Source organism: Rhizobium sp. NXC24 (genome assembly GCF_002944315.1).
In the GTDB taxonomy this organism is placed as follows: Bacteria; Pseudomonadota; Alphaproteobacteria; order Rhizobiales; family Rhizobiaceae; genus Rhizobium.
In genome coordinates this window covers 1-461,373 of record NZ_CP024314.1, presented here as the reverse complement: position 1 = coordinate 461,373, position 461,373 = coordinate 1, and the positions used below count along the sequence as shown (strand labels likewise).

Annotated in this window: 400 protein-coding genes and 11 pseudogenes; 211 read left to right on the top strand and 200 right to left on the bottom strand. The window is 59.4% G+C overall.

Features of this window, described 5'->3' with window-relative positions; genetic code table 11:
* Nucleotides 1-317: 317 nt before the first annotated feature.
* The 5 genes and pseudogenes from NXC24_RS26140 to NXC24_RS26110 form a co-directional block, all read left to right on the top strand.
* Nucleotides 318-686, top strand: a pseudogene (locus tag NXC24_RS26140) (IS21 family transposase); the annotation flags it as partial.
* Between the two features lie 534 nt (nt 687-1,220).
* A pseudogene (locus NXC24_RS26130) lies at nt 1,221-2,019 on the top strand (SMP-30/gluconolactonase/LRE family protein).
* Between the two features lie 20 nt (nt 2,020-2,039).
* The gene (locus tag NXC24_RS26125; RefSeq protein ID WP_104826319.1) at nt 2,040-2,543 is read left to right on the top strand and encodes an SRPBCC family protein; all 504 of its coding nucleotides are present in this window, start codon (nt 2,040-2,042) and stop codon (nt 2,541-2,543) included.
* A gap of 210 nt (nt 2,544-2,753) precedes the next feature.
* The gene (locus NXC24_RS26120; protein ID WP_104826318.1) at nt 2,754-3,263 is read left to right on the top strand and encodes a nucleoside kinase; all 510 of its coding nucleotides are present in this window, start codon (nt 2,754-2,756) and stop codon (nt 3,261-3,263) included.
* A 643-nt stretch (nt 3,264-3,906) separates the two neighbouring features.
* Nucleotides 3,907-5,421 (top strand): ISNCY family transposase, encoded by a 1,515-nt coding sequence (locus NXC24_RS26110; protein WP_104825515.1) that lies wholly within the window; start codon nt 3,907-3,909, stop codon nt 5,419-5,421.
* A 170-nt stretch (nt 5,422-5,591) separates the two neighbouring features.
* Here the strand turns inward: NXC24_RS26110 and NXC24_RS35925 are convergent.
* The 6 genes and pseudogenes from NXC24_RS35925 to NXC24_RS26080 all read right to left on the bottom strand — a co-directional run.
* Nucleotides 5,592-5,684, bottom strand: a pseudogene (locus NXC24_RS35925) (nucleotidyl transferase AbiEii/AbiGii toxin family protein); the annotation flags it as partial.
* Entirely contained in the window at nt 5,677-6,294 is a 618-nt protein-coding gene (locus NXC24_RS26100; RefSeq protein WP_104826317.1) for a type IV toxin-antitoxin system AbiEi family antitoxin domain-containing protein, read from the bottom strand. The gene NXC24_RS26100 and the pseudogene NXC24_RS35925, both read right to left, overlap by 8 nt.
* Nucleotides 6,295-6,601: 307 nt before the next feature.
* On the bottom strand, nt 6,602-7,027 hold the full coding sequence (locus tag NXC24_RS26095) for a hypothetical protein (protein WP_245464156.1): 426 nt from the start codon (nt 7,025-7,027) through the stop codon (nt 6,602-6,604).
* A gap of 74 nt (nt 7,028-7,101) precedes the next feature.
* Nucleotides 7,102-7,599, bottom strand: coding sequence for a histidine kinase (locus NXC24_RS26090; RefSeq protein WP_104826316.1), 498 nt, complete (start codon nt 7,597-7,599; stop codon nt 7,102-7,104).
* 512 nt (nt 7,600-8,111) lie between these two features.
* A complete protein-coding gene (locus tag NXC24_RS26085; protein ID WP_104826315.1) occupies nt 8,112-8,534 on the bottom strand; it encodes a type II toxin-antitoxin system VapC family toxin in 423 nt (140 codons plus the stop codon).
* The gene (locus NXC24_RS26080; RefSeq protein WP_104826314.1) at nt 8,531-8,785 is read right to left on the bottom strand and encodes a type II toxin-antitoxin system Phd/YefM family antitoxin; all 255 of its coding nucleotides are present in this window, start codon (nt 8,783-8,785) and stop codon (nt 8,531-8,533) included. Before NXC24_RS26080 ends, NXC24_RS26085 begins: the two co-directional genes overlap by 4 nt.
* Before the next feature lie 327 nt (nt 8,786-9,112).
* On the opposite strand from NXC24_RS26080, the gene NXC24_RS26075 reads away from it, so the two are divergent.
* From NXC24_RS26075 to NXC24_RS35265, 6 genes are all read left to right on the top strand, one after another.
* Nucleotides 9,113-9,421, top strand: coding sequence for a DUF1778 domain-containing protein (locus NXC24_RS26075; protein ID WP_104826313.1), 309 nt, complete (start codon nt 9,113-9,115; stop codon nt 9,419-9,421).
* Nucleotides 9,421-9,966 (top strand): GNAT family N-acetyltransferase, encoded by a 546-nt coding sequence (locus NXC24_RS26070; protein ID WP_104826312.1) that lies wholly within the window; start codon nt 9,421-9,423, stop codon nt 9,964-9,966. Before NXC24_RS26075 ends, NXC24_RS26070 begins: the two co-directional genes overlap by 1 nt.
* A gap of 423 nt (nt 9,967-10,389) precedes the next feature.
* Nucleotides 10,390-10,737, top strand: coding sequence for a metalloregulator ArsR/SmtB family transcription factor (locus tag NXC24_RS26065; protein WP_104826311.1), 348 nt, complete (start codon nt 10,390-10,392; stop codon nt 10,735-10,737).
* The gene (locus tag NXC24_RS26060) at nt 10,730-11,197 is read left to right on the top strand and encodes an SRPBCC family protein (RefSeq protein ID WP_104826310.1); all 468 of its coding nucleotides are present in this window, start codon (nt 10,730-10,732) and stop codon (nt 11,195-11,197) included. The genes NXC24_RS26065 and NXC24_RS26060 overlap by 8 nt, the downstream gene beginning before the upstream one ends.
* A 218-nt stretch (nt 11,198-11,415) precedes the next feature.
* Entirely contained in the window at nt 11,416-11,925 is a 510-nt protein-coding gene (locus tag NXC24_RS26055) for a nucleoside kinase (protein WP_104826309.1), read from the top strand.
* Nucleotides 11,926-12,449: 524 nt separating this feature from the next.
* A complete protein-coding gene (locus tag NXC24_RS35265) occupies nt 12,450-12,671 on the top strand; it encodes a hypothetical protein (RefSeq protein ID WP_158704554.1) in 222 nt (73 codons plus the stop codon).
* 252 nt (nt 12,672-12,923) lie between these two features.
* On the opposite strand, the gene purU (NXC24_RS26045) is transcribed toward NXC24_RS35265, so the two are convergent.
* The 3 genes from purU (NXC24_RS26045) to glyA all read right to left on the bottom strand — a co-directional run bounded on the left by purU (NXC24_RS26045) (nt 12,924) and on the right by glyA (nt 16,133).
* On the bottom strand, nt 12,924-13,823 hold the full coding sequence (purU, locus tag NXC24_RS26045; RefSeq protein ID WP_104826307.1) for a formyltetrahydrofolate deformylase: 900 nt from the start codon (nt 13,821-13,823) through the stop codon (nt 12,924-12,926).
* Nucleotides 13,824-13,844: 21 nt separating this feature from the next.
* Nucleotides 13,845-14,741, bottom strand: a complete 897-nt coding sequence (gene folD, locus NXC24_RS26040; RefSeq protein ID WP_104826306.1) for a bifunctional methylenetetrahydrofolate dehydrogenase/methenyltetrahydrofolate cyclohydrolase FolD — start codon at nt 14,739-14,741, stop codon at nt 13,845-13,847.
* A 114-nt stretch (nt 14,742-14,855) separates the two neighbouring features.
* Entirely contained in the window at nt 14,856-16,133 is a 1,278-nt protein-coding gene (gene glyA, locus NXC24_RS26035) for a serine hydroxymethyltransferase (RefSeq protein WP_104826305.1), read from the bottom strand.
* A 124-nt stretch (nt 16,134-16,257) separates the two neighbouring features.
* Between glyA and NXC24_RS26030 the strand changes: the two genes are divergently transcribed.
* The 6 genes from NXC24_RS26030 to NXC24_RS26005 all read left to right on the top strand — a co-directional run bounded on the left by NXC24_RS26030 (nt 16,258) and on the right by NXC24_RS26005 (nt 23,033).
* On the top strand, nt 16,258-17,154 hold the full coding sequence (locus NXC24_RS26030; protein WP_104826304.1) for a LysR family transcriptional regulator: 897 nt from the start codon (nt 16,258-16,260) through the stop codon (nt 17,152-17,154).
* A 301-nt stretch (nt 17,155-17,455) separates the two neighbouring features.
* Nucleotides 17,456-18,487, top strand: coding sequence for a transporter substrate-binding domain-containing protein (locus tag NXC24_RS26025; RefSeq protein ID WP_104826303.1), 1,032 nt, complete (start codon nt 17,456-17,458; stop codon nt 18,485-18,487).
* A 60-nt stretch (nt 18,488-18,547) separates the two neighbouring features.
* Nucleotides 18,548-19,759 (top strand): ABC transporter permease subunit, encoded by a 1,212-nt coding sequence (locus NXC24_RS26020; protein WP_104826302.1) that lies wholly within the window; start codon nt 18,548-18,550, stop codon nt 19,757-19,759.
* On the top strand, nt 19,756-20,880 hold the full coding sequence (locus NXC24_RS26015; RefSeq protein ID WP_104826301.1) for an amino acid ABC transporter permease: 1,125 nt from the start codon (nt 19,756-19,758) through the stop codon (nt 20,878-20,880). Before NXC24_RS26020 ends, NXC24_RS26015 begins: the two co-directional genes overlap by 4 nt.
* A 25-nt stretch (nt 20,881-20,905) precedes the next feature.
* Nucleotides 20,906-21,664, top strand: coding sequence for an amino acid ABC transporter ATP-binding protein (locus NXC24_RS26010; RefSeq protein ID WP_104826300.1), 759 nt, complete (start codon nt 20,906-20,908; stop codon nt 21,662-21,664).
* A 46-nt stretch (nt 21,665-21,710) separates the two neighbouring features.
* Nucleotides 21,711-23,033, top strand: coding sequence for a D-serine ammonia-lyase (locus tag NXC24_RS26005; RefSeq protein WP_104826299.1), 1,323 nt, complete (start codon nt 21,711-21,713; stop codon nt 23,031-23,033).
* Between the two features lie 145 nt (nt 23,034-23,178).
* On the opposite strand, the gene NXC24_RS26000 is transcribed toward NXC24_RS26005, so the two are convergent.
* The gene (locus NXC24_RS26000; RefSeq protein ID WP_104826298.1) at nt 23,179-24,087 is read right to left on the bottom strand and encodes a LysR substrate-binding domain-containing protein; all 909 of its coding nucleotides are present in this window, start codon (nt 24,085-24,087) and stop codon (nt 23,179-23,181) included.
* 177 nt (nt 24,088-24,264) lie between these two features.
* On the opposite strand from NXC24_RS26000, the gene NXC24_RS25995 reads away from it, so the two are divergent.
* Nucleotides 24,265-25,185 (top strand): alpha/beta hydrolase, encoded by a 921-nt coding sequence (locus NXC24_RS25995; RefSeq protein WP_245464155.1) that lies wholly within the window; start codon nt 24,265-24,267, stop codon nt 25,183-25,185.
* Between the two features lie 36 nt (nt 25,186-25,221).
* On the opposite strand, the pseudogene NXC24_RS25990 reads toward NXC24_RS25995, so the two are convergent.
* The 11 genes and pseudogenes from NXC24_RS25990 to NXC24_RS25940 all read right to left on the bottom strand — a co-directional run.
* Nucleotides 25,222-25,681: pseudogene (locus tag NXC24_RS25990) on the bottom strand (glutathione S-transferase family protein); the annotation flags it as partial.
* A 50-nt stretch (nt 25,682-25,731) separates the two neighbouring features.
* Nucleotides 25,732-26,480: pseudogene (locus tag NXC24_RS25985) on the bottom strand (SDR family oxidoreductase).
* Nucleotides 26,481-26,508: 28 nt separating this feature from the next.
* Nucleotides 26,509-27,165, bottom strand: a pseudogene (locus NXC24_RS25980) (DNA polymerase ligase N-terminal domain-containing protein); the annotation flags it as partial.
* A gap of 174 nt (nt 27,166-27,339) precedes the next feature.
* Nucleotides 27,340-27,651: a DUF982 domain-containing protein gene (locus tag NXC24_RS25975; protein WP_104827838.1), complete on the bottom strand. Its 312-nt coding sequence runs from the start codon at nt 27,649-27,651 to the stop codon at nt 27,340-27,342.
* Between the two features lie 176 nt (nt 27,652-27,827).
* Complete coding sequence (locus NXC24_RS25970; protein WP_104826296.1) at nt 27,828-28,337, bottom strand: Hsp20/alpha crystallin family protein; 510 nt, start codon at nt 28,335-28,337, stop codon at nt 27,828-27,830.
* Between the two features lie 94 nt (nt 28,338-28,431).
* Nucleotides 28,432-28,905, bottom strand: coding sequence for an Hsp20 family protein (locus tag NXC24_RS25965; protein ID WP_104826295.1), 474 nt, complete (start codon nt 28,903-28,905; stop codon nt 28,432-28,434).
* 376 nt (nt 28,906-29,281) lie between these two features.
* On the bottom strand, nt 29,282-30,376 hold the full coding sequence (locus NXC24_RS25960; RefSeq protein WP_104826294.1) for a glycosyltransferase family 4 protein: 1,095 nt from the start codon (nt 30,374-30,376) through the stop codon (nt 29,282-29,284).
* Nucleotides 30,377-30,465: 89 nt separating this feature from the next.
* The gene (locus NXC24_RS25955; protein ID WP_104826293.1) at nt 30,466-30,882 is read right to left on the bottom strand and encodes a hypothetical protein; all 417 of its coding nucleotides are present in this window, start codon (nt 30,880-30,882) and stop codon (nt 30,466-30,468) included.
* Nucleotides 30,883-30,977: 95 nt separating this feature from the next.
* Complete coding sequence (groL, locus tag NXC24_RS25950) at nt 30,978-32,606, bottom strand: chaperonin GroEL (protein ID WP_104826292.1); 1,629 nt, start codon at nt 32,604-32,606, stop codon at nt 30,978-30,980.
* Nucleotides 32,607-32,646: 40 nt separating this feature from the next.
* Nucleotides 32,647-32,961: a co-chaperone GroES gene (gene groES, locus NXC24_RS25945; RefSeq protein ID WP_104826291.1), complete on the bottom strand. Its 315-nt coding sequence runs from the start codon at nt 32,959-32,961 to the stop codon at nt 32,647-32,649.
* Nucleotides 32,962-33,226: 265 nt separating this feature from the next.
* On the bottom strand, nt 33,227-34,060 hold the full coding sequence (locus NXC24_RS25940; RefSeq protein WP_104826290.1) for an IS5 family transposase: 834 nt from the start codon (nt 34,058-34,060) through the stop codon (nt 33,227-33,229).
* A 90-nt stretch (nt 34,061-34,150) separates the two neighbouring features.
* Here NXC24_RS25940 and NXC24_RS36290 point away from each other — a divergent pair.
* The 4 genes and pseudogenes from NXC24_RS36290 to NXC24_RS25920 all read left to right on the top strand — a co-directional run.
* A pseudogene (locus NXC24_RS36290) lies at nt 34,151-34,326 on the top strand (response regulator); the annotation flags it as partial.
* 122 nt (nt 34,327-34,448) lie between these two features.
* Nucleotides 34,449-34,748 (top strand): contact-dependent growth inhibition system immunity protein, encoded by a 300-nt coding sequence (locus NXC24_RS25930; protein ID WP_104826289.1) that lies wholly within the window; start codon nt 34,449-34,451, stop codon nt 34,746-34,748.
* Nucleotides 34,749-34,852: 104 nt separating this feature from the next.
* Nucleotides 34,853-35,098, top strand: a pseudogene (locus tag NXC24_RS25925) (efflux RND transporter permease subunit); the annotation flags it as partial.
* Entirely contained in the window at nt 35,095-36,330 is a 1,236-nt protein-coding gene (locus NXC24_RS25920; RefSeq protein ID WP_104826288.1) for an arsenic transporter, read from the top strand. The pseudogene NXC24_RS25925 and the gene NXC24_RS25920, both read left to right, overlap by 4 nt.
* Before the next feature lie 46 nt (nt 36,331-36,376).
* On the opposite strand, the gene NXC24_RS25915 is transcribed toward NXC24_RS25920, so the two are convergent.
* Together NXC24_RS25915 and NXC24_RS25910 are read right to left on the bottom strand one after the other, a co-directional pair.
* Complete coding sequence (locus NXC24_RS25915; RefSeq protein WP_104826287.1) at nt 36,377-37,069, bottom strand: SMC-Scp complex subunit ScpB; 693 nt, start codon at nt 37,067-37,069, stop codon at nt 36,377-36,379.
* A 10-nt stretch (nt 37,070-37,079) separates the two neighbouring features.
* Nucleotides 37,080-37,888 (bottom strand): annotated as a pseudogene (locus NXC24_RS25910) (DUF1403 family protein).
* Between the two features lie 379 nt (nt 37,889-38,267).
* On the opposite strand from NXC24_RS25910, the gene NXC24_RS25900 reads away from it, so the two are divergent.
* The 8 genes from NXC24_RS25900 to NXC24_RS25865 all read left to right on the top strand — a co-directional run bounded on the left by NXC24_RS25900 (nt 38,268) and on the right by NXC24_RS25865 (nt 44,047).
* Nucleotides 38,268-38,522 carry a type II toxin-antitoxin system VapB family antitoxin gene (locus tag NXC24_RS25900; RefSeq protein WP_007538500.1) on the top strand — a complete coding sequence of 85 codons (255 nt, stop codon included), beginning with the start codon at nt 38,268-38,270 and terminating at the stop codon, nt 38,520-38,522.
* Nucleotides 38,522-38,908: a type II toxin-antitoxin system VapC family toxin gene (locus NXC24_RS25895; RefSeq protein WP_007538498.1), complete on the top strand. Its 387-nt coding sequence runs from the start codon at nt 38,522-38,524 to the stop codon at nt 38,906-38,908. Before NXC24_RS25900 ends, NXC24_RS25895 begins: the two co-directional genes overlap by 1 nt.
* Nucleotides 38,905-39,975, top strand: a complete 1,071-nt coding sequence (locus NXC24_RS25890; protein WP_104826285.1) for a site-specific integrase — start codon at nt 38,905-38,907, stop codon at nt 39,973-39,975. Before NXC24_RS25895 ends, NXC24_RS25890 begins: the two co-directional genes overlap by 4 nt.
* Before the next feature lie 260 nt (nt 39,976-40,235).
* Nucleotides 40,236-40,535, top strand: a complete 300-nt coding sequence (locus NXC24_RS25885; protein WP_104826284.1) for a type II toxin-antitoxin system prevent-host-death family antitoxin — start codon at nt 40,236-40,238, stop codon at nt 40,533-40,535.
* Nucleotides 40,532-40,903, top strand: a complete 372-nt coding sequence (locus NXC24_RS25880; RefSeq protein WP_104826283.1) for a PIN domain-containing protein — start codon at nt 40,532-40,534, stop codon at nt 40,901-40,903. Before NXC24_RS25885 ends, NXC24_RS25880 begins: the two co-directional genes overlap by 4 nt.
* A gap of 11 nt (nt 40,904-40,914) precedes the next feature.
* Nucleotides 40,915-41,163 (top strand): prevent-host-death family protein, encoded by a 249-nt coding sequence (locus NXC24_RS25875; RefSeq protein ID WP_104826282.1) that lies wholly within the window; start codon nt 40,915-40,917, stop codon nt 41,161-41,163.
* Complete coding sequence (locus tag NXC24_RS25870) at nt 41,160-42,302, top strand: site-specific integrase (RefSeq protein ID WP_104826281.1); 1,143 nt, start codon at nt 41,160-41,162, stop codon at nt 42,300-42,302. The genes NXC24_RS25875 and NXC24_RS25870 overlap by 4 nt, the downstream gene beginning before the upstream one ends.
* A gap of 284 nt (nt 42,303-42,586) precedes the next feature.
* A complete protein-coding gene (locus tag NXC24_RS25865) occupies nt 42,587-44,047 on the top strand; it encodes a L,D-transpeptidase family protein (protein ID WP_104826280.1) in 1,461 nt (486 codons plus the stop codon).
* A gap of 558 nt (nt 44,048-44,605) precedes the next feature.
* Here NXC24_RS25865 and NXC24_RS25860 read toward each other — a convergent pair.
* The gene (locus tag NXC24_RS25860; RefSeq protein WP_104826279.1) at nt 44,606-44,836 is read right to left on the bottom strand and encodes a DUF1127 domain-containing protein; all 231 of its coding nucleotides are present in this window, start codon (nt 44,834-44,836) and stop codon (nt 44,606-44,608) included.
* Between the two features lie 560 nt (nt 44,837-45,396).
* Here NXC24_RS25860 and NXC24_RS25855 point away from each other — a divergent pair.
* From NXC24_RS25855 to NXC24_RS25795, 13 genes are all read left to right on the top strand, one after another.
* The gene (locus NXC24_RS25855) at nt 45,397-46,782 is read left to right on the top strand and encodes a cache domain-containing protein (RefSeq protein WP_104826278.1); all 1,386 of its coding nucleotides are present in this window, start codon (nt 45,397-45,399) and stop codon (nt 46,780-46,782) included.
* Entirely contained in the window at nt 46,779-47,423 is a 645-nt protein-coding gene (locus NXC24_RS25850; RefSeq protein WP_104826277.1) for a response regulator transcription factor, read from the top strand. The genes NXC24_RS25855 and NXC24_RS25850 overlap by 4 nt, the downstream gene beginning before the upstream one ends.
* Before the next feature lie 271 nt (nt 47,424-47,694).
* Complete coding sequence (locus NXC24_RS25845; RefSeq protein ID WP_104826276.1) at nt 47,695-47,892, top strand: DUF3311 domain-containing protein; 198 nt, start codon at nt 47,695-47,697, stop codon at nt 47,890-47,892.
* Nucleotides 47,882-49,357, top strand: a complete 1,476-nt coding sequence (locus NXC24_RS25840; protein ID WP_104826275.1) for a sodium:solute symporter family protein — start codon at nt 47,882-47,884, stop codon at nt 49,355-49,357. The genes NXC24_RS25845 and NXC24_RS25840 overlap by 11 nt, the downstream gene beginning before the upstream one ends.
* Before the next feature lie 315 nt (nt 49,358-49,672).
* Nucleotides 49,673-51,034 (top strand): TadE/TadG family type IV pilus assembly protein, encoded by a 1,362-nt coding sequence (locus tag NXC24_RS25835; protein WP_104826274.1) that lies wholly within the window; start codon nt 49,673-49,675, stop codon nt 51,032-51,034.
* A complete protein-coding gene (locus NXC24_RS25830; RefSeq protein WP_104826273.1) occupies nt 51,031-51,561 on the top strand; it encodes a TadE/TadG family type IV pilus assembly protein in 531 nt (176 codons plus the stop codon). The genes NXC24_RS25835 and NXC24_RS25830 overlap by 4 nt, the downstream gene beginning before the upstream one ends.
* A 1-nt stretch (nt 51,562) precedes the next feature.
* Nucleotides 51,563-52,147, top strand: coding sequence for a TadE/TadG family type IV pilus assembly protein (locus tag NXC24_RS25825; protein ID WP_104826272.1), 585 nt, complete (start codon nt 51,563-51,565; stop codon nt 52,145-52,147).
* Nucleotides 52,148-52,419: 272 nt separating this feature from the next.
* Nucleotides 52,420-53,673 (top strand): aromatic ring-hydroxylating dioxygenase subunit alpha, encoded by a 1,254-nt coding sequence (locus NXC24_RS25820; protein WP_104826271.1) that lies wholly within the window; start codon nt 52,420-52,422, stop codon nt 53,671-53,673.
* Entirely contained in the window at nt 53,663-54,748 is a 1,086-nt protein-coding gene (locus tag NXC24_RS25815; RefSeq protein ID WP_104826270.1) for an FAD-binding oxidoreductase, read from the top strand. Before NXC24_RS25820 ends, NXC24_RS25815 begins: the two co-directional genes overlap by 11 nt.
* A gap of 352 nt (nt 54,749-55,100) precedes the next feature.
* The gene (locus NXC24_RS25810; protein WP_104827837.1) at nt 55,101-55,796 is read left to right on the top strand and encodes a GntR family transcriptional regulator; all 696 of its coding nucleotides are present in this window, start codon (nt 55,101-55,103) and stop codon (nt 55,794-55,796) included.
* Between the two features lie 153 nt (nt 55,797-55,949).
* Nucleotides 55,950-56,837, top strand: a complete 888-nt coding sequence (locus NXC24_RS25805; protein ID WP_104826269.1) for a dihydrodipicolinate synthase family protein — start codon at nt 55,950-55,952, stop codon at nt 56,835-56,837.
* Nucleotides 56,838-56,839: 2 nt separating this feature from the next.
* On the top strand, nt 56,840-58,186 hold the full coding sequence (locus NXC24_RS25800) for an FAD-binding oxidoreductase (protein WP_104827836.1): 1,347 nt from the start codon (nt 56,840-56,842) through the stop codon (nt 58,184-58,186).
* A 214-nt stretch (nt 58,187-58,400) separates the two neighbouring features.
* Nucleotides 58,401-59,852, top strand: coding sequence for a CHAD domain-containing protein (locus NXC24_RS25795; RefSeq protein WP_104826268.1), 1,452 nt, complete (start codon nt 58,401-58,403; stop codon nt 59,850-59,852).
* Between the two features lie 65 nt (nt 59,853-59,917).
* Here NXC24_RS25795 and NXC24_RS25790 read toward each other — a convergent pair whose 3' ends face one another.
* Complete coding sequence (locus tag NXC24_RS25790) at nt 59,918-60,970, bottom strand: S-adenosylmethionine:tRNA ribosyltransferase-isomerase (protein WP_104826267.1); 1,053 nt, start codon at nt 60,968-60,970, stop codon at nt 59,918-59,920.
* Nucleotides 60,967-61,689, bottom strand: a complete 723-nt coding sequence (locus tag NXC24_RS25785) for an SDR family oxidoreductase (RefSeq protein WP_104826266.1) — start codon at nt 61,687-61,689, stop codon at nt 60,967-60,969. The genes NXC24_RS25790 and NXC24_RS25785 overlap by 4 nt, the downstream gene beginning before the upstream one ends.
* 86 nt (nt 61,690-61,775) lie before the next feature.
* Here NXC24_RS25785 and soxR point away from each other — a divergent pair, with 86 nt between their 5' ends.
* A complete protein-coding gene (gene soxR / locus NXC24_RS25780; protein WP_104826265.1) occupies nt 61,776-62,210 on the top strand; it encodes a redox-sensitive transcriptional activator SoxR in 435 nt (144 codons plus the stop codon).
* A gap of 50 nt (nt 62,211-62,260) precedes the next feature.
* Here the strand turns inward: soxR and NXC24_RS25775 are convergent, their stop codons facing one another.
* Both NXC24_RS25775 and NXC24_RS25770 read right to left on the bottom strand, forming a co-directional pair.
* Nucleotides 62,261-62,569: a response regulator gene (locus NXC24_RS25775; protein ID WP_104826264.1), complete on the bottom strand. Its 309-nt coding sequence runs from the start codon at nt 62,567-62,569 to the stop codon at nt 62,261-62,263.
* A gap of 114 nt (nt 62,570-62,683) precedes the next feature.
* The gene (locus NXC24_RS25770) at nt 62,684-63,661 is read right to left on the bottom strand and encodes an HWE histidine kinase domain-containing protein (protein ID WP_104826263.1); all 978 of its coding nucleotides are present in this window, start codon (nt 63,659-63,661) and stop codon (nt 62,684-62,686) included.
* A gap of 362 nt (nt 63,662-64,023) precedes the next feature.
* On the opposite strand from NXC24_RS25770, the gene NXC24_RS25765 reads away from it, so the two are divergent.
* The 6 genes from NXC24_RS25765 (at nt 64,024) to NXC24_RS25740 (ending at nt 71,659) form a co-directional block, all read left to right on the top strand.
* Complete coding sequence (locus tag NXC24_RS25765) at nt 64,024-67,716, top strand: PAS domain-containing protein (protein ID WP_104826262.1); 3,693 nt, start codon at nt 64,024-64,026, stop codon at nt 67,714-67,716.
* Complete coding sequence (locus NXC24_RS25760) at nt 67,713-68,354, top strand: response regulator (RefSeq protein WP_104826261.1); 642 nt, start codon at nt 67,713-67,715, stop codon at nt 68,352-68,354. The genes NXC24_RS25765 and NXC24_RS25760 overlap by 4 nt, the downstream gene beginning before the upstream one ends.
* Nucleotides 68,355-68,356: 2 nt before the next feature.
* Complete coding sequence (locus NXC24_RS25755; RefSeq protein ID WP_104826260.1) at nt 68,357-68,734, top strand: response regulator; 378 nt, start codon at nt 68,357-68,359, stop codon at nt 68,732-68,734.
* 1 nt (nt 68,735) lies between these two features.
* Complete coding sequence (locus tag NXC24_RS25750) at nt 68,736-69,440, top strand: response regulator transcription factor (RefSeq protein ID WP_104826259.1); 705 nt, start codon at nt 68,736-68,738, stop codon at nt 69,438-69,440.
* Between the two features lie 125 nt (nt 69,441-69,565).
* The gene (locus NXC24_RS25745; protein ID WP_104826258.1) at nt 69,566-70,333 is read left to right on the top strand and encodes an SDR family oxidoreductase; all 768 of its coding nucleotides are present in this window, start codon (nt 69,566-69,568) and stop codon (nt 70,331-70,333) included.
* A 141-nt stretch (nt 70,334-70,474) separates the two neighbouring features.
* Complete coding sequence (locus NXC24_RS25740) at nt 70,475-71,659, top strand: hypothetical protein (protein WP_104826257.1); 1,185 nt, start codon at nt 70,475-70,477, stop codon at nt 71,657-71,659.
* A 7-nt stretch (nt 71,660-71,666) separates the two neighbouring features.
* Here NXC24_RS25740 and NXC24_RS25735 read toward each other — a convergent pair whose 3' ends face one another.
* Genes NXC24_RS25735 through NXC24_RS25700 form a run of 8 tightly spaced genes read right to left on the bottom strand, consistent with a single transcriptional unit; the run spans nt 71,667 to nt 79,849 of the window.
* On the bottom strand, nt 71,667-72,680 hold the full coding sequence (locus NXC24_RS25735; RefSeq protein ID WP_104826256.1) for a succinylglutamate desuccinylase/aspartoacylase family protein: 1,014 nt from the start codon (nt 72,678-72,680) through the stop codon (nt 71,667-71,669).
* A gap of 31 nt (nt 72,681-72,711) precedes the next feature.
* Entirely contained in the window at nt 72,712-73,056 is a 345-nt protein-coding gene (locus tag NXC24_RS25730; protein WP_104826255.1) for a RidA family protein, read from the bottom strand.
* Between the two features lie 36 nt (nt 73,057-73,092).
* Entirely contained in the window at nt 73,093-74,403 is a 1,311-nt protein-coding gene (locus NXC24_RS25725; RefSeq protein ID WP_104826254.1) for an alanine racemase, read from the bottom strand.
* Nucleotides 74,396-75,352, bottom strand: a complete 957-nt coding sequence (locus NXC24_RS25720) for an amidohydrolase family protein (protein WP_104826253.1) — start codon at nt 75,350-75,352, stop codon at nt 74,396-74,398. The genes NXC24_RS25725 and NXC24_RS25720 overlap by 8 nt, the downstream gene beginning before the upstream one ends.
* Nucleotides 75,349-76,290: an ABC transporter permease gene (locus NXC24_RS25715; RefSeq protein ID WP_104826252.1), complete on the bottom strand. Its 942-nt coding sequence runs from the start codon at nt 76,288-76,290 to the stop codon at nt 75,349-75,351. Before NXC24_RS25715 ends, NXC24_RS25720 begins: the two co-directional genes overlap by 4 nt.
* A complete protein-coding gene (locus NXC24_RS25710; RefSeq protein WP_104826251.1) occupies nt 76,287-77,252 on the bottom strand; it encodes an ABC transporter permease in 966 nt (321 codons plus the stop codon). Before NXC24_RS25710 ends, NXC24_RS25715 begins: the two co-directional genes overlap by 4 nt.
* Nucleotides 77,249-78,757, bottom strand: a complete 1,509-nt coding sequence (locus tag NXC24_RS25705) for a sugar ABC transporter ATP-binding protein (RefSeq protein WP_104826250.1) — start codon at nt 78,755-78,757, stop codon at nt 77,249-77,251. The genes NXC24_RS25710 and NXC24_RS25705 overlap by 4 nt, the downstream gene beginning before the upstream one ends.
* A 21-nt stretch (nt 78,758-78,778) precedes the next feature.
* Nucleotides 78,779-79,849, bottom strand: coding sequence for an ABC transporter substrate-binding protein (locus NXC24_RS25700; protein ID WP_104827835.1), 1,071 nt, complete (start codon nt 79,847-79,849; stop codon nt 78,779-78,781).
* Nucleotides 79,850-80,073: 224 nt separating this feature from the next.
* Here NXC24_RS25700 and NXC24_RS25695 point away from each other — a divergent pair, with 224 nt between their 5' ends.
* Nucleotides 80,074-80,862: an IclR family transcriptional regulator gene (locus NXC24_RS25695; protein ID WP_104826249.1), complete on the top strand. Its 789-nt coding sequence runs from the start codon at nt 80,074-80,076 to the stop codon at nt 80,860-80,862.
* A gap of 410 nt (nt 80,863-81,272) precedes the next feature.
* Nucleotides 81,273-83,138 (top strand): methyl-accepting chemotaxis protein, encoded by a 1,866-nt coding sequence (locus tag NXC24_RS25690; RefSeq protein ID WP_104826248.1) that lies wholly within the window; start codon nt 81,273-81,275, stop codon nt 83,136-83,138.
* Between the two features lie 128 nt (nt 83,139-83,266).
* Here NXC24_RS25690 and NXC24_RS25685 read toward each other — a convergent pair whose 3' ends face one another.
* Complete coding sequence (locus NXC24_RS25685) at nt 83,267-83,650, bottom strand: hypothetical protein (RefSeq protein WP_104826247.1); 384 nt, start codon at nt 83,648-83,650, stop codon at nt 83,267-83,269.
* A 282-nt stretch (nt 83,651-83,932) separates the two neighbouring features.
* Here NXC24_RS25685 and NXC24_RS25680 point away from each other — a divergent pair, with 282 nt between their 5' ends.
* The 3 genes from NXC24_RS25680 (at nt 83,933) to NXC24_RS25670 (ending at nt 88,942) form a co-directional block, all read left to right on the top strand.
* Nucleotides 83,933-85,489: an EAL domain-containing protein gene (locus NXC24_RS25680; RefSeq protein ID WP_104826246.1), complete on the top strand. Its 1,557-nt coding sequence runs from the start codon at nt 83,933-83,935 to the stop codon at nt 85,487-85,489.
* A gap of 244 nt (nt 85,490-85,733) precedes the next feature.
* The gene (locus tag NXC24_RS25675) at nt 85,734-86,966 is read left to right on the top strand and encodes an HlyD family efflux transporter periplasmic adaptor subunit (protein WP_104826245.1); all 1,233 of its coding nucleotides are present in this window, start codon (nt 85,734-85,736) and stop codon (nt 86,964-86,966) included.
* Complete coding sequence (locus tag NXC24_RS25670) at nt 86,948-88,942, top strand: glycosyltransferase (RefSeq protein ID WP_104826244.1); 1,995 nt, start codon at nt 86,948-86,950, stop codon at nt 88,940-88,942. The genes NXC24_RS25675 and NXC24_RS25670 overlap by 19 nt, the downstream gene beginning before the upstream one ends.
* Nucleotides 88,943-89,010: 68 nt before the next feature.
* Here the strand turns inward: NXC24_RS25670 and hmpA are convergent, their stop codons facing one another.
* On the bottom strand, nt 89,011-90,222 hold the full coding sequence (hmpA, locus tag NXC24_RS25665) for an NO-inducible flavohemoprotein (protein ID WP_104826243.1): 1,212 nt from the start codon (nt 90,220-90,222) through the stop codon (nt 89,011-89,013).
* 278 nt (nt 90,223-90,500) lie between these two features.
* On the opposite strand from hmpA, the gene NXC24_RS25660 reads away from it, so the two are divergent.
* The gene (locus NXC24_RS25660) at nt 90,501-90,920 is read left to right on the top strand and encodes an Rrf2 family transcriptional regulator (protein WP_104826242.1); all 420 of its coding nucleotides are present in this window, start codon (nt 90,501-90,503) and stop codon (nt 90,918-90,920) included.
* Between the two features lie 50 nt (nt 90,921-90,970).
* Here NXC24_RS25660 and NXC24_RS25655 read toward each other — a convergent pair whose 3' ends face one another.
* On the bottom strand, nt 90,971-91,600 hold the full coding sequence (locus tag NXC24_RS25655; RefSeq protein WP_104826241.1) for a TetR/AcrR family transcriptional regulator: 630 nt from the start codon (nt 91,598-91,600) through the stop codon (nt 90,971-90,973).
* Nucleotides 91,601-91,732: 132 nt separating this feature from the next.
* Here NXC24_RS25655 and NXC24_RS25650 point away from each other — a divergent pair, with 132 nt between their 5' ends.
* The 4 genes from NXC24_RS25650 to NXC24_RS25635 all read left to right on the top strand — a co-directional run bounded on the left by NXC24_RS25650 (nt 91,733) and on the right by NXC24_RS25635 (nt 98,188).
* Complete coding sequence (locus tag NXC24_RS25650; RefSeq protein WP_104826240.1) at nt 91,733-92,809, top strand: efflux RND transporter periplasmic adaptor subunit; 1,077 nt, start codon at nt 91,733-91,735, stop codon at nt 92,807-92,809.
* The gene (locus tag NXC24_RS25645; protein ID WP_104826239.1) at nt 92,806-93,891 is read left to right on the top strand and encodes an efflux RND transporter periplasmic adaptor subunit; all 1,086 of its coding nucleotides are present in this window, start codon (nt 92,806-92,808) and stop codon (nt 93,889-93,891) included. Before NXC24_RS25650 ends, NXC24_RS25645 begins: the two co-directional genes overlap by 4 nt.
* Nucleotides 93,888-96,947: an efflux RND transporter permease subunit gene (locus NXC24_RS25640; protein WP_104826238.1), complete on the top strand. Its 3,060-nt coding sequence runs from the start codon at nt 93,888-93,890 to the stop codon at nt 96,945-96,947. Before NXC24_RS25645 ends, NXC24_RS25640 begins: the two co-directional genes overlap by 4 nt.
* Nucleotides 96,948-97,060: 113 nt before the next feature.
* A complete protein-coding gene (locus tag NXC24_RS25635) occupies nt 97,061-98,188 on the top strand; it encodes an adenylate/guanylate cyclase domain-containing protein (protein WP_104826237.1) in 1,128 nt (375 codons plus the stop codon).
* A gap of 45 nt (nt 98,189-98,233) precedes the next feature.
* On the opposite strand, the gene NXC24_RS25630 is transcribed toward NXC24_RS25635, so the two are convergent.
* Nucleotides 98,234-99,211, bottom strand: a complete 978-nt coding sequence (locus tag NXC24_RS25630; protein ID WP_104826236.1) for a L,D-transpeptidase — start codon at nt 99,209-99,211, stop codon at nt 98,234-98,236.
* 217 nt (nt 99,212-99,428) lie between these two features.
* Between NXC24_RS25630 and NXC24_RS25625 the strand changes: the two genes are divergently transcribed.
* The 3 genes from NXC24_RS25625 to NXC24_RS25615 all read left to right on the top strand — a co-directional run bounded on the left by NXC24_RS25625 (nt 99,429) and on the right by NXC24_RS25615 (nt 102,376).
* Entirely contained in the window at nt 99,429-101,282 is a 1,854-nt protein-coding gene (locus NXC24_RS25625) for an ABC transporter ATP-binding protein (RefSeq protein ID WP_104826235.1), read from the top strand.
* Between the two features lie 162 nt (nt 101,283-101,444).
* A complete protein-coding gene (locus NXC24_RS25620; RefSeq protein WP_104826234.1) occupies nt 101,445-101,924 on the top strand; it encodes a VOC family protein in 480 nt (159 codons plus the stop codon).
* A 176-nt stretch (nt 101,925-102,100) separates the two neighbouring features.
* The gene (locus tag NXC24_RS25615) at nt 102,101-102,376 is read left to right on the top strand and encodes a hypothetical protein (protein ID WP_104826233.1); all 276 of its coding nucleotides are present in this window, start codon (nt 102,101-102,103) and stop codon (nt 102,374-102,376) included.
* Between the two features lie 147 nt (nt 102,377-102,523).
* On the opposite strand, the gene NXC24_RS25610 is transcribed toward NXC24_RS25615, so the two are convergent.
* Complete coding sequence (locus NXC24_RS25610) at nt 102,524-103,807, bottom strand: cystathionine gamma-synthase family protein (RefSeq protein WP_104826232.1); 1,284 nt, start codon at nt 103,805-103,807, stop codon at nt 102,524-102,526.
* Between the two features lie 265 nt (nt 103,808-104,072).
* Here NXC24_RS25610 and NXC24_RS25605 point away from each other — a divergent pair, with 265 nt between their 5' ends.
* Nucleotides 104,073-104,960 carry an MBL fold metallo-hydrolase gene (locus tag NXC24_RS25605; protein WP_104826231.1) on the top strand — a complete coding sequence of 296 codons (888 nt, stop codon included), beginning with the start codon at nt 104,073-104,075 and terminating at the stop codon, nt 104,958-104,960.
* Nucleotides 104,961-105,146: 186 nt separating this feature from the next.
* Nucleotides 105,147-106,166, top strand: a complete 1,020-nt coding sequence (locus NXC24_RS25600) for a LacI family DNA-binding transcriptional regulator (RefSeq protein ID WP_104826230.1) — start codon at nt 105,147-105,149, stop codon at nt 106,164-106,166.
* A gap of 23 nt (nt 106,167-106,189) precedes the next feature.
* Here NXC24_RS25600 and NXC24_RS25595 read toward each other — a convergent pair whose 3' ends face one another.
* The 13 genes from NXC24_RS25595 to NXC24_RS25535 form a co-directional block, all read right to left on the bottom strand.
* Nucleotides 106,190-107,200, bottom strand: a complete 1,011-nt coding sequence (locus tag NXC24_RS25595) for a zinc-dependent alcohol dehydrogenase family protein (protein ID WP_104826229.1) — start codon at nt 107,198-107,200, stop codon at nt 106,190-106,192.
* 79 nt (nt 107,201-107,279) lie between these two features.
* Nucleotides 107,280-108,068, bottom strand: a complete 789-nt coding sequence (locus NXC24_RS25590) for an L-iditol 2-dehydrogenase (RefSeq protein WP_104826228.1) — start codon at nt 108,066-108,068, stop codon at nt 107,280-107,282.
* An 84-nt stretch (nt 108,069-108,152) separates the two neighbouring features.
* Nucleotides 108,153-109,208 (bottom strand): carbohydrate kinase family protein, encoded by a 1,056-nt coding sequence (locus NXC24_RS25585; RefSeq protein WP_104826227.1) that lies wholly within the window; start codon nt 109,206-109,208, stop codon nt 108,153-108,155.
* Entirely contained in the window at nt 109,208-109,879 is a 672-nt protein-coding gene (locus NXC24_RS25580) for a D-lyxose/D-mannose family sugar isomerase (RefSeq protein ID WP_104826226.1), read from the bottom strand. Before NXC24_RS25580 ends, NXC24_RS25585 begins: the two co-directional genes overlap by 1 nt.
* The gene (locus NXC24_RS25575; protein WP_104826225.1) at nt 109,879-111,033 is read right to left on the bottom strand and encodes a Gfo/Idh/MocA family oxidoreductase; all 1,155 of its coding nucleotides are present in this window, start codon (nt 111,031-111,033) and stop codon (nt 109,879-109,881) included. Before NXC24_RS25575 ends, NXC24_RS25580 begins: the two co-directional genes overlap by 1 nt.
* 21 nt (nt 111,034-111,054) lie before the next feature.
* A complete protein-coding gene (locus tag NXC24_RS25570; protein ID WP_104826224.1) occupies nt 111,055-111,879 on the bottom strand; it encodes an aldolase in 825 nt (274 codons plus the stop codon).
* Nucleotides 111,880-112,007: 128 nt separating this feature from the next.
* A complete protein-coding gene (locus NXC24_RS25565) occupies nt 112,008-113,924 on the bottom strand; it encodes a family 20 glycosylhydrolase (RefSeq protein WP_104826223.1) in 1,917 nt (638 codons plus the stop codon).
* A gap of 47 nt (nt 113,925-113,971) precedes the next feature.
* Nucleotides 113,972-114,445: a GNAT family N-acetyltransferase gene (locus NXC24_RS25560; protein WP_104826222.1), complete on the bottom strand. Its 474-nt coding sequence runs from the start codon at nt 114,443-114,445 to the stop codon at nt 113,972-113,974.
* A 1-nt stretch (nt 114,446) separates the two neighbouring features.
* The gene (locus NXC24_RS25555) at nt 114,447-115,415 is read right to left on the bottom strand and encodes an ATP-binding cassette domain-containing protein (RefSeq protein WP_104826221.1); all 969 of its coding nucleotides are present in this window, start codon (nt 115,413-115,415) and stop codon (nt 114,447-114,449) included.
* Complete coding sequence (locus tag NXC24_RS25550) at nt 115,412-116,224, bottom strand: ABC transporter ATP-binding protein (protein WP_104826220.1); 813 nt, start codon at nt 116,222-116,224, stop codon at nt 115,412-115,414. Before NXC24_RS25550 ends, NXC24_RS25555 begins: the two co-directional genes overlap by 4 nt.
* 1 nt (nt 116,225) lies before the next feature.
* Nucleotides 116,226-117,140 carry an ABC transporter permease gene (locus tag NXC24_RS25545; protein ID WP_104826219.1) on the bottom strand — a complete coding sequence of 305 codons (915 nt, stop codon included), beginning with the start codon at nt 117,138-117,140 and terminating at the stop codon, nt 116,226-116,228.
* 3 nt (nt 117,141-117,143) lie between these two features.
* Nucleotides 117,144-118,121, bottom strand: a complete 978-nt coding sequence (locus NXC24_RS25540) for an ABC transporter permease (protein WP_104826218.1) — start codon at nt 118,119-118,121, stop codon at nt 117,144-117,146.
* Nucleotides 118,122-118,236: 115 nt separating this feature from the next.
* Nucleotides 118,237-119,892 carry an ABC transporter substrate-binding protein gene (locus NXC24_RS25535; protein ID WP_104826217.1) on the bottom strand — a complete coding sequence of 552 codons (1,656 nt, stop codon included), beginning with the start codon at nt 119,890-119,892 and terminating at the stop codon, nt 118,237-118,239.
* A 200-nt stretch (nt 119,893-120,092) separates the two neighbouring features.
* Here NXC24_RS25535 and NXC24_RS25530 point away from each other — a divergent pair, with 200 nt between their 5' ends.
* The 3 genes from NXC24_RS25530 to NXC24_RS25520 all read left to right on the top strand — a co-directional run bounded on the left by NXC24_RS25530 (nt 120,093) and on the right by NXC24_RS25520 (nt 124,577).
* On the top strand, nt 120,093-123,548 hold the full coding sequence (locus NXC24_RS25530) for a hybrid sensor histidine kinase/response regulator (protein WP_104826216.1): 3,456 nt from the start codon (nt 120,093-120,095) through the stop codon (nt 123,546-123,548).
* A gap of 135 nt (nt 123,549-123,683) precedes the next feature.
* Nucleotides 123,684-124,106, top strand: coding sequence for a GNAT family N-acetyltransferase (locus tag NXC24_RS25525; RefSeq protein WP_104826215.1), 423 nt, complete (start codon nt 123,684-123,686; stop codon nt 124,104-124,106).
* Between the two features lie 36 nt (nt 124,107-124,142).
* Complete coding sequence (locus NXC24_RS25520) at nt 124,143-124,577, top strand: GNAT family N-acetyltransferase (RefSeq protein ID WP_348632778.1); 435 nt, start codon at nt 124,143-124,145, stop codon at nt 124,575-124,577.
* A gap of 53 nt (nt 124,578-124,630) precedes the next feature.
* Here the strand turns inward: NXC24_RS25520 and NXC24_RS25515 are convergent, their stop codons facing one another.
* Nucleotides 124,631-124,855, bottom strand: a complete 225-nt coding sequence (locus tag NXC24_RS25515; RefSeq protein ID WP_104826213.1) for a hypothetical protein — start codon at nt 124,853-124,855, stop codon at nt 124,631-124,633.
* A 217-nt stretch (nt 124,856-125,072) separates the two neighbouring features.
* On the opposite strand from NXC24_RS25515, the gene NXC24_RS25510 reads away from it, so the two are divergent.
* Nucleotides 125,073-125,405 (top strand): oxidoreductase, encoded by a 333-nt coding sequence (locus NXC24_RS25510; RefSeq protein ID WP_104827834.1) that lies wholly within the window; start codon nt 125,073-125,075, stop codon nt 125,403-125,405.
* Between the two features lie 105 nt (nt 125,406-125,510).
* Here the strand turns inward: NXC24_RS25510 and NXC24_RS25505 are convergent, their stop codons facing one another.
* The 3 genes from NXC24_RS25505 to NXC24_RS25495 form a co-directional block, all read right to left on the bottom strand.
* Nucleotides 125,511-126,872, bottom strand: coding sequence for a GGDEF domain-containing protein (locus NXC24_RS25505; RefSeq protein WP_104826212.1), 1,362 nt, complete (start codon nt 126,870-126,872; stop codon nt 125,511-125,513).
* A gap of 9 nt (nt 126,873-126,881) precedes the next feature.
* Nucleotides 126,882-127,637 carry a transporter substrate-binding domain-containing protein gene (locus NXC24_RS25500; RefSeq protein WP_104826211.1) on the bottom strand — a complete coding sequence of 252 codons (756 nt, stop codon included), beginning with the start codon at nt 127,635-127,637 and terminating at the stop codon, nt 126,882-126,884.
* 269 nt (nt 127,638-127,906) lie between these two features.
* Nucleotides 127,907-128,161, bottom strand: a complete 255-nt coding sequence (locus NXC24_RS25495) for a hypothetical protein (RefSeq protein WP_104826210.1) — start codon at nt 128,159-128,161, stop codon at nt 127,907-127,909.
* Between the two features lie 241 nt (nt 128,162-128,402).
* On the opposite strand from NXC24_RS25495, the gene NXC24_RS25490 reads away from it, so the two are divergent.
* Entirely contained in the window at nt 128,403-129,986 is a 1,584-nt protein-coding gene (locus NXC24_RS25490) for a Na+/H+ antiporter (RefSeq protein ID WP_104826209.1), read from the top strand.
* A 21-nt stretch (nt 129,987-130,007) separates the two neighbouring features.
* Here NXC24_RS25490 and NXC24_RS25485 read toward each other — a convergent pair whose 3' ends face one another.
* The 4 genes from NXC24_RS25485 to NXC24_RS35920 form a co-directional block, all read right to left on the bottom strand.
* A complete protein-coding gene (locus NXC24_RS25485) occupies nt 130,008-131,429 on the bottom strand; it encodes a hypothetical protein (protein WP_245464154.1) in 1,422 nt (473 codons plus the stop codon).
* Complete coding sequence (locus NXC24_RS25480) at nt 131,426-134,272, bottom strand: peroxidase family protein (protein ID WP_104826208.1); 2,847 nt, start codon at nt 134,270-134,272, stop codon at nt 131,426-131,428. Before NXC24_RS25480 ends, NXC24_RS25485 begins: the two co-directional genes overlap by 4 nt.
* A 172-nt stretch (nt 134,273-134,444) precedes the next feature.
* Nucleotides 134,445-136,163 (bottom strand): thiamine pyrophosphate-binding protein, encoded by a 1,719-nt coding sequence (locus NXC24_RS25475; protein ID WP_104826207.1) that lies wholly within the window; start codon nt 136,161-136,163, stop codon nt 134,445-134,447.
* A 393-nt stretch (nt 136,164-136,556) separates the two neighbouring features.
* Nucleotides 136,557-139,115 (bottom strand): patatin-like phospholipase family protein, encoded by a 2,559-nt coding sequence (locus tag NXC24_RS35920; RefSeq protein ID WP_245464153.1) that lies wholly within the window; start codon nt 139,113-139,115, stop codon nt 136,557-136,559.
* A gap of 235 nt (nt 139,116-139,350) precedes the next feature.
* Between NXC24_RS35920 and NXC24_RS25465 the strand changes: the two genes are divergently transcribed.
* From NXC24_RS25465 to NXC24_RS25455, 3 genes are read left to right on the top strand one after another with little or no spacing between them, the layout of a single operon-like run.
* Nucleotides 139,351-140,373, top strand: a complete 1,023-nt coding sequence (locus NXC24_RS25465) for an ABC transporter substrate-binding protein (RefSeq protein WP_104826205.1) — start codon at nt 139,351-139,353, stop codon at nt 140,371-140,373.
* Nucleotides 140,370-141,410 (top strand): iron chelate uptake ABC transporter family permease subunit, encoded by a 1,041-nt coding sequence (locus NXC24_RS25460; RefSeq protein ID WP_104826204.1) that lies wholly within the window; start codon nt 140,370-140,372, stop codon nt 141,408-141,410. The genes NXC24_RS25465 and NXC24_RS25460 overlap by 4 nt, the downstream gene beginning before the upstream one ends.
* Nucleotides 141,407-142,168 (top strand): ABC transporter ATP-binding protein, encoded by a 762-nt coding sequence (locus tag NXC24_RS25455; RefSeq protein ID WP_104826203.1) that lies wholly within the window; start codon nt 141,407-141,409, stop codon nt 142,166-142,168. The genes NXC24_RS25460 and NXC24_RS25455 overlap by 4 nt, the downstream gene beginning before the upstream one ends.
* A 164-nt stretch (nt 142,169-142,332) precedes the next feature.
* Here NXC24_RS25455 and NXC24_RS25450 read toward each other — a convergent pair whose 3' ends face one another.
* The gene (locus tag NXC24_RS25450; protein ID WP_104826202.1) at nt 142,333-142,743 is read right to left on the bottom strand and encodes a hypothetical protein; all 411 of its coding nucleotides are present in this window, start codon (nt 142,741-142,743) and stop codon (nt 142,333-142,335) included.
* 54 nt (nt 142,744-142,797) lie between these two features.
* A complete protein-coding gene (locus tag NXC24_RS25445; protein WP_104826201.1) occupies nt 142,798-144,696 on the bottom strand; it encodes a HAMP domain-containing methyl-accepting chemotaxis protein in 1,899 nt (632 codons plus the stop codon).
* A gap of 299 nt (nt 144,697-144,995) precedes the next feature.
* Between NXC24_RS25445 and NXC24_RS25440 the strand changes: the two genes are divergently transcribed.
* The 3 genes from NXC24_RS25440 to NXC24_RS25430 all read left to right on the top strand — a co-directional run bounded on the left by NXC24_RS25440 (nt 144,996) and on the right by NXC24_RS25430 (nt 147,944).
* On the top strand, nt 144,996-146,627 hold the full coding sequence (locus NXC24_RS25440) for an MFS transporter (RefSeq protein WP_104826200.1): 1,632 nt from the start codon (nt 144,996-144,998) through the stop codon (nt 146,625-146,627).
* Between the two features lie 120 nt (nt 146,628-146,747).
* Nucleotides 146,748-146,975: a hypothetical protein gene (locus tag NXC24_RS25435; RefSeq protein ID WP_104826199.1), complete on the top strand. Its 228-nt coding sequence runs from the start codon at nt 146,748-146,750 to the stop codon at nt 146,973-146,975.
* Between the two features lie 195 nt (nt 146,976-147,170).
* On the top strand, nt 147,171-147,944 hold the full coding sequence (locus NXC24_RS25430; protein ID WP_104826198.1) for an SDR family NAD(P)-dependent oxidoreductase: 774 nt from the start codon (nt 147,171-147,173) through the stop codon (nt 147,942-147,944).
* Nucleotides 147,945-148,103: 159 nt separating this feature from the next.
* On the opposite strand, the gene NXC24_RS25425 is transcribed toward NXC24_RS25430, so the two are convergent.
* The 4 genes from NXC24_RS25425 to NXC24_RS25410 all read right to left on the bottom strand — a co-directional run bounded on the left by NXC24_RS25425 (nt 148,104) and on the right by NXC24_RS25410 (nt 152,158).
* Nucleotides 148,104-148,874, bottom strand: coding sequence for an ABC transporter ATP-binding protein (locus tag NXC24_RS25425; protein ID WP_104826197.1), 771 nt, complete (start codon nt 148,872-148,874; stop codon nt 148,104-148,106).
* 11 nt (nt 148,875-148,885) lie between these two features.
* On the bottom strand, nt 148,886-149,842 hold the full coding sequence (locus NXC24_RS25420) for an ABC transporter substrate-binding protein (RefSeq protein ID WP_245464219.1): 957 nt from the start codon (nt 149,840-149,842) through the stop codon (nt 148,886-148,888).
* A gap of 98 nt (nt 149,843-149,940) precedes the next feature.
* Nucleotides 149,941-150,786, bottom strand: coding sequence for an ABC transporter permease (locus NXC24_RS25415; protein ID WP_104826195.1), 846 nt, complete (start codon nt 150,784-150,786; stop codon nt 149,941-149,943).
* Between the two features lie 25 nt (nt 150,787-150,811).
* On the bottom strand, nt 150,812-152,158 hold the full coding sequence (locus NXC24_RS25410) for an LLM class flavin-dependent oxidoreductase (protein WP_104826194.1): 1,347 nt from the start codon (nt 152,156-152,158) through the stop codon (nt 150,812-150,814).
* Between the two features lie 316 nt (nt 152,159-152,474).
* Between NXC24_RS25410 and greA the strand changes: the two genes are divergently transcribed.
* Nucleotides 152,475-152,957 (top strand): transcription elongation factor GreA, encoded by a 483-nt coding sequence (gene greA / locus NXC24_RS25405; protein ID WP_104826193.1) that lies wholly within the window; start codon nt 152,475-152,477, stop codon nt 152,955-152,957.
* A gap of 55 nt (nt 152,958-153,012) precedes the next feature.
* Here greA and NXC24_RS25400 read toward each other — a convergent pair whose 3' ends face one another.
* From NXC24_RS25400 to NXC24_RS25390, 4 genes and pseudogenes are all read right to left on the bottom strand, one after another.
* Nucleotides 153,013-153,465: an SgcJ/EcaC family oxidoreductase gene (locus NXC24_RS25400; RefSeq protein ID WP_104826192.1), complete on the bottom strand. Its 453-nt coding sequence runs from the start codon at nt 153,463-153,465 to the stop codon at nt 153,013-153,015.
* Between the two features lie 282 nt (nt 153,466-153,747).
* Nucleotides 153,748-155,019, bottom strand: coding sequence for a D-tagatose-bisphosphate aldolase, class II, non-catalytic subunit (locus NXC24_RS35565; protein ID WP_199773654.1), 1,272 nt, complete (start codon nt 155,017-155,019; stop codon nt 153,748-153,750).
* A gap of 6 nt (nt 155,020-155,025) precedes the next feature.
* A pseudogene (locus NXC24_RS35560) lies at nt 155,026-155,997 on the bottom strand (sugar kinase); the annotation flags it as partial.
* A 43-nt stretch (nt 155,998-156,040) separates the two neighbouring features.
* Nucleotides 156,041-156,508, bottom strand: a complete 468-nt coding sequence (locus tag NXC24_RS25390) for a MarR family transcriptional regulator (RefSeq protein ID WP_104826190.1) — start codon at nt 156,506-156,508, stop codon at nt 156,041-156,043.
* A gap of 177 nt (nt 156,509-156,685) precedes the next feature.
* Here NXC24_RS25390 and NXC24_RS25385 point away from each other — a divergent pair, with 177 nt between their 5' ends.
* The 3 genes from NXC24_RS25385 (at nt 156,686) to NXC24_RS25380 (ending at nt 157,680) form a co-directional block, all read left to right on the top strand.
* On the top strand, nt 156,686-156,967 hold the full coding sequence (locus NXC24_RS25385; protein ID WP_104826189.1) for a hypothetical protein: 282 nt from the start codon (nt 156,686-156,688) through the stop codon (nt 156,965-156,967).
* 102 nt (nt 156,968-157,069) lie between these two features.
* The gene (locus NXC24_RS35250; RefSeq protein ID WP_158704552.1) at nt 157,070-157,315 is read left to right on the top strand and encodes a hypothetical protein; all 246 of its coding nucleotides are present in this window, start codon (nt 157,070-157,072) and stop codon (nt 157,313-157,315) included.
* Nucleotides 157,316-157,407: 92 nt separating this feature from the next.
* The gene (locus NXC24_RS25380) at nt 157,408-157,680 is read left to right on the top strand and encodes a hypothetical protein (RefSeq protein ID WP_104826188.1); all 273 of its coding nucleotides are present in this window, start codon (nt 157,408-157,410) and stop codon (nt 157,678-157,680) included.
* 101 nt (nt 157,681-157,781) lie between these two features.
* On the opposite strand, the gene NXC24_RS25375 is transcribed toward NXC24_RS25380, so the two are convergent.
* On the bottom strand, nt 157,782-158,123 hold the full coding sequence (locus NXC24_RS25375; protein ID WP_104827832.1) for a carboxymuconolactone decarboxylase family protein: 342 nt from the start codon (nt 158,121-158,123) through the stop codon (nt 157,782-157,784).
* Between the two features lie 18 nt (nt 158,124-158,141).
* The gene (locus tag NXC24_RS25370) at nt 158,142-158,909 is read right to left on the bottom strand and encodes an SDR family NAD(P)-dependent oxidoreductase (protein ID WP_104826187.1); all 768 of its coding nucleotides are present in this window, start codon (nt 158,907-158,909) and stop codon (nt 158,142-158,144) included.
* Nucleotides 158,910-159,017: 108 nt separating this feature from the next.
* Between NXC24_RS25370 and NXC24_RS25365 the strand changes: the two genes are divergently transcribed.
* Entirely contained in the window at nt 159,018-159,521 is a 504-nt protein-coding gene (locus NXC24_RS25365; protein ID WP_104826186.1) for a TetR/AcrR family transcriptional regulator, read from the top strand.
* A gap of 18 nt (nt 159,522-159,539) precedes the next feature.
* Here the strand turns inward: NXC24_RS25365 and NXC24_RS25360 are convergent, their stop codons facing one another.
* From NXC24_RS25360 to NXC24_RS25350, 3 genes are all read right to left on the bottom strand, one after another.
* Nucleotides 159,540-160,679 (bottom strand): patatin-like phospholipase family protein, encoded by a 1,140-nt coding sequence (locus NXC24_RS25360; RefSeq protein ID WP_104827831.1) that lies wholly within the window; start codon nt 160,677-160,679, stop codon nt 159,540-159,542.
* A 216-nt stretch (nt 160,680-160,895) separates the two neighbouring features.
* Nucleotides 160,896-164,051 carry an efflux RND transporter permease subunit gene (locus NXC24_RS25355; RefSeq protein WP_104826185.1) on the bottom strand — a complete coding sequence of 1,052 codons (3,156 nt, stop codon included), beginning with the start codon at nt 164,049-164,051 and terminating at the stop codon, nt 160,896-160,898.
* Nucleotides 164,051-165,148 carry an efflux RND transporter periplasmic adaptor subunit gene (locus NXC24_RS25350; protein ID WP_199773639.1) on the bottom strand — a complete coding sequence of 366 codons (1,098 nt, stop codon included), beginning with the start codon at nt 165,146-165,148 and terminating at the stop codon, nt 164,051-164,053. Before NXC24_RS25350 ends, NXC24_RS25355 begins: the two co-directional genes overlap by 1 nt.
* 157 nt (nt 165,149-165,305) lie before the next feature.
* Between NXC24_RS25350 and NXC24_RS25345 the strand changes: the two genes are divergently transcribed.
* The 5 genes from NXC24_RS25345 to NXC24_RS25325 all read left to right on the top strand — a co-directional run bounded on the left by NXC24_RS25345 (nt 165,306) and on the right by NXC24_RS25325 (nt 170,389).
* On the top strand, nt 165,306-165,992 hold the full coding sequence (locus tag NXC24_RS25345) for a response regulator (RefSeq protein WP_104826183.1): 687 nt from the start codon (nt 165,306-165,308) through the stop codon (nt 165,990-165,992).
* Nucleotides 165,993-165,994: 2 nt separating this feature from the next.
* Nucleotides 165,995-167,284, top strand: a complete 1,290-nt coding sequence (locus NXC24_RS25340) for an ATP-binding protein (RefSeq protein WP_104826182.1) — start codon at nt 165,995-165,997, stop codon at nt 167,282-167,284.
* 184 nt (nt 167,285-167,468) lie between these two features.
* Nucleotides 167,469-168,899, top strand: coding sequence for an efflux transporter outer membrane subunit (locus NXC24_RS25335; protein WP_104826181.1), 1,431 nt, complete (start codon nt 167,469-167,471; stop codon nt 168,897-168,899).
* A 220-nt stretch (nt 168,900-169,119) separates the two neighbouring features.
* Nucleotides 169,120-169,962, top strand: coding sequence for a DUF3313 domain-containing protein (locus tag NXC24_RS25330; RefSeq protein ID WP_104826180.1), 843 nt, complete (start codon nt 169,120-169,122; stop codon nt 169,960-169,962).
* A 70-nt stretch (nt 169,963-170,032) separates the two neighbouring features.
* Entirely contained in the window at nt 170,033-170,389 is a 357-nt protein-coding gene (locus tag NXC24_RS25325) for a hypothetical protein (protein ID WP_104826179.1), read from the top strand.
* Nucleotides 170,390-170,419: 30 nt separating this feature from the next.
* On the opposite strand, the gene NXC24_RS25320 is transcribed toward NXC24_RS25325, so the two are convergent.
* Nucleotides 170,420-171,364, bottom strand: a complete 945-nt coding sequence (locus tag NXC24_RS25320; protein ID WP_104826178.1) for a LysR family transcriptional regulator — start codon at nt 171,362-171,364, stop codon at nt 170,420-170,422.
* Nucleotides 171,365-171,495: 131 nt separating this feature from the next.
* On the opposite strand from NXC24_RS25320, the gene NXC24_RS25315 reads away from it, so the two are divergent.
* The 3 genes from NXC24_RS25315 to NXC24_RS25305 all read left to right on the top strand — a co-directional run bounded on the left by NXC24_RS25315 (nt 171,496) and on the right by NXC24_RS25305 (nt 173,847).
* Nucleotides 171,496-172,332, top strand: a complete 837-nt coding sequence (locus NXC24_RS25315) for a class III extradiol ring-cleavage dioxygenase (RefSeq protein WP_104826177.1) — start codon at nt 171,496-171,498, stop codon at nt 172,330-172,332.
* Nucleotides 172,333-172,407: 75 nt separating this feature from the next.
* Nucleotides 172,408-172,830 (top strand): DoxX family protein, encoded by a 423-nt coding sequence (locus tag NXC24_RS25310; RefSeq protein ID WP_104826176.1) that lies wholly within the window; start codon nt 172,408-172,410, stop codon nt 172,828-172,830.
* Between the two features lie 114 nt (nt 172,831-172,944).
* Nucleotides 172,945-173,847: an NADP-dependent oxidoreductase gene (locus NXC24_RS25305; RefSeq protein ID WP_104826175.1), complete on the top strand. Its 903-nt coding sequence runs from the start codon at nt 172,945-172,947 to the stop codon at nt 173,845-173,847.
* 139 nt (nt 173,848-173,986) lie between these two features.
* On the opposite strand, the gene NXC24_RS25300 is transcribed toward NXC24_RS25305, so the two are convergent.
* The 10 genes from NXC24_RS25300 to NXC24_RS25255 all read right to left on the bottom strand — a co-directional run bounded on the left by NXC24_RS25300 (nt 173,987) and on the right by NXC24_RS25255 (nt 184,784).
* Nucleotides 173,987-174,916, bottom strand: coding sequence for a heme-binding protein (locus tag NXC24_RS25300; RefSeq protein ID WP_158704551.1), 930 nt, complete (start codon nt 174,914-174,916; stop codon nt 173,987-173,989).
* 63 nt (nt 174,917-174,979) lie between these two features.
* Nucleotides 174,980-175,981 (bottom strand): sugar phosphate isomerase/epimerase family protein, encoded by a 1,002-nt coding sequence (locus tag NXC24_RS25295; RefSeq protein WP_104826173.1) that lies wholly within the window; start codon nt 175,979-175,981, stop codon nt 174,980-174,982.
* A 2-nt stretch (nt 175,982-175,983) separates the two neighbouring features.
* A complete protein-coding gene (iolE, locus tag NXC24_RS25290) occupies nt 175,984-176,922 on the bottom strand; it encodes a myo-inosose-2 dehydratase (protein ID WP_104826172.1) in 939 nt (312 codons plus the stop codon).
* Entirely contained in the window at nt 176,919-177,464 is a 546-nt protein-coding gene (locus NXC24_RS25285) for a hypothetical protein (protein WP_245464152.1), read from the bottom strand. The genes iolE and NXC24_RS25285 overlap by 4 nt, the downstream gene beginning before the upstream one ends.
* Nucleotides 177,461-178,567, bottom strand: coding sequence for a ferritin-like protein (locus NXC24_RS25280; protein ID WP_104826171.1), 1,107 nt, complete (start codon nt 178,565-178,567; stop codon nt 177,461-177,463). Before NXC24_RS25280 ends, NXC24_RS25285 begins: the two co-directional genes overlap by 4 nt.
* 43 nt (nt 178,568-178,610) lie before the next feature.
* Nucleotides 178,611-180,467: a GMC family oxidoreductase gene (locus NXC24_RS25275; protein ID WP_104826170.1), complete on the bottom strand. Its 1,857-nt coding sequence runs from the start codon at nt 180,465-180,467 to the stop codon at nt 178,611-178,613.
* 179 nt (nt 180,468-180,646) lie between these two features.
* Entirely contained in the window at nt 180,647-182,404 is a 1,758-nt protein-coding gene (locus tag NXC24_RS25270) for a GMC family oxidoreductase (protein ID WP_104826169.1), read from the bottom strand.
* A 1-nt stretch (nt 182,405) separates the two neighbouring features.
* On the bottom strand, nt 182,406-182,849 hold the full coding sequence (locus NXC24_RS25265; RefSeq protein ID WP_104826168.1) for a hypothetical protein: 444 nt from the start codon (nt 182,847-182,849) through the stop codon (nt 182,406-182,408).
* A complete protein-coding gene (locus NXC24_RS25260) occupies nt 182,846-184,297 on the bottom strand; it encodes a glycoside hydrolase family 15 protein (protein ID WP_104826167.1) in 1,452 nt (483 codons plus the stop codon). The genes NXC24_RS25265 and NXC24_RS25260 overlap by 4 nt, the downstream gene beginning before the upstream one ends.
* Nucleotides 184,298-184,346: 49 nt before the next feature.
* Nucleotides 184,347-184,784, bottom strand: coding sequence for a lipocalin-like domain-containing protein (locus NXC24_RS25255; protein WP_104826166.1), 438 nt, complete (start codon nt 184,782-184,784; stop codon nt 184,347-184,349).
* 878 nt (nt 184,785-185,662) lie between these two features.
* On the opposite strand from NXC24_RS25255, the gene NXC24_RS25250 reads away from it, so the two are divergent.
* Nucleotides 185,663-186,406, top strand: coding sequence for a LuxR family transcriptional regulator (locus NXC24_RS25250; protein WP_104826165.1), 744 nt, complete (start codon nt 185,663-185,665; stop codon nt 186,404-186,406).
* A 144-nt stretch (nt 186,407-186,550) separates the two neighbouring features.
* A complete protein-coding gene (locus NXC24_RS25245; protein WP_104826164.1) occupies nt 186,551-187,210 on the top strand; it encodes an acyl-homoserine-lactone synthase in 660 nt (219 codons plus the stop codon).
* Between the two features lie 729 nt (nt 187,211-187,939).
* On the opposite strand, the gene NXC24_RS25235 is transcribed toward NXC24_RS25245, so the two are convergent.
* From NXC24_RS25235 to NXC24_RS25225, 3 genes are all read right to left on the bottom strand, one after another.
* On the bottom strand, nt 187,940-190,126 hold the full coding sequence (locus NXC24_RS25235) for a methyl-accepting chemotaxis protein (protein ID WP_104826162.1): 2,187 nt from the start codon (nt 190,124-190,126) through the stop codon (nt 187,940-187,942).
* Nucleotides 190,127-190,409: 283 nt separating this feature from the next.
* Nucleotides 190,410-194,111, bottom strand: a complete 3,702-nt coding sequence (gene putA, locus NXC24_RS25230) for a trifunctional transcriptional regulator/proline dehydrogenase/L-glutamate gamma-semialdehyde dehydrogenase (protein ID WP_104826161.1) — start codon at nt 194,109-194,111, stop codon at nt 190,410-190,412.
* Nucleotides 194,112-194,137: 26 nt separating this feature from the next.
* On the bottom strand, nt 194,138-194,347 hold the full coding sequence (locus tag NXC24_RS25225) for a hypothetical protein (RefSeq protein ID WP_104826160.1): 210 nt from the start codon (nt 194,345-194,347) through the stop codon (nt 194,138-194,140).
* A gap of 288 nt (nt 194,348-194,635) precedes the next feature.
* Here NXC24_RS25225 and NXC24_RS25220 point away from each other — a divergent pair, with 288 nt between their 5' ends.
* A complete protein-coding gene (locus tag NXC24_RS25220) occupies nt 194,636-195,127 on the top strand; it encodes an Lrp/AsnC ligand binding domain-containing protein (protein WP_104826159.1) in 492 nt (163 codons plus the stop codon).
* Between the two features lie 22 nt (nt 195,128-195,149).
* Here the strand turns inward: NXC24_RS25220 and NXC24_RS25215 are convergent, their stop codons facing one another.
* From NXC24_RS25215 to NXC24_RS25175, 9 genes are all read right to left on the bottom strand, one after another.
* Nucleotides 195,150-196,034: a LysR substrate-binding domain-containing protein gene (locus NXC24_RS25215; protein ID WP_245464151.1), complete on the bottom strand. Its 885-nt coding sequence runs from the start codon at nt 196,032-196,034 to the stop codon at nt 195,150-195,152.
* A gap of 176 nt (nt 196,035-196,210) precedes the next feature.
* Nucleotides 196,211-196,783: an S-(hydroxymethyl)glutathione synthase gene (gfa, locus tag NXC24_RS25210; RefSeq protein WP_104826157.1), complete on the bottom strand. Its 573-nt coding sequence runs from the start codon at nt 196,781-196,783 to the stop codon at nt 196,211-196,213.
* Between the two features lie 70 nt (nt 196,784-196,853).
* Nucleotides 196,854-197,687 carry an S-formylglutathione hydrolase gene (gene fghA / locus NXC24_RS25205; RefSeq protein WP_104826156.1) on the bottom strand — a complete coding sequence of 278 codons (834 nt, stop codon included), beginning with the start codon at nt 197,685-197,687 and terminating at the stop codon, nt 196,854-196,856.
* A gap of 4 nt (nt 197,688-197,691) precedes the next feature.
* Nucleotides 197,692-198,819 (bottom strand): S-(hydroxymethyl)glutathione dehydrogenase/class III alcohol dehydrogenase, encoded by a 1,128-nt coding sequence (locus NXC24_RS25200; RefSeq protein ID WP_104826155.1) that lies wholly within the window; start codon nt 198,817-198,819, stop codon nt 197,692-197,694.
* Nucleotides 198,820-198,852: 33 nt separating this feature from the next.
* Nucleotides 198,853-200,517 (bottom strand): electron transfer flavoprotein-ubiquinone oxidoreductase, encoded by a 1,665-nt coding sequence (locus NXC24_RS25195; RefSeq protein ID WP_104826154.1) that lies wholly within the window; start codon nt 200,515-200,517, stop codon nt 198,853-198,855.
* A gap of 7 nt (nt 200,518-200,524) precedes the next feature.
* Nucleotides 200,525-201,466 carry an electron transfer flavoprotein subunit alpha/FixB family protein gene (locus NXC24_RS25190; RefSeq protein ID WP_104826153.1) on the bottom strand — a complete coding sequence of 314 codons (942 nt, stop codon included), beginning with the start codon at nt 201,464-201,466 and terminating at the stop codon, nt 200,525-200,527.
* 27 nt (nt 201,467-201,493) lie between these two features.
* Nucleotides 201,494-202,243, bottom strand: a complete 750-nt coding sequence (locus NXC24_RS25185) for an electron transfer flavoprotein subunit beta/FixA family protein (protein WP_104826152.1) — start codon at nt 202,241-202,243, stop codon at nt 201,494-201,496.
* Nucleotides 202,244-202,255: 12 nt separating this feature from the next.
* Complete coding sequence (locus NXC24_RS25180; protein WP_104826151.1) at nt 202,256-202,870, bottom strand: dimethylsulfoniopropionate lyase; 615 nt, start codon at nt 202,868-202,870, stop codon at nt 202,256-202,258.
* A gap of 40 nt (nt 202,871-202,910) precedes the next feature.
* A complete protein-coding gene (locus tag NXC24_RS25175; RefSeq protein WP_104826150.1) occupies nt 202,911-204,947 on the bottom strand; it encodes an NADH:flavin oxidoreductase in 2,037 nt (678 codons plus the stop codon).
* 146 nt (nt 204,948-205,093) lie between these two features.
* Between NXC24_RS25175 and NXC24_RS25170 the strand changes: the two genes are divergently transcribed.
* The 9 genes from NXC24_RS25170 (at nt 205,094) to NXC24_RS25130 (ending at nt 215,085) form a co-directional block, all read left to right on the top strand.
* Complete coding sequence (locus NXC24_RS25170) at nt 205,094-205,723, top strand: TetR/AcrR family transcriptional regulator (RefSeq protein WP_104826149.1); 630 nt, start codon at nt 205,094-205,096, stop codon at nt 205,721-205,723.
* 12 nt (nt 205,724-205,735) lie between these two features.
* The gene (locus NXC24_RS25165) at nt 205,736-206,530 is read left to right on the top strand and encodes a pyrroline-5-carboxylate reductase dimerization domain-containing protein (protein ID WP_104826148.1); all 795 of its coding nucleotides are present in this window, start codon (nt 205,736-205,738) and stop codon (nt 206,528-206,530) included.
* A gap of 64 nt (nt 206,531-206,594) precedes the next feature.
* Nucleotides 206,595-207,596: an ABC transporter substrate-binding protein gene (locus NXC24_RS25160; protein WP_104826147.1), complete on the top strand. Its 1,002-nt coding sequence runs from the start codon at nt 206,595-206,597 to the stop codon at nt 207,594-207,596.
* 95 nt (nt 207,597-207,691) lie between these two features.
* The gene (locus tag NXC24_RS25155; protein ID WP_104826146.1) at nt 207,692-208,579 is read left to right on the top strand and encodes a proline/glycine betaine ABC transporter permease; all 888 of its coding nucleotides are present in this window, start codon (nt 207,692-207,694) and stop codon (nt 208,577-208,579) included.
* Nucleotides 208,572-209,648, top strand: a complete 1,077-nt coding sequence (locus tag NXC24_RS25150; RefSeq protein ID WP_104826145.1) for a glycine betaine/L-proline ABC transporter ATP-binding protein — start codon at nt 208,572-208,574, stop codon at nt 209,646-209,648. The genes NXC24_RS25155 and NXC24_RS25150 overlap by 8 nt, the downstream gene beginning before the upstream one ends.
* Before the next feature lie 26 nt (nt 209,649-209,674).
* Nucleotides 209,675-210,916 (top strand): DUF3422 domain-containing protein, encoded by a 1,242-nt coding sequence (locus NXC24_RS25145; RefSeq protein ID WP_104826144.1) that lies wholly within the window; start codon nt 209,675-209,677, stop codon nt 210,914-210,916.
* Nucleotides 210,917-210,947: 31 nt separating this feature from the next.
* Nucleotides 210,948-212,933 (top strand): FAD-dependent oxidoreductase, encoded by a 1,986-nt coding sequence (locus tag NXC24_RS25140; RefSeq protein ID WP_104826143.1) that lies wholly within the window; start codon nt 210,948-210,950, stop codon nt 212,931-212,933.
* Between the two features lies 1 nt (nt 212,934).
* Nucleotides 212,935-213,948, top strand: coding sequence for an Ldh family oxidoreductase (locus tag NXC24_RS25135; RefSeq protein WP_104826142.1), 1,014 nt, complete (start codon nt 212,935-212,937; stop codon nt 213,946-213,948).
* Nucleotides 213,949-214,032: 84 nt separating this feature from the next.
* Nucleotides 214,033-215,085, top strand: coding sequence for a proline racemase family protein (locus tag NXC24_RS25130; protein WP_104826141.1), 1,053 nt, complete (start codon nt 214,033-214,035; stop codon nt 215,083-215,085).
* 90 nt (nt 215,086-215,175) lie between these two features.
* Here NXC24_RS25130 and NXC24_RS25125 read toward each other — a convergent pair whose 3' ends face one another.
* Both NXC24_RS25125 and NXC24_RS25120 read right to left on the bottom strand, forming a co-directional pair.
* Nucleotides 215,176-216,291: a mandelate racemase/muconate lactonizing enzyme family protein gene (locus tag NXC24_RS25125; RefSeq protein ID WP_104826140.1), complete on the bottom strand. Its 1,116-nt coding sequence runs from the start codon at nt 216,289-216,291 to the stop codon at nt 215,176-215,178.
* Between the two features lie 14 nt (nt 216,292-216,305).
* Nucleotides 216,306-217,433 carry an alcohol dehydrogenase family protein gene (locus tag NXC24_RS25120; protein WP_245464150.1) on the bottom strand — a complete coding sequence of 376 codons (1,128 nt, stop codon included), beginning with the start codon at nt 217,431-217,433 and terminating at the stop codon, nt 216,306-216,308.
* 253 nt (nt 217,434-217,686) lie between these two features.
* On the opposite strand from NXC24_RS25120, the gene NXC24_RS25115 reads away from it, so the two are divergent.
* Complete coding sequence (locus NXC24_RS25115) at nt 217,687-218,619, top strand: LysR substrate-binding domain-containing protein (protein WP_104826139.1); 933 nt, start codon at nt 217,687-217,689, stop codon at nt 218,617-218,619.
* Between the two features lie 61 nt (nt 218,620-218,680).
* Here the strand turns inward: NXC24_RS25115 and NXC24_RS25110 are convergent, their stop codons facing one another.
* Nucleotides 218,681-219,682 carry a glycine betaine ABC transporter substrate-binding protein gene (locus NXC24_RS25110; RefSeq protein ID WP_104826138.1) on the bottom strand — a complete coding sequence of 334 codons (1,002 nt, stop codon included), beginning with the start codon at nt 219,680-219,682 and terminating at the stop codon, nt 218,681-218,683.
* A 608-nt stretch (nt 219,683-220,290) separates the two neighbouring features.
* Nucleotides 220,291-220,989, bottom strand: a complete 699-nt coding sequence (locus NXC24_RS25105; RefSeq protein WP_104826137.1) for a GntR family transcriptional regulator — start codon at nt 220,987-220,989, stop codon at nt 220,291-220,293.
* A gap of 205 nt (nt 220,990-221,194) precedes the next feature.
* Between NXC24_RS25105 and NXC24_RS25100 the strand changes: the two genes are divergently transcribed.
* Together NXC24_RS25100 and NXC24_RS25095 are read left to right on the top strand one after the other, a co-directional pair.
* Nucleotides 221,195-222,223 (top strand): proline racemase family protein, encoded by a 1,029-nt coding sequence (locus NXC24_RS25100; protein WP_104826136.1) that lies wholly within the window; start codon nt 221,195-221,197, stop codon nt 222,221-222,223.
* A 60-nt stretch (nt 222,224-222,283) separates the two neighbouring features.
* Complete coding sequence (locus NXC24_RS25095; RefSeq protein WP_104826135.1) at nt 222,284-223,306, top strand: Ldh family oxidoreductase; 1,023 nt, start codon at nt 222,284-222,286, stop codon at nt 223,304-223,306.
* Between the two features lie 230 nt (nt 223,307-223,536).
* Here NXC24_RS25095 and NXC24_RS25090 read toward each other — a convergent pair whose 3' ends face one another.
* The 3 genes from NXC24_RS25090 to NXC24_RS25080 are packed head-to-tail and all read right to left on the bottom strand — an operon-like array spanning nt 223,537 to nt 226,393.
* Nucleotides 223,537-224,862 carry a DUF3422 domain-containing protein gene (locus NXC24_RS25090; RefSeq protein ID WP_104826134.1) on the bottom strand — a complete coding sequence of 442 codons (1,326 nt, stop codon included), beginning with the start codon at nt 224,860-224,862 and terminating at the stop codon, nt 223,537-223,539.
* A gap of 48 nt (nt 224,863-224,910) precedes the next feature.
* Nucleotides 224,911-225,651 carry an SDR family oxidoreductase gene (locus NXC24_RS25085; protein WP_104826133.1) on the bottom strand — a complete coding sequence of 247 codons (741 nt, stop codon included), beginning with the start codon at nt 225,649-225,651 and terminating at the stop codon, nt 224,911-224,913.
* A complete protein-coding gene (locus tag NXC24_RS25080) occupies nt 225,644-226,393 on the bottom strand; it encodes an SDR family oxidoreductase (RefSeq protein ID WP_104826132.1) in 750 nt (249 codons plus the stop codon). The genes NXC24_RS25085 and NXC24_RS25080 overlap by 8 nt, the downstream gene beginning before the upstream one ends.
* Before the next feature lie 97 nt (nt 226,394-226,490).
* On the opposite strand from NXC24_RS25080, the gene NXC24_RS25075 reads away from it, so the two are divergent.
* Together NXC24_RS25075 and NXC24_RS25070 are read left to right on the top strand one after the other, a co-directional pair.
* Nucleotides 226,491-229,529 carry an FAD-binding and (Fe-S)-binding domain-containing protein gene (locus NXC24_RS25075; RefSeq protein WP_104826131.1) on the top strand — a complete coding sequence of 1,013 codons (3,039 nt, stop codon included), beginning with the start codon at nt 226,491-226,493 and terminating at the stop codon, nt 229,527-229,529.
* A gap of 78 nt (nt 229,530-229,607) precedes the next feature.
* Nucleotides 229,608-230,339 (top strand): FadR/GntR family transcriptional regulator, encoded by a 732-nt coding sequence (locus tag NXC24_RS25070; protein ID WP_104826130.1) that lies wholly within the window; start codon nt 229,608-229,610, stop codon nt 230,337-230,339.
* Between the two features lie 51 nt (nt 230,340-230,390).
* On the opposite strand, the gene NXC24_RS25065 is transcribed toward NXC24_RS25070, so the two are convergent.
* From NXC24_RS25065 to NXC24_RS25040, 6 genes are read right to left on the bottom strand one after another with little or no spacing between them, the layout of a single operon-like run.
* Nucleotides 230,391-232,076 carry a thiamine pyrophosphate-binding protein gene (locus tag NXC24_RS25065; RefSeq protein ID WP_104826129.1) on the bottom strand — a complete coding sequence of 562 codons (1,686 nt, stop codon included), beginning with the start codon at nt 232,074-232,076 and terminating at the stop codon, nt 230,391-230,393.
* A gap of 21 nt (nt 232,077-232,097) precedes the next feature.
* On the bottom strand, nt 232,098-233,291 hold the full coding sequence (locus NXC24_RS25060) for an FAD-binding oxidoreductase (RefSeq protein ID WP_104826128.1): 1,194 nt from the start codon (nt 233,289-233,291) through the stop codon (nt 232,098-232,100).
* Nucleotides 233,292-233,300: 9 nt separating this feature from the next.
* Complete coding sequence (locus NXC24_RS25055; RefSeq protein ID WP_104826127.1) at nt 233,301-234,113, bottom strand: NAD(P)-dependent oxidoreductase; 813 nt, start codon at nt 234,111-234,113, stop codon at nt 233,301-233,303.
* A gap of 15 nt (nt 234,114-234,128) precedes the next feature.
* A complete protein-coding gene (locus tag NXC24_RS25050) occupies nt 234,129-235,340 on the bottom strand; it encodes a pyridoxal phosphate-dependent aminotransferase (protein WP_199773638.1) in 1,212 nt (403 codons plus the stop codon).
* The gene (locus tag NXC24_RS25045; RefSeq protein ID WP_104826126.1) at nt 235,337-237,004 is read right to left on the bottom strand and encodes a hydantoinase B/oxoprolinase family protein; all 1,668 of its coding nucleotides are present in this window, start codon (nt 237,002-237,004) and stop codon (nt 235,337-235,339) included. The genes NXC24_RS25050 and NXC24_RS25045 overlap by 4 nt, the downstream gene beginning before the upstream one ends.
* A gap of 10 nt (nt 237,005-237,014) precedes the next feature.
* Nucleotides 237,015-239,096, bottom strand: a complete 2,082-nt coding sequence (locus NXC24_RS25040; protein ID WP_104827828.1) for a hydantoinase/oxoprolinase family protein — start codon at nt 239,094-239,096, stop codon at nt 237,015-237,017.
* Nucleotides 239,097-239,423: 327 nt separating this feature from the next.
* On the opposite strand from NXC24_RS25040, the gene NXC24_RS25035 reads away from it, so the two are divergent.
* The 8 genes from NXC24_RS25035 (at nt 239,424) to NXC24_RS25000 (ending at nt 247,582) form a co-directional block, all read left to right on the top strand.
* Nucleotides 239,424-240,539: an ABC transporter substrate-binding protein gene (locus NXC24_RS25035; RefSeq protein ID WP_104826125.1), complete on the top strand. Its 1,116-nt coding sequence runs from the start codon at nt 239,424-239,426 to the stop codon at nt 240,537-240,539.
* A 76-nt stretch (nt 240,540-240,615) separates the two neighbouring features.
* The gene (locus NXC24_RS25030; protein WP_104826124.1) at nt 240,616-241,533 is read left to right on the top strand and encodes a branched-chain amino acid ABC transporter permease LivH; all 918 of its coding nucleotides are present in this window, start codon (nt 240,616-240,618) and stop codon (nt 241,531-241,533) included.
* 17 nt (nt 241,534-241,550) lie between these two features.
* A complete protein-coding gene (gene livM, locus NXC24_RS25025) occupies nt 241,551-242,861 on the top strand; it encodes a high-affinity branched-chain amino acid ABC transporter permease LivM (protein WP_104826123.1) in 1,311 nt (436 codons plus the stop codon).
* Entirely contained in the window at nt 242,858-243,676 is an 819-nt protein-coding gene (locus NXC24_RS25020) for an ATP-binding cassette domain-containing protein (RefSeq protein ID WP_104826122.1), read from the top strand. The genes livM and NXC24_RS25020 overlap by 4 nt, the downstream gene beginning before the upstream one ends.
* Nucleotides 243,673-244,407: an ABC transporter ATP-binding protein gene (locus NXC24_RS25015; protein WP_104826121.1), complete on the top strand. Its 735-nt coding sequence runs from the start codon at nt 243,673-243,675 to the stop codon at nt 244,405-244,407. The genes NXC24_RS25020 and NXC24_RS25015 overlap by 4 nt, the downstream gene beginning before the upstream one ends.
* Nucleotides 244,408-244,421: 14 nt before the next feature.
* The gene (locus NXC24_RS25010) at nt 244,422-245,852 is read left to right on the top strand and encodes an aldehyde dehydrogenase family protein (RefSeq protein ID WP_104826120.1); all 1,431 of its coding nucleotides are present in this window, start codon (nt 244,422-244,424) and stop codon (nt 245,850-245,852) included.
* Nucleotides 245,853-245,863: 11 nt separating this feature from the next.
* Entirely contained in the window at nt 245,864-246,613 is a 750-nt protein-coding gene (locus NXC24_RS25005; RefSeq protein ID WP_104826119.1) for an electron transfer flavoprotein subunit beta/FixA family protein, read from the top strand.
* A gap of 27 nt (nt 246,614-246,640) precedes the next feature.
* Nucleotides 246,641-247,582: an electron transfer flavoprotein subunit alpha/FixB family protein gene (locus tag NXC24_RS25000; RefSeq protein ID WP_104826118.1), complete on the top strand. Its 942-nt coding sequence runs from the start codon at nt 246,641-246,643 to the stop codon at nt 247,580-247,582.
* An 18-nt stretch (nt 247,583-247,600) separates the two neighbouring features.
* Here the strand turns inward: NXC24_RS25000 and NXC24_RS24995 are convergent, their stop codons facing one another.
* Nucleotides 247,601-248,515 carry a helix-turn-helix domain-containing protein gene (locus NXC24_RS24995; RefSeq protein WP_104826117.1) on the bottom strand — a complete coding sequence of 305 codons (915 nt, stop codon included), beginning with the start codon at nt 248,513-248,515 and terminating at the stop codon, nt 247,601-247,603.
* Between the two features lie 200 nt (nt 248,516-248,715).
* On the opposite strand from NXC24_RS24995, the gene NXC24_RS24990 reads away from it, so the two are divergent.
* The 6 genes from NXC24_RS24990 (at nt 248,716) to NXC24_RS24965 (ending at nt 256,863) form a co-directional block, all read left to right on the top strand.
* Nucleotides 248,716-249,906, top strand: coding sequence for an extracellular solute-binding protein (locus NXC24_RS24990; protein WP_104827827.1), 1,191 nt, complete (start codon nt 248,716-248,718; stop codon nt 249,904-249,906).
* Nucleotides 249,907-249,985: 79 nt separating this feature from the next.
* Nucleotides 249,986-250,894 (top strand): sugar ABC transporter permease, encoded by a 909-nt coding sequence (locus NXC24_RS24985; protein WP_104826116.1) that lies wholly within the window; start codon nt 249,986-249,988, stop codon nt 250,892-250,894.
* Nucleotides 250,894-251,745 carry a carbohydrate ABC transporter permease gene (locus NXC24_RS24980; RefSeq protein WP_104826115.1) on the top strand — a complete coding sequence of 284 codons (852 nt, stop codon included), beginning with the start codon at nt 250,894-250,896 and terminating at the stop codon, nt 251,743-251,745. The genes NXC24_RS24985 and NXC24_RS24980 overlap by 1 nt, the downstream gene beginning before the upstream one ends.
* A complete protein-coding gene (locus NXC24_RS24975) occupies nt 251,742-253,832 on the top strand; it encodes an alpha-galactosidase (RefSeq protein ID WP_104826114.1) in 2,091 nt (696 codons plus the stop codon). The genes NXC24_RS24980 and NXC24_RS24975 overlap by 4 nt, the downstream gene beginning before the upstream one ends.
* A 5-nt stretch (nt 253,833-253,837) precedes the next feature.
* The gene (gene ugpC, locus NXC24_RS24970) at nt 253,838-254,929 is read left to right on the top strand and encodes a sn-glycerol-3-phosphate ABC transporter ATP-binding protein UgpC (protein ID WP_104826113.1); all 1,092 of its coding nucleotides are present in this window, start codon (nt 253,838-253,840) and stop codon (nt 254,927-254,929) included.
* Nucleotides 254,929-256,863 carry a beta-galactosidase gene (locus NXC24_RS24965; RefSeq protein WP_104826112.1) on the top strand — a complete coding sequence of 645 codons (1,935 nt, stop codon included), beginning with the start codon at nt 254,929-254,931 and terminating at the stop codon, nt 256,861-256,863. The genes ugpC and NXC24_RS24965 overlap by 1 nt, the downstream gene beginning before the upstream one ends.
* A gap of 231 nt (nt 256,864-257,094) precedes the next feature.
* On the opposite strand, the gene NXC24_RS24960 is transcribed toward NXC24_RS24965, so the two are convergent.
* Both NXC24_RS24960 and NXC24_RS24955 read right to left on the bottom strand, forming a co-directional pair.
* The gene (locus tag NXC24_RS24960; RefSeq protein WP_104826111.1) at nt 257,095-257,727 is read right to left on the bottom strand and encodes a DsbA family protein; all 633 of its coding nucleotides are present in this window, start codon (nt 257,725-257,727) and stop codon (nt 257,095-257,097) included.
* A gap of 12 nt (nt 257,728-257,739) precedes the next feature.
* Nucleotides 257,740-258,465 carry an SDR family NAD(P)-dependent oxidoreductase gene (locus NXC24_RS24955; RefSeq protein WP_104826110.1) on the bottom strand — a complete coding sequence of 242 codons (726 nt, stop codon included), beginning with the start codon at nt 258,463-258,465 and terminating at the stop codon, nt 257,740-257,742.
* A gap of 92 nt (nt 258,466-258,557) precedes the next feature.
* Between NXC24_RS24955 and NXC24_RS24950 the strand changes: the two genes are divergently transcribed.
* Nucleotides 258,558-258,938 carry a helix-turn-helix domain-containing protein gene (locus NXC24_RS24950; RefSeq protein ID WP_104826109.1) on the top strand — a complete coding sequence of 127 codons (381 nt, stop codon included), beginning with the start codon at nt 258,558-258,560 and terminating at the stop codon, nt 258,936-258,938.
* A 99-nt stretch (nt 258,939-259,037) separates the two neighbouring features.
* Here the strand turns inward: NXC24_RS24950 and NXC24_RS24945 are convergent, their stop codons facing one another.
* Nucleotides 259,038-260,075, bottom strand: a complete 1,038-nt coding sequence (locus NXC24_RS24945) for a class I SAM-dependent methyltransferase (protein WP_104826108.1) — start codon at nt 260,073-260,075, stop codon at nt 259,038-259,040.
* 291 nt (nt 260,076-260,366) lie between these two features.
* On the opposite strand from NXC24_RS24945, the gene NXC24_RS24940 reads away from it, so the two are divergent.
* The 3 genes from NXC24_RS24940 to NXC24_RS24930 all read left to right on the top strand — a co-directional run bounded on the left by NXC24_RS24940 (nt 260,367) and on the right by NXC24_RS24930 (nt 265,188).
* The gene (locus NXC24_RS24940) at nt 260,367-262,253 is read left to right on the top strand and encodes an EAL domain-containing protein (RefSeq protein ID WP_245464218.1); all 1,887 of its coding nucleotides are present in this window, start codon (nt 260,367-260,369) and stop codon (nt 262,251-262,253) included.
* Nucleotides 262,254-262,479: 226 nt separating this feature from the next.
* Nucleotides 262,480-263,517, top strand: a complete 1,038-nt coding sequence (locus NXC24_RS24935; protein WP_104826107.1) for an IS110 family transposase — start codon at nt 262,480-262,482, stop codon at nt 263,515-263,517.
* A gap of 381 nt (nt 263,518-263,898) precedes the next feature.
* The gene (locus NXC24_RS24930; protein WP_104826106.1) at nt 263,899-265,188 is read left to right on the top strand and encodes a VWA domain-containing protein; all 1,290 of its coding nucleotides are present in this window, start codon (nt 263,899-263,901) and stop codon (nt 265,186-265,188) included.
* A gap of 195 nt (nt 265,189-265,383) precedes the next feature.
* Here the strand turns inward: NXC24_RS24930 and NXC24_RS35245 are convergent, their stop codons facing one another.
* A complete protein-coding gene (locus tag NXC24_RS35245) occupies nt 265,384-265,638 on the bottom strand; it encodes a DUF982 domain-containing protein (RefSeq protein ID WP_245464217.1) in 255 nt (84 codons plus the stop codon).
* A gap of 333 nt (nt 265,639-265,971) precedes the next feature.
* On the opposite strand from NXC24_RS35245, the gene NXC24_RS24920 reads away from it, so the two are divergent.
* Nucleotides 265,972-266,844 carry a hypothetical protein gene (locus NXC24_RS24920; protein ID WP_104826104.1) on the top strand — a complete coding sequence of 291 codons (873 nt, stop codon included), beginning with the start codon at nt 265,972-265,974 and terminating at the stop codon, nt 266,842-266,844.
* Nucleotides 266,845-266,926: 82 nt separating this feature from the next.
* On the opposite strand, the gene NXC24_RS24915 is transcribed toward NXC24_RS24920, so the two are convergent.
* Nucleotides 266,927-267,697, bottom strand: coding sequence for a helix-turn-helix transcriptional regulator (locus NXC24_RS24915; protein WP_245464148.1), 771 nt, complete (start codon nt 267,695-267,697; stop codon nt 266,927-266,929).
* 435 nt (nt 267,698-268,132) lie between these two features.
* Between NXC24_RS24915 and NXC24_RS24910 the strand changes: the two genes are divergently transcribed.
* Together NXC24_RS24910 and NXC24_RS24905 are read left to right on the top strand one after the other, a co-directional pair.
* Entirely contained in the window at nt 268,133-269,197 is a 1,065-nt protein-coding gene (locus NXC24_RS24910) for a helix-turn-helix domain-containing protein (RefSeq protein WP_348632777.1), read from the top strand.
* Between the two features lie 130 nt (nt 269,198-269,327).
* On the top strand, nt 269,328-269,804 hold the full coding sequence (locus tag NXC24_RS24905) for a hypothetical protein (RefSeq protein ID WP_245464147.1): 477 nt from the start codon (nt 269,328-269,330) through the stop codon (nt 269,802-269,804).
* Nucleotides 269,805-269,895: 91 nt separating this feature from the next.
* Here the strand turns inward: NXC24_RS24905 and NXC24_RS24900 are convergent, their stop codons facing one another.
* The 6 genes from NXC24_RS24900 to dapA form a co-directional block, all read right to left on the bottom strand.
* On the bottom strand, nt 269,896-270,651 hold the full coding sequence (locus NXC24_RS24900) for an SDR family NAD(P)-dependent oxidoreductase (protein ID WP_104826101.1): 756 nt from the start codon (nt 270,649-270,651) through the stop codon (nt 269,896-269,898).
* A gap of 11 nt (nt 270,652-270,662) precedes the next feature.
* Nucleotides 270,663-271,421: an SDR family NAD(P)-dependent oxidoreductase gene (locus NXC24_RS24895; protein WP_104826100.1), complete on the bottom strand. Its 759-nt coding sequence runs from the start codon at nt 271,419-271,421 to the stop codon at nt 270,663-270,665.
* Between the two features lie 19 nt (nt 271,422-271,440).
* A complete protein-coding gene (locus tag NXC24_RS24890; protein WP_104826099.1) occupies nt 271,441-272,916 on the bottom strand; it encodes an aldehyde dehydrogenase family protein in 1,476 nt (491 codons plus the stop codon).
* Between the two features lie 25 nt (nt 272,917-272,941).
* Nucleotides 272,942-274,189: an FAD-binding oxidoreductase gene (locus tag NXC24_RS24885; RefSeq protein ID WP_104826098.1), complete on the bottom strand. Its 1,248-nt coding sequence runs from the start codon at nt 274,187-274,189 to the stop codon at nt 272,942-272,944.
* 27 nt (nt 274,190-274,216) lie between these two features.
* Complete coding sequence (locus tag NXC24_RS24880; protein ID WP_104826097.1) at nt 274,217-275,251, bottom strand: proline racemase family protein; 1,035 nt, start codon at nt 275,249-275,251, stop codon at nt 274,217-274,219.
* 63 nt (nt 275,252-275,314) lie between these two features.
* Nucleotides 275,315-276,193 carry a 4-hydroxy-tetrahydrodipicolinate synthase gene (gene dapA, locus NXC24_RS24875; protein ID WP_104826096.1) on the bottom strand — a complete coding sequence of 293 codons (879 nt, stop codon included), beginning with the start codon at nt 276,191-276,193 and terminating at the stop codon, nt 275,315-275,317.
* 274 nt (nt 276,194-276,467) lie between these two features.
* Here dapA and NXC24_RS24870 point away from each other — a divergent pair, with 274 nt between their 5' ends.
* On the top strand, nt 276,468-278,186 hold the full coding sequence (locus tag NXC24_RS24870; protein WP_245464146.1) for an aconitase X: 1,719 nt from the start codon (nt 276,468-276,470) through the stop codon (nt 278,184-278,186).
* Nucleotides 278,187-278,371: 185 nt separating this feature from the next.
* Entirely contained in the window at nt 278,372-279,109 is a 738-nt protein-coding gene (locus NXC24_RS24865) for a GntR family transcriptional regulator (RefSeq protein WP_104826095.1), read from the top strand.
* Nucleotides 279,110-279,129: 20 nt separating this feature from the next.
* On the opposite strand, the gene NXC24_RS24860 is transcribed toward NXC24_RS24865, so the two are convergent.
* Nucleotides 279,130-279,888 carry a shikimate dehydrogenase gene (locus NXC24_RS24860; protein ID WP_281060758.1) on the bottom strand — a complete coding sequence of 253 codons (759 nt, stop codon included), beginning with the start codon at nt 279,886-279,888 and terminating at the stop codon, nt 279,130-279,132.
* 228 nt (nt 279,889-280,116) lie between these two features.
* Between NXC24_RS24860 and NXC24_RS24855 the strand changes: the two genes are divergently transcribed.
* Both NXC24_RS24855 and NXC24_RS24850 read left to right on the top strand, forming a co-directional pair.
* Entirely contained in the window at nt 280,117-280,323 is a 207-nt protein-coding gene (locus NXC24_RS24855; RefSeq protein WP_104826094.1) for a tautomerase family protein, read from the top strand.
* A 13-nt stretch (nt 280,324-280,336) separates the two neighbouring features.
* Nucleotides 280,337-281,575, top strand: coding sequence for an FAD-dependent oxidoreductase (locus NXC24_RS24850; RefSeq protein WP_104826093.1), 1,239 nt, complete (start codon nt 280,337-280,339; stop codon nt 281,573-281,575).
* Nucleotides 281,576-281,668: 93 nt separating this feature from the next.
* On the opposite strand, the gene NXC24_RS24845 is transcribed toward NXC24_RS24850, so the two are convergent.
* From NXC24_RS24845 to NXC24_RS24820, 6 genes are all read right to left on the bottom strand, one after another.
* Nucleotides 281,669-282,790 carry a tyramine oxidase subunit B gene (locus NXC24_RS24845; RefSeq protein WP_104826092.1) on the bottom strand — a complete coding sequence of 374 codons (1,122 nt, stop codon included), beginning with the start codon at nt 282,788-282,790 and terminating at the stop codon, nt 281,669-281,671.
* Nucleotides 282,791-282,858: 68 nt separating this feature from the next.
* Entirely contained in the window at nt 282,859-284,133 is a 1,275-nt protein-coding gene (locus NXC24_RS24840) for an enolase C-terminal domain-like protein (RefSeq protein WP_104826091.1), read from the bottom strand.
* A 1-nt stretch (nt 284,134) separates the two neighbouring features.
* On the bottom strand, nt 284,135-285,541 hold the full coding sequence (locus NXC24_RS24835) for a DUF4147 domain-containing protein (protein ID WP_104826090.1): 1,407 nt from the start codon (nt 285,539-285,541) through the stop codon (nt 284,135-284,137).
* Nucleotides 285,538-286,410 carry a sugar phosphate isomerase/epimerase family protein gene (locus NXC24_RS24830; RefSeq protein WP_104826089.1) on the bottom strand — a complete coding sequence of 291 codons (873 nt, stop codon included), beginning with the start codon at nt 286,408-286,410 and terminating at the stop codon, nt 285,538-285,540. Before NXC24_RS24830 ends, NXC24_RS24835 begins: the two co-directional genes overlap by 4 nt.
* Nucleotides 286,410-288,140 (bottom strand): hydantoinase B/oxoprolinase family protein, encoded by a 1,731-nt coding sequence (locus tag NXC24_RS24825; RefSeq protein ID WP_104826088.1) that lies wholly within the window; start codon nt 288,138-288,140, stop codon nt 286,410-286,412. The genes NXC24_RS24830 and NXC24_RS24825 overlap by 1 nt, the downstream gene beginning before the upstream one ends.
* A 22-nt stretch (nt 288,141-288,162) precedes the next feature.
* The gene (locus NXC24_RS24820; RefSeq protein WP_104826087.1) at nt 288,163-290,235 is read right to left on the bottom strand and encodes a hydantoinase/oxoprolinase family protein; all 2,073 of its coding nucleotides are present in this window, start codon (nt 290,233-290,235) and stop codon (nt 288,163-288,165) included.
* A gap of 378 nt (nt 290,236-290,613) precedes the next feature.
* Between NXC24_RS24820 and NXC24_RS24815 the strand changes: the two genes are divergently transcribed.
* Nucleotides 290,614-291,264 (top strand): TetR/AcrR family transcriptional regulator, encoded by a 651-nt coding sequence (locus NXC24_RS24815; protein WP_104826086.1) that lies wholly within the window; start codon nt 290,614-290,616, stop codon nt 291,262-291,264.
* Nucleotides 291,265-291,342: 78 nt separating this feature from the next.
* Here the strand turns inward: NXC24_RS24815 and NXC24_RS24810 are convergent, their stop codons facing one another.
* The 11 genes from NXC24_RS24810 to NXC24_RS24755 all read right to left on the bottom strand — a co-directional run bounded on the left by NXC24_RS24810 (nt 291,343) and on the right by NXC24_RS24755 (nt 306,383).
* Nucleotides 291,343-292,377 (bottom strand): proline racemase family protein, encoded by a 1,035-nt coding sequence (locus tag NXC24_RS24810; RefSeq protein WP_104826085.1) that lies wholly within the window; start codon nt 292,375-292,377, stop codon nt 291,343-291,345.
* Nucleotides 292,378-292,521: 144 nt separating this feature from the next.
* A complete protein-coding gene (gene betC / locus NXC24_RS24805; RefSeq protein WP_104826084.1) occupies nt 292,522-294,069 on the bottom strand; it encodes a choline-sulfatase in 1,548 nt (515 codons plus the stop codon).
* Nucleotides 294,070-294,094: 25 nt separating this feature from the next.
* Nucleotides 294,095-294,847 (bottom strand): amino acid ABC transporter ATP-binding protein, encoded by a 753-nt coding sequence (locus NXC24_RS24800; RefSeq protein ID WP_104827822.1) that lies wholly within the window; start codon nt 294,845-294,847, stop codon nt 294,095-294,097.
* Between the two features lie 63 nt (nt 294,848-294,910).
* Nucleotides 294,911-296,290 (bottom strand): aspartate aminotransferase family protein, encoded by a 1,380-nt coding sequence (locus NXC24_RS24795; protein WP_104826083.1) that lies wholly within the window; start codon nt 296,288-296,290, stop codon nt 294,911-294,913.
* Nucleotides 296,291-296,414: 124 nt separating this feature from the next.
* Nucleotides 296,415-298,562, bottom strand: coding sequence for a N,N-dimethylformamidase beta subunit family domain-containing protein (locus NXC24_RS24790; protein ID WP_104826082.1), 2,148 nt, complete (start codon nt 298,560-298,562; stop codon nt 296,415-296,417).
* Between the two features lie 28 nt (nt 298,563-298,590).
* Nucleotides 298,591-299,685, bottom strand: a complete 1,095-nt coding sequence (locus tag NXC24_RS24785) for an amino acid ABC transporter permease (protein WP_104826081.1) — start codon at nt 299,683-299,685, stop codon at nt 298,591-298,593.
* Nucleotides 299,686-299,687: 2 nt separating this feature from the next.
* A complete protein-coding gene (locus NXC24_RS24780; RefSeq protein ID WP_104826080.1) occupies nt 299,688-300,818 on the bottom strand; it encodes an ABC transporter permease subunit in 1,131 nt (376 codons plus the stop codon).
* An 85-nt stretch (nt 300,819-300,903) separates the two neighbouring features.
* On the bottom strand, nt 300,904-301,938 hold the full coding sequence (locus NXC24_RS24775; RefSeq protein WP_104826079.1) for a transporter substrate-binding domain-containing protein: 1,035 nt from the start codon (nt 301,936-301,938) through the stop codon (nt 300,904-300,906).
* 820 nt (nt 301,939-302,758) lie between these two features.
* Nucleotides 302,759-305,002: a HAMP domain-containing methyl-accepting chemotaxis protein gene (locus NXC24_RS24765; RefSeq protein ID WP_104826077.1), complete on the bottom strand. Its 2,244-nt coding sequence runs from the start codon at nt 305,000-305,002 to the stop codon at nt 302,759-302,761.
* A 121-nt stretch (nt 305,003-305,123) separates the two neighbouring features.
* A complete protein-coding gene (locus NXC24_RS24760; RefSeq protein WP_104826076.1) occupies nt 305,124-306,041 on the bottom strand; it encodes a lysophospholipid acyltransferase family protein in 918 nt (305 codons plus the stop codon).
* A 75-nt stretch (nt 306,042-306,116) separates the two neighbouring features.
* Nucleotides 306,117-306,383 (bottom strand): MliC family protein, encoded by a 267-nt coding sequence (locus NXC24_RS24755; RefSeq protein ID WP_245464144.1) that lies wholly within the window; start codon nt 306,381-306,383, stop codon nt 306,117-306,119.
* 430 nt (nt 306,384-306,813) lie between these two features.
* On the opposite strand from NXC24_RS24755, the gene NXC24_RS24750 reads away from it, so the two are divergent.
* Entirely contained in the window at nt 306,814-307,092 is a 279-nt protein-coding gene (locus NXC24_RS24750) for a hypothetical protein (protein ID WP_104826074.1), read from the top strand.
* A gap of 105 nt (nt 307,093-307,197) precedes the next feature.
* On the opposite strand, the gene NXC24_RS24745 is transcribed toward NXC24_RS24750, so the two are convergent.
* Entirely contained in the window at nt 307,198-308,313 is a 1,116-nt protein-coding gene (locus NXC24_RS24745) for an AraC family transcriptional regulator (RefSeq protein ID WP_104826073.1), read from the bottom strand.
* Between the two features lie 355 nt (nt 308,314-308,668).
* On the opposite strand from NXC24_RS24745, the gene NXC24_RS35915 reads away from it, so the two are divergent.
* From NXC24_RS35915 to NXC24_RS24730, 4 genes are all read left to right on the top strand, one after another.
* Nucleotides 308,669-309,274, top strand: coding sequence for a hypothetical protein (locus NXC24_RS35915; protein ID WP_245464143.1), 606 nt, complete (start codon nt 308,669-308,671; stop codon nt 309,272-309,274).
* Nucleotides 309,183-309,854 carry an MFS transporter gene (locus NXC24_RS35910; protein WP_245464142.1) on the top strand — a complete coding sequence of 224 codons (672 nt, stop codon included), beginning with the start codon at nt 309,183-309,185 and terminating at the stop codon, nt 309,852-309,854. Before NXC24_RS35915 ends, NXC24_RS35910 begins: the two co-directional genes overlap by 92 nt.
* Nucleotides 309,855-309,979: 125 nt before the next feature.
* Nucleotides 309,980-312,274, top strand: a complete 2,295-nt coding sequence (locus NXC24_RS24735) for an FdhF/YdeP family oxidoreductase (RefSeq protein WP_104826072.1) — start codon at nt 309,980-309,982, stop codon at nt 312,272-312,274.
* On the top strand, nt 312,271-312,597 hold the full coding sequence (locus NXC24_RS24730) for a hypothetical protein (RefSeq protein WP_199773637.1): 327 nt from the start codon (nt 312,271-312,273) through the stop codon (nt 312,595-312,597). Before NXC24_RS24735 ends, NXC24_RS24730 begins: the two co-directional genes overlap by 4 nt.
* A gap of 60 nt (nt 312,598-312,657) precedes the next feature.
* On the opposite strand, the gene NXC24_RS24725 is transcribed toward NXC24_RS24730, so the two are convergent.
* The 5 genes from NXC24_RS24725 to NXC24_RS24705 form a co-directional block, all read right to left on the bottom strand.
* Nucleotides 312,658-313,896 (bottom strand): pyridoxal phosphate-dependent aminotransferase, encoded by a 1,239-nt coding sequence (locus tag NXC24_RS24725; protein ID WP_104826071.1) that lies wholly within the window; start codon nt 313,894-313,896, stop codon nt 312,658-312,660.
* 9 nt (nt 313,897-313,905) lie between these two features.
* Nucleotides 313,906-315,468 (bottom strand): aldehyde dehydrogenase family protein, encoded by a 1,563-nt coding sequence (locus NXC24_RS24720; RefSeq protein WP_104826070.1) that lies wholly within the window; start codon nt 315,466-315,468, stop codon nt 313,906-313,908.
* A gap of 70 nt (nt 315,469-315,538) precedes the next feature.
* Nucleotides 315,539-316,954, bottom strand: coding sequence for a VOC family protein (locus tag NXC24_RS24715; RefSeq protein ID WP_104826069.1), 1,416 nt, complete (start codon nt 316,952-316,954; stop codon nt 315,539-315,541).
* Between the two features lie 131 nt (nt 316,955-317,085).
* Entirely contained in the window at nt 317,086-317,982 is an 897-nt protein-coding gene (locus NXC24_RS24710; protein WP_104826068.1) for a LysR family transcriptional regulator, read from the bottom strand.
* A gap of 10 nt (nt 317,983-317,992) precedes the next feature.
* On the bottom strand, nt 317,993-319,276 hold the full coding sequence (locus NXC24_RS24705; protein ID WP_104826067.1) for an FAD-binding oxidoreductase: 1,284 nt from the start codon (nt 319,274-319,276) through the stop codon (nt 317,993-317,995).
* Between the two features lie 428 nt (nt 319,277-319,704).
* Between NXC24_RS24705 and NXC24_RS24700 the strand changes: the two genes are divergently transcribed.
* From NXC24_RS24700 to NXC24_RS24690, 3 genes are read left to right on the top strand one after another with little or no spacing between them, the layout of a single operon-like run.
* Complete coding sequence (locus NXC24_RS24700) at nt 319,705-321,642, top strand: TadE/TadG family type IV pilus assembly protein (RefSeq protein ID WP_245464141.1); 1,938 nt, start codon at nt 319,705-319,707, stop codon at nt 321,640-321,642.
* A complete protein-coding gene (locus NXC24_RS24695; RefSeq protein ID WP_104826066.1) occupies nt 321,639-322,235 on the top strand; it encodes a TadE/TadG family type IV pilus assembly protein in 597 nt (198 codons plus the stop codon). Before NXC24_RS24700 ends, NXC24_RS24695 begins: the two co-directional genes overlap by 4 nt.
* Nucleotides 322,232-322,669, top strand: coding sequence for a TadE family protein (locus NXC24_RS24690; RefSeq protein WP_104826065.1), 438 nt, complete (start codon nt 322,232-322,234; stop codon nt 322,667-322,669). The genes NXC24_RS24695 and NXC24_RS24690 overlap by 4 nt, the downstream gene beginning before the upstream one ends.
* Before the next feature lie 188 nt (nt 322,670-322,857).
* Here the strand turns inward: NXC24_RS24690 and fdhA are convergent, their stop codons facing one another.
* Entirely contained in the window at nt 322,858-324,048 is a 1,191-nt protein-coding gene (fdhA, locus tag NXC24_RS24685; protein ID WP_104826064.1) for a formaldehyde dehydrogenase, glutathione-independent, read from the bottom strand.
* A 458-nt stretch (nt 324,049-324,506) separates the two neighbouring features.
* The gene (locus NXC24_RS24680; RefSeq protein ID WP_104826063.1) at nt 324,507-324,971 is read right to left on the bottom strand and encodes an Lrp/AsnC family transcriptional regulator; all 465 of its coding nucleotides are present in this window, start codon (nt 324,969-324,971) and stop codon (nt 324,507-324,509) included.
* Nucleotides 324,972-325,095: 124 nt separating this feature from the next.
* Here NXC24_RS24680 and alr point away from each other — a divergent pair, with 124 nt between their 5' ends.
* The 8 genes from alr (at nt 325,096) to NXC24_RS24640 (ending at nt 333,227) form a co-directional block, all read left to right on the top strand.
* The gene (gene alr / locus NXC24_RS24675; RefSeq protein ID WP_104827820.1) at nt 325,096-326,229 is read left to right on the top strand and encodes an alanine racemase; all 1,134 of its coding nucleotides are present in this window, start codon (nt 325,096-325,098) and stop codon (nt 326,227-326,229) included.
* Nucleotides 326,230-326,254: 25 nt separating this feature from the next.
* A complete protein-coding gene (locus NXC24_RS24670) occupies nt 326,255-327,505 on the top strand; it encodes a D-amino acid dehydrogenase (RefSeq protein ID WP_104826062.1) in 1,251 nt (416 codons plus the stop codon).
* 35 nt (nt 327,506-327,540) lie between these two features.
* Nucleotides 327,541-327,921 carry a Rid family detoxifying hydrolase gene (locus tag NXC24_RS24665; RefSeq protein ID WP_104826061.1) on the top strand — a complete coding sequence of 127 codons (381 nt, stop codon included), beginning with the start codon at nt 327,541-327,543 and terminating at the stop codon, nt 327,919-327,921.
* A 285-nt stretch (nt 327,922-328,206) separates the two neighbouring features.
* Nucleotides 328,207-329,202, top strand: a complete 996-nt coding sequence (bioB, locus tag NXC24_RS24660; protein WP_104827819.1) for a biotin synthase BioB — start codon at nt 328,207-328,209, stop codon at nt 329,200-329,202.
* On the top strand, nt 329,199-330,341 hold the full coding sequence (locus tag NXC24_RS24655; protein WP_104826060.1) for an 8-amino-7-oxononanoate synthase: 1,143 nt from the start codon (nt 329,199-329,201) through the stop codon (nt 330,339-330,341). The genes bioB and NXC24_RS24655 overlap by 4 nt, the downstream gene beginning before the upstream one ends.
* Nucleotides 330,338-330,976 carry a dethiobiotin synthase gene (gene bioD, locus NXC24_RS24650; RefSeq protein ID WP_104826059.1) on the top strand — a complete coding sequence of 213 codons (639 nt, stop codon included), beginning with the start codon at nt 330,338-330,340 and terminating at the stop codon, nt 330,974-330,976. The genes NXC24_RS24655 and bioD overlap by 4 nt, the downstream gene beginning before the upstream one ends.
* Entirely contained in the window at nt 330,973-332,241 is a 1,269-nt protein-coding gene (locus NXC24_RS24645) for an adenosylmethionine--8-amino-7-oxononanoate transaminase (protein WP_104826058.1), read from the top strand. Before bioD ends, NXC24_RS24645 begins: the two co-directional genes overlap by 4 nt.
* Nucleotides 332,238-333,227, top strand: a complete 990-nt coding sequence (locus NXC24_RS24640; protein ID WP_104826057.1) for a beta-ketoacyl-ACP synthase III — start codon at nt 332,238-332,240, stop codon at nt 333,225-333,227. Before NXC24_RS24645 ends, NXC24_RS24640 begins: the two co-directional genes overlap by 4 nt.
* Before the next feature lie 19 nt (nt 333,228-333,246).
* Here NXC24_RS24640 and NXC24_RS24635 read toward each other — a convergent pair whose 3' ends face one another.
* A complete protein-coding gene (locus NXC24_RS24635) occupies nt 333,247-334,161 on the bottom strand; it encodes a LysR family transcriptional regulator (protein ID WP_104826056.1) in 915 nt (304 codons plus the stop codon).
* 101 nt (nt 334,162-334,262) lie between these two features.
* Here NXC24_RS24635 and NXC24_RS24630 point away from each other — a divergent pair, with 101 nt between their 5' ends.
* Both NXC24_RS24630 and NXC24_RS24625 read left to right on the top strand, forming a co-directional pair.
* Complete coding sequence (locus tag NXC24_RS24630) at nt 334,263-334,901, top strand: DsbA family protein (protein ID WP_104826055.1); 639 nt, start codon at nt 334,263-334,265, stop codon at nt 334,899-334,901.
* A gap of 25 nt (nt 334,902-334,926) precedes the next feature.
* On the top strand, nt 334,927-335,823 hold the full coding sequence (locus NXC24_RS24625) for an MBL fold metallo-hydrolase (RefSeq protein ID WP_104826054.1): 897 nt from the start codon (nt 334,927-334,929) through the stop codon (nt 335,821-335,823).
* 183 nt (nt 335,824-336,006) lie between these two features.
* Here the strand turns inward: NXC24_RS24625 and NXC24_RS24620 are convergent, their stop codons facing one another.
* The gene (locus NXC24_RS24620) at nt 336,007-337,485 is read right to left on the bottom strand and encodes an aldehyde dehydrogenase (RefSeq protein WP_104826053.1); all 1,479 of its coding nucleotides are present in this window, start codon (nt 337,483-337,485) and stop codon (nt 336,007-336,009) included.
* A 56-nt stretch (nt 337,486-337,541) separates the two neighbouring features.
* Nucleotides 337,542-338,996, bottom strand: coding sequence for an APC family permease (locus NXC24_RS24615; protein ID WP_104826052.1), 1,455 nt, complete (start codon nt 338,994-338,996; stop codon nt 337,542-337,544).
* Between the two features lie 315 nt (nt 338,997-339,311).
* On the opposite strand from NXC24_RS24615, the gene NXC24_RS24610 reads away from it, so the two are divergent.
* From NXC24_RS24610 to NXC24_RS24585, 6 genes are read left to right on the top strand one after another with little or no spacing between them, the layout of a single operon-like run.
* Complete coding sequence (locus NXC24_RS24610) at nt 339,312-340,097, top strand: IclR family transcriptional regulator (RefSeq protein WP_104826051.1); 786 nt, start codon at nt 339,312-339,314, stop codon at nt 340,095-340,097.
* Entirely contained in the window at nt 340,097-341,350 is a 1,254-nt protein-coding gene (locus tag NXC24_RS24605; protein ID WP_104826050.1) for a Tm-1-like ATP-binding domain-containing protein, read from the top strand. The genes NXC24_RS24610 and NXC24_RS24605 overlap by 1 nt, the downstream gene beginning before the upstream one ends.
* Nucleotides 341,347-341,997: an HAD-IA family hydrolase gene (locus NXC24_RS24600; protein ID WP_104826049.1), complete on the top strand. Its 651-nt coding sequence runs from the start codon at nt 341,347-341,349 to the stop codon at nt 341,995-341,997. The genes NXC24_RS24605 and NXC24_RS24600 overlap by 4 nt, the downstream gene beginning before the upstream one ends.
* A gap of 16 nt (nt 341,998-342,013) precedes the next feature.
* The gene (locus NXC24_RS24595; protein WP_104826048.1) at nt 342,014-343,369 is read left to right on the top strand and encodes an aspartate aminotransferase family protein; all 1,356 of its coding nucleotides are present in this window, start codon (nt 342,014-342,016) and stop codon (nt 343,367-343,369) included.
* A gap of 2 nt (nt 343,370-343,371) precedes the next feature.
* Nucleotides 343,372-344,655, top strand: a complete 1,284-nt coding sequence (locus tag NXC24_RS24590; protein WP_104826047.1) for an aspartate aminotransferase family protein — start codon at nt 343,372-343,374, stop codon at nt 344,653-344,655.
* 8 nt (nt 344,656-344,663) lie between these two features.
* Nucleotides 344,664-345,674, top strand: a complete 1,011-nt coding sequence (locus tag NXC24_RS24585) for a phosphotransferase (RefSeq protein WP_104826046.1) — start codon at nt 344,664-344,666, stop codon at nt 345,672-345,674.
* Between the two features lie 41 nt (nt 345,675-345,715).
* On the opposite strand, the gene NXC24_RS24580 is transcribed toward NXC24_RS24585, so the two are convergent.
* A complete protein-coding gene (locus NXC24_RS24580) occupies nt 345,716-346,606 on the bottom strand; it encodes a helix-turn-helix domain-containing protein (protein ID WP_104826045.1) in 891 nt (296 codons plus the stop codon).
* 95 nt (nt 346,607-346,701) lie between these two features.
* Here NXC24_RS24580 and NXC24_RS24575 point away from each other — a divergent pair, with 95 nt between their 5' ends.
* The 13 genes from NXC24_RS24575 to NXC24_RS24515 all read left to right on the top strand — a co-directional run bounded on the left by NXC24_RS24575 (nt 346,702) and on the right by NXC24_RS24515 (nt 359,585).
* Entirely contained in the window at nt 346,702-348,264 is a 1,563-nt protein-coding gene (locus NXC24_RS24575) for a 4-hydroxyphenylacetate 3-hydroxylase N-terminal domain-containing protein (RefSeq protein ID WP_104826044.1), read from the top strand.
* A 9-nt stretch (nt 348,265-348,273) separates the two neighbouring features.
* Entirely contained in the window at nt 348,274-348,786 is a 513-nt protein-coding gene (locus NXC24_RS24570; RefSeq protein ID WP_104826043.1) for a flavin reductase, read from the top strand.
* A gap of 113 nt (nt 348,787-348,899) precedes the next feature.
* Nucleotides 348,900-349,286, top strand: coding sequence for a 5-carboxymethyl-2-hydroxymuconate Delta-isomerase (locus NXC24_RS24565; RefSeq protein ID WP_104826042.1), 387 nt, complete (start codon nt 348,900-348,902; stop codon nt 349,284-349,286).
* Between the two features lie 40 nt (nt 349,287-349,326).
* A complete protein-coding gene (gene hpaE, locus NXC24_RS24560; RefSeq protein ID WP_104826041.1) occupies nt 349,327-350,844 on the top strand; it encodes a 5-carboxymethyl-2-hydroxymuconate semialdehyde dehydrogenase in 1,518 nt (505 codons plus the stop codon).
* Nucleotides 350,845-350,874: 30 nt separating this feature from the next.
* Nucleotides 350,875-351,855 carry a 3,4-dihydroxyphenylacetate 2,3-dioxygenase gene (gene hpaD, locus NXC24_RS24555; RefSeq protein ID WP_104826040.1) on the top strand — a complete coding sequence of 327 codons (981 nt, stop codon included), beginning with the start codon at nt 350,875-350,877 and terminating at the stop codon, nt 351,853-351,855.
* A 67-nt stretch (nt 351,856-351,922) separates the two neighbouring features.
* Nucleotides 351,923-353,374 (top strand): NADP-dependent succinate-semialdehyde dehydrogenase, encoded by a 1,452-nt coding sequence (gene gabD / locus NXC24_RS24550; protein ID WP_104826039.1) that lies wholly within the window; start codon nt 351,923-351,925, stop codon nt 353,372-353,374.
* Between the two features lie 153 nt (nt 353,375-353,527).
* The gene (locus NXC24_RS24545; RefSeq protein WP_104826038.1) at nt 353,528-354,934 is read left to right on the top strand and encodes a pyridoxal-dependent decarboxylase; all 1,407 of its coding nucleotides are present in this window, start codon (nt 353,528-353,530) and stop codon (nt 354,932-354,934) included.
* A 9-nt stretch (nt 354,935-354,943) separates the two neighbouring features.
* A complete protein-coding gene (locus NXC24_RS24540; protein WP_104826037.1) occupies nt 354,944-355,819 on the top strand; it encodes a fumarylacetoacetate hydrolase family protein in 876 nt (291 codons plus the stop codon).
* Nucleotides 355,819-356,622 carry a 2-oxo-hept-4-ene-1,7-dioate hydratase gene (gene hpaH / locus NXC24_RS24535; RefSeq protein ID WP_104826036.1) on the top strand — a complete coding sequence of 268 codons (804 nt, stop codon included), beginning with the start codon at nt 355,819-355,821 and terminating at the stop codon, nt 356,620-356,622. The genes NXC24_RS24540 and hpaH overlap by 1 nt, the downstream gene beginning before the upstream one ends.
* Before the next feature lie 11 nt (nt 356,623-356,633).
* The gene (hpaI, locus tag NXC24_RS24530; RefSeq protein WP_104826035.1) at nt 356,634-357,440 is read left to right on the top strand and encodes a 4-hydroxy-2-oxoheptanedioate aldolase; all 807 of its coding nucleotides are present in this window, start codon (nt 356,634-356,636) and stop codon (nt 357,438-357,440) included.
* Between the two features lie 163 nt (nt 357,441-357,603).
* Entirely contained in the window at nt 357,604-358,392 is a 789-nt protein-coding gene (locus NXC24_RS24525; RefSeq protein ID WP_104826034.1) for an SDR family NAD(P)-dependent oxidoreductase, read from the top strand.
* Nucleotides 358,393-358,408: 16 nt separating this feature from the next.
* On the top strand, nt 358,409-359,188 hold the full coding sequence (locus NXC24_RS24520) for a MoaF C-terminal domain-containing protein (RefSeq protein WP_104826033.1): 780 nt from the start codon (nt 358,409-358,411) through the stop codon (nt 359,186-359,188).
* 7 nt (nt 359,189-359,195) lie between these two features.
* Entirely contained in the window at nt 359,196-359,585 is a 390-nt protein-coding gene (locus tag NXC24_RS24515; RefSeq protein WP_104826032.1) for a nuclear transport factor 2 family protein, read from the top strand.
* Between the two features lie 41 nt (nt 359,586-359,626).
* Here NXC24_RS24515 and NXC24_RS24510 read toward each other — a convergent pair whose 3' ends face one another.
* The 10 genes from NXC24_RS24510 to hpaR all read right to left on the bottom strand — a co-directional run bounded on the left by NXC24_RS24510 (nt 359,627) and on the right by hpaR (nt 370,036).
* Nucleotides 359,627-360,571, bottom strand: a complete 945-nt coding sequence (locus tag NXC24_RS24510) for a helix-turn-helix domain-containing protein (RefSeq protein ID WP_104826031.1) — start codon at nt 360,569-360,571, stop codon at nt 359,627-359,629.
* Between the two features lie 38 nt (nt 360,572-360,609).
* Entirely contained in the window at nt 360,610-361,326 is a 717-nt protein-coding gene (locus NXC24_RS24505) for an ABC transporter ATP-binding protein (RefSeq protein ID WP_104826030.1), read from the bottom strand.
* Between the two features lies 1 nt (nt 361,327).
* Nucleotides 361,328-362,032, bottom strand: coding sequence for an ATP-binding cassette domain-containing protein (locus tag NXC24_RS24500; protein WP_104826029.1), 705 nt, complete (start codon nt 362,030-362,032; stop codon nt 361,328-361,330).
* A complete protein-coding gene (locus NXC24_RS24495) occupies nt 362,029-363,066 on the bottom strand; it encodes a branched-chain amino acid ABC transporter permease (protein WP_104826028.1) in 1,038 nt (345 codons plus the stop codon). The genes NXC24_RS24500 and NXC24_RS24495 overlap by 4 nt, the downstream gene beginning before the upstream one ends.
* Entirely contained in the window at nt 363,063-363,929 is an 867-nt protein-coding gene (locus tag NXC24_RS24490) for a branched-chain amino acid ABC transporter permease (protein WP_104826027.1), read from the bottom strand. Before NXC24_RS24490 ends, NXC24_RS24495 begins: the two co-directional genes overlap by 4 nt.
* Before the next feature lie 67 nt (nt 363,930-363,996).
* Nucleotides 363,997-365,250: an ABC transporter substrate-binding protein gene (locus tag NXC24_RS24485; RefSeq protein ID WP_104826026.1), complete on the bottom strand. Its 1,254-nt coding sequence runs from the start codon at nt 365,248-365,250 to the stop codon at nt 363,997-363,999.
* 59 nt (nt 365,251-365,309) lie between these two features.
* Nucleotides 365,310-366,905 (bottom strand): GMC family oxidoreductase N-terminal domain-containing protein, encoded by a 1,596-nt coding sequence (locus tag NXC24_RS24480; protein WP_104826025.1) that lies wholly within the window; start codon nt 366,903-366,905, stop codon nt 365,310-365,312.
* Nucleotides 366,906-366,908: 3 nt separating this feature from the next.
* Nucleotides 366,909-368,315 carry an aldehyde dehydrogenase family protein gene (locus tag NXC24_RS24475; RefSeq protein WP_104826024.1) on the bottom strand — a complete coding sequence of 469 codons (1,407 nt, stop codon included), beginning with the start codon at nt 368,313-368,315 and terminating at the stop codon, nt 366,909-366,911.
* 102 nt (nt 368,316-368,417) lie between these two features.
* The gene (locus NXC24_RS24470) at nt 368,418-369,404 is read right to left on the bottom strand and encodes a helix-turn-helix domain-containing protein (protein ID WP_104826023.1); all 987 of its coding nucleotides are present in this window, start codon (nt 369,402-369,404) and stop codon (nt 368,418-368,420) included.
* A gap of 110 nt (nt 369,405-369,514) precedes the next feature.
* A complete protein-coding gene (gene hpaR / locus NXC24_RS24465) occupies nt 369,515-370,036 on the bottom strand; it encodes a homoprotocatechuate degradation operon regulator HpaR (protein ID WP_199773636.1) in 522 nt (173 codons plus the stop codon).
* A gap of 296 nt (nt 370,037-370,332) precedes the next feature.
* Here hpaR and NXC24_RS24455 point away from each other — a divergent pair, with 296 nt between their 5' ends.
* From NXC24_RS24455 to NXC24_RS24435, 5 genes are all read left to right on the top strand, one after another.
* Nucleotides 370,333-370,635 carry a DUF982 domain-containing protein gene (locus NXC24_RS24455; protein ID WP_104826021.1) on the top strand — a complete coding sequence of 101 codons (303 nt, stop codon included), beginning with the start codon at nt 370,333-370,335 and terminating at the stop codon, nt 370,633-370,635.
* 123 nt (nt 370,636-370,758) lie between these two features.
* Nucleotides 370,759-371,787 carry an NADP-dependent oxidoreductase gene (locus NXC24_RS24450; RefSeq protein ID WP_104827817.1) on the top strand — a complete coding sequence of 343 codons (1,029 nt, stop codon included), beginning with the start codon at nt 370,759-370,761 and terminating at the stop codon, nt 371,785-371,787.
* 202 nt (nt 371,788-371,989) lie between these two features.
* Complete coding sequence (gene tauA / locus NXC24_RS24445) at nt 371,990-373,003, top strand: taurine ABC transporter substrate-binding protein (RefSeq protein ID WP_104826020.1); 1,014 nt, start codon at nt 371,990-371,992, stop codon at nt 373,001-373,003.
* 55 nt (nt 373,004-373,058) lie between these two features.
* On the top strand, nt 373,059-373,847 hold the full coding sequence (locus tag NXC24_RS24440; RefSeq protein WP_104826019.1) for an ABC transporter ATP-binding protein: 789 nt from the start codon (nt 373,059-373,061) through the stop codon (nt 373,845-373,847).
* Nucleotides 373,844-374,698, top strand: coding sequence for an ABC transporter permease subunit (locus NXC24_RS24435; RefSeq protein WP_104826018.1), 855 nt, complete (start codon nt 373,844-373,846; stop codon nt 374,696-374,698). Before NXC24_RS24440 ends, NXC24_RS24435 begins: the two co-directional genes overlap by 4 nt.
* Nucleotides 374,699-374,990: 292 nt before the next feature.
* Here the strand turns inward: NXC24_RS24435 and purU (NXC24_RS24430) are convergent, their stop codons facing one another.
* The 7 genes from purU (NXC24_RS24430) to NXC24_RS24400 all read right to left on the bottom strand — a co-directional run bounded on the left by purU (NXC24_RS24430) (nt 374,991) and on the right by NXC24_RS24400 (nt 382,083).
* Entirely contained in the window at nt 374,991-375,872 is an 882-nt protein-coding gene (gene purU / locus NXC24_RS24430) for a formyltetrahydrofolate deformylase (protein ID WP_104826017.1), read from the bottom strand.
* Nucleotides 375,873-375,950: 78 nt separating this feature from the next.
* Nucleotides 375,951-377,258 carry a type III glutamate--ammonia ligase gene (gene glnT / locus NXC24_RS24425; RefSeq protein ID WP_104826016.1) on the bottom strand — a complete coding sequence of 436 codons (1,308 nt, stop codon included), beginning with the start codon at nt 377,256-377,258 and terminating at the stop codon, nt 375,951-375,953.
* A gap of 84 nt (nt 377,259-377,342) precedes the next feature.
* Complete coding sequence (locus tag NXC24_RS24420) at nt 377,343-378,671, bottom strand: FMN-binding glutamate synthase family protein (RefSeq protein ID WP_104826015.1); 1,329 nt, start codon at nt 378,669-378,671, stop codon at nt 377,343-377,345.
* Between the two features lie 14 nt (nt 378,672-378,685).
* Entirely contained in the window at nt 378,686-379,372 is a 687-nt protein-coding gene (locus NXC24_RS24415; protein WP_104826014.1) for a GXGXG domain-containing protein, read from the bottom strand.
* Between the two features lie 34 nt (nt 379,373-379,406).
* On the bottom strand, nt 379,407-380,309 hold the full coding sequence (locus NXC24_RS24410; protein WP_104826013.1) for a glutamine amidotransferase family protein: 903 nt from the start codon (nt 380,307-380,309) through the stop codon (nt 379,407-379,409).
* 96 nt (nt 380,310-380,405) lie between these two features.
* The gene (locus NXC24_RS24405; RefSeq protein WP_104826012.1) at nt 380,406-381,077 is read right to left on the bottom strand and encodes an XRE family transcriptional regulator; all 672 of its coding nucleotides are present in this window, start codon (nt 381,075-381,077) and stop codon (nt 380,406-380,408) included.
* Nucleotides 381,078-381,108: 31 nt separating this feature from the next.
* Nucleotides 381,109-382,083 (bottom strand): GlxA family transcriptional regulator, encoded by a 975-nt coding sequence (locus NXC24_RS24400; RefSeq protein WP_104826011.1) that lies wholly within the window; start codon nt 382,081-382,083, stop codon nt 381,109-381,111.
* A gap of 94 nt (nt 382,084-382,177) precedes the next feature.
* Here NXC24_RS24400 and NXC24_RS24395 point away from each other — a divergent pair, with 94 nt between their 5' ends.
* The 6 genes from NXC24_RS24395 (at nt 382,178) to NXC24_RS24370 (ending at nt 390,032) form a co-directional block, all read left to right on the top strand.
* Nucleotides 382,178-383,428: a sarcosine oxidase subunit beta family protein gene (locus NXC24_RS24395; protein WP_104826010.1), complete on the top strand. Its 1,251-nt coding sequence runs from the start codon at nt 382,178-382,180 to the stop codon at nt 383,426-383,428.
* Between the two features lie 21 nt (nt 383,429-383,449).
* Nucleotides 383,450-383,722 (top strand): sarcosine oxidase subunit delta, encoded by a 273-nt coding sequence (locus tag NXC24_RS24390; protein WP_104826009.1) that lies wholly within the window; start codon nt 383,450-383,452, stop codon nt 383,720-383,722.
* Nucleotides 383,719-386,682 carry a sarcosine oxidase subunit alpha family protein gene (locus NXC24_RS24385; protein WP_104826008.1) on the top strand — a complete coding sequence of 988 codons (2,964 nt, stop codon included), beginning with the start codon at nt 383,719-383,721 and terminating at the stop codon, nt 386,680-386,682. The genes NXC24_RS24390 and NXC24_RS24385 overlap by 4 nt, the downstream gene beginning before the upstream one ends.
* A gap of 22 nt (nt 386,683-386,704) precedes the next feature.
* Nucleotides 386,705-387,229 carry a sarcosine oxidase subunit gamma family protein gene (locus tag NXC24_RS24380; RefSeq protein ID WP_158704549.1) on the top strand — a complete coding sequence of 175 codons (525 nt, stop codon included), beginning with the start codon at nt 386,705-386,707 and terminating at the stop codon, nt 387,227-387,229.
* A 108-nt stretch (nt 387,230-387,337) separates the two neighbouring features.
* Nucleotides 387,338-388,057 (top strand): LuxR C-terminal-related transcriptional regulator, encoded by a 720-nt coding sequence (locus NXC24_RS24375; protein ID WP_104826006.1) that lies wholly within the window; start codon nt 387,338-387,340, stop codon nt 388,055-388,057.
* 307 nt (nt 388,058-388,364) lie between these two features.
* A complete protein-coding gene (locus NXC24_RS24370) occupies nt 388,365-390,032 on the top strand; it encodes a globin-coupled sensor protein (protein WP_245464140.1) in 1,668 nt (555 codons plus the stop codon).
* A gap of 137 nt (nt 390,033-390,169) precedes the next feature.
* Here the strand turns inward: NXC24_RS24370 and NXC24_RS24365 are convergent, their stop codons facing one another.
* Nucleotides 390,170-391,825 (bottom strand): GGDEF domain-containing protein, encoded by a 1,656-nt coding sequence (locus NXC24_RS24365; RefSeq protein WP_104826004.1) that lies wholly within the window; start codon nt 391,823-391,825, stop codon nt 390,170-390,172.
* 484 nt (nt 391,826-392,309) lie between these two features.
* Between NXC24_RS24365 and NXC24_RS24360 the strand changes: the two genes are divergently transcribed.
* The 8 genes from NXC24_RS24360 to NXC24_RS24325 all read left to right on the top strand — a co-directional run bounded on the left by NXC24_RS24360 (nt 392,310) and on the right by NXC24_RS24325 (nt 400,862).
* Nucleotides 392,310-393,479 (top strand): transporter substrate-binding protein, encoded by a 1,170-nt coding sequence (locus tag NXC24_RS24360; protein ID WP_104826003.1) that lies wholly within the window; start codon nt 392,310-392,312, stop codon nt 393,477-393,479.
* Nucleotides 393,476-394,066: an ANTAR domain-containing protein gene (locus NXC24_RS24355; protein ID WP_104826002.1), complete on the top strand. Its 591-nt coding sequence runs from the start codon at nt 393,476-393,478 to the stop codon at nt 394,064-394,066. The genes NXC24_RS24360 and NXC24_RS24355 overlap by 4 nt, the downstream gene beginning before the upstream one ends.
* Nucleotides 394,067-394,092: 26 nt before the next feature.
* Nucleotides 394,093-394,986, top strand: coding sequence for a proline iminopeptidase-family hydrolase (locus tag NXC24_RS24350; RefSeq protein WP_104826001.1), 894 nt, complete (start codon nt 394,093-394,095; stop codon nt 394,984-394,986).
* 76 nt (nt 394,987-395,062) lie between these two features.
* Nucleotides 395,063-396,757 carry an ABC transporter substrate-binding protein gene (locus tag NXC24_RS24345; protein ID WP_245464139.1) on the top strand — a complete coding sequence of 565 codons (1,695 nt, stop codon included), beginning with the start codon at nt 395,063-395,065 and terminating at the stop codon, nt 396,755-396,757.
* Between the two features lie 75 nt (nt 396,758-396,832).
* Nucleotides 396,833-397,870, top strand: coding sequence for an ABC transporter permease (locus tag NXC24_RS24340; protein ID WP_104826000.1), 1,038 nt, complete (start codon nt 396,833-396,835; stop codon nt 397,868-397,870).
* Between the two features lie 9 nt (nt 397,871-397,879).
* Complete coding sequence (locus NXC24_RS24335) at nt 397,880-398,851, top strand: ABC transporter permease (RefSeq protein WP_104825999.1); 972 nt, start codon at nt 397,880-397,882, stop codon at nt 398,849-398,851.
* Between the two features lie 2 nt (nt 398,852-398,853).
* Nucleotides 398,854-399,879 (top strand): ABC transporter ATP-binding protein, encoded by a 1,026-nt coding sequence (locus NXC24_RS24330; RefSeq protein WP_104825998.1) that lies wholly within the window; start codon nt 398,854-398,856, stop codon nt 399,877-399,879.
* Between the two features lie 71 nt (nt 399,880-399,950).
* Nucleotides 399,951-400,862: an oligopeptide/dipeptide ABC transporter ATP-binding protein gene (locus NXC24_RS24325; protein ID WP_245464215.1), complete on the top strand. Its 912-nt coding sequence runs from the start codon at nt 399,951-399,953 to the stop codon at nt 400,860-400,862.
* 51 nt (nt 400,863-400,913) lie between these two features.
* Here NXC24_RS24325 and NXC24_RS24320 read toward each other — a convergent pair whose 3' ends face one another.
* Complete coding sequence (locus tag NXC24_RS24320) at nt 400,914-401,909, bottom strand: AraC family transcriptional regulator (RefSeq protein ID WP_104825997.1); 996 nt, start codon at nt 401,907-401,909, stop codon at nt 400,914-400,916.
* Nucleotides 401,910-402,548: 639 nt separating this feature from the next.
* On the opposite strand from NXC24_RS24320, the gene NXC24_RS35240 reads away from it, so the two are divergent.
* Nucleotides 402,549-402,827 carry a hypothetical protein gene (locus tag NXC24_RS35240; RefSeq protein ID WP_158704548.1) on the top strand — a complete coding sequence of 93 codons (279 nt, stop codon included), beginning with the start codon at nt 402,549-402,551 and terminating at the stop codon, nt 402,825-402,827.
* A gap of 95 nt (nt 402,828-402,922) precedes the next feature.
* Nucleotides 402,923-404,878, top strand: coding sequence for a methyl-accepting chemotaxis protein (locus NXC24_RS24315; protein ID WP_104825996.1), 1,956 nt, complete (start codon nt 402,923-402,925; stop codon nt 404,876-404,878).
* A gap of 347 nt (nt 404,879-405,225) precedes the next feature.
* Here NXC24_RS24315 and NXC24_RS24310 read toward each other — a convergent pair whose 3' ends face one another.
* Both NXC24_RS24310 and NXC24_RS24305 read right to left on the bottom strand, forming a co-directional pair.
* Nucleotides 405,226-406,158 (bottom strand): MYG1 family protein, encoded by a 933-nt coding sequence (locus tag NXC24_RS24310; RefSeq protein ID WP_104825995.1) that lies wholly within the window; start codon nt 406,156-406,158, stop codon nt 405,226-405,228.
* A gap of 91 nt (nt 406,159-406,249) precedes the next feature.
* Nucleotides 406,250-406,534, bottom strand: coding sequence for a hypothetical protein (locus NXC24_RS24305; protein WP_104825994.1), 285 nt, complete (start codon nt 406,532-406,534; stop codon nt 406,250-406,252).
* 440 nt (nt 406,535-406,974) lie between these two features.
* Between NXC24_RS24305 and NXC24_RS24295 the strand changes: the two genes are divergently transcribed.
* The 7 genes from NXC24_RS24295 to NXC24_RS24265 all read left to right on the top strand — a co-directional run bounded on the left by NXC24_RS24295 (nt 406,975) and on the right by NXC24_RS24265 (nt 415,513).
* Nucleotides 406,975-407,895, top strand: coding sequence for a helix-turn-helix domain-containing protein (locus NXC24_RS24295; RefSeq protein ID WP_104825992.1), 921 nt, complete (start codon nt 406,975-406,977; stop codon nt 407,893-407,895).
* Between the two features lie 209 nt (nt 407,896-408,104).
* The gene (locus tag NXC24_RS24290) at nt 408,105-409,613 is read left to right on the top strand and encodes an alpha-N-arabinofuranosidase (protein WP_104827814.1); all 1,509 of its coding nucleotides are present in this window, start codon (nt 408,105-408,107) and stop codon (nt 409,611-409,613) included.
* Between the two features lie 200 nt (nt 409,614-409,813).
* Entirely contained in the window at nt 409,814-411,715 is a 1,902-nt protein-coding gene (locus tag NXC24_RS24285) for an ABC transporter substrate-binding protein (RefSeq protein ID WP_104825991.1), read from the top strand.
* Between the two features lie 110 nt (nt 411,716-411,825).
* Nucleotides 411,826-412,830 carry an ABC transporter permease gene (locus NXC24_RS24280; protein WP_104825990.1) on the top strand — a complete coding sequence of 335 codons (1,005 nt, stop codon included), beginning with the start codon at nt 411,826-411,828 and terminating at the stop codon, nt 412,828-412,830.
* A gap of 3 nt (nt 412,831-412,833) precedes the next feature.
* Complete coding sequence (locus NXC24_RS24275; RefSeq protein ID WP_104825989.1) at nt 412,834-413,691, top strand: ABC transporter permease; 858 nt, start codon at nt 412,834-412,836, stop codon at nt 413,689-413,691.
* 2 nt (nt 413,692-413,693) lie between these two features.
* A complete protein-coding gene (locus NXC24_RS24270) occupies nt 413,694-414,683 on the top strand; it encodes an ABC transporter ATP-binding protein (protein ID WP_104825988.1) in 990 nt (329 codons plus the stop codon).
* Nucleotides 414,680-415,513: an ABC transporter ATP-binding protein gene (locus tag NXC24_RS24265; protein WP_104825987.1), complete on the top strand. Its 834-nt coding sequence runs from the start codon at nt 414,680-414,682 to the stop codon at nt 415,511-415,513. Before NXC24_RS24270 ends, NXC24_RS24265 begins: the two co-directional genes overlap by 4 nt.
* Nucleotides 415,514-415,540: 27 nt before the next feature.
* Here NXC24_RS24265 and NXC24_RS24260 read toward each other — a convergent pair whose 3' ends face one another.
* From NXC24_RS24260 to NXC24_RS24190, 15 genes and pseudogenes are all read right to left on the bottom strand, one after another.
* On the bottom strand, nt 415,541-418,120 hold the full coding sequence (locus NXC24_RS24260) for a methyl-accepting chemotaxis protein (protein WP_104825986.1): 2,580 nt from the start codon (nt 418,118-418,120) through the stop codon (nt 415,541-415,543).
* A gap of 61 nt (nt 418,121-418,181) precedes the next feature.
* Complete coding sequence (locus NXC24_RS24255; protein WP_104825985.1) at nt 418,182-418,571, bottom strand: tautomerase family protein; 390 nt, start codon at nt 418,569-418,571, stop codon at nt 418,182-418,184.
* 77 nt (nt 418,572-418,648) lie between these two features.
* Nucleotides 418,649-418,762 (bottom strand): annotated as a pseudogene (locus NXC24_RS35905) (5-deoxy-glucuronate isomerase); the annotation flags it as partial.
* A gap of 12 nt (nt 418,763-418,774) precedes the next feature.
* The gene (gene iolD, locus NXC24_RS24245; protein ID WP_104825984.1) at nt 418,775-420,613 is read right to left on the bottom strand and encodes a 3D-(3,5/4)-trihydroxycyclohexane-1,2-dione acylhydrolase (decyclizing); all 1,839 of its coding nucleotides are present in this window, start codon (nt 420,611-420,613) and stop codon (nt 418,775-418,777) included.
* Complete coding sequence (gene iolC, locus NXC24_RS24240) at nt 420,610-422,532, bottom strand: 5-dehydro-2-deoxygluconokinase (RefSeq protein ID WP_104825983.1); 1,923 nt, start codon at nt 422,530-422,532, stop codon at nt 420,610-420,612. Before iolC ends, iolD begins: the two co-directional genes overlap by 4 nt.
* An 18-nt stretch (nt 422,533-422,550) precedes the next feature.
* Nucleotides 422,551-423,480, bottom strand: coding sequence for a TIM barrel protein (locus tag NXC24_RS24235; RefSeq protein WP_104825982.1), 930 nt, complete (start codon nt 423,478-423,480; stop codon nt 422,551-422,553).
* The gene (locus tag NXC24_RS24230) at nt 423,481-423,774 is read right to left on the bottom strand and encodes a putative quinol monooxygenase (protein WP_104825981.1); all 294 of its coding nucleotides are present in this window, start codon (nt 423,772-423,774) and stop codon (nt 423,481-423,483) included.
* A complete protein-coding gene (locus tag NXC24_RS24225; protein ID WP_104825980.1) occupies nt 423,771-424,712 on the bottom strand; it encodes a sugar phosphate isomerase/epimerase in 942 nt (313 codons plus the stop codon). Before NXC24_RS24225 ends, NXC24_RS24230 begins: the two co-directional genes overlap by 4 nt.
* 78 nt (nt 424,713-424,790) lie before the next feature.
* A complete protein-coding gene (locus NXC24_RS24220) occupies nt 424,791-425,963 on the bottom strand; it encodes a Gfo/Idh/MocA family oxidoreductase (RefSeq protein WP_104825979.1) in 1,173 nt (390 codons plus the stop codon).
* An 11-nt stretch (nt 425,964-425,974) separates the two neighbouring features.
* Nucleotides 425,975-427,036: a Gfo/Idh/MocA family oxidoreductase gene (locus NXC24_RS24215; protein WP_104825978.1), complete on the bottom strand. Its 1,062-nt coding sequence runs from the start codon at nt 427,034-427,036 to the stop codon at nt 425,975-425,977.
* Nucleotides 427,033-427,938, bottom strand: coding sequence for a sugar phosphate isomerase/epimerase (locus NXC24_RS24210; RefSeq protein WP_104825977.1), 906 nt, complete (start codon nt 427,936-427,938; stop codon nt 427,033-427,035). Before NXC24_RS24210 ends, NXC24_RS24215 begins: the two co-directional genes overlap by 4 nt.
* A gap of 97 nt (nt 427,939-428,035) precedes the next feature.
* Nucleotides 428,036-428,842 (bottom strand): ATP-binding cassette domain-containing protein, encoded by an 807-nt coding sequence (locus NXC24_RS24205; RefSeq protein WP_104825976.1) that lies wholly within the window; start codon nt 428,840-428,842, stop codon nt 428,036-428,038.
* Between the two features lie 10 nt (nt 428,843-428,852).
* A complete protein-coding gene (locus NXC24_RS24200; RefSeq protein WP_104825975.1) occupies nt 428,853-429,848 on the bottom strand; it encodes an ABC transporter permease in 996 nt (331 codons plus the stop codon).
* Between the two features lie 10 nt (nt 429,849-429,858).
* Entirely contained in the window at nt 429,859-430,908 is a 1,050-nt protein-coding gene (locus NXC24_RS24195; protein WP_104825974.1) for an ABC transporter permease, read from the bottom strand.
* 96 nt (nt 430,909-431,004) lie between these two features.
* On the bottom strand, nt 431,005-431,979 hold the full coding sequence (locus NXC24_RS24190) for a sugar ABC transporter substrate-binding protein (RefSeq protein WP_199773635.1): 975 nt from the start codon (nt 431,977-431,979) through the stop codon (nt 431,005-431,007).
* A gap of 147 nt (nt 431,980-432,126) precedes the next feature.
* On the opposite strand from NXC24_RS24190, the gene NXC24_RS24185 reads away from it, so the two are divergent.
* On the top strand, nt 432,127-433,167 hold the full coding sequence (locus NXC24_RS24185; protein ID WP_104825973.1) for a LacI family DNA-binding transcriptional regulator: 1,041 nt from the start codon (nt 432,127-432,129) through the stop codon (nt 433,165-433,167).
* Between the two features lie 63 nt (nt 433,168-433,230).
* On the opposite strand, the gene NXC24_RS24180 is transcribed toward NXC24_RS24185, so the two are convergent.
* Together NXC24_RS24180 and NXC24_RS24175 are read right to left on the bottom strand one after the other, a co-directional pair.
* Nucleotides 433,231-435,192: an elongation factor G gene (locus NXC24_RS24180; protein WP_104825972.1), complete on the bottom strand. Its 1,962-nt coding sequence runs from the start codon at nt 435,190-435,192 to the stop codon at nt 433,231-433,233.
* A gap of 240 nt (nt 435,193-435,432) precedes the next feature.
* The gene (locus NXC24_RS24175) at nt 435,433-436,992 is read right to left on the bottom strand and encodes a radical SAM protein (RefSeq protein ID WP_104825971.1); all 1,560 of its coding nucleotides are present in this window, start codon (nt 436,990-436,992) and stop codon (nt 435,433-435,435) included.
* Between the two features lie 290 nt (nt 436,993-437,282).
* Between NXC24_RS24175 and NXC24_RS24170 the strand changes: the two genes are divergently transcribed.
* Nucleotides 437,283-437,879 (top strand): hypothetical protein, encoded by a 597-nt coding sequence (locus tag NXC24_RS24170; RefSeq protein WP_245464138.1) that lies wholly within the window; start codon nt 437,283-437,285, stop codon nt 437,877-437,879.
* 42 nt (nt 437,880-437,921) lie between these two features.
* Here NXC24_RS24170 and NXC24_RS24165 read toward each other — a convergent pair whose 3' ends face one another.
* The 3 genes from NXC24_RS24165 to repA all read right to left on the bottom strand — a co-directional run bounded on the left by NXC24_RS24165 (nt 437,922) and on the right by repA (nt 440,554).
* Nucleotides 437,922-438,272 (bottom strand): hypothetical protein, encoded by a 351-nt coding sequence (locus NXC24_RS24165; RefSeq protein ID WP_104825970.1) that lies wholly within the window; start codon nt 438,270-438,272, stop codon nt 437,922-437,924.
* An 84-nt stretch (nt 438,273-438,356) separates the two neighbouring features.
* Entirely contained in the window at nt 438,357-439,382 is a 1,026-nt protein-coding gene (repB, locus tag NXC24_RS24160; RefSeq protein ID WP_104825969.1) for a plasmid partitioning protein RepB, read from the bottom strand.
* A complete protein-coding gene (repA, locus tag NXC24_RS24155) occupies nt 439,379-440,554 on the bottom strand; it encodes a plasmid partitioning protein RepA (RefSeq protein WP_104825968.1) in 1,176 nt (391 codons plus the stop codon). The genes repB and repA overlap by 4 nt, the downstream gene beginning before the upstream one ends.
* 399 nt (nt 440,555-440,953) lie before the next feature.
* Between repA and NXC24_RS24150 the strand changes: the two genes are divergently transcribed.
* From NXC24_RS24150 to NXC24_RS24100, 11 genes are all read left to right on the top strand, one after another.
* Nucleotides 440,954-442,006, top strand: coding sequence for an alpha/beta hydrolase (locus NXC24_RS24150; protein WP_104825967.1), 1,053 nt, complete (start codon nt 440,954-440,956; stop codon nt 442,004-442,006).
* A gap of 124 nt (nt 442,007-442,130) precedes the next feature.
* A complete protein-coding gene (locus tag NXC24_RS24145; protein ID WP_104827811.1) occupies nt 442,131-442,871 on the top strand; it encodes a response regulator in 741 nt (246 codons plus the stop codon).
* On the top strand, nt 442,868-444,190 hold the full coding sequence (locus NXC24_RS24140) for an ATP-binding protein (RefSeq protein ID WP_104825966.1): 1,323 nt from the start codon (nt 442,868-442,870) through the stop codon (nt 444,188-444,190). The genes NXC24_RS24145 and NXC24_RS24140 overlap by 4 nt, the downstream gene beginning before the upstream one ends.
* Nucleotides 444,191-444,372: 182 nt before the next feature.
* Nucleotides 444,373-446,139, top strand: a complete 1,767-nt coding sequence (locus NXC24_RS24135; protein WP_104825965.1) for a cytochrome c biogenesis protein DipZ — start codon at nt 444,373-444,375, stop codon at nt 446,137-446,139.
* 11 nt (nt 446,140-446,150) lie between these two features.
* Nucleotides 446,151-446,888: a peptide-methionine (S)-S-oxide reductase MsrA gene (gene msrA / locus NXC24_RS24130; RefSeq protein ID WP_245464214.1), complete on the top strand. Its 738-nt coding sequence runs from the start codon at nt 446,151-446,153 to the stop codon at nt 446,886-446,888.
* 282 nt (nt 446,889-447,170) lie between these two features.
* Complete coding sequence (locus NXC24_RS24125; RefSeq protein ID WP_104827810.1) at nt 447,171-447,587, top strand: organic hydroperoxide resistance protein; 417 nt, start codon at nt 447,171-447,173, stop codon at nt 447,585-447,587.
* Between the two features lie 247 nt (nt 447,588-447,834).
* Nucleotides 447,835-448,791 carry a trypsin-like peptidase domain-containing protein gene (locus NXC24_RS24120; protein ID WP_104825963.1) on the top strand — a complete coding sequence of 319 codons (957 nt, stop codon included), beginning with the start codon at nt 447,835-447,837 and terminating at the stop codon, nt 448,789-448,791.
* A 158-nt stretch (nt 448,792-448,949) separates the two neighbouring features.
* A complete protein-coding gene (locus NXC24_RS24115; RefSeq protein ID WP_104825962.1) occupies nt 448,950-449,321 on the top strand; it encodes a hypothetical protein in 372 nt (123 codons plus the stop codon).
* Between the two features lie 275 nt (nt 449,322-449,596).
* Nucleotides 449,597-450,796, top strand: coding sequence for an MFS transporter (locus NXC24_RS24110; RefSeq protein WP_104825961.1), 1,200 nt, complete (start codon nt 449,597-449,599; stop codon nt 450,794-450,796).
* A 323-nt stretch (nt 450,797-451,119) separates the two neighbouring features.
* Nucleotides 451,120-453,003 carry an MFS transporter gene (locus tag NXC24_RS24105; RefSeq protein WP_104825960.1) on the top strand — a complete coding sequence of 628 codons (1,884 nt, stop codon included), beginning with the start codon at nt 451,120-451,122 and terminating at the stop codon, nt 453,001-453,003.
* Between the two features lie 148 nt (nt 453,004-453,151).
* On the top strand, nt 453,152-454,246 hold the full coding sequence (locus NXC24_RS24100; RefSeq protein WP_104827809.1) for an LLM class flavin-dependent oxidoreductase: 1,095 nt from the start codon (nt 453,152-453,154) through the stop codon (nt 454,244-454,246).
* A 45-nt stretch (nt 454,247-454,291) separates the two neighbouring features.
* Here the strand turns inward: NXC24_RS24100 and pepT are convergent, their stop codons facing one another.
* The 3 genes from pepT to NXC24_RS24085 all read right to left on the bottom strand — a co-directional run bounded on the left by pepT (nt 454,292) and on the right by NXC24_RS24085 (nt 457,894).
* Entirely contained in the window at nt 454,292-455,524 is a 1,233-nt protein-coding gene (pepT, locus tag NXC24_RS24095) for a peptidase T (RefSeq protein ID WP_104825959.1), read from the bottom strand.
* Nucleotides 455,525-455,878: 354 nt separating this feature from the next.
* Nucleotides 455,879-456,397: a DUF992 domain-containing protein gene (locus tag NXC24_RS24090; RefSeq protein ID WP_104825958.1), complete on the bottom strand. Its 519-nt coding sequence runs from the start codon at nt 456,395-456,397 to the stop codon at nt 455,879-455,881.
* Nucleotides 456,398-456,631: 234 nt separating this feature from the next.
* A complete protein-coding gene (locus NXC24_RS24085) occupies nt 456,632-457,894 on the bottom strand; it encodes an adenylate/guanylate cyclase domain-containing protein (protein ID WP_104825957.1) in 1,263 nt (420 codons plus the stop codon).
* Nucleotides 457,895-458,293: 399 nt separating this feature from the next.
* Between NXC24_RS24085 and NXC24_RS24080 the strand changes: the two genes are divergently transcribed.
* Nucleotides 458,294-459,460: a M20 aminoacylase family protein gene (locus NXC24_RS24080; protein ID WP_104825956.1), complete on the top strand. Its 1,167-nt coding sequence runs from the start codon at nt 458,294-458,296 to the stop codon at nt 459,458-459,460.
* A gap of 75 nt (nt 459,461-459,535) precedes the next feature.
* Here NXC24_RS24080 and NXC24_RS24075 read toward each other — a convergent pair whose 3' ends face one another.
* Entirely contained in the window at nt 459,536-460,636 is a 1,101-nt protein-coding gene (locus NXC24_RS24075; RefSeq protein ID WP_158704547.1) for a heparin lyase I family protein, read from the bottom strand.
* Nucleotides 460,637-461,373 lie beyond the last annotated feature (737 nt).

The window sequence follows — 461,373 nt, the reverse complement described above, 5'->3', positions numbered from 1 at the left end:
GAGTTAATGCTTTAGTCGGGCGTAAGCGTAATCGGAGCGCGGCGCTCTCCCCATCCCTCGAGTATCCGAGGTTGCTTCCAGCTTTCGAGCTGTGACGCGGGGTTCGAATCCCTGCCCCGACCACCATATTCGATGCAATCGAACAAAGCCTCCGATTTGTCGTCGGGCCACGACACGCCTCCTCTGGGGAGTCCCTGACCACCTCTGTTGGTTTCCACGCGGAACTGAGCCGGTTAGGCGCATAATTTCCATTGAGAATTGAGCCATGTGAACCTTCCCCCAACGCGGAGAGCGACGGGGGCAACGGAGTGATCCACATGGGACTTTTAAACATCATCCGTCGGATGGCGCTGCGTGAGAAGTTGTCGGTACGCGAGATCAGCCGACGAACCGGATTGTCGCGCAATACGATCGCGAACTATCTGAGCGCTGGCACGATCGAGCCGAAGTTCACGGTACCGGAACGACCGAGCAAGCTTGACCCCCTCGCCGACAAACTTGCTGGCTGGCTGAAGACCGAGGCCGGGAGGACGCGCAAGCAGCGCCGAACGCTGAAGTAGCTTCATGCCGATCTGACGGCTCTAGGCTTTACCGGCTCTTATGGTCGGGTCGCCGCGTTCGCCCGTGACTGGCGGGTTGAGCAGCAGAAGGCGGGCCGCGGCATATTCGTTCCTCTGTCTTTCCGCTAATGATCATGTCGCCGTCGCGGCCGACATAGCGCTGACACAGCAGGCCTTCGACGACGAAGGCAGGTCGTCGGCACGTCGCCCGCTCGAATGAAGGGCTCCTCCTTGCGATACTGTCTAGACCGCAGGAGCGGCGACCAGGCCAGCTCGGCTTTCTCTGACAGATGGGTGTAGGTCCGGATTTTGGTGAAGAATGCATCTGTGTTCATGAGCTCAATCCGCGAGTCGGCGATGGTCTTAATTTGGCTCATTTCATCCTCGTGGGAAAAGGGCAACTTGCGCGGCTTGCTCAAGTAAGGCGAGGCATATGTTCCGGACCGTCGGCGCGCCAGATGGGAGGCCGCCGGATGATCGGGCGGAAGCGCAATCACCTCGATGGTTTCGGGACCAGCCAATAGCCGGAATGGACGCCGCCAACCAAGCGGCTAGCGCTGACGTCGGAGGCTTGCGTCCGGCGGGGCCAAAATATTTACCCCACATTGTCGGCGCGATCGAAGGTCGTACGTCCTGTGCAGGTGGAGCAAGGAGAGGAATATGTCCGCAGGTATATTGTTGAATGGTAGAGGACTTGTCGAATGTCCTCGTTGGCATCGAGGCGAACTCTGGTTTGCCGATTGGACGAGTGGCGAGATCCGGGTCCTTGAAGAGGCAAATCAATCCCGGCTCGTCCTTCCGGCGAACGCTCCACTGTTGTCGTTCGATTTCAGCCCGAAGAGCGATCTGTTCGTGGTCCAGTCCGGATCGTCATCACTCATGTGTTTCGACGGCAAGGTCTTGAAGGAATTCGCCACGCTTGGGCCGGGCGCATGGAACGAAATCGTCATCGACGCTGCAGGCAGGATCTATGTCAATGGACCAGCGATTATGCTGATCCTGCCGGATGGCAGCGTTGAGAAGCAGGCGGAGGTATTTCAGTTCCCGAACGGGATGGCGCTAACTGCCGACGGCCGCACCCTGGTCTGCGCGGAAAGCTGGGCCAAGCGGCTGACTGCTTTCGATGTGGCAAATGACGGCCGGCTTTCCAACCGACGGATTTGGGCAGAGATTCCCGGGCCGCCAGACGAGATATGTTTCGATAGCCAGGGAGCCCTCTGGTATGCGGATGTCCCCAACGCCTGCTGTCGCAGGGTACGAGAAGGCGGCGAAATGCTGGACGAGGTCAAGGTAGATCGCGGCGCTTTCGCCTGCATGCTCGGTGGCGATGATCGCTCGACCCTCTTCATCACCACCGCGCAATGGTTCGGGCATGGACAAGATGAGTGAGATGGCCGGCACCGGCCAAATCGTTTCGGTCGACGTCAGCGTTACCGGAGCAGGCTGGCCATTTAATTGAGATGGAACAGGAGGGAAGCGATGACTCAGGAAGTTAACAATGCAGGTGGTGCGCAGAACCGCACGTCAGTCGAGTGCAGAGGGGATCTCGAACTCGTCGTAACGCGGACATTCAATGCGCCAACGAGCACGGTTTACAGGGCATGGAGCCAGCCCAAGCTGTTTCAGCGCTGGTGGGTACCAAAATCGGTGTCAGGCATTTCGCTTTTATCGTGCGATATGGACGTCCGTACCGGCGGCAAATATCGGCTGGAATTCGGCGCCGGCGGTTCGGACACCATGGCCTTCTTTGGCAAGTATCTCGAGGTGGTGCCAAACGAGCGCATCCTCTGGACCAACGACGAGGGCGAAGAGGGCGCGATCACGACCGTTACCTTCGAGGACCAAGGCGGGAGGACACTACTGAATTTCTACGACGTATATCCATCCAAGGAGGCGCTTAAGGAAGCACTACAGGCCTCTGCGGCCGCATTGCCGGAGCAGTTGGAGCAACTCGACGAATTGCTTTCCAGCATAGGCGAGTAGCGCGACTCGGAAAACTCGCATCGAGGGAACATCTGCCTTGGGAAGTGACCCCTTCGGCCTTATGTGGCCGGAGGGGCGCGCGTCCCCGCCAGACATTCACCCTTAATCGAAATGTACCGAATGCTGACCTTGATCAGGTGAGCTCGTTGGCTGAGCACGCCCAGGCCGAGTGTCTTCTCACCGGATTGAAGACCGTGATAAAAGGTGCCTATGGGCATCAAGAACTATCTAATCGAAGGCGGCTCGGGTACTGGAAAGACGTCTGTCGCTACCGAACTGGAGCGGCGGGGCTACCATGTCGTCCATGGTGATCGCGTTTTGGCCTATCTCGGTGACCCCGAGACAGGCCAGGTGCTCGCAGGACCACCCGAAGGCGCAGACCGCATCGCTTGGGGATACGCGCACTGGATCTGGCCTGTCGACAAGGTCCGGGCTATTGCTGCCGACACCACCCATCCTGCCACCTTCTTTTGTGGCGGTTCGCGCAATTTCCCCAAATTCCTGGACCTGTTCGATAAGGTTTTCGTGCTCGACATCGACGTTGAGACGTTGAACCGACGACTGGATGGGCGGCCGGATGAGCCGGGCTTCGAGCCTGCCGAGCGGGCCCGGGTACTTCGCTACCATCGCAGCCGGGAGTATCTTCCTGCCGGCATAGATATCGACACGGCGAATACCGTCCCAGGTGTCGTCGACGATATCCTCGCTAGGCTCACCTGAAGCCCGGGAGGGAAGCAACTGATTATTGAGTGAAAGACGCCAGCTGCCGTGCGGCTCACTGGCGGCGTTGTCGGTTTGATAGCCGACCGGCAGTTCTAAGAATGATGAACCTGACATCGTAGTGGCCGCCTTGAGGACGCGGAGCGCCCACTGAGCGTTGGTCACGATCTGCCTCTAGCACTGCATCGGACGATGCTTTCCCGCCTTGAAGCGATACGAACCGCCGACCCCATCATTTACTTCCGTCAGCGCAATCGATTTGTCATCGCTCCATAGCCGGATGGTGGTGACCAAACCCGTTCATTTGCCCAGCCTCGCAGCCGCAACAGCGTGCGGCATCAGGAACGTGGCAATCTCCGCGATGACGTCCGTCAGCTTGCCGGGTTCGTGTGCAACGCTTTCAGCGAATGCGTGCCATTGCCGTTGCTTTTCCTCGTCCTTCGCAAAGGCGTCCGTTAGCGCGTCTGGTACCTCAGTGGGGATCGGAGTGTCGCGCCGCTCGAAAGTTGCTGTGATTGCACGCGCCAATTGTCAAGCGAATCGAGGAATTGACCCCGCATTGCCTCGTCGAAACTGTTCCTGAATATTCAACCGTTGCCTCACATAATTTGCTCCCTACCGAGGGGTATCAACAGGGGCGACTATGGGACAGCTGAGCATGGCGACAAGGAAAGAACTGACGGCGGCGGTTTCGGAGCGCTATCGTGCTTCGACACGAGCGGAGAAGGCGAGAATTCTGGATGAGTTCGTCGTCATCACGGGCTTTCACCGCAAGCACGCGATGCGGCTGCTGCGGCGCCACGAGAGAGAGCCTACAGGTCGGCGAGCGCGGCCGCGGGTTTATGATGAAGCGGAACGCAATGCGCTCATATTGCTGTGGGAGGCGTCTGACCGGGTCTGCGGGAAGCGACTGAAGGCGTTGCTGCCCGTTCTTGTCGAGGCGATGGAACGCCACGGTCATTTTAACCTCGCGCCTGAGATCCGTGGCAAATTGCTGGCGATGAGCGCGGCCACGATCGACAGGACGCTGGGACCGATCCGAGAGGGCTTGGGACGTCCTCGACGGCGGCCCGCGGCGCACGCCCTGCGACGGAGCATTCCCATTAGAACGTCGGCGGATTGGGACAATCCGGCGCCAGGCTTCGTTGAGGCGGATCTCGTCGCCCATTGCGGCCCTTCGGCTCGCGGCAGCTTCATCCAAACCCTTGTGCTCACCGACATCGCGACTGGCTGGACGGAATGTGCGCCGCTGCTGGTTCGCGAACAGACACTGTTGAGCAGTGTTCTCACAGAATTGCGCAGGCAGCTGCCCTTCGCGCTTCTCGGCCTGGATACGGACAACGACACCGTCTTCATGAACGAGACGCTGAAGGCCTATTGTGACGCGGCCAACATCGTCTTCACGCGCTGCCGCCCCTACCGCAAGAACGACCAGGCCTTTGTCGAGCAGAAGAATGGTGCCGTGGTGCGCAGGATGGTCGGATATCGTCGGTTCGAGGGACTGGAGGCCGCCACGCTGCTAGCGAAGCTCTACCGATCAGCGCGGCTGTTCGTGAACTTCTTTCAGCCATCATTCAAATTAATCGCGAAGCAGCGCGACGGCGCTCGTGTGCGCAAGACGTATAGTCCGCCAGCCACGCCGCATCAGCGTCTGGTTGCCGACGCTCGCACGTCAGATGCAGTCCGCTCCCGTCTGCAGGAAGTCTACGCCGGGCTCGATCCTGTCCTGCTATTACGCGATATTCGCGCCCTACAGGAGCGACTCGCTGCGCTTGCCGACACGCCGCCGGCCATGCGCACTGACGGGGAAACTCAGCCGATCGACCTTTTCCTGGCGAGTTTGCGGACTGCCTGGAAGGACGGAGCTACCCGGCCGACGGATCGCCCGATTGCGAAAGCCAAAAGAGGACGGCGGCGTCCTGACCCTCTCGTTAAGGCGACTACCGACTTGCGAAATTGGTTCGAAGCCGAACCATGGCGAACCGGCAGTGAACTTCTGTCACGACTGCAGGCCGAGTATCCCGGCGATTACCCCGACAAACTGCTTCGAACACTTCAGCGTCGGCTGAAGGTCTGGCGTAGCGAACAGGCGGACGCGTTGCTGTTTGGCACCTTGAACAAGGAGCCATCGATCCAGCAGATCGCAAGGCCGCACTGAGGCGCCGTGGCGCTCGCGAAGGAGGCCAGGCGCTGCGAAACCCCTGCCATCTCCGCGCCCGGCCTCCTTCGCTCCAACCTGGGAGCAAAATGAATGAGGCAACGTGCCAATCTCGGGGAGCATCGTTAAGTGCGGCAATACGAAGTTCCTCCCAGATCGCCGCGCTATATCAGAACCAGGTCGAAGGTTTGCCCACTTGCTTTGGCGAGTTGCAACAGGCGGGCGCGCACCGAGGCGCCGAGATTTCTGATTTCTTTAGCCATTGGCGGTCAGTGCCTCAACATACGGCTTGATCACCGTGCCGACGCCACCGCGCTCGGCCTGGTCAGCGATCTCACCAGGGGTGGCCTTACGTTGCCGCAGTGCCTCCTGCAACCCTTCTATCGCCACCGAGAGACCGATCTTGTTGCGATAGCGGAAGCAATCGGCAATTGTCTTGGCAACTCCGAAGATCTTTACAGGAACCCCCTCGACGGTGTGGGTTTCGATACCTTCGTTGAGCAGGTTTTCCGTGAAGCGCGCGACGCGAATGGGTGCGCCATCCGGTTTCGGAGCCCAATCCCTGCGGCCTATGGCGATCCATACGTGTCTTGGAAGCTGGTCCGTCAGGCCGTGGAAGGCGAGGGCCGAAACAAGGCAGATAACAGCTTTCGGAGCGCGCTTGGTAGCCTCTGCCAGACTATGGTTAGTGTCGAGCTCCGCATCGGCAAGTTGATAAAGGCCGCGGGAAAGCCGCATCACCTCGCCATCCCGTTCCATTCGGCTCATGGTGGCCGCCGTCACGCCTGCGTTCCGCAGCTCCGCCAGGCGTGCTATGCCGCGCTCAACTAGCACGGTTCGAGCGATTTGACGTTGGGTGACGGAACCGTGCATTGATACAAAAACTCGGAGGATCAGATCTATTATCTGAGGATTTGTATCACAATTCTTAGCCTTGAGAAAGGCGTCGATTGGCGAAGCCGTGAACCTGACTTTGTTACAGCATTCTAGCTATGCGGCCACTCTTAGCCTCTCTCCGGAACTCGAGCCTTCTCGTCACGGACAATCATCAAAGTCGCCAAAGAGCGACCTAAGAGGCAGAGGGCCTCTCGACCTGCCCTGCCGTTAACCTCCAGTCACTCTTTGCAGGCTTCTACCAATCGCGGGGTTGAAATCGAGTCCTTGCGTGCGAGCGAAAATCTTACTCCTGGTCTTCGTAGCTGTAGGTGGCACAGCTCTCGTCGTCGCTTAGCGGTGGCCTCGAACCGGTGAACACCGCGATCGCCGTGGAGCCGTCGCCGTCGCTCCACGTGGCGAGATAGGTGACCTTGCCTGCGCCGCAGAGACGGTTGCCGTTCTTCAATTCCGGATCAAGCGGCTGCGCGACCCGGTAAACCGATCCCGGCACGCGCTTGCCATCGACTACCAAATTGCCTGCGATCAAATCCGAAAAGGTAAGCTCCTTGCCGTTCTCGAAGGTGATCCCGTCATCATCCATATCGACGTCGCCGGTAATGCTCATGGCAGTGTTGCTGCTTGCTGAGTAATGGTCTGCCGCCGTTGCGGATGAAAAGCAGGCAGCGCCGGAGATTGCTGCGAGAAACACGATGATAAGGGTCGTGCGCATCTTGCCCTCTCGAGGTCGGGGAGCGGTTTGATTGTACTCGGGGCGCCGGCCTCCGCCGGCGCCCCGATCCATGATCAGTCGTTGATCGGCTTCAGGGACGAGATAATCCCACTAACCGCGTCATCATGCTTGGCCTCGTCTTCCGTCGAGCCCCAATAGGTGATGACCAGCATCTTGTGTTCGGACGGCTGCGCAAATGCGAGTTGCACATGCACCGGGCCGTCCTTATCGGTGCCGTCCCACTCGAGATGGCCGAGCTTCATGCCGTTTAGGGTCGTGTCAGGAAACTCATGCTTGCTCTTCGCATCGATATTCACGCCATTCTTGACGAGGAAACCGACGGCGTTGTCGACCGTCTTGTCCATGGTTGCATCGTCTGCAATATCGATCGAAAAATAGATGGCGGAATCTGGCGAGGTTGCATCAATTCCGGTTTCAGTTTCCTTCGGTCCCCAGCTGTGCGGGATAGACACCTCAGCTATCGGCTCTTCACTTGGAAACTGCAGCGTCTCGGCATGAGCAAACATCGGAAAGGAGATCGCGAGGGCCGCGACCAAAAGCGTATGTTTCATGACAGATCCTGATTAGAAGATTAGTGACGTCGGCGTTGCGGGGCGCAACCGCCGAACGATGATGCCCCCATTATGCCGAAAATATTCCAAATCCCTGTGGCGGTCGACATATCTCTGTGACAAGGAAAGCCGGCTCCGCTCATTGCCAAGTAATTCCTCAGGATCGATGGGAGCGAATCGCCGATCGTGGTAGAAGTTGGGTTCGCTCGCATTGGATCTAACCTCATTCCCATCGCCTGCGTGCCGCGCGGCGTCTTCGGATGACGGCAGCACGCGCAATCCCGTCCTTTCACGGCGCTGAGCATTGGAGCGGCAAAGCTTGCCGCGCCCGGTTGGTCTAGTTTTCGGACCTTGCCTTCATACCTTTCATTTTCCGCCGCACTGAAAGGTTAGACCGTTTTTGCTCTTGAAGGGGAAACGAATCTTCGACCCTTACGATCCTGGCAAAGTGGCTGAGGCGATCCCAGGAGTTCCCGAAAAAGAGAGCGGCTCGAAAGTACCCACGCGCCCGGTCATTCGCGCCATGGATCGACGACGATCGCGCCGGTGCCGTCGAAATCTTGAACATTCCGTGTGACCACAGTTAAACCGTGAACCAGCGCGGTAGCCGCTATCAAGGCATCGGCTTCGTTGCGGCGATCAGGAATATGTAAGTGGGCACAACGTGTTGCTATCGCGTCATCGATTGACAGAACTCGCTCCGCGAACTCAGGGCGGACACGGCTGTCCATCCATGCCCGCAGGCGAGTACCTTGGGAAGCGTCTCGCCGCTGGATGCTTAATATCCCGCGCTCAAGTTCCAGAATCGTAATCGCGGAAATGAATAGGTCGCTGGAATCCTGAGCACCGACCCACTTCGTCACATTCGGGTCAGCTTTACCGTCGCCGACTTTACGCAGCTCGGAGAGGACGTTTGTATCCAGCAGATACTTCAAGACAGATCGACTCCGCGAGGTGCAATTTCGGCTCGGGGTGGATCGAAATCGATGGCTGACAAACCGGGCATTGAAAGAGCATCGACAAGATTGCGGCGCTTGCCGGTCAGGCGCTCGAACTCGCTGTAGGTCATCAACACATGCGACGGCTTCCCGCGATCTGTGATAACTACAGGCCCTTTATTGGCAGCCTTCTTTGCCCTACTCACGTCCTGGTTCAACTCCCGGCTAGATAAACTCGTGATGCTCATAGTAGCCTCCATGTAGGAACATGCCTACATATAGGTTATTGTTTGCTGCGAAGCAATGCCCGCCTTGATGAGGATCGAACCGTCGACCCACTGTTGGCAAGAGGTTGATCTTTCAAATGCGCCAAGGGGGACGTGCCTTCTTTCTGCAAGGTCTCCTCGTCGCATCTCACGTGACAGTCTCGCTTCCACCGCGGCAACCTCCACTTGGCCATCCTTAAAAATCACCATTGCGGCCCGACCATCAGTCTAGAGACGCACACGGTGAGACTTGACGTGTACGTCGATGAGGCGTACAAAGCGGTTTAATTTCTAAGGCAGGAGGCAAATATGCTTTCTTTTAAAGACATCACTGTTGATATCGACGAGCCGAGCAACGCCCGGATGAATTTCCGCACGAAGCGACGCATCAAGGATGCCATTCACCGGGCGGCTGCGCTTTCTGGCATGGACGATTCCGCCTTCACGATCAATGCAGCTTACAAGTCTGCAATCGAAACGATCGCGGCCCACGAAGCGACCGGTCTTAAGGCAGTCGATCACACGGCATTTTTCGAGGCTCTCGATAATCCGCCCGCGCCGACGAACAACCTGAAGGACGCTTTCAAGCGTCATCGTGAGACTGTCGTTTCCAAGTAATGGCAGAAGACGTAAAACCGAAGCTTGTCATGGAGCCGCTCGATCCTTCGAAACACGATCGGACGGCTTTTTCGTGTGGCGTTAGCCAAGTCGATAACTTCATCAAGAAGACGGCCAACAAGCTCACAAAGGCAGATAATCTTCGTGTTTGGGTGCTGACGGCGGAGAACGAGAAGTCGATCATCGGCTTCTACGCGATCAATGCTCATTCGATTAATTACCACGAACTGCCGGAAATATTCGCTCGCAATCGTCCGGGCCACGGCGCGATCCCTGCCGCGTACATCTCCATGATCGGTCGCGACGAAAGATTTAGCGGCGGTGGATACGGCGGCACTCTTCTCGCCGATTGCCTCCAACGGATTGCCCGGATTGCGGAGCAAATCGGCACGGCCGTCGTCATCCTGGATGTACTCGATTGCGGAGACCCCGGAAAAACGCAGCGGCGCAAGGACCTTTACGTCGGATACGGGTTTCAGCCTTTTCCCTCTATGCCGATGCGGATGTTCTTGCCTATTGCAACGATCAAGGATCTCGCCGGGTGAGCCCGCTTGCTATGCGAGCTTGAGTCTCAGTTGCGGTATAGACCCGGAAAGATAAAGTCCTGGTCGACCAGCAATATCTGCGCGATTGTGAGGGACGCGAATTATGCGTGCTTTTTTTGCTCTTGAAGAAATATGAACCGACGACGCGGTTGTTGCAAAAGCTATCCGTCTGAAAATCCTCGGTAACGGACATTGGCTTTGCCCGCATGTAATGACCTATTTGAGGCCGGAAGCCGATGGACTCGGAGAGCAGGCGTTGAAAGCTGGCATTCGTCCATCAGTGGCTCGAAGGACCGCTTTTCACCCGCAGGAGACGTTTTTTGCCGCCGCCGCTGCGGTGCATGACCTCTGATGACCGGTCCAACGCATGGAATGTTCGGGACGCTTGCGCTTCCTGCGCGAGCAGGCTATATACTGAACTAGATGGTTCAGTATAAAAGTCCTCGCCTTGATCTCTCGTTTGCGGCGCTGTCCGATGCGACCCGCCGCGGGATCATCGATCAGCTAGGGCGAGGAGACGCGTCGATCACCAGTCTCGCGGATAAGTTCCAGATGACGCTGACCGGCATGAAGAAGCACGTCCAGGTTCTCGAGCGGGCGGGGCTCGTCGTCACGCAGAAGGTCGGACGGGTGAGAACCTGCAAGCTTGGAAAACGCGGCCTTTCGGCGGAGGCAGAGTGGATCGAGGCGCACCGCAAGCTCTTCGAAACCCGCTTCGAAGCATTGGACGAAATCATCAGCGAAATGAAACGGGAGGGAAGCGATGACTGAGCAAGTTAACAGCAAAGGGGATCGCGAACTCATCGTAACGCGGACATTCAATGCGCCGCCAAGCACGGTTTACAGGGCGTGGAGCCAGCCCGAGCTGTTTCGGCGCTGGTGGATGCCAAAGTCGGTATCCGGCGTTTCGCTCGTCTCGTGCGATATGGATGTCCGTACCGGCGGCAAATATCTGCTGGAATTCGGCGCCGGCGGTTCGGACACCATGGCCTTCTATGGCAAGTATCTCGAGGTGGTGCCGAACGAGCGTATCGTCTGGACCAACGACGAGAGCGAAGAGGGCGCAATCACGACCGTGACCTTCGAGGACCAAGGCGGGAGGACGCTAGTGAATTTCCACGAAGTCTATCCGTCCAAGGAGGCGCTGGAGGAAGCACTACAGGGCTCGGCGGCCGCATTGCCGGAGCAGTTGGAGCAGCTCGACGAATTGCTTTCCAGCATAGGCAAGTAGCGCGGGTCGGGAAACTCGCCTCGAGGGAACGTCTGCTCTTGGGAACTGACTCCGCCCGCCTTTCCGGCCGGAGCGGGCGAGCGTTCCCACCAGACATTCACCCTTAATCCAAATGTGCCGAATGCTAACCCTGATCAGGTGAGCTCGTAGGCTCGTTGGCTGGGTACACCTAGGTAGAGTGTCTTCTCAACGGACTGAAGGCCGTGATAACAAGGCCTATGGGCATCAAGAACTATCTAATCGAAGGCGGCTCGGGTACTGGAAAGACGTCTGTCGCTACCGAACTGGAGCGGCGCGGCTACCGTGTCGTCCATGGTGACCGCCTTTTGGCCTATGTCGGCGACCCCGAGACAGGCCGGGCGCTCGCAGGACCGCCCGAAGGGGCAGACCGCATCGCTTGGGAATACGCTCACTGGATCTGGTCTGTCGACAAGGTCCGAGCGATAGCTGCCGACACCACCCATCCTGCCACGTTCTTTTGTGGCCGTTCGCGCAATTTCCACAAATTCCTGGACCTGTTCGATAAGCTTTTCGTGCTCGACATTGACGTTGAGACGTTGAACCGACGACTAGATGGGCGGCCGAATGAGCCGGGCTTCGAGCCCGCCGAGCGGGCGCTGGTACTGCGCTACCATAGCATCCGGGAGTATCTTCCTGCCGGCGTTAATGTCGACACAGCGAATACCGTCCCAAGTGTCGTCGACGATATCCTCGCTAAACTCACCTGAAGCCCGGCGTTGTCTGTTTCATATCCGACCGGCGGTTCTAAGAATGACAAACCGGGCGTCCTAACTGCGGTCTTGAAGGCGCAAAGCAGTCGTCCCGCGCTTGGCTGCGACGCCACTTTTAAGGACCACGACCCACACTCCACAAAATCGGATCCGTAATGGTGTGAAGGGAATCGAACCCACTCTCGACCTATCCGAGATAGACAAACCATTGATTTGAAATGGAGAATCATCGAAACTGCGCAATTGGATCATTCTATGCCAGAGATCGACATCCTATTTCAGGAAAGATGGGGTTTGGGCAAAAGATGACCGGCCGTCTGAATAACTCGATATTTGCCACCTGCGGGCCGGGGCGCGACCTTCGGCACGGCAATACTGAATCGCTTACGTCCTATGGGACGAAAAGGTGGTTTTTCTTAACTGCGGCCCTATTTGTCGGAACATCCTCCGCGATTCTACGGATCGTCAGCGCGGACGACAGAGAGATCGTACGTGCTCCCGCTGGCTGCAGGAGCACCAATATGGTCGATTTCGTCAGGCTCTCCGCGATTGTTGGCAACGAATACCTTCAGAGCTTCTTGGTCGGCCAAGACGCGGTTGCGAAATCTCGTGAGCTTTTGAGAATAACAGAGGAGCACCTCAGGCAATCAAGCAAGCTGCTGGGCCGAAGAGACGAGTGCCATCGGGAAATGGTGGCGCAGCGTGACAGTGGCACGGCAAGACAGACCAAGGTCTTCGCCTAATGCGCGGGCCTGATCACCTCACGCCACGGACACCCACACGCGGGCCTCTTGGGCAGCCGCAATCATCGCGCAGCTTCGGTGGTAACTCTCCCTTCAGCGGCATCAAGACGTGCTTTCGTTGCATGATAGGCTTGTCTATCTCCGGCGCGCGCGCTGACGAGGTCGGCAAACACCCGTCTCGTGATCTGTTGCGGCAGGCAGATAGGCTGCGGTGACACCGATGATACTGGTCCCAGGCAGACCTTCATTCGATCAGCCCATGCGCTCAGACGCGTAGGACCCAGGAGACGCCGGGAACACCACCGTCTTGTTACCGTTGATGAACACACGCCCATGAATGTGAGCGTGGATCGCGCGGGCGAGCACCTGACTTTCGACATCGCGGCCAAGGCTCACATAGTCCTCGCCGCTCTGAGCATGGGTGACGCGCACGATGTCTTGCTCAATGATCGGACCCTCGTCGAGATCGGCAGTGACGTAGTGCGATGTCGCACCGATGAGCTTGACGCCGCGCTCGAACGCCTGCCTGTAGGGGTTGGCCCCCTTGAAACTCGGCAGGAACGAGTGGTGGATGTTGATGATTCGGCCCGACATCTTCCGGCACATCTCATCGGAGAGAACTTGCATGTAGCGGGCGAGCACGATCAACTCGGCGCCCGAGTCCTCGACGATCTGCATCTGCTTCGCCTCGGCTTCCGGCTTGTTCTCCTTCGTGACCTTGATGCAGTGGAATGGGATGTCGTGGTTCACCACCACTCGCTGATAGTCCATGTGGTTTGAGATGACGCCGACAATGTCGATCGGCAGCGCGCCGATCCGCCAGCGGTAGAGGAGGTCGTTTAGGCAATGGCCGAAGCGGCTCACCATCAGGATCACCTTCTTTTTCTCGGTCTCATCGAAGAACTCGACGACATTCGCTTCGAACTTCTCCGCGATCGGCGTGAACCCTTCACAGAGCTGCTCAAGCGTGTGTCCCTCCTCCGGTTGAAAGCTGATGCGCATGAAATAGCGTCCTGTGTCAGCGTCGTCGAACTGCGCGCTGTCGGAAATGTTGCAGCCGTTCGCGGAGAGATAAGTCGCGATGGCAGCGGTCACACCGCGGATCGACGGGCAGGCAACGCGAAGTGCGAAACGGGGGTGCGTGGTCGTCATTTGAGAAATCCTTGTTCGGACTCAGGCGGCAGCGGCCAAGGTGTGACGCCTGCGAAAGGCGGTCAGCGTATTCGAGAGGAGGCAGGCGATGGTCATCGGACCAACACCGCCGGGGACGGGCGTGATGGCGCGGGCGTGGCCCGCCTCCCCGTAGGCAACGTCGCCGATGATCGTTGACTTGCCGTCGCCCTCTATCCGGTTGATGCCGACATCGACGACGACCGCGCCTGGCTTGATCCAGTCGCCGCGGACGAGACCGGGACGACCTGCCGCGACGACGAGGATGTCGGCAGCGCGGCAAAGCTCCGCAGGGTTCCTCGTCTGGGAATGAACGACGGTTACCGTGCAGTGGGCATTCATCAGCATCTGCGCCATCGGCTTGCCGACGATGTTCGACTTCCCGACGATCACCGCATGAAGTCCCGAGAGGTTCTCGCCCAGCGTATCCTTGAGGAGCATCATGCAGCCGAGAGGAGTGCATGGAACCAGCGCGGGATTGCCGGTAGCGAGACAGCCGGCGTTCAAGACATGAAAGCCGTCGACATCCTTGTCGGGGTTGATGGCCTGGACCACGGCGTTCGGATCGAGGTGGGCAGGTAGCGGCAACTGCACCAGTATCCCATGAACTTCCGGATCGGCATTAAGGCGATCCAGCAACGCGAGGAGTTCGTCCTGTGTCGTCTCCGCAGCCAGCCGGTACTCGAAGGACTTCATGCCTGCCGCAATCGTTTGGCGATGTTTGGAGGCGACATAGACGGCGCTCGCCGGATCATCACCAACGAGTACAACCGCAAGACCCGGAACGACGCCTGTTTCTATCTTGAGCACTTCGACGTCCGACTTGATACGCTCCAGCAGTTCCGTGGCAAACTGCTTGCCGTCGATGTTCGCGGCGCGTGTGAATCTATCCATTCCCATGGGATGCGTCTCCATTCGATCAAAGTTCGCACCAGCAAGCTGGGTCTGTGAAAAGGAATGCCGAACGTTCGATTTGACCGCGCAGCATGACGTGCGTCCGGCGTTAGGCTGGTATCAGTGTCCGTAGACCGGAAACTTGCTCGTCAGTTCAGCGATCTTGGCCTTGGCGCCCTCGACCGCTTCATCGGTCCTGCCTTGGTTCTCGGCGTCGATGAGGTCGGCGATCACCTTTCCAAGTACACGGAACTCCTCTTCCTTGAGGCCGCGCGTCGTCGCAGCGGATGAGCCGAGGCGCATGCCAACCCATTCCGGAGGACGCGGGGAGTCACCGGGGATCGGGTTCTTGTTCGACGTGATGTTCGCCCGAGCAAGCAGCGTTTCCGCCTGCTTGCCGAGAAGCCCCTTGCTGGAGAGATCCAGGAGGACGATATGGGTGTCGGTACCGCCGGAAACGATACGGACGCCACGGTCGGCAAGCGTGTTGGCGAGAATCTTCGCGTTTGCGACGACCTGCCGCGCATAGTCTTTGAAGTCGTCTCGAAGCGCTTCACCGAGGCAAATCGCCTTGGCGGCCAGAACGTTGCTGTGCAGCGACCCCTGAACGCCCGGGAAGACGGCTGCCTGCAGCTTCTTGTACCATTCCTCATTATTGGTGAGGATCAGGCCTCCACGCGGACCGCGCAGCGTCTTGGTCGTGGTGCACGTCACGATGTCGGCATACGGGAACGGTGAAGGGTGAACGCCGCCGGCAACGAGACCGGCGATATGGGCCATATCCACCAGGAAGTGGGCGCCGACCTTCTTTGCGATCTTCGACATACGCTCGAAGTCGAGTTCGCGCGGATATGCGGAGCCACCGGTGATCAGCAGCTTCGGCCGGATATCTTCCGCGATGCGTTCCATCTCATCAAGGTCGATGACCTCGTTCTGCGGGTTGACGCTGTAATTGTTGGCGTCGAACCAGCGGCCCGACAGGTTCGCCTTCATACCGTGCGACAGGTGACCGCCGGCCGCAAGGTCCAGCGACAGCACCTTTTCGCCGGGCTTCAGCAGCAGGAAGAAGACGGCAAGGTTGGCCTGTGTTCCCGAGTGCGGCTGGACGTTGGCGTAGCCGCAATTGAAGAGCTGCTTGGCGCGGTCGATCGCGGCCTGCTCGGCAATGTCGACGAACTGACCGCCGCCGTGAAAACGGTTGCCGGGATAGCCTTCGAGCGTCTTATTGGTGATCTCGTGCCCCAAGGCGTCCAGAACCGCACGGCTGACGATATTCTCCGAAGCGATGAGCTCAATCTGATTCTGCTGTCGGGTCCGCTCGGACGCAAGGGCATCGGCGACGAGCGGATCCACCTCCTGGACGGTGGTGTTGAAATGCACCCTTGCAGCATTGGTCATCTGAGTTCTCCAATTCCTCGAATTTGAGACGGAACCTAGATCGATCGAAACACCAGAAAAAGTTAATAATATTTGCTTATACGTTCAGACATGCTAATGATTTTGAAACTGCGAGGAGGTCGCTATGGATGTCGGACGTCTGCGGGCACTGCGTGAACTGTCGATCCGCAAGACCATGGCGGCGGTGGCAGAAGCCTTACACGTCTCGCCGTCGGCCGTGTCGCAGCAAATTGCTCTTCTTGAAGAAGAGGTGGGCATGCGGCTCGTCGAGCGACGCGGCCGGGGCGTTGTCATGACACCCGCCGGCCAGCAGCTGGTGCTGCGGGCAGAGAAGATCCTCATCGAAATCGAATCGGCGAAAGCAGACATCGCCGAACTGAAAAGCGTCGTTTCCGGCGAGCTTAGGGTGGCGGCGTTTCCTTCCGTGGCGGCCGCCGTCATACCGAAGGTCGTCTACGACCTCGCCGAGCGTCACCCTCACCTCACCGTGCAGTTCGACGAGATGGAGCCGGGGGAAAGCGTTGCCGCGCTGCGAAGCTGGCAGACTGATGTCGCGATTATCGACGACCTGAACATACCGACCGGCGCGCTCGATCCCAACATTGAGACGATCTTCCTGATGGAGGACGTGTTCAACGTCATGGTCTCCAGGGATCACAGGCTGTCGGAGCGACCAACTGTCGGCCTGCATGAGCTTCGGGAGGACCGGTGGGCGATCGACACCGCTTCCGACACCTATACGAGGATGCTGGTGGAGGCCTGTCAGGAAGCGGGCTTCAAGCCCAACATCGTGGCGAGGTGCAAAGGATTCGAAGTGACCATCGCGCTGATCCGGCAGAATTACGGCATCTCGATCCTGCCTGGCCTGCGCGCCAGCTACGATCTCGAAGACGTCTGGGTGTGCAGGCTCGTTCCGGAAATCCGCCGGAGGATATTTATCGCCTTCCGGAAAGATGAAAAGCGCAGCCCGGCCCTCCAGGCGTTCCTCGACCGCATGGCCGAGAAGCCGCCCCTCTCTTGACACCGGGTGCCGGCGCAACGAGCCCCATGCCGACAGCTTCTCTCATCGCAGGCGCAAACCAGCAGATTTCCTAATGTATCACCTCAGGAGAATTAAGTAGATTTGAAGAGACCCCGCTCCTACTGTCCATCTGCCAATTGATGGGACTGAGAGCGGGATCGCACGCAGACCTTGGCCAATGGTGGGAACGACGCATTCAGAATGGCGATAACGCCTCCAGCGTCCAACCGGACTTTCGATGAGGGCCAACGCTCATTACTTGGCGTCACCGTCGCTATCGCGATCCGAAAGGGGAACCTAGATGAATTTATTGAAAATCCTGACCGCAAGCATTTTCGCGGGCGTTGCATTTGCAGCGACACAGGCGTCCGCATCCGTGCTCGATACCGTCAAGCAGCGCGGCGTGCTCAACTGCGGCACCGACAATACTGCGCCGGGCTTCGGCTACCTGAATACGACCACGGGCCAGATGGAAGGCCTCGACGTCGATTTCTGCAAGGCGGTTGCCGCCGGCGTTCTTGGCGACGCTTCGAAGGTGAAGTTCGTCACCGTCACTGACAAGAGCCGCTTCGATGCCGTGCTCACGGGTCAGGTGGACGTTGTCTTCGCCCACACCACCATCAAACCGGCGCGCGAATCGTCAATCGCGATCGACTTCCTTCCGATCAACTTCTACGACGGCACTGGACTGATGGTGAAGGCGGATGCCGGGATTAAGCAATTCGCGGACCTCGATGGCGCGACGATCTGTACCACCCAGGGATCGGCCACCGAGACCGTCTTGACGGCAGCCTTCAAGACGCGTGGCTGGAAGGACTCCAAGGTCCTGACTTATGAAAACCTCGAAAAGCTCTTCTCAGCTCTCAACTCCGGGCGCTGCAATGCGATGAGCACCGACAAGTCCGCACTCGCAGCCTGGGCTGGAAACGCACCGAAGCCTGCCGACTATCTAATCCTCCCGGACACGTTGGATAAGTCACCGTTCGGCGGCTTCGTTGTCGCCAATGACTCCAAGTGGCGCAACGCCCTTCGTTGGATTGAATACGGCCTCTTCCAGGCAGAAGAATCCAACATCTCGCAAGCCAATCTCGTGGAGAAGCTCAAGAGCGAAGACCCGTTCGTTCAGAAGTTCCTGGGTATAGGCGGCGGCTATGGCAAGGACTTCGGCCTGTCTGATGACTTCATCGCTCAGGCCATCAAGGCCGTAGGCAACTACGGCGAAATCTATGACAGTAACCTCGGCCCGAAGACGAAGATGTATCTCGATCGCAAGGGCACGCCGAATGCGCTCTGGACGCAAGGTGGAGCGATCTATTCGCCGCTCTGGAACTAACAGTGGCTGGGGGTCGGGACCGTGACGTTTCGCCCCCCTGACACCTGGAGCCTGACGACAATGACAATCCATGAAACGAGTCCAGTCCACGGCATGGTAGACCATGATCACCTGAAGTCGCGGCGCCTGCGCAACCGCATACGACACGAGGCAATCCAGTTCGGGATCATAGCCATCGTCGTCGCACTCCTCGGCCTGCTGGCATATGCGGTGAAGTCCGGACTTGCCGAGAAGGGCATCCGGTTCAGCTTTTCATTCCTTGCGAACACCGCGGGCTTCGACATCAGTGAAGGCTGGACCCTGACCGCCGGCGAAGGCTTCCTTCCCGACTTCACGCTCTTCTCGTCCGACATGACGGTTGCATCTGCCTTCGCCACCGGCATCTTCAATACCGCGAAGGTCGCGATTCTTGCCATCATCCTCAGCACCATTCTTGGCACGATGCTCGGCGTCGGCCGCCTATCGACCAACTGGGTCGTGCGCAATCTCTGTTTCTGGATCGTCGAGTTCGTCCGCAACACGCCGCTGCTGATCCAGCTCGTGTTCTGGTACTTCGCTGTCGTCCTGCGTTTTCCGCCGATGGCATCGGCCGCGCACTTTTACGGCTTGATCGTCAGTCAGCAGGGCGTTTTCGTTCCTACCCTTTCATGGACCGGCGGCGACTCCATGATCTCAATGGCGCTGATCACGCTCACTTGGGTTTCTGTTCTCGGAGCCGTCTTTGACCCTGTCAAAGGCATCCGTTGCACCTGCGTAGCAGCAACGGTGGTCTGCCTCGCACTCCTCTTCGCGACGGGCGGGGTAGCGATGAGCTTCCCGCTCGCCAACAAGTTCAAAGCCAGCGGCGGCACGGGCATGAGCCCCGAAATGGCGGCCCTTCTCCTTGCGATAATCGTAAACAGCGCTTCGTTCATCGCGGAGACTGTCCGTGGCGCGATCGACGCCCTGCCGAAGTCGCAATGGGAGGCCGCAGCCTCGCTCGGCTTGAACCGACGCTGCACCGTGAAAGACATCGTGCTCCCACAGGTTTTCCGCGTGGTGCTGCCGTCTTTCGGTAATCAGTACATCAGCCTGACGAAGAACACAGCCCTGGGCATCGCCGTCGGATATCCCGATCTGTTCAACATCTACGGAACGATCGCCAACCAGACCGGCCACAGTCTCGAAGGCATCATCATCGTGATGGCGTCTTACCTGATCCTGAGCTGGATCATAAGCACGATCGTCTACTGGACAAACCGCCGTCTGAACCCAATGGGAGTTTCACGATGATCGCCACCTCAATCAAGTGGACCCGTCACAACCTCTTCGCTAAGCCGTTCGACGTCGTCCTTTCCCTCCTCGTCATCCCGGGTGTCCTCTGGCTCGCCAATTCGATCGCTGAGTGGGCAGCTATATCGGCGAAGTGGGACATCATCGTGCAGAGCCTTCGTGTTCTCATGATCGGCGTGTTTCCTGCCGACCAAGCTTTGCGTGCATGGACGGCCTCGGCAGTCATCGGCGCAATTCTCGGCGCGGGCCTCGGCTGTGTCTTCCCTTTCAGGCCGCACCACGGTCTCGTTCTACTGCTGGTGCCGGTCCTGCTGCTGATCGTAGATGGCGGCTTCGGAAATGCACTGCCCGCCAGCGGGATCATCGCGTCGACCATGCTTGGCTGGGCGCTGACCTCCTATGTGTCCATATCCAGGAAGATCCTTCCGGCCGCAGCGTTTACAGGCTTCGTCGTCATCGTGGCCGTCATGGCGCCTCCAGGTGTCGGCCTTTGGGGTGGACTGCTGCTTAGCGTACTGCTTACGCTCGTAACGGCCGTTCTCTCCCTGCCGATCGGAATACTCCTTGCCTTCGGCCGCCAGAGCCGTCTGTCGAGCCTGCGGATCATCTGCACCTGGTACATCGAGGTCATGCGCTCGGTTCCACTCATCCTAGTCGTCTATTGGATTTGGATTCTGATGCCTGTCTTGGCGCCTCAATGGGGATTGGCTGATGTCGCGCGTGGCATGATCGGCTTCACGATCTTCTATTCAGCCTACGTCGCTGAATACGTTCGAAGCGGCCTCCAGGCGGTGCCGCGGGCGCAGACCGAAGCGGCGCGCTCCCTCGGCATGAGTGAGTTCGATATCAACCGCTCGATCCTTCTGCCACAGGCGCTTCGCGTTGTCGTCGCCCCGCTGGTCGGCAACGTGCTCGACATCTTCAACTCGGCGCCGCTCGTCTTCATCATCGGCCTCACCGACTTCCTCCGTGCCGGGCAGATGATCCTTGCGAACCCGCAATATGGCGACCGGACGTTCGAAGTCCTCTCGTTCCTTCTCATAACCTATTTCCTGATCGGCTCGATGATCACCTATGCCGCACGCAAGCTCGAAGACCACATGGCGACAGGTAGCCGCTGAGCTTATGAAACACGGAGATTCCACGATGAACGCCATCGTCGAAATGAAAAGCATGAACAAGTTCTACGGCGCTCACCATGTGCTCAAGGACATCGATCTCTCTGTGACCCGCGGTGAAGTCATGGTCATCTTGGGCGCTAGCGGTTCGGGAAAATCGACCCTGATCCGGTGCGTCAACGGTCTCGAGATGTACCAGAACGGCAGCCTCGTCGTTGATGGTTTCGACATGCCTGTCGAAGCAGATCGCAGGCTGGGCGGAGAACGCGAGCTTGCCGCGATCCGAAAGGGCGTCGGCATGGTCTTCCAGCAGTTCGGTCTTTTTCCGCACAAGACAGTGCTCGACAACATCACGATTGCTCCCATGCGCGTCCGCAAGAAGTCTCGGGATGAAGCCGAGGCGACGGCAATGAAGCTTCTGGACCGCGTCGGCCTTCGAGCCCATGCCCACAAGTATCCGGGGCAGCTTTCGGGGGGCCAACAGCAGCGCGTGGCGATCGCCCGCTCGCTGGCAATGGAGCCGCATCTCATGCTGTTCGACGAACCGACAAGCGCTCTCGACCCGGAAATGGTCGGCGAAGTCCTCGACGTGATGCGCGAACTCGCCGCTTCCGGTATGACGATGATGGTCGTGACGCATGAGATGGGCTTCGCACGCGAAGTCGCCGATCGCGTCGTCTATATCGATCAGGGATCAATCCTCGAGATCGGCAAGCCCGACGAATTTTTCGACAACCCCAAGAATGATCGTGCGCGCTCCTTCCTCGCGCGGGTCTTGAAGCACTGACGAGAGAGTCCCTCTTGTCCCGGTCCACGGAAGCTTGGAAACTGACATGAACGCAGTACTGCCCGCCGACCCCGCTCGCGACGACATCCTCGCAGCACGCCCGACGCTTTGGCTCAACCCGCTCTACCGTCAAGGCGCAATCGAGACTTCGGACCTGCCGATCTCTCCTGCGGATGTTCAGCGTGCCCACATGAATTGGCAACGCCTGGCACCCCTCCTCGCCGCCTGCTTTCCCGAACTCGAATCCACGAACGGTGAGATCCGTTCCGAATTGGTCGAGCTCAAGGAGCTCCGCGAGGCCCTCGGATACCGCACGCGGGAATTTGGAAACGTCTTCATCAAGGCCGATAGCCACCTCCCGGTCGCAGGCTCGATTAAGGCACGCGGCGGCGTGTATGAAGTGTTCCTGTTTGCGGAGGGTCTTGCGCGACACAATGGCTTCCTCACCGACGGCGAAGACATCCGCAAGCTAGCGACTGATGAAGTCCGGACGTTCTTCTCGCAATACACCGTCGCTGTCGGCAGCACGGGCAATCTCGGTTTGAGCGTGGGTATTGCTGCACGCGCGCTGGGTTTTAAGGCCACCGTCCACATGTCTTCAGATGCCAAGACCTGGAAGGTCGAGCGTCTGCGGAAACTTGGCGTGGAGGTCATTCAGCACGAAGCGGATTACACGACCGCCGTGGAGAACGCCCGCACCATCGCCGAAGCCGAGCCGACTATTTATTTCGTTGACGACGAACAATCCAGGCACCTCTTCCTAGGCTACAGCACGGCAGCATCGGAGTTGGCGGGGCAACTGGATGAACGTGGCATAACCGTCAACGAGGATAATCCCCTTTTTCTTTATCTGCCCTGCGGTATCGGTGGAGCGCCTGGCGGGGTTGCTTTCGGCGCAAAGGCGATCTTCGGCGACAACGTGCACGCGTTTTTCGTCGAACCCGTTCAGTCTCCATGTGCGCTCGTCCACATGATGTCCGGCTCGCGGGACCTGGTCTCGGTTTATGACGTGGGTTTGACGAACAAGACGGAAGCCGACGGCATGGCAGTCGCCCGGATGTCGGCGTTTGTGGCGACCGTGATGCGAGAAATGCTTGCCGGGGTCTTCACGGTGGCGGACAACGACCTCTTCAAGCTATTGCGTATGGCGTGGACGACCCAGCGCCAGAAGCTCGAACCGTCTGCGGCTGCGGCGCTGCTGGGTCCCGACTTCATCGTCCGCCATTCAGAGGGACGGCGCTTCCAGACTCAGCATAGCATCGAAGACAAGATGCCGCGAGCGACGCACGTCCTTTGGACGACGGGCGGATCGTTCGTTCCTGAAGAGCAATTCAGGAGGTTTTTGGATCAAGTGGGCTCGCTGAGCTGAGCAGTATATTAGGTATGGCTTGGCGTAAATCTAGTGTCTAGGACGCCGCAAAGTGCGTTCTGTCGATGAACCTAAGGCCGTTTGCAGAAGTCGCTATGCCCCGCCTTGAATGGATCCGAACCTGCGACCGGAAGGCTAGTCCTCGTTACCCGAGATTGTAATCGGCGCAAAAGTCCAGAAAGGCCCTGAGCTTGGGCAAAGATTTAGACTGCGCCGGAAAGTAGATGAAAAATCCCGGCATGACCGGCATAAAATCCTCAAGACACGTCTCAAGAATTCCCTGCTCGACAAGCGGCGCGACATTGGCTGCGATATTGTAGGTTAGCCCCACACCCGATGCTGCCGCCGACAAGGTCAAATCGGCCGTGTTGACTGTGAGCGGCCCCTTCACCGCAATGTCGAAGACCCGCGCTCCACCATCGCTCGCCTTCTCCTCGAAGGCCCATCGATAGACCCTGCCGCTGGTTTGCCGGATGTTGACACAGGAATGTTCAGACAAATCCTCAGGCCGCTTAGGTTTGCCCCTCTTTCTGAAATAGTCCGATGAGCCCACCACCACCATCGGACAGGACTTCATGAAGCGAACCGCGATCATGTCCTGTGCGATGGTTTCGCCGATACGAATACCTGCGTCGAACCCTTCCGCCACGATATCGATGAACCGATCCTCCATCGCAAGCTCCAGCTCGATATCGGGATAGGCGTCTGCAAATCCGGCCAGCAGCGGCTCGATTTGCGGTTGGGCCACGAGCGGAACGTTGAGACGCAGCACGCCCGCCGGTCGCATCCCGAAACTCTGGGCCGCCACGAACCCGGTCATCACTTGCGACACGCCCTGTCGAGCATGCTCCAGAAACAAAGCACCTGCATCTGTCAGCCCCACAGACCGGGTGGTTCGGTTCAGAAGCGGCGTGCCGACCCGGCTCTCCAACTGCTTGATTGTCCAGCTGATCGCAGCCGGTGTAACACCCAGCTCAAGGGCTGCGGCCTTGAAGCTTCTCTTTTCCGCCACACGGGTGAAGGCCAAGATACCGTCGAGCAAATCTGCACGCATTATCAAATCCAGTTTGAGAGCCCATACAAGCAAACGCATATTGTCAAAAAAAGCGTTGAAGTACAAATTCTGATCTGGATCAATGAGGATACAAAAATGGCACCCTTGTCTCTTTCCCGCCGCAGCTTCGGGCTTGGCCTCGGAGTAGCAACGGTGTTGTTCCACACAGGAGTTGGTATGTCTGAGATCTTGAACGATAAGCGCGGCTCTTCGCCGCTGACGGTCAGCTTCGCGAGCGGCGACAGCTTCGTCGTCGGACATCTTTATCTGCCGGCCGGTTACAAGCCCTCAAAAAAATATCCGGCAGTTGCCGTCGGCGGTTCGTTCACGTCGGTGAAAGAGCAGATGGGCGGCACCTATGCCGCAGAATTGGCCGCTCGCGACATCATCGCGCTGGCGATCGATTATCGCAATTACGGCCAGAGCGGCGGGACTAAGCGCCAGTACGAAGACCCGGCTTCGAAGGCTGAGGATTTTTCCGCCGCACTGCGTTTCCTTGCAAGCCGGTCCGACGTCTCAGGGACAGGCCTGCTCGGGATCTGCACATCGGGTGGCAATGTTCTTTACACCGCGGCACAGGACAGCGAGGTGGGAGCGGTCGCCACGGTCGCGGGCTTTTTTTCGGAGCCATCATTGGTGGCGTTGATTAAGAAGGCCCCCGATGCCGTTGAACGGCTCAGGTCCGATGGTCAGCGCGCGCGAAAGCACTTTGAAGAAACGGGCGAGATCGAGACCATTCTCGCCTATCACAACACCGATCAAACCGCAGCGAGCGTCAGCCCCAGCGAATACTATCTCGACCAGTCCCGTGGCGGCGGCGTCCGCGCCTGGCGAAATGCATTTGCCGTCTTGGCATGGGAGCCGTGGATCGATTTCGACCCGGTTTCGAAGGCTGCGCAGGTCACGGCGCCGACGCTCATCGTGCACTCTCAAACGGCTGCGTTCCCCGATCAGGCGCTTAAGGTGCATGGGCTGCTGGCCGGTCCCAAGGAAATCTACTGGACGAGCGGAAAGCACTTCGATTTCTACGACCAGGCTGAGAAGGTTCAGGAGTCCGCCGACCGCGTCGCGGAGCATTTTCGCGTCAATCTCGGTTGAGCGCTTAGCTTTCTTCAATGTCCCCGGAATGACGGCGGCGCCGGCGAAATACGGGCCCGCCCCGAGCTCAGCCTCGGCCTCCAGCTTCCGGAGCCGGTCGCGGAACGCGGCTCGTTTGGCGTCCGCGGTCGCCGGATCGGTGGCGTTGAGGAATTGCCAGCCATCGGCCAGGGTCTGCGTGGCGAATTCGATCCACGCGCGCTGCCGCGCGCAGCAGCGCATTGTCGGGATACATCGCCGCGCCGCCTTGCGTTTCTTCCAGATTCTCGCAGATCACCACGCTTTCGAAGAGGATGGCGTCCTCCTCGTCGGTCTGGTGCACCTTGAGCAGTGGAACCTTGCCGGTCGGCGAGAGCGCCAGGAACCAGTCCGGCTTGGCCGAGAGGTCGACGTTGATCCGCTCGAACGGCACGTTCTTCTCGAGAAGGACGATCGCGGCGCGTTGAACGAACGGGCAGAGCGGGTGGCTGATGAGTGTCAGGCTAGGGTCGGGCATGATGGCCTCTCGGTGTGACGGCAATTCCGGATGGAGGAGCGGCGCGACGATCAGATCGCCTGGCCGCCCGAGATGTCGAAGGTGGTGCCGTTCGCCCAGCCCATGTCTTCGGACAGGATGGCCGCGACCGCGCCGCCGATGTCGTCGGGCTCGCCGACACGGCCAAGCGCGATGGTCCCGGCGACATAAGCGTTGACGTTCGCATCGTCGCGGACCACGCCGCCGTCGCGATGGCGCCCGGCGCGATCGTGTTCACGCGGATCTGCCGCGCCCCCAGCTCGACCGCCATGAACTTGGTCAGCGTCTGGATGGCCGCCTTCGCCGCCGCATAGAGGCCGTAGCCCGCCATGGTGACGCGCACGAAACCCGACGAGACGTTCAGGATGCGCCCGCCGTCGGCGATCAGCGGCAGCAGCTTCTGGGTCAGGAAGACCGGGCCGCGCAGATGCGTGTCGATCAGCGAGTCGAACTGTTCTTCGGTCGCGTCGGTCAGCAGCGCATACAGGCCGTGGCCGGCATTGTTGACCAGGAAATCGAACTGCTGGCGGCCGAACCGGGTCTTCAGCGTCTCGGCGACCGTCTCGGCAAATGCCGGGAAGCTCGCCGAATTGCTGACGTCGAGCGCGATCATTGCGGCCTGGCCGCCCAGCGCCTCGATCTCCTGGCGTAGCGTATCGGCCTCTGCCGCGACGCTGCGATAGGTGCCGATGATGGCGACGCCGCGCTTGGCAAGATGCAGCGCCATGCTGCGGCCGAGGCCGCGGCTGGCGCCGGTGATGAGTGCGATCTGCTTGGTCATGGTCTGTCCTTCCTGGAGTGGTCTCGCCGGTGTCCCAAACGGCGTCGGCCTCGATCGTTCCACCTTCGACCATGAACGGCCTGGGTTTGCAGCCCTTGCCTTCAGCAATCATCTCCATCGAGCGTCCTGACGCCACCGATGTCGCATTTTTCTCCAGGACCGCGGCGCCATTTTTCTCTACCGAAAACTCGTCATGGTGCTTGATCAACAGCCAGTTGTTGCGCTTGCCGGGATCGCGATCGTTGCGCATGCGCACGAGCACGAAGCTGCCATGCAGGCGTTTTCCCTCCAGCGTGAATTTGAAATCCCCTTTGGCCAAAGCCTGGTAGGGGCTTTTCCTGCCTTCCGGCTCCCAATAGCCGCGGTCCCATAACATCACCGTGCCGCCACCATATTGACCTTTCGGTATGGTGCCTTCGAAGTCGCCATAGTCGAGCGGATGATCCTCGACCTCTACTGCCAAGCGCTTGTCGTGCGGATCGAGAGACGGTCCTTTGGTGACGGCCCAGCTCTTGAACACACCATCGAGTTCGAGGCGCAGATCGTGATGCAAACGTGTGGCGTCATGCTTCTGGATGACGAAGCGCCGGCGGTTGGTCTTTTTGATCGGTTCCTTGCCGCTCGGCTCAGCGGTTTTGTCAAAATCGCGTTTGGATCGGTAGGTCGATAGCTTGTCGCTGGCCATGACAATTCTCGGACATAGGTCGTGAAACGGAAAAGCCACTCAAGCCTTTGTTGTTCCACGTGCCGATGATACCGCGGAGTAGCCAGTTATCGATCGTAATGACGATATTGGAAGCCCCGAGCAGCGCGAGAGCCAGGTCCCGCCTCGAGCGAAGCGGGACACCCAATGCCGCATTTAGATCGCAGCCATTCGTTTGGCTGCGGGTGGGTAAGTATGCGGCTTCACTTTTGACGCAGTCATGACGGTCGCCATGCCGGCTTCGAGGCATGCGGCCATGAACGCTTCCCGCGCGATCACCGCGGGAACGGCGCCATTGAGCGCACCGCGACAGGTTTTCACGGCCCGCTCATGGCGTTCTCCATGTCGCAACGGCCATTCGTTTTCGAGAAAATCGAGAGCGTCGTAGACGCCAGCAAAGGTGCGGTCCAAACCGCATTGTAGGCGGATCGTCACCGGACGATCCCAGGGAACATTATTCAGCGGCATTTTCTTCCTCCTTTCCACGCCACCTATCTTCCTGAATAGGATATTGGAATTGGCCGCCGCGCCTTCAAGTATCGGCGCGGCGTCGAGGTCATCTTCAGACTCTCGAAAATCGCAAATCATCGCAAACTCTGCTGAAGGAGCCGCAGATGTACCGCGGCCCCAGAAGGTTGGGCTGATTAGCTCTTGATAGCGATACGCTTGACCTGCGACTGTGCCTTATCGCTCTTCGGCAAACTGACGGTCAGCACGCCGTTCTTAAAATGCGCATCGACCTGGTCCTCCTTGACCTCGACGCCGAGGGGGATGCGGCGCTCGAACCTGCCATAATAACGCTCGGAGAACTGGCGAGTCTTGTCCTCGCTCTCGGAACGTTTTTCGCCCTTCAGCGTCAGCACGCCATCATTGAGCAGGACCTCGATGTCCTTTTCCTCCAGCCCAGGCACTTCGGCCGTTACCTTGATCTCCTTGTCAGTGTCGGAGATTTCGACGCTTGGCCAGCCGGCTCCAAAAGCAGGAGCGTTGCCGACAGACCGCAGGCCGGAACCGAAACCACGGAATACGTCATCGAAGAGGCGGTTCACCTCGCGATGGAGCGACAGGAAGGGATCACGGTCGTCCTCGCGAAGGAGACTTGGAACCTGGTTGCCGTTGTCGCGGCCCCAGGGTATCAGATCACGAACACTCATGTTTTTCTCCTTTCCATTTGTTCAGTGGGCAAGCTTCGCGGCGGCGCCGGAGCTGCCCCGACGCTCTGGTACGAATTGCCCTGCCCTCGGGAGCCTAAGCCGCCTTCTCGGCCTCAATCTGTCTGGTCTCGGCCTTCGGCAGAGCCATGTCGTTCGCTATTTCGATCTGGCGCGGCTTCATCTCTTCAGGGATTTCGCGCTTGAGATCGACCGTCAACAGACCGTTGACGAGGCCGGCGCCGACGACCTTGACATGATCGGCAAGCTCGAACCGACGCTGGAACGAGCGGCTCGCAATGCCGCGATGCAGATATTGGACGTCGTCACCCTCCGTCTTTTGGCCAGAGACCAAAAGCATGTTTTGCTCCTGGGTGATCGTCAGTTCTTCCTGCAAGAAGCCCGCTACGGCCATGGCAATGCGGTAATCGTCCGCACCGGTCTTGACAATGTCATACGGGGGCCAGTTGTCGATCGTCTCGGTGCGGCTTGCGGCCTCGAGCACATTTAGCATTCGGTCGAAGCCGATACTCGACCGGAACAGCGGGGAAAAATCGAGGTTTGTCCTCATAGCCATATCCTCCTTATAAGCAACATGGATACAAGGAGACGCCAAGAGCACATGGCGTCTCCTGGACTTGTCGATCCCAATTGGGCAATCGAACAATACTAATATAATTCAGCGGGTTGCGGATTCAAGAGAAATGGAAAATTACCCATAAAACTAATTTTTGACGTCTCACATTCACTCACAAAAAAACAGCGCTGACGTCTTCGGAGGTCTGTGTCGTATCCTCGCCCTTTCCGTAGAGGGATGGTGCGCATGGCAGTCGCGGAAGGGCGAGGCGCTCATTAGCGTGCAGACGAATTCCTAGCGGGGATCGAACCCTCCAATACTATGTTTGGCCTGCTGCCTGCAGCACCGATCGCCAAAGGTCTCGGCTTTCCTAAGCAACGATCTGTAGATCGGCCGCCTGGCCTTTGAGGTGGCGAAGTCGCGCCGCTTTCGTCCGGGTACCGGGCAACTGTCGATAGATGTCGAGATAGTCCCGCGCCATCCGTTCGGCTGTGAAACGCATCTCAAAACTGTCCCGGACCTTGCGACGGTCGAACCGCAGCACCCATTCGATGTTTTCCACGGCTTCCTCGACGCTATCGACCAGCACACCGGAGATACCCTCATCGATCACTTCGGGAACGGAACCGCAGCGGAAGGCAATGACCGGCGTGCCACAGGCCATGGCCTCGATCATGACAAGTCCAAACGGCTCTGGCCAGTCGATCGGAAACAGCAGCGCGATGGCATTGCCAAGGAAGGCCGCCTTCTGGCACTCGTTGATCTCGCCGATGAATTCCACATTCGGATAGCTCTTTACCATCGGTTCGACCACCGTTTGCCAATAGGCCTTGTCAGCATCGTCGATCTTGGCGGCGATCTTCAGCGGCATGCCGACCTTTGCGGCAATCTGGATTGCTCGGTCCGGCCGCTTCTCGGGCGATATCCGTCCGAGGAAGGCGAGATAATTCCCACTCGGCTTTTCCGTAAAGGGCAGCAGGTCGTCTGGCAGTCCATGATAAACTGTTCCGGACCAGTTGACCGGCGGCATCGGCCGGCGCTGATCGTTGGAGATCGAGACCAGCGGAATGTCGGGAAAAACTTTATAGAATGGCTTTAGATCCGGTAGATCGAGCCGTCCATGAAGCGTCGTGATCGTGCGATCGGCAAAATCTCGGATCAGCGGGAAATGTAGGAGATCGATATGGAAGTGGAGGACATCGAATTCCTGCGCACGCTGGCGGATCTCCTCCAGCATCAAGATCTGATGCGGCAGGTTGTCCTTGACGGCCGGGTTGAACCGCAGCGCGACGTCCGAGCACGCCACCAGCTTGGCGCCGGTCACGGAATCGCCGCTGGCGAAAAGAGTGACGTCATGGCCTTGGGCGACAAGTTCCTCGGTGAGATAGGAAACTATCCGCTCGGTTCCTCCATAAAGCTTCGGCGGAACACTTTCAGCGAGCGGTGCGATCTGGGCGATCTTCATCGGCAAAACCTCCTCTGTTGAGCAAAGAGTCGTCGGCAAAAATCAGGCCCGCATCCTCAAAGAGGCACGCGGCAGGTCAGAAGGAAGGTCTACATCTCGAACGGTTGTCGGCGACGGTCTCCTTTCCAATAACGACATAGGTCAAAGCCGCCAAACCAGCGTGCTTGCGATTTCCGGCGACGGGCATGGTTAATGGAGCCGGCCGAATCTTGGTCTCCAGCTCGCTGATCGTCTTCGTCCAAGGCCTTCAACGCTTCCATGATCTCATCATACGAGACCTCCTTATCCGCCCCCGGATAAAGCCGAAGGGCTGGAATGGACTCAATGGCAAAGATGTCGGATGCCCAGGACGCAAGAATGGCCCGCTTCTCTTCCTTGCCGATGTCAGGGGATGCAAGTACATCACGCGGGTGATCGAAATGTTTGGCCGGATGAAGTAGATGCGCGGCGCTGATCACTGCCGCGGCTTCCTCCGGTACGGATTTGCTAACATTTTCCTTTCTCATTGCTGGCTCCATAGATCTTAACCGATGGAACTTGAGGTTTGATCGTGTGAAGAGGAGGCCCGCCCTTGGCGAATTGGGCGGACCTCCTTGATCCATTAGAAGTCCATGCCGGCGCCCGCAGGCAAGGCCGGTGCGGCTTCCTTCTTGGGCTTCTCGGCGATCATGGCCTCGGTCGTCACCAGCAGGCCGGCGACGGAAGCGGCATCTTGAAGCGCCGTGCGCACGACCTTCGCCGGATCGATAACGCCCTGAGCGTAAAGATCGCCATATTGATTGGTTTGAGCGTTCCAGCCGAACGAAAACTCACTCTTCTCGCGCAGCTTGCCGACCACAATCGAGCCTTCCGCGCCGGCATTCTCGGCGATCTGGCGAACCGGCGCCTCGATCGCCCGACGGACAATGTCGACGCCAACGCGTTGGTCGTTATTCTCGGTCGTGAGCCCGTCAAGCGTATTGACGGCTCGCAGCAGGGCGACACCGCCACCGGGCAGGATGCCTTCCTCGACGGCGGCGCGCGTCGCATGCAGCGCATCGTCGACGCGATCCTTCTTCTCCTTGACTTCCACTTCCGTCGAACCGCCGACGCGGATTACTGCGACCCCCCCGGCGAGCTTGGCCAGTCGTTCCTGCAGCTTTTCGCGGTCGTAGTCGGAGGTGGTTTCCTCGATCTGCGCCCGGATCTGGGCAACACGCCCATCGATCTCAGACTTTGAACCGACGCCGTCGATAATCGTCGTGTTTTCCTTTTCGATCGCCACCTTCTTGGCACGACCAAGCATGTTCAGCGTCACGTTCTCGAGCTTGATGCCGAGATCTTCGGAAATGACAGTGCCGCCCGTCAGGATGGCGATGTCTTCGAGCATGGCCTTGCGGCGATCGCCGAAGCCCGGAGCCTTGACGGCAGCGATCTTCAGACCACCGCGCAGCTTGTTGACGACGAGCGTAGCAAGAGCTTCGCCTTCGACGTCTTCAGCGATGATAAGGAGCGGCTTACCCGACTGCACCACGGCTTCGAGGATGGGCAGTATGGGCTGCAGATTCGACAGCTTCTTTTCGTGGATGAGGATATAGGGCTCTTCGAACTCGACCCGCATCTTTTCGGCATTGGTGACAAAGTAGGGGCTGAGATAGCCGCGGTCGAACTGCATGCCTTCGACGACTTCCAATTCGGTTTCGGCGGTCTTCGCTTCCTCGACCGTGATCACACCGTCGTTTCCGACCTTCTCCATTGCCTCAGCAAGAAATCGGCCGACCTCGGCATCGCCATTGGCAGAAATCGTACCAACCTGAGCGATCTCGGAATTGTTGGAAATCTTGCGAGCATTGGTCTTCAGTTCCTTAACCACAGCGTCGACGGCGAGATCGATGCCCCGCTTCAGATCCATCGGGTTCATGCCTGAGGCAACCGCCTTGGCGCCTTCCTTGACGATTGCCTGCGCAAGAACGGTTGCGGTCGTGGTGCCGTCGCCGGCGATGTCGTTGGTCTTCGAAGCAACCTCGCGGAGCATCTGCGCTCCCATGTTTTCGAACTTGTCTTCCAGTTCGACTTCCTTGGCGACGGTGACACCATCCTTGGTGATGCGCGGGGCGCCGAAGGACTTGTCGATAACGACGTTGCGGCCTTTCGGGCCGAGCGTGACCTTCACGGCATTAGCGAGCACGTCGACCCCACGCAGCATGCGTTCACGGGCATCGGTATGAAACTTGACTTCTTTCGCAGCCATTTCTTTAACTCCTCAATAGGCAGCTATCTGACTGTTGATCTCACGCAGCATTCTTCTGATCGGTCTGGGCTTCGATGATACCCATGACATCGCTTTCCTTCAAAATAAGCAGATCTTCGCCATTGATCTTGATCTCGGTGCCGGACCATTTGCCGAACAGGATGCGATCGCCGGCCTTGACGTCGAGCGCTTGGATCTGACCGGCATCGTTACGCGCGCCGGGGCCAACGGCGATAACCTCGCCCTCTTGCGGCTTTTCCTTGGCGGTTTCTGGGATGATGATACCGCCCTTGGTCTTTTCTTCGGATTCGACCCGGCGGACGAGAATGCGATCGTGAAGTGGTCGGAACGACATGTTTTCCTCCGATGGACAAACAATGATGACGTTGTTCCCCTGGCCGGACCGGATGACCAGTCCGGGCGGGTGCAAAACCTCGATCGAGCTTTTTGCGCGAAATGATCTGGTTTTGCGATTTTTCGATTTCAAGAGAATCAAACGAAAAAATTAGCACTCAGGCGATATTGCTGCTAAATGGCCGGAAAGGAACAGCAAGCCGGCTCATTCTCGGCCCATGCTCCCAAACATTGCTGCTCCTCTCAGAGGCTGACTCAAAAAGAATTCAGCGATATCGGTATCTTGCGAGGCGGCGTGTTAGCATTCGGATGTGAGCGATGGTGATCCATGCCTCGGCGGATGCGATTGATCTCTCCAAATCCTTAGCCAGTCGTCGGCAGCGGCCGAGCCATGCGAAAGTCCGCTCCACCACCCAGCGGCGCGGCAGGACGGTGAAGGCTTTCGCATGGTCCGAGCGCTTGACGATTTCCATCGTCCACTGACCGATCTTTTTCAGCCGCCCCTTGAGCTTGTCGCCCGCATAGCCGCCATCGGCAAAGACATGTCTGAGCCAAGGCCACCGGTGACGAATGGATTTCAAGAGATCGGCGGCACCGTCTCGATCCTGGATATCCGCCCCATGCACTATCAGCCCGACCATGAGCCCCAGCGTATCGACGACGATGTGCCGCTTGCGACCCTTGACTCTCTTGCCGGCGTCATAGCCGGAAATCCCGCCGCTTTCGGTGGTTTTAACACTTTGGCTGTCGATCACACCGGCGCTCGGCGATGCCTTTTTGCCTTCCAGTTCGCGCGCCTCCATCACCAGATGATGATTGATCCGCCGCCACAGGCCTGTCGCCCGCCATTCATAGAAATAGGCCTGCACCGTCGTAAATGGTGGGAAATCCTTCGGCAGCATCCGCCATTGGCAGCCCGTCGAAGCAAGATAAAGCAGCGCATTCACCACGTCGCGCAAATCCGTCCGGCGCGGCCGGCCCAGTCGTTTCGGTCCAGGTAGAAAAGACGCGATCAAACTCCATTCCCGATCCGTCAGGTCGCTTGCATAGCGGCTCGCGCGTCGTGCATATTGCCGCCGGGTGAAATCAGTCCAGCCCATAATGGTCTCCGTTCGTCCTAAGCAAACAAACGGAATCACAACTGACTGATTTCACTCAACTCTTTTTCGGTCAGGCTCTCAGAGCAGATAAATATCCCCTTTATTTTTCTGACCGCAATGACAGACAAGCAGAACGTCATCATGGGATTGCGCGCCGGGCAGCCGATTATCTCACCAAGCCGATAGATTTTGAGATTCTGCTGGCCAAAGTTGAAGGTTGCCTTGCTCATTTCGAAAACGACATCAGGAGCGGCCGGGCATTCTAGCCGGCCAGCGCCGCACACTCTTGTGCTACTGTTTCCAGCCCAACCTCTAAGGTTATTGTCGTGTTGGTGCGCGATACATCGATTCCCTCGGGGTACAAGATACTTACGGGATACCCAACTTCATGATCTCTCATCCTGCACTGTTCCAATTTTTCGCTGGTTACTTTCATCAGGATTTCGGCCTCGAGGGAGAAACGGATATCCAGATTGTCACGGCATTCAAGCGTAACGAACCTCCTTCTGTTGTTGAAGAAGTCAGAGATAATTTGCGCGACGTTATTGAGCGCTGTGAAAATGAGGAGCTTAGCGCTGATGATTTCTTAGAAGAAAACGAATGCTATTATTATTATGCGGCGGAACAAAAAACAGGATCGGAGTGGATGAAAAAACTATATGATCTTCTAAAAATGGAAGATCTATAGCATATGAAGATTATATACCATAAGAGTACTATAGAGATAAAATGATTGGAATAAGGGAATTTTTGGAAAAAGACGAAATTGCTCAAAGCAAAGTTCATTGGCTGACGATGGCAGCCCTTCTCGGTGGACTGCCGCTCGCCATCGGCCATGGAGCCGGTTCCGAACTGCGCCAGCCGCTCGGCTATGCCATCGCCGGCGGGCTGCTGGTCAGCCAATTGCTGACCCTCTATACGACCCCCGTCATCTACCTGCTGCTCGACAGTCTTCGTAACGGGGCCGCTGGGCAGATCGAAACTCGCTCCACGGACCAGGACGTCGATCGGCAATTTCACATCCGAGGCAAAGCATGAATACACCGCTCTATACCTCAGCCATCGCCGCAGCCACTGCCGCTGGGGTGGTCACCCGCCCGTTTCGACTGCCCGAAGCCGTCTGGGCTGTCGGCGGAGCAATGCTCATCTTCATCCTCGGCATCATACCACCTGCGGAGGTATGGTCCGGGATCACCAAGGGCTTCGACGTCTATCTCTTTCTGATCGGCATGATGCTGCTGTCGGAACTCGCTCGGCGGGAAGGCCTGTTCGACTGGATCGCCGTCATAGCCACCTCATACGCGAAGGGATCTTCGCGACGGCTGTTCGTGCTTGTCTATGTCGTTGGCATCATCGTGACTGCGTTGCTCTCAAACGACGCGACGGCCGTTGTCCTGACGCCGGCCGTCTACGCGGCATGTCGCGCAGCCAACGTGAAGGATCCACTTCCCTATCTTCTGATCTGCGCGTTCATTGCCAATGCCGCAAGCTTCGTGCTGCCCATCTCCAATCCTGCCAATCTGGTGATTTTTGCGGGCGGTGAAATGCCGCCGCTGTCCCGTTGGATGAGCACATTCCTGGCGCCGTCCATCGTGTCGATCGTCCTGACGTTCATGGCACTCTATTGGTCCCAGCGGCGTGCCTTGGCAGACGACACGATCGCTCCGCAGGTCGAGCGCCCGCGACTGACGCTCTCTGCCAAACTGGCCGGAGGCGGCCTGATCTTGACCGCGATCTTGCTCCTTGCGGCATCTGCGATGCATCTTAACCTCGGCATTCCAACCTTTGTCGCCGGCGTCCTGACGACCCTACTCGTTCTGGCAAACGTCCGGCAGCATCCGATCGGCATTATCCGAGACGTGAGCTGGAGCGTGCTGCCGCTGGTGGGCGGCTTGTTCGTCATCGTCGAGGCTATCAATCATACTGGCGTGACTGCGGTGCTTGTCGAGGAACTGAGAACGATCAGCTTGCAGTCCGAGTCGCGGGCTATCGCCATCGCTGGCATAGGCGTCGCGTTTCTCTCCAACCTCGTCAACAACCTGCCCGCCGGACTGTTCGCAGGGAGCGCCGTTCAAGCCGCGCAAGTTTCGGATCGTGTCGCGGGCGCAGTCCTTATCGGCGTCGATCTGGGTCCGAACCTTTCTGTGACGGGTTCGCTTGCGACGCTACTGTGGCTTTCGGCGCTTCGGCGGGAGGGCTTGAGCGTCAGCGCGGGCTCATTTCTGAAGGTGGGGGTAGTGGTGATGGTTCCCGGCTGTTGTCGTCGCTAGTAATATAGCTCCTGGTACCTTGATCTAAGGCAGCATCGGTCGAGTTCTATGCAATCGTCTCTCCATCGACGTCATCTGTTGGACCGTAAAGCGGCTCAGCCGCCATTGTCTCTCGGCCCAGTAGTCCCGCATCCTCCAGTGCTTCGAGGTTCGGCAGGTCACGTAGCGTCTCCAGGCCGAAAGCAGCGAGGAAATGTTTGGTCGTCACATAAGTATAAGGTGCCCCCGGCGTTGGGCTGCGCGGTCCGGAGCCGATGAAGCCGGTACCTCGCAGCGCACCAATCGTGTCGCGGCTGATCTCCCTGCCGAAAATTTTTGACAGCTCGCCACGCGTCACCGGCTGGAAATAGCCGATCGCCATCAGCACCATAGCCTCGAACTCCGAGAGCGCCGCGGCCCCTCGCCTTGTCGGCGCCGACGACGCGCGGATCGTCTCGGCAAAACGCACCCGGGTGCGGTGCTGCCAGCCGCCGGCGACCGACACCAACTCATACGGCCGGTCACGGAGTTCCTCGACCAGATCGTCGATCAGCAGGTCTATGCTGCAATCCTTGCCGACCACCCGGGCCAGTGTTTCGCGGCTGACCGGCTCAGCCGCGGCAAAAATCACCGCCTCCACCCGCAGCATCCATTCGCGCCAGCGCAGCTCTGGCGGAAGGTCGTCCAGTTCGCGATCGTACAGGACATCGTCCTGGGGATTTCTTTTGGCGTTGCGGCGTGGCTGCGGCGTCGCGCTCATACCGGCCGCCTCACAATCCAAAGATCCGAAAGGACGACCGGCCGGACAGCCCGCGCACGGCCTCAAAACCTTCGAGCCGCTCGAACAACCGGGTGGCGGCCCAGCGCGACAGGTTACTGCCGGGCGCCGACGCTGGCACGGCGTCCTCGTTCAGCAATCTGCGGATCACGGCCTCGGCGCCTTTGGTGCGCAGCTTCGGCGCGACGGCGAGCAGCTGTGCAGCCCGGCGATCGATCGCGGCGGCGGAGCGCAGTGCGGCATCGACGGCGGTGAACAGCGTCAGGCAGACGGCCCGCGCGAAGCCTTGATCGCCGGGCCGCAGGCGTCCCCTGCCGTCTGATGTCTTGAAGGCTGGCCCATAACGCTCGGCCATCAGCAACGGCACGGGCCGGTCCCAGGTCAGCATGGCGGCGATCAGACTATCGGCAAGCGTGAAGGCCAGCACCTCGGCATCCGGACGCACGGCCACAATCGCCGTCACCAGCTCGGCCGCGGCGAACGGTGGCGATCGACCGGACTGCAGCGATGCGTCGGCAAAATCGACGGCAGCCGCCAGCCGGTCGTCCCAGGCCAGACCGAGCAGATCGGCGAGCTCGGCGATGGCTTTCGACGAAAAGTTCGGTTTCCGGCCGGCTCGGCCGGTCCGGGATCGTCGCCCGGAGGCGTCAGCAAAACGGCATCGCGCAGCGCTTTCTCGTCCTCGGTTCGACCCGACCATCGCACCGCCATTGCGGCACATTTCAGGGCCTGGCGGGAGCGCCAGCAACCCGCGTAGACGTAATGCGATCGAACAAAATCATCGAGTGATTTCAGCGCGATACCGGCGGCGACGGCGGCATCCGGCTCCTTGAGATCGCGCCCACGCGGAACCGTCTAGGCCGGCAACGGGGCCGGCGGCGCAGAGATCGAAGCAGGTGCGAAGGCGAACGAATCCATACCGCGAGCTTATATCGCGCGTGCAGTTTATGCCACTATTTTCGGCCATAACAGCACACCCTGTCGTCAAGTAAAAACGTCCGATAATCTTGCCTTATCGGACGTATTGTGTTTTATATAGAGAATGGCCGTTTTCGCGGTCCTCAACCCCGTTAGCGCATGCTTGCCGGGCTGAGCGTCGCCAGAATTCGCGTCCGCAGGTGTCGCCTGCGTCGCAGGTCATTAGGTAGATTATATATATCAAGGAACCTGGACACCTGCAATGGCGCTGAGCATCAAAGACCCCGAGACGGAGAAGCTCGCGCGCGCACTCGCTGCGCGCACCGGCGAAACCATCACCATCGCGACGCGGCGCGCGCTGGAAGAGCGCCTCAAGCGTATGGGATCGCAAGCGAAGAAGGCTGCCCTCCTCGACGACATGGAGGCGATGCGGCGACGCTTGAGCGCTCTGCCGGTTCTCGATGATCGCAGTCCGGATGAAATCATCGGTTACGACGAAAACGGTATTCCGAACTGATGGTGATCGATACGTCAGCGATCGTCGCGATCTTTTTCAATGAACCGGATGCCCTCTACTACAGCGAACGCATTGCCGACGATCCCGTCCGGCTGATTTCGGCGGCAACGCTCGTCGAAGCCGCGATGGTCATCGAGGGACGCTTCGGCGAGGCAGGCGGAGCAGAACTCGATCTCTGGCTGCACAAGACCAATCTGGAGGTCGTTGCGGTGACCTCCGAGCATGCCGACCAGGCCCGCCGAGCCTGGCGCCGCTACGGCAAGGGTCGCCATCCTGCCGGCCTGAATTACGGCGACTGCTTCTCCTATGCCCTCGCCGCGCTGACCGGCGAGCCGCTGCTCTTCAAGGGGAACGACTTCAAACAGACAGATGTCGAGGCGGCATGAAGAATAGCGGCGAAATCGTCCTTGAGACGGAGCTGCCGAAGGCTCCGCCCTCCCCTGCCCCGCAGCCGGCGTCCAGCCTACCGGGTCATCTGCAAGATCTCAGCGATCGCGCGCGCGGCTATGTCGAGGCGGCCAGCTCCGCCAACACACGCCGCGCCTATGCCAGCGACTGGAAACATTTTTCCGCCTGGTGTCGGCGCTCGAACCTGACGCCCCTTCCAGCCGATCCACAAATCGTCGGCCTCTACATCACCGCTTGTGCGTCCGGCACCGCCGAACGTGGTATGAAGGCCAACTCTGTGTCGACCATCGAACGGCGGCTGTCCGCCCTCACCTGGAACTACACGCAACGCGGCATGCCGATCGATCGACAGGATCGCCATATTGCCACCGTTCTTGCCGGTATCCGCAACACCCACGCCACCCCACCCCGCCAGAAGGAAGCGGTGCTGCCGGAGCAACTGATCGCCATGCTCGAGACCCTGGATCGCGGCAGCCTGCGCGGCCTGCGCGACCGCGCCATGCTGCTGATCGGCTTTGCCGGCGGCCTGCGCCGCTCGGAGATCGTTGGCCTTGATCTCGGCCGCGACCAGACCGAGTACGGGCGCGGCTGGCTCGAGATCCTTGACAAGGGCCTGCTCGTCACCCTGCGCGGCAAGACCGGATGGCGCGAGGTCGAGATCGGCCGCGGCTCGTCCGATGGGACCTGCCCGGTTGTCGCGGTCGAGACCTGGATCAGGTTCGCGCGGATTGCCAAGGGTCCTCTCTTCCGCAGGGTGACGGGTGAAGGCAAGGATGTTGGGCCGGATCGGCTGAACGATCGCGAGGTCGCTCGTCTTGTCAAGAAGACGGCGCTCGCGGCCGGCGTCGGGGGCGACCTCAGCGAAGCGGAGCGCGCCGAAAAATTCTCCGGTCACTCGCTGCGCGCCGGTCTGGCGTCCTCCGCGGAGGTCGACGAGCGCTATGTCCAGAAGCAGCTCGGCCATGCCAGTGCTGAAATGACGCGGAAATACCAGCGTCGGCGCGATCGCTTTCGGGTCAATCTCACCAAGGCGTCGGGGCTGTGAGGCCCCTCCCCTGCTCCGTATGAAATCGCTAGGTGAAAAATGGGTGCTGGATTTTTCGCTTAGCGCTTCAATTGAAATCGGTAAGTAAAAGCCACAGTAACGGAAGTGAATTGTCCTCTCGTTTCCGTCACTCCCCATGATGCTCCAGGTTACGCCTCACTTCCGATAAGTGCTGCTTATCGGAAGCGAGATGTACAGACGCCTTGTACGCGCGTATTTGCGGTGCTATTGTGGCCTCAAAGCCAATATCGGGGCGCAAAATGCCGCAGACCAGCTACAAGATCAGCGAGGCGCGCAAAAACTTCGCCGAGGTGCTCGAACGCGCCAACCACGGCGAGGAAATTTTGATTATGCGCGGCAACGAGATCTATGCCCGCATCGGCCCGGCCAACGGCGGCAAGCGGCCGTTCGGCCTCTTGCGCCAGCGCGGCCTGCCGGACGATCTGTTCGATGCGGTCGATGCGGTCGACGCGGAACAGGCGGCAATCGACGCCGGCGACTGGAACGACGACCTCGGCGTCTGGCAAGGCAAGCCTGGCGATCGCGAGTCCAAGGCATGAAGGTGCTGCTCGACAGCCATGCCGTCTACTGGTGGACGATCGGCAGCGACCGGCTGTCGGCAAAGGCCCGAGCCCTGGTCGAGGACAAGATGAACACCGTGCTCGTCAGCGCGGTGTCCTTCTACGAACTCGACAACAAGATGAAGAAGCTCGACCTCAAGCCGCAGGAATTGCGCGCCGCGGTGGCAGCCAGCGGCCTGCAGACGCTCGCTATCAGCGATCTGCATGCCGAACTGGCGGCAAGCTTCGACTGGGACCACCGCGACCCCTGGGACCGGATTCTCGCCGCCCAGACGCGGCTCGAGCATTGCACCTTTGTGTCGCTCGACACTGCCTTCGATGCGGTGCTGCATGAACGGGTCTGGTGAAGGGAACGGCCATGAAGATCTGCGTCGAAATTGCCGAGGCGTCCGAGCGGCTGGAGGAATTGATCGCTCTCGCTTTGCGTGGCGACGAGGTCGTCATCGGCCGGGACAGCCAGCCGATCGCCGTCCTTGAGGCTCTTCCCCACAGCGGCCAAGGCACGATGGATGATGTCTGGGCGCTGGCGGCCGAGGGGCGACCCGCCAACGCTGATCAGACCTCAAATCACGACGATTTTTACGACGAACACGGATTGCCCCTATGAGCAGTTCTGCATCTTCCTCGATCGCGGCACGCGCCGAAGCCCTCGACAGCATCGCCGCGGTGCTGCCGATCGACCGACGCGATAAGCTCGCCGAAATCCTCACCGACCAGGACGTCGAGACGCTCAAACACCTGGTCAACGAAGGCATGGGCGCCAACACGCTGCGGGCCCTGACCTCCGACCTCGCCTATCTCGAGGCCTGGTCGCTGGCATCCACAGGCTCTCCCCTCCCCTGGCCGGCGCCGGAGGCGCTGCTGCTGAAGTTCGTCGCGCATCACCTCTGGGATCCGGCGCGGCGCGAACACGATCCCGAGCACGGCATGCCGGCCGAGGTCGACCAGGCATTGCGAGACGGCGGTTTTCTGAGAACATCGGGACCACATGCGCCGGCGACCGTCGGACGACGGCTGGCCAGTTGGTCGACACTGACGAAATGGCGCGGTCTCAGCGGCGCCTTCGCCTCCCCTGCCCTCAAGTCCGCGATCCGGCTGGCGGTGCGCGCCGTGCCGCGGCCACGCCGCCGCAGGAGTGCCAAAGCGGTGACATCAAATGTTTTGGGCAAACTGCTGGCGACCTGCGGCGAGGACAATCTGCGCGATCTGCGCGACCGCGCCATCCTGATGGTCGCCTTCGCATCGGGCGGCCGCCGGCGCAGCGAGGTCGCCGGCTTGCGCAAGGAACAGCTGACGGTCGAGGCGCCGGTTGCAGCCGAGGACGGAAGTCCCCTCCCCTCGCTCTCCATCCATCTCGGCCGCACCAAGAATTCCGGCGCGAGCCAGGACGAAGTTGTCTATCTAACTGGTCGGCCGGTCGAGGCGTTGAATGCCTGGCTGGCGGCCGCTAAGATTGACAGCGGCAGTGTGTTTCGGGGAATCGACCGCTGGGGCAATGTGTCTCGCCGCGCGCTCGATCCGAAGGCGGTCAATGATATCGTCAAGTTGCGGGTAAATATGGCCGGGCTGGAGGTTGGGGAGTTTTCGGCGCATGGGCTGCGATCGGGCTATCTGACGGAGGCCGCCAATCGCGGCATTCCGCTGCCCGAAGCGATGGAGCAGTCGCGACATCGGTCGGTGCAGCAAGCCTCGAACTATTACAACAGTGCAACCAGACGCAGCGGGCGGGCAGCTCGACTTCTTTGAAGACCAGAGCGGCCCAAGGTTATGCCAGCTATGCCCCGCGTCAGACGGCGATGGGATCTCTTGGCGTTATCTTCGGCGGCGCGATTGACCTTCAAATCGCCTCTTTATGCGTCCAAGGCATCGGCAGGTTCACGCGAATTTCGATAGTTCGAAACAATGGCATGTCGGCCTCGATGGCCGAACCACTCTCGGAGCCCGTGGACAGATACTCAAGTCACGTTGTGGGACAAAAGATGAAACGAAGTCTAGCCGTTTGTGCACTCCCGTCTTTCGTTGGTCTATGCATGCTTTCAGCAAGTGCGCTGGCAGCGCCCACCAAGCCGCCGGAAGCCTCGCCGGCGGCGCTTGCGGATGCGACGCAATCGTCAGTTCCCTACGCCGGTCCGGCGCGCCGGATTGCCGAACTCTCGCCACAGGGTAATGTATCGCCACTAGCCACGCTTTTTGATCCCGTAGCCGCGAGTGAGGCAAAGATCTTCCGCGAAATGAGCAGCCTGCAAGTGCCTATGAACGTCGATATCGCGGAAATCGTCGAGGCGTACTACAATCAACCGAAGGCGAAGCTCGTCTGGGTGGACGGCAAGGGTGCGACGGCGAAGGCTGCACAGGCACTCAACCTTATGAAACAGGCCGGTGACTGGGGATTAACGCCAGAGGACTACGCCATGTCGGCAACGTTCGAGTCCCTGCCGCAAGGCTCACCAGAGCGCGTAAAGGCGCTGGCCCGATTCGAGGTAACGTTGTCCAGTAAGATGCTGATGTTCTTGCAGGACAATTTCCGTGGGCGCATCGATCCGAACCAGTTGTCCCATTATTACGATTTCAAACGCAAGCCGGTCGATCTGAAGGCAACGATGTCTCAGCTATCCGTCTTGCCCGATCTCCTGCCCGCCTTCGACCGACTGATGCCGGGCAACCCGAAATTTGGCCAGCTTGCTGCCGAGCTTCACTATCTGCGGACATCCGGACAAGGACCGGACACCGCCGCCGATATCAATAAGGTAATTGTAGCCATGGAGGAGATTCGTTGGCTACCGCAGCAATTCCCGCAGCGGTACGTCTTCATCAACCAGCCCGCCTACATGGCATATTATAACGAAAACGACCAGACCACACTTTCGATGAAGGCCGTTATCGGCCAGCAGGACCATCAGACAAATTTCTTCAATGCGTCGATCAAGACGGTCGAATTCAATCCTGATTGGGGTGTGCCGCAATCGATCATTCACAATGAGATGCTGCCACATTTGAAGCGCGATCCGGCCTATTTGGACAAGGAAGGCTATATCGTTTCCGTGAAGGGGAAGCAGATGCCGTCTGCGAAGGTCGATTGGTCTCAGCCGCTCGAGAATATATCGGTTGTCCAGCCGCCAGGGCCAGATAATGCGCTCGGGCAATTGAAGATCCTCTTCCCCAATGCCCACGACATCTACATGCACGACACGCCGGCTCGCGGCAAATTCGCGTCTCAGGACCGCATGTTCAGCCACGGCTGTGTGCGTCTGGAGAACCCCCGTGGCATGGCGGCGGCCGTCCTCAATCAGACGGTCGACTTCGTCAGCCAGCAGATAGCGGCTGGAGAGAAGAAGGACATGCCGCTTCCTGAACAGGTGCCTGTCTATGTTGCTTACTTCACCGCATGGCCGACTACAGACGGAACTGTCGAATATTACGACGATATCTATGGACGCGACGCGGAAACGTTGAATGCGATGGCGGTCACTACGTCAAGCCGCACCCAGTAGTGCCGCCCACCACCAGTGCGGTCACTTGGCAGTTAAATGCCAGACCTCGCCAGAACGGCCGCATGCTTACGATTAACTGCCATGCGACAAGCGGAATACCTTGCAGTCGATCGAACGCTCGCCGTCACACCACGGCGTGAGAGGGAGGGCTCCCCCTCATCCGGATTGCTCAGGCAGGCGTTCCTCTCCTCCCCTTCCTCCTATCCGCGGAATTTCAGGCATTTCCGCCGAGATTGACCACCAGAGCGCGTTTTCGAGTGCATTGCGAAGGATGCCCGTCCGATGCGGCCGTTAGAGTCTGGCGGGGCTGCATTTAGATCACAAAAAACGCTTGCAACCGTTCGTTTTCTCACGCATTCATTATCTGTACACACCCCGCGAAAAACGGGCCAGATCTAATTTTATCCCTCCAAAAATATTGCAGCAGAGCTACATGGCGCCCCCAATCGAGAGCGCGCCATGCCAATATAGCGACGGTTCCAAACCGGCCCGAACGGGTCGGGAATGGAGCGAGAGGCGTCTCTGACACCCCTTGTCCTTGCCTGTCATTCCGGCCGCTCACCAAGCCTTGAAATTCCAAACCGGAAGTTTGCACACATCCTCACCGTCCGGAAGGCCGATATCCTGGCGCATGCGATTGGACAGATGAGAGGTTTGGTTTGCCTCTTGATGGCGCCGCCAGACGGCGAGAAACAACGCAAACGCGGTCTTCCGAGCGCCGAATTTCAGGCAGAGTTCATTAACCGTTGCCGAAAGGGTATCAGCAACCAAAGATTGTGCTTCGCGCATAGTGTCTTTCCCGGCGCAACGACGCAACCAGGTCCTTTCGAAGGTCAAAAGACGCGCAGATAACGGACGCGAAAATACGAACGTTCGTTCCGGTAGCCGGTCACGTCAAGATAACAGGGAAAATGCTAAACGGCAGAGAATCCGAGGGCTTAGAAAGCCTGGTGCCAATGTCGGCTTGGGCTCGAAGCGCAGCGCATCGATACCACCACGGCCATTCCGCCAGAGAAGCGTCTAAACATGACAATTGATTTCATTTCACGCCTCCTCTGATTTGATTGCGGATGCGCGTATGGTACACGAGATCGGTCAATCGGCAAGCATGCAATTTCACATTGCAGGAAATGGAGCGAGATTCGTTGCGGAAATGCAACACCGTGCCGACCCGCCCGCCTTCTGCTCGCTATTATTCGGCCATTCATTGAGTGACATGTCTCCCCCTTTGGCAGGCGTCACACTTGACCGCGCATTGCCCTTGCCGCTTTAGTGAAAAATGTTTCGGCGGTCCGTGAAGGGGAGAGACGCGGACGAAATTGGCCGGGAAACCTTGGGGAGGACCTCTCTTGTCGCTAAGACATCAGATCATTGCGCTGGCGATCATTCCGCTCGTGGTCGCGATTCTGGCGATCACGAGTTTCATCACTTGGCAGTCGGCGAACCTTACCCAAGTCAATATCGCGACATTCGAGCAGAACATGCTGAAAGCCAAGGAAACCGAAATCCTCAACCTGACCAATCTTGCCCTTTCGGCGATCCAGGCGACCTACGGAGATGCGGCCGCGGACGATCAGGCGGCCAAGGAAAAGGTAGCGGCGATCCTGACTTCGCTCGACTACGGCAAGGACGGATATTTCTTTGTCTATGACTATGACGGCAACAATATCGTCCATCCGCGCCAAATCTTCCGGCATGGCCGCAATTGGCTCGATCTGACTGATCCCAACGGCGACAAGGTCATCGCCGAGCTGATCGCGACTGCAAAGGCGGGCGGCGGCCTGCACCAATACAAGTGGCAAAAGCCATCCAGCGGCCAGGTGGCCGACAAGCTGTCCTTCGTCGTCGGGCTCGACAAGTGGCGCTGGGTCGTCGGAACTGGCGTCTATCTCGACGACGTTTACGCGCAGACGGCGGCGGCAAATGCGAGCATGCGCGCCAGTATCAAAAGCACCTTTGTGATCGTGGCGCTGATTGCCGTTCCCGCTGTTATCGTCGTCTTCACGACCTGCATGCTGCTTACTTTTCACGAGCGGCGCATGGCCGACGGCAGGCTCAAGGCACTGACCCAGCGGGTGATCGACACGCAGGAGGAAGAACGCGCCCGGCTTGCCCGAGAGCTGCATGACGGCATTTCGCAAAATCTACTCGGCGTCCGCTACGCCATGGATCTTGCCGGCCGCAAAGTCAGGACCGACGTCAACGATGCGGCGCTCACTATCGAGCGTGGCGTGGAGGCGCTGAATGGCGCGATCAAGGAGATCCGGCGGCTGTCCCACGATCTGCGCCCGCGTGTGCTCGACGACATGGGTCTCACCGCAGCGCTCGAGGCTTTGTGCCATAACTTCGAGGAGCGGAGCGGGATCACGACCGAAATCGAAGCGACCGGTTTCGTCGATCGGCTAAAACCCGAGGCCAGCACGGCTCTCTATCGCGTTGCTCAGGAGGCATTCAACAATGTCGAGCGGCATTCCGGTGCGAGCCGCCTCGCGGTAAAACTTTGGAGCGACGGCGGGCGGGCGCGCATGACCATCTCCGACAACGGCACGGGCTTCGGCGACGCCAGAACGGCAGCCGTCGGCGGGCACGGTCTAGGTCTGCGCAACATGCAGGAGCGAATGGCGCACTTCCGCGGCCTGCTTCTGATCGACAGCACGGCCGCTGGCACGACATTGACAGCAATGATGCCGAAATCAGCCAATACGCAGCCCCGCGATCAGGTCAAAGCCGCATGACAGCGCGTCCCAAGATCAAGGTACTGCTGATCGACAACCACCCGCTGGTGATCGATGGGCTGAAAGCGGTGCTCGAAACCTACGATCATATAGAGGTCGTAGGAACGGCAGGGCTGGCACAGGCCGGCCTGGACATCGGGCGCGACACGCGGCCCGAGGTTGTGCTGATGGATATCAACATGCCGAAGCTAAATGGGATCGACGCCATCGAACTCTTTCGAAACGAATTGCCCGAGGCGCGCGTCGTCATGCTCTCCATGCATGACAGCCGGGAATACATCTCCTCCTCCGTGATGCGCGGTGCCGCCGGCTATGTCCTCAAGGATGTCTCGACCGACGAAATCGTTTTGGCCATCGAGACGGTGGCTGAGGGTGGAACATACTTCTCGTCCGGTGTCGTCGACGTGCTGATGGAGCGGAAGAGCGGAAACGACACGGATTCCCTGACACCGCGCGAGCGCGATATCCTCGGCCTCATTGTTTCCGGAAGGAGCAACAAGGAGATGGCCGAGGCCCTTGGCATTACGCCCGCCACGGCCGAGACGCACCGCAAGAACGTCAAGAAGAAGCTCAACATTGCAACGACCGCAGGCCTCATCCGCTATGCGCTCGATCACGGCATCAGCGTCAAAACGCGATGAATCGACGTTCTACCCACTTCTGGGTAGGCCCGACCATTTCACTCCGTAGCCATCTTGTCTGACGAAAATCGTCACCATAGGACTTTACTGCGGCTGGCTTCAGGGCGAGCCGTTGGGAGGAATTCAAATGCATTGCGTCTGCTGCCGTTCAACCGGGGAACCTGTTGCAACGGCACGAGCCAAGCTGGCCTCGGCTGGCGACTGACAGGCTCGCCTTCCACGCTGACAACCGCAACTTGCCGCCACGTGTGGCGCCCGGAAGGTATCTGACATGGAAAAATCACGGAGCAAGGCAGCGCTTTGGCTGCTCGTCATTCCCTATATCGGCCTGCTCTGGCCATCCCTCTATAATATGCGCGAGCCGGCCTTGTTCGGTTTTCCCTTCTTCTACTGGTACCAGCTTCTCTGGGTGCCGATTACCGCGGCGCTGACCTTCATCGCCTATCGGAGCGTGCGCCATGACGACTGAGATCGACAGCACGGCGCTCGCCGTCTTCCTCTTCTTTTTCGCGCTCGTAACAATCTTGGGCTTCGTCGCGTCCCGCTGGCGCAAACCAGCCACGCTTGCCCATATCGACGAATGGGGCCTCGGCGGCCGCAGCTTCGGCACCTGGATCACCTGGTTCCTGGTTGGTGGTGATTTCTATACGGCCTATACGGTGATTGCCGTCCCGGCACTGGTCTACACGGTCGGCGCTTATGGCTTCTTCGCTCTGCCCTATACGATCGTCGTTTATCCCTTCGTCTTCATGGTGATGCCGGTTCTCTGGAAACGGGCAAGGGATTTCGGCTACGTGACCGCCGGTGACGTCGTGCATGGCCAATATGGTTCGCGCGCACTCGAACTCGCCGTAGCGGCGACCGGCGTCATCGCTACCATGCCCTATATCGCGCTGCAGCTCGTCGGCATGACCACGGTCCTGAAGGCTCTCGGCCTGCATGGCGAACTGCCGCTGGCGATCGCGTTCATTGTGCTGGCGCTCTACACCTATTCGGCTGGCTTGCGCGCGCCAGCTTTGATCGCCTTCGTCAAGGACATCATGATCTACATCGTGGTGATCACTGCTGTGGCACTCATTCCCTCAAAACTCGGCGGCTATGCCAACGTATTCGCTGCAGCCGATGCCGCATTCCAGGCCAAGGGATCCGGCAACCTACTCCTCGGCGGCAACCAGTATGTCGCCTATGCGACGCTCGCCTTGGGCTCGGCGCTCGCGGCCTTCATGTACCCGCATACTTTGACGGGCATCTTCGCCTCGAACAGCGGCAAGACGATCCGCAAGAATGCCGTCTTGCTGCCAGCCTATACGCTGCTGCTGGGTCTTCTTGCCCTGCTCGGCTATATGGGCCATGCCGCTGGCCTGAAGCTCGAAAGCCCCAATGATGTCGTGCCGGCGCTTTTCAAGACGCTGTTTTCAGGCTGGTTCTCCGGCTTCGCCTTCGCGGCGATTGCGATCGGTGCCCTGGTTCCGGCGGCGGTGATGAGTATTGGCGCGGCAAACCTCTTCACCCGCAATTTCTGGAAGGCCTATGTCAATCCAGAGGTAAGCAGCGCGGGCGAAGCCAAGGTCGCCAAACTGACCTCGCTCGTGGTCAAGGTGGGTGCCCTGCTCGTCATCATCTTCCTGCCGACACAGTTTGCGCTCGACCTGCAATTGCTGGGCGGCATCTGGATCCTGCAGACGCTTCCTGCCCTGGTCTTCGGCCTCTACACCAATTGGTTCCGTGCGCCGGGCCTGCTTGCTGGCTGGTTCGTCGGCTTCATCGGCGGCACCTTCCTCGTCTGGGATGCCGGCTGGAAGCCGCTGCACCTGATCAGCCTCGGCGGAGAACCGTTCACCATCTATACCGGCCTGCTTGCTCTTGCGGCAAACATCGCCGTAGCGGTGGTGATCAACGCCGTCGTGCCGGCAAGGACCCCGGCGCGGGCTTGAAGCAAAAAGCCGAAGGACCGCAACAATGCGGTCCTTTGGATGAACACCATCTAGGGAAGGCATGCGATCGGAACCCCTATCCTGCTCCTAGAAAAGCGGCACAAAACGACCGTTTCACCACTTCCCGCACCTCACTTTAGGACGCGCGGAATTATCATACTAATATCCAGAATACGCAGACATATACAATAAGCGAAAGGAATATCCGATTGACGGCGGCGCTTGCCTCCGGAACACGTAAGAATGCACAGAGGGTTAACCTTCTTCGACACGTTATCGTCATCACTATTTTTATGAAATAAGTGATGGTGGTTTTTGAGCTCGGATTTTTCATATTCACTTAGTCGGCTCTTTAAAATCCTTCGCCGTCTGCGAAAGGATAGAGGCGGCAACGTCGCCATCGTCACTGCCCTCGCCATGGTGCCCATGCTCCTCGCTGTCGGCGCGAGTTTCGACTATATCCGGGCCTACAATGTCAGGCAGAGCATGCAAAGCGATCTTGACGCGGCCTTGATCGCCGCCGTCAAACAGATCGACACCGAAGACACCGACGCTCTCAAGGAAAAGGTTTCCGACTGGTTCCATGCGCAGGTGGAAAGCAGCTATACGCTTGGCGACATCGAAATCGATACGAGCAACCATCGCATAACGGCAACGGCAAGCGGCACCGTTCCGACGACTTTGATGCAGCTCGCGAATATCACTACCGTTCCCGTCAGCGTATCAAGTGCCGTCAAAGGGCCGGCCACGTCCTATCTCAACGTGTACGTCGTCATCGACAAATCCCCTTCGATGCTTCTGGCGGCAACGACTGCGGGACAGCAGACCATGTACTCCGGCATCGGATGCCAGTTCGCCTGCCACACGGGCGATGCACATACAGTCAGCGGCACGTACTACGCCAACAACTATGTCTATAGCACCGCGAAGAAGATAAAGCTGCGCGCCGACGTTGCCGTGGATGCCGTCAGCGAAGTGCTCGATATGATTGACGAGTCCGACAGCAATCATACACGTATCAAAGTCGGACTATACAGCTTGGGTGACACGGCCACGGAAGTTCTGGCTCCCACCCTGGATACCACGACCGCGCGCAAACGCTTGTCCGATGACAGTTACGGACTCACAAGCGCAACGTCGACGACCTACACCTATTTTGACGTCGCCTTGACGGCGCTGAAGAAGATGGTCGGTACCGGTGGGGACGGCACCTCCTCGGCCAAACCGCTCAAACTGGTTCTCCTGCTGACGGACGGCGTTCAGTCGCAGCGCGAATGGGTAACCGACGGAGTGACATGGAAGAACAATAAGGCTGTGTCCGGGCTATACTGGTACAAGGTGGCGCCGCTTAATCCGGATTGGTGCGGCTACGTCAAGAACCAGTCCGCCACCATGGCGGTTCTCTATACCGAATATCTGCCGATCACCACGGACTGGGGCTATAACGCAACCGTCGGTTCGACCATGGCCAGCGCCAATTGGAAGAGCACCTGGGGCGGCACCATGGATAGCGGCGTATCGACAAGCATTACGAGACGCGACTATATCCCCTATGCGCTTGCCGACTGCGCATCTTCCAAGAGCCTGTTCATTTCTGCTTCGTCGTCGACGGACATCACGACGGGTTTGTCAGCGCTCTTTACGCAATATCTCTCATCCGTGCGGCTCACCCAATGAGGCAAGCGAAACCGTTTGCACTCCTGCGCCGCTTCCTCGCCGATCGCCACGGCGTCGCCGCGATCGAATTCGCGATCCTGGCCATACCGCTGTTTATGTTCATATTTGCGACCATCGAAGTGTCGCTGATGTTTTTCGTGAACTCCGCACTGGACGCTTCGGTGCAAAAGATCTCGCGAATGATCCGTACCGGCGAGGTCGCATCCTCCAACCTCACATTGGCCGATTTCAAGGCAAAAATTTGTGCCGACATGCTCCTGTCGTTCGAATGCTCCGATAGTCTTTTGGTAAAGGTCGACGTACTTTCCGACATATCGACCGTCGCTAGCACCGATCCCATCGACAGCAGCGGCAATCTCACCGTCACCGAGACTTATAATATCGGCAAGGGCAGCGATTACATCCTCGTGCAGGCGTTTCTGCCCTGGACCGCCGTCGTCAATTTTCTCACCTTGTCGAGCGCCGAGCTTTCTGATGGCCGCTATCTGCTCGGATCTTCCGTTCTGTTCCGCAACGAGCCTTTCTAACATGATCCCGAAACGGAACCTGTCCTTTCGCCGGTTGACCAAATTCTCTGTTCGTTATCTGGCACGCGATCGGTCGGGTGCTTCGGGCGTGGAATTCGCTCTCCTGTTGCCGCTCCTGACAGCTCTCCTGTTTGGCGCCGTCGATCTTGGCCATGCGCTCACGGTCAGCCGGAAAATAGACGAGATTGCCTCCACCACGGGCGATATGATTTCGCAGCAGGGCACCTGGACACAGTCCGACGTCGCAAAGCTTCTTACCGGCGCAAGCTTCATCCTGCAGCCTTATGACACCACAGGGCTGACGATCACGGTCTCAGTGAACGATATCAGCAGCACTGGCAGCGCGACGGTCAACTGGTCTGCCGCGTTCAATACGTCCGCCCTTAGCTCCGGCGTGGCAAGCTCAGTCACGATACCATCGCAGATACAGGAAGACGGCGTGCAGGTCGTGCTGACGCGGGTGAAATATACATTTACAACCCCCGTCTCGGCCTTCTTTGCTACTTTTACCGGCACGGACGGCTATAGCTTCGACCGCTATTTCTTCAATCGTCCAAGAGCCAGCGACAAGATCACTTACAAATAGGCCGGAAGATCAGCTCTCGGCATCTCGCGCCTACGGGAATCTCTGACAGAGCCGCTATCTCCCGCAGATCCGTGTCATCTGGTCCCAGGCCCGCAGCCTCCGTTTTTAAGCCACTCAATGAATTGCAAGAGCCCTGCATCGTGAGCTCTCACGACGACGTACCGTCGCTCCTTTTGACATTACTATAAGTTATGCGAAAGCAGCAAATTTATGCCGTTGAAGGGTCGGCCAGTTGGGCGAAGAATTGGACATCAAATTCATGAGGTCAGTTCATGCTACAGACATTCGCTTCGTCGATTTCCTCGCTGCTCGACAGCCGCGCCGACGGTCATTCGCTTCCCGCCGGACTCTACATTAGAGACGATGTCTTCGAGGCTGACCTCGATGTCTTTTTCAGGAAGCATTGGATCTGCATCGGCCTCGACTGCGACGTTCCGGAACCGGGCGACGCTACGGTCGTCGACATCGGCAACAGCAGCCTGATCATTCTGCGTGACGACGACAACCAGATCCGCGTCGTCCACAACGTCTGCCGCCATCGCGGCGCCCGTATCCTGGACGCAGGATCGACGGTCATTTCGAAGCTGGTCTGTCCCTACCATCAATGGACCTATGAGCTCGACGGCACGCTAGCGCACGCGCCCCATATGGGCATCGACTTCGACAAGAGCTGCAAGAGCCTCCGACCGGTGAACTTCAAGTCGATCGGCGGACTGATCTACGCCTGCCTTTCCGACAATCCTCCCGAAGACATCGACCGGCTCGAGCAGGTTATGACCGAGCGCCTGGCTCCATACGATATCCGCAATGCGAAGGTGGCCCACCAGACTGACGTCATTGAGAACGGCAACTGGAAGCTCACGATGGAAAACAATCGCGAGTGCTATCACTGCTCCGCCAACCATCCGGAGCTGTGCGTGTCGTTCGTCGATCTCGACTTCGGCTTCGATCCAGAGGCGTTGAGCCCGGAAGATCTGGAGGAGGCCAGACAGCACGAAGCGCTCTATGCCGAACGCACCAGAAGCTGGGAAGCAGACGGTTTTCCGTCCGCCGCCGTCGAACAGCTCGTGGACTGCGCCACCAACTTCAGAACCCAGCGCCTCATCATCGCCGGCGCCGGCGAATCCCAGACGCCTGACGCGACGGCTGCGTGCTCGAAGCTGCTCGGCAGCATGACGCGAAAGGATCTCGGCGACACCCATCTCTGGGGTCACAATAGCTGGAACCACTTCATGGGTGACCACGCCGTCGTGTCTATCGTCATTCCGCTTTCGGCCGGAAAGACGCTGGTTCGCACCAAGTGGCTGGTTCACAAGGATGCCATCGAGGGTGTGGATTACGATCTGCAGAAGCTGACCGACGTCTGGATCGCAACGACCGATCAGGACTCCGAACTCGTAGGCAGGGCGCATGCAGGCGCTCTTGATCCGGCCTATCTTCCCGGCCCCTACTCGCGCTTCTCGGAGACCACCCTCGACAAATTCGCAACCTGGTACATCGATCGGATGCGCGCAAATGGATACTAACGCGATGCAGACTTCGTTGGCTCCGCAGAGAGCGGAGTTCTGGGATAGCGAGCGCGACGACACGCTCGTGTGCCTCGACGTTCATCAGGAGACGCATGACGTGAAGAGTTTCACGTTTGCGTCCCCTGCGGGAAAGCATTTCGCCTTCCAGGCGGGTCAGTACTTTCTTTTCGACTTTGCCATGGGTGCGGAGACCGAAAGCCGCTGTTACAGCATCTCGTCCTCGCCGCAGCGGACAAACGCGTTCACCGTAACGGTGAAGCGGGTTGCGAACGGCAAGGTTTCGAACTGGCTTCACGACAACATGGCCGTCGGAACCACCGTCAAGGCGCAGGGGCCGCTGGGGCACTTCGTTCGCCCCAGCACAGCCAGGAAGTTCCTGCTGCTATCCGGCGGCTCGGGCATCACTCCGGTCATGTCCATCCTTCGGGATTGCGGCGACACATGCCGCCCCACCGATATCGTCTTCATGCACGCGGCACGCACCCCGCGGGATCTCATCTTTCGCGAAGAGCTTTCGAACCTTGCCGTAAGGATGAAGACCGTCAGGCTGCATTTCCTTCCAGAGGTCGTGACCGGCGAGCCGTCCTGGTCCGGCCTGACGGGCCGGATCTCCGCCGAATTCATGAAGCTTGCCGTTCCGGACATCGCCGGACGGACCGTAATGTGCTGCGGCCCCGCGCCCTTTATGGCCGCGGCCCGCACGATCGCCGGGGATCTCGGAGTACCTTCGTCGAGCTATATCGAGGAGAGCTTTGACGCCGCGGTGATAGACGAAAACGAGATCGCCGCGCCGGAAGTGCCGATTGGAAAGGTATATCAGGTCGAGTTCTCGAAGCAGGCACGCAAGATCGAGGTGGCCGACGAGCAGACGATATTGAGCTGCGCGAAGAAAGCCGGCGTAAGGATTCCCTCCTCCTGCGCCAACGGTGTCTGCGGCACCTGCAAGTCGAAGCTGGTCTCGGGCTCCGTGGATATGAAACACAATGGTGGTATCCGCCAGCGCGAGATCGACGCGGGACTGTTTCTTCCCTGCTGCTCCAAGCCTCTGAGCGATCTCGTCATAGAGCGATAAACCAGTCGCTTTAGGTGACGCCGGCATCGCTACCTCTGTTTCGGTTGCCAGAGGATCCGTCTGAAGCGCTGGGGGCGCGCCTTCCGACGCACATCAAGGCATCAATGATGGGGCAGCGATGGACGTCGGCTGCCAAAGCGCCTTCTCGTTCCCGAGGGTGTTTTGGCGGCCGCGGCCGCTTGCCGTCCTGATGTGGGCAACGCTCCAAGTCTACGCTCCCTAATTCTCGAATCTCTCGCGTCAGGCCGCTTAAACGGGCACGAAAGGCATTGCAATCTCCACGAAAGACTTGACGTCTATCTTATGTCTACTTAATGTCTTCTAAAAGGATAATGACATGAGCGACGATGATATGACGACCGACATCGCGAGCCCCGACCGGAAGGCCAGCCTTAGCCTTGCCCTGCGCAGACGGATCCTCACCATGGAATTGCCGCCTGGCTCAGTTCTGGACGAAGTGGCGCTGAGCGAGGAGTTCGGCCTATCCCGCCCGCCGGTTCGGGAGCTGATGCGCCAGATGGCTGGCGAAGGTTACATCGAGTTGGAAGCGAACCGGGCCGCGCGGGTCAGCTCGATGAGCTACCAGTCGTTGCGTGACTACTTTCTGATGGCGCCGATGATCTACATCACCGCGAATAGGCTGGCGGCCGAGAACCGTACTCGGGCAGAACTCGGCGCTCTGAAGCAGATTCAGCGAACCTTTCAGAAGGCGGTCGACAATTGCGACGCCGAGGGTCGCGTCTTCTATAACGACCAGTTCCACCGACAGATAGGCGAGATGGCGCACAACGTCTATCTCGTTCCCAGTCTCCGGCGCCTGCAGATCGACCACGCCCGTATCGGGAAGATCTTCTACAAGCATCCGAACACGCCGCGCATGCAGGAAGAACTGGAGCTTGCATCCCGGCAGCATGACGAAATGATCGAGGCCATCGAACGACACGACGCCGATGCCTCGGCCGAGCTGGCGCGCCTGCACATCGAACTCTCTCGACGAAACATGGCCATGTATGCGGCCCCGGAGGGTATGGAAACGCCGACCCTCTAGGGCGGCATCTCGAAGAACAAACCAAAACCATCGCTGGAGAGGCAGATGAGCGAACTTTCAAGCAAGCAGGAACATAGCCGGGTAAAGACGAGCCCTTTGTTGCCTGCCAAATGCCTCGACCTTTCGGCACCTAACCTCGGGGACATAACAAGAATGTCTGACTTTCAGTTTCCAGGCTTGAACCTTGCCATCGCCACTCCCTTCGACGATGCCGGCCGCATCGACTACGGGCGTCTCGAACACAATGTCGAGCGCTACCTTGCAGCCGGCGTCAGGAGCTTCCTGTTCAGCTCCGGCACCGGGATGCATGTCTATCTTTCCAAGGAGGAATCGGAGGAGCTCGTCAGGCGCGGTGCGCGCATCGTCAACGGTCGGGCGAAGGTGATCGCTCAGACATCGGCTCTCCTGGTGGAGGACGTGGTCGAGCGCACGGTGCGCGCCCGCGATGCCGGTGCCGAAGGCGTCATGGTTCTTCCACCTTTCTTCGAAGGACCGACGGACGATCAGGGAATCCTTGATTTCTACAGCGAGGTTGCGAAGGCGGGTCTGCCGGTCATCGGTTACAACGTACCGCAGGCGGTCGGTGTTGCGATCACGCCCGAACTTCTGGAGAAGCTGAACGAAATTCCCGGATTCTGTGCCGTCAAGGACAGCAGCGGCGATCTTGGAAAGCAGGCGGCACTCATTCGTACCGGCCGGTTCGTGATGAACGGCGCCGACCCTCTCGTTCCCTATGCGCTCTATGCGGGATGTGACGGTTTGATCTGGGGTGGCGCGAACTTCGCTCCACGAACCTCCGTCGCCCTCGTCGAGGCAGCCGCCGAGCGCAAGTGGGACGAGGTCCGTGAGCTCTGGAAGATCCTGGAGCCGTCTATGGGGCTGATCTGGGAAGGAGACTACGTGCAGTCCGTCTATGCGGCCGCCGAACTGACCGGTTACGGGGCGGGAGTACCGCGTAAGCCGCTGCGCGCGCTTGCTCCGGAAAAGCTTCCCGCTCTCCGCCGCTCCCTCGAAGCGCTCATGGAGCGGGAAGCGATTTGACCGTGACCAAGGCCGCAAAGAACGTCTTCGTCGCATCGAAGCTTCCCAAACGCACGGGCGTGTCGGGATGGGTGGCGACACTTCCGCCGCGCACGCCGCGCCCGGCCTTGGGCGAAGCGATCAGCGTCGACGTCGCGATCATCGGCGGCGGCTTTGCCGGCCTGTCGGCCGCGCACCGCCTCTCGCAGCTCGACCCGACCGTCCGGGTGGCCGCTCTCGAAGCGGGTATCGTCGGCGAAGGTCCGGCCGGCGCCAATTCCGGCTTCATCATCGATCTTCCGCACGAGGTCTCCTCGAACGATTTCAGCGGCGAGTCGGAGGGCAAGTTCCGCGACTCCGTGCTCCTACAGCGTTCGGCAATCGCGCTCGCGACCAAACTCGCTGTAGAGAACGGCTGGGGACAGGAGCTGTTCGATCCCTGCGGCCGCTACAGCGTCGCGATGAGCGCCGAAGGCGACAAGCATCTCGAAGCCTATTCGCTGCAGCTTTCGAAGATGGGCGAAGCCCATCGGCTCCTCAAAGCCAGCGAGATCGAGGCGGTGACGGGATCGAAGGCCTTCACCTCCGGCCTGTTCTCGCCCGGCACGATCATCATCCAGCCGGCCGCTTATATCCGCGGGGTGGCCAACTGTCTGAAGGAGCCGGTGAGGCTTTTCGAGCAGACACCTGCTCTTTCCTTCGAGCGCTTCGGCGGCGGCTGGCTGGTGAAAACGCCGAAGGGCTCGGTGCAGGCGGGCAGGATCATCATGGCCAATAATGGCCATGCGGAAAGCTTCGGCTTTTTCCGCGGACGCCTCCTTCACGTCTTCACCTATGCATCGCTGACGGAGGAATTCGATCCGGCAAGGCTAGGCGGAGAAAGAAAGTGGGCGGCGACACCTGCGCTTCCGATGGGAACGACGGTGCGGCGCATCAATACCCGCGGCGGCGACCGCATCCTGATACGTTCGCGCTACAGCTACAATCCGAGCATTGAGATCAGCGATGCCGCGATCCGCAGCGCCGGCCGCCTGCATGACGGCAAGTTCTCACATCGTTTCCCCACGCTTGCCGGCGTCGGCATGCAGCATCGCTGGGGAGGCGCGATGGCGCTGACGCGGAACCATGTGCCGGCCTTCGGCGAAATCGAACGAGGTGTCTTCGCAGCCTGCGGCTGCAACGGCCTCGGCGCGTCGAATTCGACCGCTGCCGGCATCGCCGCGGCCGAGCGCGTGCTCGGGCACGAGTCCGAACTCGGCCGTGTCTATAATCGCCTGGCAGCACCGGTTGCGCTGCCGCCGCAGCCGCTGACCACGATCGGAGCGAAGCTCCATCTGGCCTACCGGGAATGGAGTGCCGGGGCCGAATGAGACGCGAATTTTATCTGCGCCGCCGGCGAAGATGATAGTGGCGAGGCGAGCCCATACCGCCGAAGCGACCTCTCGCGCAGGCATCCGCAAACCCATGTCGCAGGCTGACATCATTATTGTTTCACAGGGGGTGATTGGACCGAACCATCAGACCCTTGAGGCGTTATAATGTCTTATGGGGTGGTCTAATACGCGTACGCGCCGGAGGTCTTCGATGTCACCCGAAGTCGAACTGAAGCTTGAGCTTTCCACGGAAGCCGCAAAACGGCTGTCGCGGTTCACCCCCCTTACCAACCCTGAAAAGGTCCTGAAACAAACTTCAACCTATTTTGACACCGACGATCACAAGCTTTTTCAGAACGGGTTCACCCTCCGTGTCCGTCAGACCGGCGATGTTCATGTCCAGACCGTGAAAGCGGTGGGCCAGAGCCAATCTCTTTTTGCCCGTTCGGAATGGGAGACGCCCATCGAAGGGGACAAGCCGGTCGTCGACGATTCCAATCCGCTCAAAACCGAGTTCGGTGAGGAACTTGCTGTGTCGCCCGCCTTCAACGTGGAAATCGAGAGGCGCGTTTGGACCGTGAAGGAAAACGGTTCCCTGATTGAGGTGGTCATCGACCAGGGATCGGTCGTCTCTGGTGACCGGAACACCGCCGTGCGGGAAGCCGAGCTTGAGCTGAAGGATGGCAATCAGAAGGACCTATTCGTATTCGCACGCAAGATCGAAGCGGTCGCGCCCATTCGTTTTGGCGTTCGCTCCAAGGCGGAAAGGGGCTTCGCGCTGATCGAGCAGCAGAAGTCCGTTTTCAAGGCGGAGGACATTCGCCTCGATCAGAATATGCACGCATCCGATGCCTTTCAAACAATTGCCGCCTCGTGCTTCCGGCAATTTCGTTTGAACGAGGATGTCCTGCTGCGGCAGCGAAATGCTGAAACGCTGCACCAGGCCCGCGTAGGGCTGCGTCGCCTGCGCTCCGACTTCTCGCTGTTCAAGCGAATGCTTCCGGGCGATGAGCCGCAACGACTGAAGGACGAGCTGCGCTGGCTGGCCGGAGTCCTCGGAGAGGCGCGCAATCTGGATGTGCTGCTGACAAAGGCGACGGACCCGGACCTGCGGGGCCGGCTGACGGATGCCCGGGAGGCTGCATACGACGACGTGGTTGAGGGATTGAACTCCAGTCGTGCCCGCGCGCTCATGCTGGATTTTAACGAATGGCTTCGGTGCGGCGAATATCTTTCGCTTCCCGAGACTGAGGACGTGCGGGGCCTGTCGGCGTTGGAGTTTGCCGAAATGGCGCTCAACCGAATGCGCAAGAAGCTGAAGAAGCACGGGCAGGCGCTCGCCAAGGTCGACGATCGTCAACGCCACGAGGCTCGCAAGGACGCGAAGAAGCTGCGCTATGCGGCCGAGTTCTTCGGGTCACTGTTCGACAACAAGCGCGGCGTGCGCCTTCACCGGCGTTTTATCGGCGCAATGGGGAGGCTTCAGGACCATCTTGGATTGCTGAACGATCTTGCAACCGGGCCCAACGTACTGAGCAAGCATGGTCTGACCAACCATCCGGCTGCCGACAGTGTTATTTCCCATGCGGACAAGGATGTGCTGATAGACGACGCGCAGGTTTCGCTTGACGAGGTGCTGGACGCGAAGAAGTTCTGGCGCTGAACATCGTTTTACAGCAGGAATGCCCGAGGATCATGGCGATCTCCCCGGGCTTCGTCGTGAGCGCTTCAGGTGCTGTCCGAGCCGGCCGCAGCGGCGGTTGATAAATTATACAGCACGGAATCACCGAATTCATGCGTGCGATACCGCCCCACGGTAAGCACTGCGGAGGCCTTTGCGAGCAGGGCATCATCGGCAAAGGCGCGCAGAAGCTCGAAATGGCTTTCGCCGGGCTGGTGGACGCCCGTCAAAATCGTATCGACCACGCGGAGCGGCGTGCCCTGGGCGATGCGCCCCGTCGCAACGCCATTTCCGGCGCGAACGCTGCCGTCGGGATTGGCCGCCGCCTCGAGGGCGCGCACGACGCTCGTGCCGATCGCGATGATGCGCCTGCCCTGGAGCTTCGCCCGCGCGATCTGCTCTGCGGTGCGCTCGGGGATGCTGTAAGGCTCGTCGAAGGGAAGACGTGAGTCGAGTGCGGGATCGCCGGTCGAGGAAATGCCCGCAGCATGCGTGAGCGACGCGAAGCCAATGTCGCGCCGGCGCCATGCCTGAAGCGTGCGCCAGTCGAGCGCAAAGCCTGCCGACGGCGCCTCGAAGGCGAGCGGTCGGGCTGCAATCTTCGTCCATACATCCCACAGCGCCAACGGTTCGGGAACATGCGCATATTGGATCGGCCGGCCATATTGCGCCAGACCGGCAAACACCGCCGCTTGGTTGCTGAGGAAACGCAGTTCAAGAAGGCGAGGATGGTCGAAAAGGCGCTCTATGACGACCTCGAGCGGGCCGAGCCGAAGCTGATCGCCCGGCGACAGCGGTGGCGGTGCCGGCCGGTCTTCCGTGCGTGCCCGATGATCGCCCGAGCCGAAGGCGATTGCCACGAAGCGAGTAGGATCGGGAGGTGATAGCCAGCCGGCGAGGCGGATCTCGACCGCCTTCCCGCTTGGCGCATGGATTCCGTGCAAGCTGGCAGGCAAGGTCGCGGCATCATTGGCGACAACAAGATCGCCGGGATTGAACAGCGCCGCGAGCTTGCTGCGCGGCATGTCGCGCATCGTGCCATCCGCCTCGATGACAAGCAGCTTGGCGGAGTGGCGGTCGGATTGGTCATCGGCGATCATGCCTGTCCTCCGGCTATAAGCGCGGCACGGACCGGCAACGCGGTGAGCATCTTCTCGATGATCTCGGCAGCGGCGAGCTCGGGAGCCTTCAAGGTCGACGGATCGGCGTCGGGAAGTGCCAGTGCGTGAAGCGGGGTGTCCATATCGCCAGGGTCAAGCGCGAGGAACCTTATACCGTCGGGCTTCGCTTCCTCGTCCCAAATCGCCGTCAGATGGGCAAGAGCGGCCTTGCTCGCCCCATACGCTCCCCAGCCGGGATAGGCGTTGACCGCCGCATCGCTGGAGATGTTGATCACCAGTGAGCCGCGGCCCTCGCGTGCGGACGCGGCAAGCGCGCCGAACAGCGCCTTCGTCAGCCGGAACGCACCGAGGAGATTGACCGCAAGCGCCGCCTCCAGCTCTTCGCACTCGGTATCGGCCAGAAGCGCCAGTGGGACAGGGCCGAGGCTCGACGCATTGTTGATCAGGACATCGACCCCGCCCAGGCTGGCTGTAACTTGCATCGCGGCCGAATAGATGTCGTCCTTCTTGCCGATATCGGCCATGATGCCGTGCGCGCCCGTCTCGGCTGCGATGCGTTCGACATTCGCTGCCGTGCGAGCGACGAAGGCGACACGCGCCCCCTTCGCCGCAAGCTGGCGCACGAGGGCCAGTCCCAGCCCCGAGGTGCCGCCCGTGATCGCCACGCGAAATCCCTGAAGATCGATATTCATCTGCATTGCTGGTGCTCCTTCAATGGGTACCAACAACTGCTACAAGTTCAAGTTAACTTGAAGTCAAGCGGGAATCGTGCTCTTGTTTACGCATGGATCCGATGCTTACCATCACGGACGTATCGCGGCGCAGCGGCGTTGCCTCATCTGCCTTGCGTTTCTACGAGGAGCGCGGGCTGATCGCCTCCGAGCGCGCCGGCTCAGGACATCGGCGCTATCACCGATCCATATTGCGCCGGATCGCCTTCATCATCTTTGCGCAGCGGATCGGGCTGACGCTTGAGGAGATCGGCGCGGAACTCGACAAGCTGCCGGCCGACCGTATGCCATCGCGTCGGGATTGGTCGGAGTTATCGGGCGAATGGGCAAAACGCATCGATGAGCGCATTGCCGAGCTGCAGCGGCTGCGGTCGGGGCTTACCGAATGCATCGGCTGCGGCTGCCTGTCGATCGACCGATGCAGCCTCGCCAACCCTGCCGATGTGGCGGGACGCAAGGGGCCAGGGCCGAGATATTGGCTGGGGTGAATTGGCGGCAGCATCCCCGGAGCGATGCGTGACGGCATTCGGCTGCAGGTCTACATCGTAAGAGCCTGGATCACATCGAGCAGGCCTTTCATATCGGTCGGCTTTCCGACATTGACAGCATTGGCAAGGATTGCATTCTGGGCCAGTTCGGACTTTTCGCATGCGCTCGCGAGGACGAAGGGCACGCCCAGCGACCTCAATAGAATTGCGACGGGTGTCACCTTTTCATCGTCAAGATTGACATCCAGGACTGCTGCATCCGGACGTTCGTCTTGCAGGAGATCGAGGGCATCCTCGACCGAGCCGACCGGTCCGAGCACGCGGAAACCTCCGTTGATCAACGCTTCCCTCAGTTCCATCGCTATGAAGAACTCGTCTTCGACTATGAGGATGAGGTTCCCGCGTTCATCATGGCCTCTCTCTCTCTCTCTCTCTCTCTCTCTCTCTCTCTCGCATGTCCGCTCATCACATCCTCACACAGGGAGTTTGATCGTTGCAGTCAAACCACGACCGCCGTAGGCAAGCTCCACCTCGCCGCCCAAATGGGCAGCAGTACCCTCGATCAATTCCGTTCCATAGCCTTTGCGTGTCGGCGGTGCGACGCCCGGGCCTTTCTCTTCCCGCCACTCGCATTTCAGGTATTTTCGTTCTTTTGGCCCGGCTTCCAGCGACCACTTCACATGGATTTCGCCTTCAGGAACAGACAAGGCGCCGTATTTTACCGCGTTGGTGGCCAGCTCATGGATCATCATGGTGATCGGAAGGACCTTTGAACTCGATAGTTGCACGGTCGGCCCCTCAAAATGAAGCCGATCCACGCCGATTTCGCTGACGGTGTTTTTCAGCAAAGCCGCCAGATCAGTTGTTCCATTGTTTGATACGAGTTCCTGGGCGCGTAAAGTGACATCCAGCCGTCCAAGGAAAGCATCGCGATACTCGTTTGCGGTCCGACCTTCAATACCTGTTTGCAGCGCGATCGCGCGCACGACCGCAAACAGGTTCTTCATACGATGCCGGGTTTCGGAGATGATGAAGCTTTGCTCGGCCTCGTGGCGCTGGCGCTCGGTAACATCGTCGAAAAGAACGAGGACGTTGGTGCTGTTGTCGTCGGGATGAACGAGGCGCCGAGCATCGATGAGGAAAGTCCGCCGACCGATCGCAGGAAAGTCGTGCGTCACCTCAAATCCAATCACGGCAGATGCCTTGGGAATTACCGAAGCTATGAGTTGCCGAAGCTCTTCAATGTCCCATTGGCCATTGCCTAGATCAAAGAAACTACGCCCTAAGATGTCATCCCGCTCGACTTTAAAGGCGCGGATGAAAGCGTTGTTGGCAGTCACCACGCAAAACCCCTGATCCAGGACGACCACCGGCTGGGTCATCGTATCGACGACGCCTTGCGCTTGGACATGGCTGCTTCTCAGTAAGCGGTAGAGGTCTTCCAACATCATCGAGGAAATCTTTCCCTGGTTAGAAGTATTCGCATGTTGACGTTCTCGTCCTCAGATGAACGTCGGATTGCTTAACCAGATTTCACCAGCCTGAAAGGCAAGCGAGACTGGCGATGGGCACTAAAATAAAGATGGCGGCTTCATATTATTTGACAAGCCGCTCTCGACACACATTCCGCCAGATGCGGCGTGTTGGCGAGCAGCAAAGCCGCTACGTGTCCATCAATACATGGATTTCCATAAGTTGCAGCGCTGTTGTCACGAGACTACTGTGCGGCATAGGTTCGCCAGTGCCGATATCGAGAAGAAGCCGCTCGAAGCACTGACGATCCCAGGCTTTCTTTGCCCCGCAGGAGCAGCCCATGATGCGCGTCTGGTCGTACCGCCCTCAATTCCTGCACTTAGGGCTTTTTATCGCGGCTTATGTCTTGGGCTGCGGATTCGCTCAATCGCTCGCAATCGTCCCTGGAACCGGTATTTCCATTTGGCCTCCGAGCGGGCTTTTCATCGCCACGCTTGTCCTCGCCCCCAGGCAAAGTTGGCCGTGGTGGATAGTGGCGGGGTGTCTGGCTGAATTGTTCAGCAACCTTTGGTTCCAAAGTCCGCTGCCCGCGGCCTTCCTGATCTATGCCGGCAACGCTCTTGAGGCGGTGGTCGGCGCATGGCTTGTGAATCGGACCTGTGGCCGTCCGGTTCGGCTGGAAACCTTGCAGGAAGTTCTCTCATTCGTCGTCTTTGCCGCTGTCATCGCGCCGATCGTAAGTGCCACGATCGGAAGTGCGACGCTTGCCTGGTTCGACATGCAATCGCAATCCTTCACGACGGCGTGGCCCTTATGGTGGATCGGGGATGCCACCGGGGTCTTGATCGTAGCGCCGCTGGCGTTGGTCGTGTTCCAGAACTGGCGCGGTGAGGCCCAGCTCTCGCCCGCGCGATGGCTGGAAGCCTGCCTCCTGGGGCTGATCTTTCTCGGTGTCGCCGCCCTTTCCTTGAGCGGCGCCTTGCCCTTCAGCTACATCGTCATGCCCCCTCTTCTTTGGGCCGCGGTGCGTTTCGAATTCAAAGGCGCCGCCGTGACCCTGACACTTCTTGCCCTGATCACGGCGCTATTCACGATATCCGGCGCCGGCCAATTTGTCGGTGATCCCGGGTCTCAGAAGCACAACCAGATCATGCTGCAGCTTTTTCTGGCCATCTCGGCATGTTCAGCGCTCATCGTGGCCGCCATATCGCGACAGCACCAGCTTGCGGTGGCCACATTACGCCAAAGCGTTGAGGCATTGCGTGAGCGGGAAAACGAGCTTTCGCAGCTCGTGAACATGGTGCCCGTCCAGATCAGACGTCTGACACCTGAAGGCGAGCCGACCTTCTTCAACAAGCGCTTGCTCGATTTCTTCGGTTTGGACGACCTAGCGCAATTGGACAAGCCTAACATGAGCCGGCTGGCGGCAGCCATTACGACTCTCGTCCATCCCGAAGATTCGGCCCGCCTATTGGAGACTGTCCGCCACTCCCTCGCCACCGGTGAGCCCTATTCGATGAAATATCGCATGCGCCGCGCGGACGGCGCTTACCGATGGGTGGACGGCCGCTGGGAGCCGCTGCGGGATCAAAGCGGAGCGATTGTGCAGTGGTTCGCAATCTCCATCGACATCGACGATGAAGTGCGTGCGCAGAACGCATTGCGCGAAAGTGAACGACAGTTGCGGCAACTCATCGACGCCGTACCCGCTCTGATCTGGAGCGCGACGCCTGAAGGAGTGCCGTCCTACATCAACAAGCGGCTCATGGATACGGTTGGGGTCACTCTGGAAGACTTGGTCGCGCCGGACGGATGGCTGTCGCTGGCCGATGTCTACCCGGAAGACAGACAGGCGGTGAAGCAGGCACTCGCACACTCGTTCGAGATGGGTACCCCTTTTGCAATGAAGTATCGTCAGCATCGCTCCGACGGAGCCTATCGCTGGACCGAGGGGCGCGCAGAGCCGCTACGCGATCCGGAGGGGCGGATCGTGGAATGGTATGGCGTCTGCCTCGATATCGATGACCTCGTGACCGCGCAGGAAGCCTTGCGGCAAAGCGAGCGCCGCTACCGAGACCTGTTCCACTATATGCCGATCGGGCTGGCCCAAGTGGATGCCGGCAAGTTGATACCCCTGTTCAAGGAGTTGCGGGCACAGGGCGTCACGGAACTCAGAACCTATATAGACGAGCACCCCGAATTCCTGCCGCGCGCCTTGGAAGCGCTGGAGGTTGAAGAAGTCAACCGGCATATCATCGAGATGTTCGGCGCAAAGGATACCGGGGAGATGCGGGGGCCGATTACCCGGTACTGGCAGCCGGGCATTGCCACCATACGCCGTTCCATCGAGGCGCGTTATCGCGGTGAGGAGATCTTTCAGGAAGAAACCAAGGTGGCCCGAATGGACGGCAGCGTCATCGACGTCCTTTTCACAACCGCCCGCCCCGGCGCCGTGGCCGACAAGAGCCTGGTTGGCTTTATCGATATCACTGAGCGCAAGAAGGCCGAGGAGGCATTGCGCAACCGGGAGCGGGAGTTCTCGCAGCTCGCCGACATGGTTCCGAGCCTGCTCTGGCGGTTAAGTCCAACCGGCGAGCCGGTTTACTTCAGCAAACGCACTATCGAGTTTTTCGGTTTGGACAGCCGGGCTTATGAGGGGCTGACAATGAGTGGCCTCGCCGCCGCGATAGCGTCTCTCGTCCATCCGGATGATGCGGCGCGACTGTCGGAGGCGCTCAACCGCTCGCTCGCCACCGGCGAGACCTTTTCCCTGAACTATCGCCTGCGTCGTGCCGACGGGGTTTATCGCTGGATGTCGGGCCGCGCGGAGCCGCTGCGCGATCAAAGCGGAAAAATCATCCAATGGTACGGTCTCTCGCATGATATTGATGATCAACTGCGCATCGAGGAGGAATTGCGCACGCGAGAGCGCTCGCTCTGGCAGCTCGTCGAAACGCTGCCCGCGATGATCGATTGTGCGGCACCCGATGGGGAGCCGGTCTATCGCAATCCCCAGCTCCGTGATTTCCTTGGCTATAAGCTTGAAGACCTGGACGGAACTGGAAAATCCCGGCTGGCCGGCACACTCGACGCCGGCGTTCATCCCGATGACCTCCAGGGCGTCAAGGAAAACTATGCCCATTCCTTATCCACCGGCGAGCCGTATGCGCGCAGGCATCGCCTGCGGCGGTTCGATGGCGAATATCGCTGGATCGAGACACGCGCCGCACCGATGCGCAATCCCGAAGGCGCCATCGTGCAGTGGAATGTCATCTGCATCGATATCGACGGCGAGGTTCGCGCACAGGAAGAGCTGCAGCGGGCACGAGAGGGCCTCGCGCGCGCGAGCCAGGCGGCAAGCCTTGCCGAGCTTTCGGCTTCCATTGCGCACGAGGTAAACCAGCCCTTGGCGGCCGTCGTGGCAAACTCGCACGCCTGCCAGCGCTGGCTCATGGCCGAACCGCCCAATATCGAGCGGGCGGAAAAAACGGTAGAGCGCATCATCCGCGACGCCAACTCGGCTGCTGACGTCGTCAGCCGTATACGCGCCTTGTTCAAGCAATCCATAGATACGAGGATTTATACGGCATTCGCGAGCGTCATCAACGAAGCGCGCAACCTCATGGCCGACGAAGCGTTGCGGCATCGCGTTCGGATGGACGTGAAGATTGACGGCAGCCTTCCGCTCATCGCAATCGATCGCGTTCAGATCCAGCAGGTTCTGATCAATCTCATTCGCAACGGCATGGATGCGATGGACTCCATTGCAGGCGAGCGAGTGGTCGGGATGCGCGTGCGCCATATGGGCGATGTCGTCCGGACCGAAATCAGCGATCACGGCCAGGGCATCGAATTTCCCGAGAGAATATTCGAACCTTTCTTCACGACAAAAGCAAACGGCATGGGCATGGGGCTGGCGATCTGCCGCTCGATCGTCGAGTTACACGGCGGACGATTGTGGACCGAAAAGAATGAACCGAGTGGGGCGACATTCATCTTCACCCTGCCGGTTGAAATGAAGGCAGCGCAATGACGACGGACGATCATATTGTCTTCATCGTGGACGATGATGAACGCATTCGGGAGGCGCTCGGCGATCTGCTGGACTCGCACGGCATGCGCGCCATCGCGTTCGGATCGGCCGGCGATTATGTGAGCGCGGACAAACCCGATTTCCCGGCCTGCCTCATCCTCGATATCGAGCTGCCTGATATCAACGGCCTCGATCTGCAGGGGCAGATCGCGGAGGGAGATCATCCGCCGATCGTCTTCATTACGGGGCACGGCGACATTCCATCGTCGGTACGTGCGATCAAGCACGGCGCCGTGGATTTCCTGACCAAGCCTTTCAGCGACGCCGATCTGATGGCAGCGATCCACGCCGCGATCGCCCAGGATCGGGAAAAGAGATCGGAACGTGCCGAACTCGGCATGCTGAGGCAACGCTACCTCGACCTGACGCCACGAGAGCGCGAGGTCTTGCCGCTCGTCGTGAGCGGCCTTCTCAACAAACAGGCGGCGGCTGAACTGGGGATTAGCGAAGTCACGCTGCAAATCCATAGAAGGAACGTCATGCAGAAAATGGCGGCGGCATCGCTCGCCGATCTCGTGCGTATTGCGGAGAGATTGGAAATCCCGATTACCCACTCGCGCCGCGTGGGAGGAAATTGAATATGAATAAGACAAGACATGTAGTGGCAATCGTTGATGACGATCCAAGACTATTGGAATCGGTGGGCGATCTTCTGGAATCCGCTGGCTATGCGGCCCGCAGCTTCTCGTCGGCGGGATCATTGCTCGTCGACGGGCTATCGGATTTGGACGTGCTCATCACCGACATCGGGATGCCCGGCATGGATGGCTTTGAGCTTCGTGACCTGGTGAGGAAGCTGCGTCCGGAGCTGCCGGTCTTCCTGATCACGGGCCGCCACGAGATAGCGGATCAGGGCCGCGCTCAAGGCATCAGCGGATTTTTCCGGAAGCCATTCGATGCCCAGGCCCTGCTCGCGGCCATCGCCAATGCTTTGCATCAGTCAAGAGATGGAGGGTAAGATGAAAGTTGAACAATCTTTCCCGCGGAGATCGGCACCGCCATCACCGCGGCGGAGAAGCGAAGAAGATCAGCCGCTCGTCATCATTGTCGATGATGACGCTTCCGTTCGGGAGGCACTCTCGGAGTTGATCCTATCGGCGGGCTTCCGGCCCATCAGTTTTGCCTCGACCCGCGAAGTGCTTGATGCCGATATCCTGGACAATCCCGGCTGCTTGATCCTCGATGTGCGCATGCCGGGGACGAGTGGTCTCCATCTGCAGCGTCATCTGGCCGACAACGGCAATCCCAAACCAATCATCTTCCTGACCGGGCATGGCGACATTCCGATGACCGTCGAGGCGATGAAGGCCGGCGCCGTGGATTTTCTCACCAAACCGGTGCGGGACCAAACATTGCTCGACGCCGTGACGGCGGGCATTGCCATGGATGCCGAACGACGGGCGCAAGCCGCGATCGCCAATCGCAACATCGAACGCCTCGAGACGCTGACGCAGCGCGAGCGCGAGGTTCTCTATGAAGTGGCGCACGGACGCCTCAACAAGCAGATCGCCTTCGATCTCGGCATTAGCGAAGTGACGGTCAAGCTGCATCGCAGCAATGTCATGCACAAGATGGAGGCAGCCTCTATCGGCGAACTGATCCGGGCATGGGAAACACTGCCGGCACCGATGCGCGAGGCTGGCGCACATCGGGCTGTAACATGATTGAGCCGAGTTGGTACAAAGGGCTTGTCTCGAAAGGAATCCAAGCGCAGTTTCCGGAAATGGCGTCGACAAGTTCGCGGACTTGCGAGATTCTTCAAAACTGACAATGACATGCGGGGGAATAAATGACGGATAGGCTCAAGAACAAGATTGCCATCATTTCCGGCGGAGCCACCGGAATGGGCGGGGCTGCTTCACGCTTGTTTGCGGCGGAAGGCGCGACGGTTGCGATTATCGACCGAAATGGCGACGCGGCTGAGGAGACGGTACGGGCGATCCGGGATGCCGGGGGCGTTGCTGACTATTGGGTTGCCGATGTATCGGACGAAACAGCCGTCAATGCGGCAGTGAAGAGCATCGAGGACCGTTTCGGTGCCGTGACCGTCCTCTTCAATCACGCCGGCACGATCGTCATCAAACCGTTTCTCGAAACGACGCTGCAAGAATGGGAATGGCTGCACGGCGTCAACGTGCGCTCGATGTTCCTGATGACCAAAGCCGTGCTTCCGGGCATGATCGCAGCCGGCGGCGGGTCCATCGTCTGCACGTCATCGATCTCGGCGGTCGCGGCGACGCCGATGGAAGTGCTCTACGATACGACGAAAGGCGCTGTGCACATGTTCGCCCGCGCCATTGCCGTCGAGTTCCGCGATCGCAATATTCGCTGCAACGCCGTTTGCCCCGGCTTCATCCGCACGCCGCACGGTCTGCGCGAGGTGGCTGAGTTGCAGGCCCTCGGCGTTGATGTTTCGGATGAAGCAATCGCGGCGCAGCAAGGCCGGATCGGAGAGCCGGAAGATGTGGCGCGCGCCGCCCTCTACCTCGCCTCGGACGAATCCAACTTCGTCAACGGTATCCATCTCTTCGTCGACAATGGCTTTACCGCGATCTGATCGTCGATAGCTGACTAAACAGCATTCCTCTCACGACAAGGCCGCAAGCAAGCGTGCAACGGCAACGCATACCCAAAGATCGGCCTGGACACTATTATGGACACATGTTCTAAAAAGTGGACAGATTAGCGGGAGCACGCCATGCATCTTTCCATGTGGACTTACCCTTGGGACATTCAGGATCAGGGGCTTGAAGCGCTTGCCGCCGACCTTCGCGGCCGCGCAGGCCTCACCACGATCAGCATGGCCACCTCCTATCATGCCGGCCGGTTCTTTCAGCCGAGAAGTCCGCAACAGAAGGCCTATTTTCCCGAAGACGGGACGGTCTACTTCCGGCCGGACGAAAGACTGTGGCAGGACACGGTGATCCGGCCGCTGATGGCCAGGAATGTAGCCGAGCGCGGCGACATGCTGGAAGCGCTCGTCAAAGGGCGCGACGCGACAGGCCTCAAGGTCTCGTGCTGGACGGTCTGCCTCCATAATACCCGCCTCGGCATGCTGCATCCCGATCACGTCACTCGGAACGCCTTTGGCAATCCCAACTATTATAATCTTTGCCCCTCAAGCCCCGCGGCGCGGGCCTATGTGGTCACTCTGATCCGCGACATCACGACAAACTACCGGCCAGACATGCTGGAGCTCGAGAGCCCGAATTTCATGGGGTTCGCGCACGAATATCACCACGAGAAAGACGGCGTCGGCCTTAACGCCGAAGACGATTTCCTGCTGTCGCTCTGCTTTTGCGATCATTGTACGGCGCGCGCCATGAAGGCCGGCGTGCCGGTGGAAGGCGCGCGCCAATCGGTCACGCGCTTCATCGCGGAACTCTGCGAACGGGCCGTCCCGGAGCGGCAATTCCCGGACTTTCCCGCGGCCGGGATCGATGCATTTCGCGACCATCCGGATCTGTACGCCTATCTCGTCTGGCGCACCGAACCGGTGACCAGCCTGATTGGCGAGATCAAGGCCACGGCTGATCCGGAGACACGCATCGTGCTTATCGACCTGAAGGACGGCTGGCTCGGCGGCGTTGATCTCGTTGCAGCCGGCAAGCTTTGCGACGGGGCGATCCTCTGCTGCTATGACATGGAGCCGGAGGCTGTCGGCGAGGTCATCCGGAGCGGGCGGGCGGCGATCGGACCGGGAAAGTTCCTCGGCGTGGGCCTGCGCGTCTTCTATCCTGAAGTCGACGGACCGGCGATCCTCGCAGAGCGCGCCAAGGCCGCTGTTGATGCCGGCGCTGACGGCGTGAACTTCTACAATTACGGCCTCATACCGGCCAAGCGCCTTGACTGGGTCAAGGCGGCGGTCGACGCAATCACCTGACCCCTCGTCAGCAGGCGATGGGTTCGGCGACCTGGATCAGGCAGTCGCCGGCCTGGCTGTCGCAATGCAGCCTATGGGAAATGACGATGCCGCCCTCCGCAAAGCGCAGCTCTTCCTCCGGCCGCTCCAGACGTTCCAGGTCATGGTACCATCCGGCAAGATCGCCGGCAGAAACGGTTGCGCCGAGTGCGACGGCTGGCTCGAACCAGCCTCTATGGTTCGCATAGATGCCCTGGCTGTGCCGAGACAACGAAAGAAGCTGCAGCGGTCCCGGCTCGGAGAGCGGTGCGCGGGAGAGAACCGGACGCTCGACAATGCCGAGCGCGATAAGCAACCGATCGATCGCCGCCGCCGTGAAAGCCATTGTCTCCGGCGTCACGGTTCCGCCGCCGCCGAATTCGCCGGAAAGACCCACGGTCCCCACCCGTCCAGCAGCACCCATCGATGTCGGCGCAGTCGGCCCATTGTCGGCGATGAAGGCATGTGACGCACCCATGGCGCGCATCAGCGAGACCGACCGCTGGAAGCGGGCCGTATCGGCCTGCCGCTCGATCAACGTGCAGGGCAGGTGCGCCATGGACGTGCCGCCCGAATGCAGATCGAGCACGACGTCATGGCGCGGAAAGAGTTCATGTTCGAGGAAATGGGCGAGACGCGCCGTCGGCGATCCCGTCGGATCCCCGGGAAACGCCCGGTTGAGATTGCCGCCATCGAACGGCGAGCAGCGCCTCGCCGCCATCACCGCCGGCAGGTTCGCCATTGGCAGGATGGTGACGGCGCCGCGGATTTCCGCAACCCCTAACCGGCGCATCAGCCGCCCGAGTTGGAGTTCGCCCTCATATTCGTCGCCATGGTTGCCCGCCATCAGAAGCAGGGACGGCCCCTCGCCATTCTTCAGGCGAAGAACTGGAATGCGGATCTGATAATAAGGCGAACGGTCGATCGAATAGGGAATGGCGAGATGACCGGCCTGCCGGCCCTCGCGCGAAAAGTCGATCGGATTGACGAGGCCGCTATGCATGATGTCTCCAGTCCGGGCTGTTGCCTTGCCGTCAGAGGGCGGCGACCGCAGTCATTTCGACGCGCAGGTCCGGATCGGCGAGGCGTGCCTCGACGCAGGCGCGGGCCGGCGGGTTTTCGATGTCGATCCAGCCATCATAGACGCCGTTCATCGCCTCGAAATCGGTGATCGCCGGCAGGAAGACGTTGACGGCGAGCAGGCGCGAGCGGTCCGTACCGGCTTCTTTCAAAAGGGTGTCGATCTTGCCGAGCACATCGAGGGTCTGCTCCTCGATGCCCGCCTTGCGATTTTCCGCGACCTGGCCGGCAATATAGACGAGCCCGCCATAGCTGACGGCTTGGCTCATACGCGAACCCTTCTGGTAACGTTGGATCATGGAAGATTTTTCCTTTTCTTGCTTTGGGAGGGAGGTTCAGCCGAAGCTGGTGAGATAGGCCGCCGTCACCGAATGATCCGGGTCGAGGCCATAGAGGATTGCGTGGCGGTCAAGGCAGGTGCAGGGATGCGAAATACCGCATTCGACCACGTCGCCAACGGAAACGTCGCTACCGTCTGCAAGTGCCACGAAAGCGTGCTGATCATTGAGGCGGAGAACTTCGGCGCCCCTGAGATCGGCAAGACGCGCACCGTTACGATAGAGCGCCAGCGGCCGCGGCATGCCCTGATCCATGGCCACGTCACGCATGCCCAAGCCGCAGATCGCCAGCCTTGGCTCCGGCCGGGACAGGACCTCGGCCCAGACCCGCAGCGCCGGACGAAAGCCGGACGCGGCGGAAGCTAATTCGGCACCAATGCGGAAGCCACCGCGCGCATCGAGACCAGCAAGACCGCGCTCGTAAATGCCGTGATCGTGAAAGAAGATGGCACCGCTGCGCAGCACGAGACGGCAAGCGGGATCGGCAGCAACGGCGGACGAAAGCCCCACAACAACCATGTCGAAAAAGACCGAACCGCCGGCCGTGACGAGGAGCGGCCGCTCGGTGCCTATGCGAGAACGCACCTTCGGCAGGAACTCGGCCGTCATCGCCATCAGCGCCGTGATGCGAAGCATCGTCTCTTCCGCATCGCTGGTCGCGGCGGCGCCTTCATAAGCGGCAATGCCGGTCAGCCGGAAGGTCGGCGTTTCGGCAGCAACGATCGCATCGAGAATTGCTGCCGCAGCGTCGGAGCTGCGCACACCGGCCCGACCGGCGCCGAACTCCACCATCAGCCCCAGCGGCGGCAGATCTCCACGTTCGCGCCACGCCGACCGCAGAGCATCGACGAGCGCCGTCGAATCCACGAAAACATGGACTTCCGCATCAGGATAACCGGCAAGCAGCGCGGCAAGCCGACGTGCGGCGGCGGCTCCGCCGATCTCATTGGCAAGGATCAGACGGCGCTGTCCTGCCTTGAGCAGAACCGCAGTCTGGCGGATATCGGCAACCGTCGTGCCCCAAGCACCCGCTGCAATAAGTGCGTCTGCCAATGCCGTCGACATCGGCGTCTTGGCATGTGGCGCGATTTCGGCGCCACGGCTCTTCACATAGGCCATCATCAGCTCGACATTGCTGGAGAAAGCCTGCCGATCGAGCGAAATCAGCGGCAGGGCCATCCTGCCGTCATAAGGTTTCCATCCCTGCTTGCCGATTGCCGCGAGCGGGACCGGTGGGTTGCCCGGCGGAAAGCCGCGCACCCGGTCATCGATCAGCACGGTTTCGGATGCGGCATGAAGGTCAGACATCGCAGCCTCTCTGGGGCTCGACCGGATCGGCTATGCCGAGGCGATAGGTGTCGTTGGCCGTGGCGAAGAACAGGGCGCGTTGCTCGTCGAGAGAGAATTGCGAGGCGACGGTTCGAAAGGCCCGATAGACCTCGTCGAAGGAGGCGTATAACCCCGCCACCGGGAAATCGCTCGCGAACATCGAGCGCGTCGGGCCGAAACAATCGAGGCAATGCTCGATCACCGGTCGCAGGCTTTCGAGTGTCCACCCGCTGTCGTAGGCCACGAGGTCGGAAATCTTCAGGCGCACATTCGGCTCGTTGCCAAATGCCCGCAGGCCTTCGCGCCAGAGCGCCATGCCATCATCCGTGCGGTCGACAGGGCTTCCGCCGTGGTTGAGCACGAAAAGCGTTTCCGGGAAAGCGCGCACCAGCGCAAGCGCGTCCTTCATCTGCCATGGATAAAGCATCAGGTCGAAGATAAGCCCGAGCCGCGTAGCGTGGGCAAGCCCCGCCCGCCAGGCAGGATCACCCATGAGATCCGCGCGCCGGGCAAAACTCTTCGCCGGCTCCGGATGCCAGCTAACGATATCGCGGATGCCGACGACGTTCGGGTTTGCCGCTTCAATCTCGAGCAGGCGCATGGCGTCCGGCGCGTCGAGAGGAACCCGCGCGACATAACGGCGTGCCACGCCGGAGCTACGGTCGAGGCTATCCAGCCAGCGACTCTCTTCCAGCGGATGCGCATCGGACCAGCCGGCCTCCACATGGACGGTTGCAACCACGTTCTGGCGTGCGGCATCGGCGCGATAATCTTCGATGCCGTAGTTGCGCAGGATCGGTGCGAGACTCCCGAAAGCCGTCTCCCCGCCGGTCGCCTGCGCTTTTTTAAGCCAAGGGTGTCGCTCCAGCTTGAGATCCCAGAGGTGATGATGCGGGTCGATCAACGGCCCGTCATAGCGCTCGGTCATCTGCGCCCCTCACGACCGGATACGAGCAAGAGGGCAAGGATCAGCGTGCCGAACATGATGGAGCGCCAACCGGGCGAGGCATTGACGACGGTGATCAGTGCCGTCGTCGTCACGAGCAGGATCGCGCCGGGAATAGTACCTGCATAGGTGCCGCGGCCGCCGAGGATGGACGTACCGCCGAGCACGACGGCTGCGATCGAGGTCAGCAGATAAGGATCGCCGATGCCGACATAGCCTTGCCGGTTCATGCCCAGCACGAGAATACCCGCAAGCCCCGCGAAAAAGCCCGAGAGCGTATGAACAATCAGCGTGTTGCGACCGACGCGGACACCGGAAAGCCGGGCAGCCAGCGGGTTTGCCCCAAGCGCAAGGAAACGCGCGCCGATCGGCATGCGGTGGATGAGCAGTAGGACGACAACCGAGACCACAATCCAAAGGACGATACCAGCCGGGATGCCGAGCGGCCGCGCCTGGCCAAGCAGAATGACCGCCGGATTGCTGACGGTAACCGCACTGCCGCCGGCAACGATGACGAGCAAGCCTTGCAAGAAGGTCGCCATGGCAAGCGTCATGATGATTGGCGGTACGCGAAGATAGGCCGCACCCGCACCGTTCATGAGGCCAACGCCGGCGGCGATGGCAAGTGCTGCAGCGATACCGATGACGCCGCTCGCATCCCAAGCAGGCGAGAGGAGCGGCAGCAGGATCGCGGTCACGGTGATAACCGCACCAACGGAAAGATCGATGCCGCCCATCAGGATGACGAGCGTCTGGCCGGCGGCCACAATGCCGATCACCGCTGACAGCTCCAGCAGGTAGCGCAGGTGGCCATAGGCGCCGAAACCGCGCAACATGAAGCCTGCGACGATCCAGACGAGCGAGACCAGAAGGAAGGTCAGGAGCGGCGGGTTGCGGAATGCTGTCCTGATGACGTTCATCGCCTTACCTTCCATTGTGCGAGAAGTTCCGGAACCGCGACCGCGCCCACGATGATCAGGCCCTGCGCGACATATTGCGCGACCGGCGGAAAGCCGAGGAAGAACATGACGTTGATCATGACCGAAAGCAGCAGGCTGCCGCAGATCGCGCCGCGCATGGTGCCCTTGCCGCCAAGAAAGCCGACGCCGCCAAGCACGGAGGCAGCAATCGAGTTCAGTGTAAAGGGCGTGCCTATCACCGGATCACCCGAGCCGGTCTGCGCAGCGACGAAGAGACCGGTCAACGCCGCCAGAAGACCGGAGAGCGCAAAGGCGACAACCTTCACCCGCTCGACCGGGACACCGGAACGGAATGCGCCGATCGGGTTGTCGCCGGCCGCATAGATGCCGAGGCCGAGCGGCGTTGCGAGAAAGGCTTTCCAGAGCACGAGGGTCACGACGAGCAGCAGAAAGGCGACGGGCGTATCGCCGGCCAGCGTTACCGACAGCCAGTCGGGAATGAACCCACCCGGCCGCGGCAGCAGGATGAGCGCGACCCCGGTTATGATGAAGGAGCCGGCAAGCGTGACGATGATCGCCGGAAGCCGCAGATGCGTCACGATGGCCCCAATGACAGCGCCGATCGAAAGGCCGGCGAGCGCGACCGCAACAATGCCGCCCGGCACGCCGAATGTCCCTTCCATGGTCGTTGCCGCTATAACTGCGCCGAGACTCACGAGCGGACCGATCGCCAGCGTGATGCCGCCGTTCAACATGAGCACCGCCTGCGCCATGGTGACGAGCGCGAGCGGGAACCAGTTCTGCGTGAACTTCGAAAAGCCACTGATGGAAAGGATACCCGGAAAGAGCACGACATAGAGGATAAGAAAAGCGCCAACGACCAGATAAAGGCCGCCGAGACCGCGATTGCGGCGGAGCTGGATCGCGCCATAAAGCCAGGCGGAAGAGGAAACGGTGCTCATGCTGCTGCCTCCTGTGTCGTGACGCCCATGGCCGCGCCGACGATCGCCCCTTCGCTGATCGCAGCGCCTGATAGCGTCGCCGCGATGCGCCCCTCGCGCAGCACCACGACGCGGTCGCAAAGATGCACCAGTTCCGGCGTGTCGGAACTGGCCAGGATGACGAGCCGCCCCTCGGCGGCGAAAGCACGGAGCATGAGGTAGATTTCCCGCTTGGTTTCGATGTCGACGCCGCGCGTGGGATCGTTGAGGAGCAGAACGGACGGATCGAGCGGCAGCCATTTGGCGAGCGCCACCTTCTGCTGGTTACCGCCGGAAAGTGCCTGCACTGGGCGGGCCGTGTCGCCCTTGATCGTCAGGCGGCGCGCAAGATCGGCGACAAGACCGCTTTCTGCCTGCAGGTCGCGCAGCCCTTTGCTGGCGAGCCGTCCGAGCGAAGGCAGGATGAGGTTTGATGCAATGGAATGAGGCAATACCAGCCCCTCATGTTTGCGGTCGGCCGGGACATAGACGATACCAGCCGCATTCGCCTCGCCGACATGGGCGGGCAGGCCGGGCTTCCCGGAAACCTCCGCTCGGGCAGCCGCGGCTGGAATCGCGCCGTAAAGGCCGAGCAACAAGTCTTCCTGCCCCTGCCCCACGAGCCCGCCGATGCCGACGATCTCGCCGGCACGGGCGGAGAAGCCGATGTTGCGCACCATGCCGGCGGAAAAATCTTCGACGCTGATGCGCGTCGGGCCGGGCGTCGCGGCTCGGCGCGGCGGGAAGAGGTCGCCGGTCTCGCGGCCGACCATGAGACGCACCAGCCCCTCGCCGTCGATGCCGGATAGCGACTGGTCCGCCGTGACCCCGCCGTCCTTCAACACCGTGACATGCGAGCAAAGCGCCTGCACCTCATGGAGGCGATGAGAAATATAAAGAAGTGCTATGCCGCGATCCCTCAGCGTCTCGATCAGGCTGGCAAGAATGCCGGCTTCATGGGCCGAGAGCGAGGAGGTAGGCTCATCCAGAATGAGCACGCGCGGCTTGCGGAACAGCGCCTTGGCGATCTCCACCATCTGACGGCGACCAAGCGCAAGATCGGCGACCGGCATGTCGATCGGCTCGGTAAGCCCCACCATGTCGCAAACTTCCCGCACACCGCGATGAAGAGCTTCATAGTCGATGAGACCGAACCGGCGCGGAAACGCGCCGAGCCCGATATTTTCGGCAATCGAGAGATTCGCCGTGAGGCTCAGCTCCTGCTGAACCACGGCGATGCCCGCCGCACGCGCGGCCGCCGGGCTAAAGCGCCCAACGGGCCTGCTGTCGACGGCGATGGAACCGCCGTCGGGCTGGAGGGCACCGGACAGCAGATTGATCAGCGTGGACTTGCCGGCGCCGTTCTCACCGAGCAGGGCGTGAACCCTGCCCGGAAGAAGGGCGATGTCGACGCCCTTCAAAACGGGATTGCCGAAAAATCCCTTGAACACCTGCCGGGCTTCCAGCAGGGGCCTTTCTTCCTTCATGACGGCTTCCTTCAAGACGGATTACTTGGCAAGCAGCTTGTCGAAGAGCGCCTTGTCGTAGTCCGAGTAGATATAACCGTCAGCCGGGAACTTGTCGGCCCTTGCGAGATAGCCACCGATCGTGCTGTCGTCGATAACGGGCAGCGGCACCTTGACGAAGGCCGGGACGTCCTTGCCTTGCAGCGCCTGCACGGCTGCATAGACGGAGAGCGCGCCAAGCCAGTTTGGCTGCATGGTCGCCCAGCCCTTCAGGCCCTTCTCTTTCCAGAGTTCCAGGAATTGCCGGGCGTTTTCGCCTGTCGTCGGAACCTGTTCGCGGCCCTGGCGGTCGAAAGCCATGACGGACCCCGCCGACAGTGCGCCACCGAGCGACAGAACGCCATCGATCTGCTGGTTGGCGAACAGCAGGCTCGTCATCGCTTCCTGGGCAGGCGCGACGTTATATTCCGTATTGGTTTCGGTGATGACTTGGATGCCCTTGTTGGCATCGAGCACCGGCTGCGCACCCTTGCGGCGGTCATCGCTGACGGAAACGCCGGCGGGACCGTTCATGATGATGATCTTCCCCTTGCCATGCAGTTGATCGACCATCCACTGCGCAGCCCTCTGGCCCCATTCGTTGGAGTCCGTGTTGATCTTCGCTGTGAGATTGTTGGTGTCCACGAGGCTGTCAAAGTTGACGACGGCAATGCCCTTGGAGCAGGCATCGGAGATGACGCGGTCGAGCGCGGTGGACGAACCGGCTTCGACGATGATGGCATCGAGGTTCGCGTCGATCATCGATTGGATCTGCTGAATCTGCGTCTGGGCATTGCCCTGCGCATCGGTGATCTTCAGGTCCTTGACGAGCCCGTCCTTCTTCAGAGCCGCCACCTCATCGGTAATCGTGCCTTCGGTCTGCTTCATCCAGGTCGGGACGGAATAGATGTTCGCCCAGCCGATCGTATAGGGCGCCTTGCGATCGCCCTTGATGCAGTTGGCTGCCGCCGACGCCGTGCCGGCCGAAAAGGCGAGGAGGACCGCAGCGGCGGCAGCGCCCGCGAGAAGGCGGCTGCGCAGCGAGGCTGAGGCTGTGTCTTCAAGTTTCGTCATGTCGTTCCCCTTTTTGTGCGTGGCAGCCTTAAGGCTTGCCATTTGTGTGATGTCCGCTATAATGTACATATGATCTATATACCGGACGTCGGCGATCTTATGCCGATTTTTTCCCCTCGCAAGGGGGGTGAAAAAAATTCGTTCACGGCGAATGGTAGGAGCGATTGACAGATGCGGGAGACGACTTGAAAAATTTGACACGACTAGAATCGGGATTCGGCAACATGGATGCAGTTCAGGACGAAGCAATCGGCAAACGCGCCCGAGGGCTCGACCGCGCCTTCGAGATCCTCGAATTCCTGCGCCACAAGCGGCAGGCCTTGAAGCCGAACGAAATCGCCGCGCAGATCGGCGCGCCGCGCTCATCGGTCTACGAGCTCGTCAACCTGCTGCTGCACAACGGTATTCTTGAATTTACGGGTGGCGAGGGCCGCGTCTACCTCGGCCGCAAGCTCTATTTCCTGGGTGCGGCCTATGAGAACCATTTCGATTTCACCCGCGAATGTGAGACGGCGCTGGAGCAGCTTGCCGACGAGACGCGGGAGACGGCGCAGTTCTGCATGTTGGATGATAACAAATATACGGTCGTTCGCATGCGCGAAGGCGCCCGGCCATTCCGCATCTCGACGGATATCGGCCAGTCGGTTCCGATCCCGTGGACGGCCTCCGGCCGCCTGCTTATTGCGCATCTTTCGGATCAGGAAATCCTGAACTTCATTCCGCCGGAGGATTTTCGTCTGCCCAGCGGCGAATGGCTCGACCCCAAGACCTTCATCGCCGAGGTGCGTCAGGCCGAGCGCGAAGGCTTCTTCACCTTCAACAGCATCGTCGACAGCTTCACGCACTGTTTTGCCGTACCGGTACACGGCGAGGACGGTCATACAGCCGGAACGCTCTGCCTCGTTACGCCGCGCGACGATGGCCTTGCGAACCGGGACCGCTATCTCGCCTGCTTGAAAAAGGCAGCCCTCGGCCTGTACCAGACCCCAGCACGGCCGAAGCGAGCTTCATAGTTCTTGCAAGGCTGAGCGACAAAGCCGAAACGCGCTTTGCTTTCCGCGAACGCCCTGCGGACTTTAGGCCAGGGGACGGCGACAATCCGAACCTGAGATCGGCCAGCAGCTCTCAAGGAGATGCTGGCTGGCCTGCGCATGGGCGCAAATGCGCAGTGCGTGTCGTGCGACAGGGAAGTGAATATAGATTCGTGCGCCGTTCGGATCGGAGAAGCCGCCGATGAATCCAGCGAGGGGCACAAAACAAGCCGCTGGACCGGTCAGCCGACAGTTCAAGTCTTTGTCAAAGACACAACAAAAGACGCTGAACCTATCCATTTGACGAATATTTCCGGAAAATTAAACCATTATTAAACACAATTTAAGCAAGTTACTCGAATACAAATTTTATTTTTATTAGGGCGAACATTATGAGCATTAGTATTGCAAAAAGCCTTATTGCTTTCGGTGTCGTGATGACCATAGGGCTTGCCGGCTCGACAGGGCTGCAGCAGGTCGCCTTGAACCGGCTCAAAGTGAACGGACCGATCTATGAGCAGGTCGTCAACGGAAAAGATCTCGTTGCCGATATTCTGCCCCCGCCGCTTTTCGTGGTGGAATCCTACATGCTGGCTTTGGAAGCCAGTGATTTTCCGGAGGTCGCCGAGGCGAATGCGGCCAAAATCGCCAAACTCCACCTCGACTACAATGAGCGCCGCGCTTACTGGCAAACCTCCAGCTTGCCACAGAATCTGAAGGATCAGCTGGCCAATACGGTGCTGACCAAATCCGATGTCTTCTGGCAGGAAATGGACCGGGAGATTCTCCCTGCTTTGGCGGCTAAGGATACGGCAAAGGTCAAGGATCTGCTCGTTCATCTCAAGGGCACGTTTCACCTGCATCAGGATGCCGTCGAGGAACTGGTGACCAGCTCGAACGAGTTTCTGTCGGGCCAGGAGAAGGGCGCCCGAGAAGAGATAAATCGTTGGACAATCTTCTCGCTCTCCGCTGCTGGCGGATCCATATTGTTGCTGCTTGCCGGAACATTGCTATTGCGGCGCCGGGCCATCGTGCCACTGGAAAGCATGAGGGCCTATATGGGTGTGCTTGCCGGTGGCGACTACACCAAGGGAGTGCCCCATTCCGAACGCTCCGATGAAATCGGCGCGATGGCGAAGTCCGTTGCCGTGTTCAAGGCGAAGGCTCAAGAACATCAGCGGCTCGAGGCTGAGGCAGAGGTCAATCGCACACTTTCCGAACAGGGACGCGCGGAGCAGGAACATGTCCGTGCGCGGGAGGCGGCAGATATCAAGCTCGCGGTCGATGCGATCGCCAGCGGGTTGGGCCAGCTCGCCAGCGGCAATCTCACACACCGGATAGACGTTGCCTTCGCGCCGCCGCTCGACCTTGTGCGCCGAGACTTCAACGCTGCGGTGGAGCAGCTTGAGGATGCCTTGCGCAAGGTCGGCCAGAACGCACAGGCGATCGCAACCGGTTCCAATCGTGTCCGGTCGGCAACCGGCGATCTATCCAAACGAACGGAACAGCAAGCTGCCTCGGTCGAGGAGACCGCGGCAGCCCTCGAGCAGATCACCACGACCGTCACGGATTCCAGCCGCCGCGCCGACGAGGCCGGCCGGCTGGTCGTCACGGCTCGGGAAAATGCGGAAAAATCGGGTGATATCGTTCGCCGGGCAATCACTGCGATGGGTGAGATCGAGGCATCCTCGAACGAGATTTCGAACATTATCGGTGTCATCGACGATATTGCTTTCCAGACGAACCTTCTGGCACTGAATGCGGGTGTCGAAGCTGCGCGCGCCGGAGAAGCCGGCAAGGGTTTTGCCGTCGTTGCTCAGGAAGTCCGCGAGCTTGCGCAACGCTCGGCCGGCGCCGCCAAGGAGATCAAGACCTTGATCAACACCTCCGGCGAGCAGGTGAAAAACGGCGTGACACTTGTGGGGGAAACCGGCCAGGCGCTCGATCTGATCGGCCAACAGGTGGAGGCCATAAATGTCAACGTGGCGGCAATCGTCGACGCGTCGCGAGAACAGGCAACCGGCCTCAAGGAAATCAACCAGGCGGTCAACACCATAGATCAAGGCACGCAGCAGAATACGTCCATGGTCGTGGAATCGAACGCTGCCAGCCATAGCCTTGCGAACGAAGCTGAAGCTCTCTTCAATCTTCTCGGCCGCTTCCGGATCGGCGCAGCCAGCCAAACGGCCGCGACCCTTGCCCCGAAACTACAGCAGCGCCACGAGCCTGTGGCGCCAGCGCGTAGAATGACTGCATAGCCGGCAGGTGCTCTCGAAGGGCGGAGAGCCATGGCAAACACCAGTGTATCCTGGGAGGAGTTCCATCAGCCACGCGGCGGTCGCCGCTTACCGGCCTGCCACCCGCAGCGGTTGGAACGCCGAGAAAATTATTCTAGGAAAGCGAAGAGCAAATCGCTGTCGGTCGGCTTTGCGGACCGAAACAGCACCTCACCCTCCTTGCTGACCAGCGCGACGCAAAAATCGACCACCGAATTGGCGTCGAGTTGCGCACGAACTATCTTGGGCCGCAATCCGCTCCCAGCGCCGAATATAGGCGTCACCTTGCCGTCATGCACGCGCACCACCGCCAGATTGGCCTCTTCAAGGCGTCGGCGATCCCTAAGAATGAGCCGCTCTTGTTCGCGACCTGCCTCTCGTGCCAGATCACTGACAATGACGACGACCGGCTTCTTTCCACGAAATGTTTCCAGCCCCTCTGCAGAATTGCGCGGCTGCCGCTTCAACGCCCGATATTCCTCCACGATTGTCATTGGTTCATCCTCCATCGCAGTTCTTGACTTACTCAGATTTGAATCCCCTCCGACTGGTATTGTTCCCATTCGCGACAGCGTCGATCGTCAATAATTTAGGCAAGCGGTAGCAAATAGTGATGAAACTCCCTCGGACCCGAGTTTCGAAGAAATCTAGACATGATTTGGAAAAATTTAATCCGCTGGGCACAGAGTAGCACAATCACAGCGACACCGGCGCTCATGATTGCACGCTAATGTAACATCATCTTTCATAATGCCGGATAGCTTGCGGGGAAGAGGATGCGTGAATTTTTCGAAAGCAAAGCGGGAAAGCAACTTGCTGTCCTCGCCTCTGGTTCATCCCTGTTGTGGATCATTGGCTTGCTTTGGCATGGAACATTTTTTGGTTGGTTGAGACCCCTTGGCGACGGCACGATCGCTGTTCTGTTCCTGACATTCATCATCCCCGGCGCCGCAAGCTTTATCTATTCGCTTCTGCGAATCCTCGATCTGCGCAAAGAGATGCTGCGTCAGGAAGAACAGGGAAAGCGGGCACACTGGATTGCCACCCACGATCACCTCACGCGCCTTCCGAACAGATATGCTTTCGACAAATTCGAGATCGTGAAGCCCACGACCGAAGATGACGACAATTTGGTGCCGACGGCGACGATTTTTTCCGTTGACCTGGACAGCTTCAAGAAGGTCAATGATCTGGTCGGCCATCAGGGAGGCGACAGGCTTCTGCAGGAAGTCGCAAAAAGACTATCGGCATTTGCCGAGGAATCATGCGTTTTTCGTCTCGGAGGCGATGAATTCATCGTCATAGCCAGGGGACTGGTCCCAGAGAAAGACGAAAAGTTCGCAAATCTGCTGATCCATGCGCTCAGCCGGCCCATCCACATCGGGCCGATATCCTGCCAGGTCGGAGCGAGCGTTGGTTACGCTCGCTGGCCGGAGCATGGCCATGAACTGCAGGATGTTTGCCATCGTTCTGATATCGCACTCTACGAAGCCAAGAGCGCAGGCGCCAACATCGCGCTGCGATTCTCCGAGGAAATGCAGCTTAAAGTCACCGCACGTGCAAAGCTTGAGGGCGAACTTCGAACGGCGATCACAGAAGGTCGCATCGAGCCATTTTATCAGCCCCTCATTGATCTGCGGTCTGGAAAGGTGTGCGGTTTCGAGGCGCTTGCCCGGTGGACGCTGGACGACGGCACAGGCGTTTCGCCACAATTGTTCATTCCCATAGCGGAAGAAACCGGCTTGATGACGCCGCTTTTTCTGCAGCTCCTCAAGACAGCTTGCGAGAACGCCAGATCATGGCCGGAGGACGTATCGCTTTCGTTCAACGTCTCGGCTGTTCAAATGGATGACCGGCTTCTTGTGTCTCGAATTCTGGAAATTCTTGATGACGCAGGCTTGCCGGCGTCCCGGCTGGAAGTCGAGATCACCGAGAATGCGTTGATCCGCGATCCGGATCTCGCTGCCGCAATTATTGGGGATCTTCACAACGCGGGCATACAAATCGCACTGGACGATTTCGGCACCGGCTATTCCAGCTTGGCGCAGCTTGCACGATACCAGTTCGACAAGATCAAAATTGACAAAAGCTTCGTCAGATCCGCCCGCGAGCACGACGACCGCCATGAGAAAATTGTTCAAGCGCTGCTCATGATGAGCCAAGGCCTGGATGTGAAGACGACCGTCGAAGGCATCGAGGACAATACCCAACTGGCATATTTCCTACGTGCGGGATGCGATATCGGACAGGGCTACCTTTTCGGAAAAGCCATGCCATTTTCCGACACGATGACATATCTGAGGGATCGCGCGGAGATCCTCAAAACGGCTTAGGCTGCTCCTGTACCACATCTTCCATCAAAATGTCCGATCGTAGCCGGCTTCCTTGCAATAAAGGACGCGTCAACGTTCAACTGATGCACGCGCGCCGCACCCGCTTTTCGTTATCCATATTTTGCGACCGTCACTTGCCTGCTAATTTTCGTTACGCTAAATTACGCAAGATTTAGTTGTAATTGTTGTCGAAAATGATTCGGCGACGCGCAGGGCTCTCAACGCGGTTTCTTCGTTTGGCAACATGATCTTAAATCATCGCATTACACGTATCAGTGTCGGACTGCTGCTGCTGGCGATCGCTGTTATCGTCTCGCTACCGGCAATCACCGGCTTTACGAGCCGTGACGGCACGGTCAATGCCCGCTTCGCTGTCGTCAATTCCCCTATTGACGGTGTGATTGAAGGAGAGCCTGCTAAGGTTGGTACCCCTGTCAAAGAGGGTCAGACACTTGCAGATATCAAAAACCCACGCGTCAATCGTGCAATCCTTGCTTCGCTGGAAGCAGACCGCAACACTGCGCGCGACCGCGTGGTGGCGCTGAAAAAGGAGCGGGACGAGCTTTCCGGACTTCGCGAGCAGCTATCCAAACGGTTGGAAATTTTCAAGCAGGCCACAATTTCCAATCTGGAACGGGAAGTGGAGATACTGAGAAAGAAAGTCGAGGTCTCCCAGGCCCAGGATCTTGCCGCGCAGGTCGACCTAAGCCGCCGGATGGACCTGGAGTCAAAAGGTATTCTCACGCAGAGGATGGTTGAAGCCGCGCGTGCCGCCGGAGCTGCGACCGGCGGGGAGGTCGAAATCAGCAATTTGACCGTCGATCAGTTGGAGCAGAGGCTCGATGCCATTCGCCAAGGCATCTTCGTGTTCGGCGACGGGCAGAATGATGTGCCCTATTCGCGACAACGCCAGGACGACGTCATCGTTCGCATCGGTGACTTGGACTCACGCATAGCGGAAAACGAGACACGCGCCGCCGAAGTCGAAAAGCAGTTGATCGAAGAACGCAACCGCGTGGGCAACCTTGAATCCGCAACCGCAACAGCACCATTCGATGGTGTGATTTGGAGCAGGACCATCGTCAACGGCTCCAATGTCGTGCTCAACAACGAATTGATGCGCCTACTCGACTGCCGAGAGCTATTTGTCGATATCCTTGTTCCCGAGGTCGACTATGACGAGATTTATCCTGGACTTACCGCGCAGGTGCGACTGTTCGGCCGCACCGATGTCTTCGATGGCACGGTCGTTTCCGTAAAAGGCAGTTCGGCGGCTGTCGAGAGCGATTCCTTTGCGGCCAGTCTGCCAGCATCGTCACAGCGTAATGCCCGCATTCGGGTTCGCCTCGAGCCGTCCTTTATGAACGACGACTTCGCGAATTTCTGTCAGGTCGGGCGAACGGTGCAGGTACGGTTTCCCAAACACGGGATTGGCTTGACGAATTGGGTTAAAAACCTGTGGTTCAGTATCTTCTAGCGCTGGCTCCGACCTTTCTGGTTCTGGCCCTCTTTCTCTTAGGGCCATTCAATTGGTCGCGTCACCATACCTGGACGCGGGCAGTTACCTGCGCGCTCGTTGCAGCCATCGCATTGCGCTACATCCTTTGGCGGCTGACGGAAACCGTTCTTCCCTACCCCTATGACGGCCTCAATTTCTATTGGGTATGGTTTGTCTTCCTCGTGGAGATGTTGGCCTTTACCGAGGTTGTACTTTTTCTCGTGCTGATGAGCCGTTATGTCGATCGGAGTGCCGAAGCAGACAAGCTGGCGCGTGTCTTCTTTGCCCGTGACCAGCGAGAGCTGCCGACGGTGGACGTCTTCATTCCCACCTATAACGAACCGCTCGACGTGCTCGAAAGAACCATCGTCGGTGCGTTGTCGCTCGATTACCCGGCCGACAAGCTCAGGGTATACGTGCTCGACGACCAGCGCCGAGACTGGCTCAAGAGGTTTTGCGAAGAAAAGAACGCAATTCATGTCACGCGTGGCGATAATTCGCACGCCAAAGCGGGCAATATGAACAACGGGCTGAAGGTCAGTTCGGGCGATTTCGTCGCGGTTTTCGACGCGGATTTTGTGCCTTACCGGCATTTTCTGCGTCGAACTCTGCCTTTCTTTTCCGATGAAAGCATCGGCATCGTTCAAACGCCGCAACATTTTTTCAATGCCGATCCGGTGCAGTCGAACCTCGGGCTGGAGAATATCTGGCCGGATGAGCAGCGCCTGTTTTTCGACGAGATCGCTCCTAGCAGAGACGTGTGGGATGTCAGTTTTTGCTGCGGCTCGTGTTCAATCGCCCGCCGCAAAGCGATTGACGCAATTGGTGGCTTTCCAACGGAGTCCATCACGGAGGATTTGCTGACCACGCTGTCTATGCTCAACGTGGGCTACAAGACACGCTACTTGAACGAGCGTCTGTCGATGGGTCTGGCGGCCGAGAATCTAACCGGCTATTTCGTACAGCGCGAGCGGTGGTGTCAGGGCGGCATTCAGACGCTGTATCTGCATAACGGTCCGCTGCGCGGCCCGGGATTGTCGCTCTTTCAACGGATCATGTTCCTGCCGGCGTCGTGGCTGGTGCAATATCTGGTCCGCTTCATGATATTGATCGTCCCGATCGTCTATCTCTGGTTCGGGCTGCTGCCGCTTTATTTCACCGATATTGCCGACTACGTTTCCTATCAGATACCGCTGCTGACGGCCTATTTCCTGCTCATGCTATGGATAACGCCGACGCGCTACCTGCCTATAATTTCAAGTGCGGTCGGTACATTTGCAACGTTCCGAATGCTGCCGACTGTCGTTTCCAGCGTGATCCGCCCGTTCGGCAAGCCGTTCAGGGTGACGCCGAAGGGAAGCGGCAATGAGGAAAACCAGTTCGATAGATACACTTTTATCTGTATCGCCAGCCTGGTCGCGATCACCGCCGCCGGCCTGCTGATCAACATTGTGCCGGAGACGACCAATGTTCAAGGACAGTTTTCGCCGATCGCAGCCTTGTGGGCGGGTATCAATATTATCGTTATGATCATCGCCTCTCTCATCTGCTTTGAAAAACCCCGGCGATTGTTTCACGCGTTCAAACTTGAAGAGGCTGCTACGGTTGACGGTATTCCTGGCCAGGTCGTCAGCCTCGCGCTGGACAAGGCTGTCGTCGCAGTGCCGGTTGAAACCCAGTTTCAGTCTCGATCCGTCATGCTGAAGTTTGATGGCTTTGCGCCATTCAGATCGGAACTCAAACAGGTCACTCAGCGGCGAAGAAGCATAGCCCGCGGCGGCGATCGGCAAGCTTACTATCTTCATCTGCATTTCGAACTCAGCGAATCCGATCGCGACAAAATGATCGTGAAGCTCTACACCGGTCAATATTCACAGGACATCCGCGACATCGACAAGGTAGCCGTCTCCGTCAATCTTCTGCTTCGTTCCTTCGGGCGAACGCGCACGTTGTAGCCAAAAATTCGAACGCGAAGGGAGCCACCGGCTCCCTTCGCAGAACGGCTTCTACCTGAACAATTCCCTCAAGCCGCGAGCAGCTCGTCGGCCGGACCGAAGAACTCATAGTGAATGCGGCTCGACGGCACACCTGCAAGCGATAGCGCCGTAACCGCTGCGCGCAAGAAAAGGCGAGGCCCGCAGATATAATAGTCCGCCTCGGCGACGGGCGTATTCGAGATCAGCCAGTCGTCGGTAATAATGCCTGCCACATCATAATCCCGGCCGTCGGCTTCATCGGCAAGCGGCGTCTGGTGGAAATCGGTGACGCGTACCGCTTTGGCCGTTGCTGCAAGCGCGCGGACATGGTCGCGCATCGCATGCGTCTCGCGATCATGCGTGCCGTGGATATAGTGGACCGGCACCTGGTTGCCGCGGGCGACCAACGCCTCCAGCATTGCCACCATCGGCGTAAGACCCACGCCGCCCGAAAGCAGCACCACCGGGCGTTCGGGATGATCGGCGAGGAAGAATTCGCCCGCGGGCGCGGCAACCCTAAGGATCGTTCCCGCCACGACCTCGTCATGGAGCCATCCCGACGCGAGACCAAGAGGCTCCCGCTTCACCGAAATGCGATAGGTTTCGCCATTCGGTGCCGCCGAAATCGAATAGTTACGTTTGACCGGGGGATGGCCGGGGATTTCAAACCAAAACGTCAGGTATTGGCCGGGCTTGTGGTTCATGACGCTGCCGCCGTCGACCGGCCGCAGGATGAACGACTTGATGACGCTGCTTTCGCGGATCACCTTCTCGACACGGAAATCCCGCCAGCCGTTCCAGCCGCCGGCAATTTCCTTCTGTTCCGTGTAGATGCGCTCCTCACGCGCAATCAGAATATGAGCAAGGAACCAGTAGGCTTCTCCCCATGCGGCGAGAATGTCATCGGTCGCTGCATTGCCCAGCACGGCCTTGATGGCGCCAAGCAGGGCGTCCGCGACATAGGGATAATGCTGGGGAAGGATCTGCAGGCCGACATGCTTCTGCGCGATCCTCTCGACGGCAGGCGCAAGCGCGCCCAGATTGTCGATATTGCTGGCATAGGCGAGGATTGCTCCGGTCAGGGCGCGCGGCTGCGACCCGGCATCACCGTGATGCGACTGGTTGAACAGATCCCGAATTTCCGGGTTCTGGAACATGCGTGCGTACATCTCCCGCACGATCTCGAGACCGTGGGCTTCGAGCGCAGGAACGGTGGCCTTGACCAGCGCAATGGTCTGCGTGCTGAGGGGCTGCTTCATCGATATCTCCTAATGAATCGTATAATTTCGGGGGAAGCTGAAGACGTGCGATCGGCCGCCGTCGGCGGCTGAGCATCGATCGGCGACATTTCCTTGAAGATCGGGCCAAACCTCGCGTCGACCGGGGACACGGGCGTAAAACGCGTCAATGAGGTGACTTTGCCCCCAGCCATCAAGCGTTAACCCCGCCATTGCCCAACTCCAATCATGCATCCAGAATGCATCTATACCTTGGCAGAAAAACATGCAACAAGAATACATCATTTGGAGATATGCAGATGCGAATGACGCGCTACACTGACTACGCCATGCGCGTGATGCTTTATCTTGGCAGGGAACCGGAGAGGTTATCCTCGATCGCCGATATCGCCCGGGCCTATGCCATCTCGCAGAACCACCTGATGAAAGTCGTCAACGATCTGGTGAATGCCGGCTATCTTGAGAGCGTGCGCGGGCGTCATGGCGGCATACGTCTTGCGAAGGCGCCCGCCGAAATCAATGTCGGCGCACTGGTCCGCCACACGGAAGACGACTTTGATCTGGTCGGCTGCGGCTCGTGCATCATCGCGCCCGCCTGCGGTCTGACCAGCGTGTTGGACGAGGCATTGCAATCTTTTCTGACAACCCTCGATCGCTATTCCCTGGCTGATGTCCTTGCACGCAAGGGCGATTTCACGCATCTGCTGAAAGCGTCTTGAAAACAAGCTTCCGCAAGCATCGGCGGCGATGCCATGGATGGCCCGCCAACTCAGTTCTTCGTTATCAATCCACGAAGAATGAGATCGACATGCGCTTCGAAAAACGCCTCGACGTCCTGCGGTTTGCGATCTGCGAAGATCATCTGCGAGACGCATAACATCACGGCGGCTCCTATCACCGTATCCGGAATCTTGATCGCCGGCGCATCTCGCAGTTCACCGGCAGCAACCCCCTCTTCAAAGAGCTTCTGCGTCGCGTCCATAAGCGGGACGATGAATTCCTCATGATGGCGATCCACCACCTGGGGAAACCGTGACCCCTCCGCGATGACAAAGCGCATGAGTTCCCTCGTATTCCGATCCGTCACGAGACGATCATAAACCAGGCGGAGGAAGGTCCTGATCCTTTGCGAGTAAGGCCCGCTCAGCGTCTTTGCTTTGGCACTGACATCGACGAATGAAACGGAGATGCGACGGATCACCTCCTCGAACAGCCGTTCCTTCGTCTCGAAATAGAAATAAATCGTCCCCTTCGTCACGCCAACGCGACTGGCGATGTCCTCGACGCGTGTCGCCACATAGCCGCGCTCGACGAATTCCTCGAAGGCCGCATCGAGGATTTCCCCGGGCCGTTGCGCTTTGCGCTGCGCCCGCAGCCCCGCTTGTTTTGCTACCGACATCTCACGTCCTCCTTGTCTCGGGATATTCCGACACAATCAGCTTCACAGTCATCATTTATTTCATTGACTAATCAGTCAGTCAATATTATTTGGCGGAAACATCATCATGAATTCCGCCATCGAGGGGATGAAATGGATAAGTCAGCAATCATTATGGGGCTCGCGCTGACGCTTGCGCTGTCCTCGTGCGATCAGAACGAAAAGCACCCGACACAAGCGCCGCAGAGTGTCAGAACCGTCGAGGCAGTGCTCAGCAAACCGACGGCAAGGACAACCGTTACCGGCGAAGTGAAGGCCCGGATTGAATCGGAGCTTTCGTTCCGCGTCAGCGGAAGGATCATCGAGCGAAACGTCGATGTCGGAGCGAAGGTCAAAGCGGGCGATCTGCTAGCAAAGATAGATCCCGAAGAGCAGCGGGCAGACGTCGACGTGGCGACGGCAAGCCTTCAGGCAGCGGAAGCACAGCTCACGCAAGCACAATTGGCGGCCGCGCGCCAGGAAAGCCTCTTCAAAAACCAAGTCACGACCCGTGCCGCCTACGACTCCGCCCGTGAGACGCTTCTGACGGCTCAGGGGACCGAGGAGGTCGCCAAGGCCCAGCTTGAGACCGCCAAGGATGCCCTTTCCTATACGGAACTTCGCGCCGACGCGGACGGGGTCATCACAGAGCGCAATGCCGAGGTCGGCCAAGTGGCCCAGGCTGTGCAGTCGGTATTCACGCTCGCCCACGATGGTCCGCGCGATGCCGTCTTCAATGTCTTCGAGTCCCTGTTTCTCAAGGACCAGCCCGACAAGCAGGTTGAGGTCGCTCTGATCTCCAATGCTTCCAAGCGGGTATCCGCCGCAGTGCGGGAAATATCGCCGACGATCGATGCCGCCACCGGCACGATAAAGGTCAAGGTCGGGCTGGAAGATGGCGCCAGCATGCCGCTCGGAGCGGCTGTCACCGGGACATTCAGCATGCCCTCGGCAGAGGCAATCGTCCTTCCGTGGGGCGCCATGGCGTCGGCGGGTGGACAGCCGGCGGTATGGGTCGTCGACCCCACCACGAGCGAAGTCTCCTTACGCAAAGTTCAAGTCGCAGAATATGACACCGGACAGTTCGCGGTCAGCGCCGGCCTCAAGCCACATGAAATCGTGGTTGCCGAAGGCGGCAAATTCCTGCGCCCCGGTCAGCATGTCGACCATTCCCAAGAGGCCGCGAAATGAGAAACTCTTTAATTGCAGCATCGCTGCTGCTGGCCACATCGATGCTGACGTCCTGCGAGGTGAAGTCCGCAGACACCGAAGAGAAGGTGCGGCCGGTTTTGTCGACCGTTATCAAACCAGAGCCGGTGGTCAGCCTGCACCTGCCCGGCACGATCGAACCCAGAATCGAAACCCAACTGGGCTTTCGTGTCCTGGGCCGGGTCGTAGCGCGCGACGTCAATGTCGGCGACCTCGTTACAAAGGGACAGGTGGTCGCCGCCATCGATCCCCTTTCTCTCGAACTTGCAGTCCGAAGCAGCCGCGCCGATCTTTCAAACAGCCAGGCGCAATTGACCAACGCGTCGGCGTCGGAAGAGCGCCAGCGTGCGCTTGCCGAATCCCGATCTGGCAGTGAAGCCGCCCTCGAAAGCGCCGAGCAGGCGCAAAAATCGGCCATTGCCTCCGTCGCCAAGGCGCAAGCCAATCTGGCGAAGGCAGAAGAACAGCTAGGCTACGCTCAATTGAAAGCCGAGTTCGATGGCGTCGTCACCGCGACGTCGGCGGAAGTCGGCCAGGTCGTCTCTGCGGGGCAGACCGTTGCGACCATCGCACGCCCGGATGTTCGCGAAGCTGTCATCGACATTCCGGAAGCAAGCCTTGACGGTCTGAAGCCGGGTTCGCCGTTCGAGATCGCCCTGCAGCTTGATCCAACCATAAGGGTCACGGGCATCGTGCGTGAAATCGCGCCGGAAGCGGAGGCGACCACACGGACCAGACGAACAAAGATAACGCTTACCAACCCGCCGGACGCTTTTCGCCTGGGCTCGATCATCACGGCAAGTGCTGTCGTCGACAGCGCACCGACCACGTCTCTCCCATCAACCGCCATTTTGGACAAAGACGGCCAGCCGGGCGTCTGGGTGATCGATCCCGAGAAAGCGACGGTATTCCGCAAGCCGGTAACTCTGGATAGCGCCTTCAGCGATCCGGACAGGGTGCGGATCGTCGGCGGCCTCAATATCGGCGATCGCGTCGCGATAGCCGGCGTCCATCACCTGACCGAAGGCCAGAGGGTCAAACTCACGCAGGAGAATCAACTTTGAAGACCTTCAACCTCTCCGACTGGGCGCTCGAACACCGTTCGATGGTCTGGTATTTCATGATCGTCTTCATTCTCGCCGGCGTGTTTTCCTATATGGGGCTCGGCCGCGAAGAGGATCCGTCCTTCACCATCAAGACCATGGTCATCCAGGCGCAATGGCCGGGTGCCTCCGCTGAGGAAGTCACCAAGCAGGTGACCGACCGTATCGAGAAGAAGCTCGAAGAACTCGAGTCCCTTGACTATACCCGCAGCCAAACCGTTGCCGGGCAGACGACCATTTTTGTCAATCTGCTTCCGACGACAAAAGCCAAGAATGTGGAAAGCACCTGGGTTCGCGTCCGTAACATGATCGCAGACATCAAGGGCGATTTCCCGTCGGGCGTGGTGGGTCCGTTCTTCAACGACCGTTTCGGCGACGTCTACGGAAACATCTTTGCCTTCACGAGCGACGGTCTCTCCCAGAGACAGCTTCGCGATCTCGTGGAGGATGCGCGCGCCAGAATTCTCACCGTTCCGAACGTCGGCAAAGTCGATATCATCGGCGCGCAGGACGAAGCGGTTTATCTCGAATTCTCCACCCGCAAGATCGCAGCACTCGGCATCGATCGCCAGTCCATCATCTCCACGCTGCAGGCACAAAACGCCGTCACGCAATCCGGCTTCGTGGAAGCCGGGCCCGAGCGCATCGCGCTTCGAGTAGGCGGCCAGTTCAGATCGGAGGATAGCCTGCGGTCGATCAATCTCAGGGTCAACGACCGCTTCTTTCCGCTGACCGACGTCGCGACGATCAAGCGCGGCTATGTCGATCCTCCGTCAGCGCTTTTCCGCTTCAATGGCCAGCCGGCCATCGGCGTCGCGATCGGCATGAAGCAGGGCGCCAATCTGCTGGAGTTCGGAAAGGCTCTGGAAAAGAAGGTTGACGAGATCGTCGGCGTTCTGCCGGTGGGTGTCGATGTGCATCAGGTTTCCGATCAGCCGGCCGTGGTCGATGAGGCTGTTTCCGGCTTCACGCGCGCTCTTTTCGAAGCGATCGCCATCGTGCTTGCGATCAGCTTCATCAGCCTCGGCCTGAGAGCAGGCCTGGTCGTTGCAATCTCCATTCCGCTCGTCCTTGCCATTACATTCGTGGTGATGAGCTATTCGGGCATCTCGCTGCAGCGCATCTCGCTCGGCGCCCTGATTATCGCGCTCGGCCTGCTGGTCGACGACGCCATGATCGCCGTCGAAATGATGGTGGCGCGCCTGGAGGTCGGCGACGATCTGCGCAAGGCGGCGACCTATGTTTACACCTCGACCGCCTTCCCCATGCTGACCGGCACGCTCGTCACCGTCGCGGGCTTCATTCCGATCGGCCTTAACGACAGTGCCGCCGGCGAGTTCACCTTTACCCTCTTCGTCGTGATCGCTGTATCGCTGCTCGTCTCCTGGATCGTCGCGGTTCTTTTCACCCCGCTGCTCGGGGTGACGATCCTGCCGAAAAGCATGAAGAAACATCACGAGAAGAAGGGCTGGTTCGGTTCGCTGTTCTCGCGCGTTCTCGGGGTCGCGATGCGGTTCCGCTGGGCGACCATCGCTCTCACCATCGTTGCCTTTGGGTCTTCCCTCTTCGGCATGGGCTATGTTCAGCAGCAGTTCTTCCCGTCTTCGGACCGTCCGGAACTGATCGTCGACTGGAACCTGCCGCACAACAGCTCGATCACCGAAACGAACCGGCAGATGGCTCAGTTCGAACAGGAGATGCTCGCAAACAATCCGAGCGTTGATCACTGGTCCAGCTATATTGGGCAGGGTGCGCCCCGCTTCATCCTCTCCTTCGACGTGCAGACGCCCGACGTGACCTTCGGTCAGACAGTTATCGTCACGAAGGGAATGGATGTGCGCGACAAGGTGCGGGACGAGCTTCAAGACTATCTCAAGAAGACCTTCCCCGGAACGGACGCTTTCGTAAAGCTGCTGGATATCGGTCCGCCGGTCGGCAAGCCTGTTCAATACAGGATCAGCGGCCCAGACATCCAAAAGGTCCGCAGCATAGCGCAGGACTTTGCGGGCATCATGGGTGACAACCCGTCGCTCAACGGCATCAACTTCGATTGGAACGAGCCGGCCCGCGTCGTCAAGGTTGACGTCCTGCAAGACAAGGCACGCCAACTCGGCGTCTCCTCCGAAGACATCGCCACTGCACTCAACGGCATTGTCGAAGGATCGAGCAGCACCCAAATCCGCGATGACATCTATCTGATCGATGTGATCGGACGAGCCCAGACGGCAGAACGCGGCTCCATCGAAACGCTCCAGAACCTGCAATTGCCGGCCTCGAACGGCAAGGCGGTTCCCCTGTCGGCGGTAGCGACCTTCCGCTACGAGTTGGAGCAGCCGACCATCTGGCGCCGTGCGCGTATCCCGACGATCACGATCAAGGCGGGTGTGACCGGCGACGTCCAGCCGGCGACCGTGGTCCAGCAACTCGACGAAAAGGTCGAGCAATTCAAGAAGACGCTGCCAGTCGGTTACTCGGTTGTCGTCGGCGGTGCCGTCGAGGAAAGCGCCAAGGCACAGGGCCCGATCGCCGCTGTCGCACCGATGATGATTTTCGTCATGGCGACAATCCTGATGATCCAGTTGCAGAGCTTCAGCCGCCTGTTCCTGGTCTTTGCGGTCGCCCCCACCGCCCTCATCGGCGTGGTCGCCGCTCTACTGATGAGCAATGCGCCGCTCGGCTTCGTGGCGATATTGGGCGTGCTGGCGCTAATTGGCATCCTGATCCGAAACTCCGTCATTCTCGTCGTACAGATCGAGGATCTCAGAAAATCGGGAGTGAGTGCCTGGCATGCGGTGATGGAGGCAACCGAACACCGTATGCGGCCGATCATGCTGACAGCGGCCGCCGCCACCCTGGCCTTGATCCCCATCTCGCGGGAAGTGTTCTGGGGACCGATGGCCTACGCCATGATGGGCGGCATCGTGGTCGGTACTGTCTTGACGCTGCTGTTCCTGCCCGCCCTTTACGTGACGTGGTTCCGGATACCGAGAGAAGCCGCCGAAAAAGCATCTGCATAATACGAAACAGCGAACCCGCGCCGGCTCCTTCGGACGGCGCGGGTTCGCCATGAGACGGTTTATCTGGGAGACATAACATTCAAGACCACGTCGAATGGCTGATCGAACAGGGCATGGCCGGCAACGACATCGGTCAGCTCGTCGCCGGACTATGCCGGCGGCTGATCGCAGACGGCTTGCCGATATGGCAGGCGAGCATCGCAATGCCTTCCATCCATCCGGTTTACCGTGGAGTTTCGGCAAGATTTACCAGAGGTGCGGAGGCCGTCACTGAGAATGCCGAATATGAGAGCGTCAGTGAGGAGAGCTTCACGCATACGCCGATCTTTTATCTGCTGGAAAACGGCCTGCTCTTCGGCAGATGGCAAATCGCGCGGGGAGACGGTGTTGATCTCTACCCTGACTTGGCCGAGCTCCAGCAAAAAGGCGGGACCGACCACGTCGTCAACCTTGTGTCCTTTCCGACAGAAGTTGCTCTGCGCGGCATGGCCCTCTCCGTGACCACCGATTGTCCCACCGGCTTCTCCGATGCACATCTTGAAACTTTGAAGGCGCTGCTGCCAAGCCTCGGACTGGCATGCTACCGCATGGCCGCGACCAAGACGGCGACCGACATGCTGGCCGTCTATACCGGCGCAAGAACGAGCGTGCATATCCTGGGCGGCGAGACGCAAAGGGGCGCTGGCGGCGCGCTTTACGCCGCAATCCTCTTGGCTGATCTCAGCAACTTCACCGCCCTGACGGAATCGCATTCGCGCGACGAGATCGTCGCCATGCTCAACCAACGTTTCGAACTGGTCGGGCGGAATGTCGAGGAACACAATGGCGAGATCCTGAAGTTCATGGGAGACAGCGTCCTTGCGATCTTCCCGGCCGATATCGATTGCCCGAAGGAAGCCTGCCGGAACGCTGTCGCGTCCGCCCGGCACATGCTTATGGCGAATGCCGCTCTGAACAATGACGATCTCCGCCGATCCGGCCCGCCTGTCGACATCGATATCGTCTTGCATCTCGGCGAGGTTTTTTACGGCAATATCGGAGCGCGTGGACGGCTGGATTTCACGGTGATTGGGCCAGCGGTCAATGAGACATCCAGGCTCGAAAAACTCTGCGATGAACTGCAGGAACATCTCCTACTGTCCGAAAGCTTCGCAACTGCCTGCGGCCTTGCATGCGATCAATTGGGAGACTTCAAGTTGCGCGGGGTTTCAAAACCCGCGGGCGTGTTCAAACTTGCCTGACGAGCGTCACGCATCGCTACCTCGACGGGCGCATGGGAATCGACGTCAATTGGCGAAGTGGACGACGACGCCGGGCTTGACCATGCCGGCCAGTTCCTCGGCGTCCCAGTTGGTAAGGCGCACGCATCCGTGCGACTGCCCCTTGTCGATGAACCCCGGATCGGGCGTTCCATGAATTCCGTATGTGGGCTTGTCGAGATCGATCCATACGCTGCCGACCGGCCCATTCGGGCCCTTGGGTATGGTCAGAATCTTCGTATTCCTGCCCTGCTTGAAGTTGAGTTTCGGATTGTACCGATAGACCGGCATCCTTGCGACGCCCTTTACCTTATGGGTCCCTGACGGCGAAGGATTATCCTGGCTGCCGATGGTCGCTGGATAGACCGCAAGCAGCGCGCCGCTTTGATCATAGGCCAGGACTTGGCTGGTCTTTTTGTTGATCTCGATGCGCTTGACGCGGCCTTCCCTTGGCGAACCCGGCGCCATGACCAAAACCGTCTTGCCAGGAGCAAAGTCCGAGCCCGGATTGAGCTTGTTCAGCAGGTCGATATCCATATGGAACCGCTCCGACAGCCGCTCCGCCACGCTGGTATACCCCATGCTCTCCATCTTCGCTTTTTCACCGTAGTCATCGGGAATGTGGTCGACAAGTCCAGTGGCATCCTCTGGCGTGACGAGATAACTTTGGGTGATCGATGCGTCGGTCTCAAGACGTGCGATCACGTCGGGATCAAGCTTTCCGTCGATGGGAAGATGGTTCATCGCCTCGAAGCCCGCTATGGCGTGGCTGACATTCTTTCCATAGAAGCCGTCGATCACGCCGGGAGACGACCCCGCTCGGTCGAGCAGCACCTGGAGGCGGATGATCGCGGGATCCGGCTCCTTGGACGCCTTGGCGGTATGCTTTGGCGCGACAGAGGTAAGGGACGCTGTGTTGATCGTTTCAGGACCGAGGGCTTGCGCGGCTGCGCCGCCGAATGAAGGCGTGAGCGTGAGAACGGCGATCACAGCATAGACTTTCATGGAACATCAAATGGTCAGAAGCGGATCTTGTTCCAACCGCATGCCGCAGCGTGCCCCGAAGGCTTCGGTTGCGCCGATCTTCGGCGTCACGGCAGCAAACCTCCCGTTACTTACACCCATCAGAATTTCTAATTGAGATTGCATCCGGAAGGTGGTCCTATGCGGTCCGCGTAGCTGACTCCCTCGCCCTCCTTCCGATTTTTGACCCGAGTGGCCCATGTCGATTTCAGATGCGATCTACCGTCCCTTCGAAAAACTGATCCGGCCGCTCGACATCCCCTACCGGCCTCTGCCCTCCAAAGGGCCTGTGGCCGTGCTTCTGCATTTCATCTCGATGTTCCGCGGGGTTCTGATCGGCCTGGCGCTCGCCTCCATAGCGGTCGAGGCTATCAACCTGACGATTGTCTGGGGGCTTTCGGTCATCGTTGACGGTGTGACGCATATGGGCGCTGTCGCGTTTCTGCACGGCGAATGGCCACTGCTTACCGTCCTCGGCCTGCTCATCTTTCCGGGCATGCCTGTCGCTTCCTTCCTTTTGAACACGCTTAACTCGCATACGCTCAATGTCGCCATGCCTGCCGCCATTCAATGGCAGGGTCACAAGGCGGTGGAGCGGCAGGATCTTGCCTTTTTTCACGACCTTTTTGCCGGCCAGGTCGCCTCGCGACTGTCGCAGGTGGCGTCGGCGGTCCAGCAGCAGATCATTGCCGCCTTCCAAACGGTGCCGCGCTTCCTTTTTCAAATGGTCGGCTCGACGATCTTGCTGAGTGCCCTGTCCTGGCAGCTCGCGCTACCGGTCCTCATATGGATTGCACTGAACGTTGTGTTCGCTGTCAGACTGGTGCCAACCTTTGCGGAACGCTCGCGTCGATCGGCCAAGCAGCGTAGCCTCGTCTCCGGCGCCATCACCGATCTCTACAGCAACATGCAGATGATCAAACAGTTCGCGGCCGAAGACAGTGAGGCTGGCGCCATCCGCCGCATCCTTCAAAAGGCCGTCTGGACGCAACACAAGGAACAACGCATCTACCGAACAGCGGAACTCACCGTTGTGGCACTCAACATGGCCCTCTGGTTGGCCATGATTTCGATCGGTTTTTCCGGCCTCGTCAACGGCTTTCTAACGGTCGGGCAGTTCGTCGCGGCGGTCTACATCCTCCAACGGCTGTCCGGGCATACCTTCACCTTTTTGCAGATGGGCCAGCAGATCTTCCAGGCGATAGGCACCATCAAGGACGCCATGCCGGTGATGACGACGCCGCCGACCATAATTGATCGACCAGACGCTACCGAGCTGAACGTCAGCCGCGGGGAAATCCGTTTCGAAGACGTTCGCTTCGCGTATAAGTCCGGCAAGCAAGTGATCAATGAGCTGTCGCTGACGGTCCGGGCCGGCGAGAAGGTTGGCCTGGTCGGCCTTTCCGGAGCCGGCAAGACGACGCTCGTAAGTCTACTATTGCGCTTCTACGACATCGCGGACGGTACGATCCTGATCGACGGACAGGACACCCGCATGGTGACGCAGGCAAGCCTTCGCCGCAACATCGGGGTCATCGCGCAGGACGTCGCGCTGCTGCACCGTTCGGTCGGCGACAATATCCGTTACGGCCGGCCGGAGGCGACGCAGGACGAGATTGAACACGTCGCAACGATGGCAAGTGCCGATGCCTTCATTGCCGATCTCGCCGACGGCGAAGGCCGCAAGGGTTACGATGCCTTCGTCGGCGACCGCGGCATCAAGCTTTCCGGCGGCCAGCGCCAGCGTGTCGCCATCGCGCGCGTTCTGCTGAAGGACGCGCCGATCCTGGTGCTGGATGAGGCTACCTCCGCCCTCGATAGCGAATCCGAAGCCGCCATCCAGGAAAAGCTCAACCTGGTGATGGAGGGAAAGACGGTGATCGCCATCGCACACCGCCTCTCAACCATTGCCAGGATGGATCGCATCGTCGTGCTCGATCAGGGAAGCATCATAGAAGAAGGCAGGCCGGACGAACTGGTCGCACAGGACGGGCTGTTTGCCCGTTTGTGGAAACGCCAGACCGGCGGCTTTATTCCTGACGACATCAATTGATCCTTGCCGGGATCGCTTACTTCGGAAACGCCGGACCGTTTGAATTCCAAAGCGGACATCTTAGGCGCGTAAAATGCCTCATGTGGGCTGGAGAAACACGGTTCGCCTCTTATTTTCAGCTCTCAGCGGGAATGAAAAACGAACAGCGAAAGGAGTTACGCAATGGCAACGGCAAAGAACACGATCTGCCTTTGGTACGACAAAGACGCGGAGGCTGCCGCCCGCTTCTATGCTGAGACTTTTCCCGACAGTTCAGTAGGTGCCATCATTCGTGCCCCTGGGAACTATCCGGAGGGTAAGCAGGGAGACGTCCTGGTGGTTGAATTCACCGTTGCGGGTGTCCCTTGCATCGGCCTGAACGGCGGCTCCACGTTCAAACACAATGAAGCCTTCTCATTTCAGATCGCAACGGACGATCAGGAAGAAACCGACCGCTACTGGAACGCCATCGTCGGCAATGGCGGCCAGGAAAGTGAGTGTGGCTGGTGCAAAGACAAGTGGGGAGTGTCCTGGCAGATCACGCCCCGCGTCTTGATGGAAGCGCTCGTAAAGGGCGGTGATGAAGCAAAGCGTGCTTTCGATGCGATGATGACCATGAAGAAGATCGACGTCGCAGCGATCGAGGCGGCGCGGCGCGGCTGACGCACCAGCGCGTCGGGCGAGATTTTGCTGGAGCTTCCACCCCTGATCAAACAGCGGACTTGCCTGCGGCAGCATTCCGAAAAAATTTTCAGCTCGGACAAAAAAATGCAGAAATCGGCGTTACGGTGACATTCCGGGCGCAAGGAGCGTTTCGGAGGAGATTAGAGGAAGACATTATGAAAAAGTTACTTGTCATTGCCCTGACTTCCACAGCAGCGTTAACACTAACCGCACTCGTTTCTACGGCCAACGCAGCTCAAGGATGCGGCGCGGGGTATCATCGAGGCCCCTATGGCCATTGCCGTCCGAACGTCGCGACCGGCGGCACGGTTGTTGTCGTGCCCCCCGGAGGCCCGAGGGTCGGTGTTTATTACCATGGACGCGGCTACTGGGATGGCCGCCGTTATTGGGTGCATCGTGAGCGCTGGCATGGTGGCTGGCGCTACTATTGATCGAAACTTTGCTGGGTCGGTCAATCGACCGGCCCAGCCGCTCACACGGAGCGGCTTGAGCGGGATTGCCCCAGAAGCGGCGACCGCATGTCTTAGCAAAACGCCAAATCGATAGCGTTCAGCCAGAGCCCGCACCGGGGCTTGACACTATGCTTCATCGAGTGCCTGGCCCAGATCGGCGATGAGATCGTCGGGATGCTCGATGCCGATCGAAAGGCGGATGGTCGATTCCAATACGCCGATGCGTTGGCGCACGTCGGCCGGCACGCCCGAATGCGTCATCGTCGCAGGATGGGAAGCCAGTGATTCCGTTCCGCCGAGGCTGACCGCGAGTTTGAAGACCTGCAACGCGTTCAGAAACCGGAACGAGGCAGGCTGACCGCCCTTGATATCGAAGGAGAACGTCGAGCCGGCGCCGCTGCACTGGGCTGCGAACGTTCGGCCTGAGGCTGAGCCCGCATCGGCATAGGCCAAGTAGTGAATCTGCTCGACCTTTGCATGGTTCCGCAGGAAGTCCGCCACGGCCATTGCATTGCTATTTGCGCGTTCCATGCGGATCTGCAGCGTCTCCAAAGATCGCCCCAGCATCCAGCATGAATGGGGATCGAGCTGGGTGCCGATCGAACCCCTGAGCGCCTTTACTTGGGCGATGATCGCTTTCCTGCCGAGTACGGCGCCCGCGATGAGGTCGGAATGGCCTCCGACATATTTCGTCAGAGAGTAAAGCGAGAGGTCCGCACCATGTTCGATCGGACGCTGGAAGACCGGCCCGAGAAGCGTGTTGTCGCACACGACGATCGGTCTGTGCCCCTGCTTCTCACCGATCGCGTCCGCGATACGTCGGATCATTGCGATATCGACGAGGCTGTTGGTCGGATTGGCCGGCGTCTCGATCAGAATGATGGAAACGCGTCCCTTGGCCATCGCTTGCTCCGCGGCAGCCCTGATGGAAGCTTCCTCGACGCCGTCAGCGAATCCGACGGCTGAGACGCCAAGGTTGAAAAACGTCTTGGCGAGCAAGGTTTCCGTACCGCCGTAGAGAGGCTGCGAATGGAGAATGGCGTCACCCGGCCGGACGAATGTAAGCAGAGTGGTGGAGATAGCCGACATGCCGGAAGAGAACACCGCGCCGCTTTCCGTGCCTTCATAAACCGCGAGACGATCCTCGACGATCTCGCTATTGGGATGATTGAAGCGCGAGTAGACGAGGCCTGCGCCCTTTCCCTCCGGCGGCACCTTCCGACCTGAGACATAGTCGAAGAAGTCGCGGCCGTCCTCGGCGGACTGGAAAACGAAGGTCGATGTCAGGAAGACAGGCGGCTTCACGGCCCCCTCGGAGAGTTCGGGATCATAGCCGTAGTTGAGCATCAGGGTTTCCGGATGCAGAATCTGGTTTCCGACACGGGTTTTCGACGGGTGCGGCGCAGTCATGGGGTGCCTCCTTGATCAAGGTCACAGGCTCGGATCGTCGTCCGAGCGAACAACCAGTGATATTTGGAGCGGCGACGCGCAGTGAAAAGAGCCGCGCCTCTACGCCAAGAGGATGACGTGGCACGGGGAATATCAGTCGGATGTCGAATGGCGAAGTTTCAGCTCGCCCGCAGATCGTTTTCAGATCTTGTGGAACACCGATTTGTGACATGCCCAAAAGAGTCGGGTAGGATGCACTGACATTCTCGCTCAAGGGGGAACTGGCATGACGGATCGCAAAATTTCAGCAAAATTGCTGGCAGTAGCTGCTCTGGTGTTCGCGAGCCAAGGACTTGCCTTCGCGCAGATGCCGCAACAACAACCCGATGCGAAAGCCTTCAAATTGGGCAAGCTCGACATTGTCGCCCTGCACGACGCCCAGTTTGTCCAACCGAATGACGGCAAGATATTTGGTCTCGACCATAGCCCAACGGAGGTCGCGGATTTGCTGAAAGCGGCGGGTGCACCGACCGATACGGTCACGCTTAGCGTCGACGCCCTGCTGGTCAAATCGGACAAGCACCTTATCCTGATCGATACCGGTGTTGGAGGCGCACTTCAGGGCAGCCTGGCAAAAGCCGGTTATCACGCCGATGCAGTCGACGAAATCCTGATTACCCATTCTCATCCGGATCACGTTGGCGGACTGGTTCAGGATGGAAAGCTTGCTTTTCCAAAGGCCACCATCCGCATGTCGGAAGCGGAGTGGTCCTATGCCAAGGCAAATGAAAAGCTGGCCGACGTGGTTAAGGTCATCGCGGACCATGTGAAGACGTTCAAACCTGGCGGTGAGGTTCTCCCCGGTATCGCATCCGTGGCCATGAGCGGTCACACTCCGGGCCATGTCGGCTACCAGATCACCTCGGGAAAGGAGAGGCTGTTCGATATTGGCGACACCGTTCACAGCTCCATCATTTCGCTCGCCAAGCCAACTTGGACGATTTCGTTCGACGGTGACAAGCCGGAAGCGGAGCAGAACCGTGTGAAAACGCTGAACACGCTCGCCAAGAGCCACGAGAGGATTTTCGCGCCGCATTTTCCGTTCCCTGGCGTGGGTTATATCGCGGCGGAAGGCGACCATTTCAAATGGACTGCGGATGACAAGTCCGAATAGGAAGCGTCCGTTGGCGCCCTGCCAGTTCGCCATGCCGTCTTGCCGGATCGGCAGCAGAAGGCCTTTGATTGGCTCGTCTTATGCTTGCTGCCGTGCCCTGCTGATGATTAAGTCAATGACGACGTGGGGTGAATTTCCGCAGCTCGTCTCATGACTGTCCGAAGCCCCGGGAAAGAATACGAGCACGTGACGACCAGCATAAGACATATCGCCAAACTCGCCGGAACATCGGTCTCGTCAGTATCGCGCGTACTCAACAATAGCGGTTATGCCTCGCCCGAGCTCAGGGAGCGTGTGGAGGCGGCCATTCGCGCGCTGAACTATACGCCGAGCAAGGGCGCGCGCATGCTGCGGGGAGCGCCGAGCCGGATGATCGGGCTGATGCTGCCGTCGATCGACGTGCCGTTCTTCGGCATCCTGGCCCATACGATCGAACAGGAATTATTCCAGCGCGGCTACCAGACGCTGATCTGCAGCACAGCGGAGAACATGGATCACGAGGCGCGCTACATGTCCATGCTGCTTGCCCAGCGCGTCGATGGCGTCATCGTAGCAAGTGCCTTTGGCAGCATCGAGCACTTCGAGATCCTGCGGGATGCCCATATTCCGATCGTCGCTATCGATCGCGAGCTGAGCGGCATCGCCGACGACGCAATCATGGCCGATCATGAGGAAGGCGGCCGCCTGATGGCGCGTCACCTGATCGACCTCGGCCACCGGTCGATCGGCATCGTCGGCGCGCCGGCCCATAGCCAGCCAGTTCAGCTTCGCCTCCGGGGTATTTCGGAGGAAATGGCGAAACACGGGATCGCGCCGGCCGCCGTGACGATGGCCGAGGAACACAGCTTCGCGGCAACTTACCCACTGGCGCGGGATCTGCTGACGGCGCACCCGGAGATCACGGCGATCATCGGCACGACCGATATTTCGGCGATTGCGGCAATCCACGCCGTTCTGGATCGTGGTTGTTCCGTGCCAGGCGATTATTCGGTAATCGGTTTCGACGACCTGCCTGAGGCAGCCTACATCTTTCCCCGCCTGACGACGGTCGCACAGCCGATCCGCGATGTCGGGCAGCGGGCGGCACAGCGCCTGGAAACGCTCATCGCGGAACACCATGCCGGGCATGAGCCACGAGCGGGCGCTGTCGTGAAAGTGCCGGTTACCCTGATCCACAGGGATTCCACCGGCCCCGTCCGCAGCTAAGGCGGCATGAGCAGGACCCGAAGCTAGGGTCGGACGATGACTTTGATCTCGCCCGGCAATGGCGCGCTGCCCACCACCTCCGCGACCTCTTCGAGACCGATGCTCTTGGTCACCAGCATATCCAGCTCCAACGCCCCGCTCGCGACCAATGCCGCAGCCCGCGAATGGGTGAACGGATTGAGATAGGCCGGCCTTATGTCGACTTCATTGACGAGCAGATCGAACGGCGGGACGGGCACCTCGACCCCTCTAGGCGTTACCCCGAAAAGCACGAAGTTACCGCCGCGCCGTGCCATTTGCAGGCCTGTCTGCAAGGTCTCGGGAACGCCTGCGCACTCGATGACGACATCCGCGCCGCCATGGGTGACGTCTCGAACGGCGGCGACCGCGTCCGAAGCTGTCGGGTCGAACGCATGCGTCGCGCCCAATTGCAGCGCAGTCTGCCGTCTCGAGAGCTGCCGCGTGATCAAAATCACCTGGCTTGCTCCAGCCAAGCGGGCCAATTGCACCATGAGCAGACCGATCACGCCTCCGCCCAAGATAGCGACGCTCTCGCCCGCACGGATCTCGGCCTTGTCGATAGCATGAAGGCAGCAGGCAAGCGGCTCGCAGAAAGCACCATGCACGGGATTGAGATCGGCAGGCAGCGTGAATGCCTGACGATACGGCACCGCCACATATTCGGCAAAACCACCATCTCGCGTTACTCCGATCGCCGTCAAACTCTCGCACAAGTTCACCCGCCCGCGCGCGCAGGCATGACAACGGCCGCAGGCGATATTCGGGTCCACCGTCACGAGCTCGTCGCCGATAAAGCCCGCGACATCATCGCCCACCGCTTCCACGATGCCGCAGAATTCATGGCCCATCGTGACCGGAATAGCTGTCGGATACTCGCCCTTATACATGTGGCGATCAGAGCCGCAAATGCCGGCGGCAAGGACACGAACGAGCAATTCATCCGGCCGGGCAGACGGTTTCTCGACGCTGCGCATCGTCATGGACGCGATCGACTCCAAGCGGACAGCCTTCATTCCTCTCCTCCTCACTGATGATCTCACATTTCAGAACGGCGACCCTATCCGGCACCGGCCTGGAAAGGGCCTTGCCCGATCAGTTCATGACGTTGCCGCCATCGACATTGTAGCACTGCGCGACGATGTATGCCGCATCCGGTCCGGCCAGAAAGGCAGCCATGGCCGCCTGTTCTTCCGCCGCCCCAAATCGTCCGGCGGGAACGGCGGCGGCCACACGGCGCTTCACCTCGCCGGGCTGCAAACCTTCGCGGCTCCCAAGTTTCGCATCGACGACGTCCCACATCGGCGTATCGACCACGCCGGGAGCGATGGCGTTCACATTGATACCGTACCGGATGAGTTCCAGAGCGCAGCTTTGGGTGATGCTGATGACAGCCGCTTTGGAGGCGCAGTAAGCGACGGCCGGTCCCTCACCGCGGCGGCCGGCCTGAGACGAGAAATTGATGATGCGCCCGCCTTCGCCTCTCTCCACCATATGCCGGGCAACCGCCTGCGTCATGAAAATCACACCGTCGATATTGACCTGGAAAACCCTGGCGGTGCGCTCGCGCGATATCTCCAGGATGGATTGGACATCGTAGATGCCTGCGGCGTTCACCAGTATGTCTATCTTGCCGGCAGTCTCTATCGAAAAGTCCACCGCGGCGTCGATGCTCTCCTGGCTGGTCACGTCGAGCGCCACGCCCCAGCTATTAGGACCGATCGCCTTCGCGACGTCTGCGCATCGCTCACCGTCCAAATCGGCCACGACGACCTTCGCGCCTTCCGCTACAAAGCGTTCGCAAACGGCCTTGCCGATACCGCTCGCGCCTCCCGTGACCAATGCCACCTTTCCGGACAGTCGAGATGTCTGCACCAAGGTCATCGCGTCACCTCCTCGTTCGCCGCTGCTGTTGCGCTTGGCTTCATGTCTGCTTCCTCCTTTTGGTACCGATGCTAATTCAACAGGTTAATCGGATACCGGATTCATCTCCTCCATATCCTCCAGAAGAACCCTCATGCTGGGGATGCCATCGGTGGCCGTCGCGCCCGCAAGGCAACGCGCAGCCGCAGCGTGGGCGACGGCGCAGATATGCTCGACAGGCCAGTTTTCATGCAGGCCGTAGAGCACGGCAGCGCAGAAAGCGTCTCCCGCGCCGACGGTGCTAACGATATCGTGCGGATCGACGGGCCGCGAGCGCGTTACGACCGGTAAAGTGTCCGGCGCAAACCAGAAACAGATTTCCGGCGCATGGATGACGACACCTTTGGTGACGCCGGCAGCCAGCAGGCGCTTGCCTGCGCTTAAAAGCCCAGCCTCACTCAGATCTCCCTTTTCATCGCGAACGGTAACGCCAGTTGCCCGACCCGCCTCCATCTCGTTGATGATCAGAAAATCGCAGAAAGGCAGAGCGACGCCCACCTTGGCGGCGAATTCCGGATCTTCGCTCGACACGAAATCCACACAGGTCGTGAGCCCCGCGCTGCGAGCGGCTTCCAGCAGGCGTGATGCCCCCGAACGACCGTCTGGGCCGATCTGGTCGAGCCCGGGCAATAGCATCAGATAGCCGAGATAGAACAGCCGATAGCCGGCGTTAGCAAAGGTCGCAGACGAGATGAGCGTATCCGTGAGCGCATCGTTGGCGCCGCCATGATAGAAGAAGGTGCGGTTCTGACCCGGCACGTTCATGACATGCGTGTGAGCCGTCACCCGATCTGCGAGCGCCAGAAGTCCCTCGACATTGATGCCGGCATTCGCAAGGCGGGCCTTGACGATCTCTCCGTCCTGATCAGCACCGATGCATCCCGCCGCCGCCAGCCTTCCGGAAAACCCGAGCGAGGCGAGGTCGGTGACGACATTGGCCGCCCCACCGCCGACACCCAAATCCTGATGCACGATGTAGGCAAGATTACCCTGTTCGGGCCAATAAGACAGGGTGTGGACGCGATCGACGATGAAGTTTCCCGCGCAGACGATGCCGCCCTGCTGACTGTCGCCACCGTGAGCCTCCTCCCCCGATCGCATCAGCCTCCTCCCTCGTTCCACAGGGGCCTGAGCGGCGGCTCATCTTCCTCGATCGCGGCAAAGCGCCCGATCGGCTCAAGAAAGAAGTTGTCGCTATGGTCGTCGTTGACCTGGCTGACCTCGCCGACAAGCACAGGCCCGCCCCCTTTCCTGCCGTAAAAGCGATGATAAAGCCCGGTGCGGATCGTCACGCTCTGGCCGGACGCAAGAACCAACGGTTCCCATGCGGCGAGCCGGCGCGGCAGCCCATCCACCGGAACCATCACATCATCCTGCAGCGCATTGCCATCAGCATCGGCGGCGGCGAATTCGATGACGAGATCACCGCCGGCGCGATTGATGATGTCTTCCATCTTCGCCGCGTGCCGATGCGTTGGCGTAACCTGACCCTCCTCGACGAAGAGTAGCTTTTCGGCATAGGTGCGCTCGCCCTCGGCACCAACAATGCCGTTGCGCAGGCAGAACAACACGAGACCGCATTCGGCGAAGCGGTTGGAGCCGAAATCGGTGACATCCCAACCAAGCTGATGGGCGCGCAGATAGGCCGATGCCTCCGGATGGGAGGCAAATTCCGACGCCGACCAAAAGCCCCACTCCGGCAGAGACCAATGCCAGCGTTCAAGGGTCTCGCTTGCGCGCCGCAGCGCGGCGTTGATTTCGGAGCGCTTCATCAGACTGCCGCTCCGTCATAGTTGACCGAAACGACGGCATCCTCGCGGCCGGATTTAAGAGCGGCCGTCAGCACCGCATGATGCGCCTGCGCCTCCGCCGGCGTGGCGCAGGCAAAGCCGTTGGCATCTCCTCCGGCAAGCTCGTCGACGAAGGCCGCCCACATTTGCTGTATGGCATCTGCAAAGCCGAATTCGAAGATTTTGCCGGTGATCGCCGGAAACAGCGAACCATATCCGAGATCCTCGGTGCTCCAGGCCTGCGCGCCGCCATTATAGTCCATCCACTGCCACTGGCGCGGCGACTTTGTGCTGAAGAATGCGCTCTTCCTCATGCCGAGAATGCGAATGTACCAGGTATTCGATTCACCCGGCGCTATGCGCCAGGTTTTCAACACCATGGGGAAATCCTGATCCCCGGTGCGCACGCGACTGCTGATCGTGGCATTGTCCCAGGTGGTACAAGGCAGCATGCCGCCCTTGCCGTCGGGACGTTCGTTGACCTTCTTGACCAATTGCGCATGCAGGGTTTGCGGACGCCAGCCAAGGCGCAGCGGCACATGCAGCACATGCATGCCGAGATCGCCCATGCAGCCGTATTCACCGTTGATATCCGCCATGCGCTTCCAGTTGATCGGCTTCTGCCGGTCGATATCCGAGGAATGCAGGAAGCCCGCCTCGACTTCGAGGATATCCCCCATCTCGCCGCTTTTAGCGAGCGCGATGACCTTCTGTGCGCCGGGGAAGAAAGGCATTTCCGACGAGCAGCGGACCAGGAGTTCGGGATGCTCGGCGAGAACCGCCATGATCGCGCGGTTCTGGGCGGCATCCATGCCGAACGGCTTTTCGCCGAGAAGATGCTTTCCGGCCTTCAGGACGTCGATATAGAAGTCTTGGTGCAGCACATGCGGCACGGCGCAATAGACCGCATCGACTTCGGGATTGGCCAGAAGCTCCTTATAGTCGGCGGTGAATTGCCGAACCGTCGGCACATTGTCCCTGAACCAGTCGAGCAGCGTCGTGTTGGTGTCGCAGACGGCGATGATTTCCGGCCGCGCCTTCATATCGGCCAAATGCAGCCAGCGCGCCGCAGCACTCGCAAACTCGCGCCCCATCAGACCACAGCCGATGACGCCGAAGCGGAATATTTTTGTCATGCCTCCTCCTCCCAAGATGCGTCAGGCGAGATGCCGCGAGGCTTCTTCGACCGAAGCCTCGTCATGGACGATCGCCATCAGCGCCCGTGTCATGCCTGCGGGGTTGTTGTGCTGAATGACGTTGCGGCCATAGACGATGCCCCGGGCGCCCTGTTCCATCAACTGCTTTGTCCGGGTCAGGATTTCCTGATCCGAAACGCGGCCGCCGCCGCGCACCAGCACGGGGAGCCCTTGGGCAATTTCGACGACGCGATGATATTCCGCGACATTGTCGCATGGGTCGGCCTTGATGATGTCGGCGCCGAGTTCGGCTGCCTGACGCACGAGCGGCAGGATCTTGTCGATCGCGCCGTCGACCATGTAAGCACCCTTGGAATTGTCCTGCATAACCAGCGGTTCGACCATCAGCGGCATGCCGTAGATCTCGCATTCACGCTTCAGACTATTCACATTGCGCACGCAAGCGCGATAGACTTCTGGCTGGTCCGGCAGCATCAGAAGATTGACGACGACGCAGGCGGCATCCAGCGCCACGGCCTGTTCGACGCCCCGGTCGATCATTTCGGAAAACAGCGCCGAAGGCAGCGGATTGCCGTAGATATTGGCAATGTCAGTGCGCAGGACCAATGCAGGACGCTGCTTGCCGGGGATTGCTTGCAGCAGAGGCGCCGTGCCCGGCGGAAGCTGAATGGCATCGGGCGCGGCATCGGCGATCACCTTGATAGCCGTCTTCATGTCCTCGATGCCGGCGAGAAAAGTCCGCTCGTTGAACATGCCGTGATCGATGGCGACGTCGAAGCAATTTCCAGACACGCCAAAAAGGCGGTTGAGCCGCGCGGATTTCATTCGCTTCCTCCCATATGGTAACGTTTCCATATGGGAGGATATGCGGGTCGGGATTGCGAGTCAATAAAATGTGGTATCGTTTCCATATATCGTTATGCATTGAACGGCTGGCCACCCCTACCAATCCATCAAAGCAAGGGACTGAGCCGCGTTATCGCAGCAAAGCGCTCCCAGTCTTTCTGGGCCTTGGGAGTCCAGGCCGCTTCCGCAATCGCATTCAGACGAGGGAAGACGAGATGGTTGAAATAGGCCTTGGAGATGAAGTTCTCGCTCCAGATACAGGCCTGAATGCCTTTGAGCTTATGTTTAAGCTCATCCGGGAAATCGCCTTCCGCTTCATAGGTGTAGGTATAGTGAGGAGGCACGGTGCCCGCCCAGCTCGCGCCGGGCTCCTGCCAATCCTCTACCTGGACCATGTCCAGATAGTAGGCCTGGCCGGGTGTGATCACCACGTCATAGCCTTCATGGGCAAGCTCGATGCCGACCTTCTGGTTCTCCCATGCCATGAGCAGCGTGTTTTCCGCATTGACGCCGCCGCCATGGGCGACCTCGTTCCAGCCGGCGAGCTTTCGGCCGCGCGCATCGAGCATCGCCTTGACCTTACCCAGAAAGTAGGACTGGAGGCCGAACGTTCCTTCTATGCCTTCCTGATCCATCAATTTGCGGCAGAGTGGCGAGGCAAGCCATGAGCCATTGGCGACCTCGTCGCCGCCGACATGGACGTAGTCGGAGGGAAAAAGCTCGATCAGTTCGTCGAAGACTTTGCCGAGAAACTCGTAGGTGGCGGGAATTGCCGGGTTAAGCGCGTTGTTGGGATAGCCCTGAACTGAGCGATAGCTGTCGGGCGCCTCCTGGCCATCGGCCAATTCGGGAATGGACATGAGTGCTGCCGTGCAATGGCCCGGAATATCGATTTCCGGGATAATCTCAATATGGAGCGCGGCGGCGTGCGCAACGATCTCCCGGACGGTCTCCTGCGAATAGTGCCCCTCGCGAACCTCGGCGCCATCGCCCAGTTGCGGCACCAGGATTTCATTCGGGCCGCGCCGCGCGCCGATCGTGGTCAGCGCCGGATAGGCCTTGATCTCGATGCGCCAGGCCTCGTCGTCGGTCAGGTGCCAATGGAAGATATTGAGCTTGTTCCAGGCCAGGATATCGAGAAGGCGGGAGATATCGGCCGCGGGATAGAATTGCCTGGAGACATCGAGATGGCAGCCGCGCCAGGCATAGCGGGGCTGGTCGGAAATTCGCCCGGCGACCGGAAATTTGAATTTTGCGGGATCGGTCCGCGCGCCATGCAGCATCTGCGCAAGCGCGGTCAGGCCATATTGCAGGCCAGCCGCGCCACCGCTAGACAGGCGGATGCCGCCGGGCGAGAAATCAAGCACGTAGCCTTCCTTGGAAAGCGGCGACGATGCAAATGTCACCGGCACGCCGCCCTCGACGGCGGTGAGGCTGAAGGGCACGTTCGCGACGGGAAAGAGCCGCTGGAAAAGCCGGAGCACGGCCACCATCGCCTTGCGATGTGCAGGTTCGCTCCCCGGCGCGGGGTAGAGCGCCACCGGCACCTCACCGCCTGCCGTCAGACGGCATTCGGCTGGCCAGGGCAAGAGCGAGAAAGGCTGGTCGAGCCGTCCTTCCGGAAGAAGCGCCGATGCGGCCGTGCTCTTTCGGCCTTTGAGCATCAGATCGCCGAATGTGACCGGCAGGGCGCGTCCATCGCTCAAGGTCATATAGGCGGATTTCACACCGTCGGTGCAATGCTTCGCCGGACGGGTCAGGCCGGACACACGAAAGGTCCATTGCTCGCCCGGTGCGAGCGCAAGCTCGGCCGGCGGCGCATATTCGTGAAAATTGGCATTGCGGCGCAGCAGCGTCGCGCCCTGACACACATGAGTGTCGGCCGTGCGGGTGAGCGACGTATAGGCAAGACGGAAACCGGTGAGGGTCTCATCGGTGAAATTGAAGAGCGTGAATTCGAAACGGCCGGTCGTGCCTTCGATAGGTTCCCAGCAAGCTTCGAGATGGCATGGTGCTGACGTCATGGTAGTACTTTCAGATTTCGGTGAGGACGAATAATCTTTGTGGAATGTCAGGAGGAAGTGCGGAGCATGCCGCGGTAAATTCCGGGCCATGATCCGGGGATTTCGAGGGTGTCGAGGCGCTTGCGGTAGAATTCGACCGGGCCCGGATCGCCGATAATGGCATAGGCATAGCCGGCCTCGCGCAGGCCATAGAGCACGGCAAACAACAGAGCCTCGCCGACCCCCTTGCCGCGCTGATCCTCCGCGACCCCCGTCGGCCCGAAGAACCCCTTGGCGATGGCGTCGCCGCAGGCAAAGCCCAACATCTCGCCATCCTTGACCGCAATCCAAGTCGTGATCGGATGGCTGCCGAAGCCCGTTTCGCTTTCGGCGGCCCATTTCGAGCCGAAATGCTTTTCGATCCAGCCGAGCACCAGGCTGCGCTCCGGCGTCAGCGCCCGGCGTATCTCGATGCCATGCGCGCGCACTTTCGCGTCGTCATAGGCCGGCAGGTCGTAAAGACGGACCAGAAGATCAGACATGCTACGCGGCCTCCCCTGTCGATGGGTTCATGTCGATATGATGAAAGACGAAATGGCCGGGCATAACTTCCACCGATTGCCCGACTGGCCTGCGAGATGCGTCGCGCACCGTCTCGGCATGCGTGGAGAATGATTGCCCCTGTTCACCGCTACGGCCGGCGATCCGGATGGCCGGATCGGGCACCGCCGAGAGCAAGAGCCGCGTATAGGGATGCTGCGGATTGCGGATCACGCTGGCCGACGGGCCATATTCGACGATCTGACCGGCAAACATCACGGCGGTATCCTCGGCAATATAATGCGCCGTCGCGATATCGTGGGTGATATAGAGGAAGCTGATGCCACGTTCGAGCTTCAGCCGCCGCATGAGGTCCAGCACCGAGCGGCGGATGGAAACGTCGAGCATGGATGTCGGCTCGTCCGCAACGATCAACCGCGCATCGACCGCAAGCGCGCGGGCGAGATTGACGCGCTGGCGCTGCCCTCCCGAAAGCTCATGCGGATATTTATCGAGCGTCACGTTGGGATCGAGTTCGACATCGGCGAGCGTCTGGCGCGCGGCCGCCTCCAACGCATCGCCCTTTAAGCCTCGATGCAAAATGAGAGGCCGGAAGAGGTGATGGCGGATCCTGTGTGCCGGATTGAGCGCCGCGAAGGGGTCCTGGAACACCATCTGCACCATGCGAAGGTAACTCATCTGGTCGGCTGCCGTGGTGAGGCCGCCGATATCCCGACCCGCAAACAGGATGTTGCCCGATGTCGGCTGGAAGAGCCGGGTGACTGCTCGTCCCACGGTCGATTTTCCGGACCCGGATTCGCCGACGATCGCCAGCGCCCTTCCCGCCTCCAGTTTCAAAGATACATTCCGAAGCGCATCGACCCGCTTTTCCTGCCCGAACAACGGCTTCAGCAAGAAGGTTTTGCTGACGTTCTTGAGTTCGAGCAGCGGTGAGAAATTATCGTCCATCATACCACCACCTCCACCGCGTGCCCGAGCCGCGGCATCGCCTCCCAAAGGCGACGCGTATACTCATGCCGGGGTGAGGCAACGATATCCGCGACGGGCGCGGTTTCGACGATTTCCCCCTTCAGCATGATGGCAATCCGATCGGCAAACTGTGCCATCAGCGCCAGATCATGGGTGATGAAGAGGATGGAAAAACCGAGCGTTTCCTTGAGCGTGACGATCTCCTGCAGAATCTCCCGCTGAACGACCACGTCAAGTGCAGTCGTCGGCTCATCCATGATCACGAGCTGCGGTTCGAGCGCGAGCGCGATGGCGAGCACGACACGCTGGCGCATGCCGCCGGACAATTGATGCGGATAGTCGTCGAGCCGGTCAGAGGAGATGGAGACGAGCCGCATCAGCGTCTCGGCGCGCGCCCGTGCCTCGTCCTTCCCCATCCCGTCGTGCCTGGACAGCACGTCCCGGAACTGTTCGAAGATCGACAGCACCGGATTGAGCGAGCTCATGGCGCTCTGGAACACCATGGACGCCCTGCGCCAGCGCCACTGCTCCAGGGCGCGGGTGGAAAGCGCGAGCACATCGGTCCCATCGATACGGATATCGCCCTTCGAGATGATCGCCGGCGGGCGATGCAGCCGCATCAGGGCGAAGGCTATGGTCGATTTTCCACAGCCGCTTTCGCCGGCAAGCCCCATCACTTCGCCGCGCTTTATGTCGAAATCCACACCCTTGACGGCAGTGAAGAGACCGTTTTGGGTCAGGAAATCCACCTGCAGCCCACGCACTTCCACGAGATTGGAGGAGAGGTTCATTTCAAGCCTCCTGTCCGTGCGCTACGGTCCGGGCGCGGTCGAGCTTGCGCTGTTTCCTGACGGCCGCGTTGACTGTCCCGAGCGTGCGCAGCCGGGGATTGGAAATCTCGTCGACGGCAAAATTGATCAGCGAGAGACCGATGCCGATAACGGCGATCGCGGTTGCCGGCGCGAACACCTCCCACCAGGCGCCGACGCTCATCGCCGATGCGGTCTGGGCGTTATAGAGCATAGTGCCCCAGGAAACGGCGAGCGGATCGCCGAGCCCCAGAAACTCCAGCGTTGCCTCGGTGATAATCGTATAGATGACCGAGCCGATGAAATTGAAGCCGATGATCGAAAGCAGATTGGGCATGAGCTCGACGACGATCATCCGCCATTTCGGCTCGCCGATCAGCTCCGAGGCGAGGATGAAATCGCGTTGCCGGAGCGTCATGGTCTGCGCCCGCGTGACCCTTGCCCCCCAAGCCCAGGAGGTCAGCCCGATGATAAGGACGATCACCAAGGGGCTCGCCTCGCCGACGAAAGCTGCGATGACGAGCAGCAAGGGCAATTGCGGAATGACGAGAGCGATATTGGTGATGAAGTTGATCGCTTCGTCGATCCAGCCGCCGAAATAGCCTGCGGTCACGCCCAGGATCACGCCGATCACGGTGACGATCGAACCGGCCAGAAGCCCGATGAACAGCGACGTACGCGTGCCCCAGATCAACTGGGTGAAGACGTCGCGGCCCATCCGGGTAGTGCCGAGGATATGGTCCAACGAAGGCGCCTCATGTGGCCGGCCAACCCGTTTGATCGGCTCATGACCGGTCAGCACGGGAGCCAGCAAGGCGACAGCGACATAGAGGAGGACGATGGCAAGGCCGATGAGCGCCTTGCGGTTGCTGAGAATGGGAAGGAGGGTCCTCTGCATGGATCAGGCCTTCCTCAGCCTTGGGTCAAGCAGCACATAGATGAGATCCACGATGAGATTGGCCGAAAGCATGGCAAGCGTCATGATCAGCAACTGGCCCTGGATCAGCGGATAGTCACGCGCGACGATGCCGAGATAGAGGAGATGGCCGAGACCCGGATAGTTGAACACCACTTCGGTCACCAGCGAGCCGCCCATCACGGCGCCGAGGGTAATGGCAAAAGCCGTCACGCTCGGAAGCAAGGCATTGCGCGCTGCGTAGTTGAACATCACACGGCGGTCGGAAAGGCCCTTGGCCATGCCCATGACGACATAATCCTCGCCGAGCTGGCCGATCATGTTGTTGCGCATGGTGACGAGATAGCCGCCGATATGAACGAAGGCGAGGGACACCACCGGCATGACGGCGTGGTAAAGCGCGCTGGAGAGAAAGCTCGGCGTCAGCCCGGGGTCGAGTTGCGGGTCGAAGGCAAAACTCGTCGGAAACCAGGCGAGGATCAAACCAAAAACATAGAGCCCGGTCAGGGCCACCACGACCGCGGGGATGGATTGGAGCGCAAGCGCGCCTGGAGAAGCGATCGTATCGAGGATGCCACCGCGCCGCCAGGCCGCGGAAACCCCGAGCCATGAACCCGTTGCGAAGGCGAGGACGGAGGCCGTGCCGGCGAGCGTTAGCGTCCAGGGAAGCGCATGACCGAGCACCTGCCCCACGGTCAGCGGATAGAATTTGATAGATGGTCCCAGATCCCAGGTGAAGACGCTTTTCATATAGCCAAGAAACTGCAGATAAAGCGGTCCCGAGGCGAAGCCGAAGGTTTCGATCAAGGCGGCCTTGGCCTCGGGCGGCAGCGAGGAATTCATCTTGGCGAACATCACGTCCACCGGATTGCCCGGCATCAGCCGCGGTATGAAGAAATTTATCGTGGCCGCGGTGAAGAAGGCGGCAATGTAGAAGATCACTCTTCGCAAGATGAAGGTCATCGGTTTGTCTCCGGCAGCGACCGAGCAGGGCGGATGGCCGCGATCAATTCGGTTCAGGCTGAGCGCCTGAACCGAATGCGTGCGTCCAAACAGAGAGGGAGAGTCGGACGCGCGATTACTGCGTGACTGGCCGCAATGCCAGAAGCTGCAGGAGCCGTTCCGGCACGCCGCCATAGACGACCGGGCGGGCGACCGGGTTGTCGGCGCTGAACCAACCGGTGAAGCGCTTGGTGTTGTATTCGTACCAGAGCGGGTTGTTGTAAACCGCAACGAAAGGCAGGTTCGCGCCGATAATGTCCTGGATCTTGTTCATGATCTCGACCTGCTTGCCGTGATCATTGGTGGTGTAGAATTCGTTCAGCAATGCATCGAGTTCTGGGTTGCTGTAGTGGGCCGATGCAAAGCGTGTCTTGCCCTTGTTGCTCGAGTTGAGCGCCTCGTCATACATGAACTGCGGCGTGATGCCGGTTCGGAAAGAGTTGATCGCCACGTCGTATTTGCCGGTGATCAGCGCATCGGTCCAGCCGGGGACATCCGGGGTTGCGAGCTTTGCCTGGATGCCGACCTCCGTCAGTCCTTCGATCGCAAGCTGGCAGGTGTTCACCCAGTCCGTCCAGCCATTCGGCACGATGATGTCGAAGCTGATCTTGCTGCCATCCGGATTTTCGACGAAGCCGTCGCCATCGACATCCTTGAAGCCGGCCTTCGCCAGCTCAGCCTTGGCGGCCTCGACATTATATTTCGAGAAGGCCCCGTATTTCTCATCCACCTTCGGATCATTCCAGGAATGGAAAGCCCGTCCGAGGCCGGAGGGATATTCGTTGAGCGTCGGATAGCCATAGCCGGCAATGTCGACCATCGCCTGGCGATCCAGCGCCATTGAGAAGGCGCGGCGGAAGGCGAGGTTGTTGAATGCCTCGTGATTGCCAGGATTCGTCGTTTCGAAATTCATGGTGAAGGCGACCATGGAACCGGCTGGGAACCAGTAGCCATGATGTTTGGGGTCCGTACCGACATAGGTCTTCTCGATGTCCGGAAGGAAGGAGCCGAACCAGTCGAGTTCGCCCTTGGCGGCAAGCGCGATCGTCTGATCATTGCCCGCGACCTGCGGGAAACGCATGCAATCGACCTTCAGCGTGGCGTTGTCCCAATAATTGGGGTTGCGGCACTGGACATATTCCTGCGGCGTGAAGCGGCGGATTTCTGTGAGCGGGCCGCTGCCGACCGGATTGAGATTGGTGAACGTGACCGGATCCTTTACGGACGCCCAGATATGTTCCGGAACGATGTAAATCTGCACGATCTTGAAGATCAGGCCGCTGTTCGGGCTTTTGTAGTTGATCTTCACCGTATGATCGTCAGGTGCCTCGATTCCATCGATCTGATCCCAGATCGCCTGCAGATCGAGCGCCTTGTGCTCCTTGATCAGGTTGAATGTGAAGACCACGTCCTTCGCGGTAAACGGCTTGCCATCGGACCATTTCGCGTCCCTGAGCTTGAACGTGACGCTTTTCAGATCGTCCGAATAGGCAAAGGATTCCGCCAGCCGATAATTCGGTTCGCCATCCTTGAGAGCATTGAAGACAATCAGCGGCTCATACATGAAGTCTTCCACCGACGGCACGCGGGTCGTGGTGTTGAAAGGATTGAAATTCTCCACCCACGCCGTCGATTCGTCCGGCAGCGCAGTCAACGTCACCTCTGCACGCGCTGATGCCGGCACCATGACACTGGCAACCAGCGCGGCCTTCAAAATAGTCTTGATGTTCATTTCCGTTCCCCATTTATCACGGCGCAGGTCCTAGCCCGGCCCGGTTGGCAACGTCATATCAGCGCGCGGCAAACGGCAAAGTCACCCGACAATTCCGGCAGGAGTTGCGGCAAAATCGTCAAAACCGGAAATTCCGATCATATCGAAAAAACCCACTCCCCTTTTTCCGCAATTGTATAGATTGGCCGGAATTATCCGCCATGGGGAGAGCGGGAGGAGCGGGTGCCAGAGATGATGCGGAAATGCTGCCGATGCTGAGAGCGTTATCGCCATCCGGATTTCGCGGCCGCCTTCTGCTCATCCTTCTGGCGATCAGCCTGCTGCCACTGCTGGCCACCGCTTCCGCCTTCTTCTACATCCTCAATCGCAGCGTCACGGCGGAGACCTTCGCCAAGCTCGCTTTCGTTCGGGACGCCAAGCGCAGCGAGATCGAACAATATCTGACCTTTGCCACAAGGCAGGCGGAAAGCCTCAGCCAGTCGAATGCCGTGCGCTATTCGATCGGCGATTTCTATGGCTTTGCCTATGCGTTCCGGAAGATCGATCCGTCTCCGGAGCGGGCGACCGCCATCCTGCATCAAATGTTCGGAATCGATCGCGATGGCGGCGGTGAAGCGCTGCTGCCGAAGGACAATGACGCCATGCTGCGCTCGGCGCTGGAATATGCCAACGCCCATCAGCAGTTTCACGATGATTTCGTCAGCTTTGTCACCACGTCCGAATTCGAGAACCTCTACCTCATCACGCCGGACCAGCGTGTCGTCTATTCGGTCGAGAAGGACCGCTATCTCGGTACGGACCTGAAGACGCTGGTTGCGGCGACACCCCTCTCCCGCCTGTCGCGCGCCATGACGGAAGCGTCGCCGGACCAGACCATGTTGGTGGGCGATTTCACCACCGATCCGGTAACCGGCAAGTTCGCCGCCTATGTCGCCGTCCGCGTCGCCTTCTACAACAAGGTGCGCGGCATGGTCATCTTCCGCCTCGGTCCCAGAGGGCTCAACCGGATCGTTCAATCGCAGCAGGGCGGGACCAGCAGCCTCTATCTCCTCAATTCCGATAGTCTCTACATTTCAGCGCCGGAAGGCGGCAAACCGGGCATGCCCAGCAATTCCGCGGCCACCGGCGCCGACGGCGCGCCTTCTAGCGCAGCGCTCGTCGAGGATGGGCTTGGTGGCGTTCCTGCGCTCGCGGCAGGCACACAATTGCATTTTGGCGCCGTTCCCTGGAGCCTCGTTGCCGAAGTGCCGGACTCGGTCGCCTTCGCAAACAGCAATTCGCTTCGGCAAATCGTCATCACGCTGGCTCTGGTTCTTCTGCCAGTGCTCACCGCCCTGGTCTTCTATCTCTCCGGCACGATGACCCGGCCCGTGCAGCGCCTGACCGACGCGGCAGGCGCGATTGCCGATGGCAATCTCGATCATGCCATGCCGACAATCAAGAACCCGTCCGAACTCGGCAGGCTGACGGCGAGTTTCACGCGCATGCGCGATGCTGTCAGCGAGCAGCTCAACCTCATCAATCAGAAGAATGCCGAGCTGGAAAAGCATGTCGGCCTGATTGAGGAGAAGAACAAGGCGCTCGAAGAGGCGGACCGGATGAAGGATGCCTTCGTCGCCAACACGTCGCATGAACTGCGCACGCCGCTCAACGGCATTATCGGCATTTCCGAAACATTGGTGGCGGGCGTTGCCGGGGAATTGACGACAGCCCAGCGCAACCAGCTTCAGCTCATCAGCTTCAGCGCCCGGCGGCTTTCGCGCCTCGTGGACGATCTCCTCGATCTCTACCGCATTCGCCAGGGCCGCATGCGGCTCGACATCCATCCTGTGCACATTGCAACCAGCGTGAGCAGCGTGCTGAAAATGTGCGAACCGCTCCTGCGCGGCGAGCCGGTGGCCCTCGAGGTCGACATTCCCGAAGACATCCCCTTCGTGATGGCCGACCCCGTGCGTTTCGAGCAGATCCTCTATAATCTCCTCGGAAACGCCATCAAATACGCCGGCCAGAGCACGATCCGCGTCGTGGCCACGCCAGCCGGGATGAATGTTGCGATCAGCGTCGAGGACACGGGCGTCGGCATTGCCAGCGATAGCCTCGAACGCATCTTCCAACCTTTGGAGCAGGCAGGTTTCGGGGATGGCACGCGCGCGCCGGCCGGCACCGGTCTGGGGCTGACAATCGCCCGTCAGCTCGCGACCTTCCTCAATGGCAAACTCACTGCTCATTCCGTGCTGGGCGAAGGATCGCGCTTCACGCTCGTCCTGCCCGCTGCGGCAGTCGAGCCGTCCTATGTCGATTATTTCGGCGAGGAGCTCGATCAGAAACGGCTGCACGAGACGGTAGACATGATCGCTCGCAGCCAGATCGCCACCGATGCGCCGATGGCGCCCGGCGTACCGCTGATCCTTGTGGTCGACGACGAGCCGATCAACATCCAGGTGCTGCGCAATGTCCTGCAGCCGGTCGGCTATGTCGTGCGCGCGGCGGAAAACGGGGCGGATGCACTGGCTTTCATCGATCGACTGAAACCCGATCTGGTCGTGCTCGACGTGATGATGCCGGGCATGAGCGGGCTAGAAGTCGCCAAAGCCATCCGCGAGCGCTACGACTTGCTCGATGTGCCGATCATCATGGTGACGGCGCGCAGCCGGACGCGCGATGTGATCGCTGGCTTCGAACATGGCGCAAATGATTATGTCGTCAAACCCTTCGTCAAGGACGAGCTTTTGGCCCGCGTGGCGACGCTGCTGGAAGCTGCGCGTGCCCGCGGCCAGCTCCGGGAGAATAGTTCGCTCAGGGCGGAAATCGAGCGGCGGGTCGAAGTCGAGGATGCGCTTCGGCTGTCGCAGCAGCGTATGGCGAGACTTCTCGATATTTTCGAGGTGGCAATTCTCTGTACCGATCGCCAGCACCGCATCATCTACACAAACCAGGCTGCCCTTGGCATGTTAAGCATGCCAATCATCGCGCATGAAACAGCGCTTTCATCGCTGACGGGCACCGAGCTCGCGGAACGCATGTATCAGGCCGTGAAGCGGGACGGAGAGTTTTACCTGTCAGGCGTTCGCCTCGGCGGCCACGCATTTGCTCTCAACGTCTTCGAGTTCGACATCGGAACCGGCGGAGGGCTTGCCCTGGTTATTCAACCAGTCTCGGCAGTTTCGGCCGGCGACATGCCCCGCAGGGACCGAATGGTCCACCACGTATTGGGAGCGATCGACAGCGCCGGCGCCAACCTGGCCCTTTTGGCACCTGAGCCGGAACGCGCTGATACCTCACCCATCGAACCACAGGACGAGCCCGAACAGCAACGCGCCTTTCGTTTGATCATCATCGACGTCATGAAACAGAGCCTGGAGCTCTGGAAACGGATGACGGGCAAAGGCAAAATCGACTTCGCAGAGAGCAGCGGTATCTGGCGCGTAAACTTCGACCGCTCTTCGCTGCAGGCGCGAACGCTGGAAAAATATCTGCTGCTCGAAACCTTGCCACTCCAACCCCGCTGGCGCGACGTTATACGCTCCGGCGAATTCGCACTGGCCTGCGCCACGAAAACCGGCTTCGATGCCGACCTCGGCGATCTCGTCGAGACGTTGCGCCGGGATCTCGATCAGTTGCGCGCCATGGTCCGCGATGGCCGCAACACGAATTGAGGTGGTATCGATAAGGGTCTCCTCCTCGCGGTCCTGCATCTTATGGAGGCACAGCACTTAACAAGCGCCCATATCTATCGTTAGGATTGCATCGGCCATTCACCACAGCACCACGACTATGCAAAGGAAACGATCATGCCACCTGTTACCGTCTCCATCCTCGACAATCCATCGGACGACGATCGCCAGGCGATAGCTAATCCTCTGCTGGCGTTCAACGACGCGAAAACGGGCGACGACAGATATGAGCCGATAGGCATTATGCTGCGCGATGAGGCGGGCGAAGCCATCGGCGGGCTATGGGCGAAGCTCTATTACGATTGGCTATTTGTCGAATTGCTCTTCGTGCCGGAAAGTCTTCGGGGTGAAAAATTGGGATCCACACTCCTTACGCAAGCAGAGCAAATCGCCAGGGAGAAGGGTTGCGTCGGCGTCTGGCTGGATACGTTCAGTTTCCAGGCTCCGGGGTTCTACGAAAAGCAGGGGTATGAGCGCTTCGGCAGTCTGCAAGATTATCCAAGGGGCAAGGAACGCGTCTTTTTCCGAAAGGTCTTTTGAAGCATGGAAATACGAGACGCCATACCGGAGGATGCCGTGGCTGGCTGCATTGTTTTGAGGCGGTCAATTTCAGAGCTGTGCGAGGCGGACCACAAGAACGATCCGGCAATTCTGGCAGGTTGGCTCGGCAACAAGACGGTCGACAATTTTGTGGCTTGGATCAATCGATCCGACAGCTCGCTTCTCGTTGCTGTCGAGCACGGCGAAATTCTCGCGGTGGGCGCTGTGACAGATGCTGGAACCATCAGCTTGAACTACGTTTCCCCGGACGCCCGGTTTCGAGGGGTTAGTCGCGCCTTGCTCAGCGCTCTTGAAAAGAGAGCGGGCGAGCGCGGAAATACCCGGTGCAATTTGACCAGCACCGAAACCGCTCGTCAATTCTATCGGTCGAATGGGTATCTTGAAGTGGGTGCATCAAGCGGCGTTTTCGGAACGAATTCCGGTTATCCGATGACTAAGACACTAAAGTGAGAGCCTTGGCGCATCCACCAAAGCTAATTGCTGCCGTTGACCTTCCCGTCTTCTCAACGCCGCCGGCTGATAAAAATCATCAAAGCCAAAAGCAGAATAGCCGGAATGCCGATGAAGCTGAAGACGAACGGCCCCATCCAGATATCACCGTCTGGACCACTGCATTTTGGAATTGGGCAACCTGCCTGCGCCACCACAATCAAGATAAAGAACACAAAAACAATGAGGCTTGTGATAAGCGCCACAGCAGCCTTCATAAAATCCATGACTGTTTGCATGCTCAGGCTCTCTTTCGCCGACGGGTTTTCGAGGCGAACCTACTGTAGCAAAACGGAGCTTCGAAGCAGTTAATCTACCACCCCAATAGCAATGTTCGCTCGCTGTCCAAGATCATCGAAGCATGATCTGTTAGCGTTGCTGAGCGGGAATCTTTGGAACATGCCAGGCCGATATTTGTTCGACGTCGGCAAACAGAGAACATCCAAGGAGAAAATCATGTTCTTGAAAATCCTGGCAGTCTCAGCTCTTTCCCTCGGCCTTGCAACGTCGGTACTGGCCCAACAGTCCGGCACCAGCGGTAGCGGATCCGGAGCGGGTTCTGGGACCTCGACACCTTCAGGCTCCGGATCTGACAACGGCATGAACAGCAACAAGGGCTCCGGTGCCAATACAACCAGCGGCACCAACAGCGGCGACGCGGCTGGCAACGGCGCCAGCAACGACAAAGGAAAGGCCAGCGACTGCAACGGAATGTCGACATCGAAGAACACGACAACGATGAAGCAGGACCAGGCAGCAAACCCCGCAACGTCGTCAAACTGCCCATAGCCGATGTAGGCAGTAGCTGATGTCTGCTGCCTGACTCGTCTCCCGAAATCGAGATTGGGGCGTCCGGCGGCCGGATCGAAGACGACGTAATGAGCGCCGCAGGACTTAACTGGCCTTTGACATCTCGCCGGGCCGCGATGCGACCTGAACATTGTTGCGACCGTTTCTCTTTGCGCTGTAGAGGGCGCCGTCGGCCGCCGCAACAATTTCCGCCGGCGCATCGCTGGCGTGGTTTGCCACGGCGAGGCCGAAGCTGGCGGTCAGTCGTAAAGACGTCCCCCCATGCGTCTCGATCGAAAGTTCCTGAATGGAACGCCTCAGGCTTTCTGCGCGCTCGACCGCCTGCTGCTGCGAACAGTCTTCCAGGACGATAACGAACTCCTCCCCGCCATATCGTGCGACGAGACTGTTGGCGTGCCAGGGCAAACTGCTCAGCACATCGGCGACGGCCGCGAGAGCCCTGTCGCCAACCAGGTGGCCGAACGTGTCATTGACGGATTTGAAGTGATCGACGTCGACCATAATAATCGAAAGATCAGGAGAGACGGTGGCTCGCCGGCTCAAGGCCGATGTGAGATGGTTCTCGAAGGTCCGGCGGTTTGCCAGTCCGGTCAACGGATCCTGTTCCGCCAAGCCATGCAGAATGGCATTGGTGCGGTGCAGATCGTCTGAGACCTGTCCATAAGCCACGATCGCAGCATCGATCATTGCCAGTTCCGCGATGCGCGGAGCGCGCTTTAGACTGACGACCCGCTCGTTCTTTCCAATGCGCTCCAGATTATCGATCGCGGCCACAATAGGCGCCGTGAGGTGACGTCTTGCGGCGATCAGCAAGACGGTGGCGAAAAGGCTTGGAACGAGCAGGATCAAAATCCACCCGACCTGCATATGACCTGCGCTTCGCTGGATTTCGCTTGCGAGATCGTCGGCCACGACCGCAGCATCGCCGCTTAACTGTGCGGCCATCGCATCGATCGTGTGCATGGCGCGGTCATAGGATTGCGTCGTCAGCTTATCGACATCGTCGGCATCCGATGCGGCTGTGGCAGACGACGTCTCGCCCTCGCGCAGGTCGCGGGCCTGCTGACGAAGTTTTGCGATGATCTTGGTTTCATCGGCGATTTGCCGCGACCCTTCGATGAGACGGGCATTTTGATCGAACGAGAACCCCTGTGTGAGGGCCTGAATCTGCAATTGGATTTGCCGCTCCAATCTGCGATCTTTCGCCAGATAGATGGAGCGCAGGAGAGAGGAGAGACGTTCGATTTTTACCGCATTCCGCGTCTGTGTCAGGATGAGCGGGATTTGGGTATCACGGGTAAAGTTTGCTTGGGTCTCGATTCTATTCAGCAGAACGAGCGAAATCCCGGCGGCGATCAGCGAATAGCTGACAACGCCCAGGAGAACAAGCCGACCGACAAAGCTGAGCGAGAGCTGGCGCCTACTCGACCCTTTGATATCATCCATGCCAGTCGCTCAATAAATGCTGAAGGGGAAGTAGGCATCGTTGATGCGATCATAGACGCCATTGAGCTTGATTTGCTTCAAAGCGTCGTTCACCTTCTGAATGAGAGCTGCATTTCCCTTTTTTGCAGTGATATGCGCCGAGCTTTGGAGAAATTCGGTGGAAATCGGATCACCGACATAACCAAAGCGCGCGCCTTCCGGCGTCTGCAGGAAGCTGAGAAGCTCAATGGCATCGCCGATCAAAAGGTCAGCCTTATTATCCAGTAGCAGGTGTTGGGCCGCCGGCTGATCTTTCGCCAGCACGGCCTTGCTCGCACCATAGGCCTTCTGCAAATATTCAGCCTGAATGGTTCCCGTTGCCGCCGCGATGCGAACGCCAGTGAGGGCCGCCGGCGCGCTGTCCTGGAACTTGTCCGAGTCGCCTATCAGCACCGAATGCGAACGGTAGTATGGCGCGGAGAACTCCATCTTCTGGGCTCGCTCGTCGGTAAAGGCCATGCTGGCGACGATAAGATCGTATTTATCGTCCGCCAAACCCTGAATGATCTCCGTCCACGGCACGGCGACGAGCGAACATTCGGTTTGCATCTGCCGGCAGAGCGCTTTGGCGATATCGACATCGAAGCCGGCGAGCTGCCCGGACGTGTCCTTGAAGTTGAAGGGCGGATACGCACCTTCGGTGGCAATGCGAAGCTGATCGCCCGCCATTGCCAGGCCAAGGGAGCCTGCAAAGAATAAGGCAACGAGTAGAAGCCGAGCAATCATCTGTTTCCCCACCATAGTATTGTGAAGATATTAGGAGGAAACCGATAACAAAGAGTGATAGCGCCTGCTCAATTTCGATGCTTTCGCCGGCGAGTGCAACAAGGATGCTAATCCTCTCCCCATTGCTTTGGTAATATTGGTGATTGTGCGATATTCCGCATGATTGTCAGTTTATGACAGAACGCATGCAGGGGCGGAAAAGCTTCAGCTCGAACGACGGGATTGTTCCACAGGAATACGGCTTGGAGTTGCCTTCTTCAAACGCCGTTTCACAAAGCCTTCGGTAAATAGCCGTCCAGCAGAAGTCTCTCGAACCGGCCACTCTCGCTTGCGGAGCGCATATCTTTGAACAGCCGCGAGATGAGGCGCGGACGCGATCCTGGCCTTTCGTCGATCAGTACGACCGACAACCGCTTTATCTCGATGGTGATCGTGCGCGCCTCGTCATGCCAACGAAAATTCGACGAATCCAACGAATGAAATCCATTCTGCGCCGCCCATGCGGCTATCATGTCCGCGTTCATGAGTATCCTGTTTAGGGAGATTCGGGCGGACGCCCTCAGCCACTGTCCTGCCGATGCGAATCGCCTCTTATTCTGACGAATACCGCGACTGAATCGCTGGAATCCAGCGCAAACCGTTCAAGCCGCGAATTGCCCGCCGGGTGTTGCGAGAAAGACTCATACGAGTGATAGACGATTGCGTTTCGACGAAAGGCGCTTTGTAATAAAACCCACCGCGATAGTTGTATCAGGGCGCAGGCACATGGACCCCACACATTTGTTTGAACTTGTTATCGGAATGTTCGTGGCGATCATCGCGCTGCATTACGCCGCCCACAGGTTCGGGCTGCCGCCATCTGTGGCGCTGCTTGCCGGAGGCGCGTTGCTTGCCTTCCTGCCGGGTCTGCCCACAATTACGGTCGATCCTGGCCTGGTGCTCGTCATCTTTCTTCCGCCACTACTCATGGACGGAGCCTGGTTTATTGCGCTTCGTCCATTGCGCCGCCACCTGGTCGGCATTGCCTCGCTCGCCATTGGCGCGGTGTTTTTTACATGCGCCGTCCTGGCCGTGGTGACCCATCTGCTGTTTCCATCGCTGCCCTGGGCCGCATGCGCGGCACTAGGCGCGATCGTTTCGCCACCGGACGCAATTTCCGCTCGCGCTATCCTGCAACGGGTAAAGTTGCCCCGGCGCCTGCAAATCCTGCTCGAAGGCGAAAGCCTGCTCAATGATGCCAGCGGCTTGGTGCTCTTCCGTTTCGCCGTCGCTGCCGGTGTCACCGGTGCTTTCAGCACAGTCGATGCGGCAGGAAGTTTTTTGCTTTTGGCGGCAGGCGGCGCCTTCGTCGGCATCGTCGTCGGAACGGTCTGGGTCCTGTTCGTGAGGCAATTGCGCGATGAATATCTGATGATCGCCGCCACAACGCTGTTGGCTTGGACCTCTTATCTGCTTGGCGAACAAATCCATGTGTCCGGCGTCATCGCAACGGTGACCACCGGCCTGATCGCAAGCTGGCACCAGCATACGGTGCTTTCGGCCTCAACACGCATGCGCGGCACGTCATTCTGGACCGTGATCATCTTTCTGATGGAAGCCGCGGTTTTCATCTTGATCGGATTGTCACTGCGGGGCGTTGTCGAACGTGGCGGCGGCTTTGGCGTGGTGACCGCAACGATGGGATTGCCGATACTCGTCATCCTGATTGCACTCACCCTGGCGCGCTTCGGTTGGGTCTTCGGATCCGACCTTGTGATCAAACTTTGCAATGTTTTGGGGCTTGATCGACATACGCCGCTCGGTGTCCGGGGCGTAACCGTCATAAGCTGGGCCGGCGTTCGTGGTGTCGTCACGCTGGCCCTGGCGCTGAGCGTGCCCGAAGGCTTCCCCGGCAGGGACTTCATCCTGGTCACGTCGTTCGCCGTCATCGTCGGAACCGTGCTTATCCAAGGGACAACGCTTGGGCGCGTGATCACCTGGGCAAGGCTGAGCGAGCCGGAGTCAGAGAAGGCGCGCCTCACCATGAGCCAAGCCGAAGCTGCCATGGCGCAGGCGCAATTTGCGACCGTCAAGGGCCTGGCCTATGACGGCGAGGGAAAGCTCATTCATCCGCAATTGCTGGAGCGATATGAGCGCAGGGCTGTGGCAATCGTCGATTATGCAGCGCGCACTGAACAATATTCGCCTATGCTCCAGGCTCATTTCGATGTTGTTCTCGAAGCGGTTGCCACAGGGCGTCGCGAACTCATACGGCTTCATCGCGCCGGCGATATCGATGACGAGACGTTGCGCGAACTGGAGCGAGACCTGGATCTCGAGGAGCTAAGCGCGATCTCCGCAAAGTCATGACCGCGGGCGCTCCTGCTCTCGTCAGTGCCAGTCCTGATTATGGGAACGGTGGGCGTCCGTGAGCCCGTTTCTGAAGAACCGGTCGTAATAGTCAATCTCGACGTGATGCGCCTGCAGCCAGACGCCCGGCACGTGGATCGCATCGCAGTGCGCGGGGAACCGGCCATGCGTCTCGTAAATATAGGTGCAGATGTCGCGCGCGCAGCCGATCACGTCGTCGTTGTAGACCGCAGCCTCCGCGAGATAGCGTTTGCCGTAATCGTCCTTGTAGATCTCAGCAAAGAGTGCCTGATCATTGAAGAGGCCGTTCTTGCCGAATTTCTCCTCCACGACGGCGGTAACGGCGTCGGCCATGCTGTCGTAGTAGGGCGGCGACATGCCCTTGATCAGGTGTTCCCCCTTGAAACGCAGTCCGATCGGATTGCTGCGCAAGTTGGCGTAACGTGGCAAGGGCACCTGCCAGCGCAGAATGTCCATCAGTCGCCAGCGTGGCGTGACGACGTCAAACCCCAGCAGGGGACCGTAAGTCTTCACAAATTTCGGATCGCCGACGAGGACGGGCGGGCTTATGGAGCCATGGATCCAGGCACCGAGCCCCATGGCATCGGCGGTCAGGAATATGTTCTGCAACAGCAGGTCGGCCTCGATCTGCGTCCGTAGCGAACCAATGACGCCCAGCGGGATCTTGATATCCTTGTTCAGAAAGCCCTTGTCCACCCAGCGCTTCACACCGGCGAGCCGATAGAAATTGCGGTCGTCGACGATTGCCGGCCGGGCGCCGTCCGGCTGGGTCAGAAGATACATCATGCCGTTGATATATTGCCGGGAGAGATCGACGACCGGCAGAAAGATCGTGGTGCCCGGCAGGTTCGACAGGAAGCGATTGGAATCGAGATAGGCGGGAAAGGCGCGCTTGCCGTCAGGAACATCGAGGCGGTGATCGAGAATGCGCACCTTTGCCGCTGCCGCCCGGGCGATCAGCCGTTCCGCCGTCAGCGCTTTTTCGCCGTCCGGCGGCGGCGGCAATTTGCGGATGAAATAGGTGCCGCTGTCGTTGATCATGAAGAAATGGGTGCCCTGAGCGTTGTCGGGGCTGCCGGCGGTGCGCCCCTCCATGACAAGGTTCGGCTTGGCCATGATCGGCTGATGCGTGGCCGGGTCCTCGAAAGGCCGGTCGGGCATGGTGAGCCCCGTCGAACCGGTGATGGCGATCAGCATCGCCTCTTCAAGCTCTGAAAGGGGTTCACGCGGCTGCTGGGACTCATAGCTCATCGTGCCGGCCAGCACCGAGCTTCCCTGGCTGACGCGATGGGTCCGCCGGCGCCATATCGTCTCGATGAGCGGCCTGCGAAACAGCGCGTCGAGACCGCGGTTGCCGGTCGAGGTTCTGGCCGCGACCGCATCTGTTGGCGAAAGATCATCTGCTCCGGGTCGGTCGGTCATGATGCCCTCTTTTCCAGATCCTGCTTTTCGCCGCCGAAAAGGACCGGCCGCCAGGGCACGAAGGCGCTGGCATTGCGCGGCAGCATCGACGCGAGATCCGGGCAATGCCGCAGGATCAAGCTCGTCATGCCGTTGTTGGCGATCCAGTCGATCCCGAAGGGCGAATAGACCTCCGGACGGAAATCCACCGTCAGGAAGCGATCGCTCTGCAGCCGGCGCGACGCCATGAGAATGAAGATGCGGAACGCGGTGTCGCTGAAGCCGAAGCCGGCCGGCGGCGGTTCGGCAAAGAGGCCAACCACGGTGTCGACGCGGTCGATGTTGCCATAAATCTCCTTGAGCAGCTGCACGTCTTCGGGGTTGGTCGACAGTTCCTCCCAATGCTTGATCCGTGGCCGGTGCAGCCCGGCCCTGAAATCATTGTAGCGCGGAACGCCACGGCGCCGCGTCCGTACGAGGTCGACGACGGAAAGGTCGATGATCTCCTTGTCGCGCGTGAACGCCTGAAGTGCGCGCGGGAAATTATGCAGCGTGATGGCGCCGGGATGCGCCGTTCCGAAGGAATAGAGCGTATTGCGAAGGCCATATTGCCGCATGATCTCGTCAGCGCCCGGGCCTTGTATGTCCATGAAGCTCTTTTCGGCGATCTTGGCGCCCGTCTTGTGATTGTAGAAGCAGTAGTCGTCGGGCAGTAGCGGATGCATGCGGTAGACGGTGACGAAATCCTCGGTCAGCGAATAGGGCGTGCCATGATGGTCCGGCATCGTCTTCGGAATGCCGGTGGAGGCATGCGCGTCGATCAGCCAGAGGCCGGCCTTCGTCAGCCAGTCATTGGCGGGCGGGCCGTTCCAGTTGCTGGAAAGGCCGACTTCAATCGCCTTGGTAGCAAGGATCGCCGGCGTCCATTCGACCGTGTGGATCTTGGCGATCAGCGCCGAGACGATCAGCCTGGCGGTCTGGTAGACGCGTTCGTCGTCCCAATTGCCATATTGGCGCCGAAGCTCGTCGCAGAGCAGATTGTGTTCACGCGCAAACAGCGTGTGCATGGCGCTCAAGCCGAGCCACCAGCTCTCATTGAAGCCCGTCACTTCGAAGCCGTGGACATCGACCGGCAAGTGCCCATTGACCAGGCGTATCTTCGGGCCCTCGCGCAGGTCCTTGGCCTTCGTGCTGTCGGGACCGTAAACCTCCGATCCGTCCCACCAGTGCGAGGCAGCATTGCCGAAATAGATGGGCGGCTTGCCGTCATAGCCGCTGATTTCCATGTTTCCGGCAATTCGCATGACGTCTTCCGGCTTGCCGCCGACCTCGCTGGTCCATTTCATGCCGGCGGGAAGGCCGACGACGACGTCCTTTTCCCCCAGGGGATGGCGGGCATGGTTGACCCAATCATGGACCTGAAACTGGATCCACGCGGCGGCGAGGATGTTGAGCGAGCGCGCCGGAATGAACGAGTCGCGATGCAGCAGTTGCTGCGCAACCACCACCGGATTGGGCGTGTCGAACAGTTCGGGCGCAAAAACCGGTGTCAGGTTGCGTCCGAAGGTCGAGCCGATGGCGCCCATCTTCGGCGCCGATAGATCGTTGAACGTGCCGTCATAGGTTCGCATCTGCCGCTCGCCTTCGGCAATCGCCGGTAGTGGCGTCGGGCGGGCGACCGGCGGCGCCTCGAGGGGATCTGTTCCGATCAGGTTCTTTTCACGCAAGACATAGCGGAAAGCATCGAGATTGAGCAGGCTCAACCGCAGCGGCAGTCGGTGCCAGGCAATGTACCGGTTGATGACCAGAAAAGCGCTACGCGTAATGCTTCCCGCCAGCCGGTTGCGGAACGGCACCGGGCTTGTCCAACGGAAACTGTGGCGATAGGCGGCGCTGGCGTCGTAGACCACTTTGCGCGCCCGGTTTAGATTGCCGAGCGGCCTGAAGGCATCGGTCGTGTTCCAGGGGTTGAAAGCCAGTTCGTCGACAAGGCGCGCATTGGCGATGGTTTCGGCGTCACCGGTCTTCGGTTTGCTGACCTTGAGCTCTGCCACCTTGATCGGAGGCGAGGCCGTCTCCATCCATTCGATGGACGTGTCCTCGATGGGCGTCGACTTCCGATCGACGAAAAGCTGGAGACAGAGTTCATAGCGGATATCGCCCACCTCCAGCCGCCGTGCGAGTTCGGTGGAGAGATAGCTAGGATCCGTCTCGGAAGGGTCGGGGGCATGCGATGCGTTCGGTGCGGGACGGAAGAGATAGCGCACCGCCCGCCTTTCGCCCCAACAGATGGCACCGCGGCTCCAGAAGGTCTCGAGCGCCAGGCTGCGGATTTTCCGGTTGCGGCCTGTAGTGACGTTGCGGATCATCCGTATGGTTTCGGAGGGTCCGAAGGTCAGGGCGAGGCCGATCACGCCGAAGAGCCGGCTCAAGCCTCCGCCCGCCGTCGCCTTGGCGAAGGCGACGAACTGCCTGGCATCGCGTGCGTGGGAAACCGGAAAATTGGTCGCTAAGAGATCGTGGCTCTCCTGATCCGAGACATTGATCCGCACGGCCAAGCCTCGCAGGTCGGGCTTGTAGTCCGGTTGACCGTAACCACTGGCATTGGACAGGCGCAGGATCGCCGGATAGCTCTTGCCAGGCTCGGCAAACCCAACCCTCAGATCTTCGGGCAAGTCATCGACGAATGTCAGCTCGGCGTCGATGGCCGCAAAGACCGCCTTGCTGTGAAACGCGCGCTGAATATCGGCGGCCTTGGCATAGCTGCGCGTCTTATATTGGACACGCATCATATCCTGAGCGAGGCGCTCGAACATCAAGCGCTCGGCTTCCACGCCCCCTTGATAGGATTCACTCCACTCCATTCTCGTTCGCCCTCCGTGAACGCATCGAACAATGGGCTTCCGGCACATCGCATCGATGGGAATGCATGGGATTGAAAAGCGACGGACGATGATCCCCCGTTTCCCGGCGCCGTCCGCGATGCGACAGGAAACGCCTTCCGATTTCGGCGCATTGCGCCGACCAACAAAGTGGCTATTGCGTACCCCGACCGGGGAAAATCCGGTCCTCGACCATTTCTGCGATACCGGACAGGAGCCCTTTCGGCGAAGGGCTGTAATGCGGCAGCGCAAGTCGTGTGATGTGGGCGTCTATGATCGCCGGCTTGCCGAGTGCGAGCGCCTCGTCGAAGGCTCTTTCGAACTCGTCGATCGTCTCCACCCTGTATCCCTCTGCACCGCAGGCCCTGGCATAGGCGACATAGTCCGGATTGCCGAATTCGACCAAACCCGATTCCGCATAGGCTTCGAGCTGATAAAGCTTGATGAGCTTGAATTCGCCGTCGTTGAAAATGATCCAGATCACAGGGATGTCGTATTGAACGGCGGTCAGCAGCTCGAAGCCCGACAGCAGATAACATCCGTCGCCGCAGCCGACGATGACGGGACGATCGGGATTGGCGCATTTGGCGCCGAGCGCGCCATTGACATGTCCCGCCATCGGCCCGAATCCGCCAGGCTTGCGGAAGAACTGTCCCGGCGAAAGTTCCAGATAGTAGCCGAGCCAGGCAAGGTGCGCGCCCGCGTCTGCAAGCACGATGGCATTCTTCGGCAGGCGCTTGGAGACGGCTTGGGCAAGCTGTCCGGGATGGATGTCATCCAGGAGATGGACGATGCGCTCCGCGTCGTAGTCGCGCCCTTCGGCGGATCTCGATGGCACAGCCGCAGCCTTCGGCCATATTTCCCCGTTGAGTGCCGCAACCGCGCGTTTTGCATCGCCGATGATGGCGGCATCGGCCTTATAGACCTTGTCTATCTCGCCGCTATCGATGTTGATGTGGATGAGCGTCTTGCCGGTCAGCAGATCATCGCGAAAATTGAAGGTGGCATGCTGCGCGAAGGAATTGCCCACCGCGAGGATCACATCGGCCTCAAGGAAAGCCTTCCAGGCTGCGCTGTGGCCGCTATCGCAGAACACGCCGACAGAGAGCGGATGACGCTCGGAAATGATGCCTTTTCCATCGAGCGTCGTCGCGAAGGGAATCTGGTAGCGCGCCAGGAGTTCCGTCAATTCTGGCCCGGCGCCACTGCGAACGGCACCGAAGCCGATCAATGCCAATATCTTCCTATCGTTGGCAATAGCATCCGCCAGAAGCTCAGCCACCTCGCTTACCCGCTTGGAATCCGGAACCACCGGACGCCGCTGGAGATTGATATCGCGGTAGTTGTCAACGGAGACGCCATGATGCGTCAGGTTTTCCGGGACATGGATGTGAACCGGGCCGGGTCGGCCCTCGAAGGCGAGGTTGACGGCCTCTTCGACGACATCGCAGGTCTTGGCGGCATCTGTCAGCAGAAACGACTTTTTCGTGGTGGCTGCAAACATCGCCTGGGAATCCGGAGTGCGACTGACACCCGAGGTTTCGTTCAACGCACCCTTTCCCTTCCAGTCGAGGGAGGCATAGCCGGAAACGGCCAGGACCGGATAGGAATCCGACATGGCAACAGCCAGTCCGGAAAACAGATTGAAGGCGCCTGGCCCCGCGGTCGCAAAGCAAAAGCCCAAATGATCGGAATGCATGGCATACCCGCATGCCATGAACGAAGCTGCCTGTTCGTGCCGGGTGATGATGGGCTTGATTGAGGAATGTTTGAGGGCAAGCATCAGACCGGCGGCATTTTCGCCCGCTCCGCCGAAAGCGGCGCCGACCCCTACTCCCTCAAGTGCCTTCACGATCGCTTCGTAGACTCTCATCGAGAATGCCCTCCAAACGCACAGATAAACCGGCGCGTCCAATTCCCAACTACATTGTCAATGCGGAAAGACACTGCTCCTGCATTTCAAGTCCAGAATATTCGGAAGTACCTATTAAGAGCCAAACCCGCTTGGTGAGACCCGTCGCGTTCCGCGCGTGAAATCCAAGCAACCGAAGCTGAAATATGCTGTCGAACGAAACTGCCATCAGGCGGAATGTTGGCGCATTCCCTTATCGTTGCGGCCATCTTTGCGCATTTTGAAATAAACTTCAACCTCAGATTACCGCAAGGAAATAGTCCTGAATGGTTGTCCCCGTTTTCCCGGTCATAACAATACGTAACGCAAATTCCTAAAGCAATTTATGATCGTATATCTATTCTCCCATGCCTTCTAAAGTCGCGCATTGAAGGCCGCGCGCATCTGCGGCGGGACATTGAGCAATGCGAGAGCCGCGGCAAGCTCGTCGCTCCAGCCGGCCGGCAAGGTCGATGGCTGCGCGAAATCATCGGTCCCGCTGAGAAAGTGCTGAACGGCGTGAAAGCCGAGTGCGCGATAGACCTCGAACTGCTCCTCGCTGAAAAATTGATCCAGCGTCGTCTCGTGCGGAAACGTCGGGTTCCGCCTCTTATAGTCCATGACGTAGTCGTTCTCGTCGCCGGTCAGCGATGACTTGATGTAGAGCAATATGCCCTTTTCATCCTCACCATATTCTATGATTCCGACGGCCGCATGGGGTCCTCTGAATTTTGCCGGCTCACCCCTGTTCGAGGCCATCTCCCTCGTCACTTCCAGGCTTCTCCTCTGGATATCCTGCCAAGGAAGCTCGATGCGAATGCCGAGGTCGATACGCGCCATGACCTGGAGCTTCACGAAGGCTTCAAACGTCATGCTCGGATCGGCTTCCGCGTCGACGGCCAGAATGACCTTACAGCGGCGGCGCAGCAATTCGTATATGCCGAGATTTTCCACATGGCCGCCATCGGTCAGATAGACATTCAGCTTCTTCTCGTCCAAGCGTCCGGCGGTCTCATTGGCAAAATACCATGTGCCGAAATTCGACCACCACCGGTTCCACCAGCGGCGCAACGCGTCGAGCTTTGCCGGATTGGCCAGCCAATAGCCGAGGCGGACGTTCAGCAAGGAAAGGCTGAAGGTCAATATTCTGACGGTGTGGTTTCCCATATTCGCCGACGCCGCCGCACCGGACGTCGCCATCGCCGTCGCAAGGCTGAGCGATGGAACGGCATCCTCCATCTCCTTAGTCGCCACATAGCGCGTTGCCTGGCTACCGATATGCAACGGGCTAAAGATGAAATTGTCGGCGTTGCGACCGCGCTTGTTGAGGGCCTTCGACCCGATCAAATTGATCGTCGTATTGACGAGAAGATAGGGCGAATAGGCCGCGCCCTGGTTCCAATGATCCCTCTTGGCATCGAACGGCTTCAACGACGAGAATTTCCACCGGTCGACATCAACCGACGGCTTGTTGCTTCCAAGACGCACACGCTCAAACAGGAAGGCCCGGCTGAGACGATCCCTGTAGAACTGGTTGAGCGAGTTGGAGTTAGGACCAATGAACAGGCAGACAAAGGCGAGTACCAAGGCGACCCACAGATAAAGCGAGCCGATCTCTCCGAGCCTCCCGATGGGAGGAATATGGTTGGCAACCAAGACGGATGCCGCGGAAAGCCACGACGGAGCGACGGGGGCGAGCGCAGGGGCGGAAAACTCAGCCACAGGCGTGATCGCCCAGAAACTGAGATAGAGATAGGAGACCCAGAGCAGCAGCGGCACGACAACGGCCGCAAGATAAAGAGCAATGCGGCTTGCGTATTTCTTCAGCGTTGCCGTCCAGGTCGCCTCTCCGAGTGCTGCTCTTGCGATGTTCGCGAGCTTCTGAGCCGCACCTATCAACACAAGGGCCGTCGGAAGCAGAACGCTGGCAAGCGCGGGTACGATATGCGCGATCGCCAGAAGGACGCCCTTCACGCTACCGCTTTCAACGCCAGCGATCGCAGCCGTAGCCGTCGTTGCCCCTTCGAACATGCCGCTGAGGATGAGTGGCTGCAGTTCGATGAGAAAGGCGCCGGCAATCGCCACCACGAGCCAGCCGAGAATCCACGCAAGTCGCTCTCGCGTCATCAGCCGGCTGGTCTGAAATGTCACGGAGGTTGCGATCGCGCTGACGAACATCAGGAAGAGGACGACGGCGGTAACATTGATCGTCAATGTAAAGGCTTCCAGGCCCTTGATGGTGATGAAAGGAAGCCAGCCGCCGCTCAGTGGAAAGCCGAAAATATCCGGCTGTCCCAAATCGATGGAACGAGGATTGCAGGCGACGGTGAACACAGCAAGAAGAAGCAGGGCAGGCAGGACGATCAGCGCGTTTACCAGCAATCCACGCATCAGCAGCGCCACGCTCGTCAAATAATCGATGGTTCCGTTGGGGACGAGGAAATTCGAATAGTTCCGCAGATGTTGGATTTCCGGCGTCTCCTGGGAATCGAGCTTGCTGGCGAAGGGAAACGTGTAGGGCTCCTGCATCATACCCGAGACGATGGATGTACCGATGTAGCAGCCGCCGGAAACCGTGGAGAAATAATCGAAAGCGTCGAAGACCCGTGGCTCGCCATTATGCGTGATTGCATCCAGCGCCTGCGAGACCCCTAAGCAAAAGGCGGCCGAGCGGATGCCGCCGCCGGAAAACGAAAGCCCCGTCAGGTTGCTGCCCGTCTCCATTCGGACCGTGCCGCGTTTGCCAGTCTCCGCACGATCCTGCGACAGTTTCGCCGGATGACGAGGGATGTGGAACCTCGCCCTCTCCGCGCCTTCCGTCGGGGGATGGCGCTCAGCCTGTTTTTCTTCCACGCCGCCATTTTGAAGTGACTGGCGCCGGAAGTTGATGACATCCAGCTCGCGTTTGAAGATCGCTTCGAAATCCAGGGTCATGCGTCCCACCAATCGCCAAGAATGGTTGTCGTTCAAATGCGCGCTGCAACTGTAGCAGAAATGTTCCGCGGCATAGGAAGCATTTTCCTCTGTCTGGAACTGGTGCAATGCCCGGCCACTCCCGGGCGCAAACAAAATATGACTTAAAAGGTCTTGTTTTTGATGCAGCGAAGAGGCTATACCGCCGACGTTTGCGCCCGGCCTGTCAGGCTACAGAACAATCAGGACCTTTCTTGTGACCCTATTGAAATCATTTCTCGCCGTTTCCGGTCTCTGCGCCGTGCTTGGCCTTACCGCAGCCCCGGCATTCGCCGCATCGAAATATCCGCTGACCATCGAAAACTGCGGCAGGCAGGTTACCTTCCAAAAGGCGCCGGAGCGGGCGATCGGCCTTGGCCAGAACAGCGCGGAAATCATGCTGCTATTGGGCCTTCAGGATAAGATGGCCGGCACCGCCTTCTGGCCGAGCAAGGTCTTGCCGCAGCTTGCCGAAGCCAATTCCAAAGTAAAACTGCTGACAGTCGAATTCCCGACCTTCGAATCGATCCTGGCGGAGAATCCCGATTTCGTGGCGGCGGCCTTGCCGAGCCTGATCGGGCCGAGCAGCAAGGTCGCCAAGCGCGAAGACTTCGACAAGGTCGGCATCCCGACCTATCTCTCACCCAGCACCTGCCTCAGCACCAAGGATGCCAAAGACCCATACGGCAGCCGCGCTCAGCTCTGGAACACGGACCTTCTCTTCAAGGAAATCGACGAGCTTTCGCAAATCTTCGATGTTGCCGATCGTGGCCAAGCCCTGATTGCCGATTTCAAGGCGCGTGAGGCCGCACTTCGCTCCAGCGTTTCGAAGGACGGCAAGAATCTCTCCTATGTCTTCTGGTTCTCGAGCCCCAGCCCGTCGGCCGACGCCTATCTCGGCGGCAAGAATGGCGCCTCCGGCTTTATCGCCGACCTGCTCGGAGGGCACAATGCCATCAACGCGGAAGCGGAATGGCCGACACTCGGATGGGAAAGCATCATCGCGGCCAATCCGGATGTCATCGTCGTCGCCAATCTCGACCGCAACCGTTGGGAACTCGACAAGTCCGAAGCCAAGATCAAGTTCCTGACCACTGATCCAGCCGTAAGCCAAATCGCGGCGGTCAAGAACAAGGCGATAGTGATCATGGACGGCCAGGCCATGAATCCGACCGTCCGGACGGTTTATGGCGCCGAACAGGTGGCGGAGCAGTTAAAGGCGCTTGGTCTTCTGAAGTGACCGAAACGCGTCGCTCACTTCAGCAGTTTCTTGCCTTCGGCATTCTGCTGCTGATTTCATTTGCCGTCATCGGTCTCGTCGTCGGCATCAGCGTCGGGATTGGCGATCTGCCGATCCCGCTCGCCACGACCTTTTCCGCCGTTACCAATCGCATGGGATGGACGGCGGTGGAGCTCAATAAGATCCATGAGGCTGTGATCTGGGACTATCGCCTCAGCCGGGCGCTGGTGGCCGTCTTCTGCGGCGCCGGCCTCGCACTCTCAGGAGCGATCATGCAATCGCTGCTGCGCAATCCGCTTGCCGAACCCTACGTTCTCGGCATCTCGGCCGGCGCATCGACAGGCGCCGTTGCGATTGTCATCCTCGGCGTCGGCGCCGGCGCGGTTTCCCTGTCCGCCGGGGCTTTTGCCGGCGCCTTCGCGGCCTTCCTCTTGGTCGCATTGCTATCGAACGGCACGCGCGGCGGAGCCGACCGCACCATCCTCGCCGGCGTCGCCGCATCGCAGCTTTTCAATGCCGCGACCTCCTATATCGTCACGACTTCGGGCAATGCGCAGCAAGCCCGCGATGTGATGTTCTGGCTGCTCGGCAGTTTCGGCGGCGTGCGGTGGCCGGAATTTACGCTGGTTTCGATCGTCGTCGGCATCGGGCTCGTTGCCTGTCTGTTTTATGCCCGCGTGCTGGACGCCTTCGCCTTCGGCGACGAGGCGGCCGCCTCGCTCGGCGTCAATGTCGCGAGGGCGCGGATCGCGCTATTCGTTCTGACGGCAATGATGACGGCGACGATCGTCAGCATAGTAGGCTCGATCGGCTTCTTCGGCCTCGTTGTGCCGCATGCGGCGCGCTTTCTCGTCGGGCCGCTGCATATCCGTCTTCTCCCGACCTGCGCCGTGGCGGGCGCGATCTTCATGGTGCTCGCCGACATTGCGTCGCGTGTCCTCGTTCCGCATCAGGTCCTGCCGATCGGCGTTGTCACGGCGCTGGTTGGCGTGCCCATCTTCTCGATCATTCTCTACCGGTTCCAGCGTGCGTCATGACTATTAAGGCAGATAACCTCGTCTGGAGAATCGGTAAGAAGACCGTTCTCGACGGCGTTTCATTTGAGGCACAGCCAGGCAAGATGCTCGGGCTGCTCGGACCCAATGGCTCCGGCAAGACCTCGCTTCTGCGTCTTCTCGCCGGTCTGAAGCGGCCACACTCCGGTCGCATCACGCTCGACCAAAAGGACATCGCAACGATCGGCCGACGCTCGATCGCTCGGCGCGTCGCCTTCGTCGAACAGCACGCCACGACCAATGCCAATCTGAGGGTAATCGATGTCGTAAAGCTCGGCCGGTTTCCGCACCTGTCTATGTTTTCGGGCTGGACTGCGGCCGACGAAAAAGCCGTCGAAGGCGCGCTCGAGCGCGCCGGCATGACGGAGAAACGCAATGATCGCTGGCAAAGCCTGTCGGGTGGAGAAAAACAGCGCACGCATCTGGCGAGAGCATTAGCGCAGTCCCCGAAGGAACTGATCCTCGACGAACCCACCAATCATCTCGACATCCAATATCAAATCAGTCTGATGCGGCTTGTCTGCACTCTTCCAGTTACCAGCATCATCGCTTTGCATGATCTGAACCATGCGGCCATGTTCTGCGACCAACTGATCATCATGCAACAAGGTAGGGTCGTCGCTTCCGGTGCGCCGGAGGTCGTGTTGACCGAGGACCTTCTGAGAGACGTCTTTTCCGTCGAAGCCCGCGTAGAGATGTCGTCTCATCACTTACGACCGCATATCCACTATCTTCGGTGAGGACTGCTTCCGCGCGCCATCCGGATCTCGCCGTGCAGATGCGGGCGGTGGGTCTCTCAAGAATTCTCCGGCCTCGCTTCGTTATCGCCACAAAATCTACCTTGGTGGAGTGACCTCAACGCATAGCGGAGTACACGATAATCGCGGCGGAGATTGCCGGACCATCAATCGGAAACTGTAACATCCAGCCTATCGCCGATGTTGCCATCGCCATAAATACTGACGTTGATCCAAATATCACCCTGAACGATCATGCTCGCAGCGGACGGCGAGATGGAACCGCTGGCAAGCATTGCTTCAAGCGTTTCACGGTTACGCTTGTCGGCGAAAAACTTGTCCGCTTCGTCTCCACGATCGCGGCGACCATAGACATAGAAGTTTGCTCGGTCTTGGCGGATGATCTGCCACGGTTCCCTGAGGCGAGCGCCACTGGAATTGTAAAGGTCGTCGCGGCCGATATAAGCGCGGTATGTTTCGATCAGATGATCCGATTTCGCGCGCGTAATCGTCGATTGAGCGGACGCCGGCGGAACAAAAACACCGGCAGCGATGAGTGCGATGAAAAGCGCCTTCATAAACATCCTTTCAAACTAGAAGTGGCGGCTCAGCACTCCCATACGACCGGCGCGTTAATAATGGATGACAATTTGATGGCTGTAGTCCTCCTCGGTGCGAGCGACCACCTTCTGTGGTCTGCCGCTTTCCAACCACCGCACATTCCGCTGCGTATCCATCACGTTCTGGCCACTGTCCAATTGAAACTGATTGACCAGATCCCGCAGGCGGCTCGCCTCGGAGGACAACGAGGCGGCAGCGGCCGTCGACTGCTCGACCATCGCCGCATTTTGCTGGGTCGCCTGGTCCATCTGATTGACCGCCGTGTTAATTTCGGCAAGTCCAGTCGACTGCTCGCGCGCCGAGGTGGCAATTGCATCCATGACCTGGTTGATCTGGGCAACGTACTCACCGATCGACTTCAGCGACGCTCCGGTTTCGAGAACCAGTTTCACGCCATTTCCCACTTCCGTCGATGACTTCTGAATAAGTCCCTTGATCTCCTTGGCAGCCTGCGCGGCACGCTGGGCAAGCTCGCGGACTTCCTGGGCGACCACTGCGAAACCTTTACCCGCCTCACCCGCCCGCGCGGCCTCGACACCGGCGTTGAGCGCCAACAGGTTCGTCTGGAAGGCGATTTCATCGATTACGCCAATGATATTCGAAATCTGCTGCGAACTGTCCTCGATGCGCCGCATGGCTTGCTCTGCTTCCGATACTACCGTTGCCGACCGCCGGGCGCTGACATCGGCTTCTGCGGCGACATTGCGCGCCTCGTCGGTGCGTTTCGTCGCCATAGCGACATTCGACGTCATCTCGTCCAAGGCGGCAGCGGTCTCTTCGAGAGAAGCTGCCTGTTGTTCGGTGCGCTTGGAAAGATCCTGGGCACCAGATGCGATTTCACCGGTGCCATTGTCTATGCTGTGTACCGTCTGCAGCACCGCGCCGATCGTCACGCCCAGTTGACGGAGCGAAGCATTGAAGTCCTCGCGCAGCGCCTCGTATTCGGCCGCAAATTGCTCCGAAAGCTGAAATGATATGTCGCCTGCCGCCAGCCGCCGGAGGCCCCCGCCCAATGTGGTGGTCGCGAAGCGCAACTGTTCGGCCTCCCTTTCGGCGCGCTGCTGGGCTGCCGCGCGTGCCGCCTCGCTCTCGCTACGGGATGCAGCCGCCTCCTTCTCGAGCCTGACGACATTAAGAGCATTCCGGCGGAAGACTTCGACGGCACAGGCCATTTCGCCCACTTCGTCGGCGCGGCCGGCATAGGGGATATCACTATTGAGGTCGCCATCCGACAAACGCCCCATGGCGGATGCGATTCGACGGATCGGATTGGCGATGCCTGATATCGCAAACACAATGCCAGCTATGGCGATGAGTATCGCGAGCAGGGCGATCGTAGCCGTCAACGCAAAAGCGGACTTCGCGGAGGCGTCGCTCGCTGCCACAAAGCTTTCAGCCTGGTTGAGAATGAAGGCGACCAGATCCGCCACCCCCTTGTTCACCTGTTCGGCCTGCAGCTCCATATTCTCCTTGAAGAAGCGGGTCGCTTCGGATGGCTTGCCGCTATTTTGCAGCGCGATCATTTGCTCCGCCAATCCGCTATATCTGCTCAGTTCCGGCTTGATCTGATTGATCAGCTCGCGCCCACGCTCGGTGCGTACGCCCTTTTCGTATTCGATAACGACCTTCTCGAGTGCAGCGGCAGCGGCGTCGATCTGTTGCTTTCCCGTGTTCCGCTCCTCCGCAGTGTCTTCGAGGAGATATTGGGCATAGACCAGTTTCAGATTGAGAAAGTTGCCCTTGATCTCGCGAGCCGTCACAAGTCGATGCATCCAGAAGGTGCCAATCTGCTCAGCATTGGCGCTGAGCGTGGAAATCGTGCTCAGCGAGACATAGGATAGGCCGACGATGAATATACTGATGATCGCCAGCTTTAAGATCAGGGCTTGCTTGATGCTTGGACGTTTCATGCGGGTCTCCAATCGAAGGCACTCGGGATAACCGGCTTGGTGGTCGGTCAAAATGTCGCACCAGATAGATAATTTCGGATTAACTTCCCCTTGATTTTCAGGGGATCTCACGAAATCGTCGGCGATGACGGGCTTAGCCACCCACGCCGAATTGCGGATAGCAATCAGAAATTGCTCAATGCCATAGCCCGAAAACGAGACTACAACCGAAGGCGTCATTGCCCGCTAATCCTGCCTAGTCACCGCATAGCTTCGTCATATACTGAAGCGATGGGGGAATCAGACGGGCTGGAGGAACCTTGTCATCGAATTCGTCAACGCTTGCGCCGCTTAAGCACGAGACCTATCGCAGGATCTGGTTCGCGAGCCTTGCGTCGAATTTCGGCGGGCTGGTCCAAGCCGTCGGCGCCGCCTGGATGATGACGACCATCACTTCATCGGAAGACATGGTGGCGCTGGTCCAAACCTCGACCGCGTTGCCGATCATGCTGTTTTCGCTGGTTTCCGGCGCCCTTGCCGACAATTTCGACCGCCGCCGCGTGATGCTGACGGCGCAGTGCCTGATGCTGACCGTTTCCGTAATCCTGACTTTATGTGCCCTGCTTGGCTGGATCACCCCCTGGCTGCTTCTGCTCTTTACCTTCCTGATCGGTTGCGGAACGGCGCTCAACAATCCGTCCTGGCAGGCGTCGGTCGGAGACATGGTGCCCCGTGAGGATCTGCCGAATGCCGTGACGCTGAACAGCATGGGCTTCAACATGACCCGAAGCGTCGGCCCAGCGATCGGTGGCATCATCGTTGCGGCTGCCGGCGCTGCCGCCGCCTTTGCCGTCAATGCCGTCAGCTATTTTCCGCTCATCTACGCGCTGATGCGCTGGAAGCCCGCCCTCCCCACATCGACGCTGCCGCGCGAAAATCTGGGCAGCGCGATCTTTGCGGGGCTCCGTTACATCTCGATGTCGCCGAATCTCGAAAAAGTGCTTGTCCGCGGCTTCATCTTCGGTGTCGGAGCAAGCTCGGTGCTCGCCCTTCTGCCGATCGTCGCGATCGATCTGGTTTCCGGCGGACCGCTCACCTACGGCTTCATGCTTGGCTCCTTCGGCATCGGAGCGATCGGCGGTGGCGCGCTCAATGCCCGGCTTCGCGAGGCGCTGAGCAGTGAGACGATCATCCGCTACGCCTTCGCCGGATTTGCGGGCAGTATGGCGCTGACGGCGTCGAGTCCCTTCGTAATCCTTACCTGCACCGGTCTGCTCGTTTCGGGGGCCTGCTGGGTGCTGGCACTTTCGCTGTTCAATACGATCGTCCAACTATCAACACCGCGCTGGGTCGTCGGCCGCGCCCTGTCGCTTTATCAGACAGTGACGTTTGGCGGCATTGCCGGCGGCAGTTGGCTCTGGGGTATTGCAGCCGATCGATATGGTGTCTCGAATGCGCTTTACGGCTCGGCCGCGGTCATGCTGGTCGGCATTGCCATCGGTCTGCGTTTCTCCATGCCGGCCTTTGCCTCGCTAAATCTTGATCCGTTGAATCGCTTCATCGAACCTTCCCTTGGCCTGGACATCAAACCGCGCAGCGGCCCGATCGTCATCCTTGTCGATTATCAGATCAGCGACGACGACCTGCCGGAATTTCTGACATTGATGGCCGAACGGCGGCGGATTCGTATCCGCGACGGCGCCAGAAACTGGGCACTGATGCGCGATCTGGAAAAACCCGGCATCTGGACGGAAACCTACCACACACCGACCTGGGTGGAATATATCCGCCACAACCAGCGGCGCACGCAGGCGGATGCGGAAAATACCGATCGGCTGCGGGCTCTCCACGGCGGCAATGACCCGCCGCATGTGCATCGCATGATCGAGCGCCAGGCCATTCCACCCTCGGACGACGTCTTCCACAAGACGCCGATCGACCTACATCATTGAAGGCGACATCCCTGCTCTATCGCTATGACGCTGAGGCAAAACTCGCTGGTCTTGCTGTGAGCATCGATGGCATAATCGCCGCCGCCCAAAAACGGCGGGAAATGGAGCGGGAGGGAAGACATGGTGGACTGGCGAACCGATGAAATGCCGGAGGACGGAACCGTCATCTACCGGCGCATAATCCAACCATATCGCTTTTTACCTTATAAGCCGAACAGCGATGAGGCCAAGCGCGGCAAGAGGGGCCGATGGCAGGTCATGGACGAGGCCGGTGGTTGGGACAATTGCGGCGAACCGCTGGGTACCGAATGGACCGCCGAGAACCCCTTCAAGACTGCCGAAGGTTAGGCATTTGCGCCGCAACCACAAAAAATCCCTCCACCGGGCGCCGGCAGAGGGAAGTCAGGTCATAGTGCTCGTCCGGGCATTACCCGGAACTGCACTTTGCGGTGCCGAACCGACGCATGTCATTTAAGTATTTTAATCGCTTACTGGATCGCCGTTCGGGCGATCAAGGGCAAGCAGCGATGAAAGGTGATTACCATGAGCCGTGTTTTCGTTACAGGATCCACCGATGGTCTCGGCTTGGCGGCCGCGCGTGCCCTCATGGATGACGGCCATGAAGTCGTATTGCATGCACGGTCACGCGACAGAGCTTCGGCTGTCGCCCACTTGAAATCCAGGGCTTTGGCAGTCGTCATCGGCGATCTCAGCAGCGATGCGGAGACGCGGTCCATTGCGGATCATGTCAACGAGATCGGGCGTATGAACGCTATCATCCACAATGCCGGCATCTACCTCGAGAGAAGCCGCGGAGAGACGGCCGAAGGCCATGCGAAAATCTTGGCGGTCAATACGCTCGCGCCTTACCTACTCACGGCCCTGATCGAACGACCCGATCGCTTGGTCTACCTCAGCAGCGGCATGCACCAGAGCGGCGGCGGGTCCATCGATGATATCGACTGGAAACAACGCTCATGGAATGCAAGCCAGGCCTATTCGGAAAGCAAGCTACATGTCGCCACGCTCGCAGCCGCCGTTGCACGCCACTGGCCGGAGGTCCTCAGCAATGCGGTAGACCCCGGCTGGGTACCGACGAAGATGGGCGGGGTCGGAGCGCCCGATGATCTTCAGATGGGCCATCAGACACAGACCTGGCTCGCGACAAGCGACGATGAAGCCGCCAAGATCAGCGGCGCCTATTGGTACCATCGCCAACGACGCCAGCCCGCCGCAGGGGTCACGGACCCGGCGTATCAGGACAGGCTCATGGACAAGCTGGCGGATATGACAGGTGTAAAGCCGTTCAAGGCGTAGCGTATAGATCCCGGAAAAAGGCGCCGCGATGACCGAGGCGACAAAGCTTCTCAGGATGAGAGATAGACTGGCCGGTGTATAAAAGGAACGCGCCGGGGCTCAACTGACCGTCACGCTGGGCCATATCATTCTCTTTCTCAAAGGCTACTTAGCCAAACTTCAGTGCAGCCCAAAGGCGTTCAACAGTTGTTCGCGAAACCTGACGAAGCGCGCCTCGCTGCGGTTGCGCGGCCGCGGAAGGTCGATCTCGATCTCGCGGGTGCGGCCACCCTTTTCCTTGGAGAGGATGAGGACCCGGTCGGCGAGATAGACCGCCTCCTCAAGATCGTGCGTGACGAGGATCATCGTCACTTTCTCCTCCCGCCAGATGCGAGCGAGCTCTTCCTGCATGGTGATCTTGGTCATGGCGTCGAGCGCGCCGAAAGGCTCGTCGAGCAGCAGGATTTCAGGCTTTACGGCCAACGCCCGGGCGATGCCGACACGCTGAGCCATGCCACCCGAAAGCTGCGACGGCAAGGCGTCGGCGAATTCGCCGAGGCCGACGAGCTGGACATAGTGGCGCGCACGCGCACGCGCCTCGGCCTTCCTGAGACCTTGATTTTCGAGCGGGAAAGCGACGTTGTCGAGCACTGTGAGCCAAGGCAGAAGCCTTGGCTCCTGAAAAATGACGGCGCGATCTGTGCCGACGCCGTGAACGGGCTGGCCATCGATCAGCACATCGCCTCTATCCGCATTCTCGAGCCCGGCGAGAACCCTGAGCAGAGTCGTCTTGCCCGAACCCGAAGCGCCCACGATCGCCAGGCTTTCGCCGGCGCGAATGTGGTTGCTGACCCCCTGCAGCACATTAAGATGGCGGCCGTTGATCGAGTAGGATTTGGAGAGGTTCTTGATCGTCACCTCTCCGCGCAAGGTTGGTTCAGCGACAGCCATCGGCCCGCTCCTCAGTTGCCGGCGACGGCGAAGTTCGCCGGATCGTAGAGAATGTCTTCCGCCTTGAGCTGGCCAGGCTTCAGAACGCCGCCGCGAGCGAGAATGTCGATCCAGAATTGCAGGTCGCGCGGCACGGCCTTGCCGCCTTCGCGCACGCCATAACCTGTGAAATATTGCGCAATATCCGCATTCTCGCCGCGCGAGGCCAAGACCTTGGCGATTACTGCCTTGGTCTCTTCAGGGTGAAGACGCGCGTATTCGAGCGCGGCCTGCGACTTCTCAACGAAGATCTTGGCCGCTTGCGGGTGTTGCTTGATCCAATCGCGGCGCAGCACCGTAAAGCCGCCGGCGATTTCACCGAGCACGTCCGTGTCGCCAAAGATCTTCTGAAGACCACCGTTTTTCAGTGCCACGCCTTCATAGGTCTTCTGCCAGTAGCCGAAAGCCGTCACATCGACCTGCTTGGAGCGCAGAACCTGTTCGAGCTGAGGACCCGGAACGACGACGAGCTTCGCCGCATTTTCCGGCAGGCCGACAGAATGCAGCGCTTCGCGCACGGTATAATCGAGATGGGCGCCAAGCGTATTGACGGCGATCGTCTTGCCGGCCAGATCCTTGATCGATTTGATCGGGCTGCCGTCAAGCGAATAGAAGATGCTCTCGGTTACCTTGTCGATGCCATTCGAGGGATAGGCTGCGACGAAATCGTTGCCGCCGGCGATCGAGTTCAGCACCGCGGCGGTCGCAGCACCGCCGACCTCAACGTTGCCCGACGCCAGCGCGAAGAGGGAGGCCGGACCGCCCTGGGCATAACCGACATCCTTTACCGTCACGCCGGTGTCCTTGAAATAACCGAGCGCATCGGCAAGTTCATGAGCGGCAAGACCGCCCTGGCTTGCGAGGTAGCGGATGGTGACCTGATCTGTCTCGGCAGCGAAGGTAGCACTTGCCGGGACGGCCAGAAGCATGCCGGCTGCGACTGCGGCGATACCGAAAGAACGACGCGAAATCTGCATGTGAACTCCATAGATCGGATGAGATGGAAAATGGTGGCGCGTTTCAGGCTTCAGTCTCGAGGATTGGACCAACGGCAGAGCCGAGCCTGCAATGCCTCGAGGATGAAATTCGCCGACAGTCCGAGAAGTGCGAGCAATAGAATCGCCGCGAACATCAACGGGATCTGGAAATTGTACTGGGCATTCATCACCTGAAATCCGACACCGGAATTGGCGCCGATCATTTCCGCGGCGATGAGCAGCAAAAGCGAGGTGGTGGCACTCAGCCGCAACCCAACAAAGATCTGCGGCAGGGAAGCCGGCAGGACGACGCGGCGAAACACGGTAAGCGGCTTGGCACCGTAGACACGCGACATTTCCACCAGCTTTGGGTCTACTTGCTTGACTCCCCCAATCGTGGCGAGAAGTGTTGGGAACAGCGTCGCCCAAAAGATCACAAAGATTTTTGACGCTTCGCCAAGGCCGAGCAACAGGATGAACACGGGATAGAGCGCCAGTGCGGAGGTCTGTCGAAACAGTTGCAGGATCGGATCAAGGCTGCGCTCGATAGTTCGGACCTGCCCCATGAACAGCCCGAGCGGGATGCCGACGCCGACTGCTGCGCCAAATGCAATACCGGCGCGCTGGAGGCTGATGGCGATGTCGCCCAGCAGCGGGCCGCCGCTGACCCCGTCCCAGAGCGCTCGCAGGATCGCATCCGGCGGCGGCAAGACCGCGGGGTTGCTCCAGCCGAGCGAGGGCGAAATTTGCCAGAGAGCAACAAAAGCGATGATCAGGCTATAGCGCGAGATGAAACCGCGCAACAGCGCCCCTGCTTCCCGTACCAGCCTGCTCTGCGAGAAATATGGTGCGCGATAGCTCGCAAAAATAGCCTGTTGTTCAGTTTCAAGCGCCATGAGCTTTTCCCCTATCCTGTCTCGGTTATTCGGCAGCTTCCGTATAGGCGGTGGCCCAACGGCTCTGCGGGAAAGGCAGGCCCAGATTTTCGCGGAGGGTCTTGCCTTCATACGCAGTGCGGAACAGACCGCGGCGCTGCAGCTCGGGAATGACGAGTTCCACGAAATCATTGAGACCGGTGGGCAGCCACGGCGGCAGGATGTTGAAGCCATCCGCGCCTTCGTTTTCGAACCATTCCTGCAGAGTATCCGCGACCTGGACCGCAGAGCCGACGATGGTGAAGTGGCCACGCGCGGAAGCGATCCACTGGTAAAGCTGCCGGATGGAGAAATTGTTCTCGTCCGCAATGCGGCGGATCAGTTCCTGGCGGCTTTTCATGCCCTCTGTCGGCGGCGCCGGAGGCAGCGGGCCGTCGAGATCGACGCCCCGAAGATCCAGCTCGCCGCCGCTCAGCGCATTAATCAACGCCAGCCCATCCTCTTCGATGATCAGGCTTGTGAGCTGCTCGTATTTTTCGCGCGCCTCTGCCTCCGTGCGGCCGATAAAGGGTGAGACGCCCGGCATGACGAGCACATGCGAGGGGTCGCGACCAAAGCTGCGCGCACGCGTCTTGATATCGCGATAGAAGTCCTGAGCGGTCTCAAGCTTGTGGTGTGCCGTGAAGATAACTTCCGCGCTGGCCGCTGCCAGTCCTCGCCCGTCTTCCGACTGGCCAGCCTGCACGATGACGGGATGTCCTTGGGGTGACCGCGGGACATTCAATGGGCCCTCGACCTTGAAATGCTCGCCGCGGTGATCGGTGCGGTGCACCTTGTTGATGTCAAAATAAACGCCGCTTGCGCTATCGCGAATGAAGGCATCGTCGTCAAAGCTTTCCCAAAGCTTCTTGACGACCTCGACATGTTCGGCCGCCCGCTTGTAGCGGGCCGCATGGGGCGGCTGCCGGTCGAGACTGAAATTTTTTGCGGCGGCTTCCGTGGCGGTGGTGACAACGTTCCAGCCGGCACGGCCAGCGGAGATCAAATCGAGCGAGGCGAACTTGCGCGCAACGGAGTAAGGCTCCTCATAGGTCGTGGATGAGGTGGCGATAAAGCCGATGTTCTTCGTAAACGGCGCCAGCGCCGAAAACAGCGTGACCGGCTCGAAACCGACTACCCGCGCATTTCCGCCCTCAATGCCGGCGCCGAAGGCAATCGCAAGGCCGTCTGCCAGGAAATAGGCATCAAAGAGGCCGCGTTCGGCTGCCTGCGCGAGTTCGATGTGGAACTTGAGATTGACCGCCCCGTCGACCGGCTGGTCCGGATGGCGCCAGGACGCGATATGCTGGCCGCCGCCGGGAAGAAATGCACCAAGCTTGATCTGTCTCGTCATGAGTTCCTCTCCGCATTTTGAGTTTTAGCCGGGCCAAAAGCCGTATGTTAAGTATTGCGGTATAATCGATGGATTTAATAGGCTATCTGTTTTGCGACCGTCGGTCTGATGGAGAAAGTTTTTCCAGAAGCTGGAGAAATAGGGAATTTGTCGCCCACCGATGAGGCAGCCGACTATGCCAGTCGGTCATGGCAACATCCACGCCTTAGGTCGCGCTAAATAACTTCTCGCCACGCCTGCGCGCTCGCGTCTTGGCTTTCATAATCGGCCGACTATATCATCCTGTTATAGGATCGTTTGCCTTGCGGAGTTTGTTTTGGCTGTTGCGTTTACAAAAGAGGAAAGTGCGGAAACGGCGGCGGAGACGCAGCTTCCCGACCGCGCTATCTCGCCCTATCAAAACCTCGTCACCGAAGCAGGATTGAGGGCGCTCAACGCCGCGCTGCAGGAGGCCCGCGAACAATACGAAGCCGCAAGCGCTGTCGAGGATGTAAACGAGCGGCGGCGCCAAACGGCAGTACCCCTTCGCGATCTGCGGTATTTCAACGAGCGGGTTCGCACTGCTGAGGTGATAGCGGCCCCAACATCCAATGAGACCGTCGCTTTCGGCAGCACTGTCACCTTCAGCCGCGATGACGGGCGCGTGCAGACCTATCGCATCGTCGGGGAAGACGAAGCCGAGCCCAAACAAGGGACGATCTCTTATGTTTCACCGGTCGCCCGGTCCCTGATGGGAAAATCTGTCGGCGACGCAGTCATGGTCGGCGACCATGAACTGGAGATCGTATCGATCACTTGAGGGTATCGCTTGCGGGAGCACCCGCAATAGCCCGGTGCTCCCGTCTCTGGCCGTTTTAACCCGCGTGCTTCTCTGGCATAGCCGAGGAGTGATGCGACGAGATCAGCCACTTCCCGTTCTTGAATTCGTAGGTGAACGTATAGCGCGCCGGGACCTTGGTCCCGCCCTTCAAGGTGAAGGTGTAGATGCCGGTATCGAGCGCGTCGTTGCAGCCGATTTTGATCGTGCGGCTGTTGATTTTCCCTTGCGGATGCTTCTTCAGGAAGTCCACGAAGTATTCCTTGCGCTCCTGCTGCGTCAGCCGCGGCTTATTCGACAGGGTCGGCAGGAGGACGGCGTCGGGCGCGTAGTTTTCGACCACCTTTTCTGGGTCCAACGTGGCCAGCGAGGCGTTCCAGCGATCAAACAACTGCTCCACCTGAGGTTTGGTGATCGGCGCGCACTCTTCGGCAAGGGCCGGCGGCGCCATAAGAGCAATCACGGAAGCGGCAAGCAGATATTTTTTCATGTCAATCTCCCTCAAATGATTTGTCTTTTCCGGCGCTATTCACGTCGACTATCCAGAGATGCTTTGCCGCCCGCCGCGTCGCGTCTGCCGCATGGCCAATGCATTTTGGCGGGTGGCTTGCGATCCAAGGCACGTCGAAGTTTAAACAACAAGAATTCGTGGAAGGCGCAGGTAACGATAGCATAACATCGCCCATTCGCGAATTGGGCGTATCGATCGCGATGCTAGCTTTGCCGGGTCGAACGGTCCCGTGTCCTCCGCACGTTGCCTGCCGCGCTATTCTCAGCCGGCGCCGCAGGCCGCGTGATAGTCCGCGAGGCTTCTCGTCACCCGCCAAATCAAAACCTCTTCCGGATCGAGTGGCGCTTCGGCAAATTGCTGAGCGGCCGGCATGTGCTGCCAGAACAGCGGCACAGGTACGAGCCGCCCCCGCAGCGCGTCGTAAAGCCGTTCGACTGCAGACTGGGCGTCCGGCGACGTCCAGTAATATCGGATCCGGTCGGAAAGCGAGTAGTGCCTCAGCCATCGCTTCTCCCCTTCCGTTCCGTGGTAATGACGGTTCCAATTGTCCGGGTGCGCTGACATCAAGGCTTCCATCGCCGCATGGAGCGGGCGCTCACCGTAGCCCGGCACGAGATCGGAGGCGATCAAATCCAGTCCGTAAAGGGCTTCGCGCAATACAAATGTCAGTTCAGGACCAACCTTCAGAATAGGAAAGCCATCCTCTACCAGCGCACCGAGCGACCGCGTACCCTGGTAGTCGGTCGAATGCGCTTCGAACACGAATTGCGGCTCGTCGGTCAGAACCTGTTGGAGGGTTTCGATCTTGCTGCGATCATAAAGTATTACATTGTGGTTCCCGAACTCGACACCCGGCTGGACGACCAAGCCGATGGCGCGTGCAAATGCTTCCTGCAGACCCGCCTTTTCAAAGACTTGACGATGCACATCGATCGTCTGCCTGGCGGCAGACGCCGCGGTCGGTTCGATGGCGGTAAGGGCATGATCCGCACCGCCGGGCGGCGGAACTTCGGTGCCGAGGATATAGACGGGCATCGCGCCGCCGTTGCGCCTCGCCGAGGCTTCGGCGACCGCCGCAAGACGCGCCGCGCGATGCGCCGTGGTTTCGTCGTCAAGCGCCTGGGGTTCGCCCAAGCAGCCCATCGACGCATCAAGGTGAATCTTGCGAAATCCGGCCTCAACATATGCGGCGACCATTTTCTCCGCTTCGGCCATAGCCTCTTCGGCTGGACGGTCTCGCCACGGGTTCGGACCGAGATGGTCACCACCGAGCACCACGAGATGACCGGGGCAACCCTCTTCTTTTGCGAGCTTCTCAACAAGCGCGGCAAAGTCCTTGGGCGTCATTCCGGTATAGCCGCCGCGGTGATTGACCTGATTGCACGTGGCCTCGATCAAGACGGTACTGGCATGCTGGCGTCCATGGCGAAGTGCCGCACGCAACACGACGGGATGGGCGGAACATACGGATGTGATCCCCCTCGGACGGCCTGCAATCCTGAGTGCGGCCAGTTCGCTAAGATGGATCTGCATCAGGGAACGCCTTTCCGTTGCGGAGATGAATGCATCGAGTTCTTCACGAGTGCCGGCTCCTTCCATCGGGCCGCGCACGGTCACGTTTCGCGCGCCAGCCGCCGCAGCATAAGTGAGAGCGTCTTGCGCCGGCATGCCGAGCCGGCGGCAGGTGAGATAAGCGCCACCGAAACAATCTCCAGCACCCGTAGGATCGATCTCTTCGACGGCGAAAGCCGGTATATCGATGCGCTCTCCTTGCCCGTTGAAATAGGTCGCGCCGGCAGCTCCGCGCTTGAGTACGATTTCCTTCACACCAAGTTCGAGCAGACGCCGGACCGCATTGTCTTCGCCTTCCACACCGGCCGCCCGTTCCAGTTCCTCGCCGGAAGGCAGAAGCAGATCCGCAGCCGCAACGAGCTTCGCAAATCGACGCTCGGTGTCTTCGTCGAGCCTCAGCTCTTTCCGGATGTTCGGATCGACCGAAAGCGTGCCGCCGCGGGACTTGATGACGTCGACCGCCTTGTCGATGACGTCTCGGGCGCTTGGCATGGAGAGTGCGGAACCCATGACGTGCAGATGTCCGCTGCGATTGATGAGATCGCTGACGTGCCGGGTCCATCCGAAGCGCGCGGCGGCGGATTTTGCGATGTTGTAAACGAAATCTCGCGATCCGTCCTTGCGGTAACGGACGAAGGCGCTGCCCGTAGGGTATTCGGGATCGATCGATATGGCCGAGACATCGACGCCGTCGCGCTTGAGCCGATCGGTATTCACCCGCCCGAAATCGTCGTCGCCCACGGCGCCGACCATGGCCGCGCGACCTCCGAGGCGCCCGCACTGCGATATGAAGATTGCCGGCGCGCCGCTGGCGAACGGTCCGATTAGGGGCTGCGCATCGCGGAACCCATCGCCGACCGTCGTGGCCACGATCTCCACAAGGATTTCTCCTACGCACACGGTAGGACCCAGTTCGTCGGGAGCCAGTATTGAAGCCATTGCAATCCTGCTTTCGATAGCTGTTGTTATTACCAGGCCGCAATTAGCCCAATCTCGAGAGACGCCGTAGTCTCTTGAGGGATTCGACGAGCAGCCGTTCATTTGCCAGCATTCCTTTCAGATGGGTTCTTGCCAAGCGCTCGACCAACTCTTCTCCTTTGGGAGTGAGGCCGATCAGCACGCTTCGCTTGTCTTCTTCCGAGGGAATGCGGACGGCGAACCCTGCCGTCGCGAGCCTGTCCACGAGCTGCACCGCACCGTGATGCTGCAGGAGCATTTGATCGGCAAGTTCGCGCACCATAATCTGACTTCCAGGCGCGACCTTGATCACCAACAGCGCCTGATATTGCTGGGATGTCACTCCCGCCTCGGAAACCGCGGCTTCGCTGAAAGAAAGAAATAGCCGCATGGCGAGCCTGACGCCCGCAAGGCCTTCGTAGATGCCCGGATCCAGGGGCTGGGTCTCAAGTTCGTTTTTGTTTGACCGACTGGACCGCTTTCCCGAGGGCATGCACATTTTTCCTTTATTTATATCATGGCATGATATATTTTCATGACGTCCGCATTGGGAGGACGTTCGCGGGCGCGCCACACTGAGCGCTTAGGCTAGGTCCATATGCGCCGCGTGCCACCACACGCAGCGCTCGCGAACCTTATCCCAAAACTTCGTGACTGAAAGGGGCATCGCTTGGACGATCTCAATGTCAATATCGATGGATCAATCGTATTGGATCGCGACGTACGGTTCTTTGGGTCTATCGCCGGCACGGTAACGGTTCCCGCCGGCCGACGGTTCGAACTCCATGGAAGCATCGGGCACGATCTCATTGTTGAGAAGGGTGCGTTCGTGATCATTCGCGGAACGATCCACGGCAAGCTGATCAACAAGGGGGGAGATGTCGTGTTGAGCGGATCTGCAGGGCATATCCAAGATCTGGATCCCGCCAGGCCAATCCAGAAGGAAGCCTGATTCCGCTTTCGGTTCCTGAATCTCGGATAATCGAGGCTGCGGAATCTTTGGCGGATATTTGCAATCACTCGTCAGCAACGGCACACTGCAAAGAGGATCTATGTGACCGTTTATCTCTGGGCACTCTATCGGCCACGCATTGAACCCAAAAAGGGCTTTGGCGACTTAGGATATCTCATTCGGTGGCTGGAAAAACAGAGGCTTCCCGGAGAGGCGCCTTCAGATTGGGTGGTGATGCTGCTCAAAATCGCCGAAAACGATGGCCGATCTGTTTATGTCCACGACAACGGAGGCCCGGACGAGTGGACGCTGACACTCAACCGTGTTGACGCTCTGCCAAGATGCTGAGCAGAGCAGAAGCGGGAATTATGCTGTCGAGATTACGAATGGATCAATCCAGCCCGTTTCGCAGCTTATCTCCGATAAGCTGCCGGGATGGCATGAATTCGTTTTGGAGCGCTTTGGCGGTGGTTTCGGTTCTGGCCATCTCGGCGCATGCACAAGCGCTGCGGCCAAATCCTGCACCGAATCGCTTGAACGATTGCACCGACGTGGTGGAAGACGTCCTGTCGAAGACAAGGGGTCGGCTGCTATCGTTTCGCCAAGGCGACGAAAAATGCACTGTGATCATTCTCTTGCAAAAGGATGGCGAGCGTCCGGAGAAGATCATCCTGCATATCGATCGCAGTCAGGCATCCGCAGACGCTGAATAATGTTTCGGTTCCGCGCGGTACCATCGGCAGTGTCTTTTTACCGGCCGGAGATTTCCAAGGAAGAGCCGAGCGCACTGCAGCGCCTTGCGCTCGGCTCGCGCTCATTTTCCAGGCAACGCCTCGATCGCGTCGAACACGCGGGCCGTATAGGTGAGCGCAGCGCCTGCGTTGAGCGCGATGGCCACTCCCAGCGCTTCGGCGATCTCGCCCTTTGAAGCCCCGAGTTCGACCGCCTTCTTCGCGTGAACGGCGATGCACCCATCGCAGCGCGTCGTGACCGCAACTGCCAGAGCGATGATCTCGTGCATCTTCGGCTCCAGTATAGCAGTCTTGTTGCCGCTGCCTTCGATCACATGCAAACCGGTTAAGACGTCCGGGCTCAGCTTGGCGAACTCGCCGACACGGCCGATCAAGGCGTCACGGTAGGCATTCCAATCCTGCATATTGCTCATTTCGGCTCCTCACTGGCGGCCGGCGGTGACGCCGCCATCGACGGGAAGGACCGTCCCGGTGATCCACGACGCCTGCTCGGAAGCGAGGAACAGGATAGCCTCGGCAACATCGCGCGGCTGACCATTGCGGCCGAGCGGATGGAACGAATTGAACGTAGGCAGAACCTGCTTGACCTGATCGTCCGACAGGAAAGTGTTGTAAACAGGCGTCTCGACGACGGCCGGCGCGACGGCGTTGATGCGGATGTTGTAGGGGGCAAGCTCGATAGCAAGGTTGCGGACCATGGCGTGCACGCCGGCGTTAGCGGCGGAATAGGCGGCCGACGGGGTCGCCCCGATCGCTTGGATGGCCCACATGGAACCGGTCTGCACGATAGCGCCGCCCTTGTCCTTCATCGCCTTGGCGGCGGCTTGGGCGGTAAAGAACTTACCCTTGAGGATAGTATCCAGATACCAGTCGTAGTCCGCTTCCGTCAGCTCGAGGAACGGCGTCGGGTTGAAGACGCCGGCATTGTTGACGAGGACGTCGAGCCTGCCGAAACGCGAAACGGCGGCGTCAACGAGTGCCGCTCCGGTTTCGGGCAAGGCGATGTCGCCTGCGGAGACGACGACTTTAGTGCCGCTTGGATCGATTTCTCGCGCCGCGGCTTCAAGCTTACCGAGATCGCGCCCGTTGAGGGCCACTCTCGCGCCTTCCCCGATAAAACGAGCTGCCGCTTCCTTGCCGATGCCGGACCCACCGCCGGTAATGGCGACGACTTTATCTTTAAATCTCATTGCCTATCTCCAATTTGCCTATCTAACGTTAGATAGATATGGGGCATATAGTTGTTGCGTCTCCCATGCGCAAGCCCTATCTAACACTAGATAGAGAGGACGTGCGTAATGAACGATACAGCAAGTGCAATCCTGGACGCGGCCGAAGAAAGGATTCGCAGTGCAGGGTATAGTGGTTTCAGCTTCCGCGATGTCGCCGCCGACGTCGGCGTGAAGGCTTCCTCCGTGCACTACCATTTCCCGGCTAAGGAGAAGCTGGCTGCAGCGGTCGCTCGCCGCTACACGGATCGCTTTCTGGAAGCGGTGGAGAATGAGTTGGCTCAGGGCACGGACGTCGTCCAAGCTTGGCGGCAGGTTTTCCGTGCAGCCTTGCACCGCGACGGCAGAATGTGCCTCTGCGGTGCCTTGGCGGTGACGTCATACGATCTGGCGGACGAGGTCAGGGAGGAAGTGAAAAGATTCTTTGTCCTCGGAATCGAGAAGCTGATGAAGGATGGCCTCACCAAAGACGCCGCCGTGCAGGTTCTCGCCACCCTTGAGGGGGCTATGCTTGCCGCGAACATCCTCGACGATCAGTCCATATTCGAGAGCGGCAGCGCCGCCCTCGCGTAGTTTCTAGGCGAGCGCCCCCTAGCGAAACACGGGTTTGTCCTTCCACAGAGTCCCCGCGGTGAATTCGGCGTATCCGAGGCTATAAACCGCCCGCATATAGTTGGTGTTGAACGGATCGAACATCGAATATTGAACCGGCGCGTCAATCGAGGCGAGATGGAAACCGGCGCCGGTCAGCCGCGAATAGTTATAGAGAGCCGTCAACGCGCTCTGCGTCTGCGATTTGATGAAGATCGAATAGGCCCTTACGATCACAGGAAGCGTTCTGTCAGGCGTGATGGCGAATTCAGGCATGAGCGCATTGTTGACGATCACGTAGAAATCGATGCCCTTCCCTTTGACGGGCAGGAGGCGATTGGAACTCGTCAGAAAAGCTTGCGGCATCATGAGGACTTGCGACGCCGAGCCGCCGTCCGAATGCATCTCCTCGAATTGCCGCCCGCCCGACTCGGCCTTGATCATGACCGCCGGGTAAACGCCGGGAATGCTCGCCGATGCCGTCAATACATCCTGAAACAGCTTCAGGGCGTCGGGGCGCCCGCTATTGGCGATCGCGCCCATGTTCCATACGACGGCGCGCTGGCTGTCGAGATTGGTGGTCAGTACAAAGAGGCGGCGACCCTTGCGATGCTCAGCGGCAACCTGCTGCAGAATCGCGGGCGTGATGTAGCGTTCGATCATTCCTCTCAATGGTCCGGCTCGCAGCAGGCTCGACCCGAACAGTCCGACGAAGCCCTTGGTCCGGACCAACTCTTGCGCAACGCCGCTGGTGTAGAGGTCCACCAGGGTATCGTCATAGGCCGATCCGAGAAATGCGTAAGGAGCGATCAAGGCGCCGGTGCTGACGCCCGTTACGATGTCGAACTGCGGACGGTTCCCGGCGGCGCTCCATGCCGAAAGCACGCCGACGCTGAACGCGCCACCCGCACCGCCGCCCGAAATCATCAACGCGGCGGCTTTTTTGTGCGCCGTCACCGGCGCCCAGTCATGGAGATCGCCCGGGACTTCATCGAACCGGTCATCGAGATAGGCCCGGATTTCGCCGTAGCCAGCAATGGCGCCCTTGTCCGCCTCCTTCGCATCGAGAGCCCTGTCTAAGGTCTGCACGCACCCGGAGAGGGCGAGCAGAAGCGGGAGTACGATAAGAAGCGCCCGCATCGGGCTGTTGCGGGAAAACGCGAACGACCGGAGGTTCATCGGCCTATGACCTTTGGAGAGCAGGACGGCAGGCGGCATGACGCCGCCTGCGGGGGGTACACGTCCCGCGGCCTCGTTCCCGGGGGAGGAACGCGACCGAAGAGGTTGCGATAAGCATCGGCAAGCATTGCTTCTGTTTGGTGCAGATGCATCGGAGCAAGGCCTGCCGAGAGGAGATCATCTGTGGCCGCGTGCCTGCTTCTGATCGGGTTTAAAGGCGAGCGCCTCCCGGTCATTAGATGCAGCATGTGGCGCCGCGTCGTCGGCACTTTCATGACTCAGCCCGAGCCAACGCAGGAGCCGTTTGAGGACGTTTTCCAGATCGTCGACGAAGGTGAAGATGACCGGGATGACGATGAGGCTGAGCAGTGTCGACATCATCACCCCGCCAATCACCACAATCGCCATTGGCTGCCGGAAACTTGAATCTCCGCCCATCAGGCTGAGCGCAGCCGGCAGCATGCCCGAGGCCATGGCAATGGTGGTCATGACGATCGGCCGCGCCCGCTTGTGGCAGGCATCGACGAGCGCATCGAATCGGGACATGCCTTGGCGACGCGACATGATCGCGTATTCGATGAGCAGAATGGAGTTCTTCGTCACCACGCCCATGAGCATGAGAAGGCCGATGACGGCGGGCATCGAGAAACTGGTGCCGGTTACCACAAGTGGCACCAGCGCACCGCCGAGCGAGAGCGGCAGGGCCATCAGAAGTGTCAACGGCTGCAGGAAATCGTGGAACAGCAGGACCAGCACGGCGTAGATGCAGAACACGCCGATCGCCATTGCGAGGGCAAAGCTCTGGAACAGCTCGGAGCTGCGCTGAAGTTCGCCCTGTTCCACCAGCGTGACGCCCGGCGGCAGGTGCTGGAGCGCCGGCAGCGCCTTCGCCTCACGGTTGACGTCGCCCAAGATGCGGCCGTTGAGTTCGACGGAAACGGTGACATTGCGCATGCGGTCAATGCGGTCGATCTCTGAAGGACTGCCGCCGATGCGGATATCGGCAATCGATCCGAGATCGACATTGCCGTTGGTGCCGGCGACGCGCATGTTCTTGATGCCATCGAGATTGGTGCGCGTCTCAGGCGAGAAGCGGACGACGATCGGGATTTGCCGCTGCGGCAGGTTGAGCTTCGGCAGATCGGAAGAATATTCTCCGTTCGTCGCCACGCGCACGGCGCTGGCGATCGCATTCGACGTCACGCCGAGCGCTGCGGCGCGGGCAAAATCGGGCGTGATCTGAATTTCCGGCGCCTGCCTGGCCGCTGTCGATGTGACCGCGCCGATGCCCTGCAGCGTGCGCAGTTGCTCCTCCAACGCCGTGCTTGCGCTGTCGAGCGCATTGGCGTCGTCGCTGGCAAGGGTGATATCGAGCTTGGTGCCGTTGCCGCCGCTACCGACCGCCACACGCACTCCGGGGAGGACGGAGAGCGCCTGTCGGATATCGTTTTCGATTTCCGACTGCTTGCGGTCGCGCTCATCGATGGGCGTCAGCACGACGACGATCGTTGCGGAGCCAACATCGCTCGTGCTGCTGGTGTCCGGGCCGCCGCCGGAGGATGTCGAACCGACCGAGGAGAAGACATGCGTGACATCACGCAGCTTGCCGACGATGTCGGCGGCTTTTCTGGTCATCGCATCCGTCTGCTCGATGGTGGCGCCTGGCTGCATGGTGAGCGTGATCTGGGCGCGCGCATCGTCGGAAGCAGGCAGGAAGCCGGACTTCAGCAAGGGAATGGTGGCAAGTGAAAGCGCAACGACGACGGCAGTCACGGCGACCGTGGTCTTCCTGTGATTGAGAGCAGCCTTCGCGACAGCCATATAGACGCGCATGATGCGGCCATCCTTCTGCTCCGACGGATGAGCCTTCATGAAATAGGCCGCCATCATGGGGGTGAGCAGACGGGCAACGACAAGCGAGGCAACGACGGCAACAGCGGCTGTGATGCCGAACTGGCGAAATATGAGGCCCGGTATGCCACTCATGAATGCCGTCGGCAGGAAGACGGCGACCAGCGTGAAGGTGGTCGCGATGACCGCAAGGCCGATTTCGTTGGCAGCCTCCATTGCAGCATCGAGCGGCCGCTTGCCCATTTGAAGGTGGCGGGCAATGTTTTCGATCTCGACAATCGCGTCGTCAACGAGGATTCCGACCACCAGCGACAGTGCCAACAGGGTGACGATATTGAGGCTGAAGCCCGCCAGGTACATGACCAGGAAGGTCGGGATGACCGACAAAGGCAGCGCCACCGCCGAGAGGATCGTTGCGCGCCAGTCCCGAAGGAAGAGCCAGACGACCACGATCGCCAGGATCGCCCCCTCATACAGCATGTGCATCGAACCGTCATAATTATCGATAATCGGTCCGATCGTGCTGTAGGCTTCATCGATCTGCGCATTGGCATGGGCGGCTGCGAACGTCTTGATCGTAGCGTCGACGCCGGCCGCAACACCGCTGTCCGAAAACCCGTTCGAACGCTTGATTTCGACCGCGATCACCGGCTTGCCATCGAGATAGGCCATCGAAGAGCGCTCCGCGAAGCTGTCGGTGACGGATGCGACGTCGTCGAGGCGAACCTGCTGCCCATTGGCCAGGGGAATCCTGAGTCCCTTCAACGCCTCGACAGAGGGCAGCGCGCCCAGCGTACGCAATGTCTGACGAGAGCCGCCGATCTCGCCGAGGCCGCCGGACGTGTCGGCCTGCACGGCCTTCAACTGCGCCGAGACGGTGGCAGCGGTGACCCCGAACGACGCCATCGTCGATGGATCGAGATCGACATGAACCTCGCGGTCGATCCCACCGATGCGGTTGACCTGCCCCACACCCGGCACCGACAGCAGCGCCTTGGTCAGATCATTGTCGACAAACCAGGACAGTTCGGTTTCGTTGAGAGCGGTTGAGCGGACAGCATAGGTGACCAATGCGGAACTCTGTACCGTGACCTTGGTGACGCTCGGCGTTTCCATCTGCGACGGCAGATCAGCCTTGACGCTGTCGACGGCATTGCGGACCTCGTTGAGGGCCGCTTCGCTGTCTTTCTCCAGCTTGAAGGAAACCTTGATCGAGACGGTGCCGTCAGTGATCGTCGTGGTGATATGGTCGAGATAGCTCAGCGCGGCGAGACTGTCCTCGATGGTGCGGGCTACCTCCGTCTCAAGCTGCGTCGGCGCAGCACCATCGAGCGTGGCGGTGACGCTGATGGTCGGAAGGTCCATATCGGGGAAATTCTGAATCGGCAAATGCTTGAAGGCCAGCAGCCCGCCGGCGGCAAGCATGATGAACAGCAGGATCGCCGGAACAGGGTTGCGGATCGAGAAGGCGGAGAAATTCATCAGTTTTTCTCCGCAATCTTCACGAGGTCATTGTCCGACAGAAAGGCACCGCCCGAGGTCACGACCTTCGACGAGGCATCTATGCCGGAGATGATTTCCACCTCGCCATCGTTGCGACGGCCGGTTTCCACCCGAACCCTGCGCACCCGGTTGTCCTCGCCTGCCGCGAAGACGTAGCTGATGCCGTCCCGGAACACGATCGCCGTTTCGGGCACGGTCAGAGCCGGCGTGGTCTGCAATTCGATGTTGCCCGTGACGTAAAGGCCGGTGCGCGGACGGGCATCGGCTGGAAGCGCGACATAGACGATTGTCCGGCTCGTGTCGGTACTGACCGAAGGCCCGACAAGCCTCACCTTGCCTTCGATGGCATGCCCATCCGGCCCGTTGATCGCAACGCTCAAGCCTTCGGAAATCCGCGGCAGATAGCGCGCCGATACTTCGGCCTGCCATTCGACACGCTGCTGACGGACCATGCGGAACAGCTCGGTGCCGGTTGAGACGACGGCGCCGAGGTTGGCGGAACGCGAGGTTATGAGGCCATCATCGACGGCGGTGATGGTCGTCTGCCCGAGCTTGATCTTTTCGCTGTCGAGCGCGGCTTCCTCGGATGCCAGGCTTGCCGTCGCCGTCTGCTCGTCGGCGAAATATTCAGTGATTTTCTCGTCGGAGAGAGCCCCGGACGAACTGAGCTGCCGCGCCCGATCCGCATTCGCCTTGGCCTTCGTCAGATTTGCCTTGGCGGTCACGACAGCCGCCTCCTGCTTGCGAAGGTCTGCTAGCACACTCTCCTGCGAAAGCCGGGCCAGCGTCTGCCCCTTCGTAACCACGGAGCCGACATCGACCAGGACGTCGGTTATGCGCAGGCCGCTCGTCTCGGAGGCGATGATCGCTTCCTGCCACGGCTTCAGCCAGCCGCTCGCGGGAACGGTTTCCGGCCAGTCCCGTTTTGCCGGCGCTGTCAGAGAGACGGTGAGAGCAGGTGCGGCGGCCTGTTCGGCTACGGCATTGCTGTGAAACAGAAGCGCCGCCGCAACGAGCGCGGTGGCGAATGTCATGAACGGCTTTTTCAACGATGCATTCCTTGGCAAGTCTGGCATGGGCACGGCTATTCCTGCCGCGCGACCAATGCCCCACGTCGATCAGTAGCCGGACGAACGTTAAGTGCGGTCAAGTTAGTGTTAAGCTGGGTAAAACTTGGCCCCGCATTCGCATTTGTATTGTATGGATGACAGATAGGAATGACGGACGACGTGAATGAACAAGGTTCTCCTCATCGACGACGATGTCGAGCTGACGACGCTTCTGCAGGAATATCTGGCCGAGGAAGGATATGACGTCGCAACAGACACGGATGGTCGCGCGGCTATTGCCGCCGCCGCCGGCAATACGGTCGATATCATCGTGCTCGATATCATGATGCCGCGCATGAACGGGATAGAAGTTCTACAACGCATCAGAAAATTGAGCCAGGTTCCCGTGTTGATGCTGACGGCAAGAGGCGATGACATCGATCGCATATCCGGTCTGAACCTCGGCGCCGACGATTATGTGCCGAAGCCCTGCTCGCCGGGCGAACTTGCGGCCCGGCTGCGGGCGATCCTGCGCCGGGCGGGACAGCCGGCGGCCGGCGCATCGACCGATACGCTGAGGGCTGGCCAGCTCGTGATCCATCCGGGCAGCCGCACCGCTGAATGGCGCGGCGAGACGTTGGAACTGACCGGCACCGAATTCAGCCTGCTCGAAGTCCTTGCCCGCAGCGCTGGCCAACTCGTGTCGAAGCAGGACATCTCGAAGCGCGCCTTCGGAAAGCCGCTCACGCCGTTCGATCGCCGCATCGACGTCCATATCAGCAGCGTTCGTCAGAAACTCGGGCTCAGAGAGGACGGGCAATCCTGGATACAGTCTGTCCGGGGCCAGGGCTATCAACTTCTCGTGGACTGACCATGCCCCGGCTTTTCTGGAAGTTCTTCACAATCATCTGGCTGACCCTGGCGACAACCGTCGCGGTCATCATCATTATCGTCAAGCTGCTTCAGGCGGTGCCCTTCGCCAAGGAACTTGAGGAGGAACGCCGGACGCTGGTGCTGAACCTGACTGAGAACGTTCTGGTTCAGGACGGCGAAGACGCGGCCGCGCATTTCGTGCGCATGAGTGAAAAGACGCGACCGCTCGGCCTGACCCTTTCCAAGGTCGCCGACGCCAACGCCTGCACACAGGAGAAAACGGCCGATACGAGATCCGTCTTGAGAGACGGGGTTTGCTATCGCATTTCGTTGTCAACTCCGATCAGTTTCAGCTTGGAGACCTTGGCTCCCTTGATGCCATGGATCACGATCCTGATTTCGGCCACGATATCGGCGGGCGCGCTCGCCCGATATCTCATTCGCCCGGTCGTTCATCTGCGTGACGGCCTGAGTGCGCTCGCCCATGGCCGCTTTGACTTCCGCATCGGAGACAAGATGGCTGGCCGAAAGGACGAGGTCACGGCGCTCGCGCATGATTTCGATTCCAGCGCCGCGCGGCTGCAGGAACTCCAGGACGCGCAGCAGCGGCTGTTTCATGACGTATCCCATGAGCTGCGTTCGCCCCTGTCCCGCCTGCAGGCCGCCGTGGGCGTGCTTCGGCAGAACCCGGCGAAACTCGACCTCATGCTGGACCGCATGGATCGTGAGGTCGAACGGCTCGACGTGCTGGTAGGCGAAATCCTGACGCTTGCCCGCCTGACCGCCGGAGCCAGCCTGCCTCTGAAAACGCAATCCCTTGATGTCATCGAGCTGTTGAACGAGATCCTGGGCGATGCGGCATTCGAAGCTCAAGCACGGGAGGTCTCGATCACCTCCAATGTCGGCGGCATATTCCTGGCCGAAGTCGAAGGCGAGCTGATCTATAGGGCTCTCGAAAACGTCATTCGTAATGCGGTCAAATATACCGCCCCGCATTCGAGCATCTCGGTGTCCTGCGAGACGACGGCGGACCTCCTTAAGATCCGCGTGACGGATCAAGGGCCGGGTGTCGGGCGAGATGAGCTCGAACGCATTTTCCAGCCGTTCTCCCGTGGCGACGACGCCGTGCCGGAAGGTGGATATGGCCTCGGGCTTGCGATCACCAGGCAGGCGGTCGAGCGTCACGGCGGGCGGGTCGCCGCGTCGCTGCCGGCAGCCGGCGGTCTGGCTCTCACCCTTGAAATCCCCCGGCGCCCGGCGATGTTTGGCCCGACAAGCGATCGCGCCTGATCCGGCTCGACCTTCAGGGCGCATGGCGCCACAGCCGCGCGTGTCTTTACCCAATTTTACACTGTCTTAACGGCCATTAACGCTGGCGTGGCTACAGCTGGGCCGCGATCCCTGTTCCGGGGATTCCATCAAATGCCCTCCTTCGACGAAGCGCTCTTTCGTCTGCCACACAGGAAGAAATTGAATGATATCCCTGCGTTATTCCTCACTGGCGTTGCTGCTTATGCTGGCAGGATGCGTGAGCGGTCCGGATCATGTCCCCCCGCAGATGCCGCTTCCGGCAAAGTTCACGGAAGGGGGAGCCAAGAGCAATAACGATGTTTCAACGACCCGGTGGTGGACAGCCTATCGCGACAAGCAGCTCGACAGTCTGGTGGCACGCGGCTTGTCCCGCAACCTCGATGTGCAGCAAGCATTGGAGGAAATCAATCAGGCCTCCGCAAATGTCGTCACCGCCGGCGCTGGCGGATTACCGAGCCTCGACCTCAGCGCATCGCATACGGTTTCGGGTGAAAAAGGTTCGCTGCGCACGACCACAGGCACCACCAACACAACCACCGGCGAGGCCAGCGCCTCATGGCTGCTCGATCTATTCGGCCGGTACCGTCGCGCGACGGAGAGCGCACGCGCCGCTTTGGATGCAGCCTACGCTTCTGCTGATGACGAGAAACTCTCCGTAATGAAGGATATTGTGTCGAGCTACATCGATGCACGCTATTACCAAGAGCGCATCGCGCTTTCCAACGCGAACCTGAAATCCCGGCTCGAGACATATGACCTTACCAAGCAACAATCGAGTGCCGGCGCCGCTTCTCGTCTCGACGTCGTCCAGGCCGAGGGTTTGGTGCAATCGACGCGCTCGGAGATCCCCGGCCTTGAAAACAGCTTCAACGGCGAAGTCCATCATATAGCGACATTGCTCAATATGCCGGCATCGACGATGAAGGCGGAGCTGCGTAAGGCTGCCGCGCAGCCGGTATTCAACGGCACGATACAAGCCGGCGTTCCGGCCGATCTGATCCGCAATCGTCCCGACATACGAAAGGCCGAGCGCGAATTGGCGGAGGCCGTTGCCAATATCGGCGTTGCCGAGACTAAGCTTTATCCGTCCATCTCCCTGTCCGGCTCGATCTCTCCAAGCCGGGTCGGCTCGACGGCAAGCAATGCCGGAAGCCTGACAAGCTGGTCCTTCGGCCCTACCCTTGACCTGCCGATCTTCGATGGTGGAAGTCTGCGTGCCGATGTCGACAGCACAAGATCCAAGGCCAAAACAGCGTATCTAGCCTGGAAGGATACAGTGAACAGTGCGGCGGAAGACGTGGAAAACGCTCTTTCTGCCATTCATCGCGATGCACAGGCTGAGGCAGCGCTGCGCAATCAGGTCAAGACGGCGCGGGAATCCCTGCGGCTTTCGACCACGAGTTACAAAGATGGGGCATCCTCATTGCTCGACGTCCTGACTTCGCAGCGTGACGTTTCCGATGCGCAGGCAAGTCTTGCGGAAGCCATTCAGACGCTTGCCAAGGACTATGTCGACCTCCACGTCGCCATAGGTGCGGGTTATCGTTCTCAAGAAGCGACGTTGAACTCAGCAGCGCCGGCAGCGGCACCATGAGTAGCAATGGCGATTGAAGTAAACGCTTGAGTATTTAGCCGTCGTGCCGACGCTATCCCATAGCGGGGCGATCTGCCGTGCTCAGGCGGCAATGGATCGGGCCCCATCCTGCCCCCGGAAAGACCGCTCTCAGTTTTACCCAACTTTACACCGCCTTTACGGCCATTAACGCCGGCATTGCTAAAGCTCGGCCACGATCCCCGTTCAGAAGATTTGCCACATGAGTTTTTGCCTTAGGCTTGCTGACGTCCGCCGACAAACCTTAGCCGTCGCTGCGCTTGCAATACTTCCCTCTTGTGCGAACGTGCCCCTGCACCAGGGTACTTCTCTCAGTTCTTATACGGATATGGCGGCATCGGGAGGTTCGCTGACCAAAGCAAAGCTGCGGGTGGACCCAGCGTCAGTTCTCAAGGCACGCACGGTACGTATCATGCCGACATCGGCACAGCTCGGCAACAGCGGAGCATTGGACCCGAAAGGGCTTGCGCTTGTCACCAACGCCATAGACCGCGCCCTTTGCGTCGGCCTCAGTGACCGCTTTCAGATCGTGGCTGCCAACCATCCGGCGGATCTCGTGGTTCATGCCAGGGTCACCGATATCGTTCCAACAAATAGGACGGCCGCGGCAACATCCGCCGTCGCATCGCTCGGCGCATCGGTCGCGCTCGCCGTCCCAATTCCAAGGATTCCAATCGGTCTCGGCGGACTGTCCGTCGAAGCGGAAGCGGTCGGTCAGGACGGGGCGCAGAAGGCGGCGATGCTTTGGTCGCGCGGGGCGAACATGCTGACGACAAGGGCGCGCATTTCCACAGTCGGGGATGCCTACTCCCTCTCCTCCGCATTCGGCGGCGACTTCAGCCGCATGCTGGTCAAGGGCCGCGATCCATTCAAGGGAACGCCGACCATGCCGTCGATGCAAAAGATAAAGGCATCGCTCGGTGGCGCTCCGAAATACGACGCCTGCAAGGCGTTCGGATCTTCCCCCGGCATCACGGGAGCGGTCGCCGGCCAGTTGGGCCTACCGCCGGGCTGGAGCGACAAAGGAGCGGCCGCTTCGCAGTAGACGTTGCCACTGCCCCTCAGCATGAGCCTACAAGGCTCCAAACGAATAGAACAAGGAAAGGATATCGACCATGAAGATGCATCTGAAGCTTGCGGCAATCGCCGTAATTTTTGCTTCAAACCCCGCATGCGCGACGGAAGGGCAGCCTTATCTTCCGGCCCAAAGGGCCGCTGCCATGCTTGCCGATGGAGCTCCCTGGATGGCCGACGCGCCCGATGGCAAGACGCTCAAAGTCACGCTCAACAAGGATGGCACCGGAAGCATACGCGGCCCCCTGCCGTTTGCGCTCTCCGTCACCTGGACGGTTAAGGGCGATGCGATGTGCCTCTCCGGCAAGATGGGGACGAAGTGTCTAAGATTCCGCGAGGTTTCGGGCGGGCTCCAATCCTGGGATGGCGACAAGCCGGATCTGAAGTTCAGCCGCTAGGGGTTGTCGGTCGCGTTTGCCGCCCGGAAGTCACCAATCAATGGAATGAACCTCCCCGGCCGACTGTTCTTCGGCTGCCGCTGAGCAGAGGTTCTTTCGCGCAGCGATAAAGTCGATGAAGGTGCGAACTTTGGCTGAAAGGTATTTTTTGCTGGGATAAACGGCATGAAGAGTGGCGTTGAATGTCACTGCCTTGGGAAGAACCAACTCCAGGCGCCCTTCGGCAATGTCATTCTGCGTCATCCATATCGGCAAAAAGACGAGGCCCATATCCTCGAGCGCGGCCAGATGCAGCATGATCTCGTTTTCGCTTTGCATGACGGGTCGGAAATTCACCGTTTCCGGTCCCTCTGTTCCCTTGATCGCCAAGCCGCCGTTCATGTTCATGCCGCTGTAGGCCAGCAGCGCGTGACCATTGAGATCAGCCACCTCGGTAGGACGCCCTGTTCGTGACAGATAGCCGGGAGATCCCACGAGATGAAAGGCAACCTGCATCAAGGGGCGTGCGACAAGGCTCGGATCGAGCCGCTCGGGTGCGGTCGCGCGCAAAGCGAGATCGAAGCCCTCATCCACCAGATTGACGATGCGGCCACTAAGATCCATGTCGAAGCGCACGTCGGGATAGCGCTGCTGATATTCGGCAAGCACGCGGGCGATGAGCGAATTTGCGGCCCATACCGGGGCACTGAACTTTAGTGTTCCGCGGGGCATGACCGTGACGTTGCTCACGGCGGCTTCCACCTCATCCAATCCGTCGAGCATCTGCCTGGTCTGGTTGAAATAGAGCATGCCGCTCTCGGTCATGCTGACGTGCCGGCTGGTTCGGTTCAGCAGCCGCGTTCCCAGCCGGCTTTCCAAGTGCATCACATGTTTGCTCGCCATGGCCGGCGAGAGGCCAAGGCGATCCGCAGCCACTGTGAAGCTCTTAAGTTCAGCCACGGCGCAAAAGACGCGCAAACTCGTCAAGGTGTCCATTGATCATCAACCCTGAGGAAATAGCTCTTCAATGTAAGCCACATTGATCAACATTGGCGAAAAGTTCAAGGTCTGCCCATCAAGCCAAGATGCCATGCGGCATCCGCACAGTTCGACAAGGGCAGATCCATATGAATGAGCTTAGTCTTCCGACCTATTTCGTCAGCCATGGCGGTGGTCCCTGGCCTTATATCACCGATGGATTCCGCCGGAACTTCGACAAGCTCGAGCAGTCGTTGGTCGAGATGCGCGCGGAGCTCGGCAATGCAGTCCGGGCAATCTTGGTGGTCTCCGGCCATTGGGAAGAGCAGCGCTTTGCCATATCTTCAGGCGCCCAGCCGGGGATGGTCTACGACTATCACGGCTTCCCCGAATATCTTTATCACATCAAATATGGTGCGCCGGGCCAGCCTGAGCTTGCCAAGCGCGTGCAGGCTCTGCTGCAGGGACGCGGCATTGAGGCTGCGCTCGATCCGACCCGTGGTTTCGACCATGGTACTTTCAGTATCCTGAAGCCGCTCTATCCCGAGGAAAACGTGCCTGTCGTTCAGCTCTCACTGGACGTCAGCTACGATCCGGCATTGCATCTTGAAGCCGGGCGCGCGCTGGCGCCGCTGCGCGATGAAGGCGTGCTGATCATCGGAAGCGGCCTCAGCTATCACAATCTGAGGGCCATGCGGGGCAATGAAGGCCACGAGCCATCCCGCCAGTTTGATGCGTGGCTCCAGCAGACGCTGGTCCACTCTTCTCCCTATGAGCGAGCGAAGCTGTTGCTCGAATGGGAGCAGGCACCATCTGCCCGCGCTGCGCATCCACGCGAGGATCATCTCATCCCGCTGATGGTGGCAGTCGGGGCCGCAAGAGATGAACCCGGCGCCGTCACCTATCATCAGAATGACTTCGCAGGCGGGCTCACAGCTTCCAGCTTCCGCTTCGGCAATGTGCCCATCGCCGCGTCAGGCCAATGATGAAGCGCTGAAAAGAAAATCGAAATCAACACCACCGCCGCTTGACGATCTCAACGGCCATTCAGGAGAAATATCATGTTGAACACCACGAAATGGACGCCTCATGTCCTCGCGATTTTGCGGATCGTGACCGCACTGCTGTTCCTCGAACACGCGACAATGAAGTTCTTCCAGTTCCCGGCGGCAATTCCGGGCGTGCCCTATCCGTTGCCGGCCATCATGCTCATCGCCGGCGCAATCGAGATCGTCACTGGATTGCTGATTACCGCCGGTCTCTTCACGCGCGTCGCCGCCTTCATCGCCTCGGGCGAAATGGCAGCCGCCTACTGGATGGCGCATGCGCCGCAGGGCTTCTGGCCGGCACTCAACATGGGCGAGCCAGCCATCATGTTCTGCTTCATCTTCCTCTTCATCGCCTTTGCCGGCGCCGGTAGCTGGGCATTGGACAACATCCGGCGCTCGTCTTCGAACCAGGTCTCAGCCACGAAAAGCGCATAAGCCAGCGTACTTCCGTCGGGCGGCAGGGGCGTATCGCGCTCATGCGATCTGATCAAACGTTCGGCGGAAGACCGGAATTTTGTGAAAGCAACACCAGACATCTGGAGACAAGCAATGAAGGCTGCTCTTCTGAAATCCTATGGCGGTATCGAGCAATTTGAGATCGGTGATATTCCGACACCGAAGCCGGGAGCCGGTGAAGTCCTGATCAAAATCGAAGCTTCGGCCGTTAACCCCTTCGACCTCATCCTGCGCCAGGGCTTTATGGCTCAGTACATACCGCTTCCGCTGCCGGCGGTGCTGGGCGGCGACGCCGCTGGCACGATATCGGAAATCGGTGAAGGCGTTACGGGCTTTGCGATCGGCGACAGGGTCGTTGCCGACTTCTCAGCGAATGGCAAAGGCGCCCATGCCGAATTCGGACTCGTGCCCGCAACCTCCGTTGCCAAGCTGCCCGCCGCACTGACGTTCGAACAGGGAGCGGCCTTGGTTAAGGCTGGCCTTACCGGGCGGCAGACGGTGGATGCCTTGGGTGTCAAGGCAGGCGACCGTGTATTGATCTCGGGTGCTCTCGGCTCTGTTGGACGCGCCGCGATCCAATACATCCAGCAGATAGGTGCCAAACCTGTCGCCGGCGTTCGGCCAGAGCGGTTGAATGAGGCGCAGGAGCTAGCGGAAGAAGCCTTGGACATCACCGTGCCAGCGGAGAGCCCCACCTTCAACTACGCGATTAGCGCCGCGGCGCCTGTGGCTCAAAACCTCATCGGACATGTGAAAGACGGCGGTCAAGTCGCCAGCATCGTTCCGGTGCCCGAAGGCGCCAACACCGACAACCGCGTGATCATCCACGAACTCTACCATCGAACCGATGCTGCCACGCTCGACGCGGTGCTGGACGCAGCCGCGCGGGGATTGCTCGTCATACCCATATCGCACAGCTTCCAGCTCGAAGAGATCGGGGCGGCCCAAAACGCGGTCGCCGCGGGAGCTCAAGGGAAGGTCATTTTGAAACATTAATGGGAAAAATCCTCCCACGATGAGGTTTCGTCCCAGCCTTTCCGGCCGGCATTGCTGGGAGAGAACGATAATATCACGGGGGACCGGTTCTGGTCGCAGAACCGGTCCCAACCGCATAGCGGCACTTCGCCAAACCAGCCTAAAATGCTTTGATCAATGTTCCGACCGTTACGTGCGGAAAGCTCTTGCCTTTGAAATTCAGCAAGCCGGTTTGCGAATATTGCAGTTGCAGAAACTCGTTGCCCAGAGCGTCCACGACAGTTTCGATGGCAAAGACGGAGTCGAGATCGAGCGTATTGGCATTGGTGGTGATGAACGGGATATTTGCGATGCCGCCGGCCGTGGAGGTTATCAACCGTGTGATCTGCTTGAGCGTCTGCCCCTGCTCGAAGACCTGATGGTTCAAGGTATCCCGCAGCACCTGGTTGGGGTCATCGATCATCGCCTGAACAATGCCTGCCGGGACAGGATTGGTTCGGAATTGGCTCGGAATGGCGAGATCATATTCCGGATACGGATTCTTGCTGCCGGGTTCCGGCGGCTTGCCGTCTATGGGGAAGGGTATCGTATTGGCCGGCGGAATGTCCGGTACCTTGTTGAACTCCGCATGCTGTACGAAACCAACCGTGCAGAAGGCATTGCCGTGGGGAATCGTACCCAGCCTCGCAATGCTCGCGTCGGCCTTTGGCGCAGTCGTCGCCGGGATAGTCAGCCACATGCCGGGTTCGATATGAAGCGCGCCGCCATTGGTGCCGTCCGTGACGCGATGCAGATAGGTGACGCCATAAATGGCGATATCGCCTTGCTCGCTGCCACGATTGAAGACGGGGGAGCCGATCGAAGTGAATTCGATCGTTTCATGCAACAGATTGAGTTGAAGGTAGAAGCCGTGTTCGCTGCGCCCGGAATAATCGGGACGAGCAATAAGGCTGAAACCCGTCCCTTCCCAGAAACCGGGGAGATCCGCCAGGGCGCCGAGTCGATCGGCGGTGACCCGCTGTGACGGCGCCACGCGCCGCAATGTGGTCAGGCCCCGCATGTGAAGAGGTGAAGGCTGTATTTCGTTCATCGTCGTCACCAGTCCTTTTTGTGATATTGGTCGGTGTCAGCGGATCGATTAAAGCGCCGAAAGTTACTCAAGCTTGGCGAATTCCTCCCGGAGGGTTTCCAAACCGTCGCGGGCGAGGTCGTAGGCACTGGATTGGTCCGCCACCGGCTGATCCTCGCCGGGAATCCAGAACTTGCGACGGGTTAGACGCAGGCCGCCGAGAAAAGCCGGCACCGCGTTGAAGACTTCGATCAGGAATGGGCCGTCATAGACCGGCAGGATCGGCGCAAGGAAGCTTTCCCAGGGGATCCAGCAGTCCTTCAACGCGCCTCGATCAGGCGCAGAAATATGGATGTAGTTCAGACGACGCTGCGCCACGGTGTTGCGCAAGTCGTTCTGGAAAGCCGCAGGTCCGCTGCTTCCAAGCACCACATGGGCGCTGTCGATGGTCAAGCCCGCCTGGGAACTGCCGACCCCTTCCAGAAAATCGAGCACATCCGAGACCATGTTCGGCGCCGGTGTTTCCCAATGGTCCACCGGCTCGATCGCGAGCTTGACGGCTCTCTTTTCCGCATAATTGGCGAGTTCCTCGATAATCGGCCGCGCGAGCCTGTAGCGAGGTTCAAGCCAATCCTGCAGCGCGTCGCTCCATAGCGGCGTGCCGGAATCGAGCGTCGGAAAGACGCCATAAGGGAAGACGATCGGTCCCGCCATGACGGTCTTGCCACCCAGGATCGACGTGATGTCGACGCGGGACTTCAAGTAGGCCAAGGCGCCTTCCCGCTGCTCCCGGAAAGGCGACGTTGGATCGAAGGTACGGGTTGTCCCGACATTGGTCGTGAAGCGTATCGTTTCCAAGCCGGCGGCGTCCAAGGCTTGCTTGAAGCGGGCGTAGCTGTCGATCTCGGCCTGATGGTCGCTCGTCTGCTGGGCGGCGATCGGCAAATCGAAGCCGTCGTAACCCATGGCGAGAAGGGCCTTGATGTGATCGATCAGGATTTGGGTATAGGCCCGATCATTCGGCCGCAGGTCCGCCGTAAACATGAACAGGCTCAGCAAAATCTCTCTTTTTGCGCCCCTATCCATCGCTACCACCCAAGCGTCTCGTGCAGATAGGCACGCGCCATCTTGGCATAACGGAGCGGATTGGCCTTTGCCGGATCCTGCTCTGCCTCGATCACCAGCCAACCGGCAAAATTGGCCTCAGCAAGCGTCGCAAGAATTTGCGGGAAGGTCTTTATCGAGCCGTCGCCGGGAACGGTGAATATGCCGGCCTCAATGGCCGCCTCGAAGGAAAGCCCTTCTGCATGAACGCGGCTTACGACATCGGCGCGGATATCCTTCAGGTGGATATGCTTGATGCGGGAGGCGTATTTCTTGGTGACAGCCAGGGGATCGACGCCGGCGGCGGCAAGATGGGCGGTATCCAGCAACAGATGGACGATATCCGGATCGGTCCTTTCCATCAGCCGATCGACGGCCGAAGCGATCATCACACCGGTGCCGAGATGCGGATGATAGCAAAGGCGCCGACCTTCCTCCCTGGCAATCCTGCCAATCTGATGCAGTCCATCCACCAATCGATCCCACTGTTCGTCGGTCAACGTCGGGCAATTCGGAAACAGCGCGAATGGCAGCGGATTGACGGCATGGCCGAACTCGGCCACGACAAGATCTGCTCTCCTCGGATCCGTGCTGCCGCGCTCCATCTCCTCCAAAAAGGCGAGTTGCTCGCGAACCTTTGCGATTGTCTGCTCTTTCATGGCTTTAATCGTGAAATAGGTGCTGACCCATGGTTCAGAGACGCGCAGACCACGCAGGTCGAGTGCCGCCTTCAGAACCTTGGGGTTCGTCGGATATTTGTGGCCGATGCTGCAGCCGACATAGCCGGCAAGCGCCATTTCGCTGATGCATTGCTCGAAGGGAATGCCGATATCGATATTGATGAAATCATCATTCCACCAAAGCGTCGGCGTGATTCCAAGCCAGACTTTATCGGGGGAGAGTCGAGGTGTTTGCGTGCTCATTTTGCCAATCCTTCGTTGCGGTTGACTTGAACTTCCTTGACTTGCGCATTCGCATGCTCGCCCGCGAATGCCGGAATCCGTGGCGGGGACGCCCATGACCCGTAACCCGGGGCCTTCGCCCCCGCGGGATGGGCTCCGATCGCCTTCCACATCAGGCCTTCGGCATAGGCCGCCGGCGATACGACAAAGGTCACGTCCTTTGACCTGACACCGAACGCCTCGAACCAGGCCGTCGGCAGTTCGTACCAAGTGCCGACGTACCAGAGCTTGATGATGTTTCGCGCGACCGGGCCAAGTTTCTCGCTTCCAAAAATCTCCCGGCGCAGACGTGCCTTCCGCTTGGACGAAGGCTGGCCTTCCGTCTCCAGACAGATCTTTTCGTAGGTGAAAAGCAGTTCGTTCAAGATCTCGTCGCCAACTGCGGCGGTGACGGTCGCAAGGTAGGCTTCTACCTGGCCTGTGGCCCACAATTCGAAGGTGGCAAAGGCGCTCACCTCCGTCGAGAAGGCAAGAAAGTGGTGGGAATGATCTTTGGTACTCATGCCTGCGCCTCCTCGATCGCCACGCCGCGCACCAGTTCTTTGTCGCCAATCTCAAACGTCGCCATCGCATATTGGCCGGGGTGGTTGGGCAGGGGATTGCGGATCAGGTCTCCCATCAGATTCCTGAATTCGAACATTCTGGGCACTGCCTGCAGCAGCAACTGCGGCTGGCCGTTGAAAGCCAGCGTCAATTGCCCGAGGAATTCCGCATAGGTTTGATTGAACGAGAGCGCCGCCTCGTAGAGTTCGGGGTTCTTATTGCCGTCGATGTCGGAGAGTTTCAGATCGGGTTTGACCGGATAAACCGCCTGCCAATCGACGCTGAAGGTCGGGCCGGTCGGATGGCCGGGCCTGTCCTCGGGCTGGTAGTAGCGCTCTCTGTCCAGCTCGTCGAAGCGGTAGTAATGCGCGAGTTCTCTCTCATGGTCATAGATGCCGCCGCCGGCACCTTCGCCCTGTTCCATCACCAGGCGGATCGCCGATCTTGCGCTTTCGATATCAATGACGGGAAAGAGCTCGCCGCCGCCGGAATAGTAATATTCCGATGTGACCTGGCGCTTCCGATCCCCGATGAAAATCGTCTTACCGGCGGCATTCGCTTCCTTCTCAAGACGATCGAATCCGTCTTCGATGGCCGCGTAGAAATCCCCAATGCTGTAATATTGCATGTCGCTGGCGCCCGGATAGCTTGCAAGCACCGACACGCTTCCACGGTACAGGCGTTTCACGAGCTTCTGTGATCCCGGGGCGAGACGCGGACGCTCGATCTTCTTGAAGATCGCAAGCGTCTCCTTGCTGAACGACGCCAGACTTACTTTGAAATCGGTTTCACCGTCCGGAAGATGCGCGGGGTAGGAAGGCACGAATCCTGGCCTGGTCAAATCAGGGGTCCCGCCGATGGCGTTCAGAAGGTTTGCCGCAACCGTCAAGTGCAGCATTTCCTCGACCGCGACCACCCGAATGACTTGGACAGCATCCACGTTGGTACCGGGCTTGATCGAATAAAGCGCCGTCAGATAGGGTGGAATGGTTGCATGTTCCAGTTGCATTGCTGCGTACAGATGCTCCTTGAGAGCATGAAGCGTTGTAATAGTGTCAGACATGCTGGCTTCTCCGATTGTTGTGCGCGCGGAAGCGGTCCGAGGCTTATCGTTGCAACTGTTTCAGCATTGCTCGAGCGCTGCGGTAGCACAGTGCGGCGAGGGTCAAGGTGACATTGGCGGTACCGATGGTGGGCATGCTCCCACCCCCGACTAGGTAGAGGTTGTCGTGCTCCCATGAGCGCTGGTCGATGTTTACCGCCGACCTCTGCTTGTCCGATCCCATGATGTGGGTGCCGGCCAGGTGGTTGCCGCCACGGATGGCATAGCCTTCGCCCTCGTAGTTCATGTAGCCGTAATCGCTGGGGTCGTAGCGGGTGTGGTCGGCTGCACCGAGCCGGGCAAACATGGTCTTTGCGAACTCCCGCGCATAGGCGGCACCACGCATCGTGTATTCAGGAACCGTGAACGAGACGACCGGCCGCATATTGCCGAGCAGATCGGTATATTTCGGATCGACCGTGACGCGATTGCTCTCGACCGGCATCACTTCGATCATGAAGGCGAGCAGCAATTGGCTCGAAATGCGGTCTATCAGGCCCTGCCTTAGATCGCCGCCGAAGCGGTTATGCTGGTCGACAAGCTCCGTGACGTCGGAATAGGGCGAGCCGACAGCCCATCCCCAGCCATCATTGTGAATATCGACGCTGAAGGCCGCCTGATGCCGCCTGAAAGCCCCGCCGCGCAAATCCACGATGCCGCCGGTGCAGCTCGTGCCACGCATGGTGCCGCAGATCTCCGGCATCAGCGCCCAGCTCAGCAAATAGGCGTGATCCATCAGGTTGCGGCCGATCAGACCGCTCGAGCTCTGCAGGCCCGATGCCAGCATCAGCCGCGGCGTTTCGATGGCCCCTGCGGCCAGCACGAAGATCTTGCCCTTGACGGTGATCGTTTCATATTCGGGCGAGGCCTCGTTCTTGTAGACCTTGACCTCGAGTGCAGTCACCCGGCCCGAGTCACTGTCGATCAGAACGCGCGAGGCGACAGCCTGTGCTAGGAGATCGACGCGGCCGGTCTGGAATGCTTTCGCCAGCGTTTTCCCGGAATGATAGCGCGCCTGCACGGGACAGATCGGAACACAGTTCGTGTTGCCCTGACAGCGTCCCCCCTCCTCGACCTCGTGCGTATTGACCGCGCCGACCGGCACATATCCCTTGCCTCCGTCATAGGCTGGATTGGGGATGCCGTTGCGTCCCTGGGGATAGGGCCGCACCTTGACGGGATAGGTTTCGCCGCGGAGCTCGACCGTGGTTCCGTCGATGCCCTCTGCCACCTTCTGGTCCAGGTAGGAAAGTGGCAGACCCCGCATGGGATAGACGTAACCGGAGGGAAAGGTGATATCGAGATAGCTCTGGTCCTCGACATCGGCCGACACGCCGATCTCGCGCTCGGCAGTCTGATAGTCCGCCTCGATGTCGTGATAGTCCAGCGGCCAATCGAGCCCCTGACCGTACAGTGCGTTCGACTTGAAGTCCTCCTGCAACAGTCGCGGCGTTTTGGCTTCCCAGTGCATGGTCGTGCCGCCAAAAATCCGCGTATAGGTCGTGTCGGTCACGTAGGGGCCGGATTGCACCATATAGGTCGAGGCGTCGGTTTCGCCCGGCTGGAGCTTGCGCAGCTCCCCGCTACGCGGCATCGGAACATTGGGATTGACCGGATAGGGCGACTGGTTGTCCTTGCTTGCTGCACTATAAAAGTTGGTTACTAAGGCATCATATCCGGCTAAGGTCCGGTTCGTTCCGGACGCAGCTTCCAGGACAAGGACACGCTTGCCCTCCTTGCTGAGCTCATTGGCGATGATGGCGCCCGAGATGCCGGTGCCGACGACCACCGCATCATAATTTCCGTCCGCAGCGACGGCTCCGGCGTCGGTTCTTCGTGCAGAGTCAATGGCAAACAGCATGGCGCACCTCCATCCTATACGGTGAAAAACGGGTGCTGCTCTCTCGCCCTTCTTTCCGGTTGGCGCGCAGCCGACATGATAGATGCATTCCGCTTGCTCCCTTTTGCGTGGCGCGATCAAAGGACCGCTCCGGATGGATGAATTCGTCGGCCGGCTTTTGCCGGCACGCGCAATTGCGATCAGTGTGCGAAGGTCGCGATCAACCGATCCGCTGTCCGCAATGCCAAAGCCGATAGGGTCAGAGTGGGATTGGACGTGCCAAGCGTTGGAAAGCTGCCTGAACCGACGATAAAAAGGTTCCGATGCTCCCAGGCCCGCTGGTCCAAATCGAGGACGGAGCCGCTGGGGTCCGCGCCCATGGCATGCGTTCCGGCAAAATGCCCCATTCCGTGATAGCTAAAAGTGCGCCCCTTATAATCGACCGTAGGGAACCAGCTTCCCTTATCCGGATCGGTACAATCCTTTATCCCGGCTCGACGAAACACGGCTTCGGCGACACCCGAAGCGGCCGCCATTCCGGCCAGCGTATAGTCATCGATCCTGTAATCGATCACGGGGCGCGGATTGCCGAGGGGGTCGCGATAGCGCGGATCGATGCTGACGCTATTGGCAGCATCGGGAAGCTGTTCGACCGCAAGGGAGAAGCGGATCTGGCGCGGCAGTGTCGCTTCCAGTTCCCCACGCAGCGCCGAGCCGTAGAGCCCGCCGTTCATCACCGCCTGCAAAACCGCCGTGTCGGGAGCTCCGGCGCTCGCCCGCCAGCCGTCATTGCCGATGTCAAAGCGGAATGCCGCGTGTTTTGAGCGAAACGCACCGCCCCTCAAATCCTCAATGCCGGCCGTCGACTGCGGGCCCCTATAGGCACCGATCGAAGAGGGCGCGAGCCCCCAGGCATAGAGCGTCGGATGATCCATGAGGGTCTTGCCGACTTGACCGCGCGGACCGTCGATACCTGAAGCCAGCATGAGCTTGGCATTTTCCACGGCATGGGCCGCCAAAACGTAGACCCGGGCCTTTGCGACGAAGGTCTTTGCCTCCGTCGAGGTCTGATCCTCGTAGCGCTGATACTCGATCCCCTTCACTTCGCCGCTTGCCGGATCGATACGGATCTTCGAGGCCACTGCCTGTGTCATGACGGTCAGCCGGTTCGAAGCCGCCTGAGCGAGGGTTTTGCTGGCATTATATTTCGCCTGCACCGGACAGATCGGCGTGCAGGATGTATTGCCCTCGCAGCGCTCCCCGAGATAGCCGATGCCGACCGGCCGGTAGGAGTTGCGCGGCAGCGAATTGCGAGCCGCCGGATAGCTTCGAACCCTGAGCCGGAACGACTCGTCCTGAAGCTGAACCTCCATACCGTCAACCGCCGTCCCGAGCACCCGATCCGAAAAACTGGGCGGGACGCGCTGCATCGGATAGTCGTAGCCGTCGGAGAAGCGAAGCCCGAGATAGTGCTGTTCGGAGACGTCGGCGGAAACGCCGATTTCGTGTTCGGCCTGCTCGTAATAGGGTGCGATGGTGTCGTAATCGATAGGCCAGTCCCGCCCGACCCCATGCAGCGATCGCATGCGGAAATCTTCCGGCAACATGCGCAGCGACACGCCAAGCCAGTGGAGGGTCGATCCGCCCCATAGCCGCGTGTAGCTGCTGCCATAGAGATTGGGGCCACGTTGGACGAAGTAGCCGTTGTTCGAACGCAAATCGGCTGTGTCCGGTTGCGGGGCGGCGGCCGCTGGCGGCCACGGCGATTCCGGGCCTTTGCTGTTTGCCGCGTAAAAGTGCTCCAGATGCTGCGTGTACTCGCTGTAGTTGCGCGTTGTGCCAGGTCCTGCCTCAAGCAGCAGAACCCGCATATCGGCCTTGGTCAGACGCTTGGCGATCAGGGCGCCGGCAACACCGGCGCCAACGATCACCACGTCAAAGGACATCTCGGTCGTCATGTCATCCCCCCGCGGGCGCCAAGGCCCATGCGCCGAAACCTTGCTGCTTGGCTCCCGGCGGATGGGCACCCGCCGCAAGCCATTGCAGGCCGGCCTGATAGGCCGCACCGGAGACCAGATGGGTTTTATCGAGCGGCGATGCTCCAAAGGCGGTACGCCATCCCGCAGGCAATTGTTGCCAGGTGCCGCAGTACCAAAGCATGATCACGTTGCGCGCGATCGGCCCAAGTTGCGGATCCCTAAGAATTGCCGCTGATCGCTCACCATCCCGGTTCGCCGGCAGTTCTCGAAGGCTTTCAAGCAGATCGTTCACGATATCGACCGGAACGATCTGATCCAGCAGGCCGAGATAGGTTTCCGCCAGGCCGGTAGCGTGAAGCTGCATCGCGTTGAAACCGGTCAGCACGCTCGAGAGAGCAATGAAGCTTGCAAAGCGCTCGCTCATTTCTTGCCTCCGGACGTCCGCGCGGACTTGCTGGCGGCCTTACCTGACAGTTTGCTTCCGCCGGTTTTGGCGCGCACCGCAGACAGAAATGATGCGTAGCTCCATGTCAGATTGTGCACGCTCTTTTCATAGCCGGACGTGCCGTCGAACTGCTCGCTCAACTCATAACGATCGCTGTGATAGACAACCGCGCGCAGCATAGCGTCACCCGCGTTTCGCAGCGCGGCCGACGCATCGGCAACGGAGGTCGTGCTCGTCACCCCAACCTGTGCGAAGAAATCCTCGGACAGACTGTCCAAAGGAACCGTCCCCGCATGATCGATGTCGTTGGCGAGACGATAGTAAAGTTCCGCGAAGTTGCATGTGCACAGCGCCCAGGGATGCCCGCCGGCGACGGGATGGGCGACATCGCCGTCATAGGTGTCGCCGGGATAGCGGCCGAGGAGAGGACCAATCCCATGTGCCTGATCCGCGCCATTGATCGGGTAGAATGAATTGGAATTGGGGTCCGCCCACTGGCTGCGCAGGCGGGCTGCAGTCGCAAGCAACCTCGTGTCGGTTGCCGGCACCGCTCCGTAGACGCAGGCTGAAATGATGTCGATGTTTGGATCGTAGCCGAGATCGCCGGGAACAACGGAAACGCCGGGACCGGCGCCCGGCGCCAGCATCGTCACATAGTACGAGCCGTTCCAATGATCCTGAAGGGCGTTTTCAAGCCAGGCAATTGCCGTTGGAATATTGGCAGCAACGCCAATCCCATAGCTATTGGCGGCAATCTCCCGGAAACAACGTAGCTGAACCGAGCGCGCAAAGAAGGACAGACCTTCGTGCTCCTCCCACAGATTGGTGGTTGGCTGCTGGTAGGCGCTGAGGAGATAAGAGATATTTGTTTCGATGACCTGTCTGGCGATGGCTTGCGTCGCTGCGTCCAACTGTGGATAGGCCTGCAGGAGGGCGAGGCTCTGAATGGCGGGGCCATCATTCTGTTCGGTCCAGGGACGCGGCTGCCCGGCCACGGTAAAACATGCGTGCCCCAGCGTCGGATGGGCATTGGTCTGACAGAGCCTGGCGAAGCTGACGTAATCAACTAGGCTCGGCACGCCACCGCCTGGGGTTCCAGGCAAGTCGGCAACCGCGATCTCGATAGCGGTGATCGCAGCGTCGCGCACCCAATTATAGACATAGTCTTGATCAACGCCGGGTGTGTTGGAAGGAAAGGAAGGCGCGGCGATAATGCATCCCGGCACCGAATATTGCCCGGGATTGGCGGGATCCTCGATGACATAGCCGTCGCTCGTGACATTGCGCAGCATCAGCAGAATGAAATATTTGGCGAGAGCTGCCAGATCGGTTTGTTGGTAGGCCGCTTTCGGGTGCTGCCTTCCCAAAGCAAGCGGCACTCCCGCCCGAGCACGGGCCGTATGATGGATGGTGCTGGTGATGTTCATCTGTTCCTCCCTCGAATGCATGAATGAGGCGCAGCCGCGCCCAAGTGAGTCAGGCGTCGGCTGGTCCCTTGACGCGGATCCAGGACATCTCGTTTACGGTGGTTATTCCGCCGCTCTCAGAAGGGGGCGTGCGCAAGATCAGTTCGTCGCCCTTGAGCTCGTAGGGCCGAACCTGTTCGGTTTCCGCCCAATTGGGAAAGGAGCTGCCTTCGATCCTGTGAGTGACCTTGCCGTCGCCAACCCTGTAGCTGCCGAAATAAGCGAGGCACGTTGAGTATGCGGCCGCCCGCTCCTCGGCACTTCCCCCGAGAGGATCGCTGGTTTCGAAAGCCGGACGGTTTGCGGCCGTCATTTGCACCATCATCGTGCCGCTCGACGTGTAGACAAGCAAACCCGATGCTTCCTCACCAAGCGGATAGGAAACATCCCCCTTGCTGGTCGTCCTGCGCCATCCTGATAGTTTCCAAGATCCTTTAAGGCTGTTCATGGGCCCCTCTCTGCTTGCCGGAAACGTAATCGCTGCGCCCCGCACGGTCGTCTACGACCGTGACGCAAGGCTTTGAATTTGGTTCGACTTTCGGAATTCAAGCATTGGTGCTGCCGCACGAGATCGCGACTATCTCGGCGCAGCGTCACATCATTAGGCCTGAAGACTGATCGATGAGGCAGGACAAGTGCCCCTCCATCAGTCACACGTCACAATTTCCCGAAACAGGCCGCACATGCTGCGTGCCCGTTGCCGGTCTCTCCTGGCCGCGGCCAAGCCGTAGCTTCACCGCTTCATCGACCCAGTGATGTCGAGGGTCGATTCTGAAGGCTGACGATTTTATTGGTGCCGACGGAAGTCGGCGCTTCCGTCGGTATCGGAGGTTTAAGCGGCGGGTTCGATCCCGCCTGCACAGCTCTTTGGAATTTCTTTCCCAGATGCCGAAAGATCGGCCAGGCAATGCCATTCTGCACGGCATTGCCTCCAACGAAAGACCATCGTTGGCCTCCGGTAAGCCCGCACCCGTTTGCCTGTTATTTCCTTCCCTTAATGTCGGATTTAACAGCTACCTTACGCAACGGTAAATAAGCAATTTTGCCTACCTTTAAGTGCATTTTCGATTGGACAAGGGGACCTGTGGCGAAGCTGCCAGCGCTGACCAGGAGCATGAAAGCGAAGCGAAGTCGTGCAATTCATGGCATGTGGTATGTCCATCAGATCATGCGGACCGCCCTGCTCTCGCCAATGACCTTCCCTTCCGTATTCAAGTTTATTATAAAAATATCATATACCGCCAGCATTCGGCGGATGCGGTCATGAAAATAATACTTCCTTGAGCTAATATGCCCTACATTGTCTGAAATCCTGGGGAGGGGCGAGTGAACAGCGAAGCAGTGGCAACCGCAAATCTAATGTTCGACTTTTTGTCGGAAACAACAGCCGCAAAAAGCAAGGAAGACATACTCGGATCCCTGGACAGATCCGCACGCCACTTCGGTTTCAACTGTTTTGCAATTTCCGGCATACCCTTGCCCACAGAACGCATCGATTCCTACTTCATGTTGAATGCCTGGCCGACGGAATGGTTTGAACACTATTTGTCGAACAACTACGTTCATGCCGATCCCATTATCCAGCTCTGTAAGATGCAGGACGGCGCTTTCGTTTGGTCGGAGGCTCTGCGAGATCAAGAGCTTGGCCGTCACGGGCGACGCGTCATGAACGAAGCCAGAGAATTCAAAATGAAAGACGGCTACAGCGTGCCGTTGCACACAGCGAGCGGCTTCCAGGCGGTTGTTACATTTGGTGCCGAAAAGGTGGACCTCTCCAACGCCGCCAGAGGGGCGTTGCATATCCTGTCGATCTACGCCCATAACGCGCTGCGCGGTCTTATGGCAAAAGAGGCGAGATCGCGAGATCGAAGCCTGTTGCGGATCACGGCGCGGGAACGTGAGATCATTCAATGGTGCGCGGCAGGCAAGACGGCCATCGAGATCGCCGAAATTCTGGGACGTTCGCACCGCACCATTCAGAATGAGATTCTCAACGTTCAGCGCAAACTGAATGTCGTGAATGCGGCCCAGATGATAGCGGAAAGTTTTCGTTTCGGAATACTTCGCTAAAGTGTCTTAGAAGTCGGCTAACGACTGAAAGCTGGGTATTTTTACTCATTTAAATCACAGGGACTATCATGCATTCTTGCCGTAAAACCAGGGGCAAGGATGATAAAAGTCTACGTCGGTTGCTCGGCAACAAACGAGCAAACAATGGAGAAAATTTGGCGCTTTCGGCACGAGCAATTTGTGGAAAGGCTCGGTTGGGAGGCCATCCGCAGAAGCGACGGATTGGAAATTGACCAGTTCGATCGCGACCGCGCTGTGCATCTCGCCCTCTTTCACGAAGATGCCGTTGTCGGATATACGCGATTGCTCCCTACGACAGAACCGCATTTGCTGTCGGACGTATATCCTCAGATAATGAACGGCGGAACATGGCCACGCTCGCCCGACATTTTCGAGTGGACCCGATGTGTCGCGGAAGGTGACGTACTGATCAATCAGGTGCCGGCCTCCCACATCTTGATGACCGGCGTCATGGAGTTTTGCCTCGTCGCTGGCATTACTTCGGTGATTGTCGAAACGCATCCAAAGTTGGTGGATCTGTTGATTTCGACAGGCTGGCAGGTAACCAAACTCGGATTGCCGTCACTGCTGGAGGGCGGCTTGATTGTGCCGATCCAAGCAAAGCCTTCGATGGCCGGTTTGATGAAGCATCATCAACTCTACTCCATCCAGGGAACAACCCTCTTGCTGGAACCAGAGCTTCGCAATCCGCTGAAGCCCGAGACTACTTTGAGCCACCTTCCCTACTTGGCTCACGCAAGAGTTCGTTCAAACCACAATGAAAGCGCCTATTTGGCTAAGTGAAAGCAATGGCCAGAGTTGCAAGCGCGAGCCGGCTTGAAGCAGGCGACATTATGCGATCGGGAGGTGCTGCAAGCGCCGTCTGCTGGGATGCGGCCGAGGGATTTCAAACGAAATGCGCCAGGTCGCTCCGTTCCGGAAACGAGCTGAAATGAGGGGGTTATGTCACTGCTGCGAGCATTGGTCGAGCAGATTAGATCCGTCCAAGAACGCGATCGCCGTCGGGACGGCGACGACGTTTACAATGAGCCATGGGTGCAACGCATGATCGATCAGTTCGATCGAGAATTGAGGGCTGCAGAATGCCGGACAAACCGGAAAGACGCTTCAGGACCAGTTGGTGTGAGATGACAAGCGATAAACAGAACGAAAATGCAGTTTTTGCGGAATCCGAAATCTATATTAAGGAGCTGGTGCACGACCAGGCCAATAATTTGAGAGCGATCATCACTCAGGTATTTGAAAACCAGACGTCCACCGAGGACGTCACATTGATACGATATCTGCTTCAAATGCTCAGCGTAGCAACTGAAACTGAGGTCGAAAGAAAGGTCCACTAGCTTGCAAGAAAAAGCGCCCTGCAACGCGGCGGCGCCGATCGGCCCAGGATCTCGGGCATGAAGCCTGCCGATCGACAAATCGGCAGGCGATATGACGCTACCATTGACCTTCGCACGCCTTCTGCCTGGGCAGTTCTCGTATCTGCTGCCCAAATGATAGCTGGACGATCAGTCAGCTCGCCAAGGCGAAGTTCGTTTCCCTTGTGTGCTCAACGGAACCGCGCGTTTTGCTCAGTTTGAACCGAGCGACGAAATTGGCCAAAGAATTTGTTTCGTCAGCAAGGCTTCTTGCGGCAGCCGTCGTCTCTTCAACCATTGCGGCGTTTTGCTGCGTAACCTTGTCCATCAAGTCCGCAGCCGCCGAAACCTCTCGCAAACTTACCGCTTGCTCCGCAGCGCTGGCTGCAATTGCGTTTACGGTCTCGGTCAGATCGCTGACCTTGGTGACGATGTGCGACAGAGATGTTCCCGTCTCCTCGACGAGATCGACACCTGCTCCGACCTGTGACGACGACAGCGAAATCAGCGCGGCAATTTCCTTGGCAGCCTGGGCCGATCTTTGCGCAAGTTCCCGAACTTCCTGGGCGACAACCGCGAAGCCTTTGCCGGCCTCCCCGGCCCGCGCCGCTTCGACGCCGGCATTCAGAGCAAGCAGATTTGTCTGGAAGGCAATCTCGTCGATCACCCGCAGGATATTGCCGACCTTGTTGGAGGACGTTTGAATCTCCATCATCGCCGAGATTGCGCGGGAAACGACGTCACTACCCGTCTTGGCATCGCCTCGCGCGTCCGAAACAACACCTTGCGCTTTGCGGGAACCGTCGGCGGTCTCGTTCACACCGCGGGTGACCTCACCAAGCGCCGCGACCGTTTCTTCAAGAGAGGCTGCCTGCTGCTCGGTGCGTCGCGCGAGGTCGTTGGATGCATTGGAAATCTCATTGAGCCCACCCCTGATCGTGTAGACTGACTGGACGACATTGAGGATCGTTTCCTCGAGAGATGCGATGGCGGTGTTGAAATTTTGCCGGATCATCTCGAATTCCGGAGCGACCGGTTCGTTCATGCGCACCGTGAGATCGCCGGAAGCAAGGCGTTCAAATCGCGTTTGCACGGTCTCAACAAATTGACGAAGGTCCTCGGCCTTGGCAACTTCGTGATCTCGCTGCGTCTTTCGATCCAATTCGATCTGGCCTTGCAGGATTTCCTGGTCGGCCTTCATCTTGTCGCCGTTGGCGAGTTCCTGGCGAAACATCTCCAGCGCCGAGATGAGGCTTCCGAGCTCATCGCTCCTCTTGCCGACCTCGATCGCATCACGATAGTTCCCATTCGCCATGCGATGGACATGGGCCAGCACATTCGTCAGTGGCTTACCGATCAGGCTTCGGCTCGCGATCAGGATGACGCCGAGCGTCACGACCAGAATGGCGAAGCCGCCAAGGATGGCGCTGTACATCTGCTGGCGAACGGGTGTCGCGAAGGCCGAAGCGGGAACGTCAAGAATCGCGGCCCAGGTCGTATTCATTCCGGGCGCACTAAACGGATAGACAAGGCGAACTACGCCGTCGGGCATCCCGGGGACGACGCGCATTTTGCCATCCGCCAGCGCTTGTTTGACCAGATCGGAGCCGACGTCGCCATAGTCCTTCATAAGATTATCCTGGCTCGGATGCGCAAGCCATTTTCCATCATTGGCTACAAGCATGACGCGCCCGTCTCCAAACGGATGCATCGTGTTGAGCGCCGCTGTCAGATCATCGAGTTTTATGTCGACACCCGCCAATCCGACGGTATGCCCGTCCAACGTCATCGGGACGGAAACCGATGTGACCAGCTTCTTCATGTTGGTAAGATAGGGAGAGGTGATGACCGGCTTTCCGGTTTCCAGCGGAACGCGATAATATTCCTGCTTGGGATCGATTTTCCAAGTCGAGAACTCCATCTGACCGCTGTCGCCCTTGGTCCAATAAGGCGTGAAAATACCTTCCTTGTTCAATCCCTCATCGCCGGAGGTCGGCTTGGGGGACTTTCCGTCGATAAGTTCACACATCCAGGCGCCGAATACATTGGAGTATTGCGGCGGCACTGTCTTCAGCATGGCAACAATATCCGCCCGCTTTCTTGATCCGCCATCGACAAAACCTACCAGCGATGACGCTAGCGCCTTACCTGCCGAAGTCGCCTCGGTGATTTGAACAGCAACACTCTGGCTGACAGAAGCTGCCTGCTCCGTTGCCCGGAGCATGACTTCCTGTTCGGTCCTGACCTTGGCGGAAATTGTGTTGATTGCTGTATACCCAAGCAAAATCGTCGCAACGGCAATACCGGTTGCAATTACGAGCTTCCCCGAAAGCGTCTTCATTGGTATCCGCGTGCTCCATTTCTGCATCTTTCGAATTTTTTTCAAAAGAAAATAAATTTCTCGTGAAGAATCGCAGAGTGGCTTTTCAAAAAGTGCGGAGCTATGCGTATAGGCTCTCATTCTGATAGCGGATCGCGCGAACGCACCAATCGAGAAGGATTTCGCCAAACACAGACCGGTCGACGGTCCATGCGACCGCGTTCGCGATGGGCGAAATCTGAGCATCAAAGAGATGATCGTGAGGGCGCAAGCAACGCGCCCTCACTATATGATCTACAACGGGCTATCCGATCGTCATCAGACTTGCATTCCCGCCCGCTGCCGCGGTGTTGATCGAGGTCGACACCTCTTCCAACAGCCAGTTGAGGCAATATGCGTCGGGGTCGCTCTCTACTTCATCCGTGGTCGCCGCCTGCACCAGGAGGAGCGGGCCGGGAAGAGCCGCAATCTTCTGATTGATGGACTGGACCCTAGCCCGATCCCCTTCCACCAGCGCACCCGAAAACGGCCCGTCCTTCTCCCAGTTCGAGGTCCAGGAAATGCGGCTGGAAACGGATGATGGCAAATCCGGCAAAACGGATTCCAAACCGGATCCCGCATCTATGGCGATCTGGTTTCCTGTCGACAGAGCAGCGGCAATCTGACGGAAGAGACCGGTCTTTGTCTCCGGCACCAGGAGGATTCGGCCGCGAGGATGAAGCGCATAGAGATTGCGTTCGCCAACGGGGCCGACCAACTCGCGTTCCAATCCCAGCGCCGATCGGCTTGCATAGCCACGGGCCGCTTCGCCTTCCGCTGACAATCCCCGACGATCCAGCCAGATGATGTAGTCCCGCAATGCCGGGTCGGTATGAACCGAATCCTGCTGCGGCGGAACAGGCGCTTTCTGAACCAGGCGGCCGATATAGAGAGGGCCACCAGCCTTCGGACCGGTACCGGAGAGGCCACGTCCACCGAATGGTTGAACGCCAACGACCGCTCCGATGATATTCCGGTTCACATAAAGGTTGCCGGCCTTGATGCGGCTCGTCACATGCGCGATCGTTTCATCGAGCCGGGTATGAAGGCCGAAGGTGAGACCGTAGCCGGAAGCGTTGATGTCGTCGATCAGGCGATCGAGCCCGTTTCTGCGGTAGCGAATGACGTGCAGAACCGGCCCGAACACTTCTCTGGTGAGGTCGGAAAGGGATCGGATCTCGACGATCGTCGGCGGCACAAACGTCCCGGCCGCGGCGCCCTCGTGGAGCGGCAACTGATGCACCTTGCAGCCAAGACCACGCATATGCTCGATATGCTGATCGATCTCCGCCTTGGCACTGTCATTGATGACCGGGCCAACGTCGATGTTCAACCGATCGGTGCGGCCGATCGTCAGCTCCTTAAAGGCGCCCTTGAGCATATTGAGCGTTCGATCCGCAATATCGTCTTGAAGGCACAGGACGCGCAATGCGGAGCAGCGCTGGCCGGCGCTATCGAAGGCAGAGGCGATCACATCTGCGACGACCTGCTCGGCAAGTGCTGAGGAGTCGACGATCATGCCGTTCTGGCCGCCCGTTTCGGCAATCAGCGGAATGGGCTTGCCTGTGGCCGATAGGCGCTCGACCAACTGCGCCTGAATGAGGCGGGCGACTTCCGTCGACCCCGTGAACATGACGCCTGCCGTTTCGGGAGCGCCGACAAGAGCGGCACCAAGGCGACCGCTGCCGGGTACGAATTGCAGCGCCCCCCGTGGCACTCCCGCCTCGTGCAGGATTTTGACGCTTTCCGATGCGATGATCGGCGTCACGCCAGCGGGTTTCGCAAGCACTGGATTGCCCGCCACGAGGGCTGCCGCCACCTGTCCGGTGAAGATCGCAAGCGGGAAGTTCCACGGGCTGATGCAGACGATCGGTCCAAGCGGCGCATGCGCAGGACCAAGCGTCTTGCGGGCCTGGTCGGCATAGTAGCGCAGGAAATCAATGGCTTCCCGGACCTCGCCAACGGCATTGGCCGCCGACTTTCCGGCTTCGCGCATGACTATCCCCATCAACGTCTCGATACGGGACTGCATGATGTCGGCGGCCCGCTCCAGGCATGCCGCGCGCTCTGCCGGGGGAATAGCAGCCCATTGTGGGGCGTGTTCGGCAGCCATGCGAGCAATCCGGGCTGCTTCTTCGACCTTAAGCTCAGTGACCGTCCCGACGACGTCGCGGTGATCGGCTGGATTGAGAACCTGCCGTGTCACCCCATCAGTCGAACCGTCTGCGAGGATGGGAAGCGCCTGCCATGGCGTCTGAACCGTCGCGGCCAGCGATTGCGACAACTCGAAGAGGGTCTTCTCACTCGACAGGTCAAGGCCGGAGGAATTGGCACGAGCTCTGCCATATAGGTCGCCAGGAAGAGCGATCAGTTCATGGGGTGCGCCGACCACGGGCATTGCCGCGACGACTTCGGCGGGATCGGCGACCAGTGCGTCGATCGAAACATTCGGATCGGAGATACGGTTTACGAAGGAGGAATTGGCGCCGTTTTCCAGGAGACGTCGGACCAGATAGGCGAGCAGCGTTTCATGCGTGCCGACGGGCGCATAAATCCGGCAGGGGCGATCGAGCTTCTGCTTGCCGACGACCTCGTCATAAAGCGGCTCGCCCATGCCATGCAAGCACTGAAACTCATACTTGCCGACTTCGAAATCCGGACCCGCCAGATGATAGATCGTAGCAAGCGTCTGCGCATTGTGGGTGGCAAACTGCGGGAACACCGCATCCGGCGCCGCAAGCAGCTTGCGTGCGCAGGCGACATAGGCGACGTCGGTATAGATCTTGCGGGTATAGACCGGAAAATCCTCAAGGCCATCAAGCTGGGCGCGCTTGATTTCGGCGTCCCAATAGGCACCCTTGACGAGGCGCACCATTATCCGACGCTCAGAGCGACGAGCCAGATCGATAATATAATCGAGCACGAACGGGCAGCGTTTGCCATATGCCTGCACCACGAAGCCAAGGCCGTTCCAACCCTTGAGAGCGGCATCGAAGCAAAGCTCCTCGAGAAGATCAAGCGAAAGCTCCAGCCGGTCGGCTTCTTCGGCGTCGATATTGAGGCCGATGTCATATCCCTTTGCGAGTGCCGCCAACGACTTCACTTTCGGCAACAGCTCGCTCATCACCCGACGGGACTGCGAGCGGCTGTAACGTGGATGCAATGCCGAGAGCTTGATGGAGATGCCGGGCCCATTATAGATGCCCCGCCCTGCCGCGGCTTTCCCGATCGCGTGGATCGCTTTTTCATAATCGCGGAAATAGCGCTCGGCATCAGCCGCCGTCGTCGCCGCCTCGCCAAGCATATCGTAGGAATAGCGGAAGCCGCGGCCCTCCAGCGGTTGGGCGCGCTTCAGCGCCTCCTCGATTGTTTCGCCGGTGACGAACTGCTCGCCCATCATGCGCATTGCCATGTCGACGCCACGGCGGATCACCGGCTCGCCGGCGCGCGCGATCAGCCGCGTCAGCGCTGCCGAAAGGCTGCGGTCGTTGACGGTGGAGGTCAGCTTGCCGGTAACCACGAGCCCCCAGGTGGCGGCGTTGACGAACAGCGATTTGCCGCCGCCAATGTGAGACGACCAGTCGCCCTCGGCAATCTTGTCTCGAATGAGTGCGTCACGGGTATCGGTGTCGGGAATGCGCAAGAGCGCTTCGGCAAGGCACATCAGAGCCACGCCTTCCTGGCTCGACAGCGAATACTCGTGAACAAGCCCTTCAACACCGGTGCCCTTATGCTTGGCGCGCAGCGCTTCGATCAGGGTGCGGGCAGTGCTGCGAATGTCATAGCGCTTCGCTTCGGAGACACGGGCCGCAGCGACAAGCGGTGGCAGGCATTCGGTTTCCGGCCGGCGATAGGCAGCGGTAATTGCTTGCCGAAGTTCGGATTGCGGCCGAATGGGCGGCGCGAAGTCGGCAAAGGGTGACACGCCGTCGTGGGAAGAGGTGGAATTGGGCACCGCGTCTAGCATGGGAATACCTGTGAACAATGTGTCGATTAGCGAATGAATGAAACGCCGGCTTCGCCGTCGTCGGGATGGTCCAGCCAGGCCGGACCTGAATACTCGGTGTCTCGAAGCGGCACCGCATCCGGCTTGCTCGCCTTAACAGCGAGCGCAGCCGCCACCGCTCTGATCGCCACCGGCCGATAGTGAGCCAGCAGATCCGGCTCCTGACTGACTTCGCGCTTCTTATTGTAGTTATACATCCGTGATCCCCTTTTGACGCGAGCGAAATAGGCAAAATCAGATGCCGATCGCCTCATAGGCCTCTGCAATCTGATTGAGATGCAAAGCGCATCGTTTGATCCGCCGAACGGTATGTCGATGAGCGCGTTTTTGAAGGAATCCCTCGACCTTCTTGGCTGCGGAATTCATCTGGACTTCTTCCTCCACCGGCTTCGCTTCATCATAACCGAGGAGCTAAAGTCATTCAGACTTGATTAAGGCCGAATGATTGACGTATTAACTTATTTGAACAGCAATAGGATTGCAAAATGTCTACAGAAAAGGCTCAAACTAGTGAATTGGACCAGTTTGATTTGAAGATCCTCGAAGTCGTCACCGAGGACGGCCGAATCTCGATTACGGATCTGGCCAGCCGGATCGGATTATCGAAAACCCCTTGTCAGCTTCGCCTTAAGAGACTCGTGGACGAAGGATACATCGTGGGATTCTCGGCTATCTTGAATCCCGCCAAACTTGGGCTCGATCACGTCGCCTTCGCGGAAGTGAAGCTGACGAGTACCAAGGAAGACGCGTTGAAAAGCTTCAATGCAGCGGTGAGGAAGATCAAGGAGGTGGAAGAATGCCACATGATCGCAGGACGTTTTGACTATCTTATCAAGATAAGAACACGAGACATCCGCCGATACCGCCACGTCCTCGGAGAAAAAATATCGACCCTCCCCTACGTGGCGAGCACATCCACAAGTGTGGCGATGGAAACAGTCAAGGAAGGCGGCCGAATAAAGACAAGCGGCTTGTAGCGGCCATCATCGGACAGCAACGTCATTGCTGCATGGCATGCGCTGTCTCTTTCAACCACGCGGTAAACTGAGCGACATGCGGATTTTTTGCGCTTCGCCGCGGAACAACAATGAAATAACCGTTCCTCGTCGCGATCGACTGCTCGGTCAGCCGAACAAGCGCTTTCCTGTTCAAGAGATCCTGAACGAGGCGCCGCCAGCCGAGTGCGATCCCCTGCCCGTTCAATGCAGCGTAAACCGCTTCGGTATAAAAACTGCAGCGCATGCCGAGGGAACGCTTGGGTGCTTCCACCGAGAACGCAGCGAGCCACTCGCTCCAGCCTGTCCAACTCGGGTCGTCGGTGTCGGAGCTGATGAGCGGATAACGCACCAACTCGGCAAGGTCTTCGATTTTTCCGAGGTTCTCAGCATATTCCTGGCTGCAGACAGGAAAGATCTCGTCATCGAAGAGCAGTTCAGCCTGTCCATCCGGCCACATGCCGTTGCCATAACGAATGGCGAGGTCCACATCGCTGCTCCCGAGGCTGGTTGCGTTGTCCTGCGTAATGATGCGAAGGGCGCTGTCTGGGAATGCTTTCGAGAAGGAAGAGATCTTCGGCAGCAGCCAGAAATGTGAGAATGCGACGGTGGCGGAAATCGTCAGCCCTTCGGCTGCCTCTTCCTTGGTGATTTCAGAGATCGTTTCGGCAACAAGGTTGAAGGCGGTGGTTGCGGCCGTCGACAGGGTTCTTCCTTTTTCAGTCAGCTCTATCCTGCGGTGCAAGCGCCGAAAAAGATCGAAACCCAGCATTTCTTCGAGCAGATGAATCTGCCGGCTGACGGCGGCTTGCGTAACGCCGAGCTCGCTTGCCGCACGCGTGAAGCTGCCATTGCGAGCCACGGCTTCAAATGCAGTCAATCCGGTCAAAGGAGGCAATCGTCGCCGCAGACTTACCATGGAAAACCTTATTGATGAGGAGTGCAGCCGCACCAGCCTCAGCAGTTTTTTGCATTACATTTCATTATGTCAAGGCGCCAAATTCGCTGACGGTAATGGCCGCCTGGTGGTTTGCCAGGCGGCCTTTTGCATGATTTGATCTATTCTCAGGCGGCCAGTACGCCGTTTTTCTTGACTGTCCAGGTGGCGATGTAATCCATCAGCGCCGGGTTGAGGCAATCATAGGGCTCGAGACCCTGTTCTTTCAGACGGGCTCGCACGGCATCCATTTTGGTTGGGTCGTATCCGCTTTCGATAATCGACGAAACGAACGCGGCAAAGCCGGGCGCGGCCCAACCCTTCCCCTCGAAACGCTCGGGATGAACGAAAGACAGTCCCTTGAAGGGATGATCGCGCTCGACAGGTCCATACATATGGACGCCGCATTCCTTGCACGCATGACGCTGGATCAGCGCCGACGGGTCAACGACCGCGAGTTTGTCGCCGTTCTCCACAACTTCGACATTCTCCGTCGGCGCGACGGCGACCACAGAGAATACCGCACCTTCGGGTTTCCAGCATTTCGTGCAGCCGCAGGCATGATTGTGCGCGATGTCGCCCTTGATGCGGACCTTCACCGGGTTGCTTGCGCAATTGCAGATGAGGGTGCCGCCGGAAAAGGATGCGTCGGTCGCCCGATATCCGGAGTCGACCGTCGGATGTATTGATATGCTCGTCATTGAGGTTTCTCCCTTCCTCCTGGGTCACCGCAGAATGCCGTGACCGAGCTGTAGTTCTCTCGTGAGCCTTCTACGCTAGCCTCTCGGCGTGCCAGCGCAGGTGATCGTCCATGAAAGTCGAGATGAAGCTGTAGGAGTGGCCGTAGCCTTCCTGCATCCTGAGGCGAAGCGAGATGCCGGCGGCGTCGCACGCCGCCTTCAGCTCGTTCGGGCGGAGCCCGTCTTCGAGGAAGCTGTCAGCCGTTCCCTGATCGACAAGCATTTCCGGAAATCTGCGTCCGTCCTCTATCAGCGCGCAGGCGTCGTACTCGCGCCAGCTTTGCTGGTCGGGTCCGAGATATTTCTCCAATGCCGGCTTCGACCATCCGGAGACACTCGGGCGGCTGATCGGTGCGAAGGCCGAGCAGCTTCGGTAGCGATCCGGATTCTTGAGAGCGATGGTTATCGCCCCGTGCCCGCCCATCGAATGGCCGAAAATCCCTTGCCGCTCCATGTCGGCGTTGAACTCCTCAGCGACCAAGGCGGGCAGCTCCTGGGTGATGTGGGTGTACATCTGATAGTTCTCGGCCCATGGCTCCTGCGTGGCGTCGAGATAGAAGCCGGCGCCCTTGCCCATCTGCCAGTTTTCCGGCTCGTCCGGAATTCCATCCCCTCTGGGACTTGTGTCCGGGCAGACGATGATGATGCCGAGATGTGCGGCAAGCCGCCTGTACTCCCCCTTGTCCATGACGTTTGCATGCGTGCAGGTGAGGCCGGAGAGATACCAGAGGACTGGACATTGGCGTTCGGCGGCCTGCGGTGGGACGTAGACGGCGAACGTCATCTCGCACCCGCACGCCTGTGACGCATGCGAGTAGACGCCCTGCGTTCCGCCGAACGATCTCTCTTTCGATATGGTCTTCATCGCCTTAATAGACCACGACGCCGCGGATGCTTTCGCCCTTGTGCATCATGTCGAAGCCCTTGTTGATGTCCTCGAGCGGCATGGTGTGGGTGATCATCGGGTCGATCTGGATCTTGCCCTGCATGTACCAGTCGACGATCTTCGGCACATCGGTGCGGCCACGGGCGCCGCCGAAGGCCGTGCCCATCCAGTTGCGGCCGGTGACGAGCTGGAAGGGACGGGTCGAGATTTCCTGGCCGGCGCCGGCAACGCCGATGATGACCGACTTGCCCCAGCCGCGGTGCGACGATTCCAGCGCCTGGCGCATCACCTTGGTGTTGCCGGTGCAGTCGAACGTATAGTCGGCCCCGCCGATGAGGTCGCCATTGCGCTTCGTCAGATTGACGAGATGGGGCACGATGTCGTCACCGACCTCCTTCGGATTGACGAAATGCGTCATGCCGAATTTCTCGCCCCAGGCCTTGCGGTCGTTGTTGATGTCGACACCGATGATCATGTCGGCGCCGGCAAGCTTCAGGCCCTGCAGGACGTTGAGGCCGATGCCGCCAAGACCGAAGACGATCGCCGTCGAACCGATCTCCACCTTGGCGGTGTTGATGACCGCACCGATGCCGGTGGTGACGCCGCAGCCGATATAGCAGATCTTGTCGAAGGGAGCGTCGGGATTGACCTTGGCAACGGCAATCTCGGGCAGCACGGTGAAATTGGCGAAGGTCGAGCAGCCCATATAGTGATGGATCTTGTCCTTGCCGATCGAAAAGCGCGAGGTGCCGTCCGGCATCAGGCCCTGACCCTGGGTCGAACGGATCGCGGTGCAGAGATTGGTCTTGCGGCTGAGGCAGGAATAACATTCGCGGCATTCGGGCGTATAAAGCGGAATGACGTGATCGCCCTTCCTGACCGAGGTCACCCCCGGGCCGACATCGACGACGATGCCGGCGCCCTCATGGCCGAGGATCGCCGGAAACAGGCCCTCCGGATCGGCGCCCGACAGGGTGAAATCGTCGGTGTGGCAGATGCCGGTCGCCTTGACCTCGATCAGCACCTCGCCGGCCTTCGGGCCATCGAGCTGAACGGTCATGACTTCCAGCGGTTTACCGGCGGCAACGGCTACGGCGGCGCGTACGTCCATGGATGTGGTTCCCTTCTCGTTTCGTTCGCGGTTTTACATATTTGGATAGACTGGCCCCTCGCCGCCCTGCGGCGGCACCCAGTTGATGTTCTGGTTGGGGTCCTTGATGTCGCAGGTCTTGCAGTGCACGCAGTTCTGGGCGTTGATGACGAAGGTATCCTTGCCGTCCTTTTCCACCCATTCATAGACGCCGGCCGGACAGTAGCGCGTCGACGGGCCGGCATAGATGTCGTGCTCGGAGCGCTTCTGCAGGTCCATATCCTTGACCTTGAGATGCACCGGCTGGTCTTCTTCATGATTGGTGTTCGACAGGAACACCGACGACAGACGGTCGAAGGTCAGAACGCCGTCCGGCTTCGGATAGGAAATCGGCTTGTGCTGGGCCGCCGGCTCCAGTGACTGCGCATCGGTCTTGCCGTGTTTCAGCGTGCCGAAGAAGGAGAAGCCGAATAGCGTGTTCGTCCACATGTCGAGACCGCCGAGCGCCACGCCTATCGCCGTGCCGAACTTCGACCACAGCGGCTTGACGTTGCGGACCTTCTTCAGGTCCTTGCCGATGTCCGTCTGGCGCCACTCGTTTTCGATCTCGATCACCTCGTCATTGGCGCGGCCAGCGGCGATCGCCGCGGCGATCTTGTCGGCCGCCAGCATGCCCGACAGCACCGCATTGTGGCTGCCCTTGATGCGCGGCACGTTGACGAAACCGGCCGAACAGCCGATCAGCGCCCCGCCGGGGAAGGAAAGCTTCGGCACCGATTGCCAGCCGCCTTCGGTGATGGCGCGTGCCCCATAGGAGAGGCGCTTGCCGCCCTCGAAGGTGGAGCGGATCGCCGGGTGCGTCTTGAAGCGCTGGAATTCCTCGAAGGGATAGAGATAGGGGTTCTTGTAATTGAGGTGCACAACGAAGCCGACGGCGACGAGATTGTCTTCGAGGTGATAGAGGAACGAACCGCCGCCGGTCTTCATGCCCAAAGGCCAGCCGAAGGAGTGCTGCACCAGGCCCTGTTTGTGGTGCTCGGGCTTGACCTGCCAGAGTTCCTTGAGGCCGATGCCGAACTTCGGCACGTCACGTCCCTCATCGAGCTTGAACCTGGCAATCAGCTGCTTGGCAAGCGAACCGCGCACGCCTTCGCCAATCAGCACGTATTTGCCGAGCAGCGCCATGCCGCGGGTATAGTTCGGGCCGGGCTCGCCATTCTTTTCGATACCCATGTCGCCGGTGGCAACACCGATGACGGCACCTTCGTCATTGTAAAGCACTTCGGTGGCGGCAAAGCCGGGATAGATCTCGACGCCGAGGGCCTCCGCCTTTTCGGCGAGCCAGCGACAGACGTTGCCGAGCGAGACGATATAATTGCCGTGATTGTTCATCAGCGGCGGCATCAGCGCATTCGGCAGGCGGACGGAGCCGGCCGGTCCGAGCACCAGGAAGTGATCGTCCGTCACCTTCGTCTTGAAGGGATGGCCGTCTTCTTCCCGCCAGCCGGGGAGCAGGCGGTCGATGCCGATGGGATCGACGACGGCGCCCGACAGGATATGGGCGCCGACCTCGGCACCCTTCTCCAGCACGACGACGGTCAAATCGGGATTGACCTGCTTCAGACGGATCGCCGCAGACAGGCCAGCCGGCCCCGCTCCGACGATCACCACGTCGAATTCCATGCTTTCGCGTTCTGGCAGCTCGCTAGCGTCGGTCATTGCGATATCACAGTGCCTTTTCGAGTTCCGGCAGGGCCTCGAAGAGATCGGCGACGAGGCCGTAGTCGGCGATCTGGAAGATCGGTGCCTCTTCGTCCTTGTTGATGGCGACGATGACCTTGCTATCCTTCATGCCGGCGAGATGCTGGATGGCACCGGATATGCCGCAGGCGATGTAGAGTTGCGGTGCCACCACCTTGCCGGTCTGCCCGACCTGCCAGTCGTTCGGGGCATAGCCGGCATCGACGGCAGCGCGGCTGGCGCCGACGGCAGCCCCAAGCTTGTCGGCGACGGGAAGAATGACTTCCTTGAACTTTTCCGCCGAACCGAGCGCGCGGCCGCCGGAGATGATGATCTTCGCGGAGGTGAGTTCCGGACGGTCGGACGCCGACAGCGCATCGGCGACGAAGCTGGACAGGCCGGGATTGGCGACCGCCGGGATCGCCTCGATGCTGGCCGAACCACCGTCTGCGGCAGAGGCGAAGGAAGCGGTGCGCACGGTGATGACCTTCTTGGCATCGGTCGACTGCACCGTCTGAATGGCATTGCCGGCATAGATCGGCCGCTTGAAGGTATCGGCGGAGACGACCTCGATGATTTCCGAGACCTGGGCGACATCGAGCAAAGCGGCAACCCGCGGCATGACGTTTTTGCCGACCGAGGTGGCCGCCGTCAGGATGGTGTCATAGGAAGCGGCGAGCGACACGATGAGATCGGCAAGCGGCTCGGCGAGATTGTTGGCAAGGCTCGCATCGTCGGCAACCAGCACCTTGGAGACGCCGGAGAGTTTCGCTGCCTGCTCGGCCGCAGTGTTGGCGCCAGCGCCGGCGACGAGGATGTGCACGTCGCTTCCCGTTCCCTGGGCGATCTGGGTCGCCGCCGTCAGCGCCTTAGCGGTCTGGTCGGATAGATGGTTGCTGTCATGATCAGCCAGAAGAAGAATGGCCATGGTGTCTAACTCCTCGTTCGGACTGGATTACAGCACGCCGGCTTCGGTCTTGAGTTTTTCGACCAGCTCGGCCACCGACTTGACCTTGACGCCCGCCTTGCGGCCCGACGGCTCCTCGGTCTTCAGCACCTTCAGGCGCGGCTCGGTGGAGACGCCGAAATCGGCAGGTGCCTTCTTGTCGAGCGGCTTCTTCTTCGCCTTCATGATGTTCGGCAGCGAGGCATAACGCGGCTCGTTGAGGCGCAGGTCCGTCGTGACCACCGCCGGCAGCTTGACCTCGATCGTCTGCAGGCCACCATCGACCTCGCGGGTGACAGTCGCCTTGCCATCGCCGATCTCGATCTTCGAGGCAAAGGTTGCCTGCGCCGAACCGAGCAGCGCCGCCAGCATCTGGCCGGTCTGGTTGCTATCATCATCGATCGCCTGCTTGCCGACGATGATCAGGCCGGGCTGTTCGGCCTCGGCCACGCCTTTCAGGATCTTCGCCACCGCCAGCGGCTCGACTTGATCGTCGGTCTCGACCAGCACCGCACGATCCGCCCCCATGGCCAGCGCCGTCCTCAGCGTCTCCTCGGCCTTGGCCGGGCCGATCGACACCACCACCACCTCTTCGGCCTTGCCGGCCTCCTTCAGCCGCAGCGCTTCCTCGACCGAGATCTCGTCGAACGGGTTCATCGACATCTTCACATTCGCAAGCTCGACACCCGTGCCATCCGCCTTCACACGGATCTTCACGTTGTAATCAACCACCCGCTTCACCGGGACGAGAATCTTCATGGCGGACCCCTTTCATTGTTCCGTGTGCGGTCGTTCGGCAAGCAACACCCAGAAGGCGAAGAGAGGCGTGTCGACCGATCTCATGGCATGTTTGATACCGGGGATATTATAGAACGACCCGCCGATACCGGGCGAAAACCAATCCCCGTCCTCTTGCCGGAACTCGCCATCAGACAGCACGAGATAGGTTTCTTCAGGAGGGTGATTGTGATCCGGATAGCGAACTCTGGGCGCCAAGAGGGTTACTCCGAACCAGAGGTCGTTGCGAATTTCCAAACCGCCCGGGCCAATGATCATCGCATTGGCGTGGCCATCAAGGAAATTCTCGCTGGCCGTGGCGGCATCATACTTGGTTCGCTGTCTCCACTCGAGCAGAGGTTCAACTCGCCGAAAAAGCTCCATTATGCGCCGAAGAGCAGGATCGGACGTGTGGACGGACAAGGCGTCGGCAAGGAACGCGCAGACCGGAAGACGGCTGCCATTCCCTTCCCTTTGCATGCCTGGACGTTCCAGCGCCGAAAAGATTTCCGCGATCGAGCGGCGACCCTGCGGATCTTTCACACATTTGTCGAAGGCTACGAAAGCAGCGTCGATGAAGTGCTGCAGGTCCTCATTTCTTTGGCTCATTCCATCCCCTCCCGCCGGATCGACCAACCGTCCTCCCGCGCTAGATGTCCTTCGCGATCCGAAGGCCATCGTAGATCGCTGCATGCGTGTTGCGAGCCGCGACGGCGTCACCGATCCGGAACAACTGGAACTTTCCTTCCGGATTGCGAACGACGGACTGGGGTTTTCCTGCGAGAAGCTCATCGTGCGATATTTCGCCGAAGTTACTGGAGAGCGGCTTCAGCTCGAAATACAGTTCGTCCAGTGGAATGGTGCCGTGATTGACGACGATCTGGTCGACGACACGCTGCTTGGAGACACCACCATAGTCGCTTCCGACATGGGCGACGATCTGGTTGCCATTCTTCTCAGCCGACTCCAATCGGAACGTCACGGTAAAGGTGACATCGAGCTTCTGCAGCGAGCGCATGTAAGGAACGAGGTTCATCGCCATGACTTCCGGCGCGAAGGAGCGGTCGGGCGTCATGATCTCGACCTTCGCGCCAGCCTTTGCCAGGAATTCGGCTGCCTGCAATCCCGCATGATCGCCGGCGTCATCGAAGATCAAAACGTTCGTGCCGGGTTTCACGTCGCCGGAGATGATGTCCCACGAGGACACGACGAGTTCGTTGCCCTTCGACAATACCTCCGTATGCGGCAAGCCGCCCGTCGCGATGATGACGACGTCCGGATTCTCCGCAGCAACCGTTTCCGCTTCCGCCCAGGTGTTGAAGTGGAACTTGACGTCATACTTCTCGCACTGGCTCATGCGCCAGTCGATGATGCTGATCATCTCTCGCCGGCGTTCGCTCTGCGCGGTAAGCCGGATCTGGCCGCCCGGATTGTTCGCCGCCTCGAAAACGACGACGTCATGGCCGCGTTCCCCGGCGACGCGGGCGGCCTCGAGACCGGCAGGACCGGCACCGACGATGACAACCTTCTTCCGGGTGTCAGCCTTCGACGCGATATGAGGCATTGTCTGCTCGCGGCCGGTCGCGGCGTTGTGGATACAGAATGCCATGCCGCCCTGGTAGATGCGGTCGAGACAGTAGTTTGCGCCGACGCACGGCCGAATGTCTTCCTCGCGCTTTTCGATGATCTTCCGCACGATATGCGGATCGGTCATATGAGCGCGGGTCATTCCGACCATGTCCACTTTTCCGGCCGCGATGGCATGGCGGGCGGTGGCAACGTCCGGAATTTTTGCGGCGTGGAATGTCGGGAAGTTCGTCGCGGCGCGTATCTCACCGGCAAAATCGAGATGCGGCGAATTGGCCATGCCCTGAATTGGAATGACATCGGTCAGGCCCGGATCGGTGTCGATGTGACCACGGATGACGTTCAGGTAGTCGACCAGACCGCTATCGCGCAGCCGCTTGGAAATTTCGATACCCTCTGCCTTACCGGTCCCGCCGGGAAGACATTCGTCGGCGGTGTAGCGAATGCCGAGAATGAAGTCGTCACCAACGCGTTCACGCATCGCCTTGAAGACATCGAAACAGAAGCGCATCCGATTTTCCAGCGGGCCGCCATAGGGAGCGTCGAGTTCGTTGGTGAGCGGAGACGCGAACTGATCGATCAGATGGCCATAGGCCTCCAGCTCCACCCCGTCCATGCCGCCCGCTTTCATGCGTTCGGCGGCATCCGCAAAGTCCTTGATGATGCGCTCGATGTCCCAGTCTTCCATCTTCTTGGGAAAGGCGCGGTGGGACGCCTCGCGGTGATGCGATGGAGCCACGACCGGCAGCCAATCGCCCTTGTCCCAACGGGTGCGGCGCCCGAGATGGGTGAGCTGAATCATGATCGCCGCGCCCTCTTCGTGAACGGCATCGGTCATTTCGCGGATCCAGGGAACGATCTCGTCCTTATAGGCGAGCAGGTTGTTGAAGACCGGCGGACTGTCGCGCGAAACGGCCGCAGATCCCGCCGTCATCGTCAAGGCCACTCCGCCCTTCGCCCGCTCCACCGTGTAAGCCCGATACCGTTCCTTCGGCATTCCGTCCTCGGGATATGCCGGCTCGTGGGATGTCACGATGATGCGGTTTCGCAGCGTCAGATGCTTTAATTTATAGGGCTGAAGAAGAGGATCGTTCGACATATGTCGGGCTCCGGATTAGAAACATCACAATGACGCTATGCGCAAATGTACATACGTGTCAATGCAGAAAACATTTTAGTCTCTAATTTCGACACTGATGTACATTTTCCTTGTGTCGGCCTTCGCAATTTGATAGGAGATAGGTCATGGACCAGAGTTTGAACGACAGTGGTTGGCGCGGATCGCAGGAAGGCTGGCTGGAGGCGGCATACAGCTCGCTGATCGACGCCGGAGTTGATGCGGTCAAAATCCTGCCGCTGGCAAAGAAGCTCAAGCTTTCCCGCACCAGCTTCTACTGGTTCTTCAAGGATCGGGAGGAGCTGCTGGGCGCTTTGCTTGCAAGATGGAGAGACAAGAACACCGGCAACATTATCAAGCAGTCGGAGGCATATGCAGAATCCTTGGCGGAAGCCATGCTCAATGTTTTCGATTGCTGGCTGAATAAGGACCTTTTCGACTCGCAGTTCGAGTTCGCAGTGCGCAGTTGGGCACTGCAATCGTCGGAAATTCTCGAAGAGGTTCAGCGCGCGGACCAGGCAAGAGTAGAGGCGCTTACGCGGATGTTCATGCGGTTCGGCTATGAAGCCGCCGCCGCAGACGTGCGCGCGAGAACAACCTATCTGGTGCAGATCGGCTACATCTCGATGCAGTCCAACGAGGAAATCGGTCTGCGTATGAAGCGCATACCTGAATATATCGCAATCTATACTGGCCAGGTGCCGCAGCAGAGAGAGCTGGACCGCTTCTTTGCGCGGCACGGTTACAAGCCAGACTAACGGCGGGCAAGAATGAGCGGTTTAGGAAAGATCGGTATCGTTGGAGGTGCAGGCTGGCTTGGCGGGGCGATTGCAGAGTCTTTGGTAAGCGCTGGCGTCGTCGGCGACGAAGATCTTGCCCTCTCCTATCGAAGCACGCGGCCGGACAGGTTTTCGCAAGCTTTCTGGACCGTCGACAATCAAGAGTTGGCAGACCGTTCCGATATCATTTTTCTTTCCGTGCGACCTGCCGACTGGAGGCAATTGCGTATCGATGCCAAAGGCAAGTTGGTGATCTCTGTTATGGCCGGTGTCTCCCTCGCCGCGCTTTGCCATCACCACAATACTCCGCGCGTTGTCCGTGCACTTCCCAACGCAGCCGCGGAAGTGGCGCTTTCCTATACACCATGGATCGCCACGCAGCATGCGACAGGTGAAGACAAGGCCGCTGTTCGAGCCATATTCGACGCCTGCGGAATGCAGGACGAGGTCGCAAGCGAAGGCGACATCGACTATCTGACCGGTCTTTCGGGCGCGGGGCCGGCATTCCCCGCCCTGCTCGCCGCTGCCATGCTGAAGGATGCGATCGCGCGCGGGCTGGAACCAAAAGTCGCGCACCGCGCCGTTAACGCTGTTCTGGTCGGCACGGGTGGCTTGCTGCAAAAGCGGGATGAAAATCCCGACGACATCGTTCGCACCTTTCTCGATTATCGCGGCACAACTGCAGCAGCGATCGAGGAAATGCGCGCTTCCGGCTTCGATACCGCGGTACAAAATGGTTTGTCCGCAGCATTCGCAAAATCAATAAAAATGGGACAGATTTCCTGATAGCCTGAATGCGGGTTTGCGGCGCCCCGCCCCTAAGACAAGCCGCTAAACTGAGGGAACGATAATGAAAAAGCTATTGGCATCGACCTGCATGTTGTTTGGACTGGTAGGCGGAGCTTCCATTGCGAGTGCCGCCGAATGTGGCAACATCACGATCGCCAGCATGAACTGGCAAAGCGCGGAAGTCCTCTCCAATCTCGATAAGATCATCCTGAATGAAGGCTATGGATGCGAAGCGGATATCACCGTTGGTGACACCGTTCCGACGATCACCTCCATGGCGGAGAAGGGTGAACCCGATATTGCGCCGGAAGCCTGGATCGACCTGCTGCCAGACGTCGTCAAGAAGGGTACCGACGAAGGGAGGATCGTTCAGGTCGGATCCCCGCTTCCCGATGGCGGCGTGCAGGGATGGTGGATCCCGAAGTATGTTGCCGACGCACATCCGGACATCAAGACCATTCCTGATATGCTGAAGCACCCCGAATTGTTCCCAGATCCTGAAGACGCCAAGAAGGGCGCTATCTTCAATGGCCCCCAGGGTTGGGGCGGCACGATCGTCACATCGCAATATTACAAGGCCTTCAATGCGGACAAGGCAGGCTTCACTCTGGTCGATACCGGCTCTGCGGCAGGCCTCGATGGTTCGATTGCAAAAGCCTATGAGCGCAAAGAAGGCTGGGTAGGTTATTACTGGGCGCCAACGGCATTGCTCGGCAAATACGCGATGGTGAAGCTCGATGCAGGCGTGCCGAACGATCCTGCGGAATGGAAGCGCTGCAATACAGTGGCTGACTGCGCCGATCCCAAGCCGAATGCCTGGCCGACCGACCATGTCGTCACGCTGGTTGCCAAGACCTTTTCCGAGAAGGTCAGCCCCGAAGTCATGGACTATCTCAAGAAGCGCTCCTGGAGCAACCAGACCGTCAACGGTCTGATGGCCTGGATGACGGACAACCAGGCAAGCGGCGAAGATGGCGCCAAGCACTTCCTGAAGGAAAACAAAGACGTCTGGACGAAGTGGGTCACTCCGGATGCCGCCAAGAAGATCGAGGCCGCTCTCTAGCCGCCCCTAAACAAGCGGCGCGCAGGGCGCGCCGCTCCTCACCGCCGCACAACATAAAAAGACTGGCACGGCTTCTTTAAGAAAAGGGGAACCGCATGGACTGGTTTTACACCTTCCCTCACATGAACGACGATGCGCTTCGTGATCTCAAGAAGCTCATCGACGACAATTTTCGCGCATTCACAAGAGCCTACGGAGACACGATCGAGGGCTTTTTCACGCCGCTGCAGCATTTCTTGATGGCGGCCGAGAAATTCATGACCCAAACCCCGTGGCCGATCATCACGCTCTTGATCCTGGCGGTCGCGTGGCTTGCGAGCCGCAATTTCAAGATCGTCCTGGGCTGTCTCGTGACGCTGTTGCTGATCGGTTATTTCGACATGTGGCAGGACACGATGCGCACGATCTCGATGATTTTCGTCTGCACCGTACTCTCGATCGCCATAGGTCTGCCTATCGGCATTCTGATGTCGCGCTCCGACCGCATTCAGAAGCTGGTCAGCCCGATCCTCGATATCATGCAGACCATGCCGAGTTTCGTGTATCTCATCCCCGTGGTGATGCTTCTTGGCATCGGACGCGTACCCGGCCTCATCGCAGTCGTCATCTACGCTATTCCGCCGATGATCAGGCTCACCGACCTTGGTATCCGGCTTGTCGATAAGGATGTCCTGGAAGCTGCCGACGCATTCGGAACCAACCGATCACAGAAGCTCTTCAAGGTGCAGTTGCCGCTTGCCTTGCCGACAATCATGGCCGGGATCAACCAGACCATCATGATGGCACTGGCAATGGTCGTCATCGCCTCGATGATCGGCGTGCAAGGCCTCGGCCAACCCGTGCTCAAGGCAATCGCAAATCAATACTTCACCTTGGGTATCTTTAACGGACTTGCCATCGTTGGCATCGCCATCATCTTTGACCGGGTCAGCCAGGCATACGGCAAAAGACTCCAGAAGCACCGGGAGACCGTTCATGGCTGATCATCATTTCGGCGGTATCAGGATCCGACACCTTTACAAGATCTTCGGTCCCAATGCGGCAGCCCATATCGAGGCTGCTCAGAAGGGCATGACCAAGGCCGAGCTCAACCGAACGCACGGGCATATATTGGGTCTGAAAGACATCAATATCGAGATCCCATCGGGCTGTATCCAGGTCATCATGGGCCTCTCCGGCTCAGGCAAGTCAACGCTCATTCGCCACATAAACCGTCTGATCGATCCGACAGCGGGCGAAGTGCTGGTCGATGGTGTCGACGTTGTCAAAATGGACGAAACCCAGCTTCGCGAGTTCCGCCGGCACCAGACGGCAATGGTGTTTCAGAAGTTTGCACTTCTGCCGCACCGTAGCGTCCTCGACAACACCGTTTTCGGGTTGGAAGTCCAAGGAATTGCTCGTGCGAAAGCCGTCGATGTCGCCATGCGATGGCTGGAGCGAGTGGGACTGAAGGGATTTGAAGACAAGTATCCCAATCAGCTCTCGGGCGGGATGCAGCAACGCGTCGGGCTCGCACGCGCTCTTTCGAACGATGCGCCGGTGCTGCTCATGGACGAGGCTTATTCGGCTCTTGATCCATTGATCCGAACGGACATGCAGACTGTCCTTCTCGACATCCAGAAGGAGATCAAAAAAACGATCGTCTTCATCACCCACGACCTCGACGAGGCTCTTCGTCTCGGTGATCAAATCGCAATTCTGCGCGACGGCGAGATCATTCAGCAAGGAACCAGCCAGGACATCGTCCTGCGTCCGGCCGACGACTATGTCGCCAACTTCGTCAAGGAAGTAAACCGCGGGCGCGTCGTCCAGGTGGAGGCGATCATGTCGCCTCTCCGTGGCGCGACAGCATCCAGCGGCCTTACCGTGCACGCGGGGACGACGGTGGAAGAAGCCGTGCGCTTGCTTGCATCTGTGCCGGATGGGGACGTGACGGTGCTAGGCGCCTCTTCCGAGCCTGTCGGCGTGGTGACACTGCGCCAGCTCGCTTGTGCAATGGTCAGTTCACAAGATCAAGAACGACAAAGGGACGTGGTCGCCATGGTGCGCTGATCCATTGTTTGAAAAGGGTCAACCAGATGCTTGTCGGCGCCGAACATCCATTGCGCAGGGAACTCCATCAGGAACTCCACGCAAGACCTTCACTTTATTTCGATGGCGACACCGATGTCTGGCACGTCGCCATCGTTTCGGAGAACGCAGCTCCTCCCATCCCATCAGAACTGCTGGAGCTTGATGATGTTGCAATCACGGGCCAGGGAAGCCACGGCATAGGAAAATGTGGCGACGGACGGCTGAAATGGGAGGCGCATACCGAGTTTGTGACGTTGACCTACGTCTCACCGGCATCGATCGACCAGCCGACTGCATTGCCGAAGCCGTTTTACGACTGCATTCGCTTCGTAGAAGGCAAGGTGATCGCTGCCGTACGCGTCCTGGTGCGAGACGAAAAGGAGGCGCCGCGTCCAAAACCCGGAGTCGACTACGTCGCATCGAAAGTGGGCGGCGGCGACGCGGAGGTCTATTCGAGTTTCCGTCTCGATGACGACGGATTCGTCGAATTTCGCGTCTATAACCGCAACCTCAATGCCTACCGTACGGGTCGCATGGTGAGGCGGCTGCTGGAAATTGAAACCTACCGGATGATGGCGCTGCTCGGCATGCCGGTGGCGCGTGAGACGGTCAAACAACTTTCGGATTTTGACAGGCGCCTCACCGTTCTGATTGAGCACATGCAGAGCGAAATAAAGGTGGACAAGGCGCTCCTGTCGGAAGTGACGAAGCTATCTTCCGATGTCTTGAAGCTGACGGCAAAGGCAAAACAACGATTTGGAGCCACAAAGGCCTACGCCGAAATTGTCGCAAGCAGGATGATTGAGCTGCGCGAAGAACGAGTGGAGGAAAGACAACGTATCTGTACCTTCATCGATCGCCGCTTTCAGCCCGCCGTTCGCTTCGTCCATGCAACGGAGCGGCGTCTTTCCGAAGTGGGTGAGCGGGTCAGCCTTGCAGGCGACCTCTTGCGGACGACCGTCCAGGTGCAGCTTGAGGACCAGAACGCATCGCTCCTAAGCTCGATGGAAGAGCGTGCACGCGTGCAGGTTCACATTCAGCAGGCGGTCGAGGGCTTTTCGGTCATCGCGATCACCTACTACGCCATCAGCCTGACAAAGGTGTGCCTGGAGGCGGCTGGCGAACTTGGCTTCGACGTCCATCTGGCAAAGGCCGGCCTGCTGTTTACCGTTCCCGTGGCAGTTTTCGCGATCTGGGCGGGCATTCGGCATGTCCGAAAGGGCATCGCAGCGCATAGCGCATCGTAACCAACGACACTCATCTTGGCAGCCAACACCCATGTCCCAGACGTTTCCTCGCCTGTTCGCGCCTCTAAAGATTGGTTCCCGCACCCTTCGAAACCGAATTGTCTTCGGCGCGCACACCTCAAACCTCGCCTTGGAGGGTCTGCCGACCGAACGCCATGCGGCATATTATGCCGAGCGGGCGATCGGCGGCGCTGCGATGATTGTCGTCGAGCCGATGCCGGTGCATGCGTCCGCGGTCCTGACGCATCACAACTTCCGGCATTCGGACGACGCCGTTATTCCGCATTTCGCAAAGGTCGTCCGGGTGATCAAAGACAACGGCGCCGTTGCCATTCAGCAGCTCTACCATGTCGGCGCGCACGGCGACTCCGATAATTCCTTCCATCCTCATTGGTCGCCTTCCGGCTTGCCGAGCTATCACGATAGCGACGGATCGCACCCGATGACCGAAAACGAGATATGGGAAACCATCGATGGCTTCGTTCAGGCCGCACGGCGATGTCGCGAGGCGGGCTTTGATGGAGTGGAGGTCTGGGCGGCCTATCTCGGGATGGTCGATCAGTTCTGGACGCCCTGGAGCAACCGCCGGGGCGACCAATGGGGAGGGTCGCTTGAAAATCGCACACGGATGTCTCGGGAAATACTCTCCAGGATCCGTGAGACCTGCGGGCCTGACTTCATCGTCGGCATCGCCGTCAGCGACGAGCCTGACGTAAAGGCAGCTCTTTCACGCGAGGAGCTTGCCGAGATCGTCAAACTCCATGACGAGCTCGGCCTGATAGACTACGTCACCTGCGGATCGGGCGGCTATCTCGACTTCTACAAGCTGATGCCGACTTTCATCTATCCTGAAAAGCTCGGGGCCGATCTGGCATCGACTTTGAAAAAGGTTGTGAAGAAAGCTGTCGTCACCGCAGAAAGCCACATCCGGACACCCGAGAATGCCGAGACGGTGCTTGGAGAAGGCGCCTGCGACCTAGTCTCGATCGTGCGAGGTCAGATTGCCGATCCTCATCTGGCACGGAAAGCTGCCGAAGGTCGCCCTGAGGACATTCGTGGCTGCATTTCGTGCAATCAGATGTGTTGGGGCCGCCGCTCACGCGATTACTGGATAAGCTGTCTGATCAATCCTTCAGCCGGCCGCGAGTCCGAATGGAACGGCGATCGCTTCACAAAAACAGACGTCCCCAAACGGGTTTTTGTCATCGGCGGAGGGCCGGCTGGGCTGGAGGCGGCGAGAGTGGCCGCAGAGCGAGGCCATAGCGTCGTCCTCGCCGAGGCGTCCAGTCGCCTGGGCGGCAATTTCCTGCTGGCGGGGCTTCAGCCGCGCCGGGCGCAGATACTGGATCTCCTGGCATGGTATGAGCGCCAGCTCGAAAGCCTCGGCGTCGAAGTCCGGCTTAATACCTACGTAGAAGCTGAGGAAATCAATGCGGCCGAGTTGGATGTGGTTGTTGTGGCCACGGGATCCTATTCGCCGGAAACTGGCTTCCAGAAGGCGCTGCCGACTGTGGAGACCTTGCCCGGCATCGAGAAGGGCGGCGTCTTTACCGTCGAAGGCGTGATGGCAAAGCAGGTCAGACCCGGAAAACACGTTCTTCTTCTGGACGAAGGCGGCGGCTGGAGGGCATGCGGTACGGCCTGGAAGCTGGCCGAAGAGGGTCATTTGGTCACCATCGTCACCCCGGATCCTTTTGTCGGCAAAGAGCTTCAGCGAACGGCAGCCGACGTCCCCATGCGGCAGGCCCTGCGCAAACTCGGCGTCCAGTGGATCGTCGAATCGAGCGTGGTCGAGTGGAAGGGGGACGGCGCAACGCTCGTGGATCACAATACCGGCGAACATCGCTTTCTCGAGGCGGATACGCTGGTCATGGCGACGACAAATCTTCCCGCGGATTGGCTGATGCCAGGTCTGTCGGCTTTGGGTGTCACCATTCGTCAGATCGGCGATTGCGCGGCCCCGCGACAAGCTCCCTACGCATTTTACGAAGGTCGAAAGACAGGATTGGAGATTTGATATGGCAGAAGAGGTCTCGCTCCGTAGGCCGGAAGCGGAAGAACTCGCAATGCGCGCCTGCGTAGCGGCCGGTGCCTCGCAGGCGAGCGCCCGTTCCCTCGTCGATGCAACATTGTCGGCTGCGCTTTTTGGTCCCGCAACGCTGGGCTTCCCGCATTTCGTCGATTACCTCAATGCCTTCGCCGAAGGCCGGATCAAGGGCGACTCGCAACCTAGTCTGCAACGGAGTTTCCCCGCATTCATGGTTTCGGATGCCGACGGCGGAATTGCGCAGCTCGGCTTTGACCTTGCCTTTGCGGATTTGGTTGAAACCACCCGCACATTAGGCGTCGCGGTGTTTACGCAGACCAACAGCTACACCGCGGGAGAGCTCGGATACTACGTTCGAAGGCTGGCCGGGGAAGGTCTTATCGGGCTTGCGGCAACAAACGCGAACGCAATGGTGGTACCCAAGCCAGGCGGAGCGGCCGTCTACAGTACGAACCCCATGGCATTCGGCTTTCCGCTTGGCGACCAGACCCTTCCCTTGGTCATCGACCAGGCTTCCAGCGCAACCGCCTTCGTCAACATTGTTCAAGCGGCCGAACAGGGTCAGCCGATCCCCGACGGTTGGGCTGTCGACGAAAACGGCGAGCCGACACAGGACGCCACCAAGGCACTGACCGGAGCATTGCTGCCGTTCGGCGGCCGCAAGGGGGGGAACGTGGCATTGTTCGTCGAGATGCTCTCCGCCGGCCTCTCCGGGGGGCCATGGTCGCTGGACACTCCCGATTTCAGATCGGGGAATGCGCCTCCCGCTGTCGGGCTTAGCATTATTGCGATCATGCCAGGTCTCGGAGACGAGCGCATTCGTCGTGCTCACGCGCAGACCATTCGTCTTCACGATCACGGCGTCTTCATTCCCGGCGTCACTGGAATTCCTTTCCCGCCCTCCCCGACGGCGGAGCTTAAGATTCCGCGCACCGTCTTTGAGTCCATCAGTCGATTTGCGTCGCTGCAGGCAGAGCGCAACTAGCAAAAAAGAGATCGGAGCTCCCTGGCTGAGACTTCCGTCCAATCGTCGCGAACCATCGAACCACGAGAGTACAGGAACAAGAAAATGGCATTCAAACGCACCATCCAGGCGATCGATACGCATGCCGGCACGCCCATGCGTGTTGTCACCGGAGGCATACCCCATATCCCCGGCAATTCGGTCTACGAAAAGATGAAGTGGCTCGAGAGCAATGACGATCAATTGCGCAAACTGTTGTTGCGCGAGCCGCGTGGATATTCTGCCCATTGCTGCAACATCATCGTGCCGCCGACCCATCCGGAGGCTCAGGCCGGCTACATCATCATGGAGCAGATCGAATATCCCGTCATGTCGGGCGGAAACACGATCTCGGTTGTGACCGTGCTTCTGGAAATGGGGATGCTGCCGATGAAGGAACCGGTCACAGAGCTGGTTCTCGAGGCGCCCGCAGGTCTTATCCGGGTGAGCGCGCAATGCGAGAACGGCAAGGTGAAGAGCGTCACGTTCAAAAACGTGCCCGCCTTTGCCGCGCATCTGGACGCAGTCATCGACGTGCCGCACCTTGGCAAGGTGACCGTGGACGTCGGATGGGGCGGGATGTTCTATGCCATTGCGGATGTTCGCCAGTTCCGCGGGCTGGAGCTCAAGCCGGAGCACGGCAGGGAAATCGCAAGAATTTCGGCCATGATCAGGGAAGCCGCCATCGAACAATTGCCGGTGTCGCATCCGGATTATCCTGGCGTCGGCATCACCATTTCGCAACTCTCCGGCCCAACAGACGATCCGCGTGCGGACTGGAAGAACACCGTCACCATGGCGTCCGGGGAATTCTCATGGGACAATCCGGCTACTTGGACGGGTGCGCTGGATCGTTGCCCGTGCGGCACTGGTACATGCGCAAAGATGGCGGTGCTTCATGCCAAGGGCGAACTGCCGCTCAACCAGGATTTCCGCCATCAGGGAATTCTCGGAAACATCTATACCGGCAGGCTCGTCGAAGAGGCCAAGATCGGCGACCGGAACGCTGTGGTGCCGACAGTCAGCGGAACGAGCTGGATCTATGGTATCAACACGATCGTCCTGGACAATGACGATCCCTTCGTCGAGGGCTTCACCGTGGGAGATACCTGGGCCTGATTGCCGGGCGAAAGAAAGCAACGGCTAAAGCTATTGAGCCTTGGGATCAGGGGCGGCGGCATGGAAATGCCGTCGCCCGCGGGTTCTACTCTAACAATAGCTCGCTATCGGCTCACCCAGCACCTCAAGGCGCGGTGTTATTCCGAGTCCCGGAAGGCTCGGCGCTCTCACACGGCCGTCTACGACTTCGAAGGGGCCGTCAGCAGTTTTGATCGATACGATATCGCGGCATTCCAGCACGCATCTTAAGTTCTTCTCAGGGACTGTCTGGCCCATATGCACGATGGCGGCAAAGGCGATGTCGGAACCCGTCGTTTCCTGAACGCTCACTGTAAGACCGGCCGCTACGCAGATGTCTCGGTGACGCCTGCCCCGGGTCAATCCACCATTCTTTGAGATTTTCAGCCCGATCCCTTCTGCCGCATCGTCGCCGACGATATGTGCAATAGTAGCATCGTCCGTAGCGAGTTCGTCGAAGATGATGGGAACATCGGTTCGACGCCTGAGTGAAATGCATTCGCGCCAGGTAGCGCATGGTGCCTCGAGGACGAAATCGAGGCCATCGGGCAGCAATCTCAGCATCCGAAGCGCCGTCTCGACGGTCATGCCGCCGTTCGCATCCACGATAAAGAATTCGCCCGGCTTCTTGTCCGCCAGCGATGCCGCAATGCGCGCGGCGTCCATCGCCGGCTCGTCTCCGATTTTTACCGAATGGGCGATATAGCCCATCGCGCGATGCTGTGCGACCCGATGGCGCATGTCCTCTGGATCACCCATGTAGATCGAAGAGATCACAGGCATGGCGACATCGGTGCGGCCACCAAGGAGATCGCATACCGGCAGGTCTACCGCCTTTCCAAATACGTCCCAGCACGCCACGTCGATCGCCGTCTTCGCGTGAAGATGACCGACAAGTGCTCCATCCATTGCATCGTTGATCCGATTGACACGTCTCGGATCGAGCCCGATGAGGCTCGGCGCGATTTCCGCGATCCCCGCTCGCACGCCGAGCGCATGGGAGGCAATCCAGGTCGATCCGAATGGCGTGCTCTCGCCCCATCCTTCGAGACCATTGTTGGCCGTAATGCGGACGAGCGTCGCATCGAAACTTCGATATTCCCGCCCTCCGGACAGGCGGTAAACTCCGCCCGCATACGGCAGGTCCACCTTAAAAACATCGATCTTGGCAATCTTCAAATCTTTCATGGTCCATCCTTCAATCACGGAATGACGAGCACGAGCTTTCCGACGAGACTTTTCGACAGAAAGTCCTGTTGAGCCCGAACGATGTCTTTGAGCGGATATGTCTTTGCGATGACTGGCTTTATCTCGCCACGCTCGATGTAACCGACGAGGTTCTTGAACACGACGTCGTCCTGAAATGTGCATCCGAAGAACGACAGATCCTTGAGGTAAAGGGTCCTGACGTCGAGCTCGACAATGGGGCCGGCAATAGCTCCTGCAACGACGTATCGCCCGCCTCTTTTGAGGACCTCCAGAAGCTCGCCGAAAGACGGACCAGCCGTGACGTCGAGAGCGACATCCACCGAATCCTTCCCGAGCTTCTCGACGATATTCTCGCCGCGGGGAAGAACCTCGTCGGCCCCCAGCGCGAGCAATTGATCGGCCTTATCGCGCCCGGCAACCGCAGTGACAAAGGCGCCAAGTCGCTTTGCCAGTTGGATCGCCGCGGATCCAACGCCACCCGAAGCGCCCGTGATCAGAATACGTTCGCCATAGCTTACGTTAGCGCGATGAAGCATGCCCTCCGCCGTGGAATAGGCACAGGGTATGGACGCGAGTTCGACATCGCTCCAATCGCAGTCGACCTTGTAGCATTCCGCAGACGGCGCCTTCGCATATTGAGCGAACCCGCCGTCGCATTCGGAGCCGAAGGTCCAACATTCGTAGGGCCGGTATCCAACATAGGTCCGCAGCATATTGCGAACGAGAACGCGCTCGCCCAGGCGTTCCGCGTTCACTCCCTCGCCAACGGCAACGATGCGGCCGCAGCAATCCGCACCCTGAATTCGCGGAAATGTCATTGGCGTGCCGGACCAACTGGCATCGAGATCTTTCGCAGACTGGAAACCTTCTGTCGCGCCGGTTTCCGTTCCCGCGCTTACCGCCTTCGAATACCATCCGATCCGTGTGTTGATATCGGTATTGTTGACGCCAGCGGCGGCAACACGGATCAGGACCTCGCCGGGACCTGGCCTCGGAACCGGAATATCTTCCCGGTATTGAAGCTTATCAAGTCCACCATGGCCAACTAGCTCGACCCCGGTCATGCGATCCGGCAAAGACGCCGAAACCTGATTTGTGGCTGCAGGTTCGTTAAGGCTCATCTTCACCCACTGTTGCTTGTTTGAGGGCCTTGGGCGACGCCGACAATTGGCGTGCTCTTCAGCCATGAGAACGGCATCTGCGGGTTGAAGACAACGCACTTAAAACTCAGCAATGCTTTGAGTTAATCTCAATCCGGCGGTGGCATCTTCCGATGGAAACCTAACCCCACCAATGATTTGGAGAAGCAACCTTTCCCATCGCTCTCGGGGTATCGATGGCGTATCGTGTCGGTTCCACAGTGGAGAAAAACAATTGGTTCGTCGCTTTTACGGCCTTCCTTCCCTTACGGCGCTGGCAGCTTTCGAAGCTGCTGCACGACATGGAAGTTTCACGCTGGCTGCCGCCGAGTTGAACGTCACGCCTGGGGCGGTGAGCAGGCAGATCAAGGCCATGGAGGACGATGTCGGCGTATTGCTGTTTGCCCGCAAGGCGAGAGGAGTGACGCTGACAGCGCCTGCCGAAGAACTATACAGCGCCCTAGCGACCGGATTTGCCCGCGCCTCAGATGTCATCAATTCCATTCGACGTGGAGACAAGGCTCGAAACGTGACGATCGCCTGCAGCGACGTCTTCGCTACGATGTGGCTCGTACCGCGAATGCCGGACTTCTGGCGGACCTTTGAAGAAATAACCGTCGATCACCTGATCTCCGATAACGTCAAGAATTTTCGCAGGGCCGAAGTGGAGCTCAGAATTCGCTATGGCCTTGGCGCATGGATCGACGAGACGGCGGAATTTTTGTTTGACGATTGCCTCTATCCTGTCTGCAGCGCAGCATTTGCGGAAAGGCATCAAGGCGCAACGACCGCCGATCTGAGCGATCTTCCGTTGTTGAACGTCGAATGGGTCGAACCTGATTGGATGGGCTGGGAGGAGGTATTGGTGCGAGCAGGCGTCGCCTCAAGCTCTGCGAATGTGAGACGCTTCGGCAAATTCAGCGTGGCGCTGCAGGCTGCCATGGCAGACCAGGGGCTGGTGGTCGGCTGGCATCGGTTGGTCGGGCCGCTCGTGGAAAAGGGCGAACTCGTCCGCTTCACCGATCTCGTCATACCGGCGCCCGGCGGCTACTACCTTACCTGGAACAGTAACCGTGAACTTTCGGTGGCGGCGGAGACGGTTCGAGACTGGATAAGGAAACTTGCCTCGCAAGAGCGGGATGCGCCAATGCCTCGGAAAGGCAAATAGGCTTTAAGCCGGTGGGTGATAAGTTAGGGCGCGCGAAGCGTCGCGCGCCCTCGCTTAAGACTTACAAAGCGGCTTCAACCTTCTTTGCTACGTCGGCAGGAACCCACTTGGTCCAGATATCCTTGTTTTCCTTGAGGAAATGCTTGGATCCTTCGTCGCCGGTTGCCTGGTTTTCCGTCTCCCAGGCCATTACCTTGCCGACGGTCGCATTGCTCCAACCGCGCGTCTTGAAGTATTCGAGGACTTCCGGCGGGGCGCTATCGGCAAACTTCTTCGTCAGAACGGTGTAGACGTTGTCGACGGGCCAAGCGGCCGGCTTGGGATCCGGGCACTGAAGATTGGTGATACAACGCTTCCACTCGGCAGCATCCTGCGGAACGGTGAACTTCAACATCACCATATCGTACTTTCCGAGCAACGCAGTCGGAGCCCAGTAATAGGTGATGAAACCTTCCTTGCGTTCGTAAGCCTTGGCTATCGCACCATCGAGACCGGCCGCAGAGCCGGGGTCGAGGAGGTTGAACCCCTTGTCGGTTGCGTTGTAAGCCTTGAAGAGCTGTGCGGTAACGACGGTTGCACCCCAGCCCTGGGCCCCGTTGAAGATCACACCCTTGCTCGAGTCTTCAGGATCGGGAAAGAGTTCGGGATGCTTGAGCGCATCGTCGATCGTCTTGATATCCGGATGTGCCTCGGCAACGTATTTCGGAATCCACCAGCCCTGAACACCACCGTCCGGCAGCGCCTTTGCCGCCTCGATGATCTTTTGCTCCTTCAGGCCGCGGGGAACGATTTCCGGCAAAAGATCAACCCAGGTCTCCGACGAGACGTCAGGTTCGCTCTTTTCAACCATGGACGTCGTCGACGGCACGGTGTCGCCGGGCATCGTTTCCACGCTGCATCCGTAACCGTTCTCCAAGATGAACTTATCGACATAGGTAAGGACTTCCGCGCTTTGAACATTGTGCAAAGCAAGGGTGACGGTGCCACAGCCTGCGGCAGAGGCAGGCAGCGACAGGCCCAAATAGCCGACGGCGAGACATGTAGATGCAAGCAAATACTTCATTGAGTTCCCTCTCTTCTTAGCGGCAGTCGACAGGAACAGGATGCCGCAGAGCCTGTCCCGAAGGTTAACCCATCTGTCTATCGATCGATTGAAAGCCGCGCGTGACGCCGGCCCTGAGCCGATGGAGATTGCGTCAGTACCCTCGCCGACGATTTGGCATCGGCAGAGCATTTGAAGCGTCATCGGACAACGCGCCGCTTCCGGTGATTTTCATGGGCATCGCATCACGTCTCCTCTTTTGGAAACTCACAGCGGTCATGCATCGATGGACGAGGGCCTTTCCCAGCGGCGTTCTCACGCGTCCCGTCATCCCATCGAGCGGATTGGGAGAGCTTCTAGCAAAAGTGGATCGGCGTAACAAGCAAAATGTACATATATGTCTATTAAATTTTCATATATGATTGTTTTATGTACTCTAATGTACATTCCAAGCTATTGCCGGAACAACGAATTTCGCCAAAGAACTAGGATTTCTCCGTCGTTGCACCGACGCGCAGGGAATCGGCAGCCGGGCGGGAACGCCAGAGCGATTTTCGAGAGATGTTCGCTGAGATGGCTGAACACGCGTGATTGCGAGGCGAACGCCGTCCGCCGCGGAGAAGTCCGCCTCAGGGTCGCTTGGTTGCGGGAGCCGACGCGGTGCCCTTGGGAAGGTGTTCCATCAGGGATTGGCACGCCCGCATAATGTGGGCGTAGACGAGACTGCCAGCACCCTCGACGTCCCGCTTGCGGCAAAGTTCGAGGATCTGCCGGTGCTCATCGTCGGCGACCTGATGCCCGTTCGAAAGCGTGAGCTGAATCCGCAAATAGCGTTCGATCCGATCATTCACCGACCGTATCATGTTCACCATGTATGGCCTGTGGGCATCCTCATAGAGCCGTGAATGAAAACGCCAATTGAGTTCGGCCCATCGTCCGATGTCCGTTTCCTGAGCAAAGGCGTCGCAATAGGCTTGCGCCTGCTCGTAAGTCTCCTCTGTCATTTGAGGAATTGAAAGTTTTATCGCGCTGGATTCCAGGATCGCCCGAACCTCAAAAATCTGGACGAGCTCCGGCTCGGAGGTCGGCGTCACCACCGCTCCGCGGTTTCTTTGGAAGGCGACGAGACCTTCGGCCTCCAGGCGCTTCAAGGCTTCCCGAACAGGGATCTTGGAAACGTTGAACATGCGGGCGACTTCGTCCTGGCGGATCGGCTCACCCTCGTCGAGCGTCCCGTCAATGATGGAATCGCGGATGAACTTGACGATTACGTCCGAAGCCGTTGGGACGCTTCCCAAATTCGTAGCCTGCTCTGAGTTAAACGGCATTCTCGGCTCGCGTCCTTGGTTCTCGATGGGCGAGCAATATCGTAGGCCACTTTTGTTCTCAAGGCTTCCGCGTTTGTCGGGACGTCCAACGTCGCAGATGTTTCCTACGCCATCTTCCATGCAAGCCAGCCTTGACTCGCTTTTCGTAGATCGTATACGTTATCCGAAATTGATGCTAATGTGACATAGTCCGTGGGGAACGAAGATGCGAACGTCAAAGGTTGTGCATGTTGTTAGCTGCCACGCCGAAGGCGAGGTCGGCGATGTTATCGTCGGCGGCGTCGCCCCACCTCCGGGCGCAACCGTCTGGGACCAGGCCCGCTGGATCGCCGAGGACGAAACGCTGCGGAACTTCGTCCTGAACGAACCGCGCGGGGGAGTCTTCAGACATGTGAACCTTCTTGTCCCACCGAAGAACCCGAAGGCGCAAATGGGCTGGATCATCATGGAGCCGGCCGATACCCCACCCATGTCGGGCTCAAACTCCATGTGCGTCTCAACCGTCCTTCTCGATACCGGCATTATCCCAATGCAGGAACCGATCACACGCATGGTGCTGGAACCGCCAGGCGGCTTGATCAAGGTTGAGGCAGAGTGCCGCAATGGCAAGGCCGAGCGTATCCGTGTGCGGAATGTTCCTTCCTTCGCCGATAAGCTCGATGCTACGCTCGAAGTCGGAGGAATTGGCACTTTGACTGTCGACACCGCCTATGGCGGCGACAGCTTCGTCGTCGTCGACGCGGCGTCGCTGGGATTGCAGCTCCAGCCCGACCAGGCTCGAGATATCGCCCGGCTTGGCGTAAAGATCACAGAAGCCGCGAACGAACAGCTTGGCTTCAAGCATCCGGCGAACGCATGGGGCCACATCTCATTCTGCCAAATCACCGATCCTGTGGTCATGAAAGACGGCGTGCTTTGGGGCAAGAATGCAGTCGCCATACGTCCGGGTAAGATCGACCGCTCCCCTTGCGGGACCGGATGCTCGGCGCGAATGGCAATTCTCCATGCAAAGGGTCAGATGAAGCCGGGCGACAAGTTCGTGGGTACGTCGTTGCTCGATACGGAATTCCATTGCAGCATCGACAGTGAAGTTGACATCAACGGCAAGCTCGGCATCAATCCGATTATTTCAGGCCGGGCATGGGTGATCGGTACGAAACAGCTAATGGTCGACCCTAGCGACCCATTTCAAGCGGGTTATCGCCTCTCGGACACTTGGCCCATGGATATCTAGGAGGCAAATCTTGCCATTGATATACGTCGAGCCATACGCCGGTCTCGAAGGATTAATCGGATGATCGAAAATCCAGAAGACTCCATCCGTATCAGCTTTAGCGATCTAAAATTGCTGTTGGTCAAGATCTTTGTTCGCTTCGGGGTCTCCGAGGCGAATGCGGCGATCCTGGCCGAAAATTGTGCCGGATGTGAACGCGACGGCAGCATGAGCCATGGCGTGTTTCGTATTCCCGGTTATGTTGCCACGCTTAGGAGCGGCTGGGTGGATGGTAAGGCAGTGCCTACCATCGAAGATGGCGGCGAGGCCTTCGTTCGCGTCGACGCCAGGAACGGCTTTGCTCAACCGGCGCTAGCGGCTGCCACTCCGCTGTTGATCGAAAAGGCTTCAAGATGTGGCGCGGCAGTCCTCGCGATCCGGAACTCGCATCATTTCAGCGCGCTTTGGCCGGATCTGGAACCGTTAGCCAGAAAGGGTTTCGTCGCGCTTTCGATGGTGTCCGGACTGGCATGCGTTGCGCCTCCGGGAAGTGCGAAGCCGATCATGGGAACGAACCCCATCGCTTTTGCAACACCGGTTGCGGGCGCTGATCCCTTCGTTTTCGACTTCGCGACCAGCGCAATGTCGAATGGCGATCTGCGGATCGCGGCGCGTGAGGGCCATAACGTTCCGCCGGGCACCGGAGTCGATGCCGAGGGCCTCTTGAGCGAAGACCCGAAAAGAATTCTTGCGGGCGGTTCTCTTCTTCCGTTCGGCGGCCACAAGGGCTTCGCCCTTTCCCTCATGGTCGAGGTTCTGGCATCCGCGCTGACGGGTGGTCAATTTTCAACGGAAGTCAATTTCTCGGCTCATCCCGGTGCAGAAACCCCGAAAACCGGGCAGGCTCTGATCCTTATTGATCCGACGTGTGGAAACAATGACGCATTTGCAAGCCGGGTTGCCCATCTGATTGAACTAGTCCGACAGTCCGGCGGGACACGACTGCCGTCAGATCGCAGATATAGGACACGAGCAGCGTCAGAGCGCGACGGCATCCGATTGAGCGCTAGCACTTACGAACAGCTACGTTCATTCGCGCAATAGAACGGCGTTCTTCCGGCGCTCAACAGGGAAGACGAAGGTTAGTCTACCTCATAGCCATGAAAGTCAGGATGCCGCGGAAAATCATCTTCTGCCGTGTTGGTCTTTTCAGCTTTTGGCATCTTCACGCTGAAGGCGGCAAGCACTGCCTTGATGGCAATTGGCCCATAGTTGTCGGCAAGGTCTGAGACTTCGTTCGGCTGATTTCGATCTTGCGGCGCATGATGTGACCCTCAGCGAGTGCTGTAATTGTGAGAATTGCTGGATGAATGGAAGTGTTTCGTGCGCTGGCGGATGAGGGTTGCCACTAAGACGACAGCTATCGGGCTCGCTAATCCCATTGCCAGTTCCGCGTCGAATGCATGGACTCCATGCGCCAGACCTTTAAGGAAATAGCCAAGCAGCCCAACGACGTAATAGCTGACAGCCGCAATCGAAAGCCCCTCCACCGTCTGCTGGAGACGTAGCTGAAGCTGAGCGCGTTCGCTCATCGTCTGCAGAATGTCCCTATTCTGTCGCTCCATCGCCACATCGACTTTCGCTCGCAACAATTGGGTCGCGCGCGCCAGCTTCCGCGAAAGGTTGACCTGCCTTTCCTCAAGCGAAAAGCATGTTTGAAGCGCCGGCGCCATGCGCCGATTGAGGAATGCCTGGAAAGTTTCGCGATCCGGCACCGGTTCGAAACCGATTGCGGTGATCCTTCCGAGAACAATATTCTGATAGGCGCGGCTTGCTCCAAAGCGGAACAGGGATTTCGCCGCACCTGCTTCAAGGCGTGCTGCAAGCACGACGAGCTTATCCAGCAAGCTTTCGTTGTCTTCCAGCGAGACGGTTTGCGTCATTTCCTGCGTTGCATCGACCAGTGAACGCTCGATCTGGCGCACGGACGGCTCCAGACGCTGAGCTTCGGGCAGACATAATAGAGCAAGGACTCGATAGGTTTCGAGTTCAAGCAGTCTCTGGGCAAGCGCACCAATCCGCATGGCGGGCACGCCATTGTTGACCACGAGAATTTTGACGAAGCCGCCGGCGTCCGGCTTGAAATCCGTGGCAACTATGACGCCCCCTTTTTCGGCGGTCATGACGCAAAGGGATTCCTTTGCGAACATTGCATCGATATCGGGCGCGGAAGACACATCAACTATATGCAGGTCGATGGCGACGAGGTGTGGGCCTGGCTGGAGAATGGCATACATCTGCGGAGCAAGAGTTGCCGGTTCCGCAGCAAAATCTGCCTGGGCGGGATGCTTGTAATACCAGCAATAGGTCGCAAATTCGCTGTGCCGTTCCCAACGAAGATGAATATCGCCAAACGACACGCGATGATGTCTGGCATTGGCCGGAATGGCGTCGTGGCCGTTTTCCTGGCAGTAAAGCGAAAGCGCTTCGCGCTCAGTGTCCCGTTCGGCTCCCGCTGAAAGAAACGCGAAATGCAAAAGACGTGCCGGCGTTTCGATCGGCCTGAACGGCCGGGCATGTACCTCCTCAAGCACAAACGCCCGGTCCTCATGGGGCGAAAGCATGGGCGCCGCCCTTTCAATTGCAGTGTTGTCTGCCATCGGTTCCCCTCCAGATACCGAACAGAAATCAAGGAGATACGTCTGCTCTCACTGCTGGAATTTGACCATGGTTCCCCCGCCCGCTGCTTGATCCGTCGGATAGACCTCGACACGCGAGACGTCGACGAAGATCGGCAGATCGATGATATTTTCGACCACGCGAGCAATGTTTTCAGGCTGAATGGAGCGATAGCCGTCATAGAGCACGGCATTCGCCTGACCATCCGGAATAGAGGTGCGGTAAAGCGAGGTCTCGACACGTCCGGGGACGATCTCGCTGACGCGCACCGATGTCCCGAGCAAATCAAGACGAAGATTGTCGCAGAACAGGCTCAAGCCGGCTTTGGAGGCGCCATAGGCCGACGAATTCGGGAAAGCGGCCCGCCCCGCGATCGAGCCGATGAAAATCAAATGACCGCGCCTGCGTTCCACCATGCCCGGCACAACCGCCCGCGTGAGACGCATCGGCGCCTTCAGGTTGACGTCGACCATGGCGTCGATCTCGTCCGGATCGATCTCATGGAAGGATGCCCGGGTCGACAGGATGCCGGCATTGTTGATGAGGATATCGACCTCTATGCCATTCAGCGCTTCGGCGATCCTCTGCGTATCGCGCACATCCGCCTTGATCGGGATCGCACCGCTGGTCTCGGAGAGTTCCTTGAGCACATCTTCGTTGCGGCCGACGGCATAGACCGTGAATCCGCGTTGCCTGAGAGCGAGAACGATCGCCTTGCCGATACCGCTGGTCGCTCCGGTGACGACCACGGTGCGATAGACATCAGACATAGATGTAGCCTCCGCTGATGACGACGTTTTCACCGGTGGCATAGGTGTTGCGGCTTGATGCCATCATGACGATCCACTCCGCCATTTCGACCGGCTCGGCTGCGCGGCCAAGCGCGCTGGCCTTGGCCAGTTCCGGCAGGAAGCCGAGTTCCTTGGCGCGATCGGCCGCAAAGCCGGCCGGCGCAACCGAATTGACGAGAATCTGATCCTTGGCGCATTCCTGAGCGAAAGATTTGGTCAGGCTGACCACGGCTGCCTTGGTCGCGGCGTAGTGGGCATTCTGCGGATGTGCCTTGAAGGCGTCGACCGACGTAACGTTGACGATGCGTCCCGTCACTTCCGGAGCATTCACATGCTGGCGCATATGAAGTACGGCAGCTACCATCATGTGATAAGTGCCCTTCACGTTGATGGCGTTTTCGAGATCCCACTCCTCATCGGTGATTTCGAGAATCGGCCGACGCGGATAAATCGCGGCACTGTTGACGAGGACATGGATGCGACCAAGCTGCCCGACGATTTCGTTGAAACCCCGATGCGCCGTTTCGGCGCGGGAGATGTCGGCGACCGCCGTTGCTACTTCTGCGCCAAGCGCACGCAGCGCCTGCGCGGACGAAGCCAGCAATTGTTCATTGCGGTCGATCAGGCCGATTTTGGTTGCGCCGTGAGAGATCATAAGCTTCGCTGTCGTCAGCCCGAGACCAGATGCGCCACCGACGATGATTGCGGTTTGGTTCTTCAAGTTCCACCTCGTTGTTTTGCGTTGCGCCACCAAATTTGTATGTTATCACTTATATGCCAACTTTGACAAAGCTCAAGCGCTTTATAAAGGTTTTCCGATGATTCCACGTCTGCGGGCGAATTTCGTCACGCCCCTGCCCCCGGCCAGTTTCTTCGAACGGCTCATTGAAGCAGGCTTCAACGGTGACATAGAAACCGGCGCCGCGGCGCGGACGGTTTTTGCGACCGACAATTCCATCTATCAGGTCGAGCCCGCAGCCATTCTTTTTCCGAAGGGCGCCGAAGATCTGAAAATTGTCGCAACCGTCCTTTCGGAACCGGCCTTCCGCACGATCGCGATTGCACCACGAGGCGGCGGCACCGGCACCAACGGACAATCGCTGACATCGGGCGTTGTGGTCGACTGTTCGCGGCATATGAACAGCATACTGGACATAGATCCGGTCCGAAGGGTTGCTCGCGTCCAGGCCGGCGTCGTCAAGGATCAGTTGAATCGCGCCTTGAAGCCATACGGCCTCTTCTTTGCGCCTGAGCTTTCCACCTCCAACCGCGCGACCATCGGCGGTATGGTTTCCACCGATGCCTGCGGCCAGGGCTCGTGTCTCTACGGAAAGACCAGCAACCATGTGCTCGGCCTGCGTATCGTGCTCGTCGACGGCTCCGAATGGTGGTCGCGCCCACTGGATGCGGCAGCGCTTGCCGAGGCTGCAGCGCGCCAGGACCGGATTGGAGAGATCCACAGGACGGTCGACCGGATCGCTAGAGAAAAGCACGACCGGATCGCAGAGGTCTTTCCGAACCTCAATCGCTATATGACCGGTTACGATCTCGCCCACATACGGCATCCCGACGGGCGTTTCGACCTCAACGCCATTCTCTGCGGCTCGGAGGGAACATTGGCGATAATCGCCGAGGCGGAGCTCAATCTTTTGCCGCTTCCGGCCCACGCCGCGCTGATCAACATCAGATATGGCGATTTCAACACGGCGCTGGAGGATGCCCGGACCCTGGCGGCGCTCAAAGTCGCTTCGGTAGAAACGATCGACGAGACAGTCTTGAAGCTCGCCAAGAGCGACATTGTCTGGAACAGCATCGCCCGGTTTTTCCCCGATGATGCAATCGGATCGGCAAACGGGATTAATATCGCCGAAGTTCTCGCCGACGATGAGGACGAGCTTGAACGCAAGTTATCCGAGATAACCGCAGCTATCGATACCGGTGCAAATGCACGCCGAAGAGGTTACACGGTGGTGCGGAGCCATGCCGAGATCGAAGCGATATGGTCGATGCGCAAGCGCGCCGTCGGCCTGCTCGGCAATGTGGAAGGGCCGGTCCGGCCCGTGCCCTTCGTCGAAGATACGGCTGTTCCCCCTGAAAACCTCGCGGCCTATATTCGCGAGTTCCGTGCATTGCTGGACGGTGCGGGCCTTTCATACGGCATGTTCGGCCATGTCGACGCCGGCGTGTTGCATGTGCGACCGGCGCTCGACCTAACCCGCGCAGATCATGTCCCATTGGTGCGCAACATCAGCGACGCAGTGGTGGCGCTCACCCGCAAATATGGCGGCGTCCTTTGGGGCGAACACGGCAAGGGCGTGCGTTCGGAATATGTGCCGGAATTCTTTGGCGACCTCTATCCCTGCCTGCAGGAGATCAAGCGGGCATTCGATCCGGAGAACCGGCTTAATCCCGGCAAGATCGCGGCGCCTTCAAACGAACCGCTTCTGAAAATAGACGAGGTGCCGCTTCGCGGCAGCGTCGACCGCGTTCTCGGCAACGAGATCCGCGCCGCCTTCGACAATGCCGCCTATTGCAACGGCAACGGCGCCTGTTTCGACTTTGACGAAGCAAGCCCGATGTGCCCTTCCTATAAGGCGACAGGCGACCGACGCTTCTCTCCAAAAGGCCGTGCCGCACTGATGCGGGAATGGCTGCGGCTCCTTGCCGAGAAGGGCGTCGATCCGCGCAGGGAAGCAGAGCGGGCGCGCGGCGCCAATCCCGTTTTTGATCTCGCCCGGCGCGCCTTGAACTCACTCAATCCCAAAAACCGGGATGACTTCTCGCATGAGGTGCGCGCTGCGATGGACACGTGCTTGGCCTGTAAGGCCTGCGCCGGCCAATGCCCCGTCAAGGTCAGCGTCCCATCGTTTCGTTCCAAGTTTTTGGAGCTTTATTACGGACGCTACCTGCGCCCCATGAAGGATCTGCTCGTCGCGACCATCGAGACCACTCTGCCCTTGATGGTTCGGATGCGTCCCGCATACAACCTATTCGTGGGAACGCTTGTGGGCCAGAAGCTGATGCATGTCGCCGGGCTGACGGCGCTGCCGCTGCTTCCACGCCTCTCCCTGGCGCGAGAGGCTGCCCGCCTGGGCGTGCCGATCGCGACCCCCAGCCGGATCGAAGCCTTGTCGCCTGACGAACGGAAACGGAGCGTCATTTTCGTTCCCGATAGCTTCACGGAGCATTTCGACCCGCAAGTTGCCGTCGCTGCGATAAAACTGGCGCGGAAAATGGGCCTGTCGCCCTTTCTCGCCGCCCGTCATACCAACGGCAAGGCGTTGCATGTCCATGGCTATCTCGGCCGCTTTGAAAGGACTGCAGGGCAATCCGCCGTTTATTTCAATCGCCTGTCCGATAGCGGCGTGCCTCTCGTCGGCCTCGATCCGTCGATGACACTTGCCTATCGCAGCGAATACAAAAGCGCGGTCGGTGCGAAGCTGAAGGCAACCGTCCTCTTGCCACAGGAATGGCTAACGGCCAATGTCGACAGGCTCGGCGCCCTACCATCGACCGCCGAAGGCAAGAGCTTCCGATTGCTGGCCCATTGTACGGAACGCACGAATGCGCCCGCTTCCCTGGCGCAATGGAAAGCGGTGTTCGGAAGGTTAGGCATCGAACTTCAGACGGCTGACGTCGGCTGCTGTGGCATGGCAGGCACCTTCGGCCATGAAGCGCGCAACCGCGCCATCTCGGAGCGGCTTTATGCAATGAGCTGGAAACGCGAGATTGAAGCCGAGGATAAAACCAACATGCTGATGGCCACAGGTTATTCATGCCGGTCTCAAGTCAAGCAGATAGATCACAAAAGAATCTCGCATCCGTTTGAAGTGCTGAATGAAATAATTGCAGATTAGCACGACCATGCCGCGATCAAATGTGGCATGATATGTGATATGTGCTAAATTCGGCCCAGGAAAATCGGAGCAAATCAGGTGTCGATCATCACGCAACGGGGAAATCTCGCGGAAATCGTTGTTGCGAAACTCAGTGAGCGCATCGATTCCGGTCTTTATGCGCCCGGCGAGAAGATTCCGTCAAGCGCGCAGCTTTGCGAAGAGTTCGGCGTTTCCCGGACCGTCATTCGCGAGGCGCTCACCTCCCTGAAGGTGGGAGGCCGGGTCACGGCGCGTCAGGGCGCCGGCGTCTATGTGAGCGAAAAGGATGCCAAGGCCCTCAATTTCGAGATCGGCCGCATCGAGGACATCCGCTCGGCCATGCAGATCCTCGAACTCCGGCTTGGTGTGGAGATGCAGTCCGTTGCGCTCGCCGCTACGCGGCGTACGCCGGAAGCTCTTGCCGAGATTGCACGCGCCTATGATCGGCTTGAAACGCTTGCAACGGAAGATGCGGAAGTCGAAGCGCGCGCTGATTTCGAATTTCACCTCGCCATTGCCCGCGCCACCCGCAATCCACATTTCCCAAACTTTCTGGAAGCGGTGATCGAGAGGATCAATTTCGATCTGCTGCTGAAGCATCGTCAATCCGCGCGCAACTACGGCACCTATCTGAAGAAGATCAACAAGGAACACGCCGCCATTTTATCCGCCATTACTCAGGGCGATCCCAAGGCGGCAAAAAGTGCGCTGGCAACCCATCTGGAAGAAAGCCTCAATCGCTATCGCGCGCTGCTCGATGAGCCTGTGAGCAGCGAAACGGAGCAGTAGCGGAGAAAAAGTGGCCTGCGCCGCCCGTTTGCCGGGCGGCGCATCGTCTTTTTATTTGCCCTGTGCGATTGCCTGATCGCGAATTTGCGTAAGGCTCATCTTCGGCGTCAGCGCTTCCGGATCGATCCGGATTTCGATCAGGCTCGGCTTGCCCGATGCTTCACAACGTTCGAAGGCGCCGGCGAAATCCTCCGTCACCTCCACGGTTTCGCCGTGCAGCCCATAGGACCGGGCCAGCGAGGCAAAATCCGGGTTCGTCAGCCGGGTGCCTGACACACGGCCGGGATAGTTGCGCTCCTGATGCATGCGAATTGTTCCGTACATGCCGTTGTTGATGACGAGGAAGATGACGCGTGCGTCATATTGCATGGCGGTCGCCAGCTCCTGTCCGTTCATCAAGAAACATCCATCGCCGGCGAAGGCCACGACAGTTCGCGAAGGATCAGTGATCTTCGCGGCGACCGCAGCCGGGACACCGTAACCCATCGAGCCATTGGTCGGACCAAGCTGGGTTCGGAAGGTACGGTGCTGATAGAAGCGGTGCGCCCAGGCGGTATAATTGCCTGCCCCCATCGTCAGGATCGCGTCCGGCTTCAGATGGCCGCGCAGCCATTCCATTACAGCGCCCATCTGGACAGGACCCGGAACCTGCGGATGCTTGAGGTTTTCCAGATAGTCGGCATGCGCCGCCGCCGTCCAATCGGTCCAGGCGGGTGCCGCTGCAGGCTTGAGCTTCACCGCCTGGGACAGGAAGCCCGCGACACTGGCGTTGATCGGCAATGTCGCGTGGTAGACGCGACCCAGTTCTTCCGCACCGGGGTGAATATGGACAAGCGTCTGCTTCGGAACCGGAATGTCGATCAAACTATAGGCGCCGGTGGTCATTTCGCCGAGGCGGGCCCCGATCGAGATCAGCAGGTCACAGTCTTTAACATGTTGAATCAGCTTCGGTCCCGCCGCCAGCCCGAGGTCGCCGGCATAATTCGGATGCGTGTTGTCGAAGAGGTCCTGGCAGCGGAAGGAGGCTGCGATCGGCAGGCTGAAAGTTTCCGAGAAGCTTTTCAGATCCGCCACCGCCTGCTGCGTCCAGCCACCGCCACCGACGATGGCCATCGGACGCTTGGCCTTGGACAGGAGTGCCTGCAATTCCTGCAATTGCGGCTCGCCGGCATAGGCCTCGACGCGCCGGTAGGCCGGCGTGTCGGCAACGTCGACCATGTCGGTCAGCATGTCTTCCGGCAGGGCCACAACCACCGGGCCCGGGCGCCCGTTGACTGCGCGGTGGAACGCCTGGCTGATCAGTTCGGGAATGCGGGCCGCATCCTCGATCTCGACCACCCACTTCGCCATCTGACCGAACATGCGCCGGTAATCGATCTCCTGGAAGGCTTCACGTTCCATCTGGTCACGCGCCACCTGGCCGATGAACAGGATCATCGGCGTGGAGTCCTGGAAGGCAGTGTGCACGCCGATGGAAGCATTCGTTGCCCCCGGACCGCGGGTGACAAAGCAGATGCCGGGCTTGCCCGTCATCTTGCCATAGGCTTCCGCCATATAGGACGCCCCGCCCTCCTGACGGCAGATGACGAATTCGATGGCATCCTCTGCGTCATGAAAAGCATCGAGCGCGGCAAGATAGCTTTCGCCCGGCACACCGAACACGCGATCGACGCCGTGGATCCGCAGGGCATCGACCAGGACCTGGCCGCCGCTGCGCTTTGAAGTTTCGTACCTCATGGGGTTCCCTTATCTTGTTCGTTAAATGACGGCGTCTTCGAGGAAGGGTCGGTTCGCTACCACCCGTTCGTAGCCGAAAGGCGCAAGATCGAGCGTCTTGAAACCCCCATAGGTGATGAGCTCCGACAGGCCCCGGCCCATCGCAGGCGACTGTTGCAAACCGTGGCCCGAAAAGCCGTTGGCGAAGAGAAAGTTTTTGACGTCCGTGTGGGGACCGAGAACGACGTTGTGATCGAGGGTGCAATAGTCGTAGTGACCGGCCCAGGAGTTGACCACCTTGATCGCTTCGAAGGCAGGCACGCGGTTTGCAAGGATCGGCCAGATTTCCTCGTCGAACTCGTCATGCATGACGTCGAAATCGTTCGGGTCCACTTCCGGATCGTGTTTCGGATAGGTGCCCATCAGATAGAACTTGCCTTCCGGGCGGAAGAAAACGCCGGTCGGATCGATGGTCAGGCCAACTTTACCCTCCAAGGGCGTGCGGCAGTCGACAACGAAGAGAGAGCGACGGCGTGGCTCCACGGGGACGTCGAGCCCGGCCATCCGCGCGACCTTCTTGCCGTTGGTACCGGACGTATTGACCATCATGCCGCAGGCGATCGTCTGGCCGCTCTTCGTCGATACGGAAACGACGCGGTCTCCTTCCCTGTCAACAGCAACGACTTCGTCTTCGATGTACTCGACGCCGAGCGAACGCGCTTTCTTTCGAAAGCCCTGCAGCAGACCGACGCTGTCGAACCAGCCTTCGCCGCGCTCGCCGGTGCTGCCGAGCGTCAATCCTTCGAGATTAAGCCAGGGAAATCGCCGGCCCAAGCCTTCCGGATCGAGAAGCGTTACTTCCGCCCCGCAAGAGATTTGTGTTTCATGATTGCGGCGCAGGACCTGCTCGCCACGCTCATCCTCGGCCAGGAAGAGATAGCCCGCTTCGTGGAAGCCGATTTCGGGGGTGTCGTCATCGACGGCGACATTTTCCTTGAAATTGCGGATGAATTCCGTGCCGAACTGCGAGACCTTAACGTTGATCGCATTCGAGAACTGGTGGCGGATGGAGCTGGAAGACAGCGCCGTTGCCGAGCGCTGATAGGTCCAGTCCTTTTCAATCACGAGGACCGATCCTTTGAAATCGGGATTGGTCGCGAGAAAATAGGCTGCGGAGCTGCCGACGACTGCGCCCCCGACAATGATCACGTCATATGCAGATCTGGAAGCTTGCATCGGCTCGCCTCACTTGTGTTCGTCTTCATAGTGACCAGCCGCCGCGAAGCTACCGCCCTGGAAGCGCACCGCGGGATCGTTCGGATCGCCTTGCTTGGTCTTTGCGAACACTTTTTCCGCGTAGTCGTCGGCGCTGTCTTCCGGCTTGTAACCAAGGGATGCAGCCGTGCGGTTATCCCAGAACGCTCGGCTATTGTTGGACATTCCATAGGCAACCATGAAACCGACGCGCTCGGCCGACAGGCTCTTTTCGACGAGCTGGCGGCAATCGCGATAGGAAAGCCAGGTGATGAGATGGCGTCGGTCGGTCGGCTCCGGGAAGGACGAGCCGATCCGCAGGCTCACGGTTTCGATGCCGAACTTGTCGAAATAATACCGGCCGAGATTCTCGACGAACGTCTTCGACACGCCATAAAGGCTATCGGGGCGGGTCGGCACGTTGCCGTCGATGGTTTCCGTCCGATCGTAAAAGCCGATGGCGTGAACGGAGCTGGCATAGATGATGCGCTTGACGCCGTGCTGCCGCGCCGCCTCGTAGATGTTGTAGCTGCCGACGATATTGGCATCGAGAATGGTCTTCCAGGGTGCTTCCAAGCCCTGGCCGCCCATGTGGATGATGGCTTCACAGCCCTCGACGGCCCTGGAAACCGCATCGAAATCAGCGAGGTCTGCTGGAAAATCCTCTTCATGCGGCTCGAGGTTTTCGCAGGAATTGCGCGCGGAAAGCCGAACGATCTTCCCAAGCTTCGTTCCGGATTTACGGAGCTGGGTTCCAAGAGCGCCGGCGGCGCCGGTCAGAAGCGTGCGTTTGTAGTCGGTCATGAGAATTCGTCCTGATTAGCGAAGCTTGGCCAGCGCGTCCGCTGTCCATTCGATGGCAAGGGAGAGGTTTTCGCGAGACGTTGCGAAAGACAGGCGAATATAGGGTTCGACGCCGAAAGCAGCGCCCGGCACGGTGGCGACTTTGCCCTCCGTGAGGAGGTAGGATGCCAGCGCCGTGTCGTTGGTGATTTTCGTCCCGTCAGGCGCCGTCTTGCCGATATAGGGAGCACATTTAGGGAAGAGATAAAATGCTCCCTCCGGCGCACGCACTTCAAGTCCGGGAATGGCGCCGAAGCCCCGTGCAACGAGATTGCCCCGCGCTTTATATTCCTCGACAGCTATCCTCACGAAATCCTGCGGACCGTTGAGTGCGGCCGCGGCTGCATATTGCGTGACCGAAGAGGGACATGTTGTGCTCTGGGACTGAAGCTTGTTCAGCACCTTGGTGAGATCCTTTGGGCCTGCGGCGTAACCGAGCCGCCAGCCCGTCATGGCATAGGCCTTGGATACCCCATTGATGATCAAGGTACGGTCCTTGAGAGCCGGACACGCCACGGCGAAGGACGTAAACGGCACATCGCCGCAGACGATATGCTCGTAGATTTCGTCGGACATGATCGCAACGCGCGGATGGCGCGCCAATACGTCGCCGAGCGCTTTCAGTTCCTCCGCCGTGTAGATTGCGCCTGTAGGATTGGACGGCGAGTTGAACAGGAACCAACGTGTCTTGGGGGTGATTGCCGCCTCCAGCCGTTCCGGCGTGATCTTGAAGGCGTCTTCCACTCCGCAAGGGACAACCTTGGGCGTCCCGCCGTGCAGAATGACGATGTCGGTGTAGGAAACCCAATAGGGTGCGGGAACGACCACTTCGTCGCCCGGCTCGAGCGTGCCGAGGAAGGCGTTAAAGAGGATCTGTTTGGCTCCGTTGCCGATGGAAATCTCGTCCATTGCATAGTCGAGGCCATTTTCGCGCTTGAACTTCGCGACAATTGCCTCGCGCAATTCCGGCAGGCCGTCCGGGGCCGTATAGCGGGTGATCCCTTTGCGCATAGCCTCGATCGCGGCTTCGACTACGTGGGCGGGAGTATCGAAATCCGGTTCTCCGAGCGAGAGATCGACGACATGCTCGCCCCTTGCCCGCATCGCCTTGGCGGCGAGGGAAACCGCCATAGACGGCGACGACTTGATGGTGGCCGTGCGGCTGCTTTCGAATGCAATCATGTTCATGCCTGCTCTCCCCGGGTGCCGCCGTTGCCGTAGGCTGCGGCCTGTTCTTTGGTGATATAGCCATGCTTGAGATCGTGCTGGACAGCCTCGGCCGGGCGCTCGGCAGGATCGCCATAGCCGCCACCGCCCGGCAGTGACAGAACGAGGCGCCGGCCTTCCGGCACGAATTGCAGGCCCTTGCCCTTCAGCATCGTGCCGTCGTCAAGCGAAACGCCGCCCGATGCGCCGTCAAGTCCGCCGTCGCGGCCGCGGGCCGGATGGTTTAGCCGGTCGAACATCGCCGAGAAGCGGAAGCTGTAACCTTCGGCCGCTTCGATCTCGATCATCTGACCGAGACCACCCCGCTGAGCGCCTGCGCCGCCGGAACCCTCGCGCAGCTCCTTGCGCCAGACGATGACCGGGCCGACATTTTCGGTCGCCTCGATCGGCATGGTATGGACGCCGCTCGGGAAGGCCGTTGCGTTGAGCCCGTCCAGCGAGGCGCGTGCGCCGGACCCGCCGGAATTGAACATCAGGATTTCGGCACCCTTGCCGCCGATCTGATCCGAAACAGGTCGCACGCTCATATGCAAGTTCCAGAGGGCGCTTGCACCTTCGGCAGGCACTTGTCCGGGAAGCGCCTGATGAAGCGCCCCCAGAACGAGATCGGGGACGAAATGCCCGAGCACGTGACGGACGGCGACCGGGGCAGGACGCTTGGCGTTGAGGATGCAGCCTTCCGGCGCGACGACGTCAAACGGAGCGAGGGAGGCCGCGTTGTTCGGAATTTCCGGAGCGACGACGCATTTGATGCCGTAGCAGGCATAGGCCTTCGCATAGACCAGCGGCACGTTGATGCCGAACTTGCTCATGCCCGATGTGCCATCGAAATCCACTACGACGCCATCCGGGCCGATGGTCAATTTTGCGGCCAGATGCACCGGCTCGTCATAGCCGTCGAGATCGAGGCTGTAGTTCCATGAACCGTGCGGAAGGTTTCTCAACCGCTCCAGCGTGGCCTCGCGGCTGTGCTTGAGGATGAAGCCGCCGATCATCGACAGGTCTTCCAGATTGAATTCCGTCAGCATGTCGATGAGCCGGCGATGGCCGGTCTCGTTGCAGGCGGCAAGTGCGTGAAAGTCGCCGACCACTTTGTCGCTTTCACGGACATTGTTGCGGACAATGTGGATCAGCGTCCGGTTCAGCTCTCCGCGCTCGAAGAACTTCATGATCGGGATGAAGATACCCTCTTCATAGACCTCGCGCGCATCGGGCCCGAAGCCGCGTCCGCCGACATCGACGACATGGGCGGTGGAGGCAAAATATCCGACCAGTTTGCCATGGTGAAAGGAGGGCGTGACGACGGTGATGTCGTGCAGATGGCCGGTTCCCTTCCACGGATCGTTGGTGATGTAGACATCACCTTCGAAGATATTCTCCGGGCCGATGTCACGGATGAAATGGGCGACGGATTCCGCCATCGCGTTGACATGGCCCGGCGTGCCGGTGACGGCCTGCGCCAGCATGCGACCATCCAGGTCAAAGACGCCGGCCGACAGGTCGCCCGCTTCGCGGACGGAGGTGGAGAAGGCCGTGCGGATCAGCGTCTGCGCCTGTTCCTCGACGACGGAGATCAGGCGGTTCCACATGACCTGCATATGGATATCGATCATGGATTGGTTCATGTAGCTATCCTCAAAGCCGCGTTACGAGGAGGCAGCCATCGTTCTGGACGATTGCCTTGAAGGAAGAGGTGAGAACCGTGGAGGTTTCGCGCTCCACGATGACGGCGGGGCCTTTGACCACGTCGCCGGGCTTCAAGCTCGTGCGCTCGTGAATGCCAGCTTCGAGATAAGAGCCCTGCGAAGCTTCGAACAGGCGGCGGGTTTGGCTCGGCTTGACGACGCTGCCTTCAGCGATCGGCGGAACGCGGTCAACCGGCGGAAGCGGCGAGCTTGCCTTGACCGACCAGCTTACGATCTCGATATCGAGGCCTTCGATTGCACGGCCGAAGAAGCGCTCGTACTCCCTTTCGAACAGAGCGGTGATCTTTTCGGCGCTGGCCGCATCAAACCGGTCGTCTTCAAGCGCCACCGGAATGTCCCAGCCCTGCCCCGCATAACGCATGAACAGGGTGCGCTCGATGGTCGGTGCGCCCTTGTCGAGACCATCTTCAACGAAGCCGAGGGCTTCGGCCTTCATGGATTCCAGCAACCGGTTGGCTTCGGCGAAATCGAAGCTCGAAAGATTGAAGACGGCGCTGCGCACGGACTCGTAGCCGAACGGCGCTTTGAGAAAGCCGATGGCGGAGCCCACGCCAGCGCCGGGAGGCACAAGGAAAGTGGAAATGCCCATCTTCTCGCACAGGCGCGCCGCATGCAGCGGCCCCGCGCCGCCGAAGGTGATCATCGTAAAATCGGAAATGTCCTTGCCGTTCTCGACGGTGTGAACACGGCCGGCATTGGCCATGTTCTCATCCACCATCTCGCAGGTTCCGTAAGCCGCCGCTTCCGGATCGAGCGCGATGACCGATCCGATATCGTCGCTCATCGCCCTGCGGCTCGCATCGATGGAAAGACGGATGGCGCCGCCGGCGAAATTTTCCGGATCGAGCTTGCCGAGGATAAGGTCGGCATCTGTCACCGTGGGGTTCTTGCCGCCGCGCTGATAGCAGGCGGGGCCTGGCTCGGACGCAGCCGAATGCGGTCCGACGCGGATTTGCCGCATGCCGTCAACGGAGGCAATCGAACCGCCACCCGCACCGATCTCCACCATTTCGACGACCGGGATGGAAATCGGCATGCCCGAACCCTTGCGGAAACGATAGGTGCGCGCGACCTCGAAAGTCTTGGCCGTCTTGGGAACCTGGTTCTCGATCAAGCAGATCTTGGCGGTGGTGCCGCCCATGTCGAAGGAAAGAACCGCGTCGAGACCGTGATGACGGGCGATATCAGCCGCGAAGATCGCGCCGCCGGCCGGGCCGGATTCGACCAGACGCACCGGAAATTCCGAGGCGCTTTCGACGGACACGATGCCGCCGCCGGAATGGATCATGAAGACCGAGCAACCGACGCCAATATCCTTCAGCGAGACGACGAGACGGTCGAGATAGGATTTGATCGCCGGCTTCACATAGGCGTTGGCGCAAACCGTATTGAAGCGCTCGAACTCGCGCATCTGCGGCGAGACCTCGGATGAGATCGACACCGAGACATTCGGAAGACGCTTCAGGATGGCGTCGCGGACGGCAACCTCATGCGCACCATTCACATAAGCGTGGATGAAGCCGATGGCGACACTCTCATAGCCGCCATCCGCGATCTTTTCGACCACAGCCGCCACCGAGGCCTCGTCCAGCGTCAGGAGGACCTTGCCCGACGCATCGACGCGCTCACGCACCACGAAGCGATCGGCGCGCGCAATGAGGGCCGGCGGCAGGGAAATATTGAGGTCATATTGCTCGAAACGGTTCTCGGTGCGCATTTCCAGCACATCACGAAAACCCTCCGTCGTCACGAAGGCAGTCTTCGCGCCGCGCCGCTCGATCAGCGCATTGGTGGCAAGGGTCGTGCCGTGAATGAGAATGTCTATCTCTGAAAGCGCAATGCCCGCCATGTCGGCGACAGCCCTCACACCCTTCAGGATCGCGCGCTCGGGCGCCGTGTAATCCGTCAAAACCTTCGTCGAGTGAAGCGCGCCACCCAGATCGAGCGCGATATCGGTAAAGGTGCCGCCTATGTCGACGCCGACCCGGCAGTTTCGTGGTGCGTTGTTCACCAGCTTGTTCCCCACTTTTGTCTTCCGCCCGAAGCGTCAGATCCGGTTGAGACCGCAACCATGCGGCCGTGCGTCTGCGCATTCTCCTCCACGACAAGCGGTGCCGCAACATTTCCGCTTGACGTTCTTCGTATATGTCACTTATCATATAACTGTCAACTGGGAAGAGGGCTAAAAACGCTGCGAAAAGCGCCAAGCCCCGAACTCCAAAAAGCGAGAATTAGCTAATAAAATTAGGCAGTTCCTCGATTCAATAACATGCGAATGCGGGCTGAACCCGCATCTGATCAACCTGAACGAAGTAGCTTCAACCAGAGGGAAAATTCCATGAAATCGATTTCCAGGCTCTTGACGGCGACCATGCTCACGTCCGCCCTGCTCTTCTCCAACGCCTTGGCGGCAGACACGATCAAGATCGGCGTCGCCGGACCATTCACGGGCGCAAACGCCACCTTCGGCGAACAGGTGTTCAACGGGGTGTCGGCCTATATCAATGACGTAAATGCTGCCGGCGGCATCAACGGCAAAAAGATCGAGCTGGTGAAGGGCGATGACGCCTGCGAACCCAAGCAGGCCGTCGCGGTTGCCAACCGCTTCGTCGATCAGGACAAGGTAAACGCCGTGATCGGACATTTCTGCTCGTCCAGCACAATCCCGGCATCCGAGGTCTATAACGATGCCGGCATTCTGGAAATGACGCCGTCCTCGACCAACCCGACGGTCACCGATCGCGGTTTTGACAATCTGTTCCGTGGCTGCGGTCGTGACGACCAGCAGGCGGTCGTCGCCGGCAGCTTCATTCTGGATACGCTGAAGCGTGACAAGATCGCTCTCATCCACGACAAGGACACCTACGGTCAGGGCCTGGTGGATGCAGTCAAGAAGACCATCGAAGCACGCGGCATCAAGCCGGTCCTTTATGAAGGCTTGACGCGCGGGGAGCGCGACTTCAACGCGCTTGTCACCAAGATCAAGAGCTCCGGCGCAAACGCGGTCTACTTTGGTGGCCTCATCCCGGAAGGCGGGCCGCTTGTTCGCCAGCTTAAGGAACAGGGCGTCGATGTCGTATTCGTCACCGGTGACGCCTTCGCGCAGGCGGAACTTGTCTCCGCCGCCGGCGGCCCGGCGAACCTGAAGAATGTCTACTACTCGGCGACACCCGATCCGCTGGAAGACCCCTCCACGAAGGGCGTTCAGGATGCGCTGAAGAAGGCGAACATCACCCCGGCAAACTATGTCCTGTATGGCTACGCGAACGCTCAGGCAATCGTTGCCGCGCTCAAGGCCGGCGAAGACCTGAAGGCTCAGGCCGCTTGGCTGCGCACCAACACCGTTGATTCCGCGATCGGCAAGGTCACGTGGGACAAGAAGGGCGACATCAAGGACTTCAAGTTCGTCTTCTACAACTTCGACGACAAGGGAACCCCCGTTCTCGTGAAGTAAGGCAGCTTTGCCTGCGCGCCGGATCATCGGTCCGGCGCGCTCATCCATGCCCTAAAAAACATAAGAGGGGTTCGCCATGGACTTTTACATCCTGGTTCAACAATTGTTCAACGGCATTACGCTGGGGACGATCTACGGCCTGATCGCCGTGGGATACACCATGGTCTATGGTGTCATCCGCATGATCAACTTCGCCCATGGCGACGTCTACATGGTCTCTGCCTACATTGCCGCTATCGTCCTGGCGGTGCTCAGCTTCTTCGGCGTTCAATCCGTTCCGTTCGCGCTGATCACGGTGCTCGTCATTAGCTGCGCCATCACCGCCGTCTATGGCTGGACGATCGAACGTGTCGCTTATCGGCCGCTGCGCGGCTCGACCAAGCTCGCGCCACTCATCTCGGCGATCGGAATTTCGCTCATGCTGCAGAGCTATGTCCAGATCGCTCAGGGTGCGCGAGACCAGGGAGTGCCGACCCTCATTCAAGGCGCGTTCCGCTTCGGCGATGACACCCATTTTGCGCAGATCACCTATATGCAGACCGTGATCCTGTTCGCCTCATTGATCGCCATGGGAATTCTGACCTACGTGATCAACTACACGCGAATTGGGCGCGAATGCCGGGCGACCCAGCAGAATATCCGCATCTCGGCCGTTCTTGGCGTCAATACCGACCGCATCATCTCGACGATCTTCGTTATCGGTGCGGCGACTGCCGCTGTCGGCGGAACGCTCGTCACCTTCAACTATGGCTCTTTCAATTTCTTCATCGGCTTCGTCATGGGTATCAAGGCGTTCACCGCCGCCGTTCTCGGCGGGATCGGATCGCTGCCGGGTGCCGTGCTGGGCGGAGTGCTGCTTGGATTAACAGAAGCCCTTTTCGCCGGTTACGTCAGTACCGACTACAAGGACGTCTTTGCCTTCGCGCTGCTCATCATCCTGCTGTTTTTCCGTCCCTCCGGCCTTCTGGGCCGCCCGGAAATCCAGAAAGTCTAAATGAGGAGCCAGGCAACATGAAACCCCACAGGCTAGTTGCGCTTGCCAAGGAAGCGCTTCTCACATTTACCGTTTGCATCGTTCTGTTCGGCCCGATCTCCGGACTGGTTCTGGAGGGCTTCTCCTTCCAAAACCAACTGATGCGGGCGGTCACATTGGCGGCAATCGTCACGCTTGGACGTCTTGCGATCTCGGTTTTCCAGTCCAGCAGATTGGGCAAGGGATTCAGGCAACGCTTTGCCGGAAATAATGCCGGCGTCACGGTCATGACCGGCAAGGAAAAATCGCCGGTGCTGCTTCTCGCTGTCCTGCTCCTTGCAGGACTGAGCCTCCCCTTCGTCGCGGACAAGTACTTTCTCGGCGTCGCCATACTGGCGCTGATCTACTGCCTGCTCGGCCTGGGATTGAATATCGTCGTAGGTCTCGCAGGTCTGCTCGATCTTGGATTTGTGGCCTTTTACGCAGTCGGCGCTTACCTGCTTGCACTTGGCTCGCAATATGTCGGCTTCGGATTCTGGACGGCTTTGATCATAGCCCCGTTCCTTGCCGGCCTCTGCGGGATGATCCTAGCCTTTCCCGTGCTGAAGATGCACGGCGACTATCTTGCCATCGTGACGCTGGGGTTTGGCGAGATCATCCGTCTCATATTGAACAATTGGGGCGATTTCACCGGAGGTCCAAACGGCGCTCCCGTTCCGCCGCCGACAATCCTCGGCCTGGAATTCACCCGCACCGCAAAACAAGGCGGCGTTCCGCTGCATGAATATTTGGGCATTCCTTACAGCGCGGACTACAAATTCTGGTTCATCTACCTCGTACTTTTCCTTGCCGTCTGCATGGTCATCTATGTAGTCGAGCGGCTTCGCGTCATGCCGCTTGGGCGCATGTGGGAAGCGCTGCGCGAAGATGAGGTCGCCTGCCGCTCTCTGGGGGTAAACCACGTCTTCACGAAGCTCACCGCCTTCATGCTCGGCGCATCGACTGGCGGGCTTGCCGGTGTCTTCTTCGCCGTCCACCAAGGCTTCGTCAATCCGACGTCCTTCACCTTCTTCGAATCGGCCCTCATCCTTGCCATCGTTGTCCTTGGCGGCCTTGGATCAACCATCGGCGTCATCCTTGCCGCTCTCGTGCTGACCGTCCTGCCGGAAATGCTGCGAGAGTTCGCGGAATATCGCGTTCTGGTGTTCGGCGTCCTCATGGTCGTGATGATGATTTGGAAGCCGCGCGGCCTGGTTCGGATCAAACGCCCGGCATTCTTCCCGAGCACCAGGATGGAAGCGAGCAGCGCCGAAATGCCCCTCCAGACCCAATTGGAGGCGAGACGATGAGTGAGCCCATACTGGACGTTCAAAATGTCACGATGCGTTTTGGCGGCATCATCGCCAACCGCAATGTCAGCTTCCGCGTCGAACGAGGTTCGATTACGGCGCTGATCGGCCCCAACGGAGCCGGCAAAACGACGATGTTCAACTGCATTACCGGGTTCTATCGCGCAAGCGAGGGCCGGATCGTCCTGAACGGAACTAATGGTGCAGAGGACATCGGCGAGTTGGTCACAAAACCGATTTCCGGCGGCTCGCATCTCGTAACGCGCGCCGGCATCGCGAGGACATTTCAGAACATCCGTCTGTTCAAGGAGATGTCGGTCGTCGAAAACCTCCTCGTCGCTCAGCACCTTGCGACACGCAACAATCTTCTGAGCGGCGTCTTTTTCACCCCGGGGTTCCGGAGAGCCGAACGCGAAGCGGTGGATCGCGCCTACTATTGGCTCGAGCAGATGAGCCTAGTCGAGGATGCCAATCGCCTCGCGGCCGAGCTTCCTTACGGTCGCCAGCGACGGCTCGAGATCGCTCGGGCGATGTGCACTGCGCCGAGGCTGATCTGCCTCGACGAACCCGCCGCCGGCCTCAATCCCTCCGAAACACGGGATCTGTCCGAGGTCATCCAACGGCTCTGCAACGAACACGGCCAAACAGTTCTCGTCATCGAGCACGACATGAGCCTGGTCATGCGCATTTCCAACCATATCGTCGTACTCGACCACGGAGAGGTCATCTCCGACGGCACGCCCGCGCATGTCGCCAACGATCCCGCTGTGGTTGCGGCCTATCTGGGTGTCAGTGAAGAGGAGGTGCAAGCATGAGCCAGCCTTCCGGTATAAAGATACCGCTTCTGGAATTTGTTGCCGTCCATGCTCATTACGGCCCGGTCGAAGCCCTGAAAGCGGTTGATGTCAACATTTTCGAGGGCGAGATCGTCAGCCTGATCGGCGCAAACGGGGCAGGCAAAACGACATTGCTATCATCGATTTTCGGCGCGCCGCGCGCCTCTTCCGGCAGGATTTTACATCGCGGCGAGGACATCTCGCGCATACCGACGAACAGGATTTCCCGCCGCGGCATCGCGCTCGTTCCGGAGGGTCGCCAGATCTATCAGGAAATGACCGTGGAAGAGAACATGATGATGGGCACGACACCCATCGGCATGGCCTATTTCGAGGACGATCGAACGACCATGTTCGAACTCTTTCCTCGCCTCAAGGAACGTCGCAACCAGACAGCCGGTACGATGTCGGGCGGTGAACAACAGATGCTCGCAATTGCCCGGGCAATGATGGCTCGCCCCGAATTGATCCTATTCGACGAGCCCTCGCTCGGACTGGCGCCTCTCGTAGTGAAGCGCGTATTCGAGGTGCTGCGCGAGATCGCATCCATGGGCAAGACGATCTTTCTGGTCGAGCAAAATGCCAATCACGCGCTCAAGCTCTCGCAGCGAGCCTATGTCATGGTGAACGGGAAGATCCACCTTTCCGGCGAGAGCGCCTCTCTTCTCGACAACCAGGAAGTCCGCAAGGCCTATCTCGGACTGCATTGAACGGAACCATCTCCATGCTGCACAAGAATCTGATTGCCGGTGAATGGGTTGCGGGCGACGCGTCTGCAAACATCAACCCATCCAACACCAACGAGAGTGTCGGGGAATATGCTCGCGCGAGCGCTGATGATACCAGGGCCGCGATCGCTGCGGCAAAGACGGCGTTCCCAGCCTGGTCGCGTTCGCCGATCCTGGAGCGTCATGCCGTCTTGAAGAAGACGGGCGACGAAATCGTGGCCCGGAAGGAAGAACTTGGCCGGCTCCTCGCCCAAGAGGAAGGCAAGACTCTTCCCGAGGCGATTGGAGAGGTGACCCGCGCGGGACAGATCTTCGATTTCTTTGCCGGTGAAGTGCTGCGGCTTTCAGGCGAAATCCTTCCTTCGGTTCGGCCCGGCATCGGTGTCGAGATCACCCGTGAACCGGTTGGTGTCGTCGGGGTGATTACACCCTGGAACTTTCCAATTGCGATTCCCGCTTGGAAAATCGCTCCGGCACTAGCTTACGGCAACACCGTCGTCTTGAAACCGGCCGACCTGGTGCCGGGTTGCGCCTGGGCGCTCGTCGACATCATTCATCGTGCCGGCGCGCCAGCCGGTGTCATCAATCTGGTCATGGGCCGCGGCAGCGTGGTTGGGCAAACCATGCTCGACAGCCCCGACGTGAACGCTCTGACATTCACCGGATCGGTAGGGACCGGCAAACGCGTCGCATTGTCGTCCATCGAGCATAACAGGAAGTTCCAGCTCGAGATGGGCGGCAAAAATCCGTTTGTGGTTTTGGACGATGCAGACCTTTCCGTCGCCGTCGAAGCAGCCGCCAACTCTTCCTTTTTCTCGACAGGCCAGCGATGCACCGCGTCCTCCCGCCTGATCGTGACGGAAGGCATCCATGACCGCTTTGTCGCCGCGTTGACGGAACGCATGAAGGGACTCGTTATTGATGATGCCCTCAAGGGCGGCACTCATATCGGCCCGGTCGTCGACGAAAGCCAATTGAAGCAGGATGTGGAATATATCGATATCGGGCGTCGGGAAGGCGCAAAGCTTGCATTCGGTGGCGAGCAACTGGAACGAAGCACGCCCGGCTTCTATCTGCAGCCGGCCTTGTTCACCGAAGCCACCAATCAGATGCGGATTGCGCGCGAAGAAATATTTGGCCCTGTCGCTGCAGTCATCAGGGTGAAGGACTACGAGGAGGCACTTGCGGTCGCAAATGACACCAATTTCGGCCTGTCCTCCGGCATTGCGACGACCAGCCTGAAATATGCGACCCATTTCAAACGAAACTCGGAGGCCGGAATGGTGATGGTCAACCTTCCAACCGCCGGTGTCGACTTCCACGTACCATTCGGCGGACGAAAAGGCTCGTCCTATGGGCCGCGTGAACAGGGCCGATACGCGGCGGAATTCTATACCTCGGTCAAGACCGCCTACACGCTCGCATAAGGAAATATGTGATGAAGATTCTCGTCCCGGTGAAGCGGGTGGTTGATTACAACGTGAAGATCCGCGTGAAGGCGGATGGCACGGGTGTCGAGCTTGCGAATGTGAAGATGTCGATGAACCCATTCGACGAGATCTCGGTCGAGGAAGCGCTGCGGCTGAAGGAGGCCGGCAAGGCCGAGGAGGTGGTGGTGGTATCGATCGGCCCGGCCAAGGCCGAGGAGACGCTGCGGACGGCGCTCGCCATGGGTGCCGATCGTGCCATCCTGGTCGAGACCGACGATCAAGTCGAGCCGCTGGCGGTGGCGAAGATCCTGAAAGGCGTGGCCGAGGCCGAACAGCCCGGCCTGATCATCGTCGGCAAGCAGGCGATCGATGATGATAGCAACCAGACCGGCCAGATGCTGGCGGCGCTGCTCGGTTCGGCGCAGGCAACCTTTGCCTCGAAGATCGAGATCGGCGATGGCAAGGCGACTGTCACCCGCGAGGTCGATGGTGGCCTGCAGACGATCGAGGTCAAGCTGCCGGCGGTGGTCACGACGGACCTGCGCCTCAACGAACCGCGTTATGCCTCGCTGCCGAACATCATGAAGGCGAAGAAGAAGCCGCTCGACAAGAAGAGCCCGGCCGATTTCGGCGTCTCCACCGAACCGCGCCTGAAGGTGCTGAAGACCGAGGAGCCGTCGGGCCGCAAGGCGGGCGTCAAGGTCAAGTCGGTGGCCGAGCTGGTCGAAAAACTCAAGACCGAAGCCGGCGTGCTGTAATCCAGTCCGAACGAGGAGTTAGACACCATGGCCATTCTTCTTCTGGCTGATCATGATAGCAACCACCTTTCCGACCAGACCGCCAAGGCGCTGACGGCGGCGACCCAGATCGCCCAGGGAACGGGAAGCGACGTGCACATCCTCGTCGCCGGTAAGGACGCTAGACCGGCTGCCGAGCAGGCAGCGAAACTCTCTGGCGTCTCCAAGGTGCTGCTGGCCGAAAGTGACGCGCTTGCCAACAATCTCGCAGAACCGCTTGCCGATCTCATCGTGGCGCTGGCCGGCAGCTATGACACCATCCTGACGGCGGCCACCTCCGTCGGCAAGAATGTCATGCCGCGTGTCGCCGCTTTGCTCGATGTCGCCCAGGTCTCGGAAATCATCGAGGTGGTCTCCGCCGATACCTTCAAGCGGCCGATCTATGCCGGCAATGCCATCCAGACGGTGCAGTCGACCGATGCCAGACGCGTGATCACCGTGCGCACCGCTTCCTTCGCCTCTGCCGCAGACGGTGGTTCGGCCACGATCGAAGCAATCCCGGCGGTCGCCAATCCCGGCCTGTCCAGCTTCGTCGCCGATGCGCTGTCGGCGTCCGACCGTCCGGAACTCACCTCGGCGAAGATCATCATCTCCGGTGGCCGCGCGTTGGGGTCGGCGGAAAAGTTCAAGGAAGTCATCCTTCCCGTCGCCGACAAGCTCGGGGCTGCCGTCGGCGCAAGCCGCGCGGCCGTCGATGCCGGCTATGCCCCGAACGACTGGCAGGTCGGCCAGACCGGCAAGGTGGTGGCACCACAGCTCTATATCGCCTGCGGCATATCCGGTGCCATCCAGCATCTCGCCGGCATGAAGGATAGTAAGGTCATCGTCGCCATCAACAAGGACGAGGAGGCACCGATCTTCCAGATCGCCGACTACGGCCTCGTCGCCGATCTCTTCGAGGCCCTGCCGGAATTTGTCCGCTCGATCTGAGGCAGCCTCCTCGAACAGCTAGGCGGCCGGAGCAGGCTTCGCGCTCACCAGACCGAAGCCGCTCCGATATCTCGCCGGAGTTGTCGAAAAACGCTCTTCGAAGGCCTCATAGAAGCGGGACAGCGAGCCAAATCCCGATTCGAACGCGACGGCGGCCACCGGAAGGTCGCTTGAGATCAGCAGGGATTGGGCCGTATCCAGCCGATGGCGCGTTATGGCCTGATTGACGGTAAGACCGACCGTCTTCTTGAATACCGACATGGCGTAGTTTGGATGCAGCCCTGCCGCCAATCCGACATCGACAGCCGATATTTCGCCCAATGCATGTTCGGCAATGAAGCGGATCATTTTCTCGACCTTTGGCAGCCGGTCAGGGTCCTGATTGCGCGATACAGCGATTGCCGACCCCTGCTCGCGCAAGTCCAGCCAGCCCTCCCGCGCAATCCGCCGTATGCGAGCGACCAGCTCGTCGCGGACAATCTGTTCCAGCTCCGGATCGCCCGACAGCAACTCATCGCGCCATCTGAGAAGGACTTCGCGGTCATGCGGCCTGACGCTTTGCGCCTCTATCAGGCCGCCGCGGAAGACAGCATCCCGAAAGCTTCCCATGCTGCGCATGTTGACGAGCACGGACATAGGGACATAGAGGCAGACGAAGTTCGCAGGCTCCGTCACCTCGACGACCTGGTGCGGGATCATTCCCCAGAAAAGGCAGAGCTGCCCCTGCGAAATCTGGAGCCTGCGGCCGTCGAACCAGTATGTGATGCGTCCATCGAGGACGTAGTTGAGCTCCACCTGGCTGTGCATGTGCGGACCGCTCATGCGCCGCACCTCCAGCCTTTCTCCAGCGCAAAAGCGATGATCGCCGAAAACGACAAGCGGATGGCGCGTCGGGCCATCGTGAACTGGAACTGACTCGTCTTCGATCAACATTGGAAGATGCTCTGGCGGGGTCTCGATCTTAGAAAACCGGAAGCGATCTTCCGTATGGCGGTAGAGCTCTACGAATTTGGATGATGAATATCAACCACCGTACACGGGAGTGACGTGTGCGCGGGCGGCCAAAGCCCATGAGGTCTGTGGAGGATCAATTGACCCTATTGAAGAATATCGGCTCTATAGCATTCAGCTACATGCTCGTCGCATCGGCGGCATGCGCTGGCGAAATCGTTCTCAATTCCGACCAATCGGATCCGGCGCCGAAGAAGGCGATGGAGCAACTGATTGCGGATTTTCAGGCGAAGAATCCGGACATCAAGGTTAAGTGGAACAATTTCGACCACGAAGGCTACAAGTCCGCGATCCGCAACTTCCTGACCGCCGACGCGCCTGACGTCGTGGCGTGGTATGCCGGCAACCGCATGGCACCCTTCGTCAAGGCGGGTCTTTTTGCCGATGTCAGCGACGTTTGGGCAGCCAACGGCCTGAACGACCAGTTGAAGTCTGCTGCGGCATCGATGACGATCGACGGAAAGCAGTGGGGCGTCCCCTACACCAACTATCAGTGGGGCATCTATTACCGCGCCGATATCTTCAAGGACAAAGGCATTACCCCGCCAAAGACCTGGGATGAGCTGGTGGCCGCATGCGCCAAGCTGAAAAGCGCAGGCATCACACCGTTTACGATCGGCACGAAGGCCCTGTGGCCGACCGCCGGCTGGTTCGACTATCTCGACCTGCGCGTCAACGGCTATGAATTCCACATGGATCTGACCGCCGGCAAGGTGCCTTACACCGATCCGAGGGTCAAAGCCGTATTCGCCAAGTGGGCAGAACTGGTGAAGCCGGGCTATTTCATCGAGAACCATGCAGCTCTCGACTGGCAGGACGCCATGCCGCAATTCGTTCAAGGCAAGGCGGCCATGTATCTGATGGGCAATTTCGCCGTCGCCCCGATGAAGGATGGCGGACTGAAGCAAGACCAGATCGGCTTCCTTCCGTTCCCGCAGATTACCGCAGGGGTGCCGGTCTCTGAAGAGGCTCCGACCGACACGTTCCACATTCCGTCGGGTGCGAAGAACAAGGAAGACGCCAAGAAGTTCCTCGCCTATCTCGCCTCGCCTGAAGCCCAGACGAAAATCAACGAGACGCTCGGTCAGCTACCGATCAACAACAAGTCGACCGTGCCGGACGATAAGTTCCTGAAGGCTGGTTTCGAGATGCTGGCGAACGCCCACGCTCTCGCGCAGTTCTACGACCGCGACGCCCCGGCCGATATGGCGAAGGCCGGCATGGAAGGCTTCCAGGAATTCATGGTCAAGCCTGACAAACTCGACGCGATCCTGGCTCGCCTCGATAAGATCCGGGCTCACGCTTACAAATAACTCGTTCTGAAGATACCGCGCTGCCGGATGTTAATTCCGTCCGGCAGCGTTTTTCGTCGCATTTGTATAGGAGCAGACGATGGGCACGAGCAGTCCCGCTCTACCAGGGTTCTGGAAACGCAATCAGCGGACATTTGCACCTTGGCTTTTTCTTGCGCCAGGCGCCCTGATGTTTCTGGTCTATGTGATCGTCCCGGTATTCCAATCCGTATGGATCAGTTTCCATGACTGGGATGGTCTGGGACCCAAAACCTGGATCGGTCTTGGGAACTATGTCGAACTCCTCTCCGACGACGCCTTCTATACGTCGCTGGAGAACAACGTCATATGGCTCGTTCTCTATCTGCTGGCGGTCCCGGCTGGTTTGGCTGCGGCGTTGTTCCTGAACCAGACCGTCACCGGCATTCGCCTTTACAAATCACTGTTCTTCTTTCCATTCGTGATCAGCCAGGTGGTCGTCGGCCTGATTTTCACGTGGTTTTACGCTCCTAATTTCGGGCTATTCTCTGCCCTGATCCAGGCCTTGACGGGGACGCAGGTCGCCATTCTCGCAGACGAGCGCCTTGTCACCTACGGCATCATCGCCGCCGGCCTCTGGCCGCAGATCGCCTATTGCATGATCCTCTACCTGACAGGCCTCAACAACATCAATCCGGAGCAGATTGAAGCCGGGCGCATGGATGGCGCCAAGGGCTGGCATCTGTTCTGGAACATCGTCCTGCCGCAGCTTCGGCCGGCCACCTTCATCGCGGTGGTGGTGACCGTCATCGGCGCACTTCGATCCTTTGACCTCGTTTCCGTCATGACGGCCGGCGGACCTTACGGTTCGAGCCGCGTCCTTTCCTATTACATGTACGAAGAAGCGCTTTCCGAATACGGATTCCGGATGGGTTATGGCGCTGCCATCGCGGTCGTGCTCTTCCTGATCATGATGGTCTTCATCACATTCTTCCTTATTCGCATGCTGAGACAGGAAAGGAATTCCTGATGTTTCCAACTCCTGTCCAGAAATCGGGCCCATGGGTGTCGGCCGCCTATCAGGTTCTTCTGCCGATCGCCCTCATCATTTGGCTTCTTCCCCTGATCGGCGTTGCGGTCACGTCGATCCGCCCATCGGGCGATCTGGCGGCCGGCAATTATTTCGGCATTCCCTCGGGCTTTGCCGGTGTCGAGAACTATACCGCCGTCTTTCGGGATTCGCCGATCGGCCACTACATCCTCAATTCCTTCAAGATCACCATCCCGACGGTGATCGGTGCGGTCGGGCTGTCATGCCTCTGTGGCTTTGCGCTGGCCGTCTACCGGTTCAAGGGAAGCCTGTTCCTGTTCTTCGTCTTCGTTGCCGGCAACTTCATTCCGTTCCAGATCCTGATGGTCCCTGTTCGCGACTTGACGCTCAAGATGGGCCTCTACGACACCGTAACGGGGCTTGTGCTGTTCCACGTCGCTTTCCAGACCGGCTTCTGCACCTTGTTCATGCGCAACTTCATCAAGGGGCTGCCCTTTTCGCTGATCGAATCGGCGCGGGTCGAGGGCGTCTCCGAGTGGCGGATATTCATCCACATCGTACTGCCTTTGATGCGCCCGGCCATTGCGGCGCTGTCGGTCTTGATCTTTACCTTCGTCTGGAACGACTATTTCTGGGCGACCGTACTCGTCCAGGGCCAGGCCGCAATGCCCGTTACCGCCGGACTGAACGCGTTGAACGGGCAATGGGTTGCCGCATGGCATCTGGTGTCAGCGGGTTCGATCGTCGCCGCGATGCCGCCGGTTCTGATGTTCTTCTTCATGCAGAGGCACTTCATTGCGGGCCTCACTCTCGGAGCGACCAAGGGATGAACAAGACAATTGTTGTAAAAGCGGGGGCCATTTGCCTCGCTCTCGGCCTGCCGGAGCGCGGCATGCCCGAGATCCTGGGCTTCGGCCGCGGGGCGCTTGCCCCGGAATTCTGGCCCGATGTGCCGCGTTCGAGCCGTGTCAACGGCATGGACGTGGCCGTGCCTTCGAATGTGCTGCTGCCGGTCGGCGGACTCGGATTCTTCGGATGGCCGGCGATTTGCGGGCATCGCGATGGGCGTATGTTCACGCTGGAATTCCAGAACTGGCAGACTGAAGAGATCGACGCCGGCGTCATCCTGAAGGCTGAAGATCCCGTCGCGGAAATCGGCCTGCAGATATGCCTGAAGGGCAGCGCGACTGAGGTTTTGTCGATTTCGACATCACTGATCAACCGCGGCTCCAGCGATTATACGCTGGATCGCTGCATGGCGGCGAGTTTCCTGATGCCGGCCGGCGCGTCAGAGCTGACCAGCTTTACGGGAATGTGGGGCCGGGAGTTCCAGACGCGCCAATCGCAACTCCCCAACGGGCTCTGGATGCAGGAAAGCCGGAGGGGGCGAACCTCGCATGACCGCTTTCCCATCATCTTCCTCGAGTGCGGCGGCGAGCGGATGGGATTCCATCTCGGCTGGAGCGGCAATCACCAGATGGCGATCGACACACTAGACGATGGACGCCGGCTGGTGCATCTCGGCGAACTCTTCGAACCGGGTGAAATGCGCCTCGCACCGGGCGAAGCCTATGACAGCCCGACAGCTTTTGCCGGTCCTGACAGCGAGGCTTTCCATGCCTTCGTCAGAGAGAGCGTGATTGCCTGGCCGGGCGGCGAGATGAAGCCCCGGCCGGTGACGCTGAACACCTGGGAAGGCAACTACTTCGATCACCGCATGGAGTCCTTGAAAGCCCAGGCGGATGCAGCGGCGGCTGTCGGCATCGAGCGTTTCGTCCTCGATGACGGATGGTTCGGCAAGCGGGACGACGATACGACCAGCCTTGGTGACTGGTTCATAGACGAGCGAAAATACCCGAACGGGCTGAAGCCACTCGTCGACCACGTGACGTCCCTCGGCATGGAGTTCGGCCTCTGGTTCGAACCCGAGAACGTGAACCCGGAGTCCGAACTGTTTCGCGCCCATCCCGATTGGGCTCTGCAAGTCGAAGGACGCCCGCTTCTGCTGTCGCGAAACCAGCTTGTGCTGGATCTGACGCGCCCGGAGGTCAGCGATTATCTCTTCCAACGCATGGAAGCGGTGCTTTCGCAGCACGCAATCGCCTACATCAAGTGGGACATGAATCGCGATCTGACCCATGCCGGCGGCACAGATGGGCGCGCGCGCACCGCGAGGCAGACGCGAGCCGTCTACGCCCTGATGAACAGGGTCCGGCAAGCCTTTCCCGCAGTCGAGATAGAAAGCTGCGCCTCGGGCGGCGGGCGTATCGACTATGGCGTCCTCAGATACACGCACCGCGTTTGGACATCGGATTGCACCGACGCCTTCGAGCGGCTTGAAATACAGCATGGGGCGTCGCAATTCGTTCCCCCGGAGCTTCTCGGCGCACATATCGCCGCATCTCCGAACCACCAGACCGGCCGCAAGTTGAGCCTTGCTTTCCGCGCGCTGGTCGCGCTCGCCTATCACCTGGGCGTGGAACTCAATCCACTGACGCTCGACGCTGAAGAGAAGCAGGAACTGGAACGCTGGATCGCGCTTCATAAGAGCCTGCGGCCGCTTCTGCATGCAGCCGGCAAGCAATTTCGTCTGCCGCCGCTCGACGGGCGTTATGTCTGGGGCGCTGCAGATACCGACCGCATCGTCGCTTTCGTCGTCCAGGGCCCGCAAATGGTCGGCGAGCAGCCCGCACCCGTCCGCTTGCCTGTCAGCGATAATAGCGATGTGCTGTGGCGCGTGACGGCGATGCATCCCGCAGAGCCGGAATTCATCCGGATCTCGGAAGGCCAGCAAAAGCTCCTAAACGGAGAACTGACCTTCAGTCTCGATACGCTGAGACATGTCGGATTGCCGCTGCCGATGCTCAAGCCCGAGAGCGGGCTCCTTCTTGAATTCCAGCCCGTGAAGGGAGGTTAAGCCTCATGGGAAATGTAACGCTCAACCGCGTGACGAAGCAGTTCGGCGCCGCCAGTGTCATCAAGGGCGTCGACCTTACCATCGAAGATGGCGAGTTCTGTGTCTTCGTCGGGCCGTCCGGCTGCGGCAAGTCCACGCTTCTGCGCATGATTGCCGGGCTGGAAGATATTTCCTCCGGTGGGCTGAGGATCAGCGGCAACGACATGACCAAGGTTGGTCCCTCGGAGCGTGGGGTTGCCATGGTCTTCCAGAGCTATGCCCTTTATCCGCATATGACCGTGGCCGAGAATATCGGCTTTGGCCTGCGTATGACCGGCCACTCCAAGGAAGAGGTCTCGCGCCGAACGAGCGCTGCCGCCGAGATGCTGCAATTGAAACCAATGCTCAGCAGGAAGCCTTCCCAGCTATCCGGCGGCCAGCGTCAGCGCGTCGCCATCGGCCGCGCCATCGTGCGCAATCCGCAAGTGTTTCTCTTCGATGAGCCGCTGTCCAATCTCGACGCATCGCTCAGGGTCCAGATGCGCACGGAAATCAGCAAGCTGCATCAGGATCTCAAGACGACGATGATCTACGTCACCCACGATCAGGTCGAGGCCATGACCATGGCCGACAAGATCGTCGTTCTGCAGGGCGGGTTGATCGAACAGGTCGGATCGCCGCTGGAGCTCTATCACCGGCCGAAGAACATCTTTGTCGCCGGCTTCATCGGGTCGCCGAAAATGAACTTCATCAAGACCAAGGCATCGCCCGCAGAAGGCGGCGCTAAAGTCGATCTCCCCGGTGGTCAGTCGATCACGCTAGAGGGCGGTTCGGTGAAGGAAGGGCAATCGATCACTCTCGGGGTCCGTCCCGAACATCTCGATCGCAGCGAAGGCGGCGACGCAACGCTTCAGGGCAAGGTGCGTCTTGCCGAATATCTGGGATCGGAAACGATGTTCTATATCACCCTTGCCGACGGCGCCGAGATTGCCGTGAAGGCGGACGGGCTGGCGAAGGCCAAGCCGGGCGACGAATTCTCCATCCATATTCCGGCGGCTGCCTGCCATCTGTTCGATGATGCCGGCAACGCTATCCTCAACGGGGACCTGACGAAATAATGCTCGGCGTTTGCTATTACCCAGAACACTGGCCCGAAAGCTGGTGGGAAAAAGACGCGCGCCGTATGCGGGCGCTTGGAATCTCCTATGTGCGCATCGGCGAATTCGCCTGGTCACGCCTCGAGCCCTCACGCGGCTCCTTCGACTTCGGCTGGCTCGACCGGGCGATGGACACGCTGGCTGCGGCCGGCCTGAAAATCGTGCTTGGCACGCCGACCGCAACGCCGCCGAAATGGCTGATGGACGAATATCCCGAGATCGCTCCGGTGGACGAAGAGGGCAGAGTGCGGGGCTTCGGCTCTCGTCGTCACTACAGCTTCTCGTCGGAAGTCTGGTGGAAGGAATCGGCGCGTATCATCGAAGCGGTCGCGCAGCGATACGGTTCGCACCCTGGTCTCGCGGGCTGGCAGACCGACAATGAATATGGCTGCCACGATACGAGCTTTTCCTGGGGCGCCGAAGACCTGAAGGCGTTTCGCCGCTGGCTTCGCCTTCGCTATCAGTCACCGCAGCAACTGAACGAGGCCTGGGGTTCCGTCTTCTGGTCAATGGAAGTTCAAAGCTTCGACGACGTCGCGCTGCCCAATCTGACAGTGACGGAGGCGAACCCTGCCGTCCGGCTCGATTTCTGGCGCTTCCAGTCCGATCAGATCGCCGCCTATGACCGAATGCAGTGCGATATCATCAGAAAGCACTCCCCGGATCGCTGGATAACCCATAACTTCATGGGCTTCGTCAACGATTTCGATCATTGGAAGGTTGGCGAAAACCTGGACCTCGCTTCCTGGGATTCCTATCCAATCGGCTTCGTGGAGAAATTTCCGTTCAGCGAGGAAGAGCGCGTGCGCTGGGCGGAAACATCCCACCCCGACATCGCCGCCTTCCATCACGATCTGTACCGCGGCGTCGGCAATGGCCGGTTCTGGATCATGGAACAGCAACCGGGGCCTGTGAACTGGGCACCATGGAACCCTGTCCCCAAACCGGGGATGGTTCGTCTTTGGACCTGGGAGGGCCTTGCCCACGGGGCCGAGGTTGTCAGCTACTTCCGTTGGCGTCAGGCGCCGTTCGCGCAGGAGCAGATGCATGCCGGCCTGAACCTTCCTGGCCTCGACGAGCTCTCGCCCGGAGGCAAGGAAGCCGCAATCGCCGGCCATGAGATCGATGCCGTTGGCCCCTTGCAGAAGCCGGCGCAGGCGCCCGTCGCCATCGTCTATGATTATGAGACCTATTGGTCCACGGTCATTCAGCCGCAGGGCAAGGATTTTCGCTACGAAGAACTTGCCTTCCGCTGGTACGAGGCGGTCAGGAAGCTTGGCCTCAACGTCGATTTCGTCCGCCCCGGCGCGTCCCTCACGGGCTACAAGCTGGTTCTCGTTCCCTGCCTCATGCACGTCTCCGACGCGGCATTGGCGGCATTCGAGCAGGCGGATGGAACAGTGCTTTTCGGTCCGCGGACCGGATCGCGGGACCGCAACTTCCAGATTCCCGCCAATCTCCCGCCCGGGCCGATCGGCGAGCTTACCGGCATCAGGATCACGCAGGTGGCTTCCTTACGGCCGGGGCTTAGCGCCTCTTTGTCGGGCGCGATCAGCGGCCGGGCGACAAGATGGCGCGAATATCTTGAGACAGCGGCGGGAGCGGATGTCGTGGCAGCGTTCGACGATGGCAGCCCAGCGCTGGTGTCGAAGGGGAGATACGTCTATTTGGCCTGCTGGGCCGACGGCGAACTCCTCGACAATCTGATGTCGCACCTTGCCGCCGGGCTCGATCTGCCGACCGCTACCCTGCCCGATTTCATCCGCCTTCGTCGTGCAGGCAATCTCACATTCGCCTTCAATTACGGGCCGGACGCCTGGACGATCCCGGAAAAGCACGACTTCGTGCTCGGCGGCCAGGAAATCGCTCCATTCTCCCTCTCGGCGTGGAGATGACTACCGGACGTCCGCGGATGAAATGAAGGAAAGCGAATCCCCTTACCTCTTTGGTGAGGGGATTGCATATTGCTACCAGCGCTGCGCCAGATGGCAAAGACTTGCGGTGGGGAGGGATCAAGCGGGCCTAGAGGTGCCTTGCCGGTTGAGCTTTGCCCCGAACGCCCGCCTTTGAGGGTTGTTTGACGAGCTCGTGGGAAATGCCGGTCTGGGCAGACCACACGCTGCCGCTTAGCCGGTCGCCACTGCCTCTTTTATCGATAAGGCAATTTCATCTTCGCTGCGGCCGCCATTGATCGCGATACGTCCGGCGAAGACGAAGTGGGGTACTGACCGAACGCCCGCGGCCACTGATCTCGCCGCCTCCTGTTCGACGCGCCTGCACCAGGCGGGGTCGCAAGCGATCGCGTGGACTTCGGCGCGCTCGAACCCGTGGTCCACCGCGATATCGGCGAGCACGTCGGCATCGGCGATATTCCGCGCGCCGAGGAAATAAGCGCTGGAGATCGCTAATGCGAGCCTATGCTGTGTGCCGCGTTCGCGGGCAGCAAGGATGAGCGCATGTGCCGATTGCGTCGGATAGGCCCAAAGCTGCCGGCAGAGGTCGAGCGCCAGCCCGGAGGCCTGCGCCTCGGCCTCGGGCCGCGCGAACGCGGCCTTTGGATCGGTGACGCCGTAGCGTGCGCGCAGCAGGTCGGGAATGTAAAGCCCGGACGCCGGTGCATCCGGCATGAGCATCACCGGATGATGCCTGATATCGACGGCAAGGCCGGGGAAGCGCTCGGCCAGCACCTTGTCGAGTCGGTGTTGCCCGATGATGCACCAGGGGCAGGTGATTTCGGTAAAAAGGTCGATCTGCAGCATGGCGCCTTCCCATCAACCCTGCGGCAGCGGCGGGAGGATGATCTCGGCCCGGTCGCGTCTGGTGACGAGACCCCAGATCTCCTCGGCGACATCGTCGGGATCGAGCACCAGATATTTCGGATCGAGCGGCACGCCATTGGATGTCATGGCGCGAAGGCCGGTCGAGCGATCGAGGAACGCACCGATATTCACCGTACCGGCATAGACGCCCCTCTCCGCGACCTCAGCATTGAGGGTGAAGACGTAGTTGCGCGCCGCCGCCATCAGCGGTCCGACGCCGCTCATGCCCGGCATCGTGACCACTGCCGTCAGCCCGCCGACGATGACGACCGCGCCGTCGCCGCGCGCGAGCATGCCGGGCAGCACTGCATGCGACACCTCGACCGGCGCGAAGGTGAAGATATCGGCCATCGACCGCAGCCTTGCCGCGTCGAGTTCCGCCGCCGGCACAAAAGCCGCATCGGAGGGCACGGGCGCGTAGACGGCGACATCGATCGAGCCGAACCGATCCTCGATGGAGCGCACCAGCGTTGCGATGCCATCGACATCGGTGAGATCGGCCGGAAATGCCGCGGCCTCGATGCCGGCCTGGGCGAGCTCGGCCACACGCTCATCGAGCGGGCCGGCGCGGCGAGCGACAAGTGCTACGCGATAGCCTTCGCGACCGAACCGCATGGCCAGCGAGCTTCCGAGCCCGGTGCCGGCGCCGAAGAGGGCAATCGTTTTTCTGTCAGTCATAACTTACTCCTTGATGGCGGTATGTTTTACTGACCAGATATGATATGATGACTGAAATGTCGCAAGAACGCATATTTTCGAGGCCTAGTCACATGCATATGCCCACCCCGCCAACTATGCCCGGCACGGACCCCAGTTGCCGGAAAGTCAATGAGATCCTCGGCCGCATGGGCGACAAGTGGACGATCATGGCAATCACCATGCTGGCCGATCAGCCGCGCCGCTTCAACGAACTGAAACGGCTGATCGGCGGCATTTCCCAGCAGATGCTCACCCGCACTTTGAAGGCGCTGGAGCGCGATGGCATGGTGACGCGCAAGGTCTATCCGACCATACCGCCGCAGGTCGAATACAGCCTGACGGATCTCGGCCGCTCGCTTTCAGCGCCCCTGTTGCAGCTCGCTATGTGGGTGCTGGATCACCTGGGGGAAATCGAGGCGCATCGCGCCTTGCATGATGAAGGGGCAAGCTAGCCAAGGTAGCTGGCTAGCTCCTGCCCCTCATTGCGAGTGGTCTCAGTTGGCGGCCGTTTATGCAGCGCGACATAGCGAGAGGCAAAAACGGCTGCCGAGTTACTTTACCCTCGTAATTTCGCAATAGATGATGTTGCGGTTCTTTCCAAACCAGATGGATACATCTGTCTCTGCCTTGCTAGCGCTTGCATCGGCAATCATTTGCATGTCGTTTTCCGAACGCAGGAGCAGAGGCCAACTCATGAATGCTTCCATGTAGCCGTCGACTTCGATTTCCTGCGAGAAGTTCGCGAACAGGAAGGAGCCGCCGGGCTTGAGCATTTCAACACATTTGCGCGTCAGTTTGGCGGCAACCGGAAGCGTGAGGTAATCGTAGAGACCCGCAGCGTAGATGTAATCGAAATGTCCGAAAGCGTGCTTGTTGGAAAGCAGGCTCTTGACCGTGCCGTCCACCGCTTCGACGCATGTTCCGGCAAAATCGCGCGCAACCGTCCCCACGCTCAGCGGGTCCTGATCGAGCGCAATCCAGCGCCTGATTTTTCCTTCCCTAAGCGCAGTCGACAGCGTCGCTTCGCGAAGATGGCCCGATGCCATCGCCAAGACTTCGGCCGAGCCGGGTCGATCCTTGGCGTGCTCATCCACCCGTTGTGCGAGGATGTCGCGGCGTTCTCTCACCGCGACGGATGAGGACGCGTTTTTGGTGTATTCATATATCGCTCTGCCCAGCGCGGTGGATGCTGCGATTTCCGCCTCCACGATGGCATGACCATAAATGAAGTCGAGCAGATGCGCGTCACCGGAATAGCCCCGCGGTTTATCGAATGACCATTTCGTGAACGGATCCTGAAGCAGAAACTGTGCAACGGGATGGTTCTGCGCAAGGAAGACGATTTCGCTCCATATGCTGGCGTGAAACCGCCGGCGGATCTGATGCAACGCCTGCGATAGCCGGCTGACAATCGCATGAGGATCCACTTCGGATCGGAATTGTTGAAGCGATAAGTCGAGCGTGAGAGCAAGTTCCGCCTTGGCGATTACCATCTGATCTGATGACGGAAGGTCGTCTGGCTTAGTCGGGCGAAAAATTTGTCCAGGTGCAATGAGACTCTCGCCGTCGAACTTAAAGCCTTGTGCCATTATGAACTCCGTTGACGCAATGTTAAGCATAAATATGTGGACGACAGAACGCGATTGGATTCTGCACGTCAAGAGGGTATTTCTAGCAGTACGAGCTAAATTTCGTGATTGACACGGACGGAACTTTTGGAAGCGGTGAACGCAGGTTTATCGGCAGCAATGCTCGGGAGGCATCGCCGCATGTTCTATGAGCAGTTATCTACAGAGCAGACCGCATCCGAAATTTCCGCAAAGGCTCCATTTGTAGACGGCGCTGTCCCGACAGAAAAACACCGTGGCTTTGCTTTGGAGATGAGGGCCGCCTACGCATCGGAAAACGATGCCGTCCGCCGGGAAGGCACGCGCAAGGGATTGTGGATGGCAGTCGTCGTCTATTTGGTCTTTGCCGCTCCCGATAGCTGGCTTATTCCCGATGTTGCGCCGCTGACAATCCTCATGCGGTTTGTCGTGGCGGCTATTGCGCTGCTGGCCTTTGAGACTTTGCGGTTGGCGAAGGCAAAGACCGTCTGGTTGGACAGCACTTGCGCATTGGCGCTGATCTTCGGCTATGCCGGCTGGCTTTATCCGGCTATCGCCACAGAATATGCGACGAGCATGTCATACTACATGATCTTCGGCGCGATTTTCATGATGGGCGCGAACCTGTTCTTCAGCTTCTCGTTTCGCCTGTCCGTCCTGACGTCCGGCACTGTATTGGCCGTGTTTTTTGCGGCTCTCTACAGTTCGTTTCCATCGACGCCGGCTTACCAGCTCGCTTTCGGACTATTTTACGTCTCGTGCTTCGTGTTCACGTCTTTCGTGAACTGGCGCCTGAATGTCGAGCGCTACAACGTTTTCCTGAATGCGGTGGAAGCGCGCCACCAGCATTGGGAGGCGGCAGAGCGCGGAAAGGCATTGCTGCGTCTTTCACACACGGATTACCTCACCGGCATCGAGAACAGACGCGCGATCGATCGGCGGCTGGATGAGTGCTGGAGCGCCTGGAAAGATAAGGGCCGCGAATTTTCCGTCATCCTGATCGACGTCGACTTCTTCAAGCGTTTCAACGACCGGTACGGCCATCAGGAAGGCGACCGCTGCCTGACGGTCATTGCCACGACGCTTCAGAAGCTGGTTGAGCGCCACGGAGGCATCATTGGTCGTTATGGCGGCGAGGAGTTCATCGTCGTCATGCCTTTGAAAGCGCAGGATGAAGCGATCTATATAGCGGGCAAAATTCGGCACCAAGTCGAGGCGCTCGCAATCCGACATGAAGAGCGGCCGGACGACACGCAGTTCGTAACGGTAAGTGTCGGCGTTGCTTTTATCAGCGAGCGATCCGCCGCAAAGGTGGAATGGCTTGTGCGTGAGGCCGACCTTGCGCTCTACAGTGCAAAAGCCTCCGGCCGCAATTGCGTTCGAATCTTTGATCCGGTGCTGCGGCGTCCGAACGAGGATGCCGGAAAATTGGTGCCGCTGCTGGCGGCAGCCATCGATCGGAGACTGGTATCGCTGGTCTATCAACCAATATTCGATCTCAGGGACGGGCAGATGAAAGCCGCCGAGGCTTTGATGCGGCTGCGCATGCCCGATGGAACCTCCGTGCCGCCAAGCGTCTTTATTCCGATCGCTGAGCGGACCGGATCTATTGTCGAATTGGGTCGCTGGGCGATCAAAACGGCATGTCAGGATATCCTGGCGTCCGACCGCATGGCCACGGTGAGCGTGAATGTCTCTCCGGTGCAGCTAAGATCTCCCGGCTTCGCCTCGAGCGTTGCAGCGATCCTCGAAGAAACTGGCGTCTCGGGGTCCCGGCTTGCATTGGAAGTCACCGAGGGCTTGGATATGGAGATGCAACCCGAGGTGCTGCAGTGTGTCGCCGATCTCCAGGCGCTCGGCGTCGAGATTTGGCTGGATGACTTCGGCTCCGGCTACGCCGGATTGTCGTGGCTCCGGGCGATCGAGTTCGACACCGTCAAGGTTGATCGAACTTTCCTGCATGATTGCTCGGACGAACGTGGCCTGACGATGTTACAAGACATGGTCGCCCTTATCCGCAACCGGGGAAACACCATTCTGGTGGAAGGCGTGGAGACCGAGGCTCAGATGTCTGTCCTTCAGAGCCTCAGCATTGACCGGGTTCAAGGGTTTCATCTCGGCAAACCGGTGAGTGTCGATCTATTGCGGGCAAGTGCCTAGTACCTCTGAGCGAGCGGTCGACGAAGACTTCCTCGAAATGTTATCGAAGATCGCAGCAGAGCGTCGATCGTATTTGCCGAAACTGTTCATTCTTTCTTAGATGGGGTATTCGGCTCGGCACCTCATCTTTTGGCGGCTTGAAACTGTGGCAGGGGTGCTGCGCTTCGAGTGATGATAAAACGTGGTCCGTACAAAACAGCCACAAGCATCAGAAAGGAAGCGCAGCGTGAACCACTATGTTGGATTAGACGTCTCTGTGAAAGAGACTTCCGTGTGCATCGTTGATGAAGCGGGAACGGTTTGCAAAGAGGTAAAAGTCACCAGCCATCCTGATGATCTCATCGCGGTTCTCAGCAATTCTGGTTGGCGTTTGGTGCGTATTGGCCTTGAAGCGGGGCCATTGTCGCAATGGTTATTCGAAGGTCTTGCCAACGCCGGCCTACCGGCTGTTTGCATCGAAACACGCCACACCAAAGCCTTCCTCAAGGCCACAGTGAATAAAACCGATCGTAATGATGCCCGGGGTATTGCCCAAATGATGCGGGTTAACCTGTTTCGTCCTGTGCATGTCAAAACAGTGTCGAGCCAGCAACGACGCGCCTTACTCACTGCTCGTAAGCTAATATCCAATAAGGCAAGAGATATCGAGAATGACATCCGCGGGTTACTGCGTAACTTCGGTCTCAAGGTTGGGGTCATCGGGCGAATTGGTTTTGCAGCCCGGATACGGGAGCTTCTTGAAGGTGTGCCCGAGCTGCAGCACATCATTGAACCGTTGCTCGAGGCAAGACAGCAACTTTGGGAGACCTTTACAACTCTGCACCGAAGACTGCTATCGATCGTTCGAGACGATGCGACCTGCCGACGTTTAATGACCATTCCAGGCGTTGGACCGGTGGTGGCTTTGGGCTTCGTCAGCACGATCGACATACCTGGCCGCTTCAAAAACTCCAAGGCGGTTGGTCCTGCGCTGGGGCTAACCCCGGTTTTGAATCAATCGGGCGAGAGTAGCCGTGTCGGCCGTGTCTCGCTGTGTGGTGACGAAATGATGAGAACACTGCTCTATGAGGCGGCCCAAGTCATGCTGACTGTGGTCAGAAAATGGTCTTGGCTCAAAGCATGGGCGATGAATATCGCTAAACGCCGTGGCCACCAGAAAGCGATCGTGGCGCTGGCGCGTCGGCTTGCGGTGATAATGCACCGCATCTGGAGCGACGGCACAGAGTTCCAATGGTCAAAGAGTGGCAGACCGGCAAAGCCCTGAAACTACCTACGACGAAACAACAAGGTTCCACTGACCGGTGGAAAAATGTCCTTCGCGGGACGATGAAGGAAGTGAGTCCGCTATGGAACTTGTGCCGGCCGGATCATCCGACCAGGACGCGACTTAGATTGTTCCACTTCTTTCTACTGACCCCATAATGGGAGGGGCGAGACCCGATCCCGAAGAGAAGCAAGGCCCCGTGAACGACGTCAAATGCCGGTGTAAATGCAAGCTCGGTAGCGCTTGACTTCAATACGCCGAATAGAGAAGTACTATACTTTAAACGCAGCTTTATAAGTTAGCGATATACGGATTTGAAACTGCCATGATGGCGGGTCGAACGCGAATGAACTGCGTCGTCTAGCCTGGGGTAGTTATTAGATGCTTCATACACTCCTTCGCTTCGCGCGGAGCAAATCCGGCAATTTCGGCACGATAACAGCACTCCTCGCCGTACCTTTGATCGGCGCGGCGGGCTTGGCGGTCGATATCTCGAACGCGCTGAGCTTGCGCAGCCAGCTCTATGCGGCTGCCGATGCGGCGGCGCTCGGAGCGATCGCGGAATCCTCAAGCGGCGTAGCGGCGGCCATGGCCATGTCGGGAGACGGCGTGGTGACAATCGGGCAGGACGACGCACGCAAGCTCTTCTTCGGCCAGCTCGCGAGCGATTGGAAGGGTGTTCCGGTGGATGTCGACGTCTCCGTGACGAAGGCAGCCAATATCGTGACGTCAAACGTCACTTTCCATGCGACTGTTCCAACGTCGTTTCTGCAGATCCTTGGCGACACGACCATCCCGATCGCCGGGGCAGCCTCCGCGCAATACCAGACCGCCACCTTCATCGATTTTTACATGCTGCTCGACAATACCCCGTCCATGGGCGTGGGAGCGACCCCGACCGACGTCGCGACGATGCAAAAGAATACCAGCGACAAGTGCGCCTTTGCCTGCCACAACATGGATACGACGAACAACTACTACAATCTGGCGAAGAAGCTTGGGGTGAGCATGCGCATCGACGTGGTGCGCCAGGCAACGCAGAAGCTGACGGAGACGGCGACCACCAGCCGCTCGACGCCCGATCAATACAGGATGGCAGTCTATACGTTCGGCACACAGGCGGAGAAAGCACAGCTAACGACAGTATCCGGCCTGTCGTCCGACATGGCGCAGGTCAAAAGCTATACCGACAACGTCGATCTGATGACCATTCCCTATCAAGGCTATAACAACGATCAGACGACCAGCTTCGACAACGCGCTCACCCAGATGAAGAGCAATATGGGCACGGGCGGCGGCGGCACAAGCAGCACCGATCGCGAAAAGGTTCTCTTCTTCGTAACGGACGGGGTTGGTGACAGCCAAAAGCCATACACCTGCACGAAGCCCTTGACCGGCAACCGGTGCCAGGAACCGATCGACACCTCCTTCTGTCAGCCGCTAAAGGATCAGAACGTCAAGATTGCCATTCTATACACGACCTATCTGCCGCTGCCGGCAAACAATTGGTACAATACCTGGATCGCCCCGTTTCAATCTCAAATCCCGACGCGCCTGCAAAGCTGCGCTTCGCCGGGTCTCTATTTCGAAGTCAATCCGACGCAGGGCATCGCCGACGCAATGAACGCGCTCTTCCTGAAAATCATCAGAAGCCCTCGCCTGACGAGCTGAGGTTTCGCGCGATTTTTACCGATTTACAAAATCGCGATTCGCGGCGGGAACAATACTCAGACTAGCGAGTTCGGTCAGCCGCCAGGGACACGCCTGGCCACTACCGTGCCCAAGGTGGTGTCATTTCCTATTGCCGTTGGCAGAGCCCTGTCCCTGCTAGCGGCTTTTTTCGTGTTCTTCTCAGATTTTGACCAATCATTCAGCAGCAAAGCGTAGTCCGGCGTTTTCGACTGCCGTCGTGAAGGCGGCGCGCGCAGCACCAATCGGCAGCTTTCCGTCATGGGCATCGAAGAGGGCTTGCACCGTCGCCTGAAAAGCCATTGTGCTGCGATCGCCGGGCCACTCCTCGAACATATACTGAGCTGCACTTTCGGTGCTGTTGATAATGAGATACCTGCCCGGAACGGAGGTTCCGACCTTTACTGGATCATCCCACCACTGGCGCTTCATCTTCTTCAATCCCCGGGTCCCCGAACTGCGCCAGAAGACAATTGTTCCACGCTCGCAAGCAAACACCGACGATGACTCGCTTTTTTGCCCTGGCCGATCACGCAATGACGACCAAGAGAGAGTGTCTGCAGCCGGTGCGAGGACCAGCGACGCTGGTGGGACTGAAAGAATCGCTATGCAGTTGTGAAGCATGATCGTGCGTTCCAATCCTTGCGCCCGCACGACAGAAAAGCTGCGCGGTCTCAACCTCAAGCTTTGGTAGTTCGTGACTCTCAGGCCCTACAGGTTTATTTATTATGCTGTAGCGGGATCGCTAAATTGAGGGAGGGCGGCATGTATAATCTGATCGTCTCCAGCAGAGAAGAACCGTGGGACGGAACGCCATTTGAAATCGATTTAAGCAGATGCATCAGCATCTTTGAGTACACAGAAAAAGCGATAGCCGATAGATTTGACGTAACGACAGAGGCGTCGCAGCTACAGCTCATGAGGCTGCCGACCATATTTGCTCACGAAACTTTCCGTGAGCGCGCTCCACATTTTGGCATTATCCGAGACATTGCCATTCGCCAGAAGCTGGTTCACATCGACTATGAGATTCAACCTCTTCCAAAGTTTCTGAGCTGGCAGGACATGACGGATAAGCATTTTATCCTCGACCTTGGCGATTGGGAAATGAACCGCACGCATTGGGCGGTTAAGGACCCGAATTTACCCAAAGAACTGCAGCGACTGGGAATTACCCTGCCCTCCTGGACGAACCCCGTGGGGCGCGCGATAAACATAAACTCGCATCGCTTCGATGTCGGTTTGTCGTTTCCCGCTGAAGCAACGGGCCTGGTTGCAAAAGTTGCAACTCAGCTTGAAAAGAACATTGGGCCCCACTCTTACTTTTATGACTACAATTACCAGGGACAACTGGCGAGGCCGACAACCGACCTTCTGCTGCGGGACATCTACCAGAACCGTTCCAAGCTGATCGTCATATTCATCGGCTCCGACCATCAGTCCAAGACTTGGTGCGGTATCGAATGGAACACTATTCAGCAAATTGCTGCTCAAAGAGCGCATGATCGCGTCATGTATGTTCGCCTCGACCATGGCGACGCGGAGAGTATTCTTGGAACTGATGGGTACCTGGATGCTTGGGAATTCAGCCCGAGCGAAATAGCCGATGCAATTGCCCAGAGAGTTCAGTTTCTCTAACTGGCAGGTCCATCGTCGTCGATTTGTCCATCATCAGGATCCGCGAACACACGTCGATATCGAACCGGTATCGACGTGTGCTTTATGACGCCGCACGCCGATTCTTCTCATAGCTGCGTCCGAGATCGTATTTCGGCAGGACGCCAAAAGCAGCACGATACTCCTGAGAGAAGCGGCCCTGATGTATAAACCCCCAGCGGCGCGCGATTTCACTGACCGTCGCGGATGGCATGGCAGTCAACAGATCTTGGCGTGCGCCATCAAGACGGAGCTGCCTTAGGTAAGCCATTGGGGTGACATTCAAAAATCGTCGAAAATTGATCTGCAGCGCCCGCACGCTGACACCCGCTGCCGCTGCCATGTCCGTGATCGTAATCGGCATTGCGATATGTGCTCTGGCGAACTCCAGCGCTCTTCGAAGCTGGCGAGGGGCAATTGTCTGCACCCGCGATCCGGTGTCAGAAAGCGTATGGGGCAGATTCTGCACCATCAGCAGACAGAACATCTCTTGGAAGCTGGTCAGGGCAATGGGAGAAATCTCTAGGTTTTGATCGGCGCAAATCTCATCTCGGAAGAACCGCATGAGCTTGAAAAGATGCGCCGCCGGTCCCGCCGTCAGGTCCTGCAGGGGAACGAATTCGAAATCGACAGGCGGCAGACGTTCGAAGGTGCTGGTCAGGGCCGCGTGTACCGCGCTCCTCGGGACGCAGAATCCTTCGGCAACGGAGCCTGCGTGAATATTCACCGCGGAATAGCGGTCGGCCGTCGTCAGCAGTCCCGTGCAGGGCGTGATAGCATGCCTTATGCCGCCTGTTGCCAGATCGTAGCAGGTTCCATGCTCGAGGAAAAACATGAAGTCATCATTCTCGATCGTGACGGAAAAGGCGCGGTCCGTTGAGCTCGCCCCCACCCAGCCCACCAGCTCGCCAGCGCCATGAACACCGAATGAGAAGAGACCGCGGCTGTCGGTACTGAGAGGCCGATAGAAATTGTCCTGCTTTTCGCCAGTAAGCCATTCGGAGACTTCACTCGTTGTGAGTGACGTCGCCTCGAGTTTAAGCGTCAAAATTTCGGTCAACTTGCCCTACCCAATTCTCTGATTTTGTCGCGGTTAGGCCCCCATCTGCGTCTAACGAGAAATTGATTTGACATCAAACAGGCTTTTCAATGTCGACGACGTTTGGGGCAATAGGGTTTTGTAATGACGGCCTCGCATAAGCACGCATAACGTTTAGTTTATGACCTATTGCCACATTTTGCGGTTGCTCTATGTATCGCTTAAAGGTCAATGCATAGTTCAATGGCGCAGACATATTCCACGCTGATGTTCAGTTTCTCGACGCTCGACTTTCCTGAAAAAGATCGGTTTCACGCTTGGGTCAGAGACAATCACTGCGATTGCATCTTGCGGAGCGATGATTCCATTGCGTTCAACGCCGAAGCAACCGGCGCTGCTCTCGGTCCTCTTATCTTGTCCGGGAGACGGTGGCTCAATCGGACCCGGTCTTCGGCTTATGAAATCAATCGAAGCGGGCGGCACATACGGACCGACGGTCAGGATTTTTTTCGGTTCACCTTGATGGTGAGTGGCCGATTTTTGTGTCGATGGAACACGCCTCAACCCATAAAAGCGGCGGGGGATCTGTTCGTCCTTGACGCCGCTCAGGTGAACGAAGGCCTGGTCGAGGCTGGCGACGTGATCTCTTTGGTAGTGCCGAGAGATCTCCTGCCGCACCGGACCGCGCTTTTGCACGGGCAGACGCTGCCGGGTGGCGTAAGCCGTCTTCTTGGCGACCATCTGCTTTCGCTGTTGCGAAACCTTGCAAGCCTTACCGAGCATGAGATTCCCTATGTCGTTCAATCGACCCTGCAGCTTCTGACCGCCGCAGTCTCCCCGACACCGGATGCTTTGGTTGAGGCGAACGGTCCGATCCGAAATGCGCTGCGTGAGCGGATCCTGCGCTACATCGATACGCATTTGCTGGATGTCGATCTGACGCCCGATCGGATCTGCCGGGAGGTCGGCCTGTCGCGGGCAAAACTCTACCAATTGTTCGAAGGCAGCGGCGGTGTCATGCGGCAAATACAGCGCCGCAGGCTGCGTCGCGCCCACCAAGTGCTGGCAGACCCCAGCCGGCCGCAGCCGCATATCGCCGAGATCGCCTGGAGGCACGGCTTCTCGAACGAGAAATACTTCTATCGTCTGTTCAAGACCGAATTCGGCCACACCCCCGGCGAGACGCTGGAGAACATTCGCGCCGGCGCCGTACTGAAACACGCCGCTCCCCATCGTCAAGACCATGTCAATCGGCCTTCGGGTTGGACATTGCCGTTCGGTGTGCCGGGCAATTGAAAATAGCCGATCGCATGCGGTGCAGGATCGTCCATAACAAGTGCACTTGCGTTTAGATTTCGGAAATCCACTGTAATCGGCCACGGCGCCACGTTATGCGAATATCCCGACTCCAATAGAGGTCCCATCATTGCTGGACAGCATGCCACAAACGACGGCCAGGCCGCGTCGGATTATCAACAGAGGACGTTTCGCTTTGCATAAGACAATTCTGTACGCTTTCGCCTTTGCCACTATCTCCCTCAGCTCCGCCCATGCCAGTCCATGCTCGCAGCATTATCAAAGCAGCGGCGTTCCTCTCGTAACCGCTGTGACCTACAAGACCTGGATGGAATTCCCATCGGTCAACCCCACTGTTGCCTTTGACAAAGTATCCCGAGCGGTCCTGGCGGAAGGCTTTGTCGATGTGAATGCCGAGAAACAACTCCGCACGCTGACGGCCCAACAGGAAACGACCGGATCCGGACGTCCGCAGACTTTGCGAGTCGTCGTCAGGAAGAGCGGCAAGGGCAGCCGCGTCGATGCTCTTTTCATGGTGCCGCAAGGACAGGTTGCCCCCAGCATGAGCGACAACCTTTGCCGCGTCGTCAACTCTGTGGCCGATTGAGCGCCTTTTCTCGACGGTCATCGTTCCAGGAACAGCCGGCGTACATCTCCGGCGGCCCTTCTGAACGGGCCGCCATCGCCTCAGTAGAAGCTTACGCAACTGCCTGTGCGCCTGTTATCTCCACCAATGAGCCGCACATAAACTCCGCTTCGTTCGAGGCGAGGAAGGCGACGAGCGCCGCCACTTCTTCCGGCCTGCCGATCCGGCCGAAGGGAACCAGCCTGTCCAGGTCGGCGATGGTGCGGCCCGAACGAATGACGCCGGCCTCCAGCATCGGGGTGTGAATTTCACCCGGGCAGACGGCGTTGACCCGGATTTTGTGGGGCGCGTAGTCGCGTGCGAGATTCTGGGTGAAGGAGGCAACAGCGGCCTTGGTCACGTTATAGGCAATATGGTTCGGCGCGGGATGGAGACCCCACTGCGAGGCCGTGTTGACGATTGCTCCGCCGCCTGCCTCGATCATATGTGGAATGACCGCTTTGCAGAGATGGAACATGGAATCGATGTTCACCGCGAAGCTCAGCCGCCAATCCTCCTCCGTAACGGAAAGCAGATTGCCGCGGCGGTTGATCCCGGCATTGTTGCAAAGAATGTCGATATGCCCCTTCCTGCCGATAACCTCCGCGATGAGTTCGCGGCAGGACTCGCCGTTGGCGATGTCCGCCACGATGGCTGCCGCCTCTCCATGGGCTGCCTCAATTTCCGCGACGACAGTGCTGGCGGCATCACCGTTCATGTCGGTGACCACGACATAGGCGCCCTCGCTTGCCAGCAGCTTGGCGATCGCCGAGCCGATGCCTCCACCTGCACCCGTTACGATCGCAACCTTGTTTTCAAATCGCTGCATTTTCTATCCCCCTATCGAATGTAGCTGCCGCCATTGACGTCGAGCGTTGCGCCGTTGAGCGAGCGCTGGGACGGCCGGAGAACAAAGGCGGTCAGTTCCGCGACTTCCTCCGGCAACGCCATAGCGCCGATGGGAATGTCGGCGACGGCAGCCGCCTCGCCATTCTTGGCGATGAAGTCCTCGGCCATGTCGGTCCGTATCCAGCCGGGAGCTATCGCGATGGCCGTCACGCCGTCCCCGCCGAAACTCCGCGCGATGGACTTGGTGAGATTGATCAGCGCCGCCTTCGATGCGCCATAGGCCATCGCGTCGGCCGAATAGCCGCGCTGACCCGCGCGGCTGGCGATATTGATGATCCGTCCGCCGCCATTTTGCTTGAAATGCAATATGGCGTTGCGGCTGAGGTCGGCAGCAGCGAACAGGTTGACCTGGAATTCGCCTTGCCAGGCGGAATGCCAAGTCTCCAGGCTGTCGGTCAGGGCGACCTCCGTGCGGATGCCCGCTGCATTCACCACGGCATGAATACGTCGCGCGGCATGCACTGCCTTGCTCCATAGTTCTTCCGGACCTTCTCGCGAGGAGAGATCTCCCTGAACCACGTGTCCTTTGCCACCGATCCTTTCGAGCAGCGCATGCGCGGCTGCCTCATTCCGAGCGAAATGGATGATCGGCGTCGCGCCTTCAGCCGCCAAGCGTTCGACGATGGCTTGGCCCAAGCCGCCGGATGCTCCGGTGACCAGGACATTCATGCGATCTAGCGGATTGTCCATAACCATTCCTTCTCCCAATTCACTTGATGTACCAGCCCCATGGCTCTTCGCTGACGAAACGGGTGATCTGCTTGGTTTCGAGATAGTTGTCGAGGCCCCAGCGACCCAGCTCGCGGCCAATGCCCGACTGCTTGTAGCCGCCCCATGGCGCCTCGGTGAACGTCGGTTGCGAGCAATTGATCCAGACAATGCCGGCACGCAGGGCCGCCGCGACGCGGTCGGCGCGGGCGTCGTCCTTCGACATGACGGCAGCGGCGAGACCAAACCTGCTGTCATTGGCAAGCGCCACGGCTTCATCTTCCGACTTGAACGGTCTTACGCAGACGACCGGGCCGAAGATTTCCTCCTTCCAGGCATCGCTGTCGAGAGGCACGTCGGTGAGGACGGTCGGCTCGACATAGTATCCCTTGTTGAAACCCGCGGGACGCCCGCCGCCAACCGTGACCTTCGCACCATCAGTACGAGCGTTCTCGATTGCGGCCAGCACCTGGTTCATCTGCTTCTCCGACACCATCGGCCCGAGCAGCACGCCCGGTTCCTGGCCATCGCCGATCTTGATCTTCTTCGTCTCCTCGACAAGGCGGTCCATGAACCGGTCATAGATGCCTTCCTGGACGAGCACACGCGACGTCGCCGAGCAGACCTCGCCCTGATTCCAGAAGATGCCGAACATGACCCATTCGACCGCCGCGTCGATGTCGGAATCTTCGAAGACGATAAAGGGCGACTTGCCGCCAAGCTCAAGGCTGACGCGCTTGATGTCGCGCGCCGCCGCCTGCATGATCTTGGAGCCGACTGGCCCCGAACCGGTGAAGGCGAGCTTGTCGACATCGGGGTGGTCGACCATCGCCTGGCCGGCCACCGAGCCTGCACCCGTCACGATGTTGAGGACGCCCGGCGGCAGGTCGGCAGCTTGTGCGATCGCGCCGAGTTCGAGCGCCGTCAGCGAGGTCAGTTCGGCAGGCTTGAGGACCATGGTGCAGCCCGCAGCCAGCGCCGGCGCGACCTTCCAGGCGGCCATCAGCAGCGGAAAGTTCCAGGGAATGATGGCGGCGGCGACACCGACAGGTTCCTTGACCGCCTTGGAGACGAAACGGCCGTCGGCGAGCGTGATTGCTTCCTCCGGCTTTTTGTCGAGACCCTCTGCGAGGTCGGCATAGAAATCAAAGCAACCGGCAGCGTCGGCGATGTCCCACTCGGCTTCCGGCAAAGGCTTGCCGTTGTCTATGGTTTCCAGCCGTGCCAGTTCCTGCAACCGATCGCGGATACCGGCGCCGATCGCCCGAAGGTATTTTGCCCGTTCGGTGCCGGGCATCTTTGGCCAGGGACCCTGATCGAATGCGTGCCGCGCCGCCCGGACGGCAAGCTCGACATCTTCCGCCGTGCCCAGCGGGCCATGATGAACGACCTCTTCGGTCGCGGGATTGACGATCGGGAAGGTGCCGCCTTTGAGGGGGCGCGTCCATTGCCCGTCGATATAGAGTTCCGTGCGCATTGGTGTTTCTCCCGTGTTGAACGTGTCAGAAGCGGTCGACGCGATAAGGCCTGATGTCGAGCGGCGGCGGCGCGCCCGTGGCAAGATCGCCGATGATGCGGGCCGTGGTCGCCGCATAGGTCAAGCCAAGATGCCCGTGGCCAGTGGCGTAGAGGAGGTTGGTGATCTTGGCAGAGCGACCAATGATCGGAACCGTGTCGGGCAGTGCGGGTCGGTGTCCCATCCACTCACTGGTGCCTTCCACTTTCAGGCCGGGGAGAGCTTCGCGAGCGCGCTTAACCAGTACTTTGGCACGCTGGTAGTCCGGCAAAGCATCCAGCCCTGCCATCTCGACGGTCCCGCCGACACGCAGGCCACCGGCGGTCGGGGTCACCATGAAGGCTTTTGCAGGCCAGATGATCGAATGACGAAGACCAAGTCCGGGGGACATGATTTGCGTATGGTATCCGCGTTCGGTCTCGAGCGGGATCGGCTCTCCGAACTGTTTCGATATGCGCGCCGTGAAGGCTCCGGCGCAGAGCGCGAGCTGGTCCGTGCCGATGGCACGGCCATCTGCGAGCCTGACGGCATCCACACCCGAAGCCGAACTGTCGAATCCAGCGACGTCGCCCTTGATGAATTTCCCGCCAAGTTCCTTGAACTTGTCGAATATGCCGACCACCAGCTTGTAAGGATCGCGAATGGAGCGATTGTCGGGAAACAGGACTGCCCTAGTGATCCGATCACTGATCTCCGGCTCCAGCGCGCGGACATCATCGCGCCCGAGATGCCTGTGCACAAAACCGAAGCGTTCGAGAATTTCGATATGATCGCGGTCGGCGGCAAGTTCGGCATCGTTGGCGTAGAGCGCGAGGCACCCTTCCTCCGTCAGCATGTCAGACAGGCCCGTGTCTCGAAGGAGCGGAAGCAAATCCTCGTAGACACGCTTGCAGAGTGCGGCTCCCTGCCCTTCGAGCTGCCTCAGCTTGGATCGCCTGCTGGCGGCCAGGAAGCGCGCGAACCAAGGCGTGAGTTTCGGCATGTAGGACGGCCGTACCCTCACCGGCCCTTCCGGATCGAGCAGCCATTTCGGCATCTGTTTCCAGATGGCGGGGCGCGACGCAGGCATGAACTCGGTGACGGCGATGGAGGCCATGTTGCCGAACGAAGCACCCCGGCCCGGCTCGTCCCGGTCGACAATGATCACTGACTTGCCGCGGCGCTGAAGCTCATAGGCGATGGCAACGCCGATGATACCCGCTCCGACCACCACAAGGTTCCGTTCCGACTTCATATTCTCAACTCTCTCCGGGAGGCTTTCTCAGACGGTGGTCATCCAGGTGTCAGCCACCGTGAAACCCTGCTGATAGGGGTCCGTCGGATCCATGCCCATCTGGTATAGGCCGGTGATCCAAGCCTGTCCTGCGATGGCGGGAACGACGGCATCGTAGCGGCCGACCTTCGCCAGCCCATCAATGGTGCAGGTAAACCTGCTGCCCGTGATCGATTCATGGATGAGGGTTTCTCCCTCCTTCATGAGACCCTTGGCATGCAGCAATGCGAGCCTTGCCGACGAGCCCGTGCCGCAGGGCGAGCGGTCGCAGCGGCCCGGCGAAACGACGACGCAATTTCTTGAGACGAGTTGCCCGTTCTCGCGCCGCAACGGCCCCATGAATTCGGTATTGGTGATACCCGGAATGGCGGGGTTTTCGGGATGCTCGACGGCAAGTTGTTCGGCGGCCGCGAACTTCAGCTTCTGGCCAACTTCGCAGAGATCGCGCGCTTCGGAGGGATCGATCGCAAAGCCGAGATCGGCGGCATCGACCATGGTGTAGGTCATCCCGCCATAGACGATGTCGACGCGCACGCTACCAAGCCCGGCGACCTCGATGTAACGGTCGATGTGGTAGCAGAACGCCGGCTGGTTCACGAGGCGGACGCTTGTCACCTTGCCGTCCGAGCATTCGCACCGAACGCGGATCAGGCCTGCCGGCGACTCCAATGTCAGGTTGGTGACGGGTTCCTGCATCGGCAGGATCCCCGTTTCCAGAAGAACCGTCGCCACGCACATCGTATTCGACCCGGACATAGCAGGGTACTCAGTCGTCTCGAGGATGACGTAGCCCATATCAGCATCCGGGTGGTTCGACGGCAGGACGATGTTGGCGTTGTGCCAGACGGCGCCGCGCGGTTCGAACAGGACCATCTTGCGGATGTCGTCCATCTGAGCTTCGAGATGGAGCTTCTTGTCGAACATCGTCTTGCCCGGCACCTGGCCGACTCCACCGACGATGACCTTGCCGCTTTCGCCCTCGGCATGGCAATCGACCACGGACAGGACTTTCTTGAAGCGCATCTCAAATCTCCCCCGAATACCAATGAAATCGCGGAGCGGCAGCACGCCACTCCGCAACGTCGGTTACCAATTCAGGATCGGTTCCATCGCCGCCTTGAATTCCGCCTTCTCGGCATCGGTGAGCGGGCCGAGCGGCGCGCGGCATTCGCCGACGGGCATGCCCTGCAATTCGCAGCCATATTTGATCTTCTGCACGAACTTGCCTGACTCGAGGATGTTCATGGCGCGGTAGAGCGTCTTCATCATCTCGCGGGCCTTGCCGAGGTCTCCCGCCTTATAGGTGCGGTCGAGATCGCAGCATGCCTTGGCCATGCAGTTGGACGGGCCGCAAATCCAGGATTCGGCGCCCCAGAACATAAAGTCGAGCGCAATGTCGTCCGAGCCGCTGACGAGCTGGATCTTGCCCTCGTAGCGGCTGGCGATGTCGACGGCGCGCTGCAACACGCCGGAGCTTTCCTTGATGCCAATGACGCGCGGATTGTCAGCGAAATGGTCCATCAGTTCGAAGCTGATGTCGGAACCGTCCTTTGCCGGATAGCTGTAGAGGACCAGATTGACATCGACCGCATCGAGCACCGTTTCGTAATGCTTGATGAGCTCTTCCTGGGTCGGGCGGGTGTAGAAGGGCGGTGCGAGCAGGACAGTGTCGTAGCCGATATCTTTGGCCATCGCCGTCTGCTCGATCACCTCGCGGGTGGCAGGCGCATTGGTCCCGGCAATCAGGATTTCACCTGGCTTGGCAAAATCGCGGACGAACTTCAGAACATCGCGCCGCTCTTCGTTGGACTGGCTGAAATATTCCCCGGTCGAGCCATTCGGAACCCAACCGGTCACCCCCGCTTCGCGCAAATGGGCGAGAAGCTTCTCGAAGGCCTTGAAGTCGATCCTGTTGTTCTTGTCGAACGGCGTGACGAGAGCGGGCATGACGCCTGAAAGTTTCATTGGGTGTCTCCGGTTTCAATAATTGGGCACGTGCGACTAGTACGCGCTCCCGGCGCGGTGTCGTACTCGACAGGAAGCGGCCGAAGACATCGGATCTTACGGACCAGCGGGCGGCTGAATTCTGTCGTCTCGATGTCGACTGAATATTTATGTCGTCTTGATGTCGACAAAGTCAAGCATAAAAATTAGCATGCCGAACGCTATCCAACGCGTCTGCGGTGATGGACTACGACAAGAAGCGTCCGACCGAGAAAACAGGGAAGGAAGGTGCAGGATGTTGGGAGAATGTCTCGTGCAGGGGGCGCAAGCTGGCGAGGTTCTGTTCGCGAATATCGGCCTTAGCTTCATGGGAGGGGTGAACCCGAAAACGGGAGAGGTCATCGACACCCATCATCCCCTTAATGGCAAAAGCGTATGCGGAAAGGTACTGGCCATTCCCAGCGGACGGGGATCATGCGCCGGGAGCCTTGCGATATTCGAGCTCCTGATGAACGGGCACGCCCCGAAAGCCCTCATTTTCCAGCACAGGGAGACGATCCTCACCCTTGGCGTCATCATAGCCAAGGAGCTTTTCGACAAGGGGATTCCAGTTGTTTGCCTCAAACCCGAGGATTTCGCGTCGCTGGCAAGCGCCTCCCACGCGGTCGTGCGGCACGGTTCAGTCGAGGTCCTCGATACTCCACCATCTTCGGTGTCCGGCGGGGATGACTTGCCACACCTCGACCTAGATGGCTTCGATCTCACGGAAAACGATCGCCATTTCCTTGCCGGGGCGTATGGGGAGGCTGGAAAGGTCGCGATGCGGATCATCATACGCACCGCCCAGCTCGAAGGTGCCAACAGCCTCATCGATATCGACATGGCGCATATCGACGGATGTTTCTATCACGGCCCGGCAGGGTTGGAATTCGCCAAAAGGCTCCTCGATTTGGGAGGTCGTGTCAGGGTGCCTTCGTCTATGAACGCCCTTTGCGTCGACCGCCGCCAATGGAAACACCTCGGAGTCGACGACAAAATGGGCCTCCCATCTGACGAGCTGGCGGAAACCTATGTGAAGATGGGCGTCAAGCCGACCTACACCTGCGCTCCCTATCTGCTCGACGGCGCGCCGGTATTCGGCCAGCAGATCGCGTGGGCGGAGTCAAACGCGGTCGTCTTCGCAAATTCCGTCCTGGGCGCGCGGACGATGAAATATCCCGACTACCTCGACATTCTGGTCGCCATCACGGGACGCGCGCCGAACGCCGACTGCCATGTGGAATCCAAGCGCCTTGCGACGCTCAGGATCGATGTCCCACGGCCGCTCGAACCGGACGATTCCTATTACCCTGCGCTGGGATACCATATCGGAAAGATTGCTACGAACGACATACCTGTGATTTGCGGGCTGGAAGACCTGGCGATTTCGCGTGATGACCTCAAGGCGTTCGGCGCAGCTTTTGCGACCACCTCCGCGGCGGCGATGTTCCATATCGTAAGCATTACTCCGGAAGCCGGGACTGTCGAGGAAGCAACGGGAGCTTCCGATTGCAGAAGCCATATCGTCAGTGTCGAGGAATTGACGGAAACCTGGCACGAGTTGAACAACGCCGTCACACCAGACGTGGACCTCGTTTCCCTCGGCAATCCCCACTTTTCGCTGACGGAATGCGAGCGACTTTCCAAACTATGCGCCGGCAGAAAAAAGGCTGACGGCGTCAGTCTCATCATCACCTGCGGACGCGACGTGTTCGAAAAGGCAAAGGCTGCAGGTTATGTGAAGACAATCTCCGACTTCGGCGGCAAGTTCATGAACGATACCTGCTGGTGTCTGATCGGCGAACCTGTTGTGGCGCGTGAAGTCAGAAATATCCTGACGAACTCAGGAAAATATGCCCACTACGGCCCCGCCGCGGTCAACAAGGGCTTCTATTTCGGAAGCTTGGAGCGGTGTGTGGATGCCGCATGCAAGGGTTATGTCGATCTCGCCCTTCCCGCTTGGCTGTCCGTCTGACAAAAGTCTCCGCTTGATTTCCTGTTCCAATGCCGAAACTTGTTGACCGCAAGAATTGTAGTTTTAATGTCGACAAATAACTCAGCCTGCTTCGGCAGGCAAAAAACGTTGCGTGCGGCGCAGAGTCAGGTCATTGACAACAGGTGACCACCGCGAAACGCGAGGCAGCGATTTAGGAGTACAGGATGCGAGAACAGCGCACCGATCAAAAAGCCGAAACGCCCAAGGAGACGGGCAGCTCTCGTGTCTACCAAAAGCTCCGCGATGATATCCTGCGCGTTCATATCGCTCCTGGCGCTCCTCTGGATGAAATAAGTCTCAGCGAGCGCTTTGACCTGTCGAGATCGCCCATTCGGGAAGCCCTGGTCCGGCTTTCAGGCGAAGGACTGGTTCAAATTCTGCCGAACCGCAGCACGATCGTAACGCCGATGGAATTCGACAAAATGCCGGAATTCCTGGATGCCCTGGATCTTTTGCAGCGCGTGGTAACGCGCCTTGCTGCACTACATCGCACGAGTGCGGACTTCACAAAGATCCGTGCCGCCCAGAAAAACTACGAGGTCGAGGCTCAGAAGGCGTTGATCTCCGGTGATTGCATCGGAATGATCGAGAAGAACTTCGAATTTCATATGTCCATTGCCTACGCCTGCAGAAACTCCTACTTCGCCGATTCATATCGCCGCCTCCTGCAGGAGGGGCGACGCCTCTTGTTCTTTCATTTCAAATATCAATCGCTGGATCCGAACCTCTCCGTCGAAGAGCTGGCGGAAGGCCATACGGCAATGGTTGCCGCCATCGAGGAACAAAATGCCGACGCCGCGGAACATCAGGCGCATTTGCATGCTGTCCAGTTCAGAGGCCGGTTCATGGAGTTCCTGAACCAGAATCTGACGGCCAAGCTCTCACTCGATTATGGGAAATAGACCGCCGCTCCGATGCGTTTCTAATATCCAAAATAGCTGACCATTAGGTCAATCTGCGAGTCGAGCATGCCTGCGCCATAGCGGATTTCGCAACCGGCCGCTTGGGCGGCTTTCAGCAGCGGCGTTTCGCGCGGCTTCATAATGATGTCGGCGACCATGATGTCCGGCCGCAGTTCCGAGACGTCGACCGGCAACGGGTCCTTGTCCGGATATAGGCCGCATGGCGTGGCGTTGATCAGCAAATCGATATCAGCGAGATGGTTGCCCGAGGTGGTGACATCGAAATCGGGATAACGCCTGCTGATCTCGTGGACCAGCGCCTGAGCGCGCGCGCCATCGACGTCGCTTACCCGAAGGGAACGGCAACCGGTTTTTGCCAGACTGAATGCAATCGCTTTCCCGGCACCACCGGCCCCGACCAACAATACTCTTCGATCGCGGGCATCAACCCCTTCATTCAGCACGCCGCGAAGGAAGCCTCGCCCATCCAAATTTGTCGCGATCATCCGGCCGTCGTCGGTTCTCCTGATCACGTTGGCGGCCCCCAGCTCGCTGGCAACATCATCGGCTTCGTCAGCAAGCTCAAGCGCCTGCTCTTTTAGCGGTACGCTGACGACGATTCCGCCCAGATTCTTTGTCCGCTTCATCGCCGACCAGCCGAGCACGAAATCCTCTGGCGTATAGTGAATTGGCACCATCACAGCATCGATGCCCCGCGCAGCGAAGACCGGATTGATCACCTCGGGCGTCCTGACGTGTCCGATCGGATCCGCCAGCATATAGAAAATCTTCGTCTTTCCGGAAATCATGCGCGCAAGCCTTTCTGCAGATTTGAGCATCCTGTGTGATGCGCAATTTTCAAATCCTTGCATATTGCCTATGGAATGTCGACATTAGATATGCAATATCTTTTTCAGCAGTCAAGCGCGGTCCTGGACAAGTGCCAGCTGAAGCGGAAGCGGTTTGATGAGAGCCGTTCGACTGCTTGAGCAAAACCGGAGATCCCCATGCCCGTCGTCAGAGTTGAAATGTTAAGTGGCCGTAGCCAGCAGCAAAAGAATGAAATTGCCGAGGTCTTCACGAAGGAACTTGCCAGGATCGCGGGCTGCGGGATCAAGGACGTGCAGATCGTTTTCAGTGAAGTCGAAAGAGGCAACTGGGCGGTCGGCGGCGTCATATCAACTCCCCATGCGGCAGCCTCCAAAGCAAGTTGAAGAGGCATAGCCCGTGAGCGATGTGACGATCATTGGCGGTGGTATCATAGGCGTATGTACGGCCATTGCTTTGCAAAATGAGGGTTTTTCGGTCGAACTCGTCGATCGTGGAATTGCAACCGAAGGCGCAAGCTACGGCAATTGCGGCCTTCTTGCCGTGGGAGAGGTGGTTCCCATTTCCAAGCCCGGGGTCATCACCAAAATACCGAAATGGCTGCTCGATCCGGAAAGCCCGCTGTTCGTGCGCCCAAAGGAGATGATTACGCAGATGCCCTGGCTGCTGCGTTTCCTTTGGTCCGGACGGCGAAAGCGCGTTCTTGAGATTGCCAAAGCTATGGCGCCTCTGACGAACAGGGCAGAGGACGACTATAAGGCATTGTTTGCGCAAGTCGGCATATCCGACAATCTTGTGCCGGCAGAGAACATCATGGCCTTCAACTCCAAGGCCGATTACGAAGCCGATCAGTTTTCGTGGGACCTTCGTCGGCAGCATGGCTTCAATCACAGGTTCCTCACAGGTGAGGAATTGCGATCACTCGAACCGGCTCTCGACGGCCCGATTTCATGCGGGGTGCTGCTGGAAGGGTGGTTGCAGTTCTCCGATCCAGGGCTGGTGCAACAGCGGCTTACCAAGTTCTACGTCTCGCGAGGCGGCAAGCTTCGTACTGCCTCCGTCGAGCGCATCGAGACGGATGGCAAAAAGGCGGTGACCGTTCATCTCGCAGGCGGAGAAAGGCTGAGCATTCGCCGTCTGGCAATCTGTGCCGGCGCCTGGAGCGGCAAGCTCGTGCGCCATCTCGGCATCGAGGTACCCATTGCGGCGCTTCAGGGATATCACCATCACCTGCCGAAACCGGGGGTAAAGCTTAACCGCGCCGTGCTTTACGCCAATGGCGGCTTCGTGCTGACGCCGATGGAAAGCGGTTTGCGAATTGGAGGAACCATAGAGGTTGCCGGCCTCGACCCGCGTCCGAACTTCGAGCGCGCCAACATTATTGCGCGCAAGGCAGTCGGCATTTTGCCGGGGCTCGACATCTCGGGTGGACAACAATGGATGGGGCCGAGGCCATTCATGCCCGACACTCTGCCCGTTATCGACCGCGCGCCAAACCATGACAACGTCGTTCTGGCATTCGGCCACGGACAGGTGGGAATGACCCTTGGCGCAACGACCGGCAGGATCATATCCGATCTCATCGCCGGCCGAACTCCGGGGTTGGATCTGTCCCCCTATCGTTCCACCCGCTTCTGACGCCGAGCGCAACAATCTCATGGGAACTCGATCAGACATGATGCATGCCTGAAAAGCCGGCCACGACGGTCTGTCGCGGCCGGCGCGTCTTCATCAAGACAGGCTTGGTTTGTCCCAGAGATTGAGCGATTGGCCGATGCCTTTTTCCTTGGCGCTCTGATACATTTCGAAGCCCCAGCTAATGTCGAAAACCGCCATACCGCAGGCGATGAAAATCACCCGCTCGGTCGCGCTCTCGCGACCCGGCTTCTTGCCGTTGACGACATCGCCAAGGCCGGTCGACTCTTTCAGCGGAGGCAGTTTGCCGGCATCGATCAGCCGATAAAACGGGCCGCCGATGACGCCGCTGTAATAGGCATCCTTATTGCCCGACGCGATTGCATCCTCGACATAGGCCTCCTGCAAAGGCGTATGGTCGTAGACGATCTTGCATCCGGTAAGGAAGGATTCGTCGGTATTGACCGGGCCTGACACGAGAATGGTTGCGCCGTCCTTGATCCATTCGTCCTTGAAATGAAGCGGCTTCAGGCGCGAGGCGGCGACGGTGATCACATCGGCGTCGCGAAAACCGGCCTCGGTTTCGTCCACGCCAACGGCTGTGACGCCGTATTTTCCTTCGGCCCAGCGGGCAAACTCGTTTGCCTTGTCCAGGAAGAGGTCGAAGCAGACAACCTTCTCGACCGCCTTGAGCTGAGTCATGATCGCCGTGAAACAAGCCTTGTTGATCGGACCACAGCCGACGACCGACACGATCTTCGCATCCGGATTGGCAAGGTGCTTCGCCGCCACGCCAGGCACGGCGCCCGTACGCGCCGCGCTCAGAAGATTCGCCGACAGCAGCGCCAGCGGCGCGCCGGTATCCTTATCATTGATCATCATCGTCAGAATGGAACGCGGCAATCCCTTTTCGGCATTGGCGTGGTTGGAGCCATACCATTTGTTGCCGCATACATCGAAGCGTCCACCGAGGTAGCCGGGCATCGCGGCGAAACGGCGGTCCGGCCCTGCGACCGGCATATTCGGAAACTTCGTCTCCTTGGGGAAAACGATGTTCATGCCGTGATTGTTGTGATTGGCGCCGCCCATCAGATAGTCACCCTCGCCAAGCAGGCTGAAGGTCTCTTCGCAGACGGTCACGCAACGTTCGGCGTCAAGCACGCCGGCGGCGATCATGTCCGGCTCTGAAAGATAGAGAAAGTCGATCTTAGGATACATTGGGGCAACCTTTTCTGAGAGGCGTTGAGCATTTCATGCAGTTTGCTGCCGCGGGCGCGAACGCCGCGTCAGAATTTGAGAAGTGGCGATATGTCGTAGAGGCGGCAGCCGGGGCTTCTCGCATTTGCGCGCATCAGGAAGTTCAGCTTTTCAATGCGCTCGCCCGAGCGGGGCGCACCGTTCTTCTGGAATGGGACTTGCAGGCCGACCGAGAAATCCATCACGACATCATCGACCACTCCGCCGGAGCGTCCGGACGGCACGGCGATCATCCCGTGCTCCTCGGCGAAGCGGTAAGCATCCATTGCTTCCGTGACCGTGCCGACCTGATTTGGCTTGAGGACAAAACCGTCCACGGCCCGCGTCTCATGAGCCCGTCGAAGCAGCGCCAGGTTGGTCACCGTCAGGTCATCACCCAGGACGATGGTGCGGTCCAATGCCCGAACAGCCTTGCTGTAGCCCGCCCAATCATTTTCATCGAGCAGGTCCTCGATGAAAACCAGGTTGAATTTCTCGGTCAGCGACTTCGCATAGGCAATCAGATCGTCCGATGAAACCCGCTTGCCTTTCAGGAGGTAAGTGCCGGTTTCCCGGTCGAACATCTCGCTTGAGGCACAATCGAGCGCGAAGGCGATCCGGCCGGCCAGTCCGCATTGGTCGATGGCCTTCTGCATAAGCCCGAGCACCACCTCAGGGTCGTCCGAGGGTGCCGCATAGCCGTAGGAGCTCGCTACCTGCGGCTTATGCCCCAGATGATCCTTCAATATGTCGGCAAGCTTCTCGAAAACGCTCACTGCCATTTCGATCGAATAGTCGACGCTGTCAGTGCCATAGGGGACGATCAGGAATTCGTTGAACGCCTGAGTGAACCCATCGTATCGCCCGCCATTGATCACGTTGAAACAGGGCACAGGCACGGTCTTGATCCCGCCGCCGGCAATGTGATCGTATAGTGGTATCCGGCGCGCATCGGCCGCCGCACGGAAAGCGGCGATGGACACCGAGTAAATGGTATTGCCGCCGAGATTCCTCTTGTCCGGAGTACCATCGAGCGCGATCATCTTCTCATCGATGGCGCGCTGGTCGAATACGTTCATTCCGATCAGCGCGGGACCGATGAGGTTCACCGCATTGTCGACCGCCTTATGGACGCTCAGTCCCTTGTAGGTCCTGGGGTCGCCGTCGCGCAGGACAAATGCTTCATACATGCCCACGGAAGTACCGGTCGGCGCGGCGCCCCGGCCGATCGCGCCGCTTTCGGTGCGTATCTCCACCTCGACGGCAGGGCGGCATTTGCAGTCGATGATCTGCTGTGCCCGGATGGATGCGATCCTGTCTTCCATCTTACGCACCCTTCAGTTCAGGAACGTAGACGATATTCAGGTCGCACAGATTGGTGCCCGTATTGCCGGTGAAGACAGTCGAGCCGACGGCGTTGAGCGCCTCGAAGCAACTGTGCTCGCGCAGCGCTTGATAGAGGCTGATCCCCTTGTCTGCCGCGCTCCGGAAGCTGGTGGAATCGGTGATGCCGCCGGCGACTTTGGCGGTGCCGTCGGTGCCTTCGCTGTCAATCGACAGCAGGCAGGCGCCTTTGGTCTTGGCAGCGGTAATGGCAAAACTCACAGCCATTTCCTGGCCGGGGCCGCCGTGCCCCCTGATCACGCTATTGTCCAGGATCTGCGTCGTCACTTCGCCCGAGCTGAGAAGCACACAGGGCGCTTTGACCGGATTGCCATAGGTCTGGATCTCGCGCGCCATCGAGGCAAAGAAGGTGCCGGCATCGCGACTTTCGCCTTCGAGGAAGGACGATACGATGATCGCCGGAATGCCCATCTCTTCGCAGACTTCCTTGGCGTAGATGCAGGAATCCGGCAGCGTGTTGAGCAGGAAGTAGGTGTTGTCGGGGAATACTTTGGGCGTTTCCTTTTCGGGGCCTGCATTCATCAAGTAATCGACGACGCTTTTGGGCAGGCGATCCGCCACATCGAAGTTGACAATGGTGGCGCGCGCATCGTCCAGGGTCGTCGCATCGGGGCCGATCGGCGTGCTCTTGTAGGCGGCATAGGGGACAGCAATGTCGCCCGTGGCCGGGGAACCGACGGCGTCGCTAATGCCGAAACCGATGAGTTCGGCGCCGACATCCTGAATACGCTTTGCCAGCATTCCACCGTTCAGCGCCGAGATATGACGGCGGACCGCATTGATTTCGTAAATTCCCGCGCCGGATTTCAGAAGAACATCGGTGGTATCGATCTCGTCCTGCAGGGAGATGCCCTCGATCGGGCAAGACATGAGCGCCGAGCTGCCACCGCTGATCACAGCGATGAAGAGATCGTCGGGGCCAGCCTGATCGACGATCTCGATAATCTTCCTCGATGCCCGGTGTCCTTCCTCATTCGGCAGAGGATGGCCTCCGACAAACACCTCGGTTTTGTTGAACCGATCCGTTTCCTCGTGGATCTTCACGATGGCGATGCCGCGCGTTAGATAATCGCCCAGCACATGATCGACCGCCATCGCCATATGATTGCAGGCCTTGCCGGCACCGAAGAGGTAGACGTTGCGCTTCCGGGACAAGTCCCATGACCGGGTGCCGATTTGAAGGACGCTGCCTTCCATGCGCATGATGCTTCTGATCCGCCGATAGCTGTCCAGCCTGTCAAGCGTGCGGTCGGCTATCTCGATCACGACTCGTCTGGAGGCTATGTCGCCTTGCGACAGGATTTCCTCTGAATTGCGTATTTTCTTCATTGTGCGGAACCCGACTTGATTGAGCCATTGCGGACGAGCGGCCCCACAAACGGACCGCAACGCTCGACCGCGATCCGAACGGTCTCGTCCGGGTCGCGCTGCCACCAGTCGAGTTCGGAGAAGATCTCCAGCTCGAAGGGTCCCTCATAGCCGATGTCATCGAGCCAGCCACGGATGCGCGGGATGTCGATGACGCCATCGCCGACCATGCCGCGGTCGCGCAGATTTCTCGTCGGCACCAGCCAATCGCAGAGATGGAACGTGTTGATCCGGTCTTTCCCGGCGCGCCGCAGTTCGCGTTCGAATGCCGGATCCCACCAGCAGTGATAGACATCCGCGACGAGGCTGGTGGCATCGGTGCCGAACTCGTCGATCATGTCATTCACATCGGTGATGAGATTCATGGCGCTGCGGTCGCCGCAATACATCGGATGCAACGGCTCAAGTCCGAGCTTAACGCCCGAGGACGCAGCATAGGGCGCCAGCTCGGCAAGTGCATCGTGGATGCGGCGGCGCTGCGCGCCAAGATCCTTGTCGCTCTTGGGAAGACCGCCCATGACCATGACGACACAGGGCGCGCCAATAGCGGCCGCCTGGTCGATGATACGGCGGTTTTCCTCGATCGTCTTCCTGTAGAGGGCCGGGTCGCTTTCGTTGACCCAGGCGCTGGTGCATAGCGACGCAACCCACATCCCCGCGTCGCGGAGATGTTTGACGGTCGCCTCGACGCCATAGTCATCCAGAAAATTGCGCCAGACCGCAATTCCGCTTACGCCATGGCGGGAATAGCCCTCGATCGCCTGAGGCATCGACCATTTCGGTGTGGTGATCTGATTGATGGCGAAGCGGGTAAGATCGTATTGCGTCATCACGCAGCCTCCCCGGCTCGGCGCACCTGCGTCGCCGTTATGTCGATGGTGATACCGTCGGCGGCGAAAACGACGCCGTGATGCTCCGCTGCGAAAGCGGGGGTAATCTTCCCATTCCAGAGGTCGTCGCGGATGAGATCGAGCGATCGCTTAAGTGGATTGCCATAGCCGCCACCGCCGGCCTGTTCGTGCCGAACCACCACGTTGCGCCCGATCGTCCGGGTGATCTTTGCCGGCAGCCTGGTATTCTCGCCCTCGGGATCGAGGATATTGACACATGGCGCCGCCGGTTTGCCGCCGAACAGGCCATAGGGCGGATGATCGTGGCGGTCGGCGCGGATCTGCAGGACCGCTTCCTCGGCAAGAAGGCGATATTGCCGAATAAGACCGAGACCGCCGCGATACTCTCCTGCTCCGCAGGAATTCGGGCGCAGGCTGTATTCGTCCATCATCATGGGATAGCGGACTTCGAGTGTTTCGACCGGCAGGTTCGACATGTTCTGCGAGGGGTTGGTCACGCCCTCGACGCCATCCTTGTTCCAACGGCCGCCCCAGGCGCCGTTGATCATGTCGACCAGAACGAAGGGTTCGCGCGTCGTCTTGTCCCAGCCGCCGAAAGCCAGCACCGTGTTGCCGCCCTCGCCGGCGGCCATGATCTTGCGCGGCGCGATTTGCGAGAGAGCACCGAGGACGGTATCAACGACGCGATATCCCGTGAGAGCACGGGCCGCCACCGCAGCCGGCATCAAGGGATTGAGAATGGATCCCTCCGGCGCCGAAATCGTGATGCAACGGTAGACGCCTGCATTGTTGGGCACTTCCTCGTCGAGCGCGCAGCGGACCGAAAGATAGGTCGCCGACTTGACGAAGGAGAGCGTCGAATTGATCGCCCCCTTGACCTGGGGAGAGGAACCGGCGAAATCGACGTTCAGATGATCGCCACTCACCGTCAGCTTCACCCTTATCGGGATCGCGTCGGTCGAGAACCCGTCGCCGTCGATGAAGTCCTCGAAGAAATAATCCCCATCCGGCCATGCCCGGATTGCCGCCCTTGTAAGCTGCTCGCCATAATCGATCAGATCGTCGAAATAGCCATCGAGCTCGTCGGCGCCGTAACGCTCGATTAGACGCAGAAGCTCGCGTTCACCGAGGTTGCAAGTCGCAAATTGTGCTTCGAGGTCGCCGAGAACGAGCTCGGGCAGGCGCACATTCTTGGTAATGATACGCATGAGCGTATCGTTGAGAACGCCCTTATCGTAGAGCTTCATAGGGGCTATCCGGAGCCCCTCCTGGAAGATCTCTGTGGAGTCGGCGGCGTTGGATCCGGGCACGCGTCCGCCGACATCGCAGTGATGCGCGATCACGACCGAGAAGCCCCGCAGCGTATCCCGGTGAAAGATCGGCCTGATCATGAAGATGTCAGGCAGATGCATTCCGCCTTCATAGGGATCGTTGAAGATGATCACGTCGCCCGGCGCCATATCGTCGGCGTAGCGCGCCATGATAACCGCCATGGCATCCGGCACGGCACCGAGGTGAAGCGCAACGGTCTTGGCTTGCGACAGGATGCGGCCTTGGCGGTCGCAAAGCGTGACGGAATAATCGAGAACGTCGCGCACGATCGGCGAGCGTGCCGTGCGCATCACGGCAAAGGCCATGTCGTCGACAATCGTATCGAGCGCGTTCTTGATGACGGCAAAAGTGATGGGATCGTTGTGTTTCTGAGCCATGAAGCGGTTCCTTCCCAGGGACTCAAGAGAGCGTTGCTACGACATTGCCGAACGCATCGAGATCGGCTTTTGCGCGCGGCGGGATGACGATGGTTGTGTCTGGGCTCTGGATGATGAGCGGGCCGCTGACGCCGCCTTTGAAAGTGCTGCGCTGATAGATCGGCGTGTCGATCCAGCCATCGGCTCGCGAAAAGTAGATTCTGCGAGTCGCCACTTCAGCTACGGCATCGTCCGGCGCATGTGGCTTGAAGGTGAGGCGATTGCCGGTGTTGCCGCTCGCATTGAGACGGATATTGACGATTTCCACGCCGTCATCGGACGCATAGCCATAGATCGCCCTATAGGCATCCCGGAACGCAGCCCGAAGCGAATCGCGATGCGCATCTGTAACGGTTTCCGGTAAGGCGATCGGCAGTTCGAAATCCTGGCCTTTGAAACGGAGGTCGGCCTCGAAGCCGCACTCGACCTGAGCTTCGCTGTAGCCCTCCTCCCTGAGGGAGGTGATCGCTTCGGCGCGCATGTCCCGGAGGAGTTCGTTGACCCGCGCAACCGGCAACTGGTCCAGCATGCCGTTGAGACTGCGCAGGAAATAGCGTTCGACCTTGGCGGCCAGCATGCCCGTCGCGGTGAAGACGCCCGGCGACTTCGGAAAAATCACGCGGGAGATGCCGAGGGTCCTCGCAAGATCGCAGGCGTGAACCGGACCGGAGCCGCCAAAGGCCAGGATTGCAAAATCCCGCGGATCGACACCACGTTCGACCGTGACCGCCTTGATCGTACGAGCCATGTTGATATTCACGACTTCGCGAATGCCAAACGCGGCGTCTTCGACGGAAAGCTTCAGAGGGTCGGCGAGATCACGCTTGATCGCGGCACGGGCGCCATCGACGTTAAGCTTCATCGTACCGCCGGCCAATGCCGGGGGCAGGAAACCGAGGACCACATTCGCATCCGTGACCGTGGCCGCGTTTCCACCAATTCCATAACAAACCGGCCCGGGGTCGGCGCCGGCCGAGATCGGCCCCACATGCAGCAGTCCGCCCTCGTCGATGCGGGCGATGGAGCCTGCGCCGCTGCCGACTTCGGCAACATCCACCGTCGGGACGCGCATCAGATAGCCGCCTGCCTTGATAAAGCGGCTGGGCGTCGAAATGCCGGCGCGAAACTCGTATTCATTGGCCCGCGAGAGCTCGCCTTTGTGAATGAGCGATGCAGAAGCGGTCGTTCCGCCCATATCGAAGACGACGAGATCCTTTTCCGCCATCACCTCGCCCAGCCGGCCGGCGCCGACGACGCCGGCGGAGCGGCCGGAGGAGATGAAGAAAACGGGTTTTTCCTGCGCCATTTTCGCGCTCGAAAGGCCGCCATTCGAATTGCTGATCAGGAGCGGAGCGGATACGCCGATTTCACGAAGGCCATTCTCGAGCCGTTCGAAATAGGCCCGCAGCGACGGCAGAACATAGGCGTTTACCGCCGTCGTGGAGGTCCGCTCATATTCGCGAATTTCGGGCAGAACGGAGACCGAAGCCGTGACCCACATATCGGGGAAATTGGCGCGCATGATCTCCAGCGCACGGGTCTCGTTCTCGGGATTGCGGTAGGAATTGATGAAGCAGATCGCGACGGATTCGACGCCTTCACTTTCGAAGAACCGACCGATTTCGATAATCTCGCTCTCGTTGAGCGGCTTTAAGATGCGTCCGTCTGCGGTCGAGCGCTCATCGACCTCCATGCGATAGCGGCGGGCGATCAGCGGAACGGCCTTCTCCCAGCTCAGGTCGAACATGGTCGGTGTGCGGACGCGGCCGATCTCCAGGACGTCCCGAAAGCCCTTGGTGGTGATCAACCCGGTCTTGGCGCCGACCTTCTGCAGAAGCGTGTTCGAACCGACCGTGGTGCCGTGGACGACCTCCACGACCCTGTCGACGTTCAATCCCGCCGACGCGGCAATCTGGCGGATGCCTGTCAGAACCGCTTCCTCGGGTTTTGCAGGGGTCGACGGCACTTTGGTGAAAAAGGTCTCTCCGCCATCACCGAAAAGAACCAAGTCGGTGAAGGTACCGCCGATGTCCACGCCTATGCGTGCATTGTTCATTGCTGTCTCCTGCGTTCTCGCGCCTTGAGGCGATTGGGAGCGATTGGACATGCGAGGTCGTTCGCCAGCAGCCGTGCCGCTGCTACCGATTGACTGGCCGATCGCCATTCGCTATAGAACTATTTAGTTTATTAAGGAGACAGCTAGCCCGTTTTAAGAGGCCAGTCAATGGCCAATTGCGGGGTTGACGCAGAAAATTGCTCATCAATATCAATGGCTTGATTGCCCCGCTCCGTCGGCGCGGGAACGCGGATTTATGCGATTTGCGAAGTGGGTCTCTTTGGGCTACGAAAGGTCCTTGCCCCGCGGCAGGCGTGAACGAGTACGCAACGGCGATTGTTCAGTTCGGGCCAGTCAGAATATCGAGCGGATATCAGAATGCACATGCCAGCAAACGAAGCGCCCAAGAAAAAGAGAATCCGCAACCCGCTCGTGACCAGGCAGCGAATTATCGATACTGCCATCGACGAGTTCACGGAGCGCGGCTTTGATGGCGCCCGCATCGATGCGATCGCAGAGCAATCGCAAACCAACAAGAGCCTGATCTATAAGTATTTCAACAGCAAGGAAGAGCTTTATATCGCCAGCCTCTCGGACACCTACGAGAAGCTCAGGGCGTCACAGCACGAAATCGAGCTCGATGATCTCGATCCGATCGAGTCGGTGCGGAGGCTTACCGAGTCGACATTTGACACCTTCGCCAAGAATCCCCGGATCGTGCGCATGCTGACCCATGAGAATGTGCAAAATGCGCGCTTCCTGAAGCAGGCGGTGAGCATCAAATCGCTCTATACGCCCCTGCTAAACAAACTGGACCAGATCATTCGCAAGGGACAGGAAAAGGGTCTGTTTCGATCGAATGTCAACTTGAAGCACCTCTATATTTCGATCTCGGCGCTCGGTTATTTTTACTTCTCGAACATCCACACGCTCTCGATCGTGCTTGAGGAGGACTTAAGCAGCGACCAAACCGTTGCGCGTCAGCGTGAGCAGGCGGTTGAAATGGTGCTTTCCTACCTTCGAAAATAGCGCGTCCGAAACAATACGCCGGATACTCCCGTCGGTAGACGGAAATGTCCGGCGCACCGATGGATCTGACGAGCAGGCTCAGCCCAGCAGGCCGACTTGAGGGCCCCATGTGTCGGAAAGCGCGAATCCCTTCGCAAGAGGATCGTCTTCGGACAGGCGCAGAATTTGGCTTCCATAGACGAAACCCTGCCCGGATATCCGCGGCACGACGGCCTTCTTTCCGCCAATCTCTGTCTCGCCGATCGCTTCGACACGGAATTCACCGCCGATGATCGAGCGGGAAATCCGCGTCTCGCCAACGGAAACCAGTCCACGGGCGTGAAGGGTTGCGAGATTCGCCGAACTGCCCGTGCCGCAGGGCGATCGGTCGACGCGGCCCGGCTTGAGCGTTGTGCATGTACGAATTGCGCCGTCCGGCTCACGACTGCGGAACATGACGTAGGCGATCTCATCGATCCCTGGCAGCGTCGGATGCTTGACACTCACCTGCTCGGCCAACAATGCCTTGAGCTCGATACCGGCCTCCGCTAGTGCGCGCGCGTTTTCGGGCGCAATGGTCAAGCCGATCTGCTCCACATCGACTAGGCCGTAATAGACGCCCCCAAACGAAATATCGACTTTGATACGCCCCCATTTCGGCGTGTCGATTTCCTGATCCAGCTTTTCGGCAAAGCTCGGGACATTATCGATGCTGACCGACACGCATCGGCCCTTCTCGCACCTTGCTCTTGCAGTGATCAGTCCTGCGGGCGTGTCGAGCCTGACAATGGTCTCCGGCTCCACCATCGGCACACGACCGCTTTCGAGAAGCGCGGTGACGACACATATGCTGTTGCTCCCCGACATCGGATGGGCGCGGTCGGCCTGGAGCACGATAAAGCCGGCATCGGCGTCCGGACGGGTTGGCGGGAAAAGAAGATTGACCGTCATCGCGACATTGGCGCGGGGCTCGAATGTCACGAAACGGCGAAGGCTGTCATCCACCGTGTTGATGTAATTCATTTTATCGAGCATGGTCGCCCCGGGAATATCCGGCGCGCCCGCGACCAGGACATTTCCAATCTCCCCCTGGCAATGAACCAGGAGGAGTTCAAGTTTCCGATCAAATTTCATTTCTGCCTCTCTGCTGTGGGCGAACGTCGTCCGCCCCTTTTGGTATGGTCGGGCTGGTGCTGGCGCATGCGGTCCCACAAGCCGCGCGCTTCCGAAACGGCAAGCGCCGAGCAACTGGTCGAGTTCATGGGCTCGGCGAACATGTCAGTAGTCGCCATAGGGCAAATAAGAGCGCCGCTCGACATCGGGGAAGCGTTCGCCCGTGCGAACGAATTTGGTGTGTTCCCGGATGGGCTCCGGATAATGCTCCCATTCCCGCGCTTTGCCCTTCTGCATCGCCCGGTTCACGAACTGACGGACGCGTTGGCTTCGCATGACGTCCTCGCGCAAGCGGCCGAGGTCCCATGTCTGTCGGACTATGTCCATGAGCCGGGCAACATCGGCCTGCCTTGAAGGCTCGTCCGCCAGATTGCGCATTTCACAGGGATCGGCAGACAAGTCATAGAACTGCGTCGGATAGGCTTCGGACACGACAATCTTCTGCGCCCCGCACCTCAGCATGACGCGCGGCGCTTTCGTGCCGCCATCGATATGTTCGGCCATGGCGATGCGACCCGGCTGGTCCCGGTCGAGCAACGGCAGCAGGCTGCTTCCCTCATGTTCGGTGATGATGGCCTCGGTCGAGCCTATCGCGATGTCCACGAATGTCGGCAGAAGATCGATCAGCGACACTGGCGCCGAGATCCGCGAAAGCTGTTTGGCGCCCGGACGGAAGATGATCAGGGGCACCCGGATCGCCGGTTCGAACAGGTTCTTCTTGAACCAAAGCCCACGCTCGCCGATCATATCGCCATGGTCGGAGGTGAAGATGATCACGGTGTCGTCGGCCATGCCGGCATCATCAAGCGTCTGACGCAACTCGCCGAGCTTGCGGTCGACATAGCTGATCATGCCGTAGTAGCCCCGCCGCGCCCGGCGATAGACCTCATCCGTCACATCGAATTTGTCGAGGCTGTAGTGGAAGTAAAGAGATCGGCTATGGAGGTCCATATCCTCCAGCGCAATCTTCGGCGTTCGTGGCGGATCAATACCCTCGTCCGAATAGAGGTCCCAGAATTCCCTCGTGATGACATAGGGGTCGTGCGGCTGGGTAAAGGAAACCGTCATGAACAGCGGACGGCCATCGCCATATCGCCGCCAGTCGTAAATATGTTGGGTGGCCCGCCGCGCCACCTCGTCATCGTAGTCGATCTGCTGTGAGCGCGCGAGTGGCGCCGCGTCGGCAATGGTTTCGACACTGGAAACCCCGAATGGCACCTTACCCTTCGCGACTGTCTCCTCGTCCTCAAGCTCGTCGTAGGTTTTTGGCGGCACCCAACTGAAATCGGCGGGGTAGATTTCCGTGGTCAGACGATCTTCATAGCCGTGATGCTGATCTGGCCCAACGAAATGCATCTTCCCCGAAATGCAGGTGTAGTAGCCGGCGTCCCGCAGGTAATGCGCAATGGTCGGAACCGCGGCGGGGAACTCGGCGGCATTATCGTATGCACCGATCCGCGATGGTAGCCTTCCGCTCATCAGCGCAAAACGCGAAGGCGCACAAAGCGGATAGTTGCAATAGGCGTTCTCGAACACCGAGCCCTGCGCGGCAAGCGCGTCAAGGTTGGGCGTCTTGCAGACGGTATTGCCATAGGTGGAGAGCGCGATCGCCGTCAATTGATCGCACATCACCAGGAGGATGTTCGGTTTCATGCTGGCTGCGCTCCTTCGTATCTCCTCAATGCCCCAGAATCTGGCTGAGAAAGGCTTTCGAACGCTCGTGCTTCGGATTGTCGAAGAACTCGGAGGGCGGCGCCTCTTCGACGATGCTGCCCTTATCCATGAAGACCACGCGGTCCGCGACCTTGCGGGCAAAGCCCATTTCGTGCGTGACGCACAGCATGGTCATGCCGCCTTGGGCGAGTTCGGCCATCACGTCGAGCACTTCGGAAATCATCTCAGGATCGAGTGCCGATGTCGGCTCATCGAACAACATGATCTCCGGCTTCATGCAGAGCGCCCGCGCAATCGCGACGCGCTGCTGCTGGCCACCGGACAATTCGCCCGGATAGGCGCCGGCCTTTTGCGGAATCTTGACCCGCTCGAGATAGGTCATCGCCTGCGCTTCCGCCGTCTTGCGGTCCTGCTTGCGGACCAGCATGGGTGCAAGGATGCAGTTCTCGAGCACAGTCAGGTGGGGAAACAGGTTGAAGTGCTGGAAGACCATGCCGACCTCGCGGCGGATCTCATTGATGTTCTCGATATCGTCGTTCAATTCGGTGCCGAGAACACGGATGGTACCGGACTGATGATCCTCCAGCTTGTTCAAGCACCGGATCAAGGTCGACTTGCCGGAACCGGAAGGCCCGCAGATGACGATCTTCTCCCCCCTCGCCACCTTGAGGTTCACATCGAAAAGCACTTGGTAGCTTCCATAGGATTTCCCAAGATTGACGACCTCAACGGCCGTCGACGGCTGCTTGCTGTTCATATTTGCTCCCTTTCTCTGCTTGATGGCGAGGTGTGGAGTCGCCAGCTCCATGATTTCGGTTCGTCACTTCAGCCCTTCCGTCTCGACCCACTTTGCGGCGTCGTCGAGCGTTCTCGAAAAGGCGTCCAGAAGCACATCGAGCTGTTCGTCCGTCGTGATCAGCGGCGGACAGAAAGCGATGGTGTCGTAGATGCTTCTAATGATCAGCCCGTGCTCGTGGGCACGTCGGAAAACGTAAGCGCCGAGATCGCCGCGGCGCTCAAAAGCTGCCTTTGTGTGCTTGTCGGCGACCAGCTCGACACCGCTGACAAGGCCGGCTCCGCGAACATCCCCTACCAACGGGTGAGAGGAGAATTGCCGTAACCCGGCCTGCAGCCGCTCGCCGAGATCGCGCGCATGGGCGACAAGGCCGCGCTCCTCGATGATGGCAATATTTTCCAGCGCGACCGCCGTGGCGACGGGATGTCCCGTCGTCGTGAAGCCGTGGGCGAAAGTGCCAATCTTGCCGCTGTTTTCGACAAGCACCTCGTTCAGCGCATCGGAGATTACGATTGCCGCCAGTGGCTGGTAGGAGGACGTCAATTGTTTGGACAGCACCATTATATCCGGCTGGAAGCCATAATATTCCGAACCGAACATGGTTCCGAGGCGACCGAAAGCCGTGATAATCTCATCAGCGACGAGGAGGATGTCGTAACGCCGGCAGAGGTCTTGGACGTAGCTCCAATAACCTGCCGGTGCAGGAATGACCCCACCGGCAGCGATCAGAGGTTCGCCGATGAAAGCGGCGATCGTCTCCGGCCCCTCGGCGAGGATCGTATCCTCGAGTTGCCGCGCCAACCGCGCGGAGAACTCCATTTCGGTTTCGCCGGGAAGCCCGAAGCGATAAAAGTAAGGCGCGGTGAGATGCCGAACGGGTATCGCAGGGAGATCGAAATCCCGGTGGCTTGCCGGTAGGCCCGTCAGGCTCGCGGAGGCCACCGTCGATCCGTGATAGCCATGCTGGCGCGCCAGGAATTTCTTTTTCTGGGGCCGCCCGAGAGCATTGTTGATGTACCAGACCATCTTGACGACGGTGTCGTTCGCTTCGGAGCCGGAATTGGTGAAATGGACATGGTTGAGATTGCCCGGGGCAAGCTCCGCAAGCTTTGACGCCAGTTCGATGGCAGGCGCATGCGCCTTGTGTGTGAAGCTGTGGTAGTAGGGCAATTTCTCCAATTGCCGTGTCGCAGCATGAACCAGCCGCTTCTCGCCAAATCCCAGACCGGCACTCCAAAGCCCCGACATGGCTTCGATGTATCTGCGCCCCTGATCGTCGAACACGTAGATGCCTTCGCCCCGCTCGATCACGAAAGGCCCGACGTCCTGATGGCGGGCCAGATTGGTGAACGGATGCAGGTGGGACGCGAGGTCCTTGTCCTTGATCGAATTTGAAAGGCTCATCATATCCTCATTTTTGCCGAACTTTCGAGCGGCTTCGGACGAGTACGGGGTGAGACCGGCGGTTCGTCAAACGGCCGTCGGCATCGTGCCGACGAATACGAGGCGGATCACGCCTCGAAACTGGCTACACGCAACGTCGCACGAGATTCTCCAGAAGCCGCGAGACGTTGTTGTCGTATCCGTTCGCGGGCAGGCTTCCGCAGAACATGATCGACCCGGTTGAAAACACGAAGTTTCCCCCTTTCATCGGCAGGAAACAAAGATCTGCTCTGATCTGCTCCGCTTGCCATTCGCGCGTATGGACGTCCGGGTTCCAGATCCTTTCCGGCACACAACTATATTCGGCCGAGTGTCCCTCGGACGATGCGAGCACGACGGTTTCGACCGGTGTGCCGAGGGAGGGATCAACGCAGTCCAGTTCGAAGCCCGCCGCGCCGCCGCCGGAAAAACCGAAGTCGCCGATAATCTCCTCCTCGATGCCCTCGAACAGCCAGGCGAAGTTCGGAGTGCGCGAGGCAGCGGTGCGGCGATAGTACGAGGCGTCGAACGGACCCTGTGCCGACATTCCGATGCCGACGAGCCTCTGGGGCGGCCGGTCGTTCTTCAGCCAGAGGCCGCCATAGTGCCCGTCGAAGGCATGGTAAAATTCTCCGGTCTCGGCTTGCCACATTCTGACGCCGCTTTCGCAGCGGCGCATTTCGATCGCGCCGGGAAACGCCGCGCTCGTTGCGACGCGCCAATAGAAGCCGTTGCCGCCGAGATAGCCGAAATTGCCGCCATCCCGGATGAAATCCTGGATCGCGTCGAGCGAGCGGCCGGTATGGTATTCCGGATGGCTCACCGTCAGCACCAGATCGTAACCGGCCAGTGCTGCGACGCCCTCCGCGTCGAGATCGTGATCCGTCACCACGTCGACCGCGATGTCTTTTGCCGCGCACCACGCAATGAGGTGCATATCGGCCGGAAAATGCCGCAGCCCCGATCCTTTGTCGTCCAGATAGGCGAAGAAGCCGGGCCGCATCAAAAGCTGTGGCCGCAGGGCTGAACTGAACATCACCCCACTATCGTCGGGATGCACGTCATAGAGCGAACGCCCGAACTGGGGAAATTGGGCCGGATGATGCGGATAGCCGCCCCAGGCCTCGCGCCGAGCGATATAGGCCGGGCCGTAATTCGTCCTCGGATAGTTGCAATAGGCTTGGTAGGTGAATGTAGAAAAGAGAACGGCGATCTTCGCATTTTTGCCGCCAGCAGCGGGACGGACAAAAAACGGAATGATGTCTTCAGCCCCTTCGCAGCGGAGCCTTATCCCGTAGACGCCGCTTTGGAGATCAGAGGGAATATCGAAGCGGAAATCTGTTTCCCAGCCGCAATCATGCAGGTCGTCTTCATGGAAATGAATGGCGGCATATTCGTCCGGCGCATGCCGCCAGCACATCTCCGCGCCGGTCCACCGCGATCCTCGCACTGCACGGGCGGGCAGATTTACCAGCTTGCCGTCGAGCGATTTCGGCCCCCGATCCCGGATCGTGTCGGTGGGGATGCCCTGCGCGAAATCCCAGGAGGCGAGGACCGCGCCGTCATCCGCCGGAAGCGGCCCGAGGGCGTCCGGCAAATGAAGACCACGGGTGATCGCAGGGTTTTCGAGCCGCCCATTGAAGAAGTGCGCCATAAAGGAGGCGTCATCCCCTCTCCTCCGGGCCGCGAGCGACAGCTCGGCGAATATCCCGTCATTGTCGGGCCGGGCCACAGAGGCATGAGCAATCCGCTCTCCCGTGGCGACCACATAAAAGGCCAGCCTGACGTCGGCAGCCGTCAAACCGAGCCGTAATTCATACCAGACGCCGAGTTCGAGCCGACAGGCGACGGGTGTAACAGTGCCGTCAAAATCGACGGTCGGACCATCCGCTTCGATGCTGACGGAAACCGCTCGACCATTGGCGGCCTTCAGCGAAAGCATCGTTTGCGGGCGATCCTTCTCCAGCCGCGGCTGGAACCGGATCGAGACCGTGGCGCCGCGAATATCGTCCTGCCCGGCAAGCGGTATCAGGGCGTAGGAGCCCGGGTAAGCGGATTTCTCAACGGAGGGATATGTTCCCTCGAAGGCTGCGGGTACAGGACGTGCATCCATGCCCGGCCCTTTTGGGTTCGGATCCGCCGAATAGAGGCGGACCAGATCGGCCCGATAATCGCAGCGGAAGCTGCTCGAAACCTTGACCTCAATGGTCTCGCCAGCCCGCGCCGAATATCTGTCCGTATAGCCGATCAGCATCGCGCGTGCTCCATGCTCCTATGCACCATCAACGCGACGATGTCTTGAGCGATCGCTCCAGATAGGCGCCATATCGCGAGAGCGAGAAAGTGAAGGTGAAGTAAATCAGCGCGACGAAGAAATAGACCTCCGCATAGAACGTGTTCCAGCCGCCCGCCGAAAAGGATGCATTGCCCGATGCCGTGACCTCGAAGAAGCCGAGGATAACGATGAGCGACGTTTCCATGAACGCGATAACGACTTGGTTGATCGTCGGCGGCAATGCAAGACGGAATGCCTGCGGCAGGATAATCCGCGAGATTGTCTGCCAATAGTTCAGGCCAAGCGCGACGGCTGCTTCCTCCTGGCCCGCCGGCAGGGACTGAATGCCGCTCCGGATGATTTCCGCCTGATAGACAGCAAAGAAAACCGCTGCGCCGAGAATGACCCGGTAAAGCTTATCCCCAACCAGGAAGCTCGGCAGCGCAAAGGGAAGGATAATGGCAGCCGTGAAAAGAATGGACAGCAGCGGCAGCGAGCGCACGCCATCAATGAAGAGTGCGGTTACCGACGAAATCACCGGCAATTTCGATCTGCGGAGCAATGCCAGGATGATTGCCAGCGGCATGCCGATCACGACGGTGGAAGAGAAGACGAATGTCGTGAGCGCCAGGCCACCCCACTGCGTCTCAAGGACGACCGGCAAGCCGAGGATCCCGCCCCTCATCAAATAATAGAAGGTGCCGTATCCAACGAGCCAGATGACAGGCAGCAGCTTTGCCGACCAGAACAGGGGAATACAGGAGAGAATGACGGTTGCCAGGATAGCAAGACAAGCCAAGGCAGAGCGCCATTGCTCCTCATATGGGTAGAGACCGAACAGGATGAGACGATAGCGGTCGGTGACAACAGCCCAACATGCGCCGCTGGCCTTGTGGCAGTCCTCGGGCGTTCCAGTCCAAACGGAATGAAGGAAGGCCCAACTGACGAATGACCAGACCAAAATTCCAACCAGCGTCAGGCAAACGAGTGTCACCAAGGCTTGGCCCGGTGTCGAAAAATAGTCGCGTCGAAGGTCAGCAATCCACCTGCCCGACGGTGTTGACGACAGATCGATGGCGGTCAATGTGGTTTCCGCTTTCATTTCTAACGCCCCGGCAGTGCGATTGCACGATTGATGGTGTTCATGACAAAGGCGATGGACATGTTGATTGCCCAGAACCCGATGATGAGCAGGAAGATCAGCGTCAGGGTCTGCCCGGAGTGATTGATCGAATTGGCGATGACACCGAAGTAATCCGAGAAGCCGATCGCTATGCCGATCGTTGTGGCTTTCATCAGCCAGATGATCTGGTTGGTCATGGTCGGCAGTATTTTGCGGATCATCAGAGGCAGCCGGATGCGCCAGAAAATATGCCAGTTGCGCAGGCCAAGGGCCTGCCCGGCTTCCGTCAGTCCGATTGGAATTGCCAGAAAGCCGGCACGGACGATTTCCGCGACATAGGATGCGCCAAACAGCGAAATGGCAACGATGGCGGCGCTGAGCTCCGGTACCATCATGACACCTCCCGCAAGACGAAGTCCCTGGACGTGCGGTACATCGACCAACGGCAAACCGTCGAGCCGGCCGAAGATTATGGCAACGGCGGCACAAGCCACGCCGCCTGCGAGCCAAAGAAAAGCGGCTGAACGTGCCGAACGCCGGAGGGAGCGGACGGTCAGCATGAGTCCAGCCGCCAAAGCAGCCGCCGCGAAGACCACATGCCAGGGCTCCACGTTCAGCCAGGGGAAGGAAATGCCGCGATTGGCAATATAAATACCGCCGGGCAAAGCGATCGCCGAACGGGGCGAAGGCAGATGGGTGATCAGGGAATACCAGAAAAATGCCTGCAATATCAGCGGAATATTCCGGAAGACCTGAACATAGGACGCTGCTATCAAATTGACGAGCTTGTGCCTCGACAGGCGCGCCGTACCGATGATCGTGCCGAGTATCACCGCCAGGGAAACGGAAATGACGCCCAGAAAAATCGTATTGACGAAACCGACCAGAAGCGCACGGGCGAACGTCGAGTTGATGTCGTAATCAATCAGGCTGAAGGAGATGGTCGATCCCGTGGTATAGTTCAGGAAGTCCCATCCCATGGAGACCCCCTGCACCTGCAGGTTATGCCGCGTCGTCACGACACCCACAATCACGATTGCAGCGATTGTCGTAACAAAAGCTAGCTGCAAGGCGACATTGCGGTATCTGCGGTTTCCGATCAATGTGGTCATCACTGCGATCCCCCCAGGGCATGTTGGGATTTTGTCATAGGCCCAGGATGTCCTGCCGACCTTCGCCGGCAGGACATCGTTCAGGTCAGTCGAGAACCGGAGCGAAGAACACGCCGCCCTTGTTCCAGGGCGAGTTCAAAGCGCGCGGCAACTTGTAGCGGGATTCCGTGCCGAAGTTGCGGTTGTACATTTCCTCGGCATTGCCGAGCTTCTGGATGACATTGTAGGCCCAGTCATCCTTGAGGCCGAGACGGGTGCCAATGCCAGGCGTGGCGCCCAGCAGTTTGCCGACGACCGTATTCGGAGGATTGGCCTTCATCTGGTCGACGTTGGTGCTGTTGACGCCGTTTTCTTCGGCGATGCGCTGAACGGCGATGACCCAGTTGACGAGGTCCACCCAAGAGTCATCCCCCTGGCGCATCACGACAGCTTCCGGCTCCAGCGAAATGGAATCGGACAGAATGACGTGATTGTCAGGGTCGGCCGAAGTCGCACGAGTAGCGGCGACGATAGGGCCCCATTCGGCATAGGAGTCGCAACGGTTCGCAAAATAAGCGGCCGCTGCCTCTGTGTTCTTTTCGAAGGTTACGATTTTGACGTCGTACTTTTTCTCCTTGATGTAGTCGCTGATGAGCTTTTCCGTGCTCGTGCCGCCGGCGAGGCATACGGTCCCACCCTGCAGGTCAGCCATCGACTTTGCGTTCAGGTCCTTGTGGGCCAGGAACGTTGTGACGCCAATGAAGTAGGGCATGCTGAATTGAAGGCCAAGTTCGGTGTCGCGGCTCATCAACCAGCCGCTCGCCTTGATGACGAGATCGAGATCGCCGGACTGAAGCGCCGGAAAGCGCTGGGCCCAGCTCACGGGGATGAGTTTGAGTTTGTCATCAGAACCAAAGATCGCGGTCGCGACAGCGCGGCAATAATCGATATCCAGGCCATGCCATTTGCCTTGGGCATCGACTTCCGCGAAGCCTTCGAAGTTGCCATCGCTCGACGTGCAATTGACATAGCCGCGCCCCTGAACGGCCTTCAACGTATCGCCAGGGGCTGCAGCAGCGATCTGAGTACCCGCTGCAGTCAATGACGCCAAGGCGACGGCTAGTTTCAAGATATTCTTCATTACCTTCAGTCCTCTGTTGGATGTGACCTTGATTTTCAATTGCCCGGGACGCGTCGCGGGGGCTTAAGCCCGTAAGCGACCCATTCATTCAGTTCGAACCGTGGGATGGCACGGTCGAACGAAAGTCGTCAGCTTTAAGAAAGTGGCCACACGGCTCGTCTGCGACGCAAAAACAAGGTCATCACAGAGCTAAAGAAAGCGTCGCCTTTCGACTTTTGATCGACAGGCATTGGCAGCGGGAAACGCATTCCCCCAGTGCTCGATTTCATCGCCTCACCCTATTTTTAGCGCGCTAAGCGCAGTTCCCACCCGTTGGCATCTTCGGCCAATCAATTGTCGTTCTAATGTCGACTTTATAATTAGTCGTTCTAATGTCGACAAAGTCAAGCAAAAAGTTGAACCCGTCCTCGGTCTGCTGGATCTCGTTCAATTTCTGTCGGCTGCATGTCGACTGGATTATATTGTCGACTACCCGTCGACATAGTCAAGCCTTATTTTTGATTTTCGCCGCTGCGGCGCCGTTTTTCGACGCGCAGCCGCATCCAAACAGGCGAAGGCTTGGCCTCAGACCATAGCTTCCGCCGGCGGGCGCCTAGATAAAAGTTGCGTATGAGTGCGGCCTACACGGGCGCGGCCCGATGTTCGACGAGCCCGTTAAATGGGCGGAAAATGCCGCCGCCCGCGGAACGGCCGCAAATACGAGATCAAAGGATTTTCCGAGCTGCCGGCAAAGCATCCGGATGCCTTTCGCGCCGAGGCTTGTCCCCGGCTTCTTCGTGGCCGGCTATCTTCGGCGCATGCACATCCTCAGAGATGGCAATTAAGCGACCTTGGCACGAGCGGCTTGCTCGGCCTGCACGGCATTCTCATCGAGATCGAACTGGCTGATAAGATGCAGCAGATGGGTCGCTTCCTCCGCCAAGGACCTGCAAGCTGCCGTCGATTCCTCCGCCATTGCCGCCGTCTGTTGCGTCGACATGTCGATTTCCTTGATCGTCGCACCGAATGCGCCGAGATGCGTCGCCTGATTGGATGCAGTCGAGGCGATATTCGAGACGACCGACTTGATGAGATCGATTTGGCCGGCGATTGTCTTCAGCAGTTCGCCGGTGGAACTGACAAGCTGAGTTCCCCGCTCGACACGCCGCGACGAGGTATTGATCAATTCCTTGATCTCCTTCGCGGCGTCGGCGGAGCGCTGCGCCAGCGCGCGAACTTCTGAAGCGACGACGGCAAAACCCTTTCCGGCGTCACCGGCGCGCGAGGCCTCCACACCGGCATTCAATGCCAGAAGGTTGGTCTGGAAAGCAATTTCGTCGATGACGTTGACGATGCTGGCGATCTGCCGCGAGGAATCCTCGATTTGGCCCATGCCGGCAATCGCCTGGGACACGATCTCGTCGGAAGAGGAGGCGGCCGAGTGCGCCTCGGCAACGATTGTATTGGCCTTGTTAGCCGCCTCGGCGGTTCGATTGACGTCCGTGGAGACCGCGTGCAGCGTGTTGACGGCGCCTTCGAGAACGATGGCTTGATGCTCCGTTCGCGTGGCAAGCGTGTCCATCGCGCCGCTCATCTCATCGGCAATCGAAGAAATCGACTTTGCCTGCGTAGAAACGGTCAGCACGGTATGACTGAGCTGCGTCACCGCTTCATTGAAGTCATCCTTCAGTTGCTGATAGTCCGCCGGGAATTTCATAGCGATCTTGTGGGATAAAGTGCCGTTGGCAAGGGCGGACAGGCTGCTGCCGATTTCAGCGACGACACCGGCCTGAATACGAGACCTGTCAAGCCGGTCGGCCTCCATGACCTTGCGTTCGCTTTCCGCCTCGGCTTCGGTTCTTCGCGCGTCCTCTTCTGCAACCCTCTTGGCAACGGCATTGTCCTTGAAGACGAGAACCGCTCGGGACATGTCCCCGACCTCGTCAGTGCGGGTCGTTCCTTCCACATCACCGCTGGTGTCCCCGGAGGCCAGCCTTTTCATTTCCGCCACCAGCCGGACGATCGGCCCGGAAATGGAGCGGGATGCGACAACGGCCAGCAACAGCGTGAAAAGCGCTGTCGCCGCAGTGATGGCGAGGATTTTCCACAGCATGTCTACTGCCGGCGCAAAGACCGCCGTCGTCGGCTCGACCGCAATAACCGACCAGTTCTGTCCACCCCATGACAGCGGCTCAGACGCTGCGAGGACTTCCTGATCGCGATAGACGCTGAACGAGGCTTTCGGGGCGAGCAAGCTCTTGTCGACCTCCAACGACGCATTGCTGGTTCCGGAGAAACGCGATGTCGAGCGCGCCAGGCCGTCGCTTCCTGCGACAAGCGCTTCGCCCTGCGCGCTGAAGCCGGCGCTGTCATGCATGATCGCATCGATGACATTCGTGCCGATGGCGACGACCAGCGTGCCCCCACGCTCGTCGGGGATCATCGCGTTGGCGACCCCGATCGCAAAAAAGGCCAAGCCCGGTCCTTCTTTCGACGGCGGGGAGAAATCCGTCATCACCGCCCGCCGCTGGCCCTGAGATAGTCGTACGGCTTGAGCGATCGGGCTATCGGGCGCAACCGCGCCGAGCGGATCCGTCCCGGTGCTGTATATAAGTTCCCCTTTTGCGTTGATGAGCAGAATGTTGGAGTAGCCATGCTCGGAACCCAGGGATTTCAGCCAGACGTCGATCTGCTTGTAGGCATCCAGATAGAATTGCGCCTTCGGCGTCGCGCCGCCCTTGAGATCTTCGCCTGAGGCCTTGAGTTTGGACAAGGCGGCTGCCTGTTCCTGCGGCAGGATCTTGTAGCCGGTAATCATGTTGTCGAATGATTTCACCAGCGCCGGATTGACGGCCAGACCCTCGATATCGAGCTTGGACATATCCAGCTTGGTTGCCAGTATATTCCGCTTGGTACTGGCAACATATTCCAGGTGAGTTCCGATCAGGCTTCTAGCGGTCGAGAATGACGTCAGGCCCGCGTAACCAGCCACGGTGCCGCAGACTAGCACGGTAACCCCGACCATCAACACCGGGATCTTTCTACTGATCGTCCAATTGAATTTCGCCGCTAAAACAGCCCACATTTTTGTAACCCCAGCAAGCAATGCCAAATACTGCTACTAATGAGGTTAAATTTGCATGAATGTCGACATAATGTCGTTAGATATCGCGAGGCGCCGTCGTGACCTCCCGGCACTATAGCTTTCACTTGGAAATGCCAGTTATCTCCGATCCGGTGCTGATGCCGCCTTCACGCCAGAGCCAGTGTTGTTGCTGGGCCCGCAGCGCAGCCGGAGACAGGCGCCGCCGGTCATAGGGCCGCATGGCGATAACCCTTTCCTGGATATGATCCATGACGGCCTTGCGATCGCGGATGGCGGCAAGCTCGCTCCAGGGCATCAGGCAATCGACGCGAGCGGTGATGGATCGCTGCGACAGGCGGTGGAATTCGTTGAACAGCAGTGCCAGGCGCACCGTCGGCGATACGCGGCTCATCATTTGAAAAAGCAGGCTGTTCTGCCCTTCGATAAAGATCGGCAGCACATTCGCCTTGCCCATCTGAATGAGTTTCGCCAGGAACATCTTCCACGGTAGTTCCTCGGCCGGCCCGAAGCCGCGCGGCGCTGTTGCCACGCCGCCGGAGGGGAAAATGCCGATCGTGACGCCGTCGCGCAGCAGCCTGATCGCCTCATTGCGGGTGGAGAGATTAACCTCCATCGCCTCGGCAGTCTCATCGAAAGAGATCGGCAGGATATAAGGCCGAAATTCCGGCACCTTCATCATGCGCTCGTTGACGATTACCCGATAAGGCCGGCCGAAATGTTCGGCAATGGCGCCGAGCGCCATGCCATCGGCCACGCCGAAGGGATGATTGGCGACCATCACGATCGGGCCATCGGGTATCTTACGCAGCGGCCACTCGCCCTTGATGCGGAAGTCGATGCCATACATTTCCAGTATGCGACCGAATGGATGTTGAGAAACACCGTGAACATCGACGCGCCAGCGTTCAAAGACTTTTTCCACCGCGCGGCGGCCTAGTGCAGTTTCGATGCCACGAATGGCCATGCGCTTAGCGAAATGATCCTTGTCGTTGGCGTAGGAAAGCAGGCTTGCGGTCATGTGTTCAACCCATGTCAAATGCCCCGCAGCTTCGCAGAGGCGCGGTGATTTCAGCTTCTCGATTGATGCTTGAACTTATCGCGTGTGGCAGTTGGTCGATCGACCGGGCGCTTCCAGTTGCGCGTCTCTGCCCTTGATCCAGAAAACCACGCTGCCATCCGTGTAGCGCGCGCCTGAACCGGATCTCGCCTGCGGCAAGCGGTAGCTGCGCCCGCCTGTCGTGATGAGGGCCTCGTTGCTTGAATTCAGGAAGCTTGCCGTCAAGGCCGTGCCGTCGTCGCAACGATAAAACAGACCGACCTGGTCCTCCGCGAAAGCAGGGGCCGCGCTCAGCAAAAACATTGCGCCTAGCGCTCCAAAAATAGCCATGCCGATCCCGTTCACGCTGATCTCCTTGCGTTGGAAAGCATGGACGCTAGCGGAAGATGGGAACGGCGGCTTTGCCGTATGTCCCATCGCGCCTTGCGCACCGTCTCATTCCTCTAGGCGAACGGCTAATGTTTCCGTTCGCCGCGAAGCGCCGAGGGAAGGCGGCTCAGCCCGACGATATTAAAACCTTCTTGGGTAAATACGCGCATCGCCGGCCTTCGGTTGAGCGATAATACATCAAGTATTTGCCAAGCGTCTCAGCGAAGTTTTCTGAGCGTATCAATTTCATTGCTGGCCTCACAAATATGCGCTCCAGTGATTGCCCTTCATTACCGCCCACGTATCTTGCGCGACGTAAGTGATTGATCTCTCGCCACGAAATTTAGATTTAATGGAGTCGTTGATGAAATCTTTGTCTTTATTGCCGCGCCGTACGGCGATCGCCTTTTGCCTTGGAATGGCCTTTGCTTCGAGCGCGGTGATCGTCCTGCAACCGAGCCATGCCGAAGCCCAATGGGGCGCCAATCAGCCCTATATGCAGTCGGCACTCAGCTCGCTGCTTGCGGCGAAATCATCGCTGCAGAAGGGCGCGACCAACAAGGGGGGCCACCGTCTCAACGCGATTGACCTGGTCAATCAGGCGATCGTCGAGGTGCAGGCCGGTATGGGTGCCGCCAACTGATCGCGCGCGCCGGAAACCACCTTTTGAAGGCGCCCGCTCGGGCGCCTTTTTGTTGGATTCGTGCTTCGAATTATTGCGGAGGCAATTGGCCCGTCTGTCCGCCCGCTACGGCTTGCGGTCGCCGCGAAGCGTCGAAAGTTGCGGCATGGCGCCCGTGAGCTGAGCCACCCAGCGCGCCGATTCGGCATCGGGATGCGGCTCGGCCGGGTGATCGTCGCGAGGCGCGTTGGAGGTCCGCAGCGCGCGCTCTCGCGCCTCGCCGGGCGTGATGCCAAACTCGCGACGAAAGGCGCGGATGAAGGTCGCGTCCGAGCTGAACTGGCATTCGATGGCGACGTCGATGACCCGCCAAGGGCGGAACGCTGGCGTAACGAGGATGGCGAAGGCGCGATGCAGCCGGCGCTGCTGAATGTAGCTCGCCGGGCTCTGCGGTGCGAACAGGCGATAGAGGCTTGCGCGCGACAAGGCGAAGCGGCGGCAAAGGTTCGGCACGTCGAGCGAGTCCGTGCCGAGATTCTCCTCGATATGCCGTTTGATCCGGGTTCGCAGCGCTTCCTGCGATAAGCGTGGCAGAGGGTCGGCGTTGTCGGCGCGCCACTCCATGCCACCGGCCGCGAGTTGCGCCAGCGATTGCGCCGCTGCTTGGCGCTCCGCCTGCGTGAGCTGAGTCGCGCAACGCCGCAGCGTCAGCATATGTTCGCCGATCAACGTTCCAAAAGCCGCCTCGCGCCTTGCAACGACGATAGTCGGAACGTTTTCGATCGCAGCGAACAGAGGCGCAAGCAGGGGCCGAGGAAGCATGAAGCTCAAAACCTGGACGACGCCGTCATCCCCCGGAATCTCCCGCGTCAGGAGGGGTTTGCTCATATTGATCAGCGAGACATCGCCCGCTCGCTGCAGAAAGGTGTGTTCGCCAGCGATGAATTCAGCGCCACCGCCGAGATACATGACGAGCTGAAAATGGTCGAGGCCCCGCGCGACGTGCTCAGGCGTCCTGTTATAGCGCAAGGCGCTCGACCGACTTTCCAGCAACAACGCGCTGCCAAGATGCAACGTACTGGCGGCGAAGCGGAAATTCTCCGGCTCGCCCAGCATCGTCGCGTCGCAGATGTCGACAATCAGCTCACATAACCGCTCGAATCCCTGCTGCGGTGAGTCAAAAGCGGCGATATCAAACAACAATGGCTGCCCGTCTGTATCGGGCGCGGCTTCAACACTCATTTCGCCTCTCGGGGGCTGAATAGCAATGGAATAAAAAACCCAGCGGGAACAAGGATTGTCAGCATCCTGAGCCCATTCGAATATCGATAATTCAGTGCGGCCGGACGGAACCAATACTGCTATCAGGCTTAAAGCCGGCGAATGTCAGTCAGAAATCGAACGTATAACGCCATAAGAAACAGTTGCGATGACAGCAAGCAACGCATGTCCGAACCTTACCTCATCGCCGATCCTCGCAAATAATTGGAGCTCAGCCATTTGATTTACGGATAGGCGAAAGCTGCCGAAGCATCGCGATTGCCTAGAACTTTAAGCCGTGCGATGCAGAGCGTCCCACCAGCTCGCATTGGTCCTCATGGCTCACCCTCATTTAAAAGCTCTGCTTCCCTTTCTGCTCCTGTTGTTCGTGGGAACAGTCTGCAACGCGATGATCGCGCCATTCATGGGCTTCTTCATCGTCGAAGGTCTGAAACAGCCCCCGTGGACGATCAGCATCTATGCGGGCGCCCTGTCGTGTTTGGCGATTGCTATCAATCGTCAGTTTGCCGGTCGTATCGACCGTGGAAAAAATGCCTTTCCGCTGATCGGGATCGCCTTGGCCGGCTACCTCTCGGCGAACCTTTCTTTGTCAATCGTTCCGTCTCTCTGGACGGTGCTGACCTTCGGCGTGATCGGGTTCGGGGTGAGCACCAGCGCCGTATCGACGATGTTCAGCCTTGGCGGCGGTTTGGCCGCGAAGCACCAGATCGAAAATCGCCGGCTTAACGCCTTCATGCGTGCCACGACATCCACGGCCTGGATGGTCGGAGGCGGTCTCCTTTCTCGTCGCAGATCAATTCGGCAAGGCCGCGGTCTTCCGATGCTGCGTCTTGCTCGGACTCGTCTGGTTGGCGCTTTGGTGGTGTGTGAAGCCACAAAATGCTACGGCCAAGCCCAAGGAAAGCGTCCCGGAAAACCGTGAGGGCGGTAACGCAAATCCCGGACTTTGGCTGGCTGCAACATTTGTGTTCTGCCTGTCGTCCGCACACTCCCTGACGTTTTCGACCTTGCCTCTTTTCTACGTGCAGGAGGTCGGGCTGCCCGGCTATGCACCCGGGACGGCCTTCACCGTAAAAACCTTCGTCGAAGTATTCGCGATTTTTTCAACCCCGCTTCTGATGGCCCAGTTTGGAATTCGGAAGCCCTTGATGGCCACGACGCTGCTAGCCGTTGTCGCAATCCAGGTTCTGGCGTCGGTCCAGACTTTTCCGCAAATGGTGGCCGGTGCGGCAATGGAGGGGCTCTACTATGGGCTCTATGCCAGTCTTGGCATCAGTTTTGTGCAGTCCTACGCCGAAGGCCGTCCGGCGCGTGCCACCGCAATTTACTGGAATACGCTGATGATTAGCGGCGTGCTCGCAGGCCCGGCGGTGGGGATCATCGCACAGGCCTACGGCTTTCGAACCGTGCTCCACGTTGCTTCCTTGGTCGCTCTCTTTGCCGCTGTCGTCCTGTTGTTCGGCGCTCGCCAGTCAAGAGTGTTGACAGCATCCGAGCCTTGAAGGCGCCAATGTGCGATGTGGTTGTCGAACCCAGAAGTACGTTTGCGATTTCCGATAGGAAAATTCTATCAAGCCATTAGGTAAGTAATCTTGACCTTTGCTGCGCCGCAGCAAATAGATGCGTCATGAGCACTGATTTTATTGGAAAAAAGTCATCGGCGGCCGGCGGTTGGGGCGCGCTGAAGAGCTGCGGCAAGCGACTGTTGCAAAGCGGAGCGCCGCTTTCGGGTGCACGCGCGATGCTGCGCGCCAATCAGCCTGATGGTTTCGATTGCCCGGGCTGCGCCTGGGGCGATCCAGAACACGGTTCCTCGTTCGAATTTTGCGAGAACGGCGTCAAAGCGGTGGCATGGGAGGCGACGGAGAAGCGTGCAAACCCTACTTTCTTCGCCGCCCATACCGTTTCGGAGCTGCGGCGCCTCAGCGACTATGAGCTTGAACTGAACGGCCGCCTGACTCATCCGATGCGGTACGATGCGGCAAGCGACCGCTATCTGCCGGTGGCCTGGGAGGAAGCTTTTGCCGAAATCGGCTCGGTGCTGAAAGGCCTCGACAACCCCAATCGCGCCGAATTCTATACGTCGGGGCGTGCGAGCAACGAGGCAGCCTTCCTCTATCAGCTCTTCGTGCGGCTCTATGGCACCAACAATTTTCCCGATTGCTCCAACATGTGCCACGAGGCGAGTGGCGTCGCCTTAAAGCAGGCGATCGGTGTCGGCAAGGGAACGGTGCTTCTCGAAGATTTCGAAGAAGCGGACGCAATCTTCGTGATCGGGCAGAATCCGGGCACCAACCATCCGCGCATGCTCGGCGATCTCCGACGCGCCGCAATGCGCGGCGCCCGGGTCGTCGTGTTCAACCCGGTCCGCGAGAAGGGCTTGGAGCGCTTTTCCGATCCGCAGGACAAGGTGGAGATGCTGCGCGGCGGATCGACCGAGATTGCCAGCCATTATTTTCAACCGCAACTCGGCGGCGACATGGCTGCCGTGCGCGGCATGAGCAAGGCCGTGTTTGCGGCCGACGATGCGGCAATCGCCGCCGGCCTACCGTCGATTCTGGATCAGGCCTTTCTGGCCGAGCATGCCGCCGGCTTCGCAGACTATCGCGCCGCGGTGGAGGCAACGAGCTGGGCCGACATCGAGGACCAATCCGGTCTGAGCCGCGCAGAGATCGAGCAGGCCGCGGCCGTCTACATCAATGCCGAACGCGTCATTTTCACCTGGGCGATGGGTGTGACGCAACATGTGCATTCCGTCGCGACGATCCGCGAAATCGCCAATTTCATGTTCCTGCGCGGCAATATCGGCAAACCCGGTGCCGGTCTTTGCCCGGTGCGCGGCCATTCCAATGTTCAAGGCGACCGCACCGTCGGCATCAACGAAAAGCCGCCGGAGGATTTTCTTGCTGCCCTGGAGAAGGAGTTCGGCTTCGCGGTACCGCGGGAACACGGACACAATGTCCTGGCGGCGATCGGCGCAATGCTCGACGGATCGGCGCAGGCGTTCATCGGCCTCGGCGGCAATTTCGCCCGGGCGACGCCCGATAGCGCGCTGGTGGAGAAGGCACTCCGTCACCTGAAGCTTACGGTTCATATCGCGACCAAACCGAACCATTCGCATTTGATGCCGGGCGAAATCGCTTTCATTCTGCCCTGCCTGGGGCGCACGGAAATGGATCTGAACGCGGACGGGCAGTCCCAGCTCATAAGCGTCGAGGATTCCATGAGCATGGTTCATGGCTCGGCCGGCATCAATCGCCCTGCGTCGCCGCACCTGCTCTCGGAAGTCGCCATCATCGCCGGCATTGCCGCCGCGACCGTCGGCGACGCGCATGTCGACTGGGATCGGCTCGCCAACGACTACGATCGTATCCGCGACCACATCGAGGCGACGATTCCCGGTTTTGAGCGCTACAACGAGCGTCTGCGCAAGCCACGCGGCTTTCATCTGCGCAACAGTGCGGCGCATCGCGAGTGGAATACGACAGCCGGCAAGGCGACCTTCTCTTCCGGCAGCCTGCCGGAGGAAACCGTCCATCAACGGGCGCGCAAAGGCGGCGGACGCTTCGCGCTTCAGACATTCCGCTCGCACGACCAGTACAACACTACGGTCTATGGTCTCGACGACCGCTATCGCGGGGTCTATGGCGAACGGCAGGTGATTTTCATCAACCCCGACGACCTGGCTGCGCTGGGCGCCGGGAGCGGCGAGCGCGTGGATGTCATCGGCGAATACAGCGACGGCGTGGAGCGGAAAGCAGCGGATTTCCGGCTCGTCCCCTACGATATTCCGCGTGGCAGCATCGCCGGCTATTATCCGGAGCTGAACGTTCTGGTACCGCTCGCCAGCGCCGGCGAAGAAAGCGACACGCCAACGTCGAAATCGATCATGGTGTCGTTACGGACCCGCGAGGCATCTTGAACGACATCGCGACCGAGCCGCAGGTATTCTTGGATCTGGTCGAAAACCTCGTTCAGGTGAACAGGCACCTCACCGGACTGCAGGGCGCACTGCTCGTCGCTTGTGCGCTCGACATCGCCTCGGACAGTCGAACGTTTTCGAAGCGACTTGGTGTCGAGCATGCTCTCGTGCTGCGCGAGCTCAATGTCTTGGACGCAGTCGGCGGGTTTTTGGTGATTGCCAAACGGGACCCCCGCACCCTTCGCAGTCATTTTCATCTGACAGCGAATGGCCGCGCGATGCTATCATCGGCGTGCCGCATCCGGATCTCGGAGAAGGCCTGACGGCCGTCGTCGTGCGGCAGCCAGAAGGACCGGAGACCTGTCTGAAGGTTCGGTATGGAGTTACCGGCCTTCAGGTCGAAGTTTCGCGACGGCAGCGCCAATTCGTTTGCAAGCGTCTTCGAGTTCCGCAAGCGAGGTCGCATAGGATATGCGGAAATATGGGGCGAGACCGAATGCCGAACCCGGAACGACCGCCACCTCTGCGCTTCGAAGGAGGTAGTCAGCGAAAACGGAATCGCTTTCGACCACTCGTCCCTCCGGCGTCTTTCGACCGATAAGCCCGGCGATGCTCGAGAATGTATAGAATGCGCCTTCCGGAACCCGGCAGGTGATGCCTTCGATATTGTTTAGAGCCTTCACGACCAGGTCACGGCGCTCCTCGAAGGACTTGCGACGCTGAAGGAGGATGTCCTGCGGCCCGGTCAAAGCTTCAACGGCAGCGGCTTGACTGATCGAGGATGGGCAGGACGTCGACTGGCTCTGGACCACCGCCATGGACTTGATGAGCGCCGCGGGGCCGCCTGCATATCCGATCCGCCAGCCGGTCATTGCATAGGCCTTGGAGACACCGTTGATAGTGAGCGTGCGGTTTCTAAGCTCTGGCTTGATCGCCGCCGGCGTAACGAACCGAAAGTCGCCGTAAACGATGTGCTCATACATATCGTCGACCATCAGCCACACCTGCGGATGCTTCAACAAAACGTCGAGGATCGGACGATATTGGGCCTCGGAGTAGGCCGCACCAGACGGGTTTGACGGCGAGTTGAGCATCAGCCAGCGGGTCTTCGGCGTGATGGCTGCTTCGAGGTCTTCCGGAGAAAGACGAAACCCGTTCTCTTCCTTGCATGGAACAAGAACTGGCTTGCCGCCAGCAATGATCACTATATCAGCGTAGGTCACCCAAAACGGCGTAGGAATGATCACCTCATCGCCCGGATCGAGCGTGGCCATCATCGCGTTATAGATCACTTGTTTCGCACCGGCCGCGACCGTGATCTCGCTCTGCTCAAATTCCAGGCCATTCTCGGTCTTGAATTTGTGACGTATCGCAGCTTTGAGTTCGGCTGTCCCGTCGAGAGCCGTATATTTGGTCTGGCCGGCGGCGATCGCCCGGACCGCCGCCTCCTTGATGTTTTCCGGCGTGTCGAAGTCGGGCTCGCCGGCGCCAAGGACGATCACGTCGCGGCCTTGGCGCTTAAGTTCGTTCGAGAGCCCCGTTATTTTGAGGATTTCCGACACACCGATCTGCGACAGCCGGTCCGAGGGCCTGAAGCTTGTGGCCTGAGCTACGCTGTTCATCGCGGCCTCTCACTCGACGTCGAACTTGACACCCTGGGCGAGTGGCAAGGTGCGGCCATAATTGATGGTGTTGGTAGCCCTGCGCATGTAGGCCTTCCACGCATCCGATCCGGATTCGCGGCCGCCACCGGTTTCCTTTTCGCCACCGAAAGCACCACCGATTTCGGCGCCGGAAGGACCGATGTTGACGTTGGCGATACCGCAGTCCGATCCGCGTGCCGAGATGAAGAGTTCCGCCTCGCGCATGTCATTGGTGAAGATCGACGAGGAAAGTCCTTGTGGGACGGCGTTGTGAAGCTTCAAGACCTCATCGAAGTCGCGGTACTTCATGACGTAGAGGATGGGTGCGAAGGTCTCGTTCTCGACCGGCCCTTCCTGCCGCGGCATTTCGACGAGGGCAGGCCGAACGTAATATGCGTTTTCCTGGCCGACATCGTGCCGCACTCCGCCCGATACCTCGCCGCCCAGATTCTTGGCGGATTGAAGCGCGGCCTGCATGGCATCGAAGGCGGCCTTGTCGATGAGCGGTCCCACGAGATTGCCATCCAGCGGGTTGCCGACCGTGACGGAGGAGTATGCCTTCTTCAGCCGATCGACGAGCTGGTCGTATACGTTCTCGTGCACAAAAAGGCGCCGGAGGCTCGTGCAGCGCTGCCCCGCCGTTCCCATTGCCGCAAACGCGACGCCGCGCAGCGTCAGATCCAGATCGGCGGTGGGAGTAACGATGGCGGCATTGTTGCCGCCGAGTTCGAGAATTGCCCGCGCGAAGCGATTGGCAAGCTTGGGGCCGACGGCCCGCCCCATGGCGGTGGAACCCGTCGCGGACACCAGCGGAACCCGGTGATCGTCCACGAGTATCTCGCCGACCTCGCGGTTACCGACGAGAATCTGCGCGAGTCCTTCGGGGGCTTCTCCCCCTTCAGCCTTGAAGCGTTCGAGCGCCCGGTTGAAGATTGCCTCAGTCGCGAGCGCAGTCAGCATTGTCTTTTCAGAGGGCTTCCAGACGACGCTATTGCCGCAGACGAGCGCGAGTGCCGCGTTCCACGCCCAGACGGCAACGGGAAAGTTGAAGGCGGTAATGATACCGATCACCCCGAGCGGATGCCAGGTTTCCATCATCCGGTGATCGGCGCGTTCCGTGGCGATCGTCAGGCCGTATAGCTGACGGGAGAGACCGACGGCAAAGTCGCAGATATCGATCATCTCCTGGACTTCGCCCAGACCTTCGGATGTGATCTTGCCGACCTCGATGGAAACCAGACGTCCGAGTGCCTGCTTGTTGGCCCGCAACTCCTCGCCGAGAAGTCGAATGAGCTCGCCCCTCTTGGGAGCCGGCACATTCCGCCAAGCGAGGAAGGCCTCATGGGCTTTGGCGACGCGGGCGGATGCTTCGCTGACCGGGATATTCTTGACATTGCCAAGGGGCTCGCCGGTGATGGGCGTGCGAGCACAGATTTCACCATCCGCATAGGCCTGGGGGGTGACGCCGAGTTCACTCAAGAGCTGGTGTGTTTCGGCCTGCAGCGACTGAATGGATGTGCCGGCTGTCTGGTGAGCGAGAGCTGTCGACATTTGCTTCCCTTTTTCTCTTTTACATTGAAACTGTATTGTTGCGCATCGATTGCGTGGCTTTGCTGCCGCCCTACGCGATAAGGCGTTGGGCCGGCTGCCCAAGCCCCAGGACTTCGTAGGCTAGGTCGAGCGAGCGTCGTTCGGCATCGGCGTAAAGATCCAGTTCGTTTTGGACGGCGGCACCCAGACTTTGTTCGAACGCTACCCGGTTCGAGCTCTCCGAATAGTTCTGTTGCACATCGGTGCCGAGGTTGGACTGGAAGATCCCCGCAGCGCTGACCGGAAGGAAATCCTCGTAGACGATCGGATCGAATCTGACGTATCCGGCGTCGATCAGCGCATCCAAGTTCGACGGAAGGCGACCACCGGCGACGTTGTTCAATCCGGTTTCGGTCGCGGAATACCGGAAGAACGCCAAGCCCTTCGTGCGCAACTCACGCCACTCGTCGGGAAACTGCCTGAACGTTTCGACGAGCTGGCTGTTGTAATCTCCCGAGTTGCCACCGGTCGACGCCACTTGAACGTCACTACGAACAGACGCAAGAAGCTCGTCATACAGCTTCCTGCCCTTGGCCGTCAGGGCTACGCCTCGCTGCTCGATCTCGCCGAACCGCGCCGTGTGCGTTCCGGACGAACCACCATCTGCGGCTGGTTTGAATTTGATGTTCTCCTCAAGTGCCTTGAAGCTCGTCTGGCGGAGAAGAATGGCGCACCGTCGACGCGGCGGACCCTCGATGACTGCTTTCGGACTGATGCCGCGCTTGGGCATGCCTTCCTGAACAGCATCGATATCAAGCGTCCGAGGCGTGAGGTGGTTGATATGCGGCCCTTTGAAGCTGACGACATCCGCGATCAACCGATGAGCATCATGCAGGCGCTTGTAGGTGGCGAGGGTGACGGTGGCATCGCTGTGCCAACGGAACGTTTCCAAGACCTCCCGGACGAACTCATCCGCATCTTCGCTGGCAAGTCCGCCGTCCATTTCCGCCTTATCGACCAGGAAAAGGGCACGGTCGGTAAAGATCTTGCGGCGAGAAAGGATTTCCGCTGCCTCAGCACGCAATACTTCGTCGGCTATCAGTTCCAGGCGCAGCAGGGAGGTGAAGACTCGGAACGGATTGCGGCGAAGAGCCTCGTCGTCTACAGGCCGAAAAGCGGTCGAATGAACGGGTATGCCCGCCACCGACAAATCATAATAGCCGACCGGATACATGCCCATGACGGCGAACACCCGGCGAATATTGAAAAGCTCGTCCGCCGTGCCAAGGCGAATAGCTCCATGGCGTTCGACGCTCAGGCGATCGAGCTCGTCATTGCGAACAAGCGCGTCGTGGAGCCCCGGATCGTTCGCGAGCGTGTCTTCGTTCACGTCAGCGACCAGATCCATGAGAGTTCCGTATTGCGGCACCTCCGTGCGGTACATCTCCGACATGGCCCGCGAAAAACGGCTCCGAACATCATCTGGGTGCACGTGGTCGATCGCCATGATGGCCTCCTCTAGTCTGCTACGAGCTCGGTCATTCTCCGAGATCATGATTGTTGAGGAGTATTCGCTTCGATGTGCTTGTATTTCTATCAAGCAATAGGTCAGATGTTATTCCAACGAGGAATGAACTTTCATCGATCGGCGGCGGTCTGCGCCAATATCCACTTCTTGAAGGCAAGCAGCGGCGGGTGCGAGGCGCGGTCGGTAGGCCATACCAGATAGTACGCCTCGGCGCTCTTCATCTGGAGATCGAGAGCATAGACCAGCTTGCCTTGAGAGAGTTCCTCTTCAATGAGGAACTTTGGCAGCAACGCCACCCCCACGCCTGCTATTGCGGCTTGGGTTGCCGTTGCGAACTGATCGAACAGCATGCCGTGAACCGAATCCGGCGTAACCCCGTTCATCATCATCCAGCGTTCCCAAGCATCAGGGCGGCTGGTCAGATGGAGCAATGGCGCTGCTCGGATGTCCGAGGGCTCCGTAAAATTGTATTGTTCACGCAGCTTCGGACTGCATGCTGGAACGACGATTTCTTGGCGAAGCAACGCAAGCTCGCCGCTTGGCCATTCCGCGGCGCCGAAATGAATCGCAGCGTCCACCGGCTCCAACCGAAAATCGAACGCCGTGATCTTTGTGACGAGATTGACGGTAATTCCAGGATTTTCAGCGAGAAAGTCCGGTAGTCTGGGCGCCAACCATCGGGTGCCGAATGTTGGCAATATTGCAAGGTTCAGCGTCCCTCCATACGGGTTTGCCCGCAGGTTCAACGATGCGCTGCTGATCTTACGCAGCGCGTCCCTGATCTCGCGCGCATAGCCCTCACCTCCGACGGTGAGCTTGATCGTCTGGCGCTCTCGATGAAAGAGCTCCACACCGAGTTGCTCCTCCAGCGCGCGAATCTGCCGGCTAACGGCACTCTGGGTGAGATTGAGCTCCTTGGCTGCCGCGGTTACGCTCCCGGTACGAGCCGCCGCTTCAAAAGCAGCGAGCAGTGGCAGTGAAGGCAAAAATCTTCGCGGTACTTGCACCCATGCCCTCCTACAAGCGCGCTCCTGCCAGATGTGCTACCTGCGCGCCCAATTCGTAGTACGCCTCCTTCGCCATGCGCAAGGGATCGGACTTTGGTTCGGTAATCGGCAGTGGCAAGCCTGCATCATCGATATTGCCGGCAATGTAAGACGCCAAGACCTTTCCGAAGGTCGTTCCAGGCGCAATGCCTCGTCCGTTATATCCGCTGAAGCCCACCACATTGTTTTCAAACTTATGGAACCGCGGAACTGCGTCCGAGGTCATGCCAATTTTCCCGTACCAGGCACTTTCGAATTCGACGTCGCCAAGCTGGGGAAAAACCCGTTTCAATGACCGCTTTGCCCAGGACTCGTGAATTGCATGTCCCGTGTTACGAAGCGCTCCGACGCTGCCGAAAACAAGCCGGCCACGCTGGTCCATTCTAAAAGACGAGAGAATTTCCTTCGTATCCCAGCATCCTTCCCTATTCGGAAGGATCGTTTTACGCACATTGTCGGAAAGCGGCTTCGTGGCGAAATTAAAATAGGGGAGATGAACCTGTTCCTCGCGCACGATTTTCCACGGCCCGGTCGAATAAGCGTCGGTCGCTACGACGATCCATTTGCAAGTCACGGAACCCCGACGCGTCGCCACCCGCCAATCATCTGCCCGTCGCTCTACCGCCAAGACAGGGCTCTTCGTGTAGACTTTGACGCCTGACGCGATCGCCGCGCGTGCCAGGCCACGCACATAAGCAAGAGGTTGAAGCGTACCGGCCCTCGGATCGAAAAGTGCGCCGGAATACACGGCCGAGCCGGTACGGCGCCGTGTCTCATCGCTATCGAGAAGTTGAAGCGGCGCTCCTCTCGCGGTCCATTGGCGGTGACGGGTCTCGAGCTCTTCCAGACCCTTATGCCCGACCCCGAGGTGAAGCGTCCCATTCTTTTCCAACTGGCATGAGATTTCATGCTCTTCAATAACCTGGCGAACGAGTACAGGCGCATCCGATAGGAGCTTAAGACATCTCTCTCCATATTCTGGACCGAGGACGCCGGGTATGTCGTCGGGCATCACCCACATGCCGCCATTGATGAGCCCGACATTTCTTCCGGAGCCGCCAAACCCGACCTCCACCGCTTCAAGCAAAACTGATTTTATCCCAAGTTTTGCAAGATGGATCGCCGCCGAAAATCCTGTGTAGCCTCCGCCGACAATGACCACGTCTGCGTGAGCATCATCGTTCAGCTCTTCCGTGATCGGGGCGGGCGGCGCTGATGTTTCCCACAGTCCATGCGATTTCGGATCATTCAACATCGGCGCCGATCTTCCTAAAGTTAGCAGTTTTTCAGCACGATATCGCTGCGTCGGTGAACGGACTATCTCATTATGTACAAGAGATCATTCCCTGCAGGAATGAGTTCGACACCTCGCCGGCAGAGCGATAGACGGTCGGTGCGCCCTGAGGGGAGCCGGTTCGCGCGTCCAGCGTCTCGCCCCGCGAAGGCGAGGTGATAACTGGCCCCATTGATGCTGCATGGCTGGGCCTTCGAGAAATTCTATCCGTTTTCGGCATAATTATCCGCATCGCGCCGGCAATGGTGCGACGCAGCAGAAACAAAGGGTTTTGTTAAGAAATACCCGACAGTTAGTCAGCGCAAGCGAAAATCTCCGCCGCTCAACACCTGCGATTGTACCTCCTGCCCGACTTTTTTGAAGCTCATCGTTCAAACGGAGACGAGTCAATGAAAATCGCGCTGCATCAACTGCGGTCGCTTTGCCGGAACCGGGACGGCGGTATCGCGATCATGGCAGCCTTGTGCCTGCCGATTGTTATCGGCTTTGCTGCTCTCTCCGTGGAATACGGATACGGGCTTCTGGTGCGCAACGAAAACCAGCGCACGGCGGATCTTGCCTCCTATGCCGGCGCGCTCGCCTATAGCGATACGAGTTCGGAAGACGAGATGAAAGCGGCAGCGCTTGCCGTGGCGAAGCTCAACGGTGTCGATGCTGGCAGCGTTTCCGTTTCCCTGACAACCTCTCCGAAGGACGCGCGCGTTCAGGCGGTGCATGCTACCATCTCCACTGCGAACACACTTTTTCTCGCGCCCGTTCTCGGCGTCAGTTCAAAGCTCGAAATCGGGGCTGAAGCTTATTCATCCATAGGTTCGGCGGAGAGCGGCTGCATCATCGCCTTGGACAAATCCGGATCGGGCGTCACTCTCTCCGGCGGCGTGCAGGTCAGCGCAAGCAAGTGCTATGTGAACTCCAACAGTGATGTCGTCGCCCCCTGCGGAACGAAGATCACCAATAAGGGTACCACCTATTACGGAGGTACGTCGCAGCCTTGCCCTTGGTCTACCAACCTCGTGCAGGCAGATGGAAGTGCGGCGCCCGTCACCAAGCAATACACAGAGGATCCTCTCTCGGGAAATTCCGGAGTAGCCGAACTTACCGCACGCTTCGATACCATCCGCAAGGCGTCGTGGCCAAAGAAGGTCTCCGTGAGCACGGGTACCAACATTGAGTTTGGCGGCAACGCGACCCCAAAGCAAACCGCAGACGCCATAACGTCCATCGACTGCAGCTACGATCCTGCGAACTACAATCAATATTGGACAACCAAATGGGACATCACCTGCTCCGGTTCTGAGGTGAATATCGGCTCCCTGCTGGTTCACGGCAACGTTCAGGTAAATTTCAATATTTCGGGCAGCAAAAGCACGACCTACAACTTCTCGGGCAAGATCCAGAACGATTTCGGCACGAAGCTGGTATTCGGGGACGGCACCTACAATGTTGCAGGAGGCGTTTACGGCGCCGATCTGACATTCGGCGCCGGTTCCTTTCACTTCGGGATGGGCGACACCAATTGCGGCGATGCGCGCTACAGCCTATGCAGCTCAGGAAAAACCGTCATCGATGGACCCAGCACCTTCATATTGGACGCCGGCTTCTACACGGGCGATGGCGCTAGCCTGAAGCTCGGAGCCGGAACGGCCAACAGCTATACCATCGGCCAGTCCAGCGGCGACAACGCGATGGGCGTGGGTGGCGGCTCGACCACCTATATGGCGGATGCCAGTACGGGTAAGGGCGTTTTCCGCGCCGACGGCGACATCAATGGCGGCGGCGGTGGTAGCTGCATCACGTTTCCCGCAAGCGCACAGCACGACATATCGGGCAGCGTCAACCTCGCGGGCGGCGCCAGGCTGGGTGCCGGGGTCTATACGGTCGATGGATATTTCTCGGTCAATACCGGGGGCGCTAGCTGCAGCGATTCCATCGCCGTTTCCGGGACAAATGTCACGATCGTCATTTCGGGGACCGAAACGCCCTCCGATTGGGAATGCAAAGGAAAGGCATTCTGTTTGACCGGCGGCAATGCCATCACACTTTCTGCCCCGCAGAGCGGCACCTACGCCAATCTTGCGGTTATCGGCCCGCAATCATCGAAATCTTATGCAGACGCGGAAATCACCTCCGGCGGCAGAGGTAAGATTTCCGGCGCGTTCTATTTTCCAAAAGGGCTGATCGATTTCGGCGGCGGCGGCCAGATCGGTGATGCCGCAACCGGCTGCCTGCAATTGATTGGCGCAAGTATTTCATTGTCCGGTGGTTCACAGACGATGTCGGAATGCACTCTGTCGGCCACCAGTAGCGAGGTGGAATTGGTTCAATGATTTTCATCCATGTAGCCGGGAAAAAAGCTCTCCAGCTTCGAGCCGGCCTGAGACATTTTCTGCGAGATATCTCGGGTAATGCAGCAGTCGAATTTGCACTGATTGCGCCAGTTTTCATCCTCATCTTGGCTGGCAGCCTTGATCTCGGCATGCTCATATTCTCGCGCTTTCAGCTAGAAGCTACGGTTTCCGACAGTGCCAGCTATGCGATGGTCAATGCTGATCTGGTCGATGGCAAGGATGGCAGCGATCTGGCAACGAAAATCGCCACCATGATCGCCAGCGAATACGCGGCGGGCGATACGCAGGCATCAGTAAATGTGAATAACGGCGCAGTCGCCAACTACAATGGTGCGAAAATTGTGATCAGCGGCAACGTCAGCCAAGCCGATGCTTGTTACTGTCCGAGCGGCAGCGCGTCGTCGCTTGATTGGGGCTCGCAGCAATCCTGTGGTTCGTCCTGCCCCGATGGCGGGCGGGCGGGCCGGTTTGTCTCCGTCATGGTAAAACAGGCCTATACGCCGTTGTTCTCCGGCTACGGCCTTGTGAAAGGCGACTTTATTGACGCCAGCGCGATCGTGCGGACACAATGAAGCGCGCTATCCGAAAAATTTGGCAGTCGCGTTCCGGCGCTAGTGCGGTGGAGTTCGCGCTGGTTGCGCCAGTCTTTTTCCTCATGCTGTTCGGGATGATCGAGCTCGGCCGATTGCTCTGGACGAGCCATGCCCTCCATGACACGGCGATTGCAACGGCGCGATGCATGGGCATTCCGCAGACGGAATGCGAAGATGGCGGGACTTACAGTGCGTCGAAGGCGGCAGCCTTCGCACGCAGTACGGCTACCGGCTGGTTCGTAGGGCTGGACGACGCATCCGTCACGCTCGATCACGACGCCAGTTGCCACGGCTTGGCAGGCTTCTCGCAAGTGAAGATCACCTATCAATTCATAACCGTCGTGCCGGATCTACTGATGTCCTTGTCCGGCGGCACAAATCTCACGGCCGATGCGTGTTACACAAATCACTGACGGCAGGCGTGCGACCCCAGGTCAAACGTCGCAGCATCGACCTAGCTCAACCAAATGAGGATGTAGTCGACTGCTTTGAATAGAAGCTCAGACCAGGCCTGAGCTTCCATATCATCGTGCCACGCAAAGCCTGGTTCCTGGCTCATATCGCAGACGGACAATGTTCCGCCGTGGCAATCTGTTTTACCTCAGGCAGCCCTCAACAGGTCTCCATGCGGGTCGAGGACGAATTTGGTCGCCGCGCCCTGGTCAAAACTCTCGTAACCCTGAGCGGCATCGTCGAGTGCAATGATCTTCGCATTGACGATATCGGCGATCGGCAGCCGGTCGTGCAGAATCGCCTGCATGAGCTGACGATTGTACTTCAACACCGGCGTCTGACCTGTGTGGAAGGACTGCGCTTTCGCCCAACCGAGACCAAAGCGCAATGACAGGTTGCCGTGTTTTGCCGCGTTGTCGACAGCGCCAGGATCTTCCGTCACATAGAGCCCTGGAATGCCAATCGAGCCTGCTGCGCGTGTGATCTCCATCATCTGGTTGAGCACGATCGCTGGCTGCTCGCCGCCCGCATGGCCGCGCGCCTCGAAGCCGACCGCATCAATCGCACTGTCCACTTCGTTCGTGCCGACCACTTGGGCGATCATGTCACCTAGCTTGTCGCTTTTGGAGAGATCGATGGGTTCGAAGCCGACATTAGCAGCATGCTGCAGGCGATCCTTGTTGAAGTCGCCAATCATGACAACGGCCGCCCCCAGGATGCGCGCCGAAGCGGCAGCGGCAAGGCCGACTGGACCGGCGCCCGCCACATAGACCGTAGAGCCGACACCGACGCCCGCGCGCACCGCGCCATGGAAACCTGTCGGCAGGATGTCGGACAGCATGGTAAGATCGCGGATCTTAGCCATCGCCTTGTCGCGATCAGGGAACTTCAGCAGATTGAAATCCGCATAGGGCACCATGACGTAGCGCGCCTGCCCGCCGATCCAGCCGCCCATGTCGACATAGCCGTAGGCGCCGCCAGCGCGCGAAGGGTTAACAGTGAGGCAGACACCGGTGTCCTGTGACTTGCAGCAGCGGCAGCGCCCGCAGGCCACGTTGAACGGCACGGAGACGATGTCGCCGATCTCCAGCATTTCGACATCGATACCCTTTTCAATGATCTCCCCCGTGATCTCGTGGCCGAGCACCAAACCAGGCATTGCCGTCGTGCGGCCGCGCACCATGTGCTGGTCTGAGCCGCAGATGTTCGTGGAAATCACTTTGAGGATCACGCCATGCTCGATACGGCGACCGTCCGGCGCCTCCAGCTTGGGGTCGTCGATGTCGCGGACCTCGACCTTGCCGGGCCGCATGTAGACGACGCCTCTGTTCCTGCTCATAGTCTGTCTCCTCCTGGGTTAAGTCTCTCTTGCCCATTCCTCCGCGGGCAGGATTCCAATTGCGCCGCAGTTCCCGCATAAGAGCGCGGTTATTCTCACGACGACATAGCCTCTATCTAAGTCGCCTATTCATCTCTCTATTTTTTAATTACCAAGCTGGCGAATTCGCCTTTAAAAGCGATGATGCTATATTGTCTACCATCGATATAGCGATCGCGACTGTGCAAAAAAATTCACTACGGCTTGAGTTTATTGCACATCAGCAAAAGTGCCTGACTGGCTTGGACATTCAATGGCGTTGGGCACAACGTATTCGAATAAGGGATGTTCAGGACATTCCCCCTCTGCACGACGAATATGATCTGCGGCGCAGCGGCGGAACAAGTTCCAGGATGAAGCGGGCGGAACTGGCGATCTTGCTTACCAGATAATCAGTCAGCCGACTTGCCAAATCGGGATCAACGTCGCCCCCTGGTCCGGGTAGCCAGGACGTTTCGAATTGAAAAGCTGGAGTGAATTCTCAGGACACCGGGCAGCGTGGAGAGAATTTCCTTATGAATTCTCTCGAACTCACCCGCGCCTGCCACCTCGACTCTCAGCAGATAGTCCGAGCCGCCGGTCATCAGGAAACATTCGCGGATCTCGGGATGCTTTCGCACCGCGGCTTCGAAGCGGTCGAGGTGTTCCTCGGTCTGCCGTTCCAATGTGATGTTGATGATCACCGCGATCGTATCCTCGGAACTGCCGCTGTTCACCAAGGCCGTATAGCCGCGGATGATGCCAGCCTCCTCGAGCAATTTGATCCGCCGCAGGCAGGCCGAAGGGGACAAGCCGACTTCCTGCGCCAGGTGCGCATTGCTCATGCGTGCGTTCAACCGCAGCAGGCGGAGGAGATTGCGGTCGATCGCGTCAATCGCTGTCATGCAGAATATTCCATTTTTTCGCAGATTATTCGACTGAATATCATGCATTGAAACAAACGATCAGCAATAGGCGGGATATTCAAAGAATATTTCAATATCTTCTCGCATGTCCGAGGGGGTGCATATGGATCATCAGACTCTGCATGTAGACTATCAGCAGACCGAAGCCGGTATCGGGGCTTCCGGCTATCTGACCATCGACCTTCCCGCATTGTGCCGAAATTACCGGAAGCTTTCGGCGACGGTCGCGCCCGCAAAAGCCGCAGCCGTCGTCAAGGCCGATGCGTATGGTCTTGGCGCCGAACAGGTCTCCAAGGCCCTTTATGCGCAAGGCTGCCGGCATTTCTTTGTTGCACACTTTTCGGAGGCGATCCAACTCAGGCCCTTTTTCCCAAACGATACGCGAATATTCGTGCTCAACGGACTGCAGCCGGGATCAGAGATTGGCTGTGCCGAGGCCGACATCGTTCCGGTTCTCAACTCGCTTGAGCAGTTCCGGCGGTGGTCGTCTACGGCTCAGAAGCTCGGACGCGTTCTTCCCGCCGTTTTGCAGTTCGACACCGGCATGTCGCGCTTGGGCATCTCGCCGGAGGAAAAAAGCGCACTCGCAACCGATCTCAAGAGCTGCAGCAACATCGAAGTCCTTTTCATCATGAGCCATCTCGCCTGCGCCGACGAGGCGGACAACAGGCAGAATGCCGATCAGCTCGCGGAAATGCGTCTCGTCGCGACCGATTTTCCCGGCCTTGATGTCTGCTTCGCCAATTCGGGAGGCGTTTTTCTAGGCAGCAAGTATCACGGGTTTCTGGCCCGTCCCGGCATTGCGCTTTACGGCGGAGCGCCCACGCAGGGCAAAGCCAATCCAATGGAGGCGGTGGTCCGGCTCGATGTCGCTGTGATCCAGACGAGAACAGTTCCAGCCGGTACGCGCGTCGGATATGGCGGCGCCTGCGTGACTTCTGCCGAGAGCAGGCTCGCCACGATCGCCGCAGGTTATACCGATGGGCTGCCGCGCAGTCTCAGTGATCGAGGAGCCGTTTTCTATGGTGGCGTTCGTCTGCCGATTGTCGGCCGTGTCTCGATGGACAGCATTACCGTGGATATCACCGCCCTCCCCTCCGGCACGCTTTCGCTTGGCAGCCTCGTCGAAGTCCTCGGCCCTCACCAGACGCTTGAGGACGTCGCCGAAGCCGCCGGCACCATCTCCTATGAAATCCTGACCAGCCTCGGCCGTCGCTACGAACGTCGGTATCGCTGAGCAACAGACCACCATCGAGGAAACTATGAAAGTCATCGTACTCGGCGCCGGCGTCATCGGCGTAACCAGCGCCTACCAACTCGCCAAGGCAGGACACGAGGTCACCGTCGTCGACCGTCAGGAAGGACCCGCCCTGGAAACGAGTTTCGCAAACGCAGGTGAAGTCTCGTTCGGTTACTGCTCGCCCTGGGCCGCACCAGGCATCCCGATGAAAGCGATGAAGTGGCTGTTCATGGAACATGCTCCGCTCATCCTGCGTCCACGGCTCGATCGCGCCATGCTGTCCTGGCTCGTCAAGATGCTGTCCAATTGCACGTCGGAACGCTATGCGATCAACAAGAGCCGGATGCTGCGCCTTGCCGACTACAGCCGCATCTCGCTGGCCGAGGTCCGCAAAGAGACCGGCATCGCCTATGACGAGCGCATGCAGGGCACGCTGCAGTTGTTCCGCACGCAGCAACAGCTCGATGCATCGGCAAAGGACGTCAAGGCTCTTGCGGCCGACGGCATTCCCTACGAGGTGCTCGACCGCGACGGATGCATTCGCGTGGAGCCGGCGCTCCGCCATGTCCGCGAAAAGATCGTCGGCGGTCTGCTGACGCCTAAGGACGAGACCGGCGATTGCTTCAAGTTCACCAATGCCCTCGCCGCAAGGGCAAGCGAACTCGGCGTCCGGTTCCAGTACGGTACGACGATCAAGGGGCTCGACGTCCAGAGCGGCAAGGTCCACGGCGTCATGACCGACCGCGGGCATATGAGCGCCGATGCGATCGTCGTCGCACTCGGCAGCTATTCGCCACTGCTGCTGAGGCCCCTTGGCATCCGGCTTTCCGTCTATCCGGTCAAGGGCTACTCACTGACGATCCCGATCATCGATGCATCACGGGCACCGGAATCGACCGTGATGGACGAAACCTACAAAATTGCGATTACCCGCCTCGGCGATCGTATCCGCGTCGGCGGCATGGCTGAAATCTCGGGCTATACCAACGATCTTGGCGATGCCCGCCGGCGGACGCTCGACCATTCGGTAACCGACCTTTTCCCAGGCGGCAATCTGCGGAAGGCGTCATTCTGGTCCGGGCTGAGGCCCATGACGCCGGACGGGACGCCGGTGATCGGCCCGACGAAGATTGCCGGCCTTTTCCTCAACACCGGCCACGGCACGCTCGGCTGGACCATGAGCTGCGGCTCCGCGCGTCTGATCAGCGATTTGGTCAGCGGGCGCAAGCCGGAAATCGACGCGGGCGATCTGGCAATCAGCCGTTACCGCTGAACCCGTATTCAAAGCAAGACAGGATGGAGGCATCAATGATCGAGGCAATAACGACGTCTGAAGCTCCGGGCGCAATCGGCCCGTTTTCGCAGGCAATCAAGGTGGGCGATCTGCTCTTCGTCTCGGGGCAGCTCCCGATCAATCCGGCCACCGGAGAGTTCGTTTCCGACGATCCTGTCGAACAAGCGGAACAATGCTTGAAAAACATTGCGGCGATCGCGAAAGCGGCGGGATCGAGCATCGAGAAGACGGTCAAGACGACCGTCCTGCTCACAGACCTTTCCCGGTTCGCTGACATCAATAAGATGTATGCGACTTTCTTCCGAAATCCTTTTCCAGCCCGAGCCTGCTATGAGGTCAGCTCGCTGCCCAAAGGGGCACAAGTCGAGATCGAGGCAATCATTTCGCTTGCCTGAGCCGCACCATGAATGATCGCGCGCCCTGATGTCGCAATCATTTCGCGCCGGTGGCGTGGAATATAACGCGGCACGGCACATGAAGCCGTAGTCTCCGAGACGAACTGCTTGCCGGCAAAGGGAGGACAAACCATCGCCGGCCCCGGTAACCACACTCTCATGAATTGTTGAACGACCGACAACCTTCGCCGTATGCGTGCTTGCAGTAGTTCGCATCGAGAAATTATAGATAATCAGGAACGCTCTATCGATAACTATTCTGCAGGGAGAAGGAATTTGCCGGAGATGCCGCACGAAATCGCTACAAACGATCCAAAACTGGTTGCATCAACGGAGAAATGGAGTTTTTTCGAAGCAGAAAAAATCTATAATTTTCCTTTCAATGATCTTTTGTTCCGTGCGCATAGCGTGCATCGGGAGAATTTCGATCCCAATGCCGTGCAGATGAGCCGGCTTCTTTCGATCAAGACCGGCGGCTGCGCCGAGGACTGCGGCTACTGCAGCCAGTCGGCACATTATCCAACAGGGCTCAAAGCGTCGAAGCTCATGGAGGTCGAGCGGGTTGTCGCCGAGGCGGCCAAGGCCAAAGAGGGTGGTGCAACGCGTTATTGCATGGGCGCTGCGTGGCGCAGCCCGAAAGAACGCGACATGGAGGCGATCGTTGCGATGGTTCGCGGCGTCAAGGCGCTCGGCATGGAGACCTGCATGACACTGGGCATGCTGTCGCCCGGGCAGAGCGCGGAACTCGCAGATGCCGGCCTCGACTATTACAACCACAATATCGATACTTCCGAGCGCTTTTACAGCGAGATCATCACCACCCGCACCTTCGCCGACCGTCTGGAAACGCTTTCGAACGTGCGCGACGCCGGGATCAAGGTCTGCGCCGGCGGCATCCTTGGCATGGGGGAAACGGCTGACGACCGCATTTCCATGCTGGTGACGCTCGCCAACCTCCCCTCGCCGCCGGAAAGCGTGCCGATCAACATGCTCATTCCGATCCCTGGGTCAAAACTCGCCGATGCCGCGCCGATCGATCCCATCGCATTCATCCGCACCATTGCGCTTGCGCGAATTCTGATGCCGCAATCCCATGTGCGCCTGTCAGCCGGTCGGACGGAAATGAGCGATGAGACGCAGGCGCTCTGTTTCTTCGCCGGAGCCAATTCCATCTTCGTCGGCGATACGTTGCTGACCACTGATAATCCGGGGGAGGACCACGACACCGGCCTTTTCCGCCGCCTCGGCTTGAAGCCCATGGAACTGGAGCCGAATGCATGACAGGCGCGGGCCTCGCGCGCTATGGCCGGACATTGAACGGGCTCGAGCGCAAGGGACGGTATCGGACCTTGCTGCCGCAAGGGGGCGTCGACTTCACCTCGAACGACTATCTGGCACTCGCCAATTCTCCGCGCCTCAAGGCTGCCATCACCGCAGCGATCGAACGGGGCGTGCCGGTCGGTGCCGGCGGCTCGCGATTGCTTCGCGGCAACCATCCGGAACATGAAGCACTCGAAGCGGAAGCCGCCGCCTATTTCGGCGTGGAACGCTGCCTCTACTTTGGCAGCGGCTATGCCGCCAATGTCGCGCTCTTTTCGACCCTGCCGCGACGGGATCTGATTGTTCATGACGCATTGGTACATGCGAGCGTGCATGAAGGGATTTCGGCAAGCAAGGCACCATCGGTCTCCGTGCAGCACAATGACGTCCAGGCCTTTGCCGAGGCCATTCAGAAATGGCGCGCTGCGGGCGGCGCCGGCCATCCGTGGATTGCCGTCGAGAGCCTCTATTCGATGGATGGCGATCGGGCTCCGCTGACCGAGCTCGCCGAACTGGCCGACCGGCATGACGGCCTTCTGGTGATTGACGAGGCCCATGCGACGGGCGTTTTCGGACCCGGCGGGCGTGGATTCGCTTCCGGTCTTGAAAGCCGCGAGAACATCGTCGTTCTCCATACTTGCGGCAAGGCGCTTGGTAGTAGCGGCGCGCTGATCGGCGGCCGTGCGGTGCTATGCGACTATCTCGTCAACCGGGCACGCGGTTTCATCTACTCGACCGCGCCATCGCCGCTGATGGCTGCCGGCGTACGCGAGGCGTTGAAGGTTCTTGCCGACGAACCCGAGCGCCGGGCCTCTCTGGAAGCATTGCAGACATTCGCCAACGCAGAACTTGCTGCCGCACTTGGCGCCGACGGTAGCGGCTCGCAGATCCTGCCGGTTCCAATCGGCGATAACGCCCTATCGATGCGGATCGCAGCGCGGATGCGCGACGAAGGCTTCGACATCCGCGCGATCCGGCCGCCGACCGTACCCGAAGGCACGGCGAGGCTCAGAATTGCCATCACCTTGAACGTAGACAAGGCGACGATATCGCACATGTTCGCGCGCCTCGCCGCCGTCATCGCGGAGGAAAAGTCGTGACGCTAAGGTTTGTGGTCACTGGAACCGACACGGGGATCGGCAAGACCGTTTTCTCGGCGGCCCTGACCGATGCGCTCGGCGCTTATTATTGGAAGCCGATCCAAGCCGGTCTCGAAGACGAAACGGACAGTGAGACGGTGCAGCGGCTCGGTCGGATCCCGCCTGCGCGCATCATGCCGGAAGCCTACCGGCTGCGGACACCGGCTTCGCCGCATCTTGCAGCCAGGATCGACGGGGTCCGGATAGAGGCCGAAGCCCTTATTCCGCCCAGCACCGATGCGCCGCTGATCATCGAAGGCGCAGGTGGATTGCTGGTGCCGCTCACCGAAGAGGCCGTGTTTGCAGAGGTCTTTGCCCGCTGGAAAATACCTGTTGTCCTTTGCGCCCGCACGGGCCTCGGAACCATCAATCACACATTGCTGTCGCTGGAGGCGCTGCGCGCCCGGTCCATTCCAGTTTTCGGCGTCGCTTTCATCGGCGATAAACAGGCGGAAACGGAAAGCATCATCGCAAAGCTGGGGCGGATCCGTTCACTCGGACGGCTTCCAAAACTCGATACGCTCACGCCGGAGCTTCTGCGGCAGGCCTTTAGCGAAAATTTCGACATCGATCTCTTCCGCAAGGAGCCGGTATGACGTCTTCGCCCGTATGGCATCCCTTTACGCAGCACGCGCTCGAGCCGGCGATGAAGCGTATTGCAAAAACCGAAGGTGCCCACCTTGTAGACGAAGATGGCACCGCCATTCTGGATGCGATCTCCTCGTGGTGGGTGATTACCCACGGCCACCGTCATCCCGTGATCATGGATGCGATCCGACGAGCCTGCGAAACCTACGACCAGATCATCTTCGCCGAATATTCCCATGAACCGGCCGAAGAGCTGGCCAGAGGCTTGATCGAGATCGCACCCGCTGGGCTCAAGCACGTCTTCTATTCCGACAGCGGCTCCACCGCGGTCGAGGTGGCGTTGAAGATGGCGCTCGGCTTTTTCCATAACACGCAAAAGCCGCGCAGCCGCATCGTGGTGATGGAGCACAGCTATCACGGCGATACGATCGGTACGATGTCCGTCGGAGAGCGCGGCGTGTTCAACGCCGCTTACGAGCCGCTGCTTTTCGAGGTCAACAGACTGCCCTTTCCGACGATCGGCGAGGAGCAGGCCACGCTCGATGCGTTCGAGGATGCCTGCCGGTCAGGCGAGGTGGCGGCGCTTCTCATCGAACCGCTCATTCTCGGAGCGGGTGGGATGAAAATCTATCGAGCCTCACTGCTCAGCGAGCTGAAGCGCATCGCCGAGCGATACGGCGCTCTGATGATCGCCGACGAGGTGATGACCGGCTGGGGCCGGACGGGCAGCCTGTTTGCCTGCGAGCAGGCATCTATAACCCCTGATATACTCTGCACATCCAAGGGTTTGACGGGCGGCGCGCTGCCGCTGGCGGCAACGCTCTGCACCCGCGAGATATTCGATGCCCATCTCTCGGCGGACCGGCGCAAGACCTTCTTCCATTCCAGTTCCTATACCGCCAACCCTATCGCCTGCGCGGCAGCGGTGGCCAACCTGAATATCTGGAGGACGGAACCTGTGGGTGAGCGCATCGCCAAGCTCGTAGAGCGCCAAAGCGCGGGGCTTTCCCGCTTTCAAGGTGATCCACGGTTTGACAATATTCGCCAGAGCGGCACGATCGCCGCTCTCGATCTCGTCGTGCCGGAAGGCGGATACCTCTCGGAGGTCTGGCCTCGCCTTCGCGCCTTCTTCCGCGAGCGACGTCTGTTGATCCGTCCGCTCGGCAACGTCATCTATCTGATGCCACCTTACTGCATTACCGCCGCTGACCTTGACCGGTCCTATGACGCCATCGATGAAGCGGCAGGCCTTCTTGCGGCTGGGCGGCTATGAGGGAGGCGCGCTCATCTTCTCTCGCGGGCGTCGGCCATGCCGTGCCCGATCGGCGCGTCGAAAATGCCGAGATTGAAGCGAGACTCGGCCTGGAACCCGGCTGGATCGAGCGCCGGACCGGCATCCGCGCGCGCCACTGGGTTGACGATGCTGAGACGCTGAGCGGACTTGCCGCAAAGGCCGGCGAAACTGCCCTCGGCGACTGCGGCATCGCGCGTGACGACATTGCTTTGACCCTGCTCGCCACGTCGACACCCGATCATCTGCTGCCACCCTCTGCCCCCCTGCTCGCGCATCGCCTCGGCCTTCGAAATAGCGGCGCGATCGATCTGGCCGGCGCATGTTCCGGCCTCCTCTACGCGCTGACGCTTGCCGACGGCTTTGTCCGCACGCAGGGGCGGCCGGTCCTGGTGGTGGCGGCCAATATTCTCAGCCGGCGGATCAATCCGGCCGAACGGGCTAGCGCCGTTCTCTTCGCGGACGCTGCCGGCGCCGTCGTCTTGGCGCCGTCAGGCGATACGGAGAAGGGCATTCTTGGCGTGGATCTCGCCTCAGACGGAAGCCGCTACGATCTGATCTCCATTCCGGCCGGCGGCAGCAACAGGCCCTTCGCACCGGGCATGGCGACGGAGGATTTCCTGATGACGATGCGTGACGGCCGCGAAATGTTTACCCAAGCGGTGGACATGATGGCGACCAGCAGCGCCCGCGCGCTTGCTGCTTCCGATCTGGATGCGGCAGCGATCGACCGCTTCGTGCCACATCAGGCCAATGCCCGCATTTTCGATGCCGTTACCGACAGGCTCGGCATCGATCCGGCAAAAACTGTGCGGACGATCGAAACCTACGGAAATTCGTCGGCGGCGACGATCGCTCTTTCCCTGTCGGTCTCACATCGAGCCAGGCCGTTCGTTTCGGGGGAAAAGCTGCTACTGACAGCCGCGGGCGCAGGCCTGACGGGAGGTGCCGTCGTTTTCGGCATATAATCCAGCGGCGGCGAGCAGCCTATTTGGGCGTGGATCCCCGACGCCGCTCGGCGGCCTGCATCATCTCAATAAACCGCCGCACCTTGGCGGGACGGAAACGAGCCATCGGCAGCACGGCATGGATCCCGCCGGCGGGCAAGGTCCAGTCAGGCAGCAACCGGCTCAAACGCCCGGCTGCGATATCGTCGACGACCATGTAGTCAGGAAAGACGGAAACACCAATACCAGCCTTCACGCAGGCATAGGCCGATGGCGTCTTGTCGGTGCGCACGGCCGAATTCGTCTCGACGATCTCGGAGGAATGGCCCTCGCGAGAAAACATCCAACGTAAAGGCTGGCGCAGGACCGCGTTCTCGATCCAGGGAAGCGCCGCTACATCGGCCGGCTTCGAGACCTTGGGAAAACTCGCCGCCAACTTTGGCGTTGCCACCAGATACTGCTGGAACGTGCCCAGGCGTCGGGCCTTATTGCTCATATCCGTCAGCCAGCCAACCCGGATCGCCAGGTCCAACTGCCCATTGGCGAGATCGATGACATTGTCATCGAATATGAGATCGACGCGCATCTGCGGAAACCGCTCCCGGTAGGTGGCGACCACGGGCGCTACGACTGCCTCACCGTAATCCAAGGGTGCCGTCAGCGTCAGCGTGCCGGTGGGTTCGATGGCGTGAAGCGACATTTCTCCATAAGCGGCTTCCGCTTCCCGCAGAATGATGGCGCACCGGTCATAGAACACTCGCCCCTCTTCCGTCGCATGCAGCCGCCGGGTCGTTCGCATCAGCAACGACACGCCAAGCTCATCCTCCAGACGTGCCACCTGATGGCTGACCACGGCCTTGGCGACGCCAAGCCGTTCAGCAGCGGCGGTGAATGATCCGGTTTCCACCACGGATGTGAAGAAGATCAACCTGTTGAGATTAAGGAGTTCGCTCATGCTATTGTCTGATCTGTTCGTACAGTCTGTATGATTGACCGATATTTCCTTACACCGCAACCGCTGAGATGATCGGCCCCGTCAACGGAGGACTACGATCCATGCAGGAATTCTCTGCCGTCTATCTCTTCGATCCCCTATGTGGCTGGTGCTATGGTGCGAGCCTGGTGATCGAGCGGTTGCATCTGGCGGGTGTCGAGCTCGAGCTCCTGCCGACGGGCTTGTTCACGGGTGGGGGTGCCCGTGAGATGGATGCATCATTGGCAGCCTATGCCTGGTCCAACGATCAACGGATCGAACGCTTGAGCGGCCAGCCCTTTTCTGAGGACTATCGATCGAAGGTCTTGAACAGGCCGGGCTCGCTGTTCGACTCGGGTCCGGCGACACTGGCAATCACGGCGGCTGGCCTTGCGGACCACCGCAGGCGCCTCGACGCGCTGCGTCTCATCCAGCATGCCCGCTATGTGAAGGGATTGGACATCACCAGCGTGCCGGTTCTGGCAGGCTTGTTCGAATCCGAAGGATTGAGCGAAGCCGCCCGTCTCTTGACCGAAGGCTCGGTCGAATTGCTCGACGCCAATCGGCAACTCATTGCCCAAGGCCAGGACCTCTTTCGTCAACATGGCGCCAACGGCGTCCCAGCCCTCGTCGTCGAAGGAAACGGACACCAGCGTCTGCTGAACGCCAGTGCCCTCTTCGGCAGCTATGACAACCTCATGGCGCATCTCCAAGCCGCTTGATCTTACTAACCACAAAGGAACCTGTATGTTTACCAGACGCGATGCACTCAAACTTTCCTTGGCCGCCGGCGCCATTTCGCTTGTCCCCCTCAGCGTTTCCCGGGCCGCAAGCTCGAAGATCAAGTGGCAATATTTTCAGGCGTCCGAGACCGGGTTCCGCCGCACGCCGGTGTTGCTCACCGGCAAGAAGGAAGCCATTCTCATCGACGGCGGCTTCACGCTTTCGGATGGCCGCGCCGTCGCGGACGCCATCAAGGCGACCGGCAAGCATCTGAGCACCATCTATGTCAGTTGCAACGATCCCGATTACTATTTCAGCCTCCGGCCGATCGTCGAAGCCTTCCCGGATGCCAAGGTCATCGCAAAGCCCGTCACCGTCGCGGCCATCCATGCCAATGTCGAAGGCAAGCTCGCGGTCTGGGGACCGCAACTGAAGGAAAACGGTCCGCAAAAGCTGTCGGACGTCGTCATTCCTACTGCGTCGGATCTGAGTGCGCTCGAACTTGACGGCGAGAAGATCGAAATCGTCGAAGTCCCTGACATGCACGATCGCCGCTATCTCTGGGTCCCTTCCATCAAGGCCGTGTTCGGGGGTGTGCTGATTTCCTCCGGGATCCACGTCTGGGTCGCCGACGAAGGCACGCCTGAAAAGCGGGAAGCCTGGATCAAGGCGCTCGACGCATTGGCGGCCCGTAAGCCGAAGATCGTGGTCCCCGCTCATCAGGCCGAGGGTGCTCCGCAAGGTCTCGATGCCGTCAAGTTTACGCGCGACTATCTTGTCGCCTTCCATGAAGAGGAAGTGAAGGCCAAGGACAGTGCGGCTTTGATCGCCGCAATGACCAAGCGTTATCCCCATCTGGGCGACGCCAGCTCGCTCGAATTGGGCGCCAAGGTCGCAAAGGGCGAGATGAAGTGGGGGTAGGCCTCGCTGTGTAACCTTGCCCCGATCAGTCCGGGTTTTTTCTTAGGAAAACTTCCGGGCTGACTTTGGTCAAAGTCCTTTGTCATTCACTTCTCAGGAGTCGAGGAATGACGGTGGACTCCAATCTGTTGCGCGCTGTCGGGCACCAACCCAATGCCCGACAGCATCTTTCCTGCGTGAACCTTAGAGTTTGATCCAAGCAGTCTTGAGATCGACGTATTTATCGAGCGCATGCAAAGACTTATCGTGACCGTTGCCTGACTGCTTGACGCCACCGAGGGGTACGGTGTTGTCAGCCCCGCCGTAGGTATTCACATGCACCACGCCGGCGCGGATGTTGCGGATCATGCGGTGCGCTCGCGAAAGGTTCGAGGTCCATACCGCCGAGGCGAGACCATAATCGGTGGCGTTGGCAATCTCCAAAGCTTCGGCCTCGCTCTCAAAGGGTATGATCGACAGAATGGGGCCGAAGACCTCCTCCCTCGCCAGCGTCATGTCGGGTCTGATATCGAAGATGGTGGGCTGCATGTAGAAGCCGCCCGTCTCCCCCAGAATGCGCTTGCCGCCCGTGCGCAAAAAAGCTCCTTCGACGAGAGCTTGCTCGACATAGCCAAGATCTTTGCCGAGCTGCGCTTCGCTGGAAACCGCGCCGATCTCGGTAGAGAACTGCAGAGGATCGCCGACCTTCATCGTCTCCGCGACCCCTACGAGTTTCTCTGCAAACGCCTGATGGATCGATTTCTCCACAAGCAGCCGCGATCCCGCGACGCAAACCTGCCCCGCATTTCGGAATATCCCATAGGCCGAGACCTTGGCCGCTTCATCCATATCCGGCACATCCGCAAAGACGATGTTCGGAGATTTGCCGCCGAGTTCGAGATAGACCCTCTTCAGGTTTGAACGCGCGGAATACTCCAAGAGACGCCTCCCGATCGAGCCGGAACCGGTGAAGGCGAGCACGTCGATATCCATGTGCAGCCCCAGGGCCTCGCCGCAGACCGCGCCGCGCCCGGTGACGACATTGAACACGCCTTCTGGCAATCCAGCTTCGGCGCAAATTTCGGCAAGCTTGAGCAGCGTCAGCGATGCGCCTTCGGCGGGCTTCAGCACGACGGAATTGCCGGCAGCGAGTGCGGGGGCGATCTTCCAGGCGCCGATCATCATCGGGAAATTCCACGGCACGATGGCAGCGACGACGCCGATCGGCTCGCGATGAACGAGACCCAGAATATTCTCCGCCGTCGGAGCGATTTCGCCATAAACCTTGTCGATCGCCTCGGCATAATAACGGAAGGTGCCTGCGGCACTGCCGGGCTCGGCCTTCAGCGCCATCGAGATTTCCGTGCCGTTATCGCGCACGCCGAGTACGGCGAGGTCAAGCGCATTCTTTTCGATCAGCTCGGCAATCTTCAGCAGCACCTTCTTGCGTTCCGCCGGCGCCGCCTTCGACCAGCTACCCTTTTCGAAAGCATGCCGTGCAGCCTTGACCGCAAGATCGACATCCTCCTTACCGGCATCGGCGATGGTGGTCAGCCTCGTTCCATCGATCGGGGAAATGACATCCATCGTGGCGCTGCTGACCGGCTGGCGCCATGCGCCGCCGATGAACAATGCCTGCGGGGAAACGGATAGTGTCCGGAGCTGGTCGATCTTGTCTTGCATCTCATTGTCTCACAAAGAGGGTGGCGGGTTTCCCCGCCACCGCGATTGGAACTGCTTCAGGCTTCCTGGCCGGCACCAAGGCGGGCATAGCCTGCCGCATCCGAAGACTTCAGACGCGCCGCGGCGATGAATCCGATGATCGCCGCGATCAGCACCAGACCTGGCAGCAACACGGCAAGTACGCCGTTGGCACCGGCGATCGCACCGAAATTCGCCGAGATGTAGTAGACGAGCGCCAGAAGGATCAGCCCCGTCACGATCGGCAGCACCTTGATGACAAGCACATTGCGCTCAAGCCCCGGATTACGGCTGAAGAACACCACGATCGAGAAGGCCGTGAACGCCATCAGCAGGATGATTGCAAGCGTGGCGACATTGGTGAGCCAGGAGAAGAGTGCCAGCACCGGATCCTGACCCGTCGCTGCAAAGAGTGCGACGACGAGCACGGCAATGACGGTCTGGATGATCGAGCCGCCATGCGGGCTCTGGAAGACCGGATGCGTGACCCCGACCGACTTCGGCAGCAGACCCTCGCGACCGGCGACATACATGTAACGCGCCACGCCATTGTGGAAGGCGAGAATGCCGGCAAACAGGCTGGTGATGAAGAGAACGCTCATCACGACGGTGATCCAGTGACCGACATAGCGCTCGGCAAGGCCGAAGAGGAACGTGGTCGGATCGGCAAGACCCTGTAACGCCGGAACCAGCTTGTCGACGCCTGCGCCATCCACCATCAGCCATGAAGTCAGCATATAGAAGAGACCGATAATGAGAACGGAGATATAGGTTGCGCGCGGCACGGTCTTTTCCGGCTCACGGGCCTCTTCGCTGTAAATAGTCGTCGCTTCAAAGCCGATGAAGGCGGCAAAGCAGAACAAGAGGCCGATGGCCGGAGTTCCGCTCCAGAAGGCCGTCGGCGTAAACGACGCAGCCGAAAGGCCGGCGTCGCCGCCCTTGACGAAGATCGCGGCGTCGATGACGAGGACGACGAGATATTCGAGAATGACGAGCACCGTCAGCACCTTGGCCGATAGATCGACGCGGCGGTAGCCAAAAACGGCGACGAAGGCGATACCGACGAAGCTCCAGACCCACCAGGGAAGGTCAAGGCCGAGCTGCTCGGCAAAGAAACCCTTGGTCGCTGCGCCGAAAAGGCCGAGAACGCCGACCTGCATGGCATTATAAGCGAGAATGGCGATCAGCGCGGCCGCGCCGCCCATGAGGCCGCCAAGACCCTGGGCCGTATAGGCATAAAAGGCGCCGGCATTGCGGATATGGCGCGCCATGGCGACGTAACCAACAGCAAACAGCAGCAGAATGCCTGTCACCAGTAGGAAGGTGAGCGGTATCCCCGGCCCGTTGCCAAGCATCATCGAAAGCGGCACGCCGCCAGCAACGGCGGTCAGCGGCGCTGCGGCCGAAACCACCAGAAAGGTGACGGCACCTACGCCGAGACTGTTTTTGCGCAACTGGTTTTCAGCCGCGCCCTGCGAATTTTGCGTATTCATCTTCGTTCGTTCCCCTTGTTGAGAATATCCGATCATCGCTGCGATTGCGCGCAGGCGACCTCCACCAGAACCGGACTGACGAGCGGGGTTTGGGCTTTTGTTGATTTTGCCGCCGTCAGCGCTTATGGTTCATTATTTGAACCGCAGCTTCAAATATAGACTTGCAAACATTCCCGGCCTCTGTCAAGTTATTTCGCATGTTAAGTATCTTGGGTCGCTGCTATCGTGCCGCGGCGCAAGGTCGGCGACCTGATTTGAGGGAAAGCTTCGGCCGGACACAGGAAATCAGAACCCGACCACCCAAGAGGAGGAACGATGAGCACGATCGGAAAGGCGCTTTCATTGCTGGATACCCTGTCACGGCTGGACAAGGAGGCGGGCCTGACCGACATCGCCCGCCTGTGCGCGCTGGACAAGGCAACAGCGCGACGCTTTCTGGTGGAGCTGGAAAGGCACGGCTTCGTGGAGCAGGATCAGGATACGCGCCGCTATCGCATCGGCCCGGCGCCGGTTCGCCTCGCACGCATTCGCGAAGCACGCTTTCCTTTTCTGCGGGTCGCCATCCCGTTCATCAAGTCGCTCGCCGAAACATCGACTGAGACGGTGCATCTTTCGGAATTTTCGGGAGGACGGCTTTCGACCATCCATGTGGAGGATTCGCCCCGCGCCCACCGCATCATCATCGATGTCGGCAGCCTCCTGCCCTTTCATGCCACGGCGTCCGGTCTTGCCTTTCTGGCCTTCTCTCCACGCTCAGAGATCGACGCGGCTCTCCAAAAGCCGCTCGAGAAATTTACGGACCATACCATCGTCGATCCCCTGCTGGTGCGTGGGATGCTCGATGAGACGGCAGCACGCGGCTTTTCCATCAGTCATCAGGGTTTAGAGGCCGGCGTCATCAGCGCGGCCGCGCCGGTCCGCACGCCCAATGGCCATCCCATCGGCTGCGTGGCGGTCGCCGCCCCGCTCTCACGCACGACGAAGGTAGCCATCCACGAATTTGGCGCGCAGGCAGTCGCTGCGGCCAATGCGATCTCAGAAAAATATTACGGGTCGGAAAGACCCATGGGAACCATTGCAAAAATCAGGAGGACAGATTGATGAGCCCGGAGGCTCCCTCGCCAAAGATACTCGTCATCGGAACCGGTGACACCAAATGTGACGAACTGCAATTCATGGCGTCCGTCATCGCGGAAGCCGGCGGCCAGCCAATCATGGTCGATGTCAGCATTCTCGGCGATCCGCCCTATAGTCCCGATTATTCCAAGCATGACGTCGCCAAGGCCGCTGAAACTACAATCGCGGCAATCGCCGAAAGCGGCGATGAAAACAGCGCCATGGCAGCCATGGCAAAGGGCGCGGCAGCACTGACCGGGCGCCTTCACGAAGACGGATTGGTCGACGGCGTCATCGTGCTCGGCGGCTCCATGGGGACGGATCTGGCGCTCGACGTCGCCGCCGTCCTGCCGCTCGGCGTCCCGAAATTCGTGGTTTCGACCATCGCCTATTCTCACCTTATACCGCCCGAACGCATTGCGCCCGACCTGATGATGATCCTGTGGGCCGGCGGTCTCTACGGCCTCAACAGCATCTGCCGCTCTGTCCTCTCGCAAGCCTGCGGCGCGGTCGTCGGTGCGGCAAAACACGGAAGCAGACCCGATCGCAAACGGCCGCTCGTCGGCATGACCTCGCTCGGCTCGTCCTGCCTGAAATATATGAAATATCTGCGGCCTGAGCTGGAAAAGCGCGGCTATGACGTCGCCGTATTCCATGCCACCGGCATGGGTGGACGCGCCTATGAAGCCATCGCTTCCCAGGGCGACTTTGCCGCCGTTTTCGATTTCTGCATTCAGGAAGTCAGCAACCATCACTACGGCACTGTCGTCACCTCCGGGCCGGACAGGCTGGAAAATGCCGGACGCGCCGGCATTCCGCAGATCGTCGCCCCCGGCGCTGTCGACATGGTCGATCTTCAGGCGTGGCAGGCCCTGCCGGAGATTTTTGCCGATCGTCCCTATCACGCCCACAACCGGCTGATCGGATCGGTGACCACGTCGCCAGAGGGCAGACGGGAAGTCGCCCGATTGATCGGGGAAAAACTGAAACGCGCCGAAGCAAAGGTCGCCTTCCTCCTGCCGACCGAAGGGCTGCAGGAATGGGACAAGCCGGATGAGCCGCTGCATGATCCGGAGGGCCTGGACGCCTTCCTCGATGAGATGCGCCGCGCCGTACCGTCTTCTGTCACCCTGCAGGAGGTCGATGCCCATATCAACGCGCCGGCCTTTTCGGCGGCAGCACTCGCCATCTTCGACCAATGGGTCGCCGAGGGCGTCATTCCGGAGGGACGGCCATGACACAAGACCGCGCGCTTATCCTCGACTTCGGCGGCGTCGTTACCCGCACCCTGTTCGAAACGCATGACATTACCGAACGCACGCTCGACCTTCCCAAGGGATCGCTGACCTGGCTCGGGCCATTCGATACGACCACGGACGCGCTCTGGGTTGCGATGCAGAACCGCGAAATCACCGAACGCGACTATTGGCTCAGGCGCGCCGGCGAAGTCGGCAAGCTAGTCGGCGAAAACTGGACGGATATGCAGACCTTCGTACGCCGCGCGCGCGGCGCCGAGCCGGAGCTTGTTCTGCGCCCGGAAGCGCGCGACGCCATCCTGCGTGCGAAGGAGGCAGGTCTCAAGCTGGCAATCCTGTCAAACGAGCTCGACCTCTTCTACGGCGTCGAATTCCGCCAGCGCTTTCCGCTGATTGAGCTCTTCGACGTCATTGTCGATGCCACTTACACCAAGATCCTCAAGCCCGATCCGCGCGCCTATGAGCTCGTTCTTGCCGAGCTCGATTTGCCGCGCGAGGCCTGCGTCTTCGTCGACGATCAGAGGAAAAACATCGAAGGCGCCGAAGCCGTGAACCTGCCTCACGTGCATTTCGACGTGACCCGGCCCGCTGAAAGCTATGCCCGCGCACTTGCCATGCTGGGGCTCTGAACCAAGAGGAATCGACATGCGTGAAACCAATTTCATCATCGAAAACAACGCCCGCCACCTCTGGCATCCGATGGCCCACCCTGCGGAAATGCAGGCCAACCCGCCGCGCATCATCAATGCCGGCGAAGGCGTCGAAATCGTCGATATTCAGGGCAGGAAGGTGCTGGACGCAGTCGGCGGCCTCTGGAACGTCAATCTCGGCTATTCTTGCGAGCCAGTGAAGAAGGCAATCCGCGACCAGCTTGACGAGCTGCCCTATTATTCGACCTTCCGCGGCACGACGAACTCGCCGCTGATCGAACTCTCCTATGAGCTTGCCGAATGGTTCAAGCAGGATGGCCTGAGCCGCTCCTTCTTCACCTCGGGCGGCTCGGATTCGGTCGAGACCTGCCTGCGACTGGCGCGCCAATACCACAAGATCAACGGCGAGCCGGAGCGCACCAAGTTCGTTGCGCTGAAGAAGGGTTATCACGGAACGCATTTCGGCGGCGCCTCGGTCAACGGCAACCAGAACTTCCGCCGCAACTACGAACCGCTGCTTCCGGGCGTCATCCACCTGCCCGCCCCCTTCACCTACCGCAACCCCTTCAACACCACCGACGGCGCGGAGATTGCGGCTGCGATCGGCAGGCTCTTCGAGGATGAAATCGCCTTCCAGGGCGCCGATACCATCGCGGCGCTGATCGTTGAGCCGGTGCTCGGCGCCGGCGGCGTCATCGTCCCGCACGAGACCTTCCTACCGCTGATGCGCGAGATCTGCGATCGACACGGCATCCTGCTGATCGCCGACGAGGTCATTACCGCTTTCGGCCGCACCGGCGCCTGGTCTGGATCGCGTCTCTGGGGCGTGCAGCCGGATCTGATGTCGACGGCAAAGGCCATCACCAATGGCTATTTCCCTTTCGGCGCCGTGATGATCGCGGACAAGGTGGTACAGGTCTTCGAAAGCAATAAGAGCCCGGTCGGCAGCATCGGCCACGGCTACACCTATTCCGGCCACCCGGTCGGTGCCGCCGCAGCCCTTGCCACATTGAAGGAAACCAGGCGCCTCAACGTCGCCGCCAATGCCGCGGCACGTGGCGAAGAGCTGCTGGCCGGGCTAAAGAGGCTGCAGGACAAGCATGAGCTAGTGGGCGACGTGCGCGGCAAGGGCCTGATGTGTGCCCTCGAGCTCGTCAGCGACCGGAAGAAGAAGAGCAGTGCCGCCAAAGACGTCATCCAGAAGGTTCAGGACGCAACCTATGACGCCGGCGTTCTGATCCGCACCTCGGGCGCCAACGTCATCATGTCGCCGCCGCTCATCGTTACGGCGGAGAATGTTCAGACCATCCTGACCGCGCTCGACGCAGGTCTTGCCGCGGCGAGGGGCTGATCATGTCCGATAACGCAGCCCTGATCGCGCGTCGCGAACGGCTTTTAGGCCGGAACATGTCGCTCTTCTACGACGACCCTGTGCATCTCGTGCGCGGGGAAGGCGTCTGGCTTTGGGACGCCGATGGCCGCAAGTATCTCGATTGCTACAACAATGTGCCGCATGTCGGCCATTGCCATCCCCACGTAGTCGAGGCGATCACGCGGCAGGCCTCGATGCTGAACACGCATACGCGCTACCTGCATGAAGGCATTCTCGATTATGTCGAGCGGCTGACCGCCACTTTCGACGAGAGCCTGAATGCTGCGATCCTGACCTGCACGGGCAGCGAAGCGAACGATGTGGCGCTGCGCATGGCCCAGGCCGTTACCGGCAAGACGGGCGTCATCGCCACGAACCATACTTATCACGGCAACACGACTGCCGTGTCTCAGCTATCGACCCGCATGCCGCCGGTCGGCGGCTTCGGCGGTCATGTCCGGCATGTGCCGGCGCCGGACGGCTATCGTCCGCTCGGCGGAGAAGGCGGCAATGCCTTCGCGACGGCCTTCGCGGCCGAGGTCGAGAAGGCGATCGCCTCGCTTCAGGACAGCCCACACGGCTTTTCGGCCATCATCATCGATCCGTTCTTCGCCAATGAAGGTTTTCCGGACCTACCGCCAGGCTTTCTGGACAAGACGGTCGCAGCCGTACGCAAGGCCGGCGGTCTTGTTATTACCGACGAGGTGCAACCCGGTTTCGGCCGCACCGGCTCGCATATGTGGGGCCATCAGCACGCCGGCATCGTTCCCGACATCGTGACGCTCGGCAAGCCGATGGCCAACGGCCATCCGGTCGGCGGCGTCATTGCCAATGTCGATACGATAAATGCCTTCCGCAAAGCGTTCCGCTACTTCAACACCTTCGGCGGCAATCCAGTCTCCTGTGCGGCGGCAATGGCCGTGCTTGATGTCATCGAGGACGAGAACCTCATCGAGAATGCCCGCAATGTCGGCGAATATACGCGCGATGCCTTCAAGCAGCTCGCGCAGAAGTATTCGATCATCGGCGACGTGCGCGGCAGCGGTCTCTTCATGGGCACCGAATTCGTGCTGGACAGGCAGACGAAGGAGCCGGCCGTCGCTGAGGCGACCCGGATCGTCAACGCCATGCGTGAACGCGGTGTGCTGATGGGCAAAATCGGCATTCACCAATGCGCTACCAAGATCCGCCCGCCCATGCCGTTTTCGAAGGACAATGCCGACTTCATGTTGTCGATCTTCGATGACGTGCTGGCAGGCCTGTGAGCTGCCCCATGGCCGAACACGACTTTGCCGCGCCTGCGGATGATCTCTGTGCAAGAGCCAAGGAAGCGCTCGTCCATTGGGGACTGGCGGACCAAACGCCGGAACTGCTGAAATTCCGCGAGAATGCGGTATTCAGGATCCGGATGGCCGATGGCACACCCGCGGTCTTGCGGCTACATCGTCCCGGTTATCATGACGACCGCGCTCTCGCCTCCGAACTGCAATGGATGGCGGCTTTGAAGGCCGGCGGACTACGCGTGCCAGCCCCGATCCCGACCATTGATGGGCGCAATCTGGTGACCCTGGCCGCTACGCCGTACTTTTTCACCCGGCAGGCCGATATCGTAAGCTGGATGGATGGCGAAGAGCTGGGCCGTTCCGGCACGCCGCTTCACCACTCGCGTCTGCGCCTTGAAGCGATCTTCGGCCATCTCGGCGAGGCAATGGCTGAGCTTCACAATATCTCCGACCGCTGGACACCACCGCCGTCGTTTGTGCGGCCTGCATGGGATTTCGACGGTTTACTCGGGGAAAGCCCCCTCTGGGGGCGTTTCTGGGATTGTCCCGGGCTGGCGCCAGAGGCGGCAAATCGGCTTGCCACGCTCCGGCCGCTACTCGTCGACAGCCTGAGATCGGCGGCAATATCCAGCCTCGATTACGGACTTATCCATGCGGATCTCGTCCGCGAAAATGTTCTTGTGGGTCCCGATCATGTCGAGCTGATCGATTTCGATGATGCCGGCTACGGCTGGCGCATGTTCGATATCGCCACGGCACTTCTCAGGAACCGGCGGGAGCCGGATTTCGGGCTGATCAGCGCATCGCTTATCGAGGGATATCGCAGACGACGGCCACTGTCGGATGCGGCGCTCGAAGCCCTTCCCCTCTTTCTGCTGCTGCGGAGCCTTACCTATATTGGCTGGGCCAGCAGCCGCGTGACCGCATCGGAAGCGAAGGAGCGTCTGGCGCGCTATGTTGCAGAGTCCTTGGAGCTTGCCGAGGGGCTCTCCCAGCGGTGACAGGCTCGATCATCAGGTAACGGGCTGAAGGTCTGCGACCCTCAGGTCCCCGACGGGCCGGTCTCCGGCTGCAGATGTCGCCGACGCCAGGCGGCCGGCGCTTCGCCGGTGCGTTTTCGGAAGAAACGGGAGAAATAAGCGGGATCCTCGAACCCGACCTCGCGGCCGATATCCTCGACCGGTCGGATGGTAAATTTCAACAATCGCTTGGCCTCAAGCAGCCTTCGATCAAGCAGCGTTTCCTTGACGGTATGCCCGAAAACTTCACGCGCCGCCTTGTCGAGCAAATGTGGCGTCGTCGCCAGCAGATCGACATAGCGCCCGACCGGCCAATCCTTCTTGTAGTGCTGGTCAATAGCCCGGCGCAGTGCCATTCCCAAGGCCACGGTCGGTGACGCCGTATCGAGGCCGCCCGCTCCGCCGAGGCGTGCCATCAGCGACAGCACGACCGACACTAAACTGACAAGCACCTTCTCGCTGGCACTTGCACCGGCGCGGTATTCATCAGCAATCATCGTGAGAAGCAAACCCATCCTTGTCCACGTGGGATCGGCGCTCTCTCCTTTGAGTAGCATCGGCACGTCGAGGCTGAGATCCACCTGGGGAGCCATAGCTCGCAGAAGATCATCGGAGACCGAGACGACAATAGCATCTGACTGTTCGCCGACATCGAAACCGTGCACCACACGGCTCGGCACAAAACTGATGGCCGGAGCCGAAAAATTCCAAGTCTCGTCCTCGATCCGGTAGGTGCCTCCACCCTCGAACCAATAGGTTATTTGCCCCATCAACGGGTGCTGGTGTGGAGCAACATGGCCGAAATGCTCGCTTTTTCGGTCCATGACCGTCTCGACGTGGAGGAAACCGACGTCGAGTTCACGGGCGGGTTCGCCGTAGACGAAGAAGGATGGAATATCATTTCTCGCAACCATGCCGCAAAAAGTACAAGCGAATTGCCCTCTTTGTCCATGGTCCCGCCGGCTCTCCCGATCTAGCTTTTGTCAACATTTCAGGGGAGGAACGCGATATGCGAGCTGAAGACCACCGCGGGGACAGCACCCGTCCATTTACCGGCGCCGAATATCTCGCCAGCCTGCGTGACGGGCGTGAGGTTTATATCAACGGCGAGCGAATTGCCGATGTCACCGCTCATCCGTCGATGCGCAATTCCGCTCGCTCCATCGCGCGGATGTACGACGCCCTGCATGACGAAAAGACGAAGGAGCGTCTGACCTCACCGACCGACACCGGCTCGGGCGGCTACACCCACAAATATTTCCGGGTCGCGAAATCCTCTGCGGAACTCGTCGCCCAGCAGGGCGCCATCGCCGACTGGGCGCGCATGTCCTATGGCTGGATGGGCCGCACCGCCGATTACAAGGCGGCCCTCATGAACACGCTCGGTGCCAATGCCGACTGGTACGGGCCATTCAAGGACAATGCGCGTTCCTGGCATAAGCGGGCGCAGGAATCCGTTCTTTTCATGAACCACGCGATCGTCAATCCGCCGATCGATCGCCACAAGCCCGCCGATGCCGTCAAGGACGTCTTCGTCCATATCACCAAGGAAACCGATGCCGGCATATATGTTTCCGGTGCCAAGGTGGTGGCAACCTCCTCGGCGCTCACCCACTATAATTTTCTCGCCCAAAGCTCGGCGACGGTGACGGAAGACCCTTCATTGTCGGTGATGTTCATCGTGCCGATGAATGCGCCTGGCATAAAGATGTTCTGCCGCGTCTCCTACGAGCAGACTGCCAACACCGTCGGTCAGCCCTTCGACTATCCCCTGTCCTCGCGCTTCGACGAGAACGATGCAATCCTGGTGCTCGACAATGTGTTCGTGCCCTGGGAGGACGTGCTCGTCCTTCGCGATGCCGCCAAGATCCTGTCGTTCCATCCGGCCTCCGGCTTCATGCACGGCTACTGCTTCCAGGGTTGCACGCGCTTTGCCGTCAAGCTCGACTTCCTGGCCGGCCTGCTCGCCAAGGCATTGCGCGCCACCGGCGGCGATGCCTTCCGCGGCAACCAGGCGGCGCTTGGCGAAGTCATCGCGCTTCGCCACATGTTCTGGTCCTTCTCCAATGCTATGGCCTACAATCCGCAGTCCTGGGCGAACGGCGCGGTGCTGCCGAACATGGAAGCCGCCCTTTCCTACCGCACCTTCATGTCGGAGGCCTATCCACGCGTCATCGAAACAGTGCGCAAGGTTGTCGCCTCTGGTCTGATCTATCTTCCCTCCTCGGCCAAGGACTTCGGCAATCCGGAGATCGACCGCTATCTCGCGCAATATGTCCGCGGCTCGAACGATATGGGCCATATCGAACGCATCAAGATCATGAAACTGCTTTGGGACGCGACCGGCACCGAATTCGGTGGACGCCACGCTCTTTACGAACTCAACTACGCCGGCGCGCCGGAGGAGGTCCGGCTGCAGGTGCTGAAGGGCGCGGAGCGCGGCGGGCGTCTCAAGGAGATGGAAGCGCTCGTCGATCGCTGCATGAGCGACTACGACGAAAACGGCTGGACCGGCGATACGTGGTTGCCGCCGATCGACAGAACAATCCTCACCCGCAACGCGGCTGAATGAGGCACGGCCATGGAGGAGCAAGTCTCGAAAATCGAGTTCCGCAATGCGATGGCCAGGGTCTGCGCCCCGGTCAACGTCATCACCACCAACGGACCTGCCGGGCGGGGCGGGTTTACCGCCACGGCGATGTGCAGCGTCACGGATGAACCGCCGACGCTTCTGATCTGCATGAACAGCCGCTCGGCGCAGAGCGGGCTCTTCGTTGAGAACCGTCGTTTCTGCGTCAACGTGCTGACCGGCGAGCACAAGGAACTCGCCGGCTATTTTGCGGGCCAGCAATCCGACATGGAGGCTCGCTATGCGGCCGCCGAGTGGACGGACCTGCGCTCCGGCAACCAGGCGCTCGCCGACGCGATCGTCTCCTTCGACTGCCGGCTGGTCGAGTCGCGCCTCATCGGCACGCACAATATCTTCATTGGCGAAGTGGTTGACATTCGCTCGCGCAAGGATGGTCACGCCTTGCTCTACTTCGATCGTAACTACGTACACGTACCGACGCAGGCCGGCAGCTTCGGGGGCTAAGAGCCGCCGAAGTCTATGCGTCATCCACTCCCGCAATCGTAATCGTCGAAAGCCGCTTGACAGCCGCCCGTATATTTAACATGTTAATTATGAGACGACGACAGGGAGGACCCATGCCACATCTCGCCATAGAATATTCGGCCAATCTAGAGGGGCGCGCCGACATTGGTGCGCTCTGCGAGCTGCTGTTGAAGACGGTTCTGGAAACCGGCCTCTTCGAGGTCGGTGCCGTGCGGGTGCGCGCCTTTCGCGCCGATCACTACGCAATTGCCGACAAGCTGCCCGAGAACGCCTTCGTCGATCTGAACTTCCGCATCGGGAAAGGCCGCACGGACGACGAAAAGAAGCGGGCCGGCGAAGCGATCTTTGCCGCGGCAATCGACGTTCTCGCCCCTCTCTTCGAGACGCCGCATTTCGCCCTCTCGCTGGAAATCCGCGAGATCGACGCGGAGCTGAGTTGGAAGAAGAACGCCATCCATCCGCGGTTACGCGGCAAGTGACACCCCTTCGCGGGACGACGTAACACCAAAGGAATAGACGATGTCCAAACTGCAGGAAAACATCGCGAAGGCCGAAAGCTTTCTCGCCCGGTTCAAGGATCGCGGCGTACTCAACCGCATCAATGGCGAGGATGTGCCGGGTGATGATGGTTCCACCTTCGAGACCATCTCGCCCGTCGATCTGAAGCCGCTCGCCACCGTTGCCCGCGGCAAGGCCGCCGACATCGACCGCGCCGCAAAGGCCGCGAGATCTGCCTTCGCCGAATGGGCTGCCCTGCCGGGCGATGCGCGCAAGAAGCTCCTGCACAAGATTGCCGACGCGATCGTCGCCCGTGCTGAGGAGATCGCCTTCGTCGAATGCATGGATACCGGGCAGTCCCTGAAATTCATGGCCAAGGCCGCCTTGCGCGGCGCGGAAAACTTCCGCTTTTTCGCCGACCGCGCACCAGAAGCCCGGGATGGCAAGTCACTGCGTACCGATAGTCAGGTCAACCTGACGACTAGGACGCCGATCGGCCCGGTCGGCATCATCACGCCCTGGAATACACCTTTTATGCTGTCAACCTGGAAGATCGCGCCGGCGCTCGCCGCCGGCTGCACCATCGTCCATAAGCCGGCCGAATTCTCGCCGCTGACGGCCCGCCTGCTCGTCGAAATCGCCGAAGAGGCCGGCCTGCCGAAGGGTGTCTGGAATCTCGTCAACGGCTTCGGCGAGGATGCCGGTCGCGCACTGACGGAGCATCCGCTGATCAAGGCGATCGGCTTCGTCGGCGAAAGCCGCACCGGCTCGATGATCATGAAGCAGGGCGCCGACACGCTGAAGCGCGTGCATTTCGAGCTCGGCGGCAAGAACCCGGTCATCGTCTTTGCTGATGCCGATCTGGAGCGCGCAGCCGATGCCGCCGTTTTCATGATCTATTCGCTGAACGGCGAGCGCTGCACCTCCTCCTCACGCCTGCTGGTCGAAGAAAGCGTCTACGACAAGTTCACCGCGATCGTCGCCGAGAAGGCCAAGCGCATCAAGGTCGGCCATCCGCTGGACCCAGAAACGGTCGTTGGCCCGCTCATCCATCCCGTGCATGAACAGAAGGTGCTGGAATATATCCAGATCGGCAGATCGGAAGGCGCAACACTTGCGGCCGGCGGCGAGAAACTCAACGGCCCGGGCGGCGGTTGCTACGTCTCGCCCACCCTGTTCACCGGTGCCAACAACCAGATGCGTATCGCCCAGGAAGAGATCTTCGGGCCGGTGCTGACCGCCATCCCCTTCAAGGATGAGTCCGATGCGCTCGCCCTTGCCAACGACGTCCAATATGGCCTGACCGGCTATCTCTGGACGTCGGACGTCACTCGCGCCTTCCGTTTCACCGACCATCTCGAAGCCGGCATGATCTGGGTGAATTCGGAAAATGTGCGCCACCTGCCGACCCCCTTCGGTGGGGTCAAGAGCTCCGGCATCGGCCGCGACGGCGGCGACTGGTCTTTCGATTTCTACATGGAAACCAAGAACATCGCCTTCGCCACCAAGCCGCACGCCATCCAGAAACTCGGCGGCTGAGCCGCCAACACGCATAAAGAGGAGGAACAAATGCCCCTGCCGAAACCCAATCTCTATCCGCCCTTCAACATCGTGCGCCTCAGCCATGTCGAATTCGGCGTCACCAATCTTGCCAAGTCCCGTGCCTTCTATGTCGACACGCTCGGCCTGCAAGTGACGGACGAGACCTCCGACACGATTTACCTGCGGGCAATGGAGGAACGCGGCCACCACTGCATCGTGCTCAAGAAATCCGACAAGGCCGAAGCCCGCGATCTCGGCTTCAAGGTCTTCGGCGACGAGGACCTCGACAAGGCGGCGCATTTCTTCAAGGGCAAGGACCTGCCGGTCGAATGGGTCGAGCGTCCCTACCAGGCGCGGACCTTCCGCACCCGCGACCCCCACGGCATCCCGCTCGAATTCTATTCGAAGATGGATCGCCTGCCGCCGATCCATCAGAAATATGCCCTCTACAAGGGCGTGAAGCCGCTGCGCATCGACCACTTCAACTGCTTTTCGACCAATGTCGACGAGAGCGTCGCCTTCTATAACGAACTCGGCTTCCGTGTGACCGAATATACCGAGGATGAGGAAACCGGCCGCCTCTGGGCGGCCTGGACGCATCGCAAGGGCGGCGTCCATGATATCGCTTTCACCAACGGCCGTGGCCCGCGCCTGCACCACACCGCCTTCTGGGTGCCGACGCCGCTGAACATCATCGACCTGCTCGACCTGATGGCGACCACCGGCTGGGTTGCCAATATCGAGCGCGGTCCGGGACGTCACGGCATTTCCAACGCCTTCTTCCTCTACATCCTCGATCCGGACGGCCATCGCATCGAGATCTATTGCTCGGACTATCAGACCGTCGATCCCGATCTGGAGCCGATCAAGTGGGACCTCAAGGATCCGCAGCGCCAGACGCTGTGGGGCGCACCCGCTCCCAAATCCTGGTTCGAACATGGCAGTCTGTTCGCCGGTGCTGAAGTAGCCGAGCCTGACTTGAAGGCACAGCCGATTATCGCGCCCTAAGCGTTACCTTTGAGAGCGGGCGAAAACGTCCGTTTCTCATCAACCTTCGCGATGCGAGGAGGCCGTCATGCATTTGAAAGACGCAACATTGTTCCGGCAGGCCGCATTGGTTGGTGGCGACTGGATCGAGGCAGGGGACAACGCAATCAAGGTCGACAATCCGGCGACCGGTGAGATCATCGGCCACGTTCCCAATCTGGGCGCTGCCGAGACCAAAAAGGCGATTGCCGCGGCCGAAGCCGCCCAGAAGGAATGGGCCGCCCGCACCGCCAAGGAACGCTCCGGCATCCTGAGGCGCTGGTTCGAGCTGATGATGGAAAACCAGGATGATCTCGGCCGCATCCTGACGGCCGAACAGGGCAAGCCGCTGCCCGAGGCCAAGGGCGAGATCGCCTATGGCGCCAGCTTCATCGAATGGTTTGCCGAAGAAGCCCGTCGCGTCTATGGCGACATCATTCCCGGCCACCAGAAGGACAAGCGCATTCTGGTGATGAAGCAGCCGATCGGCGTCGTCGCCGCGATCACTCCCTGGAACTTCCCGAATGCGATGATCACCCGCAAGGCCGGTCCTGCCTTTGCCGCCGGCTGCGCCATGGTGTTGAAGCCGGCCTCGCAGACGCCGTTTTCGGCGATCGCGATAGCGGTCCTTGCCGAACGCGCCGGCCTGCCCAAGGGCTTGTTCAGCGTGTTGACCGGCTCGGCCCGCGCCATCGGCGGCGAGATGACGGCAAGCCCGGTCGTGCGCAAGCTCACCTTCACCGGCTCGACCGAAGTCGGCGCCGAGCTTTACAGGCAGAGCGCGCCGACTATCAAGAAACTCGGCCTGGAGCTCGGCGGCAATGCGCCCTTCATCGTCTTTGACGATGCCGATCTCGATGCCGCCGTCGAAGGTGCGTTGATCGCCAAGTTCCGCAACAACGGCCAGACCTGCGTCTGTGCCAACAGGCTCTATGTGCAGGACGGTGTCTATGATGCCTTTGCCGACAAGCTCTCTAAGGCGGTCGGCGCACTGAAGACCGGCAATGGTTTCGACGAAGGCATCAATCTCGGCCCGCTGATCGACGAAGCAGCCCTTGCCAAAGTCGAGGAGCATGTCGCCGATGCGCTTTCCAAGGGCGGCCGCGTCGTTGCCGGCGGTCATCGCCATCCGCTCGGCGGACGCTTTTATGAGGCGACGGTGCTTGCCAATGTTACCCCCGCCATGGCTGTCGCCAAGGAAGAGACCTTCGGACCGGTGGCTCCGCTCTTCCGCTTCAAGGACGAGGCCGATGTCATTGCCCAGGCCAACGACACCGAATTCGGTCTTGCCTCCTATTTCTATGCCAAGGATCTCGCCCGCGTCTTCCGCGTCGCAGAAGCGCTCGAATACGGCATGGTCGGCGTCAATACCGGCTTGATCTCGACGGCCGAAGCGCCTTTCGGCGGCGTCAAACTCTCCGGTCTCGGCCGCGAGGGATCGCGCTACGGCATCGAGGAGTTCACCGAAATCAAATATGTCTGCCTCGGCGGCGTCGTCTGAGGCCAAGGAAGGCCCGAGATAAGCATGACCCATCCCAGCTTTAGTCTCAAGGCGAGGCTGCAGCAATTTGAAAGAGCCGGCTGTTCGCCGTGGAACATTGCGCAGGGGATGGCACAGCGCCGAGACAACGCAGTACCAAATAGGGAATGATATATGGACAGCGAAGAATTCCGTCATTGGTCTCGAAAAGTCGCCGACTGGGGCACCGATTATCGCGCGGGCCTGCGCGAGCGGCCTGTACGGGCGCGGACGAAGCCTGGCGACATCGCGCGGCAAATCGCTGATGCGGCACCGGAAGCGGGCGAGGCCATGGAGGCGATCTTTGCCGATTTCGAGCGCATCATTCCGGATGGCCTGACGCACTGGCAGCATCCTCGCTTCTTCGCCTATTTCCCGGCAAATGCCGCACCAGTCTCGGTAATCGCAGACTATCTCGTCACCTCCATCGCCGCGCAGTGCATGCTGTGGCAGACATCGCCGGCGGCGACGGAGCTTGAAACTCGCGTGGTCGACTGGCTGCGACAAGCTATGGGACTTCCGGATGGTTTTGCCGGTGTCATCCAGGATTCCGCCTCAACTGCGACGCTCGCAGCCGTACTGGTGATGCGCGAAAAAGCTCTCGGCTGGAAGGGCAACAGCGACGGGCTTTCAGCGCACAAGGCCGTACGCGTCTATGCCTCCAAACAGGTGCACACCTCCATTGACCGGGCGATCTGGATAGCGGGCATCGGCGAGGCAAATCTCGTGCGCATCCCCACCAAAGGCCCGCTCAATGGCATGGACCCTGAAGCGCTCGATGCCGCGATCAAGGCCGACCTTGCCGCCGGCCATATTCCGGCCGGCGTCATCGCCTGCACGGGCGGTACCTCTATCGGCGCCTGCGACCCGATCCGCGCCGTTGCGGAAGTCGTGAAGGCGCACGGGCTCTACCTGCATGTCGACGCCGCCTGGGCCGGCTCCGCGATGATTTGCCCGGAGTTCCGCAGGCTTTGGGATGGTGTCGAGGCTGCGGACTCCATCGTCTTCAACCCTCACAAATGGCTCGGTGCCAATTTCGATTGCTCGGTACAGTTCATCCGCAGCCCGGAAGACCAGGTACGCACGCTCGCCATTCAGCCGGAATACCTGAAGACGCATGGTCATGACGGCATCATCGACTACTCCGAATGGTCCGTGCCGCTCGGCCGTCGTTTTCGCGCGCTGAAACTCTGGTTTCTCATGCGCTATCACGGGCTTGAAGGGCTGCGCACAATGATCCGCAACCATGTGGCCTGGTCGGAAGAACTGGCAAAACGACTTGCCGCCGAACCGGATTTCGAACTCGTTAGCGAACCGGTGCTCTCGCTCTTCTCCTTCCGCCACAAAGGCGGTGAGGACGTCGACCGGCACAATATTGCGCTGGTCAACGCCATCAACGACGATGGCCGCATCTATCTCACGCAAACACGCGTCGACGGGCGTATCGCTATTCGCTTCCAGGCAGGCCAGTTCGAGATGACCCGCGATGACGCCGACATGGCCTTCACGGTGATCACCGAGATTGCCCGCAGTTTGACATAGGAGACCATTTTGACCGAACGGCCCCGCCTCGCCAGCTTTTCTCACCACGGCACCTTGAAATATGGTCTCGTCAAGACCGATGGTGTCGTCGACCTCTCTGCCCGCCATGGCGCAACATGGCCGACGCTCCGCGAAGTTATCGAGGCCGGTCGCCTCGCTCAACTCGCCGAGGAAGCCAAAGCGCTGAAGCCGGATTTCGCGTTCGACGACATCCGCTTCGAAATTCCCATTCCGTCGCCGGAAAAGATCATTTGCGTCGGGGTCAACTTCCCCGACCGCAACGAGGAATACAAGGATGGGCAGGCAGCCCCTTCCAACCCCTCCCTCTTCATCCGCTTTCCGCGGTCGTTCACTGGGCACGATCAGCCCTTGATCCGACCGCCGGAAAGCCCGCAGCTAGACTATGAAGGCGAGATCGTCATCGTCATCGGCAAGGGTGGTCGCCGGATCGCCGAAGCCGACGCCTTCTCCCATATCGCGGCCCTGTCGCTCTGCAATGAGGGCACGATCCGCGACTGGGTGCGCCATGCGAAATTCAACGTCACCCAGGGCAAGAACTTCGATCGCACCGGCGCGATCGGGCCCTGGCTGATCCCCTTCACCGATGCAGCACAGCTTGAAGACATCGAGCTTAAGACCCGCGTCAATGGCGAAGTGCGCCAGAGCGACCGCACGAGCCGGATGATCTTCTCCTTCCGCAAGATCATCAACTACATCTCCACCTTCACCACGCTCGTCCCCGGCGACGTCATCGTCACGGGCACGCCGACGGGCGCCGGCGCCCGCTTCGATCCGCCGATCTGGCTGAAACCCGGCGATGTCGTCGAAGTCGAAGCCGATGGCATTGGCATCCTGAAAAACACCATCGCCGACGAGGTGCTCTGATGCTGTCGCATGAAGAAATCCAGGCAGCCGCCGAAAGCCTCGATCAGGCAGAGCGGACCCGTGTCCAGACCGGACTTCTCTCGCTGAAACACCCAGAGATGACTATGGACGACTCCTATGCCGTCCAGAGCGCCTGGGTGCAGAAGAAGATTGCGAGCGGCCGCAAGCCGATCGGCTGGAAGATCGGGCTGACATCGAAGGCGATGCAATATGCCCTCAACATCAACATTCCCGATTCTGGCGTGCTCTTCGACGACATGGTGTTCGAGGATGGTGCGACCGTACCGGCCGATCGCTTCATCCAGCCGCGCATCGAGGCCGAGATCGCCTTCGTGATGAAGGCGCCGCTCAAGGGGCCTGATATCTCGATCTTCGATGTGCTCAACGCTACCGACTACGTGACGCCTGCCCTCGAAATCCTGGATACCCGTATCCTCCGGGTCGATCCGGAGACGAAGAAAGCGCGCACCATCGTCGACACCATCTCCGACAACGCCGCCAATGCCGGCATCGTCACCGGCGGCCGCGCCGTGCGGCCTGGCGAGATCGACATGCGCTGGATGGGCGCGATCGTCAGCCGCAATGCCGAGGTCGAAGAGACCGGCCTTGGCGCCGGCGTGCTTAACCAGCCTGCACGCGGCATCGCTTGGCTTGCCAATCGACTGTCGCAATATGGCGATGGCATCGAGGCCGGCCAGATCGTGCTTGCCGGCTCTTTCATTCGCCCGATCGAGGCGCGGCACGGCGACACGATCAATGCCGATTTCGGTCCCTACGGGTCGGTCAGCCTGTTCTTTGCGTGAAGGAGTGAAGCATGCCGGCGCCCAAGAATCTTTTTAAACAGGCCCTGAAGGAAGGGCGGGCGCAGATCGGTCTCTGGCAGGCGCTTGCCAATGCCTACACCGTCGAGATCTGCGCCGGCGCCGGATACGACTGGCTGCTGCTCGACGCCGAGCATGCGCCGAATGATGTGCCGCTTCTCGTCTCGCAATTGCAGGCGATGAAGGGCACTGCCAGCCATGCGGTGATCCGCCCGCCGATCGGCGAGACCTGGATCATCAAGCAGATGCTCGATATCGGCGCTCAGACCCTGCTGATCCCGATGGTCGACAGCAAGGAGATGGCCGAGACCATGGTCAGGGCAGTGCGATATCCGCCGCATGGCGTGCGCGGTGTCGGTGCAGCGCTTGCCCGTGCCTCCGCCTTTAACCGTATTCCGGACTATCTGCCGACGGCGAATGACGAGATCTGTCTGCTCCTGCAGGTGGAAAACCGCGCCGGGCTTGCCGCGCTCGATGACATCGCCTCGACCGAGGGCGTCGATGGAATCTTCATCGGCCCCGCCGATCTCGCCGCTGATATGGGCTATCTCGGCAAGCCGGGCGCACCTGAAGTGCAGGCAGAAGTCGAAAAGGCGCTTGCGAAGATCCAGTCGCACGGCAAGGCGGCCGGCATTCTGATCGGCGACCTCTCGCTTGCGAAACGCTATCTCGAACTTGGCGCGACCTTCGTCGCGATCGGCAACGACGTCACCCTGCTTGCCAACGCAACCACCAAGCTCCTCGACGACTTCAAGAAGGCGGATGCCGCCAAGCCGCCGGCGGACGCAAAAGTCTACTGATTTCCCGAACCTCCTCGGACATTGCACGTTTGGCTGCTTCCAATCGTGGGAATTCCCCGCGCGGGCTGCATTGTGCACGCTCAGTCAAAACGGACTGCAGAGATGGACGCGACGCCTCCAGACACACCGGTCATCATGATCCGGAAAGCCAGGAGGAGGAAACATGCGTTTCAAGAACAAGACCGCCTTGATCACCGGCGGCGGTACGGGCATCGGAGCGGCGGTCGCGCGCCGCATCCGGCAGGAAGGCGGCAACGTCGCGCTCGTCGGGCGCCGCCCTGAACCGCTTCGCGCCGTTGCCGAAGAGATCGGCGCTGCCGTCGTCACGGCCGATGCGGCCGATAGCGCCGCCATGAAAGCCGCTGTCGAAAAGGTCGTAGAAACCTTCGGAGGCCTCGATATCCTCATTGCCAATGCCGGCGGTCACGGCGTTGGGCCGACGGTCAGCATGTCGGACGAAACATGGGACCTCGCCGTCCGCCTCAATCTCAACACCGCCTTCGTCAGTGCCCGTGAATCCCTGCCGCATCTCATCAGGAGGCGAGGCAACATCGTCGTTCTCGCCTCGATTGCGGGGCTCTTCGCCGGGCCGGATGCGGCGGGCTACGTCACCATGAAGCATGGCTGCATCGGCCTCGCGAAATCTCTGGCCCGCGACTATGGCCGCAAGGGCGTGCGCACCAACAGCGTGTGCCCCGGCTGGGTCACGACAGCCATGGCCGACGAGCAGATGGAATTCATCGTCGAGAAATACAAGCTGAGCAGCATCGAGGAGGCCTACGCGCTCGTCACCAAGGACGTACCGCTTGGCCGACCGGCAACGGCAGAAGACGTCGCCAATGCCGTCTGCTTCCTGGCTTCGTGCGAAGCATCGATGATCAATGGGGCGGTCCTGACCGTCGACGGCGGCGCCGGCACGGTCGACCTGCCGACCTTGGCATTTGCAAAATAACAGGGAGGAGACACTGATGAACCAGAATCCCAAGGACTGGAAAACCTACGACGAATTCGCCTATGGCATCGATACGAACCGTCTGCCTGCAACGGAAGCTCTGACCGGCTCGTCGCACAGGATCTCGTTCGACGACGGCCGCACGCTGGAGCTTGCCTTCGCCAAGAGTGAAGTCAAATGGTCCGACGGCAAGGACGGTGGCACCGATCTATCTGAGGTGATCGAAGTCGCGCCGAAGACCTATTTCGTCGAGATCATCTTTGCCGGTCGCCCCAAGGAGGCCGAGACGCTGATCCTCAACACTGAAACGCGCCGCGCGCTTTCCATCTACTCCATCGTTCGCGATCTCCAGGATTCTGTCGGCGAGCCGCAGGTCGCGCAGATCTTCCGACCCGGTGTCATCGAGGGCGGTGCGGCGAGCGGGCCGGTGCCGCATGAGAGCCGCGATCTGATCGGGCTGAGGGCACATTTCACCTACAGTCCCAACCACGTCTACGAGCACACCTATCTCTCGTCTCAGCGCTATGCCTGGCAATGCCTCGTCGGCGTGCAGCGCGGCCACGGCGATGTCGACCTGACCACCACCTACAAGTTCGACGACAACCTCTACATCTTCACTTTCCGCGAATTCAAGATCGCGGTCGCATCCACTTTCTTCTATAATTTCAATGATATGCGTTCCACAGGCAAATTCCTTGGCATTACCGGCGACGGCCGCATCCAGAACAGCCCGGCCGGCGCCTTCATTCGCAAGGCGTCGATGACCTATTACCTGCCCGGCCAAGAACCTGTGTGAGGACGCCATGCGCAAAGCATTCGATATCGTAAAGGCGCATTACGACGCCAACGACCGCCGCGACGTGGATGGCATGCTCGCCGACATCGCCTCCGATTGCCGCTGGACGGAGATGGATGGCTTTCCCTGCGCCGGCACCTATGTCGGCCCACAGGAAATCTTCAAGAACGTCTTTCAGGCGCTCGGGCAGACCTTCGACGGATACACCTTCACGCTCGAACGTCTTCTCGACGCCGGTGACGAGGTCGTTGCCGTCGGAGGTTATAGCGGCACGAACAAGCAGACCGGAAAGGCCTTCAAAGCCCGTGTCGTGCATGTCTGGGGCGTGGTGGGAGGCAAGATCCGGCGTTTCGAGCAGTTCACGGATACGCTGAGAGTGGCCGAATCCATGCGATGAGGAACAAGGTGGCTCGGCTTTGGCCGGGCCACCTTATCCGTCTAGGACATCCTGGCCTTGCGCCATTGTGACGGCGAAACACCGTAGCGATGGCGGAACGCGCGCGAAAAATGCGCGCTGGAGGAAAAGCCGAGAGCAAAGGCAATCTCGGATATTTCTCCGGCATAGCCGTCGGCGTCCTGCAACTGTGCCGCAGCTTTCTGCACGCGCAGATCCCAGATGTAATCCGAAGGAGTCAGGCACTCGACCTCGAATGCACGGTAGACGTAACGTACCGAGCAGCCCATGCGGCGCGCGATCATCGTTACCGTCAGATCCGGCCATTCGAGATTGATATCGATGAAATCCTTGATCCGCTGCAGCAGCACACCCAGCGGATTGGCAACCGGCCTAGCCTGTTGCTGATCGGCGCCAATCATGGTGCGCACGAGCTCGATCATGGTCTGGCCGACACTCGAACGCCGAGCCTCGTCAAGATGATCGATCTCATGGAAGGTCGAGTCCATGAGCGCGAGCAAAATTCGGCACATGCCGTCTTGCTCGGCATGGACAGTGAAAGGCTGTGCCAATCGTTCCACGGCCGCATGGGGCAGCGCGTGGCGCGGCAATTGCAACAGCAATTGGCGAACCGGCGTGCTGTTCGTCAGCATATAGGGGCGGCTGGGGTCGTAGATGACAAGCGCATTCCGCGAGACCGGGGCATGCAATCCGCCCTGTGCGAGCGAGGCGCTGCCTTCCGTCTGCACGATCAGCTTGATCGCGTCAGGATTATCAGGTGCCGCCATCACACAATCGCCGAACACGACATGCCGATCCGCCTCCAGCCGTGTCAGCCGGCAAGTGCCCAACATGGCCGAGATCAGCCGGCTCTTTTCTTCATCTGCGGTGCCGAAATCGAGCCGGACATTGCCGAAGAGATTGCGTGCCAGCCCCGCAAACGCTCGACCGCTGGCGCTGTCGACATGCCGATGAAGTGCTGCGGCCATGATTGCTGTCCTCAAAAAGGCGAAATATTTTCGTCGCTTCAGCTTGCCAGATAAGCGCCATGCAGAATGTCCGGCTGGGCCTTGAGCGTCGCGGCGGTGCCCGAAAAGACGAGGCGCCCGCGCTCCAAAACAAGAGCCTGATCGGCCAGATCGAGCGCGAGATTGGCAAACTGCTCGATCAGCAGGACGCCGATGCCGCGGTGGGCGGCGATTTTCAGCGCCTCGGCCAGCCGCTTGACGACGGCCGGCGCCAGGCCGAGCGATAGTTCGTCGACGATCATGAAACGCGGCTTGGCAATAAAGGCCTGCGCCATGGCCACCATCTGCTTCTGACCGCCGGAAAGATCCGACGCCGACTGGCGCCGCCGCTCCGAAAGTTCCGGAAAAATCTCATAGGCATGCGCCAGACCTTCCCGCCGCGCAGCAGCTGATCCCTCAAGCGCCGCGACGAGAATATTATCTTCGACGGAAAGCTGCCCGAGCACGCGATGCCCTTCCGGCACGAGCGCAAGACCAGCCCGGCGAATGCGGTCGGGCGAAAACCCTTCGAACGCTGTGATGCCCAGGCGCACGGAACCGCCACGCGGCAGGACGCCCGCCATGGCCATGACCGTGCTCGACTTGCCGGACCCGTTGGCGCCGAGCAACGTCGTGATCTTCCCGGCCGCGACCGAAAAGGAAACGTCATGAATGACGCGCTTGCCGCCGCGCTCGACGACGAGATTTTCGACGCTGACTTCGGATGCGATGCCCATGTCAGAATTCCCCCAGATAGGCGCGCCGCACGTTCGGATCGGCCAGCACGGCCTGCGTTGGGCCGAGCGCCAGGAGCTTGCCGTAATCGAGCACCATGGTTTCGCCGCACATGGACCGGATGAGATCGACGTCATGGTCGATGATCAGCACCTGCGCCCGGAACTCCGCCGGAATGCGCAGCACCATTTCGCGAAAGGCCTTGCCTTCCTCTTCTGTCAGACCCGCGGCCGGTTCATCGAGCAGAATGAGTTTCGGCTCGCCGACCACGCATTTTGCCAGCTCGACGAGGCGGCGCTGGAAAAGATTGAGGGATTGGCCGAGCCGATCGGCAACATCCGTTAGGCCGACAAAGGTAAGAGCCTGGTCGATCGCACGGGCATGATACCCGGTGCTAACGACATGATCGGCGATTGCGGCGATGTTACCGGCAACTGTCAGATCCTCAACCACCTGCTCCGTCTGGAATGAACGGCGCAAGCCGGCACGCACCCGCTGCAGTGGCGTCAGCGGCAGCAACGCCCGCTCGCCAAGCGAGACTGTGCCGTGGATGGGTTTCACGAACCCGGAGAGTACGTTGAGCAACGTCGTCTTGCCCGCACCATTCGGGCCGATGAGGCCGGCGACAGGGGCCGTCAGCATGGCGCTGAGTTCATTGATCGGCCTGATACCACCGAATTGGACGATGAGATTGTCGATCTTGATCATCCTGCCCTCCCCCGGAAAAGAGCGGCATTCAGCCGGGCAATGAGAACCGATATCTGACCGGCAATGCCTGTCGGCGCGGTCGCCAGCGCATGGAACAGGGCGACGCCGAAGATCCCGATCGTGACATAGCCGTCAATGCCGAGATCGGTGAGCAACGCCGGCACGGCACGCAGCAGCAGGCCCGCAATGACGGCGCCGTACCAATTGAAGACACCGCCGACGATGGCAAGGGCGAAGAGATTGAGGCTTTCGAAGGCGCCGAAGGCGCGCCCGTCGAGCTGACCGACATTGCCCGCCAGCAAACCGCCAGCAAGGCCGGCGAGAAAGCCGCCCAATGCGAATGCCCAGGCCTTGTAGATCAGCACATTGACGCCGCTTGCAACAGCAACCGTCTCGCCCTTGCGGATAAGCGCCCAAGCGCGGCCGGGACGGGCGAGCTTATGCCACTGCGCGATCAAAAGGCCGATTGCCGCTACCGCACAGACATAGAGGAAATAGGAGACTTCTCCATCGGCGATTGCCGGCCTTGCCAGCATCGCGCGGCCAGAACCATCCGCCCGGCCCAGGAAACCGAGGCCGCCATCGGGGAAGCCCCAGGCACTGATGACGATCTGGAAGGCGCCGGCCAGCATCAGCGTCACGAGCGCGAGATAGAGGCCACGCAGGCGCAGTGCCGGCACACCGAATGCCAGTCCCACCACCGAAGCGACGACACCGCCCGCAAGCAGGCTCAATTCGAAGGGCGGATGAAAAGCGTGCCCGACGCGAAGCGTCACCCAGCCGCCGACACCGACAAGCGCGAATTGGCAAAGGGAGACAAGACCAAGCTGACCATAAAGAATAGCGAGCCCGGCAACCGAGAGCGAGAGTGCGATGGCAGAGGTTGCGGCGGACAGCCAGAAGGAATTGGCAAGGCAGGCGACGAGGATCGAAAGGGCCAACATCGTCAAGGGCACATGAAGAAGCTGCTTGGGCAGGCGCACCATCGATATGCCTTCGGCGGTTGGGTCGATTGTTTGCTGCTGAATGCTCATCGGTCCTTCAACGCGACTTTCGCGGTGCCTCCCAGGATGGTGACTGCGATAAGCGCGATGACAAACGGTGCCGCTGCGCGATAGGGCGATATCCAGGCGATCGGCGTCAGCACGGCTTCGGCGATGCCGATCAGAATGCCAGCAACGGCCGTTTGCCACAGCGACTGCAACTGACCGAGGATCGCAGCCGCGATTGCGGGTATGACCAGCAAAGTCAGAAAGGTTCCCTGCAGCCGGACGAGATCGGCCAGCAACAGGCCGGCAAAGCCCGAGAAGATGCCGGTCATGATCCAGGCCGCGGTCTCCGTGTAAAGGATGCGCACGCCGAGAATGGCGCTGAGATCGCGATCATTGGCAAGCGCGCGCATATCGAGGCCCAGGCGCGTGCGGGTCAAAAGCAGCGTAATGGCAACGACCATGACGACGGCGAGGATGATGGCGATGATGCGCGTGAAGGTGAGGCGCACAGCGAAAAGCGACACGAACATCTGGTCGGTCGGAAACTGCAGGCGACGCGGCAACTCTCCCCAGATGACGCCCATAATCGCGATCAGGATCAGCGCGGGCGCCAAGGTGCCGACGGCGCGCACGACGATATCGCGATGCGACAGCATGGGCGCGAATATCCGGCCATAGAGAAAGCTGATCGCCGTCGAGACGGCAACGGCGGCGAGGATGGCAATGGCGAGCGGCATCTTCCACTCCAGCAATTGCCAGGCGCAATGCGCACCGATTGCGCCGACGGCACCGAATGCGAAGTTGAGTACGCCGGTCGCTCGAAACAGGACGACAAGCCCGACGCCGGACAGCGCATAGACAGCGCCAATGCCCAGCCCGGAAATGACGAAGGGTAGAAGGTTCATTGAATCGATCCTTTCGGGTCGTTCGGCCCCGCGGTTTTGCCGCGGAACCGATGGCAAGCGTCAGGGCTCAGTTGATGCCGGCGGACTTTTCGAAGGCGCGGATGTCCTTCAGCTCCGGATCAGGCGACGGAGCGCAATCGGAGACGACCTTCCACTTTCCGCCCTCGGCGACGGCCATGCGCGTCGTCGAATTGGCGTTGTGGCGCGGCTGGCCATCACCGAAGTACCAGGGAGCGCAGAAGATATCGCTCTTGAAGTCCTTGATCCGGCGCACGGCGGCAGAGGCGGTCTCGCGATCGATCTTGCCTGGATCGAGCGTCATCAGCGCCGTTTCGGCGATGCGCGCCGCCAGATAACCGGCCTGGGCAAAGGTGTCGCGTGGGTCCGACTTCTGGCCGTACTGGTCCATGACGGCGAGCCAGTTCTGATTGTCCGGCGTCGTTGCCTCGAGATCATTGAATTCCATGTTGACATAAAACTTGCCGTCCCAACCCGAGCCGATGGTCGATGGAACCGAAAGATCATAGGCAGAGGCGGCGCTGAGGAAGGTGATCGTCTGGTTGAGGCCCTGCTCTTCGGCAGCCGTCAGCAGCGGCACGGTCACGCCCTTCGACAGGCCGAGCACGATGACATCAGGCTTGCTCGAAGCCGCCTGCAGGATGATCGACGTGGCGTCGGCCGAGCCCGGATCCATCAGGATCGTCTGCGCGGCAAAACCCTTTTCCTTGGCGAGCAGCATCACGCCGTCGCAGGACCAGGTGCCGACATTCGGAATGTTCGGGCCGATGCAGACGACCGACTTGGCATTCAGCTTGTCGAGCGCATAGCCCATCGCGCCGAGCATCGAGACGCGCGGTCCGGCATTGGTCGGCGCATAATTTTCAGCAAAATAGCACTCACGCGGCACACCGACGCCGGCGACGACAAGAATGCCCGACTTCTTGTAGAAATCGGCGTTCGCACCGCACTCGACATAGCTGGAATTGCCGACCATCAGCACGGCCTTCTGGTCGTTGACGAGCTTTGCCGCCAGTTGCGCGGAGATCTCCGGGTTCCACTGATCGTCCTCGACCAGATATTTAACCGGTCGGCCCTTGATGCCGCCATTGGCGTTCAGGCAATCGAAATAGGCCTTTGCCGCCTTGGTGGAATTGGAAAAATCGTCGGGTCCGGTCTTGCCGGTAATGGCACCGATGACGATCGGCTCGCCCGTTGCCGGCTTGCCGCTATTATCGCCGCAGGATGCGGCCGCATGTGCGCTGAACGCAGAAACCAGCGTCAGCAAAAGGCCGATTGCCAGCCCTCTCAGATTGATACGCATTGTCTCCTCCAGTTTGTTGTCCCGCTCCCCACGGGCTCTTTGCTTCCCCAATTTCCGGCTCAGCCGGAAATCGCCTTTCCTGTCATGAAGGCAGCAGCCTTTGCCGCGATCATCATCGTCGGGGCATTGGTGTTGCCCGACACAAGGGTCGGCATGACCGAGGCATCACAGACGCGCAGCCCCTCGATCCCACGCACCTTCAGGTCCGGCCCGACAACGGCCATGCGATCGTCCGCCCGGCCCATGCGCGCCGTTCCAGCCGGATGGAACACGGTCTTGCAGGATTGACGGATGTAACCGCGCAGTGCTTCGGGATCCTTCTCGACCCCCGGCTTCGGCAGCACCCGGCGCTTGACCAGCTTGGCTAGGGCCGGCGCATCGAGAATGCGGATCGCCGTTTCGACACCGCGCACCAAAGTTTCAAGATCGGCGGGATCGGAAAGCAGATTGGCGTTGAAATCCGTCTGCTCGTTCGGATTGACGCTCTTCAGCCGTATCCAACCGCGCGAGCGCGGCCGCAGATAACATGGTCCGATGCTGAGGCCGTGACCTGGCTCCGGATCGCGGTCGACGAAGCCGATCAGGACCGGCAGAACGTGGAACTGCACATCCGGCTGCCCCGTGCCGGCGGTGTCGACGAAACCGCCGCACTCGACGACGTTCGACGACAACAGCCCACGATGCGAGGTCAGATAGCGCAGCATGTGACCGGCAGCCCGAAGGCCCTTGTCATGACCGAGGATCGAAATCGGCTCCCGCGTCTCACCCTGCACCGGAACTTCCAGATGATCCTGATAATTGCTCCCTACACCGGGCAGGTCCGCCACGACCTTGATGCCGAGTGAGGAGAGATGCCCGCCATCGCCGATGCCGGACAATTGCAGGATCTTCGGCGTTGCGATGGCGCCGGCGGTGAGCGCGATCTCGCAGGATGCCTTGAATATCGTACCGTCGAGCAGCTCGACGCCGACGGCCTTCTGCCCCTCGAACAGGATGCGGGCGACCTTGCGCTCCGTCAGCACGGTCAGGTTCGGCCGCTTCTCCGCCTCGCGTAGGAAGGCTTGGGCCGAACTCCAGCGTCGGCCGCCATAGGTCGTGCTTTGGTAGAAGCCGACGCCGGCCTGATCCGCGCCGTTGAAATCGTTATTATGAGGAATGCCGATCTCAGTCGCCGCCTTGACGAAGGCCTCGCTTAGCGGATGGCGGTGGCGAGGATCGGAGACGCGCAGCGACCCCTTTCTGCCATGGAACTCGCCGTTCAGCCGCTCGTTGTTTTCCAGCGAGCGGAAGGCCGGAAGCACATCCTCGTAGGACCAGCCCTGGCAGCCCATCTGCGACCAGGTATCGTAGTCGTTGCGATGGCCGCGAATATAGATCATCGCATTCACCGAGCTGCCGCCACCCAGCACATTGCCTTGCGGCACGATGCTCGGCCGGCCATTCAAACCCTTGTCAGGGTTCGAGGCATAGGGATGAATATCGATGCCCTTGCCCAGCACCTTGAAGAAGGTCGCGGGGATATGGATCCAGGGATCGGAATCCCTACGCCCGGACTCGATCAGCAGCACCTTATGCGCCGGATTTTCCGAAAGCCGATTTGCCAGCACGCAGCCCGAAGAGCCGCCACCGACGATGATATAATCGTAAGTCGTCATGGCTCAGCTCAACACCGTCTGGATTGTCGTGAATTCCTTCAGTCCTTCCACGCCGAACTCGACGCCGATGCCGGACTGCTTCACGCCGCCGAAAGGCGCATTGGGCTGGATCGTGCCGTGCTTGTTGATCCAGACCGAACCGCATTCGAGCTGCACCGCATAGCGTTTCGCCTTCTCCGCATCGGAGGACCAGACGGAACCGCCGAGACCGGCGGGATTCTGGTTGGCACGGGCGACCACTTCGTCGATGTCGCTATAGCGGATGATCGGCAGGGCCGGACCGAATTGCTCCTCATCGACCAGCCGAACGCCATGGTCGACATCGGCAACGAGCGTGATCGGATAGAAATAGCCCGGGCGATCCATTGGCGCACCACCGGTCAGGATGCGGCCGCCATGGGCACGCGCATCCTCGACCAGTTCGCGCACCTTGTTGAATTGCATCTCGTTCTGCATCGGCCCAAGGATGCTCGCCTCGTCCAGGCCATCACCGACAACGATCTTGGACGCATAATCAGCAAGGCCGTGGCAGACCTCTTCATAGATGCTGTCGTGCACATAGAGACGCTTCAGCGCCGCGCAGGTCTGACCGTTATTGATGAAGGCGCCCCAGAAGAGACCTTCGACGATAGCCTTCGGATCGGCATCGGGCAGGACGATGCCGGCATCATTGCCGCCGAGCTCCAGCGTCAGCCGCTTCAGGGTCGCGACCGCCGATGCCATGACCTTCTTGCCGGTTTCCGTCGAGCCGGTGAAGATCATCTTGGCGACGCCCGGATGGGCGGAGAGTGCTGCGCCGATGCTGTTTTCGCCGGTGATGACGTTGACGACACCACGCGGCAGGACCTCATTCATGATCTCGACGAGGCGGATCGTCGAAAGCGGCGTCAAAGGCGACGGCTTGATGACGACGGTATTGCCGGCACGCACGGCCGGAACGATATGCCAGCAGGCGATCATCACTGGCCAGTTCCAGGGCGTGATCGAACCGACGACGCCGATCGGCTTGCGATGCAGCTCGACACGGCCTTCATTATCGTCCTGCAGGACCTCAACGGGCAGGTCGAGTTCGGCGGTATGGCGGGTCCAGGCGAGCGCGGCGCCGATCTCAAAGCGTGAGCCGAGGCCATTGAGCGGCTTGCCCTGCTCCCGCGTCAGGATCTGGGCAAGTTCCTCGGCATGTTCGTTGATCTTCTCCGCCATGTCGCGGCAAGCCTTGGCGCGCTCTTCGCTCGAAACTTGCGACCACGTCTTGAAGGCGGTGGCGGCGGCCGCAACGGCTTGGTCAAGGTCTGCTTCGCCGGCAAGCGGCATATGACCGACCACCTCGCCATTCGACGGATTTGCGACCGGTGCATGATGGGACGTGGCAACAGGTTCGCCACCGATAAGCAGGGTATACTGCTTCACGACATTCTCCTCCCGTGACTTTCGGGAGGACTATGGCCGTTGCCGCAAAACCCGTCTTGGGGAGAAACGCGCCTCGTCTTGGACTGGAGCGCAGAGTATGCCTCAGTCCAATTTATGGGCGGGTTCGGCAGAGCGAAGCAATTCGCTCGGCGCGCAATCGAACAGCTCTTTGAAGCTGCGATTGAAGTAGGAAATGTCGTTGAATCCGGCCGAATAGGCGACTTCGGCGATGGTCGTCTGGTTGCGCTGCTCCTTGAGCTGCTCGATCTTTTCGCGTGCGAAGCGCAGCCGCTTGTCGCGGATGACGGTCGTGCAGGTCATGCCCATGCCCTGGAAATCCTGTTGCAGGGTGCGGATCGACACGCCAAGCCTCGTCGCGAGCCACTTGGCATTCAGGTCGCTGTCGGTCAGATGCTTGTCGATGAGAATATCGACCATTTGCATACGTTTGCTGGCGCTATCGTGCAGCAAATTCAGGCTCGCCGTCTGAATACCCGTCGACAGAAACGCCTGGCGTGTCGTGTCGAACATGAGTTGGCGAAGGAACGGCGAGGCTGCCTCGTTGTCCGGCGTCGTCATCATCTTGGCGATCAGCGCGCGCAGCATCATCGCCATCGGATCGGAAGCAATCAGTTTCCGCGCCACATCGAAATCGATCCTGCTGTCCGAATACATCAATTGCCGCGGCAGGTGCAGGGACAGATGATTGGAGAAATGGCCCCGGAAATAGAAAGTGGTCGGTCGCGTGGAGTCCACGAGAATACATTCGCCGACATCGAGGATATTCTGCTGGCCGGAATGTTCCACGCCGCAGGCACCCTCGAGCTGCAGGATCAGGAACAGATGCTCATTGGCATCGCGGCGAATATCGTCCCAATCGCGGTGAACATAGTCGAGATCATTTGAAACATGGGCGAACTCCATGCCGCACACGTCGATCCGGCTCGCCGTGCCGACCACCCTGTCGCCGCGGCTCATCGTATGCGCGTTGAAATTCCCACAGATGCTTTGAAGCTCATCCACCCATTGATCGTAAGGCGTCGGTGACCAAGCCCGATCCACGAGGCTGCGGTTCTGCAACAGGTCCAACTCTGCCTCCCAACAGTGTCAGCATGGTTTGAGACTGCAGCAGCCCAGGCAGATCGTCAACTATTTATTTAACACATTAATTAAGGGAGCCTATGCGATGCTTGAAGCACTCACTCTTCGCCGCCCGCATCTCCTTCGAGCTTCAGCGCCGCCAGCTCGTCCAGCATATCCAACAATTGTTCAACGCGCTGCGGACCGAAGCGCTCGCCTATATCGGCATAGACCTTCAAACTCTCCGGCATGACCGCATCGATCAATGCCCGCCCTGCGGGCGTGATCCGCATCAAAACCCGTCGACCGTCAGCCTTGTCCTTATGCTTCGTGATGAAACCGCGCTCCTCCAACGAGCGAATCATACGCGTCAGGCTCGGCGCCAGGATAGAAGCCTTGTCCGCCACTTCGCTTGCATCGAGTGTACCCGCTTCAAACAGCACGCGGATGACCCGCCACTGCTGCTCGGTTACGTCATGCGCCGCCAAGATCGGCCGGAAGTGACTCATCACCGCTTCGCGCGCGCGCAACAGCCCGATCGTCAAGGATCTCCGCCGCTCTTGCAGCGGCCGGCCCACCGATGACGAGGGTGTTTGGGATTCATCCTGCTGCCCATTCTTCATGCGGGTTCTATCTTGCATTTCGGCCGATCGCGCCATTGTGGAATTTCGATCCTTCCCGAGCTTCGTGAAGCCGTTGGAAATCATACGGATAAGTTCATCAACATAGAAAGGAGTGACCACAAGCTCAACTCAGAAACAAGCAGGCCATGTTGAAAGGCTGCGTTTTCGATCGCATCGAGACCAGCCGTAAACGGAAACAGTTCTTGAGTAGCCATCAGGATGATCGTTGGGAGTACGAGCCAGACCCACCTCCACATCTTGCGACCCATAGGAACAAAAATCCCTTTGTTGCCGTTTTAGCGCAGAGGTAGATCATGTTAACGCATGAAACATGGCAGGAGCCGGTAAGCCTGGAACTACACCGGATCGGCGAGTTTCGAACGATCAGGAGCAGTTTGGAAGCACTCGATTGTCTGTCGACGGATTGGCCCGCCGAAGAAGATCAGGCTTATGAGGATGCGTTGATGATCTGTCGCGCCGCAGTCGAAGGCAAATCCACTCCTGAGCTTGCGAGAGACGCCTTCATCGTCGCGGCGTACGAAGCCCGCATCTACATGAAGCTCGGTTGTTTCATCCCAGATTTTGTCACTATCGAGCCACCGAAAGCGCTATTCTGAAATCGCGATCGGCGCCCGCCCTGCATATCGTCCTTGATCGGCGCTGCGAAAGTGGTCTTGCCCGTCCTCGAACGAACCTCATATTTTGCCTACAAGCGAAAGTCAGAGCGAGGAAACATGATCATGGCCAGCCTGCCCGTTACCACACGCATCGTCCTTGCATCACGCCCATCCGGAAAGCCCGTAGCGGCGAATTTCCGGGTCGAGCAAGAAACGCTCCGGGATCTCGCCGAGGGCGAAGTGCTTCTCCAAATTCTTTATCTTTCCCTCGACCCCTATATGCGGGGCCGCATGGACGATGCAAAGTCCTATGCCAAGCCGGTCGAAATCGGCGACGTGATGGAAGGTGGAACGGTTGCCCGGGTCGTCAGCAGCCGCAATGCAACATTCAAGCCAGGGGATATCGTCCTTTCGCATTCCGGCTGGCAGAGCTATGCGATTTCAGACGGTACCGCATTGCGCAAGCTCGATCCCGAGGCGGCGCCGATCACGACCGCACTCGGCATTCTCGGAATGCCTGGCTTCACAGCCTATGCAGGGCTCCGCAATATCGGCAAACCGAAAGCCGGCGAAACACTTGTCGTCGCTGCGGCGAGTGGTGCTGTTGGCTCCGCCGTCGGCCAGATCGCCAGGATTTTCGGGGCGCGGGCTGTCGGAATAGCAGGCGGACGCGAGAAGTGCGAATATGTGCGCGAAGAACTCGGTTTCGACGCGGTGGTAGACCATCGTTCTGATGATTTTGCGGCAGAACTCGCCGCCGCCTGTCCGAAGGGGATCGATGTCTACTTCGAGAATGTCGGCGGCCACGTCTGGAGCGCGGTCTTTCCTCTGCTCAACGACTTTGCGCGCGTTCCGGTCTGCGGGCTGATCGCACACTACAACGAAACCGCTTCCGCCTCGAGCGGACATGATCAACTCCCCGTCGTGATGCGAGCCATTCTGCGCAAAAGCCTCACCATACGAGGCTTCATCCAGCGCGAATTCGCCGACCAGCGCCCTGACTTCTATCGCGAGGCCGGAACATGGATCGCCGACGGCCGGCTCAAATATAAGGAAGACATCGTGGACGGGCTCGAAAACGCTCCCTCGGCTTTTTTCGGTCTTCTGGAAGGAAGGAATTTTGGCAAGCTGATCGTCCGTGTCGCGTCGTGAGCATCAAGGTTTCTCCCTGAAGCGCAACAAGCCCCGCATCTCTTGGCCGCTCTGCGGATCGCACGAGCGGCAGAATCACGCAAACAATTGTCCCTATAGTCTATAAATATAGTTTGTTATTTCTCCCGATAGCCCGCTTTTTACCGTTACCCTTTTGACGGTGATATCAAGGGCCGTGCGGCCCTGAACAAAGGGGCTCAAAATGAATTTCAGGAACTTGATTGCGGCGATCGCTGTCGGCGTCGGCACTCTTACAACGGCGATCGTTGCCGATGCGGCGGACAAGAAGGTCGTCGTCGGCTATCAGACCGATGCCTTGCCCTCTTCCGTTGCGATCGCAAACGGCGAATTCGCCAAGGATACGGGATACGACATCGACTTCCGCAGGTTCAATTCGGGCGCCGAGATCTTCGCCGCCATTGCCTCCGGCGACGTTCAGGTCGGTTATGTCGGCTCCAGCCCGTTTGCGGCTGCGGTATCGCGCGGCCTCGAGGTCAAGGCCTTCTATCTCGCATCCATCTCGGGCATCGACGAGGCTCTTGTCGTGCGCAACGGTTCCGGGATCGAAAGCCTGAACGACCTGAAAGGCAAGAAGCTTGCCGCCGCGCCTGTCTCCACCGACCACTATCAGCTCCTGGCGCTCATCAAATCGCTGGGCCTGACCGAGAAGGACGTCCAGGTTTTCGCAATCCCTCAGCCCGAGATCGTCGCCAGCTATAACCGCGGCGACATCGATGGCGGCTTCGTCTGGGATCCGGCTCTGACCGAACTCAAGAAGAACGGAAAGGTCCTCGTGACCTCCAAGGATGTGGCGGACAAAGGCGCGCCGACCTTCTCGGCATGGGTCGCGACTTCGAAATTTGCCGCCGACAACCCGCAATTCCTGAAGGGTTTCGCTGCGGTCATCAACAAATATTACGCGTCCTTCGCCTCAGATAAGGCCGCCTGGGGTCCCGACAGTGATAACGCCAAGTCGCTCGCCAAACTCCTCGGCGGAACGCCCGAGCAGCAGGCCTCGGCCTTGAAGAACCTGACGCTGCTCACGCCTGAGGTCCAGGCATCGGATGCTTGGCTCGGCGGCGGGGAAAAGGCGGGGGCCGGCAAGATCCTCAAGGACACGGCATCGTTCCTGAAGGAGCAGGGCAAGGTGTCCGACGTGCTGGCGAATTATGGAGCCTTCGTAACCGCAGACGCACTCGCCAGCGTCAGCAACTGATCCTCCCTGACGCCGGCGCGACAGTCGCGCCGGCGTCGAACCCGCGAGCGCCAACATGCTTAAAGTCGATCACGCCAGCGTTTTCTTCGCAGCCCGTGACGGGCGGACCGTCCACGCGCTCGATCGCGTTTCCTTCGATATTCCCGAACGCGGCTTCGTCGTCGCACTCGGAGCCTCGGGATGCGGCAAATCCACCCTTCTCAACGCGATTGCCGGTTTCCTTCCGCTTTCCGATGGCCGGATAACACTCGATGGCCGCGCAGTCGCACGGCCGGGTGCCGATCGCGGCGTCGTCTTTCAGAAAGACTCGCTGCTGCCATGGAAGTCCGTTGTCGACAATGTCGCGCTCGGCCTGAAATTCGCCGGCGTCAACCGGAAGGAACGGCAAGCGCGTGCCTTGGAACTGCTGCGGCTCGTCGGTCTCGACGAATTCGCCGGCGCCTTTCCCTATGAGCTGTCGGGCGGCATGCGGCAGCGGGTCGGTATCGCACGCGCGCTCGCGACCAATCCCGACATCCTGCTGATGGACGAACCATTTGGCGCGCTCGACAGCCTGACACGCGAGCAGATGCAAGAGCTGCTGGTTTCCGTCTGGAATAAGACGGCAAAGAAGGTTTTCTTCATCACGCATTCGATCGAAGAGGCCTTGTTCCTGGGCACGCAGGTCCTGGTCATGTCACCTCGGCCGGGGCGCGTCGTTGCGCGCTTCGATCTCGATTTCGTCCGCCGCTTCGCCGAAACCGGCGATGCCCGCGCCATCAAGGCGTCGCCGGAATTTGCCGAGCTGCGCGAGGAGATCCGCGCCATCCTCCATAGCAGCGAAGATTTCAGGAGTGCCGCATGAGCGATATAGTCCAAGCCTCGCCGGTTGCGGCGTACAGAGAGGATCGCCAGGTCAAGCTGGTGAAGATGGCGAGCTTCGGTGCCGGGGAGAGGCCCACAGTCTTGATCAGCACTGTTACCGCCCTGGCCATATTGCTGTTGTGGTGGCTCGTATCCGCGCTCGGTGTTGTTTCCCACCTCTTCCTGCCGCGTCCGGGCGAAGTGCTGACGCAAATCGGTGTCATCTATCGCGACGGTTATGCCGGAGCGTCGCTTTCCGAGCATGTCTTTGCAAGCCTGTTCCGCATCGTGGTCGCAGCCTTCATCGCCATCTCCGCCGGCATTCCGCTCGGATTGCTCATGGGTTTGAACCGCTGGGCAAAGGGGGTGCTGGATGCGCCGATCGAGTTCTACTGGCCGCTGCCGCCCCTCTCTTACCTGCCGCTGATGATCATCTGGCTCGGCATCGGCGAAACGTCGAAGATCACGCTGCTTGTGCTTGCGATGTTCGCGCCGATCTGTCTCTCGGCCCAGGCGGGCGTTCGTTCGCTCCCGATCGAGCGCGTCAATGCAGCGCGTTCGCTGGGCGCAAGCCGGCTGCAGCTCTTCATCGACATCGTGCTGCCGTCCGCCCTGCCCGAGATTCTCACCGGCATCCGAATTGCGCTTGGCGTCGGCTGGGGCACGCTGGTCGCCGCCGAATTGATCGCTTCCACACGCGGGATCGGCTTCATGATCATGTCAGCGTCGCAGTTCCTGGCGACCGACGTCGTCTTCGTGGGCATTGGCATCATCGCAATCTGCGCCTTCGCCTTCTCGGCCGCCATTCGCTTTCTGGAAGCTTTCCTCGTGCCCTGGAAGGGTAAGCTCTAACCAGGGGCGGTTTTCCGTCGCTCTATTGAGTGGCCTCGACCGGGCGACTGATGGCTCCGGAATAACCCAGAGCCACCATTTCAGTGCGTTCGCTCCGGCCGGACGCCGATGATCCTTATTTCACCCTTACAATCTTGCCACAGGCGATCGGCAGGGTGACATGCGAGGGGACGGTGCCGAGCGAGCCGACGCTTGCCGGCAAGGCATGGCCCTCGGGAACGCCATGTACAATGGGCCTTTCGGCGATGGCTGAGAAAAGCAGCCACCACTTTTGCCTCGACCGCCGTCGTCGTCACCCCATGCGCTCGGAGGCATAGGAGCCGGGGCTTGCCGGGAAGACGACCGTGCGGTTGCCGTTGATGAAGATGCGGTGGTGGATATGGGCATGGATGGCCCGTGCCAGCACCTGGCTTTCCACGTCACGGCCGATCGAGACATAGTCCTCCGCCGACTGCGCATGGGTGATGCGGGCGACGTCCTGCTCGATGATAGGACCCTCGTCGAGATCGGCGGTGACGTAGTGCGCCGTTGCGCCGATCAGCTTCACGCCACGCTCGTAGGCCTGCTTGTAAGGGTTGGCGCCCTTGAAGCTCGGCAGGAAGGAGTGGTGGATATTGATGATCCGACCGGACATCTCCCGGCAGAGCGCATTCGACAGGACCTGCATGTAGCGGGCAAGCACTACCAGATCGGCCTTTGTGTCTTGGACGATCTGCAGCAACCGAGCTTCCGCATCCGGCTTGTTGGCCTTGGTGACCGGCACATGGAAAAAAGGAATGTCGTGGTTGACCACCAGTTTCTGATAGTCGAGATGGTTCGACACGACCGCGACGATGTCGATCGGCAGGGCGCCGATGCGCCAGCGATAGAGCAGGTCGTTCAGGCAGTGGCCGAAGCGCGAGACCATAAGGACGACCTTCATGCGCTCCTCGGCGTCATGGATGTCGAAGGTCATGCTGAACTTGTCGGCGATCGCGGCAAAGCCGTCGGCAAGCTCCGGCCGGTCCCTGCCTTCTTCGGACAGGAAGGAAATGCGCATGAAAAATAGGCCGTTCTCCAGGTCGTCAAACTGCGAGCTGTCGATGATGTAGCACCCCTGGCTCGCGAGATAGCCGGAGATCGCAGCGACGATGCCACGGGTGGTTGGGCAGGCAACGGTCAGCACGAATTTCATCGGAGGAGGTCCTTCATATCACGGGAAAAAGAAAGTCCCGGAGCGATCCGGGACCAGTTGCGCCCTGGGAGGGACGGATCAGACGTCGAGCGTGGTCTGGTGTTCCCAGCTCGTGAACTGCGAGCAATAGGCGTTCCATTCGCCATGCTTGAGCTTGAGATAGGCCGCGGAAAACTCCTTGCCGAGCGCGGTCTGGAGCCCTTCGTCTTCTTCATAGGCGCGCAGCGCATCGAGGAGATTGAGCGGCAGCTTGGGCGCATCCGTGACCGTGTGACCATCCTTGTACATGTCGATGTCGTAGTGGGCGCCCGGATCGGCGTTGCTCTTGAGACCGCTCAGGCCGGCCGCGATGATGATGGCCTGCAGCAGATAGGGGTTGACGGCGCCATCGGGCAAGCGAAGCTCGAAGCGGCCGGGGCCAGGTACGCGAACCATGTGGGTGCGGTTATTGCCGGTCCAGGTCACGGTGTTCGGCGCCCAAGTCGCACCGGAAATCGTCCGTGGCGCGTTGATCCGCTTATAGGAATTTACCGTCGGATTGGTGACGGCGGCAAGCGCCGAGGCGTGTTTCATGATGCCGCCGAGGAAGGTCTTGCCCTTGGCGGAAAGGCCGAACGGCATTTCCTTGTCGGCAAAGGCATTGACCTTGCCGTCGAGGTCCCAGACCGAGATATGGGCATGGCAGCCATTGCCGGTCAGGCCCTTGAACGGCTTGGGCATGAAGGTGGCGCGCAGGCCATGCTTTTCCGCAACCGACTTGACCATGAATTTGAAGAAGGAATGCTTGTCGGCCGTCTTCAGGGCGTCGTCGTATTCCCAGTTCATCTCGAACTGGCCGTTGGCGTCTTCATGGTCGTTCTGGTACGGCTTCCAGCCGAGCGCCAGCATATGGTCGCAGATTTCGGCGATGACGTCATAGCGGCGCATCAGGGCCTGCTGGTCGTAACAGGGCTTTTCCGCATTGTCGAATTCGTCGGAGATCTTCTCGCCGTCCGCCGAGATCAGGAAAAATTCCGGCTCGACGCCGGTCTTCACGCGAAGCCCCATTTCCGCTGCTTCCGCGACCAGTTTCTTCAGCACCACCCGCGGCGCCTGGGCGACCGGCTGGTCTTCCATGACGCAATCGGCCGCGACCCAGGCAACATCCTTCTTCCACGGAAGCTGGATGACGGAGGATGCGTCGGGGATCGCGAAGAGATCCGGATGCGCCGGCGTCAGGTCGAGCCAGGTGGCGAAACCGGCAAAGCCGGCACCATCCTTCTGCATGTCGGCGATCGCTTCGGCCGGCACGAGCTTGGCGCGCTGGGCGCCGAACAGGTCGGTGTAGCTGATCATAAAATATTTTATGCCGCGCTCGGCGGCAAAGTTTGAAAGATCCTGTGTCACGTAGTTCCCCTGTTTTTATGGATTGAGACACATGTTGAAAGGAAAATGGCCGCATCCCTGGGAGCAGGACGCGGCCATTCGGTGTTAGAACCCGCCCTTACCCGGGTACCAGTTGGTGCCGGCGAGCGGCACCTGGGCCATGGCCGCTGCTTCCATGGTCAGCGCGCAGAGGTCTTCCGGCTCAAGGTTGTGAAGCTTGTTCTTGCCGCAGGCGCGGGCAATCGTCTGCGCCTCGAGGGTCATGACCTTGAGGTAGTTGGCGAGGCGCCGGCCGGCCGCGACCGGGTCGAGACGGGCGGCAAGTTCCGGATCCTGGGTCGTGATCCCGGCCGGATCCTTGCCTTCGTGCCAGTCGTCATAGGCTCCTGCGGTCGTGCCGAGCTTGCGATATTCCTCCTCCCACTTCGGGTCGTTGTCGCCGATAGCGACGAGGGCTGCCGTGCCGATGGCGACAGCGTCCGCACCAAGCGCCAGGGCCTTGGCGACATCGGCGCCGGAGCGGATGCCGCCGGAGACGATCAGTTGCACCTTGCGGTGCATGCCGAGGTCCTGCAGAGCCTGCACGGCCGGACGAATACAGGCGAGCGTCGGCATCCCGACATTTTCGATGAAGACATCCTGGGTCGCCGCCGTGCCGCCCTGCATGCCGTCCAGCACCACCACGTCGGCGCCAGCCTTCACGGCCAGCGCCGTATCGTAATAGGGGCGGGCGCCGCCGACCTTCACATAGATCGGCTTTTCCCAGTCGGTGATCTCGCGCAGTTCGAGGATTTTGATTTCCAGATCATCGGGACCGGTCCAGTCCGGGTGGCGGCAGGCCGAGCGCTGGTCGATGCCCTTGGGCAGGTTGCGCATGTTCGCGACGCGATCCGAAATCTTCTGGCCGAGCAGCATGCCGCCGCCGCCCGGCTTGGCGCCCTGGCCTACGACCACTTCGATCGCATCGGCCCGGCGCAGGTCCTTCGGGTTCATGCCATAGCGCGACGGCAGGTACTGGTAGACTAGCGTCTGGCTGTGGCCGCGCTCCTCGTCTGTCATGCCGCCGTCGCCCGTAGTGGTCGATGTGCCGGCAATCGTTGCGCCGCGGCCGAGGGCTTCCTTGGCATTGCCCGACAGAGCGCCAAAACTCATGCCGGCGATCGTGATTGGTGTCTTGAGGTGGATCGGCTTCTTGGCAAACCGCGTGCCAAGCACCACGGAAGTATCGCACTTCTCGCGATAGCCTTCCAGCGGGTAACGCGAGATCGAGGCGCCGAGAAACAGCAGGTCGTCGAAATGCGGAACCTTGCGCTTGGTGCCGGCGCCGCGGATATCGTAGATGCCGGTCGCCGCCGCGCGGCGAATTTCAGCAAGCGTGTAGTCGTCGAAGGTTGCGGACTTACGCGGCGGGGTGAACGGGTTGTGATAGCTCATGATTTTTCCTCGCCTCAGTACGCGTCAGCGTTGTCGATATTGAAGTTGTAGAGCTTGCGGGCGGAGCCGTAGCGCTTGAATTCTTCCGGTCGGACGCCGCTGACGCCTGCCTTGTCGAGAAGCTCAGAAAGCTTTTCGAGATGCTCGGGCCGCATCTCCTTTTCGATGCAGTCGGTTCCCAGGCTCTTGACGGACCCGCGCACGAAAAGCTTGGCTTCGTAGAGGCTGTCGCCGAGCGCCTCTCCGGCATCGCCGAGAACGACGAGATGGCCAGACTGGCCCATGAAGGCGGACATGTGACCGATGGAACCGTGAACGACGATGTCGATGCCCTTCATCGAGATGCCGCAGCGCGAGGCGGCGTTGCCCTTGATGACGAGCAAACCGCCGCGGCCGGTGGCGCCCGCATACTGGCTGGCATCGCCTTCGATCACGACGGTACCGGACATCATGTTTTCGGCAACGCCCGGACCGGCCGAGCCATGGACCGTGACCGCGCCGCCATCATTCATGCCGGCGCAGTAATAGCCGACCGAGCCCCTGACCTCGACGGTGACGGGAGCATCGATGCCGACGGCAACCGCATGGCTGCCGCGCGGATTGACCACCTCGAAGGCGGTGTCGTTGGCGCCGGCACCGAGATTGTGCAGGGCGCTGTTGAGTTCGCGCAGCGGCGTGTGAGAAAGATCGAAGACAGGCATGGAGCTAAAACTTTCTTGTCGTGAAGGGCGGGCTTCAGGCGGCCTTTTCGTGATCCCAGAAATAGACGGTGGCCGGTTCCGGCTCCCAGACGCGTGCGCTCTCGATGCCTGGCAAATTGACCAGCGCGCGGTACTCCGATCCGAAGGCGACGTATTGATCTGTCTCGGCCATGACTGCGGGCTTGCAAGCGATCGGATCACGGACGACGCCGAAGCCGGACTTCGTGCCGACGACGAACGTAAAAAAGCCGTCGAGGTCGTCGAGCGCGCCGGTCAGGGCCTCGCCGAGGTCTTTGCCCTTCGCCATTTCCGCTGTCAGGTAGGCAGCCGCCACTTCGGAGTCATTCTGCGTTTCGAAGGTCATGCCTTCCCGAATGAGTTCGCGGCGAAGATTGTTGTGATTGGAGAGCGAGCCGTTGTGCACGAGGCATTGGTCAGCCCCGGTCGAAAAGGGATGAGCGCCCAGTGTGGTTACAGCCGATTCCGTGGCCATGCGGGTATGGCCGATGCCGTGCGAACCGCTCATGGCGCGAACGTTGAAGCGCTCCACCACTTCCTTCGGAAGGCCAGTTTCCTTGTAGATTTCGACGCTGTCGCCGGAGCCCATGACGCGGATATCCGGGTGACTGGCCGCCAGAAACGCACGCAGCTCGCCAGCGCTGCCATTGGTTTCGACGACCGCGTGCGTGCTTTTGACGGTGACGGTCGCGGACAGGCCGGCGCTCTCCAATTCGCCCCGAAGCCCGGCGAAGGCAGTCTCCGGCGATGCCGACTGCAGCGTAAGCTTCGTCCTTCCTTCGGATGGGGCGCCGTAGATCGCAATGCCGGCGGAATCAGGCCCGCGGTCGGTCATTGTTATCAGCATATCGGACAGCATCTCGCCGAGTTTCGGCTCGAGCGTCCGGTCTTTCAAAAACAATCCAACAATGCCGCACATAACTTCCAACACCCTCCATTCGTTTGCCAATGGAGGGCTATCATACGGTATGCCGTATTTCAACTTAAAAGAATAAATTTTTCTTTTTAAGCAAAATTACTCATGGTTCGCTTTTTGCGGATAGGAGATGATCGAAAGATAACGGGCCGGCAATTTGACCAATTCCTCCGGCCCATGCGGCGCGTCAGCATCGAAGAAAAGGCTGTCACCCGGCTGCATGGAGTAGAGCGTGTCCGCGTGCCGATAAACGACCTCGCCCGCCAGCATATAGAGGAACTCCATTCCCTCATGCTGAAAGGTTGGAAAGACGTCTGATTCCGTGGTGAGCGTGATCAGATAGGGCTCGACCGTAACGCCGCTGCTATTGTTGTCGATATGGCCGAGAAGACTGTATTGATGGCCAGCGCGCGTACCGCGGCGCTCGATGTTGACGCCCTCACCTGCCTTGACGAAAATCGCGGTACGCGGCTCCTCAAAGCGTCGGAAGAATGCCGTGAGCGGTACGCCGAGTGCCTTGGAAAGCGCCTGCAAAGTTGATAGCGAAGGCGAAATATTGCCATTTTCGATTTTTGACAGCATCCCCACCGACATATCGGTTGCCGCCGCCAGATCGGTCACGGTGATGCCGAGCTTCTTGCGGTAGGCGCGGACCTCATGACCGATCGCCATCTCGAGATTGTTTTCGCGCGGCTCGCGGACAGCATGCGGATTTTGTGCAAGAGCTGCCTTGCTTGCTGCCGCTTCTTTTTGGGTGTTCTTGGCCATCATTTCTCTTCCCTGTCTGCCTGCGGATCGCTTTCTACGGCGTCCGGCGGATTGCTCTAGCGGATTTTGGCGTCAGCCCAAAATGTTGTCTGAAGGCTCTCGAAAAATGCGAAGCGCTGGAGAAACCAGTGGCGAAAGCCAGTTCGGAGATCGATAGAGGGCTTTGTTCAAGCAGCCGGCGGGCATGATCGAGCCGAATCCGATGATAGCTGTCATGGAAGCTGACACCAAGCTGTTCGGCAAACAGGCGGTCGAGATGACGGGGGCTCAGTCCGACGAGCTTTGCCATCGTCCGGCGATCCATCGGCTGTTCTATGGTGGCTTCCATCTTTTCCAGAACCGTGATCAGGGCCGGATGATGCGTGCCGAACCGCTCGCTCGAAGAGCCGCGCTGCGGTGCTGTTGGCTCCGCCACAGCCGTGTGGAGATACCAGTCGCTGACCCGTCTCGCAAAGGCCGTTCCCAGCCTGCCTTCGATCAGGGCATGCATCATGTCTAGCGGAGCCACGCCGCCGCCGCAGGTGATGCGGTCGCCATCCAGCACATAGCGCGCCTGCCGCGGGGAGAGATGGGGAAAGGCCTCGCGCATGGCCGGGGCATGCTCCCAATGGATGGTGAAATCGCGCCCATCCATCAGGCCGGCGGCGGCAAGAAGATAGGAGCCGCTGGAAATTCCGCCGATGCGCACGCCCTGGCGAGCCAGTCTGCGAAGCACGGGATGCAGGCCTGCGGCATCCTTCCAGTCGCCGGGATTGCCGCCGGCAACGACAAAGATCGTGTGGCAGCTCGCACCGATGACCGAAATGTCTTCGCAGGGAATTGCAAACCCGGAGGAGGACGCGACAGCCCTGCCGTCGACCGAAAGCGGGATGACCTCATAGAGGCCGGTCTGGGCAATCAGGTTTGCAGCACGCAAGGGCTCGGTCGCCGATGCGTAGGACATCAGCGCGAAATTCGGGGTCAGCGCGAAGCCGTAGCGTTGGGTGGAGGACGAGCTGTTATCACGCATGTCTTCAATTTATCCTGAAATGGCCTAATTCTGCAATTGTTGATCGCATTCCTGGCCTAGCCTTCCTTCAGTCTCACAAATCGAGCGGACACGGATGCGGTATTCGGCACTTTCGATCTTCCTCAATGGTCTTCGTGGCAACAGGAATTGGGCCGCTCACTGGCGGCAGCCAGAGCCGAAACCCCATTATGACGTGATCATCGTCGGTGGCGGCGGACATGGCCTGGCGACGGCCTACTACCTGTCGAAGACCTTCGGAATCAGAAATGTCGCCGTGCTGGAAAAGGGCTATATCGGCTCGGGCAATGTCGGGCGAAACACCACGATCATCCGCTCCAACTATCTGCTGCCCGGCAACAATCCCTTCTATGAGTTCTCGCTGAAGCTATGGGAAGGTCTGGAGCAGGACTTCAACTTTAACGCCATGGTCTCGCAGCGCGGCGTTCTCAATCTCTTTCATTCCGACGCCCAGCGCGATGCCTATACGCGGCGCGGCAACGCCATGCGCCTGCATGGCGTCGATGCCGAGCTGCTGGACCGCGCGGCAGTTCGCACCATGCTGCCCTTTCTCGACTACGAGAATGCCCGCTTCCCGGTCCAGGGCGGCTTGCTGCAGCGGCGTGGCGGCACGGTACGCCATGACGCTGTCGCCTGGGGTTACGCCCGCGGCGCCGACAGCCATGGCGTCGATATTATCCAGAATTGCGAGGTGACGGATATCCGCCTTGAAAACGGTAGGGCGGTCGGGGTGGAAACCAGCCGCGGCTTCATCGCCTGCAGCAGGCTCGCGCTTGCTGCTGCCGGCAATTCGTCACGCGTGGCGGAGATGGCCGGACTGAAGCTGCCGATCGAGAGCCACGTGCTGCAGGCCTTCGTTTCCGAGGGCCTGAAACCATTCATCGACGGCGTTGTCACCTTCGGCGCCGGACATTTCTATGTCTCGCAATCCGACAAGGGCGGCCTGGTGTTCGGCGGCGATATCGACGGCTACAACTCCTATGCTCAACGCGGTAATCTGGCCACGGTCGAGCATGTCGCGGAAGCCGGCAAGGCCATGATCCCGGCGCTCTCGCGCATCCGTGTGCTGCGGTCCTGGGGCGGCATCATGGACATGTCGATGGATGGCTCGCCGATCATCGACAAGGTGCATCTCGATAATCTCTATCTGAACTCAGGCTGGTGTTATGGCGGTTTCAAAGCGACGCCCGCGTCGGGCTATTGCTTTGCCCACCTGATTGCCCGCGGCGAGCCGCATGAAACGGCGAGAGCGTTCCGCCTCGACCGCTTCCAGCGCGGCTACATGATCGATGAAAAGGGCCAGGGCGCCCAGCCGAACCTTCACTGATTTTTCCGAAAGCGACATGACATGGCCAGCCGTATTCCCTGCCCTCATTGCGGGCTTCGCCCGAAGGAAGAATTCACTGTGAAAGGCGCCGCCCTGCCGCGCCCCGCCGCCGACGCCGGAGCGGACCTATGGTTCGATTATGTCTATCTGCGCGACAATCCGCGTGGCGCTTACCAGGAATATTGGCACCACACGTCCGGGTGCCGCCGCTGGCTTGTGGTTTCGCGCGATACGGCCACGCATGAGATCCATGATTGCCGTGATGCTGCTGAACGAAAGGAGGTGCTTGCATGACCTCCTATCGTCTTCCGAAAGGCGGCCTGATCAAACGGGAGAAGGCGCTATCCTTTACCTTCGATGGTAAGCCGATGACGGGTCTGGCGGGTGATACGCTTGCTTCGGCCTTGCTGGCCAACGGTCAGCAACTGGTTGGACGCAGTTTCAAATATCACCGCCCGCGCGGCATCCTGACGGCTGGAGCGGCCGAACCCAATGCGCTGATGACCATCGGCCGCGGCGGGCGAACCGAGCCCAATACACGCGCCACCATGCAGGATCTCTATGAGGGCCTGGAAGCGAAGAGCCAAAACCGCTGGCCCTCGCTGGAGCATGATATCGGTGCGGTCAATGGCCTGCTTTCACCCTTTTTGTCTGCCGGCTTCTACTACAAGACCTTCATGTGGCCGGGCAAATTCTGGGAGAAGGTCTACGAACCCTTCATCCGCAAGGCGGCAGGTCTCGGCAGGGCATCCCATGAAACGGATCCGGATGCCTATGAGAAATGCTGGGCGCATTGCGATCTGCTGGTGATCGGCGCTGGGGCCGCGGGCCTGATGGCGGCGCTTGCCGCGGGCCGGGCCGGAGCGCGGGTAATCCTGGTCGATGAAAATGCGGCGCTTGGTGGCTACGCCTTGAGCGAAACGGCGCTGATCGGCGGACTGCCGGCATCCTCCTTTGCCGCAGGCGTGATTGCGGAACTGGAGAGCCTTTCCAATGTCCAGCTTTTGACACGCACGACGGTATTCGGCTGGTATGACGGCCAGGTTTTCGGGGCCGTGGAGCGTGTGCAGAAACATGTTGCCGCACCTCTGGCAAATCTGCCGGTCGAGCGCCTGTGGCGCATTGCGGCAAAAAAGGCCATTCTGGCAACGGGTGCCGAAGAGCGGCCGCTGGTCTTCGGCGGCAACGACATTCCCGGCGTCATGATGGCCGGCGCCATGCGCAGCTATCTCAATCACTATGGCGTTGCGCCGGGCAGGAAGACGGCGGTTTTCACCAGCAACGACAGCGGCTATGCGCTCGCCGCCGATCTGGAGGCTGCCGGCATGGAGGTGGCGGCGGTCATCGACAGCCGCCGTGATGCGCATATCGCCTATACCGGCAAGGCCCGGCTGGTGCGGGGCGGCTTTGTCTCGAACGTGCATGGCGGCAAGGCAGTCGAAGCGATCGACATCTGGCGCGAGGGGCAGTCGGAGCGGCTCGCGGTCGACAGTCTCGCCATGTCAGGCGGCTTCTCGCCGATCATCCACCTTGCCTGCCATCGCCGCGGCAAGCCGCGTTGGTCCGATGAACATTCCGCCCTCCTCGCGCCCGAGGGCTTGGCGGATCTGGAGCTTGCGGGCTCGGCCGCAGGTGTCTTTGGGCTGCATGCCTCCATGGCGTCCGGGCAGAAGGCTGCGGCCGCAGCACTGTCGGACCTCGGCTTTTCCCATTCTGTCAGCGAGAACCCGGTCGTCGAGCGGGAAACCGTGCCAGCCCCGACCAGGCCGCTCTGGTCCATTCCCGGCATCACCGGCAAGGCTTTCGTCGACTACCAGAACGACGTGCATCTGAAGGATCTCGGCCTTGCGGTGCAGGAAGGCTATGGTCACGTGGAGCTTGCCAAGCGCTATACGACCAACGGCATGGCGACCGATCAGGGCAAGCTTTCCAACATCAACGCCATCGGCCTCCTCTCCGAGGCGCGGCGTGTTTCGCCGGCCGAGGTCGGCACCACGACCTTCCGTCCCTTCTATACGCCCGTTTCCTTCGGCGCCCTGGCAGGAGCCTCGCACGGGAAGCATTTCCAGCCGGTGCGCAAGTCGCCACTGCACGATTGGGCGGCGAAGAACGGCGCGACCTTCGTCGAAACGGGCCTTTGGTATCGCTCCGCCTGGTTCCCGCGGGCGGGGGAAAATGGCTGGCGCGAAAGCGTCGACCGCGAGGTGAAGAATATCCGGCTGAATGTCGGCATCTGCGATGTCTCCATGCTCGGCAAGATCGAAGTGTGCGGGCCGGACGCTGCGGAGTTCCTCAATCGCGTCTATTGCAACGGTTTTCTGACGCTGCCGGTCGGTAAGGCTCGGTACGGGCTGATGCTGCGCGAAGACGGCTTTATATATGATGACGGAACGACCAGCCGACTTGCCGAGGACCGCTATTTCATGACGACGACCACGGCCTATGCCGCAGGTGTCATGAACCATCTCGAATTCTGCGCCCAGGCGCTTTGGCCGGAACTCGACGTGCGGCTGGCGTCGGTCACCGACCAATGGGCGCAGATGGCGGTCGCCGGGCCAAAGTCGCGAGCCGTGCTGCAGCAACTCGTCGATGACGACATGTCCAATGAAGCCTTCCCATATCTGGCGGCAAAAGAGGTTTCGCTGCTTGGCGGACGACTGAAAGGCCGGCTGTTCCGCATCTCGTTTTCCGGAGAGCTGGCCTTTGAACTGGCCGTGCCGGCAGATTTCGGCGAGAGCGTTGCCGATCTCGTCATGCAGGCAGGCGCTGCCCGTGGAATTTGCGCCTATGGTATCGAGGCGCTGGCTGTCCTGCGCATCGAGAAAGGGCACGTCACCCATAACGAGATCAACGGTACCGTCGTCCCAGCCGACCTCGGCTTCGGCAGGATGGTGTCCATGGCCAAGCAGGATTTCATCGGCAAGCACATGGTCGCGCGCGAGGGGCTAGTCAATCCGGATCGTCCGCAACTGGTCGGCGTCGTGCCGCTCGATCCGGCCGTCAGCTTCAGGACGGGTGCACATATTCTGAAGAAGGACGCAGCGGCCACGCTCGAAAACGACCAAGGTTATGTGTCTTCGAGCTGCTTCTCGCCCCATGTCGGTTCCACCATCGGCCTGGCCCTCGTCAAGGGCGGCGCATCCCGCCATGGTGAAGAGGTGCAGATCTGGAACGGCCTGCGTAACGAATTTACCGCCGGACGCCTCGTCAGTCCCGTCTTTGTCGATCCTGCAAACGAGAAGCTCCATGTCTGAACGCGCGGCATCTGAGGCAGCCATGACCAAATTTGAACTCATCCGCCGCCCGGCACTTCGCGTCGGGGAACCAAAGGTGCTCGGGAATCTGGCGCTGGAGGCGGTCACCGACGGTGTGATCCTGCAGCTATTGGCCCGCCCCGGCGCTGTTACCGAGGCCGGCATTCTGGCAGCGATCGGGCAAACAGAAGGTCTCAGCCTCAGAAACTCCGGTCCCGGACAATGGTTCTTGGTTGCCGGCAGCGCTCTTGACGTTGATGTCGTCGCCGATCGTCTGGCGACAGTCGCCTATCTGGTGGACCAAACGCACGGACGCAGCCGGATCCGCATCAGGGGTCCGCAGGTGCGTCAGCTCCTGGCAAAGGGTACGGGCGTGGACCTGCATGACGATCAATTCCCCATCAACCATGCCGTGATGACGCTGATCGGCCATATCGGCGCCAACCTCGCCCGCACCAGCGAGGATTGCTACGAACTCCTCGTCCTGCGCGGATTTGCCGACAGTCTGTGGCATGAACTTGAGATCATGGCCGCCGAATTTGCGTGAGGTGACGTTCGTGATCGGCGATCTGGGCAGCGCCTAAACTTGCAAACTTTAACATGACATTAACTTCTCGACGTCAAAATTGGGCAGCGCGCAAAAGACGAGATGACGATGGGTTGTGTTGCAATAAAATACCTGGGCGATTTCAAGGATCTCTCCGAGGTTCCCGCCCATAGACAGCTACGCGACAGCGAACTGCTGGAACAGCTCAGGAAGGCGGTCGATTTCCGCCACATCGCTGTCGGCGGGCTGGATCTCGCCGGGTATCGGATTGGACGGGGCCGTTCCATCGATACCGATATGCCGCCTGCTTATATCGATACTTACTTCGGAGAAAAGCTCGGTCTATCGGACCCGCTCGTCATCCAGTCGCTGAACCGAACGACGCCGCTGAGCGACGAAGAAGCTTTTGACATCTCGCCCCCCTCGCAACGCCTTCAATATTTGCTGCGGGCTTACAGGATCGGGCAACGCTTGCAGGTGCCATTGGCGAGAGATGGCGTCGTCTACGGCGGCGTCTGCTTCACAAGAGAAAAACAATTCACAGCAAGCGAGCGGGATTTGCTCCTCTTCTTTGCCGAACCGCTGCATCGGGTAATCACGAAGCCTTTGATGGATCGCTTCGCCGCCGGCGTCCTTCGTCTGACGAACGGTGAGTTGCGAAGCCTTGAACTCGCCAGCAAAGGGTTGACGAGTGAGGAAATCGCCGATGCTTCGGATTATCGACCGGAAACCATCAATAGCTATCTGAAAAGCGCGACGAAAAAACTCGGTGCGGCCAATCGCGCCCATGCGGTCGCCGAAGCGATTCGCCGGAACCTCATAAACTGAGGCGACGGACCTTCCCGATCCCGCCTCCTCTTCGGAGTGCGCTTAGCGCCGCATAGAGATATGCCGCTGCGCCCCTGCATTCGCCAAATCATCGCATCCGAAAAGCGCAGAAAATATCCGATTTGCGAAGACTTTAGCGATGTGCCTTGAGGATCTGACTTTGGTTAACGCCAAATAAAGGAAATCGCCCAAATTTGGGGCTTATCGAAAGGGCGGATGGACGCCAGCGCCGACATGACGACGGGTTTCGATGTGATTGAGGTATGTGCCCAATCGCGGTTTAAGCCCATTGTTTTCGAGGTCGAGAATGTCGAGTCGCTCCATGCATGCCAACAACAGCTCCAATCCCGCAGGCAACGGTGACGCCGCCGGCGCAAAGACCCGGCGTCAGAACGTCGAACGCCGCCTCGACTTCATGCAGCTCGATCAGGACGGTCGCGCTGGCATCCGATCCCTAAAAACTTTGATCGAACGCGAACTGCCCCATGGTCTGGACAAGTTCTATGCGCAATTGCGCAAGAGCCCAGAGGTCAGCCGCTTTTTCTCCACGGAGGAGAACATCGCCCGGGCGAAGGGTGCGCAGATGGGCCATTGGCACAATATCGCCGATGGCAATTTCAATGAGGAATATGTCGGCAAGGTTCGTACGATCGGCACTGTGCATGCCCGCATCGGCCTGGAGCCACAATGGTACATTGGCGGCTACGCCATCATTATCGACCATCTGATCAAGAGCGCCGTCGAGGAAATCTTCCCCAAAGGCGGGATATTCTCACGAAAAACAATGAAGAGTGCGGACTTCGGCAAGGCACTTGCCAGTCTCGTCAAGGCTGTGATGTTGGACATGGACTTGGCGATCTCGGTCTATATCGATGAAGCTGAAATCGCAAAGCAGAAGGCTCAGGCCGAGGCGATCGACGCGGAACGCCAGCTCGTCTGCGACAGCTTCGGCAAAGCGATGGCGGCAATCGCCGCCAAGGATATCAGCTACCGGATCGATGACGAGCTGCCGGCGGCGTATCACGCTCTGCGTGACAACTTCAACAACGCTCTTGACCAGTTGTCGGCGACGATCGAGCAAATCAATGGTGCCGCTTCACAGATCAACTCTGGCTCACAGGAAATTCGGTCCGCTGCGGATGATCTTTCCAAGCGTACCGAACAGCAGGCAGCCTCCATCGAGGAGACCGCTGCTGCACTTGAGGAAATCACCACCACGGTCAAGGATTCCAGCCGGCGTGCCGAGGAAGCTGGACAACTGGTTGCAAAGGCTCGTATCGGCGCCGAAAAATCCGGTGACATCGTGAGGCAAGCGGTCGCCGCAATGGGTGCAATCGACGGCTCTTCGCGGGAAATCTCGAATATTATCGGAGTGATTGACGAAATCGCCTTCCAGACGAACTTGCTGGCGCTGAATGCCGGTGTCGAAGCGGCTCGAGCCGGCGACGCAGGTAAGGGTTTTGCCGTCGTCGCGCAGGAGGTTCGCGAACTCGCCCAGCGCTCGGCCAAGGCCGCAAAGGAGATCAAAGAACTGATCAACAATTCGGGCGAGCAGGTAAAGGCGGGCGTGACTCTTGTTGGAGAAACCGGAGAAGCGCTTACGGTCATCGCTGACGAGGTCAAGGAGATTGATCGGCATATCGGCGCGATCGTTCGAGCATCCACAGAGCAAGCAACCGCCCTGCAGGAAATTAATACAGCCGTCAACTCGATGGATCAGGGCACGCAGCAGAATGCCGCGATGGTAGAGGAATCCACCGCCGCCAGCCATGCACTCACGCTGGAGGTCGGTCGCATCGCTGCAATGCTCAGTGAATTCAACATCGGCAAGGCATCGGTATCCCGGGCTCGCTCAGCTAAGCAAAGCGACATGCCCACGGCATCTCCTGCACGGGCGCTGGGAGCCAAACTCGCCAAGGCCTACGCGACGCAAGGCAACCTGGCGGTCGCGGCTACCAATTGGGAGGAATTCTAATCCGGTGCGGCTTTGGCGGGATTTGAATAGTTAGCCGAGCAAAGAAACTGCCCCGTACGCCTTTGGTTACGGGGCAGCAACACAGCTAGATGCTTGCAGCGTTTACCAGACAGAGACGTCGCTGGACGGCACGCTCGCTACGAAACAACCCGGTTGCGACCGCCCTTTTTCGCCGCATAGAGATTCTGATCGGCGATCTCCAAAATCTCGTTCGGAGAATTGGCGGACAGGCTACCGGCGACGCCTATGCTGACCGTGACGCACAGCCCGTTGCAGATCTGCGACCAGTCCCAGCGTTCAATCGTCGAACGCAGCCTCTCGCAGACATCGGCCGCCCCTCCGGGAGGGCCCGCCAGCAGGACAACGAACTCCTCGCCGCCAAAGCGGATCGCCTGATCGGTGATCCGCAACTGGTTGCGCAATATGGTTCCAATGGCGCTAAGCACCTGGTCCCCGATCATATGGGAAAAGTTGTCATTGATCGACTTGAAGTGGTCTACATCCAGCATCGCGATGGAATATGGGCGCGTCTCGGACGCTAGCTCCTTGAAGCGGCTGTCGAGATATTTGCGGTTATAGAGCCCAGTCAGCCCATCCAGATAAACGGCGCTGGCAAGGATATCAGTTTCCTCCTGCAATTTCTGATAGGAGGCTTCCAGCGTTTCGGCGCGCTTCGACTCTGTCTCCGCGACTTCCTTAAGCCGTTTGGTTTCATAGTAGATTTCGGCGAGACGCGCACGCTGCTGGGTTCTCTCGGCGCTGTTTTGCAAATATGCCTGGTGGAACTTCTTATGCGTCTCCAGCGCCAGGTCAAACTGCCCCAGCCCTTCATAAGCCTGCGACAGATAAAGATAGATCTGGATATAGGAATCGAAACTGCCGCCGTCGCCGATCAGATCCAGCGCCTCGAGCAACAGCGATCGCGCGTCTACAAAGTTCCCGCAATTGATATGGACCTGGCCTAAAGTGTAGAGATATTGCTGCCTGTCGCGAACATAGCTGTTCTCCTGAAACGCCTCATAGCGGACCATGCACTGAAGCGCTTTGTCATGCTCGCCCAGATGGCTGTAGTAGTCCGCTTCGTTGCCGAGACAAATGCGAGCGGCCCAGCTATCCCCGATCTCGATTGAGATGTCGAGCGCCTCTTCCGTCAGCTCCAGCGCTCTCATCAGCATCTGGTGTCCCACTTCCGGCTCGCCGCGCGCTTGCGCGATATATCCGCCTTCCGAATGGGCACCGCCAAGATTGATAAGCCACCAGCATTCATAGGTCTTGTCGCCGATCGATCTGGCGAGCTCGACGGATCTCTCGCTCATCAGAATGGCCCGGTCAGGCTGCTTGTTGTACCAGAAGATAATTCCAATGACGTTGGTGGCCAGGCTTTGCACCTTTAGGTCTTCAGTCCTGTCGGCCAAATCCAACGCGCGGGTAGCCTCTTCGATCGCTTCCTCCGGCAGGCCCAATTCCAGGAATAACCATCCGAGATACGCCCGGGCATAGGCTTCCTGGATGGGCTCCCCATTCAATTTCCAGAAGTCTACCGCCCTGCGGACATGCGTTATCCCGAGTTCGGCCTTGCCAATCTGCAAACAATACCAGGCTATATCCGTGTCGCATTGGGCGGCAATGCGATCGTCGCCCCGCGACTTGGCATCGGCATGAATTTGGCTGGCAAGTGTAAGTGCCTCAACCGAGCGGCCCGTACATCCAAGATGCCACGCTTCCTGTAGGCTGGAATTTGCTTTTTGAGTAATTGCCTCGATATCAATAGTTTGCATATTGAACGCCAACATTTGTCTTCTGGATAGCGGTAGCACCAGAAGCTTAACAATGATGCTATAGCCAACAAAACATGCGACAGGCCCATTTTCATCATGGCATGTAAGTTAACGCCGTCTCAATGTTCCCAGTTAACCTTGATTTGAGGATTGCCCGGGAAGATGGCGCCCCATATCCCAGCGCCTAACCAGCCGCGGCGCGGTATCGCCGGATTGGGCGCAGGCGAATGATTGAAAAATGAGCATGATTTCTAATTGACTATAAAGTGAGCTTGTCATAGCGTTAAAGCAAGAAATGGCATTGATCGCCAACGGCAAATGAGCCCCGCTTTCCGCACACCCTGCGGACGGGGCTTTTTTCGTGCCGTTTGGTCGGTCGTGCCAAGCGTTCAAACCGAGATTTTGGCGTGATCAAGAATACCCCCAACGAGGATAGTCCATTGTCTTTCGAGCGGCGCGCAATCGGCCGCTGCCCATTCGGTGGGTTGCGGGACATCCTATGACCCGAAAGCCCGTCCCTCTCTCACTTCTTTATTCGACGACGGGCACTTATGCGACACTTGGCCGTGATGCCGTGGACGGAGCCTTGGCGGCAATCGCCGAACTCAACGGTGATTCCAGCTATTTCTTCCAATTCGACCCGCGTGTCGATGATCCAGCCGGGAGTGCGGAACGCTATGCCGAACTCGCCGAGGTCGCCATCCGGCAAAGGGGATGTCGGCACATCGTCGGCGCGATCACGTCTTGGAGCCGGAAGGAAGTGCTTCCAGTCGTCGAACGCCATGGCACGCTGCTCTGGTACGCCTTTCCGCACGAGGGCTATGAGACGAGTGACAGCGTCATCTATCTGGGCGCCTGTCCGAACCAGCATCTGTTGCCGCTGTTCGACTACGTCTTGCCGCGTTACGGCCGGCGGCCGTTCATCGTCGGCTCGAACTATATCTGGGGCTGGGAAATTGGCCGCATCGCCCGCGAGCTGACCGAGGCGGCGGGTGGCGAGGTGCTGGCAGAGCGCTTCGTGCCGCTCGGTTCGGAAGAGGTCGATCACCTGATTGCCGAAATCCGCCTGAAGCGGCCGGATTTCATCCTCTCCAACCTTGTTGGCCGTTCCGCCCATGCGTTCATCCGGGCCTATGCGGAACTGCGTGAGGAGAACGTCGATTTTAGCGCCGAACGCCGGCCGCTCGTGGCCTGCAACCTTTCGGAAATCGATCTCACCGACCTGAGTTCGCAAGCCAAGGCTGGGCACATCGTCACCAACATCTATCTGGACAGGCTCGACACTCAGGAAAATCGGCATTTCAAGACGCGATTGGCAGCTCGCCGTGGCGACGGCCGGCCGGTCACAGGGCCATTTGCCTTCGCCTATATGGCGGTTTCCGTCCTGGCCCAGGCGATCGCCGATGCCGGCACGGACGATCCGGATTTGATCCGCAAAGTGGTGACGCAACGGCGGTTCGATACGCCCATCGGGCCGATTTCGTTTGATCCGCGCACCCATTACGCCGGTTTGCGGCCATATATCGGCAGGTCCGACAGCGAGGGCGGTTTCGAGATTTTCGACACCGAAACCCCTGTTGTCGAGGCAGATCCCTATCTGGTGCGTTCGATTTTTCCCGGCAGGCCGAGCGTTTATGGGCCGGGCGCGGGATTGAAGGTGGTCAAATGAGCCGCTTCGAACGACCGATGTTTTCGAGGTGGCGCGCAGTGATCCTGCATCGGCCGCATCCGTCCGTCGAGGCGCTGACGCGCCAGTTGGAGTCGCTGCACATCCAGGTCAAGGCCGTCTGGCCGCAGCTCGATGAGCAGGATGCTCAGGCCGATGTGGTGTTCTTCGATGCCGACATGGGACACGACCAGCAATTTCCCTGGCCATCTGGCTTTTCGCCGATGCCGCTCGTCGCGTTGATCGGCTCGGAAGCGCCGGGGCGGATCGAATGGGTGCTCTCCCAGGGCTCGAACGCGCATATGCTGAAGCCGATCGGCTCGACAGGCGCCTATAGCGCGCTGCTGATCGCATCGCATGCCTACCAGAAAGCCCGCAGCCATGCCGATGATATCCGTGCGCTCGAGGACCGATTGCGTCAGCGACCGATCGTGGTGCGCGCCGTATTGCAATTGATGCAGCAGGGATATGCCGGCGAAGCCGCCGCTTTCAAACGCTTGAGACGCATCTCGATGGATTGGGGCATGACGGTCGAAGAGGCCGCGGACGCCATCTGCAAGAACGACAGGCGTACCCACGGCGGACATTAGGAAGACGAACAAGAAGGAGACGAAATATGGAGGTAATCGAAGGCTATGCGCCCTATGGCAGTTACAGGAGCTGGTACCGGATCACTGGAGACCTCGCATCCGGCAAGCCGCCGCTGATCGTCGCGCATGGCGGGCCTGGCTGCACGCATGATTATGTCGACAGTTTCAAGGATATCGCCGCCACCGGCCGCGCCGTCATCCACTATGACCAGGTGGGCAATGGCAAGTCCACGCACCTGCCGGAAAAGGGCGGTGATTTCTGGACGGTCGCCTTCTTCAAGGCGGAGCTCCATAACTTGATCGACCATCTGGGCATCCGGGACGCCTATTGCCTGCTCGGACAATCCTGGGGCGGCATGTTGTCGGCTGAATTCTCCGTCGATCGGCCGGCCGGTCTCAAGGCGCTCGTGATCGCCAATTCGCCCGCGGCAATGAAAACCTGGATTTCCGAGGCCAATCGCCTTCGCGAAGCCTTGCCGGCCGACGTGCAGGCCACGCTGCTCAAGCATGAACTGGCCGGCACCACGGGCAGCCCAGAATACGTCAAGGCAACAGACGTTTTCAACGAGCGCCATGTCTGCCGCGTCGTCCCCATGCCGCCGGAGGTAAAGCGCACCTTCGATGCCATAGCCGAGGACCCGACCGTCTACTACACGATGAACGGCCCCAACGAATTCCATGTCATTGGCACGATGAAGGATTGGTCGATCGTCGGTCGTCTTTCGACCATCGATGTCCCGACGCTGTTGATCTCTGGTCGCTACGACGAGGCGACGGAGGCCTGCGTGCAACCCTATGCCGATGAAATCCCGGATGTGCGCTGGCGGATCTTTGAACAGTCCAGCCACATGCCGCATGTCGAGGAACGCGCGGCCTGCATGGCCGAGGTTGGCGCATTTCTGAATGAGAAAGCGCCCTGAAAGCAAGAGACTGTCAACGGACCGGTCGTAAATAGCAGCCGTATCGAACCAGCTACAATGAGGGGAACAGACAATCATGATGACACGGACAACAACATTTTTCCGCGCGGGGGCAGCTTTCGCCGGCCTTCTGCTCGCCCAGACCATGCTTTCGGGGGTGGCTCACGCCGAGGACCGGGCCGCGCTCATGGCTCAGCATCGCGGTGGCACGATGACGCTCTCGGCCGTTTCGGCGGCCGGCACCATCGATCCGATGCTCAACTATACGGCCCAGTATTGGCAGATCTACCAGATGAGCTATGACGGCCTCGTCAAGTTCAAGCAGGCGGGTGGTACGGAAGGCTTCAAGATCGTGCCCGCGATCGCCGAGGAAATGCCGGAGATCAAGAATGACGGGAAAACCTATGTCTTCAAGATCCGCAAGGGCATCAAGTTCTGGAACGGCAAGGACGTCACGCCGGCCGATGTCGTGGCCTCGTTTCAGCGGATCTTCAAGGTCAAGGGTCCAACCATGGGCAGTTTCTACAATGGTATCGTCGGCGCCGATAAATGCATGGCTGATGGTGATACCTGCACGCTTGATGGCGGTGTGATTGCCGACGAGAAGGCCGGCACAGTCACCATCAATCTCACCGCGGCGGATTCGGAGTTCTTCGCCAAGCTTGCGGTACCGCATGCGAGTATCGTCCCAGCCGATACGCCCGCCAAGGATGCCGGCACGAGCCCCATACCGGGAACCGGTGCCTACATGATCGAAAGCTACAACCCAAATGAAAAGATGGTGTTGAAGCGCAATCCCTATTTCAAGGAATGGAGCGTCGATGCGCAGCCGGACGGCTATGCCGACGAAATCGACTATAAGTTCGGCATGACCGAGGAAGCCGGTATCAATGCCGTGATCAATGGTCAGGTGGACTGGATGTTCGACACGCCGCCGACGGATCGCCTGCCTGAGATCGGCTCGAAATACGCCAAGCAGGTTCGCATCGATCCGCTCGCGGCCTTTTGGTACGCGCCGATGAACGTCAATCTACCGCCCTTTAATAACATCAAGGCGCGACAGGCCCTGAACTATGCGCTCGATCGTGACGCACTCGTCGGGCTCTTCGGGGGTGAAGTGCTGGCACAGCCGACTTGCCAGATCCTGCCGCCCGATTTCCCCGGCCATGTCGATGATTGCATCTATACCAAGGACCCCGGCCCGAAGTGGTCGGAGGCAGATATGGACAAGGCCAAGCAACTGGTCGAGGAATCGGGCACGAAGGGTCAAAAGGTGACCGTGATCGCCGAAGACAACGCGGTTGCACGCGGCATCGGCACCTATATTCAGAGCGTCCTCAACGAGCTCGGCTATGATGCCTCGATGAAGGCGATCTCGCCCAATATCGAGTTTGCCTACATTCAGAATACCAACAACAACGTCCAGATCAGCGTTACCCAGTGGTATATGGACTATCCGGCCGCGTCGGACTTTCTGAATGTGCTGCTCTCCTGCAGCAGCTTCAACAAAGGCAGCGATTCCTCGATCAATATCGCCGGCTATTGCAATAAGGACCTCGACGCCAAGATGAAGGCGGCCATGACCCTTTCGCTGACCGATGAGAAAGCCGCCAATGCCGAATGGGCCAAGATCGACAAGGCCTATATGGCTGAAGCGCCGCTGGCGCCGCTGTTCACGCCGAAGAGCGTGAATTTCACCTCCGCCCGCCTCGGAAATTATGCCTTCAACAAGCAGAACCGCTGGGTCATCTCCCAATCCTGGGTGAAGTAACCATCAGGCGGCGGCGCGATCAGCGCCGCCGCCTGCATGCGTGCCTGTTGTATATGACCCGTGCGGGAAAGCGAGATGAACGCCTTGGCCGATACCCCATCTTCCGAGATCGAAAGGCTCGACGCCGTTGCGACGCGTAGCGGCGCCGGTCCCTGGCGGCGGGCCTGGGTGCTCCTGAAACGCGACAAGCCGACGATCGCCGCCGTTTTCCTGCTCCTCGTGATCGTGTTGTCGAGCCTTGCGGCGCCATTCTACGCCGCCGATATCGCCGGCACGGATCCGTTCCGCTCCAACCTGAGCGGCAAGGTCACGGTCGACGGCAAAAAGGTGAAGATCATGCAGGCCTCTACCGAGGGGCTGGGCCTCGGCGTGACTCCGATCGGGCCGACCTGGGGAGCGCAATATTTCCTCGGTGCCGATACGCAGGGTCGCGACGTTGCCGCCCGCCTCCTCTATGGCGGAAGGAATTCCCTGCTGATCGCGTCGGCTGCGACGGCCGTCTGTCTCGTGCTGGCCGCAGCCATCGGCATATCTGCGGGTTTTTTCGGCGGCCTCGCAGATATCGTGCTGTCGCGCATTCTCGACATTCTCTGGGCGTTTCCCGTCTATCTGCTGGCGATCTCGCTTTCGATCGTGATGATTTCGAAGGGCGTTGTGATCGGCCCGATTGAAATCACTGCCGACAGTCTGCTCCTGCCGATCGGCATCATCGGCATCATCTACGTGCCCTATGTCGCAAGACCCGTCCGCGGCCGGGTGCTCGCGCTCAAGGAGAGCGAATTCGTGCTCGCGGCGGTCGGGCTCGGTATTCCAGCCTGGCGCATTCTGCTCAAGGACATTTTGCCGAACGTGTCGACCATGCTCATCGTCTTCATACCGCTGATGATGGCGCTCAACATCGTCACCGAGTCGTCGCTTTCGTTTCTTTCGATCGGCGTACAGGCGCCGGATGCGAGCTGGGGAACAATCATTCAGGATGGGCAGACGCTGCTCTATACGCGCCCGGCCGTGGCGCTCGCGCCCGGCATCGTCATCGCGCTCACCGTTCTCTCCCTTAACGTGGTCGGCGACAGCATCCGTGACGTGCTCGACCCACGCACCAAGATTGTCTGAGGGCGCGGGATGTTTGTCGCAATCTTCCAGCGTCTCGCCCAGATGATCTTCGTGATGTTCGGCATCTCGGCGCTCGTCTTCCTAATCTTCTTTGCGACGCCCGGCTCCGATCCGGCTGCCCGCATCGCCGGCCGCAATGCCTCTCAGGAAACTATCCAGGCCATCCGATCCGAATTCGGCTTCGATCGGCCGCTGCCCGTGCAATATGCGATCATGATGAAGCGGCTTTTCGTGACGCAGGATCTCGCCTCTTACGTCAATCGCGGCATGCGCGTGGTGCCGGAAGTCGCCGTCGCGGCGCCGGTGACCTTGTCGCTCGTCTTCGGCGCGGCAGTTCTCTGGATCCTGGGCGGCGTGGTGACCGGCGTCGTAGCCACCATGACACGGGGCAGCCTACTCGATCGCGGGCTGATGATGCTTGCGCTCGTCGGCGTTTCCATGCCGGTCTACTGGCTTGGCGAGGTAATGAATCTGATCTCCCAGAGCCGCCTTCACGATACCTGGCTTTTTTCCTGGGTGCCCGCACTCGGCTACAAGCCGCTTTTCGAAGATCCGCTGGGCTGGTTCAAGACGCTGATCATTCCGTGGATCACATTGGCGACGCTCTATATCGGGATTTACGGCCGCGTCCTGCGCGCCAACTTGGTGGAAGCCTATCACGAAGATTATATCCGCACCGCTCGTGCCAAGGGGCTGAGCCCGGCGCGGGTAATGCTCAGGCACGCGCTCCGGACGTCGCTGATCCCGTTCGTTACCATGTTCGGCCTCGATTTCGGCGCACTGGTTGGCGGCGCCGCATTGCTTACCGAAGTCGTCTTCGGCCTCAACGGTGTCGGACGGCTGACTTATCAGGCGCTGCTCAATCTGGATCTGCCGATGATTCTTGGCACGGTGATGTATGCCTCCTTTTTCGTCGTCCTCGCCAATGCGTGCGTGGACATCATCTACGTGCTGATCGATCCGCGCGTGAGAGGGAGTTGACGATGACCGGTTCCAACAAGCCTCTGCTTCTGGACGTCAAGGGTCTTACCGTGTCATTTGCGACCGACAAGGGCCTCGTCAAGGCTGTAGACGACGTCTCCTTTTCGGTTCGCCAGGGCGAAATTCTCTCCATTGTCGGCGAGTCCGGCTCTGGAAAATCGGTAACGCTTCTGTCGCTCCTCGGCCTTCACGATGCGAAGACCACCAGGGTCGACGGTGCGGTTGCCTTTCAAGGCGAGCGCATTCTCGAACTGCCGGCCAGCCGGATGCGAAGCATTCGCGGCAAGGGCATCGGCCTGATCTCGCAGGATCCGATGACCGCGCTGACCCCGGTCTATACGATCGGCTGGCAGATAGAAGAGCAGATCCGCGCTCATGAAAAACTCTCCGCTCGGGCAGCACGCAAACGCGCGATCGAACTTTTGGCGGAGGTGGGCTTCGCAAATCCGGCGGAGGCCGTCGGGCGCTATCCGCACCAGCTTTCCGGCGGCATGCGCCAGCGCGCCGTCATTGCGATGGCGATCTCCTGCAATCCGGCGCTCATCGTCGCCGATGAACCGACCACGGCGCTCGACGTGACCGTCCAGGCGCAGGTGCTCGATCTTCTGCTGCGGTTGCGCAAGGATTTTGGATCGGCGATCATCCTGATTACCCACGATATGGGTGTCGTTGCCGAAGTGGCCGATCAGGTCGCGGTCATGTATGCCGGCCGTATTGTGGAAAGCGGTCCGGCGAAAGCTATCTTTTCCCATCCCCTTCACCCCTATACCTGGGGCCTGATGGCCTCGATCCCGCCATTGACCGGCCCAAGACCCGAGCGGCTGATCTCGATCGGCGGCATGCCGCCCACACCCGAAAACATACCCGAGGGCTGCGGTTTTGCGCCGCGCTGTCGATTTGCCCGCGCTGAGTGCAACGCGCGTCCGCCGCTCAGACGGCTTGAGGATCAGGCCGGGCTCTGTGTGCTCGACGGCGACGAGCGGGAAACCCTGCGCCGGACCGTTCTTTGCCTGGAGGTGGCGGCGTGAGCACCGAGCAAATGCGAAAGCCTCTCCTTTCGGCTCACCAACTGACCAAGAATTTCGTCGTCGGTAAGACCATGATGCCGGGCTCGGGCCGGATATTGCATGCCGTAGACCAGATCAGCCTCGACGTGTTTCCGGGCGAGACGCTCGGCCTGGTCGGCGAATCCGGCTCCGGCAAGTCCACCTTGGGTCGTTGCATGACCCGGCTTTACGACGTGACTTCCGGCAGCCTCGCCTTCGAGGGCATCGAGATCGGCAAGGCGAATGCGCGGGCGCTGAAGCCAGTGCGGCGCAAAATGCAGATGATCTTCCAGGATCCTTCCTCCTCGCTTAATCCGCGCCGCAGGGTCCGCGATATCCTCGGCGAAGTGCTGAAGGTCCACGCGATCCGCACTGGTTCCGAAGTCGAGGATCGCCTTGCCGAACTCATGACTTTGGTGGGTCTGAGGCCTGAATATCTCGATCGTTATCCGCATGAATTTTCAGGCGGACAGCGCCAGCGGATCGGCATTGCGCGGGCGCTGGCGGTCGAACCGCAATTGATCGTCGCCGATGAACCGGTCTCCGCACTCGATGTTTCGGTACAGGCGCAGATCATCAATCTGTTCGCTGACCTCCGTGAGCGGCTGAACCTCACCTATTTGTTCATCGCTCACGATCTTCCCGTGGTTCGCCAGGTTTCGACCCGCGTGGCCGTCATGTATCTCGGTTCCATCGTGGAAATCGGCGAGACCGACACGCTCTACGCCGCCCCGCGCCATCCTTATACCCAGGCGCTGCTTTCAGCCATTCCGCAGCCGCATAAAGGGGGCAGACGCGAGCGCATCCTGCTCAAGGGCGAAATTCCAAGCCCGCTCAACCCTCCCAAGGGCTGCAAATTCTCGACCCGCTGTGCCTTTGCCCGAGATATCTGCCATGAAAGCCGCCCGCTTTTGACTGAAACCTCGACGAACCATGGGGTTGCCTGCCACTTTCCCCTGGAGTGAACCAGCCCGGAGATCGGGTCTAAAGACGTTTGTGGATTGTCATATGCTTACTCAGCCTTCAGCTCCTGAGCGCTTCCTCGTCTCCGATGGAGTTTCTCCAAATGTCTGCCGATAGGTCACCGCGAATCTTCCGAAATGGAAGAAGCCCCACTTCAAGCATATTTCTTTGATCGACGTGCGGTTGGACTGATCCAGAAGATCTGCCCGGGCGGCTTGCAGACGAATCCCCCGCAGATAAGCCATTGGGGTTGTTTCCCTGAAAGCCCGAAAGCCCCCTTCCAGCGCGCGAATGGAAACACCAACAGCCTCGGCGACCATTTGCATCGTTATTGGCCGGTCAATGTTTGCGTGCATGAAGTCGATGGCACGTCGAACATGCCGGGGAGCAACCAGGTGGGGCTTCTTGGCTAATAGGTGAGATAGCTGATGTGGCGTCGTCCGCAATATCAAATCGGCGAGCGCGTTGACCATATACGACATCGCCATCGGAGATTGAATGAGCGGTCCGTTGTAGCGCATACCCGCAATGATCGTTTGCACGAGATTTCCGACCAATTGACCGGCTGACGTGGACAGATCCAGGATCGGCGTCAGATCAAGTGAGCCATTCAATGGCATCTCAAACATTGCTGCAACCGTTTGCTTCATGACCGCCCAGTCCAGTCGGAGCACATCGGACATATTCGGCGCACCTTGCAGAAAGAAACGTTCCGGCTGCTTGTTATTGACAAGCAGCACCTGGCCCGGCTTGACGTCAATCACTCGGCGACCAAGCGCTACGCCCCAGCCTCCGATGCGAGGTACCGCAATCGATAGCCACTCAGGCATTTCGGCCAGAGGACGTGCTTGCCATTCAACCTGGTAGTGACTGGTGACCAAGGTTGCTGCCCCTCCGGTATGGAAGTCGGCCTGCCAAAGGAAATCTGCCCCCCGGCCCAACTGGCTGGCCTCAAAGGGACCGAAGTTTTTCGTGTATATTTCGACCATATCGTCGAAGGTTGAGCCATGAAATCGCAGCGAGGATTTCACCAGGATATTGTCTGACATATGATTATTCGTTTGTGCGTGGACCGCTTGAAAGGCAATGGCAGGTCAAATGGCAACTTCGTCCAGATGGTCGGCGTCGAGATTTGGAAGTCTGCGAGCGCGCAAACAGACCCCGCCCAATAGCGAATGACACGCGGACAAACGATATCTGACGGCCGCCAAAGGCGACACGTACCTGTACCCGGCCAACTCTCTGGAACACCAAGAATCTGCACCGCGAGTACCAGTAGCGCCCCTCGAGAGAACGGAATTTTAAGGCCGGTCTCTAAGCGGTTCTTCCTGGCGACAGTTCGGACTGAATCTCGTCACGCCATAGCGATCCTTTAGTTTTTACTGCCGCGAAATGCGGCACTACTTCATGATCGCTCTTACCATCATGGGATCGCGCCATCGTGTCCAGTTTCCGCCAACATATCCAGAATGAGCAGCAAAGTTCACTTGAGGTTGTGAGAACCGAGGCGCATCCACGAAAATCCAATCTTTGTTAAGGGTTCGCGTCAATTCGTGAGTGCATAGGCGCAGTTGCTGAGACGCGGTTGTCTTCCAAGGACAATCTCCTGCTCTCCGGCATAATCGAAAGCCTATTCGCGCTGCGCAAATGATTTGTGGCGGCTTTTCTCCACTACCTTCAGAGGGCCGATGACGGCACCCCTGTCTCCTTCGTTCCCGGAGAACGTCGTGCCTAACCTCATTCCATTTCCAGCCCAGAACCGCGCTCGACCAGACGTCCAAACCTCGGATACCTTTTCCACGGCGCCCGAAGCACCTGACCTCTTACAATTGCTGGCGCGCAAACGTGAGATGCTGAGCAACGCGGCATATTATTTGGAGGCTCTTTGCGCGTCTCTGAAGGGCGATGTGACTGATGCGCCGCATCTTTCAATTAACGCTGACATGCGGCCCACGCAGAACGCGTGAAGGCTCACTTCTTCTTTCGTCTCTAACTGAAAATCATTCAATACGCCCGGCTTCAAGGGAGGAGGCTGCCGGCGGTGACAACACAAAGGATTCATATGTCTTTCTTGGCAAACCTTAAGATCGGTACGAAGCTTGCGCTTTCGTCGGGTATCGGAATTGTACTGATCATCGGTATTCTCATAAATCAGCAGATCGCCAGCGGTGAAATCAGTTCGGCGAATGCGGCCGTTTCTCGTGAACAAACGATTCTCAACGGCATTCAGACTGCCGCGGTATCTCTCGCCGAAATGCGGACAGCCGCTCATGAAATCGGCTCTGCTACGACGGCAAAGGAAGTTGAAGCTTCGCTCAGTCAAGCCAAAATCAGCGACCAACAAGCATGGGATGGCCTTGAGCAGCCCATCAGTATCGCTCTGAAGCCTGATGTCTTGAAGGACATCCGCAATGGTTTGCGCGAGTATGATGGCCTCATAACAAAACGTGCCTCCGCTTTGACCGCAGCCATGTCCAAGAAGAATGGCTCGCCATTGAGCCCGGCAGAAGTCGAAGCGGCGTTGGGCGTCGTCTCCGAGGTGGATATCAACCAGGTTATGGAGCGCACGCACACGGCAACGGACGCCTCGATCCAGAACGCTCGCCACTTTACGCAGGAAGCAAGAGCTGCGCTGGCGGCCTCGGTTTCAACGGCGGAAACGATCTCTTTGATCGTCGGCGCAAGCGTTGTTCTTGTCTTGTTTGCATCAGCGATCGCGTTGATGATCGGCGTTGCCAAGCCCATCAAGCTGATGACCTCAGCAATGCGCCGGCTCGCTGATGGCGACATGAATGTCGATATCGCCTCCGTGACGCGTCGAGACGAAATAGGCGCCATGTATGAAGCCGTTAAGGTCTTCCAACAGAATGCAGTCGCCAACAGGCGCCTCGAAGAAGAGGCTACCGCCTCTCGCGGCCATCAGGAAGCCGAACGCGCCGAACTCCAGCGCCGCACGGAGCGTGAAGCCGAACAATTGCGCTTTGCCTCTGACAATCTCGCCTCAGGTCTGAAACGGCTTGCCGCCGGCGATCTGGCCTTCCAGATCAATGAGGCCTTCGCACCGGATTTCGAGCCGCTGCGCCGGGACTTCAATCAGTCGGTCCAGCAGCTTGGCGCCGCACTTTCGACGATCGCGGACAGCATTGGCGCCATGAACAATGGCACGCGCGAAATCTCGTCGGGTGCGCAGGATCTCTCCAGACGGACGGAACAACAGGCCGCCTCACTCGAAGAAACCGCCGCCGCACTCGACGAGATCGTCGTCAACGTTGGTTCGTCGACAAAGCTGACGGAAGAGGCCCGCGCTGTCGCGAGCCAGGCCAATCAGAGCGCGCAGAAATCCGCCGAAGTGGTTTCTCATGCCGAGGAGGCGATGCGGCGGATCGAGGAGAGCTCGCAGCAAATCTCCAACATCATAGGCGTTATCGACGAGATTGCTTTCCAGACCAATCTTCTGGCGCTCAACGCCGGAGTGGAGGCAGCCCGAGCAGGCGAAGCAGGCAAGGGCTTTGCGGTCGTCGCACAGGAAGTGCGCGAGCTTGCTCAGCGCTCGGCGCAGGCGGCAAAGGAGATCAAGGGCCTGATCCAAACGTCGACCACCGAAGTGCAAAGCGGCGTCAAGCTGGTGCGCGATACCGGCGAGGCGCTAAACGTCATCGGCGGCTTCATTGGCCAGATCAACAATCACATGAATGCGATCGCCGTGTCCGCAAAGGAGCAGTCGACGGGTCTTGCCGAGATTAACACGGCGATCAATTCGATGGATCAGACGACGCAGCAGAATGCCGCCATGGTGGAGCAATCGACCGCCGCGGCTTCCAATCTTACGCAGGAGGCCGCGAAGCTACGGGATCTCATTGGCAACTTTAGGCTTGAAGACGCCGTCGGCCCGCGTGCCATCCGCGAAACGACCAAGCCTGTTGCCTCTCCGGCCCGCGCCCTTAGCAACAAGCTCTCCCGCGTCTTCGGCGGAAAGACGGCAACTGCCGCCGCTGTAAAGGAATGGGAAGACTTCTGATCGAAGCAACACCTTCAGCCGCCAGTCAGGCCACGACGCTGGAAATCATCGCCTTCCGTCTCAGTGGCTAGCGGTTCTGCATTGAGACAACTTCGGTCTGGGAAATCCGGGATGGGCAGCGGTCACGCCGCTGCCCATCCCATGTTCTCGGCGTGATGAACTTGCAAGGCTCCGAACAATTGGTCTCTTTGCGTCAAGTCTACCATTCCGCCCTTTAAAGCAAATTCATAGGCAATTGCGAAAGCGAAATGCGGGACAAGGAGCCGGTCGATTACGAGGTCGATCAGGTAAGGCTTTCAGAACGAGCGGGCCGACTAGGCACCGCTCCATCATCTGCCTGGCAAGCGTCAGCCGGTCATGCCGACTTCAGCCTCCGTCACCGCCAGCTCGGCCATGGCGAGTGCAGCCTCGCGGGTCCTGGCGGCGGCGATGAACCGGCCGCTGTGGCAAAAGCTCGCGCCCTCTATGCCGCAAGCCACTTCCAGATCGCGGTCGGTCAAGCCCGCCCAAGAGGCAGGCAGGTCTGCCCTCAGCTCGAAACCCTCATCCGCACGGCGGATGCCGGTCAGACACCAATCATTTTCGCGCGGGTGAACGACAAACAGCAGGTGATCGGCGCCTGCCTTCACGATGGCGGGGCGGAAGGGCATTCCCATTGGGAGTTCCAGAATGCGCCCCTTGCCTGCATCCATGATTGCCTGGTGCACGAGCGCTTCGGCCCGCAACTTTGCGGCGCTTTGGGCTATCCTCGCCTCGACGAAACTTCGGGCAATGGCAAGAGCGTTTTGGAAACCGCGATCTTCGGCCTCGGGGTTTGCCTCGTCAAAAACGGGCTTTAAGGTTTCCAGCAGCGCCGGCAACGTGAGCCCAGCCAGCGCTCCCGCAACGGAGGGGCTGAGCGCACCATTGTCAACGAGATCGACCGGCAGCACAAAACTAGCATCGAAGGAGGCATGTACCGCCTCGATATGCGCTTCGGGAAGACCCGAGGCGGCGAGGTAATCACGGCCATAATGCTTCCAGATCAAACCGAACGAACTGTATGGTTGGCCACTCTCCCGCAGCGGCGCGCCGCGCTGATGGTGATCGAAGATCCGCGCGGCGGCGTCATATCTGCCGCCCACATCGTAGATGATACGGTCTGGGCCGGGGGTGGTCCATTCCGGCATCCGGCTGCGGATGAGACGCGCCTGCGGAAAAAGCCGGGTCAGGATGACGCTGGACAACAGTTCGTCGGCATGGAAACCGCCGGAATGGGTGACGAGGAAATCTGGGATCATGCGGGGGCTATGCCTTGTTGTTCGCGGAGTATCCGCTGGGGGTCTAGCAGCAGATAGCCGTTGCTGCATCCCATCTCAACGGGCCATTTGCTTATTTGGGCGGGCTGGTCCGGCCTCCTTCGGGGGATTCGCTCGCGAGCAAACTTTTGTACGCCTCGAAGTTTTGATCCTGAAACCCCTCGATCTCCGACCAAAGGCGTTCCCGATCCGTCACTGCTATGTCTGCCGCATCGAGAACATGCGACAGAATCGTGCAGAGTCGATTGATACGAACTAGCTGATTTCCCAGCTCTTCAGCGGTAACCGGTCGCGACAGCTTGTCAGCGTCAAGGACAACGCTGTCCGGGCCGAAATCTTTAGCTTGCCATTTCACCATCCAGCTCACCTTCTGTCAGATTTTTACTTCACCCCTGCTAGCAGACACAATGAGATCGGCGAGCCAAAGAGCGCTATATCGCGGATGCAAATTTTCCAAGCTCCCGATCCTTTACGATCCCGCTCATCCCGACCAAGCGCAGGCGGACTCGCTTTTCGGCATCTGGCTCCTGCCAGTCGTCCTTTTGCCACCGGCATTCCTCATCATCCTGATCGGAGCCACTATCCTGCGCCTCTAGCGGGCGCCTGTGAACGTCAGCAGTCTATCAAGCAACAGATTTCCAATGGATAATCGTCGATTGAGCTTCTGAAGATGCTGCCCCTATAGTTGGAAAAAATAAAAGCCGGCGGCACTGACACTGAAGTCAATTTTAGCCAGTCAGTCTTGATACATCGAGATTTCAGATATAAAACGTAATTTCAAGAATACTGGGGAGCGTAATGGAACACTCGTTCTTGACCATCGACGCCAGCGAGAACGAGAATGCTATAAGAGCGCTCTCGGCGCCTGTACGCATACAACTCCTCAAGTTGCTTTGCTCAAAAGGGCCGATGAACGTTAATGACATGGCGCGAACGCTCTCTTTGCCTCAGTCAACGGTCGCCACCGGCATTCAGATCTTGGAAGAGGCGGGACTGGTTGAATCCCGTCTTGCCAAGGCACGCAAGGGCAATCAAAAAATTTGCTCCGCGATTTATAATGAAATTCTGATCAGTTTCCAGGACACGACCGTTCAGAAGGACGACTTCATCGAGGTTGCGATGCCGGTCGGTCTCTATACGAGCTGTGACATTCATGCGCCCTGTGGTCTCTGCTCCACCGAAACTGTGCTCGGCCTTCTCGACGTGCCCGACTATTTCTTGGATCCACAACGCATGCAGGCGGGTCTCATCTGGTTTGGCAGAGGGCATGTCGAGTATAAATTCCCCAATAATGCCAAGGTCTTGAACAAGACCGTGCGCGCCATCGAATTTTCGATGGAATTGTCTTCTGAAGTGCCAGGCACCAATCCCGATTGGCCCTCCGACATCACGCTCTGGGTTAACGGAATGGCGATTGGAACCTGGACCTCGCCGGGCGACTATGGCGACAAGCGTGGCGCCTTCACGCCGGCATGGTGGAAGCTCGAGGGTTCGCAATACGGGAAGCTGAAGACCTGGCGCATTTCCACACGCGGAACCTTCATCGACGGCATGGCCGCCTCCAATGTCACGGTCAGCGACCTCGCCCTTGCCCAACATTCCTCCATCCGGCTCCGCATCGGCATCGCCGAAAATGCCAGCAACACCGGCGGGGTCAATATTTTCGGCCGCGGCTTTGGAAATTATGGCCGAGACATCGTCATGCGGCTGTATGTTTGAAGATAAATATCGGAAATCCTGATTATTAAATCGCGTTCCGTTCCCGTTCCAAGCCACCCATCCGCAAGGAGAACTACTTGTAATTAAATAGCTTTTTCAGGAATTTGCACGGGAAAAATCAAAAACGCGGCACAATTGACACTGCCATTTATCGCTATCAAGATAGATACAAGAAAACAAGAAATCTGATGCATAAATGGGAGGGTTCGTTGAAGGCGAACGTCATTGTCCATCGCGATTTCCAGGTCGCGACCATCGATTCCAGACTTTACAGCTCGTTCCTCGAACATCTCGGCAGGGCGATTTACGGCGGCATTTACGAGCCCGGACACCCGACTGCCGATGAGCACGGGTTCCGGCGCGATGTCATCGATCTCGTTCGCCAGCTCGATACGCCCTATTGCCGTTATCCCGGCGGCAACTTCGTATCGGCCTATAATTGGGAAGATGGAGTAGGCCCGCGCTCGGAGCGCCCGGTCCGTCTCGACCTTGCCTGGCGCACCCGCGAAAGCAACCAGATCGGCGTGAACGAATTCGTCGACTGGTGCAAGAAGGCAAATACCAAGCCGATGCTTGCCGTCAATCTCGGCTCGCGCGGCCTGGATGCAGCTCGCAATTTCCTCGAATATTGCAATCATCCCGGCGGCACCTATTGGTCGGACCTGCGCCGCAAGCATGGCTGGACAAATCCCCATGATGTCAAATTGTGGTGCCTCGGCAACGAGATGGACGGCCCTTGGCAAGTCGGCCACAAATCAGCCTATGAATATGGCCGGCTGGCCGATGAGACGGCGAAGGCCATGCGCGGCTTCGACAAATCTCTGGAACTGGTCGTCTGCGGCTCGTCGAATTCTGACATGAAGACCTATCCCGATTGGGAAGCGCAGGTTCTGGACCAGTGCTATGACAGCGCCGATCATATCTCACTGCACATGTATTTCGCCAATCGCGAAAAGAACACGCTCAACTATCTGGCCAAGGCCGAAAAGCTCGACCGCTACATCGTCACCATCGGTGGCGTCATCGATTATATCAAGGCGAAGAAGCGGTCGAAGAAGACGATCGGCATTTCCTTCGATGAGTGGAATGTCTGGTACCATTCCAACCAGCAGGACAAGGAGATCCTTGCTCGTGATGAATGGCCGGATGCGCCGCATTTGCTGGAAGACGTCTATAATTTCGAAGACGTTCTGCAGGTGGGCGGCATTCTCAACACCTTCATTCGCCGCTCGGATCGCGTGCGCATCGCCTGCATCGCCCAGCTCGTCAACGTCATTGCCCCGATCATGACCGAGGATGGCGGCCCGGCCTGGCGCCAGACGATCTATTATCCCTTCTATTTCGCCTCGAAATATGGGCGTGGATCGGCGCTGCAACTGATCACCGACGGTCCGACCTATGATTGCGACGAGGCAAACGACGTTCCGTATCTCGACGCGTCAGCCGTTCTTTCCGACGACGGCAAGACCCTGACCTTCTTCGCCGTCAACCGCCACACGCAGACCGCGCTCGATTTCGACGCCCGGCTGGACGGCTTCGCCAATGCCCGCATTGTCGAGCAGGTGGAGATGACCCACGGCGACCTGCAGGCGGTCAACACCGCCACGCGGCCGGAAACGGTCGTCCCGGTCCATGTCGAAACCGCAAAAATCGAGGATGGCAGGCTGCGGGCAGCGCTGAAGCCGCTGTCCTACAGCGTCATCCGGCTGTCGGTGTGACGACCATTTGCCGGCAGGGCTACCGGCCCTGACCGAGGCATATCCGGCGCGCGTTGCGAGGAGGCAACCGAGCCGGAGGAATGGTTCGCAGAAGCCCAGGACCTGACTTGCTCGGTCCTGACGCGGCTGCGAACCGACAAACTGCGACGTGCCAGGCGTCCCTGCGGCCGCTCTCTCGTCGCTCTCAAAGGGAGGAGATCATGCAGCATTGGAAGAAGCTTGCATTCGGCGTCGCCCTGGCCACACTTGGCCTGATGGCGGCAGCGAAGGCCGATGACTATACCTCCTTGCCGCGCAAGGAGACGCTCATCGTCGAAAATCCGGAAGGGACGATCAAGAATCCCGGCTGGTTCAATATCTGGGTCAATGGCGGGGGCGGCGTTTCGACCGGCTTGCAGCAACTGACCATGGATACGCTCTGGTATATCGATCCCGAACAGGGACTTGGCGGCTCGACCTGGGACAATTCCCTGGCTGCCGACAAGCCGCAATATAATGCCGACTTCACCGAGATGACCGTGAAGCTGCGCAAGGGGCTTTATTGGAGCGACGGCGTGGAATTCACCGCCGACGACGTGGTCTATACCGTCAAGACGCAGATGGACCATCCCGGCATGGTTTGGAGTGCGGCCTTCTCTGTGCAGGTGGCAAGCGTCGAGGCGACCGATCCCTATACCGTCGTCTTCAAACTCAAGAAGCCCAATTCCCGCTTTCACGCGCTCTTCACCGTTCGTTGGAACGGCGCCTGGATCATGCCGAAGCATATTTTCGAGAAAGTGGCCGATCCGGTTCGGTATGATTTCGCCAATCCCATCTCGCTCGGGGCCTATAAGCTGAAGGCCTATGATCCCCAAGGCAAATGGTACACCTGGGAGAAGCGCGACGACTGGCAGCGCACCTCGCTTGCCCGCTTCGGCGAGCCGGCGCCGAAATATGTCACCTATGTCGATCCGGGCCCGCCGGATAAACGCACCATCGCTCAGATCGAGCACAATCTGGATATTATCCATGACAACACGCCCGAGGGCATGTTCACGCTCAAGGAGAAATCCAAGACCGTTGATAGCTGGTTCCCCGGCTTCCCCTTCGCTCATCCCGATCCGACGCTTCCTGCCGTGATCTTCAACACGCAGGATCCCACCTTCCAGAACCCGGATGTGCGCTGGGCACTCGCGCTGCTTATCGACATCAAGGCCGTGGATATGGCGAGCTACCGTGGCGCGGCTACACTTTCGGCGCTCGGTGTTCCGCCAACGGCCATCGCCATGAAGGATTACCAGGCGCCGTTGCAGGATTGGCTCAAGACCTTCGAGATCGATACCGGCAAGCGTAAGATCAAGCCCTATGATCCGACGGTCGGCCAGCAGATCGCCGATATCCTGCGCAAGCAGCCGAAGTTCAAGGACCAGATCCCGACCGATCCGGCAGCCATCAACACCGCATTCGGTTACGGCTGGTGGAAGCCGGATCCCCAAGCGGCAGCCGAGCTTCTGGAAAAGGCGGGCTTCAAGAAAACTGGCGGCAAATGGATGACGCCGGATGGCCAACCCTTCAAGATCCGCATGAGTGTCGAAGGCGATACCCGCTCGGTCTTCACCCGCGCCGGCACGCTGATTGCCCAGCAATGGGCCGCTTTCGGCATCGATTCCAAGGCCGTTCCGTCCACCAGCCTGTGGCAGACATCACTCCAGCCGGGTGACTTCCAGGTGGCGATCGCCTGGAGCGTCGAAACCTGGGGCGGCGATCCCGACCTCTCCTTCTTCCTCGATAGCTGGCATTCGGAATTCGTTGCCAAGAAGGGTGAAAACCAGCCGCCGCGCAACTGGCAGCGTTGGTCCAATCCCGAGCTCGATAAGATCATCGAGAGCATTCGCAAGGTCAGCGCCGACGATCCCAAGGGCATCGAACTGGGCAACGACTATCTGAAACTGGTGGCCCGTGAAATGCCGACCATTCCGCTGATGTCCTACAACGTCTTCACGTCGATGGATACCACCTACTGGAAAGGCTATCCGACCATTGCTGATCCTTATACCGATCCGGTTCCCAATTGGGCGAACTCCCGGTTGATGATGGTCAAGCTGAAGCCGGCGCAGCCATAATCCTCCCGACCCTGACGCGGTGTCCGCCGCGTCAGGTACCTGTCGCCGGACACTAGGCAGGTCCGGCGAACTTTCTTGAAGCAAGTGCCAGCAGCAAGGAACACCGCGGTATGGCGTCTTATCCTGTTTTCTTATTGAGGCGGTTCGGCCAGTTCCTGCTCGTGGTCTTCATCGGCATTTCCGCGACCTTCTTCGTTACGCATCTGACACCGATCGATCCTGTCGAGGAAAGCATCGGCTCGATTCAGCAGATGGGTCAGTCCGACCCGCGCGCCGTCGAATTGATGCGACAGTCCCTTCGTGCGCTTTACGGTCTCGAAGGGTCCATATGGCAGCAATACCTGCATTTCTGGGGCCGTCTAGCGACCGGCGATCTCGGCCCCTCACTCTCGGCCTTCCCGACGCCGGTCTCGACCATCATCCTACGCTCCCTGCCCTGGACGATCGGGCTCATGACAGTTTCGACGCTGATCACATTCATTCTTGGCAATATAGTCGGAGCGCTGGCTGGGTATTATCGGAAAAACATGGCGCTCAAGGCCGTGAGCCTCATCTTCATCGCCATGCAGCCGATCCCCTACTATATCTTCGCTTTCGTGCTGATCATCCTCTTCGGTTACGTGTGGCCGATCCTGCCGATCAACGGCGGTTATGAGATGAACACCAATCTCAACCTGTCCCTGGCTCTGATCCTGGACATTCTGAAGCATTCGATCCTGCCGGCACTTTCGCTGATCCTCGTCGGCACCGGCAGTTGGCTAATCGGCATGCGCGCTTTGGTCTCCAACATCATCACCGAGGATTACGTGGTCTTTGCCGAGCTCGGCGGCGTCCAGAAAAGGCGCATTCTCCGCTCCTATATCGCTCGCAATGCCATGGTGCCGCAATTCACTGGCCTTGCGATGTCGCTCGGCGCCATCTTCAACGGCACGGTGATCACGGAGATCGTGTTCGGCTATCCCGGCATTGGCAACCTGCTGATTTCAGCGGTGCATGCCGGTGATTACAGCCTCGTCCTCGGCCTCAGCGCATTGTCGATCGTCGGTGTCGCGGCGGCCGTCTTCATTATCGACGTCCTTAGCCCGCTTATCGATCCGCGCATCAAGGTGGAATAGAGCATGTTTACGATCATCCGCGACCTCGCGCGGCAAAACGTGGAGTTCTTGAGCGGCCTGCTGCTTTTCGCCGTCATCGTCGGCCTGATAGTCGTATCCTATTTCTCGCCATACGGCCCCACGGACATCTATCTTCTGCCGCCAGACATGCCGCCCGATAGCCAATATTGGCTCGGCACGACGTCGCGCGGCCAGGACGTCTTCTGGCAGCTCGCCACTGCGCTGCGCAACACGCTTTATTTCGGCATCGGCGTCGCCTTTCTCTCGCGCATCATATCGCTGGTGGTCGGTCTCGTTGCCGGCTATGCTGGCGGCGCGGTCGACCGGGTGCTGATGGCGATCAACGACAGCGTCATGGTCATCCCGCAATTTCCACTGCTGATCCTGTTCTACTTCGTGCTAAAGGACAGCATGACCTGGAGCGTTCTCATCGTGGTGATGGCCTCGCTCGGCTGGTCCTACGATGCAAGGCTCATTCGCTCCGTCGCAATCAGCCTCAAGACAAGACCATTTACCACCCAGAGCGTCTATTCCGGCATGAGCATGCGGAAAATCCTCGTGGAGGAGCACCTTCCCTATGTGCTTCCGATCGTCTTCGCCACGACGATGAACAATATGATCTGGTCGATCGGCATGGAAATCACGCTCTCGGTGCTCGGCTTCACCGATATCGAGACGCCGACCATGGGCATGATGATCTATTGGGCCAATGCCCATTCGGCGCTTATCGCCGGGACATGGTGGTGGGTAGCGGCGCCCGTTGCCGTCATCGTGCTCCTCTTCCTGGCGCTGTTCCTGCTGTCCATGTCGATGAACGAATACAACGATCCGCGCAGCCGGCTCAATCGGATGGGAGGTTAGCCATGGATGCCCTGGTCGAAATCGAGAATCTGAAAGCCTACTACCGCGCCTTTCTCTACGGCGTCGATCGCGAGGTGCGCGCCGTCGACGATATCAGTCTGACGATCGGGCGCGGCGAAATCTATGGCGTTGCCGGTGAATCGAGCAGCGGCAAGACGACCCTGATCAAGACCATCGCCGGCGCCATCCGGCCGCCGCTCAGGGTCGTCTCAGGCAAGGTGACGTTCCATTTCGCCGGTGGCACGCAAGATATCTATGCCATGAAGCCGGAGCAGCGCATGGCGCTGCGCTGGCTGCATCTGTCTTATATCATGCAGGGTTCGATGAACGTGCTCAATCCGGTGCGCCGCATCCGTCATTCCTTCACGGATTTCGCACTCCGGCATATGAAAGTCAGCAGGGAGCAGTTTTTCGACAAAGTTGCCACTCATCTGCAGCGGCTGAAGCTCGATCCAAATCTGCTCGACGCCTATCCCCACGAACTCTCCGGCGGCATGCGCCAGCGTATGACCATCGCGCTCGCCACGATCCTGACCCCGGAATTTATCATCGCGGACGAGCCGACGACCGCGCTCGACGTCATCGTCCAGCGCGATGTCCTCTCGATGATCCGCGAAATCCAGCACGAGATGGGTTCGTCCTTCCTGTTCGTCACGCATGATATGGGTGTGCACGCGACCGTCTCTGACCGCATCGGAATCGTCTATGCCGGCCGCCTGGTCGAGGAAGCGCCGACCCGCAAGCTCTTCAACATGCCGCTCCATCCCTATACGCAGCATCTGGTTGGGAGCCTCCCGCGCATCGGCGACGTCCAGACGCGTCCGTCACTGGAAGGACGTCCTCCCAATCTTGCCATGCCGCCGGAGGGCTGCCGCTTTCATCCGCGCTGTCCGAAGCGAATGGATATCTGCACGCAGAAAGTTCCGCCGCTGGTGACAGTGGAGCCCGGCCGGCGCGTGGCTTGTTTTGCCGTTACGGGAGACCAGGTTTGAGCGCTCTTCTTACCCTCTCGCATGTCACAAAGATCTTCCGGCAAGGCGGCATCCTCGGTCGGCGCCAGATCACGGCCGTCAAGGATGTCAGTTTCGAGCTCAGCGAAGAGCCGGAAATCCTGTCGATTGTCGGAGAGTCGGGCTCGGGGAAATCGACGATCGCGGCGATGATCCTCGGACAGACGACGCCGTCCGCAGGCGAGCTTGATTTCCGCGGCAAGGCCGTCGCCATCCATGGCGCGTCCGAACGCCGGGCGTTCATGAGAGAGGTCCAGCCCGTTCTGCAGAATCCTTTCGAGGCGTTCAATCCGCTGAAACGGGTCGACCGCTATCTCTTCGAAACGGCCCGCAACTTTTCGGCAGGCTCGGAGCGACCGGATCGGCAAGAAATCGAGCGGATAGCCGATGCCGCATTGGCGCATGTCGGCCTTAGCCTTGCTGAGGTGAAAGGCCGTTTCCCGCACGAACTGTCCGGCGGCCAACTGCAGCGCACGGCCATTGCGCGCGCCCTCATCCCCCAGCCGCGCCTTCTCGTCGCCGATGAACCCGTTTCCATGGTGGACGCATCGCTACGCATGTCGATCGTCAATTTGTTCGGGCAGTTGAAAAGCGAGCTGGGGCTTTCGATCATCTACATCACCCACGATCTCGCGACGGCCTACTATATCAGCGACAAGATCATCATCATGCGCAAAGGCGAAATCGTCGAGCAGGGCCAGGCGCGCGCCGTCCTCGACAATCCGCAGCATCCCTATTCCCGCGCACTGAAAGACGCGGTCCTTTCTGCTGACTTCGGAACGACCACGTTGGAGGCGCGGCGAAGGTCCTAACCGTGGTCTCTTGTTCGACTTGAATCGCTACGCAGCCGTCACCCCGTCTTCAAGATTCCTCTTTTCAGTTCCGCCAAGTTCAAAACGTGCAAACTGGTCATGCAGCCGTTCGGCTTCCCCTGACAAAGCCGCCGTGCTGGCCGAGGCTTCTTCCACCATGGCGGCATTTTGCTGCGTCATATGATCCATGGAACGCACAGCGGAATTTACCGACGAGATGCTGGCAAATTGCTCCTGAGAGGAACTGGCGATTGCCTTGACGCGCTGGTGCATATCGTTGACGTAGTGATCAATCTCCTGGAGTGTCCCGCCGCTTTCCGTAACAAGACCGACGCCGGAAGTGACATCCGCGTTGGATGTGTTGATCAGGGAGGTGATCTCCTTGGCCGCCGTCGCCGATCTTGCCGCCAGTTCGCGGACCTCCTGCGCCACAACCGCGAAGCCGTTTCCAGCCTCGCCTGCTCGCGCCGCTTCTACGCCGGCATTGAGCGCGAGCAGGTTCGTCTGGAACGCAATATCGTCCATGACGGAGATGATCTGTCGGATTTTTTCCGACGATTGCTCGATCTTGGCCATGGCAGAAACCGCGTTTCGCACGACATCCTGCGCATGCGACGTCGCGTCGGATGTTTTCGCGGCAATCTGCCCGGCTTCGTTGGCGCGGTCGGCGGAGGCTCTTACGGTGGCCGTGATCTCTTCCAAGGCGGCGGCTGTCTCCTCAAGAGACGTCGCCTGCTTTTCCGTCCGGCGAGAAAGGTCATTCACCGCCAAATCGAGTTCGCGCGTGTTGGAGCGAATGGAAGTGGCGCTTCGTTCGACATCAGACAAAGCAACGCGAAGATGGGCCTGCGCCGAATTGAAGTCTGTGCGCAACCGATCCAGTTCATCACTGAATTTTTCATCAATGTCGATGGAGATATCGCCGGAAGCAAGGCGTCTAAGACCGGCAGCCAAGGCATTGACGGCCTTTTGAAGCTTCGTGGCCTCCAGTAATTTTTCACGCTCGCGGTTGTTACGCTCGATCTCGCTTTCGCGTCGATTTTGTTCGGCCCTATCCTCGAGGGAGAGTTTTTCGATTGCGGTCGCTCGCAGAACCTGGACGGCTTTTGCCATGATGCCGATCTCGTCCCCACGATTAATGCCGGGGATGAGGACGTCGTTTTCGCCACTGGCGAGCTTTCGGATGACGTCCGTCATGGATTGGATTGGGCGGCTGATGGCGAAGTTGAGCAGGACGGCAAGGCAGATGCCGCCGGCAATTGCAACCAGAACGGTGACCCCGATTTTGAATGTGGCAGAACCGGCTGCCGTATGAGCGGTATTAATTTGCTCGGCATTGAGCGTATCGATTTTCAAACTGACCTCAGTCGTCAGCTTCGCAAGCTGTTCCCGCTCCCTTGCCAGATCGGCCTGCGCAACAAGCATTTCCCTGAACGCCTTGTCAAAGATCGTAATCGAGACAGGGATTTGCTTTACGTCGTCGGCAATGGAGGGAAGTGCGGTTGCTGCAGTCGCAATGGTCTTTTCCAGCGCAACGAGGTCCTTGAGCTGTTCCTCGACGGGCGCCGGATCGGTATCGCCGAACCCCCCGAACAGTTTGAGCATTTCGGCGCGGGCAGCGAGCGCCAATCTGCCGAGCGTTTCGGCCTGGACTGCGAGCTCCCTGAATTTGGAAAGCTCCGCCGACGATGCGGATGCCTTGTTCATGGCGGCGTCCACCAGCGGAAAGGTCTGCGCCTGGATGCTTTGGGTCAAAGCGAGGATTTCGTTGACCGTTTTTCCGACGATCGTTTGCGCGTCGAATTTCCTCTTGAAATCCTCGGTGCTGCCAATGTCGTCCAGCGACTGTTCAAGCAGTTTGCCTGCCTGGGCGAGTTTCGGAAGCACCGCCGGGTCCAAACCGTCTATTTGCTGTCCATTGAGTTTTTCCGTCTCGACGACGATGCTTTCAGCGACAGTTTTCGCCTGCTGAAGAAAATCGCCCAGGAACGCACCGCCGCTTTCCTGCTGGATGCTTTTGATCGAGTTCGCACCCTGCTGGAGTTTGACCGCGCTGCCGAGCAGCCCATTGGCAGCGCTCAACTCCTTGTTCGCCGCGTCTGCTGCGACCCGGATTCGGCTCTCTTCCTTGCCCACGGCATCATTGATCGAGGCCGCCAGCGCTTCCAGATCCGAAATACTCCGCTGAAGCGTGGCAAGGCGCTGTTGCTGCTGATCTGTCTGTGCAATCACTCCGTCAAATGTGGAAGCGAACTCATCGACCGTCGCCTTGACTTCCGCGACCTTGGCCGTGACCAACGGATCGTTCTTTACCGCTTCAGAAAGCGTTACGAGCGCCGCGTTGAGATCCTGGATCCGCTGGCGCGTGGCGCTGGCACTCTCGATGCCAGGATCGAACAAATATCGCTCTCGCTGAAGCGATGTCGACTGCATCTCGTTGGTGACCTCTGCAGAACGACCAACGATGCTGAAGCGCGATGACAGGTCGACAATTGCGGAATATCCAACCGAGCCGACAATTGCAGCCAAAATCAATATGACAAGAAAGCCGCCTGCAACCTTGAATCTGAATTTAAGTCCGGAAAACCATTTTAAAAATAATTTCATTGCGCCCTGCTCCCGCTCTAGCAATAAAATTGGCTGATCTCATGAAATGAAGGTTCCTGTGTCAGAGCTCACCCGTCAGGAACTGCGCACGGCCATAACCGAACGACCAATCCTCATCGGAATTCTCGATGAATGAGACCATCACGTCGGAGGCTGGCACATCGCATTTGTCCGCGAGTGCCGAACATAGGTTCTGATAGAAGGCGACTTTCGCTTCTCGGCCGCGGGGTCGCGAGATGACCTCCACGAGCACAAATTTTTCAGTCCGCGGGATTCCCAGCCCGGTGTCGCAGGCCTGCATATAAGGATGCTGGTATTCCGACACGACCTGGTAACGGTCGTCCCGCGGCACGCCGAATGACTGGACCATCGCGTCATGGGCAGCGTCCAGCAGCAAGGCTACTTCGTCAGCCGTACGCCCTTTAAGGAGATGAAACTTCAGCAGCGGCATGAGACGAATCTCCATGACACGACGGCTGGAAGTGCACGCTTGATCATTTTGCATCCCGCTCCATGATCCACTCGACCTCCGGCGCGCAGGCGATACAGCGAGAGGCCGACGAACCGCCAGCCTGCCGATTGAGGCGTAATCTCATGGACTTGGCCATGACTGCCAAAGGGTTTGCGCAAAAGATCGGCCATGCTCGATCGCCCTCAGTCGAAGGTCCGCTGGTCGCGGGCGTTTCGATTATAGTGTTCGCGGGCGCGCTCAAGCCGCTCGGGGCCGCCGGCCTGCGGGACGGCAACGTCCCACCAATGTCCGCCCGCTCCCGTGCCGGGGACCGCATCCGTATCGATGACGATGACCGTCGGTATCGAGCGCAAGCGTGCGTCGGCGATCTTCTTTTCCAAATCGGCGATGTCAGCGGCTTTTTCCGCTTGGGCACCCATCGAGCGCGCATGACCGACGAAATCGAGCTCAGGCATGACCTCAATATTGGTGTCCTTGTACATATTGTTGAATTCGGCCCCGCCGCACTCGATTTGCAGGCGGTTGATGCAGCCATAGCCACGGTTGTCGGTAAGAACGACGGTGAAGGGAACGCGTCGCATCACTGCGGTCGCCAGTTCGGAATTGGCCATCATGTAGGAGCCGTCTCCGACAAAGCAGATGACCTCCTTATCGGGCGCCGCAAGCTTGATGCCCATGGCGCCTGCCACCTCATAGCCCATGCAGGAATAGCCGTACTCCATGTGATAACCACCCTTGACGGACTGCCACAGAACCTGCAGCGCACCCGGCATGGTGCCGGCGGCGCACATCACCACGGTCTTGTCGGTGGCCACGCGTTGAACGGCACCGATGACCTGCGCATCCGTGGGAAGATGGTTGACAAGATCGGCCTGCGGCGCAGCCGTGACGGCTTTCACCGTCTCGTGCCATTGAACCCTGCTTTCCGCATCGAACGACGGAGCCCGATAGTTGCCCAGCAGGACGGAAAGCTTCTCGAGCGTCACACGTGCGTCGCCGACGACCGGCGCCGCACCATGTTTAGTGGCGTCGTAGCCATGCAGGTTGATGGAGATGAGCTTTCGCCCCTCGTTCTTGAACAGCGCCCATGATCCGGTGGTGAAATCCTGAAAGCGGGTACCGACCCCGATCACGAGGTCCGCCTTCTCCGACAGGCGATTGGCGCATTCGGATCCGGTAACGCCGGGCGAGCCGAAATTGAAGGCGTTATCCCATGCGTTCGCCCCCTTGCCTGCCTGGGTCTCCACGAACGGGATGTTGTGGCGTTTCGCGAATGCGGCGAGCGTATCTTCCGCGTCGGAATAAAGCACGCCGCCGCCCGAAATGATCACCGGGTTCTTGGCAGCGCCGATCAAGACAGCAACTTCTTCCAATTCCCGCGGATCAGGCTCCGGCCGCCGGATACGCCAAACCTTGGGCTCAAAGAAGCTTTCGGGATAATCATAGGCATCCGCCTGCACATCCTGGCAGAAAGCAAGGCATACCGGCCCGCAATTGGCCGGATCCGTCATGACCGAGAAGGCGCGCGGCAGCGCGGTCAACAAATGTTCGGGCCGGGCAATGCGGTCGAAATAGCGCACGACAGGCCGAAAGGCATCGTTGGCGCTAACCGTGCCGTCATCGAAGTCCTCGATCTGCTGAAGAACGGGATCGGGCCGCCGGTTAGCAAAGATGTCACCCGGGATGAATAGCACCGGCAGGCGGTTGACATGCGCCAATGCTGCCGCCGTCACCATGTTGGTGGCTCCCGGCCCGATGGAGGAAGTCACGGCATGAGCGCGCTTGCGCCTTTTTGTCTTGGCATAGGCGATCGCCGCATGGGCCATGGTCTGTTCATTCTGGCCACGCCACGTCGGCAATGCATCGCCGATGCCGTGCAGGGCTTCGCCGAGCCCCGCAACATTGCCGTGGCCGAAGATCGCCCAGACACCCTCGATGAAGCGCTCGCCATCCTCGGTCATCTGGACCGAGAGCCATTTGACCAGAGCCTGTGCGGCTGTAAGCTTGATTGTCTTTGTCATGCTGCCTTCTCCCGTGCGGCCGTCCGTGCTTCGTCCCAGATCGAGGACAAGCGTCGATAGCGCCTTGCCATCTCTTCAACGGCGGCGGCGTCTTTGATTTCACCATTCATCCAGGCGCGTGCGACGTCGCCGAAGATGGTTCGGCCAACGGCAAAGCCCCTGACCAGACTAAATCCAGCAGCGACCTCGAAGCTCGCGGCCAGCTCCGCCTCCGGCGCATCGAGGCCGAGCACGACGATGCCGCGTGTATGCCGGTCGTTCTCCTCGATGGCAGCGATGGCGTTGGACCAGCCGGTGGCGGTTTTCATCGGCTCGAGCTTCCACCAATCGGGGAAGACGCCGATCTCGTAGAATTGCCGGATCAGGATCGCGGTCGTCTCGTCGTTGACCGGCCCGACCTTCGACGGAATGATCTCGAGCAGGAACTCCAGATTGTTGCGGCGCGATGCCTCGAACAGGCGCTTCACGGTTGCTTCCTGATCGGCGCGCGTTGCGGCGTCGTCATCGGAATGGCAGAAGCAGAGCACCTTGACGACGTTGTCGCGCCCCCATTCGGCCAGGCCGCCATAGTCGCTGCCCAGTTCGGGTTCCAGTGTCAGAGGCCGCGAACCCGGCCATTCGCAGGGCCGCCCGATCCACAGACCGGCGCCGGAGGCTGCGTGCAGCGCCTTTCTGCCGATCCGGTTGTCGCAGAGAATGCCGTAACCGGAACGGCCGGCTTGGACCTGCACCGCCGCCTGCAGGCAAAGCTCCTTGAAGGCGCCGCCTTTTTCGAGTGTATAGCCCGGCATCTGCTCAAGCTGAATGCGATGGTCGAAGGCGAAGATCCGATAGTCCGACCAATCTTGCCCATGATTGCGATGGCGATTGGTCGACCAATGGATCTGTTCGACGGCTTGGTCGTTTCGCAAATCGCTGCGCTTGACCCCGCGTTTCAGAAAGAATTCCAACTCCTCAAGCGAGGGGTAGGCCGGCGTGCAGCCGTGGCGGGATACGGCGAATGCGCCGCAGGCATTGGCGTATTTGAGCGACGTCGGCCAATCTTCGCCATCCAGCCAGCCCTTGAGAAGACCGGAGAAGAAGCCGTCTCCGGCGCCGAGCACATTGAAGACCTCGATCGGGAAGCCTTCGCCCGAAATGCCGGCATCGAGATTGTCCGGAATGGCGCCCTCGAAAGCCACGGCGCCCTTGGCGCCGCGCTTGCAGACGAGTGTTGCAGACGAGACGGCACGAACGGCCTTCAGTGCCGCGACGGTATCCGCGGTTCCGCCGGCGATATGGAATTCTTCCTCCGTCCCCACGATCAGATCGAAAAGATGTAGCGTCGACTGAAGTTTCTGCGTGACCTCCCGGCTTGCGACAAACCGGCTCTCCCCTTCGCCATGACCGGCGACACCCCAGAGGTTCGGCCGATAGTCGATATCGAGGGCAGCCCTGGCGCCACTTTCACGCGCAAAGCCGAGCGCCTTGAGGACGGCCGCTTCGGTCCGGGGATTGGAAAGATGCGTGCCGGTTACGACAACTGCGCGCGCCGAGGCGATGTAATCCCGACGTATGTCGTCTTCGCAAAGCGCCATGTCGGCGCAGTTCTCGCGGTAGAAGATCAGCGGGAACGTGTCCTCGTCGCGGATGCCGAGCAGTACGAGCGCCGTCAGACGCTCCGGATCGGTGACGACACCGCCGACATCCACGCCTTCGCGGGTCAACTGTTCACGGATGAAGCGACCCATATGCTCATCGCCAACCCGGGTGATGAGGCCGGATTTGAGGCCAAGCCGGGCGGCACCGCAGGCGATATTGGTGGGCGAGCCGCCAATGTATTTGTTGAACGAGCCCATGTCCTCGAGCCGGCCGCCGACCTGCAGACCGTAGAGGTCGACCGAGGATCGGCCGATCGTGATGACGTCGAGTGATTTCATGTCGAAACGCCCCGCTGTTTAGAAACCAACTTGTGTTAGAAACGTCCGGCTGGCCGCCAGATCATCGAGGATGCTGCCGGCGTTGCGCGGGTCGCGCTCCTGCTCGATGGTGATGTAGCCGCCGTAACCGAGTTCGGTGAGAAGAGCCCGCACCGCGGTGTAATCGATGGATCCGCGTCCAATTGGGCACATGACACCTTCGGCGCAGGCATCGAAGAACCGGATGCGCTTGCCCATCACGTCCTGATAGATTTTGGCGTCGATATCCTTGAAATGGATGTAGTCGACGCGATCCCAGTAGCGGCGCAAGGTGGCTACCGGATCCATGCCGGAATAGACCATGTGCCCTGTATCAAGGCAAAGACCGGCCAGGTCGGCGGGGATGTCATTGACGACACGCTCCAGCTCGTCGGCAAACTCTATGTAGCCACCGGCGTGTGGATGAATGGTCGCGCGCATGCCATATCGGTCACGGGCGAGCGTGGCGATGGCGCGGATATTTTCGACCATTCCGTTCCATGCAGCCTCTTTGAGGCGAGGAGCCCGATCGCTGTGACCTGCAGCATAGTCGCGCTCGTCATGGCCCCAATCCATGACGGTGAGGTAAGGCGCGGCGTAACGTTGGCCCGTATGGTTCTGAGGCCCCGGCAAATGGGTGATCAGCGCGCAGATTTCATCGGTCTGCCGCAAAAGGTTCTCGCGATTTCCAGTCGAAACAAGGTCATCGAATATGGTACCCGCGACGACCGTTAGCTCGCGCTTGTTCAGCGCCTCGGAGACCAGGCCGAGATCGAGGGGCAGATAGCCATAGGGCCCGAGCTCCAGCCCGCCGAAGCCGGCCTGCTGCGCCTCGTCCAGCACCTTTTCCCAGTGCGGCAGATGCGGATTTTTCACATCATCGACACCCCAGCAGCAGGGCGCGGTGGTTATGGTGGTGGAGTTGCGCATTCAGGTTTCAGCCGTGATTGTCTCGAAGGTAAAGGAGCGGTGAAAGGGTTCGTAGAATTCCAGGAAGCGTTGCGTGTGCTCCTGCAAAAGATGCTCCGCATAGGCGGTTTCGTCTCTCCAGGCCTCGACGAAAACCAAGCGGTTGGGGTCATCGGTGCAGGTGAAGTAGTCGTAGGAGAGACAACCGGTTTCCGCCCTCGTCCTCGCCTGTACGTCCGGGGCGCGGGCGAGGATTTCGTCCCGCGTCCCCGGAACAAGCTCAATCGTGACGATGAACTTGTACGGTCGTTTCATCGGCTGATCGTGGCCCGGAGCGCGTCGATCGAGGATTGGATGCCAGCGTCCGTCGACATGGTGAAATCTTCCATTTCGAGGCTGACCCAACCATTGTAGCCAACCATGCGAACGACGGAGAAGAACTCCTTCCACCATTGCAGATCGTGGCCGGCGCCGACGGCGACATAGTTCCAGCTACGGTTCGCGACGTCGGTGACGTCCTTGAGCTCAAGTAGCCCATTCACGTCAGCCAAACCGCGTTCGATGCGTGTATCCTTGCCGTGGCAATGATGGATCGCGCCGCCGAGCGCGCGCGCCGAAGCAATCGGGTCCGCACCCATCCACATCAGGTGGGACGGATCGAGATTCATCCCGACCGTCGGGCCGACTTCGTTGCGAAGGCGGAAAAGGGTCTCGGGATTCCACACCAGCATAGCCGAGAAGTTTTCGAGCGCGTATTTTTCGACGCCAACTTCTTTGGCCAGCTTCACCAGATCATGCCAGAGCGGGAAGGCCCGGTCTTCCCACTGATAGCGGTCACGCTCGGGCATCTCGTCAGGCCAGCTCTTGGTATAGACGAGCCAATTGGGAACGCTGTCGCCGGGAGCCGCTTCCGGCAGGCCCGACATGGTGACGATGGTCTTCACGCCGATCTCGCCGGCAAGGCGGATGGTCTGCTCCATTTCCCTGCGATGGCGCTTGCCCATGTCGCCTGGATCAAGCGGGTTTGCCGAGCAGTTGAGCGCGGCGATTTCGAGGCCACGCGCCTCGATCTCCTTCAGCTTTGTCTTGAGAAGCTGCCTGTCCTCGAGGAGCTCGTCGGCGCGGAAATGCGGTGCGCGCGACCAGCCGCCGCCGGTCATCTCGATACCCTCGACACCGAGTTTGACGCATTTGTCGAGCATCTCCGTGAAGGAAAGGTTCCCCATCACATCGGTGCAAATGGAAAGTTTCATGGCCTTGTCTTTCTTGTTGCGAGAGGGTTGGGGGCGCACTTGGGAGGAGTTGGGAGGGATCAGCGCGCCCCCGGTTGATCACTTGAAATCGATCCAGGCAGAGCCAGCGTCAGCCGAACGCACGCAATTCTCCAGCCAGCGGACACCTTCGGTGCCGGCCTTGATGCCCGGATAATGATGATCTCTGAGAAACGCTTCGTCGCCGCGTCGCTTGGCGTCGATGGCCTGGGCAATCCAAAGGTAGATATTCGACCAACTGTCCCCGAGACCTTCGGTATGCAGCGCGCCCATGCGGTCAACTGCCAGGCTTTCCTTTTCGAGATAAGGCATGCCGTGATGCAGGATGCGGTTCGGCTCGCCCTGCACGTCATAGAGCAACTGGTCGGGATGGCTGTCGGACCATTCCACGGAAGCCTTGGAACCGACGAAGCGGTAACGCTGCGATCCCATGTTGCCAGCGTTGACGGAGGACACCCATAGCCGGCCGCGCGCGCCGTTGTCATAGTGCATGAGCACGGTGGCATGGTCTTCGAGCGGCGCGCGGCTCGGGATGAACGCCTTGCGGTCACACAGAAGCTTTTCGATCTTCAGGTGCGGCAGCACGACCTCGGACAGGTAATAGAGATGCGTGCCGATATCGCCGAGAACGAAGGTCGGGCCGGCGGTTACGGGATTGGTGCGCCACTTCACGGCTTCGGGCGCATTCACATCATCGCCCGCGTTGGAGCCGTGCGTGTATTGCAGATCGACGATGCGGATCTCACCCAGCATGCCCTTGGCAACCATCGCCGCCATCTGGTGCACCAGCGGGTGGCCGGTGAAGCCATAGGTCACGCCGACGATCAGGCCCTTTTCCTCGGCAAGCCTCTCGATCTCCTCGCATTCGGCGACGCTGAAGAACAACGGCTTTTCGCAGATCACGTGGAGGCCGGCTTCGAGGCAGGCCTTGGTGATCTCATAATGCGTGAAGTTCGGCGTGGCGATCGAGACGACGTCGACGCCGTCCTCCCGTGCCGTCTCCTTGGCGATCAGCTCCTTGTAATCGGCATAGCAGCGCTCGGCATCGACCCCGAGGTTCACGCCGAAATCGCGACCGCGTTCGGCGTCGAGGTCGAAGGCACCGCACACCAGCCGATAGGTGCCGTCGCGCAGCGCGCCGGTTCGGTGCTTGTATCCCACCTGCCCGGTGCGGCCGCCGCCTACCATCCCCCAACGCAAGGGGCGTTCGATAAGTCTTTCTCCGTTCAGCATGTATGAACCTTTCAGGACGCTGATTTCATTCGCTGTTGCGAAAATTGCCCGTGATCGGGCCGATCGTTTTCGGAAGCGTAGAGAGCCGGTCGGGTGACCATATCCACCTTTTTAAGAGCACCACTTTCCACGGCTCGAAGAGCGGCGTCGGCAACCAGCGTCGCGGCATAGCCGTCCCACGTGGAAGGACCGGTCGCAGTGCCCTGCCCCGCCGCGACGATCCACTCGCGGAATTCCTGATCGTAGGCCTCTATGAAGCGCTCGCGCCAATCTATCGGCACGCCCTGGCGAACGCCGTGGATGTCCCGGATAACGCTTGCGGGGCGAAGCGGCAGGCTCACCGTACCGGCTTCGCAACTGACCTCTCCGCGGATGTCATAGCCATAGGCAATGTTCACGGAGATCTCGACGTCGACAAGCGCGCCGGAGGCCATGTGCAGTAGCACCACGACGGGATCGCGAAGCTCGTTTCCGCGGCTTGAACGCCGAGGCACGCGGACCTCAACGCCCGCGACCTCATCATCGAGCAGCCAACGCGAAATGTCGGCGTCGTGGACGAGCGTGTCGTTGAGCGGCATCTCCGACGTATATAGTCCCTCCGGCACAGAGGCGTTTCGATGCGTCGAATGGAACATCAATGGGGCGCCGAGCGCGCCGTCGTCCAGGGTCGCTTTCAAGCGGCGATAATCGGCATCGAACCGCCGCATGAAACCGACTTGAACAAGGCGCCGACCGAAGGCGACTTCGGCATCCATCACACGGCGGGCCGCCGCCGTCGTCGTCACCAACGGCTTTTCGCAGAAAACGGGCTTTCCGGCAGCGATGCATTCCAGAAGCTGTTCTTCGTGTGCCGGACCCCAGGAGCAGACGACAACCGCTTCGACGCTTTCGGACCGAATGAGTTCACGCGCTGTATCGAATACCGTTGCTCCATCCGGCGCGACCGAGGCGGCACGCGCGGCATCAATATCGTTCACTGCGACGACATTGACGCCGGAGAGCACCTTCGTCAGGCGGCGGATGTGATCCTGCCCAATCATGCCGGTGCCGATCACTCCAACGTTGAGGCTCATTTCGCGCTCCAATACTTGTCGACGTAACGCTGCATTTCGGAACGCATGAACTTGCCGGAGTGATCGGCCTTGTCTTCCCAGGCAAAGACGCAGGCCGTCATGATGCCGTCGAAACCGATGTCGGCGAGTGTGCTGAAGAAATCATCCCAAGGGACTTCTCCCTGGCCGATATTCAGATGCTGATGCACACGCGCTTGCGTGCCGGGCGGATTGAGGATGTAGCGCAGGCCGGAAGACGCCTTATGGTTGAACGTGTCGCCGACATGGACATGCGCGAGCACATCCTTGGCTTCGCGCAGCATCGCCTTGGTGTCGTCCCCGAAATAGAAGGTGTGAGGCGCGCAATAGAGGAACTTGACGTTCTTGGAATTGACCGTGCGGATGATGTCGAGCGCCGGCTGAAGGGTTTCGCACCAATCCTCCGGATGCGGCTCGACGTGGAGATTGATCCCCTCCTTTTCGAAAATCGGCACAAGCTCTTCCATCGAGCGCCACCAGGCGTCTTCGCAGGCTTCGATCATCGAACCGGTATGGCAGCAATAGCAGGAGCCCTTGTCGGGATGCGGGCCGCGCCCGAATTCCGAGTTCATGACATCCACTTCCAGCTCGACCGCAATCTGGATGGCGCGCTTCCAGTGCTTGACCGCGGCTTGGCGCTCGACCTCATCATTCGAGGCCCAGCGGTACATCGGCAGGAGCGATGCAATGCCGACGTCCGCGTCTTTCAACGCGCGTTTGAACGATTTGATGCGTTCGGGAAACACGCGCGGCGCCTTGAACCATTCAAGGAAATCGCCGCGCGGAGAAAGTTCAATCCAATCGTAGCCGAGTTCCTTCACCTTCGAGGGCAGGTCCTCGAGTGAGAGATGGCGGTGCATAAAGGGGTCGATAGCGATTTTCATGAATGGTCACCCGAAAAAGGTTGCACTTGGAGATCCCACCCGCGAGGGCGGGTGAGCCGGTTTCGTGTTTGTCGTCGTGTCTCGTGTCGGTAGCGGTTCAGGCTACCGAGGCGTGCCCGCTGTTTGCATGGGCTTCGATCTCGGCCTCCAGCTCGGCCATCGCCTCGCCGCCCGCCATGAGATCGGTAATTTCTTCGCGGCTTTTCTCACCCTTGCGGAAGTCGGCCGCCTTTTCGCCCTTGATCAGGACCGCGAAATGATCGCCAACCGTCATCGCGTGGATGACATTGTGGGTAATGAAGATGACGGCCAGGCCGCGCTTTCGTGCCTCAAGTACGATGCGCAGCACGTGCGCTGCTTCCTTGACCCCGAGCGCGGCCGTGGGCTCATCCAGGATCAGCACGCGGGCGCCAAAATGGACCGCGCGGGCGATGGCGAGCGATTGGCGCTCACCGCCGGAAAGGCCGCCGATGAGGCGATCGCCATCGTCAATCCGGGTAATGCCGAATTCACGAACCGCTTTGACGGCAATCTCATTGGCGGTCTTGCGATCGTAGATCTTGAAGGGACCGAGCCCTTTCGTCGGTTCCCGCCCCACAAAGAAGGATCGACCGATACTCATCAGCGGAAACGTGCCGCCAAATTGATGAACGGTGGCGATGCCCATATCGGCGGCTTCACGCGGGTTATTGAACGACAAGGGCTGGCCTTCGAATTTCACGGTACCGCTGGTCGGCTTGTAGACGCCGGCAAAGGTCTTGATGAGCGTCGACTTGCCCGCACCATTGTCCCCGAGAAGGCAAAGGACTTCGCCGGAGTGAACTTGCAGATTGATGTTATGGAGGACATCGATAGGACCGAACGACTTGTTGACGTTCTCGAGTTCCATGATCGGCGTTTTCATTGGCCCGACCTCACTTCTTTTTCGGCGCGTAGGTAAGCGCCATGTTACGGAAAGTGTTGTTCATCAGCACAGCAACGAGCAGCATGATGCCGATGATGAGGCTCGACCAATTGCGGTCGATGCTGGTGAAGTAGATGCCCTGGTTGACGATGGCGAAAGTGATCGTTCCAAAGAAGATCCCGATGGCCGAACCAAATCCGCCCGTCAGAAGCACGCCGCCCACCACGACCGAGACGACCGCGTTGAATATGTAGTTCATCCCGCCGGAGACCTGGGCCGAATTGAACAGGATGGCGCCGCACATGCCGACGAACGATGCGCTGGTCGAGGAGAGCACGAAGAGCCAGACCGTCAGGCGGCGTGTCGGAATACCGGCGTTGCGCGCGCTTTCCTTGTCGCCGCCCATGGCAAAGATCCAGTTGCCGAAGCGGGTTTGATGGAGAACCACTGCATAAATCGCAGTCACCGCCAGCCACCAGAGAATGATGATCTGATAGTTGCCGCCGAGCAGTTGGCCGAAGATCATCTTGGCCCAATCAGGAGCATTCAAAGGAACGCTGGCGTTGCCCGTGATCAGCACGGAGGCCGTCAGCACAATGCCTTGCATGGCCACGAGGGTACCGAGGGTGATGATGAGCGAAGGCACCGAGGTGCGAACGGCGAGAATACCGTTCAGCAGGCCGACCAGAATGCCGATCCCCAGCGCTGCCCCGATGCCGACGACGATTGGCAATCCATAGTAGCCGGAGATGACCGCAATGCTCATGGACCCTGCCGGGATCATCGCACCGATCGAGATGTCCAGTTCGCCGGCGATCATGAGCAAGCCGACGGGAAGCGCAACGATGCCGAGATTGGCCGCAAAGTTCACCCAGCTTGCCGCGCCGAAGAGATTGCCGAGCTGGACACCTCCGAAGATCACATAGAAGGCGATGACGACGATAAGGCTGAGAATCGATCCGGCCTCGGGACGCCGCACCAGATTTCTGAAATCGGGTCTGTACATAGCTTCCCCCTCAGTTCTTTTTCTTTGCGGAGTAAGACAACGCCATCTTGCGGAAGGTGTCGTTCATCAGAACAGCAACCAGCAAAAGTGCACCGATGATCACGCTGCCCATGTTGGGGTCGAAGCTCGTGAAAAAGATGCCCTGGTTGACCATCGCGAAAGTGATGGTGCCCAAAACCACGCCGATGATCGATCCGAAGCCGCCGGTCAGGAGAACGCCGCCGATCACCACGCACATGATGGAGTTGAATATGAAGGATTGGCCCGCCGCGACTTGGGCGCTCTGGTAGACCATTGCCTGGCTTACACCGACAAAGGCTGCGCAGAAGCTGCTGATCATGAAGAGCGAGATCGTCAGGCGCTCGGTCGGAATGCCGGCATTGCGGGCGCTGACCCTGTCGCCGCCCATGGCAAAAATCCAATTGCCGTAGGGCGAAATGTGCAGGAGATAGGCCAGAAGGGCCGCGAAGAGAATCCACCAGAAGATCGTGACCTGGAACATGCCCGCGATGAACTGCCCGAACAAGGCCTTCGACAACTCATGGGGCACGATAGCCGTGCTGGTGGAGCCGGTCAGCAAGACCGCGAAACCCAAGGTCAGCCCCATCACGGCGAACATGACGCCGATCGTGACGATCAGCGAGGGGACCCCGGTGCGCAACACGAGATAGCCGTTCACGAAACCGACGAGAAGGCCCATGATCAGCGCCGCAGCGATACCAACGCTGTCCGGTGCGCCATAGTAGCCGGAGATGATTGCCACGGTCAGAGACGAGGCCGGAATGACGGCGCCGACGGACAGGTCGAGTTCACCGGCAATCATCAAAAGTCCGATCGGAAGCGCAACGATGCCGATTTCGGCTGCAACGTTCAACCAGCTCGCAAAGCCCGCCGCCGAAACAAAGACTTCTCCTGCGAAAATCGCAAAGAAAACAAACACGGCGATCATGCCGAGAAAGGAGCCGACTTCGGGCCGACGCGACAGTCGTCCAATTGAAGCCCGGAACCCTACGCTGGCGGGCATCGTGGTGGCGACCTTATTCTGGGTGGCTAAAGCCATTACTTCCTCCCCGAAGGTTAAGGGTGAACTCGACCGGCGCCGCACCGCCCGGCGCTTATGGCCGGGCAATGCAGTCGTCGATTGTCCGCGACGCGCTTAGCGAGCGCCGCCCTTCACTCCCGCAAGCGTGGCTTCGACGTTTGACGCGTCGACAATCCCAGGACCGGTCAGGATTTCCCGGGTCGGCACGGTCAGGCCATAATTCACATTGCCGTTCAGGATCGACACGGCCAGATAGCCCTGCAGATAGCCTTGCTGGTCGATCGTGAACATCTGCGTGCCGCTCTTGATATTGTTGAGGATGGTCTCGTCCATGTTGACGCCGCCGACCTTGACCTTGCCGACTTTGCCGGACTGCATGATGCCGTTGATCGCGGAATTCGCGTCGACGTTTCCGATCGTGTAGACGCCGCCGACATCCGGATGCTGGAGCAGATAGGCTTTCACGGCCTGGGCAACCGCTGTGGAATTGCCGAAGGAGGTTGCCGGCAGCGGCAATGTATCTCCCTTGCCGCCCGCTTCCTTGACGCCATCGGTCATGCCCTTGCAGTGCGCTTCGATGTTGGCGGCACCCGGAAGCGTGTTGATGCAGACCAGGCTTTTGATGTCGTTCTTCGCAAAATACTTACCGGCGGCAACGCCAGCCTTGTAGTCGTCGCTGCCAATGTAATTCATGGCGCCCAGACGATCCGCGGCGGCGACACCGCCTGCATTATAGATGATCAGAGGGATCTTCTTGTCGACGACGGCCTTGAATGCAGGGTCCATCGCTTCCGGGACCCAGTCGGGGCCGACGATGGCGTCCGCGCCCTGGGAGATGGCTTGGCGGATCAGTTCAGCCGCATCGACACCGAGATTGTCGTAGTTCTGCGGGCCGAGCCAAGTGACGGAACCGCCCTGTGCCTTCACAACAGCACCGGCATCCTCTGCACCGCGCTTTACGATCGACCAGAACGGGTCGTCAGGCTTTCCGCCGACGACAAAGATTTTTGCGGCGAACGCTGTCGTAGCACCCATGGACAGGGCAACAGTCGTCAGCAACGCTGCACCGATAAGCTTCATGCGTTTCATATCTTCCTCCCGAGCCCCATCAATTGGGGACCACAATGCGACATGATGTTTAATCCTTGAGATGCCATTGCGAAACTGTAATACTGACACGTAGGTGATTTTGTTTCATAACGTGTCTTTCAAAAATGACACTTTTCGGGAGCTGTCATGAATAGACCAACCATCGCCGATCTGGCGCGAGCATCGGATGTGAGCCTTTCGACAGTGAACAGGCTTCTCCACGGGACGGGCTCTGTCAGGCAAGACACAGTTGAGCGCATTCTGAAAGCCGCAGACGAAATCGGCTTCTACGGCCTGGGCGCGCTACGCGAACGAAAGCGGGACAACCTGCCCCATCGAACGCTTGCCTTTCTGATGCAGCAGTCTCACAGACCGCTGTATCAAATGTGGGCCGAGGCGCTGACGAATTCGGCCTTGCGTCACCGCGATGTGGTCATTGAGCCCAATGTCGTATTCGAGGACGATCTTTCGCCCGAGGCGGTTTCTGCCAATCTCCTGAAAATGGGAGAAACCGCGGACGCCGTCGCGATGATTACGGCCGATCATCCGCTGGTCAGCCAGGCGATAGACGAATTGCGGAGCAAGGGGGTGCCGGCGGTCGCATTCGTGACCGACATCTCCGCAGCGAGCCGTGCGGGGTTCGTCGGCACGGACAACTGGAAAATCGGCCGCACCGCGGCGTGGTTTATAAACCAGGCGGCACATGAGCCCGGGAAAGTATTCCCCTTGATCGGAAGCAACCGCTATCAGTGCCAGGACATAGCGGATGCAAGCTTTCGGTCCTATATGCGCGAGCACGCACCGCAGCTCCATGTCAGCGAGCCTTTGCTGACCTATGAAGAGCCCAACAATGCCTATGAAATCGTGCGGAACCTCTTGGCAGTTGAAAACGAGCTTTGCGGCCTGTTCGTCAATGGCGGGGGGATTTCCGGCGTATTACGCGCCGTACGGGAATTATCGCCGGACAGGCAGCATAAGGTGAAGATCGTATCCCGTGATGTCGGACCGGAGACGAGGAAGGGATTGAGCGAGAGGCTCATCACGGCGTCGCTCTGCCATCCCTCGGAAAAGATGGCAGAGGAACTGATCGACGTCATGTTACGGCGCGTCGAATCGAGAGACACGCCCTCGATCGAGCAGCGGATTGTTCCCTTCGATATCCTGACGCCGGAAAGCATGTGGACTTGATCCAACTCTACGCAGCAAGGGCGTCACGCCTCGCTGCGTACATGCTTATCCGTCGCGAACGCTTCAGTGCTCGACCCGTTGTGTCTCGTGCGCCTTGATGACCGCGTCCGCCTCCTTGCCGTAAAGCTCCTCGAAGTGATCGAAGGCCTTGGAAAAATAACCGATGCCTTGCGTCGCCGAGCGCAGCGCCCGCGCCAGATCGTCAAGGGCGCTGCCCGGAACGAGCGCGCGGAAAATATCCCATCCCTTGGCGGCTTCATCCCGGTCGAAGCCAAGTACCTGACCTTTGAGAGCGGAGACGATCTGGACGAGATTGCCCGAATAGACCGACGGAATGTGGATTTCGCTGCGGAAGATCGGCTGCATTAGGACAGTCGATCCTTCGGAAAGCGCCTGTCGCACTCCCATCCTCGACGCGGTCCGGAAGGCGTGTTCCGAACTGTCGACGGCATGATGCTGGCCATCCGATAGGGTCACGCCGACATCGATGACCTGAAAACCGAGCGGCCCTTTCTCCATCGCTTCGCGTGCGCCTGCTTCGACCGCCGGGATATAGTTGCGCGGAACGACGCCGCCCTTGACTGTTTCATTGAAGGTGAAGCCCTGACCGCGGGCGTTGGGGTGAATGTTCAGCTTCACATCCGCGAATTGCCCTGCACCGCCCGTCTGTTTGCGATGGCGGTAGTGAACATCCGAAGATTTCGCGATCGTCTCGCGGTAGATCGGGCTGGGCGTCCGGTCGGTCACGTCGATATGAAAGACATCGGCCAGGGTTCGGCAGAGATCGCGCAGATGCACCGGTCCCTGGGCGCGAACGAGCTGGGCGCCGGTGCCCTCCTCTTGCAAGACGATCAGGCCCCGATCCGTTTCGGAAAGTTTTGCCAGCGTCTCGGAGAGCTTGTTTTCATCGCGCTCGCTGCCCGGAACCAGGATTCTTTCAAGCATCGGCGTCGGTGGCTCCGTCCACTCGGGCGGGGCGACCGTCGCGTCCGATGTCAAAAGCGAAGGAACGGGCAGGTGATCGGATTTGACCGCCGCGAAGACATCCCCCGGCGCAGGTACGACAGCCGAATTGGACTTTCCGTTTGCGGGACCCTGCACGGCGCCGAGGCTGGAGCCGCCCAGCGATGCGCCCTGCCGCAGCCCCTCGCCCAGCGCACGCACCAACACCGTCTTGCCGATATTCTGACGATGATAGGCATGGAAGCTGACCGCTGACAGCCTTCCTTCCTCGACGGAGGCCGCACGAGCAAGACGCTGGCGAAGAGCCGTGACCTGCGGCGCCTCATGACGCAACGCCTTCATCAGCCTCATCATGCCGTTTCCGTGACTTGCGGCACCGATCAGCACCGGAATAACCCTGTTTTCCCTCAAGACCCGCGATGAGATGGCATAAAGTGCGTCGCTCGCCGGTTCCCGGTCCTCGATCAGTTCCTCGAGAAGCCAGTCGTCGAATTCGGACAGATGCTCCAGGAGCTCGGTGCGTGCTTCCTGCTCGCGTTCGGCGGCACTTTCGGGGATTGCGATCAGCGCCGAAGTCTGGCCTTCCCGGTACTGCCATGCCCGCTCCGAAATCAGATCGCAGCTCCCGACGATCCTGTCCCCCTCGCGGATCGGGACCTGGCGAAGCAAAAGAGCGTGATTGGCGTAATCCTGAAGCGCTGCAATCACATCCCTCAGCCGCCCCCTCGGTTCATCCATCCGGTTGACAAAGAGGATGCAAGGCGTCCCCGAGGACTCGATCACGCGCAGATAGGGCGCGGCAAGCACAGCCTCCTCGGGAGCCGGTGAAATGCACAGGATGCATGCGTCGCTGGCAAGAAGCGCATGCTGCACATGCGCCAGCGCTTCATTGGGTCCCGGCGCATCCAGCGCACACCAGGCTTCGTTCGCAAAGGTAAATTCCGTCAGGTTCAGCCCGTAGGGGGAGCTGGATTTTCTCGGCGGCCCTTCCAGGGAGCTGAGCTTTTCAACGACCGTCGATTTTCCGGTCTGCGAGGGTCCAAGTACGGTAAAACAGCGCATCGGTATTCCTCCAACTGCCATAAAGTACAATTTTCGGCCATCACAGGATGCCCCGAACCGCGGCAAGGCGCCAGAGGCACATTTTTCTTATTAAGATGTAGGCGAGATTAGCTTGTGTTCGCTGTGATCGTGGTGAGATCGATTTGATCGGACCGGTAAGGTCGGAAGCAAGAACCTCCGTTGCGCCTCGCCTGCGGGCGACCGTGTCGGCGGCCCGCCCTCCCCTCATCGGGTTGCCAATCAGAATGAATTGACGATGTCGCCGCCGGACCGCATTTGCTGGACCATTTTATGCGCATGATAATGCATGGCGCATTTGATGGCATAGATCTGCAGGATCACGGGAGAACGACGGCGCAAAAGGAGCTTCCAGAGGCGTTGGCGATAGATATTGCGCAGCTCCGGATCCTGGACCCGGCGCATCAATCTCGTGAAAATGCCCGCAGCTTCAAAAGCCCATGTGAGATTTAAGGCGATGAGGCGGATGGGATGGCGGCGCAGATGGCGCAGGCGCGAGCGTTCCGGCTGAATACGGGCATCGAGATAAAGCGCATCAAGCCTGTCGAAATAGGCGGCGGGCTGGTGAAGATCGCTCAACACGGAGAGATAGCCGTCGCGCAGGGTTTCCCGGCTGAGATTGAGGGGAATGACATTGGTGCCAAAGGCTGGAGGATCATCGTGATCCAGCCGTCCTTCCTTCTCGAGGCGTGTATAAAGCGGCGTCTTGGGTATGGCGGCCAGCATGCCGATCATGGCGTTGACGATCCGCGCATCCTTGATAAAGACGCGTTGGGCTTCGAAAATCGTCGTGTCGTCGCTGTCGAAACCCAAGATCATGCCGCACCACACTTCCATGCCGGTCTGCTGGATGATGTGGATTTTCTCCAGCATCGTGCCGCCTTTTCTGAGATTCTGAAGCTTCTTGGTTTCGCGCAGCGCTGCTTCGTTCGGCGTCTCGACGCCGATGAAGACGACACGGATATTGGCATCGACCATGAGCTGCATCAGCTCGTCATCGTCAGCAAGATCGATCGAGGCTTCGGTGAGGAACGTCATCGGATAGTGGTTGCATTCCTGCCAGGCAACGACGTCGCGCAGAACCTCCTTGATCGCCTTCTTGTTGCCGATGAGATTGTCGTCGACGATGAATGCCGTATCCATTCCGGCAGACAACAATGCCTCCATCTCGGCAATGATCTGTGCGCTGGCCTTGATCCGCGGCTTGCGCCCGAACACGACGATAATATCGCAGAAGTCACAGGTGAACGGACAGCCTCGCGAGAACTGGATGCTGCCGACCGCATATTCATCCATTTTCAGCAGATCGAAACGCGGGATCGGCACCTTGCTCATGTCGGTCTTGTCGGATTGCGCGTAACGCCCGGCATGACGACCCTCCGCCCATTCGAGCAAGAACTGCGGCCAGGTCTCCTCGGCCTCGCCGATGAAAGTGACGTCGACAAGTCCCTCGAAATAGTCCTCCTTGACCGTGACCCACGGTCCTCCGACCACGGTGAAACAATTGCGTTCTCGAAGCTCGGTCAGGATTTCCTTCATCCGAAACCGCTGGACGATCATGCCCGTGAGCGCGACGATATCCGCTTGCGCGCACAGATCGTAATCGATCGGCTCGACATTCTCGTCCACAAGCGTGACGGTGTGTTCGGCAGGCGTGAGCGCCGCCAGCAGAGGCAAGCAGGCGACTGGAAGGTTCGCCTTTACGTCAAACAATGGAAGCGCGTGTTCCATGCCCCAATAAGAGGTTTCGAAACGCGGATTGATGATGATGATATGAGCCATTGAATCCACCGCTCCATGACTTGGAGGATCTAGTACGGTATTCTGCTAAGGCTATTTTCGGTTGGATTGGGCTTGATGCTTGTTCCGCTATCCCAACCCGAACGGGAGCCATATCTCTGGCGGCAGCACAGAATGCAGTATTAGCAGCCGTAAATGAGCTCAAAATTAAATTTCGATGAGCTAACGAAAGGCGGTAGCTTATCGAGCGTCGGCAATTTCAATTCATCAGAACAGACCGTTGGTACACCGAGAACCGCTTGATCCGCTTTCCTGACACGGAGGACTATCCAATGGCAGAACCCGTGAACATCGCGCGGCGCTTCCTGGAACTTGCAAGCCGGGCAGGCGTTGACGAAGATTCGACATTGAGGTGGTCTGCCGTGTCTTTTCTCGCGCGGCTCGCCCTGACCTTATCCATTGGCCTCTTCCCAAGCTTGGCCGCGGCGGACGACAGCGGTTTCCTTCAATCTCTGCAGGGAAAATGGAGTGGCAAGGGAACCATCATCAGGCGGCTGGGAACCTCGCCAATCGACGTCACATGTACATTTGCAGTGACGGCGAGCGCGCCGTCGCTTTCCATGCGCGGCAATTGTCGGGCTTTACTCGTGGTAAGCCGTGCGATCTCGGCGGATCTTCGAGTGAACGGCCAGCGCTACAACGGCGTTTACGTCGGCCCCTCGGGGGGACGCTCCGGCCTGTCTGGAGTGCGTCAGGGCAATACCATCGATCTCGTCGTTCATTGGGCAAAAGAGGTCAACGGCGACCGGTCCGCGAACATGCTAATACAAAAAATCGGCGGCAATAGCCTCAATCTGCGAACGATAGACCGTGATCCGAAAACCGGAAAATCGGCGATAACCAGCGATATCGCGCTTCGACGGATCTAGAACAGTGAGCGGATCGGGGTCGTTTCGCCAACGAAAAGCGGTCTAACCAAGCATCTTCTGACTGCTGATGCCAAGAATGTCGTTTGCAAGAGCGATTGCGATCCCAGCCGCCACGATGAGCACCCCGATTAGAAAAAGACGGCGGGCGCGGTCGTATTTGACGACCAGCAGCGAATCCCTTGCGAGCAAATCGGCGAAGACTTTCACCTGCACGGCAATGCCGACGACCATGACCGCCATCGGCAGAATATCGACGCGGCTCCAGTCGTTCGGACCGGAAACCCAGCGATTGATGAAACTCAACGAGAAACCGACAATAATCCCAACGGCGGTCAAGGATCCGTTGCGAAAGGTCGAATCGATTTTTTCCTGATCGTCCGTTTCCGGCGCCATGTCGTTTCGTGATCCCGTCAAATGACGACCAGGTCGTCGAGATAGTTGGTTCAGCCAAGCACCCCTGCTGCTTTCTGTCCAGACCTACCGAGCCTCCCGCTTACTCTGGCTCTCTGCCTTCTGGGATTTCCCGAGATACTCTTCGTGCAATCCCTCGATGCGGCTCAGCAGATATTGCACGAAATCGTCCGGCACGGCTTTCGTGAACGTAAGCTTGGTTCCCGACTTGGCGTAGTTGACCACGGCAAGGGTCAATCCCTTGGAAACGACGTCTTGAACGCGATCCGCAGGGGCTGGGGCAACCCTTTTTGTAGGAGAGACCGCATTCAATACGGCGGCAAATTTATTATCGCTGGAAAGAGGCTGAATGTCCGGTTCCGCGAGAACACGCTCCGCAACCCCTGCGGCATCGGCATTTGCGCTCCAACGCTCTGCCAATTGCGCCCAGCGCCGCCGGCCAGTTTCCGGAGCAGCGCCAATGCCCGCCAGGACGGTTTTCGGGAAGCTTCTTGCGACCTGCAGCATCTCGGAGACGTGCGACTTTCCGGTCGCCAGCGAGGCACAGATCACTTCGCGCTTAAACCCTGCCTCTTCCTGGCTGAGGGCGAAAACGCACTTCTCGATAAAGGACAGGTCATCACGGTTGGCATTTTCTTCGCCCTGGATGACGATCGCCTGTTCGTCCGAAAGATCACGGACGATCGCTCTGAACTTAATGCCGAGAAGCTTTGCCGCCGCAAGACGGCGCCGGCCGAAGACGATCTGAAATTTACCGCCCTCCCCGTCGACTGGCCGAACCAGACCGGGGGTGGTCTGTCCGTGCTCACGCATCGACTGTACAAGGTCCTGGAGCCGGTCGGCTTCGTAAGCACCGTCGAACCGATCCCGTATCTGCGACGGCAAAACCACGTCCACGTCAAGTTCGATAATATGATCCGCATTCCGCAATAGCTTATCGGCAAGTTCGCCGCGCTCCTGAAGCTGGCGAACGCCGGCTGCGACCTTGAGGAGATGCGGCGACGGCGATGTCGCCAGCGGCGGCGTGGATGCCTCCTGGCCGAGCCCGACCAAGAGGTTGGCGAACATGCCTTTGGAATCTTTTCTGCTCATTCGCGCCCCCATGCTCTCCAAAAAAGCTCTTCGATTTCGGCGTTCGCGGCATTGATTGATTCAATTGCGCGGTCATAGGTCTTCGGAGCGGAGAATCTGGCGCGCTGCACTTCGTAAAGGCTCTGCTTCCAAGTCAGGGCATCGGCGACAGCGGTTGACTTGATCACCGAATTCAAAAGAAGATCGTCGCCAAACACCTGCCGCATCAGCGCCGTCATATTCGCCTGCGGATGATCGTTCGGCTCGAATTTGGTGATCAGGAACTTGGCGAAATCCCATTGCGCCGAGGTGCCCACCTGCTCAAGGATCTGCATGTAGGATCCGGCAAGCTCGAGGAATTTTGCCGTCGAGTCGACATCGAGCATATGGGCGGGAACAGGGATCAGAACGCCCGTCGCCGCCGTGAGGGACGACAGGGTGAGGAAGTTCAGCGACGGCGCCGAATCCATCAGGATGATGTCGTAGCGATCCGCGATCTGCTCCAATGCCTGCGAAACGCGTAGCAGGAAGCTCGTGCCGGCGGATTTGCGCATTTCCAGAGCGACGGCCGTTTCGAATTCCGTCAACTCGAGACCGGCGCAGATAACATCGAAGCCGGCAATATGCGTCTGATGGATCACCTGCTCGGTGGGCACGGGATCTTCGAAACGAATGGCCGAATAGAGCGTGTCGCCATCGCGGTAATCGAAATCGGGCAGGCTTCCGTGAAGGCTGGTCAACGACGCCTGCGGATCGAGATCCACCGCAAGCACGCGATAACCTTTCAAGGCCAGATAATGGCCGAGATGAATCGTGGTCGATGTTTTGCTGGAACCGCCCTTGAAATTCGTGACGGCCAGGATCTGGCATTGTTCGGCGCCTATCCGGCGCGGGTTCATCCGCTTCTTCCGGCCATTTTGCGCGAGGTGCATCCTAAGCTCGAGGATCTGCTCCATCGTGTAGAGACGCCGACCATTTGCGACTTCCGGTGACGGCCCCTGCTCTTTCAGCGAAATCTGCCTGATATAAGCCTCTGTAACGTTGAGCAGCTCAGCGACCTCGGAGGAGCTGAATTTGCGCATCATGCGGCGGGCATTCGGGGGAAATTGCGCGAGGCTAAGATTGCCCAGCGCAACGTCGAGTTTCGCAGAGAATGTCTGCATGAAGGCGAGGCTGCTCAGATGTCGTGTCAAGGCACTCTCCCATTTTGGCCGGCTTACTAAGCGCCTCGATGGTAAATGTTTAATGAAAGATCTCGTAGTTACGCAGAATGCCAATATTACTCACATTTTGCGTAGATAAAGAGGTAGCGCGATTCTATCGGCGGGAGCAACCGCGCGGGTTCCCCGCGGGGAACTTTTACCCTGATATGTCAAAATAAGGGAGTTCCCCACGGGGAACATTGCGGTGCGGCAGGCGAGCTTGGTAGCGTAGTGCTGTTAAACGGCGCGCGCGCACCATCCTTTGTAACCAATTGTATCCGGAGCGGTAAAAGTTACATCCCCATTCAAACCCGAGGGGATCGCGACACATCGCGGATACATGGAAGCGGTTTCTTCATGACGACCCAAGGCCCTACTGGAGAGAGATCAATGTCCGAAGACATCAACCATCACCGCCGCCGCTTTTTTGGTACCGCGGCCATGACCATCGCCGCCGCTCAGCTTGGCATGTTCGGAATCGCACAAGCACAGTCCGCTGAGACCAAGCCCACGGCCCTGCCCGCGGTTAAGCCGGGGACGAATACATCCTTCGGCCCTCTCAAGCAGATTGATGCTGGCCTGCTGAATATCGGATATGCCGAAGCCGGCCCCGCCGATGGTCCGCCGGTCATTCTTCTGCATGGCTGGCCTTATGACATCCACAGCTTTGTCGACGTTGCTCCCTTGCTGGCGCAGCAAGGCTATCGTGTGATCATTCCCTATCTGCGCGGCTACGGCACGACGCGCTTTCTTTCAAAGGATACGGTCCGCAATGGCCAGCAAGCGGTCGTCGCTGTCGATATCCTTGCCTTGATGGATGCCCTGAAAATCCAGAAGGCGATCCTTGGCGGCTTCGATTGGGGTGCGCGAACGGTCAACATTCTCGCGGCGCTGTGGCCGGAGCGCTGCAAGGCCATGGTTTCCGTCAGCGGTTATCTGATCGGCAACCAGGAAGCCGGCAAGACTCCGCTGCCGCCGAAGGCCGAGCTTCAATGGTGGTACCAGTACTATTTTGCCACGGAGCGCGGGCAGGCGGGTTACGCAAAATATCGGAGCGACTTTGCCAGGCTTATCTGGCAGATCGCTTCGCCAAAGTGGAACTTCGACGACGCGACCTTCGAACGCAGCGCCGCATCCTTCGACAATTCGGATCACGTTGCCATCGTCATTCACAATTATCGCTGGCGACTGGGCCTCGCGGAAGGCGAGGCGCAATATGACGATCTGGAAAAGCGGCTGGCAAAGGCTCCGATGATCAGTGCGCCCACCATCACAATGGAAGGCGATGCGAACGGTGCGCCGCATCCCGAACCCGCCGCGTATCGCAATAAGTTTACGGGCAAGTATGAGCATCGGACCATCGATGGCGGCATCGGCCACAACCTGCCGCAGGAGGCCCCGCAAGCTTTCGCCCAGGCGGTCATCGACGTCGACAGATTCTGATCTTCCGAGCAGGGGGCCGGCACTGGTATAGAATACCGCTGCCGGCAATATTCTGTTCAGGGGCATCGAGCTACCGTTCAAAAATTGCTGCTGCGCCGTTGCGGACAGAAGAGGGCACCCAATGATGGATCACATCGACCACATCCTGATCGTTGATGACGATCGCGAAATCCGTGAGCTGGTGTCGAGCTATCTAAAAAAGAACGGGCTACGCGTCACCGTCGCCGCGGACGGCCGGCATATGCGGGCGTTTCTGGAAACAAGCTCCGTCGATCTCATCGTCCTCGATGTGATGATGCCGGGCGATGACGGCCTGGTTCTCTGTCGCGAGTTGCGCGCCGGCAAGCACAAGTCGACACCGATCCTGATGCTGACCGCACGCAACGATGAAACGGACCGTATCATCGGCCTGGAGATGGGCGCGGACGACTATCTGGTAAAGCCGTTTGCTGCACGCGAGCTCCTGGCCCGCATCAAGGCAATCCTGCGCCGCACCCGCATGCTTCCGCCCAATCTTCAGGTGACGGAAGTCGGTCAGCTCCTGTCCTTTGGCGATTGGCAGCTCGACACGACCGGCCGGCATCTGCTCGATCGCGAAGGAACGGCGATCGCGCTCAGCGGCGCGGAATATCGTCTGCTCCGTGTCTTCATCGACCATCCGCAACGCGTCCTTAACCGGGATCAGCTCCTGAACCTGACGCAGGGGCGGGACGCCGAATTGTTCGACCGGTCCATCGACCTGCTGGTGAGCCGGCTTCGCCAGCGCCTGGGCGATGATGCGCGCGAGCCTGCCTATATCAAAACCGTCCGCAGCGAAGGCTATGTTTTCGCAATGCCGGTCGAAATATCCGAGCTGCGCCGATGAGCGCCGTCGCGCGGTTTCGAGGATTCCGGCCCTGGCCTCGTACCTTGGGATCAAGGCTGTTTCTGATCCTTCTCGCCGGGCTGCTGCTGGCGCAGGGGCTTACCTTCAGCGTCCAGTTCCTCGAACGCTACATATCGGCCAAGACGGTGATGCTCAACACACTAGAGAACGATGTGGGGACCTCGATCGCCGTTCTCGACCGTCTGCCGGCCGCCGAGCGGGCCGATTGGCTGGACCGCCTCGATCGCGGAACCTACCGTTTTGTCCTCGGGCCAGGTCTTCCCGGCGTGCCCGATATGACGGAGCAGGGCAGGCAGATCGCCGGAAAAATACAGGATGCCGTCGGCAAGCGTTTCCCCATCCGCTTCGAATCGATACCGGGTGACGGCAAACGCCTCCAGGCCCATCTGACCCTAAGCGACGGCAATCCGCTGACGATCGACGTCAATCCCGCACCCATCATGCCGCTGGCCCAGTGGCTGCCTTTCGTTCTTCTCCTGCAACTCGGTCTTCTCATTTTCTGCACCTGGCTCGTCGTCCGGCAGGCGATCCGGCCGCTAGTGAACCTCGCCCATGCCGCCGACGCTCTTGATCCGAACAAGAAGACGCCGCGCCTGGCGGAAGCGGGGCCAACCGAGGTCGCCCATGCCGCCCGCGCCTTCAATGCGATGCGGGATCGCATCGCCCACTATCTTGAGGAGAGGGTGCAGATTCTCGCCGCGATCTCGCACGATCTTCAAACGCCCATCACGCGCATGAAGCTCCGCGCCGAAATCGCGGAAGATTCCGCAGAGAAGGAAAAGCTGGTTCAAGATCTCGCCGAAATCGAACGACTTGTCCACGAAGGGGTGGCCTATGCCCGCAGCGCCCATGGAAATACCGAGAAACCCTCCCGCATAGACATCGGCTCCTTCGTCGAGAGCCTTGCCTATGACTACCAGGACACCGGCAAAGGCGTGATGGTCGCCGACAAGATCGATGGCGCGATCGTCACGCGGCCTCATGCGCTCCGGCGGATCCTTACAAACCTCATCGACAACGCGCTCAAGTTCGCGGGCACCGCGGAGATTTCGGTGCAGAAGGACAGTACCGGGGCGGTCCTTATCAAAGTGCTCGACCGCGGTCCCGGCATTCCCGAGGATCAGCTCGACGCCGTAATGCAGCCCTTCTTCCGGCTCGAACAATCCCGCAGTCGCGGAACCGGCGGAACGGGCTTGGGATTAGCGATTGCCGGCCAACTCGCCCTTGCGATTGGCGGTTCGCTCACCTTGCGCAACCGCGTGGGCGGCGGGTTATCGGCGGAAATCTCCATCCGCTGAGAAGCGGAAGATTGCGATCGGTTTGTATCCGAACGTAGCGGCTCCCCCTCGTCAAACACTTCGTTACATTTTCGCCCGATCGGGACACATGCGGGATACGTCCGCTCCCCCTTATGCGGCCAATGGCTGCTCGTCGGCCATTGCGCCTCGGCGCCCGATCAATCCCTTCAAAGGAAACGAAGATGACGCTACTTGTCATTGCCTATCTCGGGGGCGTGCTGACAATCCTCAGCCCGTGTATTCTCCCCGTTCTTCCCTTTGTCTTTGCCCGTGCCGGACAGCCCTTCGTCAAAAGCGGCCTGCCGATGCTTGCCGGCATGGCGATGACCTTTGCCGCAGTCGCAACCCTTGCGGCCGTCGGCGGCGGCTGGGCCGTCCGCGCCAACGAGTATGGCCGCTACGCCGCTATCGTCTTGCTCGCCGTCTTCGGCGTGGCGCTTGTCTCGCCGCAAGCAGCGAGCATTCTGACCCGGCCGATCGTCGCCTTGGGAAACAGGCTGATGAATTCGCCCGGCCAACGCTCCGGCTCGACAGTTGGGAGTTCTCTGGTTCTCGGCATCGCAACCGGGTTGCTGTGGGCGCCCTGTGCCGGCCCTATCTTTGGCTTGATCCTGACAGGCGCCGCCCTTCAGGGGGCGAATGCCCGCACGACATTGCTGCTGCTAGCCTATGCAGCGGGTGCGGCAACCTCGCTCGCCGCCGCGCTTCTGATCGGCGGCCGAGTCTTCACCGCCATGAAAAGCTCGGTTGGTTCCGGCGAAAGAATTCGCCAGGCGCTCGGCGCGGCGGTCCTCGCCGGAGTCGCGGCGATTGCGCTTGGCTTCGACACGGGATTTCTGGCCCGCCTGTCCTATGCCAGTACCTCGACATTCGAGCAGGCCGTTCTCGATAATTTCAACGCAGATCACCGGGAGCCGGCAGCGACGATGGTGGCCAGCAACACACCGATGATGGCCGCGGCAAAGCCTCGCTTCAAGAGCAAGCTTCCCGTCGAAGGCCGGCTTCCCTCGCTGGACGGCGCCGTCGAGTGGCTGAACTCGCCGCCGCTTACCGCCGAGCAATTGCGCGGCAAGGTCGTCCTGGTGGATTTCTGGACCTATTCCTGCATCAACTGCATCCGCACCATCCCCTACATCAAAGCCTGGGCGGAAAAATACCGGGATCAGGGGCTGGTCGTGATCGGCGTGCATGCGCCAGAATTCGCCTTCGAGAAGAAGATCGAGAACGTCAAGGGAGCCCTCAAGGACTTCCAGATCGACTATCCCGTCGCCATCGATAACAATTACCGGATCTGGCAGGCGTTCCAGAACAGCTATTGGCCGGCTCTCTATTTCGTCGATGCCAGGGGGCAGATCAGGCACCATGTTTTCGGGGAGGGGGAATACGACACCTCCGAAAAGATCATTCAGGAACTGCTGGCCGATGCCGGCAGCCAGGTCTCCGAAAACAATATGGTCAGGCCGAACGCGCCCGGCGCCGAGGCAGCGCCCGATCTCGGCAATATCAAATCCGGCGAGACCTATATCGGCTATAAGGAGGCTTCGAACTTCGTATCGCCGGAAGGCCTGAGCGGGAATGCCGCCCAGGACTACACGACAGGCGAACCCGGTCTCAACGAATGGGGCCTCTCCGGCAACTGGACGATCGGTCCCGAACAGGGGACGCTTAACAAGGCCGGCGGCAGTATCACCTATCGATTCAGTGCCCGTGACCTGCACTTCGTTCTGGGCCCCGGCGCCGACGGCAAGCCCGTGCGGTTTCAGGTGACGATCGATGGCAAGGTGCCTGGTGCAAGCCACGGCGCCGACACCGACGCCGAAGGCAACGGTACCGTTACTGAAACACGCCTTTATCAGCTCGTGCGCCAAGCCGGCGATGTCGGGGAACGGACCTTCACGGTCCGCTTCCTCGATCCCGGCGTCGAAGCCTACGTATTCACCTTTGGATGAGGAGCGGAATGATGCAGATGAAAACGCGTTCGAAGTCTATCACCCGTTTTGGGATCGTCCGTCCCTTTCTGATTACCGGAGGTCTGCTCGGCTTTCTCAGTGCGGCGCTTCTCGCCAATTCATCGGCCGCCGAAGAACCGCGGCTGGTTCCACCCGCGATTCATGACGTGGCGGACACAACCAGCCAGCAAACCGCCGTGTTCGCCGGCGGATGTTTCTGGGGCATGCAAGGTGTGTTCCAGCATGTCGACGGCGTCATCAGCGCAACGTCCGGTTATGCCGGCGGCAGTGCGGAGACCGCGAACTACGAGCAGACGGAAACCGGAACCACGGGCCATGCCGAAGCCGTGCAAATCGTCTTCGATCCCAAGAAGATCAGCTATGGCAAGCTGCTGCAAATCTACTTCTCGGTCGCGCACGATCCCACACAGATCGACCGGCAAGGACCTGACAGCGGCACGCAGTATCGCTCCGCTATCTTTCCGGCCGACGCGGAGCAGGGGAAAGTCGCCTCGGATTATATCGCTCAGTTGGAAACGGCCCATGTCTTCAAGGCGAAGATTGCAACGGCCGTCGAGCCCGGCAACCCCTTCTACAAGGCCGAGGTCTACCATCAGAACTATATGACCAACAATCCTGGCCAGCTCTATATCGTGATCAACGAGCAGCCGAAGGTCGACAATCTGAAGAACCTCTTTCCCCAAACCTATCGGGAGAAACCGGTTCTGGTCTCAGACAACCAGGGCTGACGGAGGCCTCGAAGCGCCTACTCTGCCTTATAAGCTTCTGACTGTCTGCCGAAACAAAACTCCTCTGACGCCAGGCCGGAGGAGTTTTTCATTTCAAGAAGTGCCAGCCGGCTTGCCTTGTACGGCAATGTACACAGCCGCTGCTATCCCACACTCCGGTACACTTCGGCTCAATCAGGACACATGCCGGATACGTCACCAGCGCTTTATGCGGGCAATGGCTGGTCAGCAGTCATTGCGTCCCAAGAGGACGCTATCAACCGCTTCAAAGGAACCGACATCATGACCCAGACCGATAAGGTACTCTACACTGGCAAGACCCACACCACCGGCGGCCGCGACGGCGCGTCGCGCAGCTCCGATGGCCGTCTCGACGTCAAGCTTTCCTCTCCTGGCATCTCCGGCAGCGGCACCAATCCGGAGCAGCTCTTCGCTGCCGGCTGGTCAGCCTGCTTCGAAGGTGCGATTGGACTTGCTGCCCGCAAGATGAAGGTCGCCGTCCCGGCCGACGCGGCCATCGACGCCGAGGTAGATCTGTGCCTCATCGACGGCGCCTATTTCCTTCAGGCCCGTCTCAACGTCAGCCTGCCAGGCGTCGAGCGCGACGTCGCAGAGGCCCTCGTGGACGCTGCGCACCAGACCTGCCCCTATTCCAAAGCCACCCGCGGCAATATCGATGTCGTAATCAACGTGGTCTGAGCGAATCCGCCTTACAGACGCTGCGCCTCCTTCATGGGATCATCATCGCACGCCGGCACGAGAGCCGGCGTGCGATTGAATAAGTCGTCCTGACATCGAAGCTCTCTGCAGCCAGAGCCTCGCATCCCGACTTGAACACAAGCCGACGCCCATCCATCTAATCTTAATGACAGCGTCATGGCGAACCAGGCATCCCTGTGATCGCCGACGGCAGCGGCGATAGGCGCCGCTGTTTGAGGATCAAACGATGGGTTTCATAGATAAGGACATAGTGCCCGCGGACGACGGGGCACTGATAGATGCATATTCTCAATCGATAGCTGGGGCAGTGGATACGGTCGGCCCGGCGGTCAGCCGGATCGAGCGGGTTGGCGGCAGGGGCGGGCATGGTTCCGGCTTTGCCGTCTCGCCGGACGGGCTGATCGTCACCAACAACCATGTTGTCGACGATGCCAAGATTGTCCGCATCACCACACCTGACGGTTCCATCACGGAAGGGCGCGTCCTTGGACGCGACGTGGACACCGACATCGCTCTCATCCGAGCGAATTCCGGCGTTGGCGCCTGGGCCCGGCTCGGGGACTCCAAGCGTCTGCGCAGGGGCCACGTCGCGATCGCCATCGGCAATCCGCTCGGCTTCGAGTGGACGGTGACCGCCGGCATCGTATCGGCACTCGGTCGCTCGATGCGGTCCGCGAGCGGGCGGCTGATGGACGACGTCATTCAGACCGACGCCGCGCTCAATCCCGGTAATTCCGGAGGCCCGCTGGTGTCGTCGAGCGGCGAGGTCATCGGGGTCAATACGGCCGTCATCCAGGGCGCGCAGAGCATCGCATTCGCGGTGGCCTCCAATACGGCGAACTTCGTGGTTTCGGAAATACTGCGGTATGGCCAGGTCCGGCGCGCTTTCATCGGGATCGCCGGCGATACGATCGAGCTGCCTCGCAGGATCGCCCTTGAAGCCGGCACCGGCCAGACAACCTCGGTGCGCATCAGACGGGTGGAACCCGGCGGTCCTGCCGACCGCGCAGGCTTGCGGGACGGCGACTACATTCTGGCGATCGACGGTACCCCGGTCGGCGGTGTCGACGATATCGTCAGATTGATGAGCGGCGAGAGAATCGGCCGAAACACCGATCTGCTCGTCTTCTCTGTCGCAGGCCGAATTGAGAAACGAAACTTGCTGCCGGTTGCCCGGTCGTAAATATCCGGCGAAAGCGGCCGTTCGAATTGGCGGCTCAGGTGCGAGCGGCACCGCGACGCGCGGGTGACGAGGGGCTCCGCGCTTCTCATAGCGACCTCGACGGGGAACCGTGACGTGTCGCCGTCGTTATGACACAAGTATAGCGATGGAGAAACACCATGGAAATCGCAGGAAGACCGGGCTCGCATGCGCTCAGCGCATTTTTTGACGACGAGTCCGACGCCGAAAAGGCGTCCGAAGAGCTCATAGAGGCCGGCATCCCGAAAGACGCCATCACCATGACACCGGGAAACCGGCCCGACATACCGCCGATCGACCATATCGGCTTCCTCGACGCGCTGACCGGGTTCTTCTTCACGGAAGAGCAGCGCAAGAACTATGCGGAGGCGCTCCGGCGCGGGGGCGTCCTGCTGACCGTGCAGGAAGTGAGCAAGGCGCAGCACGACGCCGCGCTGAACATCCTGACGGAAAGAGGAAGCATCGATATGGATGAGCGCGTGGAGGAGTGGCGGCGCGAGAATTGGAAATAGGTGGATCCGCTAGCCGGACATCCCTTCACCATCGCCCAACGCGGCGTCTGCCGCGCGAAAGCAGGCGACGTCATCTTTGTAGCTATCCGCGAGCTTTCATCCACCTGTTCGATGAGACCGGATCCGCCGTAACCTTCATCGCACGTCCAAGAATAAAAATGATAGGACATGTCGAAATCACGCTGGCTCGAGCGTCTTAGGGAATGGATGGCGCTGCGGAACGGGGCCGTCCATGCCGTATCAAGATCGATCGTGCAAAATGGGGTTAAGCGGATATGGGCAATTCCTATCGTTGGGTCATCGTGGCCGCCGGCGCGCTGATGACCTGTGTTGCGCTGGGCGCAATGTTTTCACTGGCTATTTTTCAGGTGCCGATCGCTACCGCCACCAATTGGTCGCATGCCGGCATTGCGAGCGCGATGACGCTCAATTTCCTGGTCATGGGTCTCGGCGGTTTCCTGTGGGGCGCGGCAAGCGATCGCTTCGGTCCTCGTATTGTCGTACTGACGGGCGCAGTCCTGCTAGGCCTCGCGCTTGTCCTGGCGAGTCGGGCGGGATCGCTTCTCGAATTTCAATTGACCTACGGCATTCTCGTCGGCCTCGCCGCCAGCGCATTCTTCGCGCCGATGATCGCGGCTACGACCGCATGGTTCGATGAAAACCGCAGCCTCGCCGTTTCACTGGTCTCCGCCGGCATGGGGGTTGCGCCGATGACGATTTCACCATTCGCCCGCTGGCTCATTTCGGCTTACGAATGGCAGACGGCCATGATGCTCATCGGTTTTCTCGCCTGGATACTGCTGGTGCCGGCGGCACTGCTCGTGCGACGCCCCCCTGCGGCTGCGGCGGGCCCGGATACCGATCCCGCGGCCGAAGGCCCCAACGTACCGCTCGGACAGATATTCCGATCGCCGCAATTTCTCGTTCTCGGCGGAACCTTCTTTGCCTGCTGCGCGGCGCATTCAGGACCGATCTTCCACATGGTAAGCTATGCGACGATCTGCGGCGTGGCGCCGATGGCGGCGGTGAGCATCTACAGCGTCGAAGGGCTTGCGGGGCTCGGCGGCCGGCTTCTATATGGCACGCTTGCAGACAGGCTCGGCGTCAAGCCAGTCTTGGTCGCGGGCCTGCTGGTGCAGGCGGCGGCGCTCGCGATCTATCTCCTCGTCAGCCAGCTTAGCGAATTCTACGCCCTCGCGGTCATCTTCGGCAGCGCCTATGGCGGGGTTATGCCGCTCTATGCGGTGCTTGCACGGGAGTATTTCGGACCGCGCGTCATCGGCACAGTTTTCGGCGCGGCAACCATGCTGTCGAGTATCGGAATGGCATTCGGCCCACTGGCGGGCGGCTGGATCTTCGATACGTTCGGGAATTATTCCTGGCTCTTCATCGGATCGTCCATGGTAGGCCTCGGCGCAGTCGCCATCGCACTCGCCTTTCCACCATTGCAGCGCGTCAGGCTTCAACCGGCATAACCCAGGCTTGCAAGAAGACGCATTTACAGCGGATCTCCTGAGCCGGAGACAATGGCGTCAGGGGATCTTAGTTTCTGCGTTTCACCGCCTTACACACAGTTTTAGGCAGCGGACGCAAGTTGCTGGCATTGCATTTTTCAATTTTTGGTCAACACTTCTCCTGGGCATCAGGTGCGTGACCTCAGGGGGGAGGAAATCCGGAGGCGTTCACCAGCGCAGGTTTGCCGCGCCGATCGGCCGGAAAATCAAGCGCTATGCCAACATGGGAGGGTATGGCATGGCTCCCGCCGTCCATGTCCTTGGTGCAACTGGGAGGAATAAAAATGGTAAGCACCTCTGTAGGTGAAACTTCTGGTCGGGGTATGACCAGGGAAGAGAAGAAGGTGATCTTTGCATCTTCGCTCGGAACTGTTTTCGAATGGTATGATTTCTATCTCTATGGTTCCTTGGCCACATTCATCGGTGCGGCCTTTTTCAGTGATTATCCGGAGGCGACCCGCAATATTTTCGCGCTGCTCGCTTTTGCAGCCGGCTTTCTTGTCCGGCCGTTCGGCGCGCTGGTCTTCGGACGGATCGGCGATCTCGTCGGCCGCAAATATACGTTTCTAGTCACGATCACGATCATGGGTCTGTCGACCTTCCTGGTCGGCGTCCTGCCGGGTTCGGCCAGTTGGGGCATCATCGCCCCGGTCATTCTAATCGGATTGCGCCTGTTGCAAGGCCTTGCGCTCGGCGGGGAGTATGGCGGCGCGGCGACCTATGTTGCGGAACATGCGCCCAACAACCGGCGCGGCTATTACACATCCTGGATCCAGACGACGGCAACGCTCGGGCTCTTCCTGTCGCTCATCGTCATTCTGGTCGTGCAGAATTGGCTTGGCAAAACCGCCTTTGCCGATTGGGGCTGGCGTATCCCCTTCATCCTGTCCTGCGTCCTTCTGGGCATTTCCGTTTGGATTCGACTGTCGCTCAGTGAATCCCCGGCCTTCCAAAGGATGAAGGAAGAGGGCAAGGGCTCCAAAGCACCCCTATCTGAGGCTTTTGGCCAGTGGAAGAACGCCAGGATCGCTCTGCTCGCGCTGCTCGGCCTCACCGCCGGCCAGGCGGTCGTCTGGTATGCGGGCCAGTTCTATTCGCTGTTCTTCCTGCAGAACGTGCTGAAGGTCGATGGCCAAACCGTCAATATCATGATCGCCATAGCGCTCTTGATTGGCAGCGGCTTCTTCGTCGTGTTCGGTTGGCTGTCCGACAAGATCGGCCGCAAGCCGATTATCATGGCCGGTCTCGCCTTGGCGATCCTGACCTATTTCCCGCTGTTCAACGCATTGACCCGCGCGGCAAACCCGGCTCTCGCCCAGGCGGAACAGACGATCCGCGCCACCGTCACCGCAGCACCCCACGATTGCACCTTCCAGTTCAACCCGGTCGGCACAGCGAAATTCAACAACTCCTGCGACATTGCGACTTCATTCCTGTCGAAGAGCTCCGTCCCCTATGCCATCGTCGATGGCCCCGCCGGCCAGCCGGCAACGGTAACGGTCGGCGATACGACCGTCACCTCGTACAATGCCGTCACCGCCGGCGCGGACGCTGCCGCAAAGAGCGCAGTATTCACGCATGATCTGAATCTTGCCTTGCAGAAGGCCGGCTTCCCGCTCGCGCGGGATCCCGCCAAGGTGCCTGAGGTCAAGCTGGATGGCTTCATTGCCGCAAACCCTGAACTCGGCCTCAATGCAACGACGATCCGCGCCGGCGACAAGACGGTCACGCCGGTGGCTGACCTCGTCAAGGCGAAGCTGCTCACGGCTGACCAAGCTGCGGGGGCGACGGAAATGCCGGTTTACACCATAGCGAACGGCGGCGCATTCAAGATGGTCGCCGATCCCAATGCGGTAAACTGGCCGCTCACCATCGCCATTCTCACCATTCTCGTTATCTATGTGACCATGGTCTATGGTCCCATCGCCGCGATATTGGTTGAGATGTTTCCGACCCGCATCCGCTATACCGGCATGTCCTTGCCCTATCATATCGGCAATGGTTGGTTCGGCGGCCTGCTTCCGGCAACGGTCTTTGCAATGAGTGCTGCCACAGGCGATATCTATTATGGTCTCTGGTATCCGATCGCGGTTGCCGCGATGAGCCTTGTCATCGGCCTCATCTTTATCCGCGACACCAAGGGCATTGATCTCAACGCCATCAAGTAGCAACCGAAGAAAGGCCCGGCGCGAAACGATATCGCGCCGGGCTTTTTGTGCCGGACGTCCGGCACTTTCACGATTGGCAATGTTTGGGCAAGTCCTGTTCCACCCGCCATCCGTCTTGCCCGCCGAAGACGAAAATGAAGAGGGAAAGATGATCAAGCCGCATCCGCTGAAAGGCCCGAACCGGCTGAAGCTTGGCGTATTCTCCGCCAATGCCGATGGCGGGCTGGCGATCACCGATGTGCCGGAACGCTGGGCCGCTGGCTGGCAGGACAATCTGACCGCTGCGCAGATCGCCGATCGCGCCGGGCTGGAATTCTTTCTGCCGATTGCCCGCTGGCGAGGCTTCGGCGGTAAGAACCGGGTGCGCGAATGGTCGTTCGAGACTTTCACCTGGGCGGCGGCGCTGGCGGCCGCGACCGAGAAGATCGGCCTATTCATGACGGTGCATGTGCCGTTGGTGCATCCGCTTTATGCCGCCAAATCGCTGGCGACGGTCGATCATGTCAGCCAGGGGCGAGCAGGCCTCAACATCGTCTGCGGCTGGAACCCGAAGGAATTCGGCATGTTCGGCATTCCCCTGGTCGAGAAGGGCTACGACCAGGCGGCGGAATGGCTGGAGATCCTTGAAAAGGTCTACGCCTCCGACGATCCAGTCGACTATGCCGGCACCTATTACACGCTGAAGGAAGCCGTGAGCCGGCCGGCAAGTCTGCAGACGCCGCGGCCGGTGACGATGAACGCCGCTTTCGGCGGTCCGGGCCGCGATTTTGCGGCGGCGAGCTGCGACTATCTCTTCACCACCTTCACCGAGATCGCGGATGCAGGAAAACATGTCATCGATATCCGCGAAAGGGCGGAGAGAAAGGGCAGGGATGTCGGCGTCTACACCGTCTGCCACGTCGTCTGCCGCCAGACGCAGCAGGAGGCGGAGGACTATTACACCCGCTACGCCGTCACCATGGCCGACCACGCCGCCGTCGATCAGCATATGGCCGGCAAGAAGGAATTCTCGCAATCGCACGACCGCGATGCCTATGACCGATACCGCCAGCGCTTCGCCGGCGGCGCGGGCAGCTATCCGTTGATCGGCACGCCGGAAAAGATCGTCGAGGATATGATCGCCATATCTGCCCAGGGCTATGCCGGCATAGCTCTGTCCTTCGTCAACTATACGCAGGAACTGCCCTATTTTTGCGATCGGGTCATCCCGCTTCTGAAAAAGGCGGGACTTCGAGTCGAATGAAGGAAAGGCGTCAATCTATTTCAGACGACGCTATCATCGCATGCGTTAGGCGCGCTCCGCCCAGAGTTTTGCCAGTTCGACAAGCGTCTTGACGCCCTTCTCCATGTCTTGCCGGCTGACCCATTCGAGCGGCGAGTGAAAGGCATGGCCTCCGGCGAAGATGTTGGCGCAGGGCAGGCCCATGAACGACAGTCGCGAACCGTCGGTGCCGCCTCGGATGCTGCCGCGCACGGGCGTCATGCCAGCGCGCCGGACGGCCTCGATGGCGTTGTCGGCGATCTCCGGATGGCGGTCGAGGATGGTCTTCATGTTGCGGTACTGCTGCCTGACCTTGAAGGAATAGGTGGAGCCGGGATATTCCGCCATCACCTCCTTTACGGTCGCCTCGAGCATAGCCTCCTTGGCAGCGAGACCATCATCGTTGAAATCGCGAATGATAAAGCTGAGGGCTGCCTTTTCCATCGAACCGGTCACACCGGTTGGATGGACAAAACCATCCCTGCCGTCTGTCGTCTCCGGCGCCATGTCTTCCGGAAGCCGGCTAATGATCGCGCCGGCGATTTTGATGGCGTTCTCCATCTTACTCTTGGCAAAACCTGGGTGGATGGCAACGCCTTGAATGGTGATTTCGACGCCGTCGGCGGAAAAGGTTTCATCCTCGATATGGCCGGCCGTTTCGCCATCGACGGTGTAGGCGAACTCTGCGCCGAGCTTCGTCAGATCGACCTTGTCGACCCCACGTCCGATTTCCTCATCCGTCGTGAACAGAAGCTTGATCGTTCCGTGTTCGATCTCCGGATTGTCGACCAAAAACTGGGCGGCCGTCATGATTTCCGCAAGGCCAGCCTTATCATCGGCACCGAGCAGCGTCGTGCCGTCGGAGGTGATGATGTCGTTGCCGATCTGGTCGCGCAGAACCGGATTGTCGCTGACGCGAATGACCTGTTGCGGATCGCCCGGAAGCTGGATGTCGCCGCCACCATAGTTTCGCAGGATTTGCGGCTTGACATTGGTGCCGGTGAAATCGGGCGCCGTATCCATATGCGAACAGAAGCAGATGACCGGCACTGGCCTGTCGACATTGGACGGGACGGTTGCATAGACGTAACCGTGCTCATCGAGATGCGCATCGGAAAGGCCGATCGCCAGCAATTCCTCCACCAGGAGTCGGCCAAGATTCCTCTGTTTTTCCGTAGACGGCTGCGTCGATGACGTGGGATCCGATTGGGTGTCGATAACGACATAGCGAAGGAAGCGATCGATAACGGTATCAGTCATGAGTTCAGGTCCACGTATTCATCGACGATGGACAGCTATAGCCCTCGCGGACGCGGCCGTGAATGCATTTTCGTTTTGCCGAAGCGTTTTGTCGGTATAGCAAGAGATAACCTTAGCTGGTATAAAATACCACAAACACGCTTAGGGTGTGCCCATGCCACCGAGACCGCCGGCGGCACGCGTTGTCTGGGGCTGAAAATGCGTCAGCCAGGTAGTTGAGTAACCCACCAAAGACAATCATTTGCACGATGACCACGTTTTAAAAGTGTCCCATCATGCATCCGTAGTCGCACCCTATGCGTACCCTCCCTAGAGAAGATACGCACGGGGCGGAACTGGCAAATGAAGATATGCTTAGTCTATCGTGGTCAGCGTCACCGACGTACCGGTAGCGGCGACGTTGAGCCCGAGCTGGCCGGTTACACTGATTAGCTGCAGATGCACGGAGCCGGAGCTGCCACCGAGAAGAACGTTGGCACCAACGCCGGCACCAAGGGTCGCCTCCGCGGTAACGCCCGTATAAAGGCCGCTTAACGCACCATGATGATAGCCGGCTGTCGGAGCAAAAACGAGCCAGACAAGACGGCTGCGGGTGGTGAAGCCGAGATCGACGCCCAGTTTTCTGATCGCACCGCTATAATGGTCAATGCGCTCCTTTCCGACGGTCGAGCGGAAAACGCAGTCGGCCTCTTTTGCAGAGCCAAGCACATAGCCGACACCGCCGCCGACGTCGCACGTAAGATAGCCGATCTTTACCCCATTGCGCTCGTCCGGCTCCTGGTAGGTGGTCTGTAGGTCGGCCGCGCGTACCCCCGTCCCGCCGATGACGATCAATGCTGCTACTGAAAATGCCGTGGCGAGTAATTTATTCATCTTTCTCTCCTTGTCAGAGTATTCAGGGTGCAGGGCACCCGGTCGCCGAGCCGTTGAGTCGGCCCAAACTAACGTCCGTGATCGCAGAACGATCCCACGAAATTGAGGCGGCTATCGTCTTTCCACTCATCCTAATATACAAGAGACAACAGCCCTCGACACTTCACGTTTTGCGATCAGCTTTTTCGCTCCGCGAGGTCCAGAAAATGGACCGGGCATGATCTCGGAAACATATCAGGATCGCGCTTTGTGGCGCGCTACGCTATTTCCATTCGTCGCAAAGGCGAAGACATCGACCGGTTCACCAAGACCCTTGAGTGGGAAGGCACCAAGGCTTTCCATTTCGATCTCACAGCCTGCCATATCGACGAAGGCCTTGGACAACAAGACGGGCCGTTTGACCTCCTTGGTCAATGTCTCCAGTCGCGAAGCGACATTGACGGCCGGCCCGATGACGGTGAAATCAAGGCGGGTACGCGAACCGATATTGCCATACATCACATCGCCGACATGCACGCCGACGCCGTAACGCAAGACCTCGCGGCCATTCCGACTATTTTCCTCATTCAACGCGCCGACCGCAGCCTCCGCCTCGCTGATCGCCTGAAGAAGGTTAGCGCAGGCCATGGGATCGCTCAGCGGAAAAATGGCCAGTAATCCATCCCCCATGAATTTGAGAATCTCGCCGCCATGTTTCTCGATCGGCTCCGACATCGCGTCGAAATAGCCGTTCAGAAGGTCGATCACGTCGTCGCGCGGCCACATGTCCGAAATCGTCGTGAAGTCGCGCAGGTCGCAGATGAGGATGGCCGCGCCGACGGTCGTGCCGCTGCCGCGGGTGGTAGCACCCGCAAGGATTTTCTCGCTGGCATGCGGCCCTACATAGGTGCGCAGAAGCGTCCGGGCCAGGATGTTCTTCAGCCGGATCTCGCTCACCAGCGTCAGGGCCGGCAGTAGGTCCTTCAGGAAGGTGACATGCTCTTCGGTAAAGCCGCCCGGTATGTCGGCGGCAAAGGTGACGATATGGCGCTTGCCGAGCGTATGGTAGATCGGCCAGGCGATATAGTCGGTCAATCCTTCGGCATGCATTTCCTCGTAGAGCGGATAGGCGGGCCGATCGGCCGTATCCAGCTTTTCGAGGTTCTGGCGAACCTCGGCGGCTCCATTGAAGATCTCGTTGATCGGGCTAGCCAGAAACTGCGGTGTCGTCTCCACCCCGTAGCTGAAGGTGCTGATGTTTGCCTCCTCCATCCCTATACGCCAGAGGATTCGTGCACCGAGCCATTGCGGATGAAGCGTTCTGAAATGCAACGTCGCCCGTGCGACCGGGATACCCGCTGCCCGCAGTCTCCCGCACAAGTCCACGAGGATATTGTCGATGAAGCGTTCGTCGCGGGTATCATGCATCAGCCAATCGAGGATATTACTCCGTCTTGCCGGCCATATACCCTGGCTCTCGACATGCGAGCGGGACGCCGCTTCCGATGACAATTGCATTACCCGTACCCCACAAATACCTGGTCTCTGTCGTCGCGCAACGATCCACGCCGAAGTGCGAATATACGCCGATTGTCATTTACCTGGAACGACAATCGGCTTCAGCCCATGATTTTATAAACCGAAGCGCGAACCTATACCGCGCCTCGTGCTACCTGGCCAAAGATAGATAGGTCGAATTCCGTATTCTTTAAACGTGAGGCGAACCGTCGCAGGCCGTCAAACGCATGGCAGACGATGAGCAATGTCCCCGGGTCACAAATCAATTGACAGGCGGCCCATATCTTGGGCCGTCTGCAAAGGTGACTATACTCGTATGCTGCTCGTCGTTATCTCTGGTACAGATCCGCTCCCGCCGGCATCGCGGCGATTTGTAAGACTTTCTGAAGGAGACTGTTCATGAACCCGTCCGAAGCATCGCGCATCATTGCGGATGAGGCCAAGAACTGGCGTCGCGAGATACATCAATATCCGGAACTTCTATTCGATCTGCCACGCACGTCGGCGATGGTGGCGGAGAAGCTGAGGGCGTTCGGCTGCGACGAGGTAGTGACCGGGATGGCCAAGTCCGGGGTCGTGGCGGTGATCTCAGGTAACAGAGGCAATGGCAAGACGATCGCGCTTCGCTGCGACATGGACGCGCTGCCGATGTCCGAACAGACGAACCTGCCTTACGCCTCGAAGATACCAAACATGATGCATGCCTGCGGCCATGACGGTCACACCGCCATGCTCCTGGGTGCCGCCAAACGGTTTGCCGCCGATCGCAATTTTGCGGGCAAGATCGTTCTGATCTTCCAGCCGGCGGAAGAAGGCGGCGGCGGCGGGCGCGTGATGCTGGAGGAAGGTTTGCTCGATCGTTTCGGCATCGAGGAAGTCTATGGCATGCATAATCAGCCGGGCCTCGCCGTCGGCTCGTTCGCCATCCGCAGCGGCCCGATGATGGCTGCTGGGGACCGTTTCGTCATCACCATCCACGGACGCGGTGGCCACGCGGCTTCGCCGCATCTTGCCCGCGACCCCGTGCTTGTCGCTTCGCATGTCATCGTCGCGCTCCAGTCGATCGCATCGCGCTTTACCGATCCGTTCGATCCCGTCGTCGTTTCCGTTACCTTCATCAGCGGCGGCGACCGGAAGGCGCTGAACGTCATCCCTCCCGCCGTCGAAATCGGCGGCACGGTCCGCACGATGCTGCCGGCGACACGCCGCGCCGTAGAGCAACGGTTTCGCGATGTGGTGACTGGGACGGCGAAGCTCCATGACACGCAGGCCGAAATCGATTGGCGCCCGGGATATCCCGTGACCGTCAACAATGCCGAGAAGACCGCGGTTGCGATCGCCGCCGCGAAGAACGTTGTCGGCGCAGAGCGCGTCAACGGCAACTGGCCAATGACGATGGGTTCGGAAGACTTTTCCTATATGCTCGAAAAGCGGCCCGGCGCGCTCATCTGGGTCGGCAATGGCGACAGCGCCGATCTGCATAATCCGGCTTATGACTTCAATGACAATGCCATCGCCTACGGCATCGACTACTGGGCCGCCCTGGTTGCGCAGCGATTGTCATAGCTGAACGGAGAGGCATTCGTTCGCGGGTTTACCATTCGATCGCCGCGGATTGACGCCTCGCAGGGCAAGGCTGCCTCATTTCCGGGCGGTCTCGATCCTGATCCAATCCAGCTCCAACGTGTCCGAGGACGGTATATAGTCGCGGTATTGGCCGATCTTAAACTTGGTCATCGGTGGAGATGATGGATCAGGCTCATACCCGATCTTGCCGGTTACCCTGGCGATGAACCGGCCATCCTGATGAATCTCGATGAAAGCGCTGCCGTCACGACCGGCCTGCACGCGATAACGCATCTCGACCCATTTCCCCGCCGGCGTCGACAGGATGGGATTGCGGCCATACTCCACCTTCAAATTGGGCGTGCAGGCTTTGCCGTCGCTGTCCTCCGGCCGGATAGACTGGCAATAATGCGGCGTTCCGTTTTTCCAGGCGAGCTTGCTTCCCTTGGCTGGCGCCGAGGCGATCAAGCACCTGCACATATCGTCCTGAACCGTGACATGCAGGATGCCGTCATCATAGCGCTGGGCGAGAAACGGGCTTGGTGACCAGCCCGCAAACTCCTGCGCGTACTTGCTATTTATAGGCTCCTGTTTCCATTGCGCCGTTATCCAGCGAATGGAATCCTTATCGTTCAAAACCTCTTTCGGCATGCGGAAGCGGAAGGAATAGACGAGCGGCACATCGGACCTTCGAAAGAAGGTCTTTTGCAGGCGAAGCTCTTCACGCTGAATGCATTCGTCCTCCTGGTGAGCTGCCTTGGCCCGGCTCCAGGCGTTGTCGTCGCAATAAGGATCAGGTTGGTTCGCCGTCGGCGCCCACGTCGGCTTCACTTTCGCAAAGAAGTTCGTGCCGAGAAACTCCGGTCTGCTGACTTCGGTCACCAAGAAGTGTTGCGCAGTCAGGACCTCCTGCGGCGCCTTGCAAGCAGGTTCGCACTTCTTGCCGCCGAGTGAGGATTCGTTGACGGTAATCCCGGCTATGTAATCCCTCCTTTCGGCTGGATCGGCCGAGAATGTTACCGGTGTATTTTTGTTATCGATCTGGCAGGAACACCATTGGCTCTGATCTAGCGTCGGCGACCTGAAATCATTGTAGAGAAGCTCGGCTGCCGACGCGCTGGATGTGACCGCGACAAAAAGCAAAAGAAACATAGTAGCAGGCGTCAAACGCCACATCTTCGTCTCCCAATAGGCGCGCATCGCACCCTGGAAGAACGTTTAAACATAGAATCTCGTGGATTGAAATCCAGCGAAAAGGACGAGGACCCTGTCCTTCGCGTTGCATCGCCGTCGTGTTGCCTGGCGTTTCAATCTGTCGCCAAATGACTGGAATTGTCAGGATGCAGGTTACTGCAAATAACGGTAGGAGGGATCATGTCCATAGAGTTGCTGCCGGGGTCTCCCGCTCCAAAACCTAGCCATTTTCTCCTTTTGCGGATGCAAATTATCCTATGTCTAAATGGCTGTTAAATCTAAGCTAAGCTGCCAAACGGAAGTAATTTCGGCTTTAACTTCCGTCACTCCCTATACCCTTTGGAAGGGCTCAATTTCGATCAAAAGAGTGTCTGGGAGGGGATAATCCGTCGCAGGCAAAACTGCTGAATGCGGATCGATTTGACGAGTAGGAGGTTACTACAATAACGCCGGAACGCAAAGTGAAATAGGTGACATGATTGATCTTTTGGCGCCCGCGTCGTCTCCAACAGGATCCTAACGACGGTCGCTGGAAATTTTCCTCCGAGAGCTCGCAGTTGTTCACGTAGGCATCCTTCCCATGTTCAAGTTCCGGCTCTTTTCTTGAGACAAAGTGTACGGGGTCTCGGCCTAAAGCTTGAGCAAGCGTACAAACTCGAGACCGTTCGCAAGGATCTTGTTCAACACCATTTCCTCCGGTCTTGCGCAGGGGACATGTT

Bases quoted from the DNA above. Each gene is read 5' to 3' on its own strand.
- gfa (WP_104826157.1), bottom strand. From the start codon at position 196,783: ATGACGAGCATATCAATACATCCGACGGTCGACTCCGGATATCGGGCG.
- hpaR (WP_199773636.1), bottom strand. From the start codon at position 370,036: ATGCAAGATAGAACCCGCATGAAGAATGGGCAGCAGGATGAATCCCAA.
- NXC24_RS24720 (WP_104826070.1), bottom strand. From the start codon at position 315,468: ATGTCGACAGCTCTCGCTCACCAGACAGCCGGCACATCCATTCAGTCG.
- NXC24_RS25075 (WP_104826131.1), top strand. From the start codon at position 226,491: ATGATTCCACGTCTGCGGGCGAATTTCGTCACGCCCCTGCCCCCGGCC.
- NXC24_RS25575 (WP_104826225.1), bottom strand. From the start codon at position 111,033: ATGACAAAAATATTCCGCTTCGGCGTCATCGGCTGTGGTCTGATGGGG.
- tauA (WP_104826020.1), top strand. From the start codon at position 371,990: ATGAATTTCAGGAACTTGATTGCGGCGATCGCTGTCGGCGTCGGCACT.
- NXC24_RS25055 (WP_104826127.1), bottom strand. From the start codon at position 234,113: ATGACCGACTACAAACGCACGCTTCTGACCGGCGCCGCCGGCGCTCTT.
- ugpC (WP_104826113.1), top strand. From the start codon at position 253,838: ATGGGAAATGTAACGCTCAACCGCGTGACGAAGCAGTTCGGCGCCGCC.
- NXC24_RS25620 (WP_104826234.1), top strand. From the start codon at position 101,445: ATGGCAACGGCAAAGAACACGATCTGCCTTTGGTACGACAAAGACGCG.
- NXC24_RS25610 (WP_104826232.1), bottom strand. From the start codon at position 103,807: ATGACTGCGCCGCACCCGTCGAAAACCCGTGTCGGAAACCAGATTCTG.
- NXC24_RS24075 (WP_158704547.1), bottom strand. From the start codon at position 460,636: ATGTGGCGTTTGACGCCTGCTACTATGTTTCTTTTGCTTTTTGTCGCG.
- NXC24_RS25540 (WP_104826218.1), bottom strand. From the start codon at position 118,121: ATGACCTTCATCTTGCGAAGAGTGATCTTCTACATTGCCGCCTTCTTC.
- NXC24_RS25725 (WP_104826254.1), bottom strand. From the start codon at position 74,403: ATGTCTGACCTTCATGCCGCATCCGAAACCGTGCTGATCGATGACCGG.
- NXC24_RS24295 (WP_104825992.1), top strand. From the start codon at position 406,975: ATGGAACACTCGTTCTTGACCATCGACGCCAGCGAGAACGAGAATGCT.
- NXC24_RS25350 (WP_199773639.1), bottom strand. From the start codon at position 165,148: ATGCCAGACTTGCCAAGGAATGCATCGTTGAAAAAGCCGTTCATGACA.
- NXC24_RS25955 (WP_104826293.1), bottom strand. From the start codon at position 30,882: ATGAGAAAGGAAAATGTTAGCAAATCCGTACCGGAGGAAGCCGCGGCA.
- NXC24_RS25275 (WP_104826170.1), bottom strand. From the start codon at position 180,467: ATGCTGTTTGCCATTGACTCTGCACGAAGAACCGACGCCGGAGCCGTC.
- NXC24_RS24630 (WP_104826055.1), top strand. From the start codon at position 334,263: ATGCAGGAATTCTCTGCCGTCTATCTCTTCGATCCCCTATGTGGCTGG.
- fghA (WP_104826156.1), bottom strand. From the start codon at position 197,687: ATGAAGACCATATCGAAAGAGAGATCGTTCGGCGGAACGCAGGGCGTC.
- NXC24_RS24885 (WP_104826098.1), bottom strand. From the start codon at position 274,189: ATGAAGTCGGAACGGAACCTTGTGGTGGTCGGAGCGGGTATCATCGGC.
- NXC24_RS25085 (WP_104826133.1), bottom strand. From the start codon at position 225,651: ATGTCTGATGTCTATCGCACCGTGGTCGTCACCGGAGCGACCAGCGGT.
- NXC24_RS25710 (WP_104826251.1), bottom strand. From the start codon at position 77,252: ATGAGCACCGTTTCCTCTTCCGCCTGGCTTTATGGCGCGATCCAGCTC.
- NXC24_RS24765 (WP_104826077.1), bottom strand. From the start codon at position 305,002: ATGTGGGCTGTTTTAGCGGCGAAATTCAATTGGACGATCAGTAGAAAG.
- NXC24_RS25590 (WP_104826228.1), bottom strand. From the start codon at position 108,068: ATGACCTTGGTGCAGACATCTCGACTGTCCGGAAAGGTGGCATTGGTC.
- NXC24_RS25530 (WP_104826216.1), top strand. From the start codon at position 120,093: ATGGGGAGAGCGGGAGGAGCGGGTGCCAGAGATGATGCGGAAATGCTG.
- NXC24_RS25325 (WP_104826179.1), top strand. From the start codon at position 170,033: ATGAAGATGCATCTGAAGCTTGCGGCAATCGCCGTAATTTTTGCTTCA.
- NXC24_RS25200 (WP_104826155.1), bottom strand. From the start codon at position 198,819: ATGGACGTACGCGCCGCCGTAGCCGTTGCCGCCGGTAAACCGCTGGAA.
- NXC24_RS24145 (WP_104827811.1), top strand. From the start codon at position 442,131: ATGGATCACATCGACCACATCCTGATCGTTGATGACGATCGCGAAATC.
- NXC24_RS24100 (WP_104827809.1), top strand. From the start codon at position 453,152: ATGATCAAGCCGCATCCGCTGAAAGGCCCGAACCGGCTGAAGCTTGGC.
- NXC24_RS25635 (WP_104826237.1), top strand. From the start codon at position 97,061: ATGGCCGGCAACGACATCGGTCAGCTCGTCGCCGGACTATGCCGGCGG.
- NXC24_RS25090 (WP_104826134.1), bottom strand. From the start codon at position 224,862: ATGGCAGACAACACTGCAATTGAAAGGGCGGCGCCCATGCTTTCGCCC.
- NXC24_RS25860 (WP_104826279.1), bottom strand. From the start codon at position 44,836: ATGCGCGAAGCACAATCTTTGGTTGCTGATACCCTTTCGGCAACGGTT.
- NXC24_RS25370 (WP_104826187.1), bottom strand. From the start codon at position 158,909: ATGAGATTTAAAGATAAAGTCGTCGCCATTACCGGCGGTGGGTCCGGC.
- purU (WP_104826017.1), bottom strand. From the start codon at position 375,872: ATGAAATTCGTGCTGACCGTTGCCTGCCCAACCACCCGTGGCATCGTC.
- NXC24_RS24620 (WP_104826053.1), bottom strand. From the start codon at position 337,485: ATGCAAGACAAGATCGACCAGCTCCGGACACTATCCGTTTCCCCGCAG.
- NXC24_RS24690 (WP_104826065.1), top strand. From the start codon at position 322,232: ATGAAGCGCGCTATCCGAAAAATTTGGCAGTCGCGTTCCGGCGCTAGT.
- NXC24_RS24305 (WP_104825994.1), bottom strand. From the start codon at position 406,534: ATGGTGAAATGGCAAGCTAAAGATTTCGGCCCGGACAGCGTTGTCCTT.
- NXC24_RS25430 (WP_104826198.1), top strand. From the start codon at position 147,171: ATGAGCCGTGTTTTCGTTACAGGATCCACCGATGGTCTCGGCTTGGCG.
- NXC24_RS26110 (WP_104825515.1), top strand. From the start codon at position 3,907: ATGGGACAGCTGAGCATGGCGACAAGGAAAGAACTGACGGCGGCGGTT.
- NXC24_RS24915 (WP_245464148.1), bottom strand. From the start codon at position 267,697: ATGTTTTTCCTCGAGCATGGAACCTGCTACGATCTGGCAACAGGCGGC.
- NXC24_RS24715 (WP_104826069.1), bottom strand. From the start codon at position 316,954: ATGGCGATCGACCACGTGCACCCAGATGATGTTCGGAGCCGTTTTTCG.
- NXC24_RS24440 (WP_104826019.1), top strand. From the start codon at position 373,059: ATGCTTAAAGTCGATCACGCCAGCGTTTTCTTCGCAGCCCGTGACGGG.
- NXC24_RS25615 (WP_104826233.1), top strand. From the start codon at position 102,101: ATGAAAAAGTTACTTGTCATTGCCCTGACTTCCACAGCAGCGTTAACA.
- NXC24_RS25355 (WP_104826185.1), bottom strand. From the start codon at position 164,051: ATGAATTTCTCCGCCTTCTCGATCCGCAACCCTGTTCCGGCGATCCTG.
- NXC24_RS24400 (WP_104826011.1), bottom strand. From the start codon at position 382,083: ATGCGTGATAACAGCTCGTCCTCCACCCAACGCTACGGCTTCGCGCTG.
- NXC24_RS26100 (WP_104826317.1), bottom strand. From the start codon at position 6,294: ATGCACGGTTCCGTCACCCAACGTCAAATCGCTCGAACCGTGCTAGTT.
- NXC24_RS24890 (WP_104826099.1), bottom strand. From the start codon at position 272,916: ATGCGCACGGAACTCTATATCGACGGGCAATGGACGCGCCCCCTCAAA.
- NXC24_RS24980 (WP_104826115.1), top strand. From the start codon at position 250,894: ATGTTTCCAACTCCTGTCCAGAAATCGGGCCCATGGGTGTCGGCCGCC.
- NXC24_RS24860 (WP_281060758.1), bottom strand. From the start codon at position 279,888: ATGCTGGCGGATCCGATCGGACACGTCAGGACGCCCGAGGTGATCAAT.
- NXC24_RS25120 (WP_245464150.1), bottom strand. From the start codon at position 217,433: ATGAGCCTTAACGAACCTGCAGCCACAAATCAGGTTTCGGCGTCTTTG.
- NXC24_RS25410 (WP_104826194.1), bottom strand. From the start codon at position 152,158: ATGACGAGACAGATCAAGCTTGGTGCATTTCTTCCCGGCGGCGGCCAG.
- NXC24_RS25605 (WP_104826231.1), top strand. From the start codon at position 104,073: ATGACGGATCGCAAAATTTCAGCAAAATTGCTGGCAGTAGCTGCTCTG.
- NXC24_RS35920 (WP_245464153.1), bottom strand. From the start codon at position 139,115: ATGACCCTGGATTTCGAAGCGATCTTCAAACGCGAGCTGGATGTCATC.
- NXC24_RS25560 (WP_104826222.1), bottom strand. From the start codon at position 114,445: ATGTCTGATCTTCTGGTCCGTCTTTACGACCTGCCGGCCTATGACGAC.
- NXC24_RS25320 (WP_104826178.1), bottom strand. From the start codon at position 171,364: ATGGACACCTTGACGAGTTTGCGCGTCTTTTGCGCCGTGGCTGAACTT.
- NXC24_RS25555 (WP_104826221.1), bottom strand. From the start codon at position 115,415: ATGATGGACGATAATTTCTCACCGCTGCTCGAACTCAAGAACGTCAGC.
- NXC24_RS25170 (WP_104826149.1), top strand. From the start codon at position 205,094: ATGGACCAGAGTTTGAACGACAGTGGTTGGCGCGGATCGCAGGAAGGC.
- soxR (WP_104826265.1), top strand. From the start codon at position 61,776: ATGGATCCGATGCTTACCATCACGGACGTATCGCGGCGCAGCGGCGTT.
- hpaI (WP_104826035.1), top strand. From the start codon at position 356,634: ATGCCGGCGCCCAAGAATCTTTTTAAACAGGCCCTGAAGGAAGGGCGG.
- NXC24_RS25680 (WP_104826246.1), top strand. From the start codon at position 83,933: ATGCGTGAATTTTTCGAAAGCAAAGCGGGAAAGCAACTTGCTGTCCTC.
- NXC24_RS25050 (WP_199773638.1), bottom strand. From the start codon at position 235,340: ATGAACATGATTGCATTCGAAAGCAGCCGCACGGCCACCATCAAGTCG.
- NXC24_RS25545 (WP_104826219.1), bottom strand. From the start codon at position 117,140: ATGCAGAGGACCCTCCTTCCCATTCTCAGCAACCGCAAGGCGCTCATC.
- NXC24_RS24705 (WP_104826067.1), bottom strand. From the start codon at position 319,276: ATGTTGAATGATCCGAAATCGCATGGACTGTGGGAAACATCAGCGCCG.
- NXC24_RS24225 (WP_104825980.1), bottom strand. From the start codon at position 424,712: ATGAAACTTTCCATTTGCACCGATGTGATGGGGAACCTTTCCTTCACG.
- NXC24_RS24230 (WP_104825981.1), bottom strand. From the start codon at position 423,774: ATGAAACGACCGTACAAGTTCATCGTCACGATTGAGCTTGTTCCGGGG.
- NXC24_RS25565 (WP_104826223.1), bottom strand. From the start codon at position 113,924: ATGACGTCAGCACCATGCCATCTCGAAGCTTGCTGGGAACCTATCGAA.
- iolD (WP_104825984.1), bottom strand. From the start codon at position 420,613: ATGACAAAGACAATCAAGCTTACAGCCGCACAGGCTCTGGTCAAATGG.
- NXC24_RS24610 (WP_104826051.1), top strand. From the start codon at position 339,312: ATGAGCACGATCGGAAAGGCGCTTTCATTGCTGGATACCCTGTCACGG.
- NXC24_RS26090 (WP_104826316.1), bottom strand. From the start codon at position 7,599: ATGAAACATACGCTTTTGGTCGCGGCCCTCGCGATCTCCTTTCCGATG.
- hmpA (WP_104826243.1), bottom strand. From the start codon at position 90,222: ATGAAGCAGCCCCTCAGCACGCAGACCATTGCGCTGGTCAAGGCCACC.
- NXC24_RS24815 (WP_104826086.1), top strand. From the start codon at position 290,614: ATGCACATGCCAGCAAACGAAGCGCCCAAGAAAAAGAGAATCCGCAAC.
- NXC24_RS24135 (WP_104825965.1), top strand. From the start codon at position 444,373: ATGACGCTACTTGTCATTGCCTATCTCGGGGGCGTGCTGACAATCCTC.
- NXC24_RS25235 (WP_104826162.1), bottom strand. From the start codon at position 190,126: ATGAAGACGCTTTCGGGGAAGCTCGTAATTGCAACCGGTATTGCCGTT.
- NXC24_RS24500 (WP_104826029.1), bottom strand. From the start codon at position 362,032: ATGATCAAGATCGACAATCTCATCGTCCAATTCGGTGGTATCAGGCCG.
- NXC24_RS25150 (WP_104826145.1), top strand. From the start codon at position 208,572: ATGGCTGATCATCATTTCGGCGGTATCAGGATCCGACACCTTTACAAG.
- NXC24_RS24920 (WP_104826104.1), top strand. From the start codon at position 265,972: ATGTATAATCTGATCGTCTCCAGCAGAGAAGAACCGTGGGACGGAACG.
- NXC24_RS25400 (WP_104826192.1), bottom strand. From the start codon at position 153,465: ATGAAAAAATATCTGCTTGCCGCTTCCGTGATTGCTCTTATGGCGCCG.
- NXC24_RS25365 (WP_104826186.1), top strand. From the start codon at position 159,018: ATGAACGATACAGCAAGTGCAATCCTGGACGCGGCCGAAGAAAGGATT.
- NXC24_RS26070 (WP_104826312.1), top strand. From the start codon at position 9,421: ATGGCAGAAGACGTAAAACCGAAGCTTGTCATGGAGCCGCTCGATCCT.
- NXC24_RS25125 (WP_104826140.1), bottom strand. From the start codon at position 216,291: ATGAAAGATTTGAAGATTGCCAAGATCGATGTTTTTAAGGTGGACCTG.
- NXC24_RS24585 (WP_104826046.1), top strand. From the start codon at position 344,664: ATGGCCGAACACGACTTTGCCGCGCCTGCGGATGATCTCTGTGCAAGA.
- NXC24_RS26125 (WP_104826319.1), top strand. From the start codon at position 2,040: ATGACTCAGGAAGTTAACAATGCAGGTGGTGCGCAGAACCGCACGTCA.
- NXC24_RS26095 (WP_245464156.1), bottom strand. From the start codon at position 7,027: ATGCGCACGACCCTTATCATCGTGTTTCTCGCAGCAATCTCCGGCGCT.
- NXC24_RS24260 (WP_104825986.1), bottom strand. From the start codon at position 418,120: ATGAAATTATTTTTAAAATGGTTTTCCGGACTTAAATTCAGATTCAAG.
- NXC24_RS25525 (WP_104826215.1), top strand. From the start codon at position 123,684: ATGCCACCTGTTACCGTCTCCATCCTCGACAATCCATCGGACGACGAT.
- NXC24_RS24190 (WP_199773635.1), bottom strand. From the start codon at position 431,979: ATGAAACGCATGAAGCTTATCGGTGCAGCGTTGCTGACGACTGTTGCC.
- NXC24_RS24745 (WP_104826073.1), bottom strand. From the start codon at position 308,313: ATGAGTGTTGAAGCCGCGCCCGATACAGACGGGCAGCCATTGTTGTTT.
- NXC24_RS24605 (WP_104826050.1), top strand. From the start codon at position 340,097: ATGAGCCCGGAGGCTCCCTCGCCAAAGATACTCGTCATCGGAACCGGT.
- NXC24_RS24680 (WP_104826063.1), bottom strand. From the start codon at position 324,971: ATGACAGCGATTGACGCGATCGACCGCAATCTCCTCCGCCTGCTGCGG.
- NXC24_RS25265 (WP_104826168.1), bottom strand. From the start codon at position 182,849: ATGAGCGAGCGCTTTGCAAGCTTCATTGCTCTCTCGAGCGTGCTGACC.
- NXC24_RS24150 (WP_104825967.1), top strand. From the start codon at position 440,954: ATGTCCGAAGACATCAACCATCACCGCCGCCGCTTTTTTGGTACCGCG.
- NXC24_RS25135 (WP_104826142.1), top strand. From the start codon at position 212,935: ATGGCAGAAGAGGTCTCGCTCCGTAGGCCGGAAGCGGAAGAACTCGCA.
- NXC24_RS25690 (WP_104826248.1), top strand. From the start codon at position 81,273: ATGAGCATTAGTATTGCAAAAAGCCTTATTGCTTTCGGTGTCGTGATG.
- gabD (WP_104826039.1), top strand. From the start codon at position 351,923: ATGCATTTGAAAGACGCAACATTGTTCCGGCAGGCCGCATTGGTTGGT.
- NXC24_RS24310 (WP_104825995.1), bottom strand. From the start codon at position 406,158: ATGATCCCAGATTTCCTCGTCACCCATTCCGGCGGTTTCCATGCCGAC.
- NXC24_RS25735 (WP_104826256.1), bottom strand. From the start codon at position 72,680: ATGCATAGCGGCCTCGTCAATCCGATCGACTTTTCGCGCGAGGGCCGG.
- NXC24_RS24185 (WP_104825973.1), top strand. From the start codon at position 432,127: ATGAATAGACCAACCATCGCCGATCTGGCGCGAGCATCGGATGTGAGC.
- NXC24_RS25155 (WP_104826146.1), top strand. From the start codon at position 207,692: ATGGACTGGTTTTACACCTTCCCTCACATGAACGACGATGCGCTTCGT.
- NXC24_RS25810 (WP_104827837.1), top strand. From the start codon at position 55,101: ATGACGACCGACATCGCGAGCCCCGACCGGAAGGCCAGCCTTAGCCTT.
- NXC24_RS25315 (WP_104826177.1), top strand. From the start codon at position 171,496: ATGAATGAGCTTAGTCTTCCGACCTATTTCGTCAGCCATGGCGGTGGT.
- NXC24_RS24820 (WP_104826087.1), bottom strand. From the start codon at position 290,235: ATGAACAATGCACGCATAGGCGTGGACATCGGCGGTACCTTCACCGAC.
- NXC24_RS25730 (WP_104826255.1), bottom strand. From the start codon at position 73,056: ATGATCCAACGTTACCAGAAGGGTTCGCGTATGAGCCAAGCCGTCAGC.
- NXC24_RS24490 (WP_104826027.1), bottom strand. From the start codon at position 363,929: ATGAACCTTCTACCCTTCGTCATTTCCGGGCTGGGCATTGGCGCTGTC.
- NXC24_RS25850 (WP_104826277.1), top strand. From the start codon at position 46,779: ATGACAGCGCGTCCCAAGATCAAGGTACTGCTGATCGACAACCACCCG.
- NXC24_RS25815 (WP_104826270.1), top strand. From the start codon at position 53,663: ATGGATACTAACGCGATGCAGACTTCGTTGGCTCCGCAGAGAGCGGAG.
- NXC24_RS25060 (WP_104826128.1), bottom strand. From the start codon at position 233,291: ATGCAAGCTTCCAGATCTGCATATGACGTGATCATTGTCGGGGGCGCA.
- NXC24_RS24200 (WP_104825975.1), bottom strand. From the start codon at position 429,848: ATGTACAGACCCGATTTCAGAAATCTGGTGCGGCGTCCCGAGGCCGGA.
- NXC24_RS25995 (WP_245464155.1), top strand. From the start codon at position 24,265: ATGTCTGAGATCTTGAACGATAAGCGCGGCTCTTCGCCGCTGACGGTC.
- NXC24_RS24435 (WP_104826018.1), top strand. From the start codon at position 373,844: ATGAGCGATATAGTCCAAGCCTCGCCGGTTGCGGCGTACAGAGAGGAT.
- NXC24_RS24575 (WP_104826044.1), top strand. From the start codon at position 346,702: ATGCGAGCTGAAGACCACCGCGGGGACAGCACCCGTCCATTTACCGGC.
- NXC24_RS24990 (WP_104827827.1), top strand. From the start codon at position 248,716: ATGCTCGTCGCATCGGCGGCATGCGCTGGCGAAATCGTTCTCAATTCC.
- NXC24_RS26020 (WP_104826302.1), top strand. From the start codon at position 18,548: ATGACAATCCATGAAACGAGTCCAGTCCACGGCATGGTAGACCATGAT.
- NXC24_RS24480 (WP_104826025.1), bottom strand. From the start codon at position 366,905: ATGACGACTTACGATTATATCATCGTCGGTGGCGGCTCTTCGGGCTGC.
- NXC24_RS25495 (WP_104826210.1), bottom strand. From the start codon at position 128,161: ATGAACGCGGACATGATAGCCGCATGGGCGGCGCAGAATGGATTTCAT.
- NXC24_RS25895 (WP_007538498.1), top strand. From the start codon at position 38,522: ATGGTGATCGATACGTCAGCGATCGTCGCGATCTTTTTCAATGAACCG.
- NXC24_RS24285 (WP_104825991.1), top strand. From the start codon at position 409,814: ATGCAGCATTGGAAGAAGCTTGCATTCGGCGTCGCCCTGGCCACACTT.
- NXC24_RS24670 (WP_104826062.1), top strand. From the start codon at position 326,255: ATGAAAGTCATCGTACTCGGCGCCGGCGTCATCGGCGTAACCAGCGCC.
- NXC24_RS24390 (WP_104826009.1), top strand. From the start codon at position 383,450: ATGGCCAGCCGTATTCCCTGCCCTCATTGCGGGCTTCGCCCGAAGGAA.
- NXC24_RS25105 (WP_104826137.1), bottom strand. From the start codon at position 220,989: ATGCCGTTTAACTCAGAGCAGGCTACGAATTTGGGAAGCGTCCCAACG.
- NXC24_RS25335 (WP_104826181.1), top strand. From the start codon at position 167,469: ATGATATCCCTGCGTTATTCCTCACTGGCGTTGCTGCTTATGCTGGCA.
- dapA (WP_104826096.1), bottom strand. From the start codon at position 276,193: ATGAAACTTTCAGGCGTCATGCCCGCTCTCGTCACGCCGTTCGACAAG.
- NXC24_RS24975 (WP_104826114.1), top strand. From the start codon at position 251,742: ATGAACAAGACAATTGTTGTAAAAGCGGGGGCCATTTGCCTCGCTCTC.
- NXC24_RS25475 (WP_104826207.1), bottom strand. From the start codon at position 136,163: ATGAGAGTCTACGAAGCGATCGTGAAGGCACTTGAGGGAGTAGGGGTC.
- NXC24_RS24760 (WP_104826076.1), bottom strand. From the start codon at position 306,041: ATGACCGCAAGCCTGCTTTCCTACGCCAACGACAAGGATCATTTCGCT.
- NXC24_RS24505 (WP_104826030.1), bottom strand. From the start codon at position 361,326: ATGGGCATCGCATCCGAAGTCAGCGTCGAAAATCTCGTCGTCGAGCGC.
- NXC24_RS25340 (WP_104826182.1), top strand. From the start codon at position 165,995: ATGCCCCGGCTTTTCTGGAAGTTCTTCACAATCATCTGGCTGACCCTG.
- NXC24_RS24410 (WP_104826013.1), bottom strand. From the start codon at position 380,309: ATGTGCGGCATTGTTGGATTGTTTTTGAAAGACCGGACGCTCGAGCCG.
- NXC24_RS25580 (WP_104826226.1), bottom strand. From the start codon at position 109,879: ATGAAGCGCTCCGAAATCAACGCCGCGCTGCGGCGCGCAAGCGAGACC.
- NXC24_RS25840 (WP_104826275.1), top strand. From the start codon at position 47,882: ATGACGACTGAGATCGACAGCACGGCGCTCGCCGTCTTCCTCTTCTTT.
- NXC24_RS25960 (WP_104826294.1), bottom strand. From the start codon at position 30,376: ATGAAGATCGCCCAGATCGCACCGCTCGCTGAAAGTGTTCCGCCGAAG.
- NXC24_RS26075 (WP_104826313.1), top strand. From the start codon at position 9,113: ATGCTTTCTTTTAAAGACATCACTGTTGATATCGACGAGCCGAGCAAC.
- NXC24_RS35240 (WP_158704548.1), top strand. From the start codon at position 402,549: ATGACGGCACCCCTGTCTCCTTCGTTCCCGGAGAACGTCGTGCCTAAC.
- NXC24_RS25570 (WP_104826224.1), bottom strand. From the start codon at position 111,879: ATGAAATCCGCGCGGCTCAACCGCCTTTTTGGCGTGTCTGGAAATTGC.
- NXC24_RS24870 (WP_245464146.1), top strand. From the start codon at position 276,468: ATGTTGGGAGAATGTCTCGTGCAGGGGGCGCAAGCTGGCGAGGTTCTG.
- NXC24_RS24645 (WP_104826058.1), top strand. From the start codon at position 330,973: ATGACGTCTTCGCCCGTATGGCATCCCTTTACGCAGCACGCGCTCGAG.
- NXC24_RS24325 (WP_245464215.1), top strand. From the start codon at position 399,951: ATGATGCCGGGCTCGGGCCGGATATTGCATGCCGTAGACCAGATCAGC.
- NXC24_RS25260 (WP_104826167.1), bottom strand. From the start codon at position 184,297: ATGAACATCACCAGCACCATCCATCATACGGCCCGTGCTCGGGCGGGA.
- NXC24_RS24615 (WP_104826052.1), bottom strand. From the start codon at position 338,996: ATGAATACGCAAAATTCGCAGGGCGCGGCTGAAAACCAGTTGCGCAAA.
- NXC24_RS25480 (WP_104826208.1), bottom strand. From the start codon at position 134,272: ATGGAGTGGAGTGAATCCTATCAAGGGGGCGTGGAAGCCGAGCGCTTG.
- NXC24_RS24565 (WP_104826042.1), top strand. From the start codon at position 348,900: ATGCCACATCTCGCCATAGAATATTCGGCCAATCTAGAGGGGCGCGCC.
- NXC24_RS25445 (WP_104826201.1), bottom strand. From the start codon at position 144,696: ATGAAACGTCCAAGCATCAAGCAAGCCCTGATCTTAAAGCTGGCGATC.
- NXC24_RS25845 (WP_104826276.1), top strand. From the start codon at position 47,695: ATGGAAAAATCACGGAGCAAGGCAGCGCTTTGGCTGCTCGTCATTCCC.
- NXC24_RS25380 (WP_104826188.1), top strand. From the start codon at position 157,408: ATGAATTCGTTTTGGAGCGCTTTGGCGGTGGTTTCGGTTCTGGCCATC.
- NXC24_RS24930 (WP_104826106.1), top strand. From the start codon at position 263,899: ATGCTTCATACACTCCTTCGCTTCGCGCGGAGCAAATCCGGCAATTTC.
- NXC24_RS25650 (WP_104826240.1), top strand. From the start codon at position 91,733: ATGGATAAGTCAGCAATCATTATGGGGCTCGCGCTGACGCTTGCGCTG.
- NXC24_RS24345 (WP_245464139.1), top strand. From the start codon at position 395,063: ATGATGACACGGACAACAACATTTTTCCGCGCGGGGGCAGCTTTCGCC.
- NXC24_RS25875 (WP_104826282.1), top strand. From the start codon at position 40,915: ATGAAGATCTGCGTCGAAATTGCCGAGGCGTCCGAGCGGCTGGAGGAA.
- NXC24_RS25790 (WP_104826267.1), bottom strand. From the start codon at position 60,970: ATGATCGCCGATGACCAATCCGACCGCCACTCCGCCAAGCTGCTTGTC.
- NXC24_RS24900 (WP_104826101.1), bottom strand. From the start codon at position 270,651: ATGCAGCGATTTGAAAACAAGGTTGCGATCGTAACGGGTGCAGGTGGA.
- NXC24_RS24960 (WP_104826111.1), bottom strand. From the start codon at position 257,727: ATGCTGCAGATCGACCTTTTTACCGAAATCACCTGCCCCTGGTGCATC.
- livM (WP_104826123.1), top strand. From the start codon at position 241,551: ATGAAACCCCACAGGCTAGTTGCGCTTGCCAAGGAAGCGCTTCTCACA.
- NXC24_RS26015 (WP_104826301.1), top strand. From the start codon at position 19,756: ATGATCGCCACCTCAATCAAGTGGACCCGTCACAACCTCTTCGCTAAG.
- NXC24_RS26120 (WP_104826318.1), top strand. From the start codon at position 2,754: ATGGGCATCAAGAACTATCTAATCGAAGGCGGCTCGGGTACTGGAAAG.
- NXC24_RS24570 (WP_104826043.1), top strand. From the start codon at position 348,274: ATGGAGGAGCAAGTCTCGAAAATCGAGTTCCGCAATGCGATGGCCAGG.
- NXC24_RS25485 (WP_245464154.1), bottom strand. From the start codon at position 131,429: ATGACCGACCGACCCGGAGCAGATGATCTTTCGCCAACAGATGCGGTC.
- NXC24_RS25345 (WP_104826183.1), top strand. From the start codon at position 165,306: ATGAACAAGGTTCTCCTCATCGACGACGATGTCGAGCTGACGACGCTT.
- NXC24_RS25005 (WP_104826119.1), top strand. From the start codon at position 245,864: ATGAAGATTCTCGTCCCGGTGAAGCGGGTGGTTGATTACAACGTGAAG.
- NXC24_RS24415 (WP_104826014.1), bottom strand. From the start codon at position 379,372: ATGCCTGTCTTCGATCTTTCTCACACGCCGCTGCGCGAACTCAACAGC.
- NXC24_RS25100 (WP_104826136.1), top strand. From the start codon at position 221,195: ATGCGAACGTCAAAGGTTGTGCATGTTGTTAGCTGCCACGCCGAAGGC.
- NXC24_RS24995 (WP_104826117.1), bottom strand. From the start codon at position 248,515: ATGTTGATCGAAGACGAGTCAGTTCCAGTTCACGATGGCCCGACGCGC.
- NXC24_RS25705 (WP_104826250.1), bottom strand. From the start codon at position 78,757: ATGAAGGAAGAAAGGCCCCTGCTGGAAGCCCGGCAGGTGTTCAAGGGA.
- NXC24_RS25595 (WP_104826229.1), bottom strand. From the start codon at position 107,200: ATGAAGGCTGTCCGCTTGGAGTCGATCGCGTCCATGACGATGCGCAGC.
- NXC24_RS26010 (WP_104826300.1), top strand. From the start codon at position 20,906: ATGAACGCCATCGTCGAAATGAAAAGCATGAACAAGTTCTACGGCGCT.
- repB (WP_104825969.1), bottom strand. From the start codon at position 439,382: ATGAGCAGAAAAGATTCCAAAGGCATGTTCGCCAACCTCTTGGTCGGG.
- NXC24_RS24840 (WP_104826091.1), bottom strand. From the start codon at position 284,133: ATGGAAGACAGGATCGCATCCATCCGGGCACAGCAGATCATCGACTGC.
- NXC24_RS25660 (WP_104826242.1), top strand. From the start codon at position 90,501: ATGCGAATGACGCGCTACACTGACTACGCCATGCGCGTGATGCTTTAT.
- NXC24_RS24515 (WP_104826032.1), top strand. From the start codon at position 359,196: ATGCGCAAAGCATTCGATATCGTAAAGGCGCATTACGACGCCAACGAC.
- NXC24_RS24405 (WP_104826012.1), bottom strand. From the start codon at position 381,077: ATGATGGCCAAGAACACCCAAAAAGAAGCGGCAGCAAGCAAGGCAGCT.
- NXC24_RS24910 (WP_348632777.1), top strand. From the start codon at position 268,133: ATGCATAGTTCAATGGCGCAGACATATTCCACGCTGATGTTCAGTTTC.
- NXC24_RS24580 (WP_104826045.1), bottom strand. From the start codon at position 346,606: ATGGTTGCGAGAAATGATATTCCATCCTTCTTCGTCTACGGCGAACCC.
- NXC24_RS24350 (WP_104826001.1), top strand. From the start codon at position 394,093: ATGGAGGTAATCGAAGGCTATGCGCCCTATGGCAGTTACAGGAGCTGG.
- NXC24_RS24210 (WP_104825977.1), bottom strand. From the start codon at position 427,938: ATGAAAATCGCTATCGACCCCTTTATGCACCGCCATCTCTCACTCGAG.
- NXC24_RS24965 (WP_104826112.1), top strand. From the start codon at position 254,929: ATGCTCGGCGTTTGCTATTACCCAGAACACTGGCCCGAAAGCTGGTGG.
- NXC24_RS25750 (WP_104826259.1), top strand. From the start codon at position 68,736: ATGAAAGTTGAACAATCTTTCCCGCGGAGATCGGCACCGCCATCACCG.
- NXC24_RS25515 (WP_104826213.1), bottom strand. From the start codon at position 124,855: ATGCAAACAGTCATGGATTTTATGAAGGCTGCTGTGGCGCTTATCACA.
- NXC24_RS24510 (WP_104826031.1), bottom strand. From the start codon at position 360,571: ATGGCCGCAGCACTTCATCGGCATGTCGACAGCGCCAGCGGTCGAGCG.
- NXC24_RS25900 (WP_007538500.1), top strand. From the start codon at position 38,268: ATGGCGCTGAGCATCAAAGACCCCGAGACGGAGAAGCTCGCGCGCGCA.
- NXC24_RS25630 (WP_104826236.1), bottom strand. From the start codon at position 99,211: ATGAAAGTCTATGCTGTGATCGCCGTTCTCACGCTCACGCCTTCATTC.
- NXC24_RS25280 (WP_104826171.1), bottom strand. From the start codon at position 178,567: ATGTCTGACACTATTACAACGCTTCATGCTCTCAAGGAGCATCTGTAC.
- pepT (WP_104825959.1), bottom strand. From the start codon at position 455,524: ATGACTGATACCGTTATCGATCGCTTCCTTCGCTATGTCGTTATCGAC.
- msrA (WP_245464214.1), top strand. From the start codon at position 446,151: ATGCAGATGAAAACGCGTTCGAAGTCTATCACCCGTTTTGGGATCGTC.
- NXC24_RS24365 (WP_104826004.1), bottom strand. From the start codon at position 391,825: ATGTTGGCGTTCAATATGCAAACTATTGATATCGAGGCAATTACTCAA.
- NXC24_RS25305 (WP_104826175.1), top strand. From the start codon at position 172,945: ATGAAGGCTGCTCTTCTGAAATCCTATGGCGGTATCGAGCAATTTGAG.
- NXC24_RS26005 (WP_104826299.1), top strand. From the start codon at position 21,711: ATGAACGCAGTACTGCCCGCCGACCCCGCTCGCGACGACATCCTCGCA.
- NXC24_RS25775 (WP_104826264.1), bottom strand. From the start codon at position 62,569: ATGGAACTGAGGGAAGCGTTGATCAACGGAGGTTTCCGCGTGCTCGGA.
- NXC24_RS25930 (WP_104826289.1), top strand. From the start codon at position 34,449: ATGATCTCTCATCCTGCACTGTTCCAATTTTTCGCTGGTTACTTTCAT.
- NXC24_RS25295 (WP_104826173.1), bottom strand. From the start codon at position 175,981: ATGGATAGGGGCGCAAAAAGAGAGATTTTGCTGAGCCTGTTCATGTTT.
- NXC24_RS24125 (WP_104827810.1), top strand. From the start codon at position 447,171: ATGACCCAGACCGATAAGGTACTCTACACTGGCAAGACCCACACCACC.
- NXC24_RS25550 (WP_104826220.1), bottom strand. From the start codon at position 116,224: ATGAACCTCTCCTCCAATCTCGTGGAAGTGCGTGGGCTGCAGGTGGAT.
- NXC24_RS24450 (WP_104827817.1), top strand. From the start codon at position 370,759: ATGGCCAGCCTGCCCGTTACCACACGCATCGTCCTTGCATCACGCCCA.
- NXC24_RS25165 (WP_104826148.1), top strand. From the start codon at position 205,736: ATGAGCGGTTTAGGAAAGATCGGTATCGTTGGAGGTGCAGGCTGGCTT.
- NXC24_RS24940 (WP_245464218.1), top strand. From the start codon at position 260,367: ATGAGGGCCGCCTACGCATCGGAAAACGATGCCGTCCGCCGGGAAGGC.
- NXC24_RS25130 (WP_104826141.1), top strand. From the start codon at position 214,033: ATGGCATTCAAACGCACCATCCAGGCGATCGATACGCATGCCGGCACG.
- NXC24_RS25140 (WP_104826143.1), top strand. From the start codon at position 210,948: ATGTCCCAGACGTTTCCTCGCCTGTTCGCGCCTCTAAAGATTGGTTCC.
- NXC24_RS24865 (WP_104826095.1), top strand. From the start codon at position 278,372: ATGCGAGAACAGCGCACCGATCAAAAAGCCGAAACGCCCAAGGAGACG.
- NXC24_RS25865 (WP_104826280.1), top strand. From the start codon at position 42,587: ATGCTTTCAGCAAGTGCGCTGGCAGCGCCCACCAAGCCGCCGGAAGCC.
- NXC24_RS25455 (WP_104826203.1), top strand. From the start codon at position 141,407: ATGACTATTAAGGCAGATAACCTCGTCTGGAGAATCGGTAAGAAGACC.
- hpaD (WP_104826040.1), top strand. From the start codon at position 350,875: ATGCCCCTGCCGAAACCCAATCTCTATCCGCCCTTCAACATCGTGCGC.
- alr (WP_104827820.1), top strand. From the start codon at position 325,096: ATGGATCATCAGACTCTGCATGTAGACTATCAGCAGACCGAAGCCGGT.
- NXC24_RS25830 (WP_104826273.1), top strand. From the start codon at position 51,031: ATGAGGCAAGCGAAACCGTTTGCACTCCTGCGCCGCTTCCTCGCCGAT.
- NXC24_RS24105 (WP_104825960.1), top strand. From the start codon at position 451,120: ATGGTAAGCACCTCTGTAGGTGAAACTTCTGGTCGGGGTATGACCAGG.
- NXC24_RS24495 (WP_104826028.1), bottom strand. From the start codon at position 363,066: ATGAGCATTCAGCAGCAAACAATCGACCCAACCGCCGAAGGCATATCG.
- NXC24_RS24320 (WP_104825997.1), bottom strand. From the start codon at position 401,909: ATGTCAGACAATATCCTGGTGAAATCCTCGCTGCGATTTCATGGCTCA.
- iolE (WP_104826172.1), bottom strand. From the start codon at position 176,922: ATGAGCACGCAAACACCTCGACTCTCCCCCGATAAAGTCTGGCTTGGA.
- NXC24_RS24595 (WP_104826048.1), top strand. From the start codon at position 342,014: ATGCGTGAAACCAATTTCATCATCGAAAACAACGCCCGCCACCTCTGG.
- NXC24_RS25585 (WP_104826227.1), bottom strand. From the start codon at position 109,208: ATGCGATCGGGGGAGGAGGCTCACGGTGGCGACAGTCAGCAGGGCGGC.
- NXC24_RS25655 (WP_104826241.1), bottom strand. From the start codon at position 91,600: ATGTCGGTAGCAAAACAAGCGGGGCTGCGGGCGCAGCGCAAAGCGCAA.
- NXC24_RS25375 (WP_104827832.1), bottom strand. From the start codon at position 158,123: ATGCAGGATTGGAATGCCTACCGTGACGCCTTGATCGGCCGTGTCGGC.
- NXC24_RS25195 (WP_104826154.1), bottom strand. From the start codon at position 200,517: ATGACCGACGCTAGCGAGCTGCCAGAACGCGAAAGCATGGAATTCGAC.
- NXC24_RS25645 (WP_104826239.1), top strand. From the start codon at position 92,806: ATGAGAAACTCTTTAATTGCAGCATCGCTGCTGCTGGCCACATCGATG.
- NXC24_RS24700 (WP_245464141.1), top strand. From the start codon at position 319,705: ATGAAAATCGCGCTGCATCAACTGCGGTCGCTTTGCCGGAACCGGGAC.
- NXC24_RS24340 (WP_104826000.1), top strand. From the start codon at position 396,833: ATGAACGCCTTGGCCGATACCCCATCTTCCGAGATCGAAAGGCTCGAC.
- NXC24_RS25035 (WP_104826125.1), top strand. From the start codon at position 239,424: ATGAAATCGATTTCCAGGCTCTTGACGGCGACCATGCTCACGTCCGCC.
- NXC24_RS25505 (WP_104826212.1), bottom strand. From the start codon at position 126,872: ATGGATGATATCAAAGGGTCGAGTAGGCGCCAGCTCTCGCTCAGCTTT.
- NXC24_RS25920 (WP_104826288.1), top strand. From the start codon at position 35,095: ATGAATACACCGCTCTATACCTCAGCCATCGCCGCAGCCACTGCCGCT.
- purU (WP_104826307.1), bottom strand. From the start codon at position 13,823: ATGACGACCACGCACCCCCGTTTCGCACTTCGCGTTGCCTGCCCGTCG.
- NXC24_RS24845 (WP_104826092.1), bottom strand. From the start codon at position 282,790: ATGTATCCTAAGATCGACTTTCTCTATCTTTCAGAGCCGGACATGATC.
- NXC24_RS24140 (WP_104825966.1), top strand. From the start codon at position 442,868: ATGAGCGCCGTCGCGCGGTTTCGAGGATTCCGGCCCTGGCCTCGTACC.
- NXC24_RS25015 (WP_104826121.1), top strand. From the start codon at position 243,673: ATGAGCCAGCCTTCCGGTATAAAGATACCGCTTCTGGAATTTGTTGCC.
- NXC24_RS25975 (WP_104827838.1), bottom strand. From the start codon at position 27,651: ATGCCGCTGAATAATGTTCCCTGGGATCGTCCGGTGACGATCCGCCTA.
- NXC24_RS25795 (WP_104826268.1), top strand. From the start codon at position 58,401: ATGTCACCCGAAGTCGAACTGAAGCTTGAGCTTTCCACGGAAGCCGCA.
- hpaE (WP_104826041.1), top strand. From the start codon at position 349,327: ATGTCCAAACTGCAGGAAAACATCGCGAAGGCCGAAAGCTTTCTCGCC.
- NXC24_RS25755 (WP_104826260.1), top strand. From the start codon at position 68,357: ATGAATAAGACAAGACATGTAGTGGCAATCGTTGATGACGATCCAAGA.
- NXC24_RS25300 (WP_158704551.1), bottom strand. From the start codon at position 174,916: ATGAACGAAATACAGCCTTCACCTCTTCACATGCGGGGCCTGACCACA.
- bioB (WP_104827819.1), top strand. From the start codon at position 328,207: ATGCCGCACGAAATCGCTACAAACGATCCAAAACTGGTTGCATCAACG.
- NXC24_RS25740 (WP_104826257.1), top strand. From the start codon at position 70,475: ATGCATCTTTCCATGTGGACTTACCCTTGGGACATTCAGGATCAGGGG.
- NXC24_RS24330 (WP_104825998.1), top strand. From the start codon at position 398,854: ATGACCGGTTCCAACAAGCCTCTGCTTCTGGACGTCAAGGGTCTTACC.
- NXC24_RS24600 (WP_104826049.1), top strand. From the start codon at position 341,347: ATGACACAAGACCGCGCGCTTATCCTCGACTTCGGCGGCGTCGTTACC.
- NXC24_RS24830 (WP_104826089.1), bottom strand. From the start codon at position 286,410: ATGACGCAATACGATCTTACCCGCTTCGCCATCAATCAGATCACCACA.
- NXC24_RS25695 (WP_104826249.1), top strand. From the start codon at position 80,074: ATGGATGCAGTTCAGGACGAAGCAATCGGCAAACGCGCCCGAGGGCTC.
- NXC24_RS24955 (WP_104826110.1), bottom strand. From the start codon at position 258,465: ATGACTGACAGAAAAACGATTGCCCTCTTCGGCGCCGGCACCGGGCTC.
- NXC24_RS25000 (WP_104826118.1), top strand. From the start codon at position 246,641: ATGGCCATTCTTCTTCTGGCTGATCATGATAGCAACCACCTTTCCGAC.
- NXC24_RS24220 (WP_104825979.1), bottom strand. From the start codon at position 425,963: ATGCTGAACGGAGAAAGACTTATCGAACGCCCCTTGCGTTGGGGGATG.
- NXC24_RS24985 (WP_104826116.1), top strand. From the start codon at position 249,986: ATGGGCACGAGCAGTCCCGCTCTACCAGGGTTCTGGAAACGCAATCAG.
- NXC24_RS25940 (WP_104826290.1), bottom strand. From the start codon at position 34,060: ATGGGCTGGACTGATTTCACCCGGCGGCAATATGCACGACGCGCGAGC.
- NXC24_RS26065 (WP_104826311.1), top strand. From the start codon at position 10,390: ATGGTTCAGTATAAAAGTCCTCGCCTTGATCTCTCGTTTGCGGCGCTG.
- NXC24_RS24590 (WP_104826047.1), top strand. From the start codon at position 343,372: ATGTCCGATAACGCAGCCCTGATCGCGCGTCGCGAACGGCTTTTAGGC.
- NXC24_RS25890 (WP_104826285.1), top strand. From the start codon at position 38,905: ATGAAGAATAGCGGCGAAATCGTCCTTGAGACGGAGCTGCCGAAGGCT.
- NXC24_RS25500 (WP_104826211.1), bottom strand. From the start codon at position 127,637: ATGATTGCTCGGCTTCTACTCGTTGCCTTATTCTTTGCAGGCTCCCTT.
- NXC24_RS24835 (WP_104826090.1), bottom strand. From the start codon at position 285,541: ATGAAGAAAATACGCAATTCAGAGGAAATCCTGTCGCAAGGCGACATA.
- NXC24_RS24205 (WP_104825976.1), bottom strand. From the start codon at position 428,842: ATGAAAACGCCGATCATGGAACTCGAGAACGTCAACAAGTCGTTCGGT.
- NXC24_RS25510 (WP_104827834.1), top strand. From the start codon at position 125,073: ATGTTCTTGAAAATCCTGGCAGTCTCAGCTCTTTCCCTCGGCCTTGCA.
- NXC24_RS24275 (WP_104825989.1), top strand. From the start codon at position 412,834: ATGTTTACGATCATCCGCGACCTCGCGCGGCAAAACGTGGAGTTCTTG.
- groES (WP_104826291.1), bottom strand. From the start codon at position 32,961: ATGTCGTTCCGACCACTTCACGATCGCATTCTCGTCCGCCGGGTCGAA.
- NXC24_RS24195 (WP_104825974.1), bottom strand. From the start codon at position 430,908: ATGGCTTTAGCCACCCAGAATAAGGTCGCCACCACGATGCCCGCCAGC.
- NXC24_RS24655 (WP_104826060.1), top strand. From the start codon at position 329,199: ATGACAGGCGCGGGCCTCGCGCGCTATGGCCGGACATTGAACGGGCTC.
- NXC24_RS24120 (WP_104825963.1), top strand. From the start codon at position 447,835: ATGGGTTTCATAGATAAGGACATAGTGCCCGCGGACGACGGGGCACTG.
- NXC24_RS24255 (WP_104825985.1), bottom strand. From the start codon at position 418,571: ATGCCGCTGCTGAAGTTTCATCTCCTTAAAGGGCGTACGGCTGACGAA.
- NXC24_RS25420 (WP_245464219.1), bottom strand. From the start codon at position 149,842: ATGCTTCTGGCCGTCCCGGCAAGTGCTACCTTCGCTGCCGAGACAGAT.
- NXC24_RS24375 (WP_104826006.1), top strand. From the start codon at position 387,338: ATGGGTTGTGTTGCAATAAAATACCTGGGCGATTTCAAGGATCTCTCC.
- NXC24_RS25225 (WP_104826160.1), bottom strand. From the start codon at position 194,347: ATGTATAACTACAATAAGAAGCGCGAAGTCAGTCAGGAGCCGGATCTG.
- NXC24_RS24280 (WP_104825990.1), top strand. From the start codon at position 411,826: ATGGCGTCTTATCCTGTTTTCTTATTGAGGCGGTTCGGCCAGTTCCTG.
- NXC24_RS25270 (WP_104826169.1), bottom strand. From the start codon at position 182,404: ATGACGACCGAGATGTCCTTTGACGTGGTGATCGTTGGCGCCGGTGTT.
- NXC24_RS24895 (WP_104826100.1), bottom strand. From the start codon at position 271,421: ATGGACAATCCGCTAGATCGCATGAATGTCCTGGTCACCGGAGCATCC.
- NXC24_RS35265 (WP_158704554.1), top strand. From the start codon at position 12,450: ATGGTCGATTTCGTCAGGCTCTCCGCGATTGTTGGCAACGAATACCTT.
- NXC24_RS25720 (WP_104826253.1), bottom strand. From the start codon at position 75,352: ATGACCGAGCGCTATGACGGGCCGTTGATCGACCCGCATCATCACCTC.
- NXC24_RS26060 (WP_104826310.1), top strand. From the start codon at position 10,730: ATGACTGAGCAAGTTAACAGCAAAGGGGATCGCGAACTCATCGTAACG.
- NXC24_RS25360 (WP_104827831.1), bottom strand. From the start codon at position 160,679: ATGCGGGCGCTTCTTATCGTACTCCCGCTTCTGCTCGCCCTCTCCGGG.
- NXC24_RS25330 (WP_104826180.1), top strand. From the start codon at position 169,120: ATGAGTTTTTGCCTTAGGCTTGCTGACGTCCGCCGACAAACCTTAGCC.
- NXC24_RS25435 (WP_104826199.1), top strand. From the start codon at position 146,748: ATGGTGGACTGGCGAACCGATGAAATGCCGGAGGACGGAACCGTCATC.
- NXC24_RS24635 (WP_104826056.1), bottom strand. From the start codon at position 334,161: ATGAGCGAACTCCTTAATCTCAACAGGTTGATCTTCTTCACATCCGTG.
- NXC24_RS25685 (WP_104826247.1), bottom strand. From the start codon at position 83,650: ATGACAATCGTGGAGGAATATCGGGCGTTGAAGCGGCAGCCGCGCAAT.
- NXC24_RS26080 (WP_104826314.1), bottom strand. From the start codon at position 8,785: ATGAGCATCACGAGTTTATCTAGCCGGGAGTTGAACCAGGACGTGAGT.
- NXC24_RS24695 (WP_104826066.1), top strand. From the start codon at position 321,639: ATGATTTTCATCCATGTAGCCGGGAAAAAAGCTCTCCAGCTTCGAGCC.
- NXC24_RS25785 (WP_104826266.1), bottom strand. From the start codon at position 61,689: ATGCAGATGAATATCGATCTTCAGGGATTTCGCGTGGCGATCACGGGC.
- putA (WP_104826161.1), bottom strand. From the start codon at position 194,111: ATGCTAGACGCGGTGCCCAATTCCACCTCTTCCCACGACGGCGTGTCA.
- NXC24_RS26030 (WP_104826304.1), top strand. From the start codon at position 16,258: ATGGATGTCGGACGTCTGCGGGCACTGCGTGAACTGTCGATCCGCAAG.
- NXC24_RS24785 (WP_104826081.1), bottom strand. From the start codon at position 299,685: ATGAAAGCGGAAACCACATTGACCGCCATCGATCTGTCGTCAACACCG.
- NXC24_RS24360 (WP_104826003.1), top strand. From the start codon at position 392,310: ATGACCCGAAAGCCCGTCCCTCTCTCACTTCTTTATTCGACGACGGGC.
- NXC24_RS25110 (WP_104826138.1), bottom strand. From the start codon at position 219,682: ATGAAGTATTTGCTTGCATCTACATGTCTCGCCGTCGGCTATTTGGGC.
- hpaH (WP_104826036.1), top strand. From the start codon at position 355,819: ATGCTGTCGCATGAAGAAATCCAGGCAGCCGCCGAAAGCCTCGATCAG.
- NXC24_RS24520 (WP_104826033.1), top strand. From the start codon at position 358,409: ATGAACCAGAATCCCAAGGACTGGAAAACCTACGACGAATTCGCCTAT.
- NXC24_RS24090 (WP_104825958.1), bottom strand. From the start codon at position 456,397: ATGAATAAATTACTCGCCACGGCATTTTCAGTAGCAGCATTGATCGTC.
- NXC24_RS24800 (WP_104827822.1), bottom strand. From the start codon at position 294,847: ATGAACAGCAAGCAGCCGTCGACGGCCGTTGAGGTCGTCAATCTTGGG.
- NXC24_RS24110 (WP_104825961.1), top strand. From the start codon at position 449,597: ATGGGCAATTCCTATCGTTGGGTCATCGTGGCCGCCGGCGCGCTGATG.
- NXC24_RS25390 (WP_104826190.1), bottom strand. From the start codon at position 156,508: ATGCCCTCGGGAAAGCGGTCCAGTCGGTCAAACAAAAACGAACTTGAG.
- NXC24_RS25030 (WP_104826124.1), top strand. From the start codon at position 240,616: ATGGACTTTTACATCCTGGTTCAACAATTGTTCAACGGCATTACGCTG.
- NXC24_RS24485 (WP_104826026.1), bottom strand. From the start codon at position 365,250: ATGCGTATCAATCTGAGAGGGCTGGCAATCGGCCTTTTGCTGACGCTG.
- NXC24_RS25180 (WP_104826151.1), bottom strand. From the start codon at position 202,870: ATGAGCCAAAGAAATGAGGACCTGCAGCACTTCATCGACGCTGCTTTC.
- NXC24_RS24215 (WP_104825978.1), bottom strand. From the start codon at position 427,036: ATGAGCCTCAACGTTGGAGTGATCGGCACCGGCATGATTGGGCAGGAT.
- NXC24_RS24455 (WP_104826021.1), top strand. From the start codon at position 370,333: ATGTTAACGCATGAAACATGGCAGGAGCCGGTAAGCCTGGAACTACAC.
- NXC24_RS26055 (WP_104826309.1), top strand. From the start codon at position 11,416: ATGGGCATCAAGAACTATCTAATCGAAGGCGGCTCGGGTACTGGAAAG.
- fdhA (WP_104826064.1), bottom strand. From the start codon at position 324,048: ATGAGCAGGAACAGAGGCGTCGTCTACATGCGGCCCGGCAAGGTCGAG.
- NXC24_RS24825 (WP_104826088.1), bottom strand. From the start codon at position 288,140: ATGGCTCAGAAACACAACGATCCCATCACTTTTGCCGTCATCAAGAAC.
- NXC24_RS25915 (WP_104826287.1), bottom strand. From the start codon at position 37,069: ATGAGCGCGACGCCGCAGCCACGCCGCAACGCCAAAAGAAATCCCCAG.
- NXC24_RS35245 (WP_245464217.1), bottom strand. From the start codon at position 265,638: ATGAAGCGCCAGTGGTGGGATGATCCAGTAAAGGTCGGAACCTCCGTT.
- NXC24_RS25535 (WP_104826217.1), bottom strand. From the start codon at position 119,892: ATGAACATCAAGACTATTTTGAAGGCCGCGCTGGTTGCCAGTGTCATG.
- NXC24_RS25805 (WP_104826269.1), top strand. From the start codon at position 55,950: ATGTCTGACTTTCAGTTTCCAGGCTTGAACCTTGCCATCGCCACTCCC.
- NXC24_RS24880 (WP_104826097.1), bottom strand. From the start codon at position 275,251: ATGCGCTTCAAGAAAGTCCTGTCCGTGGTCGATTGCCATGCCGAGGGC.
- NXC24_RS24525 (WP_104826034.1), top strand. From the start codon at position 357,604: ATGCGTTTCAAGAACAAGACCGCCTTGATCACCGGCGGCGGTACGGGC.
- NXC24_RS24370 (WP_245464140.1), top strand. From the start codon at position 388,365: ATGTCGAGTCGCTCCATGCATGCCAACAACAGCTCCAATCCCGCAGGC.
- NXC24_RS25825 (WP_104826272.1), top strand. From the start codon at position 51,563: ATGATCCCGAAACGGAACCTGTCCTTTCGCCGGTTGACCAAATTCTCT.
- NXC24_RS25880 (WP_104826283.1), top strand. From the start codon at position 40,532: ATGAAGGTGCTGCTCGACAGCCATGCCGTCTACTGGTGGACGATCGGC.
- NXC24_RS24755 (WP_245464144.1), bottom strand. From the start codon at position 306,383: ATGTTTTTGCTGAGCGCGGCCCCTGCTTTCGCGGAGGACCAGGTCGGT.
- NXC24_RS25045 (WP_104826126.1), bottom strand. From the start codon at position 237,004: ATGAACCAATCCATGATCGATATCCATATGCAGGTCATGTGGAACCGC.
- NXC24_RS24385 (WP_104826008.1), top strand. From the start codon at position 383,719: ATGACCTCCTATCGTCTTCCGAAAGGCGGCCTGATCAAACGGGAGAAG.
- NXC24_RS25965 (WP_104826295.1), bottom strand. From the start codon at position 28,905: ATGAGGACAAACCTCGATTTTTCCCCGCTGTTCCGGTCGAGTATCGGC.
- NXC24_RS25715 (WP_104826252.1), bottom strand. From the start codon at position 76,290: ATGAACGTCATCAGGACAGCATTCCGCAACCCGCCGCTCCTGACCTTC.
- NXC24_RS25010 (WP_104826120.1), top strand. From the start codon at position 244,422: ATGCTGCACAAGAATCTGATTGCCGGTGAATGGGTTGCGGGCGACGCG.
- NXC24_RS25220 (WP_104826159.1), top strand. From the start codon at position 194,636: ATGTCTACAGAAAAGGCTCAAACTAGTGAATTGGACCAGTTTGATTTG.
- NXC24_RS35565 (WP_199773654.1), bottom strand. From the start codon at position 155,019: ATGCAGATCCATCTTAGCGAACTGGCCGCACTCAGGATTGCAGGCCGT.
- NXC24_RS25450 (WP_104826202.1), bottom strand. From the start codon at position 142,743: ATGAAGGCGCTTTTCATCGCACTCATCGCTGCCGGTGTTTTTGTTCCG.
- NXC24_RS24175 (WP_104825971.1), bottom strand. From the start codon at position 436,992: ATGGCTCATATCATCATCATCAATCCGCGTTTCGAAACCTCTTATTGG.
- NXC24_RS25885 (WP_104826284.1), top strand. From the start codon at position 40,236: ATGCCGCAGACCAGCTACAAGATCAGCGAGGCGCGCAAAAACTTCGCC.
- NXC24_RS24780 (WP_104826080.1), bottom strand. From the start codon at position 300,818: ATGACCACATTGATCGGAAACCGCAGATACCGCAATGTCGCCTTGCAG.
- NXC24_RS24085 (WP_104825957.1), bottom strand. From the start codon at position 457,894: ATGCAATTGTCATCGGAAGCGGCGTCCCGCTCGCATGTCGAGAGCCAG.
- NXC24_RS25970 (WP_104826296.1), bottom strand. From the start codon at position 28,337: ATGAGTGTTCGTGATCTGATACCCTGGGGCCGCGACAACGGCAACCAG.
- NXC24_RS25425 (WP_104826197.1), bottom strand. From the start codon at position 148,874: ATGGCTGTCGCTGAACCAACCTTGCGCGGAGAGGTGACGATCAAGAAC.
- NXC24_RS24355 (WP_104826002.1), top strand. From the start codon at position 393,476: ATGAGCCGCTTCGAACGACCGATGTTTTCGAGGTGGCGCGCAGTGATC.
- NXC24_RS24170 (WP_245464138.1), top strand. From the start codon at position 437,283: ATGGCAGAACCCGTGAACATCGCGCGGCGCTTCCTGGAACTTGCAAGC.
- NXC24_RS24545 (WP_104826038.1), top strand. From the start codon at position 353,528: ATGGACAGCGAAGAATTCCGTCATTGGTCTCGAAAAGTCGCCGACTGG.
- NXC24_RS24395 (WP_104826010.1), top strand. From the start codon at position 382,178: ATGCGGTATTCGGCACTTTCGATCTTCCTCAATGGTCTTCGTGGCAAC.
- NXC24_RS25145 (WP_104826144.1), top strand. From the start codon at position 209,675: ATGCTTGTCGGCGCCGAACATCCATTGCGCAGGGAACTCCATCAGGAA.
- NXC24_RS25765 (WP_104826262.1), top strand. From the start codon at position 64,024: ATGATGCGCGTCTGGTCGTACCGCCCTCAATTCCTGCACTTAGGGCTT.
- NXC24_RS24810 (WP_104826085.1), bottom strand. From the start codon at position 292,377: ATGAAATTTGATCGGAAACTTGAACTCCTCCTGGTTCATTGCCAGGGG.
- NXC24_RS25760 (WP_104826261.1), top strand. From the start codon at position 67,713: ATGACGACGGACGATCATATTGTCTTCATCGTGGACGATGATGAACGC.
- NXC24_RS24115 (WP_104825962.1), top strand. From the start codon at position 448,950: ATGGAAATCGCAGGAAGACCGGGCTCGCATGCGCTCAGCGCATTTTTT.
- NXC24_RS25160 (WP_104826147.1), top strand. From the start codon at position 206,595: ATGAAAAAGCTATTGGCATCGACCTGCATGTTGTTTGGACTGGTAGGC.
- NXC24_RS25185 (WP_104826152.1), bottom strand. From the start codon at position 202,243: ATGAAGATTCTCGTCCCGGTGAAGCGGGTGGTTGATTACAACGTGAAG.
- NXC24_RS24380 (WP_158704549.1), top strand. From the start codon at position 386,705: ATGACCAAATTTGAACTCATCCGCCGCCCGGCACTTCGCGTCGGGGAA.
- NXC24_RS25095 (WP_104826135.1), top strand. From the start codon at position 222,284: ATGATCGAAAATCCAGAAGACTCCATCCGTATCAGCTTTAGCGATCTA.
- NXC24_RS25255 (WP_104826166.1), bottom strand. From the start codon at position 184,784: ATGAACAGCCTTAAAGGATCTTGGAAACTATCAGGATGGCGCAGGACG.
- NXC24_RS25625 (WP_104826235.1), top strand. From the start codon at position 99,429: ATGTCGATTTCAGATGCGATCTACCGTCCCTTCGAAAAACTGATCCGG.
- iolC (WP_104825983.1), bottom strand. From the start codon at position 422,532: ATGAAATCACTCGACGTCATCACGATCGGCCGATCCTCGGTCGACCTC.
- NXC24_RS25700 (WP_104827835.1), bottom strand. From the start codon at position 79,849: ATGACGAAACTTGAAGACACAGCCTCAGCCTCGCTGCGCAGCCGCCTT.
- NXC24_RS25870 (WP_104826281.1), top strand. From the start codon at position 41,160: ATGAGCAGTTCTGCATCTTCCTCGATCGCGGCACGCGCCGAAGCCCTC.
- NXC24_RS25675 (WP_104826245.1), top strand. From the start codon at position 85,734: ATGATCTTAAATCATCGCATTACACGTATCAGTGTCGGACTGCTGCTG.
- NXC24_RS26025 (WP_104826303.1), top strand. From the start codon at position 17,456: ATGAATTTATTGAAAATCCTGACCGCAAGCATTTTCGCGGGCGTTGCA.
- NXC24_RS25175 (WP_104826150.1), bottom strand. From the start codon at position 204,947: ATGTCGAACGATCCTCTTCTTCAGCCCTATAAATTAAAGCATCTGACG.
- NXC24_RS35915 (WP_245464143.1), top strand. From the start codon at position 308,669: ATGGCTCACCCTCATTTAAAAGCTCTGCTTCCCTTTCTGCTCCTGTTG.
- NXC24_RS24080 (WP_104825956.1), top strand. From the start codon at position 458,294: ATGAACCCGTCCGAAGCATCGCGCATCATTGCGGATGAGGCCAAGAAC.
- NXC24_RS25020 (WP_104826122.1), top strand. From the start codon at position 242,858: ATGAGTGAGCCCATACTGGACGTTCAAAATGTCACGATGCGTTTTGGC.
- NXC24_RS24855 (WP_104826094.1), top strand. From the start codon at position 280,117: ATGCCCGTCGTCAGAGTTGAAATGTTAAGTGGCCGTAGCCAGCAGCAA.
- NXC24_RS25285 (WP_245464152.1), bottom strand. From the start codon at position 177,464: ATGAGTACCAAAGATCATTCCCACCACTTTCTTGCCTTCTCGACGGAG.
- NXC24_RS25490 (WP_104826209.1), top strand. From the start codon at position 128,403: ATGGACCCCACACATTTGTTTGAACTTGTTATCGGAATGTTCGTGGCG.
- NXC24_RS24335 (WP_104825999.1), top strand. From the start codon at position 397,880: ATGTTTGTCGCAATCTTCCAGCGTCTCGCCCAGATGATCTTCGTGATG.
- NXC24_RS25415 (WP_104826195.1), bottom strand. From the start codon at position 150,786: ATGGCGCTTGAAACTGAACAACAGGCTATTTTTGCGAGCTATCGCGCA.
- NXC24_RS24235 (WP_104825982.1), bottom strand. From the start codon at position 423,480: ATGCGCAACTCCACCACCATAACCACCGCGCCCTGCTGCTGGGGTGTC.
- NXC24_RS24180 (WP_104825972.1), bottom strand. From the start codon at position 435,192: ATGCGCTGTTTTACCGTACTTGGACCCTCGCAGACCGGAAAATCGACG.
- NXC24_RS24795 (WP_104826083.1), bottom strand. From the start codon at position 296,290: ATGAGCCTTTCAAATTCGATCAAGGACAAGGACCTCGCGTCCCACCTG.
- NXC24_RS24790 (WP_104826082.1), bottom strand. From the start codon at position 298,562: ATGCTGATCGGCTATACGGACAGATATTCGGCGCGGGCTGGCGAGACC.
- betC (WP_104826084.1), bottom strand. From the start codon at position 294,069: ATGAAACCGAACATCCTCCTGGTGATGTGCGATCAATTGACGGCGATC.
- NXC24_RS25190 (WP_104826153.1), bottom strand. From the start codon at position 201,466: ATGGCCATTCTTCTTCTGGCTGATCATGACAGCAACCATCTATCCGAC.
- NXC24_RS24945 (WP_104826108.1), bottom strand. From the start codon at position 260,075: ATGGCACAAGGCTTTAAGTTCGACGGCGAGAGTCTCATTGCACCTGGA.
- NXC24_RS24750 (WP_104826074.1), top strand. From the start codon at position 306,814: ATGAAATCTTTGTCTTTATTGCCGCGCCGTACGGCGATCGCCTTTTGC.
- NXC24_RS25245 (WP_104826164.1), top strand. From the start codon at position 186,551: ATGGAGAAAATTTGGCGCTTTCGGCACGAGCAATTTGTGGAAAGGCTC.
- NXC24_RS25065 (WP_104826129.1), bottom strand. From the start codon at position 232,076: ATGAGGTACGAAACTTCAAAGCGCAGCGGCGGCCAGGTCCTGGTCGAT.
- NXC24_RS24625 (WP_104826054.1), top strand. From the start codon at position 334,927: ATGTTTACCAGACGCGATGCACTCAAACTTTCCTTGGCCGCCGGCGCC.
- NXC24_RS24665 (WP_104826061.1), top strand. From the start codon at position 327,541: ATGATCGAGGCAATAACGACGTCTGAAGCTCCGGGCGCAATCGGCCCG.
- groL (WP_104826292.1), bottom strand. From the start codon at position 32,606: ATGGCTGCGAAAGAAGTCAAGTTTCATACCGATGCCCGTGAACGCATG.
- NXC24_RS24270 (WP_104825988.1), top strand. From the start codon at position 413,694: ATGGATGCCCTGGTCGAAATCGAGAATCTGAAAGCCTACTACCGCGCC.
- folD (WP_104826306.1), bottom strand. From the start codon at position 14,741: ATGGGAATGGATAGATTCACACGCGCCGCGAACATCGACGGCAAGCAG.
- NXC24_RS24950 (WP_104826109.1), top strand. From the start codon at position 258,558: ATGCATATGCCCACCCCGCCAACTATGCCCGGCACGGACCCCAGTTGC.
- NXC24_RS24725 (WP_104826071.1), bottom strand. From the start codon at position 313,896: ATGAACAGCGTAGCTCAGGCCACAAGCTTCAGGCCCTCGGACCGGCTG.
- NXC24_RS24315 (WP_104825996.1), top strand. From the start codon at position 402,923: ATGTCTTTCTTGGCAAACCTTAAGATCGGTACGAAGCTTGCGCTTTCG.
- NXC24_RS24165 (WP_104825970.1), bottom strand. From the start codon at position 438,272: ATGGCGCCGGAAACGGACGATCAGGAAAAAATCGATTCGACCTTTCGC.
- NXC24_RS25310 (WP_104826176.1), top strand. From the start codon at position 172,408: ATGTTGAACACCACGAAATGGACGCCTCATGTCCTCGCGATTTTGCGG.
- NXC24_RS24735 (WP_104826072.1), top strand. From the start codon at position 309,980: ATGAGCACTGATTTTATTGGAAAAAAGTCATCGGCGGCCGGCGGTTGG.
- NXC24_RS25820 (WP_104826271.1), top strand. From the start codon at position 52,420: ATGCTACAGACATTCGCTTCGTCGATTTCCTCGCTGCTCGACAGCCGC.
- NXC24_RS24640 (WP_104826057.1), top strand. From the start codon at position 332,238: ATGAGGGAGGCGCGCTCATCTTCTCTCGCGGGCGTCGGCCATGCCGTG.
- NXC24_RS26000 (WP_104826298.1), bottom strand. From the start codon at position 24,087: ATGCGTGCAGATTTGCTCGACGGTATCTTGGCCTTCACCCGTGTGGCG.
- NXC24_RS25745 (WP_104826258.1), top strand. From the start codon at position 69,566: ATGACGGATAGGCTCAAGAACAAGATTGCCATCATTTCCGGCGGAGCC.
- glyA (WP_104826305.1), bottom strand. From the start codon at position 16,133: ATGACCAATGCTGCAAGGGTGCATTTCAACACCACCGTCCAGGAGGTG.
- NXC24_RS24775 (WP_104826079.1), bottom strand. From the start codon at position 301,938: ATGAAGAATATCTTGAAACTAGCCGTCGCCTTGGCGTCATTGACTGCA.
- NXC24_RS25770 (WP_104826263.1), bottom strand. From the start codon at position 63,661: ATGATGTTGGAAGACCTCTACCGCTTACTGAGAAGCAGCCATGTCCAA.
- NXC24_RS24420 (WP_104826015.1), bottom strand. From the start codon at position 378,671: ATGAGCTATCACAACCCGTTCACCCCGCCGCGTAAGTCCGCAACCTTC.